Source organism: Paenibacillus glucanolyticus (assembly GCF_037333485.1).
Lineage (GTDB): Bacteria > Bacillota > Bacilli > Paenibacillales > Paenibacillaceae > Paenibacillus_AQ > Paenibacillus_AQ glucanolyticus.
In genome coordinates, this window is record NZ_CP147845.1 from 1,276,906 (window position 1) to 1,738,278 (window position 461,373).

General features: G+C 48.9%; 466 protein-coding genes, 10 tRNA genes, 7 pseudogenes, 2 riboswitches and 2 other annotated features (2 of these 487 cut by a window edge). Of the genes and pseudogenes, 375 read left to right on the forward strand and 108 right to left on the reverse strand.

Annotated elements, in window-relative coordinates:
• From WDY75_RS06125 to WDY75_RS06135, 3 genes are all read left to right on the forward strand, one after another.
• On the forward strand, positions 1–698 hold the 3' portion of the coding sequence (locus tag WDY75_RS06125) for a Tm-1-like ATP-binding domain-containing protein (protein WP_036642618.1). Its footprint begins 514 nt before the window's first position; 698 of the gene's 1,212 nt are visible here — the last part of the coding sequence; its start codon lies beyond the left edge, outside the window; the stop codon is at positions 696–698.
• 58 nt (positions 699–756) lie between these two features.
• Complete coding sequence (locus WDY75_RS06130) at positions 757–1,587, forward strand: phosphoenolpyruvate hydrolase family protein (RefSeq protein WP_063455958.1); 831 nt, start codon at positions 757–759, stop codon at positions 1,585–1,587.
• Positions 1,588–1,818: 231 nt separating this feature from the next.
• Positions 1,819–2,262 (forward strand): hypothetical protein, encoded by a 444-nt coding sequence (locus tag WDY75_RS06135; protein ID WP_006212405.1) that lies wholly within the window; start codon positions 1,819–1,821, stop codon positions 2,260–2,262.
• Positions 2,263–2,371: 109 nt separating this feature from the next.
• Here WDY75_RS06135 and WDY75_RS06140 read toward each other — a convergent pair whose 3' ends face one another.
• Both WDY75_RS06140 and WDY75_RS06145 read right to left on the reverse strand, forming a co-directional pair.
• Positions 2,372–2,548 carry a hypothetical protein gene (locus WDY75_RS06140; protein WP_155984628.1) on the reverse strand — a complete coding sequence of 59 codons (177 nt, stop codon included), beginning with the start codon at positions 2,546–2,548 and terminating at the stop codon, positions 2,372–2,374.
• Positions 2,549–2,736: 188 nt separating this feature from the next.
• The gene (locus tag WDY75_RS06145; protein WP_063480498.1) at positions 2,737–3,045 is read right to left on the reverse strand and encodes a hypothetical protein; all 309 of its coding nucleotides are present in this window, start codon (positions 3,043–3,045) and stop codon (positions 2,737–2,739) included.
• Positions 3,046–3,230: 185 nt separating this feature from the next.
• Here WDY75_RS06145 and WDY75_RS06150 point away from each other — a divergent pair, with 185 nt between their 5' ends.
• The 3 genes from WDY75_RS06150 (at position 3,231) to WDY75_RS06160 (ending at position 6,039) form a co-directional block, all read left to right on the forward strand.
• The gene (locus WDY75_RS06150) at positions 3,231–4,208 is read left to right on the forward strand and encodes a LacI family DNA-binding transcriptional regulator (protein WP_063480497.1); all 978 of its coding nucleotides are present in this window, start codon (positions 3,231–3,233) and stop codon (positions 4,206–4,208) included.
• A gap of 155 nt (positions 4,209–4,363) precedes the next feature.
• Positions 4,364–5,290, forward strand: a complete 927-nt coding sequence (locus WDY75_RS06155; protein ID WP_063480496.1) for a prenyltransferase — start codon at positions 4,364–4,366, stop codon at positions 5,288–5,290.
• 17 nt (positions 5,291–5,307) lie between these two features.
• The gene (locus WDY75_RS06160; RefSeq protein WP_006212401.1) at positions 5,308–6,039 is read left to right on the forward strand and encodes a DUF6081 family protein; all 732 of its coding nucleotides are present in this window, start codon (positions 5,308–5,310) and stop codon (positions 6,037–6,039) included.
• A 427-nt stretch (positions 6,040–6,466) separates the two neighbouring features.
• Here WDY75_RS06160 and WDY75_RS06165 read toward each other — a convergent pair whose 3' ends face one another.
• From WDY75_RS06165 to WDY75_RS06175, 3 genes are read right to left on the reverse strand one after another with little or no spacing between them, the layout of a single operon-like run.
• Positions 6,467–7,381: a glycine betaine ABC transporter substrate-binding protein gene (locus WDY75_RS06165; RefSeq protein ID WP_006212399.1), complete on the reverse strand. Its 915-nt coding sequence runs from the start codon at positions 7,379–7,381 to the stop codon at positions 6,467–6,469.
• A 2-nt stretch (positions 7,382–7,383) separates the two neighbouring features.
• On the reverse strand, positions 7,384–8,217 hold the full coding sequence (locus WDY75_RS06170; protein WP_006212398.1) for an ABC transporter permease: 834 nt from the start codon (positions 8,215–8,217) through the stop codon (positions 7,384–7,386).
• Positions 8,210–9,412 (reverse strand): glycine betaine/L-proline ABC transporter ATP-binding protein, encoded by a 1,203-nt coding sequence (locus tag WDY75_RS06175; RefSeq protein ID WP_006212397.1) that lies wholly within the window; start codon positions 9,410–9,412, stop codon positions 8,210–8,212. Before WDY75_RS06175 ends, WDY75_RS06170 begins: the two co-directional genes overlap by 8 nt.
• Positions 9,413–9,784: 372 nt before the next feature.
• Between WDY75_RS06175 and WDY75_RS06180 the strand changes: the two genes are divergently transcribed.
• From WDY75_RS06180 to WDY75_RS06225, 10 genes are all read left to right on the forward strand, one after another.
• Complete coding sequence (locus WDY75_RS06180) at positions 9,785–10,354, forward strand: GbsR/MarR family transcriptional regulator (RefSeq protein ID WP_006212396.1); 570 nt, start codon at positions 9,785–9,787, stop codon at positions 10,352–10,354.
• Between the two features lie 172 nt (positions 10,355–10,526).
• A complete protein-coding gene (locus WDY75_RS06185; protein WP_036642608.1) occupies positions 10,527–11,855 on the forward strand; it encodes an alpha/beta hydrolase in 1,329 nt (442 codons plus the stop codon).
• A gap of 31 nt (positions 11,856–11,886) precedes the next feature.
• On the forward strand, positions 11,887–12,447 hold the full coding sequence (locus WDY75_RS06190; RefSeq protein ID WP_063480548.1) for a GNAT family N-acetyltransferase: 561 nt from the start codon (positions 11,887–11,889) through the stop codon (positions 12,445–12,447).
• 174 nt (positions 12,448–12,621) lie between these two features.
• Positions 12,622–13,122, forward strand: coding sequence for a winged helix-turn-helix domain-containing protein (locus WDY75_RS06195; RefSeq protein WP_006212393.1), 501 nt, complete (start codon positions 12,622–12,624; stop codon positions 13,120–13,122).
• A 58-nt stretch (positions 13,123–13,180) separates the two neighbouring features.
• Positions 13,181–14,509, forward strand: coding sequence for an MFS transporter (locus tag WDY75_RS06200; RefSeq protein WP_063480495.1), 1,329 nt, complete (start codon positions 13,181–13,183; stop codon positions 14,507–14,509).
• 232 nt (positions 14,510–14,741) lie between these two features.
• Positions 14,742–15,854, forward strand: coding sequence for an outer membrane lipoprotein carrier protein LolA (locus WDY75_RS06205; RefSeq protein WP_036642606.1), 1,113 nt, complete (start codon positions 14,742–14,744; stop codon positions 15,852–15,854).
• A gap of 270 nt (positions 15,855–16,124) precedes the next feature.
• Positions 16,125–17,312: an alanine racemase gene (gene alr / locus WDY75_RS06210; RefSeq protein WP_006212390.1), complete on the forward strand. Its 1,188-nt coding sequence runs from the start codon at positions 16,125–16,127 to the stop codon at positions 17,310–17,312.
• 226 nt (positions 17,313–17,538) lie between these two features.
• Positions 17,539–17,820 carry a CopG family ribbon-helix-helix protein gene (locus WDY75_RS06215; protein WP_028406492.1) on the forward strand — a complete coding sequence of 94 codons (282 nt, stop codon included), beginning with the start codon at positions 17,539–17,541 and terminating at the stop codon, positions 17,818–17,820.
• A gap of 3 nt (positions 17,821–17,823) precedes the next feature.
• Entirely contained in the window at positions 17,824–18,174 is a 351-nt protein-coding gene (locus WDY75_RS06220; RefSeq protein WP_006212388.1) for a type II toxin-antitoxin system PemK/MazF family toxin, read from the forward strand.
• 538 nt (positions 18,175–18,712) lie between these two features.
• Complete coding sequence (locus WDY75_RS06225; protein ID WP_197477180.1) at positions 18,713–20,848, forward strand: Tex family protein; 2,136 nt, start codon at positions 18,713–18,715, stop codon at positions 20,846–20,848.
• Positions 20,849–21,037: 189 nt separating this feature from the next.
• On the opposite strand, the gene WDY75_RS06230 is transcribed toward WDY75_RS06225, so the two are convergent.
• Both WDY75_RS06230 and WDY75_RS06235 read right to left on the reverse strand, forming a co-directional pair.
• Complete coding sequence (locus WDY75_RS06230) at positions 21,038–21,481, reverse strand: GNAT family N-acetyltransferase (RefSeq protein WP_063480493.1); 444 nt, start codon at positions 21,479–21,481, stop codon at positions 21,038–21,040.
• Between the two features lie 61 nt (positions 21,482–21,542).
• The gene (locus tag WDY75_RS06235) at positions 21,543–22,103 is read right to left on the reverse strand and encodes a CGNR zinc finger domain-containing protein (protein WP_063480492.1); all 561 of its coding nucleotides are present in this window, start codon (positions 22,101–22,103) and stop codon (positions 21,543–21,545) included.
• 146 nt (positions 22,104–22,249) lie between these two features.
• On the opposite strand from WDY75_RS06235, the gene WDY75_RS06240 reads away from it, so the two are divergent.
• Positions 22,250–22,720 (forward strand): DinB family protein, encoded by a 471-nt coding sequence (locus WDY75_RS06240; RefSeq protein ID WP_063480491.1) that lies wholly within the window; start codon positions 22,250–22,252, stop codon positions 22,718–22,720.
• A gap of 107 nt (positions 22,721–22,827) precedes the next feature.
• On the opposite strand, the gene cmpA is transcribed toward WDY75_RS06240, so the two are convergent.
• A complete protein-coding gene (cmpA, locus tag WDY75_RS06245) occupies positions 22,828–22,959 on the reverse strand; it encodes a cortex morphogenetic protein CmpA (RefSeq protein WP_006212382.1) in 132 nt (43 codons plus the stop codon).
• Positions 22,960–23,042: 83 nt separating this feature from the next.
• A complete protein-coding gene (locus tag WDY75_RS06250) occupies positions 23,043–23,390 on the reverse strand; it encodes a hypothetical protein (RefSeq protein WP_006212381.1) in 348 nt (115 codons plus the stop codon).
• Positions 23,391–23,493: 103 nt separating this feature from the next.
• Between WDY75_RS06250 and WDY75_RS06255 the strand changes: the two genes are divergently transcribed.
• From WDY75_RS06255 to WDY75_RS06315, 13 genes are all read left to right on the forward strand, one after another.
• Positions 23,494–23,991 carry a SprT family protein gene (locus WDY75_RS06255; RefSeq protein WP_006212380.1) on the forward strand — a complete coding sequence of 166 codons (498 nt, stop codon included), beginning with the start codon at positions 23,494–23,496 and terminating at the stop codon, positions 23,989–23,991.
• A gap of 26 nt (positions 23,992–24,017) precedes the next feature.
• Positions 24,018–24,093 (forward strand) — tRNA-Asn (locus tag WDY75_RS06260).
• Between the two features lie 3 nt (positions 24,094–24,096).
• A tRNA-Ser gene (locus WDY75_RS06265) sits at positions 24,097–24,185 on the forward strand.
• A 178-nt stretch (positions 24,186–24,363) separates the two neighbouring features.
• On the forward strand, positions 24,364–24,657 hold the full coding sequence (locus WDY75_RS06270) for a Type 1 glutamine amidotransferase-like domain-containing protein (RefSeq protein ID WP_231888283.1): 294 nt from the start codon (positions 24,364–24,366) through the stop codon (positions 24,655–24,657).
• Positions 24,658–24,772: 115 nt separating this feature from the next.
• Positions 24,773–24,847 (forward strand) — tRNA-Glu (locus tag WDY75_RS06275).
• Positions 24,848–24,995: 148 nt separating this feature from the next.
• A tRNA-Lys gene (locus tag WDY75_RS06280) sits at positions 24,996–25,071 on the forward strand.
• Between the two features lie 38 nt (positions 25,072–25,109).
• A tRNA-Leu gene (locus WDY75_RS06285) sits at positions 25,110–25,192 on the forward strand.
• A 191-nt stretch (positions 25,193–25,383) separates the two neighbouring features.
• On the forward strand, positions 25,384–25,854 hold the full coding sequence (locus WDY75_RS06290) for a KGG domain-containing protein (protein ID WP_006212378.1): 471 nt from the start codon (positions 25,384–25,386) through the stop codon (positions 25,852–25,854).
• Positions 25,855–26,126: 272 nt separating this feature from the next.
• Positions 26,127–27,794 carry an AraC family transcriptional regulator gene (locus WDY75_RS06295; protein WP_063480490.1) on the forward strand — a complete coding sequence of 556 codons (1,668 nt, stop codon included), beginning with the start codon at positions 26,127–26,129 and terminating at the stop codon, positions 27,792–27,794.
• Positions 27,795–27,911: 117 nt separating this feature from the next.
• A complete protein-coding gene (locus WDY75_RS06300) occupies positions 27,912–28,931 on the forward strand; it encodes an ABC transporter substrate-binding protein (protein WP_040681000.1) in 1,020 nt (339 codons plus the stop codon).
• Between the two features lie 38 nt (positions 28,932–28,969).
• On the forward strand, positions 28,970–29,977 hold the full coding sequence (locus WDY75_RS06305; RefSeq protein ID WP_063480489.1) for a FecCD family ABC transporter permease: 1,008 nt from the start codon (positions 28,970–28,972) through the stop codon (positions 29,975–29,977).
• Positions 29,970–30,989, forward strand: a complete 1,020-nt coding sequence (locus WDY75_RS06310; RefSeq protein ID WP_063480488.1) for an iron ABC transporter permease — start codon at positions 29,970–29,972, stop codon at positions 30,987–30,989. Before WDY75_RS06305 ends, WDY75_RS06310 begins: the two co-directional genes overlap by 8 nt.
• Before the next feature lie 22 nt (positions 30,990–31,011).
• Positions 31,012–32,598 (forward strand): alpha/beta hydrolase, encoded by a 1,587-nt coding sequence (locus WDY75_RS06315; protein ID WP_063480487.1) that lies wholly within the window; start codon positions 31,012–31,014, stop codon positions 32,596–32,598.
• A gap of 94 nt (positions 32,599–32,692) precedes the next feature.
• On the opposite strand, the gene WDY75_RS06320 is transcribed toward WDY75_RS06315, so the two are convergent.
• Positions 32,693–33,337 (reverse strand): hypothetical protein, encoded by a 645-nt coding sequence (locus tag WDY75_RS06320; RefSeq protein WP_063480486.1) that lies wholly within the window; start codon positions 33,335–33,337, stop codon positions 32,693–32,695.
• A 178-nt stretch (positions 33,338–33,515) separates the two neighbouring features.
• Here WDY75_RS06320 and WDY75_RS06325 point away from each other — a divergent pair, with 178 nt between their 5' ends.
• From WDY75_RS06325 to WDY75_RS06350, 6 genes are all read left to right on the forward strand, one after another.
• Entirely contained in the window at positions 33,516–33,878 is a 363-nt protein-coding gene (locus tag WDY75_RS06325) for a helix-turn-helix domain-containing protein (protein ID WP_006212371.1), read from the forward strand.
• 102 nt (positions 33,879–33,980) lie between these two features.
• Positions 33,981–34,063, forward strand: a tRNA-Leu gene (locus WDY75_RS06330).
• A gap of 184 nt (positions 34,064–34,247) precedes the next feature.
• A complete protein-coding gene (locus WDY75_RS06335; RefSeq protein ID WP_006212370.1) occupies positions 34,248–34,667 on the forward strand; it encodes an organic hydroperoxide resistance protein in 420 nt (139 codons plus the stop codon).
• 152 nt (positions 34,668–34,819) lie between these two features.
• Positions 34,820–35,062, forward strand: coding sequence for a zinc ribbon domain-containing protein (locus WDY75_RS06340; RefSeq protein ID WP_006212369.1), 243 nt, complete (start codon positions 34,820–34,822; stop codon positions 35,060–35,062).
• An 88-nt stretch (positions 35,063–35,150) separates the two neighbouring features.
• A complete protein-coding gene (locus tag WDY75_RS06345) occupies positions 35,151–35,426 on the forward strand; it encodes a hypothetical protein (RefSeq protein ID WP_006212368.1) in 276 nt (91 codons plus the stop codon).
• Between the two features lie 199 nt (positions 35,427–35,625).
• A complete protein-coding gene (locus tag WDY75_RS06350) occupies positions 35,626–36,051 on the forward strand; it encodes a thiol-disulfide oxidoreductase DCC family protein (RefSeq protein WP_006212367.1) in 426 nt (141 codons plus the stop codon).
• Between the two features lie 14 nt (positions 36,052–36,065).
• On the opposite strand, the gene WDY75_RS06355 is transcribed toward WDY75_RS06350, so the two are convergent.
• From WDY75_RS06355 to WDY75_RS06365, 3 genes are all read right to left on the reverse strand, one after another.
• Entirely contained in the window at positions 36,066–36,542 is a 477-nt protein-coding gene (locus WDY75_RS06355; RefSeq protein ID WP_006212366.1) for a FixH family protein, read from the reverse strand.
• A 37-nt stretch (positions 36,543–36,579) separates the two neighbouring features.
• Positions 36,580–37,998: a PepSY-associated TM helix domain-containing protein gene (locus WDY75_RS06360; RefSeq protein ID WP_063480485.1), complete on the reverse strand. Its 1,419-nt coding sequence runs from the start codon at positions 37,996–37,998 to the stop codon at positions 36,580–36,582.
• An 81-nt stretch (positions 37,999–38,079) separates the two neighbouring features.
• On the reverse strand, positions 38,080–38,862 hold the full coding sequence (locus WDY75_RS06365; RefSeq protein ID WP_006212364.1) for a thermonuclease family protein: 783 nt from the start codon (positions 38,860–38,862) through the stop codon (positions 38,080–38,082).
• A gap of 377 nt (positions 38,863–39,239) precedes the next feature.
• Between WDY75_RS06365 and WDY75_RS06370 the strand changes: the two genes are divergently transcribed.
• Together WDY75_RS06370 and WDY75_RS06375 are read left to right on the forward strand one after the other, a co-directional pair.
• Positions 39,240–40,391: a hypothetical protein gene (locus tag WDY75_RS06370; RefSeq protein ID WP_063480484.1), complete on the forward strand. Its 1,152-nt coding sequence runs from the start codon at positions 39,240–39,242 to the stop codon at positions 40,389–40,391.
• 5 nt (positions 40,392–40,396) lie between these two features.
• A pseudogene (locus WDY75_RS06375) lies at positions 40,397–41,281 on the forward strand (CpaF family protein); the annotation flags it as partial.
• A 17-nt stretch (positions 41,282–41,298) separates the two neighbouring features.
• Here the strand turns inward: WDY75_RS06375 and WDY75_RS06380 are convergent.
• Both WDY75_RS06380 and WDY75_RS06385 read right to left on the reverse strand, forming a co-directional pair.
• Positions 41,299–42,801 (reverse strand): recombinase family protein, encoded by a 1,503-nt coding sequence (locus tag WDY75_RS06380; protein WP_338841955.1) that lies wholly within the window; start codon positions 42,799–42,801, stop codon positions 41,299–41,301.
• 11 nt (positions 42,802–42,812) lie between these two features.
• Positions 42,813–43,757: a LexA family transcriptional regulator gene (locus WDY75_RS06385; RefSeq protein ID WP_338841956.1), complete on the reverse strand. Its 945-nt coding sequence runs from the start codon at positions 43,755–43,757 to the stop codon at positions 42,813–42,815.
• Between the two features lie 200 nt (positions 43,758–43,957).
• Between WDY75_RS06385 and WDY75_RS06390 the strand changes: the two genes are divergently transcribed.
• The 48 genes from WDY75_RS06390 (at position 43,958) to WDY75_RS06620 (ending at position 82,438) form a co-directional block, all read left to right on the forward strand.
• On the forward strand, positions 43,958–44,224 hold the full coding sequence (locus WDY75_RS06390; protein WP_338841957.1) for a helix-turn-helix transcriptional regulator: 267 nt from the start codon (positions 43,958–43,960) through the stop codon (positions 44,222–44,224).
• A 37-nt stretch (positions 44,225–44,261) separates the two neighbouring features.
• Positions 44,262–44,423 carry a hypothetical protein gene (locus WDY75_RS06395; RefSeq protein ID WP_338841958.1) on the forward strand — a complete coding sequence of 54 codons (162 nt, stop codon included), beginning with the start codon at positions 44,262–44,264 and terminating at the stop codon, positions 44,421–44,423.
• Positions 44,424–44,437: 14 nt separating this feature from the next.
• Positions 44,438–44,662, forward strand: a complete 225-nt coding sequence (locus WDY75_RS06400) for a hypothetical protein (protein ID WP_338841959.1) — start codon at positions 44,438–44,440, stop codon at positions 44,660–44,662.
• Between the two features lie 188 nt (positions 44,663–44,850).
• Entirely contained in the window at positions 44,851–45,108 is a 258-nt protein-coding gene (locus tag WDY75_RS06405; RefSeq protein WP_338841960.1) for an AbrB/MazE/SpoVT family DNA-binding domain-containing protein, read from the forward strand.
• A gap of 42 nt (positions 45,109–45,150) precedes the next feature.
• Positions 45,151–45,555 carry a hypothetical protein gene (locus tag WDY75_RS06410; protein WP_338841961.1) on the forward strand — a complete coding sequence of 135 codons (405 nt, stop codon included), beginning with the start codon at positions 45,151–45,153 and terminating at the stop codon, positions 45,553–45,555.
• Positions 45,552–46,751 carry a DUF2800 domain-containing protein gene (locus WDY75_RS06415; RefSeq protein WP_338841962.1) on the forward strand — a complete coding sequence of 400 codons (1,200 nt, stop codon included), beginning with the start codon at positions 45,552–45,554 and terminating at the stop codon, positions 46,749–46,751. Before WDY75_RS06410 ends, WDY75_RS06415 begins: the two co-directional genes overlap by 4 nt.
• Complete coding sequence (locus WDY75_RS06420; RefSeq protein ID WP_338841963.1) at positions 46,748–46,993, forward strand: hypothetical protein; 246 nt, start codon at positions 46,748–46,750, stop codon at positions 46,991–46,993. Before WDY75_RS06415 ends, WDY75_RS06420 begins: the two co-directional genes overlap by 4 nt.
• Positions 46,994–47,022: 29 nt before the next feature.
• The gene (locus WDY75_RS06425; RefSeq protein ID WP_338841964.1) at positions 47,023–47,622 is read left to right on the forward strand and encodes a DUF2815 family protein; all 600 of its coding nucleotides are present in this window, start codon (positions 47,023–47,025) and stop codon (positions 47,620–47,622) included.
• Between the two features lie 76 nt (positions 47,623–47,698).
• A complete protein-coding gene (locus tag WDY75_RS06430) occupies positions 47,699–49,648 on the forward strand; it encodes a DNA polymerase (protein WP_338841965.1) in 1,950 nt (649 codons plus the stop codon).
• A 5-nt stretch (positions 49,649–49,653) separates the two neighbouring features.
• The gene (locus WDY75_RS06435; RefSeq protein ID WP_338841966.1) at positions 49,654–50,358 is read left to right on the forward strand and encodes a sigma-70 family RNA polymerase sigma factor; all 705 of its coding nucleotides are present in this window, start codon (positions 49,654–49,656) and stop codon (positions 50,356–50,358) included.
• Between the two features lie 11 nt (positions 50,359–50,369).
• Positions 50,370–50,495: a hypothetical protein gene (locus WDY75_RS06440; protein ID WP_338841968.1), complete on the forward strand. Its 126-nt coding sequence runs from the start codon at positions 50,370–50,372 to the stop codon at positions 50,493–50,495.
• Positions 50,496–50,500: 5 nt separating this feature from the next.
• Positions 50,501–50,653 (forward strand): hypothetical protein, encoded by a 153-nt coding sequence (locus tag WDY75_RS06445; protein WP_338841969.1) that lies wholly within the window; start codon positions 50,501–50,503, stop codon positions 50,651–50,653.
• A gap of 4 nt (positions 50,654–50,657) precedes the next feature.
• On the forward strand, positions 50,658–50,822 hold the full coding sequence (locus tag WDY75_RS06450; protein WP_338841970.1) for a DUF6877 family protein: 165 nt from the start codon (positions 50,658–50,660) through the stop codon (positions 50,820–50,822).
• 22 nt (positions 50,823–50,844) lie between these two features.
• Positions 50,845–51,177, forward strand: coding sequence for a hypothetical protein (locus tag WDY75_RS06455; protein WP_338841971.1), 333 nt, complete (start codon positions 50,845–50,847; stop codon positions 51,175–51,177).
• Entirely contained in the window at positions 51,174–51,626 is a 453-nt protein-coding gene (locus WDY75_RS06460; RefSeq protein WP_338841972.1) for a hypothetical protein, read from the forward strand. Before WDY75_RS06455 ends, WDY75_RS06460 begins: the two co-directional genes overlap by 4 nt.
• 9 nt (positions 51,627–51,635) lie before the next feature.
• Complete coding sequence (locus tag WDY75_RS06465; RefSeq protein WP_338841973.1) at positions 51,636–53,984, forward strand: virulence-associated E family protein; 2,349 nt, start codon at positions 51,636–51,638, stop codon at positions 53,982–53,984.
• Between the two features lie 266 nt (positions 53,985–54,250).
• Positions 54,251–54,532, forward strand: a complete 282-nt coding sequence (locus WDY75_RS06470; RefSeq protein ID WP_338841974.1) for a VRR-NUC domain-containing protein — start codon at positions 54,251–54,253, stop codon at positions 54,530–54,532.
• Positions 54,529–55,905, forward strand: a complete 1,377-nt coding sequence (locus WDY75_RS06475; protein WP_338841975.1) for a DEAD/DEAH box helicase — start codon at positions 54,529–54,531, stop codon at positions 55,903–55,905. The genes WDY75_RS06470 and WDY75_RS06475 overlap by 4 nt, the downstream gene beginning before the upstream one ends.
• Entirely contained in the window at positions 55,902–56,510 is a 609-nt protein-coding gene (locus WDY75_RS06480; RefSeq protein WP_063479156.1) for a hypothetical protein, read from the forward strand. The genes WDY75_RS06475 and WDY75_RS06480 overlap by 4 nt, the downstream gene beginning before the upstream one ends.
• A gap of 143 nt (positions 56,511–56,653) precedes the next feature.
• Positions 56,654–56,726, forward strand: a tRNA-Pro gene (locus WDY75_RS06485).
• 124 nt (positions 56,727–56,850) lie between these two features.
• Complete coding sequence (locus WDY75_RS06490) at positions 56,851–57,762, forward strand: hypothetical protein (RefSeq protein WP_063479157.1); 912 nt, start codon at positions 56,851–56,853, stop codon at positions 57,760–57,762.
• A 22-nt stretch (positions 57,763–57,784) separates the two neighbouring features.
• The gene (locus tag WDY75_RS06495; RefSeq protein ID WP_063479158.1) at positions 57,785–58,210 is read left to right on the forward strand and encodes a hypothetical protein; all 426 of its coding nucleotides are present in this window, start codon (positions 57,785–57,787) and stop codon (positions 58,208–58,210) included.
• 48 nt (positions 58,211–58,258) lie between these two features.
• Positions 58,259–58,951, forward strand: a complete 693-nt coding sequence (locus tag WDY75_RS06500; RefSeq protein ID WP_338841976.1) for a terminase small subunit — start codon at positions 58,259–58,261, stop codon at positions 58,949–58,951.
• Positions 58,944–60,389 carry a terminase large subunit domain-containing protein gene (locus WDY75_RS06505; RefSeq protein ID WP_338841977.1) on the forward strand — a complete coding sequence of 482 codons (1,446 nt, stop codon included), beginning with the start codon at positions 58,944–58,946 and terminating at the stop codon, positions 60,387–60,389. The genes WDY75_RS06500 and WDY75_RS06505 overlap by 8 nt, the downstream gene beginning before the upstream one ends.
• A gap of 225 nt (positions 60,390–60,614) precedes the next feature.
• Entirely contained in the window at positions 60,615–60,863 is a 249-nt protein-coding gene (locus WDY75_RS06510) for a hypothetical protein (protein WP_338841978.1), read from the forward strand.
• Entirely contained in the window at positions 60,860–62,884 is a 2,025-nt protein-coding gene (locus WDY75_RS06515; protein ID WP_338841979.1) for a hypothetical protein, read from the forward strand. Before WDY75_RS06510 ends, WDY75_RS06515 begins: the two co-directional genes overlap by 4 nt.
• 57 nt (positions 62,885–62,941) lie before the next feature.
• Positions 62,942–63,925, forward strand: coding sequence for a hypothetical protein (locus WDY75_RS06520; RefSeq protein ID WP_338841980.1), 984 nt, complete (start codon positions 62,942–62,944; stop codon positions 63,923–63,925).
• Between the two features lie 14 nt (positions 63,926–63,939).
• Positions 63,940–64,359 (forward strand): hypothetical protein, encoded by a 420-nt coding sequence (locus WDY75_RS06525; RefSeq protein WP_338841981.1) that lies wholly within the window; start codon positions 63,940–63,942, stop codon positions 64,357–64,359.
• 35 nt (positions 64,360–64,394) lie between these two features.
• Complete coding sequence (locus WDY75_RS06530) at positions 64,395–65,354, forward strand: Mu-like prophage major head subunit gpT family protein (protein WP_338841982.1); 960 nt, start codon at positions 64,395–64,397, stop codon at positions 65,352–65,354.
• Positions 65,355–65,432: 78 nt separating this feature from the next.
• The gene (locus tag WDY75_RS06535; protein ID WP_338841983.1) at positions 65,433–65,645 is read left to right on the forward strand and encodes a hypothetical protein; all 213 of its coding nucleotides are present in this window, start codon (positions 65,433–65,435) and stop codon (positions 65,643–65,645) included.
• A complete protein-coding gene (locus WDY75_RS06540) occupies positions 65,632–65,784 on the forward strand; it encodes a hypothetical protein (protein ID WP_338841984.1) in 153 nt (50 codons plus the stop codon). Before WDY75_RS06535 ends, WDY75_RS06540 begins: the two co-directional genes overlap by 14 nt.
• Positions 65,753–66,169: a head fiber protein gene (locus tag WDY75_RS06545; RefSeq protein ID WP_338841985.1), complete on the forward strand. Its 417-nt coding sequence runs from the start codon at positions 65,753–65,755 to the stop codon at positions 66,167–66,169. The genes WDY75_RS06540 and WDY75_RS06545 overlap by 32 nt, the downstream gene beginning before the upstream one ends.
• A 31-nt stretch (positions 66,170–66,200) precedes the next feature.
• A complete protein-coding gene (locus tag WDY75_RS06550; RefSeq protein WP_338841986.1) occupies positions 66,201–66,782 on the forward strand; it encodes a hypothetical protein in 582 nt (193 codons plus the stop codon).
• Between the two features lie 4 nt (positions 66,783–66,786).
• Entirely contained in the window at positions 66,787–68,727 is a 1,941-nt protein-coding gene (locus tag WDY75_RS06555) for a glycosyl hydrolase family 28-related protein (RefSeq protein ID WP_338841987.1), read from the forward strand.
• A 69-nt stretch (positions 68,728–68,796) separates the two neighbouring features.
• Entirely contained in the window at positions 68,797–69,894 is a 1,098-nt protein-coding gene (locus tag WDY75_RS06560; RefSeq protein WP_338841988.1) for an acyltransferase, read from the forward strand.
• Between the two features lie 90 nt (positions 69,895–69,984).
• On the forward strand, positions 69,985–70,542 hold the full coding sequence (locus WDY75_RS06565; RefSeq protein ID WP_338841989.1) for a hypothetical protein: 558 nt from the start codon (positions 69,985–69,987) through the stop codon (positions 70,540–70,542).
• The gene (locus WDY75_RS06570) at positions 70,539–71,939 is read left to right on the forward strand and encodes a hypothetical protein (RefSeq protein WP_338841990.1); all 1,401 of its coding nucleotides are present in this window, start codon (positions 70,539–70,541) and stop codon (positions 71,937–71,939) included. Before WDY75_RS06565 ends, WDY75_RS06570 begins: the two co-directional genes overlap by 4 nt.
• 12 nt (positions 71,940–71,951) lie before the next feature.
• The gene (locus WDY75_RS06575) at positions 71,952–72,650 is read left to right on the forward strand and encodes a hypothetical protein (protein WP_338841991.1); all 699 of its coding nucleotides are present in this window, start codon (positions 71,952–71,954) and stop codon (positions 72,648–72,650) included.
• A 57-nt stretch (positions 72,651–72,707) separates the two neighbouring features.
• Positions 72,708–73,250, forward strand: a complete 543-nt coding sequence (locus WDY75_RS06580) for a hypothetical protein (protein ID WP_338841992.1) — start codon at positions 72,708–72,710, stop codon at positions 73,248–73,250.
• 67 nt (positions 73,251–73,317) lie between these two features.
• Positions 73,318–73,638, forward strand: a complete 321-nt coding sequence (locus WDY75_RS06585) for a hypothetical protein (protein WP_338841993.1) — start codon at positions 73,318–73,320, stop codon at positions 73,636–73,638.
• Positions 73,635–74,126 carry a hypothetical protein gene (locus WDY75_RS06590; protein ID WP_338841994.1) on the forward strand — a complete coding sequence of 164 codons (492 nt, stop codon included), beginning with the start codon at positions 73,635–73,637 and terminating at the stop codon, positions 74,124–74,126. Before WDY75_RS06585 ends, WDY75_RS06590 begins: the two co-directional genes overlap by 4 nt.
• 5 nt (positions 74,127–74,131) lie before the next feature.
• On the forward strand, positions 74,132–74,476 hold the full coding sequence (locus tag WDY75_RS06595) for a hypothetical protein (protein WP_338841995.1): 345 nt from the start codon (positions 74,132–74,134) through the stop codon (positions 74,474–74,476).
• 86 nt (positions 74,477–74,562) lie between these two features.
• The gene (locus WDY75_RS06600) at positions 74,563–76,209 is read left to right on the forward strand and encodes a hypothetical protein (RefSeq protein WP_338841998.1); all 1,647 of its coding nucleotides are present in this window, start codon (positions 74,563–74,565) and stop codon (positions 76,207–76,209) included.
• A 170-nt stretch (positions 76,210–76,379) separates the two neighbouring features.
• Positions 76,380–76,601 (forward strand): transglycosylase SLT domain-containing protein, encoded by a 222-nt coding sequence (locus WDY75_RS30710; RefSeq protein WP_409348317.1) that lies wholly within the window; start codon positions 76,380–76,382, stop codon positions 76,599–76,601.
• Between the two features lie 9 nt (positions 76,602–76,610).
• Positions 76,611–81,077, forward strand: a complete 4,467-nt coding sequence (locus WDY75_RS06605; protein ID WP_338841999.1) for an LPD38 domain-containing protein — start codon at positions 76,611–76,613, stop codon at positions 81,075–81,077.
• Positions 81,078–81,217: 140 nt separating this feature from the next.
• On the forward strand, positions 81,218–81,490 hold the full coding sequence (locus WDY75_RS06610) for a hypothetical protein (RefSeq protein WP_338842000.1): 273 nt from the start codon (positions 81,218–81,220) through the stop codon (positions 81,488–81,490).
• Positions 81,491–81,503: 13 nt separating this feature from the next.
• Entirely contained in the window at positions 81,504–81,716 is a 213-nt protein-coding gene (locus WDY75_RS06615; protein ID WP_338842001.1) for a holin, read from the forward strand.
• Positions 81,713–82,438, forward strand: a complete 726-nt coding sequence (locus tag WDY75_RS06620; protein WP_338842002.1) for an N-acetylmuramoyl-L-alanine amidase — start codon at positions 81,713–81,715, stop codon at positions 82,436–82,438. Before WDY75_RS06615 ends, WDY75_RS06620 begins: the two co-directional genes overlap by 4 nt.
• Before the next feature lie 230 nt (positions 82,439–82,668).
• Here WDY75_RS06620 and WDY75_RS06625 read toward each other — a convergent pair whose 3' ends face one another.
• Complete coding sequence (locus WDY75_RS06625) at positions 82,669–83,079, reverse strand: hypothetical protein (protein ID WP_338842004.1); 411 nt, start codon at positions 83,077–83,079, stop codon at positions 82,669–82,671.
• A gap of 430 nt (positions 83,080–83,509) precedes the next feature.
• Positions 83,510–83,722 carry a helix-turn-helix transcriptional regulator gene (locus WDY75_RS06630; protein WP_338842005.1) on the reverse strand — a complete coding sequence of 71 codons (213 nt, stop codon included), beginning with the start codon at positions 83,720–83,722 and terminating at the stop codon, positions 83,510–83,512.
• A 108-nt stretch (positions 83,723–83,830) separates the two neighbouring features.
• Here WDY75_RS06630 and WDY75_RS06635 point away from each other — a divergent pair, with 108 nt between their 5' ends.
• The 10 genes and pseudogenes from WDY75_RS06635 (at position 83,831) to WDY75_RS06680 (ending at position 93,001) form a co-directional block, all read left to right on the forward strand.
• Complete coding sequence (locus WDY75_RS06635) at positions 83,831–84,115, forward strand: hypothetical protein (RefSeq protein ID WP_338842006.1); 285 nt, start codon at positions 83,831–83,833, stop codon at positions 84,113–84,115.
• 50 nt (positions 84,116–84,165) lie between these two features.
• Positions 84,166–84,537: pseudogene (locus WDY75_RS06640) on the forward strand (CpaF family protein); the annotation flags it as partial.
• Positions 84,538–84,590: 53 nt separating this feature from the next.
• Complete coding sequence (locus WDY75_RS06645; protein ID WP_172964031.1) at positions 84,591–85,391, forward strand: type II secretion system F family protein; 801 nt, start codon at positions 84,591–84,593, stop codon at positions 85,389–85,391.
• Between the two features lie 15 nt (positions 85,392–85,406).
• Positions 85,407–86,279, forward strand: a complete 873-nt coding sequence (locus tag WDY75_RS06650) for a type II secretion system F family protein (RefSeq protein ID WP_063480482.1) — start codon at positions 85,407–85,409, stop codon at positions 86,277–86,279.
• Positions 86,280–86,298: 19 nt separating this feature from the next.
• A complete protein-coding gene (locus WDY75_RS06655; RefSeq protein ID WP_036642627.1) occupies positions 86,299–86,490 on the forward strand; it encodes a Flp1 family type IVb pilin in 192 nt (63 codons plus the stop codon).
• A gap of 1 nt (position 86,491) precedes the next feature.
• Positions 86,492–87,157 carry a TadE/TadG family type IV pilus assembly protein gene (locus WDY75_RS06660; RefSeq protein WP_006212358.1) on the forward strand — a complete coding sequence of 222 codons (666 nt, stop codon included), beginning with the start codon at positions 86,492–86,494 and terminating at the stop codon, positions 87,155–87,157.
• A 2-nt stretch (positions 87,158–87,159) separates the two neighbouring features.
• Positions 87,160–89,391 carry a hypothetical protein gene (locus WDY75_RS06665; protein WP_082834446.1) on the forward strand — a complete coding sequence of 744 codons (2,232 nt, stop codon included), beginning with the start codon at positions 87,160–87,162 and terminating at the stop codon, positions 89,389–89,391.
• Positions 89,392–89,473: 82 nt separating this feature from the next.
• Positions 89,474–90,400: a TadE/TadG family type IV pilus assembly protein gene (locus WDY75_RS06670; protein ID WP_082834455.1), complete on the forward strand. Its 927-nt coding sequence runs from the start codon at positions 89,474–89,476 to the stop codon at positions 90,398–90,400.
• Between the two features lie 210 nt (positions 90,401–90,610).
• On the forward strand, positions 90,611–91,123 hold the full coding sequence (locus WDY75_RS06675) for a prepilin peptidase (RefSeq protein WP_006212356.1): 513 nt from the start codon (positions 90,611–90,613) through the stop codon (positions 91,121–91,123).
• A gap of 12 nt (positions 91,124–91,135) precedes the next feature.
• Positions 91,136–93,001, forward strand: coding sequence for a DUF6382 domain-containing protein (locus tag WDY75_RS06680; RefSeq protein WP_063480480.1), 1,866 nt, complete (start codon positions 91,136–91,138; stop codon positions 92,999–93,001).
• Between the two features lie 423 nt (positions 93,002–93,424).
• Here the strand turns inward: WDY75_RS06680 and WDY75_RS06685 are convergent, their stop codons facing one another.
• Both WDY75_RS06685 and WDY75_RS06690 read right to left on the reverse strand, forming a co-directional pair.
• Positions 93,425–93,610, reverse strand: coding sequence for a DUF3006 domain-containing protein (locus WDY75_RS06685; RefSeq protein WP_006212353.1), 186 nt, complete (start codon positions 93,608–93,610; stop codon positions 93,425–93,427).
• On the reverse strand, positions 93,607–94,485 hold the full coding sequence (locus tag WDY75_RS06690; protein WP_006212354.1) for a ComEC/Rec2 family competence protein: 879 nt from the start codon (positions 94,483–94,485) through the stop codon (positions 93,607–93,609). The genes WDY75_RS06685 and WDY75_RS06690 overlap by 4 nt, the downstream gene beginning before the upstream one ends.
• A 487-nt stretch (positions 94,486–94,972) precedes the next feature.
• Here WDY75_RS06690 and WDY75_RS06695 point away from each other — a divergent pair.
• The 3 genes and pseudogenes from WDY75_RS06695 to WDY75_RS06705 all read left to right on the forward strand — a co-directional run.
• A pseudogene (locus tag WDY75_RS06695) lies at positions 94,973–95,326 on the forward strand (helix-turn-helix domain-containing protein); the annotation flags it as partial.
• Positions 95,227–95,946: an IS630 family transposase gene (locus WDY75_RS06700; RefSeq protein WP_231888103.1), complete on the forward strand. Its 720-nt coding sequence runs from the start codon at positions 95,227–95,229 to the stop codon at positions 95,944–95,946. The pseudogene WDY75_RS06695 and the gene WDY75_RS06700, both read left to right, overlap by 100 nt.
• Before the next feature lie 339 nt (positions 95,947–96,285).
• Complete coding sequence (locus WDY75_RS06705) at positions 96,286–96,663, forward strand: zinc ribbon domain-containing protein (RefSeq protein WP_063480479.1); 378 nt, start codon at positions 96,286–96,288, stop codon at positions 96,661–96,663.
• Between the two features lie 391 nt (positions 96,664–97,054).
• Here the strand turns inward: WDY75_RS06705 and WDY75_RS06710 are convergent, their stop codons facing one another.
• The 5 genes from WDY75_RS06710 to WDY75_RS06730 form a co-directional block, all read right to left on the reverse strand.
• Positions 97,055–97,453, reverse strand: a complete 399-nt coding sequence (locus WDY75_RS06710; RefSeq protein ID WP_063480478.1) for a DUF3221 domain-containing protein — start codon at positions 97,451–97,453, stop codon at positions 97,055–97,057.
• Positions 97,454–97,987: 534 nt separating this feature from the next.
• The gene (locus WDY75_RS06715; RefSeq protein ID WP_006212347.1) at positions 97,988–98,461 is read right to left on the reverse strand and encodes a DUF2621 domain-containing protein; all 474 of its coding nucleotides are present in this window, start codon (positions 98,459–98,461) and stop codon (positions 97,988–97,990) included.
• 160 nt (positions 98,462–98,621) lie between these two features.
• The gene (locus WDY75_RS06720; RefSeq protein ID WP_231888256.1) at positions 98,622–99,179 is read right to left on the reverse strand and encodes a site-specific integrase; all 558 of its coding nucleotides are present in this window, start codon (positions 99,177–99,179) and stop codon (positions 98,622–98,624) included.
• Positions 99,180–99,362: 183 nt separating this feature from the next.
• On the reverse strand, positions 99,363–99,746 hold the full coding sequence (locus tag WDY75_RS06725; protein ID WP_006212345.1) for a DUF1259 domain-containing protein: 384 nt from the start codon (positions 99,744–99,746) through the stop codon (positions 99,363–99,365).
• 238 nt (positions 99,747–99,984) lie between these two features.
• Entirely contained in the window at positions 99,985–100,167 is a 183-nt protein-coding gene (locus WDY75_RS06730; RefSeq protein WP_156515095.1) for a hypothetical protein, read from the reverse strand.
• A 590-nt stretch (positions 100,168–100,757) separates the two neighbouring features.
• Between WDY75_RS06730 and WDY75_RS06735 the strand changes: the two genes are divergently transcribed.
• The 12 genes from WDY75_RS06735 (at position 100,758) to WDY75_RS06790 (ending at position 119,300) form a co-directional block, all read left to right on the forward strand.
• Positions 100,758–101,879, forward strand: coding sequence for a deoxyribonuclease IV (locus WDY75_RS06735; RefSeq protein WP_063480476.1), 1,122 nt, complete (start codon positions 100,758–100,760; stop codon positions 101,877–101,879).
• A gap of 135 nt (positions 101,880–102,014) precedes the next feature.
• Positions 102,015–102,914, forward strand: coding sequence for a formyltetrahydrofolate deformylase (gene purU / locus WDY75_RS06740; RefSeq protein ID WP_063480475.1), 900 nt, complete (start codon positions 102,015–102,017; stop codon positions 102,912–102,914).
• Between the two features lie 359 nt (positions 102,915–103,273).
• Positions 103,274–105,673, forward strand: coding sequence for a hypothetical protein (locus WDY75_RS06745; RefSeq protein WP_063480474.1), 2,400 nt, complete (start codon positions 103,274–103,276; stop codon positions 105,671–105,673).
• A complete protein-coding gene (locus WDY75_RS06750) occupies positions 105,670–106,599 on the forward strand; it encodes an ABC transporter ATP-binding protein (protein WP_006212339.1) in 930 nt (309 codons plus the stop codon). Before WDY75_RS06745 ends, WDY75_RS06750 begins: the two co-directional genes overlap by 4 nt.
• Positions 106,596–107,543 (forward strand): ABC transporter permease, encoded by a 948-nt coding sequence (locus tag WDY75_RS06755; protein WP_063480473.1) that lies wholly within the window; start codon positions 106,596–106,598, stop codon positions 107,541–107,543. The genes WDY75_RS06750 and WDY75_RS06755 overlap by 4 nt, the downstream gene beginning before the upstream one ends.
• 35 nt (positions 107,544–107,578) lie before the next feature.
• Positions 107,579–109,285, forward strand: coding sequence for a hypothetical protein (locus WDY75_RS06760; RefSeq protein WP_063480472.1), 1,707 nt, complete (start codon positions 107,579–107,581; stop codon positions 109,283–109,285).
• Positions 109,286–109,357: 72 nt separating this feature from the next.
• Positions 109,358–110,347 carry an AAA family ATPase gene (locus WDY75_RS06765; RefSeq protein WP_006212335.1) on the forward strand — a complete coding sequence of 330 codons (990 nt, stop codon included), beginning with the start codon at positions 109,358–109,360 and terminating at the stop codon, positions 110,345–110,347.
• Positions 110,344–111,294: a DUF58 domain-containing protein gene (locus WDY75_RS06770; RefSeq protein ID WP_063480471.1), complete on the forward strand. Its 951-nt coding sequence runs from the start codon at positions 110,344–110,346 to the stop codon at positions 111,292–111,294. Before WDY75_RS06765 ends, WDY75_RS06770 begins: the two co-directional genes overlap by 4 nt.
• Before the next feature lie 255 nt (positions 111,295–111,549).
• Positions 111,550–113,547 (forward strand): vWA domain-containing protein, encoded by a 1,998-nt coding sequence (locus WDY75_RS06775; RefSeq protein WP_006212333.1) that lies wholly within the window; start codon positions 111,550–111,552, stop codon positions 113,545–113,547.
• Positions 113,531–116,482, forward strand: a complete 2,952-nt coding sequence (locus WDY75_RS06780; protein ID WP_063480470.1) for a VWA domain-containing protein — start codon at positions 113,531–113,533, stop codon at positions 116,480–116,482. The genes WDY75_RS06775 and WDY75_RS06780 overlap by 17 nt, the downstream gene beginning before the upstream one ends.
• Positions 116,483–116,849: 367 nt before the next feature.
• Positions 116,850–118,871 (forward strand): transketolase, encoded by a 2,022-nt coding sequence (gene tkt, locus WDY75_RS06785; protein ID WP_006212331.1) that lies wholly within the window; start codon positions 116,850–116,852, stop codon positions 118,869–118,871.
• A 111-nt stretch (positions 118,872–118,982) separates the two neighbouring features.
• The gene (locus WDY75_RS06790) at positions 118,983–119,300 is read left to right on the forward strand and encodes a pyrimidine/purine nucleoside phosphorylase (RefSeq protein WP_006212330.1); all 318 of its coding nucleotides are present in this window, start codon (positions 118,983–118,985) and stop codon (positions 119,298–119,300) included.
• Between the two features lie 128 nt (positions 119,301–119,428).
• Here the strand turns inward: WDY75_RS06790 and WDY75_RS06795 are convergent, their stop codons facing one another.
• Together WDY75_RS06795 and WDY75_RS06800 are read right to left on the reverse strand one after the other, a co-directional pair.
• A complete protein-coding gene (locus tag WDY75_RS06795) occupies positions 119,429–120,172 on the reverse strand; it encodes a stalk domain-containing protein (RefSeq protein WP_231888254.1) in 744 nt (247 codons plus the stop codon).
• Positions 120,173–120,335: 163 nt separating this feature from the next.
• The gene (locus WDY75_RS06800) at positions 120,336–121,232 is read right to left on the reverse strand and encodes an NAD(P)-dependent oxidoreductase (RefSeq protein ID WP_063480469.1); all 897 of its coding nucleotides are present in this window, start codon (positions 121,230–121,232) and stop codon (positions 120,336–120,338) included.
• A gap of 195 nt (positions 121,233–121,427) precedes the next feature.
• Between WDY75_RS06800 and WDY75_RS06805 the strand changes: the two genes are divergently transcribed.
• The 3 genes from WDY75_RS06805 (at position 121,428) to WDY75_RS06815 (ending at position 124,123) form a co-directional block, all read left to right on the forward strand.
• The gene (locus WDY75_RS06805) at positions 121,428–122,783 is read left to right on the forward strand and encodes a glucose-6-phosphate isomerase (RefSeq protein ID WP_006212326.1); all 1,356 of its coding nucleotides are present in this window, start codon (positions 121,428–121,430) and stop codon (positions 122,781–122,783) included.
• Positions 122,784–122,890: 107 nt separating this feature from the next.
• Entirely contained in the window at positions 122,891–123,523 is a 633-nt protein-coding gene (locus tag WDY75_RS06810; RefSeq protein WP_063480468.1) for a YigZ family protein, read from the forward strand.
• 6 nt (positions 123,524–123,529) lie between these two features.
• Positions 123,530–124,123, forward strand: a complete 594-nt coding sequence (locus WDY75_RS06815; RefSeq protein ID WP_006212324.1) for a TetR/AcrR family transcriptional regulator — start codon at positions 123,530–123,532, stop codon at positions 124,121–124,123.
• A 175-nt stretch (positions 124,124–124,298) separates the two neighbouring features.
• On the opposite strand, the gene WDY75_RS06820 is transcribed toward WDY75_RS06815, so the two are convergent.
• Entirely contained in the window at positions 124,299–124,700 is a 402-nt protein-coding gene (locus tag WDY75_RS06820) for a secondary thiamine-phosphate synthase enzyme YjbQ (RefSeq protein ID WP_006212323.1), read from the reverse strand.
• 189 nt (positions 124,701–124,889) lie between these two features.
• On the opposite strand from WDY75_RS06820, the gene cysT reads away from it, so the two are divergent.
• From cysT to WDY75_RS06840, 4 genes are read left to right on the forward strand one after another with little or no spacing between them, the layout of a single operon-like run.
• On the forward strand, positions 124,890–125,705 hold the full coding sequence (gene cysT / locus WDY75_RS06825) for a sulfate ABC transporter permease subunit CysT (protein WP_036639796.1): 816 nt from the start codon (positions 124,890–124,892) through the stop codon (positions 125,703–125,705).
• Positions 125,702–126,499 carry a sulfate ABC transporter permease subunit gene (locus tag WDY75_RS06830; RefSeq protein WP_006212321.1) on the forward strand — a complete coding sequence of 266 codons (798 nt, stop codon included), beginning with the start codon at positions 125,702–125,704 and terminating at the stop codon, positions 126,497–126,499. The genes cysT and WDY75_RS06830 overlap by 4 nt, the downstream gene beginning before the upstream one ends.
• A 1-nt stretch (position 126,500) precedes the next feature.
• Positions 126,501–127,565 carry a sulfate/molybdate ABC transporter ATP-binding protein gene (locus tag WDY75_RS06835; protein WP_036639794.1) on the forward strand — a complete coding sequence of 355 codons (1,065 nt, stop codon included), beginning with the start codon at positions 126,501–126,503 and terminating at the stop codon, positions 127,563–127,565.
• 30 nt (positions 127,566–127,595) lie between these two features.
• The gene (locus WDY75_RS06840) at positions 127,596–128,654 is read left to right on the forward strand and encodes a sulfate ABC transporter substrate-binding protein (RefSeq protein ID WP_063480467.1); all 1,059 of its coding nucleotides are present in this window, start codon (positions 127,596–127,598) and stop codon (positions 128,652–128,654) included.
• Positions 128,655–128,835: 181 nt separating this feature from the next.
• Here the strand turns inward: WDY75_RS06840 and WDY75_RS06845 are convergent, their stop codons facing one another.
• A complete protein-coding gene (locus tag WDY75_RS06845; protein ID WP_006212319.1) occupies positions 128,836–129,453 on the reverse strand; it encodes a GNAT family N-acetyltransferase in 618 nt (205 codons plus the stop codon).
• A 186-nt stretch (positions 129,454–129,639) separates the two neighbouring features.
• Here WDY75_RS06845 and WDY75_RS06850 point away from each other — a divergent pair, with 186 nt between their 5' ends.
• From WDY75_RS06850 to WDY75_RS06870, 5 genes are all read left to right on the forward strand, one after another.
• On the forward strand, positions 129,640–130,920 hold the full coding sequence (locus tag WDY75_RS06850; protein ID WP_063480466.1) for a serpin family protein: 1,281 nt from the start codon (positions 129,640–129,642) through the stop codon (positions 130,918–130,920).
• A 112-nt stretch (positions 130,921–131,032) separates the two neighbouring features.
• Entirely contained in the window at positions 131,033–132,061 is a 1,029-nt protein-coding gene (locus tag WDY75_RS06855) for a TIR domain-containing protein (RefSeq protein ID WP_063480465.1), read from the forward strand.
• On the forward strand, positions 132,058–132,291 hold the full coding sequence (locus WDY75_RS06860; RefSeq protein WP_006212316.1) for a hypothetical protein: 234 nt from the start codon (positions 132,058–132,060) through the stop codon (positions 132,289–132,291). The genes WDY75_RS06855 and WDY75_RS06860 overlap by 4 nt, the downstream gene beginning before the upstream one ends.
• A gap of 400 nt (positions 132,292–132,691) precedes the next feature.
• The gene (locus WDY75_RS06865; RefSeq protein WP_197477175.1) at positions 132,692–133,477 is read left to right on the forward strand and encodes an MBL fold metallo-hydrolase; all 786 of its coding nucleotides are present in this window, start codon (positions 132,692–132,694) and stop codon (positions 133,475–133,477) included.
• A gap of 307 nt (positions 133,478–133,784) precedes the next feature.
• Positions 133,785–134,546, forward strand: a complete 762-nt coding sequence (locus WDY75_RS06870) for a TioE family transcriptional regulator (RefSeq protein ID WP_006212314.1) — start codon at positions 133,785–133,787, stop codon at positions 134,544–134,546.
• A gap of 137 nt (positions 134,547–134,683) precedes the next feature.
• On the opposite strand, the gene WDY75_RS06875 is transcribed toward WDY75_RS06870, so the two are convergent.
• Both WDY75_RS06875 and WDY75_RS06880 read right to left on the reverse strand, forming a co-directional pair.
• Positions 134,684–135,490: a Cof-type HAD-IIB family hydrolase gene (locus tag WDY75_RS06875; protein ID WP_006212313.1), complete on the reverse strand. Its 807-nt coding sequence runs from the start codon at positions 135,488–135,490 to the stop codon at positions 134,684–134,686.
• 36 nt (positions 135,491–135,526) lie between these two features.
• Positions 135,527–136,429 (reverse strand): DMT family transporter, encoded by a 903-nt coding sequence (locus WDY75_RS06880; RefSeq protein WP_063480464.1) that lies wholly within the window; start codon positions 136,427–136,429, stop codon positions 135,527–135,529.
• Positions 136,430–136,713: 284 nt separating this feature from the next.
• Between WDY75_RS06880 and WDY75_RS06885 the strand changes: the two genes are divergently transcribed.
• Positions 136,714–137,424, forward strand: a complete 711-nt coding sequence (locus WDY75_RS06885) for a metal-dependent hydrolase (protein ID WP_006212311.1) — start codon at positions 136,714–136,716, stop codon at positions 137,422–137,424.
• A gap of 118 nt (positions 137,425–137,542) precedes the next feature.
• Here WDY75_RS06885 and WDY75_RS06890 read toward each other — a convergent pair whose 3' ends face one another.
• Positions 137,543–138,544 carry a lipoate--protein ligase gene (locus WDY75_RS06890; RefSeq protein WP_036639785.1) on the reverse strand — a complete coding sequence of 334 codons (1,002 nt, stop codon included), beginning with the start codon at positions 138,542–138,544 and terminating at the stop codon, positions 137,543–137,545.
• A 175-nt stretch (positions 138,545–138,719) separates the two neighbouring features.
• Here WDY75_RS06890 and cobD point away from each other — a divergent pair, with 175 nt between their 5' ends.
• The 11 genes from cobD (at position 138,720) to WDY75_RS06945 (ending at position 149,986) form a co-directional block, all read left to right on the forward strand.
• Positions 138,720–139,835 (forward strand): threonine-phosphate decarboxylase CobD, encoded by a 1,116-nt coding sequence (cobD, locus tag WDY75_RS06895; protein ID WP_063480463.1) that lies wholly within the window; start codon positions 138,720–138,722, stop codon positions 139,833–139,835.
• A gap of 67 nt (positions 139,836–139,902) precedes the next feature.
• Positions 139,903–140,658: an adenosylcobinamide amidohydrolase gene (locus tag WDY75_RS06900; protein ID WP_063480462.1), complete on the forward strand. Its 756-nt coding sequence runs from the start codon at positions 139,903–139,905 to the stop codon at positions 140,656–140,658.
• Positions 140,655–141,632 (forward strand): adenosylcobinamide-phosphate synthase CbiB, encoded by a 978-nt coding sequence (gene cbiB, locus WDY75_RS06905; protein ID WP_063480461.1) that lies wholly within the window; start codon positions 140,655–140,657, stop codon positions 141,630–141,632. The genes WDY75_RS06900 and cbiB overlap by 4 nt, the downstream gene beginning before the upstream one ends.
• Positions 141,623–142,417, forward strand: coding sequence for a histidine phosphatase family protein (locus WDY75_RS06910; RefSeq protein ID WP_063480460.1), 795 nt, complete (start codon positions 141,623–141,625; stop codon positions 142,415–142,417). The genes cbiB and WDY75_RS06910 overlap by 10 nt, the downstream gene beginning before the upstream one ends.
• 152 nt (positions 142,418–142,569) lie before the next feature.
• Positions 142,570–142,775, forward strand: a riboswitch (cobalamin riboswitch).
• Between the two features lie 248 nt (positions 142,776–143,023).
• Positions 143,024–144,031 carry an ABC transporter substrate-binding protein gene (locus WDY75_RS06915; protein ID WP_063480459.1) on the forward strand — a complete coding sequence of 336 codons (1,008 nt, stop codon included), beginning with the start codon at positions 143,024–143,026 and terminating at the stop codon, positions 144,029–144,031.
• Complete coding sequence (locus tag WDY75_RS06920) at positions 144,028–145,074, forward strand: iron ABC transporter permease (RefSeq protein ID WP_063480458.1); 1,047 nt, start codon at positions 144,028–144,030, stop codon at positions 145,072–145,074. The genes WDY75_RS06915 and WDY75_RS06920 overlap by 4 nt, the downstream gene beginning before the upstream one ends.
• Positions 145,071–145,856 (forward strand): ABC transporter ATP-binding protein, encoded by a 786-nt coding sequence (locus WDY75_RS06925; RefSeq protein ID WP_063480457.1) that lies wholly within the window; start codon positions 145,071–145,073, stop codon positions 145,854–145,856. The genes WDY75_RS06920 and WDY75_RS06925 overlap by 4 nt, the downstream gene beginning before the upstream one ends.
• Positions 145,857–145,923: 67 nt before the next feature.
• Positions 145,924–146,994 (forward strand): nicotinate-nucleotide--dimethylbenzimidazole phosphoribosyltransferase, encoded by a 1,071-nt coding sequence (gene cobT / locus WDY75_RS06930; RefSeq protein WP_063480456.1) that lies wholly within the window; start codon positions 145,924–145,926, stop codon positions 146,992–146,994.
• Entirely contained in the window at positions 146,991–147,569 is a 579-nt protein-coding gene (cobU, locus tag WDY75_RS06935; RefSeq protein ID WP_006212299.1) for a bifunctional adenosylcobinamide kinase/adenosylcobinamide-phosphate guanylyltransferase, read from the forward strand. Before cobT ends, cobU begins: the two co-directional genes overlap by 4 nt.
• Entirely contained in the window at positions 147,566–148,387 is an 822-nt protein-coding gene (cobS, locus tag WDY75_RS06940; RefSeq protein ID WP_063480455.1) for an adenosylcobinamide-GDP ribazoletransferase, read from the forward strand. The genes cobU and cobS overlap by 4 nt, the downstream gene beginning before the upstream one ends.
• Positions 148,388–148,591: 204 nt before the next feature.
• Positions 148,592–149,986: an L-cystine transporter gene (locus WDY75_RS06945; protein ID WP_006212297.1), complete on the forward strand. Its 1,395-nt coding sequence runs from the start codon at positions 148,592–148,594 to the stop codon at positions 149,984–149,986.
• A gap of 189 nt (positions 149,987–150,175) precedes the next feature.
• Here WDY75_RS06945 and WDY75_RS06950 read toward each other — a convergent pair whose 3' ends face one another.
• Positions 150,176–151,264, reverse strand: a complete 1,089-nt coding sequence (locus WDY75_RS06950) for a M24 family metallopeptidase (protein WP_063480454.1) — start codon at positions 151,262–151,264, stop codon at positions 150,176–150,178.
• A 232-nt stretch (positions 151,265–151,496) separates the two neighbouring features.
• On the opposite strand from WDY75_RS06950, the gene WDY75_RS06955 reads away from it, so the two are divergent.
• The gene (locus WDY75_RS06955; protein WP_063480453.1) at positions 151,497–151,997 is read left to right on the forward strand and encodes a GNAT family N-acetyltransferase; all 501 of its coding nucleotides are present in this window, start codon (positions 151,497–151,499) and stop codon (positions 151,995–151,997) included.
• A gap of 166 nt (positions 151,998–152,163) precedes the next feature.
• Here WDY75_RS06955 and WDY75_RS06960 read toward each other — a convergent pair whose 3' ends face one another.
• Positions 152,164–153,621 (reverse strand): PLP-dependent aminotransferase family protein, encoded by a 1,458-nt coding sequence (locus WDY75_RS06960; RefSeq protein ID WP_063480452.1) that lies wholly within the window; start codon positions 153,619–153,621, stop codon positions 152,164–152,166.
• A gap of 109 nt (positions 153,622–153,730) precedes the next feature.
• On the opposite strand from WDY75_RS06960, the gene WDY75_RS06965 reads away from it, so the two are divergent.
• Both WDY75_RS06965 and WDY75_RS06970 read left to right on the forward strand, forming a co-directional pair.
• Positions 153,731–154,306, forward strand: a complete 576-nt coding sequence (locus WDY75_RS06965) for a GNAT family N-acetyltransferase (protein ID WP_063480451.1) — start codon at positions 153,731–153,733, stop codon at positions 154,304–154,306.
• A 115-nt stretch (positions 154,307–154,421) separates the two neighbouring features.
• A complete protein-coding gene (locus tag WDY75_RS06970; protein WP_306084866.1) occupies positions 154,422–154,895 on the forward strand; it encodes an N-acetyltransferase in 474 nt (157 codons plus the stop codon).
• Positions 154,896–154,962: 67 nt separating this feature from the next.
• Here the strand turns inward: WDY75_RS06970 and WDY75_RS06975 are convergent, their stop codons facing one another.
• Positions 154,963–155,307, reverse strand: a complete 345-nt coding sequence (locus WDY75_RS06975; protein WP_063480450.1) for a hypothetical protein — start codon at positions 155,305–155,307, stop codon at positions 154,963–154,965.
• Between the two features lie 186 nt (positions 155,308–155,493).
• Between WDY75_RS06975 and WDY75_RS06980 the strand changes: the two genes are divergently transcribed.
• From WDY75_RS06980 to WDY75_RS07010, 7 genes are all read left to right on the forward strand, one after another.
• Complete coding sequence (locus WDY75_RS06980) at positions 155,494–156,651, forward strand: response regulator (RefSeq protein WP_006212290.1); 1,158 nt, start codon at positions 155,494–155,496, stop codon at positions 156,649–156,651.
• A 166-nt stretch (positions 156,652–156,817) separates the two neighbouring features.
• Entirely contained in the window at positions 156,818–157,303 is a 486-nt protein-coding gene (locus WDY75_RS06985) for a hypothetical protein (RefSeq protein ID WP_006212289.1), read from the forward strand.
• Between the two features lie 123 nt (positions 157,304–157,426).
• Positions 157,427–160,600 carry an ATP-binding protein gene (locus tag WDY75_RS06990; protein ID WP_197477174.1) on the forward strand — a complete coding sequence of 1,058 codons (3,174 nt, stop codon included), beginning with the start codon at positions 157,427–157,429 and terminating at the stop codon, positions 160,598–160,600.
• A gap of 104 nt (positions 160,601–160,704) precedes the next feature.
• Positions 160,705–161,628, forward strand: a complete 924-nt coding sequence (locus WDY75_RS06995) for an AEC family transporter (protein ID WP_063480449.1) — start codon at positions 160,705–160,707, stop codon at positions 161,626–161,628.
• 141 nt (positions 161,629–161,769) lie between these two features.
• Positions 161,770–161,937 carry a hypothetical protein gene (locus tag WDY75_RS07000; protein WP_006212284.1) on the forward strand — a complete coding sequence of 56 codons (168 nt, stop codon included), beginning with the start codon at positions 161,770–161,772 and terminating at the stop codon, positions 161,935–161,937.
• 335 nt (positions 161,938–162,272) lie between these two features.
• On the forward strand, positions 162,273–162,719 hold the full coding sequence (locus WDY75_RS07005; protein ID WP_006212283.1) for an Rrf2 family transcriptional regulator: 447 nt from the start codon (positions 162,273–162,275) through the stop codon (positions 162,717–162,719).
• A 217-nt stretch (positions 162,720–162,936) separates the two neighbouring features.
• Positions 162,937–163,791, forward strand: coding sequence for a VOC family protein (locus WDY75_RS07010; protein WP_063480448.1), 855 nt, complete (start codon positions 162,937–162,939; stop codon positions 163,789–163,791).
• A gap of 28 nt (positions 163,792–163,819) precedes the next feature.
• On the opposite strand, the gene WDY75_RS07015 is transcribed toward WDY75_RS07010, so the two are convergent.
• Both WDY75_RS07015 and WDY75_RS07020 read right to left on the reverse strand, forming a co-directional pair.
• The gene (locus WDY75_RS07015) at positions 163,820–164,008 is read right to left on the reverse strand and encodes a hypothetical protein (protein WP_006212281.1); all 189 of its coding nucleotides are present in this window, start codon (positions 164,006–164,008) and stop codon (positions 163,820–163,822) included.
• Positions 164,009–164,057: 49 nt separating this feature from the next.
• Complete coding sequence (locus WDY75_RS07020) at positions 164,058–164,573, reverse strand: hypothetical protein (RefSeq protein ID WP_006212280.1); 516 nt, start codon at positions 164,571–164,573, stop codon at positions 164,058–164,060.
• Between the two features lie 186 nt (positions 164,574–164,759).
• On the opposite strand from WDY75_RS07020, the gene WDY75_RS07025 reads away from it, so the two are divergent.
• A complete protein-coding gene (locus WDY75_RS07025) occupies positions 164,760–165,368 on the forward strand; it encodes a winged helix-turn-helix domain-containing protein (RefSeq protein WP_197477173.1) in 609 nt (202 codons plus the stop codon).
• Positions 165,369–165,395: 27 nt separating this feature from the next.
• Positions 165,396–166,202, forward strand: coding sequence for an MBL fold metallo-hydrolase (locus WDY75_RS07030; protein ID WP_063480447.1), 807 nt, complete (start codon positions 165,396–165,398; stop codon positions 166,200–166,202).
• Positions 166,203–166,304: 102 nt separating this feature from the next.
• Here the strand turns inward: WDY75_RS07030 and WDY75_RS07035 are convergent, their stop codons facing one another.
• Positions 166,305–168,881 (reverse strand): rhamnogalacturonan lyase, encoded by a 2,577-nt coding sequence (locus WDY75_RS07035; RefSeq protein WP_156515094.1) that lies wholly within the window; start codon positions 168,879–168,881, stop codon positions 166,305–166,307.
• Positions 168,882–169,146: 265 nt separating this feature from the next.
• The gene (locus WDY75_RS07040; protein WP_063480446.1) at positions 169,147–171,177 is read right to left on the reverse strand and encodes a serine hydrolase; all 2,031 of its coding nucleotides are present in this window, start codon (positions 171,175–171,177) and stop codon (positions 169,147–169,149) included.
• Between the two features lie 259 nt (positions 171,178–171,436).
• Here WDY75_RS07040 and WDY75_RS07045 point away from each other — a divergent pair, with 259 nt between their 5' ends.
• Both WDY75_RS07045 and WDY75_RS07050 read left to right on the forward strand, forming a co-directional pair.
• Positions 171,437–172,021, forward strand: coding sequence for a sensor domain-containing protein (locus tag WDY75_RS07045; protein WP_063480445.1), 585 nt, complete (start codon positions 171,437–171,439; stop codon positions 172,019–172,021).
• 65 nt (positions 172,022–172,086) lie between these two features.
• Positions 172,087–173,913, forward strand: coding sequence for a hybrid sensor histidine kinase/response regulator transcription factor (locus WDY75_RS07050; protein ID WP_063480444.1), 1,827 nt, complete (start codon positions 172,087–172,089; stop codon positions 173,911–173,913).
• Between the two features lie 31 nt (positions 173,914–173,944).
• Here WDY75_RS07050 and speD read toward each other — a convergent pair whose 3' ends face one another.
• The 3 genes from speD to WDY75_RS07065 form a co-directional block, all read right to left on the reverse strand.
• Complete coding sequence (gene speD, locus WDY75_RS07055) at positions 173,945–174,760, reverse strand: adenosylmethionine decarboxylase (protein WP_006212274.1); 816 nt, start codon at positions 174,758–174,760, stop codon at positions 173,945–173,947.
• Positions 174,761–174,991: 231 nt separating this feature from the next.
• Positions 174,992–175,354, reverse strand: coding sequence for a VOC family protein (locus WDY75_RS07060; protein ID WP_006212273.1), 363 nt, complete (start codon positions 175,352–175,354; stop codon positions 174,992–174,994).
• 310 nt (positions 175,355–175,664) lie between these two features.
• The gene (locus WDY75_RS07065; RefSeq protein WP_063480443.1) at positions 175,665–176,450 is read right to left on the reverse strand and encodes an AraC family transcriptional regulator; all 786 of its coding nucleotides are present in this window, start codon (positions 176,448–176,450) and stop codon (positions 175,665–175,667) included.
• 195 nt (positions 176,451–176,645) lie between these two features.
• Here WDY75_RS07065 and recQ point away from each other — a divergent pair, with 195 nt between their 5' ends.
• From recQ to WDY75_RS07080, 3 genes are all read left to right on the forward strand, one after another.
• The gene (gene recQ / locus WDY75_RS07070) at positions 176,646–178,526 is read left to right on the forward strand and encodes a DNA helicase RecQ (protein WP_063480442.1); all 1,881 of its coding nucleotides are present in this window, start codon (positions 176,646–176,648) and stop codon (positions 178,524–178,526) included.
• A gap of 59 nt (positions 178,527–178,585) precedes the next feature.
• On the forward strand, positions 178,586–180,349 hold the full coding sequence (locus WDY75_RS07075; protein ID WP_063480441.1) for a B12-binding domain-containing radical SAM protein: 1,764 nt from the start codon (positions 178,586–178,588) through the stop codon (positions 180,347–180,349).
• A gap of 82 nt (positions 180,350–180,431) precedes the next feature.
• Positions 180,432–180,608, forward strand: a complete 177-nt coding sequence (locus WDY75_RS07080; RefSeq protein WP_006212269.1) for a hypothetical protein — start codon at positions 180,432–180,434, stop codon at positions 180,606–180,608.
• 107 nt (positions 180,609–180,715) lie between these two features.
• On the opposite strand, the gene WDY75_RS07085 is transcribed toward WDY75_RS07080, so the two are convergent.
• The 4 genes from WDY75_RS07085 to WDY75_RS07100 form a co-directional block, all read right to left on the reverse strand.
• Positions 180,716–181,678: an alpha/beta fold hydrolase gene (locus WDY75_RS07085; RefSeq protein ID WP_063480440.1), complete on the reverse strand. Its 963-nt coding sequence runs from the start codon at positions 181,676–181,678 to the stop codon at positions 180,716–180,718.
• Between the two features lie 57 nt (positions 181,679–181,735).
• The gene (locus WDY75_RS07090) at positions 181,736–182,704 is read right to left on the reverse strand and encodes a type I phosphomannose isomerase catalytic subunit (RefSeq protein WP_006212265.1); all 969 of its coding nucleotides are present in this window, start codon (positions 182,702–182,704) and stop codon (positions 181,736–181,738) included.
• Positions 182,705–182,779: 75 nt separating this feature from the next.
• Positions 182,780–183,370, reverse strand: coding sequence for a class I SAM-dependent methyltransferase (locus WDY75_RS07095; protein WP_036639727.1), 591 nt, complete (start codon positions 183,368–183,370; stop codon positions 182,780–182,782).
• A complete protein-coding gene (locus WDY75_RS07100) occupies positions 183,370–184,323 on the reverse strand; it encodes a TIGR01212 family radical SAM protein (protein ID WP_063480439.1) in 954 nt (317 codons plus the stop codon). The genes WDY75_RS07095 and WDY75_RS07100 overlap by 1 nt, the downstream gene beginning before the upstream one ends.
• 306 nt (positions 184,324–184,629) lie before the next feature.
• Here WDY75_RS07100 and WDY75_RS07105 point away from each other — a divergent pair, with 306 nt between their 5' ends.
• Complete coding sequence (locus tag WDY75_RS07105; protein WP_006212263.1) at positions 184,630–184,812, forward strand: hypothetical protein; 183 nt, start codon at positions 184,630–184,632, stop codon at positions 184,810–184,812.
• Positions 184,813–185,004: 192 nt separating this feature from the next.
• Positions 185,005–185,718, forward strand: a complete 714-nt coding sequence (gene trmB / locus WDY75_RS07110; RefSeq protein ID WP_063480438.1) for a tRNA (guanosine(46)-N7)-methyltransferase TrmB — start codon at positions 185,005–185,007, stop codon at positions 185,716–185,718.
• 181 nt (positions 185,719–185,899) lie between these two features.
• Here the strand turns inward: trmB and WDY75_RS07115 are convergent, their stop codons facing one another.
• Positions 185,900–187,027, reverse strand: coding sequence for a UDP-N-acetylglucosamine--LPS N-acetylglucosamine transferase (locus WDY75_RS07115; RefSeq protein WP_036639723.1), 1,128 nt, complete (start codon positions 187,025–187,027; stop codon positions 185,900–185,902).
• 667 nt (positions 187,028–187,694) lie between these two features.
• Here WDY75_RS07115 and WDY75_RS07120 point away from each other — a divergent pair.
• The 5 genes from WDY75_RS07120 (at position 187,695) to WDY75_RS07140 (ending at position 190,869) form a co-directional block, all read left to right on the forward strand.
• Positions 187,695–188,933 (forward strand): glycosyltransferase family 2 protein, encoded by a 1,239-nt coding sequence (locus WDY75_RS07120; protein WP_006212259.1) that lies wholly within the window; start codon positions 187,695–187,697, stop codon positions 188,931–188,933.
• 78 nt (positions 188,934–189,011) lie between these two features.
• Positions 189,012–189,158: a sequence feature (ribosomal protein L20 leader region), on the forward strand.
• Between the two features lie 53 nt (positions 189,159–189,211).
• Positions 189,212–189,706, forward strand: a complete 495-nt coding sequence (gene infC, locus WDY75_RS07125) for a translation initiation factor IF-3 (RefSeq protein WP_006212258.1) — start codon at positions 189,212–189,214, stop codon at positions 189,704–189,706.
• Positions 189,707–189,732: 26 nt separating this feature from the next.
• Positions 189,733–189,933, forward strand: coding sequence for a 50S ribosomal protein L35 (gene rpmI / locus WDY75_RS07130; RefSeq protein WP_007127239.1), 201 nt, complete (start codon positions 189,733–189,735; stop codon positions 189,931–189,933).
• A gap of 30 nt (positions 189,934–189,963) precedes the next feature.
• On the forward strand, positions 189,964–190,323 hold the full coding sequence (gene rplT, locus WDY75_RS07135) for a 50S ribosomal protein L20 (RefSeq protein ID WP_006212255.1): 360 nt from the start codon (positions 189,964–189,966) through the stop codon (positions 190,321–190,323).
• Positions 190,324–190,527: 204 nt separating this feature from the next.
• Entirely contained in the window at positions 190,528–190,869 is a 342-nt protein-coding gene (locus WDY75_RS07140; RefSeq protein ID WP_036639720.1) for a hypothetical protein, read from the forward strand.
• On the opposite strand, the gene WDY75_RS07145 is transcribed toward WDY75_RS07140, so the two are convergent.
• A complete protein-coding gene (locus tag WDY75_RS07145; protein ID WP_006212253.1) occupies positions 190,870–191,319 on the reverse strand; it encodes a GNAT family N-acetyltransferase in 450 nt (149 codons plus the stop codon).
• 604 nt (positions 191,320–191,923) lie between these two features.
• Here WDY75_RS07145 and ilvB point away from each other — a divergent pair.
• From ilvB to WDY75_RS07165, 4 genes are all read left to right on the forward strand, one after another.
• Positions 191,924–193,666 (forward strand): biosynthetic-type acetolactate synthase large subunit, encoded by a 1,743-nt coding sequence (ilvB, locus tag WDY75_RS07150; protein ID WP_036639718.1) that lies wholly within the window; start codon positions 191,924–191,926, stop codon positions 193,664–193,666.
• A gap of 1 nt (position 193,667) precedes the next feature.
• The gene (gene ilvN / locus WDY75_RS07155) at positions 193,668–194,153 is read left to right on the forward strand and encodes an acetolactate synthase small subunit (RefSeq protein ID WP_006212251.1); all 486 of its coding nucleotides are present in this window, start codon (positions 193,668–193,670) and stop codon (positions 194,151–194,153) included.
• Positions 194,154–194,331: 178 nt separating this feature from the next.
• Complete coding sequence (ilvC, locus tag WDY75_RS07160; protein WP_063480437.1) at positions 194,332–195,324, forward strand: ketol-acid reductoisomerase; 993 nt, start codon at positions 194,332–194,334, stop codon at positions 195,322–195,324.
• 166 nt (positions 195,325–195,490) lie between these two features.
• A complete protein-coding gene (locus WDY75_RS07165; protein WP_006212249.1) occupies positions 195,491–197,029 on the forward strand; it encodes a 2-isopropylmalate synthase in 1,539 nt (512 codons plus the stop codon).
• Positions 197,030–197,223: 194 nt separating this feature from the next.
• Here WDY75_RS07165 and WDY75_RS07170 read toward each other — a convergent pair whose 3' ends face one another.
• Positions 197,224–198,204: an aldo/keto reductase gene (locus WDY75_RS07170; RefSeq protein WP_036639819.1), complete on the reverse strand. Its 981-nt coding sequence runs from the start codon at positions 198,202–198,204 to the stop codon at positions 197,224–197,226.
• Between the two features lie 136 nt (positions 198,205–198,340).
• Between WDY75_RS07170 and WDY75_RS07175 the strand changes: the two genes are divergently transcribed.
• From WDY75_RS07175 to zapA, 16 genes are all read left to right on the forward strand, one after another.
• On the forward strand, positions 198,341–199,111 hold the full coding sequence (locus WDY75_RS07175) for a hypothetical protein (protein WP_063480436.1): 771 nt from the start codon (positions 198,341–198,343) through the stop codon (positions 199,109–199,111).
• 774 nt (positions 199,112–199,885) lie between these two features.
• Positions 199,886–200,962, forward strand: coding sequence for a 3-isopropylmalate dehydrogenase (gene leuB, locus WDY75_RS07180; RefSeq protein WP_006212245.1), 1,077 nt, complete (start codon positions 199,886–199,888; stop codon positions 200,960–200,962).
• Between the two features lie 173 nt (positions 200,963–201,135).
• The gene (locus tag WDY75_RS07185) at positions 201,136–201,675 is read left to right on the forward strand and encodes a peroxiredoxin (RefSeq protein WP_006212244.1); all 540 of its coding nucleotides are present in this window, start codon (positions 201,136–201,138) and stop codon (positions 201,673–201,675) included.
• Between the two features lie 282 nt (positions 201,676–201,957).
• On the forward strand, positions 201,958–202,365 hold the full coding sequence (locus tag WDY75_RS07190) for a hypothetical protein (RefSeq protein ID WP_006212243.1): 408 nt from the start codon (positions 201,958–201,960) through the stop codon (positions 202,363–202,365).
• A gap of 328 nt (positions 202,366–202,693) precedes the next feature.
• The gene (locus WDY75_RS07195; RefSeq protein WP_036639707.1) at positions 202,694–203,818 is read left to right on the forward strand and encodes an ATP-binding protein; all 1,125 of its coding nucleotides are present in this window, start codon (positions 202,694–202,696) and stop codon (positions 203,816–203,818) included.
• Positions 203,819–203,900: 82 nt separating this feature from the next.
• Entirely contained in the window at positions 203,901–205,406 is a 1,506-nt protein-coding gene (locus WDY75_RS07200; protein WP_231888249.1) for a leucyl aminopeptidase, read from the forward strand.
• 104 nt (positions 205,407–205,510) lie between these two features.
• On the forward strand, positions 205,511–206,476 hold the full coding sequence (locus tag WDY75_RS07205) for an aldolase catalytic domain-containing protein (protein WP_006212240.1): 966 nt from the start codon (positions 205,511–205,513) through the stop codon (positions 206,474–206,476).
• Positions 206,477–206,652: 176 nt separating this feature from the next.
• Positions 206,653–206,726: transfer RNA gene (locus WDY75_RS07210), tRNA-Pro, on the forward strand.
• A 77-nt stretch (positions 206,727–206,803) separates the two neighbouring features.
• Positions 206,804–206,874: transfer RNA gene (locus WDY75_RS07215), tRNA-Gly, on the forward strand.
• 888 nt (positions 206,875–207,762) lie between these two features.
• A complete protein-coding gene (locus WDY75_RS07220; RefSeq protein ID WP_082834444.1) occupies positions 207,763–208,581 on the forward strand; it encodes a DUF4183 domain-containing protein in 819 nt (272 codons plus the stop codon).
• Between the two features lie 129 nt (positions 208,582–208,710).
• Positions 208,711–208,995, forward strand: a complete 285-nt coding sequence (locus tag WDY75_RS07225) for a DUF4183 domain-containing protein (RefSeq protein WP_006212237.1) — start codon at positions 208,711–208,713, stop codon at positions 208,993–208,995.
• 696 nt (positions 208,996–209,691) lie between these two features.
• On the forward strand, positions 209,692–210,249 hold the full coding sequence (locus WDY75_RS07235) for a hypothetical protein (RefSeq protein WP_006212235.1): 558 nt from the start codon (positions 209,692–209,694) through the stop codon (positions 210,247–210,249).
• Between the two features lie 828 nt (positions 210,250–211,077).
• A complete protein-coding gene (gene abc-f / locus WDY75_RS07240) occupies positions 211,078–212,916 on the forward strand; it encodes a ribosomal protection-like ABC-F family protein (protein WP_409348327.1) in 1,839 nt (612 codons plus the stop codon).
• A gap of 103 nt (positions 212,917–213,019) precedes the next feature.
• Positions 213,020–213,295 (forward strand) — a binding site (T-box leader).
• Positions 213,296–213,361: 66 nt separating this feature from the next.
• A complete protein-coding gene (gene pheS / locus WDY75_RS07245; protein WP_006212231.1) occupies positions 213,362–214,396 on the forward strand; it encodes a phenylalanine--tRNA ligase subunit alpha in 1,035 nt (344 codons plus the stop codon).
• Positions 214,397–214,425: 29 nt separating this feature from the next.
• Positions 214,426–216,876, forward strand: coding sequence for a phenylalanine--tRNA ligase subunit beta (gene pheT / locus WDY75_RS07250; protein WP_006212230.1), 2,451 nt, complete (start codon positions 214,426–214,428; stop codon positions 216,874–216,876).
• A gap of 259 nt (positions 216,877–217,135) precedes the next feature.
• Positions 217,136–219,100 carry a cell division protein ZapA gene (gene zapA / locus WDY75_RS07255; protein ID WP_063480431.1) on the forward strand — a complete coding sequence of 655 codons (1,965 nt, stop codon included), beginning with the start codon at positions 217,136–217,138 and terminating at the stop codon, positions 219,098–219,100.
• Between the two features lie 82 nt (positions 219,101–219,182).
• On the opposite strand, the gene WDY75_RS07260 is transcribed toward zapA, so the two are convergent.
• Positions 219,183–219,569: a cytochrome c oxidase subunit II gene (locus WDY75_RS07260; RefSeq protein ID WP_006212228.1), complete on the reverse strand. Its 387-nt coding sequence runs from the start codon at positions 219,567–219,569 to the stop codon at positions 219,183–219,185.
• 328 nt (positions 219,570–219,897) lie between these two features.
• The gene (locus WDY75_RS07265; RefSeq protein WP_006212227.1) at positions 219,898–220,257 is read right to left on the reverse strand and encodes a phage holin family protein; all 360 of its coding nucleotides are present in this window, start codon (positions 220,255–220,257) and stop codon (positions 219,898–219,900) included.
• A gap of 156 nt (positions 220,258–220,413) precedes the next feature.
• Here WDY75_RS07265 and WDY75_RS07270 point away from each other — a divergent pair, with 156 nt between their 5' ends.
• The 4 genes from WDY75_RS07270 (at position 220,414) to WDY75_RS07285 (ending at position 225,386) form a co-directional block, all read left to right on the forward strand.
• Positions 220,414–222,783, forward strand: a complete 2,370-nt coding sequence (locus WDY75_RS07270) for an endonuclease MutS2 (protein ID WP_006212226.1) — start codon at positions 220,414–220,416, stop codon at positions 222,781–222,783.
• A 120-nt stretch (positions 222,784–222,903) separates the two neighbouring features.
• The gene (locus tag WDY75_RS07275) at positions 222,904–223,323 is read left to right on the forward strand and encodes a DUF350 domain-containing protein (protein WP_006212224.1); all 420 of its coding nucleotides are present in this window, start codon (positions 222,904–222,906) and stop codon (positions 223,321–223,323) included.
• Positions 223,324–223,480: 157 nt separating this feature from the next.
• Positions 223,481–224,038 (forward strand): hypothetical protein, encoded by a 558-nt coding sequence (locus WDY75_RS07280; protein ID WP_006212223.1) that lies wholly within the window; start codon positions 223,481–223,483, stop codon positions 224,036–224,038.
• A gap of 145 nt (positions 224,039–224,183) precedes the next feature.
• Entirely contained in the window at positions 224,184–225,386 is a 1,203-nt protein-coding gene (locus WDY75_RS07285; protein WP_063480430.1) for an MFS transporter, read from the forward strand.
• A gap of 132 nt (positions 225,387–225,518) precedes the next feature.
• On the opposite strand, the gene WDY75_RS07290 is transcribed toward WDY75_RS07285, so the two are convergent.
• Positions 225,519–226,745, reverse strand: a complete 1,227-nt coding sequence (locus WDY75_RS07290) for an NAD(P)/FAD-dependent oxidoreductase (protein ID WP_063480429.1) — start codon at positions 226,743–226,745, stop codon at positions 225,519–225,521.
• Positions 226,746–226,883: 138 nt separating this feature from the next.
• On the opposite strand from WDY75_RS07290, the gene WDY75_RS07295 reads away from it, so the two are divergent.
• The 13 genes from WDY75_RS07295 (at position 226,884) to WDY75_RS07355 (ending at position 236,987) form a co-directional block, all read left to right on the forward strand.
• Positions 226,884–227,120 (forward strand): hypothetical protein, encoded by a 237-nt coding sequence (locus WDY75_RS07295; RefSeq protein WP_006212220.1) that lies wholly within the window; start codon positions 226,884–226,886, stop codon positions 227,118–227,120.
• A 50-nt stretch (positions 227,121–227,170) separates the two neighbouring features.
• Positions 227,171–227,557 carry a spore coat protein gene (locus WDY75_RS07300; RefSeq protein ID WP_006212219.1) on the forward strand — a complete coding sequence of 129 codons (387 nt, stop codon included), beginning with the start codon at positions 227,171–227,173 and terminating at the stop codon, positions 227,555–227,557.
• 189 nt (positions 227,558–227,746) lie between these two features.
• On the forward strand, positions 227,747–228,247 hold the full coding sequence (locus WDY75_RS07305; protein WP_006212218.1) for an Lrp/AsnC family transcriptional regulator: 501 nt from the start codon (positions 227,747–227,749) through the stop codon (positions 228,245–228,247).
• Between the two features lie 14 nt (positions 228,248–228,261).
• The gene (locus WDY75_RS07310) at positions 228,262–229,467 is read left to right on the forward strand and encodes an aminotransferase class I/II-fold pyridoxal phosphate-dependent enzyme (RefSeq protein WP_063480428.1); all 1,206 of its coding nucleotides are present in this window, start codon (positions 228,262–228,264) and stop codon (positions 229,465–229,467) included.
• A gap of 118 nt (positions 229,468–229,585) precedes the next feature.
• On the forward strand, positions 229,586–229,849 hold the full coding sequence (locus WDY75_RS07315) for an aspartyl-phosphate phosphatase Spo0E family protein (protein WP_006212217.1): 264 nt from the start codon (positions 229,586–229,588) through the stop codon (positions 229,847–229,849).
• Positions 229,850–230,086: 237 nt separating this feature from the next.
• Complete coding sequence (locus WDY75_RS07320) at positions 230,087–230,647, forward strand: cob(I)yrinic acid a,c-diamide adenosyltransferase (RefSeq protein WP_006212216.1); 561 nt, start codon at positions 230,087–230,089, stop codon at positions 230,645–230,647.
• A gap of 3 nt (positions 230,648–230,650) precedes the next feature.
• Positions 230,651–231,727: an RluA family pseudouridine synthase gene (locus WDY75_RS07325; protein WP_006212215.1), complete on the forward strand. Its 1,077-nt coding sequence runs from the start codon at positions 230,651–230,653 to the stop codon at positions 231,725–231,727.
• Complete coding sequence (locus WDY75_RS07330; RefSeq protein WP_063480427.1) at positions 231,724–232,086, forward strand: arsenate reductase family protein; 363 nt, start codon at positions 231,724–231,726, stop codon at positions 232,084–232,086. Before WDY75_RS07325 ends, WDY75_RS07330 begins: the two co-directional genes overlap by 4 nt.
• A gap of 338 nt (positions 232,087–232,424) precedes the next feature.
• The gene (locus tag WDY75_RS07335) at positions 232,425–233,273 is read left to right on the forward strand and encodes a 5'-3' exonuclease H3TH domain-containing protein (protein WP_152826688.1); all 849 of its coding nucleotides are present in this window, start codon (positions 232,425–232,427) and stop codon (positions 233,271–233,273) included.
• Positions 233,274–233,275: 2 nt separating this feature from the next.
• Complete coding sequence (gene modA, locus WDY75_RS07340) at positions 233,276–234,115, forward strand: molybdate ABC transporter substrate-binding protein (protein ID WP_063480426.1); 840 nt, start codon at positions 233,276–233,278, stop codon at positions 234,113–234,115.
• Entirely contained in the window at positions 234,112–234,795 is a 684-nt protein-coding gene (gene modB / locus WDY75_RS07345) for a molybdate ABC transporter permease subunit (protein WP_231888247.1), read from the forward strand. The genes modA and modB overlap by 4 nt, the downstream gene beginning before the upstream one ends.
• A 94-nt stretch (positions 234,796–234,889) precedes the next feature.
• Positions 234,890–235,771 carry an ROK family protein gene (locus WDY75_RS07350; protein WP_051449184.1) on the forward strand — a complete coding sequence of 294 codons (882 nt, stop codon included), beginning with the start codon at positions 234,890–234,892 and terminating at the stop codon, positions 235,769–235,771.
• Positions 235,772–235,973: 202 nt separating this feature from the next.
• Complete coding sequence (locus WDY75_RS07355) at positions 235,974–236,987, forward strand: HRDC domain-containing protein (protein ID WP_063480425.1); 1,014 nt, start codon at positions 235,974–235,976, stop codon at positions 236,985–236,987.
• Between the two features lie 73 nt (positions 236,988–237,060).
• Here WDY75_RS07355 and corA read toward each other — a convergent pair whose 3' ends face one another.
• Complete coding sequence (gene corA, locus WDY75_RS07360; RefSeq protein WP_006212209.1) at positions 237,061–237,996, reverse strand: magnesium/cobalt transporter CorA; 936 nt, start codon at positions 237,994–237,996, stop codon at positions 237,061–237,063.
• A gap of 442 nt (positions 237,997–238,438) precedes the next feature.
• Positions 238,439–238,567: riboswitch (SAM riboswitch) on the forward strand.
• A gap of 132 nt (positions 238,568–238,699) precedes the next feature.
• Here corA and metA point away from each other — a divergent pair.
• The 22 genes from metA to glnA all read left to right on the forward strand — a co-directional run bounded on the left by metA (position 238,700) and on the right by glnA (position 266,611).
• Positions 238,700–239,617, forward strand: a complete 918-nt coding sequence (gene metA, locus WDY75_RS07365) for a homoserine O-succinyltransferase (protein ID WP_006212207.1) — start codon at positions 238,700–238,702, stop codon at positions 239,615–239,617.
• 24 nt (positions 239,618–239,641) lie between these two features.
• On the forward strand, positions 239,642–240,826 hold the full coding sequence (locus WDY75_RS07370; RefSeq protein WP_036639671.1) for a PLP-dependent transferase: 1,185 nt from the start codon (positions 239,642–239,644) through the stop codon (positions 240,824–240,826).
• Positions 240,823–242,064, forward strand: a complete 1,242-nt coding sequence (locus WDY75_RS07375; protein WP_231888245.1) for an aminotransferase class I/II-fold pyridoxal phosphate-dependent enzyme — start codon at positions 240,823–240,825, stop codon at positions 242,062–242,064. Before WDY75_RS07370 ends, WDY75_RS07375 begins: the two co-directional genes overlap by 4 nt.
• A 152-nt stretch (positions 242,065–242,216) precedes the next feature.
• Positions 242,217–243,350, forward strand: coding sequence for a cyclic dehypoxanthinyl futalosine synthase (gene mqnC, locus WDY75_RS07380; RefSeq protein WP_006212204.1), 1,134 nt, complete (start codon positions 242,217–242,219; stop codon positions 243,348–243,350).
• A gap of 173 nt (positions 243,351–243,523) precedes the next feature.
• Entirely contained in the window at positions 243,524–244,429 is a 906-nt protein-coding gene (locus WDY75_RS07385; protein ID WP_006212203.1) for a putative sporulation protein YtxC, read from the forward strand.
• Positions 244,430–244,891: 462 nt separating this feature from the next.
• Positions 244,892–246,829 carry a threonine--tRNA ligase gene (gene thrS / locus WDY75_RS07390; protein WP_063480424.1) on the forward strand — a complete coding sequence of 646 codons (1,938 nt, stop codon included), beginning with the start codon at positions 244,892–244,894 and terminating at the stop codon, positions 246,827–246,829.
• Between the two features lie 93 nt (positions 246,830–246,922).
• A complete protein-coding gene (locus WDY75_RS07395) occupies positions 246,923–247,666 on the forward strand; it encodes a 3D domain-containing protein (RefSeq protein WP_006212201.1) in 744 nt (247 codons plus the stop codon).
• A 131-nt stretch (positions 247,667–247,797) separates the two neighbouring features.
• On the forward strand, positions 247,798–248,091 hold the full coding sequence (locus tag WDY75_RS07400; protein WP_006212200.1) for a hypothetical protein: 294 nt from the start codon (positions 247,798–247,800) through the stop codon (positions 248,089–248,091).
• 198 nt (positions 248,092–248,289) lie between these two features.
• Positions 248,290–249,378, forward strand: a complete 1,089-nt coding sequence (gene liaF / locus WDY75_RS07405) for a cell wall-active antibiotics response protein LiaF (protein ID WP_036639654.1) — start codon at positions 248,290–248,292, stop codon at positions 249,376–249,378.
• A 5-nt stretch (positions 249,379–249,383) separates the two neighbouring features.
• Positions 249,384–250,484 (forward strand): sensor histidine kinase, encoded by a 1,101-nt coding sequence (locus WDY75_RS07410; protein ID WP_040680955.1) that lies wholly within the window; start codon positions 249,384–249,386, stop codon positions 250,482–250,484.
• Positions 250,485–250,502: 18 nt separating this feature from the next.
• Positions 250,503–251,156, forward strand: coding sequence for a response regulator (locus WDY75_RS07415; protein WP_006212197.1), 654 nt, complete (start codon positions 250,503–250,505; stop codon positions 251,154–251,156).
• Between the two features lie 152 nt (positions 251,157–251,308).
• On the forward strand, positions 251,309–252,961 hold the full coding sequence (locus WDY75_RS07420) for a S1C family serine protease (protein ID WP_063480423.1): 1,653 nt from the start codon (positions 251,309–251,311) through the stop codon (positions 252,959–252,961).
• Between the two features lie 130 nt (positions 252,962–253,091).
• Positions 253,092–253,778, forward strand: coding sequence for a response regulator transcription factor (locus tag WDY75_RS07425; protein WP_006212195.1), 687 nt, complete (start codon positions 253,092–253,094; stop codon positions 253,776–253,778).
• Position 253,779: 1 nt separating this feature from the next.
• Positions 253,780–255,231, forward strand: coding sequence for a cell wall metabolism sensor histidine kinase WalK (locus tag WDY75_RS07430; protein WP_063480422.1), 1,452 nt, complete (start codon positions 253,780–253,782; stop codon positions 255,229–255,231).
• Between the two features lie 52 nt (positions 255,232–255,283).
• The gene (locus WDY75_RS07435; RefSeq protein WP_040680968.1) at positions 255,284–256,234 is read left to right on the forward strand and encodes a 4-hydroxy-3-methylbut-2-enyl diphosphate reductase; all 951 of its coding nucleotides are present in this window, start codon (positions 255,284–255,286) and stop codon (positions 256,232–256,234) included.
• A gap of 306 nt (positions 256,235–256,540) precedes the next feature.
• Positions 256,541–257,497, forward strand: a complete 957-nt coding sequence (locus tag WDY75_RS07440; RefSeq protein ID WP_063480421.1) for a sugar ABC transporter permease — start codon at positions 256,541–256,543, stop codon at positions 257,495–257,497.
• A 31-nt stretch (positions 257,498–257,528) separates the two neighbouring features.
• Positions 257,529–258,425, forward strand: coding sequence for a carbohydrate ABC transporter permease (locus WDY75_RS07445; protein WP_063480420.1), 897 nt, complete (start codon positions 257,529–257,531; stop codon positions 258,423–258,425).
• Between the two features lie 79 nt (positions 258,426–258,504).
• Positions 258,505–260,169, forward strand: coding sequence for an extracellular solute-binding protein (locus tag WDY75_RS07450; protein ID WP_063480419.1), 1,665 nt, complete (start codon positions 258,505–258,507; stop codon positions 260,167–260,169).
• A 79-nt stretch (positions 260,170–260,248) separates the two neighbouring features.
• Positions 260,249–261,823, forward strand: a complete 1,575-nt coding sequence (locus WDY75_RS07455; RefSeq protein ID WP_006212189.1) for a helix-turn-helix domain-containing protein — start codon at positions 260,249–260,251, stop codon at positions 261,821–261,823.
• A 38-nt stretch (positions 261,824–261,861) separates the two neighbouring features.
• A complete protein-coding gene (locus tag WDY75_RS07460; RefSeq protein ID WP_006212188.1) occupies positions 261,862–263,658 on the forward strand; it encodes a sensor histidine kinase in 1,797 nt (598 codons plus the stop codon).
• Positions 263,659–263,834: 176 nt separating this feature from the next.
• Positions 263,835–264,890, forward strand: a complete 1,056-nt coding sequence (gene aroF / locus WDY75_RS07465; RefSeq protein ID WP_036639642.1) for a 3-deoxy-7-phosphoheptulonate synthase — start codon at positions 263,835–263,837, stop codon at positions 264,888–264,890.
• Between the two features lie 296 nt (positions 264,891–265,186).
• On the forward strand, positions 265,187–266,611 hold the full coding sequence (gene glnA, locus WDY75_RS07470) for a type I glutamate--ammonia ligase (protein WP_006212186.1): 1,425 nt from the start codon (positions 265,187–265,189) through the stop codon (positions 266,609–266,611).
• 161 nt (positions 266,612–266,772) lie between these two features.
• Here the strand turns inward: glnA and WDY75_RS07475 are convergent, their stop codons facing one another.
• Positions 266,773–267,810 (reverse strand): LacI family DNA-binding transcriptional regulator, encoded by a 1,038-nt coding sequence (locus tag WDY75_RS07475; RefSeq protein ID WP_172963910.1) that lies wholly within the window; start codon positions 267,808–267,810, stop codon positions 266,773–266,775.
• Positions 267,811–268,292: 482 nt separating this feature from the next.
• Here WDY75_RS07475 and WDY75_RS07480 point away from each other — a divergent pair, with 482 nt between their 5' ends.
• From WDY75_RS07480 to WDY75_RS07515, 8 genes are all read left to right on the forward strand, one after another.
• Entirely contained in the window at positions 268,293–269,636 is a 1,344-nt protein-coding gene (locus WDY75_RS07480; protein WP_063480418.1) for an ABC transporter substrate-binding protein, read from the forward strand.
• Between the two features lie 108 nt (positions 269,637–269,744).
• Entirely contained in the window at positions 269,745–270,638 is an 894-nt protein-coding gene (locus WDY75_RS07485; RefSeq protein ID WP_006212185.1) for a carbohydrate ABC transporter permease, read from the forward strand.
• The gene (locus WDY75_RS07490; RefSeq protein ID WP_006212184.1) at positions 270,638–271,474 is read left to right on the forward strand and encodes a carbohydrate ABC transporter permease; all 837 of its coding nucleotides are present in this window, start codon (positions 270,638–270,640) and stop codon (positions 271,472–271,474) included. The genes WDY75_RS07485 and WDY75_RS07490 overlap by 1 nt, the downstream gene beginning before the upstream one ends.
• A gap of 24 nt (positions 271,475–271,498) precedes the next feature.
• Positions 271,499–274,225, forward strand: a complete 2,727-nt coding sequence (locus WDY75_RS07495) for a GH36-type glycosyl hydrolase domain-containing protein (RefSeq protein ID WP_063480417.1) — start codon at positions 271,499–271,501, stop codon at positions 274,223–274,225.
• A gap of 83 nt (positions 274,226–274,308) precedes the next feature.
• Positions 274,309–275,193, forward strand: a complete 885-nt coding sequence (locus WDY75_RS07500) for a hypothetical protein (RefSeq protein WP_063480416.1) — start codon at positions 274,309–274,311, stop codon at positions 275,191–275,193.
• A 174-nt stretch (positions 275,194–275,367) separates the two neighbouring features.
• Positions 275,368–276,456, forward strand: a complete 1,089-nt coding sequence (serC, locus tag WDY75_RS07505) for a 3-phosphoserine/phosphohydroxythreonine transaminase (RefSeq protein ID WP_036639632.1) — start codon at positions 275,368–275,370, stop codon at positions 276,454–276,456.
• A gap of 129 nt (positions 276,457–276,585) precedes the next feature.
• Positions 276,586–277,050 carry a tRNA (uridine(34)/cytosine(34)/5-carboxymethylaminomethyluridine(34)-2'-O)-methyltransferase TrmL gene (gene trmL, locus WDY75_RS07510; RefSeq protein ID WP_036639629.1) on the forward strand — a complete coding sequence of 155 codons (465 nt, stop codon included), beginning with the start codon at positions 276,586–276,588 and terminating at the stop codon, positions 277,048–277,050.
• Between the two features lie 196 nt (positions 277,051–277,246).
• Complete coding sequence (locus WDY75_RS07515) at positions 277,247–277,501, forward strand: AbrB/MazE/SpoVT family DNA-binding domain-containing protein (protein ID WP_009595823.1); 255 nt, start codon at positions 277,247–277,249, stop codon at positions 277,499–277,501.
• Between the two features lie 285 nt (positions 277,502–277,786).
• Here WDY75_RS07515 and WDY75_RS07520 read toward each other — a convergent pair whose 3' ends face one another.
• Both WDY75_RS07520 and WDY75_RS07525 read right to left on the reverse strand, forming a co-directional pair.
• The gene (locus tag WDY75_RS07520) at positions 277,787–278,872 is read right to left on the reverse strand and encodes a phosphodiester glycosidase family protein (RefSeq protein ID WP_063480415.1); all 1,086 of its coding nucleotides are present in this window, start codon (positions 278,870–278,872) and stop codon (positions 277,787–277,789) included.
• A complete protein-coding gene (locus WDY75_RS07525; protein ID WP_036639662.1) occupies positions 278,869–279,276 on the reverse strand; it encodes a hypothetical protein in 408 nt (135 codons plus the stop codon). Before WDY75_RS07525 ends, WDY75_RS07520 begins: the two co-directional genes overlap by 4 nt.
• 381 nt (positions 279,277–279,657) lie before the next feature.
• On the opposite strand from WDY75_RS07525, the gene WDY75_RS07530 reads away from it, so the two are divergent.
• Positions 279,658–280,314: a helix-turn-helix transcriptional regulator gene (locus tag WDY75_RS07530; RefSeq protein WP_006212175.1), complete on the forward strand. Its 657-nt coding sequence runs from the start codon at positions 279,658–279,660 to the stop codon at positions 280,312–280,314.
• Between the two features lie 110 nt (positions 280,315–280,424).
• Positions 280,425–281,639: a PLP-dependent aminotransferase family protein gene (locus tag WDY75_RS07535; protein ID WP_036639622.1), complete on the forward strand. Its 1,215-nt coding sequence runs from the start codon at positions 280,425–280,427 to the stop codon at positions 281,637–281,639.
• A gap of 141 nt (positions 281,640–281,780) precedes the next feature.
• On the opposite strand, the gene WDY75_RS07540 is transcribed toward WDY75_RS07535, so the two are convergent.
• The gene (locus WDY75_RS07540) at positions 281,781–282,560 is read right to left on the reverse strand and encodes a DUF2161 family putative PD-(D/E)XK-type phosphodiesterase (RefSeq protein WP_036639619.1); all 780 of its coding nucleotides are present in this window, start codon (positions 282,558–282,560) and stop codon (positions 281,781–281,783) included.
• Between the two features lie 266 nt (positions 282,561–282,826).
• Here WDY75_RS07540 and WDY75_RS07545 point away from each other — a divergent pair, with 266 nt between their 5' ends.
• Both WDY75_RS07545 and WDY75_RS07550 read left to right on the forward strand, forming a co-directional pair.
• Entirely contained in the window at positions 282,827–284,722 is a 1,896-nt protein-coding gene (locus tag WDY75_RS07545) for a PrkA family serine protein kinase (RefSeq protein WP_036639617.1), read from the forward strand.
• A 240-nt stretch (positions 284,723–284,962) separates the two neighbouring features.
• Positions 284,963–286,030, forward strand: coding sequence for a globin-coupled sensor protein (locus tag WDY75_RS07550; RefSeq protein ID WP_036639614.1), 1,068 nt, complete (start codon positions 284,963–284,965; stop codon positions 286,028–286,030).
• Between the two features lie 117 nt (positions 286,031–286,147).
• Here the strand turns inward: WDY75_RS07550 and WDY75_RS07555 are convergent, their stop codons facing one another.
• Positions 286,148–287,539: a SpoVR family protein gene (locus WDY75_RS07555; protein ID WP_006212170.1), complete on the reverse strand. Its 1,392-nt coding sequence runs from the start codon at positions 287,537–287,539 to the stop codon at positions 286,148–286,150.
• A 273-nt stretch (positions 287,540–287,812) separates the two neighbouring features.
• Between WDY75_RS07555 and WDY75_RS07560 the strand changes: the two genes are divergently transcribed.
• The gene (locus WDY75_RS07560) at positions 287,813–289,609 is read left to right on the forward strand and encodes an alpha/beta hydrolase family protein (protein WP_063480414.1); all 1,797 of its coding nucleotides are present in this window, start codon (positions 287,813–287,815) and stop codon (positions 289,607–289,609) included.
• A gap of 67 nt (positions 289,610–289,676) precedes the next feature.
• Here the strand turns inward: WDY75_RS07560 and WDY75_RS07565 are convergent, their stop codons facing one another.
• On the reverse strand, positions 289,677–290,651 hold the full coding sequence (locus tag WDY75_RS07565; RefSeq protein WP_006212168.1) for a cation diffusion facilitator family transporter: 975 nt from the start codon (positions 290,649–290,651) through the stop codon (positions 289,677–289,679).
• Positions 290,652–290,946: 295 nt separating this feature from the next.
• Here WDY75_RS07565 and WDY75_RS07570 point away from each other — a divergent pair, with 295 nt between their 5' ends.
• From WDY75_RS07570 to glpX, 4 genes are all read left to right on the forward strand, one after another.
• Positions 290,947–291,129, forward strand: coding sequence for a GapA-binding peptide SR1P (locus WDY75_RS07570; RefSeq protein WP_006212167.1), 183 nt, complete (start codon positions 290,947–290,949; stop codon positions 291,127–291,129).
• Between the two features lie 186 nt (positions 291,130–291,315).
• The gene (locus WDY75_RS07575; protein WP_006212166.1) at positions 291,316–291,978 is read left to right on the forward strand and encodes a helix-turn-helix transcriptional regulator; all 663 of its coding nucleotides are present in this window, start codon (positions 291,316–291,318) and stop codon (positions 291,976–291,978) included.
• Positions 291,979–291,991: 13 nt separating this feature from the next.
• Complete coding sequence (locus tag WDY75_RS07580; RefSeq protein WP_006212165.1) at positions 291,992–292,798, forward strand: pyruvate, water dikinase regulatory protein; 807 nt, start codon at positions 291,992–291,994, stop codon at positions 292,796–292,798.
• Positions 292,799–292,844: 46 nt separating this feature from the next.
• Positions 292,845–293,819: a class II fructose-bisphosphatase gene (gene glpX / locus WDY75_RS07585; RefSeq protein WP_006212164.1), complete on the forward strand. Its 975-nt coding sequence runs from the start codon at positions 292,845–292,847 to the stop codon at positions 293,817–293,819.
• A gap of 101 nt (positions 293,820–293,920) precedes the next feature.
• Here the strand turns inward: glpX and WDY75_RS07590 are convergent, their stop codons facing one another.
• The 3 genes from WDY75_RS07590 to WDY75_RS07600 form a co-directional block, all read right to left on the reverse strand.
• Entirely contained in the window at positions 293,921–294,424 is a 504-nt protein-coding gene (locus WDY75_RS07590; protein ID WP_006212163.1) for a hypothetical protein, read from the reverse strand.
• A gap of 239 nt (positions 294,425–294,663) precedes the next feature.
• The gene (locus WDY75_RS07595) at positions 294,664–295,521 is read right to left on the reverse strand and encodes a DegV family protein (protein ID WP_063480413.1); all 858 of its coding nucleotides are present in this window, start codon (positions 295,519–295,521) and stop codon (positions 294,664–294,666) included.
• Positions 295,522–295,738: 217 nt separating this feature from the next.
• The gene (locus WDY75_RS07600) at positions 295,739–296,650 is read right to left on the reverse strand and encodes a J domain-containing protein (protein ID WP_063480412.1); all 912 of its coding nucleotides are present in this window, start codon (positions 296,648–296,650) and stop codon (positions 295,739–295,741) included.
• Positions 296,651–296,920: 270 nt separating this feature from the next.
• Between WDY75_RS07600 and WDY75_RS07605 the strand changes: the two genes are divergently transcribed.
• From WDY75_RS07605 to WDY75_RS07625, 5 genes are all read left to right on the forward strand, one after another.
• Positions 296,921–297,670 (forward strand): DeoR/GlpR family DNA-binding transcription regulator, encoded by a 750-nt coding sequence (locus WDY75_RS07605; RefSeq protein ID WP_063480411.1) that lies wholly within the window; start codon positions 296,921–296,923, stop codon positions 297,668–297,670.
• Entirely contained in the window at positions 297,670–298,581 is a 912-nt protein-coding gene (pfkB, locus tag WDY75_RS07610; RefSeq protein ID WP_063480410.1) for a 1-phosphofructokinase, read from the forward strand. Before WDY75_RS07605 ends, pfkB begins: the two co-directional genes overlap by 1 nt.
• 83 nt (positions 298,582–298,664) lie before the next feature.
• Complete coding sequence (locus WDY75_RS07615) at positions 298,665–300,635, forward strand: fructose-specific PTS transporter subunit EIIC (RefSeq protein ID WP_063480409.1); 1,971 nt, start codon at positions 298,665–298,667, stop codon at positions 300,633–300,635.
• A gap of 180 nt (positions 300,636–300,815) precedes the next feature.
• Positions 300,816–301,670, forward strand: coding sequence for an MBL fold metallo-hydrolase (locus WDY75_RS07620; protein WP_006212156.1), 855 nt, complete (start codon positions 300,816–300,818; stop codon positions 301,668–301,670).
• 125 nt (positions 301,671–301,795) lie between these two features.
• Positions 301,796–302,401 carry a YitT family protein gene (locus WDY75_RS07625; protein ID WP_006212155.1) on the forward strand — a complete coding sequence of 202 codons (606 nt, stop codon included), beginning with the start codon at positions 301,796–301,798 and terminating at the stop codon, positions 302,399–302,401.
• A 51-nt stretch (positions 302,402–302,452) separates the two neighbouring features.
• Here WDY75_RS07625 and WDY75_RS07630 read toward each other — a convergent pair whose 3' ends face one another.
• The 3 genes from WDY75_RS07630 to WDY75_RS07640 form a co-directional block, all read right to left on the reverse strand.
• A complete protein-coding gene (locus WDY75_RS07630; RefSeq protein ID WP_063480408.1) occupies positions 302,453–303,121 on the reverse strand; it encodes a bifunctional 2-keto-4-hydroxyglutarate aldolase/2-keto-3-deoxy-6-phosphogluconate aldolase in 669 nt (222 codons plus the stop codon).
• Positions 303,122–303,179: 58 nt separating this feature from the next.
• A complete protein-coding gene (locus WDY75_RS07635) occupies positions 303,180–304,142 on the reverse strand; it encodes a sugar kinase (RefSeq protein ID WP_063480407.1) in 963 nt (320 codons plus the stop codon).
• 161 nt (positions 304,143–304,303) lie between these two features.
• Complete coding sequence (locus WDY75_RS07640; protein WP_006212152.1) at positions 304,304–304,510, reverse strand: DUF1657 domain-containing protein; 207 nt, start codon at positions 304,508–304,510, stop codon at positions 304,304–304,306.
• Between the two features lie 153 nt (positions 304,511–304,663).
• On the opposite strand from WDY75_RS07640, the gene WDY75_RS07645 reads away from it, so the two are divergent.
• Entirely contained in the window at positions 304,664–305,524 is an 861-nt protein-coding gene (locus WDY75_RS07645; RefSeq protein ID WP_006212151.1) for a DUF421 domain-containing protein, read from the forward strand.
• A gap of 169 nt (positions 305,525–305,693) precedes the next feature.
• Here WDY75_RS07645 and WDY75_RS30715 read toward each other — a convergent pair whose 3' ends face one another.
• Positions 305,694–305,777, reverse strand: a complete 84-nt coding sequence (locus WDY75_RS30715; RefSeq protein ID WP_223260591.1) for a putative holin-like toxin — start codon at positions 305,775–305,777, stop codon at positions 305,694–305,696.
• A 367-nt stretch (positions 305,778–306,144) separates the two neighbouring features.
• Here WDY75_RS30715 and WDY75_RS07650 point away from each other — a divergent pair.
• The 3 genes and pseudogenes from WDY75_RS07650 to WDY75_RS07660 all read left to right on the forward strand — a co-directional run.
• A pseudogene (locus WDY75_RS07650) lies at positions 306,145–306,267 on the forward strand (taurine dioxygenase); the annotation flags it as partial.
• A 47-nt stretch (positions 306,268–306,314) separates the two neighbouring features.
• Entirely contained in the window at positions 306,315–307,229 is a 915-nt protein-coding gene (locus WDY75_RS07655) for a TauD/TfdA dioxygenase family protein (RefSeq protein ID WP_063480406.1), read from the forward strand.
• 42 nt (positions 307,230–307,271) lie between these two features.
• Positions 307,272–308,279 (forward strand): NrtA/SsuA/CpmA family ABC transporter substrate-binding protein, encoded by a 1,008-nt coding sequence (locus tag WDY75_RS07660; RefSeq protein WP_338842023.1) that lies wholly within the window; start codon positions 307,272–307,274, stop codon positions 308,277–308,279.
• Between the two features lie 93 nt (positions 308,280–308,372).
• Here WDY75_RS07660 and WDY75_RS07665 read toward each other — a convergent pair whose 3' ends face one another.
• From WDY75_RS07665 to WDY75_RS07685, 5 genes are all read right to left on the reverse strand, one after another.
• The gene (locus WDY75_RS07665; RefSeq protein WP_006212148.1) at positions 308,373–309,494 is read right to left on the reverse strand and encodes a GerAB/ArcD/ProY family transporter; all 1,122 of its coding nucleotides are present in this window, start codon (positions 309,492–309,494) and stop codon (positions 308,373–308,375) included.
• A gap of 29 nt (positions 309,495–309,523) precedes the next feature.
• Positions 309,524–309,727, reverse strand: a complete 204-nt coding sequence (locus WDY75_RS07670) for a hypothetical protein (protein ID WP_006212147.1) — start codon at positions 309,725–309,727, stop codon at positions 309,524–309,526.
• Between the two features lie 14 nt (positions 309,728–309,741).
• Complete coding sequence (locus tag WDY75_RS07675; RefSeq protein ID WP_006212146.1) at positions 309,742–310,911, reverse strand: Ger(x)C family spore germination protein; 1,170 nt, start codon at positions 310,909–310,911, stop codon at positions 309,742–309,744.
• 2 nt (positions 310,912–310,913) lie between these two features.
• On the reverse strand, positions 310,914–312,371 hold the full coding sequence (locus WDY75_RS07680; protein ID WP_063480405.1) for a spore germination protein: 1,458 nt from the start codon (positions 312,369–312,371) through the stop codon (positions 310,914–310,916).
• A gap of 188 nt (positions 312,372–312,559) precedes the next feature.
• Complete coding sequence (locus WDY75_RS07685; RefSeq protein WP_036643416.1) at positions 312,560–313,093, reverse strand: DUF2062 domain-containing protein; 534 nt, start codon at positions 313,091–313,093, stop codon at positions 312,560–312,562.
• Positions 313,094–313,329: 236 nt separating this feature from the next.
• Between WDY75_RS07685 and WDY75_RS07690 the strand changes: the two genes are divergently transcribed.
• The 13 genes and pseudogenes from WDY75_RS07690 (at position 313,330) to WDY75_RS07750 (ending at position 324,701) form a co-directional block, all read left to right on the forward strand.
• Positions 313,330–313,686 carry a PadR family transcriptional regulator gene (locus WDY75_RS07690; protein WP_040680952.1) on the forward strand — a complete coding sequence of 119 codons (357 nt, stop codon included), beginning with the start codon at positions 313,330–313,332 and terminating at the stop codon, positions 313,684–313,686.
• The gene (locus WDY75_RS07695) at positions 313,683–314,363 is read left to right on the forward strand and encodes a permease prefix domain 1-containing protein (RefSeq protein ID WP_063480404.1); all 681 of its coding nucleotides are present in this window, start codon (positions 313,683–313,685) and stop codon (positions 314,361–314,363) included. Before WDY75_RS07690 ends, WDY75_RS07695 begins: the two co-directional genes overlap by 4 nt.
• The gene (locus tag WDY75_RS07700) at positions 314,360–314,935 is read left to right on the forward strand and encodes a DUF4825 domain-containing protein (protein ID WP_036643413.1); all 576 of its coding nucleotides are present in this window, start codon (positions 314,360–314,362) and stop codon (positions 314,933–314,935) included. The genes WDY75_RS07695 and WDY75_RS07700 overlap by 4 nt, the downstream gene beginning before the upstream one ends.
• 9 nt (positions 314,936–314,944) lie before the next feature.
• The gene (locus tag WDY75_RS07705) at positions 314,945–315,136 is read left to right on the forward strand and encodes a hypothetical protein (RefSeq protein ID WP_006212139.1); all 192 of its coding nucleotides are present in this window, start codon (positions 314,945–314,947) and stop codon (positions 315,134–315,136) included.
• A 176-nt stretch (positions 315,137–315,312) separates the two neighbouring features.
• Positions 315,313–315,432: pseudogene (locus WDY75_RS07710) on the forward strand (aldo/keto reductase); the annotation flags it as partial.
• 160 nt (positions 315,433–315,592) lie between these two features.
• Entirely contained in the window at positions 315,593–316,441 is an 849-nt protein-coding gene (locus WDY75_RS07715; protein WP_231888279.1) for an AraC family transcriptional regulator, read from the forward strand.
• Between the two features lie 292 nt (positions 316,442–316,733).
• Entirely contained in the window at positions 316,734–317,504 is a 771-nt protein-coding gene (gene bglS / locus WDY75_RS07720; RefSeq protein ID WP_063480403.1) for a beta-glucanase, read from the forward strand.
• 189 nt (positions 317,505–317,693) lie between these two features.
• The gene (locus tag WDY75_RS07725; protein WP_006212135.1) at positions 317,694–318,572 is read left to right on the forward strand and encodes an AraC family transcriptional regulator; all 879 of its coding nucleotides are present in this window, start codon (positions 317,694–317,696) and stop codon (positions 318,570–318,572) included.
• Between the two features lie 135 nt (positions 318,573–318,707).
• On the forward strand, positions 318,708–319,661 hold the full coding sequence (locus WDY75_RS07730) for an ABC transporter permease (RefSeq protein ID WP_006212134.1): 954 nt from the start codon (positions 318,708–318,710) through the stop codon (positions 319,659–319,661).
• Between the two features lie 22 nt (positions 319,662–319,683).
• Positions 319,684–320,577: a carbohydrate ABC transporter permease gene (locus WDY75_RS07735; RefSeq protein WP_006212133.1), complete on the forward strand. Its 894-nt coding sequence runs from the start codon at positions 319,684–319,686 to the stop codon at positions 320,575–320,577.
• A 72-nt stretch (positions 320,578–320,649) separates the two neighbouring features.
• Positions 320,650–322,317, forward strand: coding sequence for an extracellular solute-binding protein (locus WDY75_RS07740; protein WP_063480537.1), 1,668 nt, complete (start codon positions 320,650–320,652; stop codon positions 322,315–322,317).
• A 102-nt stretch (positions 322,318–322,419) separates the two neighbouring features.
• A complete protein-coding gene (locus WDY75_RS07745; protein ID WP_006212132.1) occupies positions 322,420–323,412 on the forward strand; it encodes an N-acetylglucosamine kinase in 993 nt (330 codons plus the stop codon).
• Entirely contained in the window at positions 323,397–324,701 is a 1,305-nt protein-coding gene (locus WDY75_RS07750; RefSeq protein ID WP_063480402.1) for a 6-phospho-beta-glucosidase, read from the forward strand. The genes WDY75_RS07745 and WDY75_RS07750 overlap by 16 nt, the downstream gene beginning before the upstream one ends.
• A 109-nt stretch (positions 324,702–324,810) precedes the next feature.
• On the opposite strand, the gene WDY75_RS07755 is transcribed toward WDY75_RS07750, so the two are convergent.
• The gene (locus WDY75_RS07755) at positions 324,811–325,839 is read right to left on the reverse strand and encodes a LacI family DNA-binding transcriptional regulator (RefSeq protein WP_006212129.1); all 1,029 of its coding nucleotides are present in this window, start codon (positions 325,837–325,839) and stop codon (positions 324,811–324,813) included.
• A 328-nt stretch (positions 325,840–326,167) separates the two neighbouring features.
• Between WDY75_RS07755 and WDY75_RS07760 the strand changes: the two genes are divergently transcribed.
• The 3 genes from WDY75_RS07760 to WDY75_RS07770 all read left to right on the forward strand — a co-directional run bounded on the left by WDY75_RS07760 (position 326,168) and on the right by WDY75_RS07770 (position 330,661).
• A complete protein-coding gene (locus WDY75_RS07760; RefSeq protein WP_063480401.1) occupies positions 326,168–327,217 on the forward strand; it encodes a 2,3-butanediol dehydrogenase in 1,050 nt (349 codons plus the stop codon).
• Between the two features lie 199 nt (positions 327,218–327,416).
• The gene (locus tag WDY75_RS07765; protein ID WP_063480400.1) at positions 327,417–328,175 is read left to right on the forward strand and encodes an ABC transporter ATP-binding protein; all 759 of its coding nucleotides are present in this window, start codon (positions 327,417–327,419) and stop codon (positions 328,173–328,175) included.
• Positions 328,172–330,661, forward strand: a complete 2,490-nt coding sequence (locus WDY75_RS07770; RefSeq protein WP_063480399.1) for an FtsX-like permease family protein — start codon at positions 328,172–328,174, stop codon at positions 330,659–330,661. Before WDY75_RS07765 ends, WDY75_RS07770 begins: the two co-directional genes overlap by 4 nt.
• Before the next feature lie 149 nt (positions 330,662–330,810).
• On the opposite strand, the gene WDY75_RS07775 is transcribed toward WDY75_RS07770, so the two are convergent.
• Both WDY75_RS07775 and WDY75_RS07780 read right to left on the reverse strand, forming a co-directional pair.
• Positions 330,811–331,818 (reverse strand): FecCD family ABC transporter permease, encoded by a 1,008-nt coding sequence (locus WDY75_RS07775; RefSeq protein WP_063480398.1) that lies wholly within the window; start codon positions 331,816–331,818, stop codon positions 330,811–330,813.
• Complete coding sequence (locus WDY75_RS07780; RefSeq protein ID WP_063480397.1) at positions 331,818–332,849, reverse strand: FecCD family ABC transporter permease; 1,032 nt, start codon at positions 332,847–332,849, stop codon at positions 331,818–331,820. The genes WDY75_RS07775 and WDY75_RS07780 overlap by 1 nt, the downstream gene beginning before the upstream one ends.
• Positions 332,850–333,002: 153 nt before the next feature.
• Here WDY75_RS07780 and WDY75_RS07785 point away from each other — a divergent pair, with 153 nt between their 5' ends.
• A complete protein-coding gene (locus WDY75_RS07785; protein WP_063480396.1) occupies positions 333,003–334,010 on the forward strand; it encodes an ABC transporter substrate-binding protein in 1,008 nt (335 codons plus the stop codon).
• An 80-nt stretch (positions 334,011–334,090) separates the two neighbouring features.
• Here WDY75_RS07785 and WDY75_RS07790 read toward each other — a convergent pair whose 3' ends face one another.
• Positions 334,091–334,234, reverse strand: a complete 144-nt coding sequence (locus WDY75_RS07790) for a hypothetical protein (protein ID WP_164481466.1) — start codon at positions 334,232–334,234, stop codon at positions 334,091–334,093.
• Positions 334,235–334,488: 254 nt separating this feature from the next.
• On the opposite strand from WDY75_RS07790, the gene WDY75_RS07795 reads away from it, so the two are divergent.
• Positions 334,489–335,253 (forward strand): exodeoxyribonuclease III, encoded by a 765-nt coding sequence (locus WDY75_RS07795; RefSeq protein WP_063480395.1) that lies wholly within the window; start codon positions 334,489–334,491, stop codon positions 335,251–335,253.
• 100 nt (positions 335,254–335,353) lie between these two features.
• Here the strand turns inward: WDY75_RS07795 and WDY75_RS07800 are convergent, their stop codons facing one another.
• A complete protein-coding gene (locus tag WDY75_RS07800; RefSeq protein ID WP_063480394.1) occupies positions 335,354–336,253 on the reverse strand; it encodes a LysR family transcriptional regulator in 900 nt (299 codons plus the stop codon).
• A gap of 144 nt (positions 336,254–336,397) precedes the next feature.
• On the opposite strand from WDY75_RS07800, the gene WDY75_RS07805 reads away from it, so the two are divergent.
• A complete protein-coding gene (locus WDY75_RS07805; protein WP_063480393.1) occupies positions 336,398–337,147 on the forward strand; it encodes an SDR family NAD(P)-dependent oxidoreductase in 750 nt (249 codons plus the stop codon).
• Positions 337,148–337,364: 217 nt separating this feature from the next.
• Entirely contained in the window at positions 337,365–338,555 is a 1,191-nt protein-coding gene (gene fabV, locus WDY75_RS07810) for an enoyl-ACP reductase FabV (RefSeq protein ID WP_063480392.1), read from the forward strand.
• A gap of 363 nt (positions 338,556–338,918) precedes the next feature.
• On the opposite strand, the gene WDY75_RS07815 is transcribed toward fabV, so the two are convergent.
• Positions 338,919–339,611 carry a GyrI-like domain-containing protein gene (locus tag WDY75_RS07815; RefSeq protein WP_063480391.1) on the reverse strand — a complete coding sequence of 231 codons (693 nt, stop codon included), beginning with the start codon at positions 339,609–339,611 and terminating at the stop codon, positions 338,919–338,921.
• Positions 339,612–339,708: 97 nt separating this feature from the next.
• On the opposite strand from WDY75_RS07815, the gene WDY75_RS07820 reads away from it, so the two are divergent.
• From WDY75_RS07820 to WDY75_RS07830, 3 genes are all read left to right on the forward strand, one after another.
• Complete coding sequence (locus WDY75_RS07820; RefSeq protein ID WP_063480390.1) at positions 339,709–340,215, forward strand: GyrI-like domain-containing protein; 507 nt, start codon at positions 339,709–339,711, stop codon at positions 340,213–340,215.
• A 205-nt stretch (positions 340,216–340,420) separates the two neighbouring features.
• The gene (locus tag WDY75_RS07825; RefSeq protein WP_082834443.1) at positions 340,421–343,048 is read left to right on the forward strand and encodes a LuxR C-terminal-related transcriptional regulator; all 2,628 of its coding nucleotides are present in this window, start codon (positions 340,421–340,423) and stop codon (positions 343,046–343,048) included.
• A gap of 165 nt (positions 343,049–343,213) precedes the next feature.
• Positions 343,214–346,195 carry an S-layer homology domain-containing protein gene (locus WDY75_RS07830; protein ID WP_063480388.1) on the forward strand — a complete coding sequence of 994 codons (2,982 nt, stop codon included), beginning with the start codon at positions 343,214–343,216 and terminating at the stop codon, positions 346,193–346,195.
• A gap of 201 nt (positions 346,196–346,396) precedes the next feature.
• On the opposite strand, the gene WDY75_RS07835 is transcribed toward WDY75_RS07830, so the two are convergent.
• Together WDY75_RS07835 and WDY75_RS07840 are read right to left on the reverse strand one after the other, a co-directional pair.
• A complete protein-coding gene (locus tag WDY75_RS07835; RefSeq protein WP_063480387.1) occupies positions 346,397–347,251 on the reverse strand; it encodes an AraC family transcriptional regulator in 855 nt (284 codons plus the stop codon).
• A gap of 137 nt (positions 347,252–347,388) precedes the next feature.
• Positions 347,389–348,504 carry a DUF3626 domain-containing protein gene (locus WDY75_RS07840; RefSeq protein ID WP_063480386.1) on the reverse strand — a complete coding sequence of 372 codons (1,116 nt, stop codon included), beginning with the start codon at positions 348,502–348,504 and terminating at the stop codon, positions 347,389–347,391.
• A gap of 231 nt (positions 348,505–348,735) precedes the next feature.
• Between WDY75_RS07840 and WDY75_RS07845 the strand changes: the two genes are divergently transcribed.
• From WDY75_RS07845 to WDY75_RS07860, 4 genes are all read left to right on the forward strand, one after another.
• On the forward strand, positions 348,736–349,497 hold the full coding sequence (locus WDY75_RS07845; protein ID WP_063480385.1) for an SDR family NAD(P)-dependent oxidoreductase: 762 nt from the start codon (positions 348,736–348,738) through the stop codon (positions 349,495–349,497).
• 179 nt (positions 349,498–349,676) lie between these two features.
• The gene (locus WDY75_RS07850) at positions 349,677–350,069 is read left to right on the forward strand and encodes a VOC family protein (RefSeq protein WP_006212107.1); all 393 of its coding nucleotides are present in this window, start codon (positions 349,677–349,679) and stop codon (positions 350,067–350,069) included.
• A 218-nt stretch (positions 350,070–350,287) separates the two neighbouring features.
• On the forward strand, positions 350,288–351,694 hold the full coding sequence (locus tag WDY75_RS07855) for an MBOAT family O-acyltransferase (protein WP_063480384.1): 1,407 nt from the start codon (positions 350,288–350,290) through the stop codon (positions 351,692–351,694).
• Positions 351,695–351,706: 12 nt separating this feature from the next.
• Positions 351,707–353,251, forward strand: a complete 1,545-nt coding sequence (locus WDY75_RS07860; protein ID WP_063480383.1) for a copper amine oxidase N-terminal domain-containing protein — start codon at positions 351,707–351,709, stop codon at positions 353,249–353,251.
• Between the two features lie 104 nt (positions 353,252–353,355).
• Here the strand turns inward: WDY75_RS07860 and WDY75_RS07865 are convergent, their stop codons facing one another.
• Complete coding sequence (locus WDY75_RS07865; RefSeq protein WP_063480382.1) at positions 353,356–354,093, reverse strand: hypothetical protein; 738 nt, start codon at positions 354,091–354,093, stop codon at positions 353,356–353,358.
• Between the two features lie 311 nt (positions 354,094–354,404).
• Between WDY75_RS07865 and WDY75_RS07870 the strand changes: the two genes are divergently transcribed.
• A complete protein-coding gene (locus WDY75_RS07870) occupies positions 354,405–355,388 on the forward strand; it encodes a diaminopimelate dehydrogenase (RefSeq protein WP_063480381.1) in 984 nt (327 codons plus the stop codon).
• Between the two features lie 51 nt (positions 355,389–355,439).
• On the opposite strand, the gene gdhA is transcribed toward WDY75_RS07870, so the two are convergent.
• Positions 355,440–356,819 carry an NADP-specific glutamate dehydrogenase gene (gene gdhA, locus WDY75_RS07875; protein WP_063480380.1) on the reverse strand — a complete coding sequence of 460 codons (1,380 nt, stop codon included), beginning with the start codon at positions 356,817–356,819 and terminating at the stop codon, positions 355,440–355,442.
• Positions 356,820–357,459: 640 nt separating this feature from the next.
• On the reverse strand, positions 357,460–358,296 hold the full coding sequence (locus tag WDY75_RS07880) for a YitT family protein (RefSeq protein WP_036643388.1): 837 nt from the start codon (positions 358,294–358,296) through the stop codon (positions 357,460–357,462).
• Between the two features lie 259 nt (positions 358,297–358,555).
• Between WDY75_RS07880 and WDY75_RS07885 the strand changes: the two genes are divergently transcribed.
• Positions 358,556–359,320, forward strand: a complete 765-nt coding sequence (locus WDY75_RS07885; protein ID WP_063480379.1) for an SDR family oxidoreductase — start codon at positions 358,556–358,558, stop codon at positions 359,318–359,320.
• 170 nt (positions 359,321–359,490) lie between these two features.
• On the opposite strand, the gene WDY75_RS07890 is transcribed toward WDY75_RS07885, so the two are convergent.
• The gene (locus WDY75_RS07890; RefSeq protein WP_006212100.1) at positions 359,491–359,829 is read right to left on the reverse strand and encodes a VOC family protein; all 339 of its coding nucleotides are present in this window, start codon (positions 359,827–359,829) and stop codon (positions 359,491–359,493) included.
• A 259-nt stretch (positions 359,830–360,088) separates the two neighbouring features.
• On the opposite strand from WDY75_RS07890, the gene WDY75_RS07895 reads away from it, so the two are divergent.
• Together WDY75_RS07895 and WDY75_RS07900 are read left to right on the forward strand one after the other, a co-directional pair.
• Positions 360,089–361,708 carry a helix-turn-helix domain-containing protein gene (locus tag WDY75_RS07895; protein ID WP_063480378.1) on the forward strand — a complete coding sequence of 540 codons (1,620 nt, stop codon included), beginning with the start codon at positions 360,089–360,091 and terminating at the stop codon, positions 361,706–361,708.
• 95 nt (positions 361,709–361,803) lie between these two features.
• Positions 361,804–362,817, forward strand: coding sequence for an ABC transporter substrate-binding protein (locus WDY75_RS07900; RefSeq protein WP_231888239.1), 1,014 nt, complete (start codon positions 361,804–361,806; stop codon positions 362,815–362,817).
• 157 nt (positions 362,818–362,974) lie between these two features.
• On the opposite strand, the gene WDY75_RS07905 is transcribed toward WDY75_RS07900, so the two are convergent.
• The 7 genes and pseudogenes from WDY75_RS07905 to WDY75_RS07935 form a co-directional block, all read right to left on the reverse strand.
• Entirely contained in the window at positions 362,975–364,069 is a 1,095-nt protein-coding gene (locus tag WDY75_RS07905; protein ID WP_006212095.1) for a hypothetical protein, read from the reverse strand.
• A 55-nt stretch (positions 364,070–364,124) separates the two neighbouring features.
• Complete coding sequence (locus WDY75_RS07910) at positions 364,125–365,525, reverse strand: sensor histidine kinase (RefSeq protein WP_063480377.1); 1,401 nt, start codon at positions 365,523–365,525, stop codon at positions 364,125–364,127.
• A gap of 6 nt (positions 365,526–365,531) precedes the next feature.
• Positions 365,532–366,191, reverse strand: a complete 660-nt coding sequence (locus tag WDY75_RS07915; protein WP_036643383.1) for a response regulator transcription factor — start codon at positions 366,189–366,191, stop codon at positions 365,532–365,534.
• Between the two features lie 204 nt (positions 366,192–366,395).
• Complete coding sequence (locus WDY75_RS07920) at positions 366,396–367,232, reverse strand: sulfurtransferase (protein ID WP_063480376.1); 837 nt, start codon at positions 367,230–367,232, stop codon at positions 366,396–366,398.
• Positions 367,233–367,398: 166 nt separating this feature from the next.
• Positions 367,399–369,591: an acyltransferase family protein gene (locus WDY75_RS07925; protein WP_063480375.1), complete on the reverse strand. Its 2,193-nt coding sequence runs from the start codon at positions 369,589–369,591 to the stop codon at positions 367,399–367,401.
• Positions 369,575–369,712, reverse strand: coding sequence for a hypothetical protein (locus tag WDY75_RS07930; protein WP_006212090.1), 138 nt, complete (start codon positions 369,710–369,712; stop codon positions 369,575–369,577). Before WDY75_RS07930 ends, WDY75_RS07925 begins: the two co-directional genes overlap by 17 nt.
• A 345-nt stretch (positions 369,713–370,057) precedes the next feature.
• A pseudogene (locus WDY75_RS07935) lies at positions 370,058–370,567 on the reverse strand (DUF444 family protein); the annotation flags it as partial.
• Between the two features lie 545 nt (positions 370,568–371,112).
• Between WDY75_RS07935 and WDY75_RS07940 the strand changes: the two are divergent.
• The 37 genes from WDY75_RS07940 (at position 371,113) to WDY75_RS08120 (ending at position 398,289) form a co-directional block, all read left to right on the forward strand.
• A tRNA-Gly gene (locus WDY75_RS07940) sits at positions 371,113–371,187 on the forward strand.
• A 209-nt stretch (positions 371,188–371,396) separates the two neighbouring features.
• Positions 371,397–371,687, forward strand: a complete 291-nt coding sequence (locus WDY75_RS07945; RefSeq protein WP_338842031.1) for a hypothetical protein — start codon at positions 371,397–371,399, stop codon at positions 371,685–371,687.
• Between the two features lie 93 nt (positions 371,688–371,780).
• Positions 371,781–372,638 carry an ATP-dependent DNA ligase gene (locus WDY75_RS07950; protein WP_338842032.1) on the forward strand — a complete coding sequence of 286 codons (858 nt, stop codon included), beginning with the start codon at positions 371,781–371,783 and terminating at the stop codon, positions 372,636–372,638.
• Between the two features lie 63 nt (positions 372,639–372,701).
• Entirely contained in the window at positions 372,702–372,923 is a 222-nt protein-coding gene (locus WDY75_RS07955) for a hypothetical protein (protein WP_338842033.1), read from the forward strand.
• A 56-nt stretch (positions 372,924–372,979) separates the two neighbouring features.
• Positions 372,980–373,696, forward strand: coding sequence for a hypothetical protein (locus tag WDY75_RS07960; protein WP_338842034.1), 717 nt, complete (start codon positions 372,980–372,982; stop codon positions 373,694–373,696).
• Between the two features lies 1 nt (position 373,697).
• Positions 373,698–374,843 (forward strand): SGNH/GDSL hydrolase family protein, encoded by a 1,146-nt coding sequence (locus WDY75_RS07965; RefSeq protein WP_338842035.1) that lies wholly within the window; start codon positions 373,698–373,700, stop codon positions 374,841–374,843.
• Positions 374,844–375,315: 472 nt separating this feature from the next.
• Positions 375,316–375,591, forward strand: coding sequence for a hypothetical protein (locus tag WDY75_RS07970; RefSeq protein WP_338842036.1), 276 nt, complete (start codon positions 375,316–375,318; stop codon positions 375,589–375,591).
• Entirely contained in the window at positions 375,591–375,764 is a 174-nt protein-coding gene (locus tag WDY75_RS07975) for a hypothetical protein (protein ID WP_338842037.1), read from the forward strand. The genes WDY75_RS07970 and WDY75_RS07975 overlap by 1 nt, the downstream gene beginning before the upstream one ends.
• A 303-nt stretch (positions 375,765–376,067) precedes the next feature.
• Positions 376,068–376,601 carry a hypothetical protein gene (locus WDY75_RS07980; RefSeq protein WP_338842038.1) on the forward strand — a complete coding sequence of 178 codons (534 nt, stop codon included), beginning with the start codon at positions 376,068–376,070 and terminating at the stop codon, positions 376,599–376,601.
• Positions 376,588–378,453, forward strand: coding sequence for a phage terminase large subunit family protein (locus tag WDY75_RS07985; RefSeq protein ID WP_338842039.1), 1,866 nt, complete (start codon positions 376,588–376,590; stop codon positions 378,451–378,453). Before WDY75_RS07980 ends, WDY75_RS07985 begins: the two co-directional genes overlap by 14 nt.
• Before the next feature lie 22 nt (positions 378,454–378,475).
• Positions 378,476–378,715 (forward strand): DUF6148 family protein, encoded by a 240-nt coding sequence (locus WDY75_RS07990; RefSeq protein ID WP_152828010.1) that lies wholly within the window; start codon positions 378,476–378,478, stop codon positions 378,713–378,715.
• 56 nt (positions 378,716–378,771) lie between these two features.
• Positions 378,772–380,322, forward strand: a complete 1,551-nt coding sequence (locus tag WDY75_RS07995) for a phage portal protein (RefSeq protein ID WP_338842040.1) — start codon at positions 378,772–378,774, stop codon at positions 380,320–380,322.
• Positions 380,300–381,445: a head maturation protease, ClpP-related gene (locus tag WDY75_RS08000; RefSeq protein ID WP_338842041.1), complete on the forward strand. Its 1,146-nt coding sequence runs from the start codon at positions 380,300–380,302 to the stop codon at positions 381,443–381,445. Before WDY75_RS07995 ends, WDY75_RS08000 begins: the two co-directional genes overlap by 23 nt.
• Entirely contained in the window at positions 381,445–381,828 is a 384-nt protein-coding gene (locus tag WDY75_RS08005; protein ID WP_338842042.1) for a head decoration protein, read from the forward strand. The genes WDY75_RS08000 and WDY75_RS08005 overlap by 1 nt, the downstream gene beginning before the upstream one ends.
• Positions 381,829–381,843: 15 nt before the next feature.
• Complete coding sequence (locus tag WDY75_RS08010) at positions 381,844–382,878, forward strand: major capsid protein (protein WP_338842043.1); 1,035 nt, start codon at positions 381,844–381,846, stop codon at positions 382,876–382,878.
• 14 nt (positions 382,879–382,892) lie between these two features.
• Positions 382,893–383,243, forward strand: a complete 351-nt coding sequence (locus WDY75_RS08015; RefSeq protein WP_338842044.1) for a hypothetical protein — start codon at positions 382,893–382,895, stop codon at positions 383,241–383,243.
• 15 nt (positions 383,244–383,258) lie between these two features.
• Positions 383,259–383,615, forward strand: coding sequence for a hypothetical protein (locus WDY75_RS08020; protein WP_338842045.1), 357 nt, complete (start codon positions 383,259–383,261; stop codon positions 383,613–383,615).
• A complete protein-coding gene (locus WDY75_RS08025) occupies positions 383,612–384,178 on the forward strand; it encodes a phage tail protein (protein WP_338842046.1) in 567 nt (188 codons plus the stop codon). The genes WDY75_RS08020 and WDY75_RS08025 overlap by 4 nt, the downstream gene beginning before the upstream one ends.
• Positions 384,175–384,675 (forward strand): hypothetical protein, encoded by a 501-nt coding sequence (locus tag WDY75_RS08030; RefSeq protein ID WP_338842047.1) that lies wholly within the window; start codon positions 384,175–384,177, stop codon positions 384,673–384,675. The genes WDY75_RS08025 and WDY75_RS08030 overlap by 4 nt, the downstream gene beginning before the upstream one ends.
• Entirely contained in the window at positions 384,672–385,028 is a 357-nt protein-coding gene (locus tag WDY75_RS08035) for a hypothetical protein (RefSeq protein ID WP_338842048.1), read from the forward strand. Before WDY75_RS08030 ends, WDY75_RS08035 begins: the two co-directional genes overlap by 4 nt.
• 2 nt (positions 385,029–385,030) lie before the next feature.
• Positions 385,031–386,470 carry a phage tail sheath family protein gene (locus tag WDY75_RS08040; RefSeq protein WP_338842049.1) on the forward strand — a complete coding sequence of 480 codons (1,440 nt, stop codon included), beginning with the start codon at positions 385,031–385,033 and terminating at the stop codon, positions 386,468–386,470.
• A 14-nt stretch (positions 386,471–386,484) separates the two neighbouring features.
• Complete coding sequence (locus WDY75_RS08045; RefSeq protein WP_338842050.1) at positions 386,485–387,009, forward strand: phage major tail tube protein; 525 nt, start codon at positions 386,485–386,487, stop codon at positions 387,007–387,009.
• A 20-nt stretch (positions 387,010–387,029) separates the two neighbouring features.
• Positions 387,030–387,380 carry a phage tail assembly protein gene (locus WDY75_RS08050; RefSeq protein ID WP_338842051.1) on the forward strand — a complete coding sequence of 117 codons (351 nt, stop codon included), beginning with the start codon at positions 387,030–387,032 and terminating at the stop codon, positions 387,378–387,380.
• 176 nt (positions 387,381–387,556) lie between these two features.
• Positions 387,557–390,418 (forward strand): phage tail tape measure protein, encoded by a 2,862-nt coding sequence (locus WDY75_RS08055; protein ID WP_338842052.1) that lies wholly within the window; start codon positions 387,557–387,559, stop codon positions 390,416–390,418.
• Complete coding sequence (locus tag WDY75_RS08060; RefSeq protein WP_338842053.1) at positions 390,415–390,627, forward strand: tail protein X; 213 nt, start codon at positions 390,415–390,417, stop codon at positions 390,625–390,627. The genes WDY75_RS08055 and WDY75_RS08060 overlap by 4 nt, the downstream gene beginning before the upstream one ends.
• Positions 390,627–391,736 carry a contractile injection system protein, VgrG/Pvc8 family gene (locus WDY75_RS08065; RefSeq protein ID WP_338842054.1) on the forward strand — a complete coding sequence of 370 codons (1,110 nt, stop codon included), beginning with the start codon at positions 390,627–390,629 and terminating at the stop codon, positions 391,734–391,736. The genes WDY75_RS08060 and WDY75_RS08065 overlap by 1 nt, the downstream gene beginning before the upstream one ends.
• A gap of 1 nt (position 391,737) precedes the next feature.
• Positions 391,738–392,226 (forward strand): phage baseplate assembly protein V, encoded by a 489-nt coding sequence (locus WDY75_RS08070; RefSeq protein ID WP_338842055.1) that lies wholly within the window; start codon positions 391,738–391,740, stop codon positions 392,224–392,226.
• Positions 392,223–392,630 carry a phage tail protein gene (locus WDY75_RS08075; RefSeq protein WP_338842056.1) on the forward strand — a complete coding sequence of 136 codons (408 nt, stop codon included), beginning with the start codon at positions 392,223–392,225 and terminating at the stop codon, positions 392,628–392,630. The genes WDY75_RS08070 and WDY75_RS08075 overlap by 4 nt, the downstream gene beginning before the upstream one ends.
• Entirely contained in the window at positions 392,627–392,956 is a 330-nt protein-coding gene (locus WDY75_RS08080; protein ID WP_338842057.1) for a GPW/gp25 family protein, read from the forward strand. The genes WDY75_RS08075 and WDY75_RS08080 overlap by 4 nt, the downstream gene beginning before the upstream one ends.
• The gene (locus WDY75_RS08085; protein WP_338842058.1) at positions 392,956–394,080 is read left to right on the forward strand and encodes a baseplate J/gp47 family protein; all 1,125 of its coding nucleotides are present in this window, start codon (positions 392,956–392,958) and stop codon (positions 394,078–394,080) included. The genes WDY75_RS08080 and WDY75_RS08085 overlap by 1 nt, the downstream gene beginning before the upstream one ends.
• Positions 394,073–394,633 carry a phage tail protein gene (locus tag WDY75_RS08090; protein WP_338842059.1) on the forward strand — a complete coding sequence of 187 codons (561 nt, stop codon included), beginning with the start codon at positions 394,073–394,075 and terminating at the stop codon, positions 394,631–394,633. The genes WDY75_RS08085 and WDY75_RS08090 overlap by 8 nt, the downstream gene beginning before the upstream one ends.
• 10 nt (positions 394,634–394,643) lie before the next feature.
• Entirely contained in the window at positions 394,644–396,095 is a 1,452-nt protein-coding gene (locus tag WDY75_RS08095) for a tail fiber protein (RefSeq protein ID WP_338842060.1), read from the forward strand.
• A 14-nt stretch (positions 396,096–396,109) separates the two neighbouring features.
• Positions 396,110–396,574, forward strand: coding sequence for a hypothetical protein (locus WDY75_RS08100; protein ID WP_338842061.1), 465 nt, complete (start codon positions 396,110–396,112; stop codon positions 396,572–396,574).
• A gap of 47 nt (positions 396,575–396,621) precedes the next feature.
• The gene (locus tag WDY75_RS08105) at positions 396,622–396,753 is read left to right on the forward strand and encodes a hypothetical protein (RefSeq protein ID WP_338842062.1); all 132 of its coding nucleotides are present in this window, start codon (positions 396,622–396,624) and stop codon (positions 396,751–396,753) included.
• Positions 396,754–396,840: 87 nt separating this feature from the next.
• Entirely contained in the window at positions 396,841–397,248 is a 408-nt protein-coding gene (locus WDY75_RS08110; protein ID WP_338842063.1) for a hypothetical protein, read from the forward strand.
• A gap of 2 nt (positions 397,249–397,250) precedes the next feature.
• Entirely contained in the window at positions 397,251–398,042 is a 792-nt protein-coding gene (locus tag WDY75_RS08115; protein ID WP_338842207.1) for a peptidoglycan recognition family protein, read from the forward strand.
• A 1-nt stretch (position 398,043) separates the two neighbouring features.
• Positions 398,044–398,289, forward strand: a complete 246-nt coding sequence (locus WDY75_RS08120) for a phage holin (RefSeq protein WP_071217982.1) — start codon at positions 398,044–398,046, stop codon at positions 398,287–398,289.
• 485 nt (positions 398,290–398,774) lie between these two features.
• Here WDY75_RS08120 and WDY75_RS08125 read toward each other — a convergent pair whose 3' ends face one another.
• Together WDY75_RS08125 and WDY75_RS08130 are read right to left on the reverse strand one after the other, a co-directional pair.
• Positions 398,775–399,101 (reverse strand): hypothetical protein, encoded by a 327-nt coding sequence (locus WDY75_RS08125; protein WP_338842065.1) that lies wholly within the window; start codon positions 399,099–399,101, stop codon positions 398,775–398,777.
• Between the two features lie 19 nt (positions 399,102–399,120).
• Entirely contained in the window at positions 399,121–399,348 is a 228-nt protein-coding gene (locus tag WDY75_RS08130) for a transcriptional regulator (protein WP_338842066.1), read from the reverse strand.
• Between the two features lie 169 nt (positions 399,349–399,517).
• Here WDY75_RS08130 and WDY75_RS08135 point away from each other — a divergent pair, with 169 nt between their 5' ends.
• The 5 genes from WDY75_RS08135 (at position 399,518) to WDY75_RS08155 (ending at position 402,691) form a co-directional block, all read left to right on the forward strand.
• Positions 399,518–400,315: a hypothetical protein gene (locus WDY75_RS08135; RefSeq protein WP_338842067.1), complete on the forward strand. Its 798-nt coding sequence runs from the start codon at positions 399,518–399,520 to the stop codon at positions 400,313–400,315.
• Positions 400,308–400,514, forward strand: coding sequence for a hypothetical protein (locus tag WDY75_RS08140; protein ID WP_338842068.1), 207 nt, complete (start codon positions 400,308–400,310; stop codon positions 400,512–400,514). The genes WDY75_RS08135 and WDY75_RS08140 overlap by 8 nt, the downstream gene beginning before the upstream one ends.
• A gap of 11 nt (positions 400,515–400,525) precedes the next feature.
• Positions 400,526–400,729, forward strand: a complete 204-nt coding sequence (locus tag WDY75_RS08145; protein ID WP_338842069.1) for a hypothetical protein — start codon at positions 400,526–400,528, stop codon at positions 400,727–400,729.
• A 166-nt stretch (positions 400,730–400,895) separates the two neighbouring features.
• A complete protein-coding gene (locus WDY75_RS08150) occupies positions 400,896–402,077 on the forward strand; it encodes an FtsK/SpoIIIE domain-containing protein (protein WP_338842070.1) in 1,182 nt (393 codons plus the stop codon).
• 2 nt (positions 402,078–402,079) lie between these two features.
• The gene (locus tag WDY75_RS08155) at positions 402,080–402,691 is read left to right on the forward strand and encodes a replication-relaxation family protein (protein WP_338842071.1); all 612 of its coding nucleotides are present in this window, start codon (positions 402,080–402,082) and stop codon (positions 402,689–402,691) included.
• Positions 402,692–403,107: 416 nt separating this feature from the next.
• Here WDY75_RS08155 and WDY75_RS08160 read toward each other — a convergent pair whose 3' ends face one another.
• Positions 403,108–403,326, reverse strand: a complete 219-nt coding sequence (locus tag WDY75_RS08160) for a helix-turn-helix transcriptional regulator (RefSeq protein WP_338842072.1) — start codon at positions 403,324–403,326, stop codon at positions 403,108–403,110.
• A gap of 69 nt (positions 403,327–403,395) precedes the next feature.
• On the opposite strand from WDY75_RS08160, the gene WDY75_RS08165 reads away from it, so the two are divergent.
• Positions 403,396–403,674 carry a S24 family peptidase gene (locus WDY75_RS08165; protein ID WP_338842073.1) on the forward strand — a complete coding sequence of 93 codons (279 nt, stop codon included), beginning with the start codon at positions 403,396–403,398 and terminating at the stop codon, positions 403,672–403,674.
• 45 nt (positions 403,675–403,719) lie between these two features.
• Here WDY75_RS08165 and WDY75_RS08170 read toward each other — a convergent pair whose 3' ends face one another.
• On the reverse strand, positions 403,720–404,364 hold the full coding sequence (locus WDY75_RS08170; RefSeq protein ID WP_338842074.1) for an XRE family transcriptional regulator: 645 nt from the start codon (positions 404,362–404,364) through the stop codon (positions 403,720–403,722).
• Between the two features lie 175 nt (positions 404,365–404,539).
• On the opposite strand from WDY75_RS08170, the gene WDY75_RS08175 reads away from it, so the two are divergent.
• The 34 genes from WDY75_RS08175 to WDY75_RS08330 all read left to right on the forward strand — a co-directional run bounded on the left by WDY75_RS08175 (position 404,540) and on the right by WDY75_RS08330 (position 424,653).
• Positions 404,540–404,803, forward strand: a complete 264-nt coding sequence (locus tag WDY75_RS08175) for a helix-turn-helix transcriptional regulator (RefSeq protein ID WP_338842075.1) — start codon at positions 404,540–404,542, stop codon at positions 404,801–404,803.
• A 25-nt stretch (positions 404,804–404,828) separates the two neighbouring features.
• On the forward strand, positions 404,829–404,990 hold the full coding sequence (locus WDY75_RS08180; protein WP_338842076.1) for a hypothetical protein: 162 nt from the start codon (positions 404,829–404,831) through the stop codon (positions 404,988–404,990).
• A gap of 102 nt (positions 404,991–405,092) precedes the next feature.
• Complete coding sequence (locus tag WDY75_RS08185; protein WP_338842077.1) at positions 405,093–406,025, forward strand: DUF3102 domain-containing protein; 933 nt, start codon at positions 405,093–405,095, stop codon at positions 406,023–406,025.
• Positions 405,994–406,389, forward strand: coding sequence for an ORF6C domain-containing protein (locus tag WDY75_RS08190; protein WP_338842078.1), 396 nt, complete (start codon positions 405,994–405,996; stop codon positions 406,387–406,389). The genes WDY75_RS08185 and WDY75_RS08190 overlap by 32 nt, the downstream gene beginning before the upstream one ends.
• 37 nt (positions 406,390–406,426) lie before the next feature.
• A complete protein-coding gene (locus tag WDY75_RS08195; protein WP_338842079.1) occupies positions 406,427–406,591 on the forward strand; it encodes a hypothetical protein in 165 nt (54 codons plus the stop codon).
• Positions 406,592–406,873: 282 nt separating this feature from the next.
• A complete protein-coding gene (locus WDY75_RS08200) occupies positions 406,874–407,035 on the forward strand; it encodes a hypothetical protein (RefSeq protein WP_338842080.1) in 162 nt (53 codons plus the stop codon).
• 51 nt (positions 407,036–407,086) lie between these two features.
• Entirely contained in the window at positions 407,087–407,635 is a 549-nt protein-coding gene (locus tag WDY75_RS08205; RefSeq protein ID WP_338842081.1) for an AP2 domain-containing protein, read from the forward strand.
• Between the two features lie 58 nt (positions 407,636–407,693).
• Positions 407,694–408,044 (forward strand): type II toxin-antitoxin system PemK/MazF family toxin, encoded by a 351-nt coding sequence (locus WDY75_RS08210; RefSeq protein WP_338842082.1) that lies wholly within the window; start codon positions 407,694–407,696, stop codon positions 408,042–408,044.
• On the forward strand, positions 408,041–409,615 hold the full coding sequence (locus WDY75_RS08215) for an AAA family ATPase (protein ID WP_338842083.1): 1,575 nt from the start codon (positions 408,041–408,043) through the stop codon (positions 409,613–409,615). The genes WDY75_RS08210 and WDY75_RS08215 overlap by 4 nt, the downstream gene beginning before the upstream one ends.
• Positions 409,599–409,859 (forward strand): hypothetical protein, encoded by a 261-nt coding sequence (locus WDY75_RS08220; RefSeq protein WP_338842084.1) that lies wholly within the window; start codon positions 409,599–409,601, stop codon positions 409,857–409,859. The genes WDY75_RS08215 and WDY75_RS08220 overlap by 17 nt, the downstream gene beginning before the upstream one ends.
• A gap of 6 nt (positions 409,860–409,865) precedes the next feature.
• Positions 409,866–410,018, forward strand: coding sequence for a DUF6906 family protein (locus WDY75_RS30720; RefSeq protein ID WP_409348319.1), 153 nt, complete (start codon positions 409,866–409,868; stop codon positions 410,016–410,018).
• 14 nt (positions 410,019–410,032) lie between these two features.
• Positions 410,033–410,956 carry a RecT family recombinase gene (locus WDY75_RS08225; protein ID WP_338842085.1) on the forward strand — a complete coding sequence of 308 codons (924 nt, stop codon included), beginning with the start codon at positions 410,033–410,035 and terminating at the stop codon, positions 410,954–410,956.
• A gap of 142 nt (positions 410,957–411,098) precedes the next feature.
• Positions 411,099–411,311: a hypothetical protein gene (locus WDY75_RS08230; protein WP_338842086.1), complete on the forward strand. Its 213-nt coding sequence runs from the start codon at positions 411,099–411,101 to the stop codon at positions 411,309–411,311.
• Entirely contained in the window at positions 411,308–412,081 is a 774-nt protein-coding gene (locus WDY75_RS08235; RefSeq protein WP_338842087.1) for an MBL fold metallo-hydrolase, read from the forward strand. Before WDY75_RS08230 ends, WDY75_RS08235 begins: the two co-directional genes overlap by 4 nt.
• Positions 412,074–412,694: a 3'-5' exonuclease gene (locus WDY75_RS08240; protein ID WP_338842088.1), complete on the forward strand. Its 621-nt coding sequence runs from the start codon at positions 412,074–412,076 to the stop codon at positions 412,692–412,694. The genes WDY75_RS08235 and WDY75_RS08240 overlap by 8 nt, the downstream gene beginning before the upstream one ends.
• A gap of 177 nt (positions 412,695–412,871) precedes the next feature.
• Positions 412,872–413,147, forward strand: coding sequence for an HNH endonuclease (locus WDY75_RS30725; RefSeq protein WP_409348328.1), 276 nt, complete (start codon positions 412,872–412,874; stop codon positions 413,145–413,147).
• A 14-nt stretch (positions 413,148–413,161) separates the two neighbouring features.
• Positions 413,162–413,998, forward strand: coding sequence for a replication protein (locus WDY75_RS08245; RefSeq protein WP_338842089.1), 837 nt, complete (start codon positions 413,162–413,164; stop codon positions 413,996–413,998).
• Positions 413,937–414,293 (forward strand): replicative helicase loader/inhibitor, encoded by a 357-nt coding sequence (locus WDY75_RS08250; RefSeq protein WP_338842090.1) that lies wholly within the window; start codon positions 413,937–413,939, stop codon positions 414,291–414,293. The genes WDY75_RS08245 and WDY75_RS08250 overlap by 62 nt, the downstream gene beginning before the upstream one ends.
• Complete coding sequence (locus WDY75_RS08255) at positions 414,290–415,639, forward strand: replicative DNA helicase (protein WP_338842091.1); 1,350 nt, start codon at positions 414,290–414,292, stop codon at positions 415,637–415,639. The genes WDY75_RS08250 and WDY75_RS08255 overlap by 4 nt, the downstream gene beginning before the upstream one ends.
• A complete protein-coding gene (locus WDY75_RS08260; protein WP_338842092.1) occupies positions 415,614–416,009 on the forward strand; it encodes a hypothetical protein in 396 nt (131 codons plus the stop codon). Before WDY75_RS08255 ends, WDY75_RS08260 begins: the two co-directional genes overlap by 26 nt.
• Positions 416,010–416,026: 17 nt before the next feature.
• Positions 416,027–416,353 (forward strand): MazG nucleotide pyrophosphohydrolase domain-containing protein, encoded by a 327-nt coding sequence (locus tag WDY75_RS08265; protein ID WP_338842093.1) that lies wholly within the window; start codon positions 416,027–416,029, stop codon positions 416,351–416,353.
• A 194-nt stretch (positions 416,354–416,547) separates the two neighbouring features.
• Complete coding sequence (locus tag WDY75_RS08270) at positions 416,548–417,117, forward strand: hypothetical protein (RefSeq protein ID WP_338842094.1); 570 nt, start codon at positions 416,548–416,550, stop codon at positions 417,115–417,117.
• Between the two features lie 64 nt (positions 417,118–417,181).
• On the forward strand, positions 417,182–417,658 hold the full coding sequence (locus WDY75_RS08275; RefSeq protein ID WP_338842095.1) for a hypothetical protein: 477 nt from the start codon (positions 417,182–417,184) through the stop codon (positions 417,656–417,658).
• A gap of 181 nt (positions 417,659–417,839) precedes the next feature.
• Positions 417,840–418,745: a phosphoadenosine phosphosulfate reductase family protein gene (locus WDY75_RS08280; RefSeq protein WP_338842096.1), complete on the forward strand. Its 906-nt coding sequence runs from the start codon at positions 417,840–417,842 to the stop codon at positions 418,743–418,745.
• Entirely contained in the window at positions 418,745–419,791 is a 1,047-nt protein-coding gene (locus tag WDY75_RS08285; protein WP_338842208.1) for a DNA (cytosine-5-)-methyltransferase, read from the forward strand. Before WDY75_RS08280 ends, WDY75_RS08285 begins: the two co-directional genes overlap by 1 nt.
• A gap of 397 nt (positions 419,792–420,188) precedes the next feature.
• Complete coding sequence (locus WDY75_RS08290) at positions 420,189–420,890, forward strand: dUTP diphosphatase (RefSeq protein ID WP_409348329.1); 702 nt, start codon at positions 420,189–420,191, stop codon at positions 420,888–420,890.
• An 11-nt stretch (positions 420,891–420,901) separates the two neighbouring features.
• Entirely contained in the window at positions 420,902–421,351 is a 450-nt protein-coding gene (locus WDY75_RS08295; RefSeq protein WP_338842098.1) for a YopX family protein, read from the forward strand.
• Positions 421,344–421,517 (forward strand): hypothetical protein, encoded by a 174-nt coding sequence (locus tag WDY75_RS08300; protein ID WP_338842099.1) that lies wholly within the window; start codon positions 421,344–421,346, stop codon positions 421,515–421,517. Before WDY75_RS08295 ends, WDY75_RS08300 begins: the two co-directional genes overlap by 8 nt.
• Entirely contained in the window at positions 421,514–421,648 is a 135-nt protein-coding gene (locus WDY75_RS08305; protein ID WP_338842100.1) for a hypothetical protein, read from the forward strand. The genes WDY75_RS08300 and WDY75_RS08305 overlap by 4 nt, the downstream gene beginning before the upstream one ends.
• Positions 421,645–421,821 carry a hypothetical protein gene (locus tag WDY75_RS08310; RefSeq protein ID WP_338842101.1) on the forward strand — a complete coding sequence of 59 codons (177 nt, stop codon included), beginning with the start codon at positions 421,645–421,647 and terminating at the stop codon, positions 421,819–421,821. The genes WDY75_RS08305 and WDY75_RS08310 overlap by 4 nt, the downstream gene beginning before the upstream one ends.
• A gap of 2 nt (positions 421,822–421,823) precedes the next feature.
• On the forward strand, positions 421,824–422,318 hold the full coding sequence (locus tag WDY75_RS08315; RefSeq protein ID WP_338842103.1) for a hypothetical protein: 495 nt from the start codon (positions 421,824–421,826) through the stop codon (positions 422,316–422,318).
• Between the two features lie 52 nt (positions 422,319–422,370).
• The gene (locus WDY75_RS08320) at positions 422,371–422,817 is read left to right on the forward strand and encodes an ArpU family phage packaging/lysis transcriptional regulator (protein ID WP_338842104.1); all 447 of its coding nucleotides are present in this window, start codon (positions 422,371–422,373) and stop codon (positions 422,815–422,817) included.
• A gap of 53 nt (positions 422,818–422,870) precedes the next feature.
• Positions 422,871–423,038, forward strand: a complete 168-nt coding sequence (locus WDY75_RS08325; RefSeq protein ID WP_162487508.1) for a hypothetical protein — start codon at positions 422,871–422,873, stop codon at positions 423,036–423,038.
• Positions 423,039–423,117: 79 nt separating this feature from the next.
• Positions 423,118–424,653 (forward strand): recombinase family protein, encoded by a 1,536-nt coding sequence (locus WDY75_RS08330; protein ID WP_338842105.1) that lies wholly within the window; start codon positions 423,118–423,120, stop codon positions 424,651–424,653.
• A 15-nt stretch (positions 424,654–424,668) separates the two neighbouring features.
• Here WDY75_RS08330 and WDY75_RS08335 read toward each other — a convergent pair.
• Together WDY75_RS08335 and WDY75_RS08340 are read right to left on the reverse strand one after the other, a co-directional pair.
• Positions 424,669–425,334 (reverse strand): annotated as a pseudogene (locus WDY75_RS08335) (DUF444 family protein); the annotation flags it as partial.
• 166 nt (positions 425,335–425,500) lie between these two features.
• On the reverse strand, positions 425,501–425,923 hold the full coding sequence (locus WDY75_RS08340; RefSeq protein WP_006212087.1) for a hypothetical protein: 423 nt from the start codon (positions 425,921–425,923) through the stop codon (positions 425,501–425,503).
• A gap of 212 nt (positions 425,924–426,135) precedes the next feature.
• Between WDY75_RS08340 and WDY75_RS08345 the strand changes: the two genes are divergently transcribed.
• Complete coding sequence (locus WDY75_RS08345; protein WP_006212086.1) at positions 426,136–426,516, forward strand: DUF423 domain-containing protein; 381 nt, start codon at positions 426,136–426,138, stop codon at positions 426,514–426,516.
• 86 nt (positions 426,517–426,602) lie between these two features.
• Here the strand turns inward: WDY75_RS08345 and WDY75_RS08350 are convergent, their stop codons facing one another.
• The gene (locus WDY75_RS08350) at positions 426,603–427,151 is read right to left on the reverse strand and encodes a hypothetical protein (RefSeq protein WP_006212085.1); all 549 of its coding nucleotides are present in this window, start codon (positions 427,149–427,151) and stop codon (positions 426,603–426,605) included.
• A 232-nt stretch (positions 427,152–427,383) separates the two neighbouring features.
• On the opposite strand from WDY75_RS08350, the gene WDY75_RS08355 reads away from it, so the two are divergent.
• Positions 427,384–427,686 carry a YunC family protein gene (locus WDY75_RS08355; RefSeq protein ID WP_006212084.1) on the forward strand — a complete coding sequence of 101 codons (303 nt, stop codon included), beginning with the start codon at positions 427,384–427,386 and terminating at the stop codon, positions 427,684–427,686.
• A gap of 165 nt (positions 427,687–427,851) precedes the next feature.
• On the opposite strand, the gene mtnA is transcribed toward WDY75_RS08355, so the two are convergent.
• Complete coding sequence (gene mtnA, locus WDY75_RS08360; protein WP_006212083.1) at positions 427,852–428,931, reverse strand: S-methyl-5-thioribose-1-phosphate isomerase; 1,080 nt, start codon at positions 428,929–428,931, stop codon at positions 427,852–427,854.
• Entirely contained in the window at positions 428,928–430,151 is a 1,224-nt protein-coding gene (gene mtnK, locus WDY75_RS08365; protein WP_006212082.1) for an S-methyl-5-thioribose kinase, read from the reverse strand. The genes mtnA and mtnK overlap by 4 nt, the downstream gene beginning before the upstream one ends.
• Positions 430,152–430,459: 308 nt before the next feature.
• Between mtnK and WDY75_RS08370 the strand changes: the two genes are divergently transcribed.
• From WDY75_RS08370 to sufB, 6 genes are all read left to right on the forward strand, one after another.
• Positions 430,460–430,936, forward strand: a complete 477-nt coding sequence (locus WDY75_RS08370; protein ID WP_006212081.1) for a Dps family protein — start codon at positions 430,460–430,462, stop codon at positions 430,934–430,936.
• A 445-nt stretch (positions 430,937–431,381) separates the two neighbouring features.
• A complete protein-coding gene (gene sufC, locus WDY75_RS08375; RefSeq protein ID WP_006212080.1) occupies positions 431,382–432,164 on the forward strand; it encodes a Fe-S cluster assembly ATPase SufC in 783 nt (260 codons plus the stop codon).
• Between the two features lie 22 nt (positions 432,165–432,186).
• Entirely contained in the window at positions 432,187–433,491 is a 1,305-nt protein-coding gene (gene sufD, locus WDY75_RS08380) for a Fe-S cluster assembly protein SufD (RefSeq protein ID WP_006212079.1), read from the forward strand.
• Positions 433,488–434,708 (forward strand): cysteine desulfurase, encoded by a 1,221-nt coding sequence (locus tag WDY75_RS08385; protein ID WP_006212078.1) that lies wholly within the window; start codon positions 433,488–433,490, stop codon positions 434,706–434,708. The genes sufD and WDY75_RS08385 overlap by 4 nt, the downstream gene beginning before the upstream one ends.
• Positions 434,698–435,117 carry a Fe-S cluster assembly sulfur transfer protein SufU gene (gene sufU / locus WDY75_RS08390; protein ID WP_006212077.1) on the forward strand — a complete coding sequence of 140 codons (420 nt, stop codon included), beginning with the start codon at positions 434,698–434,700 and terminating at the stop codon, positions 435,115–435,117. The genes WDY75_RS08385 and sufU overlap by 11 nt, the downstream gene beginning before the upstream one ends.
• Before the next feature lie 35 nt (positions 435,118–435,152).
• On the forward strand, positions 435,153–436,550 hold the full coding sequence (gene sufB / locus WDY75_RS08395) for a Fe-S cluster assembly protein SufB (RefSeq protein ID WP_006212076.1): 1,398 nt from the start codon (positions 435,153–435,155) through the stop codon (positions 436,548–436,550).
• 366 nt (positions 436,551–436,916) lie between these two features.
• On the opposite strand, the gene WDY75_RS08400 is transcribed toward sufB, so the two are convergent.
• Positions 436,917–437,963 carry an HD-GYP domain-containing protein gene (locus tag WDY75_RS08400; RefSeq protein WP_006212075.1) on the reverse strand — a complete coding sequence of 349 codons (1,047 nt, stop codon included), beginning with the start codon at positions 437,961–437,963 and terminating at the stop codon, positions 436,917–436,919.
• 89 nt (positions 437,964–438,052) lie between these two features.
• Positions 438,053–438,790, reverse strand: a complete 738-nt coding sequence (gene moaD / locus WDY75_RS08405; RefSeq protein ID WP_063480373.1) for a molybdopterin converting factor subunit 1 — start codon at positions 438,788–438,790, stop codon at positions 438,053–438,055.
• A 113-nt stretch (positions 438,791–438,903) separates the two neighbouring features.
• On the opposite strand from moaD, the gene WDY75_RS08410 reads away from it, so the two are divergent.
• The 10 genes from WDY75_RS08410 to WDY75_RS08455 all read left to right on the forward strand — a co-directional run bounded on the left by WDY75_RS08410 (position 438,904) and on the right by WDY75_RS08455 (position 449,718).
• A complete protein-coding gene (locus WDY75_RS08410; RefSeq protein ID WP_063480372.1) occupies positions 438,904–440,337 on the forward strand; it encodes a bifunctional UDP-sugar hydrolase/5'-nucleotidase in 1,434 nt (477 codons plus the stop codon).
• Between the two features lie 66 nt (positions 440,338–440,403).
• On the forward strand, positions 440,404–441,228 hold the full coding sequence (locus WDY75_RS08415; RefSeq protein WP_006212072.1) for an undecaprenyl-diphosphate phosphatase: 825 nt from the start codon (positions 440,404–440,406) through the stop codon (positions 441,226–441,228).
• A gap of 105 nt (positions 441,229–441,333) precedes the next feature.
• Entirely contained in the window at positions 441,334–442,431 is a 1,098-nt protein-coding gene (locus WDY75_RS08420; protein WP_040680931.1) for an HD-GYP domain-containing protein, read from the forward strand.
• A gap of 18 nt (positions 442,432–442,449) precedes the next feature.
• The gene (locus WDY75_RS08425; protein ID WP_006212070.1) at positions 442,450–444,711 is read left to right on the forward strand and encodes an MMPL family transporter; all 2,262 of its coding nucleotides are present in this window, start codon (positions 442,450–442,452) and stop codon (positions 444,709–444,711) included.
• 138 nt (positions 444,712–444,849) lie between these two features.
• Positions 444,850–445,989 (forward strand): radical SAM/CxCxxxxC motif protein YfkAB, encoded by a 1,140-nt coding sequence (gene yfkAB / locus WDY75_RS08430; protein ID WP_063480371.1) that lies wholly within the window; start codon positions 444,850–444,852, stop codon positions 445,987–445,989.
• 25 nt (positions 445,990–446,014) lie between these two features.
• Positions 446,015–447,340 (forward strand): hemolysin family protein, encoded by a 1,326-nt coding sequence (locus WDY75_RS08435; protein WP_063480370.1) that lies wholly within the window; start codon positions 446,015–446,017, stop codon positions 447,338–447,340.
• 34 nt (positions 447,341–447,374) lie between these two features.
• Positions 447,375–448,406 (forward strand): sporulation integral membrane protein YtvI, encoded by a 1,032-nt coding sequence (gene ytvI / locus WDY75_RS08440; RefSeq protein ID WP_006212068.1) that lies wholly within the window; start codon positions 447,375–447,377, stop codon positions 448,404–448,406.
• 149 nt (positions 448,407–448,555) lie between these two features.
• On the forward strand, positions 448,556–448,777 hold the full coding sequence (locus WDY75_RS08445; protein WP_006212067.1) for a spore coat associated protein CotJA: 222 nt from the start codon (positions 448,556–448,558) through the stop codon (positions 448,775–448,777).
• A 5-nt stretch (positions 448,778–448,782) separates the two neighbouring features.
• A complete protein-coding gene (locus WDY75_RS08450) occupies positions 448,783–449,058 on the forward strand; it encodes a spore coat protein CotJB (protein ID WP_006212066.1) in 276 nt (91 codons plus the stop codon).
• Between the two features lie 90 nt (positions 449,059–449,148).
• Positions 449,149–449,718, forward strand: coding sequence for a manganese catalase family protein (locus tag WDY75_RS08455; RefSeq protein ID WP_006212065.1), 570 nt, complete (start codon positions 449,149–449,151; stop codon positions 449,716–449,718).
• Positions 449,719–449,771: 53 nt separating this feature from the next.
• Here WDY75_RS08455 and WDY75_RS08460 read toward each other — a convergent pair whose 3' ends face one another.
• Positions 449,772–450,500 (reverse strand): hypothetical protein, encoded by a 729-nt coding sequence (locus tag WDY75_RS08460; RefSeq protein WP_006212064.1) that lies wholly within the window; start codon positions 450,498–450,500, stop codon positions 449,772–449,774.
• A gap of 327 nt (positions 450,501–450,827) precedes the next feature.
• Positions 450,828–451,115 (reverse strand): hypothetical protein, encoded by a 288-nt coding sequence (locus tag WDY75_RS08465; RefSeq protein ID WP_006212062.1) that lies wholly within the window; start codon positions 451,113–451,115, stop codon positions 450,828–450,830.
• A 179-nt stretch (positions 451,116–451,294) separates the two neighbouring features.
• On the opposite strand from WDY75_RS08465, the gene WDY75_RS08470 reads away from it, so the two are divergent.
• Positions 451,295–451,981: an HAD family hydrolase gene (locus tag WDY75_RS08470; protein ID WP_063480369.1), complete on the forward strand. Its 687-nt coding sequence runs from the start codon at positions 451,295–451,297 to the stop codon at positions 451,979–451,981.
• A gap of 103 nt (positions 451,982–452,084) precedes the next feature.
• Here WDY75_RS08470 and WDY75_RS08475 read toward each other — a convergent pair whose 3' ends face one another.
• The 6 genes from WDY75_RS08475 to WDY75_RS08500 are packed head-to-tail and all read right to left on the reverse strand — an operon-like array spanning position 452,085 to position 458,797.
• Entirely contained in the window at positions 452,085–453,200 is a 1,116-nt protein-coding gene (locus WDY75_RS08475; protein WP_063480368.1) for a YheC/YheD family protein, read from the reverse strand.
• Positions 453,182–453,721 (reverse strand): GNAT family N-acetyltransferase, encoded by a 540-nt coding sequence (locus WDY75_RS08480; protein WP_036643313.1) that lies wholly within the window; start codon positions 453,719–453,721, stop codon positions 453,182–453,184. Before WDY75_RS08480 ends, WDY75_RS08475 begins: the two co-directional genes overlap by 19 nt.
• A 56-nt stretch (positions 453,722–453,777) precedes the next feature.
• Positions 453,778–454,884, reverse strand: a complete 1,107-nt coding sequence (locus WDY75_RS08485) for a YheC/YheD family protein (protein ID WP_036643312.1) — start codon at positions 454,882–454,884, stop codon at positions 453,778–453,780.
• Positions 454,881–456,254: a YheC/YheD family protein gene (locus WDY75_RS08490; protein WP_006212057.1), complete on the reverse strand. Its 1,374-nt coding sequence runs from the start codon at positions 456,252–456,254 to the stop codon at positions 454,881–454,883. Before WDY75_RS08490 ends, WDY75_RS08485 begins: the two co-directional genes overlap by 4 nt.
• The gene (locus WDY75_RS08495) at positions 456,251–457,387 is read right to left on the reverse strand and encodes a YheC/YheD family protein (protein ID WP_063480367.1); all 1,137 of its coding nucleotides are present in this window, start codon (positions 457,385–457,387) and stop codon (positions 456,251–456,253) included. The genes WDY75_RS08490 and WDY75_RS08495 overlap by 4 nt, the downstream gene beginning before the upstream one ends.
• A 15-nt stretch (positions 457,388–457,402) precedes the next feature.
• The gene (locus WDY75_RS08500) at positions 457,403–458,797 is read right to left on the reverse strand and encodes a YheC/YheD family protein (RefSeq protein WP_006212055.1); all 1,395 of its coding nucleotides are present in this window, start codon (positions 458,795–458,797) and stop codon (positions 457,403–457,405) included.
• Between the two features lie 137 nt (positions 458,798–458,934).
• Between WDY75_RS08500 and WDY75_RS08505 the strand changes: the two genes are divergently transcribed.
• From WDY75_RS08505 to WDY75_RS08520, 4 genes are all read left to right on the forward strand, one after another.
• A complete protein-coding gene (locus tag WDY75_RS08505; RefSeq protein ID WP_063480366.1) occupies positions 458,935–460,101 on the forward strand; it encodes a DUF445 domain-containing protein in 1,167 nt (388 codons plus the stop codon).
• A gap of 70 nt (positions 460,102–460,171) precedes the next feature.
• Positions 460,172–460,519 (forward strand): YlbF family regulator, encoded by a 348-nt coding sequence (locus WDY75_RS08510; RefSeq protein ID WP_006212053.1) that lies wholly within the window; start codon positions 460,172–460,174, stop codon positions 460,517–460,519.
• Positions 460,520–460,634: 115 nt separating this feature from the next.
• On the forward strand, positions 460,635–460,910 hold the full coding sequence (locus WDY75_RS08515; RefSeq protein ID WP_063480365.1) for a hypothetical protein: 276 nt from the start codon (positions 460,635–460,637) through the stop codon (positions 460,908–460,910).
• A gap of 189 nt (positions 460,911–461,099) precedes the next feature.
• A protein-coding gene (locus tag WDY75_RS08520; RefSeq protein WP_006212051.1) for a DRTGG domain-containing protein crosses the window boundary here: on the forward strand, positions 461,100–461,373 show its 5' portion. The gene runs 1,061 nt beyond the window's last position; 274 of the gene's 1,335 nt are visible here — the first part of the coding sequence; it begins with the start codon at positions 461,100–461,102; its stop codon lies off the right edge, out of view.

The following is a 461,373-nucleotide window of genomic DNA, read 5'->3' on the forward strand; positions in this document are numbered from 1 at the left end:
TGTCGTTCGAATCGGCACCACCGATGGATAAAAAGCCGTTGATTGCAGCAACGATGTTTGGTGTAACGACACCCTGCATTGATTATGCCAGGGAGCATTTGGAGCGGCATGGGTACGAGGTGCTTGTGTTTCACGCAACAGGTACAGGCGGGCAAACGATGGAAAGTCTGATTGATGCCGGGTTTATAGACGGTGTACTGGATTTGACAACAACGGAATGGTGCGATGAGCTGTTCGGCGGCGTTTTGGCGGCAGGACCTCATCGGCTCGAAGCCGCTGGACGCTGCCAGGTACCGCAGGTCGTATCAACTGGAGCATTGGATATGGTCAACTTCGGTCCTTATGATACTGTGCCTGAGGCATACCGGGGTCGGAACCTGTACAAGCATAACCCCTCGGTTACACTGATGCGGACGACGGTGGAGGAGAACCGGCAGCTTGGCGAGATCATTGCGGACAAACTGAATCTTTCGGAGGGTCCTACGGTGTTGATGCTTCCCCTGCAAGGCGTATCCATGCTGGATGTGGAGGGCGAGGCATTCCGAGGGGCACAAGAGGATGAGATGCTGTTCAATACGCTGAGACAACGCATCAATCGTGAGAAGGTGGAACTGGTGGAGATGGAGACCGACATTAATGATCAAACTTTTGCAGTGGCAGCCGCCGATAAATTGATGGAACTGATGAAGCGTAAGTAAGATTGGAGCAATAGCTCACCAATACACCAAGTATTCATATCTGAAGGAGGAACATATCATGGCAATGAGCACGAGAGCGGACGTATTAGCCAAGTTAAAGGCAGAGGTAGCAGAGGGCAAGGTATTACTGGGAGCGGGAGCAGGTACGGGCATATCGGCCAAGAGTGCCGAAGCCGGTGGCGTGGACCTCATCATCATTTATAATTCTGGCCGTTACCGGATGGCTGGACGCGGCTCCCTGGCCGGACTTATGGCATACGGAGATGCGAACCAGATCGTGGTGGACATGGGAAACGAGGTGCTGCCGGTTGTGAAGAATACGCCTGTATTGGCAGGTGTTTGCGGCACGGATCCGTTCCGGATCATGGATATTTTTCTAAAGCAGCTTAAGGAGCAGGGCTTTGCGGGAGTTCAGAACTTCCCGACGGTAGGCCTGATCGATGGTGTATTCCGTGCCAATCTGGAGGAGACCGGCATGGGGTATGATCTTGAAGTTGAGATGATCCGGAAGGCGCATGAGCTGGATATGCTGACTACCCCCTATGTGTTTGACGTTGATCAAGCGAAGAAGATGGCGGAAGCCGGAGCCGATGTACTGGTTGCCCATATGGGCCTGACTACCAAGGGAACGATTGGTGCCAAGACGGCCTTGACGCTGGATGATTGCGTGGACAAGATTCAAGCGATCTGCGATGCCGGAAAAGCGGTTAACCCGGACATTATGATTCTGTGCCATGGCGGACCCATCGCGGAGCCAGAGGATGCAGCGTATGTATTATCCAGAACCAAGGGTGTCGAAGGATTCTTCGGAGCATCCAGCATTGAGCGTTTTGCCACAGAGGTTGGTATCAAGCAGCAAACAGAGGCATTTAAGAATATCTCGAAGTAAGATATGACCAGGATACAGCAGCGTGTCTTGGTTAGGTCATTAATTATAAAAGACTCCCTGGCAGGAGTCTTTTTTGTCTTTATATAGATTTAAATATAGAATCTTACAGCAAATTACTCGTCTTTCATGGAATATATTTATTTTCTAGTGATAGATACCCGGCCCGTCTATACCAATCCTTGTAATCCAACATACTCTATAATATCTCAAAGGTTGGGAGGTTTTGATAAAATGGCGAATTTTCTAGTGGATAGCCAAGTTTCCCTGAATGCTGCTACAAGCGGATCGATTGCAATCCCGGTATCGACCACGCCTGAGTTGTTCGGGACACTCGGTTTGAATACGTCAGGAGCAGGAGCAGATTTAAGAGTTGTATTTGATTTTACCGTGGCAGTGAGCAGTTTGTTATCGGTGTTGACTCCTCTTACAGTGACGGTTAATCGTATTGTAAGCGGGGTAACAACAACTGTCTATACTGCCACCGAGACACTGCCTTTACTGGCAGGAGTCACGGAGATTACTCTCCTGTCGGGAAGCGGAGTCGACTACCATCCGCCAAATCCCGGATTTATTATTTATCAGGCTCTGATCAGCGTGCCTGGTGGTATTACTTTATTTCCTACCCGCGTCGGTCCGGAAAGCTTCACGGCCGAAGCCTATTCAGATTTTGCATAAAGAAAAAGGGACTCCGGCGGGGTCCCTCTTCTTTTTACATAGGATATGAGTCTGTATTCAAAATACTACCTGTGTCAAGGGTTCTTTAGGCGAACCTCCAAGCCAGAGTCTAATCATCATCCCTCCGCTTGCTCTTGGATGCAGCCACAGCAAAGGCAATAATGACAAGCGGAATGAAGATGAACCAAGGGATTGTAATGGTGCTCCCGATCAGTATGGCCAGCAGCAGCACCACAACCATACCAATAATAATGTACAAACAGCCTCTGCCGAATGTCTCCATCATCCATCAACTCCTTTTGACAAGGATAACGTGACGGACAAGATGTAAGTTTCAGTCTTTCGATAAAAAGGCAGAAGCCTTGCTCTTGCCATCACGCCCTTTGGGTCACGCTGACAATGAATGAAGGTTTCCACCCAGATTCAGTGTAAAGTATGAAAAGCATACCAGAGCAAGCACTCTTTTATGGTGTCTTAATCTTTTGCGTTCATCTTATAATCCTTCAACGCGTTAAGATTGGCTCTGGAATTTCCAAGGGGAGGCTTCTTATCGCCAGGCTGCTGTGGAAGACGGTGAAGCACCTCCCGGAGCAGGGCATTATTCTCCCATACGATTTCATGGATTTCGCCCACCGTATAGAACAATGCGCCCATGATCGCACCGCTGATAAGCCAAGTAATCCCTGTCAACCAATTGCCCTCCATGATGATGAATACGATGACCCCTCCAATAAAACCGCCGATAAGCCATATGGCACCAAGGGTCTTGAACAGTTTAGACATACCGATCCCTCCATAGAGCTGAAGTCATTCGTCACTCATTCATAGTACCAAAAAAAGTAATTAGTGGATATGATCTTTATGCTGGTTCAGTGGCTTTAACCCGCTCATGGCCTCCCTTTGAATAGGAGAGGCAATCATGATAGTATCAGGAAGGAACCAGTGGATAAAAGGAGGTATGACGGAATATGGCAAATATCAAAGAGATCGCTAAGCTGGCAGGCGTATCAGTATCAACGGTATCCAGGGTCTTGAATAATCATCCCTATGTCAGTGAAGATAAGCGGACACGTGTACTGGAGACGATGAAACAGCTGAAATACGCCCGAAATATGAATGCGGTTCATCTGATTACAGGTAAAACGATGAATATTGCCATCATGCTGCCGTTTATTAATCATGCCTACTTCTCCTTACTGATGGAGGGAGCCGGCCAAGAAGCGCTTGCCGCCAGTTATCGCCTGATCCTGTGCCAGACCGGATATGCGCCGGATAAGGAGCTGGAAGTGCTGGAGATGCTGCGCAACCGCGAGATTGACGGCATCATTATTTTATCGTCGTCGGTTACTCCTAAACAGATCGAAGCCTACTGCACGTATGGACCGATTGTATGCTGCCGGGATGCAGGGGAACGATTATTTTCTTCTATATATATTAACCATGCGGAGGCATTTCGCAGCGCTATGCATTATTTAATGGAGCGGGGACATCGGCGCATCGGATTCACGGTAGGCAGACTGGACAGCCCGAGCACGAGAGCACGTCAAAAGGCATACGGAGCAGTGCTTCAGGAGATCGGGGAGCCTTACCGCGAGGAGTGGATCCTGGATGGCTGTATAGATCTTGAGGACGGCGCTGCCATTATGGATCGGCTGTCGGGCATGAAGGAACGCCCCAGTGCCTTGTTGGTCACGGGCGACCATGTGGCAGCCGGGTTGATCTATGAAGCGGAGAAGAGAGGACTGAACGTACCGCAAGAGCTTGCTGTTATCGGGTTCGACAATCAGCCGATCGGCAAAATGCTGGGGCTGACCACGATTGATAACCGATTGTTCGATATGGGGTCGGAGGCCTTCAGGCTTGTTTATGCACATATTCAAGGAGAGCTGAAGGAACCGGTTCGCAAGGAGCTTGCCTTCGAGCTCATCGAACGGTCATCGGTATAATGGCTGGGCAGCCAAGTTCTAACAAACGGATTACAAAGTTCGACAATTATGATATTCTTATTTATGCAAGTTCTATGTTTCACAACGCTAAACGTCTGCAAGCTACTTGCAGGCGTTCTATTCTGTATTAATAGAAGAGAAAGGAGCATATCAACGTGGATGCCCTTACACAGTTTAAAAAAGCTTCCCGAATCAAAGTCATTCCCGTCATGCTGATTCCGGTTGCTTTGGGAGCACTCGGGGCTTATGTATGGACAGGCCAATTTCATATAGGCCTCTTTTTGTTGACTTTGATCGGAAGCGGGGCTGCGCATCTGTTCTCCAACATGGTGAACGATCTGTGGGACTATAAGAACGGAACCGATACGGAAGCGCAGGAGCATGTCGATGCCATCTCCACGAATTCGGGCTTCCTTACGAAAGGCGTCTGGTCGCTTCGCAAATTCGAGCTCATCACTTGGTCGCTGTTCGGATTAGCTGCAATGAGCGGCATTATTCTAAGTTTAATCAGTGGCTGGTGGGCATTCGTCTTCGGTGCACTTGGCGGATTGATTGCGTATTTCTATGTCGCACCTCCCATCCAATTCGGATATCGGGGCAAGGGCTTCAGTGAAATTGCTATTTTGCTGTCCTTCGGTATTTTGCCTGTGATGGGTGCATACTACGTTCAAACCTCACATCTGGATATACGGGCGCTGCTGCTGTCACTGCCTATCGGGCTGCTGACAACGCTTATTTTGTTCAATCATCACTTCTTGCATTGGCAGGCGGACCGTCAGGCCGGGAAGAAGACCCTGGTCGTGGTATGGGGTGAAAAAAGAGCGCTGAACTTCTCGCGTGTTCTGCTGCTGCTGGCCTGCTTGTCTTTGATAGCCTGCGTATTAGCCGGAGCGCTTCCGCCTTACGCACTGATAGCACTGCTTACGATTATTCCGTTGTATCTTGTATATGGAAGACTGAAGGACAGTAACCGTTCCGAAGCGTATTTACCGCTAATGGGCGCGTCAACCATGACCACCATGCGCTGCGGCGGCGTGCTGATCCTGTCGTTGATCATCCAGGGAATTATTCAGACTTTGTAAGAAAGAAGGGGAATTAGATGGAACAACAACGCGTTTTTGGTGATTTTCACTCCATCCTGTCCGAGAGCGAGGTATGGAAGATCGGCGGTTTCCCGCTGCCGGACGGTTCGTTCTGGGAGTATCGGGAGCCGAATGCTGTCGTTATCGTACGCAACGGAATCCTGTACGTTCGCGCGCCGCTGAGCCGCCAGAATAACCAGATCCAAATTCTCGATAATGCCAAGCATATGTATTATTCCAACGAGGAAGTGGAAGTGCCGGAATCCGGTGAGGTCACCTTCGAGCTGCAGATTCGGGCGCGCACCCAGGGCACGGTGCCTGGCGACCTGTATGACGGCTATGTATCCCTGAACCTGCTTGATTTTAGCACCGGCGGAGCCTTGGATTTCTTTGCTTCGAACGACAAGTATGCCAGCGTATATGCTGTTCTGCCGTTCCCGGGCGTTCAGGTGCCGGAATCGGACAAGACCCGCTACTTCTGTATTTTTAAAGAGGAAGACACACACTTTACACCACTGGAGTTCAATACTTACAAAATTACGTATAACCGTGCCGAGGACGAAGCGGTGTTCTACGTAAATGGAGAAGAAATTCGCCGGGAGAACAACATCCCGATCAAATTCAATAAATTCACCATTGCCCTTGGCATCATGACTGAAAAAGACCTCACGCCGCAAGGCAGCGTATCGGTGCACGGTCAAACCGTGATCGCCGAATACTCGCCAGTAACGGTAACGATAAAAGATTAGCCGCGTGCGCGCCAGCAAAAGCTGCAAGTCTCTCAAAGGGACTTACAGCCCGCAAGAAGCGGCCGGCAAGCCTGTGAGTCCCAATGGGGACCTCACAGCTTGCCTGGCAATAACTCAGGCTAGCTGACCGTGTAGAATACGGGTCAGCCAAGCCCCGCCACCGCAAAGAGCCATCCCAAGATGAATGGGAGGGCTCTTTTTACGTGGAAAGATTGGAGGCCGAAGTCAAGAAAAGAGGATGTATCCGTGGAGGAGACCTGGCGTTCGCCTTTGAAACCGGGAAAATGCCGCAAGAGTATCATCCTGTTTTCCTGGTTTCAACAGCGACCGGAACGGATACATCCTCTCTCCAACACAGGCCGACAATCTTGACTCATTCTTTAGAAGAAAAGCCACCCCATATTCCATGGGATGGCTTCACAAGTATTTATTTTAAATCCTCAATCGAATTAGCTTCCACGTAGGATGGAACCACCAGGCCGGTTTTTACACCTTCCATGTTAGCGCCAAGGTCTTCGACCTTGTCCTTGAATTTATCCCAGTAGTCGGCATGCGTCAATGGCAGCCAAGCTGCTACGGTTGCATCAACGTCGCCGTTGGCAACGCCGGTCCACATCGGGCCTGCTTCGACCTGAAGCGCCTCTACTTTATAGCCCAGTTTGTCTTCCATGATGACCTTCAGCAGGTTGGTGCTGGCAATCTCGGAATCCCATGCGACATAACTGAATTTGAAAGTTTTGCCTTCAACCGGCTGCACGCCTTCAAGCCAGGCATCCACTTTCTCTGTGTTGCTGTCAGCCCATTCCTTAGCAGCAGCTTCCGGATCTTGCCCTTCTTGAATAGCAGTCATAATTTGACCCATATCGTCAGAGGTCCATTTGAAATTGCTTAGGAATTTGTAAGCTTCCGGATGATCTTCCTTCAGTCCGAGACGGGCAATCGTGTGAATTTCTTCAGCTTCGCCGAATACTTTTTTCGGATCTTCCAGATACTTCAGATCATATTTGGCGAACATCCAGTGAGGCGTCCAACCGGTAATGATGATAGGATCCTCGTTCTTGATAGCTTTATTCAGTGTTGCCGTCATGGCTGCACCGGAACCCTCGATCAGTTTCCAGTCTGTCAATCCATATTCCTCGATAGCAGCAGCCGTTGCTTTCATAATACCTGCACCTGGATCAATACCGATGATTTCATGTTTTACTTGTTCGCCGAGGGAAGCGGTGGAGCCGCTGTTTGCTCCATTATCCGTAGTTCCATCCGTACCGCCGTTTCCGCCGCATGCGGACAGGATTAAAATAGCGACCAAGCTTAGCGACAACCAAAACTTTTGATTTTTCAAAATTAAGCACCCCTTTTTTTCGATTTAAATATATTTTGTGTAAAGCGGTCGAGGACAATCGCCAAAATAACGACGGCCAAGCCAGCTTCAAACCCTTTCCCGATTTGCAGCTGAGTCACTGCACGATAAACTTCGGCACCAATGCCTTGAGCACCGATCATCGAAGCGATAACGACCATCGACAAGGACAGCATGATGGTCTGATTAATGCCGGCCATCAGGGTTGGCATGGCCAGCGGAAGCTGAACCTTGAACAATTTCTGTCCGGAAGTCGAACCGAATGCATCCGCAGCCTCCGTTAATTCACCGGATACCTGCATAATCCCGAGACGAGTCAGACGAATCGTTGGCGGAATTGCGAAGATAACCGAAGCAATAACCCCTGGAACAACACCCAGACTGAAGAATGTGACGGCAGGGAGTAAGTATACAAACGCCGGCATCGTCTGCATAAAATCAAGAACCGGTATAATAATCCGGGATGCGGACCTGCTGTAAGCCGCCCATATCCCAAGCGGAACACCCAGTAGAACCGATATTAAAGCTGCCGTGATGACCAGACTCAGCGTGCTCATCGTTTGCGACCAGTAGCCGAGGTTATCAATGAGCAGAAAACCGATCGCCGTGAATAAAGTCAGTGGCAGGCGGCCCAAGAAATAGGCGATGACAGCCAGAATGACAATGAACAGATACGGATGAGGAAGCATGAACAGATCCGTAAACAGCTGCACGATTTTCTCGATGATCAAAGAGATCGCGTCAAAGAAGCCGGAGAACACGTCTCCCATCCATTCGACCAGTGAATCAACCCAGCTTGCGAGAGGAATCTTAGGCATCTTGCGTCACCTCCCCACTCTTGCTTTCTCCAGCCAGAGCACCGAGCACAGCACCGCGGACGATGACGCCCATCAACCTGCCGTTATCATCCACAACGGCTAATGGCACTTTGGACATACTTGTAATTTCAAACAATTCATTCAGCAGTGTATCGGGTCCGACGCTCGGGCCGTCCGTGATAAGAATGTCCTCAAGCTTGCGGTTATTCTTCATCGCATCGGATGCATCTTCGGCCGTTATGACGCCAAGCAGCTTCTTGGAACGGTCAATGACAAACAGGTTCGAGATTCCACGTTCGCGCATAAGCTCAAGTGCAACGCGTGGTCCGCGATCCATCGTAATGGTCTCGGGACGGCGCATAACCCGGGAAGCCGTGAGCACCTTGGACAGATCCACATCTTCCACGAAACGTTCCACGTAGTCGTTGGCAGGCTGAGTCAGGATCTCTTCCGGTGTTCCGATTTGAACGATGGAGCCGTCCTTCATCAGGGCAATGCGATCGCCGATTCGCAGGGCTTCGTCCAGGTCATGCGTGATGAACACAATCGTCTTCTTCATTTTGTCCTGAAGCTCAATCAATTCGTCCTGCATATCTCGGCGGATGAGGGGATCGAGTGCGCTGAATGCTTCATCCATAAGCAGAATCTCTGGATCATTGGCCAGTGCGCGGGCTAGCCCGACGCGCTGCTGCATCCCGCCACTAAGCTGGTCGGGCATTTTTTCTTCCCAGCCCTTCAAGCCTACGAGCTCAAGTGACTTCATGGCGGCTTCGCGCCTCTTGCTCTTGTCTACCTTTTGAATCTCTAATCCGTACTCCACATTTTCTACAACCGAGCGATGGGGAAACAAAGCGAACTTTTGGAACACCATGCTGATTTTCTTGCGTCGAACCTCCCGCAGCTGTTCCTTGTTCATTTTTCGAAGATCTTTGCCATGAATCAATATTTCACCCGATGTTGGTTCAATCAACCGATTTAGCAAACGGACCAATGTAGACTTGCCGCTGCCGGACAGCCCCATGATGACAAAGATTTCGCCTTCATGAATGTCGAAGCTGACACGGTTAACGCCAACCGTTATATTTTTCTCTTTCGCAATTCGCGTTTTACCCCAGCCCTGCTCAAGCAGTTGAATCCCTTGTTCCGGATTCGTGCCGAACAATTTGCTGACCTTGTTAACTTGCAGAATAGCCAAAAGTACTCCTCCTTTTAGAATGTATAGAGACGCGTCCAATTGACCGAGTCTGTACCGATGTCGTCTCGTAAACCCATGTCACCCATTGTAACAACCGATACGTAAAGTATCAAACGTTATATCCGTACATAAAGTACGTACAGTAAAAACTGTACAAAGTTATCCTTTCATATGCTCCCATATGCTCCTATATCCTCTGGAGCGATCTTCTTTACTTTTAAAATAGCTTTCCCTACAATAGATCAGAGAATGTGTGTTGAATTGGGATTGATTAGATTTCTTTGAGATCGTTCACACTACAATTCGAGTCCACCTGGTTTGGTTAGGTTGATATGACTTCTTGGATGGCTACAGATAGAGGAGGCTGCAAGCATGGGCTTGTACCATTTAGATGATGAACGGCAGGCAGCCGTGCATAAGATTCGTAAGCGTGTCATTGAGAATATTGGACGAAATATGGATTTGTACGGCATTCCACTCTCAACGGGGCATTTATACGGACTGCTTTATTTTGCGGATAAACCGATGAACCTGGATGAAATGGGACAGGAAATGAAGATGAGCAAGACCAGCATGAGTACAGGCGTGCGGACACTGCTCGATTATAAAATGGTAAACAAAGTGTGGGAGAAGGGTTCCCGCAAAGATCTGTATGAAGTCGAGTACGATTGGTATCAGAGCTTCGTGGACTTCTTTGATATTAAGTGGCGAAAATCGGTGGAGAGCAACATTATGGTTCTGCGCAAAGCGCTGGATGAAACCGAGAAGCTCCATAAGGAGCATGAGCATGATGAAGTATTGGCAGCGGTGCTGCAAGAGGATCAGGCTAAAATGCGTGAGGCCGTCGCCTATTATAAATGGCTGGAGCGTTTGATCGATACTTTTGTGGATGGCGATATCTTTAATTATGTGCCCAAAGAGCCGCCCGAGGGTAAATCCTGATATTGAAATTGGGGAAATTCCCCAGTATAATGACGGGTAAGGCAATGCTTACCTCAGAGGTACAACCTGATTTATCGGGTTGTGCCTTTTTTGTTGTTCAGGTAACGTTTTTTGCCAGTGTAAGCAGCACTTAGTGGTCCTTGTGGTGCAAAAATAGGCAGGAGGGGTTAGAATGGTCAGTATGTCCTCAAGAATGGTGGAAATCGCGGATTTTCCATCGGTTAACCTTGGTAATACCCGAAGTTTGTATGTATATCTTCCGCCCAGCTATCATGTGAATACGGAGAAGCGTTATGCTGTACTCTATATGCATGATGGGCAGCATGTTTTTTCTGCAGACGTGACCGGGGAGTCCTGGGAGATGCATGAGACAGCAGATCGACTTGTTTCCGAAGGACGGATGGAGGAGATTATTATCGTTGGTATCGCAACGGTTCCCCATCAAAGACTGAACGAATACTTCCATGACAATCCAAGGATGCATGAGGTGACCGACCCCCCGTTTGCGGGTGAACAATATGAAGCCTTTATCATTGAAGAAGTGATGCCCTACATGAATGCAACCTTTCGAACGCTGCAAGGGCCGGAATACACGGCTATGATGGGTTCCTCGGCAGGCGGCATTGTCACCTATAACATAGGATTTCGCCGTCCGGAGATTTTTGGAAGCATCGCCGTGATGTCACCCTTTTTCGTGAAGACTGAGTTTGACACTGAGGGCCAACTGCAGGAATATCCATTTTACCAAAGATACGGTACGCATCCGAACCTGCGAATATGGCTGGATATGGGCGGAGCAGAAGGGGTCTTCATGGAAAAATACGCCCGAGTGGAAGCAGAGCGACTCATTCATGACGGCTTTGTACCGGGAGAGGATCTTATGCTGTTCCTCGATCCGGGCGCAGGCCACAGTCAGAGAGACTGGGCAGGCAGAGCTCAAGCGCCGTTGTTATATTTTTTTGGCCATATCGGAGAACCAGCTTCTATTCAACTCCATGGGGATAGCGTTGTGGGCATAAACGGACCTCTCAAACAGCTGAATCCGGTTATTACATATACCAGTGGATTTGTTCAAACGCTCATGAACGGGACATTCCATGTCGAGGATCCGGATGTGCTTCGTGTATGGCCTGACGGAAGCATCACACCCAGAGCTCTTGGCAGCACCCGTATGTTTCTTCAATATGGGGGTTTGACCGCGGATAAAGAAATGAGGGTCGTGGATGAGATGCCCGAGTTTGTGAAGGTCACCGTCCAGGTGAAAGTGCCACCATCCACACCGCCCTATCCATCCATTTATGCCGGATTTGAGCTTCCATACTGCGGAGAGGGTTTGTATAGAGGAAGTGCAATGATACCTCATGGTTTAACTTTTGCTTTCAAGGTATCCAGAGGTTTTGGACTGCATGAGAAGATCGGAACCAGCGGATTAAACCGTCGATCCTTTACAGCTTCATCCGAGATGGATTTATTTTATGAGGTTGAGGACTGGGATGTTTGAATTATTGAATGTAATCGGAGGCTTAACTGACATGACAATCAGATCAGCAAGACAACAAGATGCTCCTGCAGCGGTAAGGCTATTGTATGATGCGCTGCACGATGTAGCGCACCAATTGACAGGGGAAGAAAGCGAAGAGAAGGCGATTGAAGTGCTGGAGCAATATTTTCGTGCGGATGAAGGCAGGCTCAGTCACCGGCAGGCTGCCGTAAAAGAGGTAGACGGCGAAGTAGCGGGCATTATCGTGGCATACGGGGGCGATAAGGTGGCGGAACTGGATCGTCCGATCCTGGAGCGTTTGCGGAAGCTGAAGAATGACAAGGCCATCGCCCTGGATAAAGAATCCGATGAGGATGAGTATTATATCGATACCTTATCCGTTTCCCCGCAGTTTGGCGGAAAGGGAATAGGTTCGGCACTTATCAGCCATGCGGAGAAAAAGGCGAAGGAACTTCAGTATGATAAAATCGCGCTCGCTGTTGTGACGGACAATCATCGCGCTCATTCTTTATATGAAAGAAGAGGGTACAGCACGGATAAGGAAATTATGATTAACGGGCACGTTTATTACCACATGGTCAAACCTCTTTAGAAAAAAAACACAAAAAAATAAACCGCCTATTTACAAATGGTAATAGGTGGTTTATTATTGTGACATACCGATCTAGAAAATTAGAATGATAAATTAAAGTGGAATGAACGGAAATAACAAATCAAATTATAGAATTGGAATGAACAATTCAGTTAGAATGGAGTGCTGGCAAACATGGATCAAGATCATAATCAGAGCATTGAGATTTCGGTGGAACAAGCCAAGCTGCTCGGCAGTGCACAACGGGTGAAGATTCTCGGAACCATGCTGGATACGGCCAAAACCGCCAAGCAAGTAGCGGACGAATTGGGAGAATCGCCAGGGAGCATTCACTATCATATTCAGAAGTTATACGACGGCGGATTAATAGATTTGGTGGAGACCCGGACTGTCGGCGGCATTGTAGAGAAATATTATAAATCCAAAGCCAAGTGGTTTAACACCAAGGGAACGCAAATGATGGACCCCGTCCTTGCCGACGATTATGCGGCGGCGACCCGAACCAGGATAAGCCTGAGGCTGCAGCTGAACGGCGATCAATATCAAGAGATGACTACGGAATTCAAGGAACTGCTCGAGAAATGGGTGAACAAAACCATCGCGACGAAATCAAGCGACAGTCAGGAATTTGCAATCGGAATCAATGTGATTTCAACGGAGCTCGAAGATAAATAGAGGCCAACACGGCCTCTACCAGGCTTAACTATTAAACTTCGAAATGGAGAGAAGCTGAATGGAAATTTTCAAGAACCGAAATTTTGTGCTGCTGTTTATCGGCCGGATTTTAACGAATATTGGTGACAGTTTATATGCGGTTGCAGCGATGTGGCTGGTCTATGACCTCGGCGGTTCAACCTTGTATACCGGAATTGCCGGCTTCCTGTCCATCCTGCCGCGAATCATTCAGATTCTGTCCGGTCCGATGATTGATCGTGTTCCCTTACGTGGACTGCTGGTAAACACCCAGCTGGTTCAGGCGGTAATGTTATTGATCATACCGCTTGCGTTCTATTTTGACTTCTTGACGGTTGGTCTGGTCCTGACCATCACCCCGATTTTATCGACACTGAATATGTGGGTCTATCCGGCGCAAATGACGGCGCTCCCCCGTATTCTTGAGAAAAGACAGCTGACACAGGGCAATTCGTTATTCTCGATTGCAAATCAGGGCATCGATGTTGCATGTAACGCCATCTCCGGCGTACTGATTGTGGTTTTAGGTGCAGTTTCACTCTACTTATGGAATTCGGCCGGATTTTTCATCGGTGCGCTGTTGTTCGCGCAATTGAAGATCAAGAAATCTACCAAAACTTCTGATAACAACGATAATAATATATCAGAGGCGAGTTCATCAAAATCTAAAAGTATTCGGAACACGATGGGAAGTTATTGGAGTGACATGAAGGAAGGGCTTCGCTACATGCTGGCAACGCCTCTTGCACGGATCCAAATCGGGATTATCGTCATTAATGCAGCAGGCGGGGCAACATTTACGGTCATGCCAGCATTTGCTGACAGTCTTGGTGGGGCCAGCATCTATGGAATGCTGCTTATGGCTTCGGCTTGCGGAAGCCTCCTGGGTGCCATATTGACGCCTTATATGAAGCTTGAGCGCTTACCGCTCGGCTATCTGTTTGCCGGTGCATTCTGTTTGTCCGGAGCTGCCTGGGGATTAAGCGTATTTACCCCATGGACCTGGCTTGTCGTTTTGGTGTACGGCTTGGCCTGGTTTCCTGGAGGCGTTACGAACGTCATCATTATTTCGGTCATCCAGAAGGCAATTCCCGAGAAGAGACTGGGAACCGTATTGGCGGCAGCCAGCGGAATCAGCGGGATTGCGATGCCGCTGGGAAGTTTGATCGGAGGAACCCTGGGTGTTGTGTTTGCTGGTTCATCTGTGATCGCCGGGTGTGGGGCTGCTGTCCTCGCTGTAGGTATATTCTGGATTTTTGATCCGATGACACGAGGCCTTCCATCTCCAGACCATGTGGATGAGGAATGGTTCGCGCCCTATACGAATGCTGTCCCTGATGAGTCTGTTGCTCTTCACTCAGCTCCTTAAGAGGGGATGCTCTGGATGACTTATGAGAGCAATCAAGATGTTTTAAGAAAATATGCCCTTATGGAATCAACGATCCGCTGAATCCGCCAGGGCTTTTTTTCTTGTCCGAGACAATGAACCCCTTGCGAGGCCTGCCGTAACGGTGCTTGTCAGGCTAGTCTGCATAATGTGACCAAGTCCCTCATAGACATGTATCAATCAAGTCAAAACAAGTGTTGAAGGGGATGATGACATGCGCCGGATTTCATGGGTGCTGCTCGCGGTAGTATTATGCTTAACAACAATACTGGCGGGATGCGGGAAGAAAAATGCGGACAGCGTTGTGAAGGATCTGGGCAAGGTGGCTGATAAGCTGGAAAGTGCCAAGGGTGCTTACCAGGGAGCGGGCGTTATGACCATACATACCGGTTCGGCGCCGCAGGAGTACCAGGTGGAGGTATGGTATCAGTCACCATCTTACTACCGGATCAGCTTAACGAATGGGCAAAAGGATATTACGCAAATCGTGCTTCGTAATGATGATGGTGTGTTCGTCCTGACACCAAGCCTGAACAAGAGCTTCCGCTTCAAGAGCGACTGGCCGGATAATCAGGGACAGGTATATCTGTATCAGACGCTGCTGGGCAGCATTCTGAGCGACAATACCCGTCAGTTTGCCGAGGATAAGGATAGCTACGTGTTCGATGTGGCGGCGAACTACCACAGCCATTCCCTGATTCGTCAGAAGATATGGCTCGCCAAGGACAATTACACTCCGAAACAGGTACAAGTATCGGATTCGGAAGCTAATGTCGTGGTTGAGGTTAAATTCAATACCTTTACATTTGACACCAATCTGACGAAGGAATCGTTTGATACCAACAAGAATCTGAGCGCAATGAGTGATGCGAAGGGAACGCTTGCTGAAGTGGACGAGAATGGAGTGCCGGTGGCTTCCGGAGCAGATGGCAATGGGGCCCAGGGAACAGATGGTTTGACGCCAACGGCCTCCGGCGGCGACATGGGATCGTTCGGCATTATTTATCCGGAGTATCTTCCTGCCGGGGTTACCAATAAGGACACCATGGAGGTTGCAGAGAGCAAGGATCATGCGGTCATCCTGAAGTATGACGGCGTGTACCAATACACGATTATGGAATCCAGACCGGTGGATCGTGCGGTTTCCCTCGTACCGGGCGAAGCGATTTACATCGACTTCACAACGGTAGGGCTGCTCACTGGCGATCAGCAAAGAACGCTGACCTGGAATACAGAAGGAGTCGAATACCGAATCACCAGCGCAAATCTTCCTGTGAGTGAAATGGTGAAAGTCGCTGCTTCCATGCAGGGAGAATCGGGTAAATAATACAAAGTAGGCGGATACCAAGCATTGAAGGAGGGCAAAATTCCGACAATGGGGCCATTCGCCTATTTTCCAAATAAAGGCAATCCGTCAGGGGTTCTGCCTGCATTTCTTGCAGATATTCCGATGTTTCACCAAGTTTCGTCACTACAAGGGTACCGCGAGCTTCAGAAATAAGCAGTTTGGCTCAATTGACAGTTGCTCGCGGGAACATTACCATTAATCTAATGTAAACCTAATGCTTTTTTCAAAATGGTAAGAAGGTGACTGGAATTGCAAGCGATATATCGACCTACCCTGGCGGAAATCAACCTGGACCATCTGCGCGCTAACTATAACGTTTTTCGTGAGGCGCTGCCCAAGCACATGGAGTTGCTTGCATGTGTGAAGGCTAACGCGTATGGTCACGGAGCTGTAGAAGTGGCACGCGAACTTCAGCAACTGGGAGCGGCTTACTTGAGCGTAGCTTTCCTTGATGAGGCGCTCGAGCTTCGGCAAGGAGGCATCTCTATTCCGATCCTGGTGCTCGGTTATACACCACCGGAGGCGGTAGAGACCGCTTATGAGTATGATGTAACCATAACCCTGTTCAGTTCGGAAGTGCTCAAAGCGATAAAGGCACTGCCGGTCAAGCCGGAGAAGCCACTTAAGGTACACATCAAGATTGACAGCGGAATGGGTCGTTTGGGCCTGCTTCCTGGTGAAGATGCTCTTACTTTTATAGAAGAAGCATGTTCACTGCCGCAGGTTGTTGTCGAAGGAATGTTTACCCATTTTGCAAGAGCGGATGAACACAACAAAGACTATACATTGGAACAGTACCGCCGTTTTCAGGGCGTAGCGGACGCTCTTCGGGATAAGGGCTACCATATCCCGATCATACATACGGGTAACAGCGCTGCTGCCATCGATACACCCGAATTATCTTATAATATGGTTCGTATTGGCATTAGCCTGTATGGATTGTATCCTTCGGATGAGGTGAATCGGAAGGCAGTGAGCCTCCGCCCTGTCATGACGTTAAAGACCAAGCTTGTCTACGTCAAAAATCTGCCTCCGCATTCCGGTATCAGTTACGGGTCGAAATATGTAACAGAGCAGGAAGAGAGAATTGGAACCCTTCCTATCGGTTACGCCGACGGTTTCTCACGTATGCTGAGCGGTAAAGCGGAAGTGCTGATACGCGGCCGCCGCGCCCCTGTAGTCGGAAATATCTGTATGGACCAATGTATGGTATCGCTCAAACCTTTCGCCGAGGAGGCGGAACAAATTAAAGCTGGTGAAGAGGTTGTACTCATCGGCCAGCAATCTGGCGAATGCATCACGGCAGATGAGCTGGCAGCCAAGCTGGGAACGATCCACTACGAGGTCGTCTGCATGATTGCCCACCGGGTACCACGTCAGTATATACGCGACGATATACCCGTTAAGACGGTAAATGCACTCTGGAATCACCTTTAAAGGCCTTTTGTGCCCCAAGTAATTTATTCAGGAAAGAAGGAATACGTACAGACACCCTCGAAATAGGAATATGTCGCTAAAGTCTGTACGAAAGTGTCGATTGTAGTTTATAATGATATGCAGCATACTTGATATACCTTCGGCATATATATTCTTTTGTATAAATTTCCTTGAATAATGTAATACTGGTGCACAGGGCGAGAAGGTTGTGGGGGTGTGATAGAAGGTGGCCAATATGCAGAACACCAAACGAATCATGATCAGTTTGCCGGATCATCTTTTGCAGGAAGTGGACGGGATCGCTCAGCTGGAAAATTCCAACCGCAGTGAGCTTATTAGGCAGGCCATGAAGTTGTACCTGAATGAACGGAAGAAACGTTACATTCGTGAATCCATGCAGCGAGGTTATATGGAAATGGCCAAAATTAACCTGACCATGGCTTCTGAGGCGTTTCACGCGGAGGAAGATGCAGACAACACTCTAGACCGCTTAGTAAGCGGGGTGTAGACAGTGATCGTTAAACGGGGCGACGTATTTTTTGCGGATTTATCACCCGTTGTCGGTTCGGAGCAGGGCGGCGTAAGGCCGGTTCTTGTGATCCAGAACGATATCGGCAACCGGTTTAGTCCGACTGTGATTGTTGCAGCCATTACGGCACAGATTCAAAAAGCCAAGCTGCCGACTCACGTCGAAATCGACGCGGCGTCGCATGGATTTGATCGGGATTCCGTCATTTTGCTAGAGCAGATCCGGACGATTGATAAGCAGCGGCTAACTGACAAAATCACCCATCTTGATGATGAAATGATGAGCAAGGTGGATGATTCCCTGCAAATAAGTCTGGGCTTGATTGATTTTTAATTCAATCCAAGCGTTGCATGTTCCACATAGAACGATGGCTATAAAAACCCTCAAGGACGAACTCCTTGAGGGTTTTTACGTAGATGGCCGCACTGCCATCTGCCTGCGATGCGTATGAGAAGCTGGGAGCACGCTTCTTATTGAAGATTCGTATTTAGGTGTTAGTTGGGATGAGAATGTAGGCCGTGGTGACCGCGACTGCAATAAACAGGAGGCAGGCAACGGACCAGGCAATGGCTTGTTTGTCATTCATCTAAGGTGACCCCCTGATCATCATGAAGGTGTGGATATCCGGCAGCAGCATTTTCTTACTATTAAGAATATAAAGCGAATCTTAAAATGAGATGAAATCGACATTAAAAACAGCTTAAACCCTTATGATGTAAGCTATGAGGTGGAAATGAGCGCTTAAGTTTGGGATAATAGGTAATATAGTTTCATTGAAGAAAGAGGGATATCATTGTCTGAATTAGAAGCTGTTGTGGAAGTAAATGAAGAACAGATTCGCAAGGAAGAATTAAAACGGATCGTCAAGCAAATGGCGAAAGAGCTTCAATTGTCCGAGAAACAGGTGCGTACGACCGTTGAGCTTCTGGATGAGGGCAATACCATACCGTTTATTGCACGTTATCGTAAGGAAATGACAGGCGAGCTGGATGAGAATCAATTACGTGACATTGAAGAGCGGACAAACTATTTGCGCAATTTGGAAGTCCGTAAGCGGGAAGTCATTCGCATCATAGAGGAGCAGGGCAAGCTGACGGAAGAGCTGAGGAAGTCGATCACGGCTGCTGTCAAGCTTCAGGAAGTAGAAGATTTATACCGTCCGTATAAGCAGAAGCGCAAGACACGGGCAAGCGTCGCGAAGGAAAAGGGGCTCGAGCCGCTGTCCGAGTGGATTTGGTCGCAGCCGAAGCAAGCCGATGTGATGCTTGAGGCCGTCAAGTATGTTGATGAAGAGAAGGGTGTGGCTTCGGCCGAAGAGGCAGTGCAAGGCGCGATGGATATTTTGGCTGAAAATATAGCCGACGATGCAACCGTTCGTTCCTGGGTGCGCAGATTCAGTATGGACCATGGCATATTGACTTCAGAGGCGAAGGATACCGAGGCAGAATCCGTGTATGAGAACTATTACAACTATCGGGAACTGGCGAAGAAAATGCCACCACACCGGATTTTGGCCATTAACCGCGGGGAGCGCGAGAACATTCTGAAGGTGGGGCTTGAGGTTCCTTCCGAATCCATTCATGGGTACATCGGCAAACAGGTGCTTAAGGGCCCGTCATCCGTATCGGATATTCTTACCGCGGTGATCGAGGATTCGTACAAGCGACTCATCGCACCATCCATTGAACGGGAGGTTCGGGGCGAGCTTACGGAAAAAGGGGAGAATCAGGCGATCTCTATTTTTGCAGGGAACCTGCGCAGCTTGCTGCTGCAGCCACCGGTGAAGGGACGCTGTGTATTGGGTGTCGATCCGGCCTATCGCACCGGCTGCAAGCTTGCTGTGGTTGATGACACGGGCAAGCTGCTTGAAGTAGCGGTAACGTACCCGACGCCGCCAGCGAACAAGAGGCAGGAGGCTGCTGCGAAATTCAAACAGCTGATTGCGAAATACGGGATCAAGCTCATTGTCATTGGCAACGGGACGGCGTCCCGTGAGACGGAGCAATTTGTAGCAGAAGAGATTATTGCGGAAATCGCTGACCCTGAGCTTGCTTACCTCATCGTTAATGAAGCCGGAGCAAGTGTGTACTCTGCCTCCAAGCTGGCACAGGAAGAATTCCCGGATCTGGATGTAGCCGAGCGCAGCGCGGCTTCAATTGCGCGCAGGGTACAAGATCCGCTTGCCGAGCTGGTGAAGATCGATCCGAAATCGATCGGCGTGGGTCAATATCAGCATGATGTAACCCAGAAGCATCTGGAGGAAAGCCTGAAAGCTGTCGTGGAGTCTGCGGTTAACCATGTCGGAGTTGACGTGAATACCGCATCGCCATCCCTGCTTTCGTACGTGGCAGGGATCAACGCAACCATTGCCAAGAATATCGTGAAATACCGGGAAGAGAACGGGAAGTTTGTAAGCCGCAAGCAGCTGCAAAAGGTTCCGCGGCTAGGCGCCAAGACGTTTGAGCAGTGCGTGGGCTTTATGCGGATTTCGGAAGGGGAGAACGTTCTGGACCGTACGCCGATTCACCCGGAATCATATGCGGTCGTTGACCGTTTGTTCCAGGAGCTTCAGGTAGGGCTGGACAAGCTCGGAAGCAAGGAGCTGGCTGAGCTGCTGGATGCGCAGCAGCCGGAGAACCTCGCGGTGAAGCTGGAGGTTGGCGTGCCAACGCTGCGTGATATTCTGGACAGCTTGCAGCGTCCGGGACGCGATCCGCGTGAGGAACTGCCGCTGCCAATCTTCCGTCAGGACGTACTGAAGATCGAAGATCTTCTGCCGGGAATGGAGCTTCAGGGAACGGTGCGCAATGTTATCGACTTTGGTGCTTTTGTTGATATCGGCATCAAGAGCGACGGTCTGGTGCATATTTCCCAGCTGAGTGATGGATTTGTGAAACATCCGATGGATGTTGTCTCCGTCGGAGATAACGTTACAGTATGGGTGCTGAACGTGGATTTGAAGAAAGGCCGCGTCGGTTTGACGATGCGTAAGCCAAAGGACCAGTAACAGGATCCCATATTAGTTCAACACCTGGCCGACAGCAATCCAAGCAATCCCCGGATCGAACGAACCTTACGCAATGGCGTATAAAATGATGAAAGAGCCGTATCTCCCATCGGGAGTTACGGCTCTTATTCGTTCTACTGCTTGTGAAGCTCAGACAGCGGCATACCGCTGCTTTTTATTACCCAGAGCTTACCCGTCATGGGTCAGCTTTAGAAGCAGGACGTTTTTATCATATGTTTTGAGGCACCAGTGATATTTTTCTAGAATCCGGGGATTGGCATTGGAGGCAGAGGCATCGAATGCATGAAAGCCGAACTTTTCATAGAAATGCTGCAGCTCTTCGAACGGAATGCAATACACCGTCTTCAGATTCTGTCTTTTCGATTCTTCTACCAGGAACGATACGAGCTCGTGTGCAAGGGATTGTCCTCGAAATGCATCCAGTATATAAATGCCGCCCATCTCAGCCTCATGCGCATTCAACATAACCAGTCTGCCAACACCGGCATAGTGGCCTTGAGACATAACGATAGCAATGATTTCATTCTTGAGTTTGCTTGGCATAAATCCGATTTGTTCATACTGCCGGTTAACCCAAGCTAATTCTGCTTCAGTAACCCTCTTTATACTCATGATTTTTACCTCCAACCCATTAAAATATAAGAAACGATCTACTAAGCGCCCTAACCCTAGCCTAGTTCTCGATATCGGCTTGCTGCTTTTTCTTCGCCCGAAACCGTCTCACTTTCATGAGGTTGCCACAGGCCTTGTCATCACAGTATCGCTTGGAGCGGTTGCGCGTATCGTCGTAATACACCCACAGACAATCCGGGTTGGTGCAGATGCGGAATCGAGCCAGCTCGCCTTGTTCCAAGGTTTGCGCAAAAGAACCCGCTATCTCCGCGGAAAACGTCTGAAGATCCGGATTTACAGGGGTGTAGGTCAGCACGAATTTCTGGTCCCCCTGCATCCCAAGCTGGCGCACGACTGGCCCTGCGGCCATCCAGCGGTTCAATTCCTCCAATTGCTGGCGGGAAGGGGGTTCTCCCGCAACGATGTGCTGCACGCATTTTCGGAGGAAGGAGCGAAGCTGTTTTAACAGATCCAGTTCATCCGTTTTTAATGGCAGGGTCATTTGAAGATGATATTCGTCTATAAAATCGGTGAGCCAATCCTCACGATAAAGTCTGTCCTCTGACCGGCCGCTGCCTCTCCAGTCATGCCATTCACTGTTCAGAAAATCATCCCACAACATGAAACTCATCCTTTCTCATTCCATTATTGTAACAAGTAAAAATTTATGTTGCTAGTTACTTGTAATGGAGGTGGCAGTATGTTAGTTTATGTGTAACGATCTATTTTATTTAAGGTGGTTACATATTAAAATGGAGGCGATCGAATATGAACATGCGAGAATTGTTGTTACTTTACTGGGATAACGTTATGGAGCAGGAGGACTGGTATCCGCCGATTCTTCCTGCGCTGAAGGATGTGACGGCTGAGCAGGCTCTTTGGAAACCGGAGGGGGAGGCCGCGAATTCCATTTGGGAGAACGTGCAGCATTTGCTGTATTATAAGCAGCGGCTGCTCGCAAGATTGGAAGGGACACCCCTTAGTAACGAAGGAATCGGCAATGACGAGACCTTTCTCATACACGATCCAAGCCAGCAGGCGTGGGAAACAGCTCAGGAGCAGCTGAATGAAGTTCATACTGCGTTAAGACAAAAAATAGAGCAGATGCCGGAAGAAGAGATCACCGAATCTCCACAGCGGATAGCCAGCTTAATTACGCATGATGCATACCATACGGGACAAATTATTTTTCTGCGGAAGCTGCAAGGCTCCTGGTCGGCTAAGCGCAGCTTTCTGTAAGTTGCAGTAGATCGTGCTCCCCTTCAGCTATCATGATAAAATACACACAAAAATAAGCCGGACAGCAGTCCGGCTTATTGTCATACTTATGGATCGGTTGCAGCGCCCTATCGGGCATTCGAATTCTCTTCGCCCGGTGAATTCCGGTAAAAGTACCAGCACTCGTTCAGCAGCTTGATCTGACGTCTGTCCTTTTTACGGAAAGCACGTATCAATTGATTGCAGAGCCATTGCGGCAAGGGTATCTCCTCCTCTTGCTAATTCCATCTGTATGGATAGCATATGGGGAAAAAGCCCAAAGCGTGCAGGTCTACCTCGATTATTACGCCTCTTCCTCGTACCACTGCTCAAGCTGGGCTTGAAGAGCCCGAATCTCGGTTAGCAGTGAGATGAGTGGATACTCTGTTTCGTTAAGGGAAGCAAAAGCCTGCTCAAGCTCATTTATGTAGTCCAGACCACCTTGAATGCTCAGCGATTCCTGCAGCAGATCAAGATTGTCGCATTCAGCTACAGCAAGAGGCAGCTGAGGTTTGCCTGGAGCGGTGAGTTTATCGATTTCCTTGTTAAGGCGTAAATTCAGAGCACTGAGCTGGTAAGCGTGGTCACCAGGCATTTCGACGAACTGCAGCCCCTCGTGTCCCTTTAATATAACGTAACGCATGTTCGGCATGATTGCAGGTTCTCCCTCCATACTTTCTACTTGACAGTGTAGCCCAGAGAGAAGTTAAAATTCAAGTAGCATTTATAAGGTAAAGGAAGGATCAGGTATTGTTATGATGAACGAGATGAGCAATGAAGAACTGCAGGCTTGGGTTGAGAAAATTTCGCTGGAGAGCTTCCGGGTTCCGTTCAGGCATCAGGCGACCTTTAACCGGCGTTTGTCCTCAACGGGCGGCCGGTATTTTATGAAGAGCCATCATATCGAGATCAATCCGCATCAGCTTGCTACGCACGGCAGGGAAGAGGTCGAGAAGATTATTAAGCATGAGCTGTGCCATTACCATTTGCATATTGCAGGGAGGGGGTATCAGCATCGGGATGCCGATTTCAAAAAATTGCTGCAAGCCGTTGGAGGAAGCCGATTCTGCAAATCTTTGCCGAAGGGCAGGGCAACGGGCCGCCAGCCGGAACCTTACCGCTATATGCTGCGCTGCAGCGCCTGCGGGACCGAGTATTTGCGGAAACGGAAGATGAACCCGGCCCGGTACAGGTGCGGAAAGTGCAGCGGACGTCTTACGCTTCTATCGCTTGACTCCCCTAAGAAGTCATGATAAATTATTAGTATTCTATTTAACGTTCCCTGATAGCTCAGTTGGTAGAGCACTCGACTGTTAATCGAGTTGTCACAGGTTCGAGTCCTGTTCGGGGAGCCATATGGAGAGATACCCAAGTGGCTATAAGGGGACCCTCTGCTAAGGGGTTAGACTGCGTAAGTGGTGCGAGGGTTCGAATCCCTCTCTCTCCGTTTAGCGTTACACCGAAGAAAGCTCCCATCACAAAGTGATTGGGGGCTTTTTTTTGCAAAGGGATGAGAACCCTGGATAGGGTTCGTCGGAGCATAAGCAGCGTTAGGCATACTTCGCAGTCTCGGTGTTTTATTAACGGGGTTAAGCGCTGGCTCCATATGCTGGTTTGAAGAAGGGATTACAGATCCGCTGAACGCACCCTTGTACAAGCTTGAGGGGTTGGGTATGCTGAGGGGAAGCCATTGCCCTCACTATGATGGCGAGAGTAAGAGAAGGCCGTCGTACCATAATCTTGTACTTAATGGTGAGGCGCAATCCGGATATGCTGCCGATGATGGGGCTGCTTTGCATTTTATAGATGAACAGCTGCATAAGATCGTAAGCTCGAGAGTGGACGCTCATGCATACCATGTGCAGGGTGTGAGAAATACCGTCAAAGAAACGCAGCTAGCGGCTGGTTTCTTGGGCTGATTATGGGCCGAAAAAACACTGAAAATAAATATTAAAATTTACGAAAAAAAAGCTTGCCAGCATTTTTAAATTTATGCTATACTCAATCTTGTCGTCACGGCGACGTGGTTAAAGTGGCCCGTTGGTCAAGGGGTTAAGACACCTCCCTTTCACGGAGGTAACAGGGGTTCGAATCCCCTACGGGTCACCACTTTCTTATATAACCTCAGGGATGAGAACCCCGTCGATTCGTCGGAGCAAGATCTTCGTTAGGATAAGCATCGCAGTCTCGAACGAAGAGAGGTTATTCCCTACAGGTCACCATTTTTCTTATATGGCAGCTGCAAGATTGTCATCGAGAGCCATTAGCTCAGTTGGTAGAGCACCTGACTTTTAATCAGGGTGTCGAAGGTTCGAGTCCTTCATGGCTCACCATTTTTTATTTAGTACCGATGGATGTACCCTTGTATTATGCGGTAGTGGTGGAATGGCAGACACGCTATCTTGAGGGGGTAGTGGGTGTATACCCGTGGAGGTTCGAGTCCTCTCTACCGCATACAGATTTTGATAAAAAGTCCCGCACTTTGTGCGGGGCTTTTTTTTCGTGTATATCAATACTTTGTGCAGGATGACCTTGATGCAAACTTGCGCATTTATGCAAAATTTATGTTTCATCGCCGTTCACAAGGTTAATATGATACCGTGGACGAGCAACAACTTCCAATAACCTATAAGGAGTGATTCAGAATGGCTAAGAACAACAACAATGGAAAGATGAGCCGTGAAGAAGCAGGACGTTTAGGTGGAGAAGCTACTGCGAACAACCATAACAAAGAATTTTATCAAGAGATTGGACGAAAGGGCGGGGAGGCAACCTCTCGTGCTCATGATAGAGATTTCTACCAGGAAATCGGCAGGAAAGGTGGAGAATCTACGTCTAATTCGCATAATCAGGAGTTTTATCAGGAGATCGGCCAGAAGGGCGGAGAAGCTACTTCGGATACCCATGGCAAGGACTTCTATGAGGATATCGGACGCAAAGGCGGAGAGTCAACCTCAAGCTCACATGGACGTGAGTTCTATCAAGAAATCGGCCAGATGGGTGGAGAGTCGAGAAATCAGAACCATACCGAAGATGCCAAGATGAGCCGCGAAGAGGCAGGCCGCAAGGGCGGCGAGGCCCGGGCTCGTAACCGGCAGCGCCTTCGGCGGAATTAACCCTGAATATGCGGGCCTAGGAAGAGGCTCCTCATGGAGGGGAAGGAAAATATCGCATTCTAAAGACCCACCTGTATGTACCTTCATTAGATATATCCCATTTGAAGAAGCAGTCATGACTCCCTGTGGAGGCAAGGCTGCTTTTTTATGTTGGGTCTATACTTGTGACAATTCTGAAAAGAGGATGGTCCCACTGGACATTTGACAGGGTGTGTGATAATTATATGATAATGATAACCATTCTCATTAATTAAGGTTGGGATCTAATATATATGTTAAATCTGATGAGCAATAGCAGTGATAAGAATGATCCGAAAGAATACGGCGGGCTGATGGCCCGTTTATGGAATATCGATATCGTTCATGGACACAGCTTGTCCCTTGACCAACAGCTGACCGTACAGTCGGCCCTGGTCGTCCCCCTTAGCGGGGAGGCCTCTTTGCAGCAGGTAGAACAAATCACCCGAATGAATAAGGGGTGTGTTTATTTTTGTGCGGCGGGATCCACGTTTGGTATTACGAGCGACGATCATCGAAGTGTGGAGGAACAAGAGTTGACGGCGGTTGCGATCCTTCATTTTGGTTTTTATGAAGGCGAGTTGGGCTGTGGTCGATTGCATGAGGTGGACGACGCAGCTTTCACGCCCTATGACGGCATATTCGTTGTCAGCTCCCCTGACCGCTTGAATCTTGTCTGCCGCACGATGCACAAGGAATTTCACAGCAAGGACCCCCTAAAACAGTGGAGGGTACAGATTGATTTTCAAGAGCTGTTATATACAATGGTCGCTGGATGCGGTCCATACGCCAAGAACGACAAGAGACAAGCGCTGGAGCGGGTGAAGGAGTATATTGAAGAACATTATAATGAAGATTTAACGATCGACGAACTAGCCGGCCTGTCCGAGCTGAGTCCTAAATATTTTGTAGAGGTGTATAAGAAGACGTATGGTCATAGCGCGATGGACTATTTGGCGAATGTGCGCTTGAACAAGGCGAAGCAGCTGATGCTGGGTTCGGATTCTTTGCTGCGGGAAGTTGCGCATATGGTGGGATACAAGGATGAGTTTTATTTTAGCCGCAAGTTTAAGAAGGCATTTGGAATCTCTCCCTCGGTGTATATGAAGACAAGGAAAAATAAAATGGCCCTGTATGGTTCAACTACCCTACTGGGCTATGTCATGCCGCTGGATTTCACGCCATATGCAGCTCCGCTTCATCCCAAGTGGTCGCAACACTATTATAATGTTCTCGGTCCGGATATTCCGGTGCATCTCGATGCGTACCGTCAGAATCATAATAAATATGCGAATCTGGAGAAGCTTGCTTCGGCGCGTCCGGAGCTTATTGTTTCTGCATACGGAATAGAAGAATGGGAGAAGGACCAGCTTCGGCTGATCGCCCCTCTCTACGAGATGCCGGGAGAGCATGAGGGATGGCAGAGCAATCTGCTTGGGTTGGCGGAAGTGCTGGACAAGCTGCCGGAGGCGGAGCAGTGGATTGAAGGGTTTCATCGGAAAATATCGTCCTACCGCGAGAAGCTCCCCCCTGGCAGGATGGGACAGCGGACCCTTTTGACCGCACGCCTGCATCAGGATGAGCTGATGAGTTACAGTCATCCGGGCATGAAGGAATTATTATATGATGATTTTAATTTCCAGCCCGCGCTGTCTTTGGATTTCGAGAACGGCAGGGGGCTGACGATGGAGCAGATCAAAGAGAGCTGCGCAGGGCATATTCTGCTTCTGATTCGTCAGGATTCCGAGACACTGGCCCATTGGAGAAGATTGCAGGCTACGCCGGAATGGATGACGCTCCCAGCAGTGAGAGAGGGATCATTCCATCAATTATCCTCTTATCCTTGGCGCGAGTACTCGCCCATCGCGATGGAGCATATGGCTGAGGAGGCCTTCCGGTTGTTTTCCGGAAAATGTCCATGATGAATCCGGTTATTTGTCCATGGTGAAAAAAGGGCAAATCCTATACCATAATCAATAATGATAATCATTATCAATTATTAAGTGATCATTGATCATGGAAGGGGTAAATGGAGAGAGATGAAGAGAATGAAATGGGTCTTAGGGCTGTTGATGGTATTCACTTTGGTGTTATCCGCTTGTGGAGAGGGCAACGAAGTTAAGGATACGGACGCAGCAAGCACGAACGGTGCGGCAGAAACGAGCAAACCCGCGGAGGAGAGCACTTCGAATGAAGAAGCGAAAACCGCTGAGTCAGATACAAAGGTTGTGAAATACCTCGATCAGGAATACACACTTCCGGCAAAAACGGATCGTATTGTCATCACCGGTGCGGTTGAAGCGATGGAGGACGCCATTGTACTGGATGTAAATCCGGTTGGAGCCATCACCTTCTCAGGCAAATTCCCGCCGATGTTTGAGTCGATTACGAAGGAAGCCACGTCGGTCGGTGAGAAAATGGAGCCGAATTTTGAATCGATTCTGTCTCTGAAGCCTGATGTCATTTTGGGATCGTCCAAAGCCAAACCTGAAGTTATTGAACAGTTGAACAAAATTGCGCCTACGATTCCATACTCCCATGTGTCAACCAACTGGGAAAGCAACTTGAAACTGCTTGGCGAGTTAAGCGGTAAGCAGGAGCAGGCTGAGCAGGAAATAGCCAAATATAAAGAAGATTTGGAAGAAGTCAAAACTACCCTTGGAGATAGCCTGAAGGACAAGAAGGTTCTGGCGATTCGTATTCGTGCAGGCGAGATGTACATATACCCTGCCGGCGTATTCTTTAACCCGGTGTTGTATGAGGATTTGGGGATTGCAGTACCAGCAGAAGTAGCGGCAGCCAAGGCACAGGAATTGATCTCAAAAGAGAAAATTGCGGAGATGAATCCGGATTATGTATTCGTACAGTTCTCACCAGATGAGAACAAGGATACACCCAATGCACTGGAAGAGCTGCAGAATGATCCAATCATGAAGAACCTGAACGCATTCAAGAACGGCACCGCATTTGTCAATGTGGTCGATCCGCTTGCTCAAGGCGGAACAGCATACAGCAAAATTATGTTCCTGAAAGCTGCAGTCGAGAATCTGACTAAGTAAATAAAAGTTCCAGTATAAACGTATAAGGCGTGTTGTTCATGGGGTTCAAAAAATCACTGCCGGCTGTCATCCTTGTGATGGCCCCGGCAGTCTGTTTATTACTCATAGCGGCCTCCATCCTGTATGGGGCCAAGAATATTACGATGGATACCGTCTGGGATTCCATCTTTGCTTTTGACTCGGAGAGTGTTGATCATCAGATTATTATGAGCTCCCGAATGCCAAGGGTAGTAGGCGCGATGCTCATCGGTGCCTTCCTCGCGGTTTCAGGAGCTTTAATGCAAGGAATGACGCGGAACTATCTGGCTTCACCATCCATTATGGGGGTGTCTGACGGCTCTGTGTTTGCCGTCACGCTGTTTATGGTATTTATCCCGAATGCCAGCTCCAATATGTACATCGTCAGTTCATTGATCGGTTCGGCCATCGGGGCTGCCGTTGTGTTCGGATTGGCGTGGCTCATACCGAATGGGCTCAGTCCGGTTCGGCTGGCTATACTCGGTACCGTGATCGGTACGTTTCTTAGCGGGACTGCAGAGGCGATAGCCGCCTATTTTCAAATCTCGCAAAATATCAGCTTCTGGTACAATGCCCGGCTGCATGCAATGGACCCTGAGCTGATCAAGCTGAGCATTCCTTTTGCTATCGTTGGTCTATGCCTTGCCATCGCATTGTCCAAATCGATCACACTCCTGTCGCTTGGAGATGAGACGGCCAAGGGGCTTGGTGTGAATACATGGCTGATCAAAGCCCTCGCGATGCTGGCGGTTGTTATTCTGACAGGCGTGTCGGTGGCGCTGGCGGGCAAGGTTGCCTTTGTGGGCTTGATTATCCCTCATATAGCCCGGTTCCTGTCAGGTTCCGATTATCGATGGATTGTACCCGTCTCGGGAGTATTAGGCGGCATGTTTCTTGCGTTATGTGATATTCTTGCGCGCTTTGTGAATTTCCCGTTTGAAACGCCGGTCGGTGTCATTACATCAATAATCGGGGTTCCTTTCTTCCTGTATCTGATCAAGACGAGGGGAGGGGCGCAGCGTGCGTAACACGTATTATCGATTCCCGCTTGTGGTTGCTGGAGGAATTGCTATTGTCTTGACGGCGATATACTTCAGTTTGACGAACGGAACTTTTGACATGTCGATTAAGGAAGTATTCCAGACGCTGCTCCGGTTGAATCCCAATTCGGACTTCGATCTCGTTGTGTTTGAATTCCGTCTTCCGCGCATTGTACTTGGTGCACTCGTAGGATTTGCGCTGGGCATGGCCGGGGCCGTTATTCAGGGCGTAACGCGTAATGGACTTGCAGACCCGGGCATTCTCGGCATCAATGCCGGCGCAGGCATGGCGGTTGTTCTGTTCATGTTCTTACTGCAAGGGCAGATCACGATGTCAGGCTGGCTTGGGGTTATGATGATGCCCATGTTTGGCGTTGCAGGCGGGTTAGCAGCGACAACGGCCATATTTATGTTTGCCAGAGAAGGCGGGAAGCTGGACCCGCAGCGGCTTATCCTGGTGGGTATTGCGATTGCTTCCGGTTTTGGGGCCATAACGATGTTCTTCTCTCTCAAAATGAACCCGTCGGATTACGAGATGGCCGTAGCTTGGCTGGCCGGCAGCCTTCACAGTGCCAATTGGAAGTTCGTGGTCACTATGCTGCCTTGGCTCATTATTTTGCCGCCTGTTATATGGTTCCGCTCACAGGTACTCGACTTGTTCCAGCTTAGTGAAGAAAGCGTGAAGAGTGTAGGGGTATCTGTCGAACGTGAGAAAAATATTTTGCTACTGTGCAGCATCGGCTTGATCAGCGCGAGTGTTGCCGTGTCCGGCAGCATTGGATTTGTCGGTCTGATCGCTCCGCATCTGGCCAGACAGCTGGTGGGACTGCGGCACAGGCATATCATACCTGTCAGCGGCATAGCCGGGATGGCGATTGTTATCATCGGCGATTTCATCGGCCGAACGATATTTGCTCCGGCCGAACTGGCTGCAGGGATTGTGGTGTCCGTGATCGGAGTGCCTTATTTCATCTATCTATTGATTCGCATGAGAAAATAAAAGAAGCTTTCGGGAGGATTACATGAATCGTTATCAGCAGCTGGTGGTTGAGAACAGGGAACTCAAACTGTATTTGCCTCCTTCTTATCAGGATTCGGAACGCTTTTATCCTGTTGCCTATGTGCAGGATCATGGAGATTTGTTCATGGACTGCCTGAATTATGTGGAGCATTTGTTTTCAACCGGGCAATTGGATGAAGTTATCCTGGTCGGAATATCACCTGTAAACCGCAATGATGAGTATACGCCATGGCCGGCAGATTCTCTGCTGGATGGGAATCCCCCCTTCGGAGGGCAGGGCAGAGCCTACGTAGACGAAGTGGCTGACGTCATTAAAGTCCACATTGACGGACAATACCGGACACTACCTGAGCCTGGACATACGGCGATTATCGGCGGCTCCTTTGGCGGGCTGATCTCGATGTTTGCGGGATATTGGCGTCCCGAGAGTTTTGGAAGAATCGGGATGCTGTCGGCTTCGCTGTGGTATGAGGGGGTTATGGATTTCATCAGGCAGCAGGGGAGCCTGCCAGCCAGCCTGAGGGTATTTATGTCTGTGGGGCGTCAAGAGGGTGTATATAAGAAAAATGCACAGAAGAATATGTTCCCTAATAACCTTGAGGCCCATCGGTTTTGGGGTGAAAATGGGATGAGCAAGCAGCGACTGCAGCTGAAGGTAGATCCGGATGGAACCCATGACGCCATCTTTATGGCCAGAAGATTTCCCGATGCACTGCAATGGTTGTTCATGAAGGAGGCCCAAGGGGAGGAGCTGAAGGCGAAGCAAGCTCAGGGTGAGGGGCCAAGCGCCCACCCTAACGACAGCTTGTTTCACATACCCGGGACGGTGACCTGGTCTATGCAGTCCGACCTTACGGGCCGTGAATACCGTATCTTCATCGCCGAGCCGATGGGACCTCCGCCCGAGGGCGGGTATCCTGTGTTGTATTCACTGGATGCCAATGCTACCTTCGGATCGCTTGCAGAGGCGATTCGCATTCAGTCTCGTACGCCCCGCGGCATCCCTGCGGCTCTTATTGTGGGCATCGGCTTTGACAGCGACAGTCCTATCGTGAGTAATGAGCGTTTCTATAACTTTACGGAATATGCCGATACCGATGAGCTGCCGGTCCGTCCCAATGGATTTCAATGGCCGGAGACAGGCGGTGTCGAGGCATTCCATGCGTTCATCGAGGATCAGCTGAAGCCAGCAGTAGAACGACAGTATCCGGTAAACCTTGCGAAGCAGGCGTTATTTGGGCACTCGCTGGGGGGTTATTTTACCTTGCATACACTGTTTACCAGGCCGCAGGCCTTTCAGCGGTACATAGCGGCATGTCCCTCCGTATGGTGGAAGAACTACATGCTGTACAAGCAATGGGAAGAAGGGAAAGCGCGTATACTGCAAACTGGACAGCGCAAAGAGCTGCACATATATGTCGGAGCTCAGGAGAAACCGTCCATGGTTCAAGACGCCAGAGAGCTGTATGCGTTTCTCAAGGGGCAAGAAGACGTGCTGGAGACCGCTTTTACCGAAATTGAGGGGGAAGGGCATGTATCGGTGCTGCCGGCTCTCATAAGCCCTCTGCTTCGTTTTGTGAACGCGTAATATACGAAAGATCGCCGAATGATGAATAAGCAGCTTCGCCTTCCGTATTATTCGGATGACGAAGCTGCTTATTTGTGCTGTATTATGTATTCATCTAATCAGGTATCTGGGGATCATCCAGGATGGAGGAATATTTGGGGTATAATCTGCGGATGCAATCGGGACAAATATCATGTGTGAATTCAATCGGGAGACGACTCTCCAAATAGCTCTCGACCGGCTCCCATTCTTCGGCATGGCGCACGTATTTGCATACGGCACAGATCGGAATGTGTCCCGGCAAGGGATAGCTGTGGGCCAGTGCTTGCTCCAGCAGCAGCTCCTTGTGCTTAAACTTCGTAATGTCAGTGAAGGAGAGCATGGCTCCATGGATAAGGTTGTCATCACTCATAAGCAGCGGCATGACCTCGCATAGCACCCAGATATCTTGACCGTTCCCACTCACTGCATATTCAAAGGAATATTCAGGCAGCTTTCCTGCTATAACATCCTTGATGGCAGGGAAGTCCACCACATCAAAAAAATGATCGAATGAGGACTGTCCCAACTGCTGGGAAGTGATATCAAAAAAGGATGTCCCCTGCCACTTGAACTCAGGGGAAACACCGTATTGTTCGGCCATGGCAATGAGCGGATCGTTCATTTTGTCGATGATGCCGTCGGGGGTAATGATCATCAGTCCCTTGTTCAAGGAGTGAACCGCATTGTTCCAAGATGTGATTATGGTATCGTAGGGCAAAATTACTCGCTCCTCGTACTAAATAGACTCATGAGTAAAAGATACAACGATCTATGAGTACTATGGTATAATTTAGGCAATATATATTGATTATACACTTAATTAAGTCATTGTGCAAGAAAAAATTACGTACATAAGATATTTTCTTTTTAGAGAGAATTAGGAAGGCGGTTGTTTAATGCAGTCTATTTACCAACGAATCGAACATCTCATAGAAAGCCGGGGTATGACCAAGAAGGCGTTTTGCGAAACCCTCGGGATCAGCACAGGAAATTTTGGTGACTGGAAGAGGGGGAAAACAACGCCGAGCACAAATAAATTGATTGAGATTGCTGCATTCTTCTCCGTGAGTCTGGATTGGCTGATTATTGGCAAGGGCAGTCCCAATACTCGGGTCAGGGAATCCCGGGGAGAATATGAAGTGGACCCGGAAGCGGCTGATCTTGCCATGTCGGGACTTGCAGAGAATGAGAAGGAGTTCATCCGCGAATATATTGAATTTTCTGCTTACCGCAAGGATAAGAGAAATGACAAGACATAGCTATGCAGGTGCCGAATTTGGAGCTCAATAATTAACTCTTTACTTTTGTATTGCAGAACAGTATAATAGGGAATGTTCGCTACAGAACTTCCCTTATATTATGCGGTAGTGGTGGAATGGCAGACACGCTATCTTGAGGGGGTAGTGGGTGTATACCCGTGGAGGTTCGAGTCCTCTCTACCGCATACTTTAGAAAAAGCTGTGATTGAAGTGGAATCATCCATTTGAATCACAGCTTTTTTGCTGTTTTTTTATGATTGGTAAATATGGTGTTTCCTGAGAACGGCCCTATTTGTCGTTTCAATCTGCGCCATAAGTTTAAAGAGTACATGTAGAGATCATAATAGGGCATGAAGGAGATGAACGAGTATGAAACCATTATACACAGCAGATGTAAAAGTCATTGGAGGACGTGAAGGCTCCGTTGAATCTACGGATGGAGTTCTTCATCACAAATTAAGCATGCCGAAGGAACTGGGTGGACCCGGCGGGGATGGAACCAACCCGGAGCAGCTGTTTGCGGCTGGATACGGGGCTTGTTACGAAAGCGCCTTGGCTAATATAGCCCGTAAAGAAGGCGTGCAGCTTAAGGATGTTGTGATCCACTCCCAGGTGATGATCGGAAAAGACGAAGGTGCTGACGGCTTCAAGCTTGCGGTGAAGCTGAAGATTGAAATGCCGGGTATCGAACGAAGCCAGGCCGAGGACCTCGCCAAAAAAGCGCATGCGTTCTGCCCCTATTCCAAGGCAACCCGAGGCAACATCGACGTGGAGTTAAGCGTAAGCTAACCATAAGAAAACAAGAACAAGAATAAGAAATGGGGATGACTCTCTTATATGAGGGTCATCTTTTTTGTCAGCTCAGCTTGCATATATGAAACTTTTTACATGAAACTCCGTATTTCTCCTTATGATTAAGTATTGAGAAAGGGGCACCTGGGATGCGTATTGAACAAATGATCGAGGAACGGTTTGTGTGCAGTAAATGCGGAGGCAATCACTGCCAGACGAAGGAGGTCTCCATGTCGGGAGCAGGACTAAGCAAGATGTTTGATATTCAGCACAACCATTTCCTGTTTGTTTCCTGCACAAACTGCGGATATGTGGAAGTGTTCAACCCGGATATATTGGAAGGGAAAAAGCGAGGCCAGCTTGGCTCGATCCTGGATGTGTTCTTCGGTTGACATCACCTCTAAAATTCTTTAATATGACTAAGTACCAGAAAGTACAAACCAGTCATAAGGAATTTAAATAAAATAAACGGGTGATGACATGCCATACAGACCGCATATTGCAAGTGTGACCACAGCTGGAAGCAATGACAAAGAAGGGCTATACGAATTCATTATCCACACGGCTGACGGAACGGATATTCGCGTATTCTACAACCGCTTCCCGGAATGGAAACTGACTGCGCTCAGCCGACTTGGGAAAGTACCTTGCCCGGTTTGTCGTAAAGATTTCATATGCAAATGCATGGAGAAATTCTCGAACGAATTCGACCAGCAGATGAAAGACGGCGAGTGGCTGAGTAAAGCTGCTGAGTAGTAAAACCAAAAATAGCGTACTTGATCAAGCGTAGGAGAGGGCTCCTGCGTTTTTTCTTTAAGGAAGAAAGTATAAACTATTCGATTAGCGGCTTGCTAATCTTAACTTGCAAGAATGAGTTTTGCTGTATGCAATCTGTTGTCTGAGAAAGTACGTCGAGAGACGTGTTTTTTTATATAATACGAGGGGGCTGCGAACTATGGAGGATCAACGCATCGTAAATAATGAGGACTATGCCGTTGTGCTGATCGATGGCGTGTGCCATTTGTGCCAGGGGTTGACCCAATTCATTATTCGGAGAGATCCTGCGGGGGCGTTCCGCTTTGCTTCGCTGCAATCGGAGATTGGACAGGAGCTGCTGCGCCAAGGGGGATTTGATGGAGAGTCAACCGAAACGATGATATTGATTGAAAATGGGAAGTATTATACAAGGTCGACAGGTGCTCTTCGCATTGCACGGCGTCTTCGCTTTCCATGGTCGCTGTCGTATGCGCTCATCCTGATTCCGCCTGTCTTACGGAACCTGGTGTACCGCTGGGTAGCAAAGAACCGTTACCGCTGGTTTGGACGCTCCAACGAATGCATGGTTCCGACGCCGGAGATTCGGCGCCGGTTTTTATCCTAGATGAAGTCTTATTTTTAATGCTGATGTTCAGCTGTGCCTTCTTGAAATGTCGGGGTTTCCGCTTGGAGATAGGCAAGCTCTGCCTCGGACAATGCTCCGACGGCGAACGGTTTTTGGGGAATGATGATGGAGCCGTTATTGCCGCAATGAAGTTTAAAGAAATAAAGCCCCTCTTTATCGAAGGTTTTGGTTACTGTATACACACCTTCTCCTACCTCTACCGCATCCGTCATAGGCTCACGCAGGGAGCCGTCATGGCTCCACAGCTCGTAATGGACAAAGTCCGCATCCGGCACTCTTTGGCCGCCCTGGGTAAGGATGATCTCGATGGTCTCCGGTTGACTCACGGATAGTGTGTCGGGGATATTAACCTCGGCGATCAGCGGAATTTCCTTTTCATACCGATTGGCTGCGTCAGGTTTGGCCGAACAAGCACTCAGCAATAGGACCGACAGCAGAATGGACATTATAAAACGGCTTTTTACGATCATGAAACCGCCACCCCTTGTTATGGTTTGAATATGTTGTTCAGGCATTCAGAAATGTCTTGACAGCCGATATTCTCCGAACGATAAACCGATCGATGAGCCAGACGATGATGAGCGATAATCCCACCAGCGGGAACAGAATCCCCAGAGCGATGAAGAGCAGAAGGAATACTCTCCTATGCTTGGCATCCACCTCGGGTGCCTTCGGTGCTCCCAGCCCATGTTCCGGTTTTCTCTTCCACCACAAGTACAGACCGCTTACCGCGATTAGAACGATTCCCACGCATATAAGCAAACTGAAGATCTGGTTTACGATGCCGAACTGGGTTCCTTTATGCAGCGTAATCCCAAGGGCGACGGCTTTGCCGACCGATCCGTAATGATCATAGCGATAATCTGCCAAAACCGCTCCGCTGTACTGGTCGATATGCATCGTGGCCTCATCCTGGGCTTTAGGCGGATAGGCGGACAGCGTATAGACACCATCCGCTTGCTGCGGGATGCTGATCGTATAGCTCGGATGGATGCCCTCGCTTCTCGCGACATACATTACATCTTCGATCGGAAGTGGCATAAAGTCGGAGATGGTGGAGTTCGGCACCTCCAGATTCTCTGCAGCCCAGGGTACTTCTGCCACGTCCTTGGTCTGCACCACATGGGAGGATGGCGCGCTGCCAGACCAGATGGACGGAGGGTAGCCGGCACCGGTATTGGTTGCCACGGTCTGAAAGTTGCTGCCCCACAGGCCTGACCATGGCAATCCGGTCATGATGAGAAATAACATGCCTGCTGCAACCCAGAAGGCGGGAACGGCATGCAGATCCCTGCGGAGAATTTGCTTGCCCTTGCCGAGCCTTGGATACAGGACGCCGGCAAGGCTTCTCTTCTTCTTGGTTTTGCTTTTGTTTTTATTTTTCGGAAGCCATAAATACAGGCCGGTCAGGACGAGCACAATCGCCCAGCAGGCGGCTAGTTCGACGATTCGGTCTCCGATCGTCCCGACCATCAGCTCACCGTGGAATTCCTCGATCTTGTCCATTATGCGATCTTTGTCTTTCAGCTCGCCAATTTTCTCTCCCGTATAAGGATTCATGAAGACGGTCATTGATTCATTGCCAGAGTTCATGCTGATTTCCGTGGAGCGGGAGTCCGACTCGCCGGGGCGATACTTGGTAATGGTAGCATCAGGGTAGAGCTCTTTAACTTGTCCGACCAGCTTGCTTGGAGTTACCCTTTCAACCTGAGGGGTTACCGTGTAGTAGTCCCGATATAGCGCTTGTTCAATCTGGGGCTTAAATAAGTAAACGGAGCCGGTTATAGCCAGGATGATCAGAAAAGGAGCAAATAGGATGCCGGCATAGAAGTGCCATCTCCAGACGGTTTTGTACAGTGCGGCAGAGCTTGGATTAAGCGGCTGGCTTTCATTGGGCTGGGCTGCTTGTGTTTTCTTTTTCCCCATGACTCGTGGCTCCTTTTCACATACGGCTAAAATGTATATAAGATGAACATGAATGTTCATTTCATATCCTGAAATTCAATTCTAATTGCGAGGCGCCCGGAAGCCGGCCTGGACGGCTTCTTCCTCCGTGCAGAACCACTGCTCCTGCTTCGTGCGATCATAATAGGGAGATTGGGGAGTATGGTAGATTTTTTCGCCTTTGGAATTGATATTCCCTTTAATGTCGCAGCCTTGCTTTGGCTTCTCGCGGTTCTCAATCGGCGTTTTGGTTGTTGGGGCGCTATTGTTATTATTGTTGTTTTTATTCGCGTCCTGTTCTTCCGGATGGAATCCGTCTTCCTGGGCGTAGTTCTCTACGCTCCATATGCCGAGAGCCTGCTCCCGGCTGATTCGCTGCAAATCGTCGAATTTGTCAACGTACCGGGTGTTGGGCGGATAGATGTAGGCGACACGTGCGAGTCCTTCCTGAAGCAGCGCTTCCTGAACCATGGTTCCATCGGCATAAACGTAGGCGAGCAGCCTGGAGTATTTATCGCGGTTCGGACCGATGTCAAATTCCAGTTCCAGCCGATCGGCTTGTTCCACCAGTTCCTTTGTAAAGGCTTTGGCCTCGGGCCCGAATGGCTGTACGCCCAATTTCGGATGACTGGTTTCGGGCGTATCGATCAGCAGTAGCCGAACATTTTCCTTTTTTCCTTCAAACATAACGCTGATGGTGTCTCCGTCTATGGCTTTGACCAGCTCTACCGCAACCCTCGGGAGATTGAGGTCATCGGTTGGGTAGGCCGCTGTATTGGAGCTGGCCGTGTCCGTGCCGGACTTGGCTTGGGTTGAAGTCTGCTCGCTGGATGTTGCTGGAGACATTATTGGCTGGCTGCAGCCTGATAATAGAAGCAAGGCAGCTAGTATAGCGGTTAACATTCGTTGTTTCACTTGTTGTCACTCTCCTGGCTTGTATGTATTCGTCCAGATAGTATAGGAGTTTATATAGGTTTTTCTATATAAGTAGTTACTATTTAGAGAACATTAGTTCTAATCCTATATAGTAGTGCATATATCCACGTTTTGACAATAGTGATTAAGGGCTATCTATGTAATAAAAATAAATCTTGCCGTTCTGCAGCAACTGTGATATTCTAATGTCAAATTATAGCAGACAACGGAAGCACCGTTCATTGACCGCGATTACGCGGCATGAACGGTGCTTTTTTGCGTTGTTGCAGAAGAGAGGGATTGGCTTTATGATACCGGCCCGAATTGTGCTGGCAGTGCAGGATTCCCGGTATGTCGAACCGCTGCTGAACTATGCGTATGGCAGTTCCTACGGATCAGCTCTGCAAGTGACGGCATTTACCCGCATGGATTCATTTCTTCATTATATGAGCTCGGGGGAAGTACCGAATCTGGTCGTGGGGGATGCTGAAATGTTGGAGAGCTGGCTCAGCCGGGGGGATGCCCCCGTGCCTTGGCTGCTTCTTAGCGAAGGTGATTCACCACTCTCACGGATGGAAGACGGCAGCAGTACGCCCAAGTATCAGCCCCTGCCTCAGCTGCTGGAGGTCATGATAGCCTGCTGTAAGAGAAACGGCGGCTCTTTAGAGAAACAGAATGCCGAAACGACACCGGTTATCGGCATTGTATCTCCTCTTGGAGGGAGCGGCAAGTCGACGATCGCAATGAATATGGCGAAGCAGCTGGGCGTGTTGGGGCTGAGAGTGTTCTATCTTAACTTGGAGACGGTGAACAGCAGCGCATTGTTTCCTTCCGGCTCGGTAGGCATGGAGGGAAGCTTCTCCAGATTGCTGTACGACATGAAGGCCTCGCAAGAGTTGGCTCCAAGGACAGAGGTGTCGATAACCCCTTACATTGTCAGGCATCATAGCCTGAAGTGTGATTCCTTTGAGCCGAGTTTCAATGTGAAGGAAATGACGGAGATGACCCTGGAGGATACGTCTTTGCTGTTGACCTCTCTAGTTTCTTGTCATCACTACGATGCCATTGTGGTGGATACGGAAGGGTACATGGGGGAACGAATTCAGGCCGTTCTCGAACAAGCCGAGCTGCTGATCTGGGTTCTATTGGATGATCTTATTAGTATGCATAAGTGCTGTGTATGGATGGATCAGTTGGAATTAAAGAACACTGCACTCTTCGGAAGTATGAAGAAGCGCAGTCGATTCATTGTCAATCGGTTTACTGGCCAACTGGTGAACAGTCTCCCCCGCAAGGATATTGGTATTGACGATGTACTGCCTTATATTCCTTCATGGAAGCAGCTCCATCAAGAGGAGCTGCTGTTGTCCTCACCCATATACCAGAGGGAAGTATTGAAGCTCTGTCAGCAGCTGTTGGATAACTCGGGTATTAGGCCAGCTCTTGCAGGCGGAGGGTAGCGAATATGATGGAAGATCAATTCAAGTCCGTCCGTGATCAGGTTCGGTCTGAGCTGGACATGAGCTCCAGCGTGAACAACTCGGAGTTAATGGCACGCATCGAGGAGATGGTGTGGAGAAGGCGCGAGCTTTTGGAGCTGACGGCCGCAGAGAAGCGCAGGCTGGTGCGGAGAGTGTATGATTCCTTTCGCGGGTTGGATGTGCTTCAGCCCTTAGTGGATAACCCCAGAATAACGGAGATTATGATCAACAGCCATCAGGATATTTTCATTGAGCAGGATGGTGAGGTGAAGAAGCTGCCGCTCCAATTCGAGTCGCAGAGCCGCCTCGAAGATATCATTCAGAGCATTGTCGGTACGGTAAACCGTGTAGTAAACGAGTCAACACCTATTGTAGACGCGAGATTGAAGGATGGCTCGCGGGTTAACATTGTGCTTCCCCCCATAGCACTGAAAGGCCCGACCATGACGATTCGCAAATTTCCGGAATCGCCGATGACGATGCATGATCTGGTCGAAAGGGGGGCGTTATCGGAGGAAGCGGCAGAACTGCTCCGGGTATTGGTCAAGGGCAAGTACAACATTTTTATAGGCGGTGGAACGGGCTCGGGGAAGACAACCTTCCTGAATGCCCTATCGCAGTATATTCCGCCTGATGAAAGGGTCATAACGATTGAGGATTCGGCAGAATTGAAGATCGTAACCGTTCCAAACCTGGTGTCACTTGAGACACGGAATGCCAACACAGAAGGCCGGGGGGAAATCGCCATGCGCGATCTGATCCGTTCATCGCTGCGGATGCGTCCCAATCGGATCGTGGTGGGTGAGGTTCGTGGAAGCGAGGCGCTGGATATGCTGCAGGCGATGAATACTGGGCATGACGGAAGTGTATATAGTACAAAATGGTATTAATTGAAAACGACATCATCAATATATGCATCGAAGAATTTATTTTTGACGCCTTTAACTTTGGTTAAATTTGTATTCAGGGCGATCTTTTTAAATGTGGTATAAACTAGTTCTTTCTTCTCTTCATCATCTGAGATGTCCCAGAGCTCTTCCATTTCTGATAGCACTTCTAATTTTGGCACGCCTGAGTAGTTGTTTTGAATCTCTGCAATCTTTAACTTAAGCTCTTTTTCCTGCTCTTCCTCATCAGTGATTCGCTTACGGACATCTTCCTTTGAAATCAACCCTTCAACAAACATGTATTGCCACTTTTCCTTGCGCTTTAAAATTTTTGCCAAATCCTTTTTAGCTAATTGGATTTCATCTTCATTCTTGGATCGTTCGGATATAGCGTTATTAGTCTCCGTATCGATTAATTCCGTATCAAGTTTTATTTTCTGGATGTAGCTCTTAACCAAATGTTCTACATGTATCTGCCGAAACGTGGGCATGTCGCAGGAATTGTTGGAGTGTTTGTTTGAACAAATATAATATTGCGTCCTAACAGTCTCTCCTGATCTCAAGGACCTCTTATTCGTTAGTCTTCCGAACATAGCTGCACCGCAACGACCGCATCGTAATACTCCAGAAAACCAATAGACCTTATTCCGACTAAAGCCTCCGCTTGTTCTTCGTTCCATTAGATCTTTGGTTTCTTGGTACTCTTCGGCTGTGAATATTGGTTCATGTGAACCTGTACCGTAAACACAGTTTACTCGTTCATCTCTTTTGGAATTGACGTAGGTACCTTCTGGCGTCTTAGATCCAAGTCTAATGATCCCAGCATAATAAGGGTTTTCTATGGTATAAGATACAGTTGCGGACGTCCACTCTTTCCCACGCCTTAGGAGACCCTTGCTGTTTAATCGCATCGCTATAGATTTATAGCCGAGTCCAGTATGGTATAAGCGCCTAGCTTCTCGGATTATACTTCGTTCTTCAGGTATGATAACCTCGTCCTGCGTATATCCGTAGGGAATTATTCCTCCTGGTCGTTTACCTTCCTTAACCATTTGTTCGACGCCGAATCGGACGCGCTCGGAAATCGTTTCGCGTTCCCACTCTGCCATAGCCCCGACCAGGGTTATAAAAAAGCGTCCCATTGCAGTAGTTGTTTCAAATATCTCCGTAGCTGACTTAAATTTTACTCCATGTAAATCAAAGGTCTTTAAAAGCTTGTGAAGGTCTGACACTGATCTGGTCAGCCGATCAAGTTTGTACACTAATACAATGTCAAATTTTTTCTCTTCCATATCTCTCATTAATCGTTGAATCTCTGGCCGTTCCAGATCCTTAGCTGAATATCCATCATCAATGTATGTGTCGTACACTTCCCAATCTTGAGATTCGGCAAAACTACCCAGTCTGTTTAACTGCCCGTCCACTGAAAAGCCATCCTCGGCTTGTTTATCTGTTGACACACGAATATATAAAGCAACTTTCAAAAACTTACGGATGCTCATTGGGTATCACCTCATTTTGGCCAGAATTTAACCTCAACGACTTTTCCAATTATCTTTACTTGTTCTGCAGGGACGAGACTAGGCTGCATAGTTGGGTTTGACGGAATGAGCAGGCACTGGCTACCTTCCCGACGAACTCTCTTTAAGGTTACGGACTCATTATCAACTACAACCACGGCAATATCGCTCGGAGAAACTTCATCTTGCTTCGAAACAATAACGAGATCGCCGTTAAAAATTCTGTCTCCAGACATGCTATCGCCTTTAACTTCAAGGGCGAATCCATCATTGCCTCGCAAGATATATGGATCAACTAAAGTGTAACCTTCAATATTCTCAATTCTGTCTATAGGGGTTCCGGCTGCGATCTTACCGACAAGGGGGATCTTCAACATGGATCCCGAATCAAACGGAACGACATTTCCCTGGAGAGAAGGATTAACTCCCTGTAGCTCTGTTAAATATTCATTGAACGCTTTTTTCTGTTTAATGGCATCATCAATGAAGACTTTCAAAAATTCTAATTTCTCTTCGAAAGACATGACTCTCAAAATATCATCCGTAGCTATTTTCAAGGCTGCTAATTCTTCATCTGACATGCCCATTGCTTTTAACTGTGATTTCACCAGATTCTCATCCAAGTTGATTTTAGTTTTTCTCATAAACTCATCTAGAAAAGTATCTAAATCATTGATGCTCTCTAATATCTTTTTCATGGATTCGGGAGCTTTATCAATAAAAGCAGCGAAAACCAAACGATCGGGATCTCCGCCGGTTACTGTTGCCAGAGCCCTGTTAACTTCTTCGGAAGCAGGGTTTTTTGTTTTGTTATTCTTCAACATCGATATGTATGAGCGTTCCGCTTTAACTCCAAGATCGTTAATTCCTTTAGCTATTTCTCCTAATGTTAGACCACTTTCTTCGATGTATTGATTAAGCAAATCTGAGTATCTCAACACCCGCACCGCCTCGTCTGATATTTGTTACTAATATTACCACACTGTTGAATAAATATTCAACGTTTTTTTGATTAGTTAAGTAAATGTTTATTGACATCAATGATCAAAGGATTTATGATTTAGTCACCAACAGGTAAATGATTATTTACATTATGATTTCTGTGTAACTGAAAAGTGAATGGAAGGAGGTGATCGGGTTGACTTACGCTTCGTTTCTCAAGAAGTCAATAGATGAAGCTGACCTTTCATTAGGCCAGATTTGCAGGCGTTTAAAGCAGAAGGGCATTAATCTGGACCGGACAACCTTAAGTAAGCTTCAAAACGGCAAGATGGCACCAGCAAAGGATCCTGTGAATATAGCACTTGCTGAGGTCTTAGGTGTTAACGCTGAAAAATTGAGGCTGGCGGCTATTAAGGAAATTATCCCTCCGGATTTATACTCGCTCATCAGAAAAGTAGGCTGATCTTTGAAAACCAAATATTCAACAAGGAGACAATCACATGGCTGGAAAGCAAACTCCGCAACAATTCGAAGGTAGACCTGCAGGAATGTCGGAAAGTGCTTGGATTCAACTCCATAAACTAGCGGCGAAAATCATTCTGAACCATTCTGAGGAGATCAGAGAGGTTCAAGCTAATCGGAAAAAAGCTATGACAGGATGAGAGGGGACAATTAAATGAGCAAGGTTTTAAGTCTGACAGCGGAAGATGAAATCATTGATTATTGCGCTAATGAATTATGCGGTAAGGAAATCTACTTCGGGCAGCCAGTGACAAAGATCGGCCATGAGTTAGTTTGCTCGGGAAAATGTCTTATCGAGAAGATCAGGGCCGTAACAATTATTGCTGGAAGGGAGGTGAACCAGGAAGGTGAACACGAGGTTACGGATCCGCAGCTGTAAAAACCTGATGGAACTGATCGAGTCAACAAAGTCTTCACTGCTCCGGGAAGTGTATCGGCGGCAATATGTCAGCTTGGCTTCACGTATTAAAAAGAAAAATGCAGCTTGAACGGCTTAGGACCCGTCAAACTGCACAAAAATTTCTATAAGTTATGGTCAGTTTAACACTGGCCGAGAGGAGTTGCAATATGAAAGCTACTGGAATTGTCCGTTATCTTGATTCGCTCGGCCGCGTAGTTGTTCCGAAGGAGCTGCGTCGAGTTCTCGACATAGTCGATGGAAGTCCCATGGAAATCTTCACTGATGGGAATGCAATCATTATCAAGAAATATACCCCTGGCTGCTTCATCTGTGGGAAGACAGAACCTGAGAATTTAAAGCCTTTCGATTCTAAATTGATCTGTACAGGCTGCATTAAGTCAGTTGTTGAGCTCTACGATCGATAAGTAAAAAAAAACAAATAATTTAAATATCAGGAGGACTTATAAATGCCAGTACAAATTACGATTAACGGCGATAACGCCGCACAAGCCATAGAGGAATTTGCTACATTGTCCGCTGCATTCGGCGGGGCAGCTGCTCCGTCTGCTACCGTTTCGGAAGAGCCTAAGCAGCGCACCCGTAAAACCAACGAAGTGAAGAAAGAACAGCAGAAGGAAACGTCGGTTGAGACAAACACCCCTGACGACGAAACCGGGACGGATGGTCATTCGACAGAGGGAGAAGAAATTCCAACCGTTGTCGAGCTCCGGGCTAAAGCGCAGGAAGTCGGCAAAGATCCTAAGAAGAAGCCGGCCATCAAGGAGCTGCTGGGCAAGTTTGAAAGCGCGTCGATCTCGGACGTCCCTGAAGAGAAACGGATCGCCTTCATGGCTGAGCTGGAGGCTCTATGACGCAGCCAGCGCATGCTGAACGGGCTCATGCCTTATTGGGTGCGTCCAAGGCGGATCAGTGGATAAACTGTCCGCCCAGCGCCCGGCTGCAGGAGAGCATCCACGATAAACGTAGCGAGTTTGCCGATGAAGGAACCGCGGCCCATGAGTTGTCTGAGCTGATCCTACGCCGGAGGCTAACACCTTGTAATGCGGCTGAGCGAAAACGACTTGATAAGGCCGTGGAAGATTTTAAGAAGAACAACTCCTATTACGGACCGGAAATGGAGGACGCTGTGGCTGCCTATGTGGAGGCCGTAGAGGAGCATTTCATGGCAGCCAAGGCCCGTTCATCTGATGCGGTTATTCTGCTGGAGGAGCGCCTGGACTTTACGGAGTGGGTGCCTGATGGATACGGCACCGGCGACGTTGTGCTCATTTCGGACGGCGTGCTGGAGGTCATAGATCTGAAATACGGGAAGGGCGTGCCGGTCAGTGCGATCGGTAACCCTCAGCTCCGGTTGTATGGCCTAGGCGCCTGGTCGAATTGGAATTATCTTTATTCGATCAACGAGGTTAGCATGACGATCGTCCAGCCACGCCTCGATAGCGTCAGTACCGATACCCTTCCACTTGGCGAGCTGATTGAATGGGCGGAAGTCGTTGTTAAGCCTGCAGCTGCACTGGCCGACGCTGGCGAAGGTGGATTTTTGCCTGGTAGCCATTGCAGGTGGTGCAAAGTTAAGGGGAACTGCCGTGCACGGGCTGATGAGAATATGAAGGCCTTGGCGTATGAGTTTCAAGATCCAGCTCTTCTATCCATGGACGAAATCGGCTCGGTTTTATTTGTAGCTGAGCAATTGAAAGTGTGGGCAAAGGACGTAGAGGAGTACGCCTTCGGCCAGGCTAAAGCCGGCGCAAGGATTCCATCGTGGAAACTGGTGGAAGGACGGAGCAATCGGTCCATTACTGATAAGGCTGCCGCTCGTAAGGCCTTGGAGTCAGCTGAGCTTGAAGCTGAAAAGTATCTCAAGCCGCAGGAGTTGCTTGGCATTGGCGATCTGGAGAAGAAGATCGGCAAAAAGGAACTTGCTTCCTTGTTGGACGGTCTGATCGTGAAGCCTCCAGGTAAACCGGTGCTGGTGCCAGAGACGGACAAACGGCCGGAGCTGAATAGCGTGGATCAGGACTTTGCTGGAGAGGAGTTTGAAGTATGAATCGTCTGTATGTAATCGTTGAAACCAACAAGAGCAGTTATAACGAGCAACGAATGGTAACTCACAACTCAGAACGAGAGGTTATCCATTATGCCGGGGTATTAGCTTCTCGTGGCGGTCTGGAAGATGACATTGAAATCAACCGTATTTTCTCAGTGGACGAATACGGAGATGTGGATCATCACGAGATTGAATTTAAAAAGGGCAAGTTGGTATTGAGCACACTGATCACACCAAAATAAATCACTCAAATAAAAGGAGAAATGAACATATGGCAATCGATAATCAATCAACCAAAGTAATCACGGGAATGGTACGTCTCTCTTATACTCACGTGTTTGAACCACAATCTATCGACGGTGGGGATGAGAAGTACAGCACAGCGATTTTGATCCCGAAGACCGATAAGGAAACGCTTCGCAAGATCAAGGCAGCAGTTGACGCTGCTAAGGAACTTGGAAAGAGCAAATGGGGCGGGAAGATCCCGGCAAACTGCAAGACTCCGCTGCGTGACGGAGACGAAGAACGGCCAGATGATGAAGCGTATGCCGGCCATTACTTCCTGAACGCCTCAAGCAAGAACAAGCCCGGGATTGCTAAGCCGATCGGTAAGGACAGCAACGGAAAAACCAAGTTTCAAGAGATTACGGATACAACCGAAGTGTATTCCGGCTGCTATGCCAAAGTGAGTTTAAACTTCTACCCGTTTGATGCTAAAGGAAACCGTGGCGTTGCGGCAGGGCTGAACAACCTCGTTAAAGTGCAGGATGGTGATTTCTTAGGTGGCCGGAGTAGCTTGAACGACGACTTTGCAAGTGAAGACTTCGACGACATTGTGGACATCAGTGACGATGACGATTACTTGAACTAATCAATTTACTTCTTTGGAGGGGCTTGGGATACAGGCCCCTTTTTATAACCGCAAAATTCTAACGGGAGAAAGTGATATGACCCTACTGCAGATCGACCTTGAAACATACAGCAGCATTGATATTAAAAAATCCGGCGTGTATCCATACGTCGAGGCGCCTGACTTTGAAATCCTCTTGTTCGCTTATGCTTGGGACGATGAGCCGGTGCAGGTGGTTGATTTTACAGACTTCGAGGAGCTTCCTGATGATGTGATGACCGCCCTGACTGATCCAACAATTATTAAAACAGCTTTCAACGCGAACTTCGAACGCACAGCACTAGCAAAATACTTGGGTGTACCGATGCCGCCGGAACAATGGCGCTGCTCAAGCGTTCATGCCCTTACCTTGGGGTTACCTGGAGATCTGGCCGGAGTTGCCAAGGTGTTGAAAGTGGAAGAACAGAAGGACAGCGCAGGTAAGGCCCTGATCAAATACTTCTCAACGCCATGCAAGCCAACGAAGGTAAACGGCGGGCGGACCCGTAACCTCCCATACCATGACCCTGAGAAGTGGCAGCAGTACAAGGAGTACAACCGGCAGGACGTGGAGGCAGAACGGGCAGTTCGAAAGAAAATCGAGAAATATGAGATATCCGTATTTGAACATAAGCTCTGGGCGTTGGATCAGAAGATTAATGATAACGGAATACAGCTTCATCCGGAGCTAGATACTCGGGCCATTGAATGTGATGAAGCTTTTAAGATTCGAACGGTTCAGGAGGCCAAGGAGCTCACTGGTCTGGACAATCCGAATAGCCCGGCGCAGTTGAAGGCCTGGCTGGAGGAAGAGGAAGGGATCCAGATCGACGGCTTAACCAAAGACACTATACCGGGTCTGATCAAAGAAGCGAAGAGTGAAAAGGTTAAAACGATGCTGAAGCTCCGGCAGCAGCTGTCCAAAACATCGGTAAAGAAGTTCGAAGCCATGCAGCGCGCACGCTGCCAGGACGACCGGGTTAGGGGATTGCTACAGTTCTATGGCGCAAACCGAACGGGGCGCTGGGCGGGAAGGTTGGTGCAGGTGCAGAATCTCCCGCAGAACAAACTGCCGGACTTGAACCTTGCAAGGGATCTCCTGTTGTCCGGAGATTATGAGCTGCTGGAAATGTTGTTCGGGGCTCCACCCTTTGTCTTGTCTCAGCTGATCCGGACGGCCTTCATTCCTTCGCCGGGATGTCGCTTTATCGTTTCAGACTTCTCAGCGATCGAGGCGCGGGCGATAGCTTGGCTGGCGGGTGAGACTTGGAGGCTGGAGGTATTCAAGACCCACGGCAAGATTTATGAAGCCTCTGCGGCGCAGATGTTCCACTTGACCCTTGATGAAATCACCAAGGACTTACGTCAAAAAGGGAAGATCGCGGAGCTTGCATTGGGTTATGGCGGCGCTGTTGGCGCTCTGGAACAGATGGGGGCCCTTAAGATGGGTTTATCTCAAGATGAGCTGCCGCCACTCGTAAAGACATGGCGCGCAGCTAATCCGAAGATTACACAGCTTTGGTGGGACGTGGACAGGGCTGCGATGACAGCTGTCCAGGAGCGAAGAATGATCAAGATGCAGTATGGTCTGACGTTTTACTGCGAAGGTGGCTATCTATTTATCCGGCTGCCATCCGGTCGTCGCTTGGCCTACGTAAACCCTCGCATTGTTGACGGGAAGTTCGATAAGCCGGCATTGATCTATGATGGCGTGGACCAGACAAAGAAGACATGGGGCAAGATTGACACTTACGGGCCAAAATTGGTCGAGAACATTGTGCAGGCGATCAGCCGGGACTGTCTGGCAGTGAGCATGCTTCGCTTAGACGCTGCGGGCTTTGAAACCCGGATGCATGTCCATGATGAGGTCATAGTCGATGAGCCTTACGACAATGGCAGGGACTCATTAAACGAGATAACTGAAATTATGGGGCAGCCGATCGAATGGGCGCCGGGGCTTCCGCTTCGGGCCGAAGCATTCGAGACGGACTTTTATAAAAAGGATTGAGCTTAATGGAACATGCTCTCACTAATGAAGATATTGAAAAACATAATGGTATGGTTCACAGGTTGGCTGGGAGATATCATAGGCAAGTCCTAGACCCCGCTATTGATTATGAAGATCTTGTTGCAGAAGCCCAAATTGGCCTCTTGAAAGCTTATGAGAGGTTTGATCCAAAGAAAGGCTATGCTTTCTCAACTTTCGCATTTGCTACTGTAGCAGGATATCTACAAAATTTTCTAGCTCGGCGGGGGACTCGGATTAGATTTCCAGCCCATGCCGTTACATTAGCTAACAAAATATATCGCGAAGGTTTAGAGATAGAACCCTTGGAGAAAATTGCAAAATTGCTTGGGAAGCCCGTTTCTTACGTTCAGACAGCAATGGAGTATCTGGCATCATTAAATATTTATGAAATTGATAGACCCCAAACTAACTATATGTCAGGTACGGAGGGTGAAAAATCAAACTCTCATTTCCTAGTAATATCTGAGGATGATAATTCATTGGTATTTGTTGATGAATTCCTTAGCACCATCAAACCTCGTGATCGTGAAGTAGTGGAGCTAGTAATGAAAGGATTTAACTATCGGCAGATTGGAAACATGGCAGGCGTAAGCCATCAGGCAATCTGGAACAGAATGAAGAAAATTAAAGATTATTACATCAAGTTTGATCAAGGGCAGACCATAAGAAAGAAAGGCAGCCTGGTATAGGTGATTGGTGAGTGATCATGCATAACCAGGATCCGTATTTTCAAGATATCCCTTGGGATTTGATATATGACGATAACGGTGAGCTGATCGGTGAGGTCTATGTGACCTTGCCGGATCCGCCACCTTCAAGGAGGTAAGCTTTATGAAATGGGAAGCTTTTGAGTGTGACGACTGTAAACAGCGGTTTGCGCTTGAGCAGAAACCTGACGATGAGATTGAAGAACCTTTATGCCCAGGATGTGGCGGTTATTATTGCGGGCCAGTAGAAGTGGAAATCTGGGAGAAAAGGGGTTAACTCAATGGAAAATCCGATGGATGAGATCCTGAAAATCTCATATCAGCTGCCTATGGTTGTCCTGGAGGATATTAATAAGCGGATAGGTGACTGGCTGGCGATGGGCGGACTGAGTACGGATCCATATATCGAACAGCAGTTACGTTTTGCAAGACGGTTTGTGAAATAACACTTGGGGAGGAATAAGCAATATGCCAATAATCAAACACAATGGAACAATGCAAATAGAAATGGGCTCAGGAGACGTCAAGGTGTCCCCAGGATTGCTACAACTAGATTACCCTTGCGGTGTCGTGGTGTTTCAGGAGTATGACGAAGCTCGGCCAATCGGGAAATGGGAGCCGAACGACAAGATCATAGCGACTCCAGAAGAATCACCTGTAAGAATGACCTTTGATAAACCGGAATCTATTGACGTCGTTATCTGGGCTCTCCAAGAAGCCAAACGGATGATGGAAGAGGACACTTGGGAATCGTTACTTAATGCTGATCGGAAAGATTATTATCCTGGGGTGCCGAAATGAGGCCTCTTTCAGCAGAAGAAAAGGCGCAAAGCAAAGCAGCTAAACAACGAACCAATAAGGCGCTACAGGCTAGGCGCGGAGAGATCGGGTCAAAGCTTAAAGTTGTTCGTGAGTTATACGGCTTTGGACAATCTGATGCTGAGCATAGAGAGAAGCTACTACATCAGTTTGACATGATCAAGGACGTAAAAGGGGATCCGGTCGTTCTGCAGATGGACGGCGGCTCCATCACGCTAAACTATGAGATGCTTCGCCGGTTCATCCGATCGCTTAAGAAACGGCATTGGAATATGAGCCTGGATACTTCTACAGGATCCTCCGTACTCATCATTACACATCATATCAATTTGTGGGGCAAGGATCGGGGCTATGTTGAGCTCTATGACCTGCCCCCATATCAAAAGGAACTACTGACAGATTTACCTGTGATTGAAATAGAACGTAATTGAGGTGGCATCATGCAGGAACTGGACATTAGCTTCGGCAAGCACCGGGCTGATACGAACTGGAAAACTGAATATTTGACCTGGGATGAGTTCGTGGACCGGCTGCGGAAGGTCCGGCGGACAGCAGAGACGATGGCCCAGTACGACAAGATGAACAATGTCTCCCGCGGTAAGGTGAAGGATGGGCCCGCTTTTGTTGGCGGGCTTGTCCGCACCGGGCGCCGGAAAAAGGAGAATGTCGATAGCCGGAGCTTGATTACTTTGGATGTCGATCGCGGAGACGATGATTTTTTATTTTCTGCCGAGCTTGTGCTGGGTGGGACGGCCTACGTTATCTATTCCACACACAGCCATCGGCCGGAGAAACCGAAATATCGACTGATCATACCAGGGAATCGGAACATGAGCCCCGATGAGTATGCAGCCGTCAGCCGTAAACTGTCGGAGCATATCGGCATGGAGTATTTCGACAAAACCACGTTTGACGTCCACCGGCTTATGTACCTGCCGAGCTGCAGCAAGGACGCGGATCCGGTCTTGGAAGTCTTCGAGGGGGAACTGCTCTCTGTGGATCGGATCCTCGATGAATACGCCGATTGGCAAGATGTCATGGCTTGGCCGCGGCATCCGGAGGATAAATCCCCCGCTCAACTGGCAGCCAAGAGGGCGCAGGATCCTCGGGAGAAGTTCGGGACCATCGGCCTCTTCTGCAGGGCATTCACCATTGAAGAAGGAATAGAAACATTTTTATCTGATGTTTACGAAAAAGGCTCAATGCCAGATCGCTACACATACACAAAGGGCTCTAGCGGTAACGGGCTCGAAGTCTATCCGGATCAGGATCTCGCATTTTCCCATCAGGACAGTGATCCGATCGCAGACGGACGCACTTATAATCTTTTTGACCTTGTACGAGTTCATAAATTCGGCCATCTGGACGAGCGAGTGAAAGATCATACGCCAGATGCGAAGAAGCCGAGTCACCTGGCAATGGAGCAGTGGGCGGCGCAGCGGCCGGAGGTAAAGAAGCTCGTCTTCGCTGAGCGCCAAGCAGATTTCGCTGAAATGGCAGACGAGTTTCCCGGTGACGAGGACGACCCGGATGAAATGGATTGGGAGGATCAACTAGAGATTCATCATAAGACAGGGGAGCCACTGCCGACGGCGGGAAACGTAGAGCTCATGCTGTCGCATGGGCCGTGGAAGAACGTCCTGGCTTATGACGCTTTCGGTAACACCGAAGTTATCCGACGCGCTCTGCCGTGGCGTGAAAAGGAACGTCTTGGTCGGTCCTATGAGCCTTGGCTGGGTGCAGATGATAAACGTCTTCAGCATTGGTTTGCCAAGGTTCACGGTATCAATTCAGCTAAGACCATACAGAACGCCTTTACCGAGGTGGTTCATCGTAATACGTTCCATCCGATCAAGTCCTATGTCGAAAGCGCCGTATGGGACGGACAGCCGCGGGCAGAACGGATTTTTATTGATTACCTGGGGGCATCCGACATTCATTACACCAGGCAGGCGACACGGAAGATGTTGCTGGCTGCCGTTGCAAGGCTCTACCGTCCAGGATGTAAGTTTGACCAGATGTTGGTTCTTGTGGGGCCACAGGGGGCCGGGAAAAGCTCCCTGCTTGCAAAGCTTGGCCGTGAATGGTTCTCTGACTCCTTACGGACATTTGAGAATAAGGAAGCCGGCGAACACCTGCAGAGCGGCTGGATCTTCGAGATCGGCGAACTGTCGGCCATGAAAAAGACTGAGGTTGAAGAGGTCAAGGCGTTTTTATCCAAAACAGAAGACCGGTACCGGGTGGCTTACGATCGCCAGGTTTCTGAGTTCCCGCGGAAATGCGTTTTCTTCGGAACAACGAATACCCGTGATTTTCTTCGGGACGCAACCGGGAATCGTCGTTTTTGGCCTATTGAGATATTCCCGGATCGTGCTGCTTTAAGCCATTGGGAGGAATTAACCGAGGAAGAAGTGAGCCAAATATGGGCTGAGGTATTGAGCTGGTTTAAGGCGGGGGAAACCTTGGAACTCGATCAGGAAGCCCGCATAGAGGCAGAACGGCAGCAAGCATCACATATGGAGAGTGACCCGAGAGAAGGCATTATTCAGGAATGGCTTGATATGCCATTAGAGGATGAGATGGGACGCCCTACCGATGACCTTCGGGATCGAGTGTGTGCAGCCCAAATATGGACCGAATGCCTTGGTAAAAAACGCGGTGATATGCGTACCTGGGAGGCAAAAGAAATAATGGACATCATGCGTAATATTCCGGGGTGGGTTGAACGAAAAGGGAAAGCGAAGGTTCCGGGGTATGGCGTCCAAAGGGTATTTGAGCGGTTGCCGTAGATGGTTGCCGAAGGGTTGCCAAGGTTGCCGTAAACAGTTGCCGGAGTTGCCGAAAGTTGCCGGGAAATTGATTCTTCGGAAACCTCGGAAACCCCAATCGTACCAAGGGTTGAAGGGCTATCGTTGCCAAGGTTGCCGTAAATTCTACTATTTTAATAATAATATTAATTAACCCATATAGAGATACGGAAATATAACTTAAACGCGTAAAAACGCAGTACGTGCGTGTAGGGGGGCAATTTGGCAACCTGATGAAAGGAGCAAATATGAGAGAGTCTACACTGGAACGCCGTTTGGTCCGTGAAGTCAAAAAGATCGGCGGGGAAGCGCCAAAGTGGGTCAGCCCTGGAGAGCGAGGAGTACCGGACCGGATTGTCCTTCTTCCTAACGGTCAAACGATATATATCGAGATGAAAGCACCGGGTAAGCAACTGGAACCCTTACAGGAACGTTGGAAGAGAAAGCTGCTTAGCCTGGGTCACAGACATTATAAAATTGATTCAAACGAGGACATTGACCGGTTTATAGACGAGGTGAGAACCAAATGAAGTTTAAACCACATCAGTATCAGGAGTATGCAACCAAGCGGATCCTGGACACACCCTTCATAGCCTTGCTGCTTGAAATGGGATTAGGCAAAACCGTTAGCACCCTGACCGCTATGGACTTATTGCTGAGCGATTATTTCGAGGCTGGTCGTGTTTTGGTTATTGCACCCTTACGGGTTGCAGATGACACTTGGGCCCGAGAGATTGAGAAGTGGGACCATCTGAGACATCTTCGCATCAGTAAGGTTTTAGGGAGCGCTGCGGTTCGACGCAAAGCCTTGAAAGCAGAGGCGGACATCTACGTGATCAACCGGGAGAATGTGGAGTGGCTTGTCAACGAGTACGGCAGCCAGTGGCCTTTTGATACTGTGGTGATCGATGAGCTTTCCAGCTTCAAAAACCCACAGGCCAAACGCTTCAAGGCCCTTCGCCGGGTCCGGCCAATGATGAAGCGTGTGATCGGCCTGACAGGTACGCCAGCCCCGAACAGTCTTATGGATCTATGGGCGCCGATGTATCTGATCGATCAAGGGGAACGACTAGGTAAGACAATAACCGGTTATCGCGATCGTTATTTCACGCCAGGCAGCCGTAGCGGCCATGTGGTCTACGAATGGAAGGCCAAGCAAGAAGCAGAGGAACGGGTATACGAGGCCATTTCTGACATCGCGGTCAGCATGAAAGCCGAAGATTGGTTGGAGCTGCCTGAACGGATTGATCGGACGATTCAGATCCCTTTAAGCCCGAAAGCACGGGAGATGTACAAGAAACTGGAGAAGGAGCTGCTTCTTCCGTTTATGGATGCGGACGTTGTAGCCAACACTGCGGCTGTCCTGTCGAATAAGCTGCTGCAGATGGCCAGTGGCGCAGTGTACGATGAGGAAAAGGGCGTCAAGTTGATTCATGAGGCTAAGCTGGACGCCCTGGAGGACGTGATCGAGGCGGCCAACGGCAAGCCGGTTATGGTGTTCTACAATTTCAAGCACAGCCTGTCACGGATCCAAGAACGATTCCCACAAGCGAGGATCCTACGGAAAGGTAAAGACGGGAATGAGGATATCCGGGCTTGGAATAATGACGAGATCCCGCTGTTGCTTTTACATCCGAAGTCAGCCGGTCACGGCCTGAACCTCCAAGATTCGAGCTGCAGGACGGTTGTCTGGTTTGATCAGATATGGAGCCTGGAGGAAGACCAGCAGGCTAATGCAAGGGTCCACCGTCAAGGAGTACGTCACAACATCGTAGTTATCCGCCTGGTAGCTGAGGGGACAATGGACGAGGACGCCGTGGCAGCATTGGAGCGCAAGGCCGCCGGACAAGATGCCTTGATGGAAGCCGTTAAAGCCAGAATAGAAAGGATGAAGGCATCATGACAATTGAGCAACAGGTGATAGAGCAACTTTCCCAATATCGTCAGAAGAAAGCCCGCATACAGGCACTATCGACGTATAGCGTTGGTGCCGGAATCACCGTTTCCCGATTGAATGAGGATGACCAACTGCAGGAGCTGCACGGGAGGTTACGCGGGTTGCCGACATACATGTATTTGTCGAAACGAGAACAGGAGCTAGAAACAGTGGCTCACGCCTACATGTCCAGTTACCCAGCTGGGGTTAAAGCCCAGAAGCAAGCTGTCCCAGCCCAAGTGATGGATCCGGAAGACACGGAGCTGCTGCAGGAGCTGCGGAGAAAGGTTCAGAAGGTGATCGCTGCGAGAGGATATGACGTACGGGATGGAATTGAAGCGATTATTGAGCGACTAACTGAGTTGCAGGATCTGCAGGCTGAGGTTGAGCGGATCGATTTTCTTTTAACTACACTTGAAGAGTACCGGCCTAATGATGCGGAGCTGTTAAGATTGATATACGCAGATGGCGTTGAGATCCCAGTTATCGCGGATAAATTACAGCTAACAGAACGGACAATTAGCCGTAGACGAAGAGTCGCAGAAAGCGAGTACATTAATTTGGCACGATAATGTCAGTAAAATGACTTTAAAATGTCGAACGTTTGTTCTTGTTTTCCGTGTCAACCCCTGCTAAAATGATATTGTGCCCTTCATGTAAGGAGACGGTCGGCAATGGACCAAACGAGCCGTTAGGCGGCCGTCTCTTTTTATAACCGGATGTAGTGTAGCTGGGTAGCACGCTTGCCTTGGGCGCAAGTAGTGTGGGTTCAAATCCTGCCGTTCGGATTATTCGTAGCTTTTTCATCTCCCCCTTACTTGCCGTCTCGGATCGAGTCGGCATTTCTTTTGCAGGAAAATGTACCCTTTTTGTAGAATGGTGTCATAAAGACACATTTCAGGAGGGGTCTATTTGCCTACGAAGAGAGTAACATGTACATTTTTTAGTATTTCCGAGCCAAGTAAACTAAAGGGGAAGATAAATGAATTATTAGAAAATCAGTATGCTTTAATTCAATCCAAAAAAGTTCATAATGTTGAGGTTGCTGGAGTATATCTTAGAATCAGCTTTCTGAGAAAGGAATCCGTTAATCAGAACAATTACTGGATAGGAGTTATTGAAAGGTTAGATACAACGTTACAAGGTGAAGCATCTAACTTAGACGGTACAAGAATGGTATATGCCACAGGAGTAGATGAAGGACCAATCGTAAACACGGGATTCGCATATTACCCACTTACCAATACGTTTGTTCTGCACAGGAAAATTGGTGGGGTAAATGATGATAAGTTAGGGATATTTATTCGGAAGTTAATTAGGCAAACTAACATAGTTTCTGAAGGGTTTACACAATTCAAATTGAGCATTCTTCCGGATTTGACCAAAATTAATCGTTTTAAGAATGCAGCTAGAATTAAGCAATTAGAATACTCTTTCAAAATGCCGGAAAACCTGCAATCATTACAGTCTGGAAAGCGATCAATTTTGGGAGATATGTTTTTAGCAAATACCCTTGGCGGGAATACTATGAGAGTAGTGGTACGTGCAGATTCATTAGACGTATCGAAAGTTAACCAAAAGGTTAATGAACTCCTAAAACTAGGTGGAGATTATTTATCGTCACTACGAGCGACTACAGAACATAATGGGATCGAAGAACCGTTAGATCTACTTACTGAGAAGTTTAGTGATTACGAAGATGTAAACTTGAAAAAAGGGAAAAAAGAAACAGTGGACGTAATCATGGATGCTACTAAAACTATTTTCTTAAGGCAAGAGGCATTACTGAAAAAAATGTATTTATCAGACGGATCTGACGAATAAATAAGGAAAGGAGATGGTCTATTTGGTAAAGATAATTCTTAAACTATCTCTATTTCTTGCGCCGTTGATACTGTTATTGACAACCTTTAAGGTTAATTATTCACAATTTATTCAACTGCCCAATATACTAATGGGATCAATTGCACTCAGTTCATCCTCACTAGGTTTTTTTATTGCAGGGGTTTCTATTCTTCAAACTTCTAATTTGAGCAAGTTTTACGATAAGTTGGTGCAATTAGGGACAGACAAGAAAATATTAGGATGGCTAATGACATCTATTTTCTATATGTTTCTTTTATCTGCTACAAGTTTGTTAGCTCTCTTTTTCATAGATGGTACGGGAATTGCAACAACATTACTTTTAAATATATGGCTAGCTCTCTTAATAGCATCAATATTGTCAATGTTTTTCATTATCTTCATTTTTATAATAGTTTTTTTAAAATAGCACCTTAACGGGTGCTATTTTGATTTTCTGAAAAAGGAGCTGACAGCGATGGCATTGACGGCCAAACAGCAACGCTTTGTCGAAGAGTACCTGATTGACCTCAATGCCACGCGAGCATACAAGGCCGCTGGCTATAGCGTAAAGAGCGATAACGCAGCCGGTGTGGAGGGTCATCGGTTACTAAGGAACCCTAAGATTGCCGCTGCTGTAAAAGAGGCCATGGATAAACGGTCTGAACGCACTGAGATTACGGCTGATATGGTCCTGGAACGATGGTGGACGATCGCCAATGCGGATCCGAATGATCTTATCTATCATCGCCGGATTTGCTGCCGATATTGTTTTGGCCGTGACCATGCGTATCAGTGGGTGGATGAGGAAGAGTATCTAAACGCTGTACAGATCGCCCAGGCGATGGAGAAGCCAATTCCCTCGGATGAGGGTGGCTATGGTTTTGATTCGACATTACGTCCGCACCCTAAATGCCCTCGCTGCCATGGTGAAGGCTTTGGAGAGATCCACGCCACGGATACTCGGGATCTAAGCCCACAGGCCCGCATGCTGTATGCCGGCGTTAAGCAGACGCAGTCAGGTTTTGAAATCAAGATGAGGGATCAGGATAAGGCCTTGGAGAATGTGGCGCGGCACCTTGGTATGTTTAACGACAAGATGGAGCTTACAGGTAAAGACGGCGGAGCCCTGCAGGTGATATTCGATAAGGGGATGACGAACGATGAGTAACCGTATTGTAATCCCCTACAAGCCGCAGCCCCGACAGCAGGTCTATCACCAGACAAACGATGTCGATGAGCTGCTTTACGGTGGAGCTGCCGGCGGCGGCAAGTCAGAAGCCACGATATGGGACGCCTTGAAATACGCCCTGCAGTATCCAGGCAGCCGTCAGATTATCTTCCGGAGAACCTTCCCCGATCTGCAGCGTTCCATTATCGCCCGGACGATTGTGGTCTACCCCAAGGAGCTCGGGAAGTACAACCAATCAAAACATGAATGGCTATTCACCAATGGGTCAGTTATCGAATTGGCCTATTTTGATTCTGACATGCACAAAGCCAATTATGCAGGTGCTGAGTATGACGTCATTCGCTGGGAAGAGCTGACGCACTTTGAAGAAGGATGGTATACCTTCATGCTGTCCCGGCTTCGGGGGTCCACGCCGTACCCGAGGTATGTAAAGTCAACGACCAACCCAGGCAGCATAGGACATGCGTGGGTGAAGAAGCGTTTCATCGATATCGGTGAATGGGAAAAGGTACATGAAGTTCAGGAAACAGATGATCAAGGGGATCCGCTGGTTCACCCGGATACCAGGGAGCCGGTTATCTCTCGACGCATCTTCATTCCGGCCAAGGTACAAGATAACCCGGCGCTGCTGGAAGCAGATCCAAACTATATCGTGCGACTCATGCAGCTGCCTGAACAGGAACGAAAGCAACTCCTTGACGGGGATTGGGATACGTTTGCCGGTCAGTACTTCGGTGAGTTTAGCCGGCCTATCCATGTTGTGGAGCCTTTCGACATCCCCCAGGAATGGGAGAAGTTCCGAGCATTGGACGAAGGCTATACGGATCCCTTTGTATGTTTATGGATCGCCTTGGCTCCAGACGGGACAGCGTACCTTTATCGGGAGTTGGCTAAAACGAAGCTGCTTACATCTGAGCAGGTGGAGCTTGTCCGGTTAAATAGTCCGGTCACAGAAGAGTACGAATATAATGTAGCGGATACGAGCTTCTGGAATAAATCCAAAACGGAGCGCATCACACCAGCAGAGATATTCGCACAGAAGAATGTACCCTTGATCCAGGCTAAGAAGGAACGCGTAAACGGTTGGAAACGCATGAGGGAATGGCTGCATGTCTATGATGCGATTGACCATGTGACAGGGAATTCTTACAAAGCTACTAAGCTTAAGATTTTCAGCACGTGCATAAAGGCGATCGAGGCGATACCCGCAATGGTCCACGATGATCGTCATGTGGAGGACGTTGCCGCGCATCCATTGGATCACATACCAGATGCATTGCGATATTGGTGCATGAGCAGGCACACTCCTAGCAAAGCAACTGGAGCCTGGTCAGCTAATCCGGACGAGCTGAAAGACCGCCGTCAGGACTTCGATGACGATGACGACGATATGCCAGAAGTCGAAGGTTTCTGGTAGATTCCATTATGCAGTGTTTATGCAGGACATGTGTACAAAACACAAGATTTTGTGAAATAGTCTGTTACCGCAGACCCTTGATACATAAGGGTTTGTTTGTTTTGTGCTTGAAGGCGTTTATGCATAGCGTATGCAGAAAGCCGAAAAGCCGCATGGTTGAGGGATTTTAGTTTATTCGTACTCCTTACGATATACAGCATTTATACATGAGAGGAAGTGAGCTTTATGGAGACCTGGGCTGTCCTGTTTATAGCGTTAATCGCCTTTGTCCCACCGGTTGTTTTGCTCTTCAAGGAGCTTCAATACAAGAATGACAGGATTAAAGAGCTGACAGATCGGCTGATGTTCAGGGACAGTGAAACCTACCTGGCATATCGAGAACGCATCGAACGCCCTCCAGAACCGGTGCTGCAAGAAGGCCGTAAGCCGATGAGCTGGTATGACGTTCCGGACTTGGAGGATGATGCACAATGAGTTCACTTCTTGATAAGTTCAAGGGCGTCTTCACCGAAGCGACCGCCAAGACTGAAACGGTGGAACCCAACACCCCGGAGCAGCAGCAACTCTACGACATGGTCATGGAGGATTACAACGTATACAAGGCCGCTCGACAGCCTATCGAGAAGTATTGGCAAGAAGAACAGCGGTTTTACATGGGCGATCATTGGTATGGGCTTCGTAGCGAGGCGGCTAGTCGGTTGCGACCCAATGCGGTTGAGAATATCACCTTCTCGCAGATCGAGGCGATTGTCGGTAAGCTTACGGGCTGGATGCCCTATCCGGACTTTGCTCCCGTCGAAGAGTCGGACAAAGAGAAGGCCCGTGATTTAAACGACTATATGCCGAATGAGCTAAGAGCCATCAAGTTTAAATCCAAACATGTCCGGGCGATCCGGCGCATGGTCATTCATGGCCCGCTGATCTATAAGACGGTATTCGATCCGACCGTCGAGGGCGGCCGCGGCATGCACAGATACAAAGGCCGTAACGATATCCTGCCGGTGGATCTCGGCAGCTTCTTCCCGGATCCGCGTATTCGAGATTTCATCTACCTGCAGGATATGGGGGCTATCATCGTCAAGACAACCTGCACTATGGAGTATTTTCAGGAGCGCTGGCCAGAACAAGGGGCAAAGGTTGAGCCGGACAACAATCCGGATGACGATGTATTCTCCAATGATTATGGTGAAGGGGACTACAAGCGGACGTCCGATCAGCGCCAGACAGCCGGTCTTATCGAATACTGGTACCGAGGTCTTCCTAAGATGGTGAGTCGGGAGGATAACGATCTGTTCACGGAGATGGCCGCGGAGAAACTTGCGGAAGGAATTGATCCGGCTGAATACATTGCCAAAGCTGAGGGGCGTATGGACGGCGTGCACTGCATCTATGTCAGCACGTCCGGCGTGTTCCTGGAACATAAAGCCTACATGTATGACCATGGAAATTACCCATTCGTTGCCCGGACATTGTATCCGGACGAAGGCAGCTTATGGGGAAAAGGCTTTATGCGTGACATGATAAAGCCCCAGATCATGAAGAATAAGTATGCGGAGATTGCCGTGGAGACGATGGCAAGGCAGGGGAACGGCGGTGTGATGTACGAAGAAGGGGCGATTACGAAACCCCAGACTTGGCAGGAGCGTCGCAGTCAGCCTGGGGGTATGTTGCCTGTAGCACAGGGTCGATTAAACGATGTCAAAGAGCTGCAAGGGATTAATGTCCCAGGCAGCTTATTTAATTTACTCCAGTACTACGACGACATGTTGCAGAAGATCCCGGGTCAGTTCGACAGTGCCAATGGGGCTGCCAACCCTAACGTCAAATCAGGTGAACAGGCCAAGGCGCTCATGGCTGCCGCAGGAACCCGACTCAATACTGTGTCGGACATGATCCAGGAAGCGCTGGAGGAAGTCTTTGCGCAGTACATTGAGTTGATCGCTCAGTTCTATACGGATGAGCGCATTGCCCGTGTGACAGGTCGGGCCGTGGCTATGAGTCGGGATGCCATCATGTCCCAAGCCGCTTCTGAGTTTGATACAGGCGAAACGGTACTTCCGGTTAAAGAGGAGTATTTACCTGAGTTCGACATTACCGTTCATATCGGAGTCGATAAGCCGCAGGACCGCGAGTATTGGCTCCAGCTTGTGTTCAATCTCATCAATATGGTGGATCCGATAACCAAGCTTCCGATGGCTGACGCGGAGGCTGTTGCCTATGTCATTCAAACCGGCCGTATGGAGCCGATGGATGTCATTCGAGCTCGAATTGAAGAGGCTGCACAGCGTGAGCAACAGATGCAGCAACAAATGCAACAGGCTCAGCAAGCGATGCAGGAAAACCAAGTGCTTCAACAGCAGGTTTCCGAATTGCAAGGCACGATCCAGCAAAACGATCAGCAGAAGCAAGCTTTCGACCAAACAATCCAGCAGCAAAAAATGAATCTTGAAGCCGCAAAGGTCGCCAATGACCTTATGCGTCCTGGCCAGCGGTGAGAATCCCCTGGCCTATTAATTTCTGCCGCCACCCATAGCGGAATAGGAGGATAACCCATGCTTGATGTAAATGACCCATCCACCAACCCAGGTGAGCAAGTCGAGTCTGCCCACCCACAGGCTGACGAGCAGGAACAGGAAATGAGAAGTATTTACGAGGCGTTCGATCTTCAGTATCCGGAGCCCGAATCGGAAGAAGGCGACGACGAGGATCCCCAGGATGAATTGGACGACGAGGAAGCTGATCCAGCCATAGACGGCGAAAACGGTCAACCCAAAGAGCCAAAGGGCCTCATCGTGAAGTATAACGGCCAGGATGTCCTAATCCCCGAGGAAGAGCTTGAGTCTCGAGCTCGGAAGGGCCTGAATTACGACAAGATCGAGGGTCGGGCGAAGCAATATGAAACGGCACTGGATCGACTAGCCCGTCATCAAGGGTATAAGGATCACGCCGATCTGATTGCTAACCTAGACAAGATCGAACAGGAAGCAGTCCAGCAACAGCAACATCAATTCGATCAGCTCAAAGCCCATCTTCGCCAAGAGGCGGAGGATGCTGGAATTGATCCAGATTCCATGGAGAAATACCTGGACAATCATCCGCTGATCAGACAGGCCAAAGATGTTATCCAACGCAGTGAGCAAGAACAGCAGCTTCGGCAGCAGGAACAAACTCAGCAGCAGCTTCTGCAAGGCTGGGAAGACCTCTTCCGTAAATATCCGCAGCTGGCTGATCAAGTCAATCCGGACGGGGGAACAGCGCCGTGGTTAACGCCAGAAATGCATTCAAGGCTTGAGCGTGGATACGATCCGATCGATGCGTATGAATTGGTGCACCGGGATAGCTTGGTAGCCGAGGAGCGCAAGCGAACAGAACAATCTGTGCTTCGTAACCAACGCCTGAATAAACGGGCCATGGTGGAGACGAAAACGCCGGCGGATTTAGAGCCGGAGGTGCCGCAAGAATTGGCCGATGCGTTCAGTATGTTTGATCTTGACCCTTCAAGGGCTAAGAAATACTCCAAAAACTTTAAACGATAAGGAGGCGGTACACAATGCCGCAAGGATTCAGCTATGTATACAACGATTATGGTAAGGATCCCACGAGAATCACGGAATTCCTGATGACCGATAACGAGGCGGGTTATGCAGGAGAAGCAGTCAAGATCGTTTCCGGAAGAGTCACTAAGGCTGCACCTACGGATCCGATTGCCGGTTTCCTGACCTCAAATGTTGAAGCTGGTACCGACAAAGAAACAGAGATCATCTTGGCACGTGAGGGCGACTGGTATGAGGCCGCTTATTCTGGTACGCCTGCAGCTGGTTTTGTTTCTGGTGTCGCCGGTGTCGTATTGGCTGCCGACGGCTTGTCGATCAATGCAGCCACGGTAACCGGTGGGGCCGTTTCGGTGCTATCTATTAATTCGAATAAGGGGACTGCGCGGGTTAAGGTCAAGAACCGCCAGTTTTCTTAAGCGATACTATCATAAGAGATTAGGAGGATTACACTATGCAAACAAAACTTAAATGGGACCCGAAAGTCCTTGAACCAATCTATAAGGAATTGTATTCCTTGGCTATGAAGGATAAGAAGGACTACATTCCTTTGATGTATAACGTAACCAATTCGACGAAGGATCGAGAGTCCTATGCTGGCGCTGGCGGCGAGGGCTTGATGGAAGAATGGGGCCATTCGAACAACCAGGTATTTTATGAAGACATCGATCAGTTGTGGGAGAAGGTTGTCAAGAACCGTAAGTTCTCAGATGGCCGTATTATCGAACGCGACTTCATCGATGATCTGAAACTAACCGAGATCAAGCGCCGGATCACATCCCTGGCAGATGCTGTATATAAGACGCAGCAGCTTCAAGCGGTGGAGTTCTTGAATAATGCCTTTGTTGCTAAAGGTCCAAACTGGCGCGGGCGGACGGACTCATATATTGGTCCGGACGGTAAACCACTGGTATCCGATGCACATCCATACAGCCCGAAAAATAGTAAGGATGTGCAGTCTAACAAAGGCGACAAACCTTTGACGATTGACTCCTGGGATGAAACGGCTGTGGCCATGCAGGAATGGGTCGATGACAAAGGGAACCCGATGGCTGTTATTCCGGATACTCTGATTGTCGCTCCGTACAATGCCCGTGCCGCTTTCAAGATTGCCGGGCTTCCAGACAAAGATCTGCCATCCTACGAGCCTGGTAGCAATCACTTTGATGCGAACATGTATCAGGGGCACATCAAAGTGATTGTTAATCCGTTCATCAATCCTTCGAAGCGTAAAAACTGGTTCGCTGCGGACTCGGCAAGATTGAAAGAGTTCAATACCTGGCAATGGCGCCGTAAGGTAGATAACGGCACGATGACCGACTTTGATACTGAGGTGTCCAAGCATAAAGCAATCGGCAGATGGGGGTATGGTTTTATCAACTACTCCTTCATTTACGGTCACGAAGTACAATAATCAGATGGCGGGGGCCTAGGAGCTCCCGCCTTTATTAACGAACACTACCACCAAGAAATTAATGAAAGGTGATGAACCATGAATCCCAACATTGTTGATCATATCGGTAGTAAGGTAACGGTCTGGACGAAAGACGGTAATGCTGCAGATAACCGTACCCTTCATACTGTCGATGAATTTGGAGTTGTGATATCCAATTACCAAGGAAAGCAGACCTTCATCCCGTGGATCCAGGTGAAGTATATCGATTATCCGGAACTTACAAGTGGTGATGCTTGTGTACAGGGATGAACTAGATGCGCTGAACGGCATCTATGCCGAACAGAAGCGCACGAATGAATTACTGGAACAACTGCTTAACGAGCTGAACAAACCGCAATCTAATAACCGAGGTGATAATGATGCAGATACCAAACACGAGAATGCCTGATTTCTATCAAGTTATCCCTGCTGCAGATGCCCCGAGTCTGCCTCACGGAAGGTATCCGAGTTATATCGTGTTTCTGGACGAGGAAGGAAATCCGATCGACATCGGAGGAGGCGGAGGACCTGTGACGGTAGCCTGGGGAGATGTGTCTGGAAAGCCTTCTACCTTCCCACCAACGATCGGAACTACAGCCAGTACAGCAGCTGCCGGAAACCATACTCATGCTGTGGCAAACATCACAGGCCTGCAGGCTGCACTTGATGCCAAGCTGACAGGAACTAAAGCACCCGCGCAAGCGAATAGCACCGCTACGGACGTTGCTGGACTTGTAGCAGATTTTAATGCGCTACTAGCCAAGCTTCGCACAGCCGGAGTGATCACGACCTAGTGATTTCAATCTATAAAAGGGGTGGAGAGGTATGCTGCTGAGAGATGTGGTTGAGGAGATCGCTGAGAAGGCGCCTAACTTCCTTTCTCCCGCTTCTATTGTGCGGAAGGTAACTCAAGTCCGTGATCGATTAATCCGGCAGCCAGGCGGTGCACAGCAGCAGTCTGATACGGTGTGCACCGGTATTGATCTCAGGGCTGGTCAAGCACAATACATTCTACCCTGCCCTCCAGGTAACGTGGTGGACGTTGATATTATGTGGGACGGAGAGTGGCGGAGGATCCCCTTGCGGCAGTTTAACCAGAGATCCATCAAGCCCTACTATTATTTCCAGGCGGGTGTACTGGGACTGGTTCCGAATCCAGAAGAGGATTGCGTGATGGGGTTGAAAGTGTTTCATACTCCGGTTCTACCTGAACTGAGTTTAACGGATATGAATGGGCCTACTGCTTTCGATCCGGATTACGACATGGTTCTGGTTTATGGGGTCTTGCGAGAGATCACCAGCGGAAGGGATGCTCAGGAATTTGACGCCAAGTATCAGCAGCTCCTGAGTGATTACCAATCAGCTAATTCAGGCTGGGAGCGATATTCGATAAACGAAAGATGGTGAGACTATGAGAAGTAGGTTCCCTTGGCGTGATACAAGTGAAGATATCGCGGAGCAAGGACACCCACAGTGGGAAACACCAGGCGGTGCGCAGCTAAAAGCGGACAAGGCGGAGCAGAATGCGAAGGAGTATTCCGATTCTAAGCTATCCGCTCACATCGGTACTGGTGGATCCGCTCATGCGTTAGCTGTTTCGGGTGGAAATGCAGGGTTCATATCTGGGAGCGATCAAGCTAAGCTAAATGGAATCGAGCCAGGTGCTGAAGTGAATCAGAATGCGTTCTCGACTATAAACGGTATATCGGCGTCCGTAAAGGAAGACACCATAAATATTGAGGCTGGAGTCGGTATCACAGTCACACCTGATCCGGTTAATAAGAGAGTAAGAGTTACAGCTACCGGAACAGCCACACCTGGCATACATGGCATTGAGCATACAGGAGATGGGAGCGATCCGATCCCCGAGGCAACAGAGACTGTAAGCGGATTGATGAGTGCTATCGATAAGGTTTCTCTAGATTCGACTGTAAAGAGTCTTGCTGAGCTTAAGGTGCATACACCACGAGTCTATAATGTCGTAGAATATGGGGCTGACCCTAATGGGACAAATAACAGCACGACAGCTATTCAAGCTGCAATAGATGAGGCTTACGCAAATGGGGGCGGTATCGTCTCCTTGCCTCCTGGAACCTACAAATTAGAAGCCTCAACTTTAGGACTGACGCTTTGGAATTACGGGGTGTCGATCGATACCAATACTGGTTGCTTAGTGTTACGAAATGGGGTCTCTCTTATGGGATCTGGAATTGGCGTAACAATATTAAAAACACCGCCTGAATTAACATCTATATTTTTAGCAAATGGAAGTAATACAACTATTAGCGACTTAGAAATAGACGGACAATGGGTTTCAGCAGGAGCAGGACACGGGATTTTCCAATGTCTCGTTGAAAATAATAATGATTCTGTAATAACTGGGTCACGACTTCGTAACCTGAACATCCACCATGTCGGTAGCTATGGTATAGGAATGGAGAACGGGGCGCTTCAGGATGTTGTGATAGAAAACATACACACTTATTATACTGGTGCTGATGGGATTGATATAAAAAATAGAAGCACGATAATTGAAACTAGGGGGATCACACTTAAGGGGATATACGTCGACACCTTTGGCGTGAGGTCTAATTTAGACGGCCAAACCGGCTTAGATATCCGTGGAATCGTGGATGCATCTGGTGTTCAGGTTGTAAACGTTGGTCGTTCCGATGTTTCTCAAATTGGCATTAGGTTTCGGACCCTTTCACTTTCTGTGGGAGCGGAATATTGGGGGAGAAGAAGTTCATTATCAAACTTCTATATCAAGAGTAAAGACTCCATAGACACCGGGGTAGTTGGCGTTGAAATTGGAAGTCCTGATGTTTCTATAACTGGAGGGGTTATAGAAGATTGCTATGTCGGCGTTCTAAATTCAGGGAACGCAGATGGGGCTAGTAACAATTCTTCAATATCTCAGATTGTAGTAATAAATAGTGCTCTGTACGGATTTCGAAGTGGTTCGGGGATTAACAATACACGCTATATTGCATGTGTTGTTAAAGACTCCGCTACGGGATTTCGGAATGAAAGTAACAATACTATTTATATCGGATGTAGCACTACTAATACTACGACACCTCTTAATACGGCTAGTATTGCAAATCCGACCCAATTAACAATTGGTTGTAATTTTGGATTTGACTTTATCACTCTTAGCTTCGTAACAGGAGGTAGAGTAGCCGTTGAAGCAAAGGGGGGGTCAACGGATATTGACATCTCTCTTGCTCCGAAAGGAAATGGACTTATAAGGATGGGAACTCATACATCAACCGCGGATGCCGCGATTACTGGGTATGTCACTATAAAAGATTCTGGTGGTGTAACTCGGAAATTAGCAGTTATCAGTTAATATTTGGTTGAAAGATTTATCGACTCCTGTCATAATTTGTACCTGAATGTACATAAAAGGGGAGTCATAATGAAGAATAATTATATAACGGGCATCGATGGTTTGAGAGCGATAGCAGCACTAATTGTGCTCTTATTCCATTTCCAATCCCTATCAGGATATCAACCGCCAATCTTTCCGTGGTTCTTTGAAACCGGCTGGATTGGCGTTGATATATTTTTTACTATTAGTGGGTTTTTGCTTTTTTTACAATTTGCAAAAGCGCATAACGAAAAGAAAAAAGTTGATTACAGGAAATATTTTAAACGGAGATTTTTGAGAATACTCCCAGCCTATTATCTGAATTTATTCGTCTTACTTACATTGTTTCACATATCGTTTTTAGTTAAGGTTGAGAACCTTGACGACTTGTTTCAACACTTGTTCTTCTTGCAAGGATTCTTTATAGACTCAGCAAAAATTAACGGTGTATTATGGACCCTTTGTCTCGAGATTCAATTCTATATTTTATTGCCATTTATTTATCGTTTTTTTGTTGGTAACAAGTGGATATTTAGTTTGATAATAATGATCATTGTAGCTACGGTATATAAGGTGTACATGATCAATTTAACAGATGGAATAGAGGATCATACCGTTAGACAATTTTATTTGCGCCAGTTACCTTCAGTTATCCATCAGTTTGGAATAGGAATGGCAGCCGCTTCTATTTTTGTTAACAGACAATATCAAGGATCTAGTAATAACCGCTTTTCGATGTGGAGTGGATACTTAGGTATCTTGTTAATATTATTCATGATGTGGTTTGTTTCCGATATAGGAGGGACTGCATATTGGAAAGGTCATAATCTTTTGGGTTATCTTCCTTTATTAACTCTTAGTGGATTTGTTAGTTTAGGTGCCGTTTTAGTTATATGGTCATTATGTAATAGTGAAAATTTGCTAAGCAAATTCTTCTCCACACGAATTATGGTTTTCTTGGGAGCAACAAGTTATGGCATATACTTGTGGCACCTTCCCATTGGCAATGCTCTACTCAGAAATATAAAATATACAGCAGAAACAAAATTTGTTTTACTAATCATGATTGGCACTGCTTTATCAATTGCTTGGGCTGCTTTATCCTTCTACTTTGTCGAAAAATCATTTCTAAAGAAAAAAGATTAACGAGAACCGCGAGGTAGTACCTTGATAAAAAAATGGATGTACTTGTGAAAATGCACATTTAAGGAGTGTCTTTATGACTGGAGGTTAAACATGAATATAGGAGAGATCGTCAAACAGGCAGATATTCTTGTTCCGAATGAGGTCTCATCTGCAGATAAGGTTTTGCAGCTGAACGCCATCAACCAGGATTTCTTCAATGTGGTGAAGATACCCAAGATTGCTCGGTTCTCCTGTGCAGCGGCCCAATCGGATTACGCGCTTCCACCAGATGTTCGGCTGAAGAATATCGATAAGCTCTTGGTGGGGATGTTCCAATATCAAAGCCTGGATCGGGAGGATGTTACGCCTGCGCAGAATGCTTACTCCTTTGATGACCAAACCCATACGCTTTCTTTATTCCCTGCACCCTATACGGATCTGCAGGGATTTTTGCGATATCGCCGGATTGGAGCGACTGTTTTTGTTCCGGCCAATTTAGCTGCGGTACCAGACGCACCGGAAGAGTATCACTGGACCTATGTTCCTGCACTGGCTGCCTATCTGGCCCACACTCAGGACGATAGCGTAAAGGCGGCCAATTTTGAGAGTCAGTACAAGGCTGCATGGAATGTTGCAGCACAAAATTATCAAGCAGGTGATTCGGAATGAAGCCTGTTCAATATAATCAGCCGAACTATCAAGCCCTTCCCGGGCTATCGCAGCCGATCCCCATCCGGGATTTTAAGGGCTTGAATTCGTTTGATGCTCTATCTATCCCGGATAACTTTTTCACAGATATGGAGAATATGACTAGTGACGATTACCCGGCCGTTTCGACGAGACCGGGTTATTCTGTTCTCGGTTCATTTGGATCAAGGGTCCTCGGAATGGGCGTGTGGAAAGATCGGGAGTTGCATGCAGTATTCAATGATGGCTCTTGGAGACGCTGGAACGGAGGGTTTTGGACTACGCTGGCCAGCGGACTGAGTACATGGGCCGATTGGTCCTTTACAAACTTCCAGGGAAATCTTTCAGACGTGAACCTGATTGGCTGTAACGGTGTGGATCCGGTGAAGAAATACGATGGAAGCACCGTGTCAAACTTGAGCGGAGCCCCTTCCAATGGGAAGTACATGACCACATACCAGAACCGTCTCTGGTGTGCGGTGGATAATGAGCTATGGGCTTGTGCACTGGATCAACCTGATCGATGGGATAAGTTTACGGGGAACAAAGATGATAGCTATAGGCGACAAATGGAATCTACGCGAGGCGAGCAGATCAATATGCTGACTGGGAGCCTGACCAAACTGACGATTGGCATGCCGAACAGTCTTCATGAATTATATGGGGCGCTTCCTGAAGACTTCACAACCAAACTAATTACCGAAGATATGGGTGTATCCAATCATAAGAGCGCCATTACCCAAGAAGGGTTTATGCGCTTCATGCACAAGGTTGGAATATTCGAATATGGCGGAGGTGTACTGCCGAATAAATCCTTTTCGGATATCATTGGGAAGTTTGTGACAGGGGTCACTGATATGAGTGTAGCTGGTTCGGACGGTACGAAGCTATATTTCAACCTATCGCCCGATAGAATGCTGGTCTATGATCCGAGACCAGGCGTACAGGCGTGGAGCATCTGGAGAGGCATTCATGCGATGCAGTTTACGTCCATGCAAAATCAACTATACATCGGGGATGCATACGGCCGTGTTCTACGATTGGAGGGCTCGACAGATGTAGGGAGTCCTATTCGGTGGTCGGCTACAACGAAGCCTTTTAATGGCGGTTCTATCGCTCAGAAGATGCGTTGGTATAAACTCTGGATGGTCGTAGAGTTGACCGGGAACATGGATATCCATCTCTCACCTTCAATTAGCGGTGAGGATTGGACTCTGGTTCAGTCGATTTCCGGCAGCAGTTCGCCACAAGTACGGAGGGTCATCATACCGGTATCCAAGTTCGCACGTGAAAATTGGATCCGTGTAAGATTCTCCGGTACTGGCTGGGCTAGGATACATGAGTTCACAAGACAAACACGGCAGCTGCCGCTTTATTAGGAGGTTAATTTCATGGCCTTATGGAGTGATACCCCTCGGATTAGTGCACCACCTAACACACAGGACATTGGGCAAGTATTGTCATATGTTAAAGACTTGGCAAATACAGTGGCCAAGATGGCAAAGGATTTGGAATTTCTCGTGAATGGTAATCTGGATGCCAATAACATTCGGGCCAACAGCATAGAGACGAAGAATCTTAAAGCTAACTCAATTACGGCAGAAAAGATTCAAGCTGGCGCAGTTACGGCGGATAAGATTACAGTGAATGAGCTGTCTGCCATTTCAGCGAATCTTGGTCATATTGTGGCTGGTCTCATCGAGTCCGTAGAAATATTCGGCTCGTACATCGCCACCAGTTACGGCTCCTTCCCATTTGTGGAGATGAGTAATACAGATAATATGTTCGGGGCGTATAAGAGTGGCGATAACGCCATACAAATATACAGCCCTGTTGAAAGACTTTCTCCAGTGATCCGGTTTACTGCAAATGGTATAAACTCTTTTTTGTTCTATGATCCATCTGACAATACCTTTAGCGTAACCAGTAGCTACGCAAATATTGACATATCAACGCAGGGGGATCTTCACTTGTATGCAAATTTAGTACGGTTATCAGGGTGGAATTCACTCTGGAGTAATGGAGAGGCCAGGACTTTAAGAGATGAACTAGATGAGATAGATCGTAGGTTGAGAAGTTTAGGAGGGTAGTTAACTTTACTGCTATCCTGTGCTATATTGGATAAAATTGGTGAAAGGGAGATTGCGGTGAAGAAAGTATTTGTCGGGATCCTGATCGGTTTACTCCTCACTGTATCAACCACAGCGCTTGCAAGTGGGGTTAATAATCTGATAGGTAAAAAGGTTGACGGCGTTAAAAATGTTACCCTGAACGGAGAGACCATAGGTCAAGCAGTCATAATTCAGGGAAAAAGTTATCTACCAGTGAGAGAAGTGGCTAATGGTTATGGAAGTGCAATCGAACTAGAGAAGAGTGGTGAGATTTCATTGAGTTCACCTGTTGATAATAATTCCAGTTCAGCGACATCCGATGTAGATGCAATCAACAAGAAAATCCAAGATAAAAAATATGAGATTGATCGAACCAAATCTGAAATAGCTGGTTTGGAAAAGCAAGCCGCAGAACTCAAAGAAAGAGTTGATCGGAATGCCGAACAAGGAGTCATTGGGGTTGCAGACAACAATTACGCCGTTATTAATAACGCATTAAACAAAGCCAAAGACAAATTAAGTGTTCAAGAACAAGAGCTTGCCGATCTCGAAGCACAATTGGCTGCGCTGCAGGAATAAGAAGTCTTTCAAAGTCCCCTAAATAATGGTATAGTATAATTCAAAACCTTTGATAGGTGGTAAATATATGCAAGATGATAGAGTAATCCGATATATTGATACCGAAAGCAAAGACTATGTCAGGGCTTATGCAAACACTACGATCACAACGTTAAGCCCTTATAATGACGTTGTGATCGATTTTTGCGAAGAGACTTTAATGCCTTACTTAATAGTTGAGAGACGGCTTAATCCGAATGTGAAGTCGGATGTACTGTTCAGCCACGAGGAAAATGAAATAATGGTGGAGCGGCAAAAGAAATTTTCAGTAACCATGAATCAAAGCCAAGCGTTAAAGCTCGCTGAGTGGATATTTGAAAATTGTCAGGAGGACGGTGATAGAGAATGACAGTCGAGAATACAGTGAAGGATTACGCCACCCATAACGGACCTACAGCTGAACAATGGGCAGTTATAGGGGCCAAGGCTAGGATAACACTGCATACCGAGGTATCATCTATCAGCAGTCATGGCAATTTCAGCATAAAAAGTGACGAGAAGGATCTGATCAGTTTAGATCTTCTGGAATTAACCAATACTGACTCGCATAATGATAATGTGGGTGGTGAGGTTGAAATGATGGATCTGATTGGAGAAAAACTCTGTAATCTTCCAAATGCTAAAGAAGTCTATTGTTATCCTGCTGGTAATGATCATGTCTTTTTGGTCGTCTTCGAGGAAGATAGAGATGACTTGAGCAATTTAATTGCAGAGGTGCAACTGGATTTGCTTGATGCATATCCGGATGAGTACTTTGAGGTCCGTTATTCAATCTTAAACCGCTTTTCAGTGGACTCGCTCCCTAAAAATGCAAAGCAAATTTTAGAAAGGGCGTAAGTTCCATGCCGGATTGTAAGCAGCATCAGGATAAATCTACATCCAATCTTGAGGTAGCAACGGCCTTAACCACTCTAGAAAAAGTCCCGAATGATTGGATCGTAACTCTTTACTTTTACACAGCGCTCCACTTGGTCGAGAAGAAGCTGGCGGACAAAGCGATTCACTCTGAAACGCATTCAATTCGATTTAGAAATATTCGCCAACATCTAAGAACTATTTTTATCGAGTATCAGGCACTTTATAATGAGAGCTTAGAGGCTCGTTATAATTGCACTGAGATGACCCCAGGTAAGGTTAATAACGCTAAACAGAACCTGGATAGTATTACCCAAAAATTATCTAGCTAATAACGGGAGTCCCTTTGGACTCTTTTTCTTATTTATGGGCTCTCAATCGAGGGTCCTTTTCTTATGTGAAGAAATGGAGGTGTGTTATGGCAACCTACGATTACGGCATTAGGCAAGGACTGAACAGCAAAGGCGTGGGTAATGGTCGGATCGGCTACTCCAATGGTTACGTTACGGTAGATGGTAAAAACTTCATGAAAGCTGATTATAACAATAAGGGTACGGCTTTAACGAATCAGCAGAACTTCAAAAACGCCTGGAACAGCTTTAGCCCAGCAGGAAACATGAATATGCAAAAGACAACGAGTCCGTTTGTTCAGGCCGCCGCGAATGTAAATAGCAACCCACAGCCTACCAATACGCCTACGCCATACACTAGCCCAACAGAAAATACGCTGAACCGTATGAATGATTTCATCAATAACATGGGCGGCTTTCAGTTCAAAGCACCGGATCCCTTCGAATATAATCCGCAGTCGGACCCGGCCTATCTTTCTCAACTGGCAGAGGCCAAGCGAAATATCGCAGACCAGCAGGTGGACACAAACGCTGTACTCCGGGCACAGGGGCAAGGGAAGTCTTCTTATAGTGAGATAGTCCAGAATCAGATCGGCGATAAGACGCTGGCCAGCTTAGCGGATACACTTGTTCCGCAGCTTATGAACCAGGCTTATCAGCGTTATAACGATGATGCAAACCGGTCGCTACAGGTCCAGCAAATGAATTACGGCACCCAGCAGGATACACTCGCTAACCTTGGAAACTTGTACGGTTTGCAGCATCAGGAGTACTTCCAGAACCCGATTGAGGAAGCTCAGCTGACTGGCAACTACCTTCCGAATGAAGCGAAGCAGGCAATCAGCAATCTGTTGGACTTGAAACGCCAGGCAGAGACAAAGGGTATCTCGCGTGAAGATCGAGCAGCACTCAGCCAACAAGCTGACGGGATCCGATCACAGCTTCAAGCACTTGGTATAGACCCAAGCTTCTACGGGGCTGATGTGAACTCTAAACAAGCTAGTCAGAATAATCCGGCATTGAGGACTCTACAAGGGCAACAGATGGATATGCAACGTCAATCCGCAAATTGGGACGCAGCTCGAGGCGTATGGGACGCAACAGGGCGACTGGTCAGTCCGCAGTCCGACTGGTCAGGACTCATCCGACAGGCGCAGAATGGCAACACCCCATTGACTATGGCGGCCCAGCAACAGGCATTCAACAATAATTTGACGATAGAGGAATTCGCTTACCAGAAGGCAAGGGATTCGATCAGCGATCAGCAATGGCGGGCGAAGTTTGATGAGGATGTTCGTCAGTTTGGCTTGAACTACGCGATGGCCGAGCTGCAGGAGCAGAACCAACAGGCCTACCGCGAAGCACAAATTGGCCTGAGCCAAGATGATAGCGCACGGGCTTGGGCTCAGCTCGATTATGAAATGTCTAACCCATCTGGTGAGTCTGCTTCTGGTGGATTGTCCGCTAACCAGGTGCTGCAAAGCATGAAGAGTCTGTATACGGATCCGGTTTACACTACGGATGAGTTTGGCAATCAAACGAAATCAGGTTCACAGATCACGAAGGATCAGACAAAACGTGAGCAGATGTTCCTGAATGTCGTTGACTCAGGACTGAGTGATGCAGAGACTAATCAAATCTTGAATTCGCTCGGCATGACCAAGTCTGAGATCGACAAATTTATGAAAAAGTATGGGGCTTCGTCGGGAAACTGAGTAGCCCCACCACCGCATCAAATGGTGTTGGGGCCTACAAGAATTACTATAAAGCCGAGCGAGATGCCAAAGCCAACCCGAAAAACTACAACGCGGCCAGTACTTCAATCAGTAGGGCGATTCAAGACCTTGGCCTGCCTAGCAGCTGGCTGCAGCCGACGCTTGAGCTCGTGGCCAGAGAGTCCAGCTTTAACCCAACAGCGAAGAATTCCAAGTCTTCTGCAGCTGGGTTATTTCAATTCCTTAACTCGACTCGGAAAAACTATGGCGGCAGCAGCGTGAACTGGGAGGATCCATATCAGCAATCGCTTAAAGGCCTCCAATACATTAAAGATCGATACGGTAATCCGGTAAAAGCACTTGAGCATTGGGATAAAAAGAAATGGTATTAAGGCGGTGGGATGATGGCAAGTCAATTCGATATGATACGTAACCGCAGGAAGCAAGGCGAGGAGGCTAAGCAGCGTGTATTGGATCGTGTGTATTCTCCAAGGCCAGAGGCCCAGGAATCTTCGACTTCCGTATTCGATGCTATTCGCAATCGATCCCTTGAACCTGAAACCACGATGCCCACACCTGACTTCAAACCGTCCGATTTTAACCCGTTAAACTCTTCCCTAATGAAGGGGGTATCGGGAGACAAGACGGCTCAAAAGACCTGGGAGCAGAACAGCGGTATCAAGTTTAAGCCTGTGCAGGGGCCGCCGGCTCCCGCTCCATTGTCGGAGTATGAGAAGGGGCTCCAGGAGATTCAGGCAAAACGCCCGGATGGGTTCCTTGGCAACCTATATGATATCTCTGTTAAACCTTTTGCTAAGGCTAACAACTGGTTATGGTACGGCAATGATGCAGGTAACTTTGTTACTCGCGCCGTTGGTACGGGAGCAGAAACGGTTCTCGGATCCCCATCTGCGAGACCAGGAACAACCGGCAATAAGAAGGCTGATAAGATCGCAGATATTGCCGGCACGATCGGCGGCTTTGCTGGTCTTGCTTTTAACCCAGCAGCTGCCGGCGTTAAAGGGCAGAGTCTAGTAACCGGACCGCTTGAAGTTGCGCGTAAAGCCCTGAATACGAATGTTGGCCAAAAGGCACAGCGGGTCTTGTCGGGTGGGATTAACTCCTTAGCTCCGCGCATGTCCGTGCCTACAGCAGACCGGTTGGCAAGAACCGGACTTGAAGGGGCAATGACTGGAGGGCTTGGTGGCGTGGCTGCTGGTCTAGTACAAGGTCAGGACAGTAATCAGGAGATTGCACGAAATGCCCTGCTTGGCGTTGGGCTTGGTGCGGCAGGGGATATGGCATTGGGCTCCCTATCGAAACTGTTCAAGAAGAATGGAATTTCAGAGAAGGAAGTTGCTGAGATTCTTGCGCTTCCGGAGCCTAGATCGCAAACACGAATGAGGGAAGCGGCAGCGCGGTCACAAAATACTTACGGGGCGGATCCGATCGTAAATCCGTATTCATTCGAACTGCCAGAGGCGTCTCCTGGTCTAAGAGCCAAAGCAGCTAACACTCAAGCTGGAAGAGCTGAGGTAGGGCAGATTAACCAAACCCTTAATGAGTTGGAAAGTCAGTATGAGCAGCGTGTTATTGAGGAGTATAAATTCCTCAAGGAATCTCGAGACTCGCGAAGAGGTGTAGAGCAGGGCAACTTGCAGAGAGATGCCGCAGGCGATGTGGTCGGGAGATCAGGGCGAATATCTAATAATCCCCTTTGGTATCAGGAGTTTTATAAAGTGAATGGCCGGGCACCGAGCAATAAGGATTTATATCAACTGGCCAGAGATCGGGTAGATAACGGCTTTCAGGATGAGAGTGGTTTTGTCCCATCCTGGAGACAAGAGGTCGGATACGATGATCAATTACAAGCGTATCAGGGTGTTAGGGATAATCTCCAGGGGAGTATCAGGGAGATGGATCCTGCACTGAATGTAACCGATGAGCCAATCGTGACCCAGCGCTTAAAGGATTTACGTCGGGAAGGTAGCTCGCCTAAACCGAGAAAAACTGCACAGAAAACAGCAGCTATGGCGGATACAGGCTCTGCCGATTCTTTGGACATCCCGGAATTCTTACTGAGAAGACCTGCGGCGAAACGATCTAGCACGCCTGCAGATCCCTTGCCGGTTACGGCTGATCCAAACGCGGATCCGATTCTACGTCCTGGTCAGTTCGAAGAAAATAGTGGTCTTGGGATATCCGCCTTTGGAAAAACAAATCCTTATGATTCCCTCAGTAATGATACTCGGTCCCAGCTGGTTACTCGTCTGGAACGTGAACCGGTTAGCTTTCCAGGAGCAGCTGACCGGCTCTATACGAATCTGGTGGACGATCTCCACCCTTTGAATCAGTTCGATAAGATGGTGGAGGATGTTTTGGATAAACCGTTGACTGCTGCCGAGAGCACTCATAAACGGGCACTGGCTACCCGTGGGGCAGATATGACTGCTCGTCAAATTGTAACGGACGCCTTGGTGGACAGTGAAGGTAAGGTGGTTGGGGAGTCATTGAAAGAGATTCTTTCAGGCTTACCAAAGACGGTCCGTGGGGGTGTGAACAGCACCACAAAATCTCAGATTCGGAAAGTAAGCAAGTCGATCTATGTGGACTTCGAAGATTATCTGATAAATAAGCATGCTATTACCCGTGATGATCGGGGCGAAGTGGTTTTTGACAAAAAACTAAACTGGACTCCTGAATACGGTACCCAAAAGGTTGAGGAATACGAGAAGCTATTTCCAGAGTTTAAGGAGACTGCAGAGAAGTTATATACCTTTAACAAGCAAATGGTGAACAGTTGGCTCGTTGATACGGGGATTATATCACCTGAGCAAGCCAAAGCTTGGTTCGATGCGAATCCGTATTATGTTCCCAATAAGCGTTACTTCTCTCCTTTGGAAAAGCGAAGTGGAGGAACAAGTCGAGCTAAAAAAGGGTTCGGCAATCAATCGGTACCGGTCAAGAAGTATGAGAAGACTGGGTCCCAGCGGAAGATCATTTCACCTATTGAAGCGATTATTGAGAATGTGGATGCCTTTGTGAAGACGGCTAAGCGTAATCAGGTGATGCAGCAGGCGGTCAAGCATATTGAGAAAGATCCTGAAGCATTCGCTGATTTTCTGGAGATCGTCAAACAACCTGAACGGCTGGATGATCTGACTAAGCTGTCTATGGATGGTGATGGGTTGGATGAGGTGCTAGCCCGGTTCTCGGATGATTTTGATAAGGCTATGCGCAAAACAGCTCTGGACAAGGACAATATCGTACGCGTATTGATGGATGGTGAGCAGACACACTTGAAGGTAAATGATCCACAGCTGCTGGATGCCATTACTGCCCTTGGCCCTAAAGCCGGCAATCTTGTGATGGATGCCATCGGCTGGGTGACAAACAAGATGAAGACATTGACGACCGGAGCAAACCCGGTATTTAGTTTGACTCGGAACCTTTTTCGAGATATTCCCCACGCCTACATTGCTTCTAAAACAACCAATAACCCTGTGCGGTTTGTTGCTGATATGGCGGACGCGGCGTTTCAGATTATGAAGGACGGAGAGCTGTACAAACAGTATAAACGGATTGGCGGCGGGCACTCCTCTTCGATCGCGGCAAATCGAAACCTACTGGCACAAAGCAAGCGATCGGTCCTGCCCAAAAGCTTACTCCAGGATTTAGGCCCAAGATTGTTTTATGGCTTGGAGAATGCCATGAATGCGGTGGAATCCGCTCCTCGCTTGGCTGAGTTTAAACGTGCATCCAGAAGTGGGTTATCTGACGATCTGAGAAGCGCCTTATTTGAAGCGCAGGACCTTACCGTCAATTTTAAGCGGCGAGGGAAAATGATCACGGAGCTCGATAAGATATTCCCTTATATGAACGCTGCGATACAGGGGATTGATCAGATAGTCCGGTTGTACAAGAACAATCCTGCGAAGGCGACAACAAAAGCTTTCCTAGCTCTAACCATTCCGGGAGCGGTGATGTATGCTGTGAACCACGATGATCCGAATTACCAGACGATGAGCAACCGTGTGAAAGATAATTTTCTTTTGATTCCGAGAGGTGACGGAACGTTCATTCGAATTGCCAAGCCAAAGGAACTCGGCACGCTGTTCATGGATCTACCAGAACGCCTGATGCGCAAGTTTGCCGAAGACGATCCGGCAGCGTTCCGCGACTTTGCCGACCAACTTCGAACAAATTTCGTTCCACCTGGAATCTCAGGGGCTCTTAAAGAAGGAGGATTCACTGACCGGATGCTTGGAGCAATGGGTGACACCATCCTCGGACCGATTGCAGATCTAGCAGCCAATCAAACATTCTCAGGTGCTCCGATTGTTCCGGGGTATCTTGAAAGGCTATCTCCAGGCTTACAGGCGGATACAAAAACCACCGATATTGCCCGATGGATTGGGGATAAAACTTACGGGACGCCATTTGAGCAAAGTCCTAAAAAGTTGGATTACCTCGTGAAGCAGTATACCGGGGTGCTTGGTCAACTTGGGCAGCCGTTGTTATCACCAGGCGGGGATATTGGAAGCACTTTAACCCAACAGGTAACAGCAGATCCCGCGTATAGCAACGACATTTCCACTGAGTTTTATCGCTATAAGGAGAAACTGGACCAGGCTTACACTGATCGGGACCTGCGCGAAGTGCCAGAATGGTACAGCGACCCGCTCCGGAAAGAGATGGGTAGAATCAGTAAGAGTATGTCAGAAGTTCGCAAAGAGATCCGAGCTGCTCAGGAGGATAAGAACTTGGGCAACAAAGCGAAACGCGATAAGCTGCGAGAGCTTCAAGAGCGCATCAATAGCCTGGCCGAGAGAGGGAATGAGTTTGCTCGTGGGAAGGTTCCTTATTAATCTGCGAGGAGGTGTTGTCTTATGATCTAACATCTTGCATTGATCCACGCCGAAAGGCGTATTTTTTATGCCCTTGGGTGGTCCGGGGGCTTTTCTTTATTCAAAGACAGATAGGGGGAAGAAGGGTGGATCTCAATGTGATGATAACACTCATAGGTGCAATATGTGCGATTAGTGGTATGTTGCTTGGTTGGGTAGGACGTACCAAAGCATTTAAAGATGAAGTTGCTTCGGAGGCCACAGCAGATGCTTCGTTACAGACGGACGTATCTTACATCAAGACAGGGATACTAGATATTCGCGTGGATCTGCGGGACCTCGGAAGGCGGATGGATGATTTTTCAGAGCGTTTGACTCGAGTCGAAGAGTCGGCCAAGCAAGCGCACAAACGAATTGATGAGATGAAAGAATAGGAGATGATCATAGATGACAACTAAATGGTTTAAAGCGGCAGGTATCCGGGCAATTAAGACAGCAGCACAAACAGCAATCGGTGTAATTGGTGCTACTACGGTGATGAATGAAGTTGATTGGTATGTGGTAGGCGGTACGGTTTTACTGGCGACTATCACCAGCTTTTTGACGAGCTTGGCAGGATTGCCTGAGGTGGCGTCAAGTCAGGAGGCAGACCGAAAATGAAGAGAATAAGAATTGATGTAGGCCACGGTGGTAAAGATCCAGGAGCTAGCGGCAACGGGCTTCAAGAAAAGAATATTGTTCTATCTCTTGCGCTCGAAATTAAAAAGCAACTGGAACGTGATTACGGTGGAGTACAGGTAGAACTCTCCCGGTCAACAGATGTATTCCTTGAGCTCAAGGAGCGGACGGATGCAGCCAACAAAGCTGGGGCGGATCTCCTCGTTTCCATCCATTGTAATGCCGGCGGTGGGGCTGGAGGTTTTGAATCGTTCCGGTATACTAATGCTTCGGCTGCTTCACGCTCTCTGCAGAACGTACTTCACACCGAGATAATGGCGGCGCTCAAGCCGTTTGGTGTTATTGATCGTGGCCAGAAAGCAGCGAACCTGCACATGTGCCGTGAATCTAAAATGCCAGCAGTCCTGACCGAAAACCTGTTCATCGATGTGGTTACCGATGCGGCCAAGCTTAAACGTCAGGATGTAATTGACGCATTAATTGCCGGACACGTCGTGGGGATCGCTAAATACCTGGGACTTCGGAAGAAAGAAGAGGCTGTTACGGTGGGGGATAAGGTAAATGTCACCGTAAACGGGAAACAGATCAAGGAGGGTAAGCTTGAGAATGGAGTAACTTATGTGCCGCTTCGGGCTGTTGGAGAGGCTCTCGGGGTCAACGTGAGCTGGGATAACAAAACTAAAACGGCAAGGCTGGAGAACTAATAAAATACAAGACCCTGCTGGCTACTCGCTGGCAGGGTCATTTTTATGTAGAGTCACTAACCGGCTGACATGATCAATATCCGCTACCGGGATCCACACCGCACCAAGCTCCTGTCTTAGCTTTACCCGGTCAGATAGCGACTCTGGCACACCTCGTAAAGTTTCCCCGTTGATTAAACGTATGTATACTAGCTGTTGTCTGTTGATAGCGATCTTTATTTCCTTCAACATTAATATCGCTCCCTTAAATGTTCTGCTATTGTTGAGTCCTCATATATCGTAACATCTAACCCTAAATACTTCCGCATTAAAATAGAAGCTTCAGCCGTTATATAATCCCATAGTAGTTCCAATGAGGATTCGTATCCCCTGCATTTAAACTTCGCCATAATACCAAGCGGTGTTCGTTTTTCCTCGTATACCTTCATGCCTTTTAACCAAAAGTGTTTTTTAACATCTCGTAAATCTGCCCACGCATTCTCAGTCGCTAGCTTGATAATATCCACATACGGCCCCGGCGTCTTAAACTGCTGCTGGATGTGACGACTATCTCGGTCGAATGCTGCAATGACTAGAGTTATGATCATATAACGTTTGACAAAGTGACGATCTTCGCTTGTAATGGCACCTGCTATACTCATTTTACTCTCACCCGTCTTTTAAAATGCGAACATATATTCCATGATAACTTTTCGTGAAAGTGAAAACAAGCCTTGATAGGAACCTATGTTCGTAGTAATATGATTCCAACACACATCAGAGGTGACATGCCATGGAAACTTACTCGTTAGTTTGTGAAGCGGTTACAAATAATAGGCAAGTCAAGGAGATCGTTGCGAGATATGGGAGGGAAATCAAGTCGCCATGCTATATTAACCTTATTACAGAAAAAGGGGAGAAATTATTTTACGCCGAGAAGAGTAATTTGAGCTTAGAGGGTGCTGGGTGGATTATTGTGAGTAAACACGAAAGTGTTGGGGATATCACCCAGTAATATTTTACCAATGGATGAATCAGGAAATACAATGTATAGTTATAGCTATAGAATCTCACCGAGGAGAGCCGACCGGATCAAATCCAGACAAGCTCGTAAAGCTCCTCCATATGACACTCTAGTACATAAGCAACAGTCGCAGCCGCTTCAAAGGACATCTTCTCGCGATCATTCACCCAGTTCGATATCTGTTGAGGAGAATATCCAGTTTTACGTGATAACTCAGCTTGTGTCATACCGGCTTTACTGAGTAAGATCCGAAGTCGGCAATCCCTACGGGATAAAGCCAACTAAGATGCTCCTCTCAAGGGCGGTGATTTTAAAGGTAAATTGTACCACGTTATGCTTTCCGCAGTATATCATGTTCATTGTGAGAAGAACAACAGGAGGAGATGGCTATGGATACAAAATGGATTGAGACAGCTGTAAAGGAAAGAGTCATTGAAGTTACAAGAGAGTGCGATGAACGAACAGCAAAAAATCACGATATCTTGATCAACGTCATAAATGGTCTGAAAAAGGTCCTACCCAAATCTGAAAATAAAACACTTTTAACTTTAGAAGATTTATATATACAGCATCAATCCTTTTGCATTGATCTTGGCTATAGGAGAGGGCTAAATGATGGCTTGCAGATTCATAAGCTATGTAATGATACGGACTCAAGGAAATACCCCCTGTAATTAGGGGGTATTTTTATTGTTCAATTGAATACCATTTTATACTCAATAGAAGTCTGTCGACAGGTCATGCCAACAGCACGCAGGATATGATCAGCCGCCTGGAGACAATGGTGCTGAGCAGTGCGGATCTCCCAATCAGTGTGGTCCGTCAGCAAATCAGCTCGGCTATTGATGTATTCGTTCATTTATCGCGGCTAAGAGATCGTTCGCGGCGCGTAACGGAGATTAGCGAAGTGATCGGGATGAACGGCGGGGAAGTGCTCTTGAACCCGCTGTATCGATTCCGTGAGAGCGGGGAAGCGTCCGGCCGGGTTATTGGGGGCCTTGAACCTTGCGGTAACCCACTTCGATGCTCGGACAAGCTTCAAATGGCCGGGATTACGGATTGGCCGCTGAGGAAGATCGTGGGGGTGGCGGAATGAACCGGCCTCACAGCTCAGTCCCGATTTCCGAGAAGGAACAAGGCGAGCAGGCGATGAAACGGCGTAAGGCTGGCGGGAAGGCCGAGCGAATTACCGCTCAACGAACGAACACCCTTCCGGATTACAGTGTATATCACCTCTCGATAAGACAAAGAGCGGCATGTGTCATCCTTGGCGGAGTTCTGTTTTCTTTCATCGGTTATCTGTTTTATCACCATTTGATTTTGTCATTGTTGCTTGGCGCCGGCGGCTTGATGATTCCTAAGTTTTGGCGCCGGTTTATGTTGGATCGCAGACGCAAGACGTTGAATCTCCACTTTAAGCAGGCTCTGTACTCTTTGTCCTCATCGCTGTCGGCTGGCCGTTCCGTAGAGAACGGGTTCAGGGATGCGGTACAGGATTTACTGCTGCTCGATCCCGGAGCTAGCAGTGATCTGATCTTTGAGCTTAAAGTCATTGTGTCCCGATTAGAATACGGTGAACCGATTGAAGTGGCGCTGCAGGATTTTGCCCGGAGAGCAGGGATGGAGGATATTACGAATTTCGCAGATGTTTTCTCAACGTGCAAACGAACAGGCGGCGATCTGGTTGAAGTCGTTCGCAGAACCTCTTCCGTCATCGGAGAAAAGCTGGACATACAGCAGGAGATATCCGTGATGATTGCCCAGAAGCGGTTTGAATCCAAGGCGCTGCTGGCTGCGCCGTTCCTGCTGCTGCTGTTCATGAATATGACGTCTCCCGATTACATGGAGCCTATGTACAGCGGAGCCGGGATTTTGATTTCAACCTTTGCATTGGCTGCTTTAGGAGGCTGTTTCCTGTGGATCAGCAAAATGATGAACATCAAGGTGTAAGGAGGTGAAGCGGGCATGTTGACATGGATATCCGGTGCGCTGATGGTTCTGCTTGTGGGTGGTTGGGTGGTGCTGAATCAAATGTGCGGCGAACGATACCATCGTCTTAGCAAGTTGTCCATGGCGGGACTGAGACTGCAAAGGCTGGCTCCGCCTCTGCTGTTCATGCTGGAGCGGGGGAAGGTTCCGATGCGCATTCCGATTGTCTTCTATCGGATGCAGGGCTCCGTCCAGAAAATATACGGCTTGCGCCACAGTGCAGAATTGACGCTGCTGTTTATGGCCGAGGCACTTGCGTATACATGGTTAATTTGGATCGGTGGATGTATATGGGCATTGTTATCGGGAGAGGTTATGGGGCTTATAGCAGGATTGGGGTTAGGCGCATTGCTGCCCGTTGCTTTGGTTAAGGATCTGCATAAAAAAGTGATGCTGCGCGAGCAAGAAATCATTATGGAGCTGCCGGAGCTTCTAAACAAGATTGTGCTGCTTGTTGGGGCAGGAGAAACGGTGCAGAGGGCAGTGATTCACTGTGTAGAACGGAACAAGGATATTAATCATCCCCTGTATGCAGAGCTTAAGAGAATGGTGCTGGAATGGGAGGGAGGCCATCCGTTCCAGCAAGCCTTCGAGCAGTTTAACAAACGATGCGGCGTTCAGGAAGTGTCGATATTTACAACTACGGTTCTGCTTAATTTTCGTCGAGGCGGAAATGACTTTGTAATGGCGCTTCGGGATCTGTCGCGTGTGCTGTGGGAGAAGCGCAAGGCCATCGGAAGAACAAGGGGGGAGCAGGCCTCCTCGAAGCTGGTGCTGCCGATGGTCGTAATTTTTATGATTGTAATTGTTTTGCTTGGAGCACCTGCATTTATGATGATGAACATGTAGAAGGGATCGGTGTATGAATATGATGCTAACCGTGATGAAGAATGGAATGAAGGCTTTTTGGAAGGATGAGAAAGGGATTGGAACGCTCGAGATGATCCTAATCCTCGTTGTTATTTTAATTATTGCGCTCATATTCAAGGATCAGATTACGTCGCTGGTTAATAATCTGTTTGATTCTGTGAATAACAAGAGCGAGGAGTTCCTTGAATAAGATGCTTGCGAGGAAATGGAAGGACGAGAGAGGAAGCTTCACGGTTGAAGCTTCCCTGGTTCTTCCCATTGTGTTGATGGTGACGGCTTTGCTTCTGTTTCTATGCTTATATATCTATCAACAGTCTATGCTGGTCCAAGCTTCAGCTGCAGCTTCCGAACGGACTGCGTATGCCTGGGACAACAGCCATAAGGTTTCAGCCTCGGGATCGGTGGAGCTGGGGCAGCATGATTCACTATATTGGCGGTTGACGGATGATCATGTGTTAGGAACTCTATTTGGTTTGGCCGGGGGAGACGAGACGAGGTCAATCTCATTGCCGCAAGGCGAGTCTGCTGGCGGAAAGCTGCCTGAGCTTAAGATGTACAAGGGAGGTATGGCTGTGCCGTCAAGTATGGCGGGAGAGATGCGGTATACCAATCAACTGCTCATTCGAAAAGTAACAACGTCATTAAACGAGCAAGTATCGCTTACGCCGCTCAGCCGGATGTTAGATGATGGCGGTCAGATCAAGGTAAGCGGACAATCAATTGTGGTTGATCCTGTCGAGTTTATTCGGACGGTAGATTTGATGCGCTATTACGGATCGAAGTTTCAAGGCGGAGGCAATGGAACGGATAAGGCTGCTGCAGGAGAAGTTCTACAAAAGTTCGGAGGTCCGCGATAGTCATGGGGAAACAAGAGGAAACAAAGTCGAGCCGGAGAAGAAAACAGGGAGTCCGATCGTCTGATGGATCTGTATCTGTTTTTTTGATTATCGCATTGGCTGCTGTATTCATGTTTGTTGCCATATTTATTGATTATTCGCGTATAGCCGCCATGAAGGTGCAGAGCGAACGCCTGACAAGAGCAGCCGTACGTTCTGTGATGTCATCTTATGATTCGCAGCTGCAGAAGGAATATGGATTATATGCCTTTGGCGACAGCAGCGGGGATTTGATCATGGGCAATGTGTTGAATGATAGCCTCAATCCAGGAGATCGAAGCGATGCATTTCGGTTAATGGCAATGGAGCTCGACAGTTCAGGACTTGAACTGCAGCGTCCGCTGGGTACCTATGACATATTCAACCGGCAGATTATCGAGGATATGAAGTATAAAGCGCCGATTGATTTCACGCTGGAGCTTGTCAACAAGTTTAAACCGTTGTCGCAGTCCATGAAGGAAGCTTCTAATACGGTAGATGTGCTTAAGCAGCTTCGCAAATTGTATGACAGGCGGGAAGAGGGCCTCGATGAAATGCTGGTCAAGCAGCGCAGGGCAGGCGAATATGCAATCAAACTTTCGAAGCTGGTTATGGATCCGCCCGGACGATCCATCTACGATGCTTCGCTTGGAGGAAGTATTTCTACTGCTGCCGATGGGGCATCACAGTACCCCGATTATAAGGCTAAACAGCAGGAGGATGCGGACAGGCCTCCTAAGGAGAAGCTGTACACGCTGCAGCTTATGGTTTATCAGAACGGAATTTCTTCCATTGGTTCAGAAATTTCGAGTGAGGCCAGCAGGTTTCAGAAGGAGAAAGACAAACTTCTCGAAGATGCATATACGCTGTGGGAGGAAGCAAGGAATCTGAACGATGAGATGAAGCAGGTTATCAAGGATTCGGAGAATCGTTCATCCAATAAAGGGTATGATCAGGTCACGAATGATGTAACACCGGGATCAACCGATTCATCCGGGTCAGAAGCGGAGATGATTCAATCTATCCGGAAACAGGCGGACAAATTAGTTCACAGCGATGAATTGATGAACAGTTTCCGGCAAGAGATTGAGGGGCAGGAGAGCCTATACCAGCAGGTTGGTCATGCGGTCTCTTCACTTCAATCTTCACTGGGCGGAGAGGGTATGAAAGGGGCTGTGCTTGAAGCTAGCCATGCCCTACAGAATTATATCTCCAATTACGGAACTTCAGGCGGCAGCAACATAATAGACCGGCAGCAGGCAGCATTGGAGCAATTCCGGACATCAGATAAGGAACGCAAGGCGATGGAGAGACAAGCTAATCAGAAGCTGAAGCAGGCCACGAAAGTCATTGAGGTGATCAACGGACTGAACGGGCAGCATCAGGCTATGTTGGATGAGTTCCGGGAACTGCAGCAGTACTATGACGAAAGTCTTCAATTTAATGCCGAAGCAGACAGTATGAGCAAGGGAAAACCACTTCATGATGATCCTTATGAAGCAGGCAAAGATGCAATGGATAATATGGACGGTATGTTCGGATTCATGGGGAATGTGCTTGGTGGTGTTAGGGACGAATTGTTTCAAAACGAGTACGCTGTTCATTATTATCAGCATTTTGATATAGGGAATTTATCCGGTATTGTGGATGGTTCTAATGCAAGCGGAGATATTGCTCAAGAATTTGCCATCGGGAATCAGGAAGTGGAGTATATTCTGTATGGATTCCATAACCCTGCCGGGAATATATCGGCTGCTTATGCAGAGATATTTGCCTCCAGGATTGCTGTTCGGACAATGGAAGGATTTATCGTCAATAGCAAATTAGGAAATCCATTGGCTATTTTGGCTGCTGCCATACTGTATGGCATTGAAAAGGCTATAGAGGATATGATCCAGTTGTGTCAGACGGGGAGTATTCAGTTATCCAAGTATGTCCCCGTTGTGCTGACATACCGGGATCATTTACGGATATTTCTGTTTATTCACAGCGATAACGAGAGGAAGCTGTCGCGAATGCTGGCATTGATTCGCCTGAACACCGGAATCAATCCTGCGGAACGATCGACCTACGCATCAGGTGAGGTCAGGACGGCCATGCGGCTATGGTTTCTTCCCGGGGTGACGAAGTCGCTTGGCGTTGTATTTGGAAGCGGCGGTGATGAGGTTCAGGGAAATAGTTACATTGTAAATCGCAGGGCGGATTTTTCTTATTAGGATTAGGGGTATTCGAATGAAACGATTAGCGGTGTTACAGAAGCCTCCCCGTAAGGATCAAGCGTCATCGGATCAAGGAAGTATGGTTGTTGAAGCAGCGCTTGTGCTGCCAATGTTCATGTTTTTTATTATTTTCCTCATATATATCGTGCAAATGACGCTGATATCGACAGCGCTGCAGAGCACGGTTTCGGACACCGTCAAAACCGTAGCAGCTCATATGTACCCTGTTTCCCTAGCCGTCCAAGGCAACTCGGTTGGTGGTGGGGCAGGAGAAAGCGGATCCCCCAGCACATCCCATTGGGAAATCCCAAAGTTGTCGCTTGCTGATTGGGCTTCTAATTACAGCGACTCCCTTCCTTCACCTGTTAATGAGTGGATTGTGCAAGCTGTAGCTTCAGGCGAGGAGCCGCTGCAGCAGCTCAAGAATCAGACCGTGGAAGCCGTACTGGATCCTGTGGTCAAACCGATGTTGAAGCCGTTTATGCCAGATCGTCTTTTGGACTATGACAGAATTCATGTATCCAATGTTCATATTCCGAATTTAAGAAGTGGAGAGAGTCCTTATTTCGGTATTGAGGTCAACTACGCCCTGCCCATTCGGGTCCCATTCTTGAACAAACGAATTGTGCTGCAGGCGAAGGCTCAGGAGAGGCTGTGGATCGGGGATACCGGCGAAGGAGGGGGAGATTCGGGTAACGGCGACGGCTCGGAGACAAGCGGGGGGATCGAACTGCTTGAGAAGCCCAATCCGGCTGTGGCGAGCAAGCAGGCAAAAGTGAAAGTAAAAGTGGAGCCGGGAACCAGCGCGCAATTGTCCGTTTATTATAAGAGCGGTCAGAGTACGGCTAAATATTTGGGATGGGAGACCGCGGACGAGAATGGCTATATCGACTGGGAATGGAATGTGGGATTTAATACAACGCCGGGTACGTGGCTGTTTGTTGTTGAGACAGCAGACGGGCAGCGGATGGAGGTGCCGTTTACGGTGGTTGCAAGGTCGGGTTAGACAAGATTTCGATAGGTTGGGTTCCAAAGAATGAGTGCATATAGGAACGGCTTTAAGAAGCGTACTAGAGATGTGGCCTTAGAAGTGGCCAGAGATGTAACCAGAGATGTGACCTAAAAGGATCATTTTGAAGAAGCGTTCGTGCATACAGAAGTGAAATTCTATTAAGGCTATTCCAGCGAATAGTGACGACAGAGGAGGTTGATACGTATGGCCGTTGCCTATGGACTTTGTGCCGTTTATCTGATTACGGCTTTCCTGACAGACCTTCGTTCCATGAAAATCCCCAATGCATTGACTGTTCCAGCTATGCTGCTGGGTCCTGTCTATCATGGCATTCTGGACGGATGGGAAGGAATGTTCTTTTCACTGAAGGGTCTCGGAGCAGGGTTCCTCATCTTGTTGATCATGTATTTTATAGGGGCCGTTGGAGCAGGCGACGTCAAGCTGTTTGGAGGCATAGGTGCCTGGACCGGTCTATGGTTTACGCTTCATGCAATTATGTATTCTGTCCTTTGTGCCGGTGTAGTCGGCCTGATCATACTTCTCTGGCGGAGGGAAACGATGAAACGAATTCGGAAAGTTGTTGGCAGTATTGCCGGAGTCTTTATTTTAAAGAGTGGGTTGCCGTGGCGTAATAATCAGGAGGAGCACTTACGGTTTCCTTTCATGATTGCGGTCCTTCCTGGTGTAATCAGCACGTATATTGTACTGCATATGTAGGAGGCGGTTCTTATGTTCGGATTAAAGAGGGATTTTGTGCAAAACGGCGGAACGAGCATGGTTCTGGACCGGGCCGAGGGAATCCAACCATCAGAACTTAATCATGTGCAGCTGGGCATGATTCGATCTTCAAGAATTCCGCATTTTCTGAAGCTGCATATGAAAGAAGTCGATTACAAGGTGACGCTGGAATATGATATTACCGGCAAAAAGATGCTCTCTCAATCATTAAAAAGTGAGCGTATGACACTCACCGAATATTATGGGTTGCTGCTTCAAATCGCGACCGCTCTGGATGATAGCAAGCTGTATATGCTTCAACCGGAGAACTACATCCTTCATGAGGATTATCTATTTATTGAGGGTTCCATTCATCTAGGCACGCTATATTTAACTTATGTTCCACTTGCAGCTAATGAGACCGGTAGCAAGCAACTCCCTGTATCGCTCAAGGAGCTAATGACAAGGCTGCTCGCATCCGTGTCAGAGCTGAAAGGGGGAGGAATACAGGCACTGATGTCCTACTGCGGTGAACAAAGCTTTAATTTGCCGGGACTTAAGAGGCTTATTGTTGAATTACTTGCAGGGGAAGACGGTGAAGACCATCGACCAGCAGCGCAGATGAAAGGGGCAGTGCCTGCAAGAGTGGAGGGACTATCCTCATACTATAACGATATCCAACCAAATGGTATCTCCAAGCCTGACTCCGCCTTTACGGAATCGACACGTTTCCGGACAGCAGCGCCACATACGGAGAGTGACGTCAAGACGGATAAACAGAGTTTAATTCGAAGTCTGACTGAGCGTACAAATTTGAAGTTTGGGAGAATGGGCAGAGGCGAAGAGAAGAACACCCCTCATTCGGATTATTTCGACTCGGGTTCCAACGCTGCTTGGGCATCTGATACGGATTATGGAACGGACCCTGGGGCTTCGGAGCAAGACAAGTCCTCCCCGGTTCGTACCTATATTCTGTTAGGATGTTTACTGGCTGCAGCGGGAGTTTGGAGATTGTTGTATATGAGTCAACCGGGTGTGCTGATGCTGGCGTTGTCAGTCATGATTACGCTTCTCCTTGCTGTTGTTGCCTGGCTTGGCTGGAGTGGAAAACTCCAGCTGCTCTCCCGGAGATCAGATGATTGGTCCGAATCGTTACCGATGTTTGAATCAACTGAGCTTAGCCCCCCGGGCTATTCCAAGTGGAAGTCCGTTCCTCGTTTCGAGGCAGATCCCTTATCAGGTCTTCTGACGGGAAATTCCAGCTCCACAACAGGAACAGGAACAGCAGATATGGAGCTTAGGGAGAGCAGGGAGAACTGGAGATGGAAGGTTCCCAAATCTCCAACCCATCCAGAGGACCATCAGAAACAAGCAGGCTACCCTCCGCAGGGGCAGGGCTATCCCTATTCGCATCCACAAGAGGCTGAACCTGCAGTCTCTTATGGCGAGGAAGGTGATTATTATGCTCAGTTGTCCCAGCGCACGGAGGTGCTTTCATCACATGGAGGCGGAGGGGCTACTGTACTGCTAGGTCCGGAAACGAAGCCTCCTGCTCATCCACATTCAGCAAGAACCTATCTGGAGCTGAACGAACCGAATGCAGCCGCCACGCAGCGGATTGAATTGACGCAACCCCATTTTATCATCGGCAGATCCCCTGATGTCGCGCAATTTGTTGCTCAGGGTGTGGGAACTTCGCGGGCACATGTCGAGCTCTCGCGTGAAGGTGGAGAATACGTATTAAAGGACCTGGGTTCAAGAAACGGTACGATTTTAAAGGGAGAGTCCATGGTGCCGTATAAAGAATACCCCCTGAAGGAGGGGGATGCCTTTGTTATTGCAGGCTGGTCGTTTACCTTGCGTAGCGGGTTATATTGATAGGGGATAAAATAGTAGACAGAGATTTAAATACTTCCGAAGCCCATATTTAATGATGCATGCTTATGTTAACTTCATTAGTTTTATGAGAAGTGTTTTTAATTTAAATCACTTACACATAAAAGGTCTCCAGATGGTGGAGACCTTTAAGTGAAATTTCATTGAGTATTTAAAGGAATCAGGGCTTAGAATCGATGATTGCTTATGTATTAGTAATATTCCGATATTTCTCGGAAAAGTCTTTCTCAACCAGCATCAAAAAAGCTACCCTTAAATTTTTTTTTGGGGGCTACTCCTTCAGAATATGACGACATCGTCGCATCTGCCAACCGGAAAAATATTCCACTACCTGGGGGTCACTTCACTAAACATCAGGCTTGTTTTTGTTTTTACTAGTCTTCAAATAATTCATTCATTAGATCATCAAAACTCTTCTTTACGTTTCAAGGTTTCTGTTTTATCAACTGTAATTTTATTATCGCTAATGGTAAGCACATTACCCACACTGCAATCATAAGGAAGCAGTTCTTTTGGAATGTCCTCTGTACTACCTTCAATTTCTACAACAGCAAAGCTTCCTTCAAATCGATCTATTATTCCTTTTCTCATTTCGCACCCTTTGTTGTAGTAAAAGTTATTGTAGATCCGTTACTGATAGCCGTAATTGTTCCTTTTTGGTCAGTTCGCATTACAGCAGCGCCAGCATCTTTGAGGCGAGACAGGATACCTGCATTCGGATGACCGTAACTATTCTTTCCTACACTGATGATTGCATACCTCGGCTTTACTGCGTCTATAAATTTCTTACTTGAAGATGAGATAGATCCATGACTCCCCACTTTAAGAACGTCTGCTTTTAATATGGACTTGTTTATAAGCATGTCTGTTTCGGATTTGATATCGGCGTCGCCAGTAAAGAGGAAGGAGTTATTCTTATACCCTAATCTTAGGACAGCACTCCACTTATTTAAATCGCTGCCATATTCATTAACGGGAGCTAAGAAGGTAGCGGTAACACCCATGAGCGGGATTGTAACATCTTTTTTAGCCTGTTTTATGGTAAGTCCTTTGTTCTTTACAGCCAGCAAGAAATCTTTATAGGTGTCTGTTGTGTGTGAAACCTTTGGAGCATAAACAGATTTAACATTAATCGATTTAATAACATCATCTAAACCGCCGATATGATCAGCGTCTGGATGTGTAGCAACTACAGCATCTAGTGTATTCACACCAAGGTGATTCAGATACTTAACAACATTATTGCCTTGATTATTATTCCCAGCATCAATAAGTATGTACTGATTTTCAGGCGTTCTAATTAACGTTGAATCGCCTTGCCCTACATCGAAGTAATAGACCTGAAGTGTTCCACTAGCTTGATTCTTAGGTAAATCTATTCGTCCCGGATGAGCGAATGCTCCAGAGGAAGATAAAACTGTTATAATCAAGAAAAAAATTAAAGATAAAATAGATTTGTTTTTCATAAGACTCCTTCGATTAACCTATTGTTTTGCTAACTCATAATTTTATTGAGCCAATATTTCTGTTTCTCTAATAGGGCGTTTTCTTTTTCTAAGCTTGCTAACATCGCTTTGGAGCCTGGTTTTAACTTTGACTCTGTAATTTTTCTATCTCGGATTTTAACTTATCAATTTGTTTTTGATAGTACTTGAGCTTATCTGCTTTACTTTGACTTTTTTGCAACTGCTGATGGTGCGGTTTTCTGTGCGTCAATTTGTTGGTGCTACTAGGACTGATGTGAGTCCTAACACAAAAGTGACTGCAACAATAAGTTTTTTCATTATTTATGCCTCCTATATAGACTGAATTAATGAACTGCATTTTGACAAATCATGCGTTCCTAAGTGGGGTAATAAAAGGAAAATAACCATTTTAGGACGTGATCTTATGACAATCACTGATGAAAAGCATCGAGTTGAACTGGCGTTGCGTGAAACTTCCGACAAACGGATGTATGAACGTTATTTGGCAGTTCTCCACCGCCTTGAGGGCCACACAATTAAAGACATTTCGAAGATGATCAAACGTACAGAGAAAACTACCGCCGGATACATTCATCGTTTTGAGCGTGATGGAATCAAAGGTCTGGCGATGGGCCATTCACCTGGCAAACCTCGCCGTCTTACTGACGAGCAAGAGGGGATTCTGGCAGACACAGTTGCTAACAAACGCCCGGTCGACGTAGGGATCGAGGCCAAGTATACCTGGACTCTAAAACTGGCCATGCTCTATGTCGAACGAGAGTTCGGCGAAAGCTACACGGAAAAAGGAATGTCCGTCCTGCTGCACCGGCTCGGATTCAGCCATACCAAAGCGACCTATACGATGGAGTTAGCCGATCCTGCGGAGCAGGAAGCGTTCAAGTCGGTGACCTTTCCCGCACTAAAAAAAAGCTGATGAACCAAGAGATCGACCATTTGCTGTTTGAAGACGAATGTATGATTCGTGCGTATCAGTCGCTGCAATATAACTGGTTCCCTGTGGGGCAGCAGCGAAAGGTTCCGACTTATGGCCGCCATGAAGGTGCGAAGCTGTTTGGCGTATTGAACTATGAGACCGGACACGTGCTTTACCGTGACGGCGAGCGGTATGATGCTCCTGCTTTTATCCAGTTTCTTAATGCTGTGCTGGAGGCATATCCTGAAGGCAAAATCGTGATGGTTCTGGATAATGGCCGAATTCATCGTTCCGCTCAAGTACAAGCCTACTTGCGAAAACATAAACGGTTGCAGTTCGTTTTTCTGCCGAAATACTCCCCGGATCTGAACTTGATTGAAGGCTTATGGAAGTGGCTGAAAAGCGATGTAATTCATAACGTATTTTACAAGAAGTTTTATCACATTCGCATCAACGTAGCCGCCTTCATGAAACGTGTAAATGCCAAGTCCATGGAGGTCATCAATCGGCTGTGTGTCCGCATGTAAATCAAAAATTCAGTCTATATAATTATAGAATTTACTCTCTTATAGTAACAAATAAACTGGAAAAAATATATATATTTAGTGAATGGAAGTGCGACTATAGTCTCGGTAGTTAATTGCAGAAAGCTTCCAAATTAAGACCATATTCATGGCTCGATTGGAACGAACTCAAAATGTTTCTTGGGATTAAATCGGATGGAGTGCAACTTCGGATACAGGAATCACAAAAAAGAAAAAGCGTTAATACCTTGGCAGAGGTAATAACGCAAAGTCCAATAATACACATATTATACCTTAACCTTTTTTGGAAGACCAACATTAGCTTTCATTTAGGAGTTGGGATTGATTGAAAAGATCCCTGAAGACAAACAGATAAAAATAGATGATGAGTCCCTGCGAATAATAACAGATGAAACTTTTAAATCTGCGCAAATAGAAAGAGAAGCCAGGCCAAAAGTTAAGAATATGGTGAAGGGTGTGGATTCAAGATTCTCCACAGCTCACCATTTTAGCAATCTATTGAAGTGTCAATGTGGAGGTAGATTAAGAAAAAAAGTACAAAAGACAAGTCGCCAGACACATCATTATTATTACTGTCGCAATCATGAGTTATACGGTAACGAAGTTTGTAAGTATCGAAATCTTCAGAGAGAAGAAGAATTATTAGATTGGGTGAGTGAAGAATTAAGAGAATTTGTAGATTATATAAGTAATTATTAGGGAGAGGACAAAACCTCTCTTTTCTTTTGCTCGCAAAATAGCCTCTTAATATATTTCTTACAGGCGATGTTTATAAAATAGGACTAACTGTTCTATTTCTTCGTTCAAATGAGCACCATAGGGTGTGGTCCTTTTTCTTTCACTTAGTTTTTGAAACTCCTGTTGTAAAATAGACTCTTCAGTCGTATCCATGAACTTCCAATATATTCTATGAGTTCTATGAGAATGCTAACTTTCTAAATGAAAAAAAAGAGATTTATAAAAAAGACTAAAAGGTAATACAAGCGACCAGTACCGCCAATCATTGGTACGGATTATTTACCGTATACGGGACAGTCAGTGGTGAGATTTGTTTGTGACACGATTTTATGATAGCTCAATTTCATAACAGTTATTCTGATTCAATTACAATTTTAGTTGCTTTACCTTGAGCCGGATAAGAAGTATCGATCTTCCCAGTAGTCCATACATCAACTTGATTACCGACCGAGTAGTCGTCTAACTTTTGACCTTCAGGTATAATTAACCAAGTCGCGTCTGGTGAAGCTTTTGTCAATATTTCATTAATGCTTAGTTTATTCAGATCCTCTTCAACTATTTCTCCACCTACTACTAGGATTCTATTATCTGAAATATCAACGATATATCCACTAATGTCAGAAGTAACCTTCACTTCATCCCCCTCTATAACTTTAGAGTTATTTTCAGGGTTGCTTGTTTGCTCAATATTTCCACAACCTGCACTACAAATTATAATAAGAAAGGTGATTATAATTTTTTTAAAATTCATAACAATTGTTCCTCCCCACTTAGTTAAATATTATGTTCTTAATACTTTAGACGGCTGGGTGTGGGGATATGTTGCGAGAAAAATCATATTTTACCAAGTAATGGGAGTTAGTCCTAATCGATTTGTTACATTTCCTACATGGCTGTAAACAGAATATACAAAGCCATTGGCGGGAAGGGTACCTTTGTTAATGCCTTTTAAAGTGTTCCCTCGAAAAATTGTACAACCACTGTCCCCCTCCAGTAGTAGGATATGTTGCAGCCCTTAAGTTATCAAACCATAGTTTTGTTAAGACTCCGCTATAGTCTTCAAATAAATCATTCATTCATTAGATCATTAATTTCTTTTTTAGCGTTTCAAGGTCTCTTCCTTATCAATTGTAAATTGGTTGGTTATCGCTAAAGGAAAGCATGAAATTAAAAAACGAATCCCCCTGATCCTCTGGATGAGGACTAGGGGGAATTATCTTCTGGACTATACGGTGCTTGTCCCACAGTGAGGACAAGCACCGTTGTTCCATTTAAGGCTGTATCATTACTTATTAATCAAATGCTGATAAGGCTTGTAGTCAATTTCCTTCTTCTGGAGGAAATTCATCAAGAATTTGTAATCCCGCTTTGGCGTAGCCACGATATAACCTTTGATGCAGTGGTCTTTTGTCACTGCTTTGGCATGGTCCTCAATAGCAATCTTGCCAATCTCCGCTGCAATGGAGTGTTTGGCAATATCCCGGAATGGTCCCGGAACGGGCTGCACCAGCTCGTCCAGAAAGGCCTTGGCTTCATCAGTCCACAGCGGGCGGCTTCGCTCGACCCAGTAGTTCTGCCAATCCAGCTTGGATTTGCCGTCTGCTTTGGGAAGCACTTTCAGAAACTTGCGGAACATGAAAAATCCGCCGATGCCCATCAGTCCAAGCATAACCCATCCCCAGAAGGCAATGGAGTTCATGAACCATGACGGTGGCGCACTGGAGGACAAATATCCCAAGACGGCTCCTGTGCTCTTCATCTGTATATCACCTCAATGATTATTATCACATGTCACTTTCATGAGAATTATAACGCATTTCTAGATTTATTTCGATAGCCCAGACATAATTAAATCATGCACGGTACTATAGGGATTTCGGAAGTTATGGTGAGGATATGCCCACGTGTTACCCAAACAGCTATGAATTCATCACCTGTTCGAAACGGTCAGGAACAAGTTTTCGTTGTTGCTCGGTAATGTGTAGATATATTGTTTTTGTGATTTCGTCGTTCTTATGACCGAGCCTTTCTTGGATTACCGCTAATTCTTCTTTGGCTTCAGCAAGGAGTGAAACATGGGTATGTCTAAGACTATGGGGAGTAAGGTTGTCAGGAAGTCCACAGTCTTTCAGGATCTTTTCAAATCGTTTCTGATAGCGACTATAACAAGCTGGATATCCGGGAAACTTCAAGCTCCAAAATATAAAATCTGCATCATGTTGTAGTTCACCGTTATTGATTTTGTTTTCTCTCCAAGCCGGCTGTCCCTTGATGGCTTTAATTACAATTTCACCAATGGTGACCGCCCGGACTGAGCTTTTATTTTTCGGGGGACCGAGTACATAGTTTTTACAGACCCATCGACATAGAGATTTTTTTACAGAAATAGTTTTTTCCTCTTCATCGAAGTCAGATACTTTAAGCGCGAGTAGTTCGCCGATCCTCAAGCCAGTAAGCGAGAGATAAAAAGACGGCATACTCTTGCGGTTTAGCGCGGAATCTGATGTATTGAAGTAAGTGCTGCAACTGCTTCTTTTCGAGAAACCTCGGAAGATTGACAACTCCTGATTCTATTCTTCAAGGGTTGATTTAAAAACAGGGAGTGACCAAAGATAAAAGAGGCGTTCAGGATTCATTCTGAACGCCACAATGCTAACCAGTCATTTTTTTAGAATATCTAACGCTGATCTTAATTTTCTAGCAAACACAATAGGATTTTCAATGGATTCAATATGAAGATACATCAATCTTGGTTTATCGAATAACCAATGGTTGTGTATTGCAGATACTTTAAAATTGCGTTTTCGAGCCGCATCAATAAAACGTTGTACTTCGGATTGTAAAAGAGTTATTTCGCCCGTGTTTAACGTTGTTCCGTTTTGCGGGGATTGAATCGTGATTTCATGTTCGGTTTCATATTTTCTACCAAGGACTCTAGCATTTAATTTTCTTTCAACCATGATAGAGCAGCTTTTCCCGTCAGACATACCTGTACCACCTAAGATGGTGGCTAGACGTTTACAAAGTGCCTCGGATATTTTCATATTATCTACTCCTTTCGTGATGTTACAAAATATGAAAATTAGAAAAAAATGTAACGAGCAAATGACTATTTTAAAGAAATGTGCTAGAAAGCGATTGATTATTACGGAAATGCCGCTATTGTGATGAGAACGGGAACATTTATGACAATCGAAACGTGCTAGGGAAGCCCTATAAGGAGGGGATAAGACGGAATGAGTTTAGAGGGGTACATCAAAAAACGAAATCAAGAAGTATGAGTTATGGGCATTCTTCCTTGAAAACCATGGCGGCTGTATAGGTTACCCCAGTGGCTATCTCCAATCTCTTAAGGAAATGGGACTTGGTAACGCCCATTTGATTTGCGTATTCCGTCTGCGATAGAAGATCAGGGTCATACCCTTGAATTATCTCCAATTTCTTATCCTTAGTAAATTTAGTCATAAAAAAAACTGCACCTCGAACTGTTAGAGTGTGTCTAACAATTGGGGTGCAGTCCATAACTCGGCGGCCTTTTTCTTTTTGGTTTTGCCGAAGGCCCCCGAAGCGACCGAATAACCCAGCGGAGCGGAGGCCGTATAACAAGGTTTTAAAGTCTCCTTATAGAGGAGTACATCTTCATTTCATATGAAGGGTGATAGTGATGTATGAGGAAGTGGTATTTAACCGCGATGCCTTAAACAGTGCAATGGGTGCATTGGATAGGTTAGGCAAGCAGTATTACATCGAGAAGTTCAATAAAAATGTAGAATCGAAAAGAGGATAGCGGACCGAATGGAAGTTAAGGGCATGAAATATTCTCCGGTGTGTGGGCCCAATAAAGGCTGCTTTCATGTTTTCTCCACAATCCACCCACAAATGGGTATTCCAACCTGTTACTTTGCATCACCTCGTATTTCAACACCAAACTAAGAAAACCCGCACCATTACTGATTTCATTCCAGCAACGTCCCTTACATTCCATCCCTTCTAGATTTATTTCGATATACAAGCTAAAATAGGTGTAATTGTGTGTTAAAAAAGGGGGATGCAGCATGTTGAAAATTGGTTCCCACGTGTCGTTTTCGGACAAGGGATTGCTGACTGCAACGGCTGAGGCCACATCATATGGCTCAAGCTCGTTCATGATATATACCGGCGCACCGCAAAATACGCGCCGCAAGCCGATCGATTCCATGTTTATTGAAGAAGGCAAGGCCGCTATGCAAGCAAGCGGGATTGATGAGATTGTGGTCCATGCGCCATACATTATCAACCTCGGATCGTACAAGCCCAATACGTTTGAGCTTGCCGTGAGTTTCCTGCAGGAGGAGATTCGCCGGACACATGCGGTTGGCGTGAAGAATATCGTTCTCCATCCTGGTGCATATACAGATAAGGATGCCGAATACGGCATTGACCGTATTGCGGAAGGACTCAATGAAGTTCTGGGCGGTACGGATGAGACCGAAGTGAAGATCGCTCTGGAGACGATGGCCGGCAAAGGCACCGAAATGGGACGCAGCTTTGAAGAAATTGCTTCCATTATTGATAAGGTGAAGTACAATGACCGATTGGCGATTTGCCTCGACACTTGCCATATTCATGATGCAGGTTATGACATCGTGAATGATCTGGACAACGTACTGGAGCAGTTCGATAAGCTGATCGGACTCGACCGGTTAACGGTCGTTCACGTAAACGACAGCAAGAACCCGCGTGGAGCGGGTAAAGACCGCCATACGCCGATCGGAACCGGTTGGATCGGGTATGAAGCCATTCAGAGCGTGGTTCATCACGAGAAACTTCAAGGCAGACCGTTCATTCTGGAGACGCCGTGGATCGGTAAAGATCCGAAGACGCAGCGTCCGATGTACGAAATTGAAATCGCGCTTTTGCGTGGAGATGTGGAAGGACGTTTCGGGCAATCCTTTGTTCAGCAAGTGGAAGAGCTGCGAGCCTTCTTTGCTAAGGAAGGAATCGACTCCCGTTCGTTCGTGCTGGATACGTGGTCACTTCTGAAGAATGATGCCAAAGCCAAAAAAGCAGATCCACGCGAACCGATGGAGCGTCTGTATGATATGGTCATGGCAGCTGGATTATTGCCTGAACTTGCGGAAGAGCAGATCAATCAGCGCATCATCGCCTGGTTATCCGGGACTTCTCTGACTTCATAAGCTTCAATAGAAGAGGCATTCATTAAAGTAAAGATGACTAAGGCATTCTCAAGAAAACTTCCGCTTGCTGCGGTTGGTTTTCTTGGGAGGCCAATTCACGCTAATTGTAGATGTAGAGGAGGATCACCGAGTCTCATGGAAATTCACATCAAGAAGGATCTGCCGTCTGTGGCAGGCCAGTACCCTAATCGTGCCCGCATGCTCATCTCCTGTCCGGATGGACCAGGAATCGTGGCAGCGGTCTCCCAGTTTCTGTATCAGCATGGTGCGAACATCGTTCAGTCTGACCAGTATACGATGGATCCTGCAGGCGGTATGTTTTTTATGCGGGTTGAATTTGATCTGGAGGATCTGAACACCAAGCTTCCTCAACTGGAGGAATCGTTCCTGGAAGTTGCGGACCAATTCCTTATGGAATGGAATATCTACCATGCAGCCCGTAAGAAACGGCTGGCGATTTTTGTATCCAAAGAGGATCACTGCCTTGTAGAGTTGTTGTGGCAATGGCAGGCAGGCGACCTGGATGCAGATATTGCGCTGGTGGTAAGCAATCACCTGGATATGAAAGAATATGTGGAATCATTCGGTATCCCGTATCACCATATTCCGGTTACGGCAGATACAAAGCCCGAAGCGGAGAAACGTCAACTGGATGTAATCGGCGATGATATCGACGTTATCATTCTGGCGCGGTACATGCAGATTATTTCGCCAACCTTTATCGAACATTACCGGAACCGGATTATCAATATTCACCATTCCTTCCTGCCGGCTTTTGTCGGCGGCAAGCCTTATGCACAGGCCTATAATCGCGGCGTGAAAATCATCGGAGCAACCGCCCACTATGTAACCGAGGAGCTTGATGGCGGACCGATTATTGAGCAGGACGTGCAGCGTGTAAGTCACCGGGATGATGTCAACGAGCTGAAGCGCATTGGCCGTACCATTGAACGCGTGGTGCTTGCAAGAGCCGTCAAATGGCATGTCGAGGATCGGATTCTGGTGCATAACAATAAAACGGTTGTATTCAATTAAAGTGTATCAACCTGGCGTGTAAGTATCGATAGGTGAATAAGAGAGTTTACACCCTAAATTGCATCAGCAGCAACTACAATCCCGACGATTCATCATAGAAAGTACAATGGAGCAGCCTGACACTTTAACGCTGCAATGGATTAGCTCTTGATCCCGCTCCTTCTTCTTGGAGCGGGATTTTTATTTAATTTTTATTTTGGAAAATAAGCCCAAGCTCCAGCCGAAGCCCGCAAAAATCGGCCCTGAGTATCCTTTTATGGAGAGAAACGTCAAACTTTTTATAATTTCGACTCGTCAATATAGTTGAACTGCCAAGAGAACCATTACATAAGTCTTCTGATTTATAGGTGTAATTTATCATGAGAAAGCAATTTATATGTGGAGAGGGGAATCATCAGTTGTCGTTTTATACAAAAAAAACGTGGATTCTGCTGCCGATAGTGGCACTGCTGATTATGGCAACGTTATCCTTGTCAATTCCGGCAGGAAAGGTCTACGCCGACGGAGCGAAGATTGGAATTCAATCCGAAATGGGTTACCAAGGCAAGATCAAAAATCAAAAATGGAGTCCTGTCAAGCTGACCTTAACAAGTGACCGGGATATTTCCGGTGACTTGGTTGTGCAAATTCAGGACAATAATGGCAATAGGTATCAAACTTCCTATGTGCAGCAGGTGGATCTGCCAAAGGATACGCCGAAGGAAGTAGTCATTGGCATTCCGGGGACGATGCTTAATAAAGATAATAATCAGATCCTGTTCTATGAAGGATCTTATTCCAAGGGAAAGCCGACGACATTTGCAACAGGGAAAAGTTATCTCCAGGCCTCCCCGTATCAAGGTGCACTCATTGCTGTATTATCCGATGATCCGGATACAATGAATTTCATGAACGTTCTTAATGGTAAAGGCAACAGCTTGAACGTATTTCCGCTTAAGGCGGACAGCATACCAACGGATCCGATGCTGCTTAGCGGGCTGGACGTGATCGTTATTAACAATTTTGCATCCGATACGTTATCAGAACCTCAGCGCAAAGCGATAACGGGTTGGGTTAACGGCGGCGGCACGCTGGTTCTGGCAGGAGGAGCGGGTTACGCCAAAACAGCAGCACCGTTTGCCGATATCGCACCGGTTGTTGCGAATGGAACGGCCTCTGTTCAGTCACTATCCGAACTCGAGAAGCTTGGAGGGAAGCCGCTGAAGCTGGATGGGGACTTTACCATCTCCACAGCGAAGGTGGTGGAAGGCGCCAAAATCGGGATTGAAGCAGACGGCCAGCCTTTGTTTGCCTCGCATGCCTACGGCCAAGGAAGTGTTCAATACGCTGCCTATGATCTGGCTATGGACCCGGTAAGTTCTTGGGCAGGCCATCCGGATGCCTGGGCATCGGTATTGCGGAGCAATCTTCCGATGACAGGTTCGCAAAATGGTATGATCTACAACTCGCTTATGGATAATCTGAATTATGTGCTGGAATATTTCCCTTCCCTGAAGATGCCGTCCTTCACGCTGTTGTTGTGGATGCTCATTATTTATGCGGTTGTGGTGGCACCGATTCTCTACTTTATTTTGAAGAAGGCGGATAAACGGGAATGGGCGTGGTTCCTGATTCCAATCATCGCCGTCATTGCAAGCGTTTCGGTTTATGTCGCTGGCTCATCCGACAAGACGAGGGAACTCGCACATACCATAAACTTGATTGAGCTGAACGGTCAGGGAGATGCGGTTAAATCCACAGCCTCGGCTTTTTTCACACCTCGAAGCGGGAATTATGCGTTGGAGTTTCCAGCGAATACGTATTTGAAGACGGGAGGTGCCCGGAATACATTCGGGGGAATGGGCGAGAGCAAGAGCTTTGTCCGGGTGGAACAGGAATCCACAACGCTTGAGCTTCGCGATATGTCTCAGTGGTCGCTAGCCAAGGTATGGGCCGACAGCCAGGGAACGGAGGAGATGGGGCGTCTGGCCATGGATCTAAAGCTCGATGCCAAAGGAGCATTAAACGGGAAGGTCACCAATGAAACCATTAACGATTTGACCGAGGTGGTGCTTGTTGTTGGAGGCAATGCCTATAAGCTTGGAGATATCAAGAAGGGTGAAGCGGTGGCAATTCCTCAGGACCCACAACAAATCATCAAGTTTGTGAGTGGAGATTTATCCGGCATGCTGTTCCCTTATTCTCCGAATGATCCGAAACAGCGGGAGCGCGATATTTTATCCAACTACGGGTATTCGATGGGAATGGTCAACAAGGATGCTTACATTCTGGGATGGAGCAAGGACCATTTGACGAATTATACGCTGAAAGGGGCAGAGGTGGACAGTGATCAGCTTAATTTCTGGATTCAGCCCGTGACTATGGAATGGGGCTTGAGCGGAGAGATTAACATTCCTTACGGTTTCCTGTCTCCTGAAGTATCCCAGGTGAACACGCCGATGTTCGGGACGTTCCCTCATGGCGTTGAGATGGGACAAGGCACGGTAATCGCTGAATTTCCGTTAATATCGGAAGGCAACATCCAATATTCGGAGCTGTCCATCAAAGGCACCAAATTAAACAACAACGTAACGATGGAGATCTGGAACGCGAAGAAGAATGAATGGGAGCCCGTAAGCGATACGAACAATGTGCATACCATTACGGGAAATCCGGAGGACTACATCGTGGCTAACCGGATCAGGTTCATGTTAACCGCTAAGGATCAGACCAACTTTATGATGCCGGAGCTGTCTGTGAAGGGGGAAGCCATTCAATGATCGAAATTACAAACCTGAGCAAAAAATACGGGACATTCCATGCTTTAAAAGACATCAGCCTTCATATCGAGAAGGGGACTGTGTTCGGGTTCGTCGGTCCTAACGGAGCAGGAAAATCAACAACGATGTCGATATTAGCCACTCTGATGCTGCCAACCTCGGGCGTTGCCAAAGTCGGTGGATACGACGTTACGCAGCACCCGAAAGAGGTTCGCAAGCGGATCGGTTATATGCCGGATTTCTTTGGCGTATATGACCAGTTGAAGTCAACCGAATACCTTCATTTTTACGGGGCAAGTTACGGCATCCCGCGTGTTGAGCGGGAGCAGCTGATTCCGCAGTTGCTGGAGCTTGTGAATTTAAGTGACAAGGCGGATACGTACGTAGACAGTCTCTCGCGCGGCATGAAGCAGCGGTTATGCCTTGCCCGGTGTCTGGTGCATGATCCCGATGTATTGATTCTGGATGAACCGGCTTCGGGGCTTGATCCGCGGGCTCGGATCGAGATGCGTGAAATATTGAAGGAACTGAAACTCATGGGCAAGACCATTATCATTTCATCGCATATTTTGCCCGAGCTTGCCGAGATGGTAGACGAGATCGGTGTTATCGAGCACGGGGAGATGGTGGCCCAAGGCAAGGTTGCCGATATTCAGAGCCGGCTTCGCGTGAAAAAAGTCATCCATATCCGCACCCTTGAGCGTGAAGAGGAGCTTGCCGAGAAGCTGAGGGATGAGCCGTTTGTCACGTCTGTATTAACAGACAACACCGGGGTTCATGTTCATTATAGCGGGGATGATGCACAGCAAAGCGCACTGCTTCGGCAGGTGGTCTCCTGGGAAATTCCGATTGTCTCGTTTCAGGAAGCGCAGAGCAACCTGGAGGATGTATTCCTCGAAATTACCAAAGGAGGACCCCGCGAATGAATTGGAGCAGAAAATTAATTAACCCGGTCATTGATAAGGAATTTCGGCTGCGGATGCGTTCCACGCGTTCCATGCTGTCGGTGTTGTTGTACGTTTTGGCGCTTGGGGCTATTGCAATGGGTTTCATTTATCTCTTTTTATACTTGGGCCAGCGGGGACCGCAGCGGTTCGATCCGCAAACGAGCCAGATGATGTTCTATGTGCTGAGTTTTGCCCAGCTTGTCCTCATTGCGTTCATGGCGCCGGCACTAACCGCCGGAGTTATCAGCAGCGAACGTGAAAAGCAAACGCTGAGCATGCTGCTAACGACGCAGCAAAGCTCGGCGACGATTGTCCTGAGCAAGCTGGTGTCGGCACTTAGTTTCATGACACTGATTGTGCTTGCAACACTGCCGGTATATAGCATCGTGTTCCTGTATGGGGGAATTTCACCGAAACAGCTCATTTCGGTATTTGTATTCTACTTATTCGTGATGCTGCTGCTCGGTTCGCTTGGCGTGATGTTCTCCACCTTATTCAAGAGAACCATCGTAGCGATTATTGTCACCTATGGCACAGGACTTATTATATTTCTCGTGACGGGCCTGTTGTATCTGTTCTTTATGGGAATTGAACAGCGGAATATGTATGTTAACGGACAGTCGCCAGTTCCAGGATCGTATTCCTGGGTAGGATATCTGCTTGGATTGAATCCGGGGGGAGCGATGATGAGTTTGTTTAATCCATCGTTCTCAAAAGACGTGTTCCTGCTGTACGGCGGAAGCCTGAATAGTAAGGCTCCTGTTGAATTATGGCTGGAGTTTCTGCTTGTGTATTCGGTCGTGATCGTGTTTGCCCTGTGGATTGCGATACGGAATATACGCCCCATCGCAAGACGCAAGCGAAAGGATAAAGCCAAAGACGCACTTCCGCCTGAACAAGAGCCGACCGTAAGCGGAGCTTAAGTACCAAGGATTGTACAGAGTAAGGAGGAATTACCATGGACAACATCATGCGTTTTGTTGAAGCAGCGAGACGGCGGCTTCAGCGCTTTCGTGTAGTCGCATATGCATTATACGGGCTCATTGCGGGTTTCGCCGCTCTGCTGCTGCTGCTCGTGATTGGGAGATTCGTGCCTATAGCCTGGCTTCCCTTCGCATCCGTTGTCATTCCGATTGCGGCGGGTCTTGGTGGCCTGCTGTGGGGGTGGCTGCACCGGGTTCCGATCGAGGAGGCCGCATCGGTCATGGATCAGGTTCCAGACGGAGCGGAGCGAAGCGACATGATGGTGACAGCCCTGTCATTTAAGGAAGAGGAGTCGCAGGCCGCGAAGTGGCAGCGTGAGCAGGCGGAGCGTTACGGCGCGCGGTTTGCGGAGCAGTTGCCGGAGCGTCTGCCTTCCCCAAGTCGAAAAAGACAGCTTTGGATATGTAGCGCGTCGCTTGCTGCTGTGATCGTCCTTGTGTTTGTTCCGAATCCGATGGACAAGAAAGTGGAGGCAGCCAAAGAGCAGCAGAGCTGGATGAAAGAGCAGGTAGCAAAAACCGAAAAGCTTGCAGAGCAGCTCCAGAAGGAAACGCTTGACCCTGCTGACAGGAAGAAGCTGCAGGAGAAGCTGGATGCCTTGAAGAAAGCGCTGGACCATGAGAAGCAGCCCGAGCAAGCGCTGGATAAGCTGGAGGAAGCGATGAAGGAGCTGGAGAAGCTGGCGAAGCAGCAGGAGGAAAAAGCGAAGGCGTTGTCTGAACTGGCGAAGAAAATGCAGCAGGAGAAGGCATTGTCTCAAGTAGGTAAACGGCTTGCTGAGGGTATGGCCGAAGAGCTGAAGCAGGAAATGAAAAAACTCACCGAGCAGGTGAAGAAGATGTCCCAGGAAGAGAAGAACGAGCTGTCCGACGCATTAAAAAAACTGGCGGAGGAAGCTTCCAAGCAGATGGAAAACGGTGACCTTGAGAAAGAGCTCAAGAAGGCAGCGGATGCTCTGAAGGACGGCAAGCTACCGAAGGAGCTGGAAGAAGCGCTGCAGCAATTGGCTGAGGAGTTGGCGAAAGCGGCGCAAGCGAAAGCCGCATCGGACAGTCAGTCGCAGTCGGCCGCCTCTCTTGCGTCTTCACTTGCTTCACAAGGATTGAGTTTAGCCGATCAGATGGCGGCTGCAGGGATGTCAGTATCCGACGCCTGGAGTAATGGAGGCAGCGCGGAGGCATTGGCACAGGCAGGTCTTGGGGAAGGTTCGGGAGAGCAAGGCGAAGCCTCGGAGGGATCAGGGGGAGCCGGTTCGGGTCAAGGCGCTGGTAGCGGGCAAGGAAGCGGATCTGGATCTGGATCTGGATCTGGATCTGGATCTGGATCTGGTTCTGGTTCTGGATCTGGATCTGGTTCTGGTTCTGGTTCAGGTGGCAGCGGAGGAGCAGGAACTGGCAGCGGAGCGGGGCTTGGCACTGGCGGCCGCGAGCTTGTGACGATCCCTAGGGATTACAAGGGCAGCGGTAATGTACAGAGTGACTCCGGTGCGATCAAGGGCGGCGGAGGCGACATTCAGAAGGGCGGCGTTTCGCCGAACGTTCCGGGGATGTCGAGACCGTATGAGGAAGTGTACCGTGACTATGAGACCGAGGCTCGCAAGACCTTAGACCGCAATCAGCTGCCTGACCAGATGCAGGGGCTGGTCGAGGAATATTTCATACAAATCAATCCGAACCCGTAAGGCACAAGGTAGCCCATAACGGACAGCAATAATGAGAACTTGAACTTTAACAAGAAGATGGAGGTTTCGTCCATGTCGGATATTGCAGTGAGACCACAGGAATGGATGGAGAAAATATCAGGCCTGCGGGAACATATCGGCAAGGTTATTGTCGGACAGCAGGAAGTTGTGGAGCAGATGCTCTGGTGTATCTTTGCAGGAGGCCACGCCCTCCTGGAGGGGATTCCGGGACTCGGCAAAACGATGCTGGTCCGCACGGTGTCGGAAGCGTTGGAATTGTCATTTTCCCGTATTCAGTTCACACCGGATTTGATGCCAAGCGATATAACAGGCACCAATATCTTGTCGTTCGGACAGCATGGCGACACAGGGATGACGTTTCAGAGGGGGCCGCTGTTCAGCAGTATCGTGCTTGCCGACGAGATCAATCGGGCCACGCCCAAAACCCAGAGTGCGCTGCTGGAAGCCATGCAGGAGAAAACCGTTACGGTCGGAGGGGTGACCCATCAGCTGCCAAGGCCTTTCTTTGTACTGGCTACACAGAATCCGCTGGAAAACGAGGGGACCTATCCGCTGCCGGAAGCGCAGCTTGACCGCTTTCTGCTGAAGATTGAGGTGTCGTATCCCAGCGCGGACGAATTGAAGGAAATCGTGAAACGAACGACGTCCTCGCACGAGTTCCAGGTGGAAAGGCAAATGACCGGGGAAGAGCTGCTGGAAATCCAGCGCGGGGCCAAGGAGGTCCTTGTTGCCGAGGAGATTCTGGATTATGCGGTTCGTCTGCTGATGATGACACATCCGGAAGAAGCTTCAGCGCCGGAGGCAGTCCGTAAATATGTCCAGTTTGGTTCCGGACCAAGGGGGATCCAGTCCATCATTTCGGTCAGCAAAGTCCGTGCTTTATGCAGCGGGCGGATGCATGTTTCGACGGGTGATATCCGCGCCGTGGCCTTAGCGGCGCTGCGTCACCGCTTGTTTCTGAATTTCGAGGGTCAGGCGCTGGGCGTTACGACCGACCGTGTGATTCAGGAGGTTCTGCAGGCGCTGGAGGCATCCGCGTGACCGGGGACGGGCACTTGCTGCCTCCGGAATGGCTCCCGCGTCTGGAGCGTCTGAGCCTGGACGCCAAGAGACGGGTTGCCGGAACGCTGCAGGGAAAGAGACGATCCCGCCGGCTCGGCTCATCGCTCGAGTTTGCCGATTACCGTGTATACTCACCGGGAGATGATGTCCGCAGATTCGACTGGGGCGTATATTCTCGTACAGGAAAAGCGTTCGTGCGTCAATTCATGGACGAGCAGGAGCTGACAGTCAGCATATTTGTGGATTGCTCCGCATCGATGGGAACCGTTATGTCATCGGCAGCAGATTCACCAGCGACGACAGTCCCGTCGGGGATGAAGGGAAGCCCGAAATGGACGCTTGCGCGTCAGTTGGCTGCAAGCATCGGTTACATGGCGTTGTCCTCTTACGACAGGCTGCAGATTGCTTGTTACAGCCGTACGATCAACAACCGTCTTCCGATCATGAGAGGAAAAGGCTCGGCTCATCGACTGTTTTCATTCCTGCAAGGGGCAGAAACAGGAGGCGAGGGCAGCTTGAGCGCGGCACTTGCGGTGCCGGGTGCGCTGCCCAGACAGCCTGGAATGACCTGGGTCTTCTCGGACTTCTGGCTGGAGGGCGGCGAAGAGGAGCTGTTCAGGGCACTGTCCCTGTTGTCCGGTACCGGGCAGGAAGTGGTGCTGGTGCACGTCTTGTCGAGGGAAGAGCTGGAGCCCAAGCTGGCTGGTGACTTGCGATTGGTCGACAGCGAAACGATGAGTGGAAAAGAAGTGGCGCTTACGGGTAAAGTGCTTGATGCCTACAAGGAAGAGCTGGAGCGATATCGAATGATGCTGTCCAGTGTGTGCGCGGAGAGGGGAATGTCATACGTGCTGATTCCCGCGGATATGCCGCTTACGGAAGCGATGTTCGGGGTGCTTGCGGGGGCAGGCTTGGTCACTGGATAGGGGATAGGGCCAGCAAGTTATTGCGTGGTTCAATATCCATATTCAGGAGGGACATGTGGCTCAGGGAGCCTGGAAAGTCTGGGAAGCTCGTCTAATGTTGACCACTGAACAATAGTACTTATGAATACGGGTCTCTAAGAAAGGCTCCTATTAGCCAACAGATGGTGCAGGAAGAGATAAGAAGGTCAGGCACATATTCGAATGTGAGAGCGGCAAGTTGCAAGTCAGGGTCCACGGGAGTAAGGAGGGGACACTTTGGGGGTTCAATCATGGCTGAGTTTATGGTTCGGTTTAACACTGCCGGCCATCGTGCTCATGTATATGTTCAAGCGAAAATATGTAGACACAACCGTTCCCAGCCACTTACTGTGGGATCGGGTACTGCGGAACCTGGAGGCCAACAGGCCATGGCAGAAGCTGCAAAACCGGCTCCTGCTGTGGCTCCAGCTGCTTGCAGCGGCATTGATGGTCTTCGCACTGATGCAGCCCTTTATGCAGGTGTCCGGAGGAGGCAGCGCCCATGTCGTCATTGTTGCCGATACCTCGGGCAGCATGAGCGCGCAGATTTCTTCAGCTGAAGGCGAAGCAACAAGGCTGGCATTGATGCAGGAGCGGATTAAGGAATATGTGAAGGGGCAAGGGAGACGGAGCGAGATTACACTTTTATCCGTGGGAGCGAGTCCCGTGACGCTGGCCGCCCATGAAAGTGACCGGGCTGCAATCGACAAGGCCGTTGACGGCTTGCGTACCTATTATGGACCGGCCGCCTATCGGGAAACCTTGTCGCTCGCTTCAGCCCTGACACGGGAGGAGACGGATGCAGAGGTTGTTATCTTTACGGATAGCTACTGGAAGCCGGATACGGCTCCCATTGCTTTTCAGGTTCCGGTATCGGTGGAGAAGGTGCAGGGGGAGCTCCCGCATAACGTATCCATTGACCAATTCGGCATCTCACCGAAGGGTGATGCAGATTCATCCTATGCGGCGGTCGCTGTCATCAGCACGAATGCCAAGAAATCTGTCTCGGCTGAAGTAAACCTATACGGGGATGAGCAGTTATTGACCAGCAAAGTGCTGGAGCTGGAGCCAGGAAAGAAATTAACGGAGTCCTTTGCGAATTTGCCGTTTGCGGAAGTGTACCGACTCGAGTTATCCCAGGAGGACGGATATGCGGCAGACAATGCATCCTTTGCTTTTGGCCTGGGCCACGGGTCTTCCCGCGTGCTGCTGCTGACTTCAGGCAATCTGTTCCTCGAGAAGGCGCTGCAGTTGAGCGGAGCCGAAGTGACCCGGGTTGCTATGGACGGATCGGATGGCAAGAAGGATGAGAATACGAGCAAGGACAAGGATGTAGACAAAGATAGCGTCAATTCGGATGTGCCGCCCGTACCTGAGGGTGAATTTGATCTGCTCGTTATCGACGGAAGTATACCGGATGGCTTCAGGCAAGGAAAATGGGCTGATCTGACGGCCAAAACCCCGTTGTGGACGATTGGCGGAGAAGGAACCAAGGTAGGCAGTCAGGGAGGGCGCCCCGTCCTTGCCAAGCATCCGGTGACCGCTTATGTCACTTTGTCGGGTGTCTATTTCGGTACATTGGTGGATCAAGCACCTGCGTGGGGCGAACCCGTAATTAAGCTGGGTGATCAGCCTATTGTATATGCCGGAACCGAAAGCGGCAGACCGCGGTTGTCGTTTAATTTCCTGCTTCAGGACAGCGACCTTCCGTTATCGCCGGAATTCCCGGTTATGGTCAGCAATGCGCTTGAGTGGATGACCTCGGGCAAGGGAAGCGGTCTTGGCCGGTATATGGCCGGTGCGCAAGCAGATATTCCGATTGCGGCAGATACGGTAAAGGCGGCATGGATTCCCAAGAGCGGCCTCGCACTTGCTGATAGCTTCCCTGCTGAAGATGCCCTGCGCAATGAGCAGGGGATATCCCCGGTGCAGATTGTGCCGGAATATCCGGGTCTGTACGCTTTTGAACAGCAGAATGAAGCGGGCGAGAAGTTGAAGTTTTGGCTGGCCGTGACGGCCGATCCGTACGAAGCGGATTGGAGTAACGATCAGGGGCCGACGGTGAGTCAATCGGCACCGACTTCGGATGAGAGCAAGGCTGGTGATCGTGATCAGGCATCGGAGCGCAGCGGAGCGGGAAACCGCGCCAGTTCGTTAATGCCATGGCTAGCGGCCTTGGCACTGGCTGTTATCGCAGCGGAATGGGGGGTGTACCAGCGTGGGCGTTCAATTTAGCCAACCGTGGTTTTTGCTGCTGCTGATTCCGGCGGGAGCGTTTCTCTATTACGCATATAAATCGGATTTTCGACTAAGTGGTTTTCGCAAGAAGCTGGCCTTATTTTTTCGAACCTGCGTCATTCTATTATTAATTCTGATGATATCGGGTCTTCATGGCTTTACCGTACTACACGATAAACAGGTTGTGTATTTGGCTGACCGTTCGGACAGTATGGGGGACTCTGCACGGATTACGGGCTGGATTAACGAATCCCTTGCAGCAAAAGGAGAGAAGGATGGCAGCGCTGTTGTATCTACAGGCCTTGAGGGAGCTGTGGAACGGCGATTATCCTCTGCGGATAACGCGGGCGCCTCTTTAAATGCGCTGCTGGAGCAGCGATTTACCGGACTGGAGTCAGGGCTTCAGCTCGCGGGGAGCCTGTTCGAGGGCAGCAGCGATTCACGAATCGTGCTGATCTCGGACGGGGAAGAGAACGTAGGCAGTATGGCCGCAGCGGGCAGGCTGCTGAAAGATAGGGGAATTGCGGTTGATGTGCTTCCGACCCCGAAGCAGGTTATCCAGGATGTGGCTGTCGAGGAGCTGAAGGTTCCGGATAAGCTGTATCAGGCAGAGTCGTTCTATGTGGAGGTTATGATTCGCAGCACCTTCAAGACATCCGGCGAACTGCGTATATATGAGGATAATCGCGAGATCGGCCGGGAGCGTGTGGATGTAACGCCTGGTGAGAACCGGTATGCCGTGAAGGGTTTGGCCAAGAGCCCGGGTCTGCACCGATATCGTGCTGAAATCTTCATGGACGGAGACGAAGCAGCCGCCAATAATGCGGCTTTCGATTTTACCCGGGTAGAAGGTCCCCCGAAAGTGCTGATCGTTGAAGGGACGCCGGGAACGTCAGGGAATATAACGGCTGCACTGGAATCGGGAATGATTGGCACCGAAGTGATTCCGCCGGAGCTGCTTCCGCTGGAAGCGGCAAAGTACGCCGTGTATGACAGCATTATTTTTAATAATGTCTCCGGCAGCGATGTAGGCGGCAAGCAGATGGAATTGATCGAGCAGGCGGTCCGGAGCTTTGGCATCGGGTTCATGATGGCGGGCGGCGAGGACAGCTTTGGGATGGGCGGATATTTTAAAACCCCGATTGAAAAAGCGCTGCCGGTCTCCATGGAGCTGGAAGGCAAACGGGAAATTCCTTCGCTTGGCCTCATTCTTGTCATTGACCGTTCGGGCAGCATGGATGGTACCAAGATCGAATTGGCCAAAGAATCGGCCATGCGTACGGTTGAATTGCTGAGATCCAAGGATACGGTCGGCGTTGTTGCTTTTGACGATCAGCCTTGGTGGGTGGTACCGCCGCAGAAACTGGGCAATAAGGAAGAGGTGCTCAGCAGCATCCAGTCGATTCCGAGTGCTGGCGGGACCAATATTTATCCGGCCGTTTCCTCGGCGCTGGAAGAAATGCTGAAGATCAAATCACAGCGCAGACATATCATTCTGATGACCGATGGACAGTCCGCCATGAATTCCGGTTATCAGGATCTGACTGACACGATGGTGGAGAACAAAATCACGATGTCCTCCGTTGCGGTAGGTACGGATGCCGATACCCATCTGCTTCAATCCTTGGCGGAGGCAGCCAAAGGCCGTTATTACTTCGTTGAGGATGAAACTACGCTCCCGGCGGTATTTAGCCGGGAGGCGGTGATGCTGGCCAAATCCTATATCGTGGATAAACCCTTTGTTCCTGCCGTTCAGAACGCAGGCGATTGGGGAAGTCTATTTCAGCAGGGCGTACCGGGACTGTATGGTTATGTAGCAACAACACCGAAGTCCTCGGCCCAGACGGTTCTGTCCAGTCCAGAACCGGACCCGATCCTGGCGCGCTGGCAGTACGGATCCGGCCGGACGGTGGCATGGACGAGTGATTTAAGCGGGAAGTGGTCGAAGGAGTGGGTATCGTGGCCCGGCTTCGCCAGTACGCTGACCGAAATCGTGAAGTGGACGTTTCCGCAGTTTACGTCTTCGCCTTATGAAGTCACGACCGAGACTGCAGGAAACCAGGTGAAGCTGCAGGTGATCGCCGAGGGTGAGAACCCGCCGGAGAAGCTGAATGCGGTCATCGGGGATGACGAGGCCGGTGAACAGACGGTGGAGCTTATTCAGGAGGCACCCGGCCGTTATACCGGACTTGTCCATGTGTCCAAACCGGGAGCGTATCTCATGTCCCTTGAGGATGCCAGCGGGGAAGAGGCGCTGCAGGCTGCCCCCGGCACAGGTTTTGTTGTGCCGTATTCTCCGGAATACCGGTTGTCTTCCGGCAGCGGCGAGGAAGCCATGAAGCGCCTGGCCGAGGTTACCGGCGGCCGCGTGTTATCCTGGGACAATCCGGCCGAAGTGTTCGACCGGCAGGCGACCTCGCGGATGAACCTCCATGATTGGAGTTATCCGCTGCTGGTGGCGGCCCTGCTGCTGTGGGTCGCCGACATCGCCGTGCGGCGTCTGGCTCTGCCATGGGGCGCCATCGGCGCACGGCTGGCCGCCCTGCTGCGCAGGCGGCCGGCTCCTGCCGAGGCCGCGCGTGACGCCGGCCTCGAGCGGCTGGCGGCGCGCAAAGCCCGCGCCGCCAGCTTCTACGGCGGCAGCTCCGCTGAGCCGCCGCAGGCCCCGCCCGCGCGCGAGCGCAGCGGCGCGGGCAGCAGTGCCCGGGGCGGGAGCCCTGCCCCGGCACCTGGCGCAGCTCCGGCAGGGGGCCGCAAGGCCCCGCCGGAGGCGCGCGATGGCGCGCGCAAGGGAAGCGCGCCTACACCGCCTCCCCCGCCGCCGAAGGCGCAGGGGGAGGGCAAAGACCGGCCCGAGGATACCGGGCCGGCACCGGAAGGAGGCTCCTCTATGGATCGCCTCCTGAAAGCCAAAAAACGCGGCACTCGATAAAGTGCCGCCACAACCAAGCTTCGGTCCAGCATGTCGATTACGCTGGACCGAAGCTTTTTTATATATCCATGACGTAACTTTTTCCATGGGATCAGCTTGATTTATCTCGTTTAACATTGGTTGAATTCGGTTATAACCGGACTATTAAGGGAAATAATGCTGGGGGGATGTAATTGCCACAGGGTGACTTTTACACAACAATGACAATTACGTTATGGAAATGAAGCACGTCTGGTGATACAATAAGAGTCAAAATGATATTCTCAACATTCCTAACTGCTCTGTTTCCTTGATAATTGGGGCTGGAGGAACGGAAGAAGCCTCATTTTTGAAGCTTACTATGGAAAAGATTTGAGGAGGACGAATCATGACAACTGAACATAACCAAACGATCGACAACCTGTCTATCGCAACCATCCGGACACTGGCGATCGACGCGATCGAGAAAGCCAATTCCGGTCATCCGGGCATGCCGATGGGCTCTGCGCCTATGGGATACCAGCTGTTCGCGAAGACGATGAACCATAACCCGGACCAGCCGGCGTGGATTAACCGCGACCGTTTTGTCTTGTCTGCAGGCCATGGCTCCATGCTGCTCTATAGTCTGCTCCACCTGAGCGGTTATGACTTGTCCATTGAAGATCTGAAGCAGTTCCGTCAATGGGGAAGCAAAACTCCGGGACATCCGGAATTTGGCCACACGGCCGGTGTCGATGCAACGACGGGTCCTTTGGGACAAGGCGTGGCGATGGCTGTAGGTATGGCAATGGCTGAGGCCCACTTGGGTGCGACTTACAATAAAGACGATTTCAACGTAGTTGATCATTATACCTATGCGATTTGCGGCGACGGCGACATGATGGAGGGCGTTGCTTCCGAGGCAGCTTCTCTGGCAGGTCATTTGAAGCTTGGCAAATTGATCATGCTGTACGATTCCAACGATATCTCCCTTGATGGCGAGCTGAACTTGGCATTCTCCGAGAACGTAGCGAAGCGTTTTGATGCTTATGGCTGGCAAGTACTGCGCGTTGAAGACGGCAATGATCTCCCTGCGATCCAAAAAGCGATTGAGGAAGCACAAGCTGATACAAACCGCCCAACGTTGATCGAAGTGAAAACGGTGATCGGTTACGGCAGCCCGAACAAACAAGGCAAAGGCGGTCACGGCGGTACGCACGGTTCCCCGCTTGGAGCAGATGAGGCGAAGCTGACCAAGGAATTTTATGAATGGGTTTATGAAGAGGATTTCTACGTACCTGATGAAGTGCGCGAGCACTTTGGCAAAGTGAAAGAACGCGGCATTGCTGCATATCAAGCTTGGGTTGATCAATTCGCGAAATACAAAGAGGCTTACCCGGAACTGGCAGCGCAATTCGAGCGCGGTGAATCCGGTGAACTGGCTTCAGGATGGGACAAAAACCTTCCGAAATACAGCGCAGACGACAAAGCGGTTTCCACACGTGTAGCTTCCGGTAAAGCGCTGAACGGTTTGACGGCAGGCGTACCGCAGCTGCTTGGCGGATCGGCTGACCTGGAAAGCTCCACCATGACTCACCTGAATGATCTGGCATCTTTCACAGCAAACAGCTATGAAGGCCGTAATGTATACTATGGCGTTCGTGAATTTGCAATGGCTGGCGCTATGAACGGGATTGCGCTTCATGGCGGACTGAAAATTTTCGGAGGTACGTTCTTCGTATTTACCGATTACCTGCGTCCGGCTGTTCGTCTGGCTGCAATTATGAAACTGCCGGTTACGTATGTACTGACTCATGACAGTATCGCTGTTGGTGAAGACGGTCCTACGCATGAACCGATCGAACAATTGGCTTCCCTGCGTATTATCCCGGGTCTGACCGTGATACGTCCTGCGGATGCCAATGAAACTTCCGCGGCATGGGCTTATGCGGTTGAGAACACAGACCGTCCGGTAGCGCTGGTGCTGACTCGTCAGAACCTGCCGATCCTTGCAGGCGCAGTAGACAATGCACGTGAAGGCATCAAACGCGGGGCTTATGTTGTTGCTGACGCAAAAGATGGCAACGTACAGGCTCAAATCATTGCAACGGGTTCCGAGGTTCAGCTTGCTGTTAAAGCGCAAGCGGCATTGGCTGAAGAAGGCATCGCCGTTCGTGTCATCAGCATGCCAAGCTGGGATCTGTTCGACAGCCAGGATCAAGCATACAAAGATTCCGTGCTGCTTCCTGACGTAAAAGCCCGTCTTGCCATTGAAATGGCTCATCCGTTCGGCTGGGAGCGTTATGTTGGCGATAAAGGCGATATTCTCGGCATCAACACGTTTGGCGCTTCCGCTCCTGGCGACCGCGTCATTGCCGAATACGGCTTTACCGTTGAGAACGTAGTCAGCCGCGTAAAAGCTTTGCTGTAAAACATCCAAAACACCCGTGATGTAACTCCATATTGATTTTCCGGCACCCGTATCATACGGGTGCCGTCCATATATCAAGACATGCCTATTTTGGAGGAGGAGAGTTTGTCGATGTCACAATTTAAGAATGCTACCGTCACGAAAGCAGCCAATGTTTACTATGAGGGGAAGGTAACCAGCCGTACGGTGCTGCTGGAGAATGGCGAGAAGGTAACACTGGGGATCATGCTTCCGGGGAGCTATGAATTCGGCACAGATGGTCCTGAAATTATGGAAATCCTGTCCGGCGATTTGCGTGTCCTGCTGCCTGGAGAGCAGGAGTGGTTAGAGATTCAAGGGTCTGCGACCTTTAACGTTCCGGGCAATTCAAGCTTTAAGCTGGAAATCCGCACCGTCACCGATTATTGCTGCTCTTATCCGACCATGTAGCAGGACAAGCGGCGACGGAGCATTCATATTCGCGAATATGCCAAAAAGGCTCAAGCCGATGGCTCTGAGCCTTTACTGTCAATGCCGGATGTCAACGCAGGCCTTTATCGGCGGTTGATATAATGGACTTATTCCTCCGGGATTGTCACGATCTCGCCTTTATATCCGGGAGCCCGGTTGTCAAGCTCTACGTATCCTTCGCCCCATTCCTGGCCGCGATCCAGCAGGCGATAGCTGGTAACGCCGGAAGGGTAGCGGAATACAAATTTGGCGATCGTCCAATTTTGGGTGTTTGGCTGATTACCGATCTCAGCTTTCAGTGCAGGCAGGAAGAACAGGTTTTGGTTTGCCGATGCTTTAGTGCCATAGTCCAGCTTGCCTTGCCATTTTAAGTATTTGACGCCGCCATGGATATCGAAATAGCTGGCGATATCGTTGTCTACCAGGAAGAATGAATTGGATTTGCCTTTAGGAAAATAATAATTCACGCCCTGCATTTCCACGGGGAGCATCTCCAGTTCAGGCTTCTTCAGTTCGGATGAATAGGGAAGCTTGGCTGCAGCATTCCGGGCGGTGGCCAGATCGGTGCTTTTTAAGTCGGCGATGATACCCGGATCTGCCTTATTGATATAAGCTGTTTTTAAAGCGTCATTCCAGTAGACGTTGGCATCAAATGCTTGGGCAACAGCCCTTAAGGGAATCATGGTCTTGCCGTTATGCAGCAGTGGGGCTGAAGGCAGCGCCTTTTTAACTCCATCCACTTCCATGCTGGTATTTCCTGCTGTCAGGATCACCTTTCGGTTATCGCCTTGGATGGTCACCTGCTTTTTGCTGTTGTCGTATCTCAAGATGTAGTTACCCAGAGGTTTCATGTTGCAATTCCTCCCTTTGCATTGTAAACGGAGGAAATAACAGAAAAGTTTCTTTCGGAGAGGGAAATGGTGGAAAAGCTCAAAAAAAGGCCCCTTCCTCCTGGTCCGGATGACCCGGAACCAGCATGAAGGGGCCAGTAATGACAAGGCATAATCTGTCTGGTTATTGCGGCTGTCCGCCGATTTTTTGGCCGATCCAGGCTTCATAGCATTTCACGACAGCGGATAGATCCTCTTCGCCATAGCCTTCGCTGGCACCGGCTTGAAACAGGCTCTTGGCCAGATTCAGCATAGGGGAAGGCATGCCGATGCCATCGGTTAGTGAGGAGGCCAGCTTCAGGTCTTTGAGCATGAGTGCAAGCGAGAACTGGTTGCTGAAATCGCCGTCGATAATTTTGCGTCCCTTCAGCTCGGCCGCTTTGCTGCCAGCAGATCCGAGCTGTACGAGTTCCAGAAAGTTGTCGGCGGGAATGCCTGATTTTGCAGCGATGGCAAAACCTTCGGCCAGCGCCAGGTTGTTAATGCCCACAATGGTATTGTGCGCAAGCTTGGCGACGGCACCGCTTCCGTTTGGTCCCATGTGAATGACCTTTTTGCCCAGGGTGTCAAACACGTCGGCATGGGCCTCGATCACAGCTGCTTCGCCGCCGACCATGAAGACCAGGGTTCCATCAATGGCCGCAGGCTTGCTGCCGGTTACCGGGGCATCCAGGAAGGATGCGCCAAGCCCAGTTACGGCAGATGCGATTTCCTTGACAAGGCTCTCGGAGATCGTGCTGCAGTCGATGACGGTCATCCCGCCGGTCAGGGAGCCGAGCAGACCGTTCTCTCCATAGAACACTTCCCGGATGGAATGGTCGTTGCTCACCATCGTAATGACAAGATCCTGTCCTTCGGCAGCCTCGCGAGGCGTGTCCGCGATGGAAGCTCCCTGTTCGGCCAGCGGACGGCATTTTTCATGGGTGCGGTTATACACGGTCACGTCGTAATCCTGCTTAAGCAGATTGGAGGCCATAGGAGCGCCCATGGTGCCCAGTCCGATAAATCCGATTTTTTTCATAGCTATATCACCTTCGATTATGGATTCCTGATCCACTCTATCTTAGCATGGGTTCTGGAAACGAAGCCAGCGTTTGTGGGGGATTGGAGGTTGAAGGGTGTCCAGCATGAAGAATACATGACGGTTAGCCCGTGCAACTTGCGGTCTTTATTAAATTAAAGTATCCTATTTCTAAATTCACAGGAGGTTTAAGGCATGTCTAAAAAAATCAAGTTTGATTACAGTAAAGCACTGACTTTTGTCAATCAGCACGAAGTTGACTATTTTGCAGAGCCGATCCGTACAGCCCATGAACAGCTACATAACGGTACAGGTGCCGGTTCTGATTATCTGGGCTGGATCGACCTGCCAACGCAGTACGATAAAGAAGAATTCTCACGCATCCAGAAAGCGGCTGCCAAAATTCAGAGTGACTCTGACGTTCTGATTGTTATCGGTATCGGAGGTTCCTACCTGGGAGCGCGTGCCGCGATCGAAATGCTGTCGCATTCGTTCTATAACGAGCTGTCGAAGGACCAGCGCAAGACGCCGGAAATTTATTTTGCAGGAAACAACATCAGCTCCACCTATGTAACGCATCTGCTTCAACTGATAGAAGGCAAGGACTTCTCGGTGAATGTCATTTCCAAATCCGGTACAACCACGGAGCCGGCTATCGCATTCCGTATTTTCCGTGCGGAGCTGGAGAAGAAATACGGCAAGGAAGAAGCTCGCAAACGCATTTACGCTACGACCGATCAGGAGAAGGGCGCACTCAAGAAGCTGGCAACCGAAGAAGGCTACGAGTCCTTTATCATTCCTGACGATGTCGGCGGACGTTATTCCGTGCTGACGGCAGTCGGTCTTCTTCCGATTGCAACGGCTGGAATCAACATTGAAGAGATGATGCAAGGCGCCGCTGACGCATCCAAGGAATACAGCAGCCCGAACGTAGCCGAGAACGAAGCATACCAATACGCGGCGGTTCGCAACGCTCTTTACCGTAAAGGCAAGGGCATCGAGATCCTTGTAAACTACGAGCCCTCTCTGCATTTTGTATCGGAATGGTGGAAGCAGCTGTACGGCGAGAGCGAAGGCAAGGATTACAAAGGCATCTATCCTGCTTCCGTAGACTTCTCTACTGATCTGCACTCGATGGGTCAATTTATCCAGGAAGGCAGCCGCAACATCTTCGAAACGGTCATTCAGGTTGAGAATGTATCCGAGCATATTACGATTGAATCGGATCCGGACGATCTGGACGGATTGAACTTCCTGACCGGGAAAACATTGGATTTTGTCAACAAAAAGGCCTTCCAAGGCACGATGCTGGCCCATACCGACGGACAAGTTCCGAATTTGATTGTGACAATTCCAGATTTCACTCCCTATTCGTTCGGATATCTGGTATACTTTTTCGAAAAGGCCTGCGGTATCAGCGGCTATCTGTTGGGTGTCAACCCGTTTGACCAACCGGGCGTAGAGGCGTACAAGAAAAATATGTTCGCGCTGCTCGGCAAACCAGGGTATGAGAAAGAGAAGGCCGAACTGGAAGCTAGACTTTCCGAATAAACCTGACACTTTCATTGGATTAGACGTAAGACGCTGAAGGAAGCAGTCCGCTGGCAGATTATTGCCGTGGACTGCTTTCTTGGCAATATAGGGGTGGTTGTTGTTTCATGCTGGATCGTTACAAAACGGTACGTCAGGCGGGCTCCAAGGAGATTGTCATTAAGAAATCGCGATTCATCGGCCATGTGATGCCGGTCGAATCCGAAGAGGAAGCCGTCGCTTTTATTGAAGAAATCAAGAAGAAGCATTGGAATGCTACGCACAATTGTTCCGCTTATATGATTGGCGAGCGGGATGAGATTCAGAAGCAATCGGATGATGGGGAACCGAGCGGAACGGCCGGCAAGCCGATTCTCGAAGTGATCCGAAATCAGGGGCGGAAGAATGTAGCCATTGTTGTCACACGTTATTTTGGCGGTATCATGCTTGGCGCAGGCGGACTGATCCGGGCTTACACAGACGGAGCCGTGGCTGCTATAGAATCAGGCGAACCGATTACAAGGGTTCTTCACCGGCAGATTTTAGTGGAGCTGGATTATACCTGGCTGGGTAAGGTGGAGAACGAGCTTCGAAATCGGGGCGTACGTATGGGAGAGACCAACTTTGCCGACACGGTGACCTTGACCTGCTTGCCGCTCGATGGTGATGCGGAGAGCTTTATGACTTGGATGGTAGATTTGACACAGGGGCAGTCTTTGATCACGGAGGGAGAGCGGCTTTATTTTATTGAAGGGGAATAAAATAATATGGCAAGAAGAGCAGTAGAACGCGAGTTGTCGAGAGAGCGGATACTGGAAGCAGCGAGGCATTTGTTTATAACCAAAGGATACCGAGCCATTTCGATGCGAAGCATCGGGCAGCATTTGGGTTATAGCCACGGCTCCTTGTATTATCATTTTAAGGAAAAGGCGGAGCTTTTCTACGCCATTGTCATGAAGGACTTTAATGATCTAAATGATTTGCTGTTGGAAGTATCGGGAAAGCCTCCCTGTGACGGGGTATCGAAGCTGGAGCAGCTGATGCTGGAATTTGTTCGTTTCGGACTGGATAATCCTTACCAGTACGAGATCATGTTCATGATTCGGGACGAAGAGCTGCTGTCCTACTGTCGCTCTGAGCAGGGACGCTGTTTTGAAATGTTTGCTATGCTTGTCCGTCAGTATTTGCTTGATGAGAATTACAGTGAGGAAGAGCGGCGAACCGTTCCGCTGACCTTGTTTTTGTCGCTGCATGGATTTATATCCTATTATATTCAGGACCGAATTGGCTTTGATGAGATCAAACCAGCCGCTCTTACCCATGTCAAAGTGTTATGCCGGAGTTTGTACAGCAGGGTCTAACTTCTGATTATTACCACGACGTGTGACTTGATACTTCAACCCATTACAACGACCTAGCGTTGAAACGTCAATCATCTAATGAAATAAAACAGACAGGTCCACGCCCCCTAGCATGTGCCTGTCTGCTTTTTGTGCTTTTTAACTGTCTTTCCCGTGCCTGTATCCCTTTTTGGCATCAGCCCTCCATGATTTTCACGTGATACTGACGCTGCCTCGGTCCATCGAATTCGCAAAAATAAATGCCCTGCCACCTTCCAAGAAGCAGATGACCGTTCTGAATAATGACGGTCTGCGAAGGACCGCAGGTGATCGATTTAAGGTGGGAAGCGGTATTTCCCTCCGCATGACGATATTTGGGATGATTCCATGGAAATACTTCATCCAAAGACATCAGCACGTCCCGTTTCACATCGGGGTCCGCGTTCTCATTAATGGCAATTCCGGCGGTGGTATGCGGACAATAGATCAGCACGGTGCCTTGCTGAACCCCGCTTTGCTTCACGTGAGCAGCGATCTCCCTCGTGATATCCCTCATCTCGTCACGCCCTTGCGTGTTTAGTTCACCGGTATACAGCATGCAAATAACCTCCTCTATTTTTTCCATTTCTATTATTTTACCCGATAAAGTGCAAAAGATGGATTGACGATCGGATTCAGCATTTGGTAAAGTATGTGTAAAGTAAAACCAAGTATACAAATAGGAAATATAAAGATGGTTGGTGGAGAAGTTGACCGGAATACCATCCGGAGGCAGGAGGGATACGATATGACCACATGGATTCGTCATAAAGGTTGGACTTGGGGATTTCGAAGTACCGTGCTGCTTTATTTTCTTGCCTTGATCGTGCTGCCGATCTTTGGGGTGTACGTGCAGTCATTCTCTGCAGGATGGAGCCATTTTACAGAGAGCATATTGGATCCGATTGCCTGGAAGGCCGTGCTGCTTACAATCAAACTGGGCATAATCTCTACGTTCATCAACGTGCTTGTCGGAACGATGATTGCTTGGGTGCTCGTCAGGTATCGTTTTCCGGGAAGGACGCTGCTGAACAGTTTGGTGGATCTGCCCTTTGCGCTGCCGACGGCGGTAGGGGGACTGATGATATTGCTGCTGCTGGGACCGGGGAGTTTACTTGGCGGCCTGGCGGAGAAGCTTGGTTTCGAAATCGTGTTTCACCAGCCTGCTATCGTTATAGCCATGCTGTTTGTCACGTTTCCGTTCGTGATCCGGGCGGTGCAGCCGCTGCTGGAAGAGCTGGATCCGCTGGAGGAAGAGGCGGCTTATACGATGGGCGCTTCGAGGACAAGAGCTTTCTTCAAGGTCATTCTTCCCTCGATGCTGCCGGGTATCATCAGCGGGGGAATGCTCGCTTTCTCAAGAGCGCTGGCTGAATTTGGTGCCGTTGTGCTGGTTGCGGGCAATATTCCCGGAAGGACGCTGATTGCTTCGGTCTTTATTTTTGGCGAGGTTGAGAGCGACAACCCGGCTGGTGCAGCGGCGGTATCCGTTCTGCTCCTTACCCTCTCCTTCCTCATCCTCTGGGTAATTAATGCCGTACAGCAGAGGGGGAGACGAGCTTGAGACGATTGTGGATCGGGTTAACGTATGCCGTATTTATCATTCTGCTAATCATCCCCTTATCCCGGATTGCAATCGGAGCGTTTGATAAAGGGCTGGATGGGTTTGCAGAGGGCCTGCTCAGACCTGAAGCCCTGCATGCTCTTATGATGACGGGTCTTATCGTTGTATTCGTTACGGTGTTAAATGCGCTGTTTGGCATCATGATGGCGTTGTATCTGGTTCGGGCGAATTGGCTTAGCCGGAAGATCAAAGGCATTCTGAACAGCATTGTCGATTTGCCGTACGCGGTTTCGCCGGTCATTGGCGGCCTGATGATTGTACTGCTGCTTGGACCGGACAGCATCATTGGCGGTTTTTTTGAAGGGATCGGGTTTAAGGTCGTATATGCGTTTCCAGGCATGGTGATTGCTACGCTCTTCGTCACGTTTCCGCTGATGGTCCGTGAGGTCATGCCCGTCCTGCAGGAGATCGGGAATGATCAGGAGCAAGCGGCAGCAACGCTGGGAGCTTATGGATGGACAACGTTCCGAAAAGTAACATGGCCCTCCATTCGGTGGGCTGTGGTGTACGGTCTGGTGCTAACTGTCGCCCGCTCGCTGGGGGAATTCGGCGCCGTACTGGTGGTGTCCGGTAACATCATGAACAAGACGCAGACAGCAACGACGCTTGTGTATCAGGATGTAGAGAATTTTAATGTGGCTGCTGCCAATGGTGTCGCATTGGTGCTGGCAGCCTTCTCCGTTGGTCTCCTGCTGCTGATGGAATGGGCCAAAAAAAGAAAGGATGTGCATTGATATGCATGTGGAAGTTCGCGATCTGAACAAGCACTTCGGTACGTTTCATGCCGTAAAGAATGTCAGCTTTGAGATTGAGAAGGGACATCTGATTGGACTGCTGGGACCCAGCGGCGGTGGTAAAACGTCCATTCTGCGCATGCTGGCCGGGCTTGAGAATCCCGACTCCGGGCAAATTTCCTTTCATGGTCAGGTGGTCAATGATCTGCCGCCCCAAGAGCGTGGAATAGGCTTTGTATTTCAGAACTATGCCTTGTTTAAGCATATGACTGTATTTGACAACATCGCGTTTGGCTTGAAGGTGAAGAAGGCATCCAAGGCCCAAATTAAAGACAGGGTAACGGAATTGGTGGAGCTGACCGGGCTAAAAGGTTTCGAGAGCCGCTATCCGCACCAGTTATCAGGCGGTCAGCGCCAGCGTGTGGCCTTTGCCAGAGCGCTTGCACCGGAGCCGCAGCTGCTATTATTGGACGAACCGTTTGCCGCGATTGATGCAAAAATCCGTCAAGAGCTGCGTTCCTGGCTTCGCGAGCTGATCGAGCGGGTCGGCATTACGTCGATTTTTGTGACCCATGACCAGGATGAGGCGATTGAAGTAGCGGATGAGATTATGATTATTAATCAGGGGAGAGTTGAGCAGAAGGGTACGCCCTGGGATATTTATAAGGAACCGAAAACTCCGTTTGTCGCTTCATTCATTGGCGAATCTACGGTCATATCGAGTGCTGCCGAGCTGAAGGGATTTGAGGCAGCAGCTAATAAGAATGCAACGCGCGCACTTATTCGTCCGGAATATATCGAGATTGGGAGCGAGCATGACTTCAGCGTGCTGTCGGCAACCGAGACGGGCGTTGTCCGTCATCTGCATTTTCGCGGCAGTGAATGGCTGGTGGAGGTGGAGGTTAAAGGACATAAGCTGATCACCTACCGTTCCCTGGAAAAGGAGACGCTGCAGCCGGGCCAGGAGGTTCGTGTCCTCGTTCACCGGGCTTATCTTTTCAATGACGACCACAGCTGGATTGAGGAGAACCGTCTGAAGGTTGATCCGATGCCGATTATGATCTGATTGTTTAATACTCCGAAGGGAAGTGGATTCATGCGGATCTTAAATATAAAACGCACCTCATTCCTGCTGGCTGGCATGGCGCTTCTCTTCAGTCTTCTCGTAGCAGGATGCGCCAGTGACGATCCGGCTGGTGAAGAAGTGACATCACCGTCAGGTGAGAGAACGCTGGTGCTTGGTGCTTACAGCGTCGTTAGAGATGCCATGTCCGAGATCATTCCCGCTTTTCAGGCGGAATGGAAGGAACAGACGGGCGAAATCATTAACTTTCAGGAATCATACGAAGCCTCCGGAACGCAGGCTCGTGCCATCACAGGCGGATTTGAAGCAGACGTTACGCTGCTCGCCATGGAAGGGGATGTAGACAAGCTGGTCAGGTCAGGGCTTGTGGACCCGGAATGGAAGTCTCAGCCTTACAGCGGAATGGTGACACGCTCCATTGTTGTTCTGGGCACCCGTGAGGGGAATCCAAAAGGGATACAGGATTTTGACGACCTGACGAGATCAGACGTGAAGGTGCTGTATCCGAATCCGAAAACCTCCGGCGGCGCACAGTGGGACATTAACGCAATCTATGGCGCAGGCTTGAAGCAATCGGAAGAGAACGGGAAGCGCGATCCTGCTCAAGCGAAGGCTTTTCTTGAAGCGGTGCACCGCAATGTGGAATCGCTGGATAAAAGCGGGCGCGCGTCCATGGCGGCGTTTGAATATGGGGTTGGGGATGTTATCGTTACGTATGAGAACGAGCTGCTTGCCCGAATCGCTCAAGGCGTCCAGTACGATATCGTTGTGCCGGAGCATACGATGCTGATTGAGAATCCCGCTGCAGTTGTGGAGCGATTCGCTGATAAGCACGGCAACCAGGATGTGGCGGCTGCCTTCGTGGATTACCTGCGTACTCCGGAGGCCCAGAACATATTCGTCAAATATGGCTTCCGCCCGGTTGAGGAGTCGGTGCTTGCACAGACCAAGCATCAGTTTGCTAACCCGCCGGGGTTATTCGACATTGGATACCTGGGTGGATGGGATCAGGTACGAGAGACGCTTTATTCGAGGCGGGGCGTCTGGTATCAGGTGCTGGCGGGATTGTAATGCCAGTTGACATGGAATTCATGGGATACGTTGAATAAACAGATCCGCCATGATCATGTTTGAGTTTGCAGCGCCTATGAACATACCTTTATAAAAAAAACGAGCTGTCCCGGGAGACCCTGGGACAGCTCGTTTCATTTGTATGCTGATCCAAGGTGCGGATAATCGTCTGGCTGTGTCCCTATTCAGCATGTACTCCCGAAGTTTTTGTAGATGGGTCATTCGATGCGGTTACACAAGCTGCCTTTTGTGCTTCCCATTCCTCTCGCAGAATGCCCATACGAATGGAATCGTAGTAGACGCCTGCGTAATATCGGCACTTCCGCATGCGGCCTTCAAGCTGCATGCCAACCTTCTCTGCGCAGCGCATCATTCTCGGATTGCCGGACCACGTCGTAATACCGACCCGGGCAATGTTGAGATGCTGGAATAAACATTCAATCCACAGCGACAGTGCCTCCGTACCATATCCACCGCTCCAATGGCTCGGATCGTAGATCAGGATGCCTGCTTCCAGCCAGCGCGAGGCTTCATGCTCCCAATAGAAGGTGACAATGCCAATCGTTTGTCCATTAGCTTCAATGAGCAGATCACCCGGGAATTGATCTGTCTCGAAATCCGCGTTCCATTGGGTTTCAAAAATCTCGTAGGAAATCTTCTTTAATGGAAAGTAGGGAGCGTCGAATTTTTTCCATTCCGGATTTTCCGTGCCATAGATCAGATTATATAGAACCGGTGTATCATCGGGCTTTCTGGATCGGAGCGTAACTTTACTGCCTTCAAGACGAATTTTTTGCATATGTAGAAGCTCCTTTCGTTCTGGCTGTCTTGGTTAATGATGGAGGATCCCATCTCTTTATTGTATCGGTGATGAAGTGGATTGCAACTAAATTTGGATAAATGAACCTTTATATGAAACATTAGGTGTATGGGTCCCGTCAATAGCAGATAGACAAAGAATATAATATTGAAGGGGGACAAGGATATGCGAAAAAGGCAGGTATTAATAGGTCTATGCTTGCTTCTCGGGCTTACGGCTTGCACTCAGGATGGTGGGTTACAGCAAGGGGAACCCCAAGGGAGCGCGCCACAGCAGCCCAAAGCGAAGGAATTGTCGGTCAATGAACGCAAAGAGGTATTAGGCAAGGTAGATACCGGCATGATGAACGCGCAAAATGCTTTTGGTTTACGATTGCACCAGGCGTTATCGGATAATCCTGAGTATACGAGTGATAATCTAATTATCTCTCCATACAGCATTACGCAAGCCTTGGCACTTGCCTATAATGGCACAGCCGGTGATACAGCAGCCGAGATGTCTGACATGCTTGGCTGGAAGGGCATGAAGACGGCTGATATCAACGAAGGGAACCGCCAGCTGCGGTCATTGCTGGAGAACGGGGGCGGCGTCGAGCTGAACGTGGCCAACTCCGTCTGGCACCGGCCAGGCCTCAAGTTGAAGGAAGCCTATTTGAAAGCCGTAAAGGACGGTTATGGTGCGGAGGTTGTGGAGACGGATCTGAAAAGCGGTGATGCGCTGAAGGCGATAAACAAGTGGGTATATGATAAAACCGGCGGTATGATTCCTGCCATCTATGAGGATCCACCAGGCGGTGTTGCGGTCTTGATCAATGCTATTTATTTTAACGGTGGATGGATGGATGAATTTGACCCTGCGCATACGGTGGATGAAGCATTCACGCTTGCTGACGGCAGCACTCAAAAAGTTCCGATGATGAAGCGGGAAGGACAGTATAGTTACAAAGAAGGAGAGTCCTGGCAGGCTGTTCGCATTCCTTACGGAGACGGCCGTATGCATATGCTGGTCATCCTTCCGAAGGGGTCCTCCTCCATGGATGAGCTGCATCAGCTGCTGTGGAAGGATACGTCCGTCTGGAAGGACGATTACTCGTTTGAGACCGTTCGACTTGACCTGCCCAAATTCAAGCTGGAACAGAGCTTCGAACTTCCGGATGCACTAAGAGGACTGGGAATGGTCAAGGCATTTGATGCAGGCGAAGCTGATTTTAGCAATATGGCTGAAGAAGGTGACGGATTTTGGATCGATCATGTCCAGCACAAAATCATTGTGGATGTAAGTGAAAAAGGGACAAAGGCCGCAGCGGTTACGGCGATGGGAATAACGGAAAGTGCCGAGCCGCCTGCCCAGCCGGTCGTGATGAAGATCAACCGCCCTTTTTTCTTTGCCATTGAAGATCGGGACACAGGCACATGGTTATTTATGGGGTCTGTTTTGCGACCTTAGCATATAATGTACCAACATGCGCCTGCCATTATTTTCACCCAAATATAGGCAACTTTGTTATAATGGTCGAATAAGACTAAAATGTATAACAAAGGGAGAATAGGATGTGCCTATGACCATACCGAAGCCGAATTTATTCATAGGTTCTTCCAGAGAGGCCATCAAGTATGCAAGGGCGATCCACGAACAGATCAAGCGATCCGCGCAAGTGACACCTTGGTACGGCGGTACGTTCGGGGCGAATATGTATACGATGGAAGCTTTGGAGAAGCAGCTTGCGTCCAGTGATTTTGGTGTGTTCGTCTTTTCTCCGGATGATGTGGCACTCATTCGAGGCAAACATGTATTTGTGACCCGTGACAACACGTTGTTCGAGATGGGACTGTACTGGGGAAGGCTTGGGCGACGAAGGGTGTACTGCATCATTCCGGATCAGGTGGAGCCAGACAGCATGTCTGTTCAGGATGTTATTGTTAAGGATTATCATCTTCTTTCCGACCTCCAGGGTATTACGCTGCTTGAGTATGAATTGCGAAGCGATGACGATTACAAATCAGCCGTTGACGTTGCATGCGGACATATTCTAAATGCCATAGAAACCGAAGGATTCTACAACAACCCGAGCACCGTGATTGAGCAGAAGGATGCAGAGCTTCGGCGCAAGCAAAGCGTGCTGCATTTTTTCTGGGAATATAATCGAAATGTGCATGTGATCGATGAAGCTGAAAAATATCATGCACTGAGTGAAGCCGTCCGAAACTCCTTACTCCCGCCGGCTGCAGGGGACTTTAGGGTGACCGGTGCCGCTTTTTGGGGACGCAGAGATGAAGGCATTGCCCAAATTGGGGGTAATGTAGGTAGAGGAAGGTATTTCCCGTTCGACGGGAAAGAGGAACGCTCGCCAAGTAACCAGTCTGTTTACGTGATTGATGTCTATAATAGTGGAAAATGGGCATTTTATCACGAAGAGGAAGTTGCGCAGGTGTATGTGTTCTGCTATCCTTTAGGAGTAAATCATGTATTGTCCGTTCATTTCACGGGACATGAGATTCTTTCGGATGAAGATCTCGCGGAGGTTGTCGAACAGAATCGTGAGCTGCTTCGTACCATCAGGCATTTAGTTGGAGGGGATTCGTCGTGAGCAGGAATGAGAAGAAGAGAACGTCAGGTCATCCGCAGGGGTCCACCAATGGCAGCTGGGTGGTTCGGGGACCGGTACCGATGATGAGTACGCTGAAATCAAGGAAGCGCTCGGTAAGGCGCCAGAGCAAGAACAGTGTATATGTGGGTCCTTCTGTGGAAGGTGTAGATAAGAAATACGTCAAGGTCATCAGCGGAGCTGTTGACGATAATAAGCCCTCATTTGCTTAATGAATTGCTATTCTTAGCGACATTATAGGATTGGGAATGACAAGTGACCGCTCGGATATGATCCGGGCGGTCTTTGTTTTTTCTCCTTGCACTTATACAATAAGGGGACCGGGTTTCTTAACAAGATGCCTCTAGCTTGTTTAAGGAATCTAACGAGGAATCAGGCTGTAAAATGCAGGTCGAGGAGAATCCTAATGCGGGTTCCTACTGCTAGAATCGGACTGGTCCCCTAGCGCTTGTTCAATCATGCTGATTTCAATCGAACTGGTTCGTCCTGCTGCTTCAGCATGCGTAGTTAATCTAATATGCTGCTTATCGTGATGAACCAGTGCCAGCCAGTCATACTGAAGAATGACCAGGTTTGATACCGATATGGGATTTCAATAAAAGAAAGTGGGGAATGCGTGTGAGCGGGGATACGTTAACTTTTTTGGGAACCGGGGATGCAATGGGCGTTCCACGGGTATATTGCGACTGCGAGGTATGCACGGAAGCACGGAATACGGGTGTGAATCGGCGTCTTCGCTCCTCGGTGATGGTGGAGTGTGGCGAAGCGTCTTTTATGATTGATTGCGGTCCGGACTGGCGCTTTATGATGGAAAGGCTCGGCAAGCGGAAGATGAGGGATATGCTGATTACCCACGCTCACTTTGATCACATCGGCGGTCTGCCGGAATGGAGCGATGCCTGCAGATGGCTGGGGGAGAAAGGTCGGTTATATGCTCCTGCCGACGTGCTTGAACAGATTGTGCGGCAGTATCCATGGCTTCCGCGGCAGATGGAGATGACAGCTGTGGATGACGGCATCACATTGGGCGGTTGGGAGATTTCCTGCTGGAAGGTGAATCATGGCAAGAATGGATACTCCTACGCTTACCGGCTCCAGAAAGGCGAGTATACATGGGTGTACAATTCGGATTCGATTAATCTGAGCCCGGCGGAAAAGGAGCCTTTAAAAGGCCTTGACCTGCTTGTCCTCGGGACAAGTTTTGTTCATGAAACCGCGATATTCGAGTCGCGCTCCGTTTATGATATGAAGGAAGCGGCACAGCTGCTGTCCGAGGTGAACCCGCGCCAAACGATATATACGCATATGTCGCATGATGTGGATGTCCGAAAAGAGCTGCCTCTGCCTGAAGGGGTAAGCGTGGCGATGACGGGGATGACTGTAGACTTGAGTAAATGAAAAAATGCTGGTGATGACTCCGGGATGGAGTAAAATATATTCTTTGCTCTTTGGAGACTCTTGAGTTATGTGTACGTTCATCATGATCATCCTCCCGTTGTGTTCGAATAGAGTCAATTCATCTCTGTACCCACCAATATACAACATTGATGCAAGTGAGAAGATGTTAAGCACACCAAACCCAAGCGATCCCGAGGAGTTCAATTCATAACCTTTCCGAGGTACTTCAACCTTTTAATTAAAGGTTTGCCAATGGCTTGCGATTCTGGTAAAGTAGGTTCTCAATCCCAATCGAGGAGGGAACGCCATGCATTACCTCAAGCCAAAAGATATTGCGAAGGAGCTGCAAATCAGTACCAGTGCTTTACGGCATTATGAATCTTGGGGAGTGGTGCCCTCTCCTGAACGTAGCGAGAACGGATATCGTTTATATACGCAGACTCATCTGGCCTACTTTCGGTGTCTGCGTGCCATGTTCCCCGGTTTCGGTTTTGCGGTGACTTATGAGGTGCTTCGCCACATCCAGAAACAAGAGATGGATGAAGCCTTCTGGCTTGCAAACGGGGAGCAGGTCAGGCTGCAGCAGGAGAAGAATATTGCCGATGAAACGCTTGCTCTGCTTGAGAATCCCGACCTTAATCTCATCCAGGAGAAAAAGCTCAAAGCCCACATGACGATCGGCGAAGCTGCCGAACTGACCAATGTGGAATCGTCTGCGATACGGCATTGGGAGAGAGAAGGGCTGTTAACCCCGGATCGAAATCCCGAGAATGGCTACCGGCTCTATACTCCATCGCATGTCCGGCAGATTTTGCTGATTCGTTCGCTTCGGAGAACCGTGTACTATCTGGAGCGAATTAAAGAAATTATCCAAGCCGTAGAACATCAGAGTATCGATCAGGCCAGGAAATTGGTGCGTGAAGCGCTGTCCATCATTCATCAGCGGAATCGCCAGCAATTCAACGGAATTCATAAGTTGATGGAGCTGTGTATCGAGGTGGGGCTGCTGAAATACAACGAAGCATCACTCCTGAAGCCGATTCTTACATTTGATACGGACCGAAAATGATACAGCGGAACGTCTGCAAGCTTGCTATGCTCCAAGCGAATGTAATTGACCGCGTACAAAGGACTATATATGAACAAGTACAAGCCCCCATGGATCACCATGGAGGCTTGTTACCGTATGTTTATTTTTTTCGTATGTTAACCGTTATTCAGCACGAATTTATCAATGACATGTTTCACGCCGTCCTCGTTGTTGCCAAGCGTAACGTAATCCGCAATCGCCTTAAGCGGCTCGATGGCATTGCCCATCGCGACGCCAAGTCCGGCTGCTTCCAGCATTTCGTGATCATTCCAGGAATCGCCGACAGCGATGGTTTCCTTCAGATCACAGCCAAAATGATCGGCCAGGAAGGTGAGGGCGTGTCCTTTGGTTCCTTCCTTATGCATGAACTCCAGAAAGTGCGGCTTGGATTTGGTAATATGCATTTCATCGCCAAGCAGCTCGCGGAACACAGGAATCAGCTCATCCAGATAGTCAGGATCGTCGATGATGAGCATTTTTGGAGTCGGCTTCTGAACCATGGTCATAAAATCAGGCTCAATATAATATGGCGTACGATTCAGGGCACAGTAATCGATAAGCTTCTGATTCTCTTCACGGGCATAGAGCTTGTCATCAATGTAGGTTTGCAGATGAAGATTGTGTTCCACACAGTATTCAAACAGCTTCACGGCAGCATCAATGGGAACGAAGCGTTCGTAGAGAACCTTCTCATCGAGCAGATTTTTAATCAAGGCACCTTGGTAGGTGATAATGGGAACGTTGAGTCCGGTCTGACGGGCAATGGCCTGGGCTGACGCATAGGCACGTCCGGTAGCCAGTGTCACAACGACACCGTGGGCGACCGCTTGCTCAAGCGCCTGCTGGACACCGGGGGTTACTTCCTTATCGTCATTGATCAGGGTATCGTCAATGTCGATGGCCATCAATTTGTAAGTTGTCATGGTTATCTCTCCTTTGAATCTATCTCTGTCTTATCTCTATTGTACCTTCTGTGGCGCAGACTTCAATTCCGCAATCATAATTCCTGCCAAAATACATAAACAACCGATGCCTCCGATGAGTGTAAGCCGCTCCCCGGCAAACAGGATTCCGGTTAGCGCAGCGAATACGGGCTCTGTTGCGTAGATGATGGCTACACGGGAAGGCGTCGTGTATTTTTGACAGACGGTTTGAATCCAGAAGGCGAAGGCGCTGGTGGGTCCGATGGATACAGCCAGTGCCCACAGGACGTTCGGCTGGGTCAACTTCTCCACGAGGTCGGACGTATTCCCGACATGTTCAGTCACCACGGAAGCGATCAAGCTGCATATTCCGACAACAGCCATCTGAAGCGCAGCCAGGAGCAAAGAAGGATAACGCCCGGCATAAATGCCCGTGTAGCCGATATGAAGCGCAAAACCAATGGCACATACCAGCACCAGCAAGTCCCCTTGATTCAGACGTATTCCCGATCCGGTGAAGGTCAGCAGATACAGGCCTGCTGCCGCAAGCAAGGCGCTGATCCAAGTGAATTTGGAGATGGCATGCTTTAATAAGGCGTAGGATATGAAGGGTACCAGCACAACGGACAAACCTGTGATAAATCCTGTATTGGATGTGGTCGTGTACAGCAGGCCGGCGGTTTGAAACGCATAGCCTATAAATAAAAAAAGACCCAGCAGACAAGCATGAACAAGCATTTTTCCGGAAATTTGCTTCCACTGGCTCCGATAAAACACCGTAATGATGAATGCCAGAAGCAAGGCCGCTCCCAGAAAACGGACAGAATTAAAAGCCATCGGCGGGAGCACGCGTACCGCATGCTGGACGATGAGAAAGGTAGATCCCCACATCATAGCCACCACGAGCAGGCTGAGATCAGCGATTCGTGCGCGTTTCACTTATGTAGTCATCCTTTCCGAAAATGTGAAACTCCAACTCCTGATGAGAGTCCGTACAGTTGTCCCCGGCAGAAATCCGGGGCAAGTGATCAAATTGTATCCCATATCAGAGGATAGGACAACCATTTTTAACCCTAGCAAAAGTGGAAGGGCTAGACAAAAAGAGGATGATTTTGCTATACTTATGAACCGAACGTATATTCTCATGACCCTGGGCTTATCGGACGAAAGACCGGCATCTATCCCATAGTCAACACAGAGCTTTAGAAAGGAAGATTGTCATCATGATGGGGAGAGCTCATTTGATTATTAGCACAGGGGTTACTTTATCCGTAATGGGCATGAGCGGGGTGCCTGTCACATTGCCTGCTGCGGCTGTGGCCCTGGTTAGCGCTCTGCTTCCCGACATTGACGAACCTAACTCCCTGCTGGTCCGCAAAGCCATTCCTTCAGGCATGCTGAGGATACTTCAGCTCGCCATGATTGGCGCCGCTATATTCGTTGCATTCTATGGCAAGGAGTATGCGCCATGGAACATCGCCCTGGCCGGACTGATCGGGGTCGTGTCATACCTGCCAAGCCGGACGCTGCGTCATATCGTGATGTTTCTGATCGGTCTTGGACTGATATCCTTCGGGCAAAGCTTCAGCCCATGGAACACGATTGCAGGCAGCGTGCTGATTGCAGGTTCATTGGTGACCCATCGCGGGTTAACCCATACCGTCTATGCTGCCGTTGGATGGACAGGTCTGCTCTATTTTGCATCGCAGGGCAAGATCGGCGGGGAAAGCCTATGGTTTGCCGGAGGTCTGTCCTATTCCATTCATTTGCTTGCAGATGCCTTGACCAACCGCGGCATCCGGCCGCTACCGCCGTTCAAATGGAGAATTAAATTTAAAATTATGAGCACGGGAAGCAAGTGGGGGCGTACAGTAGAGAATGTATGCATACTGTTGACGCTTATCCTGGTGTGGTATGTGTTTATGGCCTCGTGATGAATAGCTGTTATTATCGACGAAAAAAGCCTCGCACCCTTCTGTGTTTTTTACCACATGGGGTGGGAGGCTTATTTAAATTTGGGCCGGAATCCAGTAACAGGATGCCTCAGACCTTCTATTCCTCAAGAAAGATGAGGCTGATCAGATCATCAAACTCCAGGTTGCCAAAATAGTGTTTGACGTTGATGTCTGACAGTGCGGTGCGAACGGCATGCTCTTCGTAACGTTTGCCGCGGAGCAGGTTTTCGATGTCAGCGACATCGCCTACGCCGAAGAAGTCGCCGTAAATTTTAATCTCTCCGATATGTCCTTCACGGATATCCATGCGGATATCGATAATGCCCACCGGGAATTTCTTGGCATGCTTCACGTTGCTCTCAGGGGACAGTCCGTAGTTCCAATCCCAGTTCCGATAACGCTCCTTCGAGATTTGGTTGATGATTTCCCAGTCCTTCTCCTGAAGCACATACTGCGGCACTTGGTCAGGCTCCATGCCAAAAATCGAGCGGAGCAGTTCAGCGCGGAACTGTTCAATGGTCATGTCGGTGCCGAGCAGCTCCTTGATGTTTGCAACGCGGCTGCGGACGGACTTGGTGCTCTTGGATTTGAATTTTTCCGGATTGGCATTCAGCGATGCCTGTACGTCATCTAGGTTCAGATCAAACATGAGTGTGCCGTGGCTGAACATGCGTCCCCGCGTCGAGAACTGGGCGTTCCCCGAAATTTTCTTCTCGCCGACCTGGAGGTCATTTCGGCCGCTGAGCTCAGCGGGCACGCCCATCTTTTGCAGGAAGTCGATGACCGGCTGAGTGAACTTCAGGAAGTTGTGGAAGGACTGCCCGTCATCCTTTGTAATAAAGCTGAAATTCAGGTTTCCGAGATCATGGTATACTGCGCCGCCGCCGGACAGCCGGCGTACAATCTGAATGTTGTTGTCACGAACGTATTCCTGGTTGATCTCTTCAATCGTATTCTGATGCTTTCCGATGATGATGGAAGGCTTATTAATATAAAAGAGAAGGTAGCTCTCGTCCATCGACAAGTGCTTCAAGACATATTCTTCAATCGCTAGGTTAATGGATGGATCATGGATCCCCTGATTATCGATAAATAGCATAGTATCCTCCGTCGTCACAATTCAAAATGTGGTGCCACAAAGACTATTGTAAACCAATTTTAAGGCAGAGACAAAGCATTCCATGTTGACGAGTCAAGGAATGTAGCGACATAATGGTGGCATTACATAACGGCAGGGCTTGCAAGCGCTGTGGAATGGAACTGGAGGAGCCCGTATGAGTGATAAAAGACAACCCTTGATCGAGGTATACGGACATGGCGGGGATGTGGAGACAGCTGCTTCGACGTTTGGACAGCCGGTTTCCGCTTTTCTGGATTACAGCGCCAACATTAACCCGCTTGGACCGCCTCAAGGGGTCATAACAGCATTGCAAGAAGGACTGGGCGCAGTTATTCGTTACCCGGATCCCGGGCATCGCAGCTTCAAGGGAATGCTCGCTGAGGAATTGCGCACCGATGCACAGCGAATTCTTGTCGGCAATGGGGCGGCAGAATGCATGGCATTGCTGCTGATGGGCCTGCAGCCGCGAACGGTTGGAGTGGTTGATCCCTGTTTTTCCGAATATCGGGAGCTGTCTGTCAAGTTCGGATCGGATATCCGATCCGTTTGCGGTTGCCCGGAACGGGACTGGCGTGCGGATAAGACGGAAATTGTGGCGCTGCTTGCCCGCACGGATTTAGTATTCTTGGGGCAGCCCAACAATCCGAACGGGGTTCAATACAGCCTCGAGGATATCCGCGATATGGCGTCTGCTGCAGAGCAAGAAGGGACTTGGCTGGTGCTGGATGAGGCCTTTATTGATTTCATTCCGCTGGAAGACAGGCGGACCTTGATGCCAGAGCTCCATCAATATCCTCGGACGGTAATCGTAAGATCGATGACCAAGTTCTATGCGATTCCGGGTCTGCGGCTCGGGTATACTATTGCGCATCCCGATGTCATACAGGCGATGGCTGGCAAGCAGGTCACATGGAGTGTCAATGGGCTGGCATTGCTTGCAGGAGAAGTGTGTTTAAGGAGCGGAAGGGATTATGAACAGAATACGCTGCAGCTGATTCACGAAGAGCGTGTCAAGCTGATGCAGGGACTGCAAGCGCTGGGGCTCGATGTTACGCCAGGGGAAGCCAATTTTCTGCTGATGGAGCTTCCGCAGCATATGGACGCAGAAAGTTTTCAACGGGAAATGGGCAGACGCGGCGTGCTTGTCCGCAGCTGCGCCATGTACCCGGGTCTGGGTGAGCGCCATATCCGGCTAGCCGTTAAAGATGCCAAGTCCAACGACAGGATGCTTACCATGGCGGCGGAGGTTCTTTTGAAATCTTCTGGATGACGTGCCTTAGGGATTGTCAGAACGGCAGTTACATGGGCAGCGCACTTGGTGGGGAGTTAACAAGATCATGGAGCAGGGAGAGAGAAACGTGGCCGTACCTTTTCTAACAAGCAAGAGTCACCTTTACCGTTCGGAAGCGTGGCCGGGAACGACAGTGTTCCTGGAAGCGGAGCAGGATTACCCGCATATTCGGATATCGCTGCCGGATCAGGCCGTTTCCTTAAGCAGTGCCATATATGGCGGCGGATTTGGGCGTGTGGATCATCTGGTGAACCGCTATGTGGACAGGCATTACGATTGCAGTGATCCCGTAAACGATATGTTTAGCTTTATCGAGGAACACGGGTATCCGGCTGGCTCTACGGCGGGATTGATGACAGCGGTAAAACTGAAATATGCATCCATATGGGAAGAGCGTGGGGAACAAGCCTCCCTGCTATGCTGCGCCACCGCTGGTGTGGGCAATGCTGCGCGTGCAGGATCAAGCCGTACGACCTTTGCCGATTATCAGCCGGGCACGATTAATATCATGCTGTTGATCGACGGGATGATGACGCCTGCTTGTATGGTGAATGCCGTCCTGACGGCAACGGAAGCGAAGGCCGCAGCACTTCATGATCTGGGCGTGAAGGATCATGAAACGGGAGCCATCGCGACCGGAACGACAACCGATGCCATCGTCTTGGGGGTTAGCGGAAATCCCGCTTACGACGTGAATCATCATTATGCCGGAACTGCAACCGATATGGGCGGTATGATTGGCCAACTCGTTTACCTTAGTGTTACGGAGAGCATTGTCTCTGAGAGAGCGGACCGGATATGACAGCCATATGGGTCATCTGGGCAGCCGTGCTGCTGGACTTACTGATCGGGGATCCGAGATGGCTGCCCCATCCTGTCATCGGCATGGGGAAGGTCATTCGCCGGGTGGAAGGATGGATACGCCATCGTGCGACTACGGCTCAAGGCCTGAAGCGTGCGGGCATTCTGCTGCCGGTGATTGTGGCCGGCGGCTCCTTTGTGCTGACATGGCTTCTGCTGCTGTTATGTGCGGCGATTCATCCTTGGCTTGCCTGGGGAGCGGAGATCGTGCTCATAGCCACTACGATTGCTGTAAAAGGGCTGCGTGATGCCGGACTGGAAGTATACAGCCATCTTTGTTCCGGGAATCTCGCCAAAGCGAGATACTCCCTTAGCATGGTGGTCGGCAGAGACACCGACCATCTGGATGAGCCGGAGGTTGTACGCGGAACGGTGGAGACGGTGGCGGAAAATATCGTGGATGCGGTGATCGCCCCGCTGTTGTTTGCCCTGATCGGCGGAGCGCCGCTTGCAATGGCCTACCGTGCGGTGAATACACTCGATTCCATGGTCGGTTATAAAAACGAGAAATACGAGTCCCTAGGCTGGGCTTCCGCCCGTTTGGACGATATCGCCAATTGGATACCAGCGCGCCTGACCGCAGGCCTGTTAACCGTGGTGGCTGCGATGTTCTCATTGCAGTGGAAGCAAGCGATTGCGATGGTCAAAAGAGATGCGCGGAAGCATCCAAGCCCGAACAGCGGCTTCCCGGAATCCGCGGTTGCCGGTGCCTTGGGCATTCGCCTGGGAGGTGAGAATTCCTATCAAGGTGTGATCTCGTTCCGGGCTTACATGGGCGATCCCGAATGTGCGCTTCATGCAGAGCATATTCGGGTGACAACCCGGCTTCTGCTGGGCGTATCCATTCTGTTCACGGTACTCGGCACAGCGGTGCTGGGGCTGATTACAGCAGCCGGAGGTGCGTTATGGCTGTAAGACTGAACCTGCATCTTGTTCGTCATGGCCGTACGCAGTGGAATGAGGAACGCCGTTACCTGGGTCACGAGGATCAGGGGGCTCTGATGGAAGGGCTGGAACAGCTGCTTCCGCTGCGGCAGGAGTTTCGCTCCAGGCATTTTGCCAAGGTCTATTGCAGTGATCTCCTTCGTTGTAGACAAACACTGAACTGCATCCTGTCGGATTTACATATGCCCGGCATTACAAATGAGGTCGAGCTTGGCAGCGTTATTCCCGGTGTCTGTTATGACAGGAAGCTGCGGGAGCTTGATTTTGGCGATTGGGAAGGAAAAACCTACGAGGATTTGAAGGAAAATGCGGCTTATCGGCGCTGGATCGACAACCCGGGAACGGTTACGCCGCCGAGCGGGGAGAGTTGGCCATCTTTTTGTTCCCGAATTGAGGTTTTTCTGGCCGAAATGTATCAGGATATGAAGGGGTTATTGTCGATGCAGGAAGGCCCCGCTATTCTCTTGGAGTCAGAGTCAGAGTCAGAGTCAGAGTCAGAGTCAGAGTCAGAGTCAGAGTCAGAGTCAGAGTCAGAGTCAGAGTCAGAAGCAGCGGGCCACGATACCGAGACTCAGCCGGGGGTGCTCGATATGGACGTGCTTGTAGTCACCCACGGGGGCGTCATCCGGCAGATTGCAGCGGCAACCCTCCCGGATACAGAATTCTGGGCTACGTCGGTATCGCCGGGCGAGGTGCTCCAGCTGCAGTTGGCCTGGGACGGAGCACGCTGGCGAGGCGTACGGGTAAACGAATAAATGAAATCGTACGATTTTGGCGCGGAATGAACGATAACGGGAAAAACCAATATCGTTAAACCCTTGAAACGAGCGAAACTTCCAGTTGTAAGGCGATGGTTTATCGCCTATAATCTTGTGCAGAGAAACCATGCTTGGCCTATCATAAATAAATTCATATTGTTTGCGAGGGTCCCGGACAGAAGAGGTTATTCATGTCTTCTGCCGGGTTAATAGGGAAGCCGGTGCAAGTCCGGCACGGTCCCGCCACTGTGAAGCAGGGACTTCTCCACATGCCACTGAGCGTCAGCGCTTGGGAAGGCGGGGAAGTCGTTACAGCCTGTAAGTCAGGAGACCTGCCCTTAGCGAATGAATGACGGTCCTTCGAGGAGAGGATTACGTTTTGCAGTCCCGTGCGGACGGCAGTTTAAGGCGCTATCTGTGAACGGTTATCCAGGTGTCCTTATGTTAAAACGTAATCCCTGAGTCCTTATTTACGAGGAATCAGGGATTTTTGCTTCTTTGGAGTATGACGATTGACGTTTTTCTTCCTGCTCAGGGGATCGGTCGAAGGAATTTAGACGTACAGCGCCAGGTTCTCAATTATGTTTAGGGGGATTTGAAGAGATGAAAGCAATAAACAAAACATGGTCCGTATTTCTGGTAGCCATACTGATGGCTCTGGCCTTGATCGGCTGTGGCGGGGAAGAAGCGGCACCGAAAGAAACCACGCCGCAAGCTGCACAGGAGCAAGGACAGACCAACGAAGCGCCAGCCGACTCCAGTGAGGAGCTTAAGACCACGTATCCATTAACAGTTAAGGATTCAACCGGGGTTGAAATGACGTTTGATAAAGCGCCGGCTAAGATTGCATCCTTGACTCCGTCCGAGACGGAAAAGCTGTTTGCTCTGGGTCTGGATGAGGAAATCGTAGGCGTATCGGATAATGACGATTATCCGGAAGCTGCGAAATCCAAGCCCAAATTGGGCGGATTCCAAGTGAATGAAGAGGCTATTATTGCAGCTGATGCCGATGTGGTGTTTGCCGCTTCGATGAATGCACAGAATGCCGAGAAACTGCGTGAGCTTGGCGTAACCCTGTTTGTCAATGATCCGAAAACCATCGATGCCGTGATGGAGAACATTGAGCTGATCGGACAAATTACCGATCGTCAAGCTGATGCCAAAGCGGTCGTAGATCAGATGAAGCAGGAACTGGCATCCGTTACGGAAGCTGTGAAGTCCGTGAAGGATGAAGACAAGAAGAAGGTGTACGTCGAGTTCTCCCCGGGATGGACTGTAGGCAAAGGCGAATTTATGGATGAGATCATCACTGCAGCCGGCGGTGTTAATGCAGCTGGCGATACGGAAGGCTGGTTCGAAATCAGCGAAGAAAAGATTATCGCTGCGAACCCGGATGTCATTCTGTACACGGACGATGTGGTTGATGAAGCGACCAAAAAAACACTGGATCAACTCATTAAAGAGCGCGGAGGCTGGGATCAGATCGAAGCGATCAAGAACGATCAGGTCATTGCCGTAGATGCCAACCTGCTGAGCCGTCCGGGTCCCCGCGTTACGCAAGGACTGATTGAAGTGGCGAAGGCTGTTTACCCGGAACTGATGAATCCATGAGTAAAAAACTTGCAGGATTCGGTGCGGCCGGCGTTATCCTATTGCTGTTAACCTTGGTTGTCAGTCTCGGAATCGGATCCGTTCACCTACCTGTGAGAGAGATTGGGGCGATGCTGCTGCACCGGCTGCCGGGGATCGGCGATTCCATCCTCCCGAGCTGGGAAGCTTCATCCGAACAAATTCTGATGAAGGTGAGGTTACCGCGGATTTTGCTGGGGATGCTTGTTGGAGCTTCCCTGGCGGTAGCCGGGGCTGCCTTTCAGGGCGTATTGCGTAATCCGCTGGCGGATCCGTTCACGCTCGGTGTATCCTCGGGTGCTGCGCTTGGCGCAGCATCCCTGATTTTTTTCGGGATGGAATACTCCTTTGCCAGAGGTTACACCCTGCCGCTTGTAGCATTTCTGACCGGAGCAGGCACATTGTGGGTTGTGCTGCTGTTGGCAAGGGATCAAGGAAAGCTGCCGATTCACGGACTGATCCTGTCCGGGGTGGTCATGCAGTCGTTTCTGGGCGCTGTGGTTTCGTTTCTGACGGTGATGTCCAAAGATACGGTAAACCAAATCCTGTACTGGACGATGGGGAGCCTGAGCATGCGCGGATGGTCGTATACGGCCATCCTTTTCCCGTATTTTATCGTGGGATTCGCGTATTTATGGAGCCGGTCGCGAGCGCTTAATATTTTGTCGCTTGGGGAACGGCAGGCCGCTCATATGGGATTGAATGTGGATCGCCTGAAGACAAGCGTACTGATCGTAGCTACCCTGCTTGCCGCCGCTGCCGTATCGGTCTCCGGCGTCATTGGCTTCGTGGGGCTTGTGGTTCCGCATATGATACGCCTTATCACAGGCTCCGATTACCGTACCATTGTCCCTTTGTCGGCTCTGGGCGGTGCGATTTTTATGGTCTGGTGTGATACGGCTGCACGTTCCGTGCTGGCTCCAACGGAAATACCGCTCGGGGTGGTCACTGCATTCATAGGCGCTCCTTTCTTTGCGTACCTGCTGTACCGGAACAAAAAACGGCGTAGGGAGGGGTTAGCATGATTAGAGCCCAGGGTCTTGGCAAGGCATATGGCCAGGTGCCGATACTTGCAGGTGTAGATCTGCACATAACGGAAGGTGAATGGTGGGGAATCATCGGTCCGAATGGAAGCGGCAAATCCACCCTGATGCAGCTGTTATCCGGTGTGGAGAGTCCTACGGCAGGGAGCGTCTCGCTCCGGGGCAGGGAGCTTTCGAGTTATAACAGAAAAGCGCTGGCACGAATCGTAGCCGTCCTTCAGCAGGAAGGTCTCGATCCGACGGATTTTACCGTGCGGGAAGTGCTGGAAATGGGACGCTTCCCGTTTCTGAATTGGCTTGGTCGAGAGGATAAAGATGCGACCCCGCTCATTGATGCCATTATTCGGAAGCTGGATCTTGGCGGTTTCGAGGAACGTCGGCTTACCGAGTTAAGCGGGGGTCAGCGTCAACGAGTTGCCCTTGGCAAGGTGATGGTCCAGGAGCCGTCCTTGCTGATGCTGGATGAACCGACAACCTATCTGGATATTCGCTATCAGCTTCAATTCATGGATATGGTGGCAGAATGGCGGAACTCATCCGGCATTACGGTGATCAGCGTACTGCATGATCTGAACCTGGCGGCTCAATTTTGCGATAAGCTGCTGGTTCTGGATCAGGGAAAGGTCGCAGGGGTCGGGAAGCCGGAGGAAGTGCTGACAGCAGAATATATTCGCCAAATATTCAGGGTAGAGCCCTCCATTGTCACCCATCCCGAGAACGGAGCTCCACAGGTGCTGTTAACGGCGAACAGCACATGGTCCTGACAGCTCTTGCTCCGGCTTCTGCTGGCGATGTAAGATTTAGGTGCAAGAAAGAAGGAGGAAGTTTGAATTGAGTAAATCCTTGACGGATCATTTGAACGATATAACGGCTAACATCAAACCTCTGAATGCCGAAGTACAGGCCGCGACCGCAGCCTATTTGGACACCTTGACGAAACCTCCGGGGAGCCTTGGCAAGCTCGAGTCGCTTGCAATTCAATTAGCCGGGATCACAGGCAACATCAAGCCGTCGTTTACAAAAAAATCTGTCGTTGTCATGGCCGGGGACCATGGAGTATGTGAGGAAGGCATCAGCGCATTTCCGGCAGAGGTGACGCCTCAGATGGTCATGAACTTCCTGAATGGAGGCGCAGCTGTTAACGTGCTGGCGCGCCAGGCGGGAGCCGGCGTTCATTGTGTTGACATCGGCGTCGGGACAGAGCTGAATCATGAGAAGCTCCTCTCCAGGAACATTGGCAGAGGAACCGCCAATATGGCTAAAGGACCGGCCATGACCAGAGAGGAAGCGCTGCAATCCATCATGACCGGAGCAGAGATAGCGGCAGAGCTGGCTTCCCAGGGGACGCAGATGTTCGTGACCGGTGAGATGGGCATTGGGAACACAACGCCAAGCGCCGCGATCTTCTCGGTTCTGTCAGGCAAACAACCCTCTGAGGTTGTGGGACGAGGAACTGGCGTAACCGATGAGCGGCTGATACATAAGATTAACGTTGTGGAGCAGGCTATACAAGTCAATCAACCGCATGCGCATGATCCTCTGGATGTGCTCTCCAAAGTCGGGGGTTATGAAATCGGCGGATTGACAGGGCTGATTCTCGGTGCAGCTGCACACGGATGCCCTGTTATCATCGACGGTTTTATTTCCAGTGCGGCGGCTTTGATTGCAAAATCGATTTGTCCGGAAGCCCTCGCTTATATGATTGCCTCTCATGCTTCGCATGAGCAGGCGCATGTTCTTCTGCTCGAAGAACTGGGACTCCACCCGATGCTGCAAATGGACATGCGTCTTGGAGAAGGAACCGGCGGCGTGCTGTGCCTGCATCTGGTGGAAGCGGCTTGCAGGATCATGCAGGAGATGGCGACGTTTGAAAGCGCCGGAATCAGCGGAGGATCGGTATGAGCCAACAAGGAAGCGTGCTGGTCACGGGAGGGGCAAGAAGCGGGAAGAGTTCATTCGCGGAGAAGCTGTGCATGAAGCGGGCTGAATCCGGAATGTATGTGGCGACTGCGCAGGCTTATGACGATGAGATGCAAGCACGCATCCGCATCCATCAAGACCGGCGGCATGATTCCGCTTATGGATGGCAGACGGTGGAGGAGCCAATTGCCTTGCCAGAGCTGCTGGACACGCTTGGCGAAACGGTTTCAGATGCTCCGGCCGTAGTGGTGGACTGCCTTACGCTGTGGCTTACGAATGTACTGCTCCAGGCTGAGCCTGAAGGAACAGCCGTGATGGAAGAGCGTCTGGGCCTTTCGATCGGCAGGCTGGCAAGAGCGGTTCAGGTCTATCCGGGCCTGGTCATTTTGGTGACAAACGAAGTGGGGTCGGGCATTGTGCCCGAATATCCGCTGGGCAGGATATACCGCGACTGGGCCGGGATTATGAATCAGAGGCTGGCCCGGGTCTGTGACGAAGTATTTCTGGTGACCGCGGGAATTCCGGTGGAAATCAAGAGCAAGGAGTACCTCATATGAGCAAGATGATACAGGCGGCTGCGGCCGCTTTTCAATTTTTATCGAGGCTTCCGGTTCGGCGCGAGATTCCCTTTACGCCAGAGGTTCAGCAGCGGAGCGTTGTTTTTTATCCATGGGTAGGCGCTGTTATCGGTCTGATTGTGGTCGGTTTGGGAACCGGCTTGAGCTTTGTGCTGCCTTCATTTCCTGCTGCTGTCATCCTGCTGATCGTATGGGTAGCGCTGACGGGCGGGCTTCATCTGGACGGCTGGATGGATAGTGCGGACGCCCTGCTTAGTCATCGGTCACGCGAACGGATGCTGGAGATTATGAAGGACAGCCGCGTAGGTGCGATGGGGGTCATGGCGTGTATGCTGCTTCTCCTGCTGAAGGCTGCCTTGATTATGTCCGTATGGGATTTATCGGAGGGGGCCTGGAAGCAGGAAGCTTGGCTGCTGGTGCTTGCTCCGGTCTGGAGCCGATGGTTCATGGTTCATGCCATGTATCGCTGGCCGATGGCGCGGGGGAGTGAGGGGCTTGCGGCCTTGTTTCACGGACTGACCGCTGGAAGAAGAAGGCTGGCGGGCTCCATGGCTGCGTTGTTAACAGTTGTCATCATAGGTCTCCAATGGGTCATGGCAGATACCGCTGATTATTGGCTGCTGGGCATCGGGGGACTCTTTTTCATACCGTTCATTTCATGGGCAATCGGAACGGTAACGGCGGAAAGGATGAGCCAAAGACTTGGCGGACTGACGGGAGATACTTACGGGGCGCTGAATGAACTGATCGAAGCGGTTGTGTTAATATTTGTGGTTCTGCTCTTGAAACTTACATGATAAGATAGAAGAGGCATAGCAGTGGTAATCCGATCAACATAATCAACATCAGGTGAAAAACAACGATTTCGATAGGAAATCTACGGGAATGGGTAATGTTATGTTTAGAGTGGGCCGTGAGATGGAAATGAATACATACTAGCGCACTTATGACATGAGGGTGATACAACATATCCTTATACAAGAATGGGAGGAATGATTAGGATGGAAACGCTTTGGGTTATCATCAATGTCCTTGTTCTGATTCTGCTGGTCGGCATTTTGTACTGGATGCAGAAAAAGCATTACTCGTTTACCAAACGAGTGTTTGCAGGACTTGGCTTGGGTGTGTTGTTCGGAGTGGCACTGCAGCTCATCTACACTTCGACTTCCGATGTGGTGGTGAAATCCACCGACTGGTTTAATCTGATTGGATACGGGTATGTTCGGCTGCTGCAAATGATGGTTATTCCGCTTATCATGGTATCGATCATATCGGCTATCATGAAGCTGAAGGGAGGCCGGAATGTTGGCAAAATGAGCGGCCTCATCATTACGGTGCTCCTGCTAACGACGGCGGTTGCTGCAGCAGTTGGAATTACAACCGCTCTGGCATTTGATTTGTCTGCGGTGAATATTCAAGGCGGTGCTGCCGAAGAGCAGCAAGGCGCACTTCTGCAAGAGCGGCTCGGAGATGTTGAGGGCCGGACTCTGCCCCAGCAGATCCTTGATTTCATTCCGAGCAATCCGTTTGCCGACATGACCGGAGCGCGAAGAACCTCGACGATTGCGGTCGTCATCTTCTCCGCATTCATCGGGATAGCGGTTCTCGGTTTGGACAGGAAAAACAAGGAGCAGGCGGAAACCTTCCGCAATATGATCTCGGCAGTCTATGGCGTCGTCATGCGTATCGTGACCCTTGTGCTTCGTCTGACGCCTTACGGGATTCTTGCATTGATGGCCAAAACGATTGCCACAACGGATCTGCAGGTCATCATGAATCTGATCGATTTCGTGCTGGCTTCTTATGTGGCCTTGATTGTTATGTTCATTATCCATCTGGTGCTGCTTGCGATATTCGGGTTCAATCCGCTCAAATATGTGAAGAAGGTGTTCCCTACCCTGACCTTCGCCTTTACGTCACGCTCCAGCGCGGCTACCATCCCGCTGAACGTACAGACGCAGAACAAAAAGCTAGGTGTTTCCGAAGGCATTGCGAACCTGTCGGCATCGTTTGGTGCCACGATTGGGCAGAACGGCTGCGCAGGCATTTATCCTGCCATGCTGGCCGTTATGATCGCGCCGACAGCCGGTGTGGACCCAACCTCCTGGTCGTTTATCCTTACCTTGATCGTGGTTGTTATGATCAGTTCCTTCGGCGTGGCGGGTGTTGGAGGCGGAGCAACCTTCGCTTCACTCATCGTGCTGTCGACGATGAACCTCCCGGTAGCCCTGGCGGGTCTGTTAATATCCGTAGAGCCGCTCATTGATATGGGCCGTACAGCTCTGAATGTGAATGATTCCATGACAGCCGGCGTAATTACAGGGAAAGTTATGAATGAAGTGGATAAAGACGTGTTTAATGATGACAACATTGAACTGGACTTGGTTCAGGGATAAGCGAAATAAGCGAATTGAATGGAGGGCCATCTTGACGGCGAATGTTGTGCCGGCAGGATGGCTTTTCCGCCTCGGGTGCGTACAAGGATAACATGGATCAGAGACAGCAAATAGGCCGTTGTAAACAGAGAAAGCCCGAATACCGTTGCAATAACGGCATTCGGGCTTACTGCTATGATGAAAACAACGTTAACCGATGATGGTCAGCTCTTTCGGGAAAGAGGTTAGCACTTCTACGCCATTCTCGGTTACGATGACATCATCCTCAATCCGTACGCCGCCTACTCCTTGCAGGTAAACGCCAGGCTCGATTGTAAATACTGCACCGGGCCGCAAGAGTTCTTGGTTCATGCCGTGGATCGATGGATATTCGTGAACATCCATGCCAAGCCCGTGTCCTAAACGGTGTACAAAAGCATGGCCGTATCCTGCATCGTCAATCACCTTACGAGCCGCCCGGTCAATCGAACCATAGGTTACGCCTGGCTTGACGGCTTTAATACCGGCCAGGTTCGCAGCGAGGACCGTCTCATAGACGTGTACGGCTTCAGGCTTCGGTTCGCCTACGGCAAAGGTACGGGTAATATCCGACGCATAACCTCCGGCATATACGCCCAGATCAAACATGAGCAGATCCCCGGCTTGAATACGGCGTGTTCCGGGGACCCCATGCGGCAGCGCTGTGTTGGGACCTGATAGTACCATCGTGGCGAAGGAGGGGGCATCCGCGCCCAGCTTCTTCATCAAGTATTCCAGCTCTGCTACAAGCTCAATCTCGCTGACGCCGATTTTTACCTGGGCCAGTCCTTGAGTAAGAACCTCTTCAACCAGCCGGACTGCATGCTTGATGATCTTCACCTCATCTGCGGACTTCCGGATTCGCAGTTCCCGGAGAACAACACCGACATCATCGATGCGGTCAGCGTTCACATGCTGCTGGAGCTGCTCATAACGGGAGACGGTAAGCTGTTCCTTCTCCACGGCCCATGTCCCCGCTGCCCCTTGAATTTGCCGTTTAAGCAAAAGATACGGGTTCTCGGTATCCTGATGAGTGACAATATTCTTAACCGTTGAAGCAGCCCCGGCCGCATCGGCATCCAGAGCCGGCACGATAAGCACCGGCTCATTCACAGTGGAGAGGAGCAGGCCGAGAAAGCGTTCATGAGGATCGCTCGCAAAGCCTGTCAAATAATAGACATGCTTGGGGTCTGTCACCAGCACATGATCCCAGCCGTGTGTATTCATGGATTGCTGCAAACTTTGCAGTCGTTCGTTCATTTGCATTCATTCCTTTCTTATTCGAAAAACGGTCGTTATGCCTTTAGTGTTAGGGTATCGTGTTCCTTAGCGTAAGTAAAGTTTTCCTTGGGCAATACATTCGTGAATAATCTCCCCCTAAGAAAATAGAAGCGTTTTTCCGCTGCCTCTTGTACAATAGATCTCATATGGAGCAAGGCATCTTACACTCATTATGAGACTTTATTACGCATCTATTCGGAGGTAGAACATGATGACGCATCAATACCGTATCGATTACGCCGTCAAAGAGGATTTGCCGGCCATTGTGGACATCTACAATTCAACGATTTCAGGCAGAAAAGTAACCGCCGACCTGGAGCCTGTTACGGTGGAGAGCCGTATTCGCTGGTTCGAAGAGCACAGCAGCGATTTTCGGCCGCTGTGGGTCATGCACTCTGATGATGGAATGGTTGCATGGATGAGCTTTCAATCCTTTTACGGGCGACCAGCCTATAATGGAACTGCTGAGATCAGCATATATGTAAACGAGAAATATCGCGGTACCGGTGCCGGCAGTATACTGATTGAGAAGGCAATTGAGGAGAGTCCGCGCCTTAAGGTCAGCAATTTGGTAGGGTTTGTATTTGGTCATAACGAACCGAGCCTGAAGCTGCTGAAGAAGTATGGCTTTGACCAGTGGGGGCTGCTCCCCGGGGTTGCGGAGCTTGACGGGATCAAGCGGGATCTGGTCATCGTAGGCCGTTCTGTGTAACCACCGCCGCGAGAAGAATACAATATCTGCCGGCGTTACCGACGCATTGCAGACCAAATGAACAGAAGGCTGTCCCCTGCTTCAATCTAAGGGGGCAGCCTTTTGTTGTGAAAATATACAGCGTTCCGCAAGCAGTATGGCCTGCCTGCCGATGCCAAAATGCTCCCTAGATACGCAGGTCGCCTAGCCAGCAGTCAGCCAGCAGCTTAATGCCTGCTTCAATCTCATCTTCCCTCAGTCCGCCAAAACCGAGAATGAACTCTCGATGCTCCGGTTCCTTGGGATGATCAGGGTTAGACATTCGCGTATAGGAAGCGGAGTTTACGCGGATTCCCCGATCCTCGGCTATCGTCTGCAGCTCCTCCTCGGACAGGGGATGCCTCAGGCCGAGCATGAGGTGAAACCCGGAGCCGGTACCTGATATATGAGCGCGATCTCCAAAGTGATACCTAATGGCGTTGATCAGGCGATCATGCTTTCTGCGGAGTTTCATTCTCATTTTGCGCAGATGCCGTTCGACATGGCCTTCCCGCATAAAGCGCTCCAGTGTGATCTGATTCAGCTTAGAGGCCGTACAATCCAGAAACAGCTGGAACTTTAATTGATGATAATCCGGCAGCAGTATGTTCGGCAAAATCATATATTGGATGCCTAGCGCGGGGGACAGCACCTGCGAGAACCCTCCCAGGTAGATGACGCGGCTGTCGGGCAGCAGCCCCTGAAGGCTCGGGATCGGTCTTCCCTCATATCTGAACTCACCATCAGAATCTTCCTCGATAATGAAACCACCGGTCTCATCTGCCCATTGCAGCAGCGACAGCCTGCGGGAGATGGGCATGATGACCCCCGTCGGGAACTGGTGGGAGGGGGAGACGGATACGAAGGATGCTCCGCTGCTTTGCAGTTCCTGCTGATGGATCCCATCCTGAAGCACGGGGATGGGAATGACATCGTAGCCCTTCTGCCGGAAAACCTCCGGGTGCTGCGGGTAACAGGGGTCTTCTACCGCGATAGTCTGTCCGTAAGGAAGCAGCAATCGGCTGACCAGATCCAGAAGAGGGAACGGGTCCGAGCCGATAATCACCTGCTCAGGTGTACAGGATACCCCGCGAAAACTCCTGGCGTAGTTTGCAATCTGGTAACGGAGCCCTTCCTCGCCTTGAGGGTCACCGTAGAACAGCATGTCAGTGGTGGCATTTTCCTGCAAACAGCGGTTATAGGTTTTTCTCCATTCCGTCAGCGGGAAATATTGATATTCATTCTTCGACATGTGGAAGTCGTATGGGAAGTAGTGGTGGCGCTTAAGCATCGGCCCTTTTGGTAAAGACGTTTGTATAGGAGGCGAAAAGGGAGGATCGGCTGCCATCTGAACATAGTATCCGCTGCGGGGTTTGCTGGCAATGAACCCTTCCGCCAGCAGCTGCTGATACGCCATTTCAATCGGCGTGGTGCTGACATTAAGCAGCTCCGCAAGCTTGCGCACGGAAGGAAGACGGGCTGAATGAGGCCACTGACCGCCTGAAATCTCCTGTTTGATATATTGATATAATCCCACATACAGAGGGATAGAGGAATCATCAAGCGCTGATGTAATCTCTGTTTGATTAAGGGGAACCTGTTTCATAGAATCTGTCCTTTATAATTATTGGAATCTGCATATATGGATATGGTCAATGTATTGATATAGTATAAGGGATTTCAAGTTCCAGAGGAAACAGGAGGTTACAACGGCAATGAGTTCAACCATATGGAATCCGAAACCGGTACGGTTTCTGGAAGGCGAGCGGATCTACTTGAGACCCGTCGGACAAGAAGACACAGAAGGATATTTCCAGATGCTGTTCAATCCGGAAATGCGGAGGCTGACGGGGACAAGACAGGCTTTTACGATGGAAGGCGTTCGTCGATATATTGAGGCTAAATCTGTTGGCGGCGATACCGTGCTGCTCCTGATTGCTTTATCGGATAACGATCAGGTCATTGGTGACGTAGCTCTGCAGGACATCGATCATATAAACCGGAATGCTAATATTCGCATTGCTATCGATTCCGCTGAGCATCTAGGTAAGGGATATGGACCGGAAGCGATCAGGCTTTTGTTGGAATATGCCTTTGGACTTCTTAATCTTCACCGGATCGAGCTGCAGGTGTTTGATTATAACGAACGGGCGATTAAGGCCTATGAGAAGGTAGGGTTTAAACGGGAAGGGGTCCAGCGTGATGCGCTGTACTACAATCACCGTTACCATGACTCCATTATGATGAGTATCCTGGAGGATGAATACAGGGCGTTGTATCATCAAGCGTAATAGCGGATATCGGGATGGCTAAATAGGGTTATCCATGCAAACAATTCATTGAAATCTGCATTCTAAACACCTGCATGTCCCCAGTACACTAGAATTAACGATGGACAAAAAGGATGTGGGATGTTTGAAGGCGGAGATTTATGTATATCGAGCAGAATTGCAGGATCTGGGCAAGGCAGCCGGTTTATTCAATCAGTATCGGCAATTTTACAAGCGGGATGATGACTTGTCCGGGGCAGAGCAATATATCCGGGAGAGACTCACTCAAGGGGATTCAGTTATTTATTTAGCAGTCTCTAAGACGGCAGATACTCTGGTTCCGGCAGGTTATGTACAGCTATATCCATCCTTATCATCGCTCTCGATGTCCCGCATATGGATTCTGAATGATCTGTTTGTGGATTCGGATTACCGGGGGCATGGCATCGGCAGAAAATTGCTTGATCAAGCGAAAATGCATGCTGTTCAAACCGGTGCCAAGGGGCTGACTTTGTCCACGCAGCTGCATAACCTGAAAGCGCAGCGGTTGTATGAATCCGCGGGGTACGCGAGGGATGATGAGTTTGTGTATTATAACCTGAATGTATAATTATAGAGAGCGGTATCCTCATCTATAAAACAAAGACGATTCTTCCAGCTGAAGAATCGTCTTTGTTTTATAGATATATCGAGCGTATTTTTCGGAACACCTCAACCCGCGCAATTTTAAGCCTCCACATCTGATCCAGCAGCTCGCGCTGCATGTCTTCATCATCCGTTGCCTTCAGATCATTGTACAGGACAAGCATGCGGTCATTGATTTGATCCACGCATTGCCACAGCTCCTGCTCGGTGCACTCGTCCTTTTTCATGTGCGGTTTGGACTGCGGCTCCTGCATTTGCTGGAGCGTGGCCATAATATCTGCCTGCCACTTCGTATCTCCCAAGCGAATGGCCAGATTCAGAAGATCGAGATAATCATCAAGGGACAAAGATGCCGGTTCTTTATCGTGATACTCCAAGTTGAAGGCCCCCTTAGCAAACTCTTTCTCAGTTTTATACCAAGTATTATACTTGGAATTATAAGTTTTTCAAGAGAAAAAATAATGAGTATATTGTCATAATTGCGATATCGATTGTTGCAACAATGCGCAGGAATCAATATAGTTAAATATGACCGTATTTTTCCAATCCAAGGAGTAATATGAATGAAGGTAATTCTCGTAGATGACGAACCGTTGGCCTTGAAGTATTTAGAACGGCAGCTGTTAAAACTGGATACCATTTCTATAGATGTAATAGGCGCGTACACGAATCCCTTTGAAGGGAGAAAAGAAATTCTATCACGGGATGTGGATATCGTTTTTTTGGATATCAGCTTACCCGAATTAAACGGAATTGAGCTGGCCGAGCAGCTTCTGGAACAAAAGCCCCATCTGTGCATTGTTTTTGTGACGGGTTATCACGAGTATGCCGTTACTGCATTTGAATTGAATGCGGTCGATTACATTGTGAAACCCGTGCAGATCGACAGAGTGGCCAAAACGATGGAGCGCTTGCGAAGCCGCATTGCTGCAAGGCCGGAAGAGGTTATGGAGCCCAACCGCAAAATTCGGATGACAATGTTTCGTCAAGTGATGGTCGAGCAGCCGAATGATCCAGGGCAATTTGCCATGCTCCATTGGCGGACAACCCGGGCCCAGGAGATATTCATCTATATGCTGCAGCATAGGGGGCAGCTTGTTCGAAAGTCGGCATTGATCGATATGCTGTGGCCGGAGTTCGATATGGACAAGGCATATCCGCAGCTGTATACCGCCATTTATCACATCCGAAAGACCCTGGAGCCTTACGACACTAGGTTTCAGATTACCAACACGACGGAAGGCTACGTGCTGAATATAGAGGACGTACAGCTGGACATCGAGGAATGGGAGAACTGGTTCTCGTCAAACCCTTCCGTGTCGGCCGCTTCGATTGATCGGCATATTGAAATGATGAAGCTGTACACGGGCGATTACCTGCAGGAATATGATTATTGGTGGGCAGAGGGAGAACGGCAGCGCTTGAAGGAGTTATGGCTTACTTCTTCTTTATGCATGGCGGACTGGTATGTGGAACAGGAGCGTATGGATGAGGCCATATTGTGTTATTCCTCGATCCAGAGGCAGCATCCCATGGAGGAGAAGGCCTATTTTTCACTCATGAAATTATATGTGATGCAGGATAATCCGGCACAAGTGCACCGACAATTCGCTCTTCTGTCTCAATTATTAAGGGATGAGATGGGTGAGGAGCCGAGTCCTTACATAAAAAAGTGGTACGACGAATGGAACCACGGAGCTCATACTGAGAGCCTGAACTAGAATAACACTTATATTGCGCGTAATCACCGGATATGCATTCGGTGATTTTTTTTATATTGTTCGAAGAAGGAAGACCTGCATTCTGGTGCCCTGTTCAGAAATTGTAGAGGATGGCCGCCTATACTCTGGAGAGAATCATAAGAATCAGGAGGTACATCATTCGGTTATGAAATTTATTCGGAGATTTAAGGATTCTTCGCTGCATAAGGCTGTGGGGCTGGAGCTTGGATCGTTTCGGGAGCTTGAGCTGGATGCGGGGAAGGATGTCCAGTATTGCAGAGGCTTCTATGTTCATTTCAACACAAAGCTGATCGGCATCGTAGCGACAGACGAGGGGCCTGTATTCATATGTGACCAGGAGAAGTTTTTGCTGGATGAGCAAACACTTCATTTTTTATTGCAAAAAAATGCGGAGGTCAACACGTTTATTTTCATGTGGGAGGGCAAAGTGAAACTCCAAATCCCTTATCTGCGGTCGCTCGTTGAATACAACGGAAAATGGGTGGATGATTCGATATTCGATTTTTTCTCGTGGCTGTATGAGGCGTCGGGAAGGAAAAGATTTTATTCTTATTATAGGTTAAAACATGTTTCTGCCGCAGAATTATTTCCATACCGGCCGCTGCAGCGTGAAGGGAAGGCGGTTGTGTAAGGGGTGTGCCTGACAGTAGGTTAAGCTGAAACTTTGTCGAAATTAAAGACAGCGGTCCTGTAACGATGTAAAATAATGGACATGATGTAGGGTTCATTATTATAAGGTAAAGGACTGTTATGGTTGTCGACCCATTCCAACACTGAATCCAAACCGATCTCCGGCAGAAGATTGCTGGGGATTACTTTATTATTTATCGTGATATTACTCTTCATACGATTCGTATGGTTTAAGTTCATCATGGTACCCGAACAAGTCTCGTTCCAGCAGGGGGTGTTAGATCTGCGGGGGTGGCAGGCGGATGACCGAAATATGGTTGCTCTTAATGGGGAATGGATCTTTTATCCGAATCAATGGAGGGGCCCTGAACGGCTGCATCATCAAGGAGCACAGACGGCCTCCGATTCATGCTGCCTGCAGGTTCCCGGCCCTTGGAAGAGTTTGAACGAGAACGGAAGCGAGATCGGATACGGAACCTATCGTCTCAAGGTGCTCGTACCGAAACAGAGTGCAATTTATGGCATCTGGATCACGGATATCCGTACGGCCTATCGTTTGTACGTCAATGGCGATTTAGTGCACGAATTAGGCCATCCGTCTGATACGCCAGACACTCATGTCGCCAGGAATGTGCCTCATGTCGCAATCTTTCCACCGGGCATTGGAAATGAGCTGGATATCACCCTGGAAGTGAGCAATTATCAATATCCGGATTCCGGCGGAATCCGGCTGCCCATCAAATTTGGAACGGCTGAAGCGGTCATGAAGGGGAAAGCATTCTCGGAAAACATGCAGCTGCTGGTGTGCATCGTGTTACTGCTTCATGTCTTGTATGTGTTTATTTTGTATCTGATCGGCTATCGGAGCAAAGGCCTATACTATTTTGCCGGTCTCATTCTTGTCACTCTCCTTGCCACGCTGGTTGACGATGATAAGCTGCTTCTTGCCTGGCTTCCTGTCATTAATTTTGAATGGACGGTGAAGCTCAGGGTTATCAGTTATGTGGCAATTTCTCTATGCTTGATTCTGTGCACCAAGCATCTGCTTCAGCCCAGAATCAAGGAGGTCTTTTATCGGGTCTACGTGATTCTGGCAGTTTCCTATGCAGTGGTTTATTTGATTCTGCCGTTTCATCTTATGGTGTATCTCACTAAATTTTTGTCCGTGGTATTAATAGGTGCCGTGTTGTTTCTGCCCTCAATGGCCAGAAAGGCGGTCAATGAGCGGACGGAGGCCGCGATATTCATATTGCTGTCGGCCGTTGCCGTGTCCTGCAATATTATGCTAAGCGGAATTCTTAGATTTTGGTATTTCAAAGAGCTTCCGTATTATCCGGTTGATCTGATCATCGCATTTCTCGGTTTCGCCTCCTTCTGGTTCATCCGCTTTACGAGAAACGCTGTCGTTCTGAAGGAACAGGCTGAGCGGCTGAAGCGTGCAGACAAGATGAAGGATGAATTTCTCGCGAATACGTCTCATGAACTGCGGAACCCGCTGCACGGCATGATTAATATCGCACAAACGCTGCTGGATCGGGATAAGAAACAAGAAGCACCAGCGAAAGAGGATCAAAGACAGCTTGAGCTGATAACCGGAATTGGCCGGCGGATGTCGCTGCTGCTGGATGATTTGCTGGATGTTTCATTGCTGAAGGACAACCGAATGCGGCTTAACATTCAGCCTGTTCATCTTCAGGGTGCAGCCCAGGGTGTGCTGGATATGCTCCGGCCGATGGCGGAAGGCAGACCCATCGAGTTGGTATGTAAGATCGCAGATGACTTTCCTAAGGTACGCGCTGACGAAAGCCGTTTGGTCCAGATTTTGTTTAATTTGATCCATAATGCGTTGAAGTACACCGAGCATGGCCGAATTGAGCTAGCTGCGGATGCGGATCAGGCAACCGCTCGCGTCCATGTTCGTGATACGGGGATCGGCATGGAGAAAGAGACGCTGGGACGTATATTCCACCCATATGAGCAGGGTGATTCCCGTTTGACTGCTGCAAGAGGCGGCTTGGGGCTTGGGCTGAGCATCTGTAAACAGCTGGTCGAGCTGCATGGAGGGAATCTTTCCGTGTCATCTGTTCCCGGACAGGGAACTTCATTTACGTTCACCTTGAAACTGAACGAGATTACGGCACAGGAGAAGCTGCAGACTCAGGAATTGATCGCAGCGGCCGCTTCATCCTCAACTTCATTACAAGAGACGGGGGCCGCATTTGATAAGATGGATGTGTCCGATAAGGAAAGGACCGAAGCGGTGGAGGTTAAGCCGTATTCGGATCAAGACGTCTTCAGATTGCTCGTCGTAGATGATGATCCGGTTAACCTGAAGGTTATCCGTGGATTGCTCTCTGGCGAAGGGTATTGGATTACTGTCGTGACCCAGGCAGAGGAGGCCCTCCGATTACTGGAGCAGGCCGAGTGGGATCTGATCATTTCGGATGTGATGATGCCCCAGATGTCAGGATATGAGCTGTCCAGACGTATTCGGCAGAGATATATGCTCGCCGAGCTTCCGATCCTGCTGCTGACCGCCCGAAGCCAGCCCGAGGATATCCATATGGGGTTCATGTCCGGAGCCAACGATTATCTGATTAAGCCGGTGGATCATCTGGAACTAAAAACGAGGGTACGCGCACTGCTGGAACTGAAGCGGTCCATTCAGGAACGGCTGCATATGGAAGCGGCTTGGCTCCAGGCACAAATCCAGCCGCATTTTCTGCACAATACATTAAATTCGATCGCTTCATTAGGCGAGCTCGACCCTTCCCGGATGATTATGCTGATTGAGGAATTCAGCCATTATCTGAGAACAAGCTATGATGTCAGCAACTTGCAGCGACTTATACCGCTGGAGCAGGAACTGGGCCTGGTTCGTTCATATCTGTATATCGAGGGTGAACGGTATGGTAACCGGCTCCGCGTCCATTGGAATATTGCGGACGAAATTCCTGTTCAGGAATTGGAGCTGCCTCCATTGGCCATGCAGACGATTGTGGAGAATGCAGTTGTTCATGGAATATTGGTACGGGCTGAGGGGGGAACCGTGAGCATCAGCATTGCAAGTGAAGCGGAAATCGTGAAGATTATTATCGCGGATGATGGTGTCGGGATGGATGAGAAACACCTCAGCCGCATGTTGGAGCACGATCAGCGAAACCACAAACACCTCAAGGGAGTCGGCATGATCAACACAGACCGCCGCTTGAAGCAAATATACGGGCAAGGCTTGGAGATCAACAGCTCGCGGGGCAATGGAACCGTCGTTTCCTTTGTGATCAGGAGGCTTACATAATGAATACCTATTAGACCTATAGTCTTTGAATCTTGGACGAATGCTTCAGGGATGGGGTAGGATGTAGAGAACGTGATATTTTAATTTGTTTAAGGGTGAACTCCATGATCTCTTCTTTCTTAGCTACGATTTATAGCGTATTCCTGCCCATATCTCTGCCTGTCATCGGTGGAGCGCTGCTCAAACGCTTTAAGGGAATCGAAACCAAGGCGCTCTCGGCCTTGTCTTTGTATGTGTTAAGCCCGGCCCTCATCTTCGAGACGTTGGAGAAGGCTTCTATAACCTCGAACGAGGTCACGGTCACGGTTGCGTTTTGTCTTCTGAACGTGATGGTCCTGTGGGCACTCAGTGCCTTCGCTGGGAAAATGCTGGGTCTATCCCAAACGGAAAAATCCGGGCTTGCCTTGACCACCATCTTCACCAACAGCGTGAATTATGGACTTCCGCTCGTGCTGCTGGCTTTCGGGCAGGCAGGGCTGGATAAAGCCTCCGTCTATGTCATTATACAAATTATCATTATGAATACATTAGGCGTGTATCTGGCAGCAAGATCACATTTTTCGGCAGTCAAAGCGATCCGATCGGTATTCACGCTTCCCTCGGTCTACGCAGCGGCGCTCGCCGTGCTCTTCCGCGTGACGGATTTCCAGCTCCCGCAAGGGTTGGAAACCGGCGTATCCATGCTGTCCGCAGCTTATGCGCCGCTGGCCCTTGTGATTCTGGGCGCTCAGATGGTAGGCGTACGGGAAGCTGGAACGTCTTTATCCGTCACAAGGCGCGGATTCTGGTCGGGGATGGCGATGCGAATGCTGATCGGCCCGTTAGTGGCTTGGGGATTGCTCGCGATATTATCCATTAAGGGAACATTATTCTCGGTTATTCTGATTCTGTCCGCCATGCCTGCGGCGGTAAACGCCGTGATCCTTGCGGAAGAGTATGACGCCGCACCGAAGCTTGTATCCAGGTGCATCCTGTGGACCACACTGGCTTCCTTCATCGTGCTGCCTGCCATGATTGGCTTTCTTTAAATAACAAGGCCTGCTAAGGTACTATCAATTACTCCAGTCTCCCTTGCAGAATGGTTCAATCTCTTGACGAGTGTGTAAAGAGTAGTAAGCTTCAAGAGATTACCATCATCTGCACTACAGAATCGGATGGAGGTGGAGACTATGAGCAGGCAGCGCCAGGACCATGACGTGGAGATTGAGACTCGGAACATCGAGGAGCGCAGCGACTCCAGCAGGGTGGCTTCTACTTTAATCAAGTACGTTGCATATCTGATCATCTTTTTTGGTTTCTTGTATTTCCTTATCAAATACGTATTCCCGATGTTCTAAATCCAGCGGATCCTAAACGTGAAAAGCCTCTCTCAGCCATATGGGACTGACCCATAGCGTGAAAGAGGCTTTTTTTCATGAAGGGATGAGCTTTATTTCGCAGGCGGGATCATCAGATTCTCCAGTGTGGTCTTTTTATCAGACCAGTTGGCGAGCAGCTCCTGAATACATCGGATATCCGAATCGTAAAATTACATATGAGGGACCGTGTTCCTTGGATTGATATAGCGCACTTCATGCTCTTGGCGGGGCTTGATCGTTGACTTTGCGGTGTAATGTAACTATGATGGTTACATGCTAGTTATTTGAAGATTGGGACCGTCAGGAGGGATCACATGAATATAAGCAGCCGATTTGCAGTGGCTATCCATATTCTTTCCGTGCTGGAGATGAATAAGGCTGGGATCAGCACCTCAGATTATATTGCAGAGAGTGTGAATACGAATCCGGTGGTCATACGGCGTATTGTCGGCATGCTGAGTAAAGCGGGCCTTGTTGAGGTTAAACCTGGAGTTGCAGGCGCGAAGCTGGCGAAGCATCCAGCCGAGATTACGCTTCTGGATATTTATCATGCCGTTCACGTCGTGCAGGAGGATTCCCTGTTCAGCATTCACGAGAATTCGGACACGAAGTGTCCTGTGGGCAAACATATACAAACGGCCATTGTACCGGTCTTCTCTGCTGCTCAGAAGGCGATGGAGAATACGCTGCATGAGGTGAGTTTGGAAGAGATCATCAGGAATATCTACGCTTCAGCTAATGGAACATTAAACGAAAAATAGTGATGATCAACGCTCTGTCCTAGTGTGGGAAGGGCGTTTTCTTTTTGTTAGCGGTAGTAGTGCAAATAGTTGAAATGTTAATTACTGTATTTGACAAAAGTCACGTCCTGTAACTATAATGATTACAAGTTAGATGTAACTGATTTGATTACAAGTTGTCCTTATAGAACAGATGAATATATTTCTGGAATACAAACAACATTTAAGGAGTGAGAACATGACAGCCATACTACATCCATCCACAAATCTCGGACCGGTTTCTCTGCGCATCAGCAATCTGGCACAATCCGTACGCTTTTATACGGAGGTCGTTGGTTTGAAAATGCTTCGCCAACACGGCAGAGTGGCCGAGCTGACGGCGGACGGCAAGCAGCCGCTGCTGATTGTAGAGGAGGTTCAGGATCTGGTCAGACCCCAGACCCGAACGGCGGGTCTATACCATTTTGCAATTCTCGTTCCGGACCGGGAATCATTGGGGCTCGCACTTGCGAATTTAATTGCTCATAATATTCCGGTTGGTCAAGGCGACCATCTGGTCAGCGAAGCATTGTATATTAATGATCCCGATGGAAATGGCATCGAGATTTATGCCGATCGCCCGCAGGATACCTGGAAGCGGGATGCCAAGGGTGAATACGTGATGACCACCGATCCTGTCGATGTGGAGGGTCTGCTCGCTTTATCCAAGGATAAGGAATGGTATGGACTTCCGGAAGGCACCGTGATCGGGCATGTGCATTTCCATGTGTCCAGGCTGCAGGATGCACGGGCGTTTTATTGCGACGTGCTGGGTTTTGAGGTGACGGCCCATTACGGAGATGCTGCGCTGTTTATATCTGCTGGTGGATATCATCACCATATCGGACTGAATGTATGGGCTGGACGCGGTATTCCGAACACCCCGCGGAGCGCTGCGGGAATCGAGGATTATAGCATTGTGCTTCCAAGCCATGAGGAGCTTGAGGCCGTGACCGGGCGTATCCGCGAGGCCGGCTTGCAGCTGGAGCAGCGGGATGGCGTCTGGGCAGTCCAGGATCCATCGGATATCTGGATCCGATTGGTGGTTGCATAAGAGTATAGCAGAAGAGCCCGACCTCTATTTAATGATAGGGTGGGCTCTTTCTTTTTATGAGATAGCTGCCTATGGAGTAACTCAGCATGATGATACCGGCAAGTCCTAGTATAAAATGTGCAATTAGAAAGGTATCGTCTTTCACCAAGCGGATCAACCAAGTTATGCCGAAAATCATCGTTAATCCGATCCCAGCAGACAGAATGAACCGTTTCACTAGAACTCACTCCTCTCTAATTCTTGTACACTATAGAGCCCCTTGCTAGTTACATCCGGTTTAATTCCCCCAGCGTACGAAGCATAAACTCGATCATGTTCTGGATATCCCCCATCTGTTCTTCGTTAATTTTGCGGGGAAAGCGAAGCTCAATGGTGTTGTGTAATTGGGGCGAATCGTTGCCGTAGGTGTAACTTATCGTTTGCACCGGACGAAGCTCGGGCTTCCATATCTCCTCCACGATCTGCGAAATGACCGGACATTCCCTGGAAACATCTGCGATATGTTTATAGAAGCGGAGCTTCAGCTCACAGCCAGGCTGTCCCTCCGAAATTTCCAAAATCTCAGTGGCAAGATCACGCAGTCCCGTCTCCAGAATAATCTCAGCCGAAGTCATGGGCTGCTGAACTAACTCGAATCGAAGGCTGAAGCTTCTGGACATAACGGCCATATCCAGCAGGTCTGCCCTGCCGATTACATGAATAACTTCATCCAGATTGTCAAGGTCATAGACGACATTCTCAATGCCAACCTTTAAATTATCAAATATATTGGGGTCAAACATAAGGCACATCCTTCGAAAATCATAATGACATAAATACGATGAGGCTACTATATCACAATTCGGTCATAGAAGGGGAACATGCCGACTATAGGATAACAGGATTGACTGTGGATAGTTGACATGTTAGGATGATACACGACCAACAGTAAAATTAATTTTACCGGTAAAGTATAGAGAGGTGTTAAATTGGAAATTACAGGTGTCTATAAAATTAAAACCCATGAGCAGCTGAAGGCGATTGCCGATCCGCTCCGCACGAAAATACTGATGAAACTCGTAAAGGATGCCCATACGGGACAGCAATTGGCAGAGATGCTGGATATAACGCGAAACAATATTTATTTTCACTTGAAAGAGCTGGAGAAACACGGGGTTATTCAGATCGTCCGCAAGGAAGAGAAGAACGGGATCGTTCAGAAATATTATCGCGCTGTCGCGAGCCGTTTTATTCCGGAAGATCACTTGCTCCCCAGCCTCGATTTGGTGGAAACCTCGCGGCAGGTCTTTATGGAGACGCTGGATATTACCCGGACGAAGATTGAGCATGCACCGGCAGCTTCTTTTGCCTTGAGCAGCGCGAATGAGCATCACCGGAAAAATCTGGCCTCGACCTATCGTTTCCATGCTACACAGGAGAGCTTTCATGCTTTTATAGAGGAGTTCAAATTGCTTATGGACAAGCACTTCAGGATGGAGCCGACCCCAGCGGGTGGGACATCTCTGACGGCAGAAGAGAAAAGTTATTATATGTCTTTGATTGCATTTCAGGATAATCGTAAGGACATAAATGGCTAAATAAAGCTGAATGAGGGGGACATACATATGGAGCATAAACCATATCAAGTCGTGATCGATGATGTCTGGTTTACCGTATCCAAGCTTGACGACACTACGTTTGCGATCAGTGAATACGGTCATTGGGAGAAGGTGCACTCGTTTTTGTTAATTGGCGACGAGCGGGCGGCATTGATTGATACGGGACTCGGCATCGACAACATGAAGCGGATGACGGATCAGCTGACGGATTTACCCATCATGGTACTGACCACGCATGTTCACGCGGACCATATCGGCAGTCACGGGCAATATGAAGATATTTATGTGCATGAGGCTGAGGAGGACTGGCTTGTCAGCGGTATTAAGAAGCTCTCTGTTGAACAGATTCGCAAGGATATATCACGCGATATCACAAGACCCGTACCGGCCTCCTTTGATCCCGCAGCGTACACGCCTTACCAAGGGCAGCCGACGGGTCTCCTCCGGGATGGAGATATCATCGAGCTTGGCGGGCGAAATCTAGTCATCTACCACACACCGGGTCATTCTCCCGGTCATATCGCATTGTTTGATCCGAGCCGGGGATATTTGTTCACGGGGGATTTGCTGTATGACGAGACACCGGTCTACGCATTTTACCCTACGACAAGCCCGGAGGATCTGGTGAACTCGCTGGAGCGGATAGCGGATATCGACGGGGTGAAGCGGATTTACGGAGCCCATAATACGATCGGGCTGGACCCGGTCCTGCTGGACGAGGTTCGAGCAGCGGTGCAAGCACTGCGGAAGCAGGATCTGGTCCGATTTGGGACGGGAATTCACCGGTTTGACGGATTTTCGGTTCAATTCTAATACACGGTTTATAGGTTAAAGCCGTTAAAGCCGCCTGCACTGCCAATATAGAAATTGGAGTGGGGCGGCTTTATTAGGGAGTGATACTACTGAGGGATCATGCTACTTCCACAAGCCCATGAGGGCATGGGCTTGGTAAGACAGATTCAACCGTGCTTTATTCGATATCGTTCCCGGTTTCTTCATCTCCTCAAGCTGAGCAATAAATGTATTCATGAATTTGAGCGCTTGCCCCCTGGAGCCTTTGCTCATGTGAAACTTCGCCTGCTTCAGGGAATGGGTAAGCCGGGAGTGCAGCGGATTTGTCAGTTCGCCCGAGAGGGCATATTCGCTCACCCGATTTTCCAGCAAATCCAGCATGCCCGGTGATTGATAGTAAGGAATGGGAACAGCTGAAAAGTCCGTATCGGATGCAAAATAAAAGCTGGTGTAAGAAGGCTGGTTATACGTTGTATTCTGCCGGGCAACCTCTACCCGGTACTGCGGATCATGCATTAACGTATAGAGTTTTCGGTCGGTGACCTCGGTACTCAGATAGATCCGAAGTGCGGAGCTGTCCGTAGTGCGCACCACCAGCTCTTCTCTCCAGTCTCCGAAGATATCGGCAACGAGCGCCGGATTTCCCTTCGTACCGTTATTGGTGCGTGTGCCTTCTGCGGTGAGCAGTGTTCCATGGCGCCAGCGCTCAATGGAAGGCGTCAGATCTGAATTTCCGTTAATGATCTGGGTTGTCATGTCGGCGGACCATTTGATGTTCATGTTTGTGCCCGGCATGGCGGTGGAAAGCTGCTTCCCGTCTGCAGTCCACGTCCCGACAGCCCAGGTTTCAAGTCCCCGCTGATCGGGATCGATATCCCCAATCATGCCGCGGCCGGTGTCTTTTCCGGTATAACCACCGTACAGCAGCTCGCCTGTTGCAGCGTCACGGAGGGAATAACCGTAAGGGGCATAAGTGCCGCCTTCATGAACCATGAAGATTTCGAGACCCGGTCGATCCGGATCGATATCGGTCACATGCATCGCATCCCCGTGCCCAAGGCGAGCCACCGTACCGGGATCTGCGCTCTGGGGCGGAAGCACGTCCGTGGAGCTGTACAGCAGCGTGCCGTCATGGTCAATCGTTGCGGAGCCGTATACGATTTCCTGTTTGCCGTCTCCATCGACGTCGGCCGCACTCAGAGAGTGTGCCCCTTGCGTTGTCAACGTACCGAAGACGGCATCGGTTCCGTCCCGGCCATGCGGGCTGTCGTTGAACGGATTGGTCATGGGCGTCCAGCCGCTGTCCACGTACCAATGCTCCTTTAAATGCTTCCCGTCCCATTGATAGGAGACCAGCGTGGATCGGGTGTAATATCCCCTAGCGAATACGGCATAGGGCTGTACTCCATCAAGATAAGCGACAGCAGCAAGGAAGCGGTCCACGCGATTCCCTGGCTCAATTCGGGCCATCGCATAATCGCCCCACATCAGACCGTCGTCATGTCTGCCGGGTTTGTAACGGATGGTTTCCAGCTCTTTGCCGGTTGCGCCTTCGAATACACTGAGATATTCCGGACCCTCCACGATAAACCCTTCGAAGGCCCGGAGATTATTGCGGGCGCTTCGCTGCGGCGCATAACGATCCATGAAATCATCGACCAGACTTTCGGCATCGGTGCGGGAGAGCGGATAGCTGTATTTTTTCTCCATCCCGAAGCTTTCTTCCAGTGTAGCCGGCCAATGGCCGCTTGCGACCTCTTCATGCTGATGCCAATTCATGAACAAACTCACCATATGCTCGTAATAGCCGTCTTTACTCAGCCGGTAATCGTCCTGATTGGAGTAACCAGCCTTCACATCCTCGGGCAGCAGCGTAATGTATCTCTGGGAGGTCATGTTGCCCGCAGGGTCATAGCGCAGAATTTTGGTGCCGGGTGCTGTCTTGAGCATCATTTCCGCTTTGCCGTCACCGTCAAAGTCGTAGACCATGAACTGCGTATAGTGTGCGCCTGAACGAATGTTTACACCGAGGTCGATCCGATACAGCAGGGTACCCTCCAGTGTGTAACAGTCAATGTAAGTGTTGCCGGTGTATCCTATCTGGGAAACGTCTTTGGAGTTGGAGGGGTCCCATTTGACAAAAAACTCATACTGCCCGTCGCCGTCGACATCCCCGATGCTGGCGTCATTCGCGGAATACGTATACGGCTCTCCGGCAGGCGTCATGCCAGCCGCCGGTTTCTGGAGCTTCAAGTCGTAGTAAGGGGAGGACCAGGGGGCAGAGTCTGCACTTTGATCCACTTCTTTGCCGTCGATAACGGCGGATACGTAATAGGTCGATGAACTTGTACCTGATGGGTCCAGATAGTTGGTGCTGTTCTCCACAACGGCAATTTTGGCGCCGTCCCGGTATACATGGAAGATCGGACCGGTCAGTCCTTTGCCGCTATAGCCGGTCACTTCATCAGCAAGCAAACGCCAGCTCAGGAAGATACCTTCCGATGTGGGGGCCGATACGATCCCCCTGTCCAAATATTCCAGCTGGATGCGGCTGGCTTTCGCATTTGCTTCCTGCGGACTGCCCTCCAGGTCATGTGATTCCGCCGCAAACAATGGGCTGCTACCGCCAATCATAAGCGGAATGATAAGGGCTGCTGCCAGCAGCTTGCGGTAAAAGCTGATGATTATTCCTTTCTTCATGTTCAGCCACCTTTCCATGGTTGGTGTGGATGCTGATATACAGCCATCCGTATGCGCTTTCATTTACGGGGTGTGGAAATCCTCCTTCCCTTATGGAATGGAAAGTTATTGGAAAATCACTTTCATTGTATGGAACATTGGGGATTGGCAACATACAAAAAACAGGCCATTTGATTTAAAAAACAGAGTTTATTTCCTTGTTGGATATAAAGGGGAATATCAATAAGTCTTGCAGCGAGGGGTGCAGAACTTATTGATCCATGATTTATTTCAAGGCTATCGGGAGGGCGTAGTAGTTAAAAGCCTTGTCCAGCAGCGCACAGGCTTCTTGACGAAGGAGCAGCTGCTTGGAACGAAAGTGGACCGAGCCGTCTTGTTGGACGCGGGTGTCCGGGTCCACGACACCATTTCCGACAAGCGCTTGAACGGCTTCTACCGCCCAGGCATCTGTCGAACCGGATAAGGTAACCTTGGTATCCACGTTCAGCTGTCTTAGATTCTGGATCATGACAGCGGCAACTTGCCTTGTAATAGGCTTCGAGCGATGATAACCGGGAATGCCTTGGATCATTTGCTGTTGATTGGCTTTGGCCGCGACAGGGAATATATTCCACCCATGGGCCGGGATCAGCAGGTCTGCGAATTGTCCCTGCGTCATCGTTCCTTTGGGATCAAAGCGATTTCCCCCTATGCCCTGAATTAAGCCCAAAGTCTGCAAATGATCGATGTGGGTTCTAAACTTGCTGTTTGACGGCACATCTGCAAAAGGAGGTTTAGACTCCATTTTCTGAGATTCCGCTACGACACCCAGACCGACTGGGCTGGTGTAGTAAAAATATTGGATTTGTCCGGCTGCTCCTTTTTTGAAGCTGACTTTGTTTCCCAGCTCATCCTGGAACAGCAGGGCATTGATTTTCTGAAGCGTATGTTTACCCGTTGTGGAATCTTCCATGGTAAGATGGCCGTTCTCGTAAGCGAATTGAGTTCGAATGCTGAAAGCCCGGGTGTTTTGATAAATCCCGGTATATGGCTTGGCTTCCTCTTTGCTTAATTCTACGAATGCAGGCTGCGGACTTGCTTCCGTTTCCGGGAAGTAGTGATCCATGAACGCCTCGTAGATCTCCAAGCTCATGTTGGTGTCGTTATTATAGGACATGTAAAAGCCCGTATTATGCTCCGGAATCAATACCATTAAGGAGGAATGTCCCGGCATATTGCCGCCTTTCAGGACGACATGGTGTCCATTCATTAGTTCTTTGTAGTAGCCTTCGAAGCCAACGGTGGCGATGGGGATCGAGGCTTCTGCGAAGGTTTGGTAAGTGTGCATCTGCTTCAAGCTTTGCAGGCTTACCAGCTGTTTATCGCCAGCCCTGCCATTTTGCAGCTGCATCAGAAGATATTGCGCCATGTCTTCGCCCGTGGATAAGATGCTTCCCTGAGGTCCATCAGTTGGAGCGTGACCAGACAGCGGCTGGAACTCTCCGGCCGGGCTGTAGTGGGAGGCCAGCCGCGCAAGCAGCTCCGGTGTGAATCGCACACTTGTGGATTTCATTCCCAAAGGCTCGAAAATATTCTTCTTCATATATTGGTCATAACGCATGCCGCTCATATTCTCCACTGCGTAACCGGCGAGCAGAAAGGCAAAGTTGTCGTACGTATAAGCTTCTCCTGGCGGACGGACCACGGTAGGCATATGCTTCTCCAAAAATTCTCTGGTCGGAATGTCCTGCCTCACGTATTCCGGTGAGACGTAGGTGGTAATGTCAGGCTTATCCACGCCGCTGGTGTACGTCAGCAAGTCGAACATGGTGATCGGCTTCCCTGTCTTGTTCGGAATCTTCAATCCGGCCAAATATTCTTCTATGTTATGGTCCAATTGGATTTTGCCCTGATCCACGAGCTGCATCGCTGCCAAGGCCGTGAACGTCTTGCTAATGGAAGCAATCTGAAATACGGTCTGAGAATCTACGGGAATTTGCTTCTTTTTATCGGCATACCCATAACCCTTGCTGACAAGCACCTTACCATCTTTGACAACCACAAAATTGGATCCGGCGACATTGAATTTTTTCATTTTGTCGGCAAACAGCGGATCAGCGAATGTTAACAACTCCTGTACATCCTCAGGTCCGTTACGGACCGGGGCGGATAATCCCGCCGGAGAGGTAATCGTATTCGTTGTCGTATTCGAGGCTACGGTTATAAGAGGTCCATTCCCCAATAGTGCAACCGCTGCAAGAGCTCCGGTCGTTACAAATAAACATGCCTTTTTCAGTTTCGGGTTGTTCCATTTCATTGATATCATACTCCTTCAGTTATGAGATTGGATAAGGCTGGTCCGATGGCTCCTTGATCCTGCATTTCATCATCTTGGGGCTTGGACGGCTTGATCTCCCACAGTATGGCAAACGGGTTGTCATATCGGCCAGTAACAAGCTGTCATCTCTTTGATGCAGCAGTGTCATATGACAATTTGACACTGTCCGATATGACAATGGGTGAAGTAGGATACAGGAAATCGAGGTCGCCAAGACCTGAAGGGAGCTCTGATAAGTATGAAGAAATGGCTGAGGGAATATCTGTTGAACTTTTGTTTTTTGATGTTGACTTTTGGAACCGGGGTATTTTATTTTTGCTATTATCTCGTGGGCCTGGTGTTTGGCTTGAGTATGTGTTTTACCATCGTGGGAATACCGATCCTTACGTATCTTCTGCGAACGACCCGGACCTTCATGAATTATGACCGGATCCAGACAAAGTTCTATACGGATATTACGATTGAGCCTGTTATGAAGAGGAAGGCGCACTCTGGGTCTTCCTGGACTCAGGCCAAGGAAGAGCTTGCGAACGTACGAAATTGGAAAGCGGTGTCGATGTTAATGCTGAAGTTTATCGTTGGCATCATTAGTTTATTCTGTGGCGTTATATTTTGTATTGTCCCTGTCTTGTGGATATTGGCACCATGGACCAGTTCGGTTGTGGATGTGAATTTAGGGAACCTTCGCATTGATACGTTGCCGAAATCCCTGCTTGTGATGGTGGCTGGCATTCTTTTTGCTTACGTCGGGTCGTGGGCAGCTAAGGGGGCAGCCAGACTGACAGGCCGCTACACGCAATGGATGTTCTCCGTTTGGCAGTAGACACATGCTGGGAGCCATGTCATATTAATGAGGTATCGTGAGAGGGAATACAAGGAGTGGTAGCTTTGTTTGACATCGTGAAGCAATGGAAGTGGTACGACTGGGCGATGCTCCTGCTCCGCATGGTGGCCTGCATCTCTCTGATCTTAACGTTCATTGAGCTTCGAGATCAGTTTACTCTGGCGTTATGGGTTGTCGTCTTGTGGGAATTGGCGGCTTTCTCGGTACCATGGCTGTGCCTGCTGTTGAATCATAAAGCATATTGGGTTACGGAAACCGTCATTTCGGGCGGTATCTCTATATATTTGACCTCCATATTTCCGGCAGCCTATCTGTCATTTATTGTACCGGCTTTTCTGATGGCTGCGAATAGCTCGGGCATTGCGTATCGATGGACGGGGCCAGTTACTATAGTGCTGATACCGCTGCTGATCAAGCTGTATGCGCCATCAACGAATTTGATCCTGATGATGGTTCATGTCGCGCTTGCGTTTGCATTTGGATTTGCTTTTCATCTGTTAATGGTCAATCATCGCCAGAATGAAATCATTCGAACGCAAAATACAGTGTTGGAGCAGTATTTGTCTCAGGTTGAGCGGGTCACGCTGCTCGAAGAGCGCGAACGCTTGTCCAAGGAACTGCATGATACGATGGGCCATACGTATACCGCTGTCATTATGGGGCTGGAAAGCCTTCGCTCCACGGCAGCTGACGCAGCTGCGCAACATAAGCTGTCTGATCTGCTGGAATTGACGCGGACAAGTCTGGATGAGATTAGAGGGTATTTGCATGAGTTGGATTCTCCCCAGGAGCAGCTTCCGTTGGTACAGTCACTCCGACAGGCAGCAGAGGAGTTTGGGCGGAACGCCGGGGTTAAGGTTGGGCTCAGAGTACTTGGGGATGAGTATCAGATATCGCGGCAGGCGAAAATGACCTTCTACCGCTGTTTGCAAGAATCTTTGACCAACAGCGTGCGTCACGGCCATGCCACGAGGATGGATGTTCTGCTTCAATTTGAGCTGCAGCAGACCCGGCTTGAGATACAAGATAACGGCAGAGGAACTGCCCGAATCCAGGAAGGATTCGGCTTAAGCGCCATGAAAGAAAGAGCCAGCCGCCTTCAAGGGCAGGTATCGATCCACTCGGATTCCGAAGAAGGCACGGTTGTGACCTGCAGCCTGCCCAGGGCGCTGAAGCCGGCAGACGATGTCATAAAGCTAATGCTGGTGGATAATGAACCCTTTGTCAGGGATAGTCTCGGAATGATTCTGGAATCGGAGAGGGATTTCGAGGTGGTTGGGCGTGCAGAACATGGTCTGGATGCCGTGAACATGTGTGAGGAACTCCAACCTCACCTCATTCTGATGGATCTGGAAATGCCCGTGATGGATGGCATTACAGCGACTCAGAGTATCAAACAGCGCTGGCCCTCCATCAAGGTGGTCATCCTGACCACGTTTGAGCAGAAGGGCAAGGCCGTTCAGGCTATGCGAAGCGGGGCTGACGGTTATTTACTGAAGACGATGGAGCCCCGTGAACTTGCCGAACATATCCGAATCGTGATTCGAGGCGGAACGCTGATGGATCCTTCCATTTCCGCGAAGCTGTTCGAAGGGGACGCGAGTGATTTTCTTGAGGAGAAGACGGTCATTGCTCCCCTGGATACTAGTGCTCCGGAGTCATCTCCGCTCAGGGTTTTATATGATCTGACGCCGAGGGAGATGGAGATTCTACAGCATCTCTCCAAAGGCATGCGGTACAAATCGATTGCGATGAAATTATATCTGTCTGATGGCACCGTAAGGAATTACGCTTCAGCCCTGTATGCCAAAATGGGCGTCCGTAACCGGGAAGAAGCCATAGAAGCGGCAAACAAGGCCGGGCTCATATGAGAGCCCAGCCTTGTTTAATATATCCGAATCGTCAATAACTGCGGTCCATGTTCTTACCGTAATAGATCTCATCCATCTCCAGCTTGATACGCTCTGTTATCTCCTGCTGCTCGCCTTCTGCCAGCTTGTCCTTGGTGTAACCGAACAGATAGTTGTCCAGGTCAAACTGCTTCAGCTTGCACTTGGTGTGGAAGATGTTTTCCTTGTAAACATTGACGTCAATCATATCGAACAAATCCTTGGCTTCGTCGGGAATGTAGTTCTGAATGGAACTGATTTCATGGTCGATGAACAGCTTGTGACCGTGAATATCCCGGGTAAATCCACGGATTCTATAGTCTATTGTCATAATATCCGTATCAAACGAGTGGATCAGGTAGTTCAGGGCTTTGAGCGGCGAGATTTCCCCGCAGGTTGACACATCGATATCTGCACGGAAGGTGCTGATGCCTTCGTCCGGATGGAATTCCGGATACGTGTGGACGGTGATATGGCTCTTGTCGAGCTGCAGCACAACGTTGCCTGGCAGTGGTCCCGGCGACTCGTCATAGGATTCCTCCGAAACCTCAACGACAGGCCCTTCGGATACGAGCACCGTAACGCTGGCTCCTTGAGGGATATAGTCCTGCTTAGCAATATTCAGCACATGGGCTCCGATAATTTCGGCCACGTGGCTTAATATGTTGGTAAGCCGATCCGCATTGTACTGCTCGTCAATATACTCAAGATAGGCTTCCCGTTCTTCCCGGGTCTTGGTGTAGCAGACATCGTACATATTAAAACTGAGCGATTTCGTCAGGTTGTTGAACCCATGCAGGGTGACACGTTGTTCCGGTGTAATATCCATATGAATTTCCCCTTGTGTAGTTAGTGTATCAGTTCGAGTACCTATTATTTCCGAAACCGGTAATTCCTAATCTATCGATGCTTCTGACTCCAGAGGTTTGCAACAATATGTTCTTACCCGTATCAGGTTAAACCTTAACAGAGGGTTCTAAGGAAAGCACAGAGTCAAGCATTCGCTGCATAAAAAAAGGATCCCCTGCTACACGCAGCGTATCCTTTGGGTTTCGTACGTTTACTCCGTAAACTCAAGCAGTTCTATTACGTTGCCAAACGGGTCCCGAATCGCACTGTACAGACCGGGAGGGCAAGGCTGCGGCGTATCAAAGATCACCTCAACGCCCTGCGATTTGTACTTCGATATGGCAGCGCTCACATCAGCAGTTTCGATTCCGATAATCACCTGCGCCTCATGCGGGTAATCCGTTTTTGTAATGCGGTCGCATTTCTGCAGAACAAGAGAGAGGCCCTCGTTTTCCAAACTGATGATCTCTTCACTGTATGCCTTGGAAATTTGAAATCCCAGAATGTCGCAATAAAATTGCTTGGCTTGATCCATGTTACTTACATTAATCGACAGAACGCATAGATTGGGCATAGTTATTCACTCCTCTAGTTTAATTGGTTTACTCGCAGCATAGAATGCCATCTCCTGATTCGAAGCTCGATTTCAGGCTGGCTAACATGTCTTCCCAGGCATTCACATCCCATTTACATCCCATTTTCTGGCTTGCAGCCATTCTTGCGAATCCTTCCAGCCTGTATGCTCCAAGGTAACTCGGGTGCTGCTTCGATCCGGGTTTCTTGAATTATGGTCATGTCTTTTGCCTCCATCATCTAACGATCAAGCGTTCAGATCGCTTATTCTATAAATTCAGTATAGAGGGACAGGCTATTCCAAAATTCTTCTACTTTGCGCTGTTGCCCCGATCCTTCTCGAACAATAGCAGAGGCAGGTTGACTACGATCGGAGGGTCATAGGGCAGCGGCTCCCGCAGGGTAATCTTGACCGACAGATCGGTAGTCTCGTCAATATGAACGGGATTATCGAGCTTGCCGCGCAAGGAGTTATTCAGCAGATAGTAATCCCGAGGATTCAGGCTCCAGGGGATGCCGGCAGCCAGCACATAGTACGTGCCGGCTGGAATGCGGGTCAATATACAGGACCGGTTTCTAAGATTGACAGCTGTACCGCTTATAGGCTTCTGGTCGGGAACGGGCCTCGGGAACAGCCCGACATAGATCATGCCGCGGAAATTCTCCGGAGCTACAATCTGGCAATGGATCCGGGGTAAGTCATTGAGTTCTTCCTCAGCCCAACTTAACGGTTTGTTCTCATACTGATTCACATACTGATGCAGGGATCCGGATGTGGACCGGAATCGCTTCGGGGACAGACCGACAAACTGCTTAAAACGGGTATTGAAGGTGCCCGGACTGGATAAACCGATAGTCATCCCGATTTTAACGAGCAGGGAGGGTCTTTTGAGGAGTTCAGTTTTGCCGGATTCGACTCTTAGCGCTGACAGGTATTGCCTGACCGAGATGCCGGTTACGCGCTTGAATACTCTGGAGAAGTGGAAGGAGCTGTATCGTGCGAGATCGGCGAGCTGCTGTGTTGTCATAGGCTCATCGAGATGCTCCTTCATATATTGAATGACTTGCTGTACGGCTCCGGTATGTTCATCATTCACTAGGGATCACCAACTTTGGGTGTTTATATTTTTGACTATGAACGGAAGGCATTTTGTTTCCATGATTATCAAGTTCTCGTTATCAAATGCAATTTCCTTCTTGGATTCGGTTGCCCATTCACGGAAAGGCCGTTAAACTTAAAGGATGAGCGTTTCCAAAACGGAAAACCAAGGTGAAATAAGGAGTTTTTATCCATGAATGTGGAAACAAATGATAGAGAATCAACCAACATGAATACAGCGCGGGATTATCTGCAGAAATATTACGGTTATCCTGATTTTCGGGATGGTCAGAAGAAAATTGTTGCCAGTCTTCTGGAAGGCCAGGACACGCTGGGAATCATGCCGACCGGTGGAGGCAAATCCATCTGTTATCAGATTCCGGCACTGCTGTATCCTGGTCTGACGTTGGTAGTATCCCCCTTGATCTCTTTAATGAAGGATCAGGTGGATGCACTCACGACGGCGGGCGTTGCGGCTGCTTATATCAACAGCACGCTCAGCGGCAAAGAAGTGAACGAGCGCATACGCGCAGCGAAACGGGGAGACCTGAAGCTGTTGTATGTTGCCCCGGAGCGGCTTGAGCTGGATTGGTTCCGGGAGGAGATGGCAGGACTCGATATTTCGATTGTTGCCGTCGATGAAGCTCACTGCGTATCCCAGTGGGGTCATGACTTCCGGACAAGTTATCTCTCGGTGGCGCCTTTCGTTAAAGGATTGCCTAAGCGGCCGATTGTAGCCGCATTTACGGCAACGGCGACACCTGAGGTTATGGAGGACATGCAGCGTCTGCTTCGTCTGGAGCAGCCGCAAGTATTCGTAACGGGACTTGGGCGGGATAATCTGGAGATGTCGGTTCTGCGCGGTGAGAACAAGCGCGAGTTTGTGCTCGACTACGCGGCTTCGCATACCCACCAGCCGGGCATTATCTATGCTGCAACCCGCAAAGAGGTGGATGATCTGTCTCAGAGGCTGCAGGCTCAAGGGCTTCTTGCCGGCCGATATCATGCCGGAATGAGTGATTCGGAGCGAGCAGACAGCCAGGAGGCCTTCCTGTATGACGACATCCGGGTCATTGTGGCAACGAATGCATTTGGGATGGGGATCGATAAATCCAATGTTCGGTATGTCATTCATTACAATATGCCGAAAAACATGGAGTCCTACGTTCAGGAGGCTGGCCGTGCAGGGCGGGACGGCGAGCCGAGCCAGTGCATACTGCTGTTCAGCGCCCAGGACATCATGACGCAGAAATTCTTAATTGAACAGAATCCGCAGGAAGGCGAGCGCAAACAGAATGATTACCGGAAGCTGCAGCAGATGATTGATTACTGTTACACGACCCGCTGTCTGCGCAGCGCGATGCTGGATTATTTCGGGGAAGAGCATGAGGACAACCCTTGCGGCACGTGCAGCTCCTGCACCGATGACCGTGAGCTTGTGGACATCACGGTGGATGCGCAGAAAATCTTCTCCTGCATTCACCGGATGCGTGAACGTTTTGGTGTGTCCATGATCGCCTCCGTGCTGAAGGGATCACGCGCCAAAAAGGTGCTGGAATACGGTTTTGACCGGCTTCCGACCTATGGTGTGATGTCCAATCGGACGGAGAAGGAGATTTCCGAGACCATCAATGTGCTGATTTCGGAAGGGTTTCTGGCGTTGACCGAAGGCCAGTATCCTGTCGTGAAACTTCAAAGCGAGGCGGCAGACGTGTTAAAAGGGCAGCGCGAAGTCATGCAGCGCGTTCCGCGACCTTCAAAAGCAGCAGGCAGCCAGCGAAGCAGCGGCCGTCGCGATTACTCGCCGTCCGCTGTGAATGAAACGGTATTCGAACAGCTTCGCCTGATTCGGCGTGAGCTGGCAAGCAAAGAGCATGTGCCTTCTTACATCATTTTTAATGATGCAACGCTGCGTGAGATGAGTGTGGCCTGCCCGCAGAGTGAGGATGAGATGCTGAATGTCAAAGGGGTCGGGGAAGTGAAATTCCGCAAATATGGCCGCCCGTTCCTGGATTTTTTCCTGAACGGACCGGGCGCATCGCCTGACAGTGACAACCTGTACGACTATGAATAACGAGCTGCCGCAGGTCAGAAGCACGGAATATATTATTTAGAAGGAAAGTGGACACTACCATGAAAGTCATACTAACAACCCTGAATGCCAAGTACATCCATACCTCTTTGGCGATTCGCTGCCTGAAGGCATATAGCGAGAAGGATTTCGATATTGAATTGACGGAGTATACGATCAAGGACCCGGTGATGAATATTGTCTCCGACCTGTTCCAGCGCAAGCCGGACGTGATCGGATTCTCGTGTTATATATGGAATATCGAAGAGACGATTAAAGTGATCGACATCGTGAAGAAGATAATGCCGGAAGTCACGATCATACTGGGCGGACCCGAGGTTTCCTACGATACGGACTACTGGATGAAACGGCTGCATAATGTCGACTTTATCGTGATGGGGGAAGGCGAGGAAACGTTCCACCATCTGCTGCAAACGATAGAAGGCGACCGGAAATTTCATTTTGTGTATGGCGTGGCCTACCGTAAACAGGGCGAAGTGATCGTGAATCCGGGAAGACCCAAAAGCATTCTGGCAGAGCTGCCTTCGCCGCATCGTTTTCCGGAGGATATACCGCATCTCGGGAAGCGGGTCGTATATTTTGAGACCAGCCGGGGGTGCCCTTTCAGCTGTCAGTTCTGCTTGTCGAGCATTGAGGTGGGTGTTCGCTACTACGACATCGAACGGACCAAGAAGGATATTCTCTATCTGATTGAGAACGGTGCGAAGCTGATCAAATTCGTGGACCGGACATTTAACATTAAGCGGGATTATGCGCTTGACATGTTCGAGTTTTTGATTGAGAATCATGGCGGCTGCGTATTCCAGTTTGAGATAACGGCGGATATCATGCGTCCCGAGGTTCTGGATTACTTGGCGAAAAATGCCCCTCCCGGCATTTTTCGATTTGAGATCGGGGTACAGTCTACCAACGATCCAACGAATGAGCTGGTGAAAAGGCGCCAGAATTTTACCAAGCTGTCCCGCACGGTGACTATGATCAAGGACAGCCGCAAGATCGACCAGCATTTGGATTTGATTGCAGGGCTTCCTGAAGAGGACTACGATACCTTCCGCAAAACGTTCAATGATGTATTTGCCCTCGGACCGGAGGAGCTGCAGTTAGGCTTTCTGAAGATGCTTCGGGGAACCGGACTGCGGATTGATGCGGAGAAGTATAATTACACGTATATGGATCATGCTCCATATGAGATTTTAGGCAGTGACGTGCTTCCATTCTCGGATATCGTTCGATTGAAGAGGCTGGAGGACGTGCTTGAGAAGTATTGGAACGCGCACCGAATGGACCATACCGTGAATTATCTGATGAAGCATGAATTTACATCCCCGTTTGATTTCTTCCAGGAGTTCGGTGACTATTGGGAAGGACAGGGCTGGCAGAAAATCGGCCATCAGCTGGAGGATCTGTTTACGCGCTTGACCGCATTTCTTCAGCATCGAAAAACGCGACATATGGAGGTCATTCTGGGTCTTATGAAATTTGATTATTTCCTGGGCCATAAGTACAAGCCGCGTAAAATTTGGTGGGATCATACACAGGATAAAGCCCAGTGGACCGCCCATGTTCGTCATATTGTTGAGAAGCCTGCGGCACTGTCCGGCGATTTCGCCGATCTGGGAATCACCGAGCGCGACCTGCAGAAACATGCGATGATCGAGCTGCTGCCTTTTGACCTGAATGATGTCATTCAGGGAGGAACCGGCCTGCCGGCGAGCGGCGGCGAAGGTGAGGCGGCAACGATGCTGCTGGTATTGTACCAGCAGAATGAAACCGGGCAACCGCAGTACTACACGGTGCCAGTGTAACAAGGGCAGCTCCCGCTCGGAATAAAACTTCCTGGGTATCGGTATTCTAATCGCATCAACCTATATGAGGAGGCGATGTTTGGTGAACGGGAATCAGAAGGAGCGAGCGCCGCATTCGCATGATGAACCGACGATTGCGCCCGGGATGGAAACCAACGATGATTTGCGTATAGAGGCAGCAGAAGACGAAGTGGAGCGCGGGGATTATACCGAGGTCACACAATTGATCATTGACCGCACACCGAGCGACGAAGAATAATCGGCTTGTTTGTTCAACGCTGACAATTATTGATAAACAGAAAAAGGATGCCCAGGTTTACAACCCTGAGGCATCCTTTTCTATGATTGAGACATTAATAAGCATGTTTACATGATCTGTTCCGGCTTCCGGGCCGTATCACCTGATCCAGCTGTATGCCGCTCCAGCCAATCGAGGACATGGGCTGCTACTTCATCTCGATTGATCTCGTGCAGCATCTCATGACGGCCGCCAGGATACAAACGGTATTCCAGATCTTCAATGCCATACTTCTGGTACAGTTCAATCAACCGCCGCACGCCTTTGCCACGTTGTCCGACGGGATCTTCCTCACCCGAGAAGATATAAATCGGTTTATCCTTGAGCAGGCATTCCATCAATTCCGGCTTATGGATTTCGGACAGCAGCTTGAAGAAATCACGGAAGAACTGTGCACTGCACACCTGACCACAGTAGGGATCGTTCACATATTTATCGACTTCCGCTTCATCCCGGGACAACCAATCAAATGGCGTTCGGATGGTGCCGAAGCCTCTGTTGTATGGGCCGAACACGAGGGCGTTCAGCATCACGCTTCGGTGTGTGTTACCCTGGAAGCGCATCTGCACTGCGGCCAGCTTGAGGCCAAACAGAAGCATTCCCTGGGGACCGTTTGAGCCGGAAAGGATGAAGCCATCGAATGCTTCCCCGTTCGAACACATGATTTTCTGTGTCAAAAAGGACCCCATGCTGTGTCCCATCAAGTAATGAGGAACAGCGGAATGCCGCTTGCGCAGCTCGGAAGCAAGAAGCAATTGATCCTCGATCATTCCTTCAAACCCGTTCTCCCCGGCATCGCCGAGAAACTCAAGCCCGGCCGTTTGTCCATGACCTCGATGATCATTGCAGTACACGGCATAACCATGTCCTGTAAGCAATTCAGCAAGCTCCTCGTACCGTTTGCCGGTTTCGCACATGCCGTGAGCAATTTGCACGACTGCACGGGTGGGAGTATCCGGGTCAGGAAGCCATTGATATACAAAAACATACATGCCCTGCGTATTCAGTATCGTAAACGTGTCGGTCTGCATTTTTGGGCTTTACACCTCCACAAAAACGAATGGATTACAGCATGTTACATAAGCTTATTAAGGAAGATAAGAACGAAGAACCGTCGACTGCCCATCCAGTGTATAGGCGCCCAGATTAGCGGGCAGCAAGAAGCATTGTCCCGATGTATAGCCGATGGAGCCATTATCCCAGCTTAGCGTTCCTTGACCGTCGCATACCACGATGATGGTGAAGCTCTCCGGGGAAGTGGACTGTGCCCAAGCTCCATTGACAACACCTTTTTCCACTACAAAATACGGAGACTTGGCAAGCTCCAGCCATTCTCCAGGTGCCGTGCCATCCGTGCTCATGGTAGTAGCGCCTGACCCTTCGTAAGCAGTGACATTTAGGGAATCCTCGATGTGCAGCTCACGCGGCTTGCCGTCAAGGCCCGGGCGATTATAATCGAAAATCCGGTACGTGGTATCGGAGTTCTGCTGGATCTCTGCCACAACAACGCCGGCACAAAGTGCATGAACCGTACCAGCAGGTATGTAGAACGTATCTCCGGCTTTTACGGATACTTCCCGAAGCTGCTCCATAACGGTCCCATTTTCCATGGCTTCCTTCAGGGTTTCACGGCTAACCTGATCTTTCAGACCGTAAATGATCTTGGCGTCAGGCTTCGCATCCAGCACATACCACATTTCAGTCTTGCCCAATTCGCCTTTCGGGAGTCCTTCGTAGTCATCGGTCGGGTGGACCTGAACCGAGAGGTTGTCATTACAGTCAAGCAGCTTGATCAGCAATGGAAAACGTCCGTTAACTTCGGAGAATCCTTTGCTTCCGAACCATTCCCGGCCGAATTGCTCCCGAACCTGATCCAGGCCGCGGCCAGCCAGCTCGCCGTTGACAATGCTGGTAGTGCCGTTCGGATGGTCAGCGATCATCCAGCCTTCTCCGATATGTCCTTCCGGAATATCCAGGCCGAATTGCTCGAGGGCGCGGCCTCCCCATACGCGTTCTTTGAATTCAGGTTGAAATAACAGTGGATATGGTTGTGTCATTGTACATCAACTACCTTTCGTCATGTTTGAAATTCTATGGCTGCTTTAACTTTGGGTTGCTTTAAAGAACTTATATCATAAGGGCTTCTTGCGTTCCAATGCAATGAGATATGGTGCATCTGCACGCTGAAGGCCTCGATATAATATCGTTTGCACCGCGTGCTGCGGAAGCCGCTCCGCCCATGCCTGCACAGCGGCTGCTTCGGCGTCGCCGCCTTTGTGGCCCGGATAGAGCACGACCGTGATAATGCCTCCCGGCCGGAGAAGCTCGATTGCGGCTTCCAGAGCCGTTAGCGTGCTGGCGGTTTCCGTCATGATCCGTTTATCCGACGAATCAGCCGGTAGGTAGCCGAGATTGAACATAACCGCGCCAACTTGGCCGTGATCGCGATCCGAAACGCAGCTCTTCATGAGCGCATGGCTCTGCTGATGAAGGGAGATAGCGGGAAGCGAATCCGGCGGTTCCTTGGCGAGCCTTTCGCGGGTTAGCTGCAGCGCCTGCTCCTGAATATCAAAAGCATACACCTTGCCTCTTGAGCCTATGCATTTGGCTAGATAGAGCGTATCGGCCCCGGTGCCTGCTGTGGCATCCAGCGCGATGTCTCCTTGCCGGAGCCTCTCAGCCACCAGTTTGTGGGCAAAACTCAACACCGAGAGGAAGCCCATCAGGATTCCCTCCACAATTTGCCCTGCCATGTATTCCGGCGTTTGAGTTCGGCATCAATGCCATTGAGGACTTCCCATTTTTTCAAACTCCACATCGGTCCGATCAACAGATCCCGGGGGGCGTCTCCGGTGAGACGATGGACAATTATTTCCGGGGGCAGCAGTTCCAGACTGTCCACGATCAGCTTGATGTATTCGTCTTGCTCCAGGAAGCGCAGCAGTCCGGCTTCATACTGCTTCACCATAGGCGTCTTCCGCATCAGGTGCAGCAGGTGGATCTTGATGCCCTGCACATCCATCTTGGCTACGGCTCTGCACGTTTCCAGCATCATTTCATGGTCTTCTTGCGGGAGACCGTATATGATGTGGGTGCAGACACGAATGTTATGCTTGCGCAGCTTCTCGACGGCCTCCAGGTAACATTCCGTGTCATGGGCACGGTTGATAAGCTCAGAGGTTGAATCGTGGATCGTCTGCAGACCCATTTCCACCCACAGATAGGTTCGTTCATTCAGCTCCGCCAAGTATTCCACGACATCGTCAGGCAGACAGTCGGGGCGCGTAGCGATCGACAGGCCGACAACACCTGGCTGCTGCAGTATTACTTCGTAGTATTCCCGAAGCTCTTCAACAGGAGCGTAGGTATTGGTATAGGCTTGGAAATACCCGATATATTTGGCGTTTGGCCACTTCAGGTGCTGTCTGTCCCGGATGGTATTGAACTGGGTAACGAGATCATCCCGCCTGCGTCCTGCAAAATCACCGGAGCCGCGTGCGCTGCAGAAGGTGCATCCGCCCTTGGCTATCGTGCCGTCACGGTTCGGACAAGTAAACCCGGCGTCCAGCATGACTTTGAACACCTTGTTCTGGAATTGGTTGTGCATTTCGTAATTCCAGGTATGAAATCGTTTCTCGCCCCATAGCTCTGGAGCGGGTATAAGTGGCGTATTCATGTGATCTCCCTTTGTAGCTGTATAGGTTGAATTGAGATGTGCATCTTGAAGCTTCTAAGCATGCCGTTATTTGGCATTTGTTTATCAAACAGATACGTCTATTGTAACAAAAAATCCGGCTTTACGTCATATGCAGGTCTTCCTGCCTAATTAAGACGTTGTTACTTGAACGGACTACATATAATTGGTATATTTAAAGTAGAAAAATAAATATATGATTCAAGAAATTTTGGCATGGGTATATATCGGATAGGATTCATATTTGTGTGACGTCATGGATACAATAATACCGTGAGGTGATTACGAATGAATTCATCAACAGTAAAGCATGATCGTAGTGACAAAATCGCTGTGGAGCTTACCCCGAATGAAGCTTTAGCCCTTACAGGAGTAGAGTTTAACTCCAACCAAGATGTGAAGGCTTCAGCACGTCGCAAGATTCGGGCCGCCTTTGAGAAGACATTTGATTTTAAGGCAGATGAAAGGTAGACTATTCACAGTTTAACCATCGCGGAACCCCAATTCCAAATATAAGAAAAAGGAACCTAAAACCTTTGCGTTAAGCAGAGAATAGGTTCCTTTTTCTATGGGACTCTTTACATTTGGGGTTAACTTCGTCACAATAATGCAGTATCGGGATATAATTCTAAATCTTACTTGGACAAGTTTCGGAGGTATGACATGCGTTTACGCGGAAGAAAAGGTATACGGGAAAATCTGGAGCAGCAGGAAGACCTGGTCGTTTTGGACCCCGGTCAATATAGAGGGAAATGGGCTTCATTATTTGGCAATGATCTTCCGATTCATGTCGAATTTGGCATGGGCAAGGGTCAATTTATCAGCCAGATGAGTTATAAGCACCAGCAAGTGAATTTTATTGGGGTGGACATGTACGATGAGTTGATTCGCCGCGCCAGTGAGAAGGGGCGCAACGTGTGGGCCCAGGAAGGTGTGGATACTCCGCCGAATTTGAAACTGGCGTTGTTTAACATCGAGAGTGTCGAAAAGGTTTTTGAGCCTGGCGAAATTGAACGGTTGTATTTGAACTTCAGCGATCCGTGGCCAAAATCAAAACATGCACGCCGTCGTTTGACGCATCCTCGTTTTCTGGACAAGTACTCCCAGATACTGAACGATCGCGGGGAGATACATTTCAAGACCGATTCGGTGACACTGTTTGAATTCTCGCTGAATTCCTTTGCTGATTATGGGCTGCAAATGACCAACATTTCGCTTGATCTGCATCGTGAAGGATTGAACGAAGAGCACGTAATGACAGAATACGAGACTAAATTCGTTGGTCAAGGCATGCAGATTCATCGCTGCGAGGCCATTGTGGGCAAGGAAGCGCTTGATGCCTATCGCAAGAACCGTCTTGAAAAATACGGAAAATAGTGTATATGCACGATAATTTCGTCTATGATAACGTTTACAACTATTATTATAATAGAAGAAAATCTATCAATCGGTGACATATTCACCGAAAAAACGCATAAAAAAGGTGTGCTCCGCTTTTAAAATGTACCCTATAAGATGACCTTTTCCAAAGTGTCTGTCTTATGGGGTACATTTTATTTTAGGAGTACACCTTTTCATTTTCGAGCATATCGATGATGCTGCGAGCGCTTTGCATCGGATGGAAGCGCTCGATATTTCGCAAGTTTTTCGCTCGCTGCAATTGGATCAGATCATAATGCTGGAGCAGTTTATTCATCCATTTACCAATAACCTCCAGCGAAGTGATGGGTTCTCCCAAGCCCTGGGCTGTAAAGTATTGGCAGTTCTCCTCTTCCTGTCCTGGAAGAGGCTGGTGAAACAGCATCGGGATTCCCTTCGCCAGGCCTTCGGTGCATGTCATGCCCCCGGGCTTCGTGACGAGCAGATCCGATACCTCCATCAGCTTGTCAATCTCGCGTGTAAAGCCCAATATCCGGATGTTGGGATGCTGGAACCGCGGATTGCTCTCCATTTCTTCGCGTCCCTTATCGTTATTGCCAAGACAAAATATGATCTGGACTTCGCCCCGCCATCTTGTCAAGAATTCATGGACAACCTCGTCATTCATGATTCCCCAGCCTCCGCCCATGACAAGCACGGTCGGCATATCGGACAACTGAAATCGTTCCCTGATCTCCTCTTTGCCCGGATGAGTCCAGAAGTCAGGATGAATGGGGATGCCGGTAACCTGAATTTTAGCTTGAGACACCCCGCGGTTGAGCAGCTTTCGCTTAACCTCCGGCGTGGATACGAAATAGCGGTCGACTTCAGGGCTAATCCATGTATCATGAGCATCATAATCGGTTATAACGGTACACAGAGGCACATCGGTGCCGAGCCGTTTCAAACGCGAGATCACAGCACTTGGAATGAAATGGGTGCACACGATGATATCGGGTCTGAGTTGTCTGACCACGTTTTTGGTGCTTGTATAGAACATTCGGTGAAGCGCCAATGCGGTGAACCGATTGAAGGATTTTTGATGACGATACATATACCCGACCAATCTCGGGCGAGTTGTGATCGTCTTCCTGTAGGCCGAAATGATCAGTGGAGCGATTTTCGGGTTCAAGAAGCTTCCAAGCTCAAGAACCTTGGTTTGTACGCTAGGCGACAATTGGCGCAGGCTGCTGGAAAGTGCGTGAGCAGCCTGCGTATGGCCTGCACCGAACCCTTCCGATAACAGCAAGACTCTTTTTTTAGCCACTACTTTTCACCCGTTCTGCAGCGTTATTCTTTAACTTTAACATATCGACTTTGGGAATAGAAATCAACCACTTCCAGCCTGTGCTCACGGGACTTTGGTCCCGGGAGAGCAAGCTTTTCTCGGCGAGGTTCTTGCCGGAGCCTTGTTACTAAAGGAGTTAGTCGCCAGCGCGCATTTTGTAGAAAATCAGGGTCCGTGGACTTTTGACTTGAGTATAAGTTGCCGCTACAATGATTCAAACGGGCGTCAAAAAGTTTATTTAGAGAAAGAGTGTTGAAAAACTAAAACTTTTTGGGTGTCTGTTACGTTTATTTATTGGCGGACAAGATTAAAAAATAAAAAATGGGCAGCCAAAGAAATAAAAAGTAAGAAAACAGATGAAAATAAGAACTAAAGCCGTTTGAAACGAAGCTTGCTGGCAAACTGGATCGCAAGCTGCGCTCTTTTACGAAGTTTTTCCGTAAATTAGAGCATTCCACGGTTTTGACAAAAGATTCAAAAGTGTGGAAAATCGTGTATGACGTGCGAAGTTGCCCCGCGGCACCGAGGCTACTAGAAGAAACAGACACAGGTCACAGGGTCATGCAACAACAAAAAAAAGCAAAAAACTTAGAGAGAAAAAATAACAAAACATTCTCGGGTTATAAAAAGGGGGTAACGGAGAATCATGACAGACGCCATCTTTATCGCGCTCCAACTATTTTTGGCCGCGGTGGGTGTGTACCAGTTCGTATTCTCTTTGTTTGGTCTGATCAAGAGAAAAAAGAAGCAGCATTTTGAACCGAATAAATCATTTGCAGTGTTAGTTGCTGCACACAACGAAGAACAGGTTGTCGGAGCTCTGATGGAGAACCTGAAACAGCTTAACTATCCAAAAGATCTGTACGATGTATTTGTCATATGTGACAACTGTACAGACCGTACTGCTGAGATCGTCCGTGCCCACGGGATGAACGCATGCGTGCGTACGAACCAGAATCTGCGAGGCAAAGGCTATGCCATCGAATGGATGCTTAAAGAGCTCTGGGCAATGCCGCGCCAGTATGATGCGGTCGTCATGTTTGATGCAGATAATCTGGCAGATCCGAATTTCCTGATCGAAATGAATAATGATCTTAGCTCTGGAGCGAGAGTTATCCAGGGATACATCGATACCAAGAACCCTGAGGATTCTTGGATCACCGCCTCTTACGGGGTGTCCTATTGGTACATCAACCGCCTGTGGCAGCTTTCCCGCAGCAATCTGAACATGGCCAACTTCCTTGGCGGTACAGGAATGTGCTTCGAGACGAATCTCTTGAAGGAGATGGGCTGGGGCGCAACCAGTCTGGTTGAGGATTTGGAGTTCACCATGCGCAGTGTTATGCGCGGCGTGTACCCGAAATTCAACTATGATGCCAAGGTATTTGACGAAAAGCCGCTTACGTTCAAGGCTTCTGCCAGACAGCGTCTGCGCTGGATGCAGGGTCACTTTACGGTTGCCCGCCGTTATTTTTTCCCGCTGCTGTGGCGTGCCATTAAAGAACGCAGCCTCGTGAAGCTGGACTTGGCTCTGTACGGAGTTAACGTCTACATCGTGCTGCTGACTTTCTTGTTGACGGCCGTCATTTGGATTGACAACTCGTTCTTCGATGGTCCGAATATCGCAAATCTGTATGGATATCTGCCGCTGTGGCTAAGCTTTACCGCGATTGCGGCTAACGTGTTCACGTTCATGATTGCGATGCTGCTTGAGAAGGTCAAATACAAGAAGGTTTACTTGTATCTGGTGCTGTTCCCGATTTACCTGCTGTCGTGGTATCCTATCACGGTGTATGCGTTCTTCACGCAGAACAACAAGCAGTGGAGTCATACGGAGCATACCCGGGTTGTGCGCCTTGAAGAAGTGCAGAGCAAACAAGGGTAATAAAGTTTATGTTATATCTGTGTTGACACAGGCTGGTGGGACCTGTTATACTATCCTAGTCTGTTAAACAGAATATCTGATTGCAAGCAGAAGCGCCGCTTCTCACCTGACTGACATACGTTGGCTGGTTTGATCACGAAATCAATGAATGGATTCAACTTCATTTGTGAGATGAGTATCAAATAGGGATGTCGGTGATTAACCCGTCATCCCTTTATTTTTTTTGCAAACAGGAACAACAAGTAATTTGGAGGTGGAGGACTATCAGTAAGGAACATATGATCAATGACGAGATTCGGGCCAAGGAAGTACGTTTAGTTGGTGCCGAAGGTGAGCAAATCGGGATCAAGCCGATTCGTGAAGCACTGCAAATGGCAATTGATCTCAATCTGGATCTGGTGAACGTGGCCCCTCAGGCGAAACCGCCGGTATGCCGCATCATGGACTATGGTAAATTCCGCTATGAGCAGCAGAAGAAAGAGAAGGAAGCACGTAAGAACCAGAAAATTGTGGATATTAAAGAAGTATGGTTCCGAGCCAACATTGAGGAGCATGATTATCAAACCAAGCTTCGCAATGTCGTTAAGTTTTTGAAAGAAGGCGACAAAGTGAAATGCTCCGTGCGTTTCCGTGGTCGTGAAATCACCCATGCCAACATCGGGCAGAAAATTTTGGAGCGCGTGAAGGTGGAAGTAGCAGATCTCTGCGTCATTGAGCGTCAACCAAAACTGGAAGGCCGCAGCATGATTATGATTTTGGCACCAAAAGCCTAAGAGAAATTAGAGGAGGAAGTACTACAATGCCCAAAATGAAAACACATAGCAGCCTGAAAGGCCGCTTCAAAATTACAGGTACTGGTAAAGTAAAACGTTATAAAGCTTACAAAAACCACTTGCTTTCCCACAAATCCAAGCGTGCGAAGCGCGTATTGTCCAACAGCCCTGTAATGGCGCCTGGAGATGTTAAACGTTTGAAGCAAGGTCTGGCTAACTTGAAATAGTAAACAACAATTATTGGGAGGTCTTTTGATATGGCACGAGTTAAAGGCGGATTTGTCGTTCGTCGTCGACATAAAAAAGTATTGAAGCTTGCGAAAGGTTATTTCGGTTCCAAACACCGCATTTTTAAAACGGCTAACGAGCAGGTAATGAAATCCCTCGTTTATGCATACCGGGATCGTCGCAATACGAAGCGTAATTTCCGCAAATTGTGGATCGTTCGTATCAACGCGGCTGCTCGTCAAAACGGTCTGTCTTACAGCAAATTGATGCATGGTCTGAAACTTGCTGGCGTTGACATTAACCGTAAAATGCTGGCTGATCTGGCTGTTAATGATCTGAACGCGTTCAATTCCTTGGCTACTGTAGCTAAAGAAAAAGTGAACGCTTAATTATACGTGTATGAAAAAACCGCCGTAATATTACGGCGGTTTTTTCGTTTTTGAGGTCTTGTTGCATCCCCCGGATATATAATGCAGCCGAAGCCATGCTTTTTGCAGAATTATGCCTATCTTTTGCCCGATAAGGGCCATTAAACAAGCAAAGGATATCCTTCCTGAATAGATTGAAATGTATATTACCTGAGGAGGGATCTTATGCACAAGCCTGTCAGTAAGGCAAAAGTGAAATCATATGTGGGCAAAGAGATCGTAGCGTATAAGAAAGACGGGACTGTGGTGACAGGCAAGCTGGTACGTGTCTCCGGCAGTCGCCTTTTTGTGGTACCTGCAACAAAGGGCAAAAAAGTAAAGACCAAGGCGATTGTTCCGCTCGCATTGTTTGATCTTCTTGCCATTGGTACGGCTCCATACGCATTCGGCGGCGGTTTTGGCGGCTATCCGGGAGGATACCCTGGAGGATACGGAGGATTTGGACCTGGTTATGGCGGCTACGGCCCAGGTTTCGGACCTGGCTTTGGCGGGGGCTTTTTCTGGTAATTAAGCATACCAGATCTTCTCCAGTTCATAGCATTGGCTTGGTTCAATGATTCTGGTAACCGTATAACCGAGTTTGCGGTAAAAGTTAAGACCAGTTTGGTTGCCGATGTCTACCATGACCTTGGCGCGTTTGCATCCGCGGGATACAGCGAAACGTTCGGCATGTTCCATCAATCGGATACCCCACCGTTTTCGCTGTGCGGTGGGTGCTACGGCCAGCATGTCGATATAGAGCAGTTCGCCGTGCATCATAAAATGGATAAAGGCAATGACTTTTTCGTGATCTGAATTTGAGGCAACGAGAGTCACGCCGCGTCGCAATCGAGAGGGAATATCCTTGCGGATGGTATCCAACTCTTTTTTTGTCATATGGGAAAGCGGGACGAGTTGGGACTCAATCAGCTGTTGAATCATGGGATCATCCTGCCCAGGTTTTCGATAGCGGATCATCGTGTTATTCCCTCCCTTCACCGCTATTCAGTGAGCTCCATTTATCATATGTAGCAGGGTTTAATAGGGTGTTTTACATCAGAAAAGCGAAGGATTAACTCGAATTGCGAATGAAAACCTTTCATCGGAAGTAAAATAAATGTGTTGACTTCTGGAATGAATGAATCATATAATGTTTCTAAACATTTTAACGAATATATCCAATCGGCAATGATGAGGACGAAGTTTAAAGGGCTCTTTTGCTCAGAGAGTGGATGGATCAGCTGAAACCACCACCAAAACCCCTTTTATACGAGCTCACCTCGGAGCTGTTTTCCTGAAAGATGTTACGCTATGACTTTATCGCATTAAGTCGTAACAGCGTTTATTAGGGAAAATCGTCTTAGTCCACGTTACGGACTGCAGATATTGAAGATCTGTGTTTCATGTTCTTCATACCTGCTGAGGCTTTACACTGCGAAGTGTAGGGCAAACATGGGTGGTACCACGGAAGCTAAACCTTTCGTCCCTCACACGGAGATACTCCGGGTGTGGCGACGGAAGGTTTTTTTGTTGCTTGGATGATTGAATGAATGAGTGCCAATATTTGAGAGGAGGATGACTGATGAGCGCGCAAACTCCAGAAGTGCGGTCTACAGAACAATTACGAGAGAAATGGTTGAAGCCTGAAGTGATTACCGGATCGGAAATCTTGCTTCGGAGTCTTCTGCTCGAAGGTGTCGAGTGCGTCTTCGGATATCCGGGTGGAGCGGTCCTGTATATCTACGATGCAATGTATGGTTTTGAGGATTTCAACCATGTCTTGACCCGTCACGAACAAGGCGCAATTCATGCGGCTGACGGCTATGCCCGCGCAAGCGGCAAGGTCGGTGTATGTATTGCGACTTCGGGACCGGGGGCCACAAACCTTGTGACCGGTATTGCAACAGCCTACATGGACTCCGTTCCGCTTGTTGTCATTACCGGAAACGTAGCAACAACCCTGATTGGTACAGATGCTTTCCAGGAAGCGGACATTACGGGCATCACGATGCCGATTACGAAACACAGCTATTTGGTAAGAGATGTGAAAGACCTGCCGCGGGTGATTCACGAAGCCTTTCACATCGCTTCAACAGGACGCAAAGGTCCGGTATTGATCGATGTGCCTAAGGATGTATCGGCAGCAACCACGCTGTTCCAGCCGGATGATCGAATTCAGCTGAGAGGTTACAATCCTCGGACCGTGCCAAACAAACTTCAGCTGGATAAATTGGCCCGTGCGATTGAGGAAGCGGAACGTCCGATGATTCTTGCAGGCGGCGGCGTGATCTACTCGGGTGCTCATGAAGGACTTTACGAATTCGTGAATAAATCCGGTATTCCGATCACAACCACGCTTCTCGGCTTGGGCGCCTTCCCAAGCGGTCATGACCTGTGGACGGGAATGCCGGGTATGCACGGTACCTACACATCGAACCATGGCATTCAGCAATCTGACCTGCTGATCAACATCGGGGCAAGGTTTGACGACAGGGTTACAGGAAAGCTTGACGGTTTCGCTCCGCATGCGAAGATCGTCCATATCGACATTGACCCGGCTGAGATCGGCAAGAACGTGCCAACGGATATTCCGATTGTCGGGGACGTGAAGACCGTGCTTGAAATGCTGAATCCGATCGTTCCTTATGCGGCGAAGGCAGACGCTTGGAGAGATCAGATCAGCAAATGGAAAGCCGAGTATCCATTCCGTTATGTTGATTCCGAGACGGTGCTGAAGCCGCAGTGGGTTATTGAAATGCTGAATGATACAACGAAGGGTGAAGCGATTGTAACGACGGATGTTGGTCAGCATCAAATGTGGGCCGCGCAGTATTACAAGTTCAACCAGCCTCGTTCATGGATCACCTCCGGTGGACTTGGAACGATGGGCTTCGGATTCCCGTCAGCGATCGGCGCTCAAATGGCACATCCGGATCGGCTGGTTATTTCGATCAACGGGGATGGCGGCATGCAGATGTGTTCGCAGGAGCTTGCCATCTGTGCCATCAACAACATTCCGGTAAAAATCGTTGTTATCAACAACCAGGTGCTCGGCATGGTTCGCCAATGGCAAGAACTGATCTACGATAACCGGTACAGCCACATCGACCTGGCAGGAAGCCCTGATTTCGTTAAGCTGGCAGAAGCCTATGGAGTCAAGGGACTTCGTGCCACTACGAAAGAAGAAGCACAGCGTGCATGGGCTGAAGCGCTGGAAACACCGGGACCAGTCCTCGTCGAATTCGTTGTTGAGAAAGGCGAGAACGTGTATCCGATGGTGACGCAAGGGTCGACAATCGATCAAATGCTGATGGGGGATGCGTAAGATGAGTACAAAACATACCATTGCCGTACTAGTGAACGACCAGCCGGGTGTTCTGCAGCGTGTATCGGGATTATTCGGACGCAGAGGTTTTAACATCGAGAGCATTACGGTGGGCCAGTCGGAGGAAGCCGGATTATCCCGGATGGTTATCGTAACCACCGGTGATGAAACGACATTGGAGCAGGTTGAGAAGCAGCTTTACAAGCTGATCGATGTCATCAAAGTTATCAACCTGAGCTCGAAACCGATGGTGGCCAGAGAGCTTGCCCTGATTAAGGTGAAGGCAGAGCCTTCAGCCAGACCGGAGATTATGGGCGTTGTTGAGACCTTCCGTGCATCGGTTGTGGATATCGGCACAGCAAACATGATGGTTCAGGTCGTAGGCGACACAGTCAAAATCGATGCCATGATCGAGCTGCTTAAGCCGTACGGCATTCAGGAGCTTTCCCGTACCGGGGTTACTGCGATGATTCGCGGTAACGCGTAATGATTCTATACGATGATCAATTACCCGAGATTACAAAGTTTACAGCTAATATAAAGCGATAGACGCCCGCATCGCATGAGCGGGTGTCTCAGCGGATCGGTGATTGGGAATAAAGTCGGTCTATTGAGATACCCGCTCATCATGAAGGGTCTTTAAAATCAAAGGAGGACTTATACAAATGGCAATTACTACTTATTATGAACAAGATGCAGAACTCAGCGTGTTGAAAGACAAAACAATCGCGGTTATCGGTTATGGCAGCCAAGGTCATGCCCAGGCACAAAACCTGCGTGACAGCGGATTGCAGGTCGTGATCGGTCTTCGCGAAGGTAAATCTTTTGATAAAGCGAAAAACGATGGCTTTGAAGTGTTTCCTGTAGCAGAGGCTGTTAGCCGTGCTGACGTGGTACAAATCCTGATGCCGGACGAAACGCAAGCATCCGTGTACAAAAACGATATCGAGCCAAACCTGAAAAAAGGCGCTGCCTTGATGTTCTCCCACGGATTTAACGTTCACTTCGGTCAAATCGTAGCTCCTAAAGACAACGATGTCCTTCTGGTTGCACCTAAATCCCCGGGCCACATGGTTCGCCGTACGTATGTTGAAGGCTTTGGCGTACCTGGATTGATCGCAATCGAGAAAGATGCGACTGGACAAGCTAAGGCGATCGGCCTTGCTTACGCAAAAGGCATTGGCTGTACTCGTGCAGGCGTTATCGAGACTTCCTTCCGCGAAGAAACCGAAACCGATTTGTTCGGTGAGCAAGCGGTATTATGCGGCGGTGTATCCGCATTGGTCAAAGCCGGTTTCGAAACATTGACGGAAGCTGGATATGCGCCGGAGATGGCATACTTTGAGTGTCTGCATGAATTGAAGCTTATTGTAGATATGATCTATGAAGGCGGCCTTGCAAGCATGCGCGACTCCATCAGCAACACGGCTGAATATGGCGACTATGTAACAGGACCGCGCGTTGTAACTGAAGATACGAAGAAGGCGATGAAAGAAGTGCTGTCCGATATTCAACAAGGTAAATTCGCACGCGACTTTATCCTTGAGAACCAATCCGGACGTGCATTCCTGACAGCTACTCGCCGCAACGAGTCCGAGCATCCGATTGAAGTGGTCGGTGCCGAGCTTCGTGAAATGATGCATTGGATCAAAAAATAAGAATATATAGAATTCATAAGGAATTCTTCAGGAATGGGGCAGTCAAGCATCAGTTCAATGGTGCTGCTGCCCGTGCCCTGTAAATCAAGCAGCCGGCGGCAGGGTATAGGATGAACCTGCCGCCGGATGTTTAACGTCATGCGATAAACTTCAAGGAGGTGCCGACATGCGAAAGATTTATGTCTTTGATACAACGCTGAGGGATGGAGAGCAGTCTCCTGGCGTGAACTTGAACACTCGGGAAAAGGTGGAAATTGCCCTTCAACTCGAAAAGTTGAAAATCGACCGCATGGAAGCAGGTTTTCCGGCTGCGTCACCTGGTGATCTTGCAGCTGTGAATGCAGTGGCACGCGCGGTCAAGGACGTTACGGTCATTGGACTATCACGCTCCAGAGAGAACGACATCGATGCGGTTAGGGAGGCCCTGCAAGGTGCACAGGATCCGTGCATTCACGTGTTCCTGGCTACATCGCCGATTCACCGCAAGTTTAAGCTGCGGATGGAGAAGCAGCAGGTGCTGGAAACGGCACAAGCTTCGATTCGTTATGCCAAGAAGTATTTCTCCAAAGTGGAATTTTCCCTGGAGGATGCTGGCCGGACAGAGCTGGATTTCATGGCGGAAGTGGTCGGCATGGCCGTGCGGGAAGGCGCGAACGTTGTGAATATTCCGGATACGGTAGGTTATTTGAATCCTTCGGAGTATGGAGCCATATTCAAATACCTGAAGGAAAATGTTCCGGATATCGAGAAGGTTCAACTGAGTGCGCACTGTCATAACGATCTGGGAATGGCTACGGCAAACACGCTTGCTGCCATCCTGAACGGGGCTGATCAGATTGAGGGAACAATTAATGGTATCGGCGAACGCGCAGGAAATACGGCAATCGAAGAGATTGCGATGGCGCTGGCGACCCGCGAGGAATTTTTCGAAGCGAAGACCGGACTTGTGCTGACTGAGATTGCCCGCACAAGCCGCCTTGTGAGCAAGCTTACGGGAATGGTAGTGCCAGGAAACAAAGCTATTGTAGGGGCAAATGCATTCGCTCATGAATCCGGCATTCATCAGGACGGCATGCTGAAGGAAAAAACGACATACGAGATCATGACGCCAGAGTCGATCGGCCTTAAAGAAAGCAAACTCGTACTAGGCAAGCATTCCGGTCGTCATGCCTTCCGCGAGAAATTGCTGGATCTGGGTTATGAGTTAAGCGAAGAGCAGGTGAATGACGCCTTCGCTAAATTCAAGGTGCTGGCTGATAAGAAGAAGGAAGTATCCGATGAGGATCTGCTGGCTTTGCTGGAGGAGAAACTGATCGATACGCCGGAAGTATTCAAGCTGGAAACAATCTTTGTTGCTTATGGCAATGAATCCACGCCGACGGCCAGGGTTCGCATTGCAACAGCAGATCAGACTATTGAGGAAGAAGCCGAGGGCAACGGTTCCGTTGATGCAATCTATAATGCGATCGACAAGGTGACCGGGGAAGAGGTAACACTCGCGGACTATTCCATTAAATCGGTTACCCACGGGAAGGATGCTCAAGGCGAAGTGCATGTAGTCCTGTCACAAAATGATGTGGCTGCACAGGGACGCGGCTTGAGTACCGACATTCTTGAAGCTAGCGCAAGAGCTTACGTGGATGCGGTTAACGTTCTGATTGAGAAACGCAAAACCTTTAGCCGGCGCGAGCGGGCTACACTATAAATACTTAATGCGAAGGGTAACTCTGTTTCCCGAGTGGTAGCAGTGGAGATATCCAATGAAAAAGAGGGGCCGCCTGTTGAAGCGGTCCCTCTTTTTTTGGTCACTGCGATATATATATAGCTTACCTGCTGTTATCCGTACGATGACGCTCGAATTAATCAGGCTTGAAGCAACCGTCGAGACGCTGCAAGTATTTACCAGGCGTAAGCTTGTGGAGCGGCTCCTCCCGGACCCGGGAAGATTTCATCGAGACGCTTCATCACCGACTCATCGAGCTCAACCTCAAGCGAACGAAGAGAGCTTTCGAATTGCTCCAAGGTGCGCGGACCGATAATCGGTCCTGTAACAGCCGGATTCTTGAGCACCCAGGCCAGGGCTACATTATCCTGCGGTTCCCCAAGCTCTTGGCAGAGAGCAGCGAACTGTTCCAGCTGTGGGCGATATTTTTCCACACGCTCCGCATTTCCGCCACTGCGTGAGCCCTCCATTTTCTTGAGCGCATTGCGTCCGAGTAATCCGCCATCCAGCGGGCTCCAGGGAATCACACCGAGTCCAAGCTTCTGCGAAGCAGGAAGCACTTCGAGTTCTGGCAGCCTGCAAGTCAGGCTGTATTTATGCTGCTCGGAGACCAGGCCGAGGAAATGCCGATTCTGCGCAGCAGCTTGAGCAACTGCAATCTGCCAGCCAGCAAAGTTGCTGGATCCAACATATCCGATCTTCCCTTGCTGAACCGCAACTTCAAAAGCTCCCCACAGCTCGTCCCATGTAACGGATAAATCAATATGATGCATTTGATACAGCTCGATATGATCGGTTTGTAAACGCTTTAGCGATGCTTCGAGATGACGGCGAAGTTTATAGCTGGACAGTCCGGCTTCATTGTTGGGGCCATCCAGCGGATCACTCATGGAACCGTAGAATTTGGTAGCCAAAACGACTTTCTCACGACGGCCTCCGCCCTGGTTGAACCAGCGTCCAATGATGGTTTCGGTCAGCCCGGAGTTCTCGCCCCAACCGTAGACATTAGCCGTGTCGAAGAAGTTAACGCCTGCATCGAGCGCTGCATCCATAATACGGAAGGCTTCTTTTTCATCCGTAGATGGACCAAAGTTCATAGTTCCGAGACAAAGACGACTTACTTTCATACCCGATTTACCGAGTGTGGTGTACTGCATCATTATTGATCACTCCTTGGTCGTGTAGGATATAAGACAAATTCATCCCTATTGTAGCGTATTGGAGGAAAATTGTAACTAATGGCATTCAGTAACGTTAATATTAATAAAGACAGACTTTATGAGGAGGGATAGGATGAATCGAAGAATCCCTATGAAGAATCTTTTCTTACTAGTGTCATTAATTTCCATGCTGCTGATTAGCGCTTGTAACCAAGCGCAATCTGACACGTTTGGCTACGCTGAGTCCAAGGAATCGATTGATAATCTGCCAAGTCTTCAGTCCGTATCATTGTCGGAGAATAACAAGCAGGTGATTCGAGAAACCTTTGATTCCGTGAAGGAACTTCAAGATAGAATCCGAAGTGGTCCAAATCCGGATTGGGTCGTAAAGGATGAAAAGGTTAATATATCGCTGAGCGATTATGTATTAGCCAAGAAAAACAGGGATTTAATCTATGCCTTGAATCAAGTGGTAGAGATTCCTTCAGACGAAGCACTCCTACAGGATATGGTCACCAAGCAGTTAACCGTGAATTATGCCAAACAGTCAGGTATTGTGGTAACACCCGAAGAAGTCAGCGAGGCAGTCCATTTTCAAAAAGCAGCGCTGGATGAAGCTGATCCGAATGATGAGAACCACCAGTTGATCCGTTATATGATGGAGAACCGCATCCGCATTACCAGTATGACTACAGAAGAGTTTTGGAACAGTGATGAGGTATACGAAGCCTACGAAACCTCGCTATACATCAGTAAATTCCTCCAGAGCATCCTGACAGACGAGAGCATGAAGGGCATGGACAGCTATCAGCAGCTCCAGGAAAAACTCTTCGACGATTTCCAGAAGGCGCATACCATTAAGGTGCCGGACTTTGACGTGTTGTTCCAAGAAGTCGACCTGTAATACCTCTGTTCCCTTCCTCGAGTTCGCCAAATTTAAAGGAGGAGAAGGGAGTAAGGAGGGAAGTAGCGGCTGAGTAAGAAACAAGAAGCAAGAAGCGAGTATCAAGTAGCAAGACAGCAAGGAGCACGAAGCAAGAAGAAAGAAGAAAGAAGCAGAAGCAAGTAGCAAGAAGTAACAGCAAGTAGCAAGAAGTAGTAGCCAAAAGCCAAACCACTACTAACCAAGTATCCCTTCATGACTTCATGAGATTACCTTCAAGCCGCCGTCCGATGTCTTTTGCAAGGGCGGCTTTTGTCCCCCTTCTCACCCTTGTGATCAGGGAGATTCGCATCCGCTGGGACGCTATTTCGCTCTGCTTCGAAGCGGCGGAGAGGACGAATCGATTCCGGAAAAGCGAAGCGGTCGCCTTTGGAGCCGAATTTCAACCATTAAAACATAATCCAAGAAATTCGGCGACAACAGCGATTGGAGGAACGATACGTACTCGGAGCCCCCCATAAACACTTCGAAGCTCTGGCATAAACTCTTCGGAGCCTCCACATAACCCCTTCGAAGCTCTCGCATAAACTCCCCGAAACACTCGCTTAAACTCCTCAAACCCTCAGGCTCATTCACACACGCCACCATCTCCCTGATCACATCCCCCTCTACTTATAGGCAAAACAAATTAAGTTCATAGTTTCTATATCTTGGTCAATCGAGGGGGAAGTATGTTACAACAGTAACTAGATGATTAAAATGACCAGTGCATTTATAAATAAGGAGTGACGAAGGATGGCTGAAACGAAGAAAATCGCCGTAATTGCCGGAGACGGTATCGGTCCTGAAGTAGTAGCGGAAGCGGAAAAAATTATTAAACGTACCGAAGAGGTATTTGGTTATTCTTTTACAACAGAGCATGCGCTGTTTGGCGGCATTGCCATTGACGAGAAAGGAACGCCTTTGCCTGAAGAAACGTTGAGTGTGTGCAAAAGCGCCGATGCGGTACTGCTTGGTGCGGTAGGCGGACCGAAATGGGATAACAATTCGAAGGAGCTTCGTCCTGAAACCGGTTTGCTTGGCATTCGTAAAGAGCTCGGCTTGTTCTCCAACCTGCGTCCGGCCGTCATTTTTGATTGCTTGAAAGACGCTTCCACATTGAAGCCTGAAGTTCTGGAAGGCACGGACCTGATGGTCGTTCGCGAGCTGACGGGAGGTATTTACTTCGGTGAGAAGTTCAGACGCGAAGGTGCTGGCGGCGAAGAAGCGGTAGATACTTGCGTGTACAACACAGCAGAGATTGAGCGCATTGTGCATCAAGCTTTTGAGATCGCTCAGAAGCGCCGGAAGAAGCTTGCTTCCGTTGATAAAGCAAACGTTCTTGAAACCTCCCGTCTATGGCGCGAAACGGTAAACCGCATCGCTCCTGAATATCCGGATGTGGAGTTGGAGCATGTACTTGTGGACAACTGCGCGATGCAGCTCCTGCGCCGGCCGTCCAGCTTCGATGTTATTGTAACCGAGAATATGTTCGGTGACATTCTGAGCGATGAGGCAGCTATGCTGACAGGTTCCATCGGCATGCTGGCATCAGCATCCATGGGTGAAGGCGCCTTCGGATTGTATGAGCCCGTGCACGGTTCCGCACCTGACATTGCGGGTCAAGGCTTGGCGAATCCAATCGCAACCATTTTATCCGTAGCTCTGATGTACCGTCTTACCTTCGGTTATGAAGATGCCGCGGACGCGATCGAGCGTGCAGTTGCCGAGGTGCTTGATGCCGGACATCGCACAGCGGACATCGCCGTGGATAAGAGCAAGGCGCTCAGCACGACCGAGATGGGCGATCTGATCGCCGCAGCTATCCGTTAATACAGGAAGCAGCTGTTCAAGAAAACTTCTTATTTATAATAATTATAATAAAGTAACCTTTATAATCTTGACTTTGATTAGCCTCGATGATAACATTTCTATTAAATGTTCATAGGAACATAGAATGTAGGAAGTAATCATTTTTCTTACATATGTTAAGGAGGAATTCAATCATGGCAGAACGTTTGGTTGGTAAAGCGGCTCCTGATTTTACAATGGAAACCGTATCAGGAGACGGTAAAGATTTTGGAAAAGTTAGCCTGTCCGACTACCGCGGCAAATGGCTCGTATTCTTCTTCTATCCGCTTGATTTCACTTTTGTATGCCCGACTGAAATCACGGCATTGAGCGATGCTTACGATCAATTCAAAGCATTGGATACTGAAATTCTGGGTGTGAGTGTTGACTCTATCCACAGCCACAAAGCTTGGATCAACACTTCCAAAGAAGCTAATGGTCTGGGAACATTGAATTTCCCACTGGCTTCCGACATCACCAAAAACGTAGCTAAAGACTACGGTGTTCTGATCGAAGAAGAAGGCGTTGCACTTCGCGGCCTCTACATCATCGATCCTGAAGGCGAATTGAAATATCAAGTTGTTAACCATAACGACGTAGGCCGCAGTGTTGAGGAAACCCTTCGTGTTCTCCAGGCACTTCAATCCGGCGGATTGTGCGCTATGAACTGGAAGCCAGGCGACAACAACCTGTAATTCCATTTCGTTAAAGTTAGGACAACCCTCATTATCTGACATTATGTGCAGGTAGTGGGGGTTTTTTCTCACTGATTTTATTGGATGATTTAGGGGAAGACTCTTGTTTAGAGAACCGCGCTTGCGTTGATATATAATTAAAGATATAGGCTGACAGACTTACTGGTTAGGGAATATGGCCCAAATTTTTAATCAAGGTTTTTTTCATGAAGGAATTAGCGTGAGTGAAAGCGAATACAATATTTTGAAACGGTGGAGAATCCATGGAGGAGGGTGAACGATATGAGTTTTTGCTGTGGGGCTAGTATGATGGGTACAAAGGGTACACTGAAGCATTATCGCACTCAAGTACATAATGTTCCCCTGCTGTTTTGTCCGGTCTGCCATCGCGTAGAGGTACATCATCGGGTGGAGAATGAGTATGAAATATTAGCCGAATACGCCCATGGTGACGGAGCATCCCAGGTGGATTTTCAGGATTATGTGATGGAAGATGAGGATGCGATATTTGAGAATGTTGTCAACCGCGAGTCGGAGGATCCCCTTACGGTTGTTCAGAGTCAGATTGATATGTCGTTAGATCTCTTGGTGGTTGCCAAATGGATGGAGGATGAGAAGTGGCAGGGCGAACTGAAAAGACGGCTTGCTGTAATGAGTCAGCGCAGGCTTCGGCTCCAGAAGCAACCTTAATTCAGGAATTAATTAAGCCTCGTTAATACCCGGGGCTTTTTTAATGTTTCAAATCCCAACCCATTGGTTAATGATTTATGTTATTTGTTAGGAATGAGGATCCTATCCTTTACATATACGTAAATGCATAAGCTGAGATTATGGTATTTACAAGTAATTTTCCATTTTTCGACAGGATTTCTGATTGACGTTTCTTTGTCTCGATGACTATCATGGAAGGAAGCAGATTCGGGCTGCTTCTGATTCAAAGGCGGACAAGCTGATTTTTCTTGCATGAATTTTTTGTCGGTTTGGTGAGTTCAACTTTTCAAGAAAAGGGGGAGCCATCTTGTTGAGTCAAATCCGTGAATCTGAGCTGCAGGCTATTCGTTCTTTTCATTCCAGCCAGCTTATAAGGAACAAGTATGAAAACATACTGGAGAATCTCGACAGCGGGATCATCCTGTTTGATAGTGACGGAGTCTTGGCATTTGTGAATGTACAGATGGCTAAACTGCTAGGTGTATCCCGTAAATCGCTAACTGGCTGTACATTGACCCAGCTGGTGCGTCATCCCCAGCTCTCCAGATTCAAGAAGAGAAAAGTACTGCGCATTTTTCGGGAGACGGTGTTTCATCGAAAAAGATTCCATGAACTGGTAGACGAATATGGCAGATCGTGGTTGATCACTATGACCTATGGGGATCAGATGGAAGGCGATTTTCTGATCAGTGTAAAGGATGTATCCGACTTCAAGCGAATAGAGCAAAGCGCTTATCAGAATGACAAGCTGGCCATGCTGGGAAAGATCTCCGCATCCATTGCCCATGAAATACGCAATCCGCTGACATCCATCCGTGGCTTCATACAACTGCTTCGTCCGCATCTTGTAAGTTTAGGGAAGGACGAGTACGCCAGAATTATACTAACGGAGATTGATCGTGCGAATGATATTATATATGAATTTCTGAATTCCTCCAAGCCCTCGGCACCAGAGACCAAGATTGTGTCCGTATCCTCCTTATTGAAGGAAGTAGTTCTTCTAACAGAGAGCGAAGCACTCATGAAGGGATGCCAGATCAATCTGCATACCGATGAGACCCCGCCTGCGTACATTTCCGTGGATGTGAAGCAGATCAAACAGGTAATTCTGAATATTATCAAGAATGCGCTGGATGCCATTAATGAACACCATGACGAGAACATTACAGGCATGATCGATATTTCAGCCCGCGATAACGGAAAGCATATCAAAATCTGTATTTCCGATAACGGGGGCGGCATGGATCAGAACACCTTAAATCATCTATTCAATCCGTTCTTCACAACGAAGGAGAGTGGAACGGGTCTTGGACTATCCGTGAGTTACAGCATTATTAGAAATCATGGTGGTTCGATCGCAGTGGATAGCCAGGTCGGCGCCGGAACGGAGTTTGTGATTACTTTCCCCAAGCTGGAGGTTTCGGAAGTTTAAAGTTAGTTGCACCTAGAACAATCTTAAATGAATACGAGAGCAGCTGTTCCGATGGAATGGCTTTTTCTTTTTGGGAGGATCCATGATGAAATGGACAATAGAGAGTGGCCTAACCCCTCAACATATTCATTGTGATGCCATATTTGTTCCCGTTACAAAAACACAAACAGTGGAGGGCGGTATTTCTGAATTTTGGGATCCGCTGCTGAAGGACTTGGAGGATAGCCGTTTGTTTGACGGCACTCCTCATCGGACATTCGTATGGCCGGAAAGTTTCCGTGGCAGAACGCGACTGCTCCTGTTTATAGGGTGTCCCGAAGGCATCCTGACAGCTGAACAGCTGCGGTTAGTAGCGGCTCAAGCGGCGAAGATCGGCACTAAATCAGGTATACGCAGTGCTGCGATTCAAATTCCGCGAACGATGGTCAGCAGCATGGCTGAACAGACGCCTCGGGATGCTGCGCAGGCATTAACGGAAGGTTTTATCCTCGGAAGCTATCGAAAGTCTCAGTATAAGCGTGATGCTTCTGAACGAACGGAGATTGATGAAATCGTCTATTATATGAAGGAAAAAATGGACCCAGCATTTGAAGCACATTGGGCAGAAGGTGTGTCTCGAGGCGTAGCGGTTGGGGAAGGAACCTGTCTGGCACGTGATTTAACGAATCTGCCTGGCAATATGCTCGTACCGGATGATCTAGCCGGAAAAGCCCTTCAGCTAGCCGAGAGGTACGGTATGGAAGCTCAGATATTGGACGAGCAGGAACTCGAGGAGAAGGGCATGGGCGGGCTACTGGCCGTAGGTAAGGGCAGCATCCATCCCCCGCGCATGATCGTGATTCGTTATCAGGGGCTGAATACGTGGAATGATGTGATCGGCCTGATTGGCAAGGGGGTCACGTTTGATACGGGTGGTGTGTCCCTGAAGCGGGCGTCCGGGATGGAGGATATGATTAGCGATATGGGCGGAGCAGCTACGGTGCTGGGCGTAATGGAAGCGCTGGGACGGATTCGCCCGAAGGCCAATGTGGTGATGGTGATCCCGTCTGCCGAGAATGTGATGAGCGGCAGCGCTTATAAACCCGGAGATATCATTACTACGCTGAGCGGACGTACTATCGAAGTGCTCAATACGGATGCAGAGGGCCGTATTGTTCTTGCGGATGGAGTAACGTATGCCAAGGAGCTTGGTGCGACGCGCTTGATCGATGTTGCCACATTGACCGGGGCGGTTGTTTCGACGCTTGGAGACGTAGCTACAGGGGCAGTTACCAATGATGAGGCCTTTCTGGAGGAGCTGATTGCCTCTTCCCGGAGGGCAGGTGAGAAAATTTGGCCGCTGCCGTCTTATCCCGAATTCTGGGATAAATTGAAGAGCCAGGTAGCGGATATACGAAATCAAGCCGGTCGCGACGCCGGAACGATAACGGGTGGTCTTTTTGTGGGCACATTCGCTGATGGACTGCCATGGGTGCATTTTGATATTGCAGGAACAGCGTACTTGTCCAAGGAGAGGGGAGTCGATCCCAGAGGGGGGACCGGCGTGCTCGTTCGTACCATCACCGACTGGATATGCAGGCAGTCGTGATTTCCTTTACAAAAACGTGCGCCCTGGAGGACAGTTGTGCTTTACTTTTCAACCGGCATTCAAGTATGATGAAGAGAAAATTGCCGAGAGGAGTTTAGCTTAGAATGATTAAGAGCAGCCAGACAAAAATTGTAGACTGTACCATTCGCGACGGCGGACTGGTGAACAATTGGGATTTTAGTGTGGAATTCGTACAAAATTTATATGCAGGCCTGAATGAGGCTGGCGTGGACTATATGGAAATCGGATATAAAAATTCTCCTAAGCTCTTGAAGGGCGCGGATCAAGCCGGTCCTTGGCGTTTTCTGGATGATGAGTTCCTGAGAGAAGTCATTCCTCATAAAGGCAAAACCAAACTGTCTGCCCTTGTGGATATCGGCCGCGTGGACGAAGACGATATTTTGCCGCGCGAGGAAAGTCTGCTGGATCTGATCCGCGTAGCTTGTTACATTAAAGATGTGGATAAAGCGCTGGCGCTGGTTCAGACCTTCCACGATCGGGGTTATGAGACTACGCTTAACATTATGGCGCTTTCCAATGTGATGGAGAATGAGCTGCTGGAAGCTTTTGAGATGATCAGGGAAAGCGTCGTGGATGTGGTATACATCGTTGATTCTTACGGAAGCCTTGATCATAAGGACATGGAATACCTGGTTAATAAATTTAAGACACATCTGCCGAATAAGCGCCTTGGCGTTCATACCCATAACAACATGCAGCTGGCATTCTCCAATACTCTGGTTGCTGCCGACCTTGGGGTTGAGCTGCTGGATGCGTCCGTGTACGGAATGGGACGTGCGGCTGGCAACTGTCCGACCGAGCTGCTGGTTACCCATCTGAAAGGGACCAAGTACGAGCTGCGTCCGGTTCTGGATATTATCGAGCGTTACATGATTCCTCTGCGCGAGAAAGAGGAGTGGGGTTACATTATGCCCTACATGATCACAGGTACGCTGGACGAACACCCACGCTCCGCTATGGCTCTTCGCGCTTCGGATGATAAGGATAAAATCGTGGATTTTTATGATAAATTGACGACGCCGGAAGTAACTTTCGACAAGAACAAATAAGGATGCTCCTGGCATCACGTTATTTCTCACGGTTAAAACAAGGCAGCATCTTTCCCTCGCGGAAGGATGCTGTTTGTTTGCTTTCGTTGTTCATATTAATTTCCATAAAATACATGTTGAAATTATACTTTCAGCGTGGTATATTTATTTTTGTCTTCAAAAGACAACATCATCATCGGGACGTAGCTCAGCTTGGTAGAGCACCTGGTTTGGGACCAGGGGGTCGCATGTTCAAATCGTGTCGTCCCGATTCGCTTACGTTTTAGGACCTCGCAAAAGTAATCAGAATATGCCCCGAAGCATAGCGTCACTTTTGTAGGTTAATATGCGGGTGTAGTTCAATGGTAGAACTCCAGCCTTCCAAGCTGGTAGCGTGGGTTCGATTCCCATCACCCGCTTAGCTTTAAGAAATGCTTGAAACCCTTGTGCCACAAGGGTTTTTTGTTTGCCCTTTTTTCGACATACGACTTTCTATATAAGGAGGTATGATTAGGGGGCAAGTTTGATCCATTTTGGATTCAGCTCCTCTAACTGGTCAGCTGCAGACCGATTAATGGCTTCAGATCTATGTATATAAATGTTGGCCCTCGTGTCCATCTTCGTATGCTGCAATCTCTCCTGTATGGTTTTGAGATCCATGCCGCACTCGCAGCAGCATCTTCTTGACGTCACCCTCGATCTTATTTCCTTCTTCGTCCAGCGATTTGTTTCACGGTCCATATCGCAGACCTCTCATGATCAACGTCAGGCCATTCTACTGCCAACAATTCCCCCGCCTAAAGCCACCAAGGATTGCCCCGGTAAAAATACAGCCGCCAGTGAGCAGGGAGGGTATAGAGGGCTGTCAGGAGCTTCACTTCCTCTTGTTTTGTATAGGCGTGTTTTCTTGATTGAATTAGTATCCGGATCTAATCTCTGAGATATAGCTCTTTCCTTGAAATTAGGATCAAAAAACTCCAATTGTTTTTTCTTGAGAAATATCAGTAATGTTGGTCTCCGGAGATGAAGTAGAAGGTTGATGAACTCAGTTAAGAATGGGCTCAAGGAAGTAATTCTGATCGGAAAATTGGATTGGGGCGGTTGTGAGTAAGGGCGCTGATTCTTAGAGTCATTTCTTAGGTATAACGAACTGGGATCCCCCTAATAATAACGCCTAATTTTTATCTCGGAATGGTTCCGGTTTGTTTGATACAAGTTATTCGTCCACCCCCAAAATGTGCATTTGACATATAGATATGATCATACACACAGTCATGAAGTCTAAGGGAAGGAGGCGTAAATGAAGGATGGCAGCTAAACGTAAGTACAAATGTTTAAAGGCAAAAAGAAAATACAAATATACCAAAAGAATTAAAAAAACAGTTTTTCGTAAGAAACCCCTTTGTAAGAGGCGGTTATCAATGTGGTGTTTATTAAATAGAAGAAAGCAAAATCTTCAAGCTGCAATTGATCAGCAAGCCTTACAAGCTGCAATACAGGAAGTTAAATCCGAAATGAAGGCTGAGTTAGATAAATGGTGTGAAATGCAGAGATCGCTAAGCCAGCCAGGTATTCAAGGGATTTCAGGTCCGCAAGGGATACAAGGTATTCCGGGAGCTCGAGGAGAACGAGGGATTGATGGATCTGAGGGTCCCCCAGGAATACAAGGCCTTCCGGGATTACAAGGAATACAAGGAGAGATAGGTCCTCAAGGAATACAAGGAGAGATAGGTCCTCAAGGAATACAAGGAGAGATAGGTCCTCGAGGAATACAAGGAGAGATAGGTCCTCAAGGCCCTCCTGGACCTGTAGTAATTCCTGAAGTTACCATCTCGCCTACGACAAACCGTTATTTTTATCAACCGGAAACAGATTTGGATTTAACCATGTCGGTTACAATTCCAGCCAGTTTTTTCACCAACGATTTGGGGGCTCCAGTTGCGGATTTCTCAGCACTCGACCCCAATAGTTTTAACAATCTTTATATAAATGGAATTCTTCAGCCGGGTAATTCGTATGATGTAAACCCTACCAGCTTATTATTTCCGGCACAAAGCACCATAATCTATGCGGGAACCCCTATCGTTTTAGAAGCAGTACAGCTAACGGCGAATGTTACTGTCTAGTAATTTTTAGAAGAATGCCCTCACTTCTCCCGAACCCTCTGCATTTATTGTACAAGAGGATCAGGCATGTTTTCTAAGTTTTTGCTTGAAAATCTGTATGAGTCTCAAGAATGAAGGGAGGCGATGAAAATGCCAATAGTACCACCGTATCAAAACAGTAGAAGATTCACTGCTACAGCGGGTGCTGGAACGGGAACAGGAACAACATTCGCGATTGCAGCAACAGCGTTTATCAATGATGCAGGAACAGCTGCCACGGTATTTCCGAGTACGTTCAACTATTACAACCTTTATGTGAATGGTATAATGCAAACGGCTGACGTTTCTTCTGTTACAACAACGACGATTACCATCCCTGATGGCGACACGTTAGATCCTGGAACTCCACTTATAGTTCAATTCGTTGTCTCTTAATTCATGCTGGTTTTCAAAGAAAGACCTGCTCTGATTTTTAAACGAGCAGGTCTTTTCTCTGATTTCAAACCAAAGGGGAATTTTGATCCTTCCCGGATGACTTTGTCGGTACTACTAAATCAATGGATAACGAACATCGAACCCTGACCATAAGGCTGTTTGATGAATATGAAAATACGGAGTTAACAGGGATTGTCGTTCTGATCCACACGTTTAGACGAGAGATCAAATTGTCCATGGCTGAAGGTGAATGGCATTGGATTAAGATCGATGAAATTGAAAATAAATTACGAAGGCCCCACCTTCATTTTGAAGTGCCCCCCTTTTTGTGGACCGTTTGTCGCCTTTGACAGAAGAACAAGCTTTGAATTATTTGAAAAGCAGCACATAATGAGGTTTGGGCAACCTCTCAAAATGATGCTAAAGATCTTGCAATGAGAGCAGGACAAAGTTTCTTTACTGGACCTGAAAGTCATCGTGCAAACGGATATAATGAGACCTACTACTATTACCATTACCATGGAGGAAAAGATACTAGTCGCCAGATTGGTCATATCTTTTACGGAACAGCAGGTAGCTTGGGGCTTCAAAAAAGAAAACAAGTTAATCTACAAAGGATAAGTTCTTACTCTAGTACCTTCTTAATATTATTCAAAACACGGATTCATTAATTCTAAATAATAAGAGGTTTATAAAATGCAAATAGATATCCAAAAACTTTATGATAAGTATATGACTTTAGACATTCCCAACCCTTTTAATTTAGAACAGATCGATCAGATTCTAAAAGATAAATATTTTGCTGTAGAAACGGATCTTGAAAATTTTTCAGGACTAAGATTTGACCCTTACGAGAATTTTGATGAAGCAGTTAAAGCATATAGTTTTAGAGATAAAAGGGGTATTAAGGAACTTTTTAAACTTAATTCGGAAGAATATGATGAATCTTTAGTCCCTAATGGAATTAACTTAACTGTGAATTCAAAAGATAATATGTATATTTCAGGTGGAACCGAGATAGGTGGCTCTAATTTGTTATCTATTGAAACAGCAATTTTTTTTGGAATTGATAAGGAAGAAATGACACTGGGCAATGAGCGATTCGAGGACTATTTGGTTGCTCTATATTTGGCTGGATATATACAATTCGAAAATGATACAATATTAGAAGATGTTTACAAGCGATATAGGGATAGCTACTTGTTAGAATATTATGGTCCTTCAAGTGGTCGTGGAGGAGAGAAATTGTATTAAAGCAATGTTAACCCATGGATATGTACAAAATTGTAGGATAGCCGATTCAAGTCAATTCAGATAATTGATTCGCGTTCATTCTTTTATCGACATAAATGCCTTTAGGTATTTGTATCTTGGTCTTTGATTACTTCTATTTCTGCTTTCATGCATCGAAGATGTCGTAACTCAGCGTTGGTTATCACACCAATAATTATGGTACCCCCGATAATGATTCCAATAAAGGTAAACATTATGCCCTATGAATAAGATCAAACAACTCGATCATTATTCTTCACCGTCTTTACCTTTTTGCCTAAGTAAGTGTACACAAATGGAACGAAGTAACCAATTGCCACTAATGTCTTTCGCAGATGCCCCTTTTACATCCCAAAATTATCTGTTATAATGGCGATAATTTCATTCCAAGAATGCGAGGTAACCCAGTCCAATGAAGTAAGACACCCTTTTCTCTAAACAACTGCATGTGGTTTTGCAGGCGTTTCTCTACGGCGGTAGAGGAGAGATTTGGTGTGTCTGAAAAATGTGACCGGGGTACCTCTTTTTGTTGTGTAGAAACGGTGCTCTTATGTAATACAATCACATATACGGAACGAACTTACAGCTTCCGCTAACGGCCCAAGTTATCGAGTTTATCTCCATAACCGTCAAGGCTGGCTTGGAATGAACAGCCGAACGTTAGTGGCTGCTTGCTGTAGATCGTCCCGTCTTCAGCTCCATCATCCTCTTTAAACATCCGCTGCAGGCTATCGCTTGCGGTTTTTTTATGTTTTCCAAGAGAGAGGATGAGGTTATATGACCATGATTTTAAAAGCAAAAGATATAAGTATGGAACTGCAAGGAAGGCCGCTGTTTGAAGGAATTCAGTTTGAGGTTGCGGAAGGAGAACGGATCGCGCTGTACGGACGGAATGGTACTGGTAAAACGACGCTGTTCTCCATCTTGGCAGGCGAGCTCGAACCGACCTCGGGCGTAGTGGAGACGATTCTGCCGAGGGAGCGCTGGGGCTGGCTCAGGCAGCAGGATGAGCCGGATGAGGGAAGCATGAGTGCAATCGATACGGTGCGAAGCCGCAGTCATGCTTCGCTATGGGAGTTGAAGCTTGGGCTTGCCGGTGTAGAGCGGCTGATGAATAGCGGGAACAATGAGAGCATGGAACAACTGCTGGAGCAGTACGGAAATCTGCTGGAGCGCTTCGAGTCCCAGAACGGGTTCCAATGGGAAACCGAGGTGGAGAAAGCTATGACGATGCTGGGAATCGGGCCAGAGGTGTGGCCTGTTCCCTACCGCGAACTCAGCGGAGGACAGAAGACGAAGGTTATGCTGTCGGCCCTACTGGTATCCGCTCCGAAATTTCTCCTGCTCGACGAGCCGACGAACCATTTGGATAATGAAAGCCTGGTCTGGCTGGAGCAGTGGCTGGTATCGTCCTATAAGGGAACCGTGTTATTTGTGTCTCACGACAGGGAGTTTATCGACCGGGTGGCAACCTCCGTATGCGAGTTGACACCAGACGAACTCAGGCGTTACCGGGGAGGTTATACGGATTACCGCCGGGAAAAAGAACGGGAGCTGCGCGAGCAGGAGACGCTTTATCGCAAGCAGGAGCTGGCGCGCAAGGCGCTGGAGGATTCGATCCGCAGGTACGAGGAGTGGTTCCATAAAGCGCATGATGCGGCCGGGGACGTCAGTGACGTCAAGATAACCGCCAGCTTCTACAAAGCGAAGGCGAAGAAAAACATCTCGCGATATCACGCCAAGGAGAAGGCACTGGAACGGCTTGAAGCCGAACGGGTAGATAAGCCGCGCAGCGGTCCCAAGCTGAACATGGAGCTGGAGGGGGAAGCTTTTGGTGGTCGCACGCTTCTCCAGGTGAAGGATATAGGTTTTGGATATGGGGAAACCCGTCTTTTTGATAAGCTGACCTTCTATTTAAACCGAGGCGACCGGTTGGCCGTAAGGGGACCTAACGGAAGCGGCAAAACGACGCTGCTCAAGCTGCTGCTGGGAGAGATCGCTCCGCAGGAGGGACGGATCACACAGAATCCTTCAATCCGGATCGGCTATTTCTCACAGGAGCTTGAAGAGCTTGAGCCCGAAACCACACTGCTGGACAGCCTGCTTGTCATACCGGGCATGACGGAGAGCCGTGCACGCACGCTGCTCGGTTCGTTCCTTTTCCGAAGGGACGATGTATTTAAGAAGATGGGGCAGCTGAGCATGGGGGAGAAGTGCAGAACGGCTTTTCTCAAGTTATATTTCAGCGGAGCCCATCTGCTTGTTCTGGATGAACCCTCGAATTACTTGGATGTGGATACCCGCGAGGTAATTGAACAGGTGCTCGTGAACTTTCCGGGTGCGATTGCGCTTGTATCCCATGACCGGTATCTGGTGCGCCAAATCGCCAACCGGCTGCTGACACTGAAGCCTGGTGAAGCTCCGGTATGGTTTGAGGGGAGCGTGGACGAGGAGGAAGAGCAGGCCTCTCGCATTGGTGTCATCAAGGGGGACACAGAGAAAGATAACCGCCGTATGGCGCTTGAATACCGGGTTCAGGAATTGCTGGGCCTATCAACCGACGAGATAGAGGCGGGGGAAGAGGCGAACTGGCTTGCTGAAATCAGAGCACTTCGGGCTGAGCTAGCCAATCTTCAAGCGGATAAATAAGCGTTGTTGACTAAAATCGAGCCGATAGGGTTAAAATGGGGGAAATGAAACTTGCCATATCCCGCAAGGTTGCATATAATAAACCCTATATATTTGTATAAGACAAAATGCGTCGATGGAGAAAAGTAGCTAGTGCCTCTTTACAGGGAAGAGATACCATGGATTGAGAGTGTCTCTCAAAGAATCAGGCTGGCGAAGTTCGCTCCGGAGCAGTTCCTTGAACACGGCATGCTGCCGGTCAGTAGGGGATAACGGGTCCGATTCGTTACGTCGGTCAAGTGAGCATGATAAGCCATATCCAATCCAAGGGTACAATGGTCTTGGCAAGGATAGGATGGCATGTTAACAAGGGTGGTACCACGGTCTCTTCGTCCCTTTTCGGGAGGAGAGGCCTTTTTTGTTTTCAGTACAATGATGGAGTTTACAAAGGGGTGTGCGAATAGCCATGAAGGAAAAATTAGAAGCATTGAAGCAGGAAGCATTGGCGCAATTGCAGGATGTCAACGATCCGCAGCAGCTGAACGATTTACGGGTGAAATACCTTGGCAAAAAAGGTGCCCTGACTGAAATACTGCGCGGAATGGGCGCGCTGAGCGCAGAGGAGCGTCCTGTCATTGGCCAGGTGGCCAACGATGTGCGCGGTGCGATTGAGGAAGTCATCTCCAGCAAGCAGGAGGCCTTCCAGCAGCAGGAAACCGAAGAGCGTCTGCGTGCGGAGAAGGTGGATGTAACCCTTCCGGGACGCAAGCTCACCCAAGGCGCGGTTCATCCGCTCAGCAAGGTCATTCAGGATATCGAGGATATTTTCATCGGCATGGGCTACCGCGTAGCGGAAGGTCCGGAGGTGGAGACGGACTACTTCAACTTCGAGGCATTGAATCTGCCGAAGAATCATCCGGCGCGCGACATGCAGGATTCCTTCTATTTGACGGAGGATTTGCTGATGCGTACGCAGACATCCCCGGTGCAAGCCCGGACGATGCTGTCAATGCAAGGGAAGGCGCCTGTCAAAATCATCTGCCCGGGACGCGTATTCCGCCGGGACGACGATGACGCGACCCATTCATTCCAGTTCCATCAAATCGAGGGACTGGTGATCGGTGAGAACATTCGCATGAGTGACTTGAAAGGAACGCTGCTGCAATTCGTGCAGGAGATGTTCGGCGATAACACGCAGATTCGACTGCGTCCAAGCTTCTTTCCTTTCACCGAGCCGAGCGCGGAAGTGGATGTATCCTGCGTGAAATGCGGGGGCAGCGGCTGTCGCGTATGCAAGCAAACGGGCTGGCTTGAGATTTTAGGCTGCGGAATGGTTCATCCGAAGGTGCTTGAGATGGGCGGCTATGACTCTGAGAAGTACAGCGGATTTGCATTCGGTATGGGCGTTGAGCGCATTGCCATGCTGAAATACGGTGTGGATGATATCCGTCATTTCTTCAACAACGATGCAGCATTCTTGAATCAATTCACGCGGATTTAATTTAAACGATAAAGGGAAGTGAACAGACAATGAGAGTATCAACCGATTGGTTGTCCGATTATATTTCGCTCGAAGGTGTGACCTCGGAGGATTTAGCGAGCCGTATTACATCAGCCGGTATTGAAATCGATGTGATCGAGAAACGGAATCAGGGCATTAACAAAGTTGTCGTAGGCTACGTCAAGAGTAAGGAGAAGCATCCTGATGCAGATAAGCTGAATGTGTGCATCGTGGATGCCGGTCAGGAGGAAGATATCCAGATCGTTTGCGGAGCAAAAAATGTGGATGCCGGCCAGAAAGTGCCCGTAGCGCTTGTAGGCGCGAAGCTTCCCGGCGGCATGGATATCAAGAAAGCCAAGCTGCGCGGTGTTCTTTCCCAAGGTATGATCTGTTCGGCCAAGGAGCTTGGCATGAACGACAAGCTGCTGCCCAAGGAGCTGCAGGAAGGGATTCTCGTTCTTCCGGCTGAAACCGAGATCGGTAAGCCGATAGTGGACGTGCTGGGTCTGAACGATGAGATTCTGGAGCTGGATCTGACGCCGAACCGTTCCGATTGCCTGAGTATGCTGGGCGCAGCATATGAAGTGAGTGCTATTCTGGGACGTGAACTGAGCCTTCCAAACCCTGAGAAAGAAGTGATGGAAGTTCATGATACAGCTGCGGATCATATCTCGGTTACAATCGGTGCAGCTGAGCAGTGCAGCCATTATGCTGCGCGCTATATTACCGGAGTAAGAATCGCGCCTTCCCCACTGTGGATGCAGAACCGATTGATGGCAGCGGGCGTGCGGCCGATCAACAATATCGTGGATATTACAAACTATGTCATGCTTGAATATGGCCAGCCGCTGCATGCTTTTGATGCGGACCACTTGAAGGACGGCGCGGTTCATGTACGAATGGCTGAAGCCGGTGAAACGATGGTAACGCTGGACGGAGCAGAGCGTCGTCTGGAGCCGCATATGCTGGTTATTACAGCCGGTGGAAAACCTGTAGCTCTGGCAGGCGTTATGGGCGGCCTGGACTCCGAAGTAACGGACGGTACGGTGAATATTCTCCTCGAATCGGCTAAATTCGATGGCGGTACCGTTCGCAAAACATCCCGTCAGCTCGGCTTGCGTTCGGAAGCAAGCTCGCGCTTCGAGAAGGAAGTGGATCCAGCGGCAGTCATACCTGCGCTGAACCGTGCAGCGGCGTTGATGGCGAAATATGCCGACGGTGCCGTACATCAGGGGATTGTCGAGGCAGGCAGCGCTCATGCCGAGCCGACCGTTATCACGTTGTCGCTGGAGAAGCTCAACCGGTATCTGGGCACGGAGCTGTCTCTGCTTGAGGTAAAAACCATTTTCTCGAGATTGCATTTCCCGAGCGGTGATGCAGGCCAAGGATTGGTGGATGTTCAGGTGCCGTCCCGCCGCGGCGATATCGTGCTGGATGTGGACTTGATTGAAGAGGTTGCCCGCTTGTATGGATACGACAACATTCCGACAACGGCGATTGAAGGTCCGACAACACCGGGCTCCTTGACAAAAGCGCAGGCTATTCGCCGCTCGCTTCGCCGGCTGCTGACACATAGCGGCTTCCAGGAGGTTCTGGGGTATTCATTCATTCATCCGCAGCAAGCGGAAATGTTTACTTCTCTTGCGTCAGAAGGCACGGCAGTTAAGCTTGCCATGCCGATGAGTGAGGACCGCAGCGTGCTTCGCACCAGCCTGCTGCCACAGCTGCTGGATATCGCTGTGTATAACCATAACCGCAAACAGCCGGATCTGGCCCTGTTTGAAATAGGGAACTTGTTTCATACGTTAGAGGAGACGCTGACGAAGCAGCCGCTGGAGCGTCCGGTTCTCGGCTTGCTCATGACAGGCCGTAAAGGAAACAAGCAGTGGAATGTGCAGCCTGCCAAAGTGGACTTCTTCGATCTGAAGGGAGCGCTTGAGACGGTACTCGACTATCTTGGAATACGCGTTGAGGACATCACTTACGTGGCAAATAGCCCGGAAGGATTCCATCCTGGACGCTCCGCTTCCGTATATACGGGTCAAGGCGAGAACCAGCAGCTGCTTGGTGTACTGGGACAAATTCATCCGAAGACGCAGCAAGAGCTGGATTTGGAAGATACCTATGCTGCCGAAATCCTGCTTGAGCCGTTGTATGATTTGACCAATGCCCGCGTCGCTTATCGCGATCTGCCTAGATTCCCGGGAATGGAGCGCGATCTTGCCATCGTGGTCGATGAGCAGGTTGAAGCCGGCTCCCTGATTCAAGTCATCAAGGAGAATGCAGGCGAGCTGCTGCAGCAAATTCAGGTGTTTGATGTCTTCACCGGCAGCAAGCTTGGGGAAGGCAAGAAGAGTGTTGCCATCTCCTTGACGTATCGTCATCAGGAACGGACGTTGACGGACGAAGAGGTTGCCGAGGTTACCGAAAAAGCAGTCTCAGCGCTCCAGCAAACTTTTGGCGCAGAATTAAGAAAATAGCAGGAATTGTGAACGCCCGCATCGAATCCATTACATCAGAGATTCGATGCGGGCTTTTTTGCTCTAAATGGAACTGGGATTTGCATCAGGATGCCCGCAGGGTACATAATTATAAGCACAAAACTGTGTTATCATATACCAAACTTCGGTCTGTTTTCTTGAGGTTCGTCTCCAGATGTTATCTCATATATAATGAAGAAAGAGGATAGACCATTTCAGACATCATAGAATCTACACATAATAGAAGGAGGGCACAACTGTGACTACACCGGACCGTAAAAGCGTTACCGTAGACATCTACGGAACTTCCTATAAACTTGTTGGCAATAGCAGTGATTACACTAGACAGGTAGCGAACTATGTGGATGACCGCATGCGCACCATATCCAAGGCACATTCCAGGCTCGATACCCCGCGCATTGCCGTCCTGGCCGCAGTACATATGGCTGAAGAAGCTTTACAGAAGCTGGAGTATCAGAATGAAGCCAAACAGATGACGGCCGAGCGCAATGAACTGCGTACGGAGCTTGCCAAGGTGCAAGGGCTTCAAATCGAGCAGCAGGAGAGACACCGGCAGCAGCTGGAACAGCTGGAGCAAAGGCTGGCGGAGCAGTCTTCCTTAGCTGAGAAGTACAGAATTTCCACTGAGAATTTAACGAGTGAGTCAGAGCGAACCAAAGAGCTGCTCCAGAAGGAATCGAGCCGGGTGGAGGAGCTGCTGAAGGAGAAGCAGCAGCTTGAAGCACGTCTTAAGGAACAGCGGGAGAAGCTGGAGGGCGGTCATAAGCAGGCGATTGAAGATATGAAACGCCGTTATGAAGGGCAAATTTCGCAGTTGACGGGCACCCACAAGCAAGCGCTGGATAAGTTGGAGCAGACTCATCGGGCAGCAGTGAAACAGGCCGAAGAGAAGCAGGCTGAACAATTGAAGAAGCTGGAGAGCTCCCATAAACAAGAGGCGCTCCAGAAGGAGCAGCAGCACTCGAAGACCGTTCAGGATTGGGAACAGAAGTATACGAAGTCTATGCAGGATCTGAAGCAGGAGCACGCGAAAAGTGCGCAGGAGTTAGAGCAGCGGCACGGAGCAACCGTTCAGGATCTGGAGAAGCAGCTCTCGGAGCAGCGCAATCGCGGAGGGCAGCTGCAGTCGCGATTGTCGACCACGGAGAAGGAACTGACTGCCGCTAAAGCGGAGTCCGTGAAACTGAAGGAAGAGCTGCAGCTGTCCAAACAGCAGGGGGATGCCTCTCAGCAGGAATTGCGATCCTTCCGGACGAAGGCGGAAGGACTCGCGAAGGAGCTTGAGGGACTGAAGCAGGAATCCGGCAAATCGGAGGAAGAGCGTCGCCGTCTCCAGAAGTTAGTGGTGGATGCGAATCAGACTTCACGCAAGCAGCAGGAAGAGCTGCAGCGTCTTAGCGGTGAGCTTCAATCCTGGCGTACCCTGGCTGATCAGCGTAAAGAGGAAACAGGCGAGCTGGAGATGAGAATTGTTGAGCTGATGGAAGCGAACGAGAGCCTGGAAGAAGGAATGAAGGGGCTTCAGGATGAAATCCACGTCATGAAGGATGAGGCTGACCGGTCTATTTCCGAGCGCAGAACGGCTCAAGAGGAACTGAAGGAGCTGCAGCTTCGCTATGAAGAGCTGGAGAAACTCAGCGAGGAAGCGGGGATTCGAGAGGAAGAGACAAGCAAACTGTACGCTATGCTGGAAGAAGAATACGATACAGTGTCGAATCAGCTCGAGGAGCTTCGCAAAAAAGCGGCTGCAAGTGAAGAGCATGGACGTGAGCTTGCAGAGCAGTTAAGAGATTCGGAGGAGCGAGCCGCGCACTGGCAGAACCAATACCAGCAATGGATGGAGGAGCGGGAGCAGCTTGCCGCTGACCGTGAGAAGCTGGCTGCAGAGCGGGATGAGTGGAGACGCACGCAGCTCTCTCTTGAAGAAGAGCTCCAGTCCTGGCAGCAGGAAATTGCCTCTGCACGTCAAGCCTGTGAACGTCTGGAAGGCGAGAAGAGTGAAGCCACGCAGCAGTATTCCGATCTTGGTGAGCAGTACGAACTGGTCATGCATCAATACCAGCTGCTGCTGGCAGAACAGGAACTGAAGGCGGAGCAGTCAGCGCTGCTTGAAGAAGAACATCGTAAATTAAAGGAAGAGTATGCTAAGCTCCAAGTTGAATATAACGAGTGGATCGAGTTGATTGAGCAGGATCAGCGTTAGGCCATGGTGAAGATTTGAACCTGAAAAAACCTCCGAATCAGCAGAGGCAACTCTGGCGATCCGGAGGTTTTATTAGGATGCTCTATTCTTCAATGATGATTTTGGAGATCATTTTGCTGTGACCGGCTCCGCACATAATGGAGCAGGAAACTTCAAATTCTCCAGCTTTGTCGGGTGTAACAACTTTGCTGTTATTGTTGCGGTCAAGCTGAAGGCCAAGCGCCGGAATCATGACGCCGTGGTTGCCGTCTTCATTCTCGTAAGAAATTTTCACGGGCACTCCCTTTTTCAGATGATATTCTTCCTGGTCGAATTGGAAGTTGGATCCCTTTATAACGAGCTCTGCTTCAGGCGCCACGCCGGTATCCGAAATTCCGGAATTTCCTTGGGTTGCCTCCTGATCTTGGCCGCAAGCAGCCAATACAAAAAGGAGCATACATGAAACAAGTAGTGCTATGCCTTTTTTCACTATAATCTCTCCTGACTATGAAATAATGGTGAATTTATTTTTTCCAATCTTTATCATAGCGCAGAAAAAGAGATTATGCACAGCGGTGTTATGAAAAATTAGTGAACGTGAAGCGTTTGCAACGAAGGTTATGGATTACGATATAATGTAGGGGAAGCCTGAGTATAGGGAGATAAGGACTTCTGCGGCCATAATGGACAACCCCCTGTTCATATAAGCAACAGGGGGTTGTTGTGGGAGATGTAGTGGAATGAGCCGCAGGAAACGATTCATTCAGGAATAAGGGACTGAGGAACAGACCTCCAACAGAGTCGGATGACTTTGCCTCTTATTCCTTGTGGCTTTTGCCTGCTTCATACGGTGTGGAAATCGGAATGAACAGATCGATGATCCCGATGACCAGTGCTGCAAGCAGCGCACCCAGTATGGAGACGGTGACGCCCCCGACAATGAACTGAGCGAGGTAAATCACAAGCGCACTCACAAGGAAGCCCACGATTCCGCGTCCAAACGGCGTGACTTTTTTGCCGAAGATGCCCTCGATTGCCCAGCCGAAGAGGGCGATGACGAGTGCAAGCAGCAGGGCACTTCCGAATCCGCCGACGGAGAATTGAGGGACAATCCATCCGACAACCATAAGAACGAGCGCGGCAACGATAAATCGAACGACATGCCCGAGAAATTGCATGGTACCTGCCTCCTTAGAATAAGACTGGAATGTTACGCAGAATTTATTTTGTTCAATAGGGCCGCAGGTTATGTGTGGAAGGTTTTTGGATTCCATGGCGAATTCCCTCGGCATTCGATATAATATAGGCATTGATTGAGAGGAGTTGTGAACTTCTTGAACGACAAGATTTTGCAAACTTTAGAATACCGGAAAATTTTAAATACATTAACACAATACACGCAAACATCCATGGGGAATTTGAGAGCCGAGGCGTTAAAGCCTGAAACTGAGCTGGAAGCTGTAAAGGATCTGCTGGCGGCAACCGATCAGGCATATACGGTAGACCGGCTCAAGGGTAATCCATCTTTCCGCGGTATAACGGATATTAACGATGCCTTGAAACGCGCGAGAATTGGAGGCACGTTGAGCCCCCACGAATTGTTAGCCACATCGAACACGATTCACGGGTCACGCCGTATCAAGCGGTTTATCGCAGCCCTTCATGAGGATGAGCAGATTGAAATTCTGTTTAATCTTAGCGATCTTATCTCGGAGCAGAAGCCGCTGGAGGATGCGATTCGGCTCTGCATTGACGATGCGGCTGAGGTTCTGGATTCGGCGAGTGCAGAGCTTTCGCAGATCCGCCGCGAGCTTCGGGGCGGGGAGGTCCGGATTCGGGAGAAGCTCGAATCCATGATTCGTTCGCAATCGGTGGCCAAGATGCTGCAGGACCAGCTGATTACGATTCGCGGAGATCGTTTTGTCATACCCGTTAAAGCGGAATACCGGTCGCATTTCGGCGGAATCGTACATGATCAGTCAGGATCGGGTGCCACGCTGTTTATCGAGCCGGAGTCCATTGTGGCCATGAATAACAAGCTTCGCGAGACCCGGATGCGGGAAGAGCGGGAAATCGAAGTGATTCTGCAGAAGCTGACTGCCCAGGTGGGTGAGCAGGCTGATTTGCTGTCCATGGACTTGGATTTGATCGGACAGCTTGATTTTATATTTGCCAAGGCACGTTTGGCTCATGTGATGAGGGCGTCTCTGCCGCGAATGAATGACAGAGGATACATTAAGCTGCGCAAGGGCCGACATCCGCTTATTCCGATGGACCAGGTTGTACCGCTTGATGTGGAATTGGGCAATACCTATACGTCCATCATTGTCACGGGTCCGAATACCGGCGGTAAGACGGTCACACTCAAAACAATCGGTTTGCTAAACCTGATGGCGATGTCCGGACTGTTTATTCCTGCCGAGGAAGGCAGCCAGATGTGTGTATTCGATGCGATTTATGCGGATATTGGCGACGAGCAGAGCATTGAGCAGAGCCTTAGTACCTTCTCGAGCCATATGACCAATATTATCCGGATACTGGGTCAGATGACGCAGAAGAGTCTGGTGCTCCTTGATGAAGTAGGAGCAGGTACGGATCCGGCTGAGGGCTCCGCTCTGGCGATTTCCATTCTGGAGCATATCCACCGCATGGGCTGCCGAATGATTGCGACCACGCACTATTCAGAGCTCAAGGCTTATGCCTACGAACGCAAAGGCGTTATTAACGCCAGCATGGAGTTCGATATCAACACCCTAAGTCCGACTTACCGGCTTCTGGTTGGTGTGCCTGGACGCAGTAATGCGTTTGCTATTGCAGAACGTCTCGGTCTGCCAGGATCCATTCTTGAGTTTGCCCGCGGTGAAGTGAAGGAAGAAGATCAACGGGTGGAGCATATGATTGCTTCCCTTGAAGAGAATCGGCACACTGCTGAAATGGAGCGTGAGAAGGCAGAGCAGGTCCGCAAGGAAATGGAGGAACTGCGTGTCCGTCATGAGCACGAGCTTCAGAAGCTGGAAGAGCAGAAGGACAAACTCGTTGATAAAGCTCGCATGGAAGCGAGACAGATCGTGGATAAGGCGCGAAGCGAGGCGGAGGAGATCATTTCGGATCTGCGCAAGATTGCTCTGGAGGAAGGGGCTTCTGTTAAAGAGCATAAGCTGATTGCGGCTAGAAAACGTCTGGATGATGCCGAGCCGCAGCAGGGCAAGAAAACAGGAGGCCAGCGCTCGGCTAAGCAGCAGCGCAGTATCGAACCTGGCGACGAGGTTCGGGTATTCAGCCTGAATCAGAAGGGCCATGTTGTGGAAATGACTGGCTCCAAGGAAGCGGTCGTACAGCTTGGCATTATGAAGATGAAGGTCGCCCTGGATGATCTGGAGTTATTGTCGAATCCGGCGGCGAATGCCAAGCAAGCACCGAAACAGCATGCGACGATCCTGAAGCGGACTCGTGATGCCAACATTCGCAATGAACTGGATCTAAGAGGAGCGAACCTGGAAGAAGCGCTGATCGAGGTTGATCGTTTTATTGATGAGGCTTTTCTCGGTAACCTTGGTCAGATTTCCATCATCCATGGCAAGGGAACCGGTATTTTGCGGACCGGAATCCAGGATTATCTGCGTAAGCATAAACATGTGAAGAGCCATCGTTTGGGCAATTACGGCGAAGGCGGCAATGGCGTAACGATTGCCGAGTTGAAATAAAGGAAGCCAGAAATCAGGAACCGTTTTCTCCTTCAGTTCGTATAACATATCATCTGGGTTTAGAACAACGGGATGCGAAAGGTGCCGCATCCCGTTTATATCGGGGAGGAACATAGGGTAATGACGGAAGCGATTGATCATTTGCTGACCCATCCGCTGGGTGTGCTAATCGGCTATTTCTCGGTTGCGATACTGGCACTTATCGTTTACTTGTATTGCTTTGAACTGGTTACGAAGTACAATTGCTGGGATGAAATACGCAAGGGAAACGTAGCTGCAGCGATGGTGACCGGCGGTAAAGTCTTTGGTATATGCAACGTTATGCGGTATAGCATCACGGCCAATACGTCCATTTACGGCATGATTAAATGGTCGTTCTTTGGGTTTATCCTGCTGTTATTGGCTTATCTGCTGCTTGAATTCTTGACGCCGGTTTTCTCGGTTGATGAAGAGATTGGCAAGGATAATCGCGCAGTAGGTTTGATCGTACTTCTTATCACCGTATCTTTATCTTACATTATTGGAGCGAGTATCACTTAAGAGCTTCGGGAGGAAAAGGACGATGAAATATTTACCGCGGATATTGTTTGCGGCCGCTTTGATTTTTTTTGTGTCAGGTATTGTATACTTAATGTCTCAATAAAAACAACTATACAGGGCCTGCAAGGCCGTTTGAATAAGAAAGGAATGAATACCTATGGAACCGACGGTTTGTCCATGGTGCCAAAGTGAGATTGTATGGGATGAGGAGATTGGTCCAGAGGAAACCTGTCCTCACTGTGCTAACGAACTGAAGGGCTACCGTACATTGAATATCGCATTGGAAGGCGAGGATGCAGAAGCCGATCAAGAGGAACTGGATGAGGATTATGAAGCAACCGAGGAGGAAGCTGTTGATCTTCAGCGTATATGGGGGTCGGAGAACGAATCGTTGTCATCGCTGCGAACTGTGGATAAATACGGGGAGGATCATGATTTGTTTGCATTCGAGGAGACCGTGGAAGCGATCCTGGATGAACAAGATGAAGTACCGGAGTGTTTGCATTGCAGAGAATACATGCTCCATGCAGGTACCCAGCACGTGAGCGGGGAAGGCTTCCAGCCGGTTAACGCGGCTTTGATCCGTGGACCTATTCTGCAGCCGCCATATGAATTGAACGTATACGTATGCCCAGGATGCTTCCATGTACAGTACAACCTGGCCGAGAACGACCGACTTCGGATGATTAAGAGCTTTATCCATAAAAAGGAATAGAGTCCGCGGATAGGCGCTGTTTGGCGTCTCACGGCAATTCAAGGGAACTGCATGCTGCAGTTTCCTTTTTTTTGTTCATGAAGTGGAGGAGTGAAGGGTAAAATACCCTGGACTTCAAGTGCGAGAGCAAGGGAGGGAACTGTATATGAAGTTGACAAAGGACCCCCAGGCCATGCTTCTGCTATCGGTTCATGGTTTGTTTATTCTATCGAGCGCATTGTCGGGTACATTCCTCAATGTTTACCTCTGGAAGAGCCGTCAGGATTACACCATGCTCGGATGGTTTACTATTGCCCAGCAGGTCGCATTGGGCCTGACATTCTGGGCAGCAGGCAAGTGGGTGAAGGAACATAACAAAATGAACGCACTTCGTCTGGGGATTGCGGTGTCCGGACTATTTTATCTATGCGTGCTGTGGGCAGGCCGGGATGCGGTCCATTATATCTGGCCTCTTGGCCTGCTGTTCGGCGTATCCCTGGGCTTATTCTGGCTGGCCTTCAATGTGGTTTATTTCGAGATATCGAATGCAGAGAATCGGGATTGGTTTAATGGCTGGATCGGACTTCTTGGCTCTGTGACAGGAATCATAGGACCATGGTTGGCAGGCTGGGTGATCACATGGATGCACGGGGACGAGGGCTATCGACTTATTTTTACCGTGTCGTTGGTCATATTCGCGGCGGCTGTAGTGCTTAGCTTTTTTCTGCGAAAAAGGCCTGTACAGAATGACTATAATTGGCTGGAAGGCCTGAGACGCTTGAAGGAGGGCGGTGTGTGGAAATATGCGGTTTGGGGCTTGGCTGTACAGGGAATGCGGGAAGGCGTATTTTCCTTTCTCATCACATTGCTTGTGTTCGTGGCTACGGATCAGGAATCCAAGCTGGGTCAATTCGCATTGATCACTTCTGCGGTCTCGTTGGTGAGTTATTGGGCCTGCGGCAAATGGTTCAAGCCTCAATTCCGCAAAATCGGTATGCTGGTGGGGGCCGTACTCATGCTGCTGGTTATTCTGCCGTTATTGCTGGCCGTTAATTATACTACGCTGCTGGTCCTTGGAATCGGTACCTCCTTGTTTATTCCGCTGTATATGATGCCGGCCATATCGGTTAGCTTTGATCTGATGGGATTGAATCAAGAAAATGTGGAGAAGCGGGTGGAACTGGTTGTACTGCGGGAGCTCAGTCTGACCCTGGGCAGAATTACGGGGCTGCTGGTATTTATTCTGGTGTTGTCGATCAACCAGGACACCTTAACCATAACACTACTCTTGCTGTTCCTGGGGGCATCCCCGATCGGATCATGGCTGTTCATGCGGAGGTTATTCCCTTCCAAGGAACAAGTAACCTGATCGCTTGATCAGGGATGAGGGTGTGGGAATCCAGAACGGCACACTTCATGAACCACGCCACCACATTACACATGCGAAGAGGGTATCTCCAGGGCACGCTGGCAGGCCCTAAATGGAGTTACCCTCTTTATTCTAAATTATCTTCAGGTCAATCGGACGTGTTAAGGAGAACCATTTCAATTCCTCGGGCTCACGACCGGCAATCGTCTCAGCCAGCAAATCGGCAGCAATCATGCTGTAAACCGTTCCATTGCCTCCGTACACCTCGATAAAGTAACTGTGCGGATATTTGGGGTGCTTGCCAATCAGGGGAATGCCATCCTTGGTTGAGGCGAACACACCAGCCCAGCTGCAGGCAATTCTTAAGTCAGCCAGATGGGGAAAAAGCTGCTGTATCTCGTCCAATAGCCTCCGGCCTCTGACCTCGGCGTACTTTTCAGGCTTACCTGAAGGAGGAAGCGCTTCGTCCAAGCCCCCGGCAATGATCCGCTGATCCGGCGTTGTGCGGAAATAGAGATAGGGGCGATTCGTTTCCCACAAGAAAGATCGTTCATGCCATGAGGACAGATCGGCGACAGGTTCCGTGAGAATGGCGTAGGTGTTTAGCAGTTCAGCGTTATGATCCGGTTTCCATTCCTGAATAGTATACCCTGTGGCCCAGATTACTTTTTGGGCCAGAACGCTCCCCTGATCTGTAATTACGGTGACGTCGCTGTCCGTGTACCGGGTGTCCGTCACTTCACTGTTTTCGTATATCCGAAGCCCATCCTGACTGGCATCCTGCAGAAGATGATGTCCGAGGCGGTAGGGATCTACTTCGGCGTCACCATGCGTATAGATGGCTGCTTCTTTCGAAAATGGAAAATGAGCCTTTATATCATCGCGGTTCCAATACTCCACGTCAAAGCCTCTTCGTTTCAGCAGATCATATTCATGCCGAAGCATGCCCACGTCTTGGGGAGTACTGGCATAATAAAGGCTGCTCCGGGGAATCAGGCCGGAGTCTCTGGAGAGGCTGTTTGCGATATCGGTAAGCCTGCGAACCGCATGGCTGCACATTTTGTAGAAGGAAGTGCCGCGATGGTCATCAAACTGACGAATCAGATCCGTCAGGGTACAATCGTTCGAAAATTGCAATAGCCCCGTATTGGCAGAGGTGCTGCCTCCACAGACGCGTCTTTTTTCCAGCAGAATGGTGTCCACGCCCTGCTTGTTCAGGACGTAGGCCATCAGTGCACCACTAATGCCTCCGCCAATGACGAGAACATCACACTTCATCTGCTCGGTAAGTGGAGGGTATTTCTTTACGGGTTCGGTATTTAAAAACTTCCATGGTGTTGTTCCGCCTGTCAGCAACATGACCCTATACCTCCTCATATCACAACCATTTTAGTTTGGACGTTCATTCTGTATTTCATGACAGCCTACAACATAGATTTCTGTAAAGGTGGCATACTAGTTCCTGTGCAATCTAAATGGAAAGGGGAATTAACCCGTATGACACCGAATCAACAATTACAGCCTCTAACCTCTAAAGAATTGGATTATATTGCGGACTGCATCTCCAACGAGACGATGCTGGCCAAGCATTGCGCTGCAACAGCGGCAGCCAGTCAGAATCCGGCCATTCAGCAAGCGCTCCTTGGATTCGTAAGCCGGCATGAACAGCATTTGGATACTTTGGTGAACTCTCTGCAGAGCCACATCCAAGTCGCACCGACCCAACCTCAATAAGTGATGCCCTTTGTAGCGGAGAAGTTAAATTGTTAAAGGAGGAACTACCTATGGCAACAACAAACGGATCTTCATTCCTGCCGGAACAAGATATGCTGGACCCTATCCTGGGCGAGCTGAAACGGACCGTTCGAGAGTACACGACAGCAACGACAGAGTCCTCTTGTCCTGTTGTCCGTCAGATGTTTACGGATTTAACCGCAGATACGCTGAAGCTTCAGGGTGAGTTTTACACGATGATGAAGCAGCAGAACATGTATACGTCGGGCCCATACGCATTGAAATATGATGTGGACAAGCAGCATAAGCAAGCACAGCAGTCCATACAGAAGGCCCATGATACCATTAATCAGAAGACTGCAGGCATGGGTACTTTCTCACATAGTCCCAATGTTGCCAGCCATGCAACAAACGTACCGCCTACATCTTATATGTAACCCACTATTCCATTGCTAACTCAACTATGAAGCCGATCGCATTCGCAGCACCCGCTGCAGGCATGCATCGGTTTTTTTCTTTTGCACATCCCGTGTAAGTTATTGTAATATAAGTATTAATCTCTGTTCCGAAGAACCTGAGGATGGATTATGAACGGTTATTCGGAATAAGTGCTGGAGGATACGTATATGGAAGAGCTAAGCGAATTGAAACTGAAGGTGCTTGACCTGCTGAAAGAGGACGCGAGAAGATCGCCAGCTCTGCTCTCTACTCTTCTGGGTGTAGATGAGGAAGAAGTAAAGACCTCCATTGCGGAGCTTGAACGAGATCACGTGATCGTTAAGTATGCGACCGTTGTCAATTGGGGCAAGGTTGAGGACGAGAAGGTAACGGCGCTGATCGAGGTTCAAATTACACCTGAGCGCGGCAGAGGCTTTGAAGGAATTGCAGAACGGATTTATTTGTTTCCTCAAGTGAAATCGGTCTATCTTATGTCTGGAGCCTACGATCTGCTGGTCGAGGTGGAAGGCGCGAGTTTGCGTGAAGTGGCTAATTTTGTTTCTGAGAAACTGTCGCCTATTGATTCGGTATTATCGACCAAAACGAATTTCATTTTGAAAAAATATAAACAAGACGGGATTATTTTTGAAGAACGTCAAGAAGACAATCGTCTCCTGATCTCGCCGTAAAGGAAGCGTGTGCTATGATTTTGAACGAACAGCAGCTTGCAGAAAATAACAGGAAATCGATGAGCTCCTATTTGGCGCCAAGTGTCAGGGATATTCAACCATCCGGAATTCGAAAATTTTTCGATCTTGTCAGCGGAAATAAAGATATTATTACGCTTGGAGTTGGCGAGCCTGATTTTGTAACACCGTGGCATGTAAGGGAAGCTTGCGTATACTCTCTGGAGAGAGGCTTTACAGGGTATACATCAAATGCCGGTATGCCCGAGCTGCGGGAGGCCATTGCGGAGTATCTGAATGACAGCTTCCAAGTCACTTACAATCCGGCTAATGAAATCATCGTTACCGTAGGCGGCAGTGAAGCGATCGATCTGGCCCTGCGTGCCTTGATTGTTCCCGGCGATGAAATCCTCATTCCCGAGCCTTGCTACATCTCATACTCGCCGATTGCTTCAATCGGCGGCGGGGTGCCGGTTGGCATTGAAACCACGGCCGAACATCAATTTAAGCTGACGGCAGAGGCGCTGGAAGCGCAAATCACACCCAAATCCAAGATCCTGATTCTATGTTATCCGAGCAATCCGACAGGGGCGATCATGACCTATGAGGATTGGCTTCCTATTGCGGAAGTCGTGGAAAAGCACGATTTGATTGTGATCTCCGATGAAATTTATGCTGAGCTTACGTACGAAGGCAAGCATGTCAGCTTTGCTTCTATGCCGGGCATGATGGACCGCACCATATTGGTGAGCGGCTTCTCGAAGGCATTTGCTATGACGGGCTGGCGTATGGGGTATGTGTGCGCTCATACGGATCTCATTGCCGCCATGCTGAAGATTCACCAATATACGGTGATGTGCGCACCAGCCATGGGGCAAGTCGCTGCGCTGGAAGCATTGCGTAATGGCTTGGGGGAGAAGGATCGAATGGTTGAATCGTATAACCAGCGGCGCCGGCTCGTTGTTCAGGGGCTGCGTGAGATTGGTCTCGATTGTCATGAACCCCAAGGAGCATTCTATGCATTCCCAAGCATTAAGGGAACCGGCCTGTCCTCGGATGAGTTCGCTCAGCGATTGTTGACGGATGCAAAAGTGGCTGCTGTGCCCGGTACTGCTTTCGGTCTGGGCGGTGAGGGATTTATTCGCTGTTCCTATGCTACATCCATTGCCCAACTGAATGAAGCCATCGAGAGAATGGGCAATTTTGTGGAAAAAATAAAATAGACAAGGAAATCGTTGAACAATTTCCTTGAATTAACAAAAATTTCACTTTTCATCAGTAGAAAATATGTTATAATTTTATTTTGGGGGCAGAATTTTACTTTCCAAGGAGGGATCACCAGTGTTTTGTGATTATGAATTGTCAAACTACCGTGGTGACTTTACGGCTGAAGACAATAATCACGGTAAATGGTCAATTAAATCAGCCAAATCCACTCCTCAGGAAATTACCTTGGAAGACGAAATTCACATGCTTCGCCGGAAGATGGAACAGATTTTTTTGGAAGAGCAGTCCTTTACCTCGGAGATCGTTATCGAAATCAGCAGTTTGCTGGATTTGAAGATCAATGAATATATGAAAGCTCATCCCAAAAAGAAACTATAAATGAACTATAGTCATCAAATAAAACAAGGCTGTTCCTGAGTGAAGATCCCTCAAGGAGCAGCCTTGTTTGTATATGATTCTTCTCTAAGTGATATGAGAATACTCTCCTGAAATGATGGAGGGACTTGTGCAGACGGTTTACAGTGGGAGCGCTATCCGAATTATGCTATAGTGGAGCATAAATAGGGGAACCAAGTGTTCGTTGAAGTGATAGAATGCTGAATGGAGGAAGATGTGATGAAGGTTTACACAAGAACAGGAGATGCCGGAGAGACCTCGATTATTGGCGGCCGGGTGCCCAAGGATGATCCACGTATCGAAGCTTACGGCACCATAGATGAATTAAACAGTTTTGTTGGCCAGGCCGTCTTTCTGGCGCAGGAGGTGGATTTTGATGAGCTGTATCTTCAGCTTATGCGAATTCAGCACGAACTGTTTGATTGCGGGTCCGACCTGGCGTATGCGAGACCTCGCGAGGATAAGCTTAAGGTAAGTGCAGAGCTTGTCGATAATCTGGAGACCTGGCTTGATGCATTTGAAGAAAAAAATCCACCGCTCGAACGCTTTATATTACCGGGTGGAAGTGCGCTGTCATCTTCGCTTCATGTATGCCGCACGGTATGCCGCCGTGCTGAGCGGCTGACCGTTACGCTGCAGCGAACCACCGAGATCAACCCGGAGGTCCGCCGCTACCTGAACCGGTTATCCGATTATTTCTTTGTCACTGCACGGGCAGCCAACGCGTTTTCAGGAATCAAGGATGTTGAATATGAGCGCAGCGGGAAGGTGTTCCGTTAATCCATGGATTTGTATTATCCGCCAATCAGCTATGTCGTGTCTGAACGTGAAGATGGCATGCTGCTCAAGACTATTATGCAAAAACGAATGGGGGTATCCCGCAAGCTGATTTCTCGTCTCAAGTTGACGGAGCAGGGCATTATGCTGAACGGAACCCGCGTATATATAAGTGCTAAAGTGCAGACCGGCGATATAATTGAGATTCGTATGGAGCAGGAACGATCAGACGACATGCTGCCTCAGCCGATGGAGCTGGATATTCTGTATGAGGACGGGCATTTGCTCGTGCTGAACAAACCTGCTGGGATCATTGTTCATCCCACAAAGGGACATTACACGGATACATTGGCAAACGGAGTTGTTCACTATTGGCTGGAGCAGGGCTGGAATTATCGGTTCCGGGCTGTTCACAGGCTGGATCAGGAGACTTCAGGCGTGCTGGTTGTTGCCAAGAATCCCTATGTGCACCAGCATGTCTCAGAACAGATGATAGCCGGCACCGTAGACAAGAGGTATATTGCGCTTGTTCATGGCACGCCAGCTTCACGGTCCGGTGATATTGAGGGGCCGATTGATCGGGATCCTCTAGAGCCGCATCGCCGGATCGTCACACCTGGAGGATACCCTTCTCTTACACGGTACAAGGTGTGCGAAACCTTTAAGTCCGCCTCCATGGTTGAGTTGAAGCTGGAGACGGGAAGGACACATCAAATTCGGGTACACATGCTGAGCATAGGATGTCCCTTAATTGGAGACCGGATGTATCGACATCCGGTTTATGACACACGGGTACAGAGAAATGACCAGGTCCAAACGATTGCACCGGAGGCAGCTTTAAATGGGGTCGTCCCCCGCACAGAGCTGGAAGCTGCCTCAATTCAAGAGCTGGACAGCAGCATTGGCAGGCAGGCGCTGCACGCAGCAAGCCTGACGCTGGTTCACCCGATTGAGGGAAGAACCATGGTGTTCAGTGCACCGCTGCCAGAAGATATGAAGTCCCTTAAGGCAGGTCTTGCACAAGAAGAAACCCCGGAGGGCGCTTCAATACATCATAACAACGAAGGAGAACTTAACGTATGAGCCAACTGAAAGTATATCAGTACCCGAAATGCGGAACATGTCGTAACGCTGTGAAATGGCTGCAGAATGAGGGGCACGAGCTGGAGCTTCAGAATATTTTTGAACAACCCCCGGAGAATGAAGAATTAGCTGATCTGATCGCGAAGAGCGGCCTGGAGTTGAAGAAATTTTTCAATACGAGCGGGGAAGTGTATAAGGAAATGAACCTGAAGGACAAGCTGCCGGATCTTTCCGATGAGGAGAAGATCGAACTGTTGTCCGCAAATGGAAGGCTGATTAAGCGTCCAATCGTTACTGACGGGAGAAAGGTTACCGTCGGGTTTAAACCGGAGTTATATCAGGAGGCATGGCAGAAGTAGAGTCGCGTCCGATGGACTGCACCCGGTGCCGGATTCGTCGTCAAAAGAGTGAAAAGCGGAGCGTCCTTGCGGTCATTGGCCCAGGGGACGCTTTTTCATTTATTTTACAAGAGTGGGGCCATAGCTAATCCGCAGTATGGAGGGGTGACTGGGTGCTGTGAAGCTGTGAATGGTCTGTGACAGGAAATTCAAAGAAATCCCTGTGGCAAGCCCAAGTCCTTACATGGATATGGTATAATGGCAGGGTGTATTTTTAAGAAATACCAGAGAAGTTAAAGTTAGGAGCGATCATTACCGTGATACCCAATCAACAACCATCCTTACTGCTTGTAGACGGGATGGCTTTATTGTTTCGAGCGTACTATGCAACTGCCTCCAGCGGTTATATCCGCCGTACCAAGGCAGGAATTCCAACCAACGCGATTTATGGCTTCTTGCGGTATATGTGGGATGCTATCGATAAATTTCAGCCAACCCATGTAGCATGCTGCTGGGATATGGGCTCGAAAACGTTCCGTACAGAGCAGTTCGCCTCATACAAAGGGAATCGTCCGGAGGCACCGGATGATCTGATCCCTCAGTTCTCGCTAGTTCGTGATGTGACAGAATGCCTCGGAATTCCGAACCTGGGTGTCGTGGGTTATGAAGCCGATGATTGTATCGGAACGTTGGCCAGACGATACAGTGATCATATGAATGTCATGATCCTGTCGGGTGACCACGATTTGCTGCAGCTCGTAAGCGATTCGACTTCCGTTATTATCATGAAAAAGGGTCATGGCAATTACATGCACTATACACCGGAAACGCTTTATGCTGAAAAAGGTCTTACACCAAGACAGGTCATCGATGTAAAGGGACTTATGGGAGATACCAGCGACAATTACCCTGGTGTACGCGGAATTGGCGAGAAAACAGCCCTCAAGCTGATTCAGGAGTATGAATCTGTTGAAGGGATACTTGAGAATCTGGAATCGCTGGCAAAAGGGGTCCGGACCAAGATTGAAGCCGATTTGGAAATGCTGCATCTGTCCCGGGCTTTGGCCGAAATCCATTGTGAGGTTCCAATGGAATGTGAGCTGGATTTATGCCTTTTGAATGTTGATCACGAACGTGCACTAACCAAGCTGGAAGAGCTTGAGATGAAGAGCCTTGGTCATCTGTTTGGGGTGGCGGTGGTCTCCTAGCCATGAGCGGTAGAACCATAATCGGAGGAAAAGCATGCATAACCTGGGTTCTGCTCGGGGTCATGCTCTTCTTGTCGGCATGCAGCTCGAGTCAGACTCCTTCCAAGGAAGCATCTCCAGAGCCCACAGGGGATGAGAAGAAGGTCGAGGTCATCATCTCTGCAGCAGCAAGTCTCAAAGCTAGCTTGGAAGAGGCAGGACAACGGTTTGAAGCAGAGCATCCGAATGTTACACTGCGTTACAATTTTGGCGGTTCCGGCGCTCTGGGTCAGCAAATGGAGCAGGGGGCGCCTGTCGATTTATTCGTATCCGCAGCGGCAGAGCCCATGGAGCGATTGGTTGAGAAGGGAATTGTGAAATCCGAAGCTGTTCAGTTGATGTTTCGGAATTCGCTTGTACTGGTAGTCCCTGCGGGTAATAAAAACATCAAGCAGCTAACGGATCTGCTCAAACCGGACATTCGTGTTCTGGCTATTGGACAGCCGGACACGGTACCAGCCGGCGAATACGCCAAGGAGACTCTCCAGCATGAAGGTTTATGGGAGGATCTTGAGTCCAAGGCCGTATATGCCAAGGACGTTACAGCGGTGCTGGCTTATGTGGAGTCGGGGAATGCGGATGCCGGTTTTGTATACAAAACCGATCTGAAGAATTCCGCCAAGGCCGTGCTGGCGCTTGAGGTGGATCCGGACAAGCACCAACCAATCGAGTATCCGGGGGCGGTTCTAACAGATGCCAAGCATCCGCAGGAGGCCAAAGAGCTCCTTGAATTTATGAAAACTCCCGAGGTTAGGGACATCTTCACAACGGCTGGATTCGAGGTTGTGGAGGAGTCGCCGTGACCGAAGCGGAAGTGTTCTGGATGCCGGTATGGCTGTCGATAAAAACCTCACTGCTGTCCAGCATCATTGCATTTATACTGGGATCAACGGCAGCACGCTGGATGGCCCGGCGCTCGTTTGTTGGCAAGACAGCGGTGGAAACGGTACTGATGCTTCCGCTTGTGCTCCCACCCACGGTGGTTGGCTTTCTTTTGCTGGTCTTATTGGGGAGAAATAGCTGGATCGGTGCCGCCGCAGAGTGGCTTTTTGCCAAGCCCATTATTTTTAGCTGGGGGGCTGCGGTGATTGCGGCCATTGTGGTTTCATTTCCGCTTGTATATCAGAGCATGCGGGTTGGCTTCGAATCCGTGGATCCGGAGCTTGAGGATTCTGCGCGCTCGGCTGGAGCCGGGGAATGGCAGGTACTTCGCTGGATTACGCTGCCGCTCGTCCGCAGGGCGGCGATTTCAGCGTTCATTCTTGCTTTTGCCAGGGGATTAGGCGAATTTGGCGCAACCTGGATGGTTGCTGGCAATATTCCGGGCGTTACGCAAACGCTGCCCACGGCGATTTACGTGGCGGTAAGCAATGGCGAGAGTCAGCTTGCCTGGGCGTGGACGGCCGTCATCATTTTGTTCTCCTGGCTCTTGCTCGCGGCTTCGGGAACAGGCAGAAGACGCGAAGGAAGCGGGCGGACTTGACGGGAGCACAATGTTTACATATGCTTCGAATAGAGCTAGTCAACAACTAAACAGAGACAAGGCACAGCACATCGTGGAGAGGATGGAAGAATGCATGAGTTTACTTGGAGCAATTGAAGCAGGAGGAACCAAGTTCGTTTGCGGCGTGGGCACGGAGGATGGAACGGTAGTAGAGCGTGTGAGCTTTCCGACAACAACCCCTGAAGAAACCATGGCAAACGTCTTTAACTTTTTTGCTGACAAGGATATAGAGGCGATTGGAGTCGGTTCATTCGGACCGATTGACCCGGTGAAGGGCAGCCCGACCTATGGCTGCATTACGACAACACCGAAGCCGCATTGGAGCAATTACAATATCGTGAAGGCGTTGAAGGAACGCTTTGATGTTCCTATAGGATTCGATACAGATGTAAACGGTGCAGCTCTCGGTGAGTATACCTGGGGAGCGGCTCAGGGACTGGACAGCTGTCTTTATATTACGATTGGTACTGGAGTAGGGGCAGGCGCAGTGGTTTCAGGCGAACTGATCCATGGTCTGTCACATCCGGAGATGGGACATATTTATGTGCGCCGCCACCCGGAAGACCAGTATGAAGGAACTTGCCCTTACCATGCAGACTGTTTGGAGGGTCTTGCAGCTGGTCCATCGCTCAGCAAACGCTGGGGAGTTCCAGGGGTAGAATTGACACCGGATCATCCAGCCTGGGAGATGGAAGCCCATTATCTGGCTCAAGCGCTGATGAATTATGTGCTGATCTTGTCCCCGCAGCGAATCGTGATGGGCGGAGGCGTCATGAAGCAGGAGCAGCTGTTCCCGCTGATACGTACGAAGCTCCAGGAGCTGCTGGCGGGATATGTCCAGCATCCAAGCCTTCATGATGCCATTGATCAATTCATCGTACCTCCAATGCTGGGAGATAACGCAGGTCTTTGCGGTGCCTTGGCACTGGCCAAGCTGGCGGTGGATGAAGCGTAGAGCGTTCAAGCGTAACGCTTTATTTCTTGTAAACCATGAGTGAAAAAACCTGTTGGATTACGTTACAAAATATGGTATTATAGTTTCAACAGTATAATCGTATGGAACGGGAAGCACCTTTCTTGACGCTGCGGCGGAGGAGAGGTGCTTTTTTTGTGTTGTCCTATCGTTGTGCTGAATGAGTAACGGGAGGCAGTGAGGGATGTTAATTGTGTTCATGAATCAAATGAGCGGAGCGGATGAGTCGGGTCATCTCCGTTCTGCTCAAGTATGGATCGGCGAGGATGAAGGAGTATGGCGGCTCGGCTGGCGGAATATAGAGCCGGACGGTGAGGTACTCGATGACGAATGGTATGAAGGGAACTCATGGAATGAGCTGTTACGTGTGTACCGACACCGATTGGCGATGAAGCTCGGGGAAGGATTTCGGCCGCTGATCGAGGGGATATTCCATGAACCGGGAGAGAGTGCCGGCAAGAATCTGGGCGTGCAGAAGCTGCAGTGTTACAGTGAGCTGTACGGCTCGGAGGAGCTGTATACAGAACTGTGCGCCTGGCGCAGAAGGAAGGCGGCATCCGGGAGAAAAGCACCTTACTTTATTGCCAGTAATCGGGTTTTGAGACTAATCAGTGCTTTTGTTCCCCAAACGGAGGAGGAGCTGCTGCAGCTTCCTGGAATCGGGGTTAGCAAGGCCTCGGAGCACGGAGTAGAATGGTTGGAAATGACGGCAAGAATCCAGCGCACAACAACGTTTCCGCTGAATTGGGTAGACGCGCAGCTGCAGGAAGAGGTGTTCTTATCCTGGCTGTACAAGCAGAAGGAACAGAAATATAAACAGGAGCTGGATCGCTTTCGCATTCGTCGTACCGTGCTGCTTGGCATAGCCGAGGGAGTGTCGCTAACCCAGCTGGAGGAGCGTACATCGTTATCAAGGCGGGATTTGGTCGAGGAATTGGAAGGGCTCGAGAAGGAGGGCTATGACACCGAGCAGCTGCTGCAAGTAGAATTGGATGAGATTACGGATTTGGAGCAGGAGACGGTATGGAAGGCGTTCGAGGAGCTGGGCGATACGTTTCTTAAGCCGGTATTGCAGCGCGTGTATGGACAATCTCCGAATGGTGATGAGGCTGGCGGAACGGAGCGGCTGTATGAGCGGCTTCGCCTGATGCGGATTCGCTTTCGCCGGGAAGAGCCCGGGAAGGCAAAAGTCGGTTAATAGGCATTAACGAAATCAGGACGGAATCTCCTATGAGCAAGGAGGTCCGTCCTAATTATATGAATCCTATATATCATATCCAGTCTTTTTTGCGGAACAAATAGAACATGAGAGCGCCGGCAAATACCATGATGCCGATAACAACATAATACGAATATTTCCAATGAAGTTCAGGCATATAGTCAAAGTTCATACCATAAATGCCCGTAATCAGCGTTAGTGGAATGAAGATGGTTGTAATGGCCGTGAACACACGCATAATTTCATTCGCCCGATTGGCGATACTGGATTGGTAAGCCTCGCGAAGGTTACCCATGAGATCCCGATAGGTCTCAAACGTTTCTGAAATTTTAACGGCATTCTCATAGATGTCACTGAAATATTTCTGCAGTTGGTCATCGATTAGCCGGAGATCCTTTTTGTTCAAGGTGTTGATAACTTCCTTCTGAGGTCCAAGGACTTTTTTCAGCCACAGAATTTCACTGCGCAGGCCGATGATTTCACTGAGATGAGATTTCTTGGTATGCATGAGAATGTCTTCCTCCAGCTTCTCGATCCGTGCTTCAATGCGGTCCCCGACAGAGAAATAATTGTCTGTGACGAGGTCGATCAGCAGATAGAGGAAACGGTCAGGCGTGCTAACCTCATCCTCCCAAAGAAGCGGCTTCACCGAACGGAGTTCATGAATCTTCTGCTTGGTTACCGTAATAATAAAATGTCTGCCCAGGAAAACGTTTAATGCCCGAAGAAAAATTTCCTCGTCGTCAAACCGGATGCTGTTCACGACGATAAAATAATGGTTCTCATATATTTCGATTTTGGGACGCTGTTCCTCTTCACTGAGACAGTCCTCAACTGCAAGATCATGCAGGGAGAAGAGGGGCTGCAGCTCGGCTAAATCATCCACGTCTGCATCCAGCCAGTAGAAGCCGCTGGCCGGAGCTGTCAGCGTCATTTCGATGTCTTCAACAGGGGTAAATACACCCGAATCGACCAACCGGATTTTCATCTGATATCACTCCTTTGTCAATTACAAGCTGCTTGGTTAAGCAGTAAAGGCACAGGATATCAGCTAACCGGCGTACAGGCATAATCTAAGGAAGGGATGAATACGATAAAAGCGCATGAAAAATAACGCTGCCCTCTGCCGGTAAGCTGATCTTAATCCTATGCGGTTGTGCGTCTTGTGCATCCACTTTCTGGCTCGGGTCACCGTCCATCTTCCATGTCACCTCTTTCATACTCGGTTTCAAACAGCACTTGTCTAGTATAACGCCGGGTGTGGGACCTTTCAAGTTGAAATCCGGCGTATGCAAGACCCTAGTACAGGGTATGGGAGCCCACGGTGAAGTGTGACGGATTAAACGAAAAGGTTCTTGACGAACAATTGCGGATGATTTAAAGTAAATATCAATTACGAACCATGTTTGAAGACAATTGAATAAAGCGAAATCTTATCAAGAGCAGGTGGAGGGACTAGCCCTATGAAACCCGGCAACCGGCGGCAACATCGCACGGTGCTAATTCTTGCAGGAGATACGACGATTCTTATGAGCCGCGTATAGCCTGACAGATGAGAGAGGCGCATTGTGATACGTATATGATGACCTTTCTCTACTTGAGAAAGGTCATTCTTGCGTTTATACAGTCTAACGCTCTTTCTCACAGCTTAAATGGATGTATCATTTCACAATTTGAAGGAGTGAGCCCTTATGCCAATTAAAATTCCGGATGCCTTGCCGGCAAAGGAAGTTCTGGCTGGAGAAAACATTTTTGTAATGGATGAAAGCCATGCCTTTCACCAGGATATCCGCCCATTGCGGATAGCTATTCTGAATTTGATGCCTACCAAGGAAACCACGGAGACGCAATTGCTACGATTGATCGGTAACTCCCCTCTTCAGGTGGACGTTGTGCTTCTTCATCCCAGCTCCCACGTTTCGAAGAACACGTCGGCAGAGCATCTTGAATCCTTTTACAAAACCTTTGAGGAAGTGAAGAACCGCCGTTTTGACGGCATGATCATTACAGGAGCCCCGGTGGAGCAGTTGGAATTTGAAGAAGTAAATTACTGGAATGAGCTCACCGAGATTTTTGAATGGAGCAAGACGCATGTGACTTCCACGCTGCACATCTGCTGGGCGTCTCAGGCAGGGCTTTATTATCATTACGGTGTGCCCAAGTACAGCCTGGAGGAAAAATGCTTTGGCGTATTCCCTCATACGATTAATGAGGCGTGTACCAAGCTTCTTCGCGGCTTTGACGAATTGTTCTTTGTTCCGCACTCCCGTCATACGGAATTTCGGCGCGAGGACATTACAGGGATTGACGATCTGGTCATCCTGTCTGAGTCGGAGGAAGCAGGAATCTACTTGGTTTCAAGCCGGGACGGAAAACAGATTTTTGCCACAGGACATTCCGAGTATGATGCAGACTCTCTGAAGTGGGAATATGACCGCGATGCTGCCAAAGGATTGGACATTGCCCTGCCGCGCAATTATTACCCGAATGATGATCCAACCAGAACGCCTCCATCCATATGGCGTGCGCATGCAAATTTATTATTTACTAATTGGCTCAATTACTATGTATATCAAGAAACGCCATACGATATTGGTCCGCAAATATAGCAGCGTACAGGAGGAGAGTAAGTGATGGAGAAGAAACCATTAAGTATAGAGAGCCGGCTGGCACAGATCGGATCGGTGCAGGAGCCGGTGACAGGTGCAGTTACATTTCCGATATATCAAGCGACGGCCTACCGTCATCCGAAATTAGGGCAGAGCACGGGTTTTGATTATGCCCGCACGAAAAATCCCACCCGATCGGTATTGGAGGATGCCTGCGCAGAGCTGGAATCCGGTGATGCCGGATTTGCATGCAGCTCAGGCATGGCTGCGCTGCAGACGATATTTTCCCTTTTCGGTCAGGGGGATCATCTGATTGTTTCGCTGGATCTGTATGGAGGAACGTACCGGCTGTTAGAGCGGATTATGTCCAAGTTCGGCGTAACGGCGACCTATGTGGATACGAATGACATGGATGCACTGGAGCGGTCCAGGCAGTCAAACACGAAGGCTGTGTTTATCGAGACACCGACCAATCCGCTTATGATGATTACGGATATCGAAGCTGTCTGTACATGGGCAAGACATCATCAGCTCATCAGCATCGTGGATAATACACTGTTAACTCCATACTTCCAAAGACCGATTGAGCTTGGGGCAGATATCGTCATACATAGTGCCACCAAGTATTTGGGAGGACATAATGATGTGCTGGCCGGCATTATCGTAACGAAAGGCAAAGAGTTATCTGAGGAGATGGCTTTCCTGCACAATTCCATTGGTGCGGTATTAAGCCCGTCTGATTCTTACCAGCTGATGAGGGGAATGAAGACACTTGCGCTTCGGATGGAGCGGCATGAAAGTAATGCAACTGCGCTTGCTACATTCTTGACCACACACCCTGCGATTGGCGAAGTGTTTTATCCTGCACTGCCGGATCATCCGGGGCATGACATACAGAATCGTCAATCCAGCGGCAACACGGGCATCTTCTCGTTTAAGGTGAAAGACGCCCGCTATGTAGAGCCTGTGCTAAGACATATTACACTGATTGCGTTTGCCGAAAGTCTGGGCGGTGTGGAATCGTTGATGACGTACCCGGCCGTCCAGACTCATGCGGATATCCCGATTGAGATTCGCGAGGCTATCGGTGTAGATGACCGTTTGCTGAGGTTCTCGGTTGGCATTGAGCATGCGGAGGATTTGATCGCTGATCTGGATGCTGCCCTGAACGCAGCCATGGCTGAAGTGGAAGGGAGCACCGGAGAATGAGTATCAATAAAGGTCCATCAGGATTGGAGTCACAAGTCAACGGCAACAGCTTGCCGGGAAAAAAAGGTCGCGAAGGCGATGAGCTCCGATTTGAAACCAAATTGCTTCATTTCGGCGGAGAGATCGACCGGGCAACCGGTGCATCGAGTGTTCCGATATATCAAGCCTCCACGTTTCACCATGAGGATATTTTCAACCCGCCGCTGCATGATTACAGCCGTTCCGGCAATCCGACGAGACAGGCTTTGGAGGATTATATCGCCCTCCTGGAGGGAGGCGCGCGCGGCTTTGCCTACGCTTCCGGCATGGCGGCAATTTCCAGCTCATTCATGCTGCTATCTGCCGGCGATCATATGATTGTAACGGAGGATGTCTATGGCGGAACCTACCGCCTGCTGACCAGCATTCTGAGCCGTATGGGCATCGAGAGCACTTTTGTTGACATGACGGATTTGGATCAGGTGAAGGCGGCGCTCAAACCGAACACAAAAGCTGTGTATATGGAAACACCTTCGAACCCGACGCTGAAGATTACCGACATCGGTGCAGTGACGGATTGGGCGAAGGAGCATGGTCTGCTCACCCTGCTGGATAATACGTTCATGACTCCGTTTTACCAGCGTCCGATCGAGTTTGGCGTGGATATTGTCATCCACAGCGCCACCAAATTCCTTGGCGGGCACAGTGATGTGCTGGCAGGTCTCGCTGTTGCGAGAACACAGGAATTGGGAGACCAATTGAAGCAGCTGCAAAATGGTCTGGGCACCGTGCTTGGCGTTCAGGATTCCTGGCTGCTGATGCGAGGAATGAAAACCCTCAGCACGCGCATGGCTCATTCGGAGCAAAGTGCAGCCAAGCTGGCAGCCTGGCTGCAAGGCAGAAGCGACATTAAGCAAGTGTATTATCCCGGCCTGCTGAGCCATCCTGGTCGGGAAGTGCACGAGAAGCAGTCCAGCGGTTATGGCGCGGTGATCTCCTTCGATGTCGGCTCGGGCGAGCGGGCGAAGGAGGTGCTGAACCATGTGAAGCTGCCGCTTGTAGCGGTGAGTCTGGGTGCTGTGGAGAGCATCCTGTCGTACCCGACGATGATGTCCCATGCGGCCATGGGCGAGAAGGTTCGGCATGAACGCGGCATTACGGATGGTCTGCTTCGCTTCTCGGTCGGACTTGAGGATGTGGATGACCTGATCGCTGATCTGGATCGTGCTTTTGCCGCCAGTCATGAAGTTCCAAGATGAAGTGATGAACTGAATATACGCTCTGCCAAATCATAGAATTCGGCATCCTGTCACGGACGGGATGTCGTTTTTGCTGGCGGAATGTGGTAGGATGGGATAGATGAAGTTTTACTGGTGCTTTGTAATTTTGTTCTAATAGGGAGGCTGCAAGAATGAGTGCGGTAAACCGTATTTTGGATAAAGCTTTACGCGGTGATCGTTTAGATCTGGAAGATACTGTTACGCTGTTTGAGAGTGATGAGATTGAGAAGATTGGACATGCGGCGAATGTTATGACAAAGCGTCTGCATCCCGATCCCATCACAACATTTGTTATTGGCCGGAATATTAACTACACGAATATTTGTGATGTATTCTGCCGTTTTTGTGCTTTTTACCGCAGACCCGGCTCTTCAGAGGGGTATGTTCTGCCTGATGAGACCATCTTCCAGAAGATTCAGGAAACCGAGGACGTGAACGGTACTGAAATTCTGATGCAAGGCGGAGTTAACCCGGATTTGCCTTTCACTTATTATACGGATCTGCTCCGCAACATTAAGAAGCGGTTTCCTAACATTACGATGCATTCATTCTCGCCTGCGGAAATCATGAAGATGGTTGAGATCTCCGGGCTGACGCTGGAAGAGGTTATGCGTGAGCTTCATGCGGCTGGTCTCGACTCCTTGCCTGGCGGCGGTGCAGAAATTCTGGATGATCGTATCCGCAAAAAAGTCAGCCGTCTGAAAGGCACATGGCGCCAATGGATGGATGTTATGCAAACGGCTCATAAAGTCGGCATGAATACAACGGCTACGATGGTTATCGGTCTTGGCGAAACGATGGAAGAGCGTGCGCTGCATATGCTTCGTGTACGTGATGCGCAGGATGAATGCATTCAGAACGGTTACGATTCCAAGGGCTTCCTGGCCTTCATTCCGTTTACCTTCCAACCGGACAATACGAACCTTAAGCGTGAACGTGAAACACCGGAAGCGTATTTGAAGACAGTAGCGATCGGTCGCCTGGCCATCGACAACGTACCGAATTTGCAATCGTCCTGGGTAACGATGGGTCCTGAGGTTGGTAAGCTGTCCCTTACTTATGGCTGTAATGACTTTGGCAGCACGATGATGGAGGAGAACGTCGTATCTTCCGCAGGTGCCGTATACAAGGTCAATATTGAATCCATTATTCAATTGATCCGCGAGACCGGAAATATCCCGGCTCAGCGCAATACCCGCTATGATATTCTTCGTGTTTTTGAAGATAACAGCACCGTTGAGCGCGACTTTGTTATGCAGAACTAATCTCATACTTTCTGATTTGTTTAGGGTGGGCCGATGGATTTCGGCTCGCCTTTTTATTATGCAGACCATTTATTAGATATTCTCCGGACTTGCTTGTTTTTCCAAGCGAGAGTTCCGTATATCCCCGAGCGGGTCCCCATATACTGAAAAGGGAACTCGAAAGGAGTGATTCCATGGAACTGTTCAGCATTTCTGTCGGTACAAGGACGGAAGACGAGAAAAAGACGTTTCACCGTATATTGTCAGACAAGCAGAAAGAGCTACATAAACAATGCAAGCAGCTGAAATTCGCATTCAGCGCTTCGGATGACCGCGTTATTTGGACGTGCTCCGGCAAACTTCCGCTATCCTCATGGACCGTATCTGCCGACACGCTGCGGCGGCTCACTTCCGAAGCAGTCACTGCTTATATTATGGAAGAGAAGGAGCAGGAGATTGCTGCACGGTTGATGTTCTCGGAATTCGAGTTTGATGACGAGGAAGAAGCAGGGCGGATTCTGCAGTGGTTCCTCATGCTGCTGCAGAAGGAAGAGGGCCCGTCGGGGGACTTCTGGCAGAGCCGCAGGCGCAGGCTGTCTGAGGGCATCTATCAATGCCTTAACGAGTCACCGGAGCTTAATCTGGATGGGTTCATGACCTTCCGTCTTCAGTCCTATGAACAGGAGCTCCGCGAGATGGCGGAGTATGCAGTGGATGAATTTATGCTGGATCAGCAGTACGAGGAATTTGTGAGCCTGCTGAAATATTTTGTCTATTTCCAAGAGCCGAAAATGCCGCTGGTCCATGTGATTCATAAAGGGGATGAAGATTTTCTGTTGCTGGACGGCAATCTTCGGCCGATTGAGCGTCCTCGCGATGACGGACTTGTGATGGAGAGGCTTGATCAAGAGATGGAGATTGAGGATATGGTCGTCAGTACATTGATAGCCGTGTCACCGGCTCGAATGATTATCCACACGAGACAGCCGGAGCTTCCTGTCATTGTGACACTGGCCCATATTTTTGATAACCGTGCCGAAGTATGCTGCAGCTGTCCGGAATGCAGTGCACTTCTTGGAAGTGGTCGAATGATGACTTGACGTTTCGAAGCAGTCAGGATTATAATTACTGATAAATTCACGTAAAAGCTCTGACAAAGACATGAATCAATTCGGATTAGACCGCTCAGAGAGAGGAAACCTCGGCTGCAAATTTCCTCCGGTTCACCATTGGTTTACCCCTTTGTAGCTGTGTCGTCGAACCCGCACATCAAGATCAATGCGGATGAGTAGGCTTCACCGGTTCATGACCGTTACTTCATGCTGATGAAGGATCTTCTTGATGATGTACCAGGTACATCCATTGATGGAGAGATCGAATTAGGGTGGAACCACGGGTATAACACTCGTCCCTTCGCGGGACGGGTGTTTTTTGCATGTTCCGGCGTCTGACGGAGAGTGCACGGGTTTGTGAATCCGAGCGCTTGCTTGCGGAGGGAACTGGACTAACGCGTCCTTCATATATGGAAGAAACGTGAAAACCTTTTTTGGGAGGAATACAAGGTGGCTATTAACATTAAATTGCCTGACGGCTCTGTACGCGAGTATGAGGCAGGCAGCAGTATCGAAGATGTGGCTGCATCGATCAGCAGCGGGTTAAGAAAGAATGCAGTTGCGGGCAAACTGGACGGGATTGTCGTTGATTTATCAACGCCGCTGCAAGACGGAGCCTTGATTGAGATCGTTACGCAAGATACGCCCGAAGGGCTTGAAGTGATGCGTCACAGTACAGCGCACTTGCTGGCGCAAGCAACCAAGCGGTTGTATGGAGCAAAAGAAGTCAAGCTGGGCGTGGGTCCCGTCATTGAGGATGGCTTCTATTATGACATGGATCTGGAGGAGCCGTTGAATCCGGAGGATCTGCAAAAGATTGAGAAGGAAATGGAACGCATCATCGGCGAGAATCTTCCGATTGTCCGCAAGGAAGTAAGCCGTGCAGAAGCCCTGCGCGTATTCGGCGAGCTCGGGGATCCATACAAGCTGGAGCTTATTAATGACTTGCCTGAGGATAGTGTCATTACAATTTATGAACAGGGCGAATTCTTTGACCTTTGCCGTGGACCGCATGTTCCTTCAACCGGCAAGATCAAAGTATTTAAATTGATGAATGTGGCGGGTGCATACTGGCGCGGTGACAGCAAGAATAAAATGCTCCAGCGCGTATACGGCACAGCGTTTGTAAAAAAAGCGCAGCTGGATGAGCATCTTCACCTGCTCGAGGAAGCCAAGAAGCGGGATCACAGAAAGCTTGGCAAGGAACTGCAAATGTTTACGTTCTCGCAGCTTGTTGGACAAGGCCTGCCGATCTGGCTGCCAAACGGTGCGAAATTGCGCCGTACCCTGGAGCGTTATATCGTTGACATGGAGGAGCGTCTTGGTTACCAGCACGTATACACGCCCGTTCTCGGAAACGTGGAACTGTACAAAACCTCGGGTCACTGGGAGCACTATCAGGAGGACATGTTCCCGAAAATGGAGATGGACAACGAAGAACTGGTCCTTCGCCCTATGAACTGTCCTCACCATATGATGGTGTATAAGAGCGATATGCACAGCTACCGGGATCTGCCGATCCGCATTGCCGAGCTTGGCATGCAGCATCGTTACGAGATGTCCGGGGCCCTGACCGGCCTGCACCGCGTACGTGCAATGACGTTGAACGACTCGCATATCTTCTGTCGTCCGGATCAGATCAAGGAAGAATTTGCGAGAGTCATTCAACTGATCATGACGGTTTATAAAGACTTCGGCATTCATGATTACCGTTTCCGCTTGTCGTATCGGGATCCTCAGGATACCGAGAAGTATTTCCAAAACGATGAGATGTGGGAAATGTCCCAGCGCATGCTGCGTGAAGTTGTGGAAAGCCTCGACATGCCGTTCTATGAAGCGGAAGGTGAAGCGGCCTTCTATGGTCCGAAGCTGGACGTGCAGATTCGTACGGCACTGGGCAAGGAAGAAACGCTGTCCACCGTTCAACTCGACTTCCTGCTTCCGGAGCGCTTTGAACTGGAATACGTTGGGGACGACGGTCAAAAGCACCGTCCGGTTGTTATCCACCGCGGTATTCTGGGCACCATGGAACGCTTTACGGCATTCTTGCTCGAAAATTTTGCAGGCGCACTGCCGCTGTGGCTCTCGCCTGTACAGGTTAAAGTGATTCCGGTCTCCAACGCCTTTGAAGACTACGCCAAGGAAGTGGCGGAGAAGCTTCAATTCGCAGGCATCTCGGTAGAGCCGGATCTTCGCAATGAGAAGCTGGGCTACAAGATTCGCGAAGCACAGCTTGAGAAGATTCCTTACATGTTCATCGTAGGTGAGAATGAGAAAAACGCGGGTGCCGTTTCCGTTCGCAAACGCGGCGAAGGGGATATCGGCGCGCAGTCGCTGGACGATATCATCCTCAAGCTTCGTGAAGAAATCAACACCCATGTGGTTTAAGTTGAAGTAAGAAGAGCAGCATGCAAACCTCTGCCAAGATGTATATTCTATTTGAGAAGTGGGAACCCTCGCTAGTAAGGGGGAGGTACTCACATGATCCAATGGAAAACATGGCAGAGGTTTTTTGCTGGTTTTATTTTATCAGCAGTCTTGTTCAGTGCAGGTTCTTCAACAGTAGATGCCTACAACTTGATTCTAAGCGAATCCTTCGAATCAACAGACACCAGGAATGTTTATGAACCTTACGGGGAAATTCAAGGCTCCGATTACATCGAAATGTCTCGGTTCTATGCGCTCCGAGTAGCAGGATTCAGTGATATCAATAGATACTTGGAAATTCCCGATACAGCCAAGAGAAGTGAGCCTGACAAGAAGCGTGGATCCGTTCCCGTGCTTGCACCGAAGGATGATCAGGTGCTGCACACCGTGAAGGTAACCGCTACCGGGTACACGGCCGGTTATGAATCCACCGGGAAGAAGCCGGGACATCCGCAGTATGGAATTACCTATTCCGGTGTGAAGGTTAAGCGGGATCGAAATACGCTGTCAACGATTGCCGCAGACCCGGATGTGTTTCCAATCGGGAGCATTCTCTATGTCCCAGGCTATGGGTATGGCATTGTAGCGGATATCGGGTCTGCCATCAAAGGCCAGAAAATCGACCTTTACTTCTCCACAACCAAGCAGGTGTTTAAGGAGTGGGGTAAAAAGGACGTCGAGGTGCAGGTCATTAAGACCGGCAGCGGCAAATGTACGGAAGAAATGCTGAAGACGCTAGATAATGCAATTGAGACCTATCACTTCCTGCCTTCATCGGTGCTTGAAGAAGCAATTTAAGGCTCTTTAAGCACGCGCTCAAGGAATAAAGATTTCGGAATAATGACTGCTTGTTCTTCGCATACTACTTTTCGGGGGCAAAACCCCTGAAGAGGATGATGGTATTGCATAAGAACAGGGAGGTGAATACTGTGGCTAAGAAGAACAAGGTGCAAGAGAACTTTAAAACACCGAATGAAAAGTTTAACGCTGAGTTTGCTGAAGATACCAGCATAGCCAGCAACCCTAAAGGGAATTCCAAAGTTCAAGAGAACTTCAAAACACCGAATGAAAAGTTTAATGCTGAGTTTGCTGAAGATACCAGCATCGCCAGCAACCCAAAAGGAAATTCCAAAGTTCAAGAGAACTTCAAAAAACCGAACGAGAAGTTTGATGCTGAGTTTGGCGAACTGAACACACCAGGGGACCATTCTGCAAACCGTTAAGGTTTAGATGCCAGCGTCCGTTCGTGAAAAATAAGACCTCCGCTTTAGCGGAGGTCTTTTATTATGGTTAAATACCCATTTTTATCCACTCACTCGGTCTCAAGACGGAGATCACTTTCATTCCACCGCCGCTAACCGGTTCATTCCAATATGTTGTACACTGTAGTTAAATAAAAAAATGAATTGGAAGGCAAGGGGATGACCATGAGTAGAAAAGGATGGAGCCAGCTTAGCAGCGGATTGCTGCTCATTGGTATCGGCGTTCTGTTTCTTCTAAATCAGCTTGATCTTATAAATGTGGACCTTGGTTATATATTCTCGACCTTTTGGCCGGTGTTCCTTATCTGGTTCGGGCTGCAGAGTTTGATTTATGCCCGTGGAGGAGCCCTGTGGGGTGCTGTTGTACCCATCATTATCGGGACGTATTTTCTCGGAAGAAACCTGGATTTGGTTGATTTCTCATTTGGCGATCTTATCAAGTATGCGATTCCGATCATTTTGATTGGTTTTGGATTGCAGGTGATCTTTAAACCGAGACATCATACACCGCCACCTTCACCGCCAAGTCCGGATGATTTCAGTTCGCATCGCCGGGAGGACTATGATCTGCCTGAGCCGCCGGAAGCCCGGCCGCTCGATTCTTCCCTCGATGAAGAGTTCGAACGGAGATTCGGCAAGCCAGACAAGGCTGACAAGACCCATTCGGATCCAGAGCCAGCCTCTATGCACGATCGTGAACCAGGTAAAGGATATCGATGGGATGGACAGCAGCATGAACGCCCGCGCCAAGAGCGTGAGGATCGCAGTCGCTTTAGGGTTCATGTTGATTTTGATAATGACGGCAGAAGCTACGGTGATGGCTCCGACAATACAGATCACCATCATGACCAATCCTGGAATGGTCATGATACGGTGAACAAGTCCTCTTTTATCGGGGACGTGCATATGGGTAAGGATTATTTTCAGCTGAAGCCAACGAATATTTCGCAGTTCATTGGAGATACGGTGCTTGATCTGACGAAGGCTCAGATTCCCTATGGGGAAACGAAGATCAATATCTCGGCTTTTATCGGGGATGTCAAGGTGTTTGTTCCGAATGATTCGGATATCGGCATCCATGTCACGACCAACTCTTTCATTGGCGATATGAAGGTGCTGGAGGAAAGCCGAAGCGGGTTTATGAGCAATGCCGGATTGGAAAGCCCGCATTACAGGGAAGCGGGTAAGAAGATTCGAATTATTGTTAGCGTGTTTATCGGTGATGTCAAAGTGAATAGGGTAGGATAACTGTTATGATGGGAATTTTGAAAAATACCAAATGGGTGATTTTGTTTTACTTTTTGCTGATTGGAGCCGGGGTTGCTGTTTTCCTGTATACAGCGAACCAATCCGGCTACATACATATTGAAGATAACCGGCTGTGGGTGTATTACACGGTCGGTGTCCTTCTGTTTACGGGGATTGCGGGATACATTGCAGGACAGCGCATTCAGCGCCCGCTGGATTTGCTTCATCTGAACATGCTGCAGGTTGCCAAGGGAAATCTGAATGTGCGGCTGCCGGCCATGGAAGACGGTTCTTTTGCCAGAGTGTATGATGAATTCAATGGAATGACGGAAGCGCTGGAGAAAAAAATGAAGCTCCTGCAGCGCCTGGGCGAGCAGGATGTCATTGAGAAGGAAATCGCTGCGGAAGCGGCGGTCCTTGAAGAACGGCGCCGAATGGCAAGGGATTTGCATGATACGGTTAGCCAGCAGCTGTTCGCGATTCATATGTCGGCCTCATCCCTTCCGGCGGTTCTCAAGCGAAATCCGGAACAGGGCGATAAGGTGCTGGGGCAGTTAATCGAGATGTCTCATGTTGCACAGAAACAGATGCGGGCACTGATTGCACAGCTTCGTCCCGTGGAATTGGAAGGCAGAACCCTGGAGGAGGCACTCGAACGGTGGTTCCCGGATTACTGCCGCCAAAATGGCCTGAAGGGCATGAAGGATGTTGAAATTTACGGAGGGGTATCGGATGCGATTGAGCATCAGCTGTTCCTGATCATTCAGGAAGCGGTTGCCAACATCGTGAAGCATGCGGGTGCAAGTCTTGTCAGCATGTCCCTCCGGGAGGACCAGAAACGTGTCATTTTAAGCATCAGCGACGACGGTGTTGGATTTGACGAGGTTGCAGGCAAGCAGGGCTCATACGGGCTGTCTACCATGCGTGAGCGCGCCGAGAAGCTCGGCGGGCAGGTGGATATCATAAGCAAGAAGGGTGCAGGCACGACGGTTCGCGTGAATATTCCGCTTTTTGAAGCAGAGGGGAAACAGGGATCGACCACGGAAGAGAGCAAGGATCAGGAAGATCGAGAAGAGCTGGAAGAACTGGCTGAGCCAGTGGAATAGAGAGGGGACAACATCATTATGGGTACGATTCGGATACTGCTGGCTGATGATCATGATATGGTTCGCATGGGGTTGAAAACATATTTGTCGCTGGACCCGGGATTTGAAGTCATCGGTGAGGCAGCGAATGGGCAAGAGGTTGTCGATATGTTGCGGAATGGAGATGAGGCATCGAGGCCTGATCTCATTCTTATGGATTTAATGATGCCGGTCATGAACGGGGCCGAGACTACACGTGCCGTCATGTCCGAATTCCCTGATCAGAAGATTGTCATTCTGACAAGCTTCCTTGAGGACGAACTTGTGGTGGAGTGCATTGAAGCGGGTGCTGTCAGTTATGTGCTGAAGACCGTATCGGCCGATGAGCTTATATATGCTCTCCAGGGGGCATTCAGAGGCATGCCGGTGATGACTAAAGACGTATCGGAAGCGCTGACTCGGGGGATTCGCCGACATATGGTGAACGGGGATGAATCCGGACTCACCGAGCGTGAGAAAGAGGTTCTGCTGCTGATTGCCGAAGGGAGAAGCAACAAGGAGATCGGGGAAGAGCTGCATATCAGCATTAAGACCGTGAAGACGCATGTCAGCAATCTGTTGATGAAGTGTGAGCTGGATGACCGCACGCAATTGGCGATTTATGCCCACCGGAAGGGCTGGGTCAAAATGTAGCGATCAACTCATATTCCGGGATGTAGCCCAGCTTTCTTTTTATCTGCCTTTTAATTGTTTTTAAGGTACTATTAAGGTTTATAGTACACAATAAGAACAGTTAATCAATTAATCCACTTGGAAGCAAGTGATTTTAAATAGGAGGTAGACCTATGGACGATCAAAGAAAGCGTTACGGGTACCCGGATGATGAGGCAAACAACAACGAGTCGAATAACAATGAATTACCGAGACGTGAGAATGAATCTTCTTCTGAGAATTCTTCTTCTTACTACTATTCTTACGGACCGTTTCAGTCCATACCCAGTGAGCGTGATGACGAGCAGACAGATCACCCATACCGCAGCAGAGAATCGCAGGAAGTGGAGGTTACCGCTCCTCAGCCTGTTAAACCGATACCATCTTCGAGCTTCTCGAATTCCTCCGGAAGCCAGGGTGGAGGCGGCGGACCTGTGGATTCCATGACAAGAAATAAAGACTGGAATTATAATCAGAAGCCTAAAACTTCAGTGAAGACCGTGCTCCTGTCCTTCCTGGCAGGCGTTCTCGTCATCTCAAGTTTGATGTTCGCCGCAGATCGTACGAATTTATTTACTCCGGATGCAGCGTTCTCATCTGAGCCAGCCCAAGAAACTTCGGCTAACGTGAGTGATAACGGCGGAGCAACAACGGCATCGGCGATAATTCCTTCGGGTCAGGGGGATGTATCCGCGGTTGTGGATCAGGCAAGTCCGGCTGTCGTGCTGATTGAGACACTGGTTAACAGCAATAATAGACAAAGCACGAATCCGAACATGAATGATCCGTTCTGGTACTTCTTTGGTGGCGGCCAATCGAGCCAGGAAGGAAACGGCGGGAATAGCGGTAATGGTGGAAACAGTGGAAATGGCAGCAACGGAGGACAGGAATCCCAGCTCCAGCCTTCAGGGATTGGCTCGGGTTTCATCTTTGACAAGTCCGGATATATTTTGACCAATGAGCATGTTATCCATGGTGCCGATGTGATACAGGTCACGGTACAAGGCACTAAAAAGCCTTATGAAGCGAAACTGCTCGGTTCCAGTTATGAGCTGGATTTGGCCGTTCTGAAAATCGAAGGGGCCGATTTTCCGTCGGTGGAGCTAGGTGACTCCAATTCGCTGAAGGTCGGTGAATGGCTTGTGGCCATCGGAAACCCGCATGGTTTTGAGCATACGGTAACCGCAGGCGTACTTAGCTCGAAGGAACGCGAGATCGATATTCAAGGCACGAACGGCGAAAGTGAGCGGAATTATGAGCATCTTCTGCAAACCGATGCCTCGATTAATCCGGGTAACTCAGGCGGACCGCTTCTTAACCTGAAAGGTGAAGTCATCGGGATGAACGTAGCCGTAAGTGCGGAAGCACAGGGGATCGGGTTCGCGATTCCGTCCAACACGATTAAGGAAGTTGTGGAATACCTGAAGAATAATGAGGAAGTTCCGAAAGATCCGGTTCCGTTTATCGGGGCAAACCTGGGAACGGTCACTCCGCAAATTTCTCAGTCCCTGGGTACCGACGTGACGGAAGGCTCTTATGTTGACAGCGTTGTGTTCCGTTCGCCGGCATATGAAGCAGATTTGCGTCAATATGACATCATTGTTGGTGTGGATGGAACAAAATATCCGACTTCGTCAGATTTGGTTGACTTCATTAAAACGAAGAAAGTCGGAGACAAAATTACGCTGAACGTAGTTCGTAACGGCAAGAACATGGACCTGCCGCTGACGATCGGTGATAAGAACGAGTTCGATCTTTCCCAGCAGCAACAGCAGCAACAACCGTAACCCCGGATAGGTGTATACAACAAGCGGAAGGGATCGTTCCCTTCCGCTTGTCTTGTCCTTGAGACGACCGATATAATGGGATTGTGACGTCGTACTAAATATAACGCTATTAGATAGAGGAGATGCCGCTATGCGATCCCGGATATTAATTGTAGATGATGATGAGAAGATTATTTCCATGCTGCGCAGAGGACTTGCGTTTGAGGGCTACGATGTCCTGACCGCATCCAACGGAGCAGAAGGATTGAAAGTGATATTGAGTGAGGACCCGGATGTTGTCGTTCTGGATGTGATGATGCCCCAAGTCGATGGATTTGAAGCGTTGCGTAGACTCCGGGAAGGCGGAAGCACGACACCGGTGCTGATGCTGACGGCGAAGGACGAAGTGGAGAACCGGGTGAAGGGACTCGATACCGGAGCCGATGATTATCTCGTTAAGCCGTTTGCGCTGGAAGAGCTTCTTGCCCGCGTAAGGGCGCTGCTGCGCCGTAAAACCGGCGACGATTCGTCTAACCACCGGCTGACCTACGAGGATCTCATAATGGATACGGATGCGAGGGAAGTCATTCGCAGCGGTCAGAGACTGGAACTGACGGCGAAGGAGTTTGAGCTGCTGCATCTGTTTATGCAAAATCCGAAGCGGGTACTGTCCCGCGATTTGATTATGGATAAAATATGGGGCTATGACTACAGCGGAGAGTCCAATGTGCTGGAGGTTTATATCGCCATGCTCCGGCAGAAGACCGAGGAACATGGAGGTAAACGGCTGATCCAGACGATCCGTGGAGCCGGCTATATTTTAAGAGGAGATAACTAGCATGTCCATTCGGTTAAGACTGACAGCGTGGTATACCGGCATCTTATTTGTGACACTGCTGATTTTCAGCTCGGCGGTGTATGGCTTTGTCCATTTGTACACGTATGAGGAGTTAAAGCAGCGGATTGTGCAGCAGGCAAACAAAGTAGATTTTGGGACTGATGGATTTGATGTTCTTCCCAATCGATCTTCTGCAAATAGACTGGAAGATGCGGATCTATATATTCAGACCTATAACGTTTTAAATAATCGGATATGGCGTTCAGACAATATGAAATTCAGCGGACTTCAGTTCGAGACTCCTTCTGTTCAGAAGGTAAATAAAATTAACAACGGGTTTAAGCGTGTGACTCTCAATGGTAATCCATTTATTGTGTATCAGCTTGCATTTACTGAGAGTAACACAAACCAATTAGTTCTTTGGCTTCAAGTCGGTGCTAACACGCGTACCATTGAACAAACCCTGGACCGGCTCCAATCCATCCTGATCATGGGTTCCGCAGCCACACTTGTGATTGCATCAACCTTGGGACTGTTCCTGGCTCGCAAATCCATGAAACCGATCGGCAAGGTCACCGAGGCGGCGGAGCAGATCCAGAAGGGCACGGACCTTAGCGTTCGAATCGAATACGACGGGCCGCAGGACGAGATCGGGCAGCTGATTGGTACCTTTAACGGGATGCTTGAGAGGACGGAGGGGTTCTACAAAGAGCTTGAGGATGCCTACGCCGCACAGCGCCGTTTTGTATCGGATGCTTCCCATGAGCTTAGAACTCCATTGACAACCATTCGGGGGAATGTGGATCTGCTGCAGAAAATGTGGGAGGTAGCACCCGGCGAAAGAGCGGATATGGACGAAGCCACGATCAAGCAGATCTCATTCGAAGCGGTGGGAGATATATCGGATGAAGCCAAGCGGATGAGCCGGCTGGTGAACGATATGCTGTCTCTGGCAAGAGCCGATACCGGCCAGACCTTTGAGCTCGATCCCGTACCACTCCAGCCGTTGGTTGAAGAGGTCGCAAGGCGGGCTCATTTCCTGGAGAAAACGGCAGAGTGGCATGTGGGCGAACTGTCCGTTCTGAATGGTGTTTACGTGGAAGGCAACAAGGATTATTTACAGCAGATGCTGTTCATATTCATTGAGAATGCATTCAAGTACACGCCGGAGGGCGAGGTGAGCCTGGATGTTGTCCTGTACAAGGGACAGGTCGGGCTTCGAATTTCGGATACGGGGATCGGTATGGATAAGGACGAGGTTCCGTTTATATTCGAACGTTTCTACCGTGCGGATCAATCCAGAGGCATCACGAGCGGGACCGGACTTGGACTCTCCATTGCCAAGTGGATCATTGATGAGCATAAGGGGTCTGTGGAGGTTGTAACCCGAAGAGGGGAAGGCAGTACCTTTATCGTCTGGCTGCCCGTCGTATTTGCTCCTCCTCTGGAATAGGTTATAATAGACTAGATCGTTTACGTATTACAAGGGAAAGCAGGTGAGGATCATCGAAGTCTTGAGAATATCACCGAGAGGTTATTGTTATGGAGTCGTTGATGCCATGGTATTGGCACGTCAGGCGGCCCAGAATTTGGATCTTCCTCGGCCTATTTATATATTGGGCATGATTGTTCACAACAGTCATGTAACGCAATCCTTTGAGGATGAAGGCATCATTACCCTGGACGGTCCGAATCGGATGGAAATCCTGAGTCAGGTGGAGAGCGGCACCGTTATTTTTACCGCGCACGGGGTCTCTCCGGAAGTACGCAAGCTTGCACGGGACAAAGGATTAACGACACTGGACGCCACTTGTCCGGATGTTACCAAAACCCATGATTTAATCCGGGAAAAGGTAGCCGACGGGTATGAAATCATTTATATCGGCAAGAAGGGTCATCCGGAGCCGGAAGGTGCCATTGGCATCGCGCCGGATCATGTGCATCTTATCGAGAACGAGGAAGAGATCGAGCAGCTGCAGGTGAAGTCATCCCGAATCACCATTACGAATCAGACTACGATGAGCCAGTGGGATATCAAGCATATCATGAAGAGTCTGCTGGATAAATTTCCGGGAGCAGAGATTCATAACGAGATCTGTCTTGCCACGCAAGTGCGGCAGGAAGCTGTAGCCGAGCAAGCGGGACAGTCGGATTTGGTTATTGTGGTTGGAGATCCGCGGAGCAATAACTCGAACCGGCTTGCCCAGGTATCTGAAGAGATTGCAGGCGTTCCCGCTTACCGTATCGGGGATGTGACGGAACTGAAACGCGAATGGCTTGAAGGAGTAGGCAAAGTGGCAGTTACATCAGGGGCATCAACACCGACTCCAATTACCAAGGAAGTCATCGCTTATTTGGAACAGTATGAACACGATAAGCCGGATACTTGGGAAATCAAACGCACGGTGAATATGAGCAAGCTGCTTCCCCCGGTTCGGGTGAAGAGTAAGTCATAAGAATTGCCATTTATATGCTCAATTAAGACCCATCGCAGGTACTGTTTGCGATGGGTCTTTTCATGTTTGATTTCAGAAATGTTTATTACAAATCATAGGATTAAAAGGTGGAAACTGTAATTTTTCTAAAAGCCATATCTCTCACTTTACATAAGAAAGCAATATTCCATGTTGTGTAAGCGTTTCACTTTTCGATTGAATAATATCATTTTTCGTTGAATAGGCAAATGTTTATATTTGATAGTTTAAACTACAATGTTAGACATCAGATAAACTTCATGGCATAGAACACACGGGGGGTTGGATATGGCGCAAATATCCGTAGAACAGGAACCTGTTCCAAAACGGAAGAAGGACAGCTTGTTAATTCGCTTTGCTAAACAATGGGATATTCAGTTAATGGTGCTTCCTGCACTCGCACTCATTTTTGTGTTTAGCTATATACCGATGTACGGTATTTTGATGGCTTTTCAGGATTTTAACATTTTTAAAGGCATGGGTGACAGCCCTTGGGCAGGATTCAAACATTTCGAAATGTTCTTTGAATCACCAGAGTTTATGACGGTCATGAGAAATACGATCGTAATCAGTTTGCTCAAGTTTCTCATTGGATTCCCTGCACCGATTCTGCTTGCACTTATGCTGAACGAAGTCCGGCATATGTTCTTCAAAAGACTCGTGCAAACGGTCAGTTATCTGCCGCACTTCCTGTCTTGGGTTATCGTTTCAGGCTTTGCGATTTCTCTCTTGTCAACGGATAACGGCAGCGTAAATATTTTGCTTCAGAAGCTGAATTTGATTGAGGAACCGCTCAACTTCCTGTCCATTCCGGAATACTTCTGGACAATTCTCGTAACGACAGGGGTTTGGAAAGAAATCGGGTTCTCCTCCATCGTATACTTGGCAGCTGTGGCCGGGGTTGACCCGCATATGTACGAAGCTGCTGACATGGATGGTGCAAGCAAGTTCAGACAGATCTTTACGATTACGCTTCCCTCGATTATGCCGGTTGTAAGTATTTTCATGATTCTTGCCATTGGTAACTTGCTTACTGCAGGTTTCGAAGAAATCTTGCTCTTGGCGAAGAACCCGGTATTGCGAGAGGTTTCCGACGTTATCGACACGTATGTTTATCGAATAGGTATTGAAAATTCCCGATTCTCATATGCAACGGCTGTAGGCTTGTTTAAAGCGGTAATCAGCGTCATGCTTCTGACGATTGCCAACTTGATCGCACGTAAATCAGGTAACAGCTTATGGTAAGAGAACATTGTGATGAAGGGAGTCGGTAGTTTTGGTACGGTTAGCATTCGGTGACAAAGTGATGATGGTTATCATATATATCTTTCTGGCATTATTGGCCTTTGTAACTTTTTATCCGTTTTGGAACGGACTTGTCATTTCATTTAACTCAGGTTCAGATACAGCAATGGGTGGCGTTACCTTTTGGCCCCGGGACTTTACATTAGAGAATTACGGGATCGTGTTTCAGGATACCAGGCTGCTGAATGGTTTCAAGATTTCGGTGCTTCGTACCGTGATCGGAACCATCTCCTCCATACTCGTAACATCCATCTTTGCTTACGGGATGACCAAGAGCGAATTGATTGGCCGCAAGTACTACATGATTATGTGTATCATTACGATGTATTTTGGCGGCGGCTTGATCCCAACCTTTATGCTCGTTCGTGGTTTGGGTCTGATGGACTCCTTCTGGGTGTTCATTATTCCGGGCTTGGTAAGCGTGTGGAACATGATCATCTTCCGGACTTTCTTCAACGGTCTTCCGAATGGTCTTGAGGAATCCGCCAAGATTGATGGCTGCGGCAACTGGGGTATTTTCTTCAAAATCATTCTCCCGCTGTCCGGTCCGGTTATCGCAACATTATCGTTATTTACGGCAGTTTCCCATTGGAATGAATGGTTCTTGCCAAGTATTTATATCAATAACGAGAACCTGCTGCCCATTCAGACCATGCTTCGCCAAATATTGAGTTCTAATATTATGTCTGAACAGATGAGCAACCTGGATTCGGCTTCTCAAGCCGTTCTCTCACGGATGCAGAGTGTAACTTCTAAATCGCTGTCCATGGCAACTATGATGGTGGCAACGCTTCCGATTATTATGGTGTATCCATTTGTCCAGAAGCACTTCGTTAAGGGTGTTCTGGTAGGTTCCCTGAAAGAGTAGGAAGAGATAACGCGTGTTGTTTGAAGCATGAGCTTTGGACATAAATATCAAGTGTAAAGACGAAAGGGGAAATTAGAGAATGAGGTTGAGAAAGAAATCGCTGACCACATCGATGACGGCCTTGCTGACTGCAGCGCTCATGCTTTCGGCATGCGGCGGCGGAGCGAAAACTGCTGACCCAGCTCCTGCGGACAAAGGTGGAACTAGCACGCCTCCAACAGAAGAAGCAGGCAAGTTTGTACTTGGCGAAACTCCACTGGAGTTCAGTTTCTACGGTCATTATAACGAGTATACCATGCCTCCATGGGGGCAAGACGAATCTTCGAAATGGATTAAAGAGAATAAGAAAGTAACCGTAAACGCCATTCATTCGCAAGGTAACGCGCAGCAAAAATTCAACACCATGATTGCTTCCACTCAGCTTCCGGATGTCATGTGGATGGACCGTGGACCGGATGTAGAGAAGCTGCGTCAAGCTGACATGCTTGTGCCTTATGATGAATATCTCGATAAATATCCTAACCTGAAAGAATGGATGGGTGAAGAAGGTCTGAACATGCTTCGTTCCCCTGACGGTAAACTGTATCAGTTCCCGAACTGGTATACAAACCAGCCGAATGGTAATGCAGGGTATGTTATTAATAAACAAATTTACACAGAGCTGGGTTCTCCTAAACTGGAAACCACAGATGATTTGTATGAATACCTGAAAGCAGTAAAAGCCAAGTATGGCGATAAAGTTGTTCCGTTTGAACCACACGTTCAAGGTCAAGGCATTGAAGTTCTGTATTCCGCTTTTGCTGAAAATGCTCTAACTCGCTGGATCAGCATCCGCGGCGTACCTAACGGCGATAAGCTGACTTCTATCTTTACGGATCCAATCTTCCGTGAGTCGATGCAGTATTCTGCGAAGCTGTTCCGTGAGAAATTGATTTCTCAGGATGCTATGACTCAAACGGTTGACCAGGTTAAAGAGAAAGTGAACACTGGACGCGTTGCAGTATACGCTGCATCAAGCCCGACTGAAAATGCAATGAACGCTCATGCAGAGTTGGCAGCAAAAGATCCAAACGGAGGATACTTCATGATCTGGCCGATTCACAAAGAAGGCCTCGACAAGAACAAAATCTTCCCTGGTACTTATACTCAATTGGGTTGGAACGTAAGCGTAATTACGAAGTCCGCTAAAGATCCAGAAGCTATCTTTGCTTTCCTGGATTGGTACACAGGTCCTGAAGGACAAAGCGTTTTGATGTGGGGCCCTCCAGGAGGATATTGGGATGGCTTTGAAGAAGACGGCGTGACACCTAAATTCACGGAGAAATATGTATCTGATGCAGCCGGTCTTAACAAACTTCAAGCAATCACAACGAACCTGCACTGGAATGGTAACACGGTCTTTATTGATACAGCAAAAGCAAAATACGAGAGTACATTGCCAGAAGAGCAGCGCAACTGGTCCACTCGTTGGCAGTATGAAATCACTTGGAAAACCCAAGCGAATGCTACGGAATACATCAACCTCGATCCGGCTCCGGACAGCGAGGAAGGAATTATCCGTCAGCGTGTAGAAGATATCTTTACAGAATCCAGAGCGAAAGCCCTGTATGCGAAGGATGATGCAGAAGTATTGGCTATCCTCGACAAGGCTGAAGCGGATGCACAATCTGCTGGATACGATAAACTTCTTGCATTCAAAACAACGAAATGGCAAGAAAACGTTACAAAAATGAAAGGCCAATAATAATCTTTACTTAAACCAAGAAGGGTATGCTGCTGATGCAGTATACCCTTATCGGAATTTATAGGGGAGATGGTAACCTGTGTATAAAGTGCTGCTGGCAGACGATGAAATACTGGACCTAGAGGGCATGAAGAGCTTTATTCCATGGGAGAATCTCGGAATGAAAGTGATAGACTCGGTCAATAATGGCTTCGCCGCCTATGAGGTTCTCGAGAGGGAGAAGATCGACATCCTCGTTACCGATGTCCGCATGCCCAATATGACTGGGCTGGAGCTTGCACAGCGGGCGCTGAAATTGCAGGAGGAACTTCGGATTATCTTCGTAAGCGGTTACCAGGACTTTGGTTACGTGAAGCAGGCTATCGCTTTGAACGCGTGCAGTTATGTTTTGAAGCCGATGGAAGATCAGGAACTGATCGATGCCCTGACAAAAGTGAAACTTGAGCTCGATCGCCTTCATGAACGCAAGGAGACGGAGCAGGCCTATCAGCAGATGATCCCTATCCTCAAAAATCAATACTTGCTGCAAATTCTTCAGAAGCCTTACGATGGCGCGATACTGGATATCATCAAGCGGGAGTACCGTTTTACAGAGCTTCATTGGCCGGTGTGCGTCATTTTGCTGGAACTTGATAATGTAAGTACATGGCGCAACAGCTCGCTCGATTCCGAGGAAAAGCTTAGTGTTGTGGAGAACTACTTTGCAAGATTACATAAACTTCTCGACGCGAACGGCTTTGAGCATATATGCAAGGTGAACGATCAGCGGACAGCCGTGCTGCTTAGCGGTGGCCGAGGCAAAGCGGAGATTCAGTCCCTTCTGGAAGAATTGAAGCAAGAATGCGCCTATACCATGACTGTAGGGGAAGGTAAGGCCGTCCACAAGCTGGAGGATCTCCATACATCCTATCAGGAGGCTTTAGCTGCCCTGGACTATAAGATGTTTCGGGGCAAAGGCAGATGGATTCTGTACAGCGAGGTGCCTACCGAAGATCGTGAAGATGTAAAAAGTCTCGATATCCGCTTCGATGCATTGTTTACAGCCATGACAGAGTATGATATTGTTCGTATCTATGATGAATTGGAAGCGATTCAATTACTTGCTTCCAATATACGTTCCAAGTTCACGATACGCAATTTAGCTGTGTATATCATGGTAAAGCTGGAAGGTCATCTTCAGACGATTAATGAAGAATTGTACCGAATGGCAGGCTTGGAGCTCAAGAATTTTGATATTTTGCTGCACTTTGAAACGATGGATGATATTTTCTCATGGCTGCGCATGAAGGCAATGGAAATATCGGAAATGCTCAAAAACCGAAAATCAACCAAGAATGGACGCTTGGTCGAAGAGATTATTGAGAATATTCAGGCGCGCATGCATGAGAACATTACACTGCGAGATATGGCAAACCGTTTTTCTTTCTCACCGAATTATCTCGGGGTACTCTTCAAAGAAGAAACCGGGCATAACTTCAGCGATTATGTGATTAAACTCCGCATGGAGCGTGCGAGAGACCTGCTCAAGACAACTAAGCTGAAAATATACGAAATTGCGTCACAGACCGGGTATCAATATTTACCTTATTTCAGTCGGCAGTTTAAGGAAATGTACGGAATGACACCCTTGGAATACCGGCGCAAGCACTCTTAACTTGCAAAATACAGATTAGATGTGGGGTCATGCATGTTATGGCGGGGAAATTCGAACGAATACGGGTCAAGATACCATTCGGTTACAAGTTGATGATTTCGTACTGTGTGTTCATCATTATACCGGTATTGCTTGTGGGTCAAATCGCGAATCAAGTCTTCGTTAAGTCAACTCGTGAGCAGACGTACAACAACATCCAGGGAACACTTCATCAAATGAGCGAGAATATTTCTTACAAGATGGAAGATATGATTCGAATATCAGACATGCTGTATTTCGATACGACCTTTAACAGCCGGCTGCGATATACAGAAAGCGCCTGGGTAAGCTACGATACAACGATCAATGTGCTCATTCCGAAGCTGGAGACAGCGGTGAGCACAGCGAACCGGAGGATTTGGCTGTCGATCTATCTGCGCAATGACGATCTTAGGGAGATCTATGACAGTTACGCGTATTCGGATCCGCTCGACTCGAACAAACGTCTATTCGATATTTATCAATATGAGCGGCTTGAGAACAGGACCTGGTATAAATTATATCCCAAGGAAGAGAATTACGGAGTAACACTCCAGTGGAAACAGATCGAGGATGATGCGAGTAACGGCCGTATCTCATTGCTGCGGAGACTGGTCGATATCAGTACGACCATTAAACCGCAGGAGATCGGATTCATGCGGATTAATGTCAGCATGACAGATTTGTTCGAAAGCATGGATTACAACAAGATCGGCGATGGCACAGCGTTGTATTTATCGGATTCCCAAGGACGCGTGGTCCTGTCATCGGGCGGCAAGCAGACCAACGTCTTTAGAGAGAAGGAGCTCCGTAAGAACGGGGATTTGCTTATCCGCAAGCCGATTCCTCAGCTGGGCTGGGATCTCATTGCCGTGGTTCCTGCCCAAATTGTGGAGAAAGATACCGTAAAGATACGTAATCTAACCTATCTGATCTGTCTCATTTGCATTGGTATCTTTTTTGTTGTCAGCATCGTGGTCTCAAGATATTTCAGTCGAAGGGTGTCCAAAATCGTATCGGTGCTTGATTCATTTCAGGAAGGTGAATTCCATAAACGGGTGTCTTTTAAAGGAAATGATGAGTTCACCCACATCTCCTCTGCTTTGAACGATATGGGTAGCAATATCGGTAAACTGATCAATGAGGTGTATCTCGCCGATCTGCAGAAAAAAGAAGCGGAGCTGGAGTCGCTTCATGCGCAGATTAATCCGCATTTCCTATACAATACGCTATCTTCCATCAGCCGCTTGGCACGGTTCGGGATGCTGGATAAACTTCAGCGCATGGTGATGGATTTGGCGAAGTTTTACCGTCTGTCGCTGAATGATGGCCGTAATATCATCTCGGTGAAGAATGAATTGGAACAGGCTCAGGCGTATGTTGATATTCAAAAGATCAAATACGATGAGCGGATGCAGGTTACCTATGATTATGCGCCTGAGGTGGTACGGTATGAAACGGTGAAATTGATACTGCAGCCGTTTATCGAGAATGTGCTGGAGCATGCATGGACCGGGGAGTATATTCATATCCGAATTACGGCCACAGTGCTGGAAGTGGAAGATGTGCTGGAATTCAAAATCATTGATAACGGCGTGGGCTTCCCTCCCGGCAGAGTTCTTGATAATACAGCTGGTCAGGATCTGACCAATGCCGGATACGGCATTCGGAATGTAGACCAACGGATCAAGCTTCACTACGGTAATGAATATGGGGTCACTTTGTTCAGCCGTGCTGGTATCGGAACAACCGTAAGAATTGTCATACCGCTGGTTAAGCGAAAAGTGGCAGAAGGACGTAATAAAACGTTATTGTAAACGGAAAGACCAGATCTCCCGATCATGAAGGCTTGAAGAATGGGCTTGACGACGGGAGATTTTTTCTGTATATTTACTTTATCATTTAAAAGCATAAAAGCTTAAAAGCGAACAAGCGCGAAAGTGAGCATTAACTCATTCACAAACAGGAATATATTCAGAAAGAAGGTTATATAATGATCGTTATCACTTCAAATCAAATATTAGAGGAACAAGTACAGCATATCGTAGGGGAAATTGAGAAGGAAGGACTGCAGGCTCATGTATCCCGAGGAGCGGATCGGACGGTAATCGGTCTTATCGGCAGTGTGAATCCGAAACTTGCGGAGCATCTTCGTCAAATGAAAGGTGTAGAGAACGTAGTCAAGATCTCCAAGTCCTACAAGCTGGCGAGCCGTGATTTCCATCCGGATGATACCGTTATCGATATTAAGGGCACCAGGATTGGCGGCGGCAACCTGGTTGTCATGGGGGGACCGTGCGCAGTGGAATCTGCGCAGCAGATTGACGAGATTGCACAGCTGGTCAAGGCAGCAGGTGGGCAAGTGCTCAGAGGAGGCGCATTTAAGCCTCGTACGGGTCCATACAGCTTCCAGGGTGTTGGCGTCGAGGGTTTGATCATGATGGCTGAAGCGGGCCAAAAACATGGCCTGCTGACGATAACAGAGGTTATGACCCCCGAATACGTTGATATTTGCGCCGAGTATGCCGATATTCTTCAAGTAGGTACCCGAAATATGCAGAATTTTGATCTGCTTCGCAAACTGGGCACCTGCGGTAAGCCGGTTTTGCTCAAGAGAGGCTTTAGCGCCACCTATGATGAGTTACTGAATGCAGCGGAATATATTCTTGCCGGCGGCAATCCGAATGTTATGCTCTGTGAACGCGGAATCCGAACATTCGAAACGTATACCCGAAATACATTGGATTTATCTGCCATCCCGGTTCTGCAAGGGTTGAGCCATCTTCCGGTGATCTCGGACCCAAGTCACGGAACGGGCCGGCGCGAGCTCGTAGAACCGATGTCCAAGGCTTCTGTAGCGGCTGGAGCAGACGGTCTTATCATTGAGATGCATACGGATCCTGACAATTCCATGACGGGAGATGGCGTTCAATCGCTGTTCCCGGATCAATTCGCCGCGCTGCTGAAAGACTTGGAGCAACTGGCTCCATTGGTAGGTAAAAGCTTTGCCACTTCAAAAGCACCTGCCTCTGAATTTGTGCGCGTATAATAATCGATATAGGTGAATTTGATAGACTTAAGTATATCGTTCGCTATATGAGTATAGCTGGGCCAGTCCCTTATTTATAGTAGTAGACACTTGCAGCAAGCTCGCAGGTGTCTTTTTGCTTCGTTTACATTAACTGGTTTTCAATGTCAGTATATATAACATCATTTTTAAAAATACCTTACATAGGTATTGACGTCAGGTTATCTCCCGGCATATAATGACGAAAAGAAATCGAAAGATTATGAACATTGTTAAGCTGTTTTAGTCTTAATGTTCGGAAATTGGGAGGAAGAGACATGTCGGTAGAGAAAGTATTGCAAACCATTAAAGAGAACAATATTGAGTGGGTCGATTTTCGTTTTGTGGACTTGTCGGGACGGGCGCATCACATTACCTTGCCGGCTTCAGAGGTAGATGAAGAAACATTCGTGAACGGGGTAGCGTTTGATGGATCTTCTATTCCAGGATTCCGCGGCATTGAAGAATCAGATATGGTAATGATGCCAGATCCGGAATCTTGCTATATCGATCCATTTACAGCACATCCTACACTTAACATTATGAGCAACATCTTTACACCGGAGGGCGATGCTTACGAGCGTGATCCACGCGGTATCGCAGCTCGCGCTGAGCAATATCTTCAAGAGGCGGGAATCGGTACAGCAGCATTCTTCGCACCTGAATCCGAGTTTTTCCTGTTCGATGATGTTCGCTACGAAAGCTCCATGAACAGCTCCAGCTACTTTGTAGACTCCGAGGAAGCAAACTGGAATACCAACCGCAAGGAAGAAGGCGGCAACCTTGGTTTCAAAGTTGGCGTTAAGGGCGGATACGTTCCAGTGGCACCTATTGATACACAGCAGGACATTCGCAGCGAAATGTGCCGTTTGCTTGAGGAGGCAGGACTGCGGGTTGAGCGTCATCACCATGAGGTAGCAACGGCAGGGCAGGCTGAAATCAACTTCCGTTTTGACACATTAAAGAAAACAGCTGACAATTTGTTGATCTATAAATACATCGTGCATAACACGGCTCGCCAATATGGCAAAACGGCTACATTCATGCCGAAGCCACTGTTCGGAGATAACGGAAGCGGCATGCACGTTCACCAATCCATTTTCGATGGCGATACCCCTTTGTTCTACGAAAAAGGAGCTTATGCTAACCTGAGCGAAACGGCTATCCACTACATCGGCGGTATTCTGTACCATGCACCGGCATTGATTGCTTTGACAAATCCGAGCACAAACTCCTTCAAACGTCTGGTTCCAGGCTATGAAGCACCGGTTAACCTCGTGTACTCCAAAGGCAATCGTTCCGCAGCAGTTCGGATTCCGGTTGCAGCTGTAACACCTAAAGGCTGCCGCATTGAGTTCCGTACACCGGACTCCACGGCGAATCCTTACCTTGCATTCTCGGCCATGCTGATGGCTGGCCTGGATGGCATCAAGCGCAAAATCGATCCGACGGCACTGGGCTACGGACCATTCGATAAGAACATATACGAACTGTCTGATGCTGAGAAGAGAGAAATCCGCAGCGTACCAGGTTCCCTGGATGAGGCTTTGGATGCTCTTCAAGCAGACAGCGAATTCTTGACTGAGGGCGGCGTGTTTACGCAGGAATTCCTCGATAACTTCATTGAGCTCAAGCGCTCTGAAGCTAAAGCGGTTAACATCCGTGTTCATCCGCATGAGTACTCCCTGTACTACGACCTCTAATACTCATATTAAAAAAAGCTTAGGGCCTGTGGCTCTAAGCTTTTTTTAGTATGTAGATGGATGGAAAGTAGATAGTGCTGTCCAAGCGAGCAGAAGGGCGGCCTTCCGGGTGAGGAAGGTGAGGAAGGTGAGGAAGACCGTCGGTCCAATTGGACAAGCAATCAGAAGTAACCGAAGTGATGTGTCTTGCTCCCGCAAGATTCGCGTACGATAAGCTCAGGCTCAACAACAAACGAGCTGACCGGTGATTGCTTATTGATCAGGTCGTAGAGCATAAGTGCGGCCAATCGGCCGATCTTGTCTTTGTTTTGACGAATGGTCGTTAACTTGGGTGTAGTATATTTACATGCTTCAATATCGTCACAGCCAATGATCGAAACATTGTCTGGCACATTCAGGCCTTGCTCCTGAAGCGCCTGGATGGCCCCAATGGCAATCTGATCGGAGGCTGCAAAGATGGCACGGGGCAGCGATCCTGCCTGGATCAACCGTGTCATGGCCTTATATCCGCTTGCTTCGTAAAAGTCATCCCCGTTCAGAAACCACTCCGTACGGGCAGGAAGCCCGAAGCTCTCCATAGCGTTGCGATAACCGGCCTCACGCATGTTGGAGATTTCAGATTCCTTGCTGCCCCCAATGAATCCTAAGTCTCTGAAGCCTTGGAGGTAGAAATGTTCAACGACCTTCGAGGACATTTTATAGTTGTCCGACATAATGTGCCCCGACATTTCGCCGATCAGCTCAATGTCGACCCCAATACACGGAATGTCGCTCTCATCAAGCTCCTTAATGGAGGGCTCGATTTCTTCCCCGGATATAATGACACAGCCGTCCACCTGATAATGACGACATCTTCCGAGATAGTCGGCATCATCACCCTGGAATTTTTCATTCGAAAAAAACAGAAGGTCGTAACCGAGGACACCCATTTGTTTCTTGAACGAATTCAGAACCTCAACGAAAAAAGGATGGGTAAAATCCACATTCAATTTCCCGGCAAAAATAACGCCTATTAAATTGGATTTTTTCGTGGCTAATGTTTTCGCGGAGTTGGAGGGGGTATATCCGGTTTCTTTCATGATTTCCAGCACACGAGCTTTGGTCTCCTCGGATACATCACTATAGTTGTTAATAATCTTGGAGACGGTGGAAACGGATACCCCCGCCATTTTAGCGATTGTCTTAATATTCAACCCCATACTAAACGCCCCTTATTTGTTTATCAAGTCACCCCGAAATTTTCGCGGATTTTCGTTATAATTGTTAAAAAAACCTAAATATCAGCATGAAAAATGCCGCTTTTTACTTGTTTTTACGTTTAAGATGATTCGTTCGAAACTTTTTATAATTCTCTATTCGAAACTGTTTCGTAAAAATAGTGTATCCGCTTTAGTACTTTAAGTCAATGGAAGGAAGCGGCTATATAGCTGGATTCTCAAGGGGAAATAACGGAATGATAACGAGACGAAAAATTGTATTGAATGAGGTTAAAAAAAGCTTTGACAAACAAAATGTTATGAGTAATAATAGGCCTTACGAAACCGCTTTCGGTATAATTCGCTGAATTACGAAATGGATTACTGAAATTTTCGTAGCATCAAGACTATACTGGACGAAAAGAAGCGGAATAATGAATCCGGTTTCATAAATGAATTGCAAATTAATTTCAGGGGGTAAAGAAATGATTAAGAAATTATCAGCAGTACTTCTGGCGGGTGCTTTGACTTTCTCGCTAACGGCTTGCGGAGGAAGCAGTGATTCGGCCGATAAAGAAACACCGGCTAAAGGCGATAAGAAGGTCATCAAAATTTTACACTGGAAACAGGATAACATCAATAAAGCAGTTGAAGAGATCAACAAGAAATTTGAAGAGAAGTACCCTGAGTATAAGGTGGAATATACCACTACAGGACCGGATGATGAATTTAAGCAGGCGCAGAGAGCGAGAATCACGGCAAACGATGTGGACGTTCTGGCTGATTTGTCCGGGATGAGACTTTCTCCGCAGGAATGGACGCCAGGTGCTAAGGTGCCCGATTGGCAGCAGTGGATTGATACAGGACTGATCGCAGATTTATCGGACCAAGCCTTCATTAAGAATTATAATGCTAACGATATCGAAAAAGCCGGAACTTATAACGATAAAGTCTATGCAGTTCCAACAGGCAAGGTAGCCATGTCCGGCCTTTTCTATAATAAAGAGATTTTCGAGCAAAATGGTCTGAGCGTTCCAAAAACGTGGTCGGAGTTCATTATGCTGAATGATGATCTGAAAGCCAAAGGCATTACCCCGATTGTTGTTGCAGGTAAAGACGTATGGCCTTTGAAACTCCCTGTATTCGCTCTGCAAGCCAAAATTCTGGGCGGCGGAGATCAACAGAAATGGATTGAGGGTGTTTGGAAAGGCGAGACGGCTTATAACGATGAAGAGGCAGTCGAAGTATTGGAAAGAATGAAGACGCTTCAAGACAATTACATGATTGACGGATTCATGGGGATTGATTATGCAACAGCGCCTTCTTATTTTGCAACAGGCAAAGCGGCGATGCTGGCTGATGGATCCTGGGATGCTCCAACCATTGCAGCTGCAAACCCAGAGCTGAAGTTCGGATACTTCCCGCTTCCTGCAACAGAAAATGCGGCGAAGAATGCATCCTTTGTCGGCAAGTATGATGTAACCTGGTATGCTGCCGAGAAAGGACCGAACAAAGAGGGAGCATTGAAATGGCTTGAGTTCTTCTCCGAACCGGAGAACTACACGACATTTGTAAAGGCTGCCGGTTTCATTCCAACACAGGATAACATTCAAACCGAAAGCGATTTTATCGACAACGAACTTACTCCGTATCTGGGGGACTTTGAATTGGCGTACGAAATCATGATGATCAACCGTCAGAATATCGGCGAGCATTTAGCTGCTGAGGGTGTTCATACTGAATTCCTGGCTCCGGGCGGTCTTTACAAAACAGCGAAGGAATTGGCTGACATTCAGCAAAAAGAATGGGAAGCCGCAGCTCCTAAATAAAGATTTCTTCTACTATAAAGAGACCTATATAGAATGAACCATACTGTAATCGGGGTCTGTGCAACAGGCCCCGACATTTATTGAATCGGGATTTGCGAGGTGAGAGAGATGTATCCATTTGGAAAAGGGTTTAATCGCTTCATACCATTATTGCTGCTGCTGATACCCATGGCATTATACATTGTTTTTTATTTTGGACCTTCGATATTGACGGTCATTTACTCCTTTACCGACGTTAAAAACCTCCCCGGCAGCACCTATCAATTTGTCGGGCTTGATAATTACAAGGATTTATTCTTCTCGGGAAATTCAGGCGAACGCTGGCGCTCCATTATAAATACCCTGATCTTCATGTTCGTTGTTACGATTGTACAAAATGGAGTTGCTCTATTTATTGCCGTAATCATCAATCAACGCCTTAAAGGAGATTATTTCTATCGCGCGGTGTTTTTCTTGCCGGTTGTACTAGGCGTAGCTGTGGTTGCCCTAATATGGGGGATGATGTTTGATCCGTTAAACGGACCGGTCAACCGCCTCTACGATGTTCTTTTCGGATATCAGGATATGTTCTTCGGAAGTTTCACCCATGCGTTCGGCTATATTATATTCGTACAGATTTGGATGTACATGGGATACTCCATGTTGATCTTTCTGGCAGGACTGCAGTCGGTTCCAAAAGATTTATATGAGGCAGGTCATATTGACGGCACTAGCAAATGGCAATCCTTCCGTCATATTACCTTCCCTCTCATCGCACCGTCTTTCACGGTGAATATGCTGCTGTCTATTATTGGGGCTATGTCGACGTTTGATATCATTTTGGCAACAACAGACGGTCGATTTAATACCAGAACGATGGCATATGACGTGTACAAGGAAACATTCCGCGGCAGCTTGGAAATGGGTCTTCCTTCTGCGCTTTCCGTGATACAGTTCTTGATTATTCTCCTCTTTGTTGTTGTTGCCGTCAGACAAACGCGTAAGAGAGAGGTGGAATATTGATGCAGAATTCCAAAACAACTCAAATTCTTTCTTACGGCGTTGTATTTCTGCTTCTGATTCTGTATGTCGTGCCGCTTCTGCTGGTGTTCAACATTTCGCTTAAATCCTTTAATGAATATTTGCTCAATCCCATTGGGATCGTCCAGAACATTGAATGGGGCAACTACACGCAAGCATGGTCTGAGGGCAATTTTGCCGGTTATTTCACCAACAGTCTGATTTACACGGTGGCGGCAACGGGACTTACCATCATTGTTTCGTTGTTTGCCGCTTTTCCGGTTGCGCGCGGATATGTCATGTGGAGCGGATTCATTTATATGTTCTTCTTGCTGTCCCAGTTTCTTCCGAACCCGATGGTAGCCCAATATAAATTAATGCTGTCCTTTAAAGAGAGTGTTTCATTTTTCGGTTACGATACCAAGCTCGGTTATATTTTACTGAAAACGACGGGCACAGGCGTTGTATTCATGATGTTTGTGGGCTATATCAAATCGATCAGCAGAGATCTGGATGAAGCCGCAGGTATGGACGGTTCCGGATATATTCGTTACTTGTTCCAAATTATTCTGCCCCTTATGAAACCTGTGATAGCAACAGGTGTCATTCTGACCGCGATTGGGGTGTGGAATGACTTTGTAGGTCCGATCATGTATCTTCCAAGTCCGGCTAATTATCCGATCACGTTTGGCCTAAAAGAGTTCAGAGGGCAGTACGGGAATAACTGGCCGCTGCTTGCATGCGGAATAACGATCGTGGCTGCACCATTGATCATTCTGTACACGTTCATACAGAAATACCTTGTGGATGGCGCTCTTGCAGGAGCGGTTAAATCCTAATGGCATAAAGGGGAAGAGAACGATATGAAATCGACAGGATGGAAGTTTCAGGGGAACCAGGGCGTGTTTTCATTGAACATGCCTGAACATAACAGCTATTTATATTTTCCGTTAGTTAATGAAGCCGGCATGATGTCAGCCATAACGCCGAATCTTCATGGAGAAATCACAAGCAGTCATAATACTTTTTTGATGTCACCCGTATCGGTAGAGGATCTGCATAATTCTAAATCTGCACGTAATTTCTGGGTGTATATCGATGGATACGGGGCATGGTCCGCAACTGGCAATTCCGCCAGGCAGAATGCAAACCGATTCATGCAGCAGGAGGAAGAGAGCGAATTAGAAGCTGGGTTTCTATGGCATAAGCTGAAGCGGATTAACCGGGAAACGGGACTGCAAGCGGAAGTGACGAGTTTCGTTCCTGTAACGGATGACAAAATTGAATTGATGAAAGTGAAACTGACAAACACAAGCGATCAGCCGCTGAAGCTGACGCCTACCGCAGCCATCCCGCTGTACGGACGCTCGGCAGATGATCTGCGGGATCATCGTCATGTGACTTCACTGCTGCATCGGATCTTTGTTCATCGTAAGGGGATCGAGGTGCAGCCTGTTCTGTCGTTTGACGAGCGCGGTCACCGTATCAATCAGGTGTGCTACAGCGTGCTGGGTGCAGAGGCAGATGGTGCGGAACCAGCCGGTTATGATCCGGTACTCGAGGAATTTATCGGGGAAGGCGGCGCACTGGATTGGCCCGAGGCTGTAGTTGCCAACAAGAAAGCGGGTGCAGCGGCTGGTGATACGCTGGAGGGCTACGAAGCGATTGGGGCTCTCCGGTTTCATGAGCTTCAATTGCTGCCAGGCCAATCCAGAGCTTATGTGATCGCAATGGTCATTTCAGAGGATCGCATAGAATCCGGCAGGCTGGACGAAACGTATTTATCGGAGAAGAGTTTTGATGATCTGCTTAAGCAGAACGAAAACTATTGGAATGACAAGCTGGCAACCGTGTCCTTTCATACTGGAGATCAACAGCAGGATATGTGGATGAAATGGGTAACGCTGCAGCCTATATTGCGCCGTTTATACGGGAACTCCTTCCTCCCCTATCATGACTATGGCCGTGGAGGCCGCGGATGGCGTGACCTGTGGCAGGATTGCCTTGCACTGATGATTATGGAGCCATCTGAGGTTCGATACCTTCTGCTCAATAATTACGCAGGTGTGCGAATGGACGGAAGCAATGCAACAATTATCGGAACCAAGCCGGGTGAGTTTATCGCGGACCGGAACAATATTCCTCGCGTATGGATGGATCATGGTGCCTGGCCGTTAATGACCACCCTGCTTTATATCAATCAGAGCGGGGATCTGGATTTCCTGAAGCAGCCTCAAACGTATTTCCGTGATGTGTTTGTGAAACGGTGTCAGGAGAAGGACAGCCACTGGTTGCCGGAGAATGGGAATAAGCTCTTAACCGTGAATGGCAGGGTATATGAGGGAACGATACTTGAGCATATTTTGCTGCAGAATCTGGTTCCGTTCTTTAATGTAGGCGAGCACAATAACATCAAGCTGGAGGGAGCAGACTGGAATGATGGTCTGGACCTAGCGCCAGGCAGAGGCGAGAGTGTAGCATTTACTGCGTTTTATGCGAGCAACTTGATGCAGCTTGCTGATGTATTGCTGGCATGGCAGGAGAACCACGGTGTCGAATTCATTGAAATTGCAGAGGAAATGGCTGTTTTGCTCGATTCGTTAACGACTCCCGCTTCCTATGAGGATGTTAAAGGGAAACTCGAACTGCTGGATAGGTATTACGAATCAGTAAAAGTCTCTGTGACCGGAAACAAACTGAAATTAAGTTTAGCGGATGTTGTACAGGATTTGAAACTGAAAGCGGAATGGATCATCCAGCATTTGCGCCGCAACGAATGGATCACAAACGAAGAAGGGTATGCGTGGTTCAACGGATATTACAATAATGATGGAGAACGCGTGGAAGGCGATTTTCCCCATGGTGTGCGCATCACGCTTACAGGTCAGGTCTTTGCTGTCATGGGCGGAATTGCTGACGATGATCAGGTAAGCCGGATTACGAAGGCTGTGGATCGTTATCTGAAAGACCCTAACATCGGTTACCGTCTCAACTCGAATTTTGGCGAGATTCAACAAAATCTTGGACGTGCGTTCGGATTTGCGTTCGGGCATAAAGAGAATGGCGCCATGTTTAGCCATATGAGTGTCATGTATGCGAATGCTCTGTATAAAAGAGGTTTTGTCCAAGAAGGATATGAGGTGCTGCAGTCGATTTATGATCTGAGCAATGACTTTGATCGCAGTCGCATGTATCCTGGTATTCCTGAATACATCAATGAGAAGGGAAGAGGCATGTATCCCTATCTCACCGGATCAGCAAGCTGGCTTCTGCTTACGATGCTGACCGAGGTGTTTGGCGTGAAAGGTAATCTGGGACATCTCCGCTTGGAACCGAAATTACGTTCCTCTCAATTTGGAGCTGATGGCAACGCAGTTGTAGATACAAGGTTTGCTGATCAACAGCTTCAGATTGTATACAGCAATCCAAGCGGATTGGATTATGGAAGTTATGGGATTCAATCCATTACACTGAACGGCGAGAAGGTTCAGCTGCGCAGTATCACCCGAGGGGCAGCAGAAGTGGATCGTTATACGTTGTCTGCGTTATCCATGAATGAATCTCATATCATTCTTGTCGAGCTCGCCTAACATAAGAACATGCAAATTGACGGAAGCCCTGGCAGACAAGTGACCGGGGCTTCTTCATCATGAATGGAGAGGGAGCGATTAGCATGAGCCATCTATTAACGAACGGACAACTAGCCGTAGATATAGCGGATATTGATAGTTACCAAGGCACACGTTTTGATCGGACCGGATTCATTACACAGGTCAGGCTCGTGGGGAGCGGTCATACGTTCTGTGTTCATGAGTATGCAGAGGGATTTAACCCTGCCGGCGGATCAGGATTATGCAATGAATTTGGTCTTCACGACGGAATGGGGTACTCGGAAACTAGGGTAGGCGAGTGGTTTCCTAAACTAGGGGTGGGCCTTCTTAAGCGGGTTAATGAAGACGGTTATAACTTTCAGTATACGTATCCGCTGGAACCTTTCGATGTGGATATCACGGCGGACGATTTAAACATCACGTATGTGGTTCATGCAAGGAACACAAAGGGATATGCAGCCAGGCTGGTTAAGAAGATCTCCATCCAAGGTACCTCGTTGACCATGGATTATGAGCTCTGCAACGAAGGTAGCCGAAGGATTGATACGGAGGAATATATCCATAATTTCATAGGTATAAACGATCAGGACGCAGGACCAGAATACAAGCTGCGGCTGCCTGTACCTGTCCGATTTACGGAGGTTGAATCTGACTATACCTCCGGCTTGCTGTCTGTCCAGGGTTGCGAGGTGAACTGGAACGCCAAGCCGAGCAAGCCCTTTTATGGAAAGCTGGAAGGTTTCAACGGCAGTGACCATTCTTATTCATGGGAGCTCACGCATAAAGCCAGCAGGGCGGGAGTAAGGGAGAGCAGTGATTTTCCAGTCGCTTACATGGCGCTATGGGGTACTGGCCACGTGATTTCTCCCGAGGTGTTTATTCGTCTGAGTCTGGCTCCGGGAGAACAGAAATGCTGGAGAAGGCAGTTCCAATTCTTCAGTTGGTAAACAAAAGGGTGTCCCTTTTGGGTCTTCGCAGGTTGGAACTGTAGGATTTATCCGTTTTTGATGGAGAATAAAAAATTGTATAAAATGCACTTGATGGACCTTCGCTTTGTTGCTATGATTAGCTTTAAATCTATAAAGCGATAAAGGGAACAAGGAGAAAGGGTGGAGAGTCTTTTGAGCAAGAGAGCATACAATTTTAATGCAGGGCCTGCTGCGCTGCCGCTTGAAGTGTTGGAGCGCGCTCAGGCTGAATTCGTCAATTACGGGGATACGGGCATGTCGATCATGGAAATGTCGCATCGCGGTGCCGTCTATGAAGCAGTTCATAATGAAGCGCAGGAACGCCTGCTGTCCCTGCTGGGAAATCCGTCCGGGTACAAGGTGTTATTCATTCAGGGTGGTGCCAGCACGCAATTTGCGATGATTCCGATGAACTTTTTGGGACAAGGCCAGGTTGCAAATTATGTGATGACAGGCAGCTGGGCCGAGAAGGCGATTAAGGAAGCCAGGCTGATTGGCGAAACCCATGTTGCCGCCTCATCGGAAGCGAGCAAATACATGGCTTTGCCTGAGCTTCAAGATATCAAGCTATCCGATCATGCAGCTTATCTTCATCTGACTTCCAATGAAACCATTGAAGGCACACAGTTTAAGGAATTCCCGGATACCGGATCCGTACCGCTGATCTGCGATATGTCGAGTGATATCCTGAGCCGTCCTTTTGATCTAAGCCAATTTGCCATGGTATATGCCGGTGCGCAGAAGAACCTTGGACCATCCGGCGTGGCCGTTGTGATTGTCAGAGAGGATATGATTACAGATTCTCCTAAACATCTGCCAAGTATGCTCCGTTATGATACTTATTTGAAAAACAATTCGCTCTACAATACGCCGCCGTCCTTTGGCATATATATGATTAATGAGGTTCTCAAATGGATTCAGGAGAAGGGTGGGCTTGAAGGCGTTCAGGAGCTGAACCGGAAGAAAGCCGCACTCATCTATGATGCCATCGATAGCAGCGGCGGTTTCTATCGCGGCTGCGTGAACGCAGAAGTGCGTTCGGATATGAATATTACGTTCCGTCTGGGCACGGAAGAGCTGGAGAAGGAATTTGTTAAGGCTTCGGAGCAAGAAGGCTTTGTCGGTCTAAAAGGCCATCGCAGCGTCGGCGGTTTGCGCGCTTCGGTGTATAATGCCCTTCCGTACGAGAGCGCTCAGGCGCTTGTACAATTTATGCAGCAGTTCCAGAACAGCCGCAGCTAATACATCATCGAAGATGAACAGAAATAACCTTCCGCCCATCAGCGGAAGGTTATTTCTGGATACCCCGGGAATTCGGGATGGAATCGGTTATAATAGAAGAAAACAGAAGAAAAGGTGGACTTTATCAACATGGCATTACACATCGTACTAGTCGAACCGGAAATCCCCGCCAATACGGGCAATATCGCCAGAACCTGTGCCGCAACAGGCACTCATCTGCATCTGGTCCGTCCGCTCGGCTTTAATACAGATGATAAAACATTGAAGCGGGCAGGGCTTGATTACTGGTATGCCGTACATATTGAATACCACGATTCCTTTGAGGAATTAAAGGCACTGTATCCGGACGGACGTTATTTCTATGCCACGACGAAGGCAACCAAGCGTTACATGGATATCGAGTATCAGGATGGCGATTTTCTGGTTTTTGGCAAAGAGACCAAGGGTCTGCCTCCAGAGCTGCTTGCTGCAAATAGCGAGCATTGCATACGGATGCCGATGACAGATAAGGTCCGCTCGCTGAATTTGTCCAATTCGGCTGCGATTATGGTATACGAGGCATTACGCCAGCTGGATTTCCCGGGTATGGATTAAAAGCTGCAAAACTTCGAGTTTTTAGGGAAAAATCATCCAGTATACCTATTTGATATTGAAAAAAACTAAGAAATTCTTAATATCCAGCAGGATTCGACAACTTTTTATCGAACTATTATACTAGGCCCTTATTATCAGTTCTGTAATTGTGGTGTCAGAAATCACTTGTTGAAAATGAAAGAGGTGTACAATCGTTATGAAACCTGCTGGTGTTGTTCGTAAGGTCGATCAGCTGGGAAGAATCGTTCTGCCTAAGTCTCTGCGGAAGAGATATCAAATGAACGAGGGGGATCCCGTAGAAATTCTTGTACAGGGGGACCATATTATATTAGAGCGCTATCGTCCGAAGTGTGTCTTCTGTGGTTCTATGGATGGTGTAAGCGAGTTTAAAGAGCGCTACATCTGCTCGCAATGCATGTCCGAAATGCAACAGCTTCCGAAACATGCCTAGTTGCCTAATATGAATTACCTTTTGAGCATCGCTAAAGAGCGGTGCCTTTTTTGTTTCGCAATAAAATAAAAACTCCCCCGTATTTCGGGGGAGTTTATGCCTTACAGGCCTTTGGTTTTATCATCATTGTATGACGAGGTCCAAATGCCGACCATGTAAAGGGCAAACACGAGCATGACGATCCAAAAGGTTAATGAGAAAGACATCCTTGCCACCTCCTGCTAAGCTATTCTTATTATAACCACCTTGGGCGAAAAAATAAATGAGAATATGAAGCCGATTCCATTACTCGAAAAATAGGAAGTGTGTTGGCACGGGCCGCAGACTTCCGTCTGATGGCTTGTTCACGACACGACCGTTCAGGACAAGGGAGGCCGAGCCGCCGCCATCCAGATTATAAGCGTCGATGACGCCCAATTTTTTCAGCTTGTTTTGCAGTTCCTGCAGTGTAGCGCCGGATTTACCCTTCTCATCGTATCCTTCGGTTACGAGAATGAGCAGCTGATCATCCTTGTAATTGCCGATGACCGTGCGAGGTGCCCGTCGAGGGGCCGTTCGCCACTTCTCGGGAATGGTGGTTTTGTAGCCGTTTTGGAGCAGCACGGGCACAAAGGTAGCACCGAATACCGGATCCAGGCGATCAAGATCGCTCTGATTGTAGAATTTTCCACCGATCAGCTTGCCGGATTTGCTCATGCCGACAAAGGAAAGATCCTTAAAGCTCGGTTGAAATCCTGAAACGTACTTGCCCTTATAAAAGGTTGTGCTTAGCGGATGCCTGCCCCCGTTGCCATCCGCGTATCCGCCGGCATTAATGCCGGCAACCGCGCCATGCCGACTTACCGCACGCATGGTCGTTTCGACGGACCCGGGTCTGCCGCTTTCACTGCCCAGTGACATACTCATGGCGGAAGGGTCCTTCAGCTTGACCTTCATCGCGTAACCGTGATAGGTACCCGGATTGATCTTATATAACTCGATTCGAATCCGGTCGCTGTTAACCGTCTCGATCGGGACCCCCAGTTTGCTTGTGATCCGGCGGTTATAGATTTGCTCCGGGCGTGCAGCCTGGGATTCCGCGGTTCGCAGAATCGTTCCTACCGAGGCTGTCGTCTGCTGATAGAGCTTGGCTGTTTTTTCAATAGAAGATATCGTTTGCTCCGCAGTGACGGACGCTTGATCCAATTCTTGCATGATGACGGCGGACTGTTCCGATATGCTGCTGGAAGGTATGTACTCAGCGGTTTCGTGTGATAGGTGCGGCGGCTTGGTTATCAACCACATACACAGCAGCAATCCGATAAAAGGAGCGATGGCTAGCATAAACGTTCGGTTGAGCTGCTTGGGACGAATATATCTCAGCCTGGTCACTTGAGCAGCTCCATCTTGCGTTCCAGCTCCTTCAGCTGTTTCTCTACCTGGCTTAACTGACTATACAGCTTATTGCTGTTGTCCGTCTTGCCGCTAGCCTGATCCTTGGTAAAGGTCAGCAGTTCATTAAAGGACTGAACCTTGCTCTGCATCTCATCCATTTCCTGAACCAGCTCATTAAATCTTTGGTCATACTCCGCTTTGAACGATGCCATCTCCTTGCGCGTATCCTGCTGCAACTGCACAACGACCTGCTCTTTTAAATGATTGCTATATAGGTAGGCTGCGGTCGTCCCCAGCCCGATCAGAACAATCCAAAATACCCAGAACCATTTGGTAGAAGGCCCTTTTTGATGCACTTCCTCACGGGATTTATAGGGGGCATTGTTTTCCGGCTCTAACATTGGCATATCATCACCCCTCAAAAACTATCATTTTTTCCAGATATCATTCTATCATGTCAGGATTACTTTCGCAAAGACGAACAAAAAGCGCGCGTTTTTTATGAAAAATAGATTGCCTAGAAAGTTAGAGTGGGATACAATCTGTATAGATTTGATTATCAAATAGGATACATATAAGACATTCGCCATACATATCGTCAAAGGCCCTGCGTCTATAGGATTAATTAACCTTTTTTCTATACGGATAACAGGATGGAATTGTATCAATCCATAGCCGCAAACAACGAGAAATCGCATGCCGGGTATGTAAGGAAATGACGGCGCTTACTTAATAGAGATGATAGAGATTCAAGTTCGTTGAAACAGGAGGTCTATTAGAAAATGAATCAGGTTTGGCGGGTAGTTATAGTTGGCAGTCAACCTACAAGCATGCTGGGAACAAAATTGATTTTGGAAGAGCAGCAGGATCTGCTCGTTGAGGGAATGACATCCTCAGATTCAGAAGGGCTTCGATTGGTCGGGGATTTGCTTCCTGACTTGGTTCTATTGGATTATCACCTGCAGGAGCACACGTCTGAAGCCGTGCTGGAGCAGATGAAGCAGCTGTCTCCGAGGACCCATGTTGTCATCATGACCGATAACGATGGTCTTCCCTTGCTGCAATCCTTGATCAGCCGCGGCGCAAGCGGGCTGTTATCCAAACAGGCATCCACCTTTCAGCTTATACATATGATTACCGGCCTGCGGGAAGGTGTTGCATCACTGCCGCTCGAGTGGGTAAGGCAAGGAATATGGCCGCTAACGGCCTCTGCCATGAATGAAGGTGGACTTCAGCTCTCCGAGACGGAGGCCTTTATTATGGAACGGATTGTCCAAGGCATCACCTACGATAAAATTGCCATGGAAATTCAAGTAAGCCGCCGCTCCATTGATAATTACCTCCGCAAAATATACGTGAAGCTTGGGGTCTCCACCCGTGCGCAAGCGATCGAAAAGTACGCACTGTATACCCGCCAAGGCAGGCAAATATATGCGTGATGTGGTTCATAAGGTATAATATATAAACATCAGGAATACCTTTTAGAGGTTGTTAAGAGGCTCCTGAATACAAAACCGAGGTTTTGATAACGGTTAGAGGAGGGACTTCCATGCAGTATTCCTTTGCTTCCCGTGCACAGACCCTTTTGTCATCCCCGCTGCGCGATATCAGGGAACTTGCGAAGCGGGATTCTTTTATTTCCTTGGCAGAAGAGCTTCCGGCCGAAGAGTTATTCCCTCTGCATTCTCTGGCAGAGGCAGCGACATCGGTCCTGTCTGAGGATCCGCTAGCGCTGCAGTATGGTGAGGCGGAAGGATACGGGCCGCTCCGCGAATGGCTGAGCCAGGATTTTTCCCGGCGAAAGGGGCTTAGCGTTCAGCCCCAGCATATTTTACTGACAACCGGTACGCAGCAGGCCATTGACTTGCTGGTCAGGGTGTATGTGGACCCGGGTGACCCGGTGCTGGTCGAGAATCCAACCTCGCCTGGACTGCTTCAGGTGCTGCGTCTACAGGGCGCCCTCATTGTGCCTGTTGAGGGAGATCAGAACGGGATGCTGCCAGAGCATCTCGAAGCGATGATCCGGCAGCACAAGCCGAAGCTGCTGATGGCTGCGCCCAATTTTACCAATCCGACAGGCGTGATGTGGAGTTTGGAGCGGCGCAAGCAGGTGCTGGAGCTGTGTGTTCAGCATGGGCTTCTCATTGTGGAGGATGATTCTTACGGCGATCTTTATTTTGCGGATGCCAAGAATCAGGGGACAAGAATTCCTTCAATATTCTCACTGGAGGAACCCCAGGGTAAGCATGTTCTGTATGTTGGCTCCTTCAGCAAAACGGTTGCACCGGCACTTCGTACAGGATGGGCCGCCGGAAATCGGCGCGTCATTGAGATGATGACGGCGGTGAAGCAAATGGCCGATTGGCAATCCAGTATGCTGAATCAGCGGATGCTGCACAATCTGCTGGAATCCAAGCATTTTCAGCTGGAGGATCACATCGGCATGCTGAACCGGGAGTACGCAACGAGGCTTAAACTGATGGTAGAGCTGCTGAAGCGCAGCGCATGGAAGGATTCGACGTATGCGGTACCTTCCGGCGGGATGTTTCTCTGGGTGCAGCTGCCACCTGGCTTGAATGGCGATGCGCTGCTGAGAGCTTCTTTACTCAAAGGTGCGGCTTTCCTGCCAGGCTCGATGTGTTCCGCCGAAGATCATACCCGTGAATGCATCCGGCTGAATTTTACGCATCCGGGCCGGGATGAGCTGCTGCTGGGCATGAATCTGATCAGCGAAGCGGTGCTGGAATTTACTGCCCGTAATTAGACATGGAAGGCTGCTTCTTTAAGTATCGTTAATAACATAGGGTAGGCTGCTGATTGGACCTGTTATCAGGTCTGGAGTAGAATCAGCAGCCTTTTTTTGCATCACGGGATTTGCCGGTTTTCGGGCTGATGAATGTACATTTTATGATTTTAACACGGTGGCGTAGTCTGCCAGGGCTTGGATACCGGCAGGCGTCAGCACGTAGCGTCCGCGGCTCACCCGGCGGAACCAGCCATAATAATTGCGCTGCAGGATATCAGCAGCCGATCCTACGCCGCTTCGATCCCGCACAGCCGCGGGGGAAATGCCGGGCAGCGCAGCGGCTGCACGCCCTGCTTGAAGCCCGTGCTCCTGCTCCTGCAGTTCATGCAAGCTGCGCTGCTCCGCTTCCGCGGAATTCATGGCTGCAGCTACACGCAGCGTTTTCTCGCGATATGCGGTAACCAGCTTGGCTCTTGTTATGCCGCCCGTGTTGTAATCACCGCTGCGCTCCCGAAACTCATACAACAGGCGCTCCTTCCGTCTGATGGCCGTTCGGCCCGTCTGTACGGCCATCTCCGGCTCACAGAGCACTTCCACAAAAGGCGCTTTGGTTTTGTAGAAGGTTACCGTGATAAGTCCCAGACCCAGGCGCCCGCATAACCCTGACAGCTCGTTCCAGCGCTGATTGACCGCTCCTTTTTTCGCACGGCTCTTCTCGACCGCCAGATAAACGTACGGAGTCAGCTTCAGTCTCTCGATGCCCTGGAGCAGCAGCGCAAGATTAAATGTTTTTTTTAACTCCACAATAAGCGGCTCCTCGAGGCCTTCCTTCATACCGACAAGATCACAATGGCGAACCTCACCTTTTACTTCATATCCATTCATTTCAAAAAAGGCTTTTAAGGGAGCGTACAGCTCGGCTTCATGCTTTATCGCCATGGTTACTCTCCTTTTGATCCGAAACATGTTTGATGTCACGTTAATGTAATTTCAGTATAGCATGGGGACTGCTTTCATGCGTATCCGGGTGTAGACTGCTCGGAGAGTTCATCAAAAAAGCACTTGCTTGACTTCGAAAATAAGGTCAACTATTCCAAGTAAGCCGCATAGGTATGTAATACACTTTTTTCGAAAATGGAATGTTTTCTAATGACGCTGTGGAATGGAAGCCAATCCCCATAAACAGACTCATAGGAGGTAGCGATATGGATATTTTCGAACGCATAGCATCGTATCGGGCTGAAGGCGACCGTTTGGCGTGGAGCGGCACATTCAGGGAATACATCGAATTGCTGAAGAAGGACCCCTCTCCAGCCATGACGGCACATGCCCGTGTATATGACATGATCGAATCCTACGGTTTTGAGGAGATCGGGGGCCAGAAAAAATATAAGTTTTTTGAACAGGAAATTTTCGGTCTCGACCGTGCGGTTGAGAAACTCGTAGAGGAATATTTCCATTCCGCGGCCCGCAGGCTCGATGTACGCAAACGCATACTGCTGCTTATGGGGCCGGTCAGCGGCGGTAAATCGACCTTGGTTACGCTGCTGAAGAGGGGCCTGGAGAAGCATTCCCGTACCGACCGGGGAGCGGTGTATGCGATCTCCGGCTGCCCGATGCAGGAGGAACCGCTTCATTTGATTCCTCTTGAGCTCAGACCGGAAATCGAGAAGGAGCTTGGCGTTCGAATTGAGGGGAATTTGTGCCCGGCCTGCCAGTTGAGACTCAAAACCGAATACGGCGGAGATATCGAGCAGGTTGAAGTCCAGCGGGTGCTCATCTCCGAGGAGAGCAGAGTCGGCATCGGGACATTCAGCCCTTCCGACCCTAAATCCCAGGACATTGCGGACTTAACCGGCAGCATCGATTTTTCCACCATTACGGAATATGGCTCAGAATCCGATCCTCGCGCGTACCGTTTTGACGGCGAGTTGAACAAGGCAAACCGCGGTCTGATGGAATTTCAGGAGATGCTGAAATGCGATGAGAAGTTTCTGTGGAATTTATTGTCCCTGACCCAGGAAGGAAACTTTAAAGCAGGCCGGTTTGCGCTGATCAGCGCGGATGAGCTGATTGTGGCCCATACCAACGAATCCGAGTACAAAGCGTTTATAGCAAACAAGAAAAATGAGGCGCTGCAGTCCCGGATGATTGTGATGCCGATTCCCTATAATCTGAGAGTCAGTGATGAGGAGAAAATCTACTCAAAGCTGATTGGCCAAAGTGATATGAAGCATATCCATGTGGCGCCGCATGCCCTTCGTTCAGCCGCCATATTCTCCGTATTGACGCGCCTGAAGGAAACGAAGAAGCAGGGCATGGACTTGATCAAAAAAATGCGCATGTACGACGGTGTGGAAGTAGAGGGCTATAAAGAAGCGGATTTAAAAGAGATGCAGAATGAATACCTGGAAGAGGGGATGTCCGGTATTGACCCGCGTTATGTCATCAACCGGATATCAAGTGCTCTTATTAAGCAAGATCTTCAGTGCATTAACGCGCTGGATATGCTGCGGGCGATCAAGGACGGTCTGGATCAGCATGCTTCCATCACGAAGGACGAACGGGAGCGTTATCTGAACTTCATCGCCGCCGCACGTAAGGAATATGATGACTTGGCCAAGAAGGAGGTGCAGAAGGCTTTTGTGTATTCCTTCGAAGAGTCCGCCAAGACGCTGTTTGAGAATTATCTGGATAATATCGAGGCGTTCTGCAACTGGACGAAAATCCGCGATCCGCTGACCGATGAGGAGATGGATCCGGATGAAAGACTGATGCGCTCGATCGAGGAGCAGATCGGAGTCTCGGAAAATGCGAAGAAGGCTTTCCGGGAAGAGATTATGATTCGCATCTCAGCCTACTCGCGCAAGGGCAAAAAATTCGAGTACCACAATCATGAGCGCCTGCGCGAAGCGATTGAGAAGAAGCTGTTCACCGATCTCAAGGATATCGTCAAGATTACAACCTCGACCAAAACACCGGATGCCGTGCAGTTGAAACGGATCAACGAGGTCAGCTCCAGATTGATTGAGGAGCATGGATATTGCCCGGTATGTGCCAACGAGCTGCTGCGCTATGTGGGCAGTCTGTTGAACCGGTAATGTCGAAGCTGTATGTTGAAGTTGTAATCTAGAACAAAGTGATTAACGTGAGAGACTACTCTATGGATTCGGGGTGGTTTCTCACGGTTTATAAAGGAGTTATCCTGGTTATGATTGGTGCAAACCTGCGTGTAATTAGGACTTTAGGATTATGTCCAGGTGGTAAATATAGGCTATAATGGACCCTAAGTACTTGAACCTGTGATATGGATCACGCTATTTAGGAGTGGATTTTTCGAAATGATTGATGTTTCCCCAAAAAGACGTCAACAGCTGGAGTTTATCGGATTGGATGAGCACGGGTTGGCGCTGTTAGCCAACCATCGTGATGTGTTTGAGAAGGTCGTGGAAGAGGTCGTTAACCGGTTTTACGCGCAGATCGGCACACAGCCGCAGCTGATGCAGATTATTGATCGTACCTCGACCATGGAGCGGCTGAAGGAGACCCAGCGGGTGTATTGGCTGTCACTCGCAGCTGGCAGAGTGGATGAGTCTTACATTTCCGACCGAATCAAGATCGGACAGGTTCATTCCAGAATTGGCCTGACAACGGACTATTATCTCGGAAGCTACATGGTGTATCTTGATATTGCAGCCGATTTGCTGAAACAAATCGTGCCGGATCAGTGGACTCAAGTGGTGCATGCGCTTAGCAAAATGTTTAATTTGGATTCCCAGCTCGTACTGGAAGCTTACGAAATGAAAGAGAAAGAGAAGATTAACCGATTGGTCACGGATCAGCAAAAAATGTTGGAAGCGATTACAGAAGCAGTCCAGGAATTGACCGCCATGATTGTGGAGCTGGATCAAAGTGCAGCGCTTATGGCCGACAATGCCATGAAGACAGCAGAAGCGCAGGATAAAGCGCATACACTAACTTCGGAGCTTGGCAATGAAATCCTGCACATCGAACAGATGGGGAGTTTGATCCGGGAAATTTCGGATCAGAGCCACTTGCTCGGCCTGAATGCCGCGATTGAAGCAGCTCATGCTGGCGAGTTAGGCCGAGGTTTCGAAGTTGTTGCTGGCGAAGTGCGAAAGCTTGCCACCCATTCCAAGAAGGCGATGGACGAAATTCAGGACAAGGTCAGCGGCATCATCCGCAAGCTGGGGCTCGTTGAACAGGAATCGGAGAAAACGTCAATTAATGCCCGCAATCAGGCGGCAAGCTCGCAGGAACTGGCTGCCTTCGTGAAGATGATGGAGAAGCTGGCTGATGATTTGGAATCGCTTCAACATGAGTATGATGTTCAGAAGCATGATACCCATGTCGAAACCTTGAAGCAAGCTGAGAAGGTGACCGTCTAGGTCAAACAGCCTACGCATGGATCGTTGAATATCGGTAAACAAAGCACCCGCGATGAGGGATTCACTCACTCGCGGGTGCTGTTGTTGTAAGCAGCTATATCCATGCATCAAGCACTGTTAAATAAATCGCCGATGAAGTTTCTTGCCGTCATAGGAGAACAGAATCGGTTTGCCTTCGATCATGCTGTGCAGATGCACAGGTTTGCCCCAGAGCCGGTAAACATAAGGGATGGTGCGTTCCATGTATTTAAGGTCAAGCTCAATCCCTTCGTATAAATGCTTGATCATCATCTCACCGGAACGGAGATGATCGCCATCGGTAATGACGAGAAACGGGGAACCTCCGTTCACACGGGAAACGACCAGCTGGTCGCGGATATTCTCCCATGCTTTGTCGGTGATTTTCCACTCCGGCCCCTTTTTCTCAAACACGTAGAGATCCAGATCCTCCACTAATTCCTTTGTCAAATAATTGCGCAGGAATGAGATGTCCGAATCATATTCGCGTACATCAAACATCTTCTCCCGGTCCCAGCGGCGTTCGATATCCTCGAAAATCTTAAGCCCGAGGTAATAAGGGTTCAGGCTGTGGCGTGACGGCTGTACGACCGAGGCGTTAAGCTTGGCGAATTCCACGGTTTCCTCGCTGGTCAGATCCATTTCCCGCAGGATGCGCTGATGCCAGTACGAAGCCCAGCCTTCGTTCATGATCTTCGTTTCCATCTGCGGCCAGAAGTACAGCATCTCCTCTCGCAGCATGCTCATGATATCCCGCTGCCAATCCTCCAGAATATCGGAGTGTTCCTGAATAAACCACATGATGTCTTTCTCCGGTTCCGGCGGGAAGCGCTTTGGTGTCGGGGTTGAATTCTCGGCTTTCTCTTGCTTTTCTTCATCGATGTCCCACAAATCGTCGTACCGGCCAGGGGGCTTATGCCGTTTGGCTTCCTCCTTGCGCTCCAGTACCCGGCGAGCATTGTAACGCTGCTTGTCGAGTTTATCCGGTCTAATAATATGAGGATCTACATGCTCCTGAATCGCAAGCACAGCATCGATAAACTGCTCAACCGCTTCGGTCCCGTGCTCAATCTCATAGCGGGAGATACGCTCGGCCGTTGCCGACATGCTCTCGACCATATTGCGGTTGGAGACGGAGAAGCGGGCGTTGTTCTTGAAGAAATCACAGTGTGCCAGCACATGGGCCACAATGAGTTTGTTCTGGATCAGGGAATTGCCGTCCAGGAGAAACGCGTAGCACGGATTGGAGTTGATGACGAGTTCGTATATTTTGCTAAGGCCGAAGTCGTATTGCAACTTCATTTTATTAAAGGTTTTTCCAAAGCTCCAATGGCTGAACCGGGTGGGCATGCCGTAGGCGCCGAAGGTGTATATGATGTCTGCCGGGCAGATCTCATATCGCATAGGGTAAAAATCAAGGCCAAAGCCTGTAGCGATTTCGGTAATCTCCGCAATAGAACGTTCCAGTTCCGCGATCTCGTCTTGGTGCACGAGGATCCCCCCTTCGTCATGAAAAACATGGTTCTTATCATTTATATGGCAACTCGCTGCAGATATGCGGGCTGAAGAGGGGAGGGCGTGAATATGTACAGGCCGCTTCTAGAAACTGGGCTTTCAGCCCAGTCTGAAGATGTAGGAAGCGTCCGGTCTATGTAATGATGTTCTGTATGAAACTTTGCGTTATAATGGGAGTAATCCAGCGGATTGGAAGACTTGCCCATTTATTAACCGATGGACAATAATATGAAGTAGGGAGGCATATGGATGATTGAATTTCCCAAACCCGATGTAGAACAGTTTTTTCAAACGTACAGTATTCGTACTTTTGGAATCAGTGCAGACGAGTCACGGCTTGTGTTCAGCAGCAGTCTGAACGGAAAGTTTAATTTATGGGCGATGGATTTAGCAGGGGATACAGCTTACCCTTACCCGCTTACATACAATGATCAGATCAGCAGCTTTATCAAGCTCGACCCGGAAGGACGACATATTTTAACAGCCTTTGACCGTGATGGGAATGAGAACTATCAATTCCACGCGCTGCGCTGGAACGGCGGGGAGCCGATTCCTCTGTTTGAAGGAGCGTCAGGGGATGACAAGCATTATTTTGTACATCTGTCAGAGGACGGCAGACGCTTATACTATGTAACTTCGAAAGACAATCCATCCTTCCTGAACTCGCGCGTGTTTCATCTGGACACCAAAGAGGATCAACTCCTGCTTGAGGGCAAGGATACGTCAACCGAAATGTGTGCAGTAAGTCCCGATGAGAAGACCATCGCATACACCAAAATGTATGCCAACACCTACTATGTGAGTTATGTGCAGCGTGAAGGCGAAGAGCCGTTGTGCCTGACCCCTTCTCCTGAGCAGGTGCATATTTCGGGCGATGCGCTGTTTATTGACAACGATCAAGTCATTTTTGCTACGGATTATGAATCGGAATTTTCCTACGTTGCCCGCTACGATATTCCTCAGCAGAAGTTTGAGCCCTTGTGCCGTATCGATCGGGAAAGCATCCAGCTCCTGCGCTATCATAAGGATTCGCAGACGCTGTACATCGTTACGGAGAAAGGGGTGGAGGATCGGCTGTATGCCTATTCGCTCGATAGCGGCGAGTTAACGCCCATACCGCTTCCTTCCGACATTGTGGAGCAGCTGAATGTGACAAAGTCGGGCCATCTGTACCTGCTCGCCCGTGGTGCCGTGAAGCCGCTTAACATTTACCGCTATGCGGACGGCAAGTGGAGCATGATAACCAAGAACGTTCTGACAGGATTAACCGATGAGGATTTGGTGGCGCCGGATGTCGTGACCTATAACTCTTTTGACGGCATGGAGATCGAGGCGCTCTTGTTCCGTGCCCAATCCCATGTTGCGAACGGTTATACGGTATTTTGGCCGCATGGAGGTCCGCAAGCCTCGGAGCGCAAGCAGTTCCGCTCCATGTTCCAGTATATTCTAGCCAAGGGATACAACATCTTCTGTCCAAACTTCCGCGGCAGTACGGGTTATGGCAGCTCCTTCGTGAAATTGGTGGAACAGGATTGGGGCGAGGGACCGCGCAAGGACTGTCTGGCAGGGATGGATTGGCTGTTTGAGCAAGGTATTTCAAGCCGGGAGAAACTCTTTGTCATGGGTGGAAGTTATGGCGGTTATATGACCTTACTGCTGGCAGGGCGCAATCCGGAGTATTTCAAGGCTGCTATCGATATCGTCGGGGTCAGCAATCTGTTTACCTTCTACAACTCGGTACCGGAGCATTGGAAACCGATTATGGAGCGCTGGATTGGCGATCCGGAGCGGGATAAGGAAAGATTCATTAAGGATTCGCCGATTACGTATCTGGATGACATGGTGAATCCGATGCTGATCATTCAAGGGGCTAACGATCCGCGTGTCGTTAAGGAGGAATCCGACCAAATCGTCGAGGCGCTCCGTGCTAAAGGCCAGGATGTGGAATACCTTGTGTTTGACGATGAGGGCCATGGCATCACCAAAAAGGCCAATGAAAAAATCGCTTATGCGCGCATGGATGAGTTTCTTAAACGCAATCATTAATCATTAGGCAAAAAAAGAAAGAGGCATCCCTCGGGTCCATCAGACCTTGAAGGTTGCCTCTTCCCGTTTATTGATCCAGATCCTCGCGAGGATTCCACAGCTTGATTCCGTCGTCCTCCAGGATACCCAGAGTTACATCCGAGATATTCGGATCCTGTGTCAGTATGGCGTTGATTCTCATTTTGGTATGGCTGGCTTCGGCAAGCGACATCCCTTTTTTCAGTTCGATATACGCCTCCACGTGATAGTTGCGGCCCTCTTGCAGAATACGCAGACGGTTGATATCCCGCACGTCCGGATCGTTAAGAATGAGATTGGAGATTTTCTCCTCGACATCCTTAGGCGCGGCAACTCCGATCAAGCCCACCATATTGTCATATCCAACTTTAAAGGCAACGCCGACCATCAGGCAGCCGATCAGAATCGTAGCAATTCCGTCCAGGATGAGGAAATCCATGAAATGCGCAAACACGATGGCAATGAGAGCGAAGAGGGCGCCAAGCGTGGCAACAATGTCTTCATAGAACACCAGCCTTGTTGGCGGAGCAGCGCGACCGGCATTTTTGAATGCGGCAGGCAGCAAGGCAAAACCGGTTGCTTGAACGCGGGTTTCCTTCATAATCTCTTTCATGGCTTTCATCAGAATGGAGCCGTCTATAATGACAGCGATGACCAGTACGATAAAATTGAGCCAGAAATTCGTAGCTTCTTCAGGGTGCTTTAATAACTTGAACCCTTTGAGTATCGTTTCATACGCCATGATGGTCACCACGATAACAGCAACCATGCAGACCAGATTAATAACCCTGCCGAATCCGGTCGGGAACTTCTTGGTCGGCTTTCGCTCTGCCAGTACGCTGCCCACAAATACAAATCCCTGGTTCACGGCGTCAGCCACCGAGTGCATGGCGGATGCAAACATCGTTCCGCTGCCGCTGATGGAGGCGGCAATTGCCTTAATAATAGACAATCCGGTGTTGCCCAAAGCCGCAATCGCTGAAGAGGTGTTTCCTTTCTTAATGAGCTGCCAAGTGTTCTTCAATCCAAACCCTCCGTCTAAAATGTCAATTTCTATTTAATCTGAAGTATATATTATCATACCATTCCAAAATAAGGGTATCCTCATTCTCGGCAAGAATGGTAATTATCACGAAATTTACTTACCATGTTTTTTAATACATTAAACATGATTGACTCATATCTTCATTTCTTACCCAATACATTAAGAATATAGTGGAAAATAAAGGGATGAGTAAGCAGAGGAGAATTGAATTCGGCCCCTTAACGAGCAAGCAACTGCCTTGCAGCAAAGTCAATAAACATAAGGAGGAAATGTTATGAAAGCGTTAACAAGTCCGGAGGCAGTAAAGGGTAATGGGAACGAGGAATGGGGGCTTATTATTTGCTCCAGATGCGATGAAATGGTGGACACGATTCCTACCGACGGCGTAAAGATCATCTACGGATATTGCGGCAAAGGAGAATGCAAAGGCACCGGGCCCAAGGATGGATCATCATAACGATTAGCTAAAATGAAAACGAAAGCATGCTTAAGGGACGTCTGTTCCGAGGGCATGCTTTTTTATTGAATTATAAGCTTTTTTGATGGGAACCAAAAAAAATATTGATACCCAATAAAGCAAATTTAGACGAAAATATGTTGCATATATAATATATATGACGTATTATATCGGCAAGTAGAGGAAATGCATGCAGGAGGGATCACTATCGAACTGACGACAAGGCAGCAGGATATCGTCGATATCGTAAAAAAACACGCACCCATTACAGGAGATCAGATTGCGGAGATGCTGAATGTCAGCCGAGCTACGCTTCGCACCGATTTATCCAAGCTTGTGGTGTTGGATTATATCGATGCCAAACCCAAGGTAGGGTATTTTCTGGGGAAGCGGGGAACTCCTGACCGGGAGGAGAAGTTCCGCCTTCTCAAAATGAAGGTTGGCGACCTGCACGGCGTTCCGGTAATTGTACGCGAGACAACGACGATTCACGAGGCCGTTGTATCCTTGTTTCTGGAGAATGTAGGGAATCTGATCGTTACCGACGCCGATGGTCATCTCGCGGGCATTGTGTCCCGCAAGGATCTGCTCAAGGTGACGCTTGGAAATCCGACGGCGTCCTCCATGCCGGTAAGCCTGATTATGACCCGCCAGGCGAATGTGACAACTGTTCAGCCGGAAGATACGGTACTGGACGCCGCACGTAAAATCATCAATCATCAAATCGACAGCTTGCCGGTTGTTGTGCCATCCACCACGGGGAATCCGGGGGAGCACTGGAAGGTCGTGGGCCGGATCACGAAAACAAATATCATCAAAATGCTGCTCGACATGGTAGCCGAGGAATAGTGGGAGGAATCGGATGAATCAGGCAATAACTCATTTCATAGCAATCTGTTCAGACTCCATCGGGGAGACGGCCGAAGCGGTTGTCCAAGCTACATTGCGCCAGTTCGAGCTCCCGAATACAGAGATTAAGCGATATATGAATGTACGGGAAGAAGATGAATTGACCGAGCTGATGGAGGAGGTGGCACGGCGCGGAGGTTTTGTGGCTTACACGCTCGTGCAGCCGGAGCTTCGCGAGGTCATTCGAGAGGAAGCCGTGCGGCTCAATATTCGTACAGTGGATATTATGGGTCCGATGATGCAGGCGTTCGCCGATACGTTTAACGACTATCCCAAACGGCTGCCGGGGCTGCTGCACCGGCTCGACGACAGCTACTTCCGGCGTGTGGAAGCGATGGAATTTGCTGTTCAGTATGACGATGGCAAAGATGTGAGTGCCATCTTGAAGGCGGATATCATCCTGCTGGGCGTATCCAGAATCTCGAAGACGCCGCTATCGATGTTTCTCGCTCATAAAGGCTACAAGACGGTGAATTTTCCGATTGTGCCGGAGATGTCACCCCCATCCCAGCTTAGAGAAGTAACGAATGGGAACATCATTGGACTTACGATAGAGCCGGAGCATCTTCTCAAAATCCGCAGCGAGCGTTTAAAAGTAATGGGGCTCCCGCATCAGGTACAGTACGCATCCCTTGAGAGGATTCAAGAGGAGCTGGATTATGCCTTGTCGCTGTATACAGAACTGGGATGCCCTGTCATCGATGTCACCGACAAGGCCATAGAGGAATCCGCAGGTCTGATTATGAATTTCTTGAAGTAAGCAGGCAGGAATGGGTATGGAAAAAAGCAGAAGGAGGGGATTCATAATGGAGAGTTCATTAGCATTGGAGCTTGTAAGAGTGACGGAGGAAGCGGCATTGCAATCCGCCCGGTGGACAGGAAGAGGAGACAAGAACAGTGCTGATGAAGCCGCTACGGTCGCCATGCGCAAGCATTTTGATTCCGCAGCGATGGATGGGGTTGTTGTCATTGGGGAAGGCGAGATGGATGAAGCGCCCATGCTGTATATTGGAGAGCGCGTAGGGAACGGCAAAGGTCCGAAGATGGATGTGGCCGTCGATCCTCTCGAAGGAACCGAAACGGTAGCAAACGGGCTGAATAACGCCCTGTCTGTGATTGCAGCCGCTCCTCAGGGAACCCTTCTGCATGCGCCTGATATCTATATGCATAAGCTTGCGGTAGGACCTGAGCTTGCAGGCAAGCTGAGTTTGGACGATCCCATTGCGGTTACGCTTCAAAAGGCATCTGAGCTGTTATCAAAACCGCTGTCGGAGATGACGGTCTCCATTCTGGATCGTGAGCGTCACAGCTCCATGATTCGAGACTTGAGGGAGTCCGGGGTAAGAATCAAGCTGCTGAGTCATGGCGATGTCATGGGTGCGATCGAGACCTGCACCGACAGCGAGGTGGATCTCTATGTGGGTTCCGGAGGAGCACCGGAAGGTGTGCTTGCCGCTGCTGCCCTGAAATGTCTGGGCGGAGAAATCCAGGGGCGGCTTATACCGGAGACACCGGAGGATTATGTAAGATGTCAGGCTATGGGCTTGAAACATCCGGAGCAGCTGCTGTCGATGGAGGATATGGTAGGGCGGGAAGGCGTACTGTTTGTAGCTACCGGCGTTACGGCCGGGGATTTCCTGCGCGGCGTTAAATATATGGGTCAGCGTGCCGAAACGCATTCGGTCATGATGTATTCCGGCACAAGAACCGTTCGTTATATCCGCAGTGTTCATCATCTGTTTCAGAGTAATGAAACCTTAGCAGCGGCAGCGTCTTCATAATCACTCAAGGCTGAATAGACCAAGGGCACTCGAAGGGATTTAACCTTTCGACGTGCCCTTTTCTGTTTGTTTATGAGTGGTACATGCAGATCCGACTCGATTTATCCGTGTCTCTTCCGTCCGAGAATCAGCCAAGTTCCGCCCAGCACAAGCAGCACGGCAATGACAGGCTGAACGAATGACAAGTAATTCAAGATCGGCCCGATGGAGAATACAACGAAGAACAGCAGCGACAAGACAGTGAGAATGTTGATGGGGATTAGCAGCCACTTGTTGCGCGACCCGAACCAGTAGAACTCGAACAGCCCGGCGGCTACGGCGAGGATGAACCCGGGCCACATGGTTTGCCATGAGTCGAACAAGGAAGCGATCTGGCTGACAATGCCGGCTGTGAGGAGGATGCCGCCCGGGATCAGCAGCCCGATGCCCTGTCTTCCTACCAGAGAGAAGTACATCCAGTGAAAAAACAGTCCTAATGGTATGACAAACATGGTGGGCCAGAATGTGGCGAAGATGGAACCGGCGCCTACCGAACCGCCTTGGTTCAAGAGTAAGTAGGCGCCGAGCAGAATTAGCAGCGGTGCCAAGATTGTACGTTTCGTCATACAAACTTCGTTCCTTTCCTATGTAAAATGATTAATCCAAGAATACCATGCGAAGGATCAAGATGTCCTCGGTCCGGGGGGAATGTTTCACCTAGACTTTAGTCTAGGATGTAGGGTTTGGCCGGAGGACATGCCGTTTAATAAGGACATAAGCTGCCGTTAGCCATGGAAAACAAGAAAAGACAGTCCCGCAGCTAAAGCAACACAGCAGAACTGTCTTATGATGAACAAAATGTTATTTAAGAAGGCTTCTTCGTATACATGAGTCCGACGGTTTGAGGACCGCAGTGGCTGCAAATGACACAACCGGCTGTAGAAATGCTGACTTGCCTAGCTCCGGTTTTCTCCTGCAGTTTTTTCTGAATGAAGCGGGCTTCCTCTTCAGCCATGGTATGTACAATAACAATCAGATCGTTGTCCATGTTATCCACTTGAGCGAGGGCATTCTGGATCATCTGGTCCAGCGCCTTCTCTTTCTTGCCGCGAACCTTGTAAGCAGGCGTCATGCTGCCGTCCACGACTTTGATAACCGGACGGATTTTCAGCAGACTGCCAATGATATTTTGCATGCCGGAGCAGCGTCCGCCTTTGTGCAAATATTCCAGTGTATCAACAACGAATTCGCATTCAACTTTGTTCACGGTGCGGTTTAACAGTGCAACGATTTCTGGAATGGACGAGCCTTCACTCGCTGCATGTACAGCTTTCATAACAAGCAGTCCAATGCCGGATGACAGATTGCGTGAATCGAAGACCGTTACCCGGCCTTCCGGCAATTCGTCTGCGGCTATCAACGCATTTTGGTAAGTGGAAGAAAGCTCGGATGAAATGCTAAGGAACAGGATATCTTCGCCTTGCTCTATGGAAGGTGTGAAGGCAGCAATGAAATCGGATGGAGAGGGCGCCGCAGTTTTGGGCAGTCTGCCGATCTGATCTACCCTGGCGTATAACTGTTCAGGAGTAATGTCCACTCCGTCGCGCAGGGATTCTTCTCCAAACACAACATAGAGCGGGATAATGCCGATATTATATTCTTTTATCCACGAGGGTGGTAAGTCGCAGGTACTGTCAGCAAAAATTCTAATTTTTCCAGGCATGAACATCTCCCTTTATCAACTATTTGAATCTGTACTACTAGAATAACCTGTTTAATGAGAAAAGGGAATGCTCTTGCCATATTGGGCGGGAAATGTACTCGTAAAGACCAATTGTGAATCGATAAAGCCGCAAAAAAAGCTCCCGCTGTTTGGCTCGCAAGGCCAAGCAGCGAGAGCTTCTCTAGTTTATACATCAGGAATGGGCCAAACCCGATGGTTATTTGGACGACTCCAGATATTGCTTAATGAAGAGCTGGGCGTTCGCATCGCGTTCCGTGCCTTCACGAATCCCGGCAAACATGTCTTTCTTCAGAACAGGGAGCTCCTCGCTCATGGTGCTGCCTAAAATATCGACGGCATACACATGCTCCGAGCCGTCTTCCTCATTCGTACCCTTCACGAGTTGTTCCGGGGTCAACAGATCCTTCCATACGCCTTCCACCTCGGCTTCAAGCGGTCGCACCATTCCTTGATTACCCACCCAATCATAGGCGGTTTGATCCATGATGTACAGGTCCGGCCGCTCGGTGGACAACACAAGCAGAGCCTTCTGCAGCATGGCTGCATCCTGTGGATTATTGGAATCCAGAGGAGGGACGTAATTCATGGTAACGGTTACGCGTTTCCATTCGGGAAATTGTGCCAGAATCGCATCTTCAATCGGTGTGAGGTCCTGTCCGCCATCCTTGTTCATATAAGAACCGAGGAACATAACTTCCAGGTCAACCGGCGGCAGGCTGGCCAGCCGTTCTTTCTCGGCCTGATGGTTGAAAATACTAATGACGATATAAATGAGTACTCCGATCAGAGCAACGCCGCCGAGTACATGAAATTTATAATAACGGAAGAAATGATCGGTTTTCTCCGCTGTCCCGGCAAATTTCTTATATTTACCATATCGTTTCTGGTTCATCTCTTCCAAAGATTTGCGGGTCTCTTCTTCAAGGATGAACTTGTAGGCTTTGGTGATTTCCGAAAATTCGGCTTCGATCTCCTCCGCTCGGTCGGGCTCCCGCCTTTGATGTGAACGGGTTTGGCGCATGAGCAGGGTATACCGGTCGTCGAGCTGCTCCTTGGTAGCATCCTCAGGCAAACCCATTCGCTCATAGGCTTCTTTCATTTGGTCCATTCATGTCACCTCTTCTATACTGTGAGAGTTTCCTAGTTACCAGTATATAGTGTAAAGGCTATCGGTTACAAACGTTTACGTGATGTTCAAATGATTGCCGGCTTACGATTAAGAACATAATCACCAATAACAAAATAAACGGCCAAGATCTACCATCAGGCAAGGTGAACGATTGAAACTTTTTATGAATGTTTTTGAATGATTTTGAAATGTTGTGATTGTTTTTTGTGCTGATTATGTTACTATAGGTTCTAAAGGGGTGGATTCATTATGCTGACGGAAGAAAGATACCGGATCATATTAGAACGCTTACAAGAGCGCGGTGTTGTGAAACTGCAGGAATTGGTGGAACTTCTTGAAGCTTCTGAATCAACGGTAAGACGGGATCTGATCGATCTGGAAGAACGACAATTATTAAAGCGCATTCATGGGGGAGCTGCTCTGCCAAGTCCCAAAATGCAAGAACCCGGCATCGAGGAGAAAACCTTCAGAAACATTCAACAGAAAAATGCCGTTGCCCGGTTGGCGGCAGCCCAAGTGGTGGATGGAGAAAGCATATATATCGATGCGGGAACGACCACGCTGGCGATGATACCGTTCATTGAAGCGAAGGACGTAACCGTGGTTACGAATGGCTTATCCCATATCGAAGCATTGGTAAGCAAGCGAATCAAGAGCTATCTTCTGGGCGGAATGATGAAAATTCATACCAAAGCCGTCATCGGAAGCATCGCTCTTCAAAACATGGACAACTTTCGCTTTGACCGGTGCTTTCTGGGCACGAACGGCGTGGATGTTGAGATGGGTTATACCACGCCTGATCCGGAGGAAGCCTTGATTAAGCGTCGAGCGCATCAGCTGTCCGCGTCAAGTTATGTCCTGGCGGATTCCAGCAAATTAGGCGAGGTCTCCTTCGCCAAATTGTTGGACCTGAACGAAGCGACGTTGATTACGGAATCCTTGACTCCATCTTGGCGGAAGTCCATTTCACAGAAAACCAACATAATTGAGGGATCATAATGATATATACGGTAACGCTGAATCCTTCCATCGACTACATCGTGGAAGTTGAGTTTATAGAGCTGGGCGGTTTGAACAGAATGACTCGGGATATGAAGTTTCCGGGCGGCAAAGGAATTAATGTATCGCGGGTGCTCAACCAGCTTGGAGCTGAAAATACTGCCATCGGCTTCCTGGGTGGCTTCACCGGACGATATATCGACGAGACGCTGGGTAGGGAAGGGATCCGCACTGATTTTGTAGATATCGCGGATGATACCCGGATCAACGTGAAACTTAAGCACGGTGACGAGACGGAGATCAACGGCCTTGGACCCGTCATCCGTCCAGAAGAAACGGACGCGCTGCTTCATAAACTGTCACAGCTTCAGGCGGGAGATATCGTTGTGTTGTCCGGCAGTGTTCCACCATCGCTGGGACCTGGCTTCTATGAGCGTCTGATCGGAGCGTGCCGCAAGAGCGGTGCCGAATTCGTAATGGATACAACGGGGGAGGCCCTGATGAAGGCGTTGGTCCACAGGCCGCTTCTTGTTAAACCGAATCATCACGAACTTGCGGAATTGTTCAGCGTGGTTATCGACTCGAACGAGCTGCTTGTGACCTACGGCCGTAAGCTCCTTGAGGAAGGCGCCCAGCATGTGCTGATCTCCATGGCCGGAGAAGGTGCACTGTTGATTACAGCTGATCAGGTCTATCACGCCAATGTACCGTCAGGCACAGTCCGAAACTCGGTCGGAGCTGGCGATTCGATGATTGCGGGTTTTGTCGGCACGCTTGCTCTTGGCAAGGATTTATTGGAGGCGTTCCGAACCGGGGTTGCATCCGGCAGCGCAACCGCGTTCTCTGACGACCTGGCTGTTAAGGAAGCCATTGATCGGCTTATTCCGCAAGTTAATATCACGAAGTGGTGAGCCGCTGTATATCTGAAGAAGGCAGCCTGCGGAAACTTGTGCCCCAGCAATAGTCACGATTGAAATCAAGGGAGTGATCCAATATGAGAATTACAGATTTGATGATCCAGGATACGATGATTATGGATCTGAAGGCCGTCACGAAGGAGGCGGCCATCGACGAACTGATCGCCAGTTTGGCCGCTAGCGGGCGAATCAATGATCCGGTCCTGTTTAAAGAGATGATTCTGAAGCGTGAAGCTGAATCGAGTACCGGCATCGGAGGCGGCATTGCGATGCCCCACGCAAAAACGAAAGCGGTTAATCAACCGACCGTTGTGTTTGCCAAGAGCAGCAAGGGCGTGGAGTTCGAAGCGCTGGATGGTGAGGCAGCTTATGTATTCTTCATGATCGCTGCGCCTGAGGGAGCCGGGAATACGCATCTCCGTACGCTTGCCGCGCTTTCACGGCTGCTGATTGATGCCGAATTTATCGGGAAATTGATGGACACGAAGACGCCCGAAGAGGTAACGGAGTTATTTGATACCAAACAGGCTGAAGAGGAAGCGGTTAAGGCAGAGAAGGAAGCAGCCCGGATCCGGGAAGAGGCTAAAAAGGAAACGGAAAAGCACGAGGAATCCGGTAGCCATTCCGAGGCAGCCATTTCGACAGGTGCTGACGGAAACGAGAATGCTTTTGTTGTGGCTGTAACAGCGTGTCCTACCGGTATTGCTCATACCTTTATGGCTGAAGATGCGCTTAAGAAGAAGGCCCAGGAAATGGGCGTTGAAATCCGGGTGGAGACCAATGGCTCGGAAGGTGCGCAAAACGTGTTGACGGAGGAAGAAATCCGAAGAGCGGCCGGTGTCATCATTGCCGCAGACAAAAATGTGGAGATGGCCCGTTTCAACGGAAAGCCTGTGCTGCAGCGGCCTGTAAGCGATGGCATCCGCAAATCGGAGGAGTTGATCCGCAAGGCGGTAAGCGGTGATGCGCCGATCTACCGAAGCGAAGGCGGAGCTGCTGCAACTCAACCGAAGGACGCAGAAAAAGGCGGCATCGGCAAAAAAGTATACAAAGATCTGATGAATGGTATTTCTCATATGCTGCCTTTTGTTGTGGGTGGCGGGATTCTTCTGGCTATCTCCTTCCTCATCGAGCAGCTTGCCGGAGAGGACCATCCGCTATTCCAGCTGCTGCAGACGATTGGCGGCGGAGACGGTGCTTTCCACTTCCTGATACCGGTCCTTGCGGGATTTATTGCGCTCAGCATAGGCGACCGTCCGGCTTTAATGCCCGGCATGGTCGGAGGTCTCATGGCATTGAATTCAAATTCGGGTTTCCTTGGTGGTCTGGCGGCAGGATTCTTGGCGGGTTATGTTGTCATCCTGCTGAGGAAAGCGTTTGCCGGTCTTCCGCGAACGCTGGACGGCTTAAAGCCAATTCTGCTGTATCCGGTTGTGGGCCTTCTTATCACCGGTACGGTCATGTTCTACCTGTTCGATCCGTTCTTCAGCTGGATCAATCTCGGTCTGGTTGATATTCTTAACAATTTGGGTACCGGAAATGCGGTAATTCTAGGTCTTATCTTAGGCGGGATGATGTCCATTGATATGGGCGGTCCCTTCAATAAAGCAGCCTATGCATTTGCGATCGGCGTATTTACGTCCAGCGGCAATACGAACGGAGCCATGATGGCTGCGGTCATGGCCGGAGGAATGGTTCCTCCACTCGCTATTGCACTGGCCACAACATTGTTCAAGCACAAATTCACGGAGCAGGAACGAAAGTCCGGTCTGACCAACTATGTGATGGGTCTTTCCTTCATAACGGAGGGCGCGATTCCGTTTGCTGCCGCTGATCCACTGCGCGTGCTGACTTCCTGTATTCTCGGTTCGGCGGTTGCCGGTGGATTGACGCAGCTGTGGAGCATTAACGTTCCTGCACCTCACGGAGGGATATTTGTTGCCGCGCTTGCCAATCATGCGCTTCTGTTCCTGCTTGCAGTTGTAATCGGTGCGGTGCTGTCAGGCATGCTGCTGGGAATGTGGAAGAAGCCCCTTGAGCGTAAATAGATTTCAAGTTAAACATGACTATACGGGTTGGGACGGGCATCTTTAGATGCTCGATTCCAGCCCGTTTTGTCCTCGTGGGCTTCCACAGCGGCTGCCGTCGGGATAAACAGTGACACATTCTCAGCTCTGCAGCATGTTATAATCGAATGAAATACGGATAACGGAAGGAGAGATCGAGGGATGAAGGAGCTTGGACAAGGTAAGGATAGGAGCCCGGAACAAATCATAGAGGAAATCAATCAGACTTCCACCTCTTACGGGATGGCGGCGGTTTGGTTTCTGGGACAAGAGAGCGTTGTCATCAAGGGTGGCGAGGTCGTCATTTACATTGATCCTTATATGTCGGATGAACTTGAGCGCAGGGGCGGATTCCAGCGAGCATTTCCCGCGCCGCTGCAGCCGGAGCATATTCGGAACGCGAATATCGTGCTGATTACCCATGAGCATGATGATCATATGGATCTTGCCACCATCTCGGTGATAGCCAGGCAGAACCCGGACACATGGTTTGTTGCACCGGCTCGATGTCATGAAGCGATGCAGGGGGCTGGTGTAGCGCCTGAAAGGCTGGTTGCAGCGGTATGCGATGAGTGGCAGCAGCTCGACGGTGTACGCCTGATGGCGATTCCCGCTGCCCATGAAACCTTGGATGAAGACGAAGTGTACGGACATCGTTTTGTCGGATATTTGATGGATATCCAGGGCGTTCTCATCTACCATGCGGGAGATACCGTAGTATATCCAGGCTTGGTCGAGAGGCTGCAGGCACATTCGATTGATATCGGTATGGTGCCGATCAACGGGGGAGATGCGTTCCGCCGGAAGGACGGAATTGTAGGGAATATGGGCTTCCGGGAGGCAGCCGAGCTTGCAGCAGCGTCGGATTTCGAGCTGACCATTCCGATGCACTACGATATTTTCCCTTGGAATGGGGAGAAACCGGGTTACTTTGTTGATTACTGCTATGAGAATTATCCCTATATGAAAACCAAGGTAATGGCAAGAACAGAACGCATGTTTTATGTAAAAGGTTAGGCATCTTCCAAGCATCAGAAATGTTGGAGTGGAATTTTTTTTCAAATGTGGGACAACGAGTTCGCAATTTTTCGGAATGACAAGCATATGAATTAGACATGCCCTTATAGATGGAGATGTCGGAAATGGTGTCATTTCGAAAACATGTCATAATCGTGATCGGCAGCTTTCTGATCGCGATGGGGACGAACTTTTTCCTTGTCCCGCATAAAGTTCTGGACGGTGGAGTCATCGGCATTGCGTTAATTGCCAACTATGTGTTTGATCTACATATTGGATTTGTCATCATTCTGTGCAGTATCCCCATGTTTATTGCAGCCTGGATACTAAATCGTGAAATATTTTACAATAGTTTGTCAGGCATGCTGATCTCTTCTTTTGTCATTGACCTGCTATCACCACTGCGAGCTGATTTTTTGCAATTATTTGCCCCGAATGTGATCTTTAGTGCAGCCATTGGCGGGGCGCTAATTGGGACTGGCCTTGGATTGATGCTGAGAAACAATGCAAGCACAGGGGGAACGGATCTGCTGGCACATTTCTTGGCAAGGTACCTGCCGCTTAATGTAGGGGTCATTATTCTGCTAATGGATGCCATCATCATTGGGGTAGGCGGACTCCTGCTGTCTGGAAGTACATTCGTTTATTCCGTGCTGACGATTATCTCGGGCGGCTTTACCACAGGGATGTGTACGCAGCGGCGGTGGGCGAGGAGAAAACGAAATAAATAACAGGCCTAACAAGAATTGATTCTTGTTAGGCCTGCTGTCATGATAATGAAATTATGACGGGAAGTGGGCTTTTTTGAAGGCATTAATGTAAGCGCGCGCCTTCTCCGTAATGAGGTTATAATCCCCGCTCTTGAGTGCGTCCTTGGTCAGATCGGATCCGATTCCGACAGCAAAGGCTCCGGCCTTAATCCATTCGTGAAGGTTGTCCAGGTTCACGCCGCCGGTCGGCATAATGTTGGCTTGCGGAAGCGGGCCCTTCATGGATGGAATAACCGATGGAGAGTACAGGTTCCCCGGGAAGAGTTTAATGACATCGACACCGAGCTCTAGCGCGGCGATCATATCATGAACGGTGACAGCGCCCGGCATGACCGGTATCCGGTAGCGATTGCAGAGCATAATGGTATCCCGGTCGAGGCTTGGGGACACAACGAACTCAGCGCCAGCCAGTATGGTGATTCGGGCCGTTTCGGAATCGAGGACGGTGCCGGCACCGATGATGGCATAATCATCAGCTTGCGGATCCTTGGAAGAGTACATTTTGGATAGCGTTGTAATGGCTTCCGTAGCAAAAGGTACGGTCATCGTGACCTCGATCACTTTAATGCCGCCTTCAATGGCACGCTTGGCGATTTCCACTACTTCTTCTGGAGAATCTCCGCGCAAGACAGCTACAACACCGGCTTGATGAATCTGTTCAATCAGTCTTAGTTTTTTCATGCTACACAGCTCCTTGTCGTATGATGAATGAATTAGGGATTATAGCTTATGAAAAGGTCTAGCGCTCGATATGAGCCGAATGGCCGCGCCGCTGCTGAACCTCATCCCATGTCGGAAGCGCTTCCCAATCACCGGGAGCTTGGATAACCAGCGAGCCGGTTAAGCCACCCAGGGATAAAGCCTCTTCCGGTGTCCAGCCTTTGGCAATACCGGCAAGGAAACCGGCACAGAAACCATCGCCTGCCCCCACGGTATCCACCACTTGCTCTACGTGTTCAAACGGCAGGGAGTAGGTTACATCCTGGTGAACCATTACGTTGTTTCCGTTGAAACTCTTGATAATGGACATTCCAGGCAGCTGCCGCAGACGGTTGATGATGACCTGCTCATCCTCGGTTTCAAATAAAAGCTTGCATTCATCGTAGCCGGGGAGGAAATAATCGCAGGCTCCGGCAAGCTCCAGTAGAACAGGGCGGGCTTTCTCTATATTCCATAACTTGAGCCTTAGGTTGGGATCGAAGCTGATCAGAACGCCATGCTCCTTGCACACAGAAATCACATGCCGAATCGTATCCAGGCAGCTGCTGCTCAGCGCTGCCGTAATGCCGGTGAAATGAAGAATACGGGCATTAGCTATGTATTCGGAATCCACGAGATCCGGCGTCATTTGACTGGCCGCTGAGCCTTTGCGGTAGTAGTACACGGAGGACTGACCGCGTACATTCTGTCTTAGCATAAGGCCGGTCGGCGCGGCATCGGTTTGCCTGGCGCGTGAAACATCGACCCCTTCTCCGCGAAGCGTTTTCAAAATACCGGTTCCGAGCGGATCGCTGCCCAGTTGACCAAACCAGCCGCTGCAGCAGCCTAGCCTGGCCAGGCCAATGGCCAGATTGCTCTCGGCTCCGCCGAAGGATTGCGCCAAACTTCCGCCTTGACCAATTCCCCGTGTGCCTTCCGGATATAACAATCCCATGGACTCGCCGAATGTGATGACATCCATGGACTGCGTACCATTCTTCATAGAATATACCTCCTTGTAGTCCGCCTTTTGTTATTACCACTTTACCCTGATGTAGAGCATAACTCAATAACAATTCACACAATATAAATAACCTCCTACCAGGGAATGATAGGAGGCGAACTTGGGTTTTACTCGCAGTTAGAACAAAAGTGCAACGAATATTAGAAGCCTTTATACTGAGGCTCTTCCTGTTCAAGCTGCTGGACTCGCTGTGCCACTTGGTCTACGACTTGTTGTGTCTGTTGTGCGGCAGTGGTAAACAGAGTTTTAGCATTTTGGTCTTGTGTAGACAACGCAAATTGCTCAAGGCTGGCCTGAGCGCTTTTCAAGGATGAGAGACATGTTTTTACATCGGATGCTACAGTCATTTTTATCACTCCTTTCATGCATCATAATGTACTCATTTTCTCTCAGATCATGCATGATGGGGGAACAGGAAAATAATGGTGTAATTTCTATGCGTAAATTTGACAATAATCTATAAGGTGATCATTGAACAAAAAGATGGAGGAGGGTCATTTATGCCGCAATGGCTTGAAATTGTACTTCGTACATTATGTGCCGTAATTGTGCTGTTTCTGATGACAAAATTGCTTGGAAAACGTCAGGTCACACAATTGTCTTTTTTCGAATATTTGACCGGGATTACCATTGGTAGCTTGGCTGCCTACATATCCATGGATTTAAATACGAACTGGTATTTGGGGCTGATTGCGTTGGGGGTATGGGTCTTATGCTCTCTTGCTATCGAGTTTTTGCAGATCAAGAGCAAGAAGGCACGTGATTTCATAGACTTTAAACCAACCGTGCTCATACAGGGTGGAAAGATTCTTGAGGAAAATATGAAAAAAGAGCGCCTGTCCACTGATGAGATCATGCAGCAGCTTCGAAAAAAAGATATTTTTCAACTGGCTGATGTGGAGTTTGCCATTATGGAATCCAGTGGGGAGATCAATATCCTGCAGAAGCGGGAGAATCTCCCGTTAACCCCTAAGCATTTAGGCATTACGGTGGCTCCGGAGAAACCGCCGCAGGTTGTTGTTATGGACGGGAATATCATGGATGAGCCCCTGCGAGTTATGGGTTTTGGCCAGAATTGGCTGCTGGATGAGCTGGATAAAATAGGAGCCAAGTTGAAGGATGTTTATTTTGCCCAGGTTGATACGTACGGCACACTTACCGTGGATTTGTATGACGATCAGATTCAGGTTCCCCAGAATGAGGAGCGCAAGCTGTTGTATGCAAATTTAAAAAAATGCCAAGCAGATTTAGAGCTGTTCAGCCTTAGTACCAAAAGTAAAAAGGCGAAAAAAATGTATGAAGAGAGTTCCAAGCAGATCGAGCAGATTTTAGCTCAAGTGACGCCGATTCTTAATACTTAGTTGCATCCCAGAGTCATATTTGCGTAAAAATCGGAATAGGATATTTTGTGTATCACAAAAGGAGCCGGTTGCCGCCGACTCCTGATACAGCGGACTGTTGCATGCAGGGCGGATGATTGCTTGCTCCAACCAGACGTAAGAAATAGATTCATCTGTACAAGGGACGGGTCTATTTCTTATTATGGAAAGCAAGGATCGAAACGACCAGAGTGGCGAACGAAATCATCAAAGCCAATGCCTCATTCACGCCCATGCCTATCACCTCCTAGATGCCACCCTTGCCAGCTGGTCTACTGTACTATATAATATGCCAATTGCTTACAATAAAAGAACCTTTTGTAGGAAGCGCTTTCACAAAATTTGGTTTTTTGTTGGAAACTTTGATAATAAAGCTGAAAACAGATCTTCTCAGAAAATGGTTGACATGTATTGGATGGGAATATATTATCAAATACACAACAACAAGACGTGAAATTCAGTAGTTCATTCGAATAAAGGGTATTCGGGAATCGACTGGGCCTCCGGAGATTCAACGGATTTAGCAAATCAGCTAAACCGTTGGATCTTTTTTTATTCCCTAAATACCTACTATTCACATGAGAATTATAAAATTTGATGAATGGAGTGGATGCTCATACGCGTTCTGGGACAACCGTTCGACTCAGCACTATGCTGTAAATGACTATTATCCGAACCGCAGGGTGGCTGAGCGGGTATCGATTATCGGCGACCGGCCTTATTAAAATCGTGTTTCATGGAATGAAAACTATAAATAAGGAGTGCAGAGTCTATGAGTATTGGGGTTAAACAAGAAACAGATACATTAGAGGTACGGCCAATTGGCGGCCGCGTTGGAGCCGAAGTGAAGGGGATCACACTGGGTGGAGATCTGGATCAGGCTGCGGTCCAGTCTATTCGAGCGGCCCTTCTTAAACACAAGGTGCTGTTCTTCCGAAATCAACAGCATCTGGATGATGAGGGACAAGAAGTCTTCGCGGATCTGCTCGGTGAGCCCTTCGCACATCCTACGGTGAAGACCAAAGAGGGAAGCCGTTATATCTTGGAGATCGATTCGCATCATGGCGGACGCGCCAATGCATGGCACACGGATATTACATTTATCGATGCATATCCAAGCATTTCTGTACTTCGTTCAGTCGTAGTGCCTTCTTCCGGTGGAGATACCGTATGGTCCAATACCGCAGCTGCCTATGACAGTCTGCCGAAAGAGCTGAAGGAGCTGGCAGAGAAGCTGTGGGCGGTTCACACGAATCTGTATGATTATGCCGCAAGACGTCCGGAAGCCTCGGAGGACAGCGTGAAGGAGTATCAGCGCACATTTGCATCCACCGTCTATGAGACCGAGCACCCCATCGTTCGCGTTCACCCGGAGACCGGGGAGAAATCGCTTCTACTAGGGAGTTTTGTCAAGCGATTGCTTGGAGTATCCGCAGCGGAATCGTCCCGATTATATGAGCTGTTTCAAGGCCACATCACCAGCCTGGAAAATACGGTGCGTTGGCACTGGGCAGCAGGGGATGTAGCCATCTGGGATAATCGCTCGACCCAGCATATCGCTGTTAATGACTATGGTGAACAGCACCGCATCGTTCGCCGCGTTACGCTTGCCGGAGAAGTGCCGTACAGCGTGGACGGCCGGCAGAGCAAGACCTATCTGAAAACGCCTAACATCCAGGCTCAGTAGAAGCAAACGTCCAGCTGGATATAAACAAGGAGAGAAGCAGCCATGGTCCTGATGAAGTCATCACACTTTAAGTTCATGATAGTCCTCTTATTCATGCTGACACTGCTGATATTTGCAACAGGGTGCAGCAGCAAAGCCTCGGAGGCGGGGGAGGGGGAGAAGGAACCGATCGTTGTCCAGCTGGCGATTAATGGGGGAACCAATTTATTTACGGTCATCAAGGAGAAGGGCTGGCTTGAAGAGAGCTTCAAGGCTCATCACGCAACCGTGAAATGGAGCGAATTCCAGAGCGGTCCGCCGCTGCTGGAGTCACTGGCAGCCGATCGAGTGGATATTTCACTTCTTGGTGACGGAGCAGCTCTGCAAGGCCAATCCGCAGGCCTTCCTTTTGTTAATATTGGATTGATCAGTAATGGAACGAGACTGAATGCCATACTGGTGCCAGCGAATTCGCCGGTGCAGCGTGTGGAGGATCTGAAGGGCAGAAGAATTGCCCTAGCCAAAGGGACGACCTCCCATGTGTATCTTCTGAAGGTATTAGCCAAGTATGGATTATCCGAGCAGGATCTGGAGATTGTCAATTTACAGTTTACCGACGCACTGCCCGCTTTCACTACGGGGAAAGTAGATGCATGGGTTGCTATTGATCCGTTTACGACTCAGCTGACACGGCAAAAAACAGCTGCTATTGTGGCGGGTCCCGAACAGGGAATTCTCGCGCCGGTCGCGCTGATTGCACGTACCGATTTTGCGAAGGAGCACCCGGAGCTTGTGACGGAGTTCCTTCGGGTGTATAAGGAGGCGATTGTCTGGCAGAATGAGCATTTGGATGAAATGGCCCAGATGTTTGCCGATGAGAAGAAGATACCGGTCGAAATCCTGAAGGAGGTATTCAGCAACCAAAATGCGGAGCTTACACCGATCACGCGGGATGCTATTGCAACCCAGCAGGCTTCGGTCGAGATTTTGGAGGCAAGCGGATTCCTGAAACAGCCGATTCAATATGAAAAGTATGTTGATAACTCGTATATAGAGAGGCTGGGGCCTTGACAGGTCATATTAAGGAAGGAGAGAGCGGCATGATTGCCGCTCTCTTTTATGTTTCATTGCCAAGCAGGGACTACGGATTGTCGAGCAGTAGTTTTAAGCAGGCTTTTGTTTCTGTCTGGGCTTCTGTCTAGCCTTATGTTTATGCCCACGTCTGCGAAACAGGGAGGCTATCCAGTAGAAAATGGGGATGAACTCCATCAAAATAAAGAACACCGCCATCCCGAAGGAATTGAAATCCCCCATAAATCGGATCGGATTCTGCGAATACTGATATGCGATTACGATAGCGGTTCCCCCGATGATGGCAATCAAGGGACCGTCCATATGGTTTAATTGAAACAGCTTGGCAAGACATCTTGCACTGATATGGATTAAAAAAGCGCTGTGCAGGAACATGGAGCTGCTCCACAGACCGATCATCAGCGGATCCGAATTTCCGAGGAATCCACTGGCTGCCCGCATTAATTCAACGAGCGGATACTGAAGCTCACGGCCCAGATAAGGGCCGAAATTCAACAGCGTGGATGCCCATTGGAGCAGCATGCCGATGGTTACCAGCAGCCCGGCTGCCGCCAGGTTTCGAAACGATCTTCGATCAAACTTGAGGTAGGGCGCGAGAAAGAGGAATACGATCCATTCCGCAAAAAAGGAGAGGCAGAACAGGGCATCCTTAATCGTTGATCCGTAATTGTGATGTCTGACCATCGCAATGGCCATATCGAAATGAGCTTCCTTGAAGAAAAACATATTCATAAACACAATGGCAATCACAATCACGATAAACAACCCATCGGATATATAGATCATGGTTTCCAGGCCCCAGCGTGCGGATATGGTTACGACCAGGCCCACGATAAGGAGGACAAACCATTGCGGGGTTTCACGCATGTAATTGGTGTCAAAGAATAACGTGAAACCTTCTATATCCATCCCGATATAATTAATGGCCCAGAACATTACCAGGAAAACAATCGGAAAGTGAATCCACTTGCTAACCAGCTGGCTGCCGAAGTCGAGCCATGGCTTATGCGGATCCCAGAGCCCGACCTTTACGGTAAACCACAGCAGAATCAAACTCAAGGCATAGCCCCCCAGTATGGAAGCCCAACCTAAATAGGCTGAATTCCACAGTATGGGACTGATCAGAAAGCCAGTGGGTATGGCGTTGAGATAAACAAATCCGAATCGGAACAGCTGCCAGGGAGTATTACGCATGAGGATTCTTACATCCTTTCCGTTTTTTCTTATAACTTATCAAGCCAGCCAAATAACCAGATGATCAGATGGTTTGGGGTTAGCCATTCGTGAAAATAGAGGGCGATTACGTTCCAGGTCGTAAAGGCCGCAATAAGAACAAGCATCGTCCATTTTTCACGGGGGGCTTTTACTTTATTCTTCGCAATGAACCATTCAACCAGGGCATAAGCTAAGAATAAGAGTGCCAGCATTCGGACGTGCCTCCTTATTTCGGTTTCATTTTGAGCGTTGTACCGAAGTTGCGGACCCGAATGTCCGTGACGACCTGGATCTCAACCTCGTTCTTGTAGTAATTCGCCCATTCGGAGCGAACCTTTTCCCAATGGTCAGGATAGTTCCAGTCTACCAGCATGCCTAACTGCAGAATATCGGAGCCCACCCTTTGCGAAGTCCTGAGCGCTTTTTGCAATTCGCTTTTGACCATGTCATTGAGCTCTCGCTCGATAATTCGTTTGGCTTCCAACGTGTCCAACTGCTTCTGGTTCCGCTTGTAGATGACATCTCCGATTCCCAGCAGCTTAATCGTGAATACCGGATGACCAGAGACCATGCGGACGGATTTCTTGGAGTTTGTCGAGATGAGAAATACGCTGGCTCTTCCGGCTCCTTCATCCCAGGAAACGGTATACAGCGGCCCTTTCACTTCGTTTACGGCCCAACTGACAGCCAAGGACTCCTGCATGGGGAGTGTGGTGAGAAGCTTGTGGTTATGAAAAATGGCTGTGCCTTGAATCCCGGTCCAGGGCTCCAGCTTTTCCTGGTCGGCCACCATCGGTTTTTTTTGCGCTGCCAAATAGGTCAAGGCATATCCCTGGTTAGCGGATTCAGCATACAGGCAATCCTTCAAGGTTGTATTGATCATGTTATGTTGAGTAGCAAACCGGATGAGCACTTCGGAAGGCATTTGCTCAAACACCGGTGTCAGCTCCGCGACTTTTTTAGCATCGCCGGGTGCAACCATTAAGTATGTACGCAGGTTTGTTGTTGGTTCCCGCTGAAGCCAGTCCATCAGATCCTCAAGTCCCGCCTCGGCATAACTTTTGCCAACGACAACCACTTTGGTGTGACTGAAGTCAAACCGGCGGGAGAGATCCCGTTGAATAAGATGCAGGGTATCCTGCACGGTGGTGGACGTTTTGGTTACCATGGCATAAGGATCTCCACCGCCATGTCCTCCCGCTTGTCGACCGGATGTGAGACGGTTCGGCAGGGGGGCGCTGATGGTCACCTCAACGGTTCCCTTTTGCTTGCCCTCATTGATGTACATGGCAAATACGAAGGTTTGTTCATTGATTTCAACCTTGGACAGGCTGAAGCCGCAGCCTGTCAGCAGAATGAGGGGAAGCAGAATTTTGAACAATTTGAGTAGAGGCATGCTCACTTTCGTCTCCTTAAATTGTTGGATGATGCATAGGCCTTTGGCCTGTTCTTCATCAGCATGGATGGTGCCCGCAAGAAGGTATCCTTCCATTCGGATATTACGAGTGGCGCCACTGGCTGCAGATACGGCGTGTTAAACGACTTCAGCGAAGCCATGTGTCCATACACGAGAAAGGCGGCGGCAAATACACCGATGAGGCCGAGGGTTCCCCCAAGAATCAGTATCGGAAAGCGCAGCAAGCGAAATGCTAGCCCAAGCTCGAAGTGCGGGATAATATAAGAAGCGATGCCCGTTATCGATACCACGATGACCATCGGATTGGATACGATACCTGCTTCAACCGCAGCTTGTCCAATGACGATGGCGCCGATAATGGATATGGTCTGTCCAACAGGCTTGGGAATCCGTGTTCCGGCTTCTCGCAGCGCTTCAAACGTCAGTTCCATGATCAGCGCTTCGGCCAGCGCGGAGAACGGGATATTCTCACGGGATGCCGCAATGGTAATCAGCAGATCGGTTGGTATGATGGATGGCTGAAACGTCGTGATCGCGACATACAGAGAGGGCATTAGCAATGATATAACGGCGAACATGAACCGGATAATCCGTATCCAGCTGGAAGAGAAGAAGCTGTGGTAGTAGTCCTCAGACGACTGCAGCAGCGAAAACAGCGTCACGGGCACGATGAGTGCCGAGGGTGTCCCGTCCTGCATGATGCCAACTCTTCCTTCAAGCAGGGAGGCAGCTACGGAATCCGGTCGTTCCGTATATTGAAACTGCGGGAAGGGGGATTTTACGCCTTCTTTCATCTGCTCCGACAAGGTGCTGATCCCGAAAGTCCCATCAATGGATATGCTTTTCAACTGACGATCTACCTGGGATACGATTTCGGGTTTGCATAAACCGTCCACGTATACCATATATACGGCTGTCTTTGAGTAATCGCCGATTTGATAACGGATGGTTTTTAAATCGGTATGCTTGATTTTGTGCCGCAGCAGCGATAAGTTCGTGCCGATATCTTCAATAAAAGCTTCCTGCGGGCCATTCACCACCAGTTCGTTCTGCGATTCCGAAACCGCTCGTTTCTGATACAAAACAATATCAAACAAATAGCTCTCGGTCAGCCTCTCGACAATCAGTACGGCTCTGCCTTCTACAATCATGTTGGCAATGTACTCGGCCGAGGCTGAGCGCTCAAACGGAACCGAAAGTGTATCTCCGCGATCCATACAGTCAATGAAGTTATCGAAATTATGCTGTACCTGCGCGGCTTCCTTGATAAGGGGTTTAACAATATGTTCGTGCAAGGTGCTGATGTCCACAATCGATTCAATATAGATGATGGTGCATGTCGATCCATGGATGCGTAAGGATTGATAGATGACATCTTCGCAATTCTCAAGACGGTTCTTGACGTTAAGAAGGAGTTCGTCCTGTACTTTCGATTTCATCCGTTCTTTCCTCCCTTGCTGGTAAGTAGTGAAGGCTCATCCTCTTTAGAATGCCGTACTCTTAGCAACTTATACCGAAATTTCCAGAGAATTTGTCAAGGGGGCTGGATTTGGTCAAGGCACAAACAAGGGGATTTCTATATAAAAAAGCGCCGGAGTGGAGTTCCGGGCGCTTATACATGAAGGGTTCATCTTATAATTTTGGATTTACCTTTTCGGATGGATTGCTTGATTTTCTGAAGCAGGGGTTTGCGGTAAACCGAGAGCATGATGCGCAGCAGAATATAGAGGATCAACGTAGACAGGACGCTGTTGATGAGGGCACCTACAAGGAAGTTAACACCCATATGCCCTAATCTGCCAAAATGATCGGTCTCGATAATATAATCCGTTTCAGGTACCGGAACCGTAAGGGCATCTTCAATTTCAAATGTTTTGGGAAATGTGGTGAACAGATGCACCAAGACCCCGACTCTGTAGTTTAAATAGAACAGGATGGGCCATAGAACGGACCCGGCCGTGGCTGCAAGGAAGGCCGAGGGGATATTACCCCGTACCAGACGAGCGAGCAGCGGGGCCAGCAGCAGATCAATGCCAAAAGTTGGATACCAGCAAGGAAAGAAGCCAACGGCAAAGCCGAGGGCAATCCGATGATCGCTATTTTGCATGCGGAGGGTTCGGAGTATATAGTATTTCAGTCGTCGAATGTATTTAAGAAGCACAACCGTCTCCTCCTGCAGATACTGATACGATAAAGAAGTGTTTCGATATCATATATAGCATGGAATGGATTCTATTTATAATAGGAAGAACTTTCATGAATTATATAGCAGGTGCTTGTAAATCGTCAATCTGTAGAGCATTCATTCCGTCTATATACATGTGTGGAATATTACTTTGACACACATAGTAATATGCGTTATACTATACCTATTCCGCCAGTGGGAGGTTCAGGAGCTTGATGGAGTCATTACATAACAGTGATTTGATACGAGGAAATATTGATACATTTATTCTGTGCGTGTTGTTGGACGGAGATAATTACGGCTATCAGATCATCAAGGAAATCTTATTGCGAAGCGGGAACCGGTTTGAGCTCAAGGAACCCACCTTGTATTCCAGTCTGAGAAGGCTGGAGAAGCAGGGCTTGATACGTTCCTATTGGGGGGAAGAAACCCAGGGGGGAAGGCGTAAATATTACAATCTTAGTCAGGATGGACAGGAGCGTTTAACACAAAATCAGGAAGAGTGGAAGGCTGCACGGGAAGTAATCGATGTTCTGATCGGTAACGGAAGGGAGCTGAGACAGCAATGACAAACCGGCATGATCTTGAGATCTTTGTCGACCGCCTATTTGCGAATCAACGTAGAACCAAAGAGGTTGTAGAGCTGAAGAATGAGGTTCTCAGCAATTTAGAGGCACGGGTGACAGATTACATGGAGAATGGTATGAATTATCAATCAGCTATCAGCCTGGCTATTGACAACATTGAGGATATTGAGTTCTTAATTGACGATAATCAGAAGATATACCGCTACCGCTACCGTTACGATTTGGTTCAGAGCGCCTTGATTTATTCCTTGCTGGCCTGGATTGCAAGCATCCCTGCCCGTATTCTGCCGAGTGGTATAGCGGTGAATGGATTACTGCTTTGTCTTGTTGTGCTGAGTGGGGTGGTTTATCTCTCCATGTCACGAAATTTGAAAGTATATGAGAAGCAGACGGCGGTCATTAACGCAGGCAAGCTGTTCAAATGGAGCAAGGCAGCGTGGGGACTGTGGGGGATTTTTGTCATCGTGGTTTCGGCTTATTCCTTTGCGATGCAATTCGGAAGTGATGTATGGTTTGGAAGGGAATTGCGGATAGACGGCCCGTATTCTTTTTACGTTACTGTTCTGCAATATGCGATTCCATTAACGTCGATTTTCATTCCACTGCTGATCCATAAAGCCTGTAAGCTGACGATTAAACATGAGGTGAATGAGCAATGAGTAGAAAGAATATGCTGATCATTGTATTGCTGCTTATTGGCATAGGGGGCATGATTGCGCTGGAAGGATATATCAAGCCTCGGGCGCATGCCCAGGCCATCCAGTACGAAGCAGAACAGAATGATCCGATGACGCATGATATTCGTAATTCATTAAGTTTTGCCAGTCCCTATATGGGGAATGCAGGGAATTTCATAAATCTGAATGCTTCGCTTCCGTTGCGCGAGATCGGGCGCACCTTCCAGCTGTACCCGGAGGAACAGACGGCAGAGCTGCGTTTTCAAGCAGTTGCTGGAGCTCTGAAGGAGGAGAAGCTGAAGGAGTTTCTCCTGTATAACTCCACTGCAAATTTTGTGATGATTGATAATCTGGAGAAGCTGATTTTCGCATTCGAGGACCAAGTCTTCAGCATTTCCAGGGATAAAGTAGAGACATGGTATGGCAGCACGGAAAGTCTTGCTTCATTAAGGGATGCTAAGACGTGGAAGACGGAGGTGCAATCTCGTCTGCAGGATGCAGAGTATGTCAGCGATTACGTAGAGAAGCTGGTCGAGCAGCAGGAAGCATTGTAAAGAGATCGGATGAGTGAGTTGAGGGGCAGAGGAGCTTATGATGGATTCAACATTATGGCTCCTTTGCGTTTGAGGCGGACCTTAGCCGTTCATGGAGCGTGTTGTACCGCTTCTCCAGCAGCGCTGGTGTTTGCGGGAATTGTCTTTGGAGCGGACGGTAAGGAGACATCCCAGATTGATCTGGCCGAGAATCCAACATGAAAAATAATTGACGACAAAAATAGACGATGCTATAATCCTACTTAACATATCGGAAATAATATAATTAAGGAATTCTTCATCTACCGGACAACCGGAGATGCATCCTTGGATCATCATGATCCAAGGTGTGTCTCCGGTTGTTTTTGTATACCAGACAATACAAGGAGGCTGTAACTATGCAGTACAGGACGTTTGGCAGAACGGGAGTGAAAGTGTCGGAGGTTAGTCTCGGGACCATGGCGTTCGGACGACGGATCGATGAAAGGGCCTCGGCTGCCGTTTTGGATCAGGTACTCGGGATCATAAACCGAGGTTTGTCGACCAGATCACTGGAGGCACGGCAGGTGGCGCTGTGCCTCTTTGTTGTTTTTCCATAGATGAAGGCCATGGAGTCTTGCCAGGGCTCCGCATCATAGGAAACATTTTTTGTGACGGGAGGGATATCAGGTGAAGGAAATGGCCTTTGAGTATGTCGACATGAAGTACTGCATTCCTTCAGATATGGAGAGAAAGAGCGGAATATGGATCCTCCGCACGGGTCGGAGCATTGCCAAATCCCATTATTATGTTGGTCCCAAGGTATCGGAGAACTATTCGCTGCATTTTGTTCTAAATGGAAAGGTCTCACTGGTCTATGGGGAGGAGGAGGTTACCTTGTCAGAAGGGGACGCCTTTTGTTTGTTCCCTCATATCAGGTACAGTTACTGGGAATCGAATCATCATCCGGAATCTCCGCTCCGTACACATTCGGTCACACTCAACGGAGAGTTTGCCGTCAGCGCTTTGAACCGAATTGGTCTGCATCCGCATAAGCCCTTTATTCGCAACGCGATGAAGGCAGAGCTGCCGGGGGTGTTAAATCAAATCTACGAATGTGTGGATGACGATACGCTTGGCAGCGAGTTTGCACGCCAGAAATGGGTGTATCATCTGTTTGAACTGCTGTCTGGCGCCCCGGCCAAAAAGGGGACCAGATCGAACTGGCTTGAGCAGAGTCTGCATTATATGGATTCCCATTACATGGAGGGCATTACGGTTACGGATGTTGTCGAGCATGCGGGCGTACACCGAACGCATCTCTATTGTGAATTCATCCGGGTACACGGCATCAGTCCAAGTCATTATCTAATGAAGCTGCGGATGGAGCGGGCGGCGGCGCTGCTGACCGAAACGGATGTATCCGTCACCGAGGCGGCTTTTTCGCTGGGATACTCCAATCTGCATACGTTCTCGAGAGCGTTCGCTAAATACCATCACACGTCACCAACGGCTTATCGGCAGCAATATGTTCTGGTGCCAACCTAGATATGCTTCTTGAGGTGGCTGTATAAGGCTGTGACAGGGGGGATCAAGAGACCTGTGGCAGCCTTTTTTCGCATGTCTGACTGAGAATAACCGTTAAATAGTGCAGTATTATCATTGAAATGGCTAGGATTTACTAAATATTTACATGTAGGATGAAGATGAACAACCAATAAGTTATACCCATATCAACTATTTTAACGAAAGGGGGCCTGTTTTCCTTCAAGATTCCCGGAAGCATAGAAGCATCGTACTTGTATTCTATTCATTACATTCCAAGGAAGAGGTGTTGTTCATGAACATGCTAATGAATTTCAGAAGGAACATGACGGCCGTGCTTACGGCAGGTACCCTGTTATGCGGATTGCTGTTACCTATTCAAGCGTCGGCTGCAGATGTGGCTTTTAACGAACCGCTGAATGGAACGAACCCTAACCTGTTCTATACCTCCGATGGATGGGGAAATGGCCCGGATTTCGGTGTCGGCTGGAAAGCGGCTAACCAGGAATTCTCGAATGGCATTATGGCTCTGCGACTCGACAAGGCAGGCTGTCCTGCCAGCTGCTCAGGGAAAAATTATGCTTCCGCCGAGTACGCAACAAACGTCAAGTATGGCTATGGCCGGGTCGAAGCGCGGCTGAAAGCAGCCAAGGGAACGGGACTCGTCACGAGTCTCTTCACGTATTCCGGACCAGGGACCGTTACGTCCAACGACGAAATCGACATTGAAATCCTGGGGAAAGACACCACGAAGATGGAAACCAATTATTTTACGAATGGCGTAGGTCAGCATAGCACCATTATCAACCTGGGATTTGATGCCTCCCTCGATTTTCATAACTATGCGTTCGAATGGTCGCCAACGTCCATTAAGTGGTATGTAGACGGCCAATTGGTACACACGGAGAACGGCTCGCGCGGTGCGCTGCCGACAAGCCCGGGCCATATTATGGTCAACTTATGGTCAGGTGCGGGGCCAGCTGAAATATGGACGGGGAAATTCAATTACCCGGGTACTCCGGTACGCGCTTACTACGATTGGATTAAATTCACCCCGGCAAACTAACGTTCCGCAGATGGGGGACGATGAACGCTAACTCGGAAGTTTTTGGTGTCAATAAGCTGTTCCATGTCAGGAATGACATTCGGGACAGCTTTTTTTATTTACAACTATGGAATGTGGATGATAGAGTCTTTGACAAACAATGTATGTGTGCAGCGCTTACATAAATAAACGATTGCGGAGGGGTTTAGGATGCCGTCTATCATGCGGGAAGAAGCGATTCCAAAAGAAAAAGTAAAATTGGCTAAGAATTATCCGATTTTTGTCGTCGATACGATTGGCGTGACGAGCCCCTATCAGAAGCTTCATTGGCATAATGTTCTGGAGATTAATTATATTAAAGCCGGGACAGGCTACTACATCATCAACGGGCAGAAATTTGAGTTTCAGCAGGGCGACGTGCTGCTTATCAACTCCAATGACCTTCACTGCGCCTATGAGACCCAGGATCTTGTCATCACGGTCATTACGTTCGATTCGACCTGGTTTATCCATAACCTCCGGTTCGACCCGGAGCTGTTCAGTCCGTTCCGCGAGATGGGCAAGCATTACACGAATCTGATCCACCGCGACCATCCGGCCATGGACAAGCTGCATGCACTTCTGTTTCAGCTCCAGGAGGAGCATGAGAGGGAGCAGCGTTCCTATGCTACGGTTGTTTACGCGCTTCTTCTGCAGTTTCTGGCTACCGTAAACCGGGAATGCCGGCAGGTGGGGGACAACGGAGGCGAGCCCAGCATCAGCGAGCGCCAGCTTGAGAAGATGCGCCAGGTCATCATGGTCATGGAACAAAATTTCGCGCATCCCTGGACACTGGAGGAGCTGGCATCACTCGTCTACCTCAGCCCTTCCAGGTTCAGCGAAATATTCAAACGCGCGGTTGGCATGCCGCCGCTGCTGTACCTCATCCATATTCGGCTGGAGCAAGCCGTCATGATGCTGGAGGCAGGTCATATGAAAGTAATGGATGTTGCCCTGGAATGCGGCTTCCGCACGCTGACCAATTTTAATCGGCTGTTCAAAAAGCACATCGGCATGACGCCGAAGGCTTCACAAAAGCAAAATTCCTAAAAACCAGTGATATAGTGCTGGTTTTTACTCGTTTTAGCAGAGAAATGAGCCTGGTGCAGGCGATACAATGAAGTGGCAAGCATCTCAGAGTTATGTCAATAAATCTAACACAAAGTCAAAAAGGGGGAGATGCCCATGCCGCAAGCCGAGATCCATCGCAAGGCAGAGCCGCACAGAAAGAAGGGCCGACTGCACCGCTTCCTGAAGCAATGGGATATTCAGCTCATGGTGCTTCCGGCTATGATGTTCATTCTTGTCTTCAGTTATATTCCGATGTATGGCGTGCTCATGGCATTCCAGGATTACAGTTTGTTCAAGGGATTTTTAAACAGTCCCTGGGTGGGCTTCAAGCATTTTGACATGTTTTTCGGAGCACCGGAGTTTTGGACCATTATGCGGAATACCCTCGTTATTAGTGTGCTTAAACTGTGCATCGGGTTTCCGGCGCCGATTCTGCTCGCGCTGATGCTGAACGAAGTCGGGAGACGGTCCTTCAAAAGAATCGTCCAGACCATCAGCTATCTGCCTCACTTCCTGTCGTGGGTCATCGTATCGGGCTTTGCGATCTCCATCCTGTCTACGGATAACGGCAGCCTGAACATCCTGCTGCAGAGTCTGAATCTGATCGACGACCCGATTAACTTTCTGTCGGAGCCGAAATATTTCTGGAGCATCTTAACCGTGACCAACGTGTGGAAGGAGATCGGTTTCTCATCCATCGTGTATTTAGCGGCTATCGCGGGCATCAATCCCCAACTGTATGAGGCAGCCTCGATTGACGGTGCAAGCCGATTGAAGCAGATCTTCTCCATTACGATTCCGTCCATTATGCCGATCATCGTTGTGTTCTCGATTCTGGCCATTGGCAATTTCCTGAATGCAGGCTTTGAGGATATCTTGCTGCTGGCGGGCAATCCGGTATTGCGGGATGTCAGCGATGTGCTGGATACGTATGTGTACCGGATTGGCATTCAGAACAGCCGATTCTCCTACGCGACCGCGGCAGGCCTGTTCAAGGCCATCATCAGCGTAGTGTTACTGGCCGGGGCCAATTACTGGGCCCGCCGATCGGGGAACAGCCTATGGTAGGGAAGAAGGGGGAGAGATTCATATGAGGCTGTCGAACGGAGATCGGTTGTTCGTTGGCATCGTCTACGGCTCGCTGGCTTTGCTTGCATTTATTGCGCTGTATCCATTCTGGAACGCCGCCGTCATCTCGTTTAACTCGGGGACCGATACGATGCAGGGCGGGATTACATTCTGGCCGCGCGAATTCACGCTTGAGAATTATCGTGTGGTGTTTAAGGATGAGCGGCTGATTGACGGGTTCATCATCTCGGTGTTTCGCACGGTAACGGGCACCCTGCTCTCCATTGTGGCAACCGCCATATTTGCCTACGGCATTTCGAAGCGTGAATTAATGGGACGCAGCTTCTATATGGTAACGTGCATCGTGACTATGTATTTCAGCGGCGGTCTCATTCCGAACTACCTGCTCATTCGGGAGCTGGGTCTGATGAACTCGTTCTGGGTTATGGTCATACCCGGCATCATCAGCGTATGGAATATGATCATCTTCCGGACGTTCTTTAAGGGCATCCCGCCCGGACTCGAGGAGTCGGCTCATATCGACGGTTCATCGAACTGGGGGGTATTCTTCCGAATTGTGCTGCCGCTCTCAGGTCCGGTCATTGCGACGCTGTCGCTGTTTACGGCTGTATACCACTGGAATGACTGGTTCGCTCCCAGCATTTATATATCCAATGCGGATCTGCTGCCAATCCAGACGAAGCTCCAGCAGATACTCAATGCCAATATCATGATGGAGCAGATGCAGAATATGGACGCTGCTGCGCAAGGCCGAATGAGTGCAATGAAGGCCGTGACCACCAAGTCGTTGTCCATGGCTACCATGATGGTGGCAACCGTTCCGATCCTCTGCGTATACCCGTTCGTTCAGAAGTATTTTGTTAAGGGCGTATTGATCGGTTCTTTGAAGGAGTAGTTCAAGCCAGCCAACAGGAGGGTTTAAAGCGACAGCTTTGACCATAGATGAATCGTGAAGGGAGCACTGGGAATGAAAAAAGGGGAAAAGAAGCTTCTGTCTGCCTTGTCAGTCACACTTGTCATCGTCATGGCTCTAATGGGATGCTCGGGTTCAGGTGGCAATACCGCAAGCCCGAAGAGTGATAGCCCAAGCTCGCAAAACAATGAAACACCAAGCACGGGGGATGCCTTTGTGCTGGGGGAGAAGCCGCTCGAGTTCTCATTCTACGGCCATTATGACTGGTATACGATGCCGGATTGGGGTGCAGATCTTGCCACGAAGTGGATCCAGGAGAATAAAAAGGTCAACGTCGTGCCTGTCAGCTCCGGTGGTGTTGCCAAGAACAAACTCAGCACCATGATTGTGTCCGGGGAATTGCCGGATGTCATCTGGATGGAACCGGGAGCGGAGGTCGAGAAGCTGCGTTCCGAGGGAATGCTGGTGCCGTTCGATGATTATTTGGATAAATATCCAAACTTAAAAAAATGGGCCGGAGAGTCCACCCTCGAATTGCTTCGTTCTCCGGACGGGAAGCTGTATCAGTTCCCGAACTGGTATACAACGCAGCCCAACGGCAACGCCGGTTATCTCGTCAATAAGAAGATTTACGAGGAGCTGGGCTCGCCAAGCCTGGAAACGCCGGATGATCTGTATGCTTATCTGAAGCAAGTGAAGGCAAAATATCCGGATGTTGTGCCGCTGGAGGTCGGTCAAGCGGCCGCGGGTGTGGACATCATGGTTTCCGCATTCGCAGAGAATCGTCCTTATACGTTCAACAGCATGATTGCCGTACCGCAAGGGGATCAACTCGTATCCTTGTTTACGGACCCGGTCTATCGGGAGCTGCTGCAGTATATGGGCCGTCTGTACCGTGAGAAGCTGGTCACACAGGACGCCTTCACACAGAAGCTGGAGCAGGTTGAGCAGAAGATTCTGAACGGCAAAGTGGCGGTTTATGTGGCATCCAGCCCGACGGAGTTCGGCTCCAAGGGCAATAATCTGCTGAAAGCGCAGGACCCGGATGCAGGTTACATTATGGTATGGCCTGTACACAAAGCGGAACTGGATCGCAATAAAATTTACCCGGGCGATTACAAGCAGCTCGGCTGGAATGTCAGCGTCATTACGAAAGCGGCCAAAGATCCGGAGGCGATCTTCGCGTTCCTGGACTGGTTCACAGGTCCGGAAGGCCAGCGTACGATCATGTGGGGGCCTGAAGGGCTGTACTGGGATGGAACGGATGAAGAGGATATGCCGCTCTTCACCGATAAATTCACCAGCGATGCGAAAGGCCGCGATGAGCTGATGAATGCCACTGTCAACTTCCAATGGAGCGGCAACACGGTGTACGTGGACAACTCCAAGATGAAATTCGAGTCCACGCTGCCGCCGGAGAAACGGAACTTTGAGACGTATTGGCAATCCGAGATTACCTGGAAGACGCAGATGAATACAACGGAATACGTCAACCTTGATCCTGCAGGCGATTCGGAGGAAGGCATCATTGCACAGCGTGTGTTCGAAATATATGAGCAGGCCAGAGCAAAAGCGATTAGCTCAACGTCCTCTGATCAGGAAGTGCTCTCGCTTCTGGACAAGGCAGAGGCGGATGCACAGAAGGCGGGTTACGACAAGCTGTTGAAGTACAAAACAGCGAAATGGCAAGAGAACAAAGAGAAGATGGCAGTATCGAAATAAACGTCATGGCAGGAAGCCGCCTGATTTGAAGGATCCCAGGTTGACGGCCGGGAGGCTTGGCGGGACGGCTTCCTCAGCCTGGCAGCATAGGAGAGATCATACTTGAACTATTACTTGGGAGTCGATGGCGGAGGAAGCAAGACCCTGGCTGTCGTGGCGGACGAAACGGGACGAATTGCAGGGAGGGGCATCAGCGGCTGCGGCAATCATCAGCTTGGCGCCGCCCTCGCGGAGCGAAGTATAAGACAAGCCGTGGATGAAGCACTCGCACAGGCGGAGCTGGAAAGAGAGAGCATTACCTGTGCCTCCTTCGGGCTGGCAGGAGCCGACCGCGAGGCAGATTTCCGCATCCTGCGGCCTATGATCAGTGGCATGGGTTTCAAGAAACATCAGATCGTATGCGATACCGTCATTGCGATGAGAGCCGGCACGAGACAGACGGACGGGGTCGTTCTTATATGCGGAAGCGGGACGAACGGTTATGGTGTGAATGCGGCGGGAGAGGAGATACAGATTGGAGGATTCGGTTATGCATTCGGCGATTTCGGCGGAGGCGGTGATCTGGCCGTCGAGGTGTTTCGCACAGTCGTTCGTTCATGGGAAGGCCGGGAGAAGCCGACTTCATTGACTTCGCTCACGCTGGATGAACTTAGCTTCGGCAGCGTGGAGGAGATGTTCCACCGCTTTTTGGACGAGGGCAGAAGGGCGCCGCACACGCTGGCAAAGCTGTTGTTTCAGGCGGCGCCGGCAGATGAAGCCGCCAGAAAGATACTGGCGAGGCAAGGGCTGGAGCTGGGAAAGGTCGCAAGTGCAGTTATTCACAAGCTGGGCATGCGCCATGATGCCTTCGACGTTGTGCTGGCAGGCAGTGTGCTGACCCGCGGCGAAGGGGATTATGTCGTTCCGTATATCGAGGCCCAGGTGAGTGCAGCCGCACCGAAGAGCCGATTGCGCATATTGACCCTTGAGCCCGCTGCGGGTGCCGTTCTGCTCGCAATGGATGAGAACGGCGTCGTACCGGACGCCGCCGTATATGAGCGATTGCATCACGAACTTGCTGTAAAGGGGAGGAATATGGAATGGGCACTGGATTGAAAGTGGCTGTTATTGGGGGAGGCTCGTCCTATACGCCTGAGCTGATCGAAGGTTTCATTCAGCATTACGAGTCGTTTCCGGTGACGGATATCGTGTTGGTGGATATACCGGTGGGTCATCATAAACTCGCCATTGTTGGCGGGCTGGCCCAGCGGATGGTTGAGCGAAGCGGACTGCCGATTAACGTTTCCTTAACCCTGGATCGCAAGGAAGCGCTCAAGGATGCGCATTACGTGTCGACCCAGATGCGTGTAGGGCTGCTCGAGGCAAGAGGCTGGGATGAGAAAATCCCGTTAAAATACGGAATGCTCGGGCAGGAAACGACCGGAGCCGGCGGCATGATGAAGGCTCTGCGTACGATCCCGGTGCTCCTGGATATATGCAGGGACATGGAGGCATTGTGTCCAGACGCTTGGCTGCTTAATTTTACGAATCCGGCCGGTATGGTTACGGAAGCAATCATGAAGCATTCGAGCATCCGCTCCATCGGATTATGCAATTCCCCGATCGCCGCTTACAAATGGCTGTCTGGACTGTATCAGGTGCCTGCCGAACGCATCTACTGTGAGTTTGCCGGATTAAATCATCTGCACTGGATCAGCCGGATCGAGATTGATGGAGAGTCGAAGCTGGAGGAGCTGTTGGAGGCAGGAGGAAGCTATTCAGCGAGCAATGTACCGCAGCTTGCCTGGAATGATACACTCATTCGGGCAATCGGCGCGATTCCGTCCTATTATCTGAAATATTATTATCTCCACCGTGAGATGCTCGGGGAGCAGCAGGCTGCCGCGGCCAGAGGTGAGACAAGAGCCGAGACGGTCAAGCGTCTTGAGGATGAGCTGTTCGAGATTTACAAGCGTCCGGAGCTTGCGGAGAAGCCGAAGCAGCTGGAGCAGCGCGGCGGTGCTTACTACTCTGAGGCCGCTGTCAATTTGATGAAGGCTATTCATACGGACAGCGGCGAAATTCAGACGCTGAACGTTATGAACGGCGATACGCTGGAATTTTTGCCTGCGGATGCCAGTATTGAAGTAAACTGCGTTGTCACGAAGAATGGTGCGGTTCCGGTTCCGATCAAGCGAGTGCCCGCTGGAGCCGTCGGCCTGATTCAAGCGGTGAAGACCTACGAAAGCCTGGCCATTGAAGCGGCGGTAACGGGAAGCAGGGAGAAGGCGCTGCTCGCGCTAAGCAGTCATCCCCTTATCGATTCCGTAAGTGAAGCGGAATGGATGCTGAATGAAATGCTGGAGCGGAACCGTTTGTATTTGCCGCAGTTTTTCAAGGTATAGAAGGCGAGTGCGCAGTAAATTGTGGATTCTTAATGTGACTCCGAAGTAAATATTCGCAAGAAAAGAGCCTGGAACTTCGCATCCAGGCTTTGTTTATTGTCCGGCAACCCTAGTCGGTTGTCGCGTTTCGAATGACGGAAATGCTGGATTCCCTCACGATGAGCCGCGGTTCGAATTGCACACGCTCGTATTGGCCGGACTTTTGCTCGCGAAGGCGCTTGAGGAGCAGTTCCGTAGCCAGACGCGCAACTTCGTCCCCCATGATGGAAACCGAACTGATCTGCGGATTGGTAACGGTTGTCCAAGCGTTGTTATCGATGCCTACGACCGCCACATCTTCGGGAATCCGTACATGCAGCTCCTTAAAGCGATTGACAATGCCGATGGCGACCATGTCGTTAACCGCATAGATGGCGTCCGGCATATGCTTCAGTCCATAAAAATAGTCTGCTGCACGAACCCCCGTTTCAAATGAGAAATCCTCCCCGAAATAAACGAGGGACGGATCGACCTGCTTCAGCGACTGCTCATATGCCCAATACCGCTCTTCGATTTTATCTTTGGGGGCTCCGGCATAGGCGATTCGGGTTCGTCCGATTTTCAGCAGATGCTCCATGACAAGTCTGCCCTCCTGGCGGGCAAGTCCGACAATATCGGCCTTATACTCCTCGCCTAACTGCTTCCCGTAATTAATGATGGAGACGGGCAGGCTGGATTTATTGATTTGCTCGCCCAGTGTTTTGGGATAGGCCAGCGGCATAATAATCAGACCATCCACGTGCAGCTTCTTGATATCCCTCACAATTTCAAGCTCGTTGCGGGCGTTGCCAGCTGTATTGATCTGAACGACACGATATCCATGCTGCTTGGCGGTCTGTTCGACCGACCAGGCGATTTCCGGGATAATGGCATTCCGGATGTCCGGCACGGCCAAGGCAATTTGATTCGTCTGGCGAACCTTCAGGCTTTGAGCTGATGTATCCGGACTAAATCCGATTTCCTCGATCACTTGCAGGATCCGTGCTTTTGTTGCGGGACTGATTCCCTTGCTGTTGTTGATCGCTCTGGACACAGTGGCAATACCGACGCCCGCTTTTTTAGCGACATCTTCAATTGTCACTTTTTTGGGGTTCACCATATTCGAAAAAGTCCTCTCTATATCGGAAACGTTTCCTGTTCTGAATGTAATCTGGAGAATAAATCGAGCCATATCTATATTATAACATTAAGAATGTACTTAAATCATGGTACTCATGTAAGACGAAGAATATCGAGATTGTTTCATCAGAACAGTTAGCTTTATCGCCTTGAAAAATAAAGAGTAAGCACAATCGGAAGTTGTCCATGACTTTTCATACATTTGGGGCTGCGGGGTTTGACAGAATGTCAAAACTGTGACATATTTGATTTCGGAAACGTTTCCTATTTCATTCTTATTTTTTCGAACTCATAAGGAGATGAAGACAATGCAAGCATTGCGCTGGCATGGCGTGAAGGATCTGCGTTTGGAGACGATAGCGGAGCCTCAAGCAACGAATGGAAAAGTGAAAATCAAGGTTGAATGGTGCGGCATTTGTGGCAGTGATCTCCATGAATACGTGGCCGGGCCTATATTTATACCTGAGAATACACCTCATACGCTTACAGGAGAACAGGCTCCCGTCGTTATGGGCCATGAATTTTCCGGCCAGGTGGTAGAGGTTGGCGAAGGCGTTACGAAATTCAAGGCTGGTGACCGAGTGGTCGTTGAGCCTGTATTTTCATGCGGAACATGCGACGCTTGCCGACAAGGGAAGTATAATCTATGCGAAGAAATGGGCTTTCTTGGGCTTGCCGGCGGTGGCGGCGGATTCTCCGAATATGTGGCAGCCGATGAGCATATGGTTCATAAAATTCCAGACGGTGTCTCTTATGAACAGGGAGCCTTGGTAGAACCTGCGGCGGTCGCGCTGTATGCCGTGCGCCAAAGTCAGCTGAAAGCCGGGGATCGAGCTGTGGTCTTCGGAGCCGGGCCTATCGGTCTGCTTGTGATCGAAGCATTGAAGGCAGCAGGCGCTTCTGAAATCTACGCGGTGGAACTGTCCCCGGAGCGGAAACAGAAAGCCGAGGAGTTGGGTGCCATTGTGTTGGATCCGAAAGCCCACGCTGTGGTGGATGAGCTTCATCGCCGCACCGGTGGTGGAGTCGATGTGGCATTCGAGGTTACGGGTGTCCCTCCTGTACTGAGCCAAGCGATCAACTCCACGAAGATCGGCGGACAGATTATGATTGTCAGCATATTCGAAACCTCCGCGCCCATCGTGCCGAATGACATCGTGATGAAGGAGCGTAATATTACCGGAATCATCGGTTATCGCGACGTATTCCCGGCTGTCATTAGCCTGATGGAAAAAGGCTTCTTCCCTGCGGATAAGCTGGTAACCCAGCGGATCAAACTGGACGAGGTGATTGACCGGGGCTTTGAGGCCCTGCTCAAAGAGAAGAACCAGGTGAAAATCCTGGTAAGTGCTCACTAATGATGTAGCTGTGCTGTGCAGCAGCAAGGACTGTTAGAGACCGCGTAACGCGGTCTCTTTTTTGTTTTTGGTGAATAGGATCGACAGGTCAACTCCCCGTGTTCCACAGATTCCATTAGATTACATATATAACCAAATCTGATATACTCATAGAGTGTTTTAGGAGGAACCAGACAAATAAATCTAGTGGAGGGATCGGATGAATCAGAAGAGTTTGTTATCTGTTCGCAATATCCACAAAACCTATGATGGAGACGGGTTTAAGGTTGATGCATTAAAGGATGTGTCTTTTGCGCTTGAGGAGGGTGAACTGGTTGCTGTCATGGGGACTAGCGGCTCTGGAAAAAGCACCCTGCTTAACATTATCAGCTCCCTTGATAAGCCAACCTCGGGGACAATTGAGTTAAAGGGTAAGGTCATGGACAACATCTTTGTGGAGCCTCATGCAACCCACTACCGGCGTGAAAATATCGGTTTTGTGTTTCAATCCTTTCATCTATTGAATGATTTAAGCGTAGAAGAGAATATAGCGATTCCTTTAATTTTACAAGGTGATTCAGAGGCGGATATACAGCAAAAAGTCCAGAATATGCTCCAGCTGCTTGGGCTGGCAAACTGGAGGAAGAAACGTCCTACACAGCTGTCGGGGGGACAGCAGCAGCGTGTAGCTATCGGCCGTGCGTTGATTACGAAACCGCCGCTGCTGCTGGCAGACGAGCCGACTGGCAATCTGGATTATAATACGTCGAAGGAAATCCTGGAAGCCTTGGTAGAGATGAGAAGCAGCTTGAAACAAAGCATGATTATGGTAACTCATGATCCGAACGTGGCCGTTTACGCGGACCGGGTGTTGTTTTTCCATGATGGGCAAATTGTGGATCAGTACGTGAGCAGAGGGAAGAGGGATATCGATCCGATATTGTCTATATTCAAGAACATGATGGAGCGATCCGCATGATCCATTCATTACGAGGCATAGCCCTTCGTATACTTGCCCGTAATAAGACGATTTTGTCCTTCTCCGTGATCAGCATATGTTTAGCCGTGTTTTTGATGATCACGGTGTCTTCCTTCATGGCGAATGCCAATCGTTCGATAGACCATGAAATGAAGCAGCAGTACGGCGACATGGATATGCTAGTGGGGTACGCGACCGAGCTGGACAATGAGACATTAGATCAGTATATGGCAGATTTGATGCAATCGACCGGTGGGGTACAGCGGGTGTCTCCGGTCATTCTGTCACATATGCGCGTTAAGGGACAGGCGCTGCCTATATCCACTGCTGGCGTTGAGAACGATGCATTGTCGAAGAGCCGATATCATTTCACGGCCTACCCGGGACAGGAGGAGCTGATTCTGAATCAGTCGCTGGCGGATGAACTGCAGCTGCAGGCGGGCAGTCAAATGACAGTGGAAGGAAAGGTCTACACCGTTAAGGAGATCATTGGTGATCCTGTTGGTGGTGCGGAATCTGTTTCGAATATTCTGCTTATGAACCGGGAGGAAGTCAAGCAGATTGAAGCTGCCAGAGCCCGGCATGAAATGTTGTCAAGTTATATGATGGTGCAGGCAGCGGACCATACCGATCTTCTGATTCTGAGTGAGTACTTACAAGAGCTGGATCCCGGGTTCACGGTAGAGATTGCTGAGCAAAGTTCGGCGTTAAAAGCAGGCTTGTCCCTCTTGAGCAATTACATCTTGGTCATTTCGGTTCTAATTGTGATGGTCATCGCCCTGCTGATCATTTCTAATTTTGAGGGTATGCTGCATAAATACCGGTTTCAATTCGCCGTTCTAAGGTCCATGGGCGCTCAAACGGAGCAGCTGTTTAAAATGGTCTTCATTCAGTGCTCGGTTACGAATGGACTCGGTGTTGTGTGCGGACTGCTGGTATCGCTGCTAAGCTATTCCTACATCATTCCATGGATATCCGGACTGTTTGCGGTTCCGATATCGGAACCCCGTTTTGATGTTGGAGTTGCAGCTATGGTTGCGGTGGCAAGCTTTATCATCCTTGAGTTATTTATGTTGATCCCTGCTTATCGAAGTACCAAGATTCTTCCGCTGAAAATGCTGGAGATGAACCAGAATCATAATTTTAAAGGGCAAAAAGGACGGGGAACTTTAGGGAAAGTGCTGATGGCAGCCAGTCTGTTTTGCATCCTTTTCGGGGTTGCCTTTTCAGGTACGCCGTCTGCTAACGCGGAGTTAGGTTATCTTCTGGGCTTTCTATTGTTTATATGGTCCGTGTTTACGATGGTTCCCGTGTACCTTTCCGTTGTTTTAACTAAAATCCTGCCTGTACTAAAGCTGTTTGCGGGCCGAATCTCCTATGTTGCTGTCAAAAATATCGTGCCGCAGGTCAAGAGAAATACCTTCCTTATCCTGACGATAAGCATTGCCATGATGATTGCTGTCATCGGCTCGTCCCTGCTGAATACGATACAATATAATGAACGGAATTATGTCAAGAAGCAGTACGCTACGGATATCAAGATTGTAGATCGGCTGGAGGGCTCGTCTACCATTGACCCGGAGCAATTAAAGCAGCAAATCATGCAATTTGAAGGGATAGAAGCAGTAAGCACGGTCAGCCGATTAAGCCCCGCCAAGCAGGGGCAGGACGACAAGGTTATCGACTATGCGCTGGCTGACCTGGATGCATTGGCAGCGCAGCGGCTGCTGCCGGATATAGTGAATGTGGCGAACGGAGTTATCGTGTCCAAGCAATACGCCAAGGCACATGCGATAGGCATCGGCGACTCGATTGCTTTATCGGTTTATCAAGACGAGGATCCAAAGAACTTCAAGCATGCCGGAACATTGACAGTAGCAGCTATCGTGGAGCCATTTCATCACGCGGATATGTACATCGATTGGTCGAATGCGGATGTTCATACGAAATTTACGGTTTTTGATACGGCTTATGTAACGCCCATAAATGAGAATGCTGCATTGAAGCAGCTGGAAGGAATCGTGGGGAAGTTTCCTACAGTGGACATCAGCAGTTATTCACAAGCTCTGGAGAATTCAAGCAGCATGTACACGCGGGTGTGGTCCTTTTTCCTGAGCGCGATCATTGTGATTATGCTGAGCGTTACCATTGGGGTATTTAATTCCCTGATGAACAACATCCACAGCAAGCGCAAAGAATTCGCCGTGTTACGGGCCATTTCTGTGGACAAAAAAGGGCTTGTTCGGATCATACTAACACAGGTGCTGTTGTATCTCTGTATTGGAATGGCGGTGGGGATTATGCTTGGGATAATCCTGTTATATGCTTTTAGATTGATAGACCCGTCACCTATCCATATTCATGTTAGGTTCGTAACCACAATCGTAGGAATCATGCTGTTCTTGGCGCTTATCGTGTTTATTCCGTATGCAAGCAGTCTCGGGAATAAAAAGGTTGCCTCTGAGCTGAATCAGAGCCATGCCTAGCGGTTGTTGTTATACCTGAACTCGTGCTTGGTGGGGCGGGGGCAAACAGGCAATGTAATAAACAAGTGAGCCCGTATTTTAAATAAACAACGGCGATCTCCCCCGTGTCCACTCGGGAGCGATCGCCGTCTTTTTATATTTCAACTTCGTTAATCCTTGATCAACAAATAAATAAAATAAGGCGCTCCTAGACACGAAACGACCAGCCCCACAGGAATTTCGGAGGGGGCCATCAGGTTTTTGCCGATCATATCAGCCACAAGCAGAACAAGGGCGCCGATAAGTGCAGAGACAGGCAGCATTCCCTGATGACGGGGACCAACCCATTTACGCGCCAGATGCGGAGCGACAAGTCCCAGGAACGCAATCCCTCCGCCAACAGCGACGCAAGCGCCAGCCAAAGCAACGGAGATGAACAGCAGCGTTCTTCGCTCGCGTTCAACCTTGACGCCAAGTCCCGTTGCCGTATGGTCCCCCAAATTTAGCACATTTAAATTTTGCGATTTATACAGCGCCAAAGGAATCAGCAGAAGAATCCACGGCAGGATGGCATAGACATATTCCCAGCTCGCTCCCCAGATGCTTCCCGACAGCCAGATGGTAGCCTGCATAAAATTGTTAGGGTCCATCATGAGCTGGAATACAATAATAAGTGCTGCAAATGCGGCATTGATACCGATCCCTACCAGGACAAGCCGAATCGGCGTTACCCCCTGCTTCCAGGCAAGCGTATAAATCAGGAATGCGGCAAGAAAGGCGCCGAGTAACGCGGCAAAAGGCATTATGTAGACGGACAGTACACCTGAACTGAATGAGCTCCCTTGAAAATAAAAAATGTACAGTACGACGGCCAGTCCGGCCCCGGAGTTAATGCCGAGTATGCCCGGGTCCGCCAGCGCGTTTCGTGAAACGCTCTGCAGGATGGCGCCTGACACGGCGATTCCGGCACCAATCAGGATGGCGATGACCATACGGGGCAAGCGAAAGTGCACGAGCACGGTATAGTTCTGCTCCGATCCGGTCCCGTTGAAAGCTTTGATGACCTCTGCGAGCGGGATTTTGAGGGTGCCCATATTCAAGCTGATTAAAAACACGGTGATAATCGCCAGCAGCAGGATCATGGAGACCGACATGACTTTTCTTGTCTTATTCGTCATTACAGCCCCCTCCCTTCCCGGCGTGCGAGATAGAGGAAGAAGGGAACGCCGATAATCGCCGTAATCGCGCCGACAGGCGTCTCAAACGGAGGATTGATCATGCGAGCTGCCACATCGGCGAACACCAGAAGAAGCGCCCCCATGACAGCAGAGCAGGGAATGATCAGACGATAGTCAGGGCCTACAATGAACCGAACGATATGCGGGATGACGAGGCCTACAAAGCCTATCGTTCCGCCTACCGCCACCGCCGCCCCTGTTAGCAGCAGGACAAGTAGTGTGCCCAGAAATTTAACAATGCCCGTTTTTTGACCAAGTCCGGTGGCCACCTCTTCACCCAAACTCATGACGGTAATTGACCTGCTTAGCCCCAGCGCAAGCAATAATCCGACGATGGATACAGGAATCAGAAGCTGCACATTCACCCATTGCACACCGGATACGCCTCCGGCGTACCAGAAGCTGATGTCCTTGGCAACGTTAAAGTGAATGGCAATGGCCGAGGATATCGAGCTCAGGAGTGCGGTAACGGCGGAACCGGCCAGTGCCAGCTTGACAGGTGTTAGTCCCCGCTTTGATAACGAACCGATCAGGAGCACCAGTCCGGCACCGAGGCCAGCGCCTGCAAAAGACAGCAGCATCAGTGTGGTGTTGGAAGCCGACTCCATAAAAGCAAGGCCGATTGACATCACGAAGGTAGCTCCGGCCGTGACTCCCATAATAGAAGGGGAGGCCAGCGCGTTCCTTGTCATGCCCTGCATAACGGCTCCGGACACGGCCAGGGAACCGCCGATTAACGCTGCCGCCACAGCTCTCGGCATACGCAGTCTCTGGATAATCTGGTGAGCGGTAGAACTGGAATCGAAGTGGACAAAAGCTTCCCATATCGTCGAGAGTTTGATGTTCGCTGCTCCATAGATGATGGAGGATGCCATGGCGAGGACAAGAAGGCATAACCCCGACACAATCACAGCCACGGCTGTTTTAGGGTGGTATGTTTTTGTTTTTGTTATGGAATGATTTGCTTGCATAGTCACCTAAACCTTTATGTTGATAAAAAAATAAAAATAACGTATTGTAAATGAGAATGAATTTCATTATCATGGTTATGGCTATTATATCACTTGCCAAATAGAATGCTAGTGAATTGTATCAAAAAATAGACATTGGGGGAAATGAAAATCATGAATCATTTCAAGAAAAAAATATGGATTATCGCAAGTTTATTGGTTGCCTTGACACTTCTGGCAGCCTGTGGAAATAACAAGGACTCGGCTGAGAATGGCCAGTCTGAAGCACAGACGCCAAGCGAGCAGAACAGCGGCACTGAGGCCAAGCCTGATGCCGAAGCCACAACAGAACGTACGCTGACAGATGCCATGGGACATGTGGTTAAGATTCCGGCTGAGCCGAAGCGAGTCATCGCTTCCTACCTGGAGGATAACTTGGTGGCACTCGGCATCACACCAGCTGCCCAGTGGTCGGTCAATGGCGGAAGCGTTCAGGACTACCTTCAGGAGTATCTGAAAGATGTGCCGACTATTGAACATGATCTTCCCTTTGAAGCGGTAGCCAGTTTCCAGCCGGATCTATTGATTATGGATTCCGCTTCCATGGTCGAAGGCAATAAGTACAGTCAATATGACAAGATCGCTCCTACTTATGTAGTTGGTACTGAAGTCAATAACGATTGGCGCGAAGAGCTTATGCAGGTTGGCGAAATCTTCAATATGAAAGAGGAAGCCCAGGCGGCACTCGACAAGTACGAGCAGAAGGCGAAGGATGCCAAGGAGCAAATCCAGCAGGGCATCGGCGGTGAATCGGCGGCTGCCATTTGGCTTGTCGGCGGTAAACTGTTTGTCGTTAGCGAAACGTTGTCCAGCGGTGCTGTCATGTATGGTGACCTGGGTCTCGCGGTACCGAATGTGGTGAAGGAAATTTCCGCATCGGCAACTGGCAACTGGTCCTCCATTTCCCTGGAGAAGCTGGCTGAGCTTGATGCCGACCATTTGTTCTTCATTAACAGTGACGGAGAAGGTGCCGAAGTGCTCCAAGATCCGCTCTGGGCGAATATCCCTGCTGTTAAGAACGGAAACATTTATGAGTATGGGAAAGAAACAAGCTGGTTGTATACCGGCACAATTGCCAATACCCAGATCATTGATGATGTACTGGAGAGTTTGGTGAAGTAAGTTTTAAATGATTGCATGTGCAGCCGTCTTCCGATGTTTATCGGGAGGCGGCTGTTTTGTGTGTAACCTAGAACATTCAGCTAATCCTGATCCCGGCAGTTCTCCTCGGCAGCCGAGGTAAACTCTTCTTCATTCTCGGAAGCAAGTTTGTCGCCGTATTGGTCCAGACGATCCGGACTGCTGGAAGGGCCGTCGTTTTTGGGTTTGTTGTTTCTGCCAGTCATGCTGTGCACCTCCATAAGATAGGATTTTCATCTGTTATTGTGTGCGTGCTCCGTGCCGCACTTCATGTACCCTTATGTTGTTCCTGATTGTGCTCCCGATTATGCATGCAAACTCTCGATTCTATGTATGAAGTTATGATGAAACAGTGAAGTTCCCTTGTTCGTTCCGGCCGGCGCATGATACCATAATAGAATTTAGAAGATTCATAGATTCAACACGCCAAAACGATATGGATACCACGGAGGTTGCGTAAATGAAGCTAGTGTCATGGAACGTCAACGGATTGCGAGCCTGTGTAACGAAGGGCTTTATGGATTATTTTCAACAGGCGGATGCCGATATATTTTGCGTGCAGGAGACGAAGCTGCAAGCCGGGCAAATTGAGCTTGAATTGGGGCCGGAGTATGAACAATATTGGAACTATGCAGAGAAGAAGGGATATTCGGGAACGGCGGTATTTACGAGGATCACACCATTGTCCGTACGCTATGGTCTGGAGGAGGACAGCGAGCCGGAGGGCAGAGTGATCACGCTGGGGTTTGAGGACTTCTATCTTGTGAACGTATATACGCCGAATGCGAAGCGTGATCTGAGCAGGCTGGATTATCGGCTGGAGTGGGAGGAACGGTTCCGTACTTACTTGCTTCAGCTTGACGAACACAAACCCGTGATTGTATGCGGAGACATGAATGTGGCACATCAGGAAATCGATCTGAAAAATGCCAAGTCCAATCATGGCAATTCCGGCTTCACGCTGGAAGAGCGGGGCAAAATGACCGATCTGCTGGGAGCTGGCTTTATCGATTCCTTCCGTTATTTCTACCCGGATCGCACGGATGTATACAGCTGGTGGTCGTATATGGCCAAGGTAAGGGAGCGGAATATCGGCTGGCGCATCGATTATTTTCTGACGTCTGCCCGTTTAACCGAGAAGCTGAAGGATGCGGAGATCGACTGCCATGTGATGGGAAGCGATCATTGCCCGGTGAGTTTGACGCTTAGCGAGTCATTACGTTAATACAGATTTTTCTGAAAAAGCCAACCGGAAGCAGGGGACTGGATAACGGTCACGACCCTACTTGTCGGTTGGCTTTTATATTTGGGAGCAAAGGCTGCGTTCATCCTATCTGATGCTTCAGCTTGTCCAGAAAGATCGAGGCTGGCTTTGACAGATGGTGGGTTCCGGGCTGTACCCATCCGAATGAGGAAGCAGCGTGGCCGGGGGGCATCTCCAGCTCCAGCGTGACGATGTTTCCCGAAGGTATGGGAGTGAAGCTGGAGAAGGACAAATCAACCCCCACCGTAACCGCTACATTCTCTTCGACGACCTTCTGTATAACCCTCGTCTGGTTGGTTGAGAAGAGCAGATCCATTTGCCCGTATTGCTCCTCGAATGCATCCATCAGCTTGAACAGATTGTCATCCTTGTAGAGAACCAAGGGGTATTTGCGCAGTTCTTCCGGCGTGATCGATTGCCGCATGGCGAGTGGAGATTGACGGCTGACCCCCACCACGAATTTGCTCTCCAGCAGCTTGCCGAAGTGGAGGCCGCGGTGTTGATGAATGATGGAATCATCCACAAAAATCAAACCGATATCCGCATGATTTTGCTTGATATCCTCAATAATATCAAGAGTCGCTTTTTCCGTAATTTCCAGTTTGATCTGGGGAAAGTCCTTTTTGAACTGGATAATGGCATCAATGGACAGCGTTAAGGGTACTGGCACGGTAGCAATCCGCAAAGATCCGCTCAGCAGGTTGGAATATCCTTCCACCTCTGATTTCAGCTCCTGAAATTGTTCCAAAATGGCATAGGCTTTCTGGAGGATTCGCTGGCCCTCGGCTGTGGGTACGGCACCAAGCCGCGATCGGGTAAACAAGGAGAAACCGAACTCGGCTTCCAGGCTGGATACCGCTTGGCTGACGGCAGAAAGGGTAACGTTGCAATTCTGGGCTGCTTTGGTTAACGATCCTGCCTTGGCCGTCTCCACGATGTATTCCAGTTGTTCAAGATTCATATGACCTCATCCTTAATTTTGAGTTAAGTAATATTAATTAGGTTTAAATTTACTTAAATATAACCTAGCGTTACAATGAACACAAGGACATGGACACAAAATGTTCAAATAATAACGCTATTTTACCCTAGGAGGTCATTGATAATGTCAGAACAACGTGTAGCGGTAATTACTGGTGGAGCGAGCGGAATCGGTCGTCAGGTCTCCCTTAAATTTGCAAGAAAAGGCGATCGCGTCGTCGTAGCCGATTACAATGAGGCTGCCGGTCAAGAGACGGTGGACATGATCAAAAAAGAAGGCGGCGAAGCTGCTTTCGTTCAAGTCGATGTTTCCAAACAAGAAAGCGTCGAGGCGCTTGTGGATAAAGCGGTTGAGCTTTACGGCCGCATCGATGTCATGCACAACAATGCGGGGATTGGCGGCGCTGGACCGGTTCTCGAGCAAAATATGGATCTCTACCATCGCACCATTAACGTGAATCAGCACGGGGTCGCCTACGGCATTATTGCAGCAGGCCGAAAGATGAAAGAGCTTGGCATTAAAGGCGTAATCATCAATACAGCATCTGTATTCGGATTCCTGGCTTCACCCGGAACGTTTGCTTATCACGCTACAAAAGGCGCCGTCATTATGATGAGCAAATCCGCTGCGCTTGAACTGGCACCATACGGCATTCGCGTCGTTGCCGTGGCTCCTGGAGCAGTTGATACACCGATTATCCAAGGTTATAAAGATTCTGGGATGCTGGATTCCATGAGAGCCAAAGTCATGGGCGGGGAATTGACGCAGCCTGAAGTTGTCGCGGATACCGTGTATCTCGTGTCACTGGATGAAGCTGCTGCGATTACAGGCAGCGTGGTCATGGCTGACCAAGGGTACGCTTCATTTAAATAATGCGGCGGCTATAGAATCGAATCCGAATAGATGACAAGAAGAACCTCTCTTTTAATTGGATGGAAGGCGATGCCCTCCGTTATTTAGAAGGGAGGTTTTATTGGTTCTTCAGTCAAAAGATTTCCTCTCTCCATGAAAAACAGTTAAAATAGAAAGGAATTCAAAAGACCATACATATGGTGTCAGACGACGAATACTGGAAGAGAGGTATATAAATATGATTATTAAACCTAGAACCCGAGGATTTATTTGTACCACATCCCATCCTGTAGGATGCGAAGCACAAGTACAGGAGCAGATCGATTATGTATTGAAGCAGCCTGGAATCGAAGGTCCGCGTAATGTGCTGGTCATCGGCGCCTCGACAGGGTATGGTTTGTCGGCAAGAATTGCTGCGGCATTTGGCTCCCGGGCGAATACCGTGGGAGTTTACCGTCCCAGCCAGGCCACCGAGAAGCGGACGGCTTCCGCGGGCTGGTATAATTCAGCTGCATTTGAGAAGGCGGCAGACGCGGCAGGCTTGAAATCGTTCAGCGTGACAGGGGATGCTTATACACAAGAGACAAAAGCCAAGACGGTTGAGCTTATCCGCAAGGAACTGGGCCAAGTTGACCTTGTGGTGTACAGTGTTGCCTCGGCGCGCCGCACCCTGCCTGAAACCGGCGAAACGGTCAATTCCGTATTGAAGCCGATCGGACCTGCCTACACCAACAAAACGGTGAATTTCCATACCGGTGAAGTAACAGAGGTTACGATCGAGCCCGCTACGGAAGAGGAAGTGAAGAACACCGTTGAGGTGATGGGCGGCGATGATTGGGAGCTGTGGATGAATGAGCTGGCTGAAGGCGGCGTACTGGCTGAAAAAGTCACAACGATTGCGTTCTCCTACATCGGTTCCGAGATCACCAAGGCCATTTATCGGGATGGATCCATCGGACAAGCCAAGGATCATCTGGAGGCAACTGCGCTGAAGCTGAACGAAAGGCTTGCAGATGGAGGCGGACGTGCTTACGTGACGGTCAGCAAAGCGTTGGTTACCCAGTCCAGCTCGGCGATCCCGGTTGTTCCGCTGTACGTATCGGCGCTGTACAAAGTTATGAAGGAAAAAGGACTCCACGAGGGCTGCATTGAGCAGATTTACCGTCTCTTCGCGGATCGTCTCTATAACGGACAAGAAACGCCCGTGGATGAGAAGGGCCGTATCCGGATTGATGATTGGGAGCTTCGCGAGGATGTGCAGTCTGAAGTTGCGGAATTATGGAGCAAGGTTACAAGCGAGAACATCGAAGAATTGACCGACCTTGCAGGGTATCGCCGCGAGTTCTTCCAGCTGTTCGGCTTTGAAACCGACGGCGTGGATTATGATGCGGATGTAAACCCTGTGGTAGACAATCCGAAAGCCATTTAATAATGGAGCCCCGGCCAACGTGAGCCGGGGCTTGTTTTTTAACTTCGGAAGGAGCTTTGACGTTTCGCTTCTCCTCTGTATCGATCGGGAGTCGGCGGACCGTATAGCCACAATTTGTGCATGAAACCGTGTTTTGGAGCAAGAAGCGGACTCAGGAGACGTTATCTGCTTAAAAACATCCGTTTTTTGCAAGGATTCCTATACTTAGCGTCTCCTGAGTCCGTTAACCTCCTAAATAGCCGGATATATCAAAAATAAGGCCTGTGGAGTCCGCTGCTCGTATACACTGTCGATTAGTTCGCTTGAACGCAGTGTAAGTGGGCAAGCATTGAATGAAGTACTGATTCTGGCTGTAAGCCTATTTTATACGGTTAGAGGAACGTAAATTTGAGCCAAAGAAGCATGAACGGAGGCTCTCAGCTCCAGGCAGTAGCGTGTCGGGTTCGGCGTAAGACCGCGTTGTTTCAGCTGCTGGAGAACATAAGCATAGGATTGATCAGTATCCTCCCTGTTGGAATGCCCTTCATGCGTATACATAGCATACTCCTGCGTTGGCAGGGTTAGACTCACCATCCGTTCTGGCATATCACGGATCGTTGTTACCTCCATCCCGGCCACATAATGATAGATCTGCTGCCGGTTTAATACAGCGGCGACATATTGGGGTTTCGATGTTCTCCGCAAATATGGAATTTCAGCCTTACGCTGCTCAAGCTCTTGCCACAGCTTGGGTTTGAGGGCATGCGACATATAATAAGCCGTGAAAGGGATTTTCATTTCCAGGCCAACAATCAGGGTCTGCGGCTTGATAATCCGCTGAATGGACTCCCCCATTTGCTCCGTGCGCGCTCGCTGCTGGCGTGTGTTCAGGATCGAATAACCACCGTTCTTTCCCTCATGGGCATACAGGGGAACACCCAGATGGGACAGCTCATGAAGGTAGCGGAGCATTGTCCGATACGAAACCGAGAATTCCTCAGCTAACTCGCCTACCGTGAAGTTTTGCCGTTCATATACCCGCTGCATGACCTTAAGGATTCGTTCGGTTTTTGGCATGACCCTGCTCCTTTGATTATTTTTTATACTGTGACAGTTTTTGACATAGTTCAAGTATATAATGAATTTAAAAAATATGAAAAAGGAGCATATCCCCATGACAATCAATCAACGAAACGAAGCAAAAATCATGAGCAAGGAAGCCTTCCAAGCAGTTGGACTGAAGTGGGAAGGGACGTTTGCCGAGGCCGGTGCCGGGGGGATTCGCGCGATTCATCGGATGCTGCAAGAGAGGCTGCCGGAGATCCCTTATGCGATACATACCGATACACTGTTGGGGCTGTCGTATCATGCGTTTCCTGATGGAGAAGGATTTATCCATTATGGGGTTGTCGGAGTGGAACGGATCGAGGAAATTCCGGCAGGAATGGTTTCATTGTCCGTACCTGCACTTACCTATGCAGCCTGTGAGCACAGCAGGCAGCACAGCATAGAGCAATCCTATAATAATATTTACAGCTGGATTCACGAGCAAGGCTATACGGAATATAATCCGGATCATTTAACCCACTTCGAAAAATATCCGATGAGTCAGGATCCGTATGCGGATAACCCTGAATTTATCATTATGATTCCCGTCCAAACCGATCAGGCGGGGAAATAACAAGTATCCGGGAGCCGCTCTGATAGTGAGCGGTTTTTTTCTTGGACAGATGAACTTTGTCTACTTGATTGACCGGTTGACGAAATTGAAGCTTTATAGCTCAGATTATGGAATGGTAGAATAGTACAGAAATGATGGATTAACACGTCTGGGCCATGCCATCAGGTTAAGTCCCAACGTCAAATTCGAGGTGATACGGAGGCGTATGATGATAAATGGGACTGAACTCGGTGCACAAGAGCCGCTGCTGCACTCGAAATTAACCGTTCCAAGAACGGTATCCACCTTGATTCCCCGGCCGCGTCTAAGTGAACGGCTGATGGATGCCATGTCGGGCAATGTGACACTGATCTGCGCTCCGGCGGGATTCGGGAAAACGACGCTTGTCAGCGAGTGGCTGCTGCAGCATGGGAAACAGGCCGCCTGGGTGTCGCTGGATTCCGGGGATAATCAAGGCTCCCGCTTTTGGAGGTACATATCGGCCGCGATAGCAGAAGTGTTTCCCGCTTACTGGGAAGAGGTCAAACCTGTGCTGCCGCTGCTGCATACGGAAGGTTATGAGCAGGGGCTCATCGTGTGCTTGAATACGCTAGGCAGGCTGAACGAAGAGCTAATCCTCGTGCTGGACGATTTCCATGTGATTCAGAACGAAATACTATCAGCTTCATTTTCGTATTTTGTCGACCATTTGCCAAGGGGCATCCATGTTTGCCTGATCAGTCGTACAGAACCTGGTTTCTCTGTAGCCCGTATGGAAGCAAGACAGCTCGCCAGCAGACTCCATACCGAGGACATGCGGTTTACAGAGAAGGAGGGTGCGCAGTTCTTCCAGAGCACCGAGCTATTGCTGAACGAAGAGCTGTCCTCCGCACTCGTCAGAAAAACAGAGGGCTGGATTACCGGCCTCAAACTTGCATCTATTGCCATGCGGCGGCAGGAGAATAAAGAACCGTTTATCCGCCATTTTGCAGGGGACAGCCGCGAGGTGAAGCAATATTTGTTCGAAGAGGTGTTCTCGGTTCAGAACGATCGGATGAAGCAGTTTCTGCTAACCAACTCGATCCTGAAGCGGTGGAATGTATCCCTGTGTATGGCTGTGTCTGGGTTTGAGGATAGCCGGGAGCTAGTCGAATCGATAGAGCGTTCCCACCTATTCGTAGTGGCGCTGGATGATAAGGGAGAGTGGTTCCGATTTCATCATTTATTCTCGGAATTTTTGCAGAGACGACTGGAACAGGAGAAGGATATTCATAAGGAATTGCTATACAAGGCAGCCGGTGATTGGTGCAGTGAACAACGCCTTGCGGAGGAAGCCGTTGAGTATTACTTGCAAGGTCAATATTATGAGCAGGCCGTGTTGCTGCTGCGCGAGATGACTTCCCGCGTCGTGGATTGGGAATGGTCGAATCTGCAAAAATGGTTATCCGTGATTCCCAGCGATATTTTGCTTCAGCACCCGGTTCTCTTTTTCTCCTATGCCAACTCGCTCATTGCCGAGGAGTCGGGGGATATTACGGAGGGAGAGGAGCTGCTGCATCAAGCGGATGCCTGGTATGCCGAATTCTCTGGAGCATTGAGCGAGGTGCTGCGCCATGAATATTTGGCAATGCTTCACTATGTGCGCGGGACGTTAATGGTGTTTGGGCGGAATGATCTGAAGCTCGCCAAGCAGGAATACGAGCAGGTTGTGCGATATGCCCCGAATGGGATCAAAATGTTGTTCGGCCAACCGGAGAAACCGCTGCAGCCGATCACGGTAAAAACTTATAAAATCGGCCGCGGTCATGCCTCAAAGGCCATTGCAGCACCGTACACCATGCAGATGGCAGAGGTGTACCAGGCCGTGAATCCGATTTTTCTGGGAAAATTATTCCTTAATCACGCGGAAGTGCTCTACTACTGGAATGATCTATCGGCGGCAGCCGATTATGTTTCCAAGGCGATGACGTGGATCGGACAAAATCCAAACCGGCCCGAGCATGACCTTGTGGCGAGCTGGATTCTGCAAGCGAAACTCAAGGCCGCCGAGGGTCATATGCTCGAAGCTCTGGAACTGCTTGAAGGCGGGCAGCGGCGGATGAAGTGGATGGATATTCCCCGGGGGATGGAAATTTTACACCTGGAGGGCATACGTCTCCAATTGCAATACGGCGATCCGGCGGCTGCACTGGCTTGGGGCGAACAGTGCCAATTATCGAGCCGGGACAGGGTGTCTGTCTTCGAATTATTTGATTATCAGCTGTTTGCCCGCGTTCTTGTTCTGCAGGGCAGATGGGATGAAGCCGAAGAGCTGTTGGATCGGCTGCTGTACCTTGCGGAGAGTGAGATGAGACCGATCGATGCTGCTGAAATATTATGCATTACGGCCGTCATGTTACAGTCCAGGGAGGAGCATCGGAAGGCGCTGATCCAGCTTGAAGAGGCGCTGCAGGTATCGGAGGCCAATGATTTTACCCGGATTTTTCTCGATGAAGGAGCTCCGGTTATAGAGCTCCTGCACGAACTGATCCGCGCGAAGCAGCAGGGGCGATATCGGGGGAAGGATTCCGCATCCCTTTCTTTTATCAGATCGATTCTTGCCTCAGTGGACGGAATGGCCGAATCGGTGAATTCCCCGCTGGAGGCTCTGCTCACGTCAAGGGAGATGGATGTTTTTCAGGGATTGCTGGACCATCTGAGCGGAAGGGAAATTGCGGAGAAACTGAATGTTACCTACGAAACGGTGAAGACGCACAGGAAACGGATCTATAGCAAACTGAATGCAGCCAATCTCAGTGAGGCGATTGCGCAGGCCGAGAGGCTGAGCGATCCCAAGAAAACGAATAGACCCTGAACTTGATACGATTCATCATTTTATCACCCCTCATCTATCCCCCTTCAGGGGGATTTTTTGTGCTACGTGTTGTCTTACAATGAATTCGGAGCGCACAAATAAAAAGGCAGGTCTATTTAGTGAATGGGAGGTTAGAAGTTGAAGTCGATGTTCAGGAGAAATTTTATGAGTATTCCAAACGGCTATAAATTCATGATGATACTGCTATGCAGTCTTTTGCTGCTGCCGCCGAGTGCCTATGCGGCTGTACCGGACTATGAGAATAAATCCGAGATCGCCCAGCTTAGCGGTAAGGTGGTAGATTTAAAATCGGGTGATTTCAACCAAGACGGTCATTTGGATTTTGCGGCCATAACGGATGATGGGAGTGTCCATGTATTCTATGGCCAGGGGGATGGAACATTTGATCCTCTCCCACAAAGCCTTCAGGTTCTGGGGGTGCCGCATACACTAGAAATCGATGATTACGATCAGGACGATCACTTGGACTTACTGATCGGAACGCAAATCGGAACGTTTTTATGGTACGGGGAAGGTGACGGTACCTTTCGTGATACGAGGCTGCTTTCATTGCTGCCTTCTCAGGATATCGTAGCTGCGGACTTTGATTTGGATGGTAAGACAGACATTATGATTATTAATTTCAATCAGGTTACCATTGTTCACGTTGCCGCAGATAGAACTTTTACAATGCTCCCCATCACTTTGACACCAGGTGGCAATAGAGCGACAACCATCACGAATGGAGCCATAGGCACGGTAGATTTGGTTGTGGCCAGTCCGATGCTGGGTCTGCAGCGGTATAAGGGAAATGATTATACGCGGAGCGAGATCTTTCATATGGTACTAGGCAATACCGTGGATCTCATATCCAGGGATATTGATGGTGACGGACATATCGATATTATGGCGCTGAATGACATGTTAGGTGTCTTCTTTTATATGAATCATGGGGACAATACGTACAATCTTCAGCAGCAGCCCCTGGTCACGGTTCCTCAAAAAGCATATGCAGAGGATGTAAACGGGGATGGCCAATCGGAAATAATCGTTGCGACGGGAAAAGGCGTTGATTTGTATTCCAAGGAGTATGCGTCAGGCCAACTGACTTTACTGTGGCAAACGGAATTGGTCGCTCAGGGAAATGGAACGCACCGGGCGCTTGTCGGGGACTATGCCGAGGACGGAACGCCGGACCTTATTGTATCTTCTAATCAAGCCCTGTATATCTACAAGGCTATTGTTGTGCAACCCGAACCGGGAACGATAAGGCTGGAGGCGGCTGATTACGCGGTTTCGGAAGACGGGGCCGAGGTACGGGTGAAGGTGATGCGTGAAGGAGGCAGCCACGGTGCTGTCGCTGTCACTTATCATACTGCGGATGGAAGCGCTAAGGCTGACAAGCATTATAAGCCAACTTCAGGGACGCTCTCTTTTGCCGATGGAGAGCTTGAGAAATGGATTGAGATCGAAATTCTAAATGATGATATCCATGAAGATGACCGTGAGTTTTATTTGAATATTGCTGCAGTGCCAGGTACAGTCGTTGGCAGCCCAATCCAGGCGGTTATCACGATAACAGAGGATGACCCGCAGCCAGACACGGAAGGGCCGTTATGGCCTGCGGCTGCGGAGCTGCTTGCATCCGACATATCCACCGACTCCCTCAAGCTGTCTTGGCCTGAAGCCACGGACAATGACGAGGTTGCCGAATATCGCATTTTTAATGGGAATGATGCCACGCCGGCAGCAACGGTGACGGGTGCCACCTATTCCTACGAGATGAACGGTTTGGCGGCCGACACATCGTATACGCTTAGCGTCCGTGCCTATGATCGGGCTGGCAATGCGAGCGTTCCGCTCCAGACGACGGTTCAGACGCTGGAAGATCCGAATTCAGGCCCTGATCCGGATCAGGAAGCTCCGGTATGGCCTGATCTCGGACAACTGACGATATCTGACATCAGCACTACCTCGATGAGGTTATCCTGGCCGCAAGCCTCGGATGATGAAGAGGTTACAGGATATCGGGTATACCGCGTAGATACCGCAGATACGCCGGTAGCAACGGTAACCGGCAGCACGTATTCCTACACGGTGGACGGTTTATCCCCGAATACGTCCTACACGTTTCGGGTAAAGGCATATGACCCTGCCGGAAACGGTAGCACACCGCTCGAGGCAACAGCGAAGACACTTCAGCTCCCTGTGCCTCCAGCTCCAAATCCGGGAGGCAATCCAGATCCGGGACCGGCGAACCCGATCCCGTCTACACCCACGATTCCTTCGGATAATGCCTTGCTTCATACATTCTCTATTGGAGCTGGGGAAGCCGGGAATGCGTTGAAGCTGAGTCCCGACTTCTCGCCGAACGTGTTCGCGTATCGTGCCGAGACCGAGGCATCAGAGATCCAATTCGATCTCACTGCCGCCCATAACAAAGCAAGCATTACGGGACCCTGGGACAAAGACGGAAGGATCACATTAAAACCTGGGGAGAATGTCATAGAGATTAAGGTAAGCGCTGAAAGCGGCAAGGTGAATACGTATACCCTAACCATTGTCCGCACTGTGCCAAATCCTGAGCCGCCGATGAGACCTGAGCCACCTCAGGCTGCGGAAGTTTTTCGTGATACGGAAGGACACTGGGCGCAGGCAGCGATTGACGAACTGGCAAGCCGAGGGATCGTCAAGGGTTATGCTAACGGATCGTTTAAACCGGATTCCTTAATTAGACGAGATGAATTCACGGTTTTGCTGGTTAGAGCGCTGGGGCTGCAAGGTGAAGGCCAATATCCATTTAAAGACGAATCCGACATCCCGGAATGGTCAAGGGAAGCGGTAGGGCTTGCAGTAGAGGCCGGGATGATTCAGGGATATCAGGATGGGCGATTCCAGCCTGCAGGTGTGATCACAAGAGCGGAGTTAACTGTCATGCTGGCCAAAGCGTTAGGTTTAGAACCGCTTCAAGGTGACCCTGCCAAGTTTGCAGACTTGGCGAGTTTTCCAGCCTGGGCAAAAGGTTATATCGCCGCCGCATATGCAGAAGGACTGGTTAGCGGTCGGAGCGGCGGGAAGTTCGAGCCGGATGCCCCGGCCACCCGGGCAGAGGCTGTGGTTATGCTGCTGCGATTGCTGAACAAGTAACATCCACGACCTGGTCGGTTAGGGTTAAAGACATATATTTCGATATAAAAGCCGCAAGCTTGTGATATCACAGAGCTTGCGGCTTTTATCGGCTGGATCATGATGTTGACGGAATGCCTGGAATGTCCGCTGAACCAATCGGCATGGGTATACTGCTCATTGGTTTTGCATTATGGGTCGGTAGAGGGGGGGGAGCCCTGGTTAAGCCTTTCTAATGACAGGAATCCATAACTCATTCTTATTCTCATCCGGTGGAAGGTAGCATTCAATAGCAGGTATCGGTGCGAGATCATAGGCATGGGCTGGAACCCATTCGGTATATAGACGCTTCCACATATCCGCTATTCCGCTCGGATCTCCCTCCATTTCGAAGACGGCCCAAGTGGCCGGGGGAACATGCCGCTGCACCATCGAATCCGGAGGCGTGTGCTGGGAGACCACGGACATGATGTAATCAAAATCTTCGTTTTTCCCATAGTCGCCGTCCGCGCAAACCCCTAGTATCCCCCGAATCGGATGGTCATCCTGACGATAGTTCCACAGCTTATCGAATATTCCTTCCACATGGGCGTCTTTCCAGAGGAGGGGGACGTCTTCATAAGCTTGCTGTGTTCGAATTTGCTTCTGGAAGCCAACAATGGAGAAACCCTTCATTTCCTCAATTCTATAATTCATTTCTGCAGCTCCTCGCATGGAAAATTGAAAGAAGATGCGGGGATAGGCCTTCAGCTTTGTACCGGCTTGGCGAGCCGCCGTTGGCGTTGTGCCATGCATATTCTGGAACGCGCGCGCGAACGCCTCCGGCGATTCATAGCCATATTTGAGTGCAAGGCTGATGACTTTGATATCGCTGTTCTGCAGCTCGTAAGCAGCCAAGGTCAGCCGTCGTCTCCGTATGTATTCGGACAGCGAAACATCCGTAATGTAAGGGAACATGCGCTGAAAATGGTACACGGAGCAGCATGCAATCCGTGCAGCTTCCGCGTAATCAATCTCCTCGGTCAGGTGCGCTTCCATATAGCCTATGGCCTCATTCATTCGCTGAATCCAATCCATCCGGTCATCATCCTTTCTAAAATCAATATAAAGAAGCTGTGATCGATAAGCCTAGCCGTTGCTGCACGGATCCGGCTAGCCTGGTTATTTCCAGGTGAACGATCAACCGATCAACTGTACTGGGGCAGGAATGCGGCCTAGCGGCTTGAAATATTCGGATTCGGATATCCATACTTTACGAGCACGTGCCACAGCTGTTTGAGATGCTGAAAGGTTTCATCATAGGTTCCCCAATCGCTCCAATGGTCTGGTTGATGATACAGCTGTGCTGCTGCTTTGCCGATAACAGCGGCGTCCAGCACGCCTTGCGAATCCGCAAATTGCCGGTCGATCCTCTGGGCCAGCGGCGGCATGGCGGGTCCCCGAAAGTCATCGGGTACATCCTGTACAGCAAGGCAGAACCCGGGATGCCAGGATAGGGTAAGGTTATATCGTTCACACAATTCTTGAAACAGCTGACCGGTTCGGGTATTCCGGTAAGATGGATCGGCAACAAGCGCTTCCACATCGCTGGACAAATCGATAACGCCATGAATCTGCGCTTCAATATAATCATCCAGGCTGCGACCAACAGGTCCGGAGTGACTGGTATAGGATGAAGGCAGGTGAACAAGCTGCTCCACCATAGATGGAATGTTCATGTGGGGGGCCCCCAGGGCTGACCCCGTGGACTCGACTTCAAGCAGAAGGGCTGCAAGAACGGAATCCCATTGCTTTATGGTACCTGTAAATGCAGGTCCTGCATGACTGTCCCCGAAAGTAAACGTGCAGCGGCTCAATATGGCCGGAGACAATACAAAAAAACAAGAGCCAAACCGGGGCGAGGCGCCGTCCGCATAGTTCATGAGATTAAGGGCCCCGTATTTGGGCCGCTCCTCATTATGAACGCCAGGCTCTTGGTAGGCTCCGCCAAACAGAAGCTGTTCCCAGCGGTCACGCTCACCGCCCGGATAGGCGGTACGGCTTCCATTCGTCACGCTTGTGATGAACTGGTTATGGTAACGGCCCTCTGTCAGAAGGCTTTCTATTACAGCGCGGTTGGTGGTGGGCAGTACCCGGTCAGGATGAAAATTCAGCGTGACTCGGGCATCCCTTCGGATACTAGTTAATAGCGAGTGGATTGTCACAGCGCCTTTGCCATGCCGTTGCAAAATGCGCTGTATGGTGTCTATGGCATGCTGTTGCGTCCGTTTCGCCGATGAGCCGACATGAAGAATCGCCTGCTGCTGTGCTTCGGATAACCATTCGCTCATATCGTAACTCCTTCCTCATACTTCCTTCATGCTTCGATAACGATGCTGCTCTTACATCATTTCTAGCCGAGAGGCTATGACTCCTCCATTGCGTTTCGGTAAATTTCCTTTCCGGTTCTAGGGTTCCAGCCTCCTGCCGGACTTCAAATGATCTGGTAAAGATTGCCTCGGCTTTACTGCCATGATTTAATGTAACTACCTATACGAATAAAAATCATGGAGGTTTTACATATGCAGCCTAATTTCAGTATTGAGGGTAAGGTAGCCATTGTAACCGGCGCAAGCAAAGGAATCGGGTATGGTTTGGCCCAATCGCTTGCAGCGGCAGGGGCTAAGGTGGCGGTCATGGCACGGAGCAAGGAGGTGCTGGATCGATTAGTTGAGGACATATCCCAAGCGGGAGGTCAGGCCAAGGCCTATGAACTGGACGTCCGGAACGTGGAACAGATCCGTGCTGCTTTTGCTCAGGTTGCCAAGGATTATGGCAGACTGGATATCGTGGTCAATAACGCTGGCTTGGGAGAGGGGATGCTGGCCGAAGACATCACAGAGGACTACTGGGATGAAATGATGGATGTTAATTTGAAGGGCGTATTTTTCTGCTGTCAGGCCGCCGGCCGCATCATGCTGGAGCAGGGTTATGGCAAAATCATTAACGTCAGCTCACAGGTCAGTGTCGTTGGCATTACCGAAGGTGCAGCTTATTGCGCCTCCAAGGGAGGCGTGAATCAGTTGACGAAGGTGCTGGCGCTGGAGTGGTCCAGTCGCGGTGTAAATATCAATGCGGTGGGCCCGACATTCATTCATACGCCTGGAACGGCCGAGCGTCTGGACTCGCCGGATTTTCGAGATGGCGTATTGGCGCGTATTCCGGCAGGAAGGATCGGCACCATTGGAGACGTGGCGGGAGCCGTCATTTATTTGGCCTCACCGGCGTCCGATCTTGTTACAGGTACTTTGCTGCTTGTGGATGGCGGCTGGACAGCACAGTAGTGCTGCATTCATTAGAAGATTCTATCGCTTATATACTAGGAGGCTTTCAAAGGTCCTCTCTGTAACTCCTTAAATCTAGCAATGCATAAGAAAGATAGCATGAGGCCTTTTGCTAAACTGGATTGTGATTGATGAGGTGAAGCCATCAGGACTGCACCTTGATAAAGGAGGAGAAAACAATGATTACGTCTGCTATTCAAGTTACTATTTTCGTGAGAGATCTTGACGAAGCCAAAGCCTACTATACGGAGAAGCTGGGGTTTCATGTTGTAGCAGAGGAGGAGTTTGCACCGGGTTGGCGCTACCTGACCGTTGCACCCCAGAAGCACAATGAGTTGGTTCTGGAGTTAACTGAAGCGGATACGCCAGAACGAGAGGAACTTATAGGTAAACAAGCAGCCGATCAAGTTCTTATCATGTTTGCATCGAATGATATCGACCAAGATTATCAGGATTTGAAAGCAAGAGGCGTCGTATTCCACGGAGAACCGAAGCCTGTTCCAGGTGGCAGAGGCGTAGGTTTTGAGGATTTATACGGTAATCAGTTCGACTTATATCAAGTTCTCCGATAATGCTTGGGGCACCTGCCGATTCCTAAATTTCTTGGGTTAAATACTTCAGTTATACTTCAGTTTATATGGAAATTGTTCGATATAAATCATAGAAAGCACTTGCAAGAAAATTATTTCTCAGATGTAAAATATATGATACTATTGAGAAATCGTCGTCTAAAAACGACATAAACCGAAGCGAAATGTGAAGTCAGGAAGTCGGAGGTGCCTGTTCAGGCATGTTGTTTAATTCTTATCCTTTTATTTTTGTGTTTCTGCCGATTACGGTGCTTGTTTATTTTATGCTGAACCGGCTTCGTTATGGATTGGCCGCTAAATGCTGGCTGGCATTATCCTCGCTATTCTTCTACAGCTGGTGGAATATCAGTTATTTACCTCTTCTTCTCGGCTCCATTGCCTTCAATTATGCCGTGGGACGGCTGCTCCAGGCACGTCAAGCTCATTCCCTAGATCAAACCGCTTCCCGGCGCGGTGCAAAAGGCATATTAATCGCCGGCATATCAGGGAATGTATTGCTGTTAATCTATTACAAATACGCTGATTTCTTCATCGTTAATATTGGAGCAGCGACAGGGTGGGAAGTGCCCCTTCTCAATCTGGTGCTGCCGCTCGGAATCAGCTTTTTTACCTTCACCCAAATCGCCTATCTGGTGGATGCGTACAAGGGGAAGGCTCGTGAATACAATCTGATCAATTATGTGCTGTTCGTGACTTTCTATCCGCATCTAATCGCGGGTCCGATCCTGCATCATGGCGAGATGATGCCGCAGTTTGATCGGGTTCGGGGCAAGCTGTGGGATTGGGGGAACGCCGCAAACGGCATTTTTATATTCTGCATCGGTTTGTTTAAGAAGGTAGTCATCGCGGATACGCTGGCGGTTTATGCCAATACAGGTTTTGATACTGCTTCGGGCTTCGTTGATTCCTGGGTAGCTGCGCTATCTTATACGTTCCAGCTTTATTTTGACTTCAGCGGTTATACCGACATGGCTATCGGTGCTGCGCTTCTGTTCAATATCCGGCTGCCGCAGAATTTTAACTCACCTTATAAGGCGGTGAATATTCAAGACTTCTGGCGGCGCTGGCATATGACACTGAGCCGATTTTTACGGGACTACATTTATATTCCGCTGGGAGGCAACCGCCGTGGTGAAGCGATCATGCTGCGGAATCTGGTGCTGACCTTCCTGATCGGCGGACTGTGGCATGGCGCAGGCTGGACGTTTCTGTTCTGGGGCCTCCTGCACGGTGTCGGACAGGTCATTCAACGGTTATGGGGGAAGCTGGGCATTACGATGCCCCGTGTGCTCGCTTGGGCGATCACCTTCGTTTTTATAACGGTGACCTGGGTCTTTTTCCGAGCGGAAAGCTGGGCTGATGCCATGCGGCTGATGAAGGGAATGAGCGGTCTATCGGGTATTCATCTGAATTTGGACACTGCCCTGTTAGAGCCGGTCGCGATCATGATCCTCATCGCCCCGATCGTGTTCTTCTGTCGGAATTCCTCGGAGCTGTCCGTATCCTTCCGGCCGAACTTCAGACAGGCAGTAGTATGTGCGGTACTGTTTGTGATCTCTTTGATGTACATTACTCGCATTAGCGAATTTTTGTATTTTAATTTTTAGGAAGGGCGGCTAATGAACATGCCATCCACATCAACAGCCGCGAAGTCGGCGCCATCCAAGAGGCATGCCGTGGCAGGTCCCCAACCTGCGCGAGCTTCTCGGAGAGCCGGAAAAAGGATGCTGATTCAGTTTGCTCTCGTTTCCATCGCAGCTGCGCTGCTGATCAGTTGTATGACATTTGTGCTGGACCCTTTTCAGTTCTACCGCAAGGCAACCTGGTATTCTCCTGTATTCACCGGCGAGCAGCGATACCAGAACCCTGGTCTGGCCCGCAATTATCCCTATGATACGATTATTCTGGGTACATCCATGACGGAGAATTTCCTGCCGTCTGAAGTGGGGGAGGCTCTGGGAGGTCAAGCTCTCAAGCTGTCCATGCGAGGATCAACAGCGGATGAGCAGTTTAAGATTGCATCGCTGGCGCTTGAGACTGGGAAGGTGAAGAGAGTCCTGTGGGGACTGGACTATTTTGCACTCAAGAATCCGGATGAGGGCACAGATGCTAATTTTCCTGATTACCTTTATGATGACATCTGGTGGAACGATTACAAGTATTGGTTCAATTACTCCGCTTATGAAAACTTTGCAAGAGGGATTGCCAAGTCGCTCCTGGGTGGAACACCCCAAAATATCGAGTATCTGTATAACTGGAACGATGAAGCGTCCTATGGAAGTGATCAGGTGATGAATGCCTACGATCGCGCAAGAAACACGGAACATTATTTTGGCGTGAATGAAGAGCCGCTCGAAGAGGTGCAGCATCATTTCAACACGTATGTCTTGTCTTTGGTCGAGGCATATCCCGAAGTTGAATTTATCGTTTATTCTCCGCCATACAGCATTCTGCGGCAGAAGCTTTGGCAGGATTCAAACCCGGCCCGTTACAGCAACCAGTTGGAAATGAAGACCTGGATGTTCCAGCAGTTCAACCGCTATCGCAACACGCAGGTATATGACTTCCAGGCTGAAGCGGACTGGACCTACGATTTCTCGTTATTCAAGGATCTGTCGCATCATTCACAGGACATAAACTCCCGTATAACTTGGGCAATCAGTGAAGGGGATGTCCGCTATAAGGTGACGCCGGATAATGTTGAGGCATTCACGGAACGGCTATCCAGACAGGTCGACACCGTGCTTATTACGGGGAAGGAAGCCAGAAATGTCGAGGTCTTGATAGACGGGAATGGGGAGCCCATCTCTTTTACAAGCCGGATGATGCCCGACGAGACGGAATTGATGGTGCCTGTGAAGGAAGCGGTTGAAGCACTGGGGATATCGGCTGCGTATGATGCGGGGATCGTGACATTATCAGGCCGAGGTCCCGCAGTCGAGCTGAAGGTGGATTCAACACAGGCATGGGAGTCCAGAAGCAAAGAGGACAGGAAGAATGGAGTGGCCAAAAGCGAGGTTACACTTCGACATGCTCCTTATGTTGCGGGCGGGAAGACCATGGTTCCCCTTCTGCAAACCGCCGAGTTATTGGGCTATAACGTAGTCATTGAGAAGCCGGATTACTATACGCTTCGTTATGTACTCGATCGGCCTGCTTCATAACATCGACGGAGTTCAATGAAAGAACCCGTCAAACATCCAAAAGAACCCCGACTCTTGTTTTTTTGCAAGATGGGGGTTCTTTTTTGGTTTTGTTTAAATCCGGGTTATTTTAACGGGACCTGCTTGGACAATGCCTCAAATTGCAACAGATGAGGATTTATTTTGTTTTGTATGCTCTTTAAATATTTTTTCGCGGCATCATTTTGACGTTGTTCTGCAGCCGTGCTGGCCGGAAAGATCGAATAGGATTTGTTGACGGAGCCGTTTTTGTATTGGACACTGAACATGGAGGCAGCTGCCCAGGCTTTTTTCATGTTTTGGTTGCTTCCCATAATCGTCAGCAATTCCTTGCCATTCTTGTAAGTGAAGCTGTAATCCGGGTCCGCTACGGCATGAATGACATCGTAGCCGCTTTGGAATACGCCTGCCTTGAATGTCCCCTTCTGGAGCTGGTTCCATCTGACGGTCCCGTCGGGGAGCGTGACTTTGTGCGTCTGGAGGCCTTCGCCATCCATCTTATCGTCCGTCCAGGAGCCGTTGTACACCACTTTATGTTCTTCATCATCTGCTTGGTATTGGTTCATGTATTTACCGGTGCCCGTGCGTTTTCCGTTTACGAAATCGCCGGAATACTGTTTGTCTTCACCCCATTTGATAGTGCCTCGCCCGTGGGGCTGGCCATTGGCTGTCTCACCGTAATAAGATGTCCGTGCGGAGATTTGGATCCATTCCTTGGCGGAGGCGGCATTGGCATCTGCTGATGCTGGTGCTGGAACGAGAGAAGATGCAAAGAGCGATAAAGCACAAGCAAGAGTTATGGATAACGCCTTTATTTTTTGCATGATAACATGTCTCCTTTTCTCGGGTGATCTTAATATTTACTTCTCTTAAGCTTTCATAAATCCTCTTATGGCTGCAAAATTATGGGCCCTTCGTGTTGAAATAGCAAGAACGAAGTCAGAATACCGGGGCAACGTTTCACAAGACGACAGGTAAGATTATTGTGGATAAAATATGAACGAAACAGATAGAAAGGATTTCCTCTCAACATAAAATAGTTTACATTTGTTGTGATGTCTATATACTTATACTTTAAAGCAGTACATAAACATCATGCCAATGGAAGTATGGTCTGGCAAAGGGAGGATAAACATTGAACGCATCTATTAAAGTAGGAATCGTAGGTTATGGTAACTTGGGTAAAGGGGTACAGAAAGCGATCGGACAGAATCCGGATCTGGAGCTGGTGGCTATCTTCACGCGCAGAGACCCGCAGCAAATGCCGGCAAATTCCGGTGCACGCTTCGAGCATATATCAGCGGCAGAGCAATATATCGGCAAGATTGATGTCATGATCCTCTGTGGCGGTTCGGCTACGGATTTGCCTGAGCAAACTCCACAGCTTGCCAGTATGTTCAATACGGTAGACAGCTTTGACACACACGCGAAAATCCCTGAGTTTTTCCAGGAAGTTAACAAAGCAGCGATGGGCGGAGGTCATGTGAGCGTGATCTCGACAGGCTGGGATCCGGGGCTGTTCTCCATGAACCGTCTCCTCGCCGAAGCGATTCTGCCTGAAGGAAAAGACTACACGTTCTGGGGCAAGGGCGTAAGCCAAGGCCACTCGGATGCGATCCGTCGAGTACCCGGGGTGAAAGCGGGCGTTCAATACACGGTTCCGGTAGAAGAGGTTATCGACCAGATCCGTTCCGGAGAAACGCCGGAGCTATCTACTCGCGAGAAGCATCGGAGAGATTGCTTTGTTGTAGCGGAAGAAGGAGCGGACCAAGAACAAATCCGCCAAACCATTGTGTCGATGCCTAACTATTTTGCGGATTACGATACAACCGTTACCTTTATTACGCAAGAAGAGCTTGAGGCTAAGCATGCCGGGATGCCTCACGGCGGATTTGTCATCCGCAGCGGGATCACCGGAAACGGAAGCAAGCAAATTGTTGAATTCGGGCTGAAACTCGACAGCAACCCTGAATTTACGGCGAGCGTGCTCGTGTCTTATGCAAGAGCGGCCATTCGCTTGAGCAGAGAGGGACAGCAAGGCGCCAAGACGGTATTTGATATCCCGCTCGGATACCTGTCGCCAAAATCAGCCGAAGAGCTCCGCAGCGAGCTGCTGTAAGCTGTAAGAAGCCCTGCCGCATATGCGGCAGGGCTTTTTTTTTTCTGTATATTATACGATACCTTGGGCGATCATGGCATCGGCCACTTTGATGAAACCTGCGATGTTGGCGCCAGCCACAAGATTGCCGGCCACACCATACTCTTCAGCAGCATCTACGGCACTGCTGTAGATGTTTTTCATAATCTGATGGAGCTTCGCATCCACCTCTTCAAAGGTCCATGACATTCTCATGCTGTTTTGGCTCATCTCCAGTGCGGATACGGCAACTCCGCCTGCATTGGCGGCTTTAGCCGGTCCAAACAACACGCCGCTGCTAATGAACAGCTCCATGGCCTCCAATGTTGAAGGCATATTGGCTCCCTCGCCGATAGCCTTCACTCCGTTTGCGATGAGTGTTTTGGCAGCGTCGGCGTCGAGCTCATTCTGCGTGGCACAAGGAAGTGCGATATCGCATGGAAGGTTCCAGATTCCCGAGCAGCCTTCGGTATACTCGGCATGCGGGTGGATCTTGACGTATTCGCTGATCCGCAGGCGATCCCGCTCCTTCAGCAGCTTGACGGTTTCAAGGTTGATTCCGTCCGGATCATGCAGGTATCCGTTGGAATCACTGCAAGCAATGACATGCGCGCCGAGCTGCTGCGCTTTCTCGATGGCGTAAATGGAGACGTTGCCCGAGCCGGAAACCACGACGCGGCGGTCTTTGAAATCAAGGCCTTGCGCAGCCAGCATTTCCTGTACGAAGTAAACGCAGCCATAACCGGTTGCTTCCGTCCGAGCCAGGCTTCCGCCATATATGACGCCTTTGCCTGTCAGCACTCCAGCTTCATGTCCTCCGCGGATACGCTTGTATTGACCGAACATATAACCGATCTCGCGAGCACCGACACCGATATCCCCAGCAGGCACATCGGAATCAGGTCCGATATGGCGGTACAGCTCGGTCATGAAGCTCTGGGTAAAACGCATCACTTCCTGATCGGACTTGCCTTTCGGATCGAAATCCGAACCACCCTTGCCGCCGCCGATCGGCTGGCCCGTGAGCGAGTTTTTAAAGATTTGCTCAAAACCAAGGAATTTGACAATGCCGGCATAAACCGACGGATGGAACCGGATGCCGCCTTTGAACGGACCCAGTGCGCTGTTAAACTGGACGCGGAACCCGCGGTTCACTTGAGTTCTGCCTTGGTCGTCCATCCAAGGAACGCGGAAGGTGATCATACGCTCCGGCTCGACAAGGCGCTCCAAGATACCAAGCTCACGATACTTCGGATGCTGGGCTAACACAGGGACGAGGGAATCCACAAATTCCCGGACGGCTTGATGAAATTCGGACTCATGCGGATCTCGCGCTACAACCTGGTTATAGATGGATTCCACATAATCTTGCGCGGCAGTAAGGGGTGAGGATACAGAAATATTCGTAGTCACTTTTGCGATGCACTCCTTCAAATCGTTAAAGTAGTATTGCGTGAAAAATCGTCTGTTCTGCAGATAGAGGGGCCTGTCTTGGACAATTTGTACTAAAACATTAAAAGTTTGCACTCTGCATTTTTAAGTTAAAAAGAATTTTATAGAATCTTGGCTCGCATTACCAATAAAATGTTTTTTACGAACTCATTAAATATTTCTATAAACCTGTCATTAGGTGTTAATTCGCTGGCAGTTTCGCCGTGTTTCGTGTAGGTAAAATGCAAAAAATAAGCTGAATTTGTCATGGAAATACACAACGAAACCGGTCGCGCAGATAAATTTTTTGGGTGTGTTTTACGTTTAGGGTAATGGAAAACATGGAATATTATTACAGGATCTGAAGGAGCCATCTTCCGGCGGAGACGCTTCTGGTCATCCAGCCAGCAGATCCGAAGCAGGCCGGGGCGGAAGGAGAGAATGTACCTCTGCTGTCCGTGTCGGATGATGCGATAACGAATCTCGGATTGGAGTACGGAAGATATATGTCTCCGATATAAGCTGTTTAATATAGCCGAACATGTACACAAAAAAAAGATCGAACCCAGTCCGCGTGCTGAGTTTCGATCTATTTTGTTATTACAATAAGAATAAGTGCGTTTTATTTGGATATATCAATGAATCCCTCGCCAAACACATCGCGTACATCGTGGATCGTGACAAAGGCATTTTTGTCCTCTGCGCGCACGATTTTTTTGAGCATGGATACTTCTTGTTTGCTAATGACGATGTAGAGCACATCTTTCGTTTGACCGGTGTAGTATCCGTAACCCCGCAATACGGTTACCCCGCGATCCATGATCTCCGTCACCCGTATGGCGATGCGATCATGATGGGTTGAGATGATGGTAACAGCTTTTTTGGGATTCAGCCCCTCGATAATAAACTCCATGGCTTTTGTCCCGATATAGAGGATCACCACCGTGAACATCACCTTCTCGATACCGATAACAAAGACGGACAGTCCAGCCACGATCAGGTCGAAGAACAGCAGGGCGTAGCTGATATTCCAATCCCAATATTTGTTGGCCAGACGTGCGAGTATGACTGTGCCTGCCGTTGTGCCGCCCACCCGGACGATGAGTCCGATTCCGACGCCGGCAAACAGTCCGGCGAAGATGGCGTTGATCACCGGCTCATTCGAAGCGATACGCCAGTTCTCTGTCAGATGCAGGAAGATGGAGTTAAAGGCAACCGCAATAATGGTATACACCGTTGTTCTTCTATCCAGCAGCCTGTAGCCGATAATGAGTAAAATCCCGTTAATAACGATGCCGACCAGTGCCGGGGACCATTGCAGCACGTAATACAGAATGATGGATACCCCGGTAACGCCGCCTTCGCCAAAATCGTTGGGAATCACAAATAAATTGACGGCCAGCGCAAAAATAAATGCCCCGATGAGCAGCATGATCATATCAAATGCTCTTTTTTTCATACGTACCTACCTCCATGACTTTCAACAAGCTCACAAAAAAAGCGATTAAAGGAAAAAATCATCCTTTAATCGCTTTATGCAAACATAGGTTGCGCAGCTCTTTTGATATTCTCATTATAAAGAGCATTACATGGAATGTAAATGATTTTTAATTTTCAGAAAAGGAATGTCCGAATAGTGTCCGAATAGGTGAGCAACATTTCGAAACGGACCCTGTGATAAAACTGAAAGTGAAAGAAGAAGAGGAGATGATGAGATCATGACTGCATTGAATGGGAAGATAGCCCTGGTTACGGGTTCCAGTCGAGGAATTGGGCGCGCCGTAGCCATGCGTCTAGCAAAGGAAGGGGCCTTGGTAGCTGTTCACTATGGCAAGAACCGCGATACGGCGGAAGAGGTCGTACGGGAGATAACACAGGGCGGAGGCGACGCTTTTCTGATTGGGGCAGATCTTGGCGACAGGGATGGAGTAAGCAAGCTGTACAAAACGCTGGATGAGATGTTGAGAGCACGGACCGATGATACGCGTTTCGATATTCTGGTCAATAACGCAGGAGTCGGTTTGATGGCAACAATCGAGGAGACAAGAGAAGAGAGCTTTGACGATATCATGCGAGTCAATGTGAAGGCACCGTTCTTCCTGATTCAGCAAGCCCTTCCGCGCCTTCGGGACGAGGGGCGCATTATTAATCTATCGTCTGCAGTAACCCGGATTTCCTTGCCCAATATTCCGGCGTACACCATGACGAAGGGGGCCATCAATGCGTTGACGCTCTCCTTGTCAAGCCAGCTTGGCTCCCGTGGGATTACGGTCAATGCGATTCAACCCGGATTCATTAACACGGACATGAATGCCCCGATGCTTCAGGATCCTGCTTCGTTTCAATTCGGCGCCGATTATTCGGTCTTCGGAAGGTGGGGAGAGCCTGGCGATATCGCAGATATCGCAGCATTTCTGGCTTCTTCGGAGAGCCGCTGGATCACGGGTCAGAGCATCGATGCAAGCGGAGGCTCTCACTTGTAAGAGCTTGCTTCTTGAAGTAAGAGAAGAACACTTTTTCATGAGAAGAACCGTGCCATGCACGGTTTTTTGCATGTTCTGTAACAGGCCGACATACCATAAAGCCCGCGCGCAGTGCGCAGGCTTCTTATGGTAGGAAGCTAACCCAGCCGTTACCTCATGCGGCATGATAGTTATGCAAGTACTTCTACTGTAAAGCCTCCCGGAGCCTTGACATAGAAAGTCCAGCCGTGGGCCCTTTGGGGAGGAGGGACATCATACCCATCCTCCCTCAGACGTTGATGGATTTCATTTACCTTCTCTTCGCTTTCCTGTATAAAGCCGATATGAAAAGTCTTGGGATAGTTCACCTCGGTCCCCCGCATTAAGGTCAGCACCATCCCTTCATCGTCAAACAACGCTGCAAATGACTGCCCGCGCTCACCGCCGATTTTGAGTCCGAAATAAGTTTGCAGAAATTCCTTGGCTGCGGTTACATCAGTTACCGTGAGATTAAGATGATTCAGTATCATTGTGTACACACTTCCTTTTTAGTGGAATGAGTGATTCTTAATTCAAGCGTAGCACATATATGCAAGTACCAGGCTTATGGTCGTTTTAGACTGTAGTTGATGATGAAAGCCGTCATATAAGTTGAAGGTTTTTGAACGGACTTTGCTTTGTCAGTTCATAAAAATGCATAGCTGCTGAGAATGGATTTATCCTAACAGATGAGACAGCGCATCTGTTATACTTAATTGATAATCATTATCATAATCAAGGGGGGATTCTATGTTAACTCCAAAGGCCACCTTTTCCATGTACTCTTTTCATATCCCCATTCGTTTAATCGGATTGGAGAAAGGGATTCTAAGCACCATCGGGGACAGTCAGGAGGCGGATTACATAGTACTGATTATTCAGGACGGAGCCGGTATGCTGCACCAGGATGATCGTTCATTCCCGGTTTCCAGGGGAAGTGTATTTGTCTCTGGCAGCACCATTCCGGATTTAAGGCTGGAATCGAACAGAGTTACCCCGTTGCGGGGGATTTATATAGAATACCGGTGTTTATCTATAGCTGGCAGCACATCTTATGGTCTTGATTGCTCTGCGCCGTTTCATGCCATCTCGCCCGAGACTCTGCGATTGGCCGGAGAGTTTGAGAGCTTGTGGAGAGGCCAGAACTCAGATGAGCCCTTTCACATGCAGCTTCTGTTTATTAAACTGCTGCAGGAGATCCATGCGGAGATGGAAATCAGGGCTTCTTCATCAACAAAACAATCTTGGGTGGAGCAAGCTCTTGAGTATATAGAAAAGAACTACCATCAAGATGTAACACGTGAGCATATGACTGCTCTGTCGGGTGTCAGTCCTGAGCATTTCTCACGCATGTTCCGCAAGCATACCGGACGTACCTTTAATGCTTACCTGACGCTGCTTCGAATTCGCAAAGCGCAGGAACGACTATTGACCGGATCGCAGGATCTGAATGCTCTGGCGCAGGAGGTAGGGTATAAGGAGGGCTTGTACTTAAGCCGTAAATTCAAAGAATCCGTCGGCGTATCGCCTACGGTATACAAACGCAAGACTAAACGTATCACGGCGTTGAATCTTAACCATACCGCATCGTTGTTGGCACTTGGCATTATTCCAGAGCTTGGTGTGTATACTTCCTGGCTGCTGCAGACTCAATATAACAGGAACTTGAGTACAGGACGTTATTTCGATCCCTATACGCTTGCCACTGATGGATACTATGAAGCAGTGGCTTCATCCAGTCCCGATTTGATTATTAGCTACAATTCTGCGGCTGAGAATAAGAGGATGCTCTCTTTGGCCCCTGTTCTGGAGCTGCCATTCAAGACGATGAGCTGGCGTGAACAGTTTCGTTTCATTGCTTGCACGATGAACAAACAAACGGCAGCAGAGGATTGGCTGTCCCGTTATGACGAACTTGCCGATCGTGTGAATGGTGAGCTGAACCATGTGCTTGGTGAGCGGGGCACCGCCGTTGTCTGGGAAATATGCTCGGACAAGGCCTATTGCATTAGCGGCAGCTTCGGCAGAGGCAGTCAGATTTTATATGATGATATCGGATTCCGTCCACCTGAACGGCTGATAGAGGAGGGTTTGTTTCGTGATGGGTTTGTCGAAGTCGATATTGGAGAGATCGCTTCTTATGCAGCAGATCATATTTTTATCACGTCACTCCCAAGTGATCCATCTGGTCAGGAACGTGTCAATGTATTGTTTCGTTCGGAGGAATGGATGAATTTGGATGCATTCCGGCGCAATCAAGTCTATGTGCTGAATCAGCCGGAATTATTCTTCGGGTATGATCCCATCTCTTCGGAAGCACAGCTGCACGAATTGATGAAGGTGCTGAGACGAAATCACAAATTTGCATGAATGGACATCATTATAAGGCATAGCCATTTGAAGGGACAGGGGGTAAAGTTTATTTGAGAATGATTATCGTTATCGATAAATAAGGGGGATTCAAATTGCTTTTTTCAGATTATTTGAGCAGACGAAGGCTTACATTGATTGTCATGGTCCTTATAACGGCACTTATGATCAGTGCGTGTGGAGCAGCAGATACGGGTAACGGCAATAGCAACACGGAGACAGTACAGACTGCAGCGTCGGATCCGTCGAAAGCGGTTGAGACGAATTCGGAGGGAGATTCCAAAGTGAAAACGATCTCCACTGTCCATGGAGACATTGAAGTTCCGGTGCATCCGCAGCGAATTGTTGCTGAAGAATACTTGGGAAGTCTCATTGCGCTTGATGTGATTCCGGTCGGAGCGCCAGGATTAACCATCAAGAACTACTACTTTAAAGAATCTTTGGAAGGAATCGAGGATATTGGGGATTACGGAAAGCCGTCAGTCGAGAAAATCGTGGCATTGAATCCGGATCTCATCATCACCGGCAATGCTGAAAAAACGTATGAACAGCTCAGTAAAATTGCACCTACTATCGTCATTCCGTACGGGGATTTAAAAAACGCCCACGAAGAGTTGACTTGTTTCGGCGAACTGTTTGGTAAGGAAGAAGAAGCTAAAACCTGGCTGGAGGAATATGACCGGCGCATTGCGGCCGCCAAGGCTAAAGTCGATGCAGCAATTCCCACTGACGCCACCTTCAGTATTATGGAGGACGGCGAGAAGTCAACCTGGGTATACGGTGATAATTTTGGGCGTGGCGGTCAGGCTGTCTATCAGGCTTTGGGAAGGAAACCTCCGAGCGGGGTGGCCGAGGAGATATTAGAGAAGCAGTGGGCTGAGTTAACGGCTGAAATGGTGAGCAAATATGCGGGTGATTATATTATTATGACCTCCAATTCCAGTACGATGGAGGATTATAAAGCAGACCCGATCTGGGGCAGCCTCCCGGCAGTCAATAAGGGACAGATGTACGTCTGGCCTGAGGAACGCTCCTGGTATTATGATCCGCTTGCCGTTCTTGCTCAAACAGAAGAATTGGCGGATTGGCTCTCCAAACAGGATAGATAGTTGATGTGGTTCTCTCCGTCGTCGACGATGAGCACGCTCGCAAATGATATGACGTGTTGGCTTACTGGAAAAATAGATAAAGAGTGTGCAATTTCTGCACACTCTTTTTTGTTGTATTGAATTCAATCTATGAGGAACCAGCCTAATACTTGAGAGGTTATGGTGTAATGGAGGGAGCAGGATTATACAACAGGCATCGTAGTGTTTTTTCAGGATAACGAAGCTCTGCATCATAAGTGCTGCCATCTTCCAATGTAATTAGAATGTTAACCATTCCACGTTTATCGTTAACTGGATTCTTCACATATTTTGCGCTCTTGATTGCTCGGGTTTCGCCAAGCTTTTTAGTCACAATCTGCCTAGCTGCTACCACCCAGCTTGCATCCTTGCTTATTTTTAGACTTGCTGAGGAACTAATAGGTGTTCTTTTGTATGATAAATCAGTAACCGTTGTATCTATCACCGTACCTGTTGTTGAATCCAGGATGACAATATAAGTTAAATAGGCTTGTCCATTGGCTCGTAAAGTATCTGCTTTATAAGGCTGAAAGAGAATACTCCATGTTTTCTGTTGTTCGGAATATAAGGTATGCAAAGAGGCAGAGACCTCCAGTTTGGAAACATCGACGTCAAATATTTTCTTTACACTTGCTGCTGCAAATTTGACAGCTTCTGACTCTTTGATGTCGGTGATTTCCTGTTGTTCGGGATCAACTCGTTTGGATAATACATAGTTGATCCGGTAGTACCAGTCGATATGTTGCAGCAGCTCTTGATCTGTCATAGGTCTCTTGGGGTAGAAGAAGATGTCTTTGTCCATATCGAGATAAAAATCATAAGGTCCTGGCTCTAAGGGTAGCGGGCTCGTTGGTCGCAGTCCATCATATACATATTGATCGCCCAGCTTTAGAAGACGGTTACTTTCCTCTTCTGTAAGCTCTCTGCTTAGCTCGGTGGTTTCTTTCTTATTTTCATCGAAATAGTTATTAATTAATTGTACTTCTTCATCTGTTATAGTCTGCTCTAGATAGCTCTCAACTGTCGATACAGGAGCTGTGGCTTCAATTTTCATAACAGGCACCGTGCTGCTAACGGAGCTTACGGTTGATATGTTCTGTTGCAAGGACGCCTTTTGTGCTACAACTGTTTGATTTACGACACTTGGAACCATGACTGCATTTAATGCTAGAAGTCCCCCCGAAATAACAAATACTGTTGCTGCCATCGTAAATAATTTCTTCTTGTTTTTCATTGTTATACCCTCCATTTAATAAGCTTTTGTCTTGGTTTACTTTAATATAGCGTTATTATGGAGTCGTACTGGAGTTGTTATGGAGTTGTAAAATAAGATGGACACTCGTTCCTGAATGCTGCTTAGACTGCAGTGATAGACGAGCATCGTGTGCTTTGGCAATTTGACGGCACAAGGATAAGCCGAGCCCTGCCCCTCCATGTTCTCTGGAACGGGCACTGTCAGCTCGGTAAAAGGGTTCAAAAGCCCGTGCCACCTGCTGTGCAGTCATTCCAATACCGAAATCGCGTACTTCCAGAACGGCTTCTTCGTCAAGTTCATAAGCCATTAGCCTAATTTCGCCTCCTTCAACGGAAGCATGAATTGAATTCTCAAGGCAGTTTACTAGGAAAGTGGCGAGTAAATCAAAGTCCCCATATACATAATCGATATCCCGATGGACAATAAGCTTGATTCGAGAATCCCTCATGTTTTTCATTTCAGTCTGTTGGACAGAATTGAATAACTCTTCAACAGGGATTCGTTGCAGTTCCAGCGGTTTACGACCGACAACCGAAAGGTCTAGCAGCTTAAAGGCCAGGCTTTTTAATCGCATGGTTTCGGTCCATATATAGTGGGTGGCGGTGCCGCGTTCTTCTTCCCCAATGTTAGCGGATCTCAAGTATTCTGCGAAGCCTTGCATACTTGTAAGTGGTGTTCGCAATTCGTGTGCAAGATTATCAACGATTCGTTGTTTTTCTTCTGCCATTTCTGACAACTCATGCATACGCTGTTCTATCGCTTCAGCCATGCGGTTGAAATTCTGCGACAATTCGCCGAACTCATCCTTGTTGTATAACAGGACCCGTTCTGAGTAATCGCCTTCGGCAATATGTTTGGTTGTCTTCGATAACAACCTAAGTGGTTTAGTCAACTGCCTGATGAATAGAAACAGGAGAATCATAAGCGCAGGGCTGATCGTAAAGTTGATAGTTACAAAAAAACGATTCAGCTCTCGCTGATTGTCATACAATTCCTCAATATCTCGTGTGTAAACAAGCAGTAGATGATCATAAGGGGGAGGAAGTTTATGAGAGAATTGTATATAATGAATTCCTTGTTCTTCAATTTGTTCGAATGGAATGTCGGGTTTTATTAGATGGTTCATATCTTTTGGATATAATAGCTGTTCTTGATTCCAGAGCTGTAAGGTAACACCCTGTTGTAAATAATTTTTGGCATAAGAATAGGTAACATTGTGCAGGATTTCATCGTCTACACTCGATCCTCGTGACATGATCGACGTTAAATTCTCATAGATGTTATTTGCAATGAGCGCTTGTTCACTTGAGGCTCTTTGGATTTCTCGCTCTCTATTAAGAGACCAGCTTTTATTCATAATCATGACAACACTGATATCAAGTGCCACAACGAAAAGAACTAATACCACGAGTAGTGTCTTCAGCCAGAATTTCAATGGGTTCTATACCTCCGCATTCAGCCTATAACCCAGCTTAAAGATAGTGACGATCCGTTCTTCCCATCCTAGCTTTTTACGCAGCTGTCTAATATGGACGTCTACCGTGCGGGTTTCACCGAGGAAATCATAACCCCAGACAAGTTCCAGCAGTTTCTCTCTGGATAACGCAATATTGCGATTACGGATTAATACCTCAAGTAGATCGAATTCTCGTGCAGTCAGTTCTACAGGTTGGTCGTCTTTTAATACTTGCCGTTCCAGCAATTTGACTTCTGCTTCACCTAAGACAAAAAGGTCATCGGATGGCTTCGCACGGCGAAGCACGACATTTATGCGAGCAAGAAGCTCTAAAATTTCAAATGGTTTGATGATATAATCCTCAGCTCCAAGTTCAAATCCGGTGATGCGGTCGGACAAGGATTCCTTTGCTGTAAGAAAAATAACCGGTATGTTATATGCTCGTATATGTTGCATTAGTTCAAAACCATCCATACCAGGCAGCATTATGTCTAGGAGAATCAGATCAAATTTCTCCTGTTTAAGAAATTGAATGACGTCTGTTCCGTTGTAAGATTTACAGAAATGATGTCCTACCAGTTTTAAATTCATTGTAATTAAATCGTTTATCGATTTTTCATCTTCAACGACTAATATATTGGCCACAATCGAGTCCTCCGTTTGCTAAAATCCGTTATTCACTGCGATAAGCAGGGCGTTTTTTAAGTCAAAGCCCGTGTTTTACGATAGTTTCTCTTTGAATGTACTTTAGCACGAGTTGTCGTTTCAGCGATACATAGATTCATGAAAGATAGTTAACAAGAGCGATCATATAAAAAAAGAACCCGCCGACTAACGGGTTCTTGCACTTTACTCGTCTCCCGTCGCAACCGGGTTGTCCTCGTAACTGATCCAGTCGCTCCAGCTGCCGGCATACAGCTTCACATGGCCGTAACCGGCTTCCTCCAGAGCAAGCACGTTGGGGCAGGCAGTTACGCCGGAGCCGCAGTATACAATGATCTCGGCATCTTGCGGAATGTCCGAGAAGTGCTCACGAAGTGCTCCTGGAGCCTTCCAATGTCCGGAAGGCTCCAGAACACCCTTCCAGAAGTAGTTCTTTGCACCCGGAATATGTCCGGCCTTGGCATCCAAGGGCTCCTCCAATCCGGCATATCTGCGCGGCTCGCGGGAATCCAGAAGCATGCTGATACCCTGTTGAGAAGCCTCGCGTACGTCATGTACGCTGACGAGTTTATGGGGCTGCAGCTTCATTTCGTATGTAACGGGAATGACAATCGGCTGTTCATCCGTAACCGGATAAGAAGCACTCTTCCAGGCTGAATAGCCTTCGGCCATTACATAGGCTTGTTCGTGCCCCGTATATTTCAGCAGCCACCATAAACGGCTGGCCATGGCCCCGCCCTGGTCATCATAGATGATGACACGGCTGCCTTGATGAATACCGGATTGGCCAAGACGCTTTGCCAATGTATCCAAGTCTGGCAGCGGATGGCGTCCGCCATGTTCCGTAATGGGGGAGGAGAGGTCCTTCTCCAGATCGAGATAAACCGCACGCGGGATATGCGACTCCTCGTAACTGGCCTGGCCGCTTTCCGGCTTGCCAAGAGCAAAACGGCAGTCTACGATGACCAGATCCGATTCGTAGAGTCTGGCCAGCAGCCATTTCATCGTCACGATATTGTTCATATATCAGGACACCGCCTTCTATGGGAAATAATGATATAAGGTAATCGAATTATATCATATTGCTGCTTGCCATTACGTATATAAGTAAAAAGTCGACCTGTCCCATAAAATTATGAGAGCAGGTCGACATTAGTAAGAATGGAATATGGCAAGAATCGGATAATGCTTATTTCTTGATAGATTGAAGCAGCATCGAGGTGTAGGCAGCGGCACCTTCCGGTTCCAGGTGAACGCTGTCGGATCGGAAATATTCAGGATGATCTTTGCTCGCCGAGTACCAATCCACGAGTGTAACCTTCGGGTTCTCGGCAGCCGCTTTTGCCAGCATGTCGTTTACGTTCTGTTCCCAATCACGAGGAACCCGTGTATTGACAAGTACAATTTGCTTAGCGGAATCCAGCGGGCGCAGAAGCGAATCGAGGTCTTTTTTCGAGAAAGCTCCGTTGGTTCCCAGTCCGATAATGATGATGCCGCCATCGATACGGTTTTGAGCTTTCAATGCTGGGACAAGATCATCAGCCTGGCGCATTTGGCGTCCAATCACCGCATCGATATGAATGCCGGGCAGTGATTTCTCCAGATAAGGGGAGACACCGAGCATGACCGAATCTCCGATGGCCGTGATTGTGGATTTAGACGATGGACGAGCTTGCGGATCCTTATTCACCGGCTTGGTATGGTTAGGGTCCTTGCCATCAGCAGAACCGTCTGAAGAATCCTTGGATTGAGGAGGATTTTCAGACTTTATTTCCTTACCAGTCTTATCATTGTTGCCGGAATCCGTTGTCTCTGAGCTCCCATCCACTTTGTTTGTCTGATGGCTCGCGGTGCCATCTCCGGCTGGAAGTGCATTGCCCGAATCTTCATTCACGATTGAATCGTTATTCCCTGGAACGGCTTCTGTATCCGGGAGGGAATCCTTCTTCGTGTCATCCCCGGAGCTTGGCTCCCTCGTCGCTTCAGGCTGCATCGAAGACACGTCCGCAGGCGGAGTAATGTTTCCACTCGTTCCTACCGGATTTCGCTGCTGTCCTTGCGGAGGAACGTCTGGGGAGGGCTCCTCTGTTTGAGACGGCTCGGGTTCTTCCAGAACCGGGTTCTCGATGTTCAGCATTGCGGCGATATCGCCAACTGTTCTTGCATCGGATACGCTGCTCATCATGCCGGTACAGAAAATACCAATTAAGATAAGCGAGCTTAGCGACACGATCCAGCCTCTTAACGATATCGAAGCCGGACGGCGGCGAACGGAACGGACCTTAAGCCATAACTTCTTCAAACCGCCGTGTCGTATCGGCTCTTCTACATACTTCCAGGATAGTGCTGCCAGTATGACACTTGCCGTAATCTGCAATACAACCTGTGGCAGGCTCAGATCTCCTGAACCGGAAGCAGGCGAGGTGAGTATCATCACAGGGTAATGCCACAAATAGATGCCATAGGAACGTACGCCTACCCATAACAGCGGTTTCCAGCTTAACAAGCGACTGATTGATGCCGCGGGATGGGCGAGTACCGCAACGAGTACGGCAGCAGCCATAGAGAAGAGGAACATGCCTCCGCGATACAGGAACGGATCGTACCGGTCCACCTGCCACATCATGAAGAGGATGATGAGCAATGCTGCAGCACCTGTCAGGTTAAGTCTGCGCCGGACGGCAGTGGATACTTGAAGGGATAACTTCCAGCTGGGCCATACGATGGCCAGCCCTGCTCCGATCAGCAGACCGAACGCCCGGGTATCCGTTCCATAGTAGACTCGGCTGGGATCTTCTCCCGGCTGGTAGATGAGCGCCATGACCAGAGCCGAGGCTGCTGCTCCGGCGGCGATAAAGCTGAACAGCTGTCCTCTGCGGGGGAACAGCTTGAGTCCCGCCAGCATGATGAGCGGCCACAGCAAGTAGAACTGCTCTTCCACGGCCAGCGACCAGAAATGCCCTAGTGGAGACGGCGGGCCAAATGATTCGAAATAGGATTGCTGCTGATAAATAAACTGCCAGTTGCTTATGTACGTAACGGCTCCCAGTACTTCGCCCCGAAGAGTGAGCAGCCGGGATCGGTCGAACAGTGTAACCCATACGACCAGGATGAACAGCATGAGCAGCATGGCCGGCAGAAGGCGCCGGAACCTTCGTATCCAGAAATCCTTCAGGTCGATCCGCCGTTGATGATGCCATTGGGATGCTAGAATATCGGTTATGAGATAACCGGATAGTACAAAGAATAAACTGACCCCGAGAAAACCACCGCCTGCAAAACCAAAATTCCAGTGGTATCCCATAACCCCGATCAAGGCGAGGGCTCTTAGTCCATCCAGACCAGGCATGTAACGCGAATGTGGTTTATCCGATATCGGCACTGGAGATCACTCCTTTCGAAGGATCTGCACTGATGCCGCCCTGCAACAGCCGCTGCGATAATATGTAGGACATATTCTCAAACGTCTGGGTGCTGAATAGTCGATGTGTCATTTGGAACATGGTAAACCTTCCCTTTCCTTTATAGGATATAGGAGGATATTTCATATTAAGGAGACCTGTATCGAAACCTGTAATATCCTGCAACTTGATGTCATAGTTAAATACTAGCATCCCCAGAAAAACAGAAGGTGACAAAAAAATGAACCTACGGCTACATTGTGATGTCAATAATAAGACAGATTTTTCATTTGAAATTACAAGCTATTGTGCTTGGTATGTGCACTCTTCGATAACAGCCTGTTAGCCGTATCGCTTCAGACCATAAGAAAGAGGAGGTCCCTGCCTCCCCTAACGTCAAGATGATGAATCAGCTCACATCTTCCTTCATTCTTTTTTGCGTACGGATTATATAGCGGCTCCTTCACGCTTGCGAAAAAAGGTTTTCAGTGCGTCGTACACTTCCCCTTTGTCTTTGATCACATGGTACATGAATTGGTCCAGCTTGATATTCTTATAGGCCGACATCAGCGTGCTGCTGCGATTGTATTGATTGACCTCGCCGTAACCGAACATATTGCTTACCTTCAGCAGCTCGCCGATGAGTTTGACGCAGCGTTCATTGTCGGAAGTGAGATTATCGCCGTCCGAGAAATGGAATGGATAAATGTTGTATTGGGAAGGGGGATAACGGTGATTGATAATATCCAGCGCTTTCTGATAAGCGGATGAACATATGGTTCCGCCGCTTTCACCGCGTGTGAAGAATTCCTCCTCGGTTACTTCCTTCGCTTCGGTATGGTGGGCGATAAACACAATTTCAACCTTTTCGTACTGTTTGCGAAGGAAACGGGTCATCCAGAAGAAAAAGCTGCGTGCGCAGTATTTTTCAAAAGAGCCCATGGACATAGGTGTATCAAAATTAACTAAAGGAAAATTGAAGAAAAAATAAAGGATTTTTATCAGTCATTAGGTTTTTGATATGTTATATTTATAGCATAGGAAATCGAGAAGAGGACACCACAGGGGCATGAATGCCCTGGTGATCGGGGTCGGCCATGGAGCCGGCCTTTTTATATGGAGTGGTGCAAAGTTCCCTTCAGGTATCCTATAGGGATCTACAGACTACCTGGTCTAGTAAACAGGACCGCTGATGAGCGGATATAAAAATACGATTTGATGTGGTGGCGGAATAGGTAGACGCTTAGAGCTAAGGTAGATACGACTCGGTGAGCCCCGGCGCAACCGACAGGCGCGGAGAGAGAAAGCCGAGCTCCCACTGAAGGATGTAGAACCGGAATAAGGCCGTGGGAACCCGCAAGGGGGAAGTCAGGTGAAGCTGCTACCCGTGACGCGAAATGCTACTATGCAAGGTGCAAATCCTTGCCCACATCACCAAACGCCCGTCTCGGCTGCTGGAGGGCACGTTATACGTGTTTTAGGCTCGGGAGGGGCGTTTGATTGCGGACATGGTATAAAGGCAGTGCCCTGGCCTTCCAAGCCGGAGAAGACGGGTTCGAGTCCCGCTGTCCGCTCCATTATTACTGTGAGGGTTTCGCGTTGGTCGGTGCTGTTTTCCCTCTACAAAAAGCCTGAACCGATACCAAAGGCCCGATGGATTAAGAATAGGGTCTGCCTGCCGGGGCATTGTACCGGCATACGGGTGAGGGATATCGAGATTACTACACGGCGCGGTCTCGGTATCCCTATTAAATTATTGTATAATGCTCCTAAAGGAGATGATCTCGTGAATAACAATGTCAAAGCGATCAACGAACTGATACAGTCCTCAAGATTAGGTTTCAGGTACAAGGTTGGTGCGAATTTAAGAGCGGCAGCAGGAAAGAAAGAAATTGAGGATGTTTTTAAAAGAGAGATGTTGGATCAATTTACTACCGAAATCCTTCAGACAGACAAAATAAAGATTGAACCAGATGGTCCGATAGATTCCTGGACAGGAGAAGAACCCCTACGATCTGAGCTCTATGTTTTCAGTCGAGCTGAGCTGGATGAACTAATTAAATTAATTCGTGTGTAAAGCCACCATGAGAATAGCGAGGAACTGAATTTACAAGACTTACCGCCTCACATGGATCATACCAATAGGTATAATCGAATGAGAGGTGTTTTTATGTTCATAAGTCCTATGTTATTAGAGACAGCAAGTGGCCCATTCAGCCATGACGATTATATATTCGAACCAAAGATAGACGGGCACCGGCTGTTGTTCTCACAGGAAGGTGGCCGGATCCGGTTGTATACTCGGCACGAGACGGACTGCACGCAGCAGTATCCCGAGCTTCTAACACCGTTTGATGACGACATACTTCTCGATGGTGAAGTCGCTTGTACCGATCCGGAGACGGGGTTGGTTGACTTCGAAAACGTCATGACCCGCTTTCAAGCTAAGAAGGAGCAGCGTATCCGGCAGCTCATGGGCATATCGCCCGTGACCTATGTTGTGTTCGATATCCTTCGGTATAAGGGCCAGGACCTTCGGAAATTGCCCCTGATGCGCCGTAAGGAGATCTTAAGCAGTATTACCATGCCGAACCCGTACTTCGGCGTTGTGCCGTTTATAGAGGGTGCAGGAGAGGCTTTGTTCGAACAGATGGAGGCCAAAGAGCTTGAGGGAATGGTCGGCAAGAAGATGAACAGCATCTATGAGAGCCGACGGTCTCCCAATTGGCAGAAGGTCATTAACTGGACCTATGCCGAGGTATTTATCACCGGTTACCGCAAAGAGGAGTTCGGATGGCTGACTTCTGTTGTCACGGAGTCGGGGCGTCTGCGGCCGACTGGGGTCATCGAGCTCGGAGTTCCGCCGAAAGCCAAACGAGCATTCTATGGTGTGAGCCAGCAGCTTGTAACCGGGGAGGATAAGAATTTCGTTCACCTTGAACCGCGGATCCGGGCGAAGGTAAAAACCCGGAACTGGACCAAGAAAGGCATGCTACGGTCACCGGCGTTTGTTGAGTTTGTGGTTTGATTGGGAAATGAAGGAATCGTCCTCCCGATGTCGAAATGTGATGTCAGAAGGGAGGGCTATAATTTGGGATTATTTAAAAAAGAGGACTTAAGCATGTATAATCACGCAAAATCTCCTTGGTTTCATGTAGAGATGAACGGGAAGGTTGATATAGCGTCTGAACATGGCACATCTGAAAATAAGATTGGATTATCGAGCCAGGGTATGATGACTTTAATTACGACTTGGCTTAAGGAAGCTAACATTAGCAAAGCGGACAAGGAAAAGATCAAAGAATTGTTATAAGCACCCCTGCGGGTGCTTTTTCTTTTACATAAATTCTGAGGAGGGAGGTGATTCGAGTGATAAGAAATCAATCTATTTACATCGGTCCGACTTACAAAGGACTCATTCAGCACCAGGTTTTTTACAATGGCATTCCAGAGAGTGTGTATAGGCTGCTGCAGGAGGTTGGTCCGGTGCAAAGGCTTCTCATCCCCGTTCACCTGCTGCCAACGATCAGAAAGCGAATGAAAATGGCCGGAACCCAAGAATACAATGCTTACCAAACCATGCAGGCCGGCAAGCCACAAATAAATGATGAAGGAGTGAAGCATGTAATGAACAGCTCATATTTTGATACCCCGGTACCAAACAAGCAATACAACAGCCAGGGACAACTCATTAACCCCGCAGACAGCTACGATTCGGACGGAGCCCAAAAGGTAAGGATCAAAGCAGCGGCAGAGACAGTCACCCTTCAGAACGCTGCTACGGCTGCAGGCAACGGCACGCCGTTCGCTCCGGAAGACGGGAATTATACACTGACTTTCGAGATCACCGGCACGAGCACCAGCAGGACGGTCCTGTTCGAGCTGGCCGGGCCGAGCGGTCAATACATGCCTGTCACGACCTTCAGCGTAACCGATCCGACCAAGTTTGGGCCGCAGACCACAGGAGGCAACAACACCGCTCCGGAGAGTTGGCAGGTTGAAGTACCAGCAGGGTATTCATTCCGATGCCGGATCAGTGCGGTAACAGGCGGTAACGTTACGGTTAAGGGGAAGGCGGTGACGTGAGGTGGATCTCGGGAAAGTTGCATTGAGCATGGCAAATCAGGCGAGAGTAAAATACCTGTGGGGAACAGGGCTGAACAAGTGGCTCTATGCAGTCTCTTATGCACGAAGAGAAGGGAAGCAACTGAATGTCGTTTGTGCGATTGATTCGCTGTCTGCAGGAGCTGGCGGATCGAGCCCGATAGATTTCTTCCGCCCAAAGATACAGGAGATATTAGGCGACGGAGGAATTGGATTTATAGCAGCAAATAATTCAGCAGTCGTCGCAGAAGGTGGTACGTTAGGCGCCAGCGGTGCAACTCAGAGAACGAACGCAGCATTCGATCCGGCCTCTGATGATAAGTATTGCCCTAACCTGTATTCCATGGTCTTCACGGACAGTGGAGGGTATGCGAATCTCTCTGATAAGAACCACATATTCACAAAGGCCAAGGTAATGTACTTGCAACAACCGGGCGGGGGAACATTCAAATGGGGCGACGCAGCGTATGCGGCTGGACGGATTGACATAAACACTGATGGTGAAAAAGCGGTCAAATTCGTAGAGCATACCGGGACATTTCCGGCGCAGCTGGGAAACACGGTCCAGATCGGGAACGTGGTCGGTCCGGTACAAGTTATGGGCGTGGACCTTCGCAATGGAAACAGCGGAGTAAGGGTTCATCGTTTGGCTCAAGGCGGTACGCAAACCCGGCAGGTAGCCCAGCTTGACGGTGCAATGTATACGGCGGTCCTGAAGAATATCGGCTGCGACCTGTTCATTTTGAATACAGGGATGAATGACTCCGGAACAACTGCTTTCCCAGCTGAAACGGTGGATACTGACATTCGCACTATTCTGGGGTGGGTACGAGCAGCAAACCCTAATGCAGCTATCCTGTTGGTAATGCCTAATGAGACAGCCGACGCCAATCGGAATGCGCTGCTTGAAACGTACCGGCTGAAGATATTGAAGATTGCCCTGGACTTCGATGCTGTCATATTTGATACACGGTGGGTGATCGGGAATTATACGCAGGCTCAGGCAAAAGGGCTTATGAATGATTCGATTCATCCACATCCGACCAATGCAAACCCGATGATTGGAGAAGCCTTGTTCAACTTTATCGGTGGGTCCAATCTGGCGAACATCGAAGGCGTTCTATCTTGATATCCTTTTAGTGGTGGTGAATTGACCCCCACTAAGTAATAAATGCACACATTAACTCTGAAAAAGAGCAATTAATGATGCACGATGTAACAATTATCTAGGAAAGATGTGGAAAACGACCGAATTTGGCTCTATATCAGCTTTGACGGCTGATTCTGAACCTCAGTATAATGGTCTTGTCCTTCTTATCTCTCTAGTAACTAAGTACAATGCTTTTAAATACGGAGCGCAGCGGCACGTATGCCCTTGTCCTTCAACGTTCTTGAAGAGAGATCATTAAAAACCACGGGGGCCTGAAAGCGATTTTCTTTCAGGTCGAGGGTGAATGCCGTCAGGCAGAGGGGGATCATCCCCCTTAAAACACGTACTATGTAACTTTAGTGCTATTAATAGAAAATGTGAGTCACTTTTACGCTAACACCTCAAAATGATGGGGTGTTTTTTTAATGCTCAGAAAGAAAGGATGATTCGAATGCATCAGCCAAAAGCAAACGAGCCCATTGGATTGCCACCTAAACATGAGTATGGTGGGTATCATCTACTCACTTCAGACCAAGCTGCAGCATATAAAGCAAAATGTCTCTATGAGAACCTCATTGAAGAATTTGATGAGGAGACGGCCAAGAGTCTGCTGACTGCTGCAATGCCTGAGATTTACAAGGCTGCTAATACAGGATCAAGGATGGGCGTTCCAGTTGATTACAAGCCTAGAAGTCTAGGCACAAAGAAGAGAGGAGATAACAACTGATGGAGGGCAAGAAGTATGCCGTATTTATTGACTACGGTCCAGACGCACAGCAAAAAGTCTTTGATGATAAACAAGAAGCAGAGGAAGAGTACGAAACTTTAACTAAAGAATCGGATGGCATTCCAGTATATTTGTGTGAAGTGATCAAGCATTCATGCACATTCAATAGATAGGCATATCCACAGAGATTCTAAGCAGGCTTACAGGCGTTCAATGATCAGGATGAATAAATACACGACCGAGGTATAAAAAGACCAGCAGGGGGCGAAATTTTCGATCACGGGTCCTTCTGGGGTCTCAGGATGAGTGCGGGTGCGGACGACCCCGAAATCTCGCTAGATTTTAATTTCAAAAAAAACTTTCGCTTTCGCTTGGCAAGTAGCCGATCGGAGGCGTTTTTAATTTTTGCTTCGAATAATGCATGAAAATTTCGAAACAGTTGATTTCAATGTAAAAACGAAAGTGAGGTGGGGAAATTGGCGAGATCAAAAGCGAAAGCAGAACATCTGCCAGAGAAGGAGGTCATCACCTCGGAATTGGCTGCAATCGTTGGGAAAACTCCCCAGTGGATTCGTCAATTGACCCGGGATGGTGTCCTAAAGCAGGTAGGAAGAGGAAAATACCTGCTTGCTGATGCCGTTCAAGCCTACTGCTTACACGTTTCAGGAGGTAAAGAGGATGACCAAAAGCCTCGATTTATCGACGAAAAGACGGAACATGAGCGCATTAAGAAGGAAAAAGCGGCCCTAGAATTGGCCGAAATGCAAGGGGAACTGCACCGTTCCGCGGATGTTGAAGCTGTCATGAACGATATGCTGGGTGCATTCCGGCAGCGTATCAGGGCAATCCCCATGCGTCTGGCCCCGGAGTTGATCGGGCAGGGAGAACTGAACGTGATAAAAGGCCGGTTGACTGCAGCACTGGACGAAGCCTTGGCGGAATTAGCTGATTATGACCCGGAGTTCTTCCGACAGGAACGAGCAAGGAATGATTCTGATGGCGATTCCTAATTTCTTGAAGACCGAAGCCCTCTTTCGAAAGATTGCCAGGGTCGTAGCTCCTCCCCCAAACCTTACCGTTTCCGATTGGTCCGATCTTTACCGTCGTCTTTCTTCTGAAGCCTCCGCCGAACCTGGACAATGGAGAACTGAGCGTGCACCTTATCAACGAGAAATCATGGATGCACTGAACGATGACGAAACGGAAACTATTGTTGTCATGTCATCGGCCCAGGTTGGCAAAACAGAAATCATTTTGAACATCATCGGATACTATATCCATCAAGATCCGTCGCCGATCATGTTGGTCCAGCCTACTCTTGAGCTTGCGCAAGCCTTCTCAAAGGACCGTCTTTCTCCAATGGTGCGGGATAGTCCAGAGCTGAAAAAGAGAATGGCGGGGACAAAGAGCCGGGATAGTGGGAACACGATGCTTCACAAGACATTTCCCGGCGGACATATAACAATGGCTGGCGCAAACTCTCCGGCCTCTTTGGCATCCCGTCCGATCCGGGTTGTCCTCCTCGATGAAGTGGATCGGTATCCGGTCTCAGCTGGTACAGAGGGTGACCCCGTGACGCTGGTCTCAAAACGGACAACTACCTTCCACAATCGGAAGCGTGTTCTCGTGAGCACACCGACCATCAAAGGAGCATCCCGGATAGAAACAGCTTATGAAGCGAGCAGCATGGAACAGTGGTGTTTGTCTTGTCCGAGTTGCGGGGACTATCAGCCGCTCGCGTGGCCTCAAATTCGCTTCGAAGACGCTATGATGGCCTGTAAGTATTGCGGAACATTACATTCCGAAATTGATTGGAAAGCCCGTCCCGGAAAATGGATTGCCAGAAAGGTAAACCAAAAGGTCCGAGGCTTCCACCTGAACGAATTGGCCAGTCCTTGGAAACGATGGGAAAACATCATCGAAGAATTTAAGGAGGCAAAACGGAACGGCACAGAAACGCTGAAGGCTTGGGTAAATACTTCGCTCGGCGAAACATGGGAAGAGAAAGGCGAGCAGTTGGACGAAGACGTCTTGTACAATCGCCGGGAAATGTACCATGCTGATGTACCGGATGGAGTGAAGGTCCTGACGGCAGCCGTTGATACGCAGGATGACCGTTTTGAAGTTGAGGTGCAGGGCTGGGGGGCAGGTCACGAAAACTGGAGGATTCAGTATCGCGTTATTTATGGCGATCTTAAACAGCCGCAAATCTGGGCAGACCTGGATGAGTTTTTGAAACGAACCTGGGAAGATGCCGAGGGGAGAAAGTTTCCGATCGCGCTGACGTGTATGGACTCCGGAGGACACTTCACGAACGAGGTGCATCGCTTTTGCAAGGAGCGCTCAGCGCGGCGGCTGTTCTCAATAAGAGGGGAAGGATCCGGGGATGGTACCCGGCTGCCTCTGATCATTGGAACTACAACCAATAACCGGTACAAGGCAACAGTCGTCCGGTTAGGGGTTGATGAAGGAAAGTCCAAGATCATGAGCGCCTTGAAAATTCCGGTTGTTGATGAATTCGGAAATAGGTCGCGAGGTTATTGCCACTTTCCATTGACCACAGCGGAACGAAATCGGGGATACGAGCGGCAATATTTTGAGGGACTGACGGCCGAGGCGTTGCATACCAGAGTAAAGATGGGCGTGCCGTATCAAGTATGGGTGAAAATTCGGTCCCGAAACGAACCGCTTGACTTAGCGGTATACAACCGGGCTGCCATCGAGATTCTGCAGCCGGATCTGGAGAACATGCAGCCTTATTGTTCCGGCGCGGCAAAAGCCACTGCGCTCGCTGGGGTAGGTGCAGGAAACAGCATGGCGGATGTCTCGAAGCGGCGTCGCGGAACATCAAGCAGCGTTTAACCTGAGAGGAGGTGAAAAGGAAATGCCATTGTACACTAAAGAAGTAGCACAGCAACATTTGAACGCGTGGCTTGCGGCAGAATTGGCTCTCTCCACCGGGCAATCGTACAGCATCGCTGGCCGATCGTTGACCCGTGCAAATCTCGCCGAGGTTATGCAACAGATCAAATACTGGCAGAAGCAGTTGGATGATATTCAACGGTGCGAGCAGGGACTTGGTCCTCGCCGTAAGGTGCGCAGGTATGTTCCGATTGATTTATGAGTTGGCTAGATAAAACAGTGGCTGCCATAGCGCCTGGACTTGCTGCAAAGAGGGAGATGGCCCGGACTGAAATCGCACGCCAGCGAGCAGTACAAGATGTTTTTAATCAGGGGTATGGCGACCACGGTGCAAGCCGGCGAAAAAACTCCTTGAAAGCATGGAATCCGGCAGCGGGAGACGCTGAGGAAGACATTCACGTCAATCTGGAGGACTTGCGGCCTCGTGCCCGGGACCTTTATATGGGTGGATCACTCGCAAACGGTTCTCTAAAGACGCTTAGAACTAACATAATCGGCACGGGGTTAAGGCTCAAACCTTCCTTCGATGCCGATTTTTTACGCCTATCAGAGGATCAGGCCGCTCGGTTGAAGCGACAAATCGAACGAGAATTTGCACTCTGGGCAGACTCCAAAGATTGTGACGCTGCCGGCATGCACAACTTCTACGAACTCCAGCAGCTTGCGTTTCTATCCTGGATGATGTCAGGCGATGCTTTTGTTTTGTTGCCACTTCTGCAGCGAAAACACGCTACTTATGATCTGCGGGTGAGGTTGTTGGAAGCGGATCGCTGTAGCAATCCTTTAATCAAAGAAGCCGATCTGAACAACAAGGTGAGTAGCGGAGTTGAGGTGGACAATGACGGCATGGTCGTTGCCTACTGGTTCTCTAATAAGCATCCTGGCTCAGCATTGGCATTGCCTACGAAATGGCAACGGGTTGCTGTTGTGGGCGAGGAGAGTGGGCGTCGAAACGTCTTGCACCTGATGGAGGCGGAAAGGCCAGAACAGCGTCGAGGTGTTCCAATTCTCGCGCCGGTAATCGAATCATTGAAACAGCTCGAACGATACACCGAAGCTGAGTTGATGGCGGCGGTGATTAGCGGGATGTTCACCGTGTTTATTGAAACAGCCTCACAGGAACCGGGAGAGTTTGGAGTGTCTCTCCCTCCAGCGGATAATCCGACAGGAGAACCGTTGCCACCCGCAGATGAAGACCTTCGTCTTGGGAACGGCGCAGTCCAGTTTCTAGAACCCGGAGAAAAGGCGTCGATTGCGAATCCAGGGCGACCGAACAGCGGGTTTGACCCGTTTGTTACGGCCATTCTTCGTCAGGTAGGCGCGTCACTAGAACTGCCATACGAATTACTTTTGAAGCACTTTACAGCTTCATATTCGGCGTCTAGAGCAGCCTTGCTCGAAGCTTGGAAGATGTTCCGGATGCGTCGTTCTTGGATGGCAGCGGATTTCTGCCAGCCGATCTATGAGGAATGGTTCGCTGAGGCAGTGATCAAAGGCAGGATAGATGCCCCGGGAATCTTTGACGACCCTCTGTTGTTCAAAGCTTACACCAAGGCAGACTGGCACGGACCTTCTCAAGGACAACTCGATCCGGTGAAGGAAGCGAATGCGGCGGCCATCAGGGTTGAGAATGGATTCAGCACACGGGCGCGAGAAGCAGCAGAGCTAACGGGATCCGAGTATGAGAGCAATGTTCGGCAGCTGGCTTACGAGAAGCAGATTCGTGAGCAAAACGGCCTAGAGTCAGGAGTAGTCGAACAAGGCGTGAAGGGGGGTGAAGAAGAAGATGCCGAAGAAGATCAAGCTTAACGGCCCGGTTATTGGTGATGGAAGTACATGGCTATATGACTGGTTTGGCATGCCGTATATCAGCGCTTCGAAACTATCGAAAGAGCTGGATAGCGCAAGCGGTGACGATGTAGAGCTATACATTAACTCGGGCGGAGGCTCTGTATTTGCCGGATCTGAGGTGTACACCGTTCTCAAGGAATACTCAGGGAAGGTTACTGCGAAAATCACAGGCGTTGCGGCGAGTGCTGCGTCATTTCTTGCTATGGGCGCGGACGAAGTCAAAATGTCCCCGACGTCTCAGATGATGATTCACAATGCGGCAACATGGACGGATGGTGACAAAAACGTTCATTACAGCAACGGGAATATGTTGAGTAGTGTGGACGTGGGAATCACCAATGCATATCGTTTGAAAACTGGACGTACTATGGACGATTTGCTCGACTTGATGAATAAAACGACATGGATGAACGCACAGCAAGCGGTGGAATACGGGTTTGCCGACGGTATTCTGTTTGATGATGAGAATGCTCTGATCGCTGTTACGAACAGTATCAGCGGAGAGATTCCACCAGACGTCGAAACGAAACTACGCGACATCTTGGTCAGCGCCATGTTCAAGGGTGGTGCCAAGAGTGACAGCGACAAACCGAACCCATTCGATGGCTTGGATTTATCGTCCATTATGCCCCAAGTATCAAACAGCCTGGAAAATGGAGATGGTCAGCAAGAAAATGCTGAACCACAAACAAAGGAGGAAGATTCACCTATGGATCTCAACGAACTGAAAGCGAAACACCCTGATCTCTATAACGAGATCATCAATCTTGGAGTAACACAGGAGCGCAACCGTATTACTGAACTCAACGCTCTAGCCGGTGCGCCCGGAGCTGCTGAGATTGTAGCCAAGGCCATTGAGGGCGGTAAGACAGCTGGAGAGACTGCCATGGAGATCGTCAAGGCTTCAAAAGAGCGGATCTCCGACGAAGCCAATCGCCGGAATAAGGATGCTTTGAATAGTGGTATCGATAAGGTGGATCCGGATGAAGCACCTGGGGCACCTAACCCTGAAGCTGCATCGCAAGCGGAAGCGGACGCCCTGTCTGAAGAAATCAATAATCTCGTGGGAGGTCGAAAATAATGCCAGCATACGAAAGTCGTCCATACGATAACTTGATCGCTGGAATGGTCCAGCCAATTGTTACACAGTCAATTCTCATTGAACCAGCAGCAGGTGCGGTGTATGAGCGTGGCACCGTAATGGCGCGAACAGGGTTTGCAGCAGACGGTACATGGATTTGCAAGATTGTTGATACCGCCGCTGCGGCAGCAGGTGAGAAGGTACCTGTGGCCGTGTTGGCCGATGAGCTCGTTGACGCATCGGCTGCTCAACAACGAGCAACGGTGTACACGCAAGGCGAATTTAATCGCGACGCGCTGATCTTTGGAGGAACCGACACAATTGCAACGCACGAAGCGGCGCTCAACAATGCCAAAATCTATACCAAACGGGTTGTAAAATAAGGAGGGCTCACAACGATGGCCATTAAAGATTTGTATTCATTCCCTACTCTCTTGAAAGTAATCGGTCAGCTGCCACCACCAAGCACGTACATCTTGGACACGTTCTTCCAAGACGGGGAAGCGTTCGATACAGAATATGTTGAAATCCAAACAATGAAAGGCAACAAGCCGATCGCACCATATGTTTCCGAGCTACAGCCAGGTAAGGTAATTGAGAGAACTGGTTTTACTGCTGAACAGTACAAGCCGGCACTGATCAAGCCTGCCCGTCCGATCACCTCGATCGATCTCAAGATTCGCAGTGCGGGAGAAAGCCTGATCAACCAGGATCAACCGGAGGTGCGCGCTCGTAAATTGCTCGCCAAGGACATCATTGATCTTCAGGACACGATCACTCGTCGGCTTGTGCAACAAGCGGCTGAATTGATGTTTACGGGCAAGGTTACACAGATCGGTGAAGGTGTCAGTCAAGTTATCGACTACGATTTTACCAACATCATCACGCTTTCCGGCACTGATCTCTGGAGCGATCCTAATTCTGATCCAATTGCATTCCTGGCAACGCAGCGGAGAAATATTATGGCCGCAAATGCCCCTACTCCGAATATCATTTTGGCAGATTACGACGCAGCCGTCGCACTCATGAGACATCCGAAGATTCTCAAGTTGGCCGAGAACAGAGGTGTGGACGTGGGCACCATCGACACTACACTACTTCCGGATGGCGTGACTTATCACGGTCGTCTGCGTGATGTTGGACTTGACGTGTACAGCTACACAGGCACGTACACTAATGATGCGGGCCAAGAAGTCCCATTCATCCCTGCAGGTACGATTTCTATAATGTCAACGCGGGACAAGTTCACATTCCACTATGGAGCCAATGTGATCATGGATCCACGGACTGAACAATTCGTGCGTGTAATGGGTAAAATCACACCGCAATCTTGGGTGACAATCGAGCCTGCTCAGCGTTGGTTGCAGATGCTTTCTCGTCCGCTTCCGGTTCCTGCTAACGTTGCCGGCTGGGTCGTTGCTAAGGTCCTTTAAGGGAGGGAATAACCATGGATATTAAAGCACTTGGTAAGATCCGTCATAACGGTAAGGATTATATCCCCGGCCAAATTGTCCCGGGGTTGACTCAGGAAGAATATGATCGTCTCATTCAGCTTAAAGCGGGCGAAGAAGTCGAGCAGTCTTCATCGAGTGAATCTCAGGAGTACAACGACTTTACCGGCTTTCAATTGAATGGCGCTGTCGTTTTATCCGTTGAGGACTTCGCCAATTTGAAAGCAGATGATCAAAAGGCTCATCTCAAGGCTCTTGAAATCGAACCTGCTGGTAAAGAAGAGGATCGCATCGCTCAATATGAAGAATGGTATGCAGAGCAGGTAACTGCTGGGGGCAACGATTAAGGCGGTGAAAGGGTTATGAACCTTCAAGAGCAAATGGCAATGGACGTACAGCTGACATTTATGAACTCGAATGAGTTCGCTGAAATTCACACGGTGACCACTTACACTGATGAGAAAACAAAAGACGGTCAGAAGGACCGGAAGCTTGAAATGATTGTCGAGAAATTCACCCTGGACGGGCGCCCTATTCAAAGTGCCGACGGAGTTTCTGCTCATAATGCCATTGTTCATATTGATCCAAAAGTTCTGGTTTATACCCCTCGGGTAGACCAGAACTTTTATTTGGACTTTATGCAGTATCGAGTGATGGGCGTCTCCAATGACACTGGCATTTTGAAGATTGTCTTACAGGCGAATGGTAAGCGGCCATGAGTGATTTAATCGATGTAAAGGATAATTTCAAGCAGGTGAAACAATCGTTGAAGCAAATGGACAAGGCGGTCCGTCAGGCTGTCTTGTCCAGCATCAACCGGGCTACGCAGCGGGCCAAGACGGAGACGGGGCGCAAGGTACGAGAGAAGTACGTGGTCAAGCAAAAGGAAGTTTCTGAGACTATCCGAATCAAGAAAGCATTCGGAAACAACCTTCAAGCCACTTTGACATCTCAAGGACATTCCATCCCGTTGATTAAATTCAGCGTTGCTCCCAAGCGCAAGCTTAAGAGGGCTCCGAAGTCACTGAAGGTAGCGGTGTATCGGGGGGGAACCAAGAAGCCTATCCCGAACGCCTTTATCGCTACAACTGGAAGCCATACAGGTGTATTTGAGCGCGAAGGGAAGAAACGGCTGCCGATCGGGGAACTTCGCGGGCCAGCCGTACCGTCAATGGTTGGTAATGAAGAGGTTCGCGAACATGTCCAGCAAGTGTATGGCGAGGAAATGCAAAAGCGCCTGCCGCATGAGCTGGATCGTGTGTTAGGGAGGCTGAAAGCGTGACACCAGTTATTTTGATGGAAAAGCTGCAAGAGTATCTGCAGGGTGTGACGAAAGACATGGCCCTCGGCTCTGGTATCCCTCCCAATATTTATCTTGTTGATTTGCCAGCAAGGGCAACCCCAGAATATGAGGAGCCATTTGAGATGGATATACAACCTGCAGATACAACGTTTGATGACGAAAAGGATGAGAGATGGCCGTTTATCGTGATCATTTTTACCGCTCCTGCTGAGGATAATGAGGAAGGTTTTCGGACGGTTCAGATGGACTTGATATTTGGTTGCGAGGGATCGGGGCCGGATGGATACATGGATGTTTTGCATCTCATGGAATTCGTTCGAGCCTCTTTTTTACGCGAAACCTTTGAGGGGTGGCCTGCACGCCTAACCCTCCCCCTTTCGTATAGTTTTTATGAAGAACAAGCAGATCCTTATTGGATGGGCTATATGACTACCAATTGGGAAATGCCATCAATGGTACAGGAGGTATGGAAATGAGTTCTAAGAAGAGTCAGAAGGAAATTGAACAGCAGGCTGTCGATCCCGAGACATTTACAGGTAATGCCCCTGTATTGATCGAGGGAGAGGCAAAGGCCGCAGAGGTGGAAGTGCCAGCTGCTCCAGAGCAATTGATTTACATCGGCCCACCGATCCGCAAAAACGGCGTCGGACTCCGGACCAATCAAGTGTTTATTGGCGGACATCCCGCCTTCCTTAAGGCGTTATACACAGAATACCCACATATTAAGTCGCTGTTTGTGCCGGTGGATAAGCTGCAGGAATCCTTAAAACAAATCAAACAGACAGGAACGGCACTTAATGCCGCGCTTCTGTCCCTGAAAGGAGTTTGAACATGGTTGATTTTCATGGTGTAAAAACCACAGAGGTATTTCAACCCAAGCCAGCAGTGGTGCAATCCAATACGCTACCATTGTATGTCGGAACGGCTCCGATCAACATGGTCGCGAATCCTGCTGATGCGGTTAACAAGGTTATTCTAGCCAAAGATATCAATGAATTCCGGGCAAAGCTCGGATATTCCGATGATTGGAAGTCTTTCACTCTCTGTGAAGCAGCGAACGCTCATTTCGTGGAATCAGAACAAGGGCCTATCGCTTTTGTGAACGTGATGGATGTGACGGATACGGAGGTCACCGCACCAGTGGCAGCCACGTTTAAGGACGGCCTACACACGATCGACAAAGAAGGCGTGCTGAAAGCATCCGTAACGGTGGCCGACGGATCGACAACCTTTGACCGAGACAAGGACTATACACTCACTTTTGATGCTGCGGGTAAATTGGTCATTGCTATCGTGAGTGGCGGTGCTATCCCGGCTGGTACCACGTCACTGCAGGTGGGTTATAGCTCGCTGAAAAAGTCCAATGTGACGGCCAGCCGGATCATCGGTGGTACTGATGCACAGACGGGCGAGCGTTCCGGACTGGAACTGATCGAAGATGTGTTCCTGGAGACCTCGTTCGTGCCGAACCTGATCGTAGCACCGGGTTGGTCACATGATCCGATAGTGGCTGCTGTGATGGTTGCGAAATCCAAGAACATCAATGGTCTATTCGAAGCGCATGCGGTCACGGACCTCGATGCGAGCCAGAAATATGTCGACGTCGCGGCTTGGAAGGAAGACAACGGTTATACCAGCCATCTCCAAACGAACACGTACCCTATGGCGACATACAAGGGGCGTACTTACCACATGTCTACGTTGGTGACGGCCGACATGCTATCCACTGACGCACAAAATGAGGGCGTGCCGTATCAGACTCCGTCGAACCAGCCTATTACAGCTGACGGTCTGGTATACGCTGATGGAACTCCTGTCCGGATCCCATTTGATCAAGCCAACGTACTGAACGCCAATGGTATCGTGACAGGCATCCGATGGACGAATGGATTCAACGCATGGGGCAACTATACTGGCGCTTATCCGGAATATAAAGACGCGCAGCGTGCCTTTATTCCGGTTCGACGTATGTTCTCTTACATTAAAAATCAATTGGTCCTGCGACACTGGCAACAGGTGGACGATCCGCTCAATCGACGTTTGATCGAATCGATCGCAGACGGAGCGAACATTTGGCTCAATGGATTGGTCGGTGCTGGCTATTTGCTCGGTGGTCGCGTTGAATTCCTCGCTGCTGATAATCCAGACAGTGAGCTCGGTAACGGCAAGATGGTATACCGTGTTTATATCACGCCGCCTTCCATGGCCCAAGAGATCGAGTTTATCGTCGCTTACGACGTATCATATCTGGCTGCTTTGACAGCAGCTTAAGGAGGCTCCACTAAATGAAAAATATTCCGATTAAGCTTGATGGCTTATCTGTGTTTCCAGAAGGGAGTAATAATAACTTAGCAACCGGTGATATCACTCTCCCTAACCTCACGCCCCTAACAGATACATTGTCTGGGGCATCTATTCTCGGGGAGGTTGACCTGCCTTCCCGGGGACATTACGGATCGTTAGAGCTTGGGATCGCTTGGCGGACTATTAATAAGGACTCTTTTGATCTGGCGAGTCCTGACTTTAAGGGCCTGGAGATCCGCGGTTCGTTTAGCGAATTTGATAATACTAGAAGTGCTGTTGCGAACAGGGCAATTAAGATTGTTGTTCGTGGGTTTAGTAAAGGTCTTGACCTTGGGACATTGGCACAAAATGCCGCAACCGGAACAACAAACACGATTGAGGCAATATACCTCAAGATCTTCATTGATGGTCAAGCAGTGTTTGAACTGGATAAGTTTAATTACATCTGTCGGATTAACGGGCAAGATGTTCTAATCGACATTAGAAAAGCGCTGGGGTTAGCCTAATTTAAGAGGAGGATAAGGATATGAGTGATAAGGTTGTGCAAACAGAACAGTTGGAGGAAATCAAGTCGGCCGGTACAGTGATTAAGCTGTCCCGGCCTATTTCATGGGAAGAAACAGAATACAAGGAACTGGTCCTTGATTTTGATGGTCTCTCTGGTGATGACATCATGGCGATTGAGTCGGATTTCATGGACTTCATCAAAGGGCAAAAGAACGTATTTGTTCAATTCAAGGGAGAACATCCTGGTTACCATGCGGTAGTAGCTGCGCGAGCTGCTGGGGTGAGTCCATTCATGATCAAAAAACTTCCGGCCCGTGATTTCTTGAAAGTGACAGGTGCTGCAAAAGATTTTTTGAACGGTTTGGTTTAAAGGAAGATCCAGCCCGTAGCGTGATGAAAGTGTCGATTAGATTGTCCCGGAAGATGAAGGGTGACATTCCATACTGGATGAGTCAGCCGTTTTGGTCGCTCTGGGAATGGCACACCGCGGCCCTCGAAATATACCAGGAAGACAAAGCGAATTCTCCGAAGGAAGGGGGTTAATCGATGCCAAAGAAATATGAAATGTCGTTCGAATTGAACGGCGAAATAGACCCCCGACTAAAGAGGAATTTCGAAGTAATGAGCAGGGAGGTCAACGGCCTAGGTAGAGACCTGGGCGACCTTCGCAAGGTTAGAAGCTTTGACGAGATTGCCAAGGAGACTCGTGAAGCCTCAGGCGCATTCAGCGAACTAAGGGAAAATGCACAGGAGTTCGGAGAAATATTCAGTCGTGTCGGCCAATATACCGGAGCATACGCCATCATCGATAAGATAACCGGATCAATTGGCGCAATGATCACTACGATCGGAGAACTGGATGCTCAGTCCGGACAACTTGGGGCAGCTACAGGAGCGACAGCGGCTGAATTGGAAGGTCTTCAAGATATCTCTGAGGGTTTGTATCGTAAGGGACTCGGCGAGGGCGTGAGTGACCTCACAGACGCTCTGGTTGTTGCTCGAAACGTTACTAAGCAGCAAGGCGATGAGCTGGCGACAACGACCAGGAATGCTATTGTCCTGCAAGACGTTTTCCGGTTCGATATCCCTGAGTCCGTGAAAGCCTCGGACACCATGATGCGGCAGTTTGGTATCACGTCTGAAGAATCCATGAACCTGCTTGCCCAGGGGGCGCAGCGGGGGCTGGATAAGTCCGGCGAATTGCTCGATTCAGCGAACGAGTACGCTCCGCAGTTCGCTGCTCTCGGTTATTCAGCGAATGAGATGATGGATTTCTTTGCTTCTGGGTTGGAAGCAGGCGCATGGAATTTAGACAAAATTGGGGATTTAGCGAAAGAATTCAACATCCGGATTCAGGATGGCAGCTCGAAAACCGCTGATGCTCTTGGCGCTCTGTTTGCTCCGGAAGGCATCGAAGAGTTTACGACAGCCCTGACCAAAGGTGGGACCAAATCGGCCGAATACATGGAGTTGCTGAAGCACGTTTCCGCCGATACTGCCCAGCAAATGGTCAAGGACCTCCAGAAGGGCGGCAAAGGCTCGGAAGATGCATTCAAAGCCCTGTCAAGCATCATGGGGGGCGGGAATAAAATCTTAGCCGATCTGAGTACCGGAGCCCTCAAAGGCAAGGACGTCATGCAGCAGGTCATCGCGGAGCTAAATACCATCGATGACACGGTTTACCGCAACATGCTCGGGGTCGAGCTCTTTGGTACCCAGTGGGAAGACCTGGAGAAGGACGTTGTTGCTGCTCTAGGATCGACTAAAAGTCAGTTCGACATGACAACGGCAACCATGGAAGAGATGGCAGCTGTCAAATATGACAACCTGACCCATGACTTGAAGGTGCTTGGTCGTGAGCTCATGGACGATGTGATCGTCCCGATCGGTGAGGACCTTATGCCGGTGCTGAAGGACATGACAGCCTGGGCAAAAGATAACAAAGACGTTATCAAAGCTATCGGGCTTGCTGTTCCGGCAGCCTTGCTTGCCAAAAACTCGGTAGGTATGGTTAAGGATGTCACCAGCGTGGGCAGGGCGTTATTTGATACAACGAATGGAGTGAGCAAGTTCGGTAAGTTTGCGGGTCTGTTGACCAATCCAATAGGTTTGGCCGTTGGTGCTGTGGGTGCCCTTACACTCGGCGTTGTCGCTTATAAAAAGCGCCAGGAGGAAGCTCGTCAAGCACTCATCAATATGGGCGATGCATTGGATGGAGCCTTCGATAATTACGATGATATCGAACATCAAACCAATCGCACGAAGAACCTGATTCGTGAATATGACAGACTCACGGAGAAGATAGGCAATGCAGAAACTCCGGCAGCCCAACTTACTGAAGCACGCCGTAAATTAAAGCAGGTGGAAGAAGAACTGATCGCTTTGAATCCAGCGATTCTAAAAGCAGAGGACGCGAAAACGGATAGCTTCCGGGAGCAATTGGGGCTCGCAGATAAGTTGAATCAAACTCAGCTTGATATGGCGAAACGGGATATTGAGAATAAAATTCTCAATGCAGAGGCCGATCTACCAAAGCTCCGTGAAGAGTACCAGAAGCTCATTGATGACGCATCGGAGTTCGAGCGCATTAGTGATGAGTCGAAAAATAATTATGTTCTATTGTTAGATTTTTTGGAGCGAAGGAACGCAATTCTCGACAACGAAAGTCTCCCAACGGATGTGGCTACGCAGCAGTTAACGGCCCTTGCGGACGAACTTGAACGCATATCTGATTTCGACTTCGGTGATCAGCTTCAAACATTAGACGGAGTTCCTCAAAAGCTACTAGATAACTCGACGGAATACTGGAATAAGTACAAAAGCACCATGGAGGAAGTCGGGGAAGCTAAAAACAGCTTTCAGGACCTCTATGATAGCCAGGTTGCACTGATCGAGTTGAATTTGGGTGCTCCAATCGATGAAATGTCTCAGAAATATGACGAGCTTTCAGTAAAGGAAAAGCAACGATTCGATAGCGCTATGCGACAGCTCCAGACGTTGAACGAAGAGATGGGCAACCTCCCTCTAGAGAAACAGATCGATGTATCTGTTGTCTGGAGACAAACCGGAAATAGGCCGGGAGTAAACCTTCAAACGATGGAAGCTTACGCGGATGGTGGTTATGCGAATAAACCTTCGATATTCGGTGAAGCCGGTCCAGAGATGGCCATCCCGATTAAAAAGGATAAGCGCTCTAGGGATCTGCATGCATTGACTGGCCGAATGCTTGGTGTTGATTCCGAGTCATCCGGAGGTGGAGGAGACTTCATTTTTAATCCCCAATACAACATTTATGGGAATGCCGATGTTGAAGCGATCAAGGAAATGGATAACAGAAACAGAGCTGATTTCAAAGCACAATTTGATGCGTATAAACGTCAGCAGCAAAGGGTGAGTTTGGCACAATGAAAACTTATAGAACAATTCAAGGCGATACTTGGGATAGTATCGCCTTTTCTGTTGCTGGGACAGAATCCTTTATGTCTAACCTGATTAATGCCAATTTGGAGCATGTCGAGGTTGTTATCTTTCCTGCCGGTATCAATCTAAATGTACCGGAGGTCCCTGTGCCTGTTTCTTCCACACTGCCGCCATGGCGATTGGAGGATGATGAGTAATGAAGACGGTTCTGGACGGGCGCAGGGCATCTTTGATGCTGAAATACAACGGTGTAGAGATGGGTACTGAGTACCTTCACAAATACCTGATCGATTTCACATATGAAGACGCAGCTCCTGGGGATCAGGACAGCATTTCCGTTACGCTGGATGACAGGGATGCTAATTGGCAGGGAACCTGGAAGCCGAATTTCGGAGATAAGTTGAACGCAGAAATTACGGTTATCAATTGGGATAAACCCGGTGAAAAGGCGAAACTGCCCTGTGGATCGTTTGATGTGGATGCTATCGACATTGACGGACCACCTGACAAGGTAATCGTCCAGGCACTGGCACTGCCCATTGAAGGGGCTCAGGCGAAGCAAGAGACACGAACAAAGGCTTGGGAAAAGGCTAAGCTAAAAACCATCGCACAGGACATCGCCAGCCGCGCAAAGCTTAAACTGCTATACTCTGCTTCCTCCAATCCGACATATGAGCGGCTTGATCAGACTGATCAAACGGACTTCTCCTTTTTGGTTCAAAAGGCAAAGGATGAGGGCGTCGCTGTCAAAATATCGGGCGGTAAACTGGTCTTGTTTGACGAAGAAGAATTTGAGAAGAAACCGGCTGTCCTGGATATCGTCAAGGGTAAGGGCAACATCATCAGTTATAGCTTTAGCGATAGCAGCACAACGACTGCCTACGGCTCATGTGTTGTTACCTATCGTCCGCCAGCCCCGACCAAAAAGGCAAAGAAGAAGGGGAAAGGAACGGCAAAAACTGCTGTGGCTGCTGCGGCAAAAACCACATCATCGAAAATGATAACCGGGAAGTACAGCCTGCCTAAAGCGCAGGGGCTTCCAGTCCTTCGAATTAATGAGCGCGTTGAGACGGTGGCCGAAGCAAACAGGCTTGCTAAAAACAAACTGCGGGAGCATAACAAGCAGGCGGGTCTTGGTTCATTTTCGCTTGACGGTGATATTCGTCTGGCATCGGGAACCACAATCAACATTAAGGGGTATGGCCGATTTGACGGCAAATACATCATAGTGTCCGCAACACATCGAATCGGATCGAATGCAGCATATACAACGGACATCCAAATCAGAAAGGTCTTGGGGTGGTAGCATGGCTTCAAATGATTTTAAGAATATATTCCGAACCGGGGTGTGCGACACCTCAGACCCCGAAACGGGAACGATAACGGCCGTATTTGAAGATCGAGACGAAATGAAATCTGGTATCCTCCCTGTAATCACAACAGGAGGATGGGGGCGAACCAACGCGCTGCCTGAGCCTGGTCAAGAAGTGGCGTGTTTATTCTTTGCGAACGGAATTTCGGACGGAATATGCCTCGGTGTGATCGATGATGACGAGGACCCACCCGGCACACCGGATCAAAGAGGGATATGGTTTGATGACGGCTCCTACGCCTATTATGACCGAACCATTCAAAAGCTGGTCGTTAAGGCTGCGGGTGGGGTGGTGCTGGATGGTGATGTGACGATCTCGGGAAAATTAACCGTGGATGGAGATGTTACGCTCGGCGGAAATGTAAAGGTAGCAGGAAACCTTGTCGTGGATGGAGGTATAACAAGAGGCGGTGAAAGCTTATGAAAATCGGGCTTGGTGCATTAGGGGATGTGGTATTTATCTCTTCCTTTAAAACTCCAATCAAGGTGCGGACATTCCGGGATTTCCAGCGCGATTCCTCGGCAAGATGGGGGAGCAATGATATCCATCTCCAAAAGCCCCGCAGCCAGTATCTCGGCCCGGGGCTTGATACGATATCGTTCAACATGACACTGGATGCGCGACTTGGTATGAATCCCCGGATGGAAATGGAGAAGCTGCTTGGTTATCAAAGGGACGGCAAGGTTATGCTGCTCCAGATCGGCGGGAAGCCCCTTGGTCAGGGTAAGTGGAAAATCATGGACCTCAGTCAAACTTGGGAGAGCGTTGATCGGGAAGGTAATCTTCTGAAAGCTTCCCTGTCCGTCACATTGGAGGAATACGTATGATTGAGCATAAGGTAATTGGATCGCCGCCAGCTGCCATGCGGTTCGGGTTGACTGGAATTGAATCCATCAAGCAAAACATTCAGGTCATAGCAAGCACATATGTAGGCACGGTCCCTCTGGATCGTGCCTTTGGTATATCTCCGGATGTTGTTGACCAGCCGGATATCATTGCCCAGGCGCTCCTTATAAATGAGCTCATGGCAGCCATAGCAGAATTTGAACCGCGGGCCGAAGTGACTAGCATCGAATTCGAGCAAAGCCAGGAGAAAACAGAGCAAGGGAAATATTTTGCTGTCATCAGGTTTGTAGAAAGAGAGGTGCAGTGATGGCACTCGTTGAGTTACCAGATATCAAGTTTGTGGAAGATGACGTAAACATGGTGTTCGAGGAACTGGTCACAGTTTTTCAGGGGATGACCGGGCGGATTCTAAACCGTGCAGATCCTGAGATGTTGGTGTTAAGAGCGTACGCCTTACTATTCGTACAGCAGCGTGTCCTGATCAACCAGGTCGCCAAGGGGGAGTTATTGAGATATGCCAAGGGTGTGATCTTGGATTATTTAGGAGATCCGGAAACGCCTCGGTTGCAGGCAGAGCCGTCCCTTACGACAGAGCGATTCACGCTGTCCATTCCACTCGTGACCCCACAGATCATCCCAGCAGGAACCCGAGTAGCCCCAGAAGGTGCAGAGGGTTCTATTTTGTTTGCAACGAAGAATGCGGTGACCATACCTGCAGGAGTCACGCAAATTGATGTTCTGGCTGAGTGTACGGTCCCGGGAGTCATCGGGAATGGGTTCTTACCGGGCCAGGTTAATACTCTCATTGACCCTTTACCGTTTGTTGCGTCTGTGACCAACCTGACGACCACCACAGGCGGCGCAGACACCGAGGATGACGATTCATACCGGGAGCGTATCAGAATGGCTCCTGAATCGTTTTCCACGGCTGGACCAGATCAAGGGTACGTTTATTGGGCCAAGACAGCCAGCGCCGCTATTGTGGACGTTGCGGCCGTGTCAGAGTCACCGGTGGAGGTTACAGTCGTGCCATTACTTGCGGGAGGGGTTATCCCGACTCAGGAAATCCTTGACGCTGTGGCAGAAAAGGTGAATGGCAGGAGAATTCGACCTCTTACAGATAAGGTTACCGTCCAGGCTCCTGCGGTAGTCCCTTACAACATCGAGTTGACTTATTACATCAGTAGGGATCGAGCTGCGGAGTCCTTGGTCATACAGGATGCTGTAGGGAAGGCAGTGGCGTCATATGCGTTGTGGCAGAAATCAAAGCTTGGACGGCATATAAATCAGTCCGAACTGGTTGGGAGAATCATGAATGCCGGTGCATTGAGAGTTAACGTGGTAAGCCCAGTCTATACGCCGATAACTGATCTGCAGGTGGCCCAAGATACTACGATTAACGTCACGTTTGGAGGGCTTTCTGATGACTAACATCGAGCAGATAAGCATTTATGACCTACTGCCGCCGAATGCACAGGCGGACCCGACCGTATCTGCGGCAGCTCTTTCTTTAGACAGCCACATGCGGGAGCTCACACAAAAAGCGAAGGACCTTTCCTTTTACCGTCGTTTGCTGGAAGGAAAGATCACGGACGCCGAAGCCGATGAACGGGCTTGGCAGGATCATGTTGACTTTTGGGATACGTCCTTGCCGCTTGAGCAGAAGATACAGCTGCTTTTGAACGCAAAGGAGTTTCACCGGATAAAGGGAACTCCAGCCGCTATTGAGGATCTGATTACAATCCTCTTTGGCGAAGGGAAGGTCGAAGAATGGTTCGAATACGGAGGGGTGCCGGGATACTACCGAGTTACCACGAATAACCCGGAGGTAACACTTGACCGGGCTCAGGAGTTTTACCGGGCGGTCGAATCGGTCACGAGACTGAGCGCTCACCTGGAAGAGGTGATCCTGTCACAAACAGAATCATTACAGCTTTACTTTGGGACCGGCATGGTCGTGAATGAACACATCATAATCAGGTAGGGGTGAAACAATGTCATCATTTGGAGCAAAGGGATTGACCAATAAAGGGAGGGTGTTGCAGGCCAAGGCACAAGCAGGCGTGCAATTGAAGTATACGAAATATGTGCTTGGTGATGCTCAGCTTGGCGGACAGTCGATCGCAACCTTAACTGGGGTAATCAGCCCCAAGAAAACAGTCGATGTAACCAGGCTAAAGATGACTCCGCCAAATCAGGCTACTGTCGGGTTTGTCTTATCTAATCAGGATGTAACGACAGGATTTTATTTTCGAGAACTTGGCCTGTATGCGTTGGACCCTGATGAGGGTGAAATTTTATATTGGTATGCTAACGCAGGGGATACAGCTGATTATATCCCTCCAACAAACACTGGAGACGTCATAAGCAAAACCATTGACATGTTGGTTTACGTGGGAACTGCCTCAAATGTCACATTAACGATTGATCAGAATCTTGCTTATGTGACACACGACGAGTTAGCTGCTGCATTAGAAGGACTTGATCCGGATATCCCGCTGGCTTCTCTCACGGAACCTGGTATCACACAACTATCAAATGCAATAAACAGCACTTCAGATGCACTTGCTGCCACGCCATCAGCAGTAAAGAAGGCTTATGATCGAGCCGATCAGGCTTTTACAGCTGGCAATGAGCGTAAAGCGGAAGTGGTTGCCGCGCTTGTTGCCATTGGTGTATCGGCATCCACAAGTGAAACATGGGAGCAACTCATTCCTAAGATAGCGGCGGTTATACGGGCGACGGGGAATGCAACGGTATCTGACGTAATTGCAGGTAAGACGTTTAGTAATGCAACAGCGAATGGCTTAACAGGGAACATCCCTGATAGGGGAGCTGGAGGCATTGTTACCCCTGGAACAACAGATCAGACCAAAGCAGCTGGACGCTATACAAGTGCGATTACAATCAAGGGAGAGCCAAACCTGATTGCGGGTAATCTGCCGAAAGACAAGACGTTTTTCGGCATAACAGGACTCCTAGAACGCATGACCACCTCTGAGAAACAGGCTATAGCGAATGCGATAACGGCCAAAGGTGTGGCTGCTTCGGTGAATGATACAAATACTGTTCTTGCGCAAAAAATCGGGCAAATTAAAAACACCCTTAGATCAGCATCTGGGTCCTTAACCGTTCAAAATGTAGACAATTACCCATACCAAGTCACAAATTTGGCCTTCAAACCCGTACTAATCGTGGCGCAAGTATACTTAAGAATTGGCTCCACCTATACAGCTACATCAAGAGGTTATATATATGCTGATGCTTTTGGATTCCTAAGTAACGCTGCGAACATTGATTATTATAATCCTAATGAACAAGAAAGTAGTGGGTCCAGTTCTGTGGCGATGGCTTCAGCGCAATTCGGAAGCAATTCCGTTACTTTTACACTCAGTTCAAGACTTTTTTATGCTTCTGATATACCTTATGTAGTGTATGGGATTTAAAGGGAGGTGCAAAGATGAACTTAGGTCGAAAAATTTATTGGGATAGTATCACAGGTGGAATAATCATTGATCGGATGGAAATGGAAGGATCAGTGCGTGAATCCACGGTTGAAGAAGACTTTCAAACATATATTAAATTGGTGGAAAGAACACCAGAAACAGTTCTCGGGATACTACTCGACCACGGTAAATACTCACAAGATTTTGATGAAAGTGTTTCGTTCAAGATTGTTGAATCTGCCGAGCCGGTTGAAGGCATCACTACAATGATCGGAGAAAAGTATTATGATCTTGAATTCGAATATCGCGATCCGAATGATCCAGAAACCCCACAAGAGCCGAGAAAACCGCTATCGGTAGAGGTCGAGGCATTGAAGCAGGAAAATACTCTGCTGAAAGCGCAGAACAGCGCATTGACGGAACGAACGGAATTTATTGAAGACGTCATCGCAGAGATGGCCACACAGGTTTACCAGTGATACGCCGATTCCTTTACTGGATACTCTGGAAAGGAGGTGGAGGCGATATGATGGCGATGTTTTTTGCTCAACGTGTGATCTTGAACAAAACCAAGTTTACTGATGTTCCGACAAGCTTACAGCCGGGAGTACGCGATATCTTGGTTGATAGCGGACTTGAGTTCCTAATCCAAGATTAGTTTTACAGAAGCGCCGCAAGGCGTATTTTTTATGCCCCTGGGTGGTCCGGGGGCTATTTTTATACAGAGAGATTGGGGGAGATGGTCATGCCGGAAGGAGACGTGATTGAAATTGAGCAATTACGATCTAAACAAGAAGAGTTAGAGCAACAACTGCATAATCTAGGCGGTGAGTTTGCAAGGCTGTCAATGGCAGCGGTAGCTGATGACCAGCGTTTTAAGCTAATCGAACAGAAGGCGGACCGGCACGAGGACGACATCCGGCAGCTTAAGGATTCCACCAGGATCATGCAGATTCAGTTTGAGCAAGTTATGGGCAAGATTGACACGCTCGAAATGAAGCTGTTCAACTGGCTCCAGCAAACGCAGAAGGAGAGCGCGAAAGAAAGGACGACCAGCCAAAAGCAATGGATGAGCTTTTTACAGTTCGTTCTCGGAGGCACGATCATCGCCATTGTAACGTTCATTTTTGCCAAGGGGGCGTTCGGGCCGTGAATATGATCGATTTACGGGGGAAACTTCCCACCCATAAAACTAAGAAATACAGCACCCGGAAGCTGACCGATATCCGATCGATTGCTATTCATCATTCATTGACCTTCACAGGATCGCCTGAAGCCTTCGCTACCTATCATGTAAACACCAATGGATGGCCGGGCATTGCCTATGCTTTTGTGGTCCAGCGTGACGGTACCGTGTACAAGTGTTGGGACCCTGATAAGGTCACCTATCACGTAGGGAACAGCAATAAGCACGCCCTTGGAATTTGCATGGTTGGGGACTTCCGGACGCAGCAGCCAACACCAGAGCAGTACCAGGCGACGCTTGAACTGGTCCGCCAGCTCCGGAAAGTTATTCCTTCGGCTCAACAAATCAAAGGCCATAGCGAGTATCCAGGGTACGCATGGAAGGCATGCCCGGTCATTGACATGGATAAGTTTCGGGATGATGTGGATAGTAAAACACCTGAAAGGGATGAGGGAATGAACGCTTCAGAAAAGGCTGCATTTGAGGCCATGGAACGTAAGTTATCCAGCCTTGAAAACAGCAACAAAGTCCTGAAGAAGGGACTGCAGGAGCAAGGGGCATCATTGAAAAAGCAGAAGGTACGCATCGAGGAGCTCGAGAAGCTTCAGAAGATGGACGTACCGAACTGGGCAAAAGGCGCGGTTGATCAAGCATTCGATGCAGGGTTGATTTCGACCAAGAGCCCAAGTAGCTACGAATTTTACCGTATGCTCACGGTCCTGGAGCGTGGCGGCATGATTATTAAAAGAGGAGATGTTTAACATGAAAAATAGAAAATGGGGAAATTATGGGCTGTGGGTTTCTATTGTGGCAGCAGTGCTGCTTGTAGTATCCGCAGCGGGCAAGTTGTTTGGGTTTGAAATCACGGAGGAACTGAACGCCAACATTACCGGGTTCGCGATGGCGATTCTCGGCCTGCTGGTGATCCTAGGGATCATCTCTAATCCCAAAGAAGGAACAGGATATACGGACAAGGATAATAAATCGGACAAACGAAACTTCCTGTGATATTTACAACATATCCCATATGGTTTATAATCATCTTAGTATCAACGGTAGCACCGTGGTGCAATCCGATGGCATCGGTAAAGGAACCTCACTGGCTCAGGCTGGTGGGGTTCTTTTTTGCGTTCTGGGCTGATATAATACAAACGAATGTTCTTACTTTTACAGGGGGTATTTAACATGCTACCGGATCCTGAACGTAAGCTTCTCCGTATCCTCATCAATTATCCGAGCCCAGTACATAAAAGCCGTATGCCTGATTTTAAACGCTTAGAGATGATGACTGGGAGAAGGCGCCCAGATTTACTGATAGGGCTTCAGTACCTGGAGGACCAAGGTTTTATAGTGTGGCCGGATAAGGCTACGACAGAGGGTATTCTGATCATTAAGACAGAGAACCTGGAGAAATCGCCGCCACCCAGGAAGGGTAACATTGACTACTGGACGAAATATTAAAGCCTGCCGGCGTCATGCCTGGCAGGCTTTTTTTACTTCTTTTCCAATTCTTCATATAACTTTTTGACTTCGCTCGAATTTCCTTCTTCCATTAGTTCAGCGATTTTGGCAAATTGTTCTTTGTCTTCCCCTTCATATTGCGCAAGAAGTCCTTTTACAAACTTTATATCTGTTTCAATATCGCCTTCAGTTTTGTTTTCAATGTCATGAAGGTACATATCAATCCCGGTTAAAAGCGATTCATGGTAATCCGTTTTTCCCTTCCCACACGCTGACAAAATCATCACTGCTATAATCAAGACCGCAATAATTCCTTTAAGCTTCACCAAACATCCCCCCAGTAATGTAATTTTCTCCATGCGGATCCCCATCCCTCTTTTACGGCCAAAAATCAATTGAAGTTACATCGAATCCATTCTTGCGAAGTGCTGATATGACCATGGATTTCGACCGTACTTGAATCTTATCCGCGTCTCTTTCGCCGTCACACAATCTCCAGATCACGTTCCTACTTAAACCAGCCTCCTTCGCAAGCCAATCCTGACTAAGTTTGTTGTTATCAAGAAATCTCCCTAATGGTGATCTTTTCTTTCCTAATCCAAACATATAACAATCGCCTCCCTATTATTCAGGGTGGACAATCTATGAAAAAAATATTCAGAAGTTGAAGCAACTTGAGCAAGCCGTGCCGCATAGATATGTAACCAGATACGGCACCAAGGGCTAAGGCGCCAGTCCAGTTCCGTAACCAGTTAAACAACAAGGTGGGATGCGGATGGTATCGGCCATTGATGCAGGAAATTACATGACTAAGTTTTATGACGGCAAGCGGCTGCGGGCGTTCCCTTCTCTGATCGGCGAGTATCGGGATCGGAACCTCCTACAGCAGCACGGGGACTTTGATTTCGAATGGGAATACGACGGCCAGCGGGGATTCGCCGGCACTCTTGCCCTTCATGAGAGCGAGTGCGCAGAAAGCCAGAAGGGCGAGAGCAAAGCCCATCCAGATGCACGTCTTCGGGTCCTGCTGGCATTACATCAGTTTGGCGAGGGAATAGAGCATCAGATTATTGTCGGCCAGCCGATCAGCACGCACCAGGAGGCTGAGAAGGTCGCTATCAAGGAAATGCTGTGTGGCCGGCATGAGCTGGTCGTAAACGGTCGCCGCAAAATCATTGTGGTTCGCCGCTGTGAAGTGGCTGCGGAAGGGGTTACGGCGGGCCTGCTGGTACCCGGCGGCGGACTGATCCGGGTGATCGATGTCGGCAGCGGTACGGTTAATTTCGGGACCCTCATCGATCGTCGGTTTAATGACCGTGGGAGTTTTACGCTTGGAACTGGTATGGAAACCCTACGATCCGTTAAGCCCGCTGATTTCGCACGCCAGATCGCGCTCAGGGCGCTCGCAAGAGGATGGAAGGCCAATGACACAGTCTATCTATGCGGAGGCGGTGCCGGGGCTGTCCTGGCTGCGCTGAGGGCGTACTTTCCCGGTGTCCGGATGATCGAAGGGGACCCGGAATATGCAAACGTCAAATCATTCTATTTGATCGCGAGGAAGGTCTATGGCTAAGGATATTCGGATTATACAGGTGGCGTTTAACGTCTTGGATCCCGACCAGTTGCAGCAGTATGAGCATGTGCGGCTTCGGCCGAATCAGTCGGGCTTTCTCAAAAGATTGATCCAGCGGGACATTGATGGAGGCTTTACGAGTACTCGGCAGTCAGTACAGGATCTACAGGAAGACTTTACGGTTGAGGGGTTTATCTAAGGAGGGATAACATGATCGAGCTGGCAGCAATATTTAAAATCCTCGGGATCGGGGTTGTATCGCATTTCTGTTCAAACGTACTGGAGAATATGGGTCACGGTGGAAAGGTAATGTACATCAAAATTGCGGGGTATGTGGCGTGTGCATACATCTCACTTGATGCCTGGTGGGACTGCTTGCGGATGGTTGCCCGCACCTTCGGAGTGCATGTTTGATACTTTGGCAGAGACCTTTGCAGGTACGTTTGTATCGGCAGCAGTAGTATTGCAATTGTAGTACGAGCGAAAACGTTGATAGATAGGAGAAAAATGAATTTGTTTTGAGCGATAGCGAAAAGAGGCGAAGCGAATGATAATGAGCGGAGTAGGAGGGTTCGCTGTTTTGAAATTGGCAGCGGCCTGCGGTTGCCTGGGTGGAGCGTGGACGGTTTACCGATCAAGTGCGGATTCGGTCATGAGGAGCAAGATGAGGAAACTGTTCATGACCGGAGAAATCTGCCTGAAGCGTAGAGTCCGGCAGGGGAAGGAGGTCCGTGTATACCCACAGGTGAGCAGGGTCTCGGTATACCACGATTGCGTGCAGGTTGTCTTTATCCTGCCGAATGGTTTGGACCCGCAGGAGGTCCGCAAACGGGAATGGATCTTTGAACAAACCTTTGGCGATAACATCGAGCTGTCAGGCTCCTCAAAGACGTTCACCTTGAATATTTACAGCCAGGATGTCCAGCGTTTTGATTATGACCCGGACGCCATAGAGAAGGCCGTGGAGGGTCTTAGGTTGCCTATCTATGTCGGACAGAGCCGGACAGGGAATGAAGTCTACGACATGACTGAGCACCCACATCTGTTAGTGGCCGGGGAGACCGGTAGCGGCAAGTCTGTTGCATTGCGATCGATCATAACGACTCTGATCCGGACAGCGTCGGACAGATTGGAATTGTATTGTGCTGACCTGAAGCGGTCGGAGTTCCATCTATTCAAGGGAGTCGCCCGGCAGGTGGTAGTCGAGGCCCCTCAGCTGCACCAGATCGTGCTCAAGATCAGGAAGGAGATGCGGCGCAGGGGCGACCTGCTGGACCGGGCGGGCCTGGCTAATATCGATGATCTGCCGGCGGGGGAGCGGCCTTCATACATCGTGCTGGCGGTTGATGAGGTAGCGCTGCTGAAAAAGGAACGGGAGCTGATGGAGGGCATCGAAGAGATAAGCGCCATCGGGCGGGCTCTCGGAGTATATTTGATCCTCTCCATGCAGAGGCCAGATAGTGACGTCCTGGATGGCAAACTCAAGAACAACCTTACAGTCCGGATGGCATTCCGTCATAGCGACGAGATCAACAGCCGAATCACTCTCGGCAGCGGGGAAGCCGCGGACATCCAGCAGAGCCAAAAGGGGCGCATGATACTCAAGCTGGACGGCCTGAAATCTGTTCAGGGGCCATACTTAGATATTCCCAAGGCAAAGACACTACTTGAGCCGTACAAGAGCGCAGAGGAGGCCACAGCGGCCCCTCCTATTGATTCGGAGCCAGAGGAAGACGACGCCATTGAGATTGGGGTGTTATAGGATTGAATGCGCGTGATAAGGCCATTGTAAAGGACCTGGAGCGCTTCCGCTGCCTCACACGGGATGATGTGGCGGAGCTCCATTTCTCCAACGTTAAGAACCCCGTCACTCAAGCGAATATGGTCCTCAAGCGGCTGCGGCGGGATGATGTCATTACATGCGCTACGGATCGCCGAAAGTATATCTATTTTCCGGTACCTGGCATCAAGAAGGACAGCGCGAAGATCGGGCACTTCTTAGCTATCGTGGATTTTTACAAACAGATCCGGAAGGTAGAGCCGCCGCGGGTGTTTGATGTGGAACCCAAAACAGGTGGAAAAGGAAGGCCCGAACCCGATGTGTTTTGTATTTGGAAAGGAGCTCCGTGGTTTGTCGAGATCCAACGGAGTCAATTCAGCGATAAGGTCATGCAGGAGAAAATGAACCGGTATGAGCAGTATTATCTGAGTGGGGAATGGGAGCAGGAGCCGTGGCAGCCAGCAGCTAAAAAGCTATTCCCCTATGTGTGGATCATTGGGGCCGGAGCTGGCAAGTATAAGACCGAGGGGAGGCCTTTCCGAGTGTTCCAGGACAGCGTAGAGGGAATGAAAAAGAGATTGGGGATTGATTCCTGAATATGGAATGTGCTATCATGGTGGGCATATTATACTTTGTCATTATAAATCTAACCCCTAGCCTTAAAGGGGCATCCAATTAGACTTATTAGTGGTATAACAAAGGCCGCTACAATTATCAAGTTTAAGATGTGTTGAGCAGTATCTATTATTCTCATTAAAAAAAACGTTACCCGAGTACTTTCTTCGGCATTAAGCGTTTTGATGAGATGTGTGGAGTTCAACCTTCTCCCTTGATTATTGTAGCGGCCTTTTTGCATAGAAAACTGAAAGGAGGTTGTGCTGGATTATTTTTCAATCTGTTGTTTCGACATGTTGCGACACCGAATGCCATCATCAGATGGTAAAATGTACAAACAGGGTTATCGTCCCATAGGGCGATTTCTAATCCGAGGGAGGACAGCTTTAGCAGCTGCCTATTGCCTTTTCTCAACCCAATAACAAAGACTTTCCATTGGGCATCCGATAACTACTGAAATCGTGTATAGTGCATCTGCTGACATTTTTTTATGGCCTAATGCAAACTTGGATATCATTTGTGGTGAATACCCAGTTCGTCTTGCAAGCTCAGCTTGAGTCATATTCACGATTGCTAATTGTTCGGATAAACGGCTCTCCCCTCGGACGAAGGGCATTTATTCTTTAATCCCCTTTCTTAAAGTGTTTCTTTCAAAAATTATATCATCATGGGAGTGGGTTGTGGTATGGGCGGATTCTTTTATCTCGCTATCGATGACAGTATGTCCGGGGATCGGATTCATTCTGGCGACAAGTTATTTGTAATTGAAACTCAAACTATTCAGGAGAATGACATCTGCGCTATTGCCGATGATACTGATGTTTCTAAACTAAGGTTTAGAAGAGTAAAGGAACTGGACAATGGTAGATTTATGCTAGTTCCATCCAATCCACAATTTAAAGAAGAACTGAAGGATACACTCCTTATAATCGGAAAAGTTGAAACGGTTTTCATAAACACATAGAAGTAGCCCGCCTGTAAAAAAGGCGGGCTTTTTAATTAAAGTTTATTAAAAATTTATGACTACTTTTTTTAGTTTTCCAATAATTCTGATATTCGCTTCACCACTACCACAAATAATTGGTGGATAGTTAGTATTAGCTGATTGCAGTACCAGGGTGCCATTTTGTTTGTATACCTTTTTTAGAACTGCCTCATCATCGATAAGGACCGCTGCTATCTCCCCATCCTCTACTTCTTCCTGTTTACGAATTAACAAAAGATCCCCTTCATAAATCCTGGCTCCATTCATGCTGTCGCCTTTAGCTCTCAAATAAAAATATTCTCCGCCATTTATCCATGAACGTGGTGTTGACTCATATCCTTCGATTGACTCGTAAGCCACACGTCCGCTCCCACAGGATATTTTTCCGACGATTGGCAAACTAACATTTTCCGATTCTGCAGGTTCCCCTAAATATGTGTATGCACCTTCTGTGAGTTGATTAACTGTAACCTCTAAGGCGTCAGCTAATTCTTTAAGACGGTCCATGTCTATTTTATGTTCTCCATGTTCGTAACGTTGAACGGTCTTTTTCGTAATTCCTATTTTTTCGGCCAACACCTGAAGGCTGTAATTTCTAAGATCGCGGTATTTTTTAATGTTTTGTCCTACGATTTTATAAAAATTTTTTGCTTCATCTAAACCGGTCATTTAATTTTTCCCCTTCATCTAATGGTTGAATATAGTATAACCCTAAAAAGACACTTTATTCAACAAAAATGTTTTTATCGTGTCTTTTTAGGGTTGACGATGTACAAAAGTGGTGATAATCTAGGGGTGTCTTCACGAGACACGATAAGGCAGGCGAGATTGGAGGTGAAAGAATATGTTGAAGATTAGCGTTAAAGCTGCCCGAGTTAATTCAGATATGAAAGTGAAGGAGGTTGCTGACGCCCTGGGGTTATCAGTAGGTGGATACTCCAAAAAAGAAAATGGACATGCAAGATTTTATATTGATGAGATAGCCAAGCTAAGCCAATTGTTCAAAGTTCCATTTGAAAATTTTTTTGAAGCGGGGTGTCTTGATAAGACACAAGACGAGAAATGGCATTCCGCTGTCAATCAAAAACCTGATCGCTTGAATCAATAATATGTATTGGAGGCGAAAAGTATTCATGACTCGGCTCAACGCAATCCCGGTAGAGGTCATCAACCACTATAACAATCTTCACAGGTTCCAGAACAGCGGCCATGTTAATCCTGCCAAGATCGACTTTGTCCATATGGAAATCGCAATGATCGAGCGTGACTTTCCTGGCATCAAGGAAACACAATGATTGCATTACTGAGCTTCATCGGCTGGTTGTTGCTTAACGCCTTGTTCGTATGCCGACGTTGGATGGTAGTTGAAATGAGAGAAAGTCGAAAGGATGGTGAACATGACTCAACTGGCATTATCGACTGACTTACAGGTCATTACGGCCGAGATTAATAGCTACAAACAGATTGCCGGACAGTCGGTATTCGAGATCGGAAAGAGACTGAAGCATGTGAAGGACAGTGATCTGGCACACGGACAATGGGAGACCTGGCTTGAGTCGATTGACTTTGTACCCCGAACAGCACAACGCATGATTCAAGCATATGAGCAATTTTCAAATACGACGACGTCGTCGCTTTTGGAGACAAGTAAGATATTTGAAATGCTATCACTACCAGAATCCATCGACCGAACTGAATTTATCGAACAGGAGCACACTGTCCCCTCAACCGGCGAGAGTAAGAAGGTTGACGACATGACGGTCAAAGAGCTCCGAGAGGTGAAGAAAGCCCTTAAGGAAGCAGAAGAAAGAGCACGCCAAGCTGAAATGGACAGGCAGGCGGCGGTAGCGCAGAAGTTCACTTTGGCAAAGCAGATTGAGGAGCTTGAGAAAAAGAAAGGTCGATCCGCAGAAGACGAAGCAAGGCTTCAGCAGTTAAGTCAGAGTAACGTCGAATTGACTCAGACGATCCACAAGCTGCAGGACGAGTTGCTTGAACGTAACACGGCAATGGAGAAGCGTAGTCATGATCTCAGAAAGATGAAAGAAAGCTTGAGCAAAACATCAGCTTACATTGTGGTGGACCTCTCCACAGCGCTCATGCACTTCCGATCCATACACGACCAAAGAGAAGCTATCGAGGTTGCGGAGCGGTTCTGGATTGAGCTTGACGAAACCATTGCAAAGAAGCGGTCAGAGTGGCAGGAGCTGATGGAAAACAATATTAGCGAAAGTGAGGAGAGCCGAAATGAGCGCAGAACAATTGGAACTGTTCGCGGACGACAAGCAGTCATTATTGATGCAGATACATTACCTGAAGGCGACGGTTGAGAATTACCGAAACCGCATGCCGATCAGCAAGCAGGAGCGCAAGGTCGTAAGGCAACAAGGGAAGATGAAAGTAATCTCACTGCTCGGAGAGCCCCACACGGAGTCATACAAGGCTGGGTATAAACGGATATTTAACGATCTATACAGCGATGTGAAAGGCCGGTTCCTCGCAGGCACGTTGGATGAAATTCTCGAAATTCACTTTACAGATGCAATTCACTTCATAAACGACTGGCATCCAAAAGAACCTCTGAAGCTTCCGCAGACCTGTTTCCTCTGTGAGCTACAGCCCGGAACCATCGACACAGGCGAAGGCATCATATGCGAGAATTGCGAACAGATCTTGGGCGAACTCTTTCAATAAAAAAACCAAAACTAAATGAGATAAGGTGGCGAAAAGTATGCACGCAAAATCATTAACAGCAGAATCCGCACAAACGTTGAGAAATGCTCTGAAATGGGCGAATGAACGCTTTGAATCGAAACAAGTTATGACAAAAGAAGAAACGATCCTCTTAGAGAGAATCGTCATGGTTTCGGCAGACCTGGTTAGATGTGAAGATTAATAACCTCTTTGAACACGTTGACGTATTTCGTTTTCGACGTCTGAAGTAACCTTCCTGTTATTTGCAACGATAACCTTTGAGACTGCTTTAATTATTTGCTCTAGGTCATAGTCACTTACTGATTCCAAGTTCTTAAGACTTTTTGCAAGTTCATTTCGAATGGATGTTTCACTGAGACCACAAGTATTCAAATTCTCAAGTCCTCCTTTCTCGAATGGTAGAAGCTGGACACTTCATTATTCGACGAAAGGTAACATAAGTCCTACGAAAGGAGCACCGACATTGAACGAAGAGAATTACCTACGCTCGAAAATGGTACAAGCCCTGAAAAGAGAACGCCGTATGCTGGCAGAAGGAAGACTTCTCGAAGCGCTGGACGCCCGTTACGAATACCGCAGATGTCGCCAGCAGCTGCTCAGCTATGGGGAGATCGTAGGGACGTAATGCAGGCAGCTATGTAAGATACATATTTCTGGAAGGGAGGTGAGTAAAGCGATGAAAAACATGTATTGGGTTCGCGGTGAAGTAACTGCCATCATTCTTAATAGTCCGCGTTACGGTCGCATGGAAACATTAATTAGCACCAGAAAACTACCGTTAGCCCAGTCTTACGAAGGGACATGGTATGCGAATTGGAGCCCCATTACCAATAGCTTCTATTGTGCTGGAAGAATCAAACTTCCTGATGGAAGGATATCCACTGTGTATCTTCATAGATGGATCACCAATTGTCCACAAAACAGGCAGGTTGATCACTTTAACAACACAACCCTGGATAACACTGACGGAAACTTAAGGATAGTTTCTAGGTCAGGCAATCAACAAAACAGAGCTAGAAACCAACGTAATAACACATCCGGGGCAAGAGGGGTAAGTTGGGATAAGCGAAGTCAGAAGTGGGTGGCTGCCGTGGTGCTTCAAGGAAAAACAAAGTACATCGGTCGATATGACACGGTCGAAGAAGCTGACCAAGCAGTGAAAAAGGCTCGAGCGAAATTCATGCCTTATTCCAAAGAAGCAAGCGTCGAATTAAGGACGCCATAATTTTTTTTGCCAAAACCGGGGTTTTGAGCCCAAAAATCAAGCGGAAGTGAGGTTCGCCATGAAGAGAGGTCAAATATGGATGGCTGATTTGGGCGAGGGGAGAGGTAGCGAACAGAATGGACTTCGGCCGGTCGTGATCATTCAAAACGATGTCGGTAACCAGTTTGCCCCTACAACGATTATTGCCCCAGTCACAGATCAGGGGAAACGTTACATGCCCACGCATCAAAAGATCAGAAGCGCAGAAAAGCCGTCGGTGGTCTTGCTTGAGCAAATCAGAACGATCTGTAAAAGTCGACTGGAATACCCAATAGGATGCCTGAGTATGTCGGAAATGGAAGCAGTTAATAGAAAGATATTGTTAAGCCTGGGCCTTGTTCAGGTAAAGGAGGCGCAGAAACAAGCATGAGTCAATTCAAGCTAATTGAGGGCATCGGTCATAACTTTAAAGCCCACCGTGATCTAAGTGTTAAGTTTGGCGACCTGACCAAGATCACGGGGGACAACGAGGAAGGAAAGTCCAGTGTTCTGGAAATTCCCACATGGACATTGTACGGCACAGACACCTTCGGCGGCAAGATGGACCCCACCCCGACAAATTACAAATACGATCATGTCATGGCTGAAACGCTGCTGGAAGTGGACGGCAAGTTGCTGAAATTCGGCCGCGGGATCGAGAAGGGAAAGGCCACATATTACATCAATGATGTGCCAAGCAAGGCAAGCGACTTCGAGGAGATTGTGAAGTCATTGATCGATAAGGACCTGTTCCTGGGGCTATTTAACCCCCTGTACTTCTTCTCTCTTCATTGGGAGAAACAGCGTGAATTAATGCTCCGATATTCGACTCCGCCGACGCAAAAGGAAGTATTCGCTGAAATGAGCCGGGCATCGCCGGATCAGAAGCTGAAGGATATTAAACTGAACCCTCAAGCCGAGAAGCTGGATGAGCTGGTAAAGAAGCACACGCTGCCGCAGCTTGAGGAAATCCATAAGAAGAATAAGAACGACAAGGACACCGCACATAAGAAGGCACAGGGCCGGACGGAGACGCTTGAAGAGCAGTTCCGGCAGCTACCAGAAGTACCGGAAGATATTGAGGCGATCAAGGCGGAAGACGCTGAACTGGTCAAGCAGGTCAGAGATATCCATGCCAAGATCGAGCTAGCTGACGAGCCCAAACGGAAGCAAGCGGTGCTTGAGGGGACTCTTGAAAATGTTCGGCAACAGATTGCAGCTGCCAAGACACGATACATGAAGGTCCACGGCGAAGAGATCGCGGAGGAATGCTCCACCTGCAAGCGGCCGTTTGACGAGGCGGCGAAGCAAGCTGCCGAAGCGAGTAAAGAGGAGCGAAAGAAGCCGCTGCGGGATGAGCATGACAAGTTGGTAGCTCGACGTAAAGAGCTCGAGGCGGAACTAGCAGCAGTCGAACTGGTAGACGTGTCAGAACTTTGGGAGCAGATGAGGGCGTTGGAGCACCGCAGGGACGCAACAGCAGAAACAATTGGCTGGTACAACCGGCGCCAGAGCCTGCAGGCCGATCTGGAAAAGGCACAGGCAGACGAAGCGGCCACACTGGCAAGCCGTAATGAATCCATCTTTATCCTGGACGCTATAAAGGCATATGAAGCTAAAGCGGCTGAGCTGCAAGCGGCTAAGGTCCAAGAGCTGTTCCAGACACTAACGATCCGGCTCTTCAAAGAACAGAAGAATGGCGACATCAAACCAGATTTCGTAATCGATCGGGACGGCAAGACGCCGACACAGTTCTCACTCTCGGAGAGCATTCGGGCGGGGCTAGAAGTCCGGGACGTCATCAGCGAGCAGAGCGGCTGGATCGCGCCATGCTTTATCGACAACAAGGAGAGCGTGACACGGTATAAGGCACCACGTGGGCAGTTGATTACCTGCCAAGTTATCGAGGGTCAACCATTAAATATCGAATCGGAGGAATTATCCCATGAAAATCACCAATAAAAAATACGCGCTTACCGCAGCACTTCAAGCAGGGGCTGCACATGATTTCGCACTCTTCAAATCCCGTCGTCAATTCAAAAGTGAAGCATCGGAGAAGAAACCGTACAAGCCTGGGAGTATCGGGACATCGATAATTGCTACTGCAATCAAGAAAGAGTTCGGAAGCATCCTCTCAAGAAGCGAAAGAAAGATGCTTGCTAAAGCCTATAAGAAACCACTTCAAAAATTCTACGCCCAGGGGTGATCGGAATTGAAAAATGGTAAGAACCCCACACGCCGTCAAAAGATCGCTATCAAAGACGCAGGACAGAATCCTGACAATTGGCTCGTATTCAAGGCAGAAGCAACCGTCCTGCACATCGTACATCGCAATACCGGCACCACCAAAATCATTCACATTTAGGAGGCACTTATCATATGGCAAGTAACAATCAAGTAGCAGTCTATAACAATTATCTTTTCGGAAGTCTGACCTCTGAAGACATTAAAACGATACATGAGACCATCGCTAAGGATTGCAACGAAGCACAATTCAAACTTTTCATGGGGGTAGCAAAAGCTGCCGACGCTAACCCACTGATTGGTGAGATACACCCGACAGTGTATCAAGGGAAACTCACATGGCAGTTCGGTATCGATTATCACATCCGTAAAGCAAAAGAGATGGAAGGTTATCTTGGTTACGATGTTCAGGTCATCCACGAAAATGACACGTTCGAATATTCTATGGAACGAGCCGAAGACGGCAGGTACTACCTTTTAATTGAAAAGTTCAAAGGGGGGTTCCCGAAAGGAAAGCCGGTAGGTGGCTATGCAATGGCTTATAAAGAAGGGTTCATGCCTTTTACAGTTCTGATGGACATTGATGAGGTTGAGCATTACAAGCGCTCTGCCATCGGTATGCAAAAGACGATGTGGACCAATAACTTCAACGATATGTTCAAAAAGCATATGGTGAAGCGTGCATTGAAAGCTGCATTCGGCCTGAGATTTGATGACGGCGATGGGGAGCAAAATGCGGGACCGGATACTTACAACCCATACGAGCGCAAAGATGTGACCCCGCAGGAAACTGGACAGCCTGCCACACCTCAGCAACCCGATCAGCAGGAAGATGAATCCTTAGCTCGCATGAAGGCTCTCAAAGCTCAGGTGAAAGCAAATTACAAGAAGCTCGGTCTGATCGATAAAGAGTCTATGGGCCAACATGCTCAGCAGTTCTGCAAGGTTAAAGGAGACGAGCCTACTGAAGCAGAGCTCAAGGCTTACGTCAAGATCATGGACATGCAAATCCAGGAGAAGCAGGCCGCGGAACAGGCGAACGACGATCTGCCACTGTAACTCATGGAGGCCATGGTCGAGATTATTCAACTGGAGCCTGATTGTCTCGTATGCGGTGAGGGTATCTCGCCAGGGCAAGAAGAACAGTTCCACTATAAGCGGGTTTGCAAATCCTGCAAGAAGGAACTGGAGGAGAGTCTGAGTGAAAAACGGAAACGCACCAGAGCAACTGGATCTGTTCGGAGGCGCTGAATTAAACAGCTCGCCTCCGGTCCTGAATGGCGTTTACTTCGAGAAGGCGACAGGTTTATTCGTCTCCTTCTCCCGGGGACGCCGGTATAAAGAATGGCCTGCCAAGACATGCACCTTTGATAAGGAGTGGCAGGAACGAATAAAGAGGGAGCGTGCTATATGAAAGTTGATATCCTTGCATCAGGCAGCTCTGGTAATTGTGTCGCCATTACATCTGGTGAGCAGACAATTTTGATCGATGCCGGCATTGCCAAAACAAAAATTGAGAAGCGCCTGCTCGAGGTCGGAATCAGACCAGATCACATCGCGGCGATCTTCATTTCACATGGTCATAAAGATCATAGCAAAGGTTTAACCATAGCTAATAAATACCGAATTCCGGTCTGGGCAGCTACTGAAGAGTGGAAACTGATAGGCATCGTAGATGACGAACTCAGAAGAAACATTGATGGTCAGGAGCCAGTGATTCACGGTTGCGGCTATGAATGTCACGCTTTTCGCACTTTTCATAACACTTATAACTCATTTGGTTACGCAATTACACTTTATGGTGACACTTCCGCTGCCGACGATCTCAAAGTTTCAGTTTGCCTTGATACTGGGAAGGTATGTGATGAAATGTTAGGGTCGATGTCCGGGTCTGATATCTACATCATTGAAGCTAACCATGATGTAGATATGCAACTGGAGTCAAATAGACCTGAAAGTGTGATAGCAAGAAATTTATCAGACTTGGGTCATCTCAACAATGACCAGGTGGCGGATGCATTAACGAGGTTGATTGAAGGCAGAGGAGAACGGATTTACTTGGTTCATATATCAGGGGATTGTAATACACCGGCATTGGCCGAGTGGACAGTGAGAGCTGCCCTCCGGCAGAAAGGTTTTGAACCAGGGAAGCATTATCATTTGGAGGTGGTTACCGGTGCTTAACAATTTGACTGTATTTGACTTCGAAACTACTGGACTTGATCCGGTGAACGATAGAGTTATAGAAATGGCTGCCGTCAGGGTTGTGGATGGCGAGATTGTAACTGGGTTTCATTCACTCATTAAAACGGACATTGAACTGACCCCGAAAATCACGGAGATCACAGGGATCTATCCGGAGATGCTGCAAGGGGCAATGGAGGAAGACCTCGCCTTCCGGATCCTTCGCAACATCATGGGTGACAGTTTACTAGTTGCTCACAATGCTGCATTTGATCTTCAGTTATTGCACCATGCTCTTCAACGGCTGGCAGGAAAGACGTTCAGCAATCCGTTCATCGACACACTCACGCTCAGCCGAGATCGGCACACATACCCGCACAAACTGACGGATATGTGCAACAGGTACGGTATCGCATTGGAAGGCGCACACAGAGCCCTGAATGATGTCGAGGGATGCTGGAAGCTGCTTGAAGCCATGCACAATGAAGAGCCCGTTGACTCATACATTAACCGGCTCGGATATCTCAGCAAGTACGGTCCTCCTGATTGGGCTCCAGCACATGCCGAATTGTTTGGCACTAGCAATAGATACGAACCCCGCAATGTCGGATAAAAATGAACGGTGGTGAGCGAAGTGAAATTAGATGAAACGGTGTTCGTTTCTGGGGATGAACTCAACGTCCATATTTGCGATCAGTGCGATGAACGAACTAATGGACGCCCGTATCTTTATTGGCCCGAGAGAGATTTCACTTTATGCGATTCATGTCTCGAGAAGTCCTATGATCTGATGTTTCGGCGGCCCCATGAATCTTCGCAAAACTGTTCCAAGAAGAAGCTCAAAATTCCCGCGAAGCTTAAACAATCAGTTTTTGAACGGGATAGATATCGTTGCAGATACTGTGGTTCGCACAAGAATCTAACGGCTGATCACGTTTTCCCTGAGTCGCGTGGTGGAGAAGCGATATTCGAAAATTTGGTGACCGCCTGCTCTGATTGCAACACAAGGAAGGGTGCGCGAACGCCGGAAGAAGCTGGAATGATTATAAAAGACATCAGCAGTTGAAAGAGTGAGGTGGAATGGCAAACCCGCAACCGGATCAATTTACCAAGATTTCAAATGAGTTGTTAGAGCAAGTTCCTAAATTTAAGCTGAACGGGACTCAAATCAGACTAATCCTAATCATTTGGCGCTACTCATACGGATTCGGAAAGAAAGACGCTGAATTGTCAATATCATTCCTGGTTGAAGCGATCGACACTGTTAAGCGCCAAGTGATCCGGGAGCTCTCGAGATTAATCGAGATGAATGTGGTTCAGGTTGTTTCTGAGCAAACAGGGACTCGTTCAAGAACTCTTCGATTCAATAAAGACTATGAATCATGGAGGTTGCTAGAGGTGACTAAAAAGACACCACTAACTGAATTGTCTGGGGGTGACCGATTAGACACCTCCCAGGTGACTAAAAAGACACCTCTAGAGGTCTCTAGGGGTGACGGATTAGACACCCAAAAAAGAAAGTACTTAAAGAAAACTATAAAGAAAGAAGAGATAAGAGATATGAACATCCCTTCTGAAAAAATAAAATTTCACGATACTGTTTATCTGACACTGGAGCAATATGAAAAGCTCTGCAATGAGTTTGGAAAACATCGAGTGGATAACACAATCGAAGCTTTAGATGAATGGCAGACCAATAAAAAGCCAAGCCAGCATAAAAAGGATCACAATAAAACAATCCGCGTCTGGATCAAGAAGGACTTGGAAAAGAACAAGACATCCTTTAAACCTAAAGCTCAACGTAACAAGGAAGAGATGGACATCCTTAATCAGTTCTATGAGGAGGGAGCAGCGCGTGAAACAAACGGAGACGGCAAACTTCCTGGCGATGATCAAGACCGCTTATCCCTTCTTTGAGGTAACGGAAGCCGGTGTTCGTCTTTGGCACACCATGTTAATCGATCTTGATTATAAAACAGCACAGAAAAGGCTGGCGAATCACATCCGTTCCAGCAAGTTCGCACCTACCATTTCCGAAATCGTGAACCCAGCTCCTTTTGAAGAAAAATCATTCTACGAACTCCAGCGAGCCGAAGAGGAAGCTGATCGTCTCGCCTTGGATGAGTACAACGAGAATGCCGTTCCGATGCCGGAATGGATCCGGAAAAAGCGTGAGCAAATGCTGGCTAGAAAGAAAGTGGGTCGGCAATGAGTTTAGACGCAGAACAGGCCGTGCTAGGCTCCATTCTGAGGAATCCGGACCTGATTGACGACACTTATCTTCGACCAGATGACTTCGACTCGGAAGGGAATAACGGGTTGGTATTCGAGGCTCTGAGCTGGGCGCACGAGGCATTCTCAAACAAACCAGGTGTGAAGGACCCCTTTGATCCGGTACTGCTAGCCGAGCACTGGGGGGCCCAGCTTTCTAAGATCGGCGGGTTGACCTACCTTATGCAGCTTAGGAGCTCTGTCCCATCGACTTCAAACTTTGATCATTACCAGAAAATAGTCCGGGAATCGAGCATTCAGGCTAAGGCAGCACATGCAATGCGTGCGGCGCTAAACGGCGGAAACCTTAATCTAAGTGCTGTCCGTGAAAATCTTGAGAAACTGGAAGAACTGCAAGAGCAAACAATTAATGATGGTATGAAGAAGCTGTCCGACGTCCTGGATGGCCATCACAAAGAGGTCATGTCAAGAAGCGGCCGTTCCGGGATTACAGGAGTGAAGACTGCTAGTGATGATTATAACGAAATGTCAGGTGGACATCAGAGAAGTGACGTAACAATAGTGGCGGCCCGTCCAAGTATCGGGAAAACGGCCTATATCGTCAACGACTCCACTTCATCTGCGAAATCTGGATGGACTGTCGCGCTCTTCTCGGCTGAAATGCCAGACGAAGATGTAGCTGAGCGCTTCATATGCTCGATCGGAGGGATCGACAGCAAGAAGGTCCGAGACGGTCTTTTATCCGAGAACGATTGGGCTAACTACAGCACAGCGCTTGACATACTGGACACCCTCCCGATTTTTATTGACGACACACCAGGAATGAGTATCGAGTATATACGACGCCAGGTAAAGCAGATGAAAAAGAAACACAAGAACTTAATTGTTTATATCGATTACCTGCAGCTGATCGAGAGCGAAAAGAACTTCAGTCAGAATGCGGAGCGAGTAAATTATGTATCCAAGCAACTGAAGCAGATTGCGAGAACATTTGATATTCCTGTGGTTGCTATCAGTTCTGTTGGCCGGAAGTGTGAGGAGCGTCAAGACAAACGTCCGATGATGAGTGACCTGCGAGAATCCGGAAATATAGAGTTTGATGCAGACGTAATCATATTCCTTTATCGCGATGATTATTACTACCCGGATACGGTACTAAAAGGACTCATTGAACTCATAATTGCGAAGGGTAGAAAAATAGGCACGGGAACGATTCAGATGTTCTTCAACCGGAAGAATGGACGGTTCTCAAACCTAACGAAAGATCAGAAGTATGAGTTCCAGAAGAAGGTGAGAGAGCATGAGCAAACTCATTCAAAACGATGATCAGTATAACAAGGCTATTAGCGGGCTTGTCATGATGGCAGTGCAATTGGAAGATCCGCTGAGCCCCATGACACCGGAAGAGCGTTCCAAGAAGCAGGCCGTGTACGACCGGACCGCTGAGCTGGTGCAGTATTACCGGCGCGGGGAACTGGTCCAGAAGTTCCCCGGCCTGCGCAAGCAATACGAGATACTCGGCTGGGAATGGCAGGAACTCGGAGAGGGACAAGAGGACACTCCTGCAGAGCCCGAACCTATACCAGAACGAATAGACCCGGAACCTGAAAAGGAGCCAGAAAACGAACTACAGGAGCCCGAGCAGCCAGTTAAAGAACAGCCTTCGAGTAAGCTGCTGGATTGGCTCGATGATTAGAAAGTGAGGGATAAACGATGCAATATGTATTCATAGCAATACCGGTGCTGGATTACCCGATTCAAGGATACCAGCCCGGTGACATGCGGGTGAAGCTTCAGGAGGAAGCAAACGAACTGATAGACGAAATCGAGTCTGCTGACTTTGATCAGCGTCGGATGATCAGCGAGCTGCTGGATGTGCTGCAGGTGACGGTCGGAATGATCCGGCAGCAGGCTCGGGAGGTATTGCCGCCCGGGGAAGCCTCGAAGGTTATGGGAGATATAATCACTCGGGCTAATCATGATCATCTCTTGAAAATAAATGAGTACGCTCGGCAGCGGTCATGGGAGGCGGCGAAATAGATGGGAACATGTAAAATTCCAAAATGTAATCATAACGCCGCTGGAACGTTGGCCTTGGTGGAACTCTGCAGTGATCATCTAAAGGGAATCCGGATTGAAACAGGCGCTTATTACCGTAGAAGTATCTATTCCTATCAGCGGTATTTATACAACCAAATATCCTGGCGGATTCCTTGGAGTCGGGAGGCGATGAAATGAAATTCGTGGGGGTCGATCCAGCTACTAAGACAGGGATTGTAATCCTAGATGAGCAAGGGAAAGTGGTTTACGAAAATGAGCTCAAAGGTGAGGGTGCCAAAATTAAGGGCGGAATCACTACCGAACAGCTCGTCTCTCTTGAAAACCAGTTCTATAAGATCATAAAGCCGGAAGATGAGATTTGCATCGAGCAACCTGCAATGGGCACACAAATGGGTGTGACAACCGGTATGATACACGGCGGGCTGCGGACAATGATATTCCGGAAGGGCCTTGTCTATTGGGATGTTAACCCTGCGTGGACCAAGAAATATGTCAAAGTAACAGGTTGGGTTTTGGAAAATGGGAAGAAACGAAGATTCAAGGATAACGAGAAAAAGAAAGCGATGAAGGACGCTGTGCTTGAACACTTCGGATACACACACAAAAGTGATAACGTCGTCGATGCTTACATTATCGCCAGGATTGCATTGAATCTTTACTTAATGCGTGAGTACAAACCACTGCTCGACACACATACCTACCAGGTGGAAGTGTTGGAATCCATTTTAAATAAAGTTGAATGACCCGGGGCTGATCAGGTCCTGCGGCGGATAGTCACACCCAAATGACGGAACAGCAGTTCTTATTTTGAAGGAGAGGAGCAAGAATATGCTCAAATTGGACCCGGAAATTAAAGAGCGGATCGAGCACTATCTGCATATGGATTACATCACTGAGGCTCAATCAAAGATTCTGAAAGCTTATTTCATGTATGGTCGTTCCTCCAAAGCAGCTTCATCCAAACTCAACATGCACCCAACTACGTTTGCACAGGTAACCAGCTCTTTAGTGCAAAGAAACATACTTGAAAAGCTCGGAAGAGGCAAATTCATTATAGCTGATGACGAATCAGCCATCATAATGCCTTTCATAGAGCCCGAGATACCTCCCGATCCGCCCTTGAATATGACAGAGCAAGAAAAGGCATGGATGCTTCAAAACTACAGCAATTACAAGGGCAAGAGGTCGGAAGCCGCTCGGATATTAAAGCGAAGCAAGTTCGATATCTGTCGGATGGCTATTGAACTCCATCTTGACTCGGATAACAGAAGGAGAGTGGATTGACTTGGGCACATCGGTACCTAACTGGAAGAATGAAATTCAAGGTGCAACACGACCAAGTGAAGTTAAGGAATACACGCTCAGTCCGGAGGAACTGGCGCAGATAATCGGAAAGCCAATCCCTGCTTCGCATACGAAGCCGATCAAGTTTAGGTCCACTTCTAAGAGGGAGGTATAAGACGGAATGACAGAAACCGTAAATATTGTTTCCCTTTCAGGAGGAAAGGACAGCACGGCATTGTGGCTTCATGCCCTGGAACGTGGTGTAGAAGTGCTGCCGGTGTTTGCGGATACTGGCAATGAACATAATCAGACTTATGAATATTTGGAATACCTCGAAAGACAACTGGGGCCGATCCGGAGGATACAGGCAGACTTCAGTACCCAAATTGAACGGAAAAGGACTTGGGTGAATACAAAATGGCGCGACGAGGGGATATCAGAACAAGTCATTCAACAGGCTTTATCTGTTCTACATCCAACAGGGAATCCATTCTTGGATCTGTGTGTTTGGAAGGGGCGGTTCCCAAGTACCAAAGCCAGATTCTGCACTGTTGAACTGAAGGTACGCCCATTCTTTGATCAAATCTACCTACCACTGCTGGAAGAAGGCAAAAAGATTGTGAGCTGGCAGGGCGTACGGGCACAAGAGAGTTTTGCACGATCGCAGCTGCCTGAACGAGAAGATACTCCTGAAGGATATGAAATATATAGACCGTTGATCCAATGGACGGTGGAAGATGTATTCGAAATACATGACAAATACGGAATTGAACCTAACCCACTATATAAATTGGGCATGGGACGTGTTGGGTGTATGCCGTGTATCAACGTAGGTAAGATGGAGCTGTTCGAAATTGCCCGGAGGTTCCCAGAAGAGGTTGAACGGATCGCCAAGTGGGAGGAAACAGTTAAATTCGCCTCCAAACGAAATGGAGCATCGTTTTTAGCGAGTAGCGAGGGCGAACACATCTGGGACAAGGTTGAGTGGTCCAAGACAGTGCATGGCGGTAAGCAGATTGATTTGTTTAAATCATTGGCATTCGATGATGTGCCGGTTTGCTCGAGTCAATACGGATTGTGCGAATGATGAGAAAACTTAGTTTGTTCTCAGGGATAGGCGGTATAGATTTAGCAGCACATTGGGCCGGTATAGAGACGGTGGCATTTTGCGAACGGGATCTGTTTCCTCAGAAGGTCCTGCGAAAGCATTGGCCCAACGTTCCCATATATGACGATGTATGTACCCTAACAGCAGAACGTTTGAAGGAGGATGGAATTATTGGCCCAGGTAGAGCAATTGACGTTATTTCCGCAGGATACCCTTGTCAGCCTTTCAGTAATGCCGGGAACAGAAAAGGCAAAGAAGATGACCGCCACCTCTGGCCAGAAGTTGCTCGACTCTTACGTGAAATCCGGCCCCGTTGGTTCCTTGGTGAAAATGTTGCTGGGCACATCACTTTGGGGCTCGACGATGTGCTTATTGAATTGGAAAGCATCGGTTACACAGCACAAGCACTTGTTATTCCGTCTAGTGCCGTCGGTGCCCCGCACAGAAGAGATCGAGTCTTCATTGTGGGCTACACCTCAAGCAAGGGATTTCAGGAGTGGAGACAATCCGGATTCGCCACGTTCAGTAAGAAAACAGGAACAGGGATGGAGCCAGAATCTGAACGATCAGGTGAAAATGTGGCCGACCCCGAGAGCGAACGATCCAGAGAAGCGTGGGAACATCAATGCGGAAGATCCGCGGAACGGATTGCCGGGAGCTGTGAAACTTTGGCCCACTCCTACAGCGAGTCAGGATTGGAAACCAGTTCGCCCCTTAGCGCCTTCAGAAGCCTCAGGGAGCCACGGAACAATGCTTGTCGGTGCAGTAGGAAACAATCAACCGGAATTAGTGGGGGGGCAATTGAATCCAGATTGGGTGGAATGCTTGATGGGATTTCCAGTTGGTTGGAGCGACATCCATGGCCAGCCGGACAAGGATCAGAGCAATACGACTGGGAGCCGCCAAGAGTAGCAACAGGCGTTAAGGATCGAGTAGGCCGACTTAAGGCCCTGGGAAACGCCGTGAACCCTGTTCAAGTATTACCGATCCTAGCTGCTATAAAAGCCATAGATGATCAGCTGTAAGCCCACGGGAGGGTATCCTCCCCACCAAAGGAAAGAGGTTTGACGCCTGATGAAACGGAAAATAGCCAGTCGTAAGCTAAAAAGACGCTGTGAATGGTGCGGCAGGGGATTCGAGAAGGGCGATGTGTTTTACCACGAAAGAAAGGTATACCGCGTTTATGACGGAATGGACGAACACATCGTTGGTGTGGATACAACCCAATGCCCAAAGTGCCGCTATATCCAACAAGATAGGGCAAAGCGCTATGAACAATTCCAGCAGACTTGCCAGCATGAAAAGAGCGAATTCATTCATGAAGTGTGGGATTACATCCCAGGCGAGGCAGTAATGGAACCGCAATACGATGTATGCAGTCTCTGCGGGAATCACCTATAAGGAGAGATGAACGATATGACATTGACCATAGAGCAAATGTACGAAATGCAGAAAGAACTGGATGCCAAGATCATCAGGGAGAAGGGACTGGAAGGGCAGGACCTGCTACAGAACACAGTCCTGGCTCTCCAGGTAGAAATCGGCGAGCTGGCGAATGAATGGCGCGGGTTCAAGCATTGGAGCAATCGGCAAACTCCAAAGATGTTCCCTTTGGAAATGTGCGACTACTGCGGGGAAGAAGTCAGCTTTACACGGCCGAGTCCCTTTATGGCGGATTCTGGTGCAGACATGTGTGAAGAATGCTGGAACATGACAAAAAAAGAGTATGCAGCATCCAATGGCGAGTATATTCCAGACTTTAAGGATTACCCACACTTTCCTAAGAAGACCCCTCAGAAAATGCTTGAAGAATACGTCGATTGCCTGCATTTCTTCCTGAGCTTAGCCCGGCAGCTCGATCTGCCAGCGGATGATCTGTTTGGACCAGAAACAGGTGAAGACCTTAAGGGTGAAACAGCCCAGGTGTTTACCGAAATTTTATACCATGTTGGGGGTGTGGGGCTCCACAAGCATGAAGATATACGCCGTAAAGCTCTGCAACTCGGATTATGGATATTCTACACCCTTGGCGAGCAGCGTCTGGGCTTCACCTTCGAGCAGATCGCAGAGGCGTATGCCGCGAAGAATGCCGTGAACCATCAGCGCCAAGCGAACGGATATTGAGGAGGCAGGCCATGTACAAATTCCGCGGCAAGCGACTGGATAACGGCGAGTTGGTGTTCGGGTTCGGCGCCTTCATATGGGAAGACGATGGAGTCAAAAGAGCAGAGATATACAGCACATACGGAATGTTTGAAGTCGATCCCGTAACAGTAGGTCAATATACCGGGCTTCCTGATCGCAATGATAAAGAGATTTATGAGAATGCAACCGTCTTAATCACTGGAACGCAGGAACTGAGTGGTGGTTTAACATTCGAATGGAATGAAAAGGCCATAGTCAAATGGTCTGAAGAAGAATGCGGATTTTACTTGGATGTCATCAAGAAGCGAGAAGTAAATCTTTGTCAGGATGGATATTTCACCGTTGATACCTTCCCTTTACGGAAGTGGGAAGAAGGCGAGTGGGATATCGAATATAAAGTCGTCGAGGATCATGAAATGCTGGAGGTGCCGCATGGATGATCAAAACTGCCTGTCTTGTATCCATGCATTTTCAGATGACAATGACGAATTAATCTGCACCGTTGAGGAAGAGCATGAAAAGGTTGATGAAAGTTACTCTTGTAAAGAGTGGAACCTTTGCCCAACTTTCCACGAGAAAGTAACTGTATTGGAGGTACTGGAATGACGAAGAAAGACTATTTGCGAATGAAGGCCGCACTCATAAACATACTTGAAATATCCACGGATGAGTTTGCAAAATCTCAGGCACGGTACGGGTTGAATATTAAGTTGGATGCTCGTGAGGGAGAGAAATGAAGGACGGCGTTGTTCTCTTCTACTGCAAAGACGGGATCTTATACCCTGTAGCACTAACGGAGGAGCAGAACAGCATGCTCCAATTCACAGCCAAGCTGTTTGAGCCGCTGCAGGTGGTCAATATACCGCAAGGACCGGCAATTAATCTTAATGATAAACGAGAGGGGAAATAACCATGTCAGTACAAGTTAAAGCGCATTTCAATAAGCAAACCAAGGATTCGAAAAAAGAACTCGTTCAATTCTATGTGAAGGGCGATGACGAACATAAGCCGGAGCTGAATGGCCTGACTCGGGAGGTTGTCATTCTGTCCATTGAGGGCCTGGAGGATGTCGAGCTAACCGCCGAGTTTAAGAAATCGGCCAAGGACTCCAAGAAAACGGTTCTGGAGTTCGAAGTCAAAGGAGATTCTTCAGCACAGCAAACATTCGAATTCTACAAGAAGGCCGGCTCCGATGTAATCCTGAATATCACGGAATCGCAGATGAGCATTGATGAATTTCATGAAGAGCAAGAGGAGTATCGGGAAGGTATCCGAGGCAAGATCAATCCGGACGGAACGATTGAAACGGATCCGAACCAGGTGACTCTCGATGAGGTAGCTGCTGGATCTGAAGGAGGCGGAGAAGAAGGGCCACCGATGCCAAACGATGATGATCTGCCGTTTTGATGATATGGCCCCGGCTTCGGCCGGGGGATTCCCTTCATAGTGAGGTGAAAGCATGAAGCAAATGTCTTTTGATCTGCCTGAACTGGATCGAGAGAAGACCAAAGATGCTGTTGAGTCTGCTCTACTGAAATACCGAATGTTTAAGACGATCGATGTTGATGAAAGGGAAGCTAAAGTAACAGCATCTCTTTCAGATATCCCAAGAGGACAAACCAATGTAACCAGCGATCAAACCGGTGATATCGCGGCATATAATATTGATGCCCCGGCTGCCAGGAAAGCATATTGCGAGAAAGTTGAGCGTGCAGTTAAAAGATTGCATCCCAAAGAGAGAATGCTTATACAAGAGCGGTACATGAAAGAGGATTATGTTTTCGATTATGTGATTTATACGCAGATCATGGGCATAAGCGAAGGCACCTATTATAAATACCGTTGGAAGGCGTTCTATAAGCTCGCATTAATCCTTAACATTGCTATCACTAAAAACAATGAATAGGACAACTTCAGCAATTAATATACATGAGAGTATGACGCGCAAGAGAGGAGGAGATGGACATTCAATTTACAATAACTGAAGTAAACGGAACGAAATCTCCCACTGAATGGTTTGCGAAGAAAGTGAAGGAGTTCGCAAAAGACCAATATGGCCTAGATGTGAACGTGGAAATTATCGAATCTCATAAAGGTGATAAAAATGATTTATCGGGCACCCCCTAAAAAGAGGGTGCTTTTTAGTTAATGATACACTTATAATTCTAACCAGTAGTGCCATTGATTTAACTAAAGGAGTTCGGTTATGGAGAATAAGATTAAATGCGGAATTTATGCGCGTGTAAGTACAGATCGTCAAGGTGATTCCATAGAGAACCAGGTGGGACAAGGTACTGAGTATATCAAGCGTTTAGGTGACGAGTACGACACTGAAAACATTGAGGTTTTTCGTGATGAGGCTGTCTCTGGTTATTATACGAGCGTATTTGATAGAGCCGAAATGAAAAGAGCGATTGAATATGCTAGAGAGAAAAAGATACAACTGCTAGTCTTTAAGGAAGTGAGCCGGGTAGGCAGGGATAAACAAGAAAACCCGGCTATTATCGGCATGTTCGAACAATACGGAGTAAGGGTTATCGCGATCAATGATAATTATGATTCGATGAACAAGGATAACATTACGTTTGATATCCTTTCTGTTCTCTCAGAACAAGAGAGTAGAAAAACCTCTGTACGTGTAAGTACAGCCCGTAAACAAAAGGCTGCCAGAGGGCAGTGGAACGGCGAACCACCTTATGGGTATACAGTGAACCCTGAGACAAAGCGGCTGGAGATACATGAAGAGAGAGGAAAGATACCTCCATTGGTGTTTGATCTTTACGTAAATCGAGGGATGGGGACTTTCAAAGTCGCTGAGTATCTGAACAAAAAAGGCTACGTGACCAAGAACGGAAAACTGTGGAGCAGAGAAACCGTTAACCGATTAATAAGGAATCAAGCGTATATCGGACAAGTAGCCTATGGTACCCGTAGGAATGTTTTGAAAAGGGAATATGATGAAAGAGGAGCAATGACTAAAAAGAAAGTTCAAATTAAGATCAATCGTCAAGAATGGCAGATTGTTGAGGATGCTCATCCTGCTCTAGTGGATAAGGAGTTATTCTATAAAGCTCAAAAAATCCTGATGTCCCGAACACACGAACGCGGTGGGGCCAAAAGAGCACATCATCCACTTACCGGTGTTCTTGTGTGTGGTTCTTGCGGGGAAGGAATGGTCTGTCAGAAAAGAAGCTTCAAAGATAAAGAGTACAGATATTACATTTGCAAGACATATCACAAGTATGGCCGTGATGCATGCTCACAAGCCAATATTAATGCTGACGATATTGAGCGTGCAGTGGTGGAGGCGGTTAGAAATAAAATATCCCGTCTGCCGGCTGACACCCTACTTATTACTGCCGATCGGGAACAGGATATAAAGAAATTGACTTCCGAACTTAAGGATACTAACTCACGCAAGGACAAGCTAATGAAGGATCAACTAGATATATTCGAGCAAAGGGAATTGTTCCCCGATGACTTATACCGTTCAAAGATGATCGAGATCAAAAATAGTATTGCACATCTTGAGGAAGAGAAAGAGATTATTGAGAAACAGATAGAAGGGATAAAAGAGAAGATAACCGAATCCTCCTCCCTTCAGCACATTATCGAGGAGTTTAAAGAATTGGATATTGAAGATGTGGGACGCCTTCGGGTTCTGATTCATGAGACCGTAAGCAGCATCACAGTAAAAGGGGATAATTTAAGGATTGAGTATGTCTATGACTTTGATAGTTAATTATGAAACACTCTTGGACCCTGAAGTATCCATCATCGCAATAATGACTGCGCTCGATTCCGGAATGACGGTATCGTCCCAGGTCTTGTAACGAAGATCGTCCGGGCTGATGCCGTGGATGCCGGGATTGCCGTCTCTGGCATTGCGTCGCAAATTCTCCAGAATGGTGCGTTTCTTGTCAATGTTGGACATGATGCCTTTTTTGCGGATGTCGTTGAACACGATGGACTGCGTCTCGATCTGCTCTTTATCCTTGGGCTGAAGCAGCGGAAGTTCCAGCTCCTCAAACAGCATGTTCTCCAATTCTTCCAGACTGACCTCGGTCTCCACGATGTCCTGGCCAGCCTGATCGCCCGCGGATTCTCCCTTTCCGGGCTGGGCCGACGAAGGGTCTCGACCGAGGACGTCACCAACCTGACTGTCGCCATCGCCTTGGCCGACATGCTTTTGCTTCTGATAGTTATAGATGAAACGGTATTCGTCAAGGCTTCGGATCGGAACCTTAATGATCTGTTTCCCGTCGGAGAGGATAATGTTTTCTTCGGTAATAAGGTCAGGCAGGTTGCGCTTGATCACTTCGCGAATTTTATGCTGATGACGTACCTGATCCTGATAGCCTTTGCGGTGCAGCGACCAGTCTTCACGGGATACGACAAACGAAAGGGCATCTTCATTTTGCACGGACAGTCACCTCCCAAGTGTAGCCTTGACACTGTTGCCTCGTTTTGGCTGTAGTATTTCATTATATTCGGGAGAAAGAGCGATATGTGAGTGTGAATCCGTGTTTGCCGTGAAAAAGGACACTTCACCTGAAAATGATCAGGCAAGTGTCCCACCATGATAATGCTTAGCCGTTTAGTACAAATAGGAACAGGGCGCCGATGGTGACGATAACCACGCTGTTGACGATGGTTGCAATGACGGCAACCGCACGCTTGCGCGTTTTGGAGAAGCAGCCTACAACGCCGAGCACCAGCCCGACGATATTTACGATCATCACAAGGATGAACACAGCGGCAAGCGTCGTCATCGCTTCCATTGTTTCCTGCGTCGGCTCCAGGATCGGGCCATTTTCCGTCATATAAGGCTCAATCATCGTTGTGCCGAGTGCGCCGAGCAAAATATAACCGAGCAGCGTAACGATAGACAGTATGAAGGATGCTATGCCGAATCGGGAGTGCTTTCTGTCCTCAGGGGGGATAAATGTGGTTTTAGGTTTCTGGGGTGAAGCTTGGTCCTCGGATGGGGAGGAAGGTGTTTGCTGATCCATGTACTTAATCGCTCCTAACTTGGGATACATTCTTTAATAGTCCATGCGGGTTATTCATAAAAAAAGACATCCTTATTAATCTTTCACAAAATGGCCCTGAAATCAAGTCCAGAGCGCTTTCATGCAGGTGGAAAAGCTGTGGCGAATCCGTTAAACTTAACATGATTACATAAGGACACGGTGTGTCCGTTGACAAAAGGGGTTGAAACGGCTTGAGTCGAACATTCATCGCATGGGGCTCGATCCTGATGGCGCTGTCTGTGGCCATCGGTGCTTTCGGTGCCCATATGTTAGAAGGCATGATTACGGCAGACGAGCTTGCTATTTATGAGACGGGAGTCCAATATCATATGATGCATGGACTTGCGGTCCTGATTACAGGTATTCTGGCAAAGGTACTGGGCGAATCCCGCAAGCTGTTCTGGGCGGGAGCTTTATTCATTGCAGGCACCATCATCTTCTCCGGCAGTCTCTATGTGTTAAGTATATCAGGTATAAAGTGGCTTGGGGCCATCACGCCGATTGGCGGCGTATCCTTCATCGTGGGCTGGCTGATGCTGATGTCCTCGGCGCTGTCTCGAAGAAACGCCTGATTCTCCTGAAAAACGGCTTCGCCGATCCCTTGTTGCAGGGGCGGCGAAGCCGTTTTTTAGTGGAATCCGGTTAAATGTATACCCTGTTAACTGACACTGAATTCGTCTATTTCATTAAGCTTGAAGGTATAAACCTGTTTCTCATCCACATGATAGACGTTGACCAGAAAATTGCTTTCATCATAGTTGAGAATCCGGCAGGGAAGACTTGTCTGCTTGCCGTGGCGGTTGGTTGTCAAGCGAACAAGGCGATTCTCCTTACTATATACTTTAATCCATTCAAAGGGATCGTTTCCGGTGAGTGGAGTTTGAACAGAAGGCACGCTGGCAGCGACCTTCTTTTTTTCCGGCAAGGATGTCGCAGGGGGCGGAGCGGGCTTTTCCTTATTCTGAGAAGTTGCAGAAGCCATCTTCTGAGAGGCTTTGCTGATAACGGATTTTTTCTTGGCTTGAACCAAAGTGTTGATAATCTCTCCAAGCTCCATCCCGGATTTAACCCGGAAATCGACGACCTCAGCTTTGTCGTTCAGCATTTCCAGCAAATATTGCAAAGCCAGTGCGTTGGAGGGACTCTTGACCAGAATATCAACGTTGAATAAAAAGCCGTTATCATCGGTGACAGGAATTGTGTTCATAGCTTTTATTATTCACCAGCTTTCACATTGTTTCTACTGAATCAAATATACCATAATTTTCAGAATTTCATAGTCCTAATGTCATGCGTATTTCATGATTGTTCTATTGATCTAGAGACATTCGTACCACTTGTATGCAGGAGAAGGCCCAGATATCAGAGACATTCGCACCATGTCGGTTCATGGAGAATAAACATAATTCTAAGCCGATGTGAGGGGAGGTTTGTTTATATTGGTGACTTTACTGCCAATCGAAATTGAAGGACATACCGTTATGGGGGTTGAGGTTAAGCTGCCCAAAACTACGCTGCTGGCCGTATATACTTCCCGCGGCTATATTATGTGTGGTGCGCTGGATGTTGGTCTTCTGAACGAACAGCTTGCGGACCGCAAGATCATTGCCGCAAGAGCCGTTGGGGTACGCACACTCGAGCAGCTGCTGGAAGCACCGCTCGAATCCGTAACCTTGGAAGCGGAGAAATGGGGTATCCATCCAGGCTTGGCTGGCAAGGACGCAATTCTTCGGATGTTATAGGGCCTGTTTCAGGGGCTGAGGAGTGGTCCAAGCGGATCGCTCTTTTTTATATGAAATAGTTAGTATGCTGCATTGAAGCAGCTTTGACAAGAAAAAAACGGACAATCGGGTTTTTCAACCGGTTGTCCGTTTTAGTTGAAGTGACTTGCATTTGCAGCGACAGGACTATTCAAACAAACTTTTCAAGCTCTCGTGATAAGGAGCCTGTACGACGCCTTTTTCGGTAATAATTGCTGTGACATATTCATTCGGTGTGATGTCGAAGGCCGGGTTATATACTTTTACGCCTTGCGGAGCCGTGCGTTTGCCAAAACCTTCTGTGATTTCCTCGGCAGGACGCTCCTCAATCGGAATATCGGCGCCTGTCTTAGTGTTCAGATCAATCGTAGACAGCGGACAAGCCACGTAAAAAGGAATGCCGTGGGCTTTCGCCAGAACGGCTACCCCATACGTTCCGATTTTGTTGGCGACATCGCCATTTGCGGCTACACGGTCTGTACCGACGATGACTGCCTGGATCCAGCCTTTGGACATAACCATGGCGGCCATATTGTCTGCCAGCAGCGTAACGTCGATACCGGCCTGCTGAAGCTCAAAAGCGGTTAGTCGGGCGCCTTGCAGTACAGGTCTTGTCTCATCGGCGAACACCTTGATGTTCAAGCCTTGCTCATGAGCCAGATACATCGGTGCCAAGGCTGTGCCGTATTTGGCAGTTGCCAATCCGCCCGCATTGCAGTGGGTAAGGACGCCCATGCCATCCTTGAAGAAAGGCAGTGCATTTTCCCCGATCCGGCGGCATACCTCTTCATCCTCGGAACGAATGGCCTCAGCCTCAGCGAGCAATGCTGCATTTAGCGCGGCTGTATCAAGCTTATCTGCTGCGAGTTTCTCTGCAGCCAGTTTCATACGGTCCAGTGCCCAGAACAGATTGACAGCCGTCGGTCTAGAAGTGGCGAGATAAGCGCAGGTCTTTACAACTTGCTGAAGCCATCCCTCGCTGTCGTCAGCTTCGTACAGGATGCCTCCCAGCACGGCGCCGAATGCTGCCGCGATTCCAATGGCCGGTGCGCCGCGGACCTTCATGGAATGAATGCCTTCCCACACCTCCTCCGGTGTTGAAAGCTTGAGATACACAATTTCTTCCGGAAGCAATCTCTGATCAAGCAGGACCAGATGGTCCCCGCCCCAGTATACGGAGCTTAGCGGCTCATAGGTGCTGGAGTTGCCGGTAGTTATACCGCTCATATCGATACCTCATTTCCTTTAGTTGCTTGTTGAATCAAAGTCAGGATATCCTCGAAGGATTTGATGCTGCGGTGATGGCGAACAAGATTCTTGCCGATCGCCAGTGCTTTGCGCTGCGCCGCTTCTCTGGCGGTATCGTCGGCAATGGTATCGATATCCGCAACGTGGGACAGCCCAACAATGCGCCGGATCATCTTGCAGCCGGCAAATCCTGCGGTGTCCTTCAATATCTGCGATACGTAGTAGTCCTGATATCCAGGCGTACGAGACATTTCATCCAACAGGTCATCATTCCACAGCATGCGGAAGTTGCTCTCGAAGTGATTCCACACGTCGCTTGCCATTTCGAGGAGCCTTGCCTCCCGGGTCGCTTGCGTGTACTCGTCCTGGCTCCAGCCCGGCTGAGCGGCATAGTTGAGCAGCAGGTTGCCAATCACGGCGCCGATATCAAAGCCCATCGGCCCGAAATATGCAAATTCCGGGTCAATCACCTTGGTTGATTCCGGCGTGACGAAGATGCTGCCTGTGTGCAGATCCCCGTGCAGCAGGGCTTGGGCGTGAGTCAGGAACTTCTCGCGAAGCAGAGCCACTTCGAAGTGGAGAGGCAGATCCGTACGAAGCGCCTCCGCCTCATCGGCAATATGGTCCGGATAGTTATTATTGGAGGATTCGCGGTATGGATCTTCGAAGATCAGATCTTCGGTGATTTTGCATAAATCCGGATTCACAAAACGGCCGGCAAGTACTTTCTTCTCCTGTTGGTTCATCCCGAGATCCGATGTATAGAACAGCGTTCTGGCCATGAATTCGCCAATGTGCTCGGCAAACTTCGGATAGGCGATGCCCTCAATAAGGCCTTTGCGCATGATGGTATACTCGCTCAAGTCCTCCATCACGGTGTAGGCGAGCTCATCCGAATAGCCGTATACTTTCGGTACGAGGTTCGGGCAGAGGGAGTACTGCGTCTCCAGCGCCACACGTTCAATACGGGCACGGTCGAGCGACAGCGGCCAGGATTCACCTACAACTTTTGCATAAGGAACGGCTTGCTTGATAATGATACTATCAGCCGTATTTTTGGCGGTGACATGAAACACCAGATTCAGATTGCCGTCGCCGATTTCGCGGCATTCGAGTTCGGCATGGTCCGGGAAACGGCCCGGTATACTTTTTGCTAACTGTATAGCTTCTTCCGCGTTCAGCGGATGGTATGCAGACATGGATGGTCACCCCCAAATAGAATAGAAGAAAAACAAAGCCAACTTTTTTGCTTGGTATTACCTAGTATAACGTTTTTTCGCGAATTTTGTATAACTTTTTGGCAACCCTTAAGTTTGGTGAATCTGATTCGCTTCGAAGCCGTAAGGGTAAACTACAAATAGACGCCCAAGCTCAGGATGTACTTATATATTAATGAAGGAATGGCATTAGCAGAAGGTTCCAGTTACAATGGGTATACACCAATCTGCAGCATATTCCTTTGTCGCAGTACAGGGTGCATTTCATATAGAAAAGGAAGGGATTAACCATGGCAAAAACTACATCAGGCAAATCTGCAGGAAAAACAAAAAACTCCAGCTTAGAGCAGCTGTTGAACCAACAGGTCGCGAATTTCAACGTGCTCTATGTCAAACTTCATAATTATCATTGGTATGTAACAGGAGAGCAATTCTTCTCCCTTCATGTCAAGTTCGAGGAACTGTACGATGAAGTTACACTTAAAATGGATGAGGTTGCGGAGCGCCTGCTGTCGATCAAAGGCAAGCCTGCGGCAACCATGAAAGAATATTTGGAACTTGCAACGGTTCAGGAAGCTTCCGGCAACGAGGATACTCGCGGAATGGTACAAGCCCTGATTGAGGACTTTGCTACCGTATCGGAAGAGCTGACAGAAGGTATCGAAATGGCTGAGGAAGCCGGAGATGCGCCTACAGCGGATATGTTTACAGGCTTCAAGGCTGATCTTGAGAAGCATATGTGGATGCTGCGTTCTTTCCTTGGATAATTCGTGAATAATAATGTAGCGATGCCATGTTCATGACTTGTATTTGCAGAGCTTTAGGGTGCTCGTCCAACGTGCGCCTGTACAGCTCAACATGATGATGACTATAACACCGTTTGTCAACGAGCGTTAACGCCGGTGACGGATGCCGTGACGACACTAGAAGCATCAGCAACTACAGGATGAGCAGAGCAGATTAAAACAGGCTTGGCCGGTCTATCGGTCAAGCCTGTTTTTTAAGTGTTTTGGTTGTCCGAATGTTGTCTCTAAAACGCTTGTCCGGTTGAAATACGTCATATTTTATTATAAAATGGCTTGAGAATCATTGATAATCAGTTTAGAATGATTATAAATAAATAATTATTTTTTATTTATGAAATCAGGGCGTCCAAATCCTGTTATCATATAGGACAAAAATACACTACCTATCTAACGGAGGGAATCTAATATGTCAACCAAGTTTGTCATTGAAGGATTGAAAGCAACAATCGAAGGCAAGGAGATCCTTAAGGGAATCAACCTTGAGATGAAGGGCGGAGAAATTCATGCCATCATGGGACCAAACGGCACAGGCAAAAGTACGTTGGCTTCCGCTTTGATGGGTCATCCTAAATATGAAGTTACAGACGGTAAAGTTTTGTTGAATGATGAAGATGTGCTGGATATGGAAGTTGATGAGCGCGCACTCGCCGGTCTGTTTCTGGCTATGCAATATCCTAGCGAAATCGCTGGTGTTACGAACTCCGACTTCCTGCGCAGCTCCATCAACGCGCGCCGCGGCGAAGGTAACGAAATCTCGTTGATCAAATTCATCCGTCAAATGGAAGGCAAAATGAAAGAGCTCGAGATGAACCCTGAGTTTGCCCATCGTTACCTGAACGAAGGCTTCTCCGGCGGTGAGAAGAAGCGTAACGAAATCCTGCAAATGATGATGCTGGATCCGAAAATTGTGATTCTTGACGAAATCGACTCCGGTCTTGATATCGATGCTTTGAGAATTGTAGCGAACGGCGTGAATGCCATGAAATCGGAAGAACGCGGTTTCTTGATTATTACCCACTACCAGCGTTTGCTTAACTATATCACGCCAGATTATGTACATGTTATGATGCAAGGCCGCATCGTGAAATCCGGCGGTCCTGAACTGGCGGAGCGTCTGGAAGCTGAGGGTTACGACTGGATTAAAGAAGAGCTGGGCATTACTGATGAAACTGTAGGTCAAGACGCGTAAATAGACGGGAGGAGGAAACGATATGACTACACAAACCATTCTTCCGGTCAACGCTGAGGCTCTGAAGGCATTGTCCGAAAGTAAACAGGAGCCGACTTGGCTGACAGACAGCCGTCTGGCTTCTCTGGAACTGGCTGGCCAGTTGGAACTGCCCAAGCTGGAGAAACAGCGTATTGAACGCTGGAACATTCAAAGCTACGGTGAATATAAAGAGAGCAAGAAACTTGCTTCCCTTGATGATCTGCCTGAACAAGTTGCTAAACTTGTAGAAGGTTCAAGAGAAGGCGGTCTGGTTATTCAACGCAACTCGGGAACTGTGCATGTAAGCTTGGCACCGGAACTTGCTGCAAAAGGCGTTATCTTTACCGATCTGGAAACAGCGGTTAAAGAGCATGCGGATTTGGTTAAACCTTATCTGCACCAAGCGCTTAAGAACGATGAGCATTCGATGGCTGCTCTGCATGCTGCGGTATGGAACGGCGGGGTGTTCCTCTATGTTCCCAAAAACGTAGAGGTGGATGTTCCGCTTCAGGCCGTTATGCTGAGTGATGATGCCGAAGCGACATTTGCTCCGCATGTTCTGGTCGTAGCGGAAGCGAACAGTCAGATTACGTATGTGGATAACTACGTATCGGATTCCTTGACTGCGCCGGTAACGCACAACGGAGCGGTGGAAGTATTCGTTAAAAATGGCGCGAAGGTTCGGTATGCTTCCGTACACCAATTGACCGGCGAGGTAACGGATGTTACATTCCGCCGCGCGGTGCTGGAGAATGATGCCTCCATCGAATGGATCGTCGGCGAGATGAATGATGGGGATACAGCAAGTGACACCATGAGTATTCTGAAGGGCAATGGCTCAACCTCCGATGCAAAAATCATTGCGGTTGGTTCCGGCTCCCAGAAGATTAACTACACGACGCAAGCGAAGCATTTTGGCAAGAGCTCTGAATCCCAGATGATTACTCGCGCGGTCATGCGTGAAGAAGCCCAGGCCATCATCAACGGAATCACCAAGATCGAGAAGGGTGCAACGAAGGCGGACGGACAACAAACCGAGCGCGTTCTGATGCTCAGCCCGAAAGCCCGCGGCGACGCGAACCCGATCCTGTTGATTGACGAGGACGATGTAACGGCAGGACACGCAGCGTCCGTCGGACAAGTGAATCGGGAGCAAGTCTATTACCTGATGTCCCGCGGTATCTCGCGTACAGTGGCTGAATCCTTGATTATATATGGCTTCTTGGCTCCGGTTGTAAGTGAAATCCCGCTTGAGGGACTTCGCGATCAGCTGCAGGGGCTTGTTGAAAGGAAGCTGGGACAATGATAGCCTCCGTCCGTAAGCAATTTCCCATCCTTCATCAGGAGATTAACGGACATCCGCTGGTATATCTCGACAATGCCGCGACATCTCAAAAGCCGCAGGTAGTCATAGATGCTGTCAAGCGGTACTACGAGTGGGAGAACTCCAATGTGCACCGCGGGGTTCATACGCTCGGCAGCCGTGCTACCGACGCTTATGAAGGAGCCAGGGAGAAGGTTGCCCGTTTCATTAATGCCGAGAGTTCGGAACAGATTATTTTTACCCGCGGTACAACGACGGCACTGAATCTGGTTGCTTCGTCGTACGCACGCTCTGTATGCGGTCCCGGGGATGAAATTGTCCTGACGGAAATGGAGCATCATAGTAATCTCATTCCGTGGCAGCAAGCGGCCCTGGCCGTTGGCGCTACGCTGAAATATATTCCTCTGCAGCCTGACGGCTCGATCAGGGTCGAGGATGTAGAGGCCATCGTTACCGAACGGACGAAGGTCGTTGCGATTGCTTACGTATCCAATGTCATGGGCATTGTGCATCCTGTAAAACAAATCGCGGAAATCGCCCATCGCCACGGTGCAGTTGTTGTGGTTGACGGCGCTCAAAGCACACCGCACATGAAGGTGGACGTTCAGGACTTGGATTGCGATTTCTACGCCTTGTCCGGCCACAAGATGTGTGCTCCAACAGGCATCGGCGCATTATACGGCAAGAAGGCGCTGCTGGAATCAATGGAGCCGATCGAATTCGGCGGCGAGATGATCAATGATGTTGGATTGTACGAATCGAATTGGAAGGAGCTCCCTTGGAAGTTTGAGGGGGGCACGCCTATCATTGCAGGGGCTGTCGGTCTTGGCGCCGCTATCGATTTCCTGGAGGAAATCGGAATGGACGCGATCGAACAGCATGAGACTCAGCTTGCGGCTTACGCTATGAACCGCATGTCCGAGATTGAAGGGATTACGATATACGGTCCACGCGAACGCAAGGTCGGTCTCGTTACATTCAATCTTGGAGACGTTCACCCGCATGATGTAGCCACGGTACTTGATGCACAAGGAATTGCGATTCGAGCAGGACATCATTGTTGTCAGCCGCTTATGCGTTGGTTAAAAGTATCATCTACGGCACGTGCGAGCTTTTATCTGTATAATACAGAGGAGGACGTTGATCGGTTAGTTAGCGCCTTAATCCAGACAAAGGAGTATTTCGGCGATGCAACTTGACGATTTGTATAGACGTGTCATCATGGATCATTATAAGAACCCCCGCAACCGCGGAAAGTTTGATGAAGATGTGGTAACCATCGATTTGAACAATCCGACTTGCGGAGATCGAATTTCCTTGCAGCTGAAGGTGGAGAACGGCGTTGTTGCCGATGCCAAATATACAGGCGAAGGCTGTTCCATCAGCATGTCTTCCGCTTCGATGATGACCGATGCTGTAAAGGGCAAGTCGCTTGATGAAGCAATTAGTCTTGCGAACCGCTTCTCCTCCCTTATGAAAGGTGAGGCCGTGGAATTTGAAGAGTACGAGGACATTGAAGCCCTATCCGGTGTTAATAAATTTCCTGCCCGCATTAAGTGTGCAACACTTGCGTGGAACGCACTCCGAAAAGGAATAGACGCGAAGTAAGCGAACGATAATAGATCGATAGGGAGGTAAGTTAAATGGCTAAAAAAGCACCAGAAATGGAAGAGTATAAATATGGTTTCCGCGATGAGCACAAAGCTATTTTTCAAACCGGTAAAGGTTTGACACGTGAAGTCGTTATGGAAATTTCCAAAATCAAGAACGAGCCGGAATGGATGCTGGAATTTCGCCTGAAATCACTGGAGCAGTTCGAGAAAATGCAAATGCCTCGCTGGGGCGGCGACCTCGACGAGCTCGATTTCAACGATATCCAGTATTATGTAAGACCTTCTGATAAGCAAGGGAAGACTTGGGAGGAAGTACCTACCGAGATCAAAGAAACCTTTGACAAATTAGGAATTCCGGAAGCAGAGCAGAAGTTCCTGGCCGGTGTATCCGCACAGTACGAATCCGAGGTTGTTTATCACAACATGCAGAAGGATCTTGAGGATCAAGGTGTCATCTTCATGGATACCGACACGGCGCTCAGAGAGCATCCGGAAATTTTGAGAGAATACTTTGCAACGGTGGTACCTCCAACGGATAACAAATTTGCTGCACTTAACAGTGCCGTATGGTCCGGCGGAAGCTTTATCTATGTTCCAAAAGGTGTAAAATGCGAAATTCCGCTGCAAGCATATTTCCGCATCAACTCCGAGAACATGGGACAGTTTGAGCGTACCCTGATCATTGCGGACGAAGATAGCTTTGTTCACTACGTAGAGGGCTGTACAGCTCCAATCTACAGCACGAACTCGCTTCACAGCGCGGTAGTTGAGATCATCTGTAAAAAGAACGCTCGCGTTCGTTATACAACGATCCAGAACTGGGCACCTAATATCTACAACCTCGTTACGAAGCGTGCGGTTGCTGAAGAGAATGCAACGATGGAATGGGTTGATGGCAACATCGGCTCCAAACTTACAATGAAATACCCAGCTGTTATTCTGAAAGGCCGCGGCGCTAAAGGGATGGTATTGTCCATCGCTGTAGCAGGTAAAGGCCAGCATCAGGATGCAGGGGCTAAAATGATTCACCTGGCACCGGATACAACGTCTACCATTGTATCCAAATCCATCAGCAAGCACGGCGGTAAAGTAACGTACCGCGGACTTGCCTCCTTCGGCCGCAACGCGGAAGGCGCCAAAGCCAACATTAAGTGTGACACACTCATATTGGATAACGAATCTACATCCGATACGATTCCTTACAATGAAATCAAGAACGATAATATCGTGCTGGAGCATGAAGCGACCGTATCCAAGGTTTCCGAGGATCAATTGTTCTACCTTATGAGCCGTGGTCTCAGTGAAGCTGAAGCTACACAAATGATCGTTATGGGCTTCATCGAACCGTTCACCAAAGAACTCCCAATGGAGTATGCGGTAGAGATGAATCGTCTTATCAAGTTCGAGATGGAAGGTTCCATCGGTTAAATCCTAAACACAGGGGCAAATCACTCACATGCGAGTGGTTTGCCCCTTTTTTTGCTTATTCCCGATTATTATAGCCCACAGAGAAGGGGAAAGCCTGGTGTCCTTCTCCATTCATTTTGACAGGAACGGTCCCATGATGTATCTAGTGTGACTTTTATGCTTGCGTGCTCAGGTTATCGGGATACGTCTTATATTCTGCCAGAAACCAGGAGGGATCGGATGTGAGAAATATCACACCTTCCCTTGAAAATATGAAAAGGTTCCCCGGTGGTGAATCTCTCATCCAGCCGGGGAACCTTTATTTCAAATGTATATATCGAAATGAATTCGAAAAGGACGTAACCATAGAAAAACGCGGTTTACAGATTACAGGAGGATCTCCAGAATCGCCGTATTGTATTCCTTGGAAAGATCGATGAACCGGTCGTCGGTTTTCACCAACGGACGGAAGTAATCCGAGGGATTGTTCATCACAATAATGCCCGATTCACCGGTTGTCAGCTGAACTTTTTTGCCAATAAAGTTCGGAAGCATTTGCTGGATGAAGGCGTGTGTAGGCTTGCCGTTCAGCTTCCCGAAACTGAGGCTGTAGAGCTCCCGAAGAACGGTTAACAGCTGCTGCTTGGACTGATACACCCGGTTCGTTGTCATCGCGCTATATACATCCGCGACAGCACATATTTGGGCATATGGATGGATCTGATCTTCACGGAGTGCTCTGGGATAACCGGAGCCATCGTCTCGCTCATGGTGCTGCAGGGCAACCATTGCAGTAACCTTATCATTCATGGATTCCGAGATCATCTCGTAACCATAGATGGTGTGCAGCTTCACTTCCTCAAACTCTTCAGGGGTGAGCTTGCCAGGCTTGTCCAGTATATCTCTTGAAATCTTGCTCTTGCCAATGTCGTGGAGATAACCGGCTTTGCCAATATCGTAAGCTTCCTTTTGGGAATATCCCATCCAATCCGCTATATAGTACGATAACATTCCTACTTGAATGGAGTGCCGGTAGGTGTAATCATCTTTACCGTTAAAGAGGAGGAGGAGGGATACGACATCCGTATGCTCATCCAGAGAGCCGACCAAAGGTTTGAAGACATCGTCTACAACGGATTCATTGAACTTTCCGGACTGAGATGCTTCCGTGAACAGGGTGGAGCATCCGTTGAATGCGAGATTGAATTGTGGTTTCACCTTGTTGAATGAATCTGAAATTTCAGATAATGGATCGAGGGATACAGTCAATGCCCGTGGCTCTATTTCAATGTAATCGATGCCGTGCTGCAGCAGCTTGGATATATCCTCTATTCGAAGTGTTGCTCCTTTTTGTAGAACATGAACGCCGTTACTGTTGTAAGCATCATGCTGCATTTGATCACCGGGTATCAGGTCCGTGACATGTACTCTCAAATCATTGCACCTCTTGCCCTTATAGTAAGTAAAAAGATCAAAACTATCTTAGCAAGAAAATTATGGTTTTACAATGATATAATCACGACTTATTGCCTAATCATTGGGTCCCAGGGTCCAGTCTGCGGTCCTTTCCACTCCGACCCATCGTCCCATATCTCCTTCTTCCATATCGGGACGGAGCGCTTCAGCTGTTCGATGGCGTAGCGACTGGCATCATAACAGGATGCCCGATGGGGAGAGGACACGGCAATGACCACACTGGTTTCACCTATGCCGACGGTACCGATTCGATGAGAGATCGCGCATTGCGTACCAGGCCATTGTGAGAGGATGTCTGCACAGATTTGCTGCATTTCTTTTAATGCCATCGGAATGTAGGCCTCATATTCCAACGTAACCGTACGCATCTCGCCGGTCATTTCCCTGGTGGTTCCTATAAATGAAAGTGTAGCTCCATGATTTGCATCATGGACTTTGGCTACAGCCTCTTCTACAGACAGCTTGTCGTAAGTGATAAGGCAATTCCCATCCGTGGAGGACTTCGAGTCAGGGGCATCCCCCTCTGTTCCATCACCGCCGGATACAGGCGGAATGAGAGCAACCTCATCGCCAATCTGAATAAGCTGATCCGATAGGGCATATTCTTGATTGACCGCTACAAAAGCGGTGGCAATCTGGGATTTGGCATGAGGATAAGCTTCGCTGAGAAGCGACTTTAATTCTCCGGCTGTAAGCGGGAGGCCCGGTACGTTGAAGGCAAGCGAACTGGTGCCGATCCGATCAGCTAGTCCGGCGAATAGCAGTAAAGGAATGGTTGTCGACATCTTTATCACCTCGTAATTCTTATGGGCTACAATATACCATATTCTTCGCTAAAATGTTATGCTTGTAAGACCGGAAATTATCGTAAAACGAACATGGGGAGGGGGGCCGCCAGATGGGGATACAAGGCAATAAACAGACGCTTACCATACTGTATACCAACGATATACACAGCCATTTTGAAATGATGAGTAAGGTGGCGGCACTTATTTCCCGGGAAAAGACGGCTGCCGGCGATTCTGCTATCGTACTGGATATCGGTGATCATATGGACCGGGCTTCGGTGGAAACGGAAGGCTCCATGGGCCAAGCCAATGTGGATGTCATTAATCTGACAGGATACGACGCGATTACAATTGGCAATAATGAAGGGTTGACCATACCCTATGACATCTTGGAGAGTGTTTACGCCGGACTGCTATGTCCTGTCGTCTGCTGCAACATTCATGAGACGATAAGCGGCGCTCCTCCTTCATGGATGAAACAGCATGTCATCCTTGAGCGGGAAGGCATCCGAATCGGGCTGACTGGCGCAACCGCTGCTTTTGCAGGATTTTATCAATTGTTAGGCTGGGAAGCTGAGGATCCTGTGCAGGCCATTGCTGAACAAGTAGAGGCACTTCAGGACAAGTGCGACATCGTCATTGTCCTATCCCATTTAGGTCTAACGATTGATAAAAGATTGGCAGAGACTATCGAAGGCATTGATGTCATTCTTGGCGGTCATACCCATCATATTTTAGAGGAACCGCTGATGATCGGAAATACCGCCGTATGCGGCGCAGGCAAATTCGGACAATATGTTGGTCGAATCGTTATGCAGCGCAGCCATGTGGAGGAGCGGTTTACTTGTATTGAGGGCAGCCTTCTGCCCGTTGACAAGAGCGTGATGGAGCCGATCGTCGAACAAGCGATCATGAGGCATCATGAGTTGGCAAGGGAGCGATTAACGGAGTCTGTTGCCGTTATAGATCGGAGTCTGCCGATCCATTATGAAGAGGAGTCGCCGTTTGCAAACCTGCTGGCTCAGGCCGTGCTTCAGCACACAGGGGCAGAACTTGCCATCGTTAACTCGGGACAGCTGCTCGGTCCATTGCCGGAGGGCGAGATCAGTACGGGAATGCTCCATGGTTTGTGTCCTTCCCCCATTAATCCCTGTGTAGTGAAGCTGCTTGGGGAACATATCTACCAGGCGCTTGAAGAGAGTCTACTCCAGGAGTTTAGCAGCAAGAAAATACTCGGTTTCGGCTTTCGCGGCTATATATTAGGCGGGCTTGCCGTAGACGGATTAAGCATTCACTACGATAAGCAGGGAAAGCCGTATCACAAGATCACCGATATCTCCATCCAGGGACAGCCGCTGGATCGACAACGTGAATATGAAGTGGGGACGCTGGACATGTTCACTTTCAAAATCGGATACGAGACGCTTGCACTTGGCAAGGATACGGTTTACATGCTGCCGGAGTTTATCCGAGATTTGCTGAGAAAAGAACTTTCGCGCCCCGGCTCGCTTGAAGAGACCTTGATTTCACGCTGGATATCCTGACAACCCCCGACTAACTTCCTTTGGCCGAGCATACATATGAGGACAAAGGTTAGGGAGGGGATGGACATGGATTTTATAACAGCTATTATACTGGGGATTGTGGAAGGATTAACGGAATTCATTCCGGTGTCTTCCACAGGCCACATGATTTTGACAGCCAAGGTGTTAGGGTACGATGATCAAACAGCGATCATGAAGACATTTGAAATTGTTATTCAGCTTGGCGCTATTTTGGCGATTGCGATTGTTTACTGGAATCGTATTCTGAACCTGCTGGGCTGGAGTCGAAGTGAATCTTTGAACAAAAAGGCGCCGCGCAAAAAACTGAATCTGATTCATGTATTTTTGGGTATTGCTCCAGCGCTGCTGGTAGCGTTTTTTGCGAGGGATTTCATCAAGAGCCTGTTTCATGCCCAAACTGTATTATTTGCACTTGTTGCGGGCGGTATTTTCATGATATTTGCAGAATGGTACAACAAAAATAAAGTTCAAGTGACTTCACACGATCTGGACGAATTGACATACAAGCAGGCACTTCTGATTGGTGTCTATCAGATCATATCGGTATTATGGCCGGGCTTTTCCCGTTCGGGCTCGACCATCTCCGGCGGTATGCTCAGCGGAGTGAGTTACAAGGCATCGGCTGATTTCTCTTTTCTTATCGCAATTCCTATTATGTGTGCTGCATCCGGTTATGAATTGCTGGATTCTTATCCATATTTTACTTCAGATACGATTGGTGTATTTCTCGCCGGATTTATCGTTTCGTTTGTTGTCGCTTATTTTGTCGTCTTGGCCTTCATGAAGCTTATACAGAAGATACGTCTCACTCATTTCGCGATCTACCGTTTTGTTCTCGCCGCTGTTTTCTGGCTGTTTATTATGCACTAGAGATCGTAGGCACAAGAGGTGGTCCGGCTTCTTCGTATAGTGATCGACTGAAGACTAGACGCTATATCCCACACAAGTTTGAGAATAGCAGAGGAAGTGACGGATTTGCGTCTTATACCTATCCATGCGTTGAGGCCGGGAATGGTACTTGGTAAAAGAATATACAATAGCGACGGTTTGGTCCTGCTTGCTGAAGGTGTTGAACTGACGACTGGACTGATCCGCCGACTTGGCACATTAGAATTGGGATATGTATATATCGAGGATGCAGTGACAGAGGATATCGTGGTTCCGGAGTTATTGACGGAAGAAACACGGCTTCAGGCGATTCGGTCGATTCGAACCAGCTTCAAGAACCTGGAGAGTCAAGCGAGTCTGAAAGGCAGCTTTCTTCATTTGGGCAAGACATTTTCGGGAATGATGGAATCGATCATGGATGAAATATCGGGACATGATGAGTGCATGGTGCTGCTGACCGATATGAATACGAATGATTACAATCTGTACCGCCATTCCTTAAACGTATGTTTATATTCAACGGTTCTTGGCGTGTCCTACGGATATAACCGGGAGGAGCTTCGAGTTCTCGGTCTGGGGGCTCTGCTCCATGATATTGGAAAGACCAGGATTTCCCAGAAGCTTCTGCAGCATCCCGGGCGGCTTAGCGAGGATGAATTTCGCGAGATCCAGAAGCATACCGAAATCGGGTTCAAAATATTAAAGGACGAGCCCAATATTCCGCTGTTATCAGCTCATTGCGCGCTGTCGCATCATGAGCGTCTGGACGGCAGCGGTTATCCAAGAGCATTGAAAGGCCCTGACATCCATGAATATGCCAAATGGATTGCCATTACGGATTCTTACGATGCGATGACAACGCAGCGGGTGTACAAGCCTGCCTTACTGCCGCATGAAGCGGTAGAAGTCATGTATGCCGGGTCGGGAACGCTGTATGAACAGCAATTTCTGGCCATGTTCCGCGACCGCGTAGCAATATATCCTCCAGGGATAACGGTGAAGCTGCACACGGGTGAAAGCGGGGTTGTATCCAAAATCCACGCGCATGTGCCCCATCGGCCGGTGGTTCGTGTCTTAACGGATGGGGACGGAACGCCGCTCTCGGCTCCGTACGAATTGGATTTATCCGAAACCTTGGCGATCATGATTGCCGGAATCGGACAGAGCACCATAGATCAAACTTGACTATAAGGAGGTTGACTCGTGAAACGTAACGGCCGTACAACATTGCTGCATACATGGGGGCGACAGATATATCGCTACCGTAAAGCCGTTGTTGTAACTTGGCTTATTTTGTTTTGCGGGCTGCTTCCTTTTGCGTTTAAACTTCCTTCTATATTGCAGCATAACGGATTTACACCGGAGGATAGTCCCGCCCAGATCGGGATTGAAAAGCTGGAAGAAGGACTGGGGCTTTCGGCAGCCTCGCTGGATATTGTCGTGGTCAGCAACAGTGATGAGAACCTGACAACAGGCATGGCGCAGAGGCGTATTCTAACGGAGCTGGAGCCTTTGCGTTCCCGTCCTTACGTGAGAGATATCTATATGAATATGGCAGCTCATAGAGCCGGTCAGGACCATATCGTATCGGTGACGGTGCTGCTGGACCTGGACTCCTCGGAAGCCCTGTTACAGTTTGATGAGATTAGGGAATCGGTCCCTGCCATTACGGGAGCGGATACTTACATAACCGGAAATACGGCCATATTCGCCGATATGAATGAAGCTGTCAAAAGCGACATAATCCAAGCCGAGATGATTGGCATACCTGCAGCTTTGATCATTTTGGCCGTGGTCTTCGGCACATTGACCGCGGCGATCCTTCCGCTGATCGCAGGCGTGGTCAGCGTGGTTGTTACGATGGGGCTCCTGTATTTTGTTGCCATGGCTGACGGTTCGATCAGTAATTTTCTTCCGAATGTTGTCACGATGCTGGGTCTGGCTGTAGGTATTGATTATGCTCTGATCGTAGTAAGCCGATTCAAAGAAGAGATGCAAGCGCGCAGCGGAGACGTGGAAAGTGCCTTGGCCGTCACTTGTGCAACAGCCGGCAAAGCGGTCATGTTCTCCGGAGCCGCTGTATTGATCGGTTTTGTGGCCATGGGTTTTATCAATCTGCCGATTTTCCGTTCCTTTAGCCTTGGCGGCATTACGGTGGTGCTGTTATCGGTTCTGGCAGGCAACACGCTTCTTCCCGCACTGTTGGGGCTACTGGGACCCCGCATTCATACACTCCCTCTATTCCCGGCCAAATTCCGGCACTTCCGTGCACAGCAGACTTCAGGCATGTGGAGAAAACTATCCAGGTTTGTCATGGCTCATCCTGTGACGATCTCGATAGCTGTGATCGGTGCGCTTCTGCTGGCCATTTATCCGGTACGAAACATGAACATCGAGATCCCGGCTGCCGAGGTTCTGCCTCCAGCCTATGAATCCCGTTATGGTCATGACCTGCTTGCACAGGCTTATGATGAGCGTGAACTAAACTCCATCGTTGTTGCTGTGGAGCTGCCTGCCTCTTATGAGGATTTGCGCAGCATCGAGCAGATGAAGGCATATACGGATGAAATCAGGATCATGCCGGGCGTGAAGCGGGTGGAGAGCTATCTGAGCATCGGGCGGGGGTCCATCGATGAAGTGTCCAAGTATTTGTCTCGTGCAGATATCCGCCAGCAGCTGGAACAGCATCGTTTCGTAAGGGGAGAGATGGCCGCAGTAGCTGTGATTCCGGAATACGGTGAATCTCATGCGTTAACAACGCAGCTTGTCCGGGATTTGAGAACGATGGATGCGTTGGGCCTGACAACCTATGTAACAGGTAGCCCTGCTTATAAACTGGACATCATTGACGTTATTCATCAGAATATTCTGTTTGTCCTTACCTTTGTATTTGTAGTGACTTACGTCATTCTCCTTATAGCGTTCCGATCGATGGTGCTCCCGTTAAAAGCGAGTGTGATGAACCTGCTCAGCCTTGGTGCGGGACTCGGGATCGTTGTGTGGGTATTTCAAGAGGGGATAGGCGCAGAATGGCTGGGCGTGTCCTCAACAGGATCCATTTTTGCACTATTGCCGATACTGATATTCTGTGTTGTGTTTGGCATATCCATGGACTATGAAGTCATGATGCTCTCTCGGATTATGGAGAACTATGAGCGGACGGGGGATAATGAATACAGCACAGCCGAAGGTCTGGAGAGCACGGGTGGGCTGATCACAAGTGCTGCCCTGATTCTGGCTGTCGTTGTGGGTGCCTTTGTATTTACGGATAATGAAGTCATGAAAGCAATCGGTTTAGGTTTAACTGCGGCTGTTCTTCTGGATGCTACGGTGATTCGTGTTTTGCTTGTTCCTGCATTCATGAAAATGCTGGGCAGAGCCAATTGGTGGAGTCCAAACTGGATGTTTCCTCGATATAAGCCTGCTGCCAGGGATACGCCTGATCGCGGAAGGGAAACCGGCTGATATTCTCTAAGAATGAAACACAAGCCTTCTGTACGGGTATGTTATAATCATATAATGGGCATGATCAACAACCGTAAGTACATCCATGTAAGTTGTACTGATAGAATCGGTAATTCAAAGAAGTAAGGTGAGTGAACCATGAGTAATACAGCACAGCCATTTCCATCAGCCTTGAGGCCCATTTCGCCGAGTTATGATCCGTGGGATCCGATAACTTCATTGCGTGAGCATGGCCGCCATGTGCTGACCAGCGTGGAAATGACAGTGACGCATCTTTGTAATATGCGCTGTGAACATTGCGCTGTTGGCGATATGCTTGTCATGAAGGAAGCTCCGATGCTGCCACTTGATACCATGCTGAGGCGGCTCGACGAGGTAGAGCATCTGCAGACGATCAGTTTGACCGGTGGAGAACCGGCATTTCTCGGCAAGACGGTGGACAACGTGATTGTTCCCCTTCTTAAGTATGCCAGGGATCGGGGAATTCGGACCCAGATCAACTCTAATTTGACGCTCGATATCAGCCGTTACGAGAAGATGCTGCCCTATCTGGATGTTATGCATATCTCCTTTAATTATTTGAACGGGGACGACTTCTATGAAGTCGGATTTGCGAATAGTGCGCGTCCTGTTTCTAAGGAAACAGCATACAAGATGTATGATACGATGCTTCTCAATTCGGAAAAATTGAGTGCGGCGGGAATGTACATTTCCGCTGAATCCATGATTAACTACCGAACGCATACCAAATTGGGAGGCATTCACAGGTTGATTAAGGACATGGGCGCTAAGCGGCATGAAGTCCATCCGATGTATGCATCGAACTTTGCTTCTGCTCTGCCTGTGTTGTCCTTAGCGGATACGAAGGCCGCCATTCAGCATTTGCTGGATGTGCGCGACCCTGAGATGTGGATGCTGTTCGGAACGCTGCCTTTTTATGCGTGCAGCTTCGATGCTCACGATCAGGAGATCATCCGCCGCCTGCGGCAAGAGCCTAATGTAACGGTTCGCAATGATCCGGATGGTCGCAACCGGGTGAATGTGAATTTATTCTCGGGTGACGTGTATGTTACGGATTTTGCTGATATCCCGGCTTTTGGTAATATTAAGGAACAGAAGCTGGACGATATTTTTGACGAATGGTCGACCGGCCACCCGTTAAATCAAACCGTCAACTGTCATTGTGATGCAGTAAGCTGCTGCGGCCCGAATTTGTTGGTAGCTGACATGTACTATCGGGGTGTGGATTTCAAGTCAAGAAAAGCACAGACAAACTAGAACCCTAGAAAGAAGGCGTGTCATCATGGCAGAGGAATTTGAGGTCGGGCAACTGATTTTGAATTTACTCTTGGTTTTCCTGCTCGTTTTGTTGAACGGTGTGTTTGTAGCTGCGGAGTTTTCACTTGTGAAGATGCGTCAATCCCGGTTGACCCAGCTCGTTAGTGAAGGCAACCGGCTTGCAGGTATTGCGCTGAAAGTTAACCAAAAGCTGGATGCGTATTTATCCGCGACTCAGCTTGGAATCACCTTGACTTCACTGGGTTTGGGCTGGATTGGGGAACCTGCAATTTCGGATTTGCTGGTAGCGCCGATTATGCACAGTATTGGCTTTACGGATGAGCGATTGATCAGCACAATCTCCGTTGCAGTCGGCTTCTGTATTATCACCTTCCTGCATATTGTATTAGGGGAGCTTGCCCCTAAATCAATTGCGATTCAGCGAACGGAGGGGACGGCACTGATCCTGTCGGCTCCGCTGCTCTGGTTTTACCGCATTTTTCTGCCGGTGATCTGGATACTCAATGCGTCCGCAAACCGTATCCTCAAGCTGGCCGGTATTCAGCCGGTAAGCGAAGCTGAGGCGGCCCACTCGGAAGAAGAGATTCGAATTCTGATGAACGAGAGTGCAAAGAGCGGGGTCATCGATGAGAATGAGATGAAGCTGATGGACAACCTGTTCGATTTCTCCGACTTGCGAGCCAGGGAAATCATGCTGCCGAGAACCGATATGGACGTTCTGTTCACGAATCTTACGTTGGAAGAGAACTTGCGGATTGTCAGCGAGACGAAGCATTCCCGTTATCCGGTTGCAACGGACAACAAGGACCGCATCATCGGATTTGTTCATATTACGGATCTTTTACTCGCCGATCCTGAGAAACAGCGTGATCTGGCCAGCTTGGTCAGACCGATTATGGACGTATCGGAATCGACGGAGATCAGCAAGGTGCTTCGTCAGATGCAAGCGAAGCATGAGCAGCTTGCTCTTGTGATAGATGAGTATGGGGGAACTGCCGGCATACTCACAGCCGAGAAGATTCTGGAAGAGATCGTCGGTGACTTGTACGATGAATTTGAAGATGAACGTCCGGAAATGGAAGTGTACGATGAGTACTTTTCGGTGGATGGGCGAATGCTCATTGAAGAAGTGAATGATTTAACCGGATTAATGATTGAGGAGCATAATGTTGATTCCATTGGCGGCTGGTTATTCAAGGAACTTGAAGGTAATCCGGCAGTCGGGAAGAAAACAACATTCGATGGAGTGGTCTTCGAGGTGGAGGAGTCAACCCGTTTTCGTGTAAACCGCGTCATGATTCATCAGAAGCTGGATAGCAGCTTCACTTAGAACTAGCAAGACTCTATTTGTTAGGAAGTGGATTATGTCGATTAAGCAGCTGATATTTATCGGCCTGGGGCTCTTCTTGCTGTACGGAATGTTTACGGTGGGAGCTCCCTTCTTGTTGGCCATTGTCATTGCTATTGCACTGGAGCCGTTAAATCGGCTCTTAATGAAAAGGCTGCGGCTCAATCGGATCGCGGCGGCCACCGCTACAAGCACACTGTTCCTTCTCTTGCTGCTGCTGTTAGCCTATTTAATCGGCCTGCAGGTGTTTAACCAGCTGGTTGAGTACTGGAGCCGGGCTCCGCAATATTTTGAAGGGGCTAACGAATTCCTTCAGCATACGATTATACAAGCTCAAGACATGCTGAACGGCATTTCGCCGGGACTTGCAGACAGTCTGACCGAGTTTATGTCGAATATTTCTTCCTATGTGCAGTCGCTTGTCAATTCGGTATCATCGACATTCCTGTCCTTTGCCAAAACATTGCCTAACCTGTTTGTAACCTTCATCGTGTTCTGCGTGGCCGTGTACTTATTTGCCTTCAGTCTGGATACGATGCGAGAAAGAGTGCTCTCCCTGTTTGATGAGACATCGCAGTCGCAGGTGAATGAAGTGCTGCTCAGCCTGAAAAAATCAATTTTCGGATTTTTACGGGCACAGCTGATACTCAGTCTGTTTACATATGTGATCACACTGCTGGGCTTGCTGATATTAGGGATTAACTACCCGCTGGCAATCGCTCTGCTTGTTACGATTGTCGACATTCTTCCGATTCTGGGCGTAGGGTCCGTATTGGTGCCATGGTCGGTGTATCTGCTTGCAACAGGTGATGTTTTCACAGGGCTCGGCTTGATCTTCCTGTTCATTCTGATTACGGTGATCCGCCGTGTATTGGAACCGAAGGTCATCGGTGATGCTGTTGGTATAGGCGCATTACCTGCTCTGGTCAGCATGTATGTCGGATTTAAGCTGGTTGGCGTCATCGGATTTTTTATCGGTCCATTAGTCGTCATTATCTACTCAGCGATGCGCAAAGCAGGCTTGTTCCAAATCAAAATTAAATTTTAAGGACAACTTGAAAAGAACCCTTTTCCCGGAAATATTCTAGGGATGAGGGTTTTTTTGTCAATTTGGAGTTCATTTTCTGGGCGAAGGACATATGTTAATTACGAAGAGTCCTTGATATTACGGATAGTAAAACATAAGGAGGAATACCCTTGAAGGAGAATCCAGAGGTACGTGTCTACCCGGTTTTTCATTCCCCGTTTGATCCTTGCCCTCCCAAACTCTACAGATCGTACGTAGTCCCTGTTAACCAGTATATCGTATTTCAACCGGCTGGACTGCCACAATTCAGCCCTGCCGAAGCGTTGAGATACGGAACGTTGTGGCCATCCTTATATAGTCCGTATACCTCGCGAAAATTTAAAGGAGAGTGAGCGGCGTGAATGAAGCCAAACCCCAGGTTGGTGATCTGAAGTATTACGAATTGCTGGAGCAGCTGCAGGCATTGGATTTTGTCCTGGTGGAGCTGAATCTGTTTTTGGATACTCATCCGGATGACCTGAAGAGTATTGAGCAGTTTAACAAGCTGACACAGGAAAGAACGGTACTTGCGAAGCAATTTCAAGAGCTGTATGGACCCCTGCAAAATTTTGGCCGTGCATTTTCTAAATATCCCTTTGAATGGGCTCAAGGCCCCTGGCCTTGGCAGGTTTAATGGTGCCGTCACTCGGGCTGCAACTTCCTTCACGAACGGCATGCAGCCCTCAAGATTAGGAAAAGCGAGAACAAGGAGGCGGAAGAGCCCATGTGGGTATATGAAAAGAAGCTTCAATATCCGGTCCGTGTAAGTAAATGTGATCCAAGAATGGCGAAGTTCTTGATTGAGCAGTATGGAGGTGCCGATGGCGAGCTGGCGGCAGCGCTCCGCTACCTGAATCAGCGATATACCATTCCTGACAAGGTCATTGGGCTGCTTAATGATATCGGGACTGAAGAATTCGCACATCTTGAGATGATTGCCACCATGGTATTTAAATTAACGAAGGATGCAACGGTGTCGGAGATGGAAGCTGCAGGACTCGGTGCTCACTACGTGAATCACGACCATGCGCTGTATTATGAGAATGCCGGAGGTGTACCATGGACGGCAGCCTATATACAGGCCAAAGGCGATCCTATCGCGGATTTGTATGAGGACATTGCCGCAGAAGAGAAAGCGCGGGCTACATACCAGTGGTTGATCGATATGACGGATGATGTGGATTTGCAGGACGGTCTTAAATTTTTACGGGAACGTGAAATCATTCATGCCATCCGTTTCCGGGAGGCGGTAGAGATTATTAAGGATGATCGGGCGACAAAGAAGGTTTTTTAAATAGGGAATACATAAAGTCCCACCGTCAGCCTGCCGGTGGGACTTTATGTATCTTACTGCATCTGCAGGCTGAACTGAGGTTCCGTTCGGAGGTAGTAGTTGCCCCTAACCTCCGCAGTCCAGTTGGCAAAGACCTCTCTCCATTGCACGCTGCCAAAAAATTCATCCACGGTCTGATTGTCGGAGTCCCATTCCACGAAAATGTTCAGCGGCGTGATGCCGCCTGCCCAGATCCCATTGGTGGTATCGGTCCCCCGTTCCCTGACCAACAAGATCGGAAGGCCAAATTGGAAAGCCATCGACGGTTCGATCTGTGAAAAGGTAGAGCCCTGCCAAAACGGCGTGGTTGTTGGCGGCTGCCCGACGTTAGCTTCCAGGATCTGCACAAAAAATCTTCGGAAGTTGATAGCCAGCATACCGTAGCTGGAGATGACCAGACGACGGATGTTGGTCAGCACCGTCTCGGGATACTGCTCACTCTGCGGCAGGGTGCGTGGAAATAACAAAGCGTCCTCAATTTCCAAAACCAGCCGATTGAAAAATTGCTGCTGCACGTTGTTCAACGAATTGGCCGTGCTCAAAAAGATTGGAATCCGAAAAGCCCGATCGATGCATTCGTTGTATGCGGCGCTCACTTGTTGGGCAGCGGGGGCGTTTGCTTGACTCGTAGAAGAAGATGCGTGATGAATGCGCACAGTGGGAAACTCCTGGATCCGGGCGAGCGGGGGAAGTTTTTTTAAGGGGATGTGCTTGGGTTTGGCTTTCGCTTTTGCATGATTCATGGTTTTCTGGCTCCTTCATCGGCAAAATCAAATATATCCCAGTCTATGTACGTTCGCCTAGTTTAGACACAGGCTGGACTGGCTGACGGAGGAAAATAATCGACAATGACTCTGTCCGATTTGCTTTTTGCTTACGCAATGAACAAATAAGGCCAGGCTAATATCTGCCAGACTGTCCTGTATATGATGGAGCTTCGGCGGTTGCCTTTGCCTAGTGATTCAGTAGTAAGTACCTGCCGGGATGGCGCCGTCTAACGGTGGCAGTCGGTATTGTGCGCAGCTACGCTGTTCATCTGGCGCACGTGTCCGAAGTAACCAGGTCGAAGATTACCTTTCAACGGCCAGCGATACCCAGACAATCAGAATATAGAATAGCAGAGGGATCGTGATTCCCATCGCCATGAGGAGCCACACCAGCGGCGTTCTGATCATCTCCTTAACAATCACGATCGGGCTGCGGACATACCTCCCTCTTTTTAGACGGCTGACTATTCGCTTAAGAATGGCAGCCTGTTCGTCTGAATTATATCGATTGAGCTCTGTCGCCAGTTCGGCTTCCAGTTGCTCGATTTGCTGCGCAGCGGCGGATTCCTGAGTTCCCGGCACGTCGATCATCCTTTCACATTAACTCACTATCTTTATAACAACGATTAAGCTCCCCTGGTTACGCATACTTTATAGGCTGAAGTCCAAAAGTATATAGGAATTGGGGTTTGCAGTTGTGATATGGTTCCTATATGATGAGGGGAGATTAGACTAAAATCAGATTATATGGAGCGAAGGGAAGGACCAAATTGGAAAACACAGCAACTTTGATCAAGCCGGAAGCAATGATATTTGACATGGATGGAACGCTGTTTCAGACGGAAACCTTGCTGCTGCCTGCCTATCACAAACTGTTCGACATTTTGCGTGAAGAGGGGCATTATCAAGGGGAAACACCGGATGAGGAGCTGATGCTTGGATGTTTGGGAATGCTGCTCGATGACATCTGGAAGAAGGTCATACCGAATGGAACGCCTGCTGCCCATCGCAGGGCAGATGAGCTGCTGCTGCAGCTGGAGCTTGAGGGATTGAACAATAAAACAGGCATATTGTATCCTGAGGTGAAGGAAACGTTAGAGGAGCTTCATCAGCGCGGTGTCCGTTTGTTTGTTGCCAGCAACGGTCTGGAGCATTACGTTAAGGCCATTGCTGATGCGAGAGGAATCATGTCGCTCTTTGACGGAGTCTACAGTGCTGGAGAGCATGGAACGGCTTCGAAGGTAGATCTGGTACGGTTACTGCTGGATCAGCATAATATCCAGAATGCCTGGATGGTAGGTGACCGGTCGTCGGATGTGGAGGCAGGCAAAGAGAATGGACAGACCGTCATCGGATGTCAGTACGCTGGCTTTGGCGGGGAGCAGGAGCTGAAGGGTTCGGACGTTGTCATTCATTCTTTTTCACAGCTGTTGAAGCTTCATGATCAAGCGGAATAGATAGATAGGAGTCACAAAGGCTGTTCCCAAGGGTAAGAACCAACTTGGGAACAGCCTTTGTGTGTTCTTCTGAATTCTGAGATACGGCATTCGTAAGATTCGATTAAGCATTTTTTGCGGATTTTTTTTGACTGTATACCCACATTGCATACTCTAGAGGCCTTACCATGGATTCCCTGTAAGCCGTCATATCGCCGATTTGCGAGAAGACTTCCCGCGATGGCTTCGGATTAACCTCGATAATGAGGATTCTCCCGGATTTATCAACGGCCAAATCCAGGGCGAGTTCGCACAAGCCCCCGTACTGTTCATCAAGAAACTTAGCGACATCCACGCCGAGAGCGTCGGCTTCCTCGCGGATGCTGGCACGCCTTGCCGGATCAGCAATCCATTTGCTCAGCAGTTCTTCCATCCTTGTTGCACGTCCGCCGCCATGCAGATTGGAGGTGACGCTTTTGGGTGCTCCAACGCGTCCTACGCAGCCCGTCACTTGCCAACGGCCGGTTCCATTTTTCTGTACGAGCATCCGGTAATCATGCACTCTGCCATCCGGCAGTTCCAGCTGTATTCCTTCCTGAACCAGGTATCTATCTTTATTGCCCCAGCCTGAGAGGTATTGGGCCAGATGGCCTGAAGGCATGCGTTTTGGTTTAATAATGTTGCGGTTGGCATTGCGTCCCTGGACTTCATAGGTACCTGCGACACCTTCCACTTTGTTTATCCTCAGAATTCCGCGTCCGCCCGTTCCGTTAATCGGCTTAAAGTAGACGGTGGGATGAACATTCAGCATCCGGTGGATATCGCTGGTGCTCGTCACGATCCGGGTATCCGGCAAATGGGGCCGGAATCGTTTCTTGGTGGATAATATTTGATGAATCGTCCATTTATTGCGCAAGGGTCTGTTCAGAAACAGTAAATACCGGTAGCGGGAACGAAAGCGCAGCAGTTGTTGAAATCGGGCGCTCTTTTGAATTCGGCAGCGGTCAAAGATCATATGGGGAAACGAACGCCAATTTCGGCTCCATTTGTTGTTGTCAGGATCGTACTCCATGGCGTTGATCAGACCTTGTGAGCTGTTGACATCGGCAGGGGTGAAGACATAAACGTCCATCCCCATCGCTTTGCCTTCCCTGATCATATGCTCGTAGATATGCCGTTCTTCCAGCTTTTTTCGATCATCCAAGTAAAGCGTCATGATACCTAAGATGGGCTTTGACACAGAAGGTCACCTTCTTGAATAGAGTCAGCATTAGGCGCTGAAGAACTCTGGTATTGGTTTAAGGGCAGGGTTCCGCTCATAATGAGCGTTGGCTTGCCTGTTGGACCCTGCTCAAGGGCGATAGCTTGTAAGCCTGCATGGAAGCACATTTGCAAACTGGCTGAATGATCGGCAGCTACTTTGCAGCGCAGCCGACCAAGTCTGGACAATTGTGAGCGGATCAGGGAAGAGCCGATATGCCGGTTGCGGTATAGCGGGTGCACCGCAATCATACAGGCACCTTCGCCATAGTCCGCCGCATAGCAAATTCCCACAGGTATGCGGCCGACATCGCTTCGAACTGTAGCCGCTATAATAGAAGTACCGGGCTGCATCAATTCATCGTAGGATAGCGAAGCCAGACGCTGATAACCTTCACGGGTTAGACGCTTGCTGCTATACCGCCGGAGAAAGTCGCTGCACTGCTGTCGTGCATGCGGCCATTCATCCGGACTTGAGAGAGAGAGACATGAGATTTCCACAGGATCCCCTCCTTTCCTATAATCCCTAAGGCTCGGTTTCGAGGCGAGGCAGCGTCCTATCGTTGATTGATCAGATAGTCGGAATATTGAAAAATCCGCTCAAGTGACTTTTTACGGATGGCCGGTTCGTCAAATTTCATCGGTCTCGAGTTGGCTTCGAAAAACCAGAGGACGCCTTCGCTGTCAATTCCAAGATCCATCGACATTTCACCATGCGTATGGCCGGAGCTTTTCTCAATCTGCCGGGCCATGTGCACGGCTGCTTTTCTAACTTCACTAAGAATGGCCTCAGAGCGCTCCTGACCGAACACGATTGGAAGCAATTTCTCGGGATCCTCAATGGTTCCTCCGCGGGGAACATGTGTGGTTATGCTCTTGGCACCTGCCATGCGAGCGCCGATGCCAGTGACGGACCACGCACCAAACTCATTCTTTTGCACAAGAATTCGAAGGTCAAAAGCGCGTCCATGGACCTGGGCCAGCTCGATTCCCTGCTGGATCAAGTAAGAGCTCCCTTTGGTTTCCTGATAGACGCGATTCCAGAGCCGTTCCAGAGACGCCGCTTTATAAGTCGTGCTGTTCTTGTTGTTCTGAATTTGAATGCGGTAAGGAAGGGAGTTGTTCCTCTGATACCGCACTCTCATGATGCCTTGCCCGGCTTTTCCATCCTCGGGTTTCAGATAAAGGTAAGGCTTCCGTTTAATCATCTCGTATAAAGTGGGGAAGCCTTTCATACGCTTCGTTAGAGGAGCCCATTTTTTAGTTAAGCGTGATTTGTTCAGCCACGAGAAGAGCTGCCATTTATTGAAGAAGTGCGGATTGTAAATATCGATGTGGGGGTGCTTTTGGCATTCCTTGATTTTGCGGCGGACCCAGGGGAGGGATTCATCCTCCCGGTATGGAATCCGGTTGTATATAACCTGGGGCAGAGGACAGAGCCTCTGCTCCCAGGAATTGTCGCTCTGCAGTGTATAGCCCTTGACCGTACCCGAGTTTAGTTTCAGATCACGCACGGTTACTACATAGACCATAAAGCCCATATCTTTTCCCGTCTTGATGATTTCCTGAAAGTTCTGCCGGTTGCCCCTGAACATGGAATACGAATCATGCATGGTCAGAATAGCTACAACCGGTCTTCCATCACTCTCCACTCGGCTGATCACGAATCATTCCCCCTGTGGAAGCCACTCAGATACATGCTGTGCTCAAAAATATGCTCGACCGATGCTTTTCCTTCCCCTTTGAGCAAAGGATGGCTGAAGATCGATCTGCCGGGCTTCGAATTCGCTTCAAACATCCATATTCTCTCGTTATCATCAATGCCGATATCGAACCCGATTTCTCCCAGCAGATGCGGATGATGATTCTCGATGGCTTCGGACATCGCAATGGCGGCGTCCTTGGCGCGCTCCAGCACATCACGCGACCTGGAGCCGAAGGCACGGGAGAGCGCCTGCTCCGGTGTCATTAAGGAGCCGCCGTTCTTGATATGCGTTGTTACGCTGCCCCGGCCGGCTTTTTTGGCACCGATACCGACCACCGACCAGCGGTTCTTGCTGTTCTTATGCATATGGAATCTGAAGTCGATGGGGCAGCCGTCAATTTCAATAAGCCGAATTCCCTGCTGGATGACATAATTCTTCAGCTTGGAGCCGTGTTTGGCCTGAAGCATCCGCATCATGCTGTTAAAGTTCGGGAATTTCAGCAGTGTGTTACCACCGTTTCCGTGATATCGCGCATAGTATCCTTTTTTGGGGAGGTAGGTCAGCCGGTAGATGCCGAGTCCTAAACTTCCGGCTGAGGGCTTATAGTAGACAAAGCTATGGCGTTCCATCATATCCTTGATCCGCTCGGGACTTGGATTGTTATAGGTTTCTGGTAAATATCTTCCGGCCTGCACGTCGCCGTCCAGCTGTGAATACACATCCGATTTATTGAAGAATGCCCAATTGAAGAATTTGATATTGCGTTTGCCAAACCGGTCTCTGAGCTGATTGGTGAACGGGGAGAAGTCGGTTTTCCGGCTGGGCAGGCGGTTATAGACCACGTCAGGAAGCGGAACGGTTTTGCGCACAAAGCCGCCGTTAGAGCCGAGCATATAGGCCTGCACGGTTTCACGCTGCCAGTTGATATCCCGCGGGGCGAAGGCATATACAAACATCTTCTTATTGCCCTCACGAAGCAGCTGCTTGATATACGAAGTCCTGGCGCCGAACGGGCTGGATGGATTATGTGGTCCATCGGACAGAACGCCAACAACGGGCCCGAGTTCGATTTCTCCGTCACGGGGGGAATGAATATAGACGGGTCCTTGTCTGGGGACATTGATGCTGTTTCGGACGCCGTTGCTTAAATAGATATGTTTCCCCGACCGCTCTATCGGTTTCACAGAAGCGGACACGGCATTGGTGCCGATGCGAAGCTGAATGGATTTCCTGCTTGTTAGTCCCAGGCTCCGAAGCAGCGAACCGGATAAAAAGACGACTTTTTCGGGCTGCTGCGAGAAATGAATATTTCCGAAATTCAAACTCATGTATTTACCCTCCTAAGTTGTCGAAGCAATAAATAACGGGCGTATTGAATCGGATGTTCGACGGACAGCCGGGCTGCGTCACCATCTCCCGTTAGTGTAAATGCGCGTCGGCCAGGTTTGGAATTGACCTCCAGAATCCATACTCGCCCGCTCATATCCACGCCGAAATCGATTCCCAGTTCCCCAAGACGGCCGAACCCTTCTTCCAGCAGTGAAGGAAGCTGGGCGGACAATTCCCGGATGGTCTGAATGATCTTCAAGGCCTTCTCTTCCCCGAAATCGGAGGTTAGATATGGAAGGGCGGGGTAAGCCGTACCGCCTCCATGAAGGTTAGAGGTCAACCCCTGGACAGCTCCTTGCCTTACTGCAATTCCTGTAATGGACCATAAGCCGCGATCATTCTTCTGGACCAGCGACCGGATATCGTACGGCTCCCCGTTACGGTTATGAAGCTTCAGGAAGGGTTGAATGATAAATCGGCGTCTGCCGGTAAATCTCCGCACCCAGTCGTTCATCTTCTCCAAGGGAATGGTCTGCTCGAACATGCGATTGCTCCGATCTCTCCCTTGCAATTTGACATGCAGCTCATCTATCCAGGAGATGCACAGCGTGTGACGACCCTGAGAGCCTCCGCTTGGCTTCATAAAAATGCCGCTGCCAAAAGCCAGCAAAGCCCGGTTCAGTGATTCGTCTCCCGTATAACTTAAGGTTGCAGGAAGATAAGGTCTTAAGGCGGCTGAATGCTTCAATAATTGATGTACTTTTTGTTTGCCTGGCAAACCGCGCGACCATAGTCTGGAACCTCGTTGTAACATGCGGTTTAGAGATTCGCTTGCGGCGGCGGTTTCCTCGCCGTTTCGATGCAGACCTCGGTCATAGATGATATCAGGCAGTGGAAAGCTGCCGGAACTCCACTGTTGATCCGGGCCGTAACAATACCCTTTGATTCTGTCTGAACGGCTTCCTGCATCGTCAGCAGCAAAAGCATCGTCCGGGCAAAAAACAAATACCTGCATTCCGAGCTTCCTGCCCCTCAAGCTTAATTCACGAAGAAATTCCTTCTCGGCAAAGGGAGGGGAACCTGGTCTGCGGCATACCATGACACCCAGGGTGCCTATCATGTTTAAGGACATAAGGTTCTCCTTTTTTTAAAGACCCGTCAAGAATTGACAATATTGAACGAGGCGTACGGCTGAAGGTCTAACTTTGGAGTCGGCATTCAGCGGTGCATTTTCACCTTTGGAAGGCTTGGAATTGACTTCAAGGAGCCATATGCGTCCTGACGTATCAATCGCCAAGTCAATGCCGAGCTCACCGAAATGATATGGAATGGCAGCCTCCAATCCATGAGCGATGTCCAGTGCGATCTGGTTCATTCGAGCAGGCGCTGTTTGTTTGGAGGTTAACGGAATTCCACTCATCGCAAGCGCATCCTTGACGGCAGAGAGCGTACCGCCTCTGGCAAGATTGGACACAAAGTGATTTCCGCCGGCGATTCGGGCTACGACAGAAGTCACCGACCATTTGCCGTTTTTGTTTTTATGAACAAGCACGCGAAAATCGACGTTTCGCCGGTTGATGCGGATCAAATCCAATCCTTGCTGAATTTGATAACGCGTTTTCTTGATTTTTCCTGATAAGCTGCTGAACAGCTTTGGAAGCGAGGAGTAGGTATTTTTCTTGATTCCTTCAAGAGAGGTGGTCATCGTCTGATAATGGCCGTTCTCTTGGCGGGATATCCGGATGATTCCTTTTCCCAGACTTCCACGTACCGGTTTTAGAAACACGGTCCGATAAGCGGCACACATTTTTTTGAGGGTTGGATAACCGCTGAGTAAATAGGATTCAGGCAAATACTTTTGAAGTTTCGCATCAGGTCCGAGTGCTTCAAAAACATCGGATTTATCGAGAAATTTCTCATTGAAGATGTGGGTGCCGAATCGTGATTTTACTTCTCTCATAAAATGCTGTACGCTAGGACTATTCTCCAGTTTGCGGGTAGACAGCCGGTTATTAATGACGTCTGGAGCTGGAACGCTGAGCTTTTTCCACCCCGCGTCATAGGCAATCGCTTCAAGTGTCGACGGGTTCGAACCGATCATGTCAGGGGTAAAGAAGTATACATATGCGCCTTGTTTCCTGGCCGCGTTTACCATTTCCAGGCAGAAGGCTGAAATGGATCCGAAAGGTTTGTCTGGCTCATCCGGGTGATAGCGACTGACCATAACCCCGATAAGCGGACCGAGCTTCAGAGTCCTTTCTAATGGAAAATATTTGACATTCATTACGGTTCGAGGAAGAAGTCCCGAATTGCTGAATACGGAAGGGTTAAGGTGCAACGAGTTCGATTTACCTCCTGAAGTGACTTGAATTTCCTGCTTGAAGGAGCCAAAGGCAAGCTGTATCGGCGAATCTGTGGGGATACGGAGCTGTCTTATGAGCCGATCACCAAGCTTGATATCGTTATCCGGAAGCTGGGCTGAACGGACTAATTGAACCGATATCTTGGATTTGGTGTTGGGTTTAATCTTGGATTTGCGCATGATGGATCTCCTTCCGACAACAACTGGATACTTAAGTGAACAGACTAAGAACTTCATCTGATCATTGCATGTAATGCATCATATGAGGACATATATCCCTTGGTGATTGTACTGCTCGGGAAAAAGGAGTGCTTAAAATGCCGAACTGGCTGTTTATTTTGGTGAACGTGTGCGTAGCTGCTTTTGTCGGCGGCATCACCAACCACTTTGCGATAAAAATGCTGTTTCACCCCCGCGAAGAAAAAATTCTGCTGGGTCGTCGCCTGCCATTTACACCAGGCTTGATCCCGAAGCGCAAGGAAGAAATCGCAGAGTCGTTGGGACATGTGGTCTCGGACTATCTGGTGACAAGCGAAGGACTGCAGGAACTCATCCGCAAGCCCGTATTCCGGGCCAAGATGGAGGATACCCTTCATCGGAAGCTGGTGGAATGGAGCCAATCGGAACGGAGCCTGGGAGACTTGGCGTTGAAGGTATGGAGTCCCGAGCAGTGGGAGCAGGTAAAGATTCGGGCCGAACAATCGGCGCGCTCGCTTACGGCCCAGGGCGCATCTGCAATATGGCATGGGTATGAGCTGGGAGCCAAACCGCTGAAGGTGCTTGTTCCCGGTTGGTCGGAAGAAACGATCGAGGGCTGGAGCAGGGCAGCCACTGATATGGTGCTGAAGGAACTGGGGAGCACGCTGCTGTCAGCCAAAGGCCAGCTAATGCTATCGGATGTGGCTTCCTCGCTCATCGATAAGGCGGGCGGATTTTTGGGCACAATGGCTTCGATTTTTGTGGATGAGGATAAACTGATTCAGAAGCTGACCCCCATGCTGATCCAGCAGCTTGAGGGAGATCAGGTTCGTAAGACGATTACGGACATCATCTCAGGAAAATTGTCATATTACGGCGATATGCCGCTTGGGGAGGTCATCGAGCATGCAACGGGCGAGCCGGGGCTGACGTGGATCGAACGCACATTGGATGATAAGCTTCCTTGGTCCAAGTGGATTCAGCAAATCGAAAATCTTCGCGTTGCCGACGTGATCGGGACGCGGATGCCTGCCATCGAGGCGGCGCTGCCGGGCTTGCTTGACAAAGCCCTGGGCTTCCTGGAGCGAGGCGTTCCTGTGGCCATGAAGGCTGTTAATTTACCACAGCTTGTTCAGGAGCAGGTCCAGAAATTTCCCGTTGAGCGGCTGGAAGAGGTCATATTAAGCGTCTCGGGGCGGGAATTCAGGGCCATTACGTGGCTGGGCGTCCTGCTGGGGGGAATGATTGGATTGTTCCAATCGATGTTAACCCTGCTCTGGAGATAGATGGATATTCATCGAGTGCAAAGCAAACAAATACGGCAATGAGGCCGAACATAATTGGAGGAAATTAAAAATGAACATCTATGATAAAGCGCACGATTTGGCAAAAGCGATGAAGGAAAGCCAGGAGGTACAGGAGATTACGGATGCGATGAAACTCGTGGATGCCGATCCGGAGAGCCGACGCATGCTGGATGATTTCCGTCAGCGTCAGATGGAGCTCCAGCAGCGCATGATGTCGGGGGATATGCCGGCACAGGACGAAATGGAGAAAATGGAGAAACAGTTCGATGTGCTTAGCCTGAACCTGAACATTCGCCGTTTGTTTGATGCAGAGCGCCGTCTGAGTGTTATTATTGAAGACGTGAACAAGATCATTTCAGATAGTCTTCAGCATCTGTATGGCCCAGGCCAACAATAAATTCGTCATTGGCATAGCCGAACTGGATAAATTTCGAAAACTTGTCTCATAAATTGTGCAGACTCCTCATAGAGTAGAAATATAGATTTCAGAGAGTAGAGGAGCTGCGTTTACAATGAAAAAGAAGAAGAACAAGTTTAAGCACACGGCTTATTTGTTGGTCGCACTGGGCATGTTGATATACGCCCTTCCTAGCATTTCTTTCACAGGAGGGTTCTCATGGGTTTCTCTGTTCGGTGCAGTCTGGGCTGGATTTGCCCTGCTCGTTATCGGCTCGCATCTCTATTACCTTATCGGTGTTGATGATGCAAAACAGAAAGCACTTGATGAGATTCGTAAGGAAAAAATGCATCAATGGGAACTGAAATGGCCTGAAGAACAGAAGAGCTAGGAAGCGAATTAATAGCAGGGGACGATAAGTACCGCGACAAGAACAAATAAACTCCCTAGGGCGGATTGGATGGCTGCACCCATCCGGTATCCGCAGGGGAGTTTTTTGCGTTGGCCGGGTATGGGAGCTTGTTAGGACGTGATATAATAGATACAGTATGGTACAGATAGTGTTCCGGGGGTGTAACAGATGGACGTTCGAGATGATACGATTACAAAACACGAGCAGTTGGTTCAGCATATCGAAAGTTTGAAGGTTGGGAGCAAGATATCCGTCCGCCGATTAGCCAAAGAGATGGGGGTGAGCGAGGGTACCGCTTATCGTGCCGTGAAGGAAGCGGAAAGCCTGGGCATCGTGGTCACCAAGGAACGGATCGGCACGGTTCGCGTTGAACGCAAGCCGCGGAACATATCGGAGCAGCTTACGTTTGCGGATGTTGTTGAAATTGTGGAGGGGCACGTAT

Excerpts from the sequence above, each read along its gene's own strand:
- WDY75_RS07300 (WP_006212219.1), top strand. The coding sequence starts at position 227,171 with ATGGCAACAACAAACGGATCTTCATTCCTGCCGGAACAAGATATGCTG.
- WDY75_RS07200 (WP_231888249.1), top strand. The coding sequence starts at position 203,901 with ATGATGAAATGGACAATAGAGAGTGGCCTAACCCCTCAACATATTCAT.
- WDY75_RS06450 (WP_338841970.1), top strand. The coding sequence starts at position 50,658 with ATGGAAAATCCGATGGATGAGATCCTGAAAATCTCATATCAGCTGCCT.
- WDY75_RS08100 (WP_338842061.1), top strand. The coding sequence starts at position 396,110 with ATGAACTTAGGTCGAAAAATTTATTGGGATAGTATCACAGGTGGAATA.
- WDY75_RS06295 (WP_063480490.1), top strand. The coding sequence starts at position 26,127 with ATGTTAAATCTGATGAGCAATAGCAGTGATAAGAATGATCCGAAAGAA.
- WDY75_RS06410 (WP_338841961.1), top strand. The coding sequence starts at position 45,151 with ATGCCAGTACAAATTACGATTAACGGCGATAACGCCGCACAAGCCATA.
- WDY75_RS08095 (WP_338842060.1), top strand. The coding sequence starts at position 394,644 with ATGTCATCATTTGGAGCAAAGGGATTGACCAATAAAGGGAGGGTGTTG.
- WDY75_RS06870 (WP_006212314.1), top strand. The coding sequence starts at position 133,785 with ATGCATTACCTCAAGCCAAAAGATATTGCGAAGGAGCTGCAAATCAGT.
- WDY75_RS07350 (WP_051449184.1), top strand. The coding sequence starts at position 234,890 with ATGAGTTTACTTGGAGCAATTGAAGCAGGAGGAACCAAGTTCGTTTGC.
- WDY75_RS08075 (WP_338842056.1), top strand. The coding sequence starts at position 392,223 with ATGAAAATCGGGCTTGGTGCATTAGGGGATGTGGTATTTATCTCTTCC.
- WDY75_RS06400 (WP_338841959.1), top strand. The coding sequence starts at position 44,438 with ATGAGCAAGGTTTTAAGTCTGACAGCGGAAGATGAAATCATTGATTAT.
- WDY75_RS06635 (WP_338842006.1), top strand. The coding sequence starts at position 83,831 with ATGGATACAAAATGGATTGAGACAGCTGTAAAGGAAAGAGTCATTGAA.
- leuB (WP_006212245.1), top strand. The coding sequence starts at position 199,886 with ATGGCTGAAACGAAGAAAATCGCCGTAATTGCCGGAGACGGTATCGGT.
- WDY75_RS07120 (WP_006212259.1), top strand. The coding sequence starts at position 187,695 with ATGACAGACGCCATCTTTATCGCGCTCCAACTATTTTTGGCCGCGGTG.
- speD (WP_006212274.1), bottom strand. The coding sequence starts at position 174,760 with ATGGATATTACACCGGAACAACGTGTCACCCTGCATGGGTTCAACAAC.
- WDY75_RS06810 (WP_063480468.1), top strand. The coding sequence starts at position 122,891 with ATGCTGGATCGTTACAAAACGGTACGTCAGGCGGGCTCCAAGGAGATT.
- WDY75_RS06835 (WP_036639794.1), top strand. The coding sequence starts at position 126,501 with ATGCATGTGGAAGTTCGCGATCTGAACAAGCACTTCGGTACGTTTCAT.
- WDY75_RS08350 (WP_006212085.1), bottom strand. The coding sequence starts at position 427,151 with ATGAACACAATTCCTGTCACCGATGATAACGGCTTTTTATTCAACGTT.
- WDY75_RS06875 (WP_006212313.1), bottom strand. The coding sequence starts at position 135,490 with ATGACAACTTACAAATTGATGGCCATCGACATTGACGATACCCTGATC.
- WDY75_RS07605 (WP_063480411.1), top strand. The coding sequence starts at position 296,921 with ATGCTGACGGAAGAAAGATACCGGATCATATTAGAACGCTTACAAGAG.
- WDY75_RS06250 (WP_006212381.1), bottom strand. The coding sequence starts at position 23,390 with ATGCCGAACATGCGTTACGTTATATTAAAGGGACACGAGGGGCTGCAG.
- WDY75_RS07075 (WP_063480441.1), top strand. The coding sequence starts at position 178,586 with ATGAAAGTCATACTAACAACCCTGAATGCCAAGTACATCCATACCTCT.
- WDY75_RS06750 (WP_006212339.1), top strand. The coding sequence starts at position 105,670 with ATGATCGAAATTACAAACCTGAGCAAAAAATACGGGACATTCCATGCT.
- WDY75_RS08305 (WP_338842100.1), top strand. The coding sequence starts at position 421,514 with ATGACGAAGAAAGACTATTTGCGAATGAAGGCCGCACTCATAAACATA.
- ilvC (WP_063480437.1), top strand. The coding sequence starts at position 194,332 with ATGGCAATTACTACTTATTATGAACAAGATGCAGAACTCAGCGTGTTG.
- WDY75_RS06670 (WP_082834455.1), top strand. The coding sequence starts at position 89,474 with ATGGTTGTTGAAGCAGCGCTTGTGCTGCCAATGTTCATGTTTTTTATT.
- WDY75_RS07355 (WP_063480425.1), top strand. The coding sequence starts at position 235,974 with ATGTTAATTGTGTTCATGAATCAAATGAGCGGAGCGGATGAGTCGGGT.
- WDY75_RS06715 (WP_006212347.1), bottom strand. The coding sequence starts at position 98,461 with ATGAAGAGCACAGGAGCCGTCTTGGGATATTTGTCCTCCAGTGCGCCA.
- WDY75_RS06570 (WP_338841990.1), top strand. The coding sequence starts at position 70,539 with ATGAAGCCTGTTCAATATAATCAGCCGAACTATCAAGCCCTTCCCGGG.
- metA (WP_006212207.1), top strand. The coding sequence starts at position 238,700 with ATGCCAATTAAAATTCCGGATGCCTTGCCGGCAAAGGAAGTTCTGGCT.
- WDY75_RS08040 (WP_338842049.1), top strand. The coding sequence starts at position 385,031 with ATGGTTGATTTTCATGGTGTAAAAACCACAGAGGTATTTCAACCCAAG.
- WDY75_RS08190 (WP_338842078.1), top strand. The coding sequence starts at position 405,994 with ATGCAGATACATTACCTGAAGGCGACGGTTGAGAATTACCGAAACCGC.
- WDY75_RS07485 (WP_006212185.1), top strand. The coding sequence starts at position 269,745 with ATGTATCCATTTGGAAAAGGGTTTAATCGCTTCATACCATTATTGCTG.
- recQ (WP_063480442.1), top strand. The coding sequence starts at position 176,646 with ATGAATGTGGAAACAAATGATAGAGAATCAACCAACATGAATACAGCG.
- rplT (WP_006212255.1), top strand. The coding sequence starts at position 189,964 with ATGGCACGAGTTAAAGGCGGATTTGTCGTTCGTCGTCGACATAAAAAA.
- WDY75_RS06800 (WP_063480469.1), bottom strand. The coding sequence starts at position 121,232 with ATGAAAAAAATCGGATTTATCGGACTGGGCACCATGGGCGCTCCTATG.
- WDY75_RS07595 (WP_063480413.1), bottom strand. The coding sequence starts at position 295,521 with ATGCCTGGAAAAATTAGAATTTTTGCTGACAGTACCTGCGACTTACCA.
- WDY75_RS06555 (WP_338841987.1), top strand. The coding sequence starts at position 66,787 with ATGAGAAGTAGGTTCCCTTGGCGTGATACAAGTGAAGATATCGCGGAG.
- WDY75_RS07420 (WP_063480423.1), top strand. The coding sequence starts at position 251,309 with ATGGACGATCAAAGAAAGCGTTACGGGTACCCGGATGATGAGGCAAAC.
- WDY75_RS07845 (WP_063480385.1), top strand. The coding sequence starts at position 348,736 with ATGCAGCCTAATTTCAGTATTGAGGGTAAGGTAGCCATTGTAACCGGC.
- WDY75_RS08000 (WP_338842041.1), top strand. The coding sequence starts at position 380,300 with ATGCCGAAGAAGATCAAGCTTAACGGCCCGGTTATTGGTGATGGAAGT.
- WDY75_RS06150 (WP_063480497.1), top strand. The coding sequence starts at position 3,231 with ATGGCAAATATCAAAGAGATCGCTAAGCTGGCAGGCGTATCAGTATCA.
- WDY75_RS07930 (WP_006212090.1), bottom strand. The coding sequence starts at position 369,712 with ATGTTCCAAATGACACATCGACTATTCAGCACCCAGACGTTTGAGAAT.
- WDY75_RS06690 (WP_006212354.1), bottom strand. The coding sequence starts at position 94,485 with ATGAAAAACAAATCTATTTTATCTTTAATTTTTTTCTTGATTATAACA.
- WDY75_RS06465 (WP_338841973.1), top strand. The coding sequence starts at position 51,636 with ATGCAGGAACTGGACATTAGCTTCGGCAAGCACCGGGCTGATACGAAC.
- WDY75_RS08015 (WP_338842044.1), top strand. The coding sequence starts at position 382,893 with ATGGATATTAAAGCACTTGGTAAGATCCGTCATAACGGTAAGGATTAT.
- WDY75_RS07190 (WP_006212243.1), top strand. The coding sequence starts at position 201,958 with ATGAGTTTTTGCTGTGGGGCTAGTATGATGGGTACAAAGGGTACACTG.
- WDY75_RS06755 (WP_063480473.1), top strand. The coding sequence starts at position 106,596 with ATGAATTGGAGCAGAAAATTAATTAACCCGGTCATTGATAAGGAATTT.
- WDY75_RS07460 (WP_006212188.1), top strand. The coding sequence starts at position 261,862 with ATGGCGGGGAAATTCGAACGAATACGGGTCAAGATACCATTCGGTTAC.
- mqnC (WP_006212204.1), top strand. The coding sequence starts at position 242,217 with ATGAGTGCGGTAAACCGTATTTTGGATAAAGCTTTACGCGGTGATCGT.
- WDY75_RS06130 (WP_063455958.1), top strand. The coding sequence starts at position 757 with ATGGCAATGAGCACGAGAGCGGACGTATTAGCCAAGTTAAAGGCAGAG.
- WDY75_RS06430 (WP_338841965.1), top strand. The coding sequence starts at position 47,699 with ATGACCCTACTGCAGATCGACCTTGAAACATACAGCAGCATTGATATT.
- WDY75_RS08090 (WP_338842059.1), top strand. The coding sequence starts at position 394,073 with ATGACTAACATCGAGCAGATAAGCATTTATGACCTACTGCCGCCGAAT.
- WDY75_RS08055 (WP_338842052.1), top strand. The coding sequence starts at position 387,557 with ATGCCAAAGAAATATGAAATGTCGTTCGAATTGAACGGCGAAATAGAC.
- WDY75_RS06395 (WP_338841958.1), top strand. The coding sequence starts at position 44,262 with ATGGCTGGAAAGCAAACTCCGCAACAATTCGAAGGTAGACCTGCAGGA.
- WDY75_RS08215 (WP_338842083.1), top strand. The coding sequence starts at position 408,041 with ATGAGTCAATTCAAGCTAATTGAGGGCATCGGTCATAACTTTAAAGCC.
- WDY75_RS08235 (WP_338842087.1), top strand. The coding sequence starts at position 411,308 with ATGAAAGTTGATATCCTTGCATCAGGCAGCTCTGGTAATTGTGTCGCC.
- WDY75_RS08225 (WP_338842085.1), top strand. The coding sequence starts at position 410,033 with ATGGCAAGTAACAATCAAGTAGCAGTCTATAACAATTATCTTTTCGGA.
- WDY75_RS06235 (WP_063480492.1), bottom strand. The coding sequence starts at position 22,103 with ATGTTGTGGGATGATTTTCTGAACAGTGAATGGCATGACTGGAGAGGC.
- WDY75_RS06760 (WP_063480472.1), top strand. The coding sequence starts at position 107,579 with ATGGACAACATCATGCGTTTTGTTGAAGCAGCGAGACGGCGGCTTCAG.
- WDY75_RS07165 (WP_006212249.1), top strand. The coding sequence starts at position 195,491 with ATGCGAAAGATTTATGTCTTTGATACAACGCTGAGGGATGGAGAGCAG.
- WDY75_RS07370 (WP_036639671.1), top strand. The coding sequence starts at position 239,642 with ATGGAGAAGAAACCATTAAGTATAGAGAGCCGGCTGGCACAGATCGGA.
- WDY75_RS06595 (WP_338841995.1), top strand. The coding sequence starts at position 74,132 with ATGCCGGATTGTAAGCAGCATCAGGATAAATCTACATCCAATCTTGAG.
- WDY75_RS06335 (WP_006212370.1), top strand. The coding sequence starts at position 34,248 with ATGAAACCATTATACACAGCAGATGTAAAAGTCATTGGAGGACGTGAA.
- WDY75_RS06710 (WP_063480478.1), bottom strand. The coding sequence starts at position 97,453 with ATGAATTTTAAAAAAATTATAATCACCTTTCTTATTATAATTTGTAGT.
- WDY75_RS08280 (WP_338842096.1), top strand. The coding sequence starts at position 417,840 with ATGACAGAAACCGTAAATATTGTTTCCCTTTCAGGAGGAAAGGACAGC.
- WDY75_RS06200 (WP_063480495.1), top strand. The coding sequence starts at position 13,181 with ATGGAAATTTTCAAGAACCGAAATTTTGTGCTGCTGTTTATCGGCCGG.
- WDY75_RS08115 (WP_338842207.1), top strand. The coding sequence starts at position 397,251 with ATGATCGATTTACGGGGGAAACTTCCCACCCATAAAACTAAGAAATAC.
- WDY75_RS08515 (WP_063480365.1), top strand. The coding sequence starts at position 460,635 with ATGAAAAAGAAGAAGAACAAGTTTAAGCACACGGCTTATTTGTTGGTC.
- WDY75_RS08130 (WP_338842066.1), bottom strand. The coding sequence starts at position 399,348 with ATGTTTGGATTAGGAAAGAAAAGATCACCATTAGGGAGATTTCTTGAT.
- WDY75_RS06240 (WP_063480491.1), top strand. The coding sequence starts at position 22,250 with ATGAACATGCGAGAATTGTTGTTACTTTACTGGGATAACGTTATGGAG.
- WDY75_RS07675 (WP_006212146.1), bottom strand. The coding sequence starts at position 310,911 with ATGCCTCTACTCAAATTGTTCAAAATTCTGCTTCCCCTCATTCTGCTG.
- WDY75_RS07535 (WP_036639622.1), top strand. The coding sequence starts at position 280,425 with ATGCAGTATTCCTTTGCTTCCCGTGCACAGACCCTTTTGTCATCCCCG.
- WDY75_RS06500 (WP_338841976.1), top strand. The coding sequence starts at position 58,259 with ATGGCATTGACGGCCAAACAGCAACGCTTTGTCGAAGAGTACCTGATT.
- WDY75_RS07010 (WP_063480448.1), top strand. The coding sequence starts at position 162,937 with ATGACAGCCATACTACATCCATCCACAAATCTCGGACCGGTTTCTCTG.
- WDY75_RS07440 (WP_063480421.1), top strand. The coding sequence starts at position 256,541 with ATGGCGCAAATATCCGTAGAACAGGAACCTGTTCCAAAACGGAAGAAG.
- WDY75_RS08340 (WP_006212087.1), bottom strand. The coding sequence starts at position 425,923 with ATGGATCAGCAAACACCTTCCTCCCCATCCGAGGACCAAGCTTCACCC.
- WDY75_RS08010 (WP_338842043.1), top strand. The coding sequence starts at position 381,844 with ATGGCCATTAAAGATTTGTATTCATTCCCTACTCTCTTGAAAGTAATC.
- pheS (WP_006212231.1), top strand. The coding sequence starts at position 213,362 with ATGAAGGAAAAATTAGAAGCATTGAAGCAGGAAGCATTGGCGCAATTG.
- WDY75_RS06660 (WP_006212358.1), top strand. The coding sequence starts at position 86,492 with ATGCTTGCGAGGAAATGGAAGGACGAGAGAGGAAGCTTCACGGTTGAA.
- infC (WP_006212258.1), top strand. The coding sequence starts at position 189,212 with ATGATCAATGACGAGATTCGGGCCAAGGAAGTACGTTTAGTTGGTGCC.
- WDY75_RS07575 (WP_006212166.1), top strand. The coding sequence starts at position 291,316 with ATGCATGCAGGAGGGATCACTATCGAACTGACGACAAGGCAGCAGGAT.
- WDY75_RS08035 (WP_338842048.1), top strand. The coding sequence starts at position 384,672 with ATGAGTTCTAAGAAGAGTCAGAAGGAAATTGAACAGCAGGCTGTCGAT.
- WDY75_RS07265 (WP_006212227.1), bottom strand. The coding sequence starts at position 220,257 with ATGCAATTTCTCGGGCATGTCGTTCGATTTATCGTTGCCGCGCTCGTT.
- WDY75_RS07760 (WP_063480401.1), top strand. The coding sequence starts at position 326,168 with ATGCAAGCATTGCGCTGGCATGGCGTGAAGGATCTGCGTTTGGAGACG.
- cobU (WP_006212299.1), top strand. The coding sequence starts at position 146,991 with ATGAGCCAACAAGGAAGCGTGCTGGTCACGGGAGGGGCAAGAAGCGGG.
- WDY75_RS06460 (WP_338841972.1), top strand. The coding sequence starts at position 51,174 with ATGAGGCCTCTTTCAGCAGAAGAAAAGGCGCAAAGCAAAGCAGCTAAA.
- corA (WP_006212209.1), bottom strand. The coding sequence starts at position 237,996 with ATGAAAATCCGGTTGGTCGATTCGGGTGTATTTACCCCTGTTGAAGAC.
- WDY75_RS07330 (WP_063480427.1), top strand. The coding sequence starts at position 231,724 with ATGAGCCAACTGAAAGTATATCAGTACCCGAAATGCGGAACATGTCGT.
- WDY75_RS06855 (WP_063480465.1), top strand. The coding sequence starts at position 131,033 with ATGACCATACCGAAGCCGAATTTATTCATAGGTTCTTCCAGAGAGGCC.
- WDY75_RS06180 (WP_006212396.1), top strand. The coding sequence starts at position 9,785 with ATGGGCTTGTACCATTTAGATGATGAACGGCAGGCAGCCGTGCATAAG.
- WDY75_RS08325 (WP_162487508.1), top strand. The coding sequence starts at position 422,871 with ATGGACATTCAATTTACAATAACTGAAGTAAACGGAACGAAATCTCCC.
- WDY75_RS07730 (WP_006212134.1), top strand. The coding sequence starts at position 318,708 with ATGCCGCAAGCCGAGATCCATCGCAAGGCAGAGCCGCACAGAAAGAAG.
- liaF (WP_036639654.1), top strand. The coding sequence starts at position 248,290 with ATGACCATGAGTAGAAAAGGATGGAGCCAGCTTAGCAGCGGATTGCTG.
- WDY75_RS06585 (WP_338841993.1), top strand. The coding sequence starts at position 73,318 with ATGCAAGATGATAGAGTAATCCGATATATTGATACCGAAAGCAAAGAC.
- WDY75_RS08070 (WP_338842055.1), top strand. The coding sequence starts at position 391,738 with ATGGCTTCAAATGATTTTAAGAATATATTCCGAACCGGGGTGTGCGAC.
- WDY75_RS08260 (WP_338842092.1), top strand. The coding sequence starts at position 415,614 with ATGAGCAAACTCATTCAAAACGATGATCAGTATAACAAGGCTATTAGC.
- WDY75_RS06900 (WP_063480462.1), top strand. The coding sequence starts at position 139,903 with ATGGAGCAGGGAGAGAGAAACGTGGCCGTACCTTTTCTAACAAGCAAG.
- WDY75_RS07640 (WP_006212152.1), bottom strand. The coding sequence starts at position 304,510 with ATGACTGTAGCATCCGATGTAAAAACATGTCTCTCATCCTTGAAAAGC.
- WDY75_RS07500 (WP_063480416.1), top strand. The coding sequence starts at position 274,309 with ATGAGCCATCTATTAACGAACGGACAACTAGCCGTAGATATAGCGGAT.
- WDY75_RS07990 (WP_152828010.1), top strand. The coding sequence starts at position 378,476 with ATGCCATTGTACACTAAAGAAGTAGCACAGCAACATTTGAACGCGTGG.
- WDY75_RS06560 (WP_338841988.1), top strand. The coding sequence starts at position 68,797 with ATGAAGAATAATTATATAACGGGCATCGATGGTTTGAGAGCGATAGCA.
- WDY75_RS06170 (WP_006212398.1), bottom strand. The coding sequence starts at position 8,217 with ATGCCTAAGATTCCTCTCGCAAGCTGGGTTGATTCACTGGTCGAATGG.
- WDY75_RS08125 (WP_338842065.1), bottom strand. The coding sequence starts at position 399,101 with ATGGAGAAAATTACATTACTGGGGGGATGTTTGGTGAAGCTTAAAGGA.
- WDY75_RS06255 (WP_006212380.1), top strand. The coding sequence starts at position 23,494 with ATGATGAACGAGATGAGCAATGAAGAACTGCAGGCTTGGGTTGAGAAA.
- WDY75_RS07885 (WP_063480379.1), top strand. The coding sequence starts at position 358,556 with ATGACTGCATTGAATGGGAAGATAGCCCTGGTTACGGGTTCCAGTCGA.
- WDY75_RS07625 (WP_006212155.1), top strand. The coding sequence starts at position 301,796 with ATGGTGTCATTTCGAAAACATGTCATAATCGTGATCGGCAGCTTTCTG.
- WDY75_RS07275 (WP_006212224.1), top strand. The coding sequence starts at position 222,904 with ATGACGGAAGCGATTGATCATTTGCTGACCCATCCGCTGGGTGTGCTA.
- WDY75_RS07305 (WP_006212218.1), top strand. The coding sequence starts at position 227,747 with ATGGAAGAGCTAAGCGAATTGAAACTGAAGGTGCTTGACCTGCTGAAA.
- WDY75_RS07850 (WP_006212107.1), top strand. The coding sequence starts at position 349,677 with ATGATTACGTCTGCTATTCAAGTTACTATTTTCGTGAGAGATCTTGAC.
- WDY75_RS06530 (WP_338841982.1), top strand. The coding sequence starts at position 64,395 with ATGCAAACAAAACTTAAATGGGACCCGAAAGTCCTTGAACCAATCTAT.
- WDY75_RS06470 (WP_338841974.1), top strand. The coding sequence starts at position 54,251 with ATGAGAGAGTCTACACTGGAACGCCGTTTGGTCCGTGAAGTCAAAAAG.
- WDY75_RS07430 (WP_063480422.1), top strand. The coding sequence starts at position 253,780 with ATGTCCATTCGGTTAAGACTGACAGCGTGGTATACCGGCATCTTATTT.
- WDY75_RS07490 (WP_006212184.1), top strand. The coding sequence starts at position 270,638 with ATGCAGAATTCCAAAACAACTCAAATTCTTTCTTACGGCGTTGTATTT.
- WDY75_RS07695 (WP_063480404.1), top strand. The coding sequence starts at position 313,683 with ATGACAAACCGGCATGATCTTGAGATCTTTGTCGACCGCCTATTTGCG.
- WDY75_RS06920 (WP_063480458.1), top strand. The coding sequence starts at position 144,028 with ATGAGTAAAAAACTTGCAGGATTCGGTGCGGCCGGCGTTATCCTATTG.
- WDY75_RS07985 (WP_338842039.1), top strand. The coding sequence starts at position 376,588 with ATGGCGATTCCTAATTTCTTGAAGACCGAAGCCCTCTTTCGAAAGATT.
- WDY75_RS06950 (WP_063480454.1), bottom strand. The coding sequence starts at position 151,264 with ATGAACGAACGACTGCAAAGTTTGCAGCAATCCATGAATACACACGGC.
- WDY75_RS07865 (WP_063480382.1), bottom strand. The coding sequence starts at position 354,093 with ATGCAAAAAATAAAGGCGTTATCCATAACTCTTGCTTGTGCTTTATCG.
- WDY75_RS07920 (WP_063480376.1), bottom strand. The coding sequence starts at position 367,232 with ATGAACAATATCGTGACGATGAAATGGCTGCTGGCCAGACTCTACGAA.
- WDY75_RS06355 (WP_006212366.1), bottom strand. The coding sequence starts at position 36,542 with ATGATCGTAAAAAGCCGTTTTATAATGTCCATTCTGCTGTCGGTCCTA.
- WDY75_RS06910 (WP_063480460.1), top strand. The coding sequence starts at position 141,623 with ATGGCTGTAAGACTGAACCTGCATCTTGTTCGTCATGGCCGTACGCAG.
- WDY75_RS08505 (WP_063480366.1), top strand. The coding sequence starts at position 458,935 with ATGCCGAACTGGCTGTTTATTTTGGTGAACGTGTGCGTAGCTGCTTTT.
- yfkAB (WP_063480371.1), top strand. The coding sequence starts at position 444,850 with ATGAGTAATACAGCACAGCCATTTCCATCAGCCTTGAGGCCCATTTCG.
- WDY75_RS08195 (WP_338842079.1), top strand. The coding sequence starts at position 406,427 with ATGCACGCAAAATCATTAACAGCAGAATCCGCACAAACGTTGAGAAAT.
- WDY75_RS06655 (WP_036642627.1), top strand. The coding sequence starts at position 86,299 with ATGATGCTAACCGTGATGAAGAATGGAATGAAGGCTTTTTGGAAGGAT.
- WDY75_RS07860 (WP_063480383.1), top strand. The coding sequence starts at position 351,707 with ATGAACATGCCATCCACATCAACAGCCGCGAAGTCGGCGCCATCCAAG.
- WDY75_RS06445 (WP_338841969.1), top strand. The coding sequence starts at position 50,501 with ATGAAATGGGAAGCTTTTGAGTGTGACGACTGTAAACAGCGGTTTGCG.
- WDY75_RS07090 (WP_006212265.1), bottom strand. The coding sequence starts at position 182,704 with ATGACACAACCATATCCACTGTTATTTCAACCTGAATTCAAAGAACGC.
- WDY75_RS07480 (WP_063480418.1), top strand. The coding sequence starts at position 268,293 with ATGATTAAGAAATTATCAGCAGTACTTCTGGCGGGTGCTTTGACTTTC.
- WDY75_RS07630 (WP_063480408.1), bottom strand. The coding sequence starts at position 303,121 with ATGAAAAAACTAAGACTGATTGAACAGATTCATCAAGCCGGTGTTGTA.
- WDY75_RS08020 (WP_338842045.1), top strand. The coding sequence starts at position 383,259 with ATGAACCTTCAAGAGCAAATGGCAATGGACGTACAGCTGACATTTATG.
- WDY75_RS07765 (WP_063480400.1), top strand. The coding sequence starts at position 327,417 with ATGAATCAGAAGAGTTTGTTATCTGTTCGCAATATCCACAAAACCTAT.
- WDY75_RS07705 (WP_006212139.1), top strand. The coding sequence starts at position 314,945 with ATGAGTGAGTTGAGGGGCAGAGGAGCTTATGATGGATTCAACATTATG.
- WDY75_RS07425 (WP_006212195.1), top strand. The coding sequence starts at position 253,092 with ATGCGATCCCGGATATTAATTGTAGATGATGATGAGAAGATTATTTCC.
- WDY75_RS08370 (WP_006212081.1), top strand. The coding sequence starts at position 430,460 with ATGGCAAAAACTACATCAGGCAAATCTGCAGGAAAAACAAAAAACTCC.
- WDY75_RS06945 (WP_006212297.1), top strand. The coding sequence starts at position 148,592 with ATGGAAACGCTTTGGGTTATCATCAATGTCCTTGTTCTGATTCTGCTG.
- moaD (WP_063480373.1), bottom strand. The coding sequence starts at position 438,790 with ATGTCGACAACCATTCCTTTACTGCTATTCGCCGGACTAGCTGATCGG.
- WDY75_RS06620 (WP_338842002.1), top strand. The coding sequence starts at position 81,713 with ATGAAGAGAATAAGAATTGATGTAGGCCACGGTGGTAAAGATCCAGGA.
- WDY75_RS07410 (WP_040680955.1), top strand. The coding sequence starts at position 249,384 with ATGATGGGAATTTTGAAAAATACCAAATGGGTGATTTTGTTTTACTTT.
- WDY75_RS08025 (WP_338842046.1), top strand. The coding sequence starts at position 383,612 with ATGAGTGATTTAATCGATGTAAAGGATAATTTCAAGCAGGTGAAACAA.
- WDY75_RS06300 (WP_040681000.1), top strand. The coding sequence starts at position 27,912 with ATGAAGAGAATGAAATGGGTCTTAGGGCTGTTGATGGTATTCACTTTG.
- WDY75_RS06650 (WP_063480482.1), top strand. The coding sequence starts at position 85,407 with ATGTTGACATGGATATCCGGTGCGCTGATGGTTCTGCTTGTGGGTGGT.
- WDY75_RS08295 (WP_338842098.1), top strand. The coding sequence starts at position 420,902 with ATGTACAAATTCCGCGGCAAGCGACTGGATAACGGCGAGTTGGTGTTC.
- WDY75_RS06365 (WP_006212364.1), bottom strand. The coding sequence starts at position 38,862 with ATGTCTCCAGCAACATCCAGCGAGCAGACTTCAACCCAAGCCAAGTCC.
- WDY75_RS06600 (WP_338841998.1), top strand. The coding sequence starts at position 74,563 with ATGGCAACCTACGATTACGGCATTAGGCAAGGACTGAACAGCAAAGGC.
- WDY75_RS07310 (WP_063480428.1), top strand. The coding sequence starts at position 228,262 with ATGATTTTGAACGAACAGCAGCTTGCAGAAAATAACAGGAAATCGATG.
- WDY75_RS06140 (WP_155984628.1), bottom strand. The coding sequence starts at position 2,548 with ATGATGGAGACATTCGGCAGAGGCTGTTTGTACATTATTATTGGTATG.
- WDY75_RS07320 (WP_006212216.1), top strand. The coding sequence starts at position 230,087 with ATGAAGGTTTACACAAGAACAGGAGATGCCGGAGAGACCTCGATTATT.
- WDY75_RS07560 (WP_063480414.1), top strand. The coding sequence starts at position 287,813 with ATGATTGAATTTCCCAAACCCGATGTAGAACAGTTTTTTCAAACGTAC.
- WDY75_RS08220 (WP_338842084.1), top strand. The coding sequence starts at position 409,599 with ATGAAAATCACCAATAAAAAATACGCGCTTACCGCAGCACTTCAAGCA.
- WDY75_RS07220 (WP_082834444.1), top strand. The coding sequence starts at position 207,763 with ATGGCAGCTAAACGTAAGTACAAATGTTTAAAGGCAAAAAGAAAATAC.
- ilvB (WP_036639718.1), top strand. The coding sequence starts at position 191,924 with ATGAGCGCGCAAACTCCAGAAGTGCGGTCTACAGAACAATTACGAGAG.
- trmL (WP_036639629.1), top strand. The coding sequence starts at position 276,586 with ATGGCATTACACATCGTACTAGTCGAACCGGAAATCCCCGCCAATACG.
- WDY75_RS07805 (WP_063480393.1), top strand. The coding sequence starts at position 336,398 with ATGTCAGAACAACGTGTAGCGGTAATTACTGGTGGAGCGAGCGGAATC.
- WDY75_RS07005 (WP_006212283.1), top strand. The coding sequence starts at position 162,273 with ATGAATATAAGCAGCCGATTTGCAGTGGCTATCCATATTCTTTCCGTG.
- rpmI (WP_007127239.1), top strand. The coding sequence starts at position 189,733 with ATGCCCAAAATGAAAACACATAGCAGCCTGAAAGGCCGCTTCAAAATT.
- WDY75_RS06435 (WP_338841966.1), top strand. The coding sequence starts at position 49,654 with ATGGAACATGCTCTCACTAATGAAGATATTGAAAAACATAATGGTATG.
- WDY75_RS06190 (WP_063480548.1), top strand. The coding sequence starts at position 11,887 with ATGACAATCAGATCAGCAAGACAACAAGATGCTCCTGCAGCGGTAAGG.
- WDY75_RS06915 (WP_063480459.1), top strand. The coding sequence starts at position 143,024 with ATGAAAGCAATAAACAAAACATGGTCCGTATTTCTGGTAGCCATACTG.
- WDY75_RS06590 (WP_338841994.1), top strand. The coding sequence starts at position 73,635 with ATGACAGTCGAGAATACAGTGAAGGATTACGCCACCCATAACGGACCT.
- WDY75_RS06575 (WP_338841991.1), top strand. The coding sequence starts at position 71,952 with ATGGCCTTATGGAGTGATACCCCTCGGATTAGTGCACCACCTAACACA.
- cobS (WP_063480455.1), top strand. The coding sequence starts at position 147,566 with ATGAGCAAGATGATACAGGCGGCTGCGGCCGCTTTTCAATTTTTATCG.
- WDY75_RS08415 (WP_006212072.1), top strand. The coding sequence starts at position 440,404 with ATGGATTTTATAACAGCTATTATACTGGGGATTGTGGAAGGATTAACG.
- WDY75_RS06520 (WP_338841980.1), top strand. The coding sequence starts at position 62,942 with ATGCTTGATGTAAATGACCCATCCACCAACCCAGGTGAGCAAGTCGAG.
- WDY75_RS06160 (WP_006212401.1), top strand. The coding sequence starts at position 5,308 with ATGGAACAACAACGCGTTTTTGGTGATTTTCACTCCATCCTGTCCGAG.
- WDY75_RS06185 (WP_036642608.1), top strand. The coding sequence starts at position 10,527 with ATGGTCAGTATGTCCTCAAGAATGGTGGAAATCGCGGATTTTCCATCG.
- WDY75_RS08180 (WP_338842076.1), top strand. The coding sequence starts at position 404,829 with ATGACTCGGCTCAACGCAATCCCGGTAGAGGTCATCAACCACTATAAC.
- WDY75_RS06415 (WP_338841962.1), top strand. The coding sequence starts at position 45,552 with ATGACGCAGCCAGCGCATGCTGAACGGGCTCATGCCTTATTGGGTGCG.
- ilvN (WP_006212251.1), top strand. The coding sequence starts at position 193,668 with ATGAGTACAAAACATACCATTGCCGTACTAGTGAACGACCAGCCGGGT.
- WDY75_RS06610 (WP_338842000.1), top strand. The coding sequence starts at position 81,218 with ATGATAACACTCATAGGTGCAATATGTGCGATTAGTGGTATGTTGCTT.
- WDY75_RS07790 (WP_164481466.1), bottom strand. The coding sequence starts at position 334,234 with ATGACTGGCAGAAACAACAAACCCAAAAACGACGGCCCTTCCAGCAGT.
- WDY75_RS07290 (WP_063480429.1), bottom strand. The coding sequence starts at position 226,745 with ATGTTGCTGACAGGCGGAACAACACCATGGAAGTTTTTAAATACCGAA.
- WDY75_RS06850 (WP_063480466.1), top strand. The coding sequence starts at position 129,640 with ATGCGAAAAAGGCAGGTATTAATAGGTCTATGCTTGCTTCTCGGGCTT.
- WDY75_RS07725 (WP_006212135.1), top strand. The coding sequence starts at position 317,694 with ATGCCGTCTATCATGCGGGAAGAAGCGATTCCAAAAGAAAAAGTAAAA.
- WDY75_RS07185 (WP_006212244.1), top strand. The coding sequence starts at position 201,136 with ATGGCAGAACGTTTGGTTGGTAAAGCGGCTCCTGATTTTACAATGGAA.
- WDY75_RS08050 (WP_338842051.1), top strand. The coding sequence starts at position 387,030 with ATGAGTGATAAGGTTGTGCAAACAGAACAGTTGGAGGAAATCAAGTCG.
- WDY75_RS08285 (WP_338842208.1), top strand. The coding sequence starts at position 418,745 with ATGAGAAAACTTAGTTTGTTCTCAGGGATAGGCGGTATAGATTTAGCA.
- WDY75_RS06865 (WP_197477175.1), top strand. The coding sequence starts at position 132,692 with ATGCGTGTGAGCGGGGATACGTTAACTTTTTTGGGAACCGGGGATGCA.
- WDY75_RS07100 (WP_063480439.1), bottom strand. The coding sequence starts at position 184,323 with ATGAATACGCCACTTATACCCGCTCCAGAGCTATGGGGCGAGAAACGA.
- WDY75_RS08310 (WP_338842101.1), top strand. The coding sequence starts at position 421,645 with ATGAAGGACGGCGTTGTTCTCTTCTACTGCAAAGACGGGATCTTATAC.
- WDY75_RS07840 (WP_063480386.1), bottom strand. The coding sequence starts at position 348,504 with ATGAGCGAATGGTTATCCGAAGCACAGCAGCAGGCGATTCTTCATGTC.
- WDY75_RS07820 (WP_063480390.1), top strand. The coding sequence starts at position 339,709 with ATGACAATCAATCAACGAAACGAAGCAAAAATCATGAGCAAGGAAGCC.
- WDY75_RS06345 (WP_006212368.1), top strand. The coding sequence starts at position 35,151 with ATGCCATACAGACCGCATATTGCAAGTGTGACCACAGCTGGAAGCAAT.
- sufB (WP_006212076.1), top strand. The coding sequence starts at position 435,153 with ATGGCTAAAAAAGCACCAGAAATGGAAGAGTATAAATATGGTTTCCGC.
- WDY75_RS06565 (WP_338841989.1), top strand. The coding sequence starts at position 69,985 with ATGAATATAGGAGAGATCGTCAAACAGGCAGATATTCTTGTTCCGAAT.
- tkt (WP_006212331.1), top strand. The coding sequence starts at position 116,850 with ATGACAACTGAACATAACCAAACGATCGACAACCTGTCTATCGCAACC.
- WDY75_RS06195 (WP_006212393.1), top strand. The coding sequence starts at position 12,622 with ATGGATCAAGATCATAATCAGAGCATTGAGATTTCGGTGGAACAAGCC.
- WDY75_RS07085 (WP_063480440.1), bottom strand. The coding sequence starts at position 181,678 with ATGCAGACCGACACGTTTACGATACTGAATACGCAGGGCATGTATGTT.
- WDY75_RS30715 (WP_223260591.1), bottom strand. The coding sequence starts at position 305,777 with ATGGGCGTGAATGAGGCATTGGCTTTGATGATTTCGTTCGCCACTCTG.
- WDY75_RS07715 (WP_231888279.1), top strand. The coding sequence starts at position 315,593 with ATGGCCTTTGAGTATGTCGACATGAAGTACTGCATTCCTTCAGATATG.
- WDY75_RS07780 (WP_063480397.1), bottom strand. The coding sequence starts at position 332,849 with ATGCAAGCAAATCATTCCATAACAAAAACAAAAACATACCACCCTAAA.
- WDY75_RS06535 (WP_338841983.1), top strand. The coding sequence starts at position 65,433 with ATGAATCCCAACATTGTTGATCATATCGGTAGTAAGGTAACGGTCTGG.
- WDY75_RS06305 (WP_063480489.1), top strand. The coding sequence starts at position 28,970 with ATGGGGTTCAAAAAATCACTGCCGGCTGTCATCCTTGTGATGGCCCCG.
- WDY75_RS07045 (WP_063480445.1), top strand. The coding sequence starts at position 171,437 with ATGAAGAAATGGCTGAGGGAATATCTGTTGAACTTTTGTTTTTTGATG.
- WDY75_RS07905 (WP_006212095.1), bottom strand. The coding sequence starts at position 364,069 with ATGAAAAACAAGAAGAAATTATTTACGATGGCAGCAACAGTATTTGTT.
- WDY75_RS08510 (WP_006212053.1), top strand. The coding sequence starts at position 460,172 with ATGAACATCTATGATAAAGCGCACGATTTGGCAAAAGCGATGAAGGAA.
- WDY75_RS07545 (WP_036639617.1), top strand. The coding sequence starts at position 282,827 with ATGGATATTTTCGAACGCATAGCATCGTATCGGGCTGAAGGCGACCGT.
- cysT (WP_036639796.1), top strand. The coding sequence starts at position 124,890 with ATGACCACATGGATTCGTCATAAAGGTTGGACTTGGGGATTTCGAAGT.
- WDY75_RS07140 (WP_036639720.1), top strand. The coding sequence starts at position 190,528 with ATGCACAAGCCTGTCAGTAAGGCAAAAGTGAAATCATATGTGGGCAAA.
- WDY75_RS08460 (WP_006212064.1), bottom strand. The coding sequence starts at position 450,500 with ATGAATCATGCAAAAGCGAAAGCCAAACCCAAGCACATCCCCTTAAAA.
- WDY75_RS06370 (WP_063480484.1), top strand. The coding sequence starts at position 39,240 with ATGATACCGGCCCGAATTGTGCTGGCAGTGCAGGATTCCCGGTATGTC.
- WDY75_RS06645 (WP_172964031.1), top strand. The coding sequence starts at position 84,591 with ATGAAACGGCGTAAGGCTGGCGGGAAGGCCGAGCGAATTACCGCTCAA.
- WDY75_RS06480 (WP_063479156.1), top strand. The coding sequence starts at position 55,902 with ATGACAATTGAGCAACAGGTGATAGAGCAACTTTCCCAATATCGTCAG.
- WDY75_RS08465 (WP_006212062.1), bottom strand. The coding sequence starts at position 451,115 with ATGATCGACGTGCCGGGAACTCAGGAATCCGCCGCTGCGCAGCAAATC.
- WDY75_RS07205 (WP_006212240.1), top strand. The coding sequence starts at position 205,511 with ATGATTAAGAGCAGCCAGACAAAAATTGTAGACTGTACCATTCGCGAC.
- WDY75_RS08330 (WP_338842105.1), top strand. The coding sequence starts at position 423,118 with ATGGAGAATAAGATTAAATGCGGAATTTATGCGCGTGTAAGTACAGAT.
- WDY75_RS06925 (WP_063480457.1), top strand. The coding sequence starts at position 145,071 with ATGATTAGAGCCCAGGGTCTTGGCAAGGCATATGGCCAGGTGCCGATA.
- WDY75_RS06735 (WP_063480476.1), top strand. The coding sequence starts at position 100,758 with ATGTTGAAAATTGGTTCCCACGTGTCGTTTTCGGACAAGGGATTGCTG.
- WDY75_RS06420 (WP_338841963.1), top strand. The coding sequence starts at position 46,748 with ATGAATCGTCTGTATGTAATCGTTGAAACCAACAAGAGCAGTTATAAC.
- WDY75_RS06685 (WP_006212353.1), bottom strand. The coding sequence starts at position 93,610 with ATGAGAAAAGGAATAATAGATCGATTTGAAGGAAGCTTTGCTGTTGTA.
- WDY75_RS07590 (WP_006212163.1), bottom strand. The coding sequence starts at position 294,424 with ATGACGAAACGTACAATCTTGGCACCGCTGCTAATTCTGCTCGGCGCC.
- WDY75_RS06315 (WP_063480487.1), top strand. The coding sequence starts at position 31,012 with ATGAATCGTTATCAGCAGCTGGTGGTTGAGAACAGGGAACTCAAACTG.
- WDY75_RS06545 (WP_338841985.1), top strand. The coding sequence starts at position 65,753 with ATGATGCAGATACCAAACACGAGAATGCCTGATTTCTATCAAGTTATC.
- WDY75_RS07570 (WP_006212167.1), top strand. The coding sequence starts at position 290,947 with ATGAAAGCGTTAACAAGTCCGGAGGCAGTAAAGGGTAATGGGAACGAG.
- WDY75_RS07170 (WP_036639819.1), bottom strand. The coding sequence starts at position 198,204 with ATGCAGTACACCACACTCGGTAAATCGGGTATGAAAGTAAGTCGTCTT.
- WDY75_RS07620 (WP_006212156.1), top strand. The coding sequence starts at position 300,816 with ATGAAGGAGCTTGGACAAGGTAAGGATAGGAGCCCGGAACAAATCATA.
- glpX (WP_006212164.1), top strand. The coding sequence starts at position 292,845 with ATGGAGAGTTCATTAGCATTGGAGCTTGTAAGAGTGACGGAGGAAGCG.
- WDY75_RS08315 (WP_338842103.1), top strand. The coding sequence starts at position 421,824 with ATGTCAGTACAAGTTAAAGCGCATTTCAATAAGCAAACCAAGGATTCG.
- trmB (WP_063480438.1), top strand. The coding sequence starts at position 185,005 with ATGCGTTTACGCGGAAGAAAAGGTATACGGGAAAATCTGGAGCAGCAG.
- WDY75_RS06965 (WP_063480451.1), top strand. The coding sequence starts at position 153,731 with ATGAGTTCAACCATATGGAATCCGAAACCGGTACGGTTTCTGGAAGGC.
- WDY75_RS08245 (WP_338842089.1), top strand. The coding sequence starts at position 413,162 with ATGGCAAACCCGCAACCGGATCAATTTACCAAGATTTCAAATGAGTTG.
- WDY75_RS07285 (WP_063480430.1), top strand. The coding sequence starts at position 224,184 with ATGAAGTTGACAAAGGACCCCCAGGCCATGCTTCTGCTATCGGTTCAT.
- WDY75_RS07540 (WP_036639619.1), bottom strand. The coding sequence starts at position 282,560 with ATGGCGATAAAGCATGAAGCCGAGCTGTACGCTCCCTTAAAAGCCTTT.
- mtnA (WP_006212083.1), bottom strand. The coding sequence starts at position 428,931 with ATGAGCGGTATAACTACCGGCAACTCCAGCACCTATGAGCCGCTAAGC.
- WDY75_RS08410 (WP_063480372.1), top strand. The coding sequence starts at position 438,904 with ATGGGGATACAAGGCAATAAACAGACGCTTACCATACTGTATACCAAC.
- WDY75_RS08265 (WP_338842093.1), top strand. The coding sequence starts at position 416,027 with ATGCAATATGTATTCATAGCAATACCGGTGCTGGATTACCCGATTCAA.
- WDY75_RS06425 (WP_338841964.1), top strand. The coding sequence starts at position 47,023 with ATGGCAATCGATAATCAATCAACCAAAGTAATCACGGGAATGGTACGT.
- WDY75_RS08080 (WP_338842057.1), top strand. The coding sequence starts at position 392,627 with ATGATTGAGCATAAGGTAATTGGATCGCCGCCAGCTGCCATGCGGTTC.
- WDY75_RS07600 (WP_063480412.1), bottom strand. The coding sequence starts at position 296,650 with ATGGACCAAATGAAAGAAGCCTATGAGCGAATGGGTTTGCCTGAGGAT.
- WDY75_RS07665 (WP_006212148.1), bottom strand. The coding sequence starts at position 309,494 with ATGCGTAATACTCCCTGGCAGCTGTTCCGATTCGGATTTGTTTATCTC.
- sufD (WP_006212079.1), top strand. The coding sequence starts at position 432,187 with ATGACTACACAAACCATTCTTCCGGTCAACGCTGAGGCTCTGAAGGCA.
- ytvI (WP_006212068.1), top strand. The coding sequence starts at position 447,375 with ATGTCGATTAAGCAGCTGATATTTATCGGCCTGGGGCTCTTCTTGCTG.
- WDY75_RS07645 (WP_006212151.1), top strand. The coding sequence starts at position 304,664 with ATGCCGCAATGGCTTGAAATTGTACTTCGTACATTATGTGCCGTAATT.
- WDY75_RS07775 (WP_063480398.1), bottom strand. The coding sequence starts at position 331,818 with ATGACGAATAAGACAAGAAAAGTCATGTCGGTCTCCATGATCCTGCTG.
- WDY75_RS07825 (WP_082834443.1), top strand. The coding sequence starts at position 340,421 with ATGATGATAAATGGGACTGAACTCGGTGCACAAGAGCCGCTGCTGCAC.
- WDY75_RS08435 (WP_063480370.1), top strand. The coding sequence starts at position 446,015 with ATGGCAGAGGAATTTGAGGTCGGGCAACTGATTTTGAATTTACTCTTG.
- WDY75_RS08060 (WP_338842053.1), top strand. The coding sequence starts at position 390,415 with ATGAAAACTTATAGAACAATTCAAGGCGATACTTGGGATAGTATCGCC.
- WDY75_RS07835 (WP_063480387.1), bottom strand. The coding sequence starts at position 347,251 with ATGGATTGGATTCAGCGAATGAATGAGGCCATAGGCTATATGGAAGCG.
- WDY75_RS07995 (WP_338842040.1), top strand. The coding sequence starts at position 378,772 with ATGGCCCGGACTGAAATCGCACGCCAGCGAGCAGTACAAGATGTTTTT.
- WDY75_RS06325 (WP_006212371.1), top strand. The coding sequence starts at position 33,516 with ATGCAGTCTATTTACCAACGAATCGAACATCTCATAGAAAGCCGGGGT.
- WDY75_RS08135 (WP_338842067.1), top strand. The coding sequence starts at position 399,518 with ATGGTATCGGCCATTGATGCAGGAAATTACATGACTAAGTTTTATGAC.
- WDY75_RS08385 (WP_006212078.1), top strand. The coding sequence starts at position 433,488 with ATGATAGCCTCCGTCCGTAAGCAATTTCCCATCCTTCATCAGGAGATT.
- WDY75_RS06790 (WP_006212330.1), top strand. The coding sequence starts at position 118,983 with ATGTCACAATTTAAGAATGCTACCGTCACGAAAGCAGCCAATGTTTAC.
- WDY75_RS06765 (WP_006212335.1), top strand. The coding sequence starts at position 109,358 with ATGTCGGATATTGCAGTGAGACCACAGGAATGGATGGAGAAAATATCA.
- WDY75_RS07950 (WP_338842032.1), top strand. The coding sequence starts at position 371,781 with ATGTTCATAAGTCCTATGTTATTAGAGACAGCAAGTGGCCCATTCAGC.
- cbiB (WP_063480461.1), top strand. The coding sequence starts at position 140,655 with ATGACAGCCATATGGGTCATCTGGGCAGCCGTGCTGCTGGACTTACTG.
- sufC (WP_006212080.1), top strand. The coding sequence starts at position 431,382 with ATGTCAACCAAGTTTGTCATTGAAGGATTGAAAGCAACAATCGAAGGC.
- WDY75_RS06745 (WP_063480474.1), top strand. The coding sequence starts at position 103,274 with ATGAGAAAGCAATTTATATGTGGAGAGGGGAATCATCAGTTGTCGTTT.
- WDY75_RS06475 (WP_338841975.1), top strand. The coding sequence starts at position 54,529 with ATGAAGTTTAAACCACATCAGTATCAGGAGTATGCAACCAAGCGGATC.
- WDY75_RS08495 (WP_063480367.1), bottom strand. The coding sequence starts at position 457,387 with ATGTCCTTAAACATGATAGGCACCCTGGGTGTCATGGTATGCCGCAGA.
- WDY75_RS06340 (WP_006212369.1), top strand. The coding sequence starts at position 34,820 with ATGCGTATTGAACAAATGATCGAGGAACGGTTTGTGTGCAGTAAATGC.
- WDY75_RS06205 (WP_036642606.1), top strand. The coding sequence starts at position 14,742 with ATGCGCCGGATTTCATGGGTGCTGCTCGCGGTAGTATTATGCTTAACA.
- WDY75_RS07175 (WP_063480436.1), top strand. The coding sequence starts at position 198,341 with ATGAATCGAAGAATCCCTATGAAGAATCTTTTCTTACTAGTGTCATTA.
- WDY75_RS07325 (WP_006212215.1), top strand. The coding sequence starts at position 230,651 with ATGGATTTGTATTATCCGCCAATCAGCTATGTCGTGTCTGAACGTGAA.
- WDY75_RS07755 (WP_006212129.1), bottom strand. The coding sequence starts at position 325,839 with ATGGTGAACCCCAAAAAAGTGACAATTGAAGATGTCGCTAAAAAAGCG.
- WDY75_RS08160 (WP_338842072.1), bottom strand. The coding sequence starts at position 403,326 with ATGCCCTTCGTCCGAGGGGAGAGCCGTTTATCCGAACAATTAGCAATC.
- WDY75_RS07295 (WP_006212220.1), top strand. The coding sequence starts at position 226,884 with ATGACACCGAATCAACAATTACAGCCTCTAACCTCTAAAGAATTGGAT.
- WDY75_RS06665 (WP_082834446.1), top strand. The coding sequence starts at position 87,160 with ATGGGGAAACAAGAGGAAACAAAGTCGAGCCGGAGAAGAAAACAGGGA.
- WDY75_RS06145 (WP_063480498.1), bottom strand. The coding sequence starts at position 3,045 with ATGTCTAAACTGTTCAAGACCCTTGGTGCCATATGGCTTATCGGCGGT.
- WDY75_RS08065 (WP_338842054.1), top strand. The coding sequence starts at position 390,627 with ATGAAGACGGTTCTGGACGGGCGCAGGGCATCTTTGATGCTGAAATAC.
- WDY75_RS07280 (WP_006212223.1), top strand. The coding sequence starts at position 223,481 with ATGGAACCGACGGTTTGTCCATGGTGCCAAAGTGAGATTGTATGGGAT.
- WDY75_RS06995 (WP_063480449.1), top strand. The coding sequence starts at position 160,705 with ATGATCTCTTCTTTCTTAGCTACGATTTATAGCGTATTCCTGCCCATA.
- WDY75_RS07750 (WP_063480402.1), top strand. The coding sequence starts at position 323,397 with ATGGGCACTGGATTGAAAGTGGCTGTTATTGGGGGAGGCTCGTCCTAT.
- purU (WP_063480475.1), top strand. The coding sequence starts at position 102,015 with ATGGAAATTCACATCAAGAAGGATCTGCCGTCTGTGGCAGGCCAGTAC.
- WDY75_RS08145 (WP_338842069.1), top strand. The coding sequence starts at position 400,526 with ATGATCGAGCTGGCAGCAATATTTAAAATCCTCGGGATCGGGGTTGTA.
- WDY75_RS07580 (WP_006212165.1), top strand. The coding sequence starts at position 291,992 with ATGAATCAGGCAATAACTCATTTCATAGCAATCTGTTCAGACTCCATC.
- WDY75_RS07660 (WP_338842023.1), top strand. The coding sequence starts at position 307,272 with ATGGTCCTGATGAAGTCATCACACTTTAAGTTCATGATAGTCCTCTTA.
- WDY75_RS06550 (WP_338841986.1), top strand. The coding sequence starts at position 66,201 with ATGCTGCTGAGAGATGTGGTTGAGGAGATCGCTGAGAAGGCGCCTAAC.
- WDY75_RS07700 (WP_036643413.1), top strand. The coding sequence starts at position 314,360 with ATGAGTAGAAAGAATATGCTGATCATTGTATTGCTGCTTATTGGCATA.
- WDY75_RS06615 (WP_338842001.1), top strand. The coding sequence starts at position 81,504 with ATGACAACTAAATGGTTTAAAGCGGCAGGTATCCGGGCAATTAAGACA.
- WDY75_RS08110 (WP_338842063.1), top strand. The coding sequence starts at position 396,841 with ATGCCGGAAGGAGACGTGATTGAAATTGAGCAATTACGATCTAAACAA.
- WDY75_RS07655 (WP_063480406.1), top strand. The coding sequence starts at position 306,315 with ATGAGTATTGGGGTTAAACAAGAAACAGATACATTAGAGGTACGGCCA.
- WDY75_RS07975 (WP_338842037.1), top strand. The coding sequence starts at position 375,591 with ATGGAGGGCAAGAAGTATGCCGTATTTATTGACTACGGTCCAGACGCA.
- WDY75_RS08185 (WP_338842077.1), top strand. The coding sequence starts at position 405,093 with ATGACTCAACTGGCATTATCGACTGACTTACAGGTCATTACGGCCGAG.
- WDY75_RS06230 (WP_063480493.1), bottom strand. The coding sequence starts at position 21,481 with ATGAGTATAAAGAGGGTTACTGAAGCAGAATTAGCTTGGGTTAACCGG.
- WDY75_RS06845 (WP_006212319.1), bottom strand. The coding sequence starts at position 129,453 with ATGCAAAAAATTCGTCTTGAAGGCAGTAAAGTTACGCTCCGATCCAGA.
- WDY75_RS07735 (WP_006212133.1), top strand. The coding sequence starts at position 319,684 with ATGAGGCTGTCGAACGGAGATCGGTTGTTCGTTGGCATCGTCTACGGC.
- WDY75_RS08140 (WP_338842068.1), top strand. The coding sequence starts at position 400,308 with ATGGCTAAGGATATTCGGATTATACAGGTGGCGTTTAACGTCTTGGAT.
- WDY75_RS08120 (WP_071217982.1), top strand. The coding sequence starts at position 398,044 with ATGAAAAATAGAAAATGGGGAAATTATGGGCTGTGGGTTTCTATTGTG.
- WDY75_RS07970 (WP_338842036.1), top strand. The coding sequence starts at position 375,316 with ATGCATCAGCCAAAAGCAAACGAGCCCATTGGATTGCCACCTAAACAT.
- WDY75_RS07525 (WP_036639662.1), bottom strand. The coding sequence starts at position 279,276 with ATGTTAGAGCCGGAAAACAATGCCCCCTATAAATCCCGTGAGGAAGTG.
- WDY75_RS08175 (WP_338842075.1), top strand. The coding sequence starts at position 404,540 with ATGTTGAAGATTAGCGTTAAAGCTGCCCGAGTTAATTCAGATATGAAA.
- WDY75_RS07415 (WP_006212197.1), top strand. The coding sequence starts at position 250,503 with ATGGGTACGATTCGGATACTGCTGGCTGATGATCATGATATGGTTCGC.
- WDY75_RS08005 (WP_338842042.1), top strand. The coding sequence starts at position 381,445 with ATGCCAGCATACGAAAGTCGTCCATACGATAACTTGATCGCTGGAATG.
- WDY75_RS07785 (WP_063480396.1), top strand. The coding sequence starts at position 333,003 with ATGAATCATTTCAAGAAAAAAATATGGATTATCGCAAGTTTATTGGTT.
- bglS (WP_063480403.1), top strand. The coding sequence starts at position 316,734 with ATGAACATGCTAATGAATTTCAGAAGGAACATGACGGCCGTGCTTACG.
- WDY75_RS06680 (WP_063480480.1), top strand. The coding sequence starts at position 91,136 with ATGTTCGGATTAAAGAGGGATTTTGTGCAAAACGGCGGAACGAGCATG.
- WDY75_RS06225 (WP_197477180.1), top strand. The coding sequence starts at position 18,713 with ATGGCGAAAGAGCTTCAATTGTCCGAGAAACAGGTGCGTACGACCGTT.
- WDY75_RS07475 (WP_172963910.1), bottom strand. The coding sequence starts at position 267,810 with ATGGGGTTGAATATTAAGACAATCGCTAAAATGGCGGGGGTATCCGTT.
- WDY75_RS06795 (WP_231888254.1), bottom strand. The coding sequence starts at position 120,172 with ATGAAACCTCTGGGTAACTACATCTTGAGATACGACAACAGCAAAAAG.
- aroF (WP_036639642.1), top strand. The coding sequence starts at position 263,835 with ATGATCGTTATCACTTCAAATCAAATATTAGAGGAACAAGTACAGCAT.
- WDY75_RS07000 (WP_006212284.1), top strand. The coding sequence starts at position 161,770 with ATGAGCAGGCAGCGCCAGGACCATGACGTGGAGATTGAGACTCGGAAC.
- WDY75_RS07740 (WP_063480537.1), top strand. The coding sequence starts at position 320,650 with ATGAAAAAAGGGGAAAAGAAGCTTCTGTCTGCCTTGTCAGTCACACTT.
- fabV (WP_063480392.1), top strand. The coding sequence starts at position 337,365 with ATGATTATTAAACCTAGAACCCGAGGATTTATTTGTACCACATCCCAT.
- WDY75_RS06730 (WP_156515095.1), bottom strand. The coding sequence starts at position 100,167 with ATGACTAAATTTACTAAGGATAAGAAATTGGAGATAATTCAAGGGTAT.
- WDY75_RS06675 (WP_006212356.1), top strand. The coding sequence starts at position 90,611 with ATGGCCGTTGCCTATGGACTTTGTGCCGTTTATCTGATTACGGCTTTC.
- WDY75_RS07855 (WP_063480384.1), top strand. The coding sequence starts at position 350,288 with ATGTTGTTTAATTCTTATCCTTTTATTTTTGTGTTTCTGCCGATTACG.
- WDY75_RS07795 (WP_063480395.1), top strand. The coding sequence starts at position 334,489 with ATGAAGCTAGTGTCATGGAACGTCAACGGATTGCGAGCCTGTGTAACG.
- abc-f (WP_409348327.1), top strand. The coding sequence starts at position 211,078 with ATGGAACTGCAAGGAAGGCCGCTGTTTGAAGGAATTCAGTTTGAGGTT.
- WDY75_RS07515 (WP_009595823.1), top strand. The coding sequence starts at position 277,247 with ATGAAACCTGCTGGTGTTGTTCGTAAGGTCGATCAGCTGGGAAGAATC.
- WDY75_RS07375 (WP_231888245.1), top strand. The coding sequence starts at position 240,823 with ATGAGTATCAATAAAGGTCCATCAGGATTGGAGTCACAAGTCAACGGC.
- pheT (WP_006212230.1), top strand. The coding sequence starts at position 214,426 with ATGAGAGTATCAACCGATTGGTTGTCCGATTATATTTCGCTCGAAGGT.
- WDY75_RS07395 (WP_006212201.1), top strand. The coding sequence starts at position 246,923 with ATGATCCAATGGAAAACATGGCAGAGGTTTTTTGCTGGTTTTATTTTA.
- WDY75_RS07635 (WP_063480407.1), bottom strand. The coding sequence starts at position 304,142 with ATGAAGAATGGTACGCAGTCCATGGATGTCATCACATTCGGCGAGTCC.
- WDY75_RS06525 (WP_338841981.1), top strand. The coding sequence starts at position 63,940 with ATGCCGCAAGGATTCAGCTATGTATACAACGATTATGGTAAGGATCCC.
- WDY75_RS07335 (WP_152826688.1), top strand. The coding sequence starts at position 232,425 with ATGGCTTTATTGTTTCGAGCGTACTATGCAACTGCCTCCAGCGGTTAT.
- WDY75_RS06625 (WP_338842004.1), bottom strand. The coding sequence starts at position 83,079 with ATGAGTATAGCAGGTGCCATTACAAGCGAAGATCGTCACTTTGTCAAA.
- WDY75_RS07550 (WP_036639614.1), top strand. The coding sequence starts at position 284,963 with ATGATTGATGTTTCCCCAAAAAGACGTCAACAGCTGGAGTTTATCGGA.
- WDY75_RS06985 (WP_006212289.1), top strand. The coding sequence starts at position 156,818 with ATGAAATTTATTCGGAGATTTAAGGATTCTTCGCTGCATAAGGCTGTG.
- WDY75_RS06955 (WP_063480453.1), top strand. The coding sequence starts at position 151,497 with ATGACGCATCAATACCGTATCGATTACGCCGTCAAAGAGGATTTGCCG.
- WDY75_RS07060 (WP_006212273.1), bottom strand. The coding sequence starts at position 175,354 with ATGCCCAATCTATGCGTTCTGTCGATTAATGTAAGTAACATGGATCAA.
- WDY75_RS08165 (WP_338842073.1), top strand. The coding sequence starts at position 403,396 with ATGGGCGGATTCTTTTATCTCGCTATCGATGACAGTATGTCCGGGGAT.
- WDY75_RS08320 (WP_338842104.1), top strand. The coding sequence starts at position 422,371 with ATGAAGCAAATGTCTTTTGATCTGCCTGAACTGGATCGAGAGAAGACC.
- WDY75_RS07880 (WP_036643388.1), bottom strand. The coding sequence starts at position 358,296 with ATGAAAAAAAGAGCATTTGATATGATCATGCTGCTCATCGGGGCATTT.
- WDY75_RS07530 (WP_006212175.1), top strand. The coding sequence starts at position 279,658 with ATGAATCAGGTTTGGCGGGTAGTTATAGTTGGCAGTCAACCTACAAGC.
- WDY75_RS06605 (WP_338841999.1), top strand. The coding sequence starts at position 76,611 with ATGATGGCAAGTCAATTCGATATGATACGTAACCGCAGGAAGCAAGGC.
- WDY75_RS07040 (WP_063480446.1), bottom strand. The coding sequence starts at position 171,177 with ATGAAATGGAACAACCCGAAACTGAAAAAGGCATGTTTATTTGTAACG.
- WDY75_RS08270 (WP_338842094.1), top strand. The coding sequence starts at position 416,548 with ATGAAATTCGTGGGGGTCGATCCAGCTACTAAGACAGGGATTGTAATC.
- WDY75_RS07815 (WP_063480391.1), bottom strand. The coding sequence starts at position 339,611 with ATGCCAAAAACCGAACGAATCCTTAAGGTCATGCAGCGGGTATATGAA.
- WDY75_RS06515 (WP_338841979.1), top strand. The coding sequence starts at position 60,860 with ATGAGTTCACTTCTTGATAAGTTCAAGGGCGTCTTCACCGAAGCGACC.
- WDY75_RS08170 (WP_338842074.1), bottom strand. The coding sequence starts at position 404,364 with ATGACCGGTTTAGATGAAGCAAAAAATTTTTATAAAATCGTAGGACAA.
- WDY75_RS07145 (WP_006212253.1), bottom strand. The coding sequence starts at position 191,319 with ATGATCCGCTATCGAAAACCTGGGCAGGATGATCCCATGATTCAACAG.
- WDY75_RS06350 (WP_006212367.1), top strand. The coding sequence starts at position 35,626 with ATGGAGGATCAACGCATCGTAAATAATGAGGACTATGCCGTTGTGCTG.
- WDY75_RS06380 (WP_338841955.1), bottom strand. The coding sequence starts at position 42,801 with ATGAGCATCCGTAAGTTTTTGAAAGTTGCTTTATATATTCGTGTGTCA.
- WDY75_RS07030 (WP_063480447.1), top strand. The coding sequence starts at position 165,396 with ATGGAGCATAAACCATATCAAGTCGTGATCGATGATGTCTGGTTTACC.
- WDY75_RS07670 (WP_006212147.1), bottom strand. The coding sequence starts at position 309,727 with ATGCTGGCACTCTTATTCTTAGCTTATGCCCTGGTTGAATGGTTCATT.
- WDY75_RS08500 (WP_006212055.1), bottom strand. The coding sequence starts at position 458,797 with ATGCGCAAATCCAAGATTAAACCCAACACCAAATCCAAGATATCGGTT.
- WDY75_RS07615 (WP_063480409.1), top strand. The coding sequence starts at position 298,665 with ATGAGAATTACAGATTTGATGATCCAGGATACGATGATTATGGATCTG.
- WDY75_RS06820 (WP_006212323.1), bottom strand. The coding sequence starts at position 124,700 with ATGCTGTATACCGGTGAACTAAACACGCAAGGGCGTGACGAGATGAGG.
- WDY75_RS08300 (WP_338842099.1), top strand. The coding sequence starts at position 421,344 with ATGGATGATCAAAACTGCCTGTCTTGTATCCATGCATTTTCAGATGAC.
- glnA (WP_006212186.1), top strand. The coding sequence starts at position 265,187 with ATGTCGGTAGAGAAAGTATTGCAAACCATTAAAGAGAACAATATTGAG.
- WDY75_RS07495 (WP_063480417.1), top strand. The coding sequence starts at position 271,499 with ATGAAATCGACAGGATGGAAGTTTCAGGGGAACCAGGGCGTGTTTTCA.
- mtnK (WP_006212082.1), bottom strand. The coding sequence starts at position 430,151 with ATGTCTGCATACCATCCGCTGAACGCGGAAGAAGCTATACAGTTAGCA.
- WDY75_RS08210 (WP_338842082.1), top strand. The coding sequence starts at position 407,694 with ATGAAGAGAGGTCAAATATGGATGGCTGATTTGGGCGAGGGGAGAGGT.
- WDY75_RS07035 (WP_156515094.1), bottom strand. The coding sequence starts at position 168,881 with ATGAAGAAAGGAATAATCATCAGCTTTTACCGCAAGCTGCTGGCAGCA.
- WDY75_RS08085 (WP_338842058.1), top strand. The coding sequence starts at position 392,956 with ATGGCACTCGTTGAGTTACCAGATATCAAGTTTGTGGAAGATGACGTA.
- WDY75_RS07830 (WP_063480388.1), top strand. The coding sequence starts at position 343,214 with ATGAGTATTCCAAACGGCTATAAATTCATGATGATACTGCTATGCAGT.
- WDY75_RS08045 (WP_338842050.1), top strand. The coding sequence starts at position 386,485 with ATGAAAAATATTCCGATTAAGCTTGATGGCTTATCTGTGTTTCCAGAA.
- WDY75_RS07895 (WP_063480378.1), top strand. The coding sequence starts at position 360,089 with ATGTTAACTCCAAAGGCCACCTTTTCCATGTACTCTTTTCATATCCCC.
- WDY75_RS08455 (WP_006212065.1), top strand. The coding sequence starts at position 449,149 with ATGTGGGTATATGAAAAGAAGCTTCAATATCCGGTCCGTGTAAGTAAA.
- pfkB (WP_063480410.1), top strand. The coding sequence starts at position 297,670 with ATGATATATACGGTAACGCTGAATCCTTCCATCGACTACATCGTGGAA.
- WDY75_RS07890 (WP_006212100.1), bottom strand. The coding sequence starts at position 359,829 with ATGATACTGAATCATCTTAATCTCACGGTAACTGATGTAACCGCAGCC.
- WDY75_RS08205 (WP_338842081.1), top strand. The coding sequence starts at position 407,087 with ATGAAAAACATGTATTGGGTTCGCGGTGAAGTAACTGCCATCATTCTT.
- WDY75_RS07105 (WP_006212263.1), top strand. The coding sequence starts at position 184,630 with ATGAATTCATCAACAGTAAAGCATGATCGTAGTGACAAAATCGCTGTG.
- WDY75_RS06135 (WP_006212405.1), top strand. The coding sequence starts at position 1,819 with ATGGCGAATTTTCTAGTGGATAGCCAAGTTTCCCTGAATGCTGCTACA.
- WDY75_RS07680 (WP_063480405.1), bottom strand. The coding sequence starts at position 312,371 with ATGAAATCGAAAGTACAGGACGAACTCCTTCTTAACGTCAAGAACCGT.
- WDY75_RS08490 (WP_006212057.1), bottom strand. The coding sequence starts at position 456,254 with ATGAGTTTGAATTTCGGAAATATTCATTTCTCGCAGCAGCCCGAAAAA.
- WDY75_RS06725 (WP_006212345.1), bottom strand. The coding sequence starts at position 99,746 with ATGAAAATATCCGAGGCACTTTGTAAACGTCTAGCCACCATCTTAGGT.
- WDY75_RS30725 (WP_409348328.1), top strand. The coding sequence starts at position 412,872 with ATGTTTCGGCGGCCCCATGAATCTTCGCAAAACTGTTCCAAGAAGAAG.
- WDY75_RS06805 (WP_006212326.1), top strand. The coding sequence starts at position 121,428 with ATGTCTAAAAAAATCAAGTTTGATTACAGTAAAGCACTGACTTTTGTC.
- WDY75_RS06815 (WP_006212324.1), top strand. The coding sequence starts at position 123,530 with ATGGCAAGAAGAGCAGTAGAACGCGAGTTGTCGAGAGAGCGGATACTG.
- WDY75_RS06960 (WP_063480452.1), bottom strand. The coding sequence starts at position 153,621 with ATGAAACAGGTTCCCCTTAATCAAACAGAGATTACATCAGCGCTTGAT.
- WDY75_RS06980 (WP_006212290.1), top strand. The coding sequence starts at position 155,494 with ATGAAGGTAATTCTCGTAGATGACGAACCGTTGGCCTTGAAGTATTTA.
- WDY75_RS06455 (WP_338841971.1), top strand. The coding sequence starts at position 50,845 with ATGCCAATAATCAAACACAATGGAACAATGCAAATAGAAATGGGCTCA.
- WDY75_RS08105 (WP_338842062.1), top strand. The coding sequence starts at position 396,622 with ATGATGGCGATGTTTTTTGCTCAACGTGTGATCTTGAACAAAACCAAG.
- WDY75_RS06510 (WP_338841978.1), top strand. The coding sequence starts at position 60,615 with ATGGAGACCTGGGCTGTCCTGTTTATAGCGTTAATCGCCTTTGTCCCA.
- WDY75_RS08255 (WP_338842091.1), top strand. The coding sequence starts at position 414,290 with ATGAGTTTAGACGCAGAACAGGCCGTGCTAGGCTCCATTCTGAGGAAT.
- WDY75_RS07235 (WP_006212235.1), top strand. The coding sequence starts at position 209,692 with ATGCAAATAGATATCCAAAAACTTTATGATAAGTATATGACTTTAGAC.
- WDY75_RS06720 (WP_231888256.1), bottom strand. The coding sequence starts at position 99,179 with ATGCCGTCTTTTTATCTCTCGCTTACTGGCTTGAGGATCGGCGAACTA.
- WDY75_RS07770 (WP_063480399.1), top strand. The coding sequence starts at position 328,172 with ATGATCCATTCATTACGAGGCATAGCCCTTCGTATACTTGCCCGTAAT.
- WDY75_RS06290 (WP_006212378.1), top strand. The coding sequence starts at position 25,384 with ATGGCTAAGAACAACAACAATGGAAAGATGAGCCGTGAAGAAGCAGGA.
- WDY75_RS07225 (WP_006212237.1), top strand. The coding sequence starts at position 208,711 with ATGCCAATAGTACCACCGTATCAAAACAGTAGAAGATTCACTGCTACA.
- WDY75_RS06885 (WP_006212311.1), top strand. The coding sequence starts at position 136,714 with ATGATGGGGAGAGCTCATTTGATTATTAGCACAGGGGTTACTTTATCC.
- WDY75_RS06405 (WP_338841960.1), top strand. The coding sequence starts at position 44,851 with ATGAAAGCTACTGGAATTGTCCGTTATCTTGATTCGCTCGGCCGCGTA.
- WDY75_RS07020 (WP_006212280.1), bottom strand. The coding sequence starts at position 164,573 with ATGTTTGACCCCAATATATTTGATAATTTAAAGGTTGGCATTGAGAAT.
- WDY75_RS06505 (WP_338841977.1), top strand. The coding sequence starts at position 58,944 with ATGAGTAACCGTATTGTAATCCCCTACAAGCCGCAGCCCCGACAGCAG.
- WDY75_RS07800 (WP_063480394.1), bottom strand. The coding sequence starts at position 336,253 with ATGAATCTTGAACAACTGGAATACATCGTGGAGACGGCCAAGGCAGGA.
- sufU (WP_006212077.1), top strand. The coding sequence starts at position 434,698 with ATGCAACTTGACGATTTGTATAGACGTGTCATCATGGATCATTATAAG.
- WDY75_RS07450 (WP_063480419.1), top strand. The coding sequence starts at position 258,505 with ATGAGGTTGAGAAAGAAATCGCTGACCACATCGATGACGGCCTTGCTG.
- modA (WP_063480426.1), top strand. The coding sequence starts at position 233,276 with ATGAGCGGTAGAACCATAATCGGAGGAAAAGCATGCATAACCTGGGTT.
- cobD (WP_063480463.1), top strand. The coding sequence starts at position 138,720 with ATGAGTGATAAAAGACAACCCTTGATCGAGGTATACGGACATGGCGGG.
- WDY75_RS07095 (WP_036639727.1), bottom strand. The coding sequence starts at position 183,370 with ATGGGCTTCCTCTCGGTGTTGAGTTTTGCCCACAAACTGGTGGCTGAG.
- WDY75_RS07385 (WP_006212203.1), top strand. The coding sequence starts at position 243,524 with ATGGAACTGTTCAGCATTTCTGTCGGTACAAGGACGGAAGACGAGAAA.
- WDY75_RS06840 (WP_063480467.1), top strand. The coding sequence starts at position 127,596 with ATGCGGATCTTAAATATAAAACGCACCTCATTCCTGCTGGCTGGCATG.
- WDY75_RS06360 (WP_063480485.1), bottom strand. The coding sequence starts at position 37,998 with ATGGGGAAAAAGAAAACACAAGCAGCCCAGCCCAATGAAAGCCAGCCG.
- WDY75_RS06890 (WP_036639785.1), bottom strand. The coding sequence starts at position 138,544 with ATGCTATTTATCGATAATCAGGGGATCCATGATCCATCCATTAACCTA.